General features: G+C 40.5%; 349 protein-coding genes, 3 tRNA genes, 3 rRNA genes and 3 pseudogenes (2 of these 358 cut by a window edge). 119 read left to right on the top strand and 239 right to left on the bottom strand.

The features are described from left to right. The 3 genes from CBM24_RS07655 to CBM24_RS07645 form a co-directional block, all read left to right on the top strand. Positions 1 to 1407, top strand: partial view of an MFS transporter gene (locus CBM24_RS07655; RefSeq protein ID WP_088160753.1) — the 3' portion only. Its footprint begins 321 nt before the window's first position; the window shows 1407 of its 1728 coding nt (coding positions 322-1728); its start codon lies beyond the left edge, outside the window; its stop codon occupies positions 1405 to 1407. A 241-nt stretch (positions 1408 to 1648) separates the two neighbouring features. After that, positions 1649 to 2512 (top strand): N-acetylglucosamine kinase, encoded by an 864-nt coding sequence (locus tag CBM24_RS07650; RefSeq protein ID WP_046671899.1) that lies wholly within the window; start codon positions 1649 to 1651, stop codon positions 2510 to 2512. A gap of 422 nt (positions 2513 to 2934) precedes the next feature. Continuing rightward, entirely contained in the window at positions 2935 to 3753 is an 819-nt protein-coding gene (locus tag CBM24_RS07645; RefSeq protein WP_046671898.1) for a UDP-2,3-diacylglucosamine diphosphatase, read from the top strand. Positions 3754 to 3833: 80 nt separating this feature from the next. On the opposite strand, the gene CBM24_RS07640 is transcribed toward CBM24_RS07645, so the two are convergent. Both CBM24_RS07640 and CBM24_RS07635 read right to left on the bottom strand, forming a co-directional pair. Continuing rightward, positions 3834 to 4517: a metal-dependent hydrolase gene (locus CBM24_RS07640; protein WP_075991738.1), complete on the bottom strand. Its 684-nt coding sequence runs from the start codon at positions 4515 to 4517 to the stop codon at positions 3834 to 3836. Positions 4518 to 4527: 10 nt separating this feature from the next. Beyond that, positions 4528 to 4842, bottom strand: a complete 315-nt coding sequence (locus tag CBM24_RS07635) for a YbaB/EbfC family nucleoid-associated protein (RefSeq protein WP_088160752.1) — start codon at positions 4840 to 4842, stop codon at positions 4528 to 4530. Between the two features lie 184 nt (positions 4843 to 5026). Here CBM24_RS07635 and CBM24_RS07630 point away from each other — a divergent pair, with 184 nt between their 5' ends. Next, a complete protein-coding gene (locus CBM24_RS07630) occupies positions 5027 to 5653 on the top strand; it encodes a hypothetical protein (protein ID WP_088160751.1) in 627 nt (208 codons plus the stop codon). 68 nt (positions 5654 to 5721) lie between these two features. On the opposite strand, the gene CBM24_RS07625 is transcribed toward CBM24_RS07630, so the two are convergent. Further along, complete coding sequence (locus tag CBM24_RS07625) at positions 5722 to 6768, bottom strand: hypothetical protein (protein WP_088160750.1); 1047 nt, start codon at positions 6766 to 6768, stop codon at positions 5722 to 5724. A 234-nt stretch (positions 6769 to 7002) separates the two neighbouring features. On the opposite strand from CBM24_RS07625, the gene CBM24_RS07620 reads away from it, so the two are divergent. After that, complete coding sequence (locus tag CBM24_RS07620; RefSeq protein ID WP_075991734.1) at positions 7003 to 7584, top strand: thymidine kinase; 582 nt, start codon at positions 7003 to 7005, stop codon at positions 7582 to 7584. Between the two features lie 257 nt (positions 7585 to 7841). Here CBM24_RS07620 and CBM24_RS07615 read toward each other — a convergent pair whose 3' ends face one another. The 8 genes from CBM24_RS07615 to ccoN form a co-directional block, all read right to left on the bottom strand. Further along, positions 7842 to 10565: a hypothetical protein gene (locus tag CBM24_RS07615; RefSeq protein ID WP_088160749.1), complete on the bottom strand. Its 2724-nt coding sequence runs from the start codon at positions 10563 to 10565 to the stop codon at positions 7842 to 7844. Positions 10566 to 10693: 128 nt separating this feature from the next. After that, positions 10694 to 12157, bottom strand: coding sequence for a cardiolipin synthase (cls, locus tag CBM24_RS07610; protein ID WP_088160748.1), 1464 nt, complete (start codon positions 12155 to 12157; stop codon positions 10694 to 10696). 57 nt (positions 12158 to 12214) lie between these two features. Then, positions 12215 to 12904, bottom strand: coding sequence for a sulfite exporter TauE/SafE family protein (locus CBM24_RS07605; protein WP_088160747.1), 690 nt, complete (start codon positions 12902 to 12904; stop codon positions 12215 to 12217). Between the two features lie 9 nt (positions 12905 to 12913). After that, complete coding sequence (locus tag CBM24_RS07600) at positions 12914 to 13336, bottom strand: FixH family protein (protein ID WP_088160746.1); 423 nt, start codon at positions 13334 to 13336, stop codon at positions 12914 to 12916. A gap of 11 nt (positions 13337 to 13347) precedes the next feature. Continuing rightward, entirely contained in the window at positions 13348 to 14736 is a 1389-nt protein-coding gene (ccoG, locus tag CBM24_RS07595; RefSeq protein ID WP_088160745.1) for a cytochrome c oxidase accessory protein CcoG, read from the bottom strand. A gap of 15 nt (positions 14737 to 14751) precedes the next feature. Next, positions 14752 to 15666 (bottom strand): cbb3-type cytochrome c oxidase N-terminal domain-containing protein, encoded by a 915-nt coding sequence (locus tag CBM24_RS07590; protein ID WP_075991725.1) that lies wholly within the window; start codon positions 15664 to 15666, stop codon positions 14752 to 14754. A gap of 3 nt (positions 15667 to 15669) precedes the next feature. Beyond that, complete coding sequence (locus tag CBM24_RS07585) at positions 15670 to 15867, bottom strand: hypothetical protein (protein ID WP_046671935.1); 198 nt, start codon at positions 15865 to 15867, stop codon at positions 15670 to 15672. Between the two features lie 4 nt (positions 15868 to 15871). Continuing rightward, entirely contained in the window at positions 15872 to 18010 is a 2139-nt protein-coding gene (ccoN, locus tag CBM24_RS07580) for a cytochrome-c oxidase, cbb3-type subunit I (protein ID WP_088160744.1), read from the bottom strand. A gap of 537 nt (positions 18011 to 18547) precedes the next feature. On the opposite strand from ccoN, the gene CBM24_RS07575 reads away from it, so the two are divergent. Next, positions 18548 to 19039, top strand: coding sequence for a response regulator (locus CBM24_RS07575; protein WP_157698403.1), 492 nt, complete (start codon positions 18548 to 18550; stop codon positions 19037 to 19039). A 31-nt stretch (positions 19040 to 19070) separates the two neighbouring features. Here CBM24_RS07575 and CBM24_RS27490 read toward each other — a convergent pair whose 3' ends face one another. The 6 genes from CBM24_RS27490 to CBM24_RS07545 all read right to left on the bottom strand — a co-directional run bounded on the left by CBM24_RS27490 (position 19071) and on the right by CBM24_RS07545 (position 24858). After that, positions 19071 to 19427 (bottom strand): SHOCT domain-containing protein, encoded by a 357-nt coding sequence (locus CBM24_RS27490; RefSeq protein WP_198386057.1) that lies wholly within the window; start codon positions 19425 to 19427, stop codon positions 19071 to 19073. A 276-nt stretch (positions 19428 to 19703) separates the two neighbouring features. After that, a 5S ribosomal RNA gene (gene rrf, locus CBM24_RS07565) occupies positions 19704 to 19815 on the bottom strand. 124 nt (positions 19816 to 19939) lie between these two features. Further along, positions 19940 to 22821 (bottom strand): 23S ribosomal RNA (locus CBM24_RS07560). A 227-nt stretch (positions 22822 to 23048) separates the two neighbouring features. Continuing rightward, positions 23049 to 23122 (bottom strand) — tRNA-Ala (locus CBM24_RS07555). An 11-nt stretch (positions 23123 to 23133) separates the two neighbouring features. Next, positions 23134 to 23207, bottom strand: a tRNA-Ile gene (locus tag CBM24_RS07550). 121 nt (positions 23208 to 23328) lie between these two features. Next, a 16S ribosomal RNA gene (locus CBM24_RS07545) occupies positions 23329 to 24858 on the bottom strand. Together the 16S, 23S and 5S rRNA genes with 2 tRNA genes alongside form the textbook arrangement of a ribosomal RNA operon. Positions 24859 to 25868: 1010 nt before the next feature. On the opposite strand from CBM24_RS07545, the gene CBM24_RS07540 reads away from it, so the two are divergent. From CBM24_RS07540 to CBM24_RS07520, 4 genes are all read left to right on the top strand, one after another. Further along, the gene (locus tag CBM24_RS07540; RefSeq protein WP_075993755.1) at positions 25869 to 26246 is read left to right on the top strand and encodes a hypothetical protein; all 378 of its coding nucleotides are present in this window, start codon (positions 25869 to 25871) and stop codon (positions 26244 to 26246) included. Then, complete coding sequence (locus tag CBM24_RS07535; protein WP_157698357.1) at positions 26243 to 27223, top strand: IS3 family transposase; 981 nt, start codon at positions 26243 to 26245, stop codon at positions 27221 to 27223. The genes CBM24_RS07540 and CBM24_RS07535 overlap by 4 nt, the downstream gene beginning before the upstream one ends. 523 nt (positions 27224 to 27746) lie before the next feature. Further along, a complete protein-coding gene (locus CBM24_RS07530; protein ID WP_088160741.1) occupies positions 27747 to 28163 on the top strand; it encodes a hypothetical protein in 417 nt (138 codons plus the stop codon). Between the two features lie 717 nt (positions 28164 to 28880). Beyond that, on the top strand, positions 28881 to 29903 hold the full coding sequence (locus tag CBM24_RS07520; RefSeq protein ID WP_088160739.1) for a LacI family DNA-binding transcriptional regulator: 1023 nt from the start codon (positions 28881 to 28883) through the stop codon (positions 29901 to 29903). A gap of 141 nt (positions 29904 to 30044) precedes the next feature. Here the strand turns inward: CBM24_RS07520 and uxuA are convergent, their stop codons facing one another. The 9 genes from uxuA to ettA form a co-directional block, all read right to left on the bottom strand. Beyond that, on the bottom strand, positions 30045 to 31205 hold the full coding sequence (gene uxuA, locus CBM24_RS07515; protein WP_088160738.1) for a mannonate dehydratase: 1161 nt from the start codon (positions 31203 to 31205) through the stop codon (positions 30045 to 30047). Positions 31206 to 31217: 12 nt separating this feature from the next. Then, entirely contained in the window at positions 31218 to 32036 is an 819-nt protein-coding gene (locus CBM24_RS07510) for an SDR family oxidoreductase (protein WP_088160737.1), read from the bottom strand. Positions 32037 to 32115: 79 nt separating this feature from the next. Then, positions 32116 to 32304, bottom strand: a complete 189-nt coding sequence (ccoS, locus tag CBM24_RS07505; RefSeq protein WP_088160736.1) for a cbb3-type cytochrome oxidase assembly protein CcoS — start codon at positions 32302 to 32304, stop codon at positions 32116 to 32118. A gap of 5 nt (positions 32305 to 32309) precedes the next feature. Further along, positions 32310 to 34703, bottom strand: coding sequence for a heavy metal translocating P-type ATPase (locus CBM24_RS07500; protein ID WP_088160735.1), 2394 nt, complete (start codon positions 34701 to 34703; stop codon positions 32310 to 32312). 9 nt (positions 34704 to 34712) lie between these two features. Continuing rightward, complete coding sequence (gene hemN, locus CBM24_RS07495) at positions 34713 to 36083, bottom strand: oxygen-independent coproporphyrinogen III oxidase (protein ID WP_198386056.1); 1371 nt, start codon at positions 36081 to 36083, stop codon at positions 34713 to 34715. 1 nt (position 36084) lies between these two features. Further along, positions 36085 to 36501, bottom strand: coding sequence for a lactate dehydrogenase (locus tag CBM24_RS07490; RefSeq protein WP_088160734.1), 417 nt, complete (start codon positions 36499 to 36501; stop codon positions 36085 to 36087). A gap of 372 nt (positions 36502 to 36873) precedes the next feature. Then, on the bottom strand, positions 36874 to 37941 hold the full coding sequence (locus tag CBM24_RS07485) for a response regulator (protein ID WP_088160733.1): 1068 nt from the start codon (positions 37939 to 37941) through the stop codon (positions 36874 to 36876). A 42-nt stretch (positions 37942 to 37983) separates the two neighbouring features. After that, positions 37984 to 39168 (bottom strand): PAS domain-containing sensor histidine kinase, encoded by a 1185-nt coding sequence (locus CBM24_RS07480; protein ID WP_088160732.1) that lies wholly within the window; start codon positions 39166 to 39168, stop codon positions 37984 to 37986. Positions 39169 to 39177: 9 nt separating this feature from the next. Then, positions 39178 to 40860: an energy-dependent translational throttle protein EttA gene (gene ettA, locus CBM24_RS07475; protein WP_088160731.1), complete on the bottom strand. Its 1683-nt coding sequence runs from the start codon at positions 40858 to 40860 to the stop codon at positions 39178 to 39180. A gap of 185 nt (positions 40861 to 41045) precedes the next feature. Between ettA and CBM24_RS07470 the strand changes: the two genes are divergently transcribed. Next, positions 41046 to 43571, top strand: coding sequence for an ATP-dependent Clp protease ATP-binding subunit (locus CBM24_RS07470; protein ID WP_075991716.1), 2526 nt, complete (start codon positions 41046 to 41048; stop codon positions 43569 to 43571). Positions 43572 to 43614: 43 nt separating this feature from the next. After that, complete coding sequence (locus CBM24_RS07465; RefSeq protein ID WP_088160730.1) at positions 43615 to 44118, top strand: hypothetical protein; 504 nt, start codon at positions 43615 to 43617, stop codon at positions 44116 to 44118. A gap of 65 nt (positions 44119 to 44183) precedes the next feature. Here the strand turns inward: CBM24_RS07465 and recN are convergent, their stop codons facing one another. Then, positions 44184 to 45845, bottom strand: a complete 1662-nt coding sequence (gene recN / locus CBM24_RS07460; RefSeq protein ID WP_088160729.1) for a DNA repair protein RecN — start codon at positions 45843 to 45845, stop codon at positions 44184 to 44186. 302 nt (positions 45846 to 46147) lie between these two features. Between recN and CBM24_RS07455 the strand changes: the two genes are divergently transcribed. Next, a complete protein-coding gene (locus CBM24_RS07455) occupies positions 46148 to 46762 on the top strand; it encodes a sprT domain-containing protein (protein ID WP_088160728.1) in 615 nt (204 codons plus the stop codon). A gap of 67 nt (positions 46763 to 46829) precedes the next feature. After that, positions 46830 to 47243 carry a hypothetical protein gene (locus CBM24_RS07450; RefSeq protein WP_088160727.1) on the top strand — a complete coding sequence of 138 codons (414 nt, stop codon included), beginning with the start codon at positions 46830 to 46832 and terminating at the stop codon, positions 47241 to 47243. A 174-nt stretch (positions 47244 to 47417) separates the two neighbouring features. Here the strand turns inward: CBM24_RS07450 and CBM24_RS07445 are convergent, their stop codons facing one another. Then, complete coding sequence (locus CBM24_RS07445; protein WP_075991712.1) at positions 47418 to 47678, bottom strand: hypothetical protein; 261 nt, start codon at positions 47676 to 47678, stop codon at positions 47418 to 47420. Between the two features lie 167 nt (positions 47679 to 47845). Further along, complete coding sequence (locus CBM24_RS07440) at positions 47846 to 48859, bottom strand: YhcG family protein (protein WP_088160726.1); 1014 nt, start codon at positions 48857 to 48859, stop codon at positions 47846 to 47848. A 264-nt stretch (positions 48860 to 49123) separates the two neighbouring features. Here CBM24_RS07440 and CBM24_RS27225 point away from each other — a divergent pair, with 264 nt between their 5' ends. The 3 genes from CBM24_RS27225 to CBM24_RS07430 all read left to right on the top strand — a co-directional run bounded on the left by CBM24_RS27225 (position 49124) and on the right by CBM24_RS07430 (position 50655). Then, positions 49124 to 49267, top strand: coding sequence for a hypothetical protein (locus CBM24_RS27225; RefSeq protein ID WP_157698402.1), 144 nt, complete (start codon positions 49124 to 49126; stop codon positions 49265 to 49267). 37 nt (positions 49268 to 49304) lie between these two features. Continuing rightward, on the top strand, positions 49305 to 50090 hold the full coding sequence (locus CBM24_RS07435; RefSeq protein WP_088160725.1) for an esterase/lipase family protein: 786 nt from the start codon (positions 49305 to 49307) through the stop codon (positions 50088 to 50090). Between the two features lie 76 nt (positions 50091 to 50166). Continuing rightward, positions 50167 to 50655, top strand: a complete 489-nt coding sequence (locus tag CBM24_RS07430; protein WP_157698401.1) for a hypothetical protein — start codon at positions 50167 to 50169, stop codon at positions 50653 to 50655. A 108-nt stretch (positions 50656 to 50763) separates the two neighbouring features. Here CBM24_RS07430 and CBM24_RS07425 read toward each other — a convergent pair whose 3' ends face one another. Both CBM24_RS07425 and CBM24_RS07420 read right to left on the bottom strand, forming a co-directional pair. Next, the gene (locus CBM24_RS07425; protein ID WP_198386055.1) at positions 50764 to 52098 is read right to left on the bottom strand and encodes an SWIM zinc finger domain-containing protein; all 1335 of its coding nucleotides are present in this window, start codon (positions 52096 to 52098) and stop codon (positions 50764 to 50766) included. A 4-nt stretch (positions 52099 to 52102) separates the two neighbouring features. After that, positions 52103 to 55213 carry a DUF6493 family protein gene (locus CBM24_RS07420; RefSeq protein WP_088160723.1) on the bottom strand — a complete coding sequence of 1037 codons (3111 nt, stop codon included), beginning with the start codon at positions 55211 to 55213 and terminating at the stop codon, positions 52103 to 52105. Between the two features lie 212 nt (positions 55214 to 55425). Between CBM24_RS07420 and CBM24_RS07415 the strand changes: the two genes are divergently transcribed. After that, positions 55426 to 56187 (top strand): hypothetical protein, encoded by a 762-nt coding sequence (locus tag CBM24_RS07415; RefSeq protein WP_157698400.1) that lies wholly within the window; start codon positions 55426 to 55428, stop codon positions 56185 to 56187. Between the two features lie 421 nt (positions 56188 to 56608). After that, positions 56609 to 57136 (top strand): hypothetical protein, encoded by a 528-nt coding sequence (locus CBM24_RS07410; RefSeq protein ID WP_088160721.1) that lies wholly within the window; start codon positions 56609 to 56611, stop codon positions 57134 to 57136. Positions 57137 to 57205: 69 nt separating this feature from the next. On the opposite strand, the gene CBM24_RS07405 is transcribed toward CBM24_RS07410, so the two are convergent. Next, positions 57206 to 59557, bottom strand: a complete 2352-nt coding sequence (locus CBM24_RS07405; RefSeq protein WP_088160720.1) for a BamA/TamA family outer membrane protein — start codon at positions 59555 to 59557, stop codon at positions 57206 to 57208. Positions 59558 to 59565: 8 nt separating this feature from the next. On the opposite strand from CBM24_RS07405, the gene CBM24_RS07400 reads away from it, so the two are divergent. Then, the gene (locus CBM24_RS07400; protein ID WP_088160719.1) at positions 59566 to 60315 is read left to right on the top strand and encodes a TrmH family RNA methyltransferase; all 750 of its coding nucleotides are present in this window, start codon (positions 59566 to 59568) and stop codon (positions 60313 to 60315) included. Between the two features lie 24 nt (positions 60316 to 60339). Here CBM24_RS07400 and CBM24_RS07395 read toward each other — a convergent pair whose 3' ends face one another. Then, positions 60340 to 60795 (bottom strand): VOC family protein, encoded by a 456-nt coding sequence (locus CBM24_RS07395; RefSeq protein WP_232475715.1) that lies wholly within the window; start codon positions 60793 to 60795, stop codon positions 60340 to 60342. A gap of 141 nt (positions 60796 to 60936) precedes the next feature. Here CBM24_RS07395 and CBM24_RS07390 point away from each other — a divergent pair, with 141 nt between their 5' ends. The 5 genes from CBM24_RS07390 (at position 60937) to CBM24_RS07370 (ending at position 67603) form a co-directional block, all read left to right on the top strand. Then, entirely contained in the window at positions 60937 to 62109 is a 1173-nt protein-coding gene (locus CBM24_RS07390; protein WP_088160718.1) for an MFS transporter, read from the top strand. A 450-nt stretch (positions 62110 to 62559) separates the two neighbouring features. Beyond that, positions 62560 to 63474: a hypothetical protein gene (locus CBM24_RS07385; protein ID WP_088160717.1), complete on the top strand. Its 915-nt coding sequence runs from the start codon at positions 62560 to 62562 to the stop codon at positions 63472 to 63474. Next, positions 63471 to 64148: an ATP-binding cassette domain-containing protein gene (locus CBM24_RS07380; RefSeq protein ID WP_088160716.1), complete on the top strand. Its 678-nt coding sequence runs from the start codon at positions 63471 to 63473 to the stop codon at positions 64146 to 64148. Before CBM24_RS07385 ends, CBM24_RS07380 begins: the two co-directional genes overlap by 4 nt. A 27-nt stretch (positions 64149 to 64175) precedes the next feature. Then, positions 64176 to 64724 (top strand): GNAT family N-acetyltransferase, encoded by a 549-nt coding sequence (locus CBM24_RS07375; protein ID WP_088160715.1) that lies wholly within the window; start codon positions 64176 to 64178, stop codon positions 64722 to 64724. Positions 64725 to 64867: 143 nt separating this feature from the next. Continuing rightward, a complete protein-coding gene (locus CBM24_RS07370) occupies positions 64868 to 67603 on the top strand; it encodes a DNA gyrase/topoisomerase IV subunit A (protein ID WP_088160714.1) in 2736 nt (911 codons plus the stop codon). Positions 67604 to 67684: 81 nt separating this feature from the next. Here the strand turns inward: CBM24_RS07370 and msrA are convergent, their stop codons facing one another. Beyond that, positions 67685 to 68200 carry a peptide-methionine (S)-S-oxide reductase MsrA gene (msrA, locus tag CBM24_RS07365; protein WP_083663801.1) on the bottom strand — a complete coding sequence of 172 codons (516 nt, stop codon included), beginning with the start codon at positions 68198 to 68200 and terminating at the stop codon, positions 67685 to 67687. A gap of 199 nt (positions 68201 to 68399) precedes the next feature. Further along, positions 68400 to 69428, bottom strand: coding sequence for a N(4)-(beta-N-acetylglucosaminyl)-L-asparaginase (locus tag CBM24_RS07360; protein WP_088160713.1), 1029 nt, complete (start codon positions 69426 to 69428; stop codon positions 68400 to 68402). A 418-nt stretch (positions 69429 to 69846) separates the two neighbouring features. Here CBM24_RS07360 and CBM24_RS07355 point away from each other — a divergent pair, with 418 nt between their 5' ends. From CBM24_RS07355 to CBM24_RS07340, 4 genes are all read left to right on the top strand, one after another. Beyond that, positions 69847 to 71073, top strand: a complete 1227-nt coding sequence (locus CBM24_RS07355) for an NlpC/P60 family protein (protein WP_088160712.1) — start codon at positions 69847 to 69849, stop codon at positions 71071 to 71073. Between the two features lie 8 nt (positions 71074 to 71081). Then, positions 71082 to 72137 (top strand): dipeptide epimerase, encoded by a 1056-nt coding sequence (locus CBM24_RS07350; protein ID WP_088160711.1) that lies wholly within the window; start codon positions 71082 to 71084, stop codon positions 72135 to 72137. Between the two features lie 122 nt (positions 72138 to 72259). Next, on the top strand, positions 72260 to 75466 hold the full coding sequence (locus tag CBM24_RS07345; protein WP_088160710.1) for a SusC/RagA family TonB-linked outer membrane protein: 3207 nt from the start codon (positions 72260 to 72262) through the stop codon (positions 75464 to 75466). Between the two features lie 17 nt (positions 75467 to 75483). Then, on the top strand, positions 75484 to 76953 hold the full coding sequence (locus tag CBM24_RS07340) for a RagB/SusD family nutrient uptake outer membrane protein (RefSeq protein ID WP_088160709.1): 1470 nt from the start codon (positions 75484 to 75486) through the stop codon (positions 76951 to 76953). A gap of 73 nt (positions 76954 to 77026) precedes the next feature. Here the strand turns inward: CBM24_RS07340 and CBM24_RS07335 are convergent, their stop codons facing one another. From CBM24_RS07335 to alaS, 6 genes are all read right to left on the bottom strand, one after another. Then, a complete protein-coding gene (locus CBM24_RS07335; protein WP_088160708.1) occupies positions 77027 to 78430 on the bottom strand; it encodes a M14 family zinc carboxypeptidase in 1404 nt (467 codons plus the stop codon). Position 78431: 1 nt separating this feature from the next. Then, entirely contained in the window at positions 78432 to 79487 is a 1056-nt protein-coding gene (locus CBM24_RS07330) for an LD-carboxypeptidase (protein ID WP_088160707.1), read from the bottom strand. 9 nt (positions 79488 to 79496) lie between these two features. Further along, positions 79497 to 80834 (bottom strand): dihydroorotase, encoded by a 1338-nt coding sequence (locus tag CBM24_RS07325; RefSeq protein ID WP_088160706.1) that lies wholly within the window; start codon positions 80832 to 80834, stop codon positions 79497 to 79499. A 238-nt stretch (positions 80835 to 81072) separates the two neighbouring features. Next, positions 81073 to 81768 carry a response regulator transcription factor gene (locus tag CBM24_RS07320; protein WP_088160705.1) on the bottom strand — a complete coding sequence of 232 codons (696 nt, stop codon included), beginning with the start codon at positions 81766 to 81768 and terminating at the stop codon, positions 81073 to 81075. Positions 81769 to 81871: 103 nt separating this feature from the next. Continuing rightward, positions 81872 to 82972 (bottom strand): TlpA family protein disulfide reductase, encoded by a 1101-nt coding sequence (locus tag CBM24_RS07315; protein WP_088160704.1) that lies wholly within the window; start codon positions 82970 to 82972, stop codon positions 81872 to 81874. 232 nt (positions 82973 to 83204) lie between these two features. After that, entirely contained in the window at positions 83205 to 85820 is a 2616-nt protein-coding gene (alaS, locus tag CBM24_RS07310; protein WP_088160703.1) for an alanine--tRNA ligase, read from the bottom strand. A 422-nt stretch (positions 85821 to 86242) separates the two neighbouring features. On the opposite strand from alaS, the gene CBM24_RS07305 reads away from it, so the two are divergent. The 5 genes from CBM24_RS07305 to CBM24_RS07285 all read left to right on the top strand — a co-directional run bounded on the left by CBM24_RS07305 (position 86243) and on the right by CBM24_RS07285 (position 92404). Then, a complete protein-coding gene (locus tag CBM24_RS07305) occupies positions 86243 to 87091 on the top strand; it encodes a universal stress protein (protein WP_088160702.1) in 849 nt (282 codons plus the stop codon). Positions 87092 to 87101: 10 nt separating this feature from the next. Next, positions 87102 to 87944, top strand: coding sequence for a universal stress protein (locus CBM24_RS07300; protein WP_088160701.1), 843 nt, complete (start codon positions 87102 to 87104; stop codon positions 87942 to 87944). Positions 87945 to 88034: 90 nt separating this feature from the next. Beyond that, positions 88035 to 89369 carry an OmpA family protein gene (locus CBM24_RS07295; protein ID WP_075991683.1) on the top strand — a complete coding sequence of 445 codons (1335 nt, stop codon included), beginning with the start codon at positions 88035 to 88037 and terminating at the stop codon, positions 89367 to 89369. A 144-nt stretch (positions 89370 to 89513) separates the two neighbouring features. After that, positions 89514 to 90839, top strand: a complete 1326-nt coding sequence (locus CBM24_RS07290) for an OmpA family protein (RefSeq protein ID WP_088160700.1) — start codon at positions 89514 to 89516, stop codon at positions 90837 to 90839. Between the two features lie 206 nt (positions 90840 to 91045). Continuing rightward, a complete protein-coding gene (locus tag CBM24_RS07285; protein WP_088160699.1) occupies positions 91046 to 92404 on the top strand; it encodes a S41 family peptidase in 1359 nt (452 codons plus the stop codon). A 5-nt stretch (positions 92405 to 92409) separates the two neighbouring features. Here the strand turns inward: CBM24_RS07285 and CBM24_RS07280 are convergent, their stop codons facing one another. From CBM24_RS07280 to CBM24_RS07255, 6 genes are all read right to left on the bottom strand, one after another. Next, the gene (locus tag CBM24_RS07280) at positions 92410 to 92724 is read right to left on the bottom strand and encodes a hypothetical protein (protein WP_088160698.1); all 315 of its coding nucleotides are present in this window, start codon (positions 92722 to 92724) and stop codon (positions 92410 to 92412) included. Between the two features lie 78 nt (positions 92725 to 92802). Then, positions 92803 to 93606: a hypothetical protein gene (locus CBM24_RS07275; RefSeq protein ID WP_088160697.1), complete on the bottom strand. Its 804-nt coding sequence runs from the start codon at positions 93604 to 93606 to the stop codon at positions 92803 to 92805. Between the two features lie 56 nt (positions 93607 to 93662). After that, positions 93663 to 95018: a hypothetical protein gene (locus CBM24_RS07270; RefSeq protein WP_088160696.1), complete on the bottom strand. Its 1356-nt coding sequence runs from the start codon at positions 95016 to 95018 to the stop codon at positions 93663 to 93665. Between the two features lie 220 nt (positions 95019 to 95238). After that, positions 95239 to 98592 carry a TonB-dependent receptor gene (locus tag CBM24_RS07265; protein ID WP_232475714.1) on the bottom strand — a complete coding sequence of 1118 codons (3354 nt, stop codon included), beginning with the start codon at positions 98590 to 98592 and terminating at the stop codon, positions 95239 to 95241. Positions 98593 to 98755: 163 nt separating this feature from the next. Further along, a complete protein-coding gene (locus tag CBM24_RS07260) occupies positions 98756 to 99718 on the bottom strand; it encodes a FecR family protein (protein WP_088160694.1) in 963 nt (320 codons plus the stop codon). Between the two features lie 131 nt (positions 99719 to 99849). Continuing rightward, on the bottom strand, positions 99850 to 100464 hold the full coding sequence (locus CBM24_RS07255) for an RNA polymerase sigma factor (protein WP_088160693.1): 615 nt from the start codon (positions 100462 to 100464) through the stop codon (positions 99850 to 99852). Between the two features lie 263 nt (positions 100465 to 100727). Between CBM24_RS07255 and CBM24_RS07250 the strand changes: the two genes are divergently transcribed. Beyond that, on the top strand, positions 100728 to 102605 hold the full coding sequence (locus CBM24_RS07250) for a DEAD/DEAH box helicase (RefSeq protein ID WP_075991675.1): 1878 nt from the start codon (positions 100728 to 100730) through the stop codon (positions 102603 to 102605). A 177-nt stretch (positions 102606 to 102782) separates the two neighbouring features. Next, positions 102783 to 104549, top strand: coding sequence for an AMP-dependent synthetase/ligase (locus CBM24_RS07245; RefSeq protein WP_088160692.1), 1767 nt, complete (start codon positions 102783 to 102785; stop codon positions 104547 to 104549). 59 nt (positions 104550 to 104608) lie between these two features. Here the strand turns inward: CBM24_RS07245 and rlmB are convergent, their stop codons facing one another. Both rlmB and CBM24_RS07235 read right to left on the bottom strand, forming a co-directional pair. Further along, positions 104609 to 105397 carry a 23S rRNA (guanosine(2251)-2'-O)-methyltransferase RlmB gene (gene rlmB, locus CBM24_RS07240; protein WP_046672182.1) on the bottom strand — a complete coding sequence of 263 codons (789 nt, stop codon included), beginning with the start codon at positions 105395 to 105397 and terminating at the stop codon, positions 104609 to 104611. 76 nt (positions 105398 to 105473) lie between these two features. Then, positions 105474 to 107330: a DNA polymerase III subunit gamma/tau gene (locus CBM24_RS07235; RefSeq protein WP_088160691.1), complete on the bottom strand. Its 1857-nt coding sequence runs from the start codon at positions 107328 to 107330 to the stop codon at positions 105474 to 105476. Positions 107331 to 107690: 360 nt separating this feature from the next. Between CBM24_RS07235 and CBM24_RS07230 the strand changes: the two genes are divergently transcribed. After that, a complete protein-coding gene (locus CBM24_RS07230) occupies positions 107691 to 108386 on the top strand; it encodes a hypothetical protein (RefSeq protein ID WP_088160690.1) in 696 nt (231 codons plus the stop codon). 167 nt (positions 108387 to 108553) lie between these two features. Here CBM24_RS07230 and CBM24_RS07225 read toward each other — a convergent pair whose 3' ends face one another. The 5 genes from CBM24_RS07225 to CBM24_RS07205 form a co-directional block, all read right to left on the bottom strand. Continuing rightward, the gene (locus tag CBM24_RS07225; protein ID WP_232475713.1) at positions 108554 to 109828 is read right to left on the bottom strand and encodes a BACON domain-containing protein; all 1275 of its coding nucleotides are present in this window, start codon (positions 109826 to 109828) and stop codon (positions 108554 to 108556) included. Between the two features lie 13 nt (positions 109829 to 109841). Continuing rightward, a complete protein-coding gene (locus CBM24_RS07220) occupies positions 109842 to 110735 on the bottom strand; it encodes a DUF1735 domain-containing protein (RefSeq protein WP_088160688.1) in 894 nt (297 codons plus the stop codon). Positions 110736 to 110813: 78 nt separating this feature from the next. Beyond that, on the bottom strand, positions 110814 to 112862 hold the full coding sequence (locus CBM24_RS07215; RefSeq protein WP_088160687.1) for a RagB/SusD family nutrient uptake outer membrane protein: 2049 nt from the start codon (positions 112860 to 112862) through the stop codon (positions 110814 to 110816). A gap of 23 nt (positions 112863 to 112885) precedes the next feature. After that, positions 112886 to 116017, bottom strand: coding sequence for a SusC/RagA family TonB-linked outer membrane protein (locus CBM24_RS07210; RefSeq protein ID WP_088160686.1), 3132 nt, complete (start codon positions 116015 to 116017; stop codon positions 112886 to 112888). A 19-nt stretch (positions 116018 to 116036) separates the two neighbouring features. Next, complete coding sequence (locus tag CBM24_RS07205; RefSeq protein ID WP_088160685.1) at positions 116037 to 117359, bottom strand: IPT/TIG domain-containing protein; 1323 nt, start codon at positions 117357 to 117359, stop codon at positions 116037 to 116039. A gap of 1429 nt (positions 117360 to 118788) precedes the next feature. On the opposite strand from CBM24_RS07205, the gene CBM24_RS07200 reads away from it, so the two are divergent. From CBM24_RS07200 to CBM24_RS07190, 3 genes are all read left to right on the top strand, one after another. Next, positions 118789 to 119796, top strand: coding sequence for an AraC family transcriptional regulator (locus CBM24_RS07200; protein ID WP_088160684.1), 1008 nt, complete (start codon positions 118789 to 118791; stop codon positions 119794 to 119796). An 83-nt stretch (positions 119797 to 119879) separates the two neighbouring features. Further along, positions 119880 to 120203, top strand: coding sequence for a hypothetical protein (locus CBM24_RS07195; protein ID WP_088160683.1), 324 nt, complete (start codon positions 119880 to 119882; stop codon positions 120201 to 120203). 245 nt (positions 120204 to 120448) lie between these two features. After that, positions 120449 to 120790 (top strand): hypothetical protein, encoded by a 342-nt coding sequence (locus tag CBM24_RS07190; protein WP_088160682.1) that lies wholly within the window; start codon positions 120449 to 120451, stop codon positions 120788 to 120790. A gap of 72 nt (positions 120791 to 120862) precedes the next feature. On the opposite strand, the gene CBM24_RS07185 is transcribed toward CBM24_RS07190, so the two are convergent. Genes CBM24_RS07185 through CBM24_RS07170 form a run of 4 tightly spaced genes read right to left on the bottom strand, consistent with a single transcriptional unit; the run spans position 120863 to position 126741 of the window. Continuing rightward, entirely contained in the window at positions 120863 to 122233 is a 1371-nt protein-coding gene (locus CBM24_RS07185; RefSeq protein WP_088160681.1) for a RagB/SusD family nutrient uptake outer membrane protein, read from the bottom strand. Positions 122234 to 122244: 11 nt separating this feature from the next. Beyond that, a complete protein-coding gene (locus tag CBM24_RS07180) occupies positions 122245 to 125418 on the bottom strand; it encodes a SusC/RagA family TonB-linked outer membrane protein (RefSeq protein ID WP_088160680.1) in 3174 nt (1057 codons plus the stop codon). A 1-nt stretch (position 125419) separates the two neighbouring features. Next, positions 125420 to 126349 carry a TlpA family protein disulfide reductase gene (locus CBM24_RS07175; protein ID WP_088160679.1) on the bottom strand — a complete coding sequence of 310 codons (930 nt, stop codon included), beginning with the start codon at positions 126347 to 126349 and terminating at the stop codon, positions 125420 to 125422. 17 nt (positions 126350 to 126366) lie between these two features. Next, a complete protein-coding gene (locus CBM24_RS07170; RefSeq protein WP_088160678.1) occupies positions 126367 to 126741 on the bottom strand; it encodes a hypothetical protein in 375 nt (124 codons plus the stop codon). 757 nt (positions 126742 to 127498) lie between these two features. Here CBM24_RS07170 and CBM24_RS07165 point away from each other — a divergent pair. After that, on the top strand, positions 127499 to 127771 hold the full coding sequence (locus CBM24_RS07165) for a helix-turn-helix domain-containing protein (protein ID WP_088160677.1): 273 nt from the start codon (positions 127499 to 127501) through the stop codon (positions 127769 to 127771). 374 nt (positions 127772 to 128145) lie between these two features. On the opposite strand, the gene CBM24_RS07160 is transcribed toward CBM24_RS07165, so the two are convergent. Continuing rightward, a complete protein-coding gene (locus CBM24_RS07160) occupies positions 128146 to 128460 on the bottom strand; it encodes a hypothetical protein (protein ID WP_088160676.1) in 315 nt (104 codons plus the stop codon). A 336-nt stretch (positions 128461 to 128796) separates the two neighbouring features. On the opposite strand from CBM24_RS07160, the gene CBM24_RS07155 reads away from it, so the two are divergent. Together CBM24_RS07155 and CBM24_RS07150 are read left to right on the top strand one after the other, a co-directional pair. Beyond that, positions 128797 to 129726: an IS4 family transposase gene (locus tag CBM24_RS07155; RefSeq protein WP_198386054.1), complete on the top strand. Its 930-nt coding sequence runs from the start codon at positions 128797 to 128799 to the stop codon at positions 129724 to 129726. 496 nt (positions 129727 to 130222) lie between these two features. Next, entirely contained in the window at positions 130223 to 131422 is a 1200-nt protein-coding gene (locus CBM24_RS07150) for a hypothetical protein (protein ID WP_088160675.1), read from the top strand. Positions 131423 to 131458: 36 nt separating this feature from the next. Here the strand turns inward: CBM24_RS07150 and CBM24_RS07145 are convergent, their stop codons facing one another. The 4 genes from CBM24_RS07145 to CBM24_RS07125 form a co-directional block, all read right to left on the bottom strand. Further along, the gene (locus CBM24_RS07145) at positions 131459 to 131893 is read right to left on the bottom strand and encodes a hypothetical protein (protein WP_157698399.1); all 435 of its coding nucleotides are present in this window, start codon (positions 131891 to 131893) and stop codon (positions 131459 to 131461) included. Positions 131894 to 132013: 120 nt separating this feature from the next. Beyond that, positions 132014 to 133495 (bottom strand): hypothetical protein, encoded by a 1482-nt coding sequence (locus CBM24_RS07140; RefSeq protein ID WP_088160673.1) that lies wholly within the window; start codon positions 133493 to 133495, stop codon positions 132014 to 132016. 476 nt (positions 133496 to 133971) lie between these two features. Continuing rightward, entirely contained in the window at positions 133972 to 135369 is a 1398-nt protein-coding gene (locus tag CBM24_RS07130; RefSeq protein WP_157698397.1) for a T9SS C-terminal target domain-containing protein, read from the bottom strand. Positions 135370 to 135418: 49 nt separating this feature from the next. Then, on the bottom strand, positions 135419 to 138292 hold the full coding sequence (locus CBM24_RS07125) for a TonB-dependent receptor (RefSeq protein WP_088160670.1): 2874 nt from the start codon (positions 138290 to 138292) through the stop codon (positions 135419 to 135421). A 404-nt stretch (positions 138293 to 138696) separates the two neighbouring features. On the opposite strand from CBM24_RS07125, the gene CBM24_RS07120 reads away from it, so the two are divergent. The 3 genes from CBM24_RS07120 to CBM24_RS07110 all read left to right on the top strand — a co-directional run bounded on the left by CBM24_RS07120 (position 138697) and on the right by CBM24_RS07110 (position 141444). Next, positions 138697 to 139338, top strand: a complete 642-nt coding sequence (locus tag CBM24_RS07120) for an ABC transporter ATP-binding protein (RefSeq protein ID WP_088160669.1) — start codon at positions 138697 to 138699, stop codon at positions 139336 to 139338. Positions 139339 to 139384: 46 nt separating this feature from the next. Further along, complete coding sequence (locus CBM24_RS07115) at positions 139385 to 140785, top strand: ABC transporter permease (RefSeq protein ID WP_088160668.1); 1401 nt, start codon at positions 139385 to 139387, stop codon at positions 140783 to 140785. Between the two features lie 182 nt (positions 140786 to 140967). Next, complete coding sequence (locus CBM24_RS07110; protein WP_088160667.1) at positions 140968 to 141444, top strand: hypothetical protein; 477 nt, start codon at positions 140968 to 140970, stop codon at positions 141442 to 141444. Between the two features lie 79 nt (positions 141445 to 141523). Here the strand turns inward: CBM24_RS07110 and CBM24_RS07105 are convergent, their stop codons facing one another. From CBM24_RS07105 to CBM24_RS07065, 9 genes are all read right to left on the bottom strand, one after another. Then, complete coding sequence (locus tag CBM24_RS07105; RefSeq protein ID WP_088160666.1) at positions 141524 to 142237, bottom strand: 16S rRNA (uracil(1498)-N(3))-methyltransferase; 714 nt, start codon at positions 142235 to 142237, stop codon at positions 141524 to 141526. A gap of 17 nt (positions 142238 to 142254) precedes the next feature. Further along, a complete protein-coding gene (locus tag CBM24_RS07100; RefSeq protein WP_088160665.1) occupies positions 142255 to 143568 on the bottom strand; it encodes a hemolysin family protein in 1314 nt (437 codons plus the stop codon). Positions 143569 to 143576: 8 nt separating this feature from the next. Continuing rightward, a complete protein-coding gene (locus tag CBM24_RS07095; protein WP_075991667.1) occupies positions 143577 to 144119 on the bottom strand; it encodes an inorganic diphosphatase in 543 nt (180 codons plus the stop codon). Between the two features lie 8 nt (positions 144120 to 144127). After that, positions 144128 to 144778, bottom strand: coding sequence for a DedA family protein (locus CBM24_RS07090; RefSeq protein ID WP_075991666.1), 651 nt, complete (start codon positions 144776 to 144778; stop codon positions 144128 to 144130). 143 nt (positions 144779 to 144921) lie between these two features. Beyond that, positions 144922 to 145338, bottom strand: coding sequence for an HIT family protein (locus CBM24_RS07085; RefSeq protein WP_075991665.1), 417 nt, complete (start codon positions 145336 to 145338; stop codon positions 144922 to 144924). A 237-nt stretch (positions 145339 to 145575) separates the two neighbouring features. Then, positions 145576 to 146049, bottom strand: coding sequence for a transcription elongation factor GreA (gene greA, locus CBM24_RS07080; RefSeq protein WP_046674213.1), 474 nt, complete (start codon positions 146047 to 146049; stop codon positions 145576 to 145578). A gap of 143 nt (positions 146050 to 146192) precedes the next feature. After that, entirely contained in the window at positions 146193 to 146891 is a 699-nt protein-coding gene (locus CBM24_RS07075; protein ID WP_046674214.1) for a response regulator transcription factor, read from the bottom strand. A 15-nt stretch (positions 146892 to 146906) separates the two neighbouring features. Beyond that, positions 146907 to 148565 (bottom strand): sensor histidine kinase, encoded by a 1659-nt coding sequence (locus CBM24_RS07070; protein WP_088160664.1) that lies wholly within the window; start codon positions 148563 to 148565, stop codon positions 146907 to 146909. 12 nt (positions 148566 to 148577) lie between these two features. Next, a complete protein-coding gene (locus CBM24_RS07065; RefSeq protein ID WP_088160663.1) occupies positions 148578 to 150458 on the bottom strand; it encodes an alpha/beta hydrolase family protein in 1881 nt (626 codons plus the stop codon). A gap of 177 nt (positions 150459 to 150635) precedes the next feature. Here CBM24_RS07065 and CBM24_RS07060 point away from each other — a divergent pair, with 177 nt between their 5' ends. Continuing rightward, positions 150636 to 150926, top strand: coding sequence for a DUF4286 family protein (locus tag CBM24_RS07060; protein ID WP_070567317.1), 291 nt, complete (start codon positions 150636 to 150638; stop codon positions 150924 to 150926). 20 nt (positions 150927 to 150946) lie between these two features. Here CBM24_RS07060 and CBM24_RS07055 read toward each other — a convergent pair whose 3' ends face one another. The 6 genes from CBM24_RS07055 to CBM24_RS07030 form a co-directional block, all read right to left on the bottom strand. Next, positions 150947 to 151297, bottom strand: a complete 351-nt coding sequence (locus CBM24_RS07055) for a DUF983 domain-containing protein (protein WP_232475712.1) — start codon at positions 151295 to 151297, stop codon at positions 150947 to 150949. Between the two features lie 109 nt (positions 151298 to 151406). Then, entirely contained in the window at positions 151407 to 151670 is a 264-nt protein-coding gene (locus CBM24_RS07050; protein WP_070567322.1) for a hypothetical protein, read from the bottom strand. Positions 151671 to 151697: 27 nt separating this feature from the next. Further along, positions 151698 to 152399 (bottom strand): RluA family pseudouridine synthase, encoded by a 702-nt coding sequence (locus tag CBM24_RS07045; protein WP_070567324.1) that lies wholly within the window; start codon positions 152397 to 152399, stop codon positions 151698 to 151700. 141 nt (positions 152400 to 152540) lie between these two features. After that, entirely contained in the window at positions 152541 to 153545 is a 1005-nt protein-coding gene (locus tag CBM24_RS07040; RefSeq protein WP_070567326.1) for an MlaD family protein, read from the bottom strand. A 5-nt stretch (positions 153546 to 153550) separates the two neighbouring features. Next, positions 153551 to 154324: an ABC transporter ATP-binding protein gene (locus CBM24_RS07035; RefSeq protein ID WP_088160662.1), complete on the bottom strand. Its 774-nt coding sequence runs from the start codon at positions 154322 to 154324 to the stop codon at positions 153551 to 153553. 6 nt (positions 154325 to 154330) lie between these two features. Continuing rightward, positions 154331 to 155089, bottom strand: coding sequence for an MlaE family ABC transporter permease (locus CBM24_RS07030; RefSeq protein ID WP_075991659.1), 759 nt, complete (start codon positions 155087 to 155089; stop codon positions 154331 to 154333). 256 nt (positions 155090 to 155345) lie between these two features. Between CBM24_RS07030 and CBM24_RS07025 the strand changes: the two genes are divergently transcribed. From CBM24_RS07025 to CBM24_RS07015, 3 genes are all read left to right on the top strand, one after another. Next, entirely contained in the window at positions 155346 to 156845 is a 1500-nt protein-coding gene (locus CBM24_RS07025) for a DUF6600 domain-containing protein (protein WP_088160661.1), read from the top strand. A 160-nt stretch (positions 156846 to 157005) separates the two neighbouring features. Then, on the top strand, positions 157006 to 158187 hold the full coding sequence (pncB, locus tag CBM24_RS07020) for a nicotinate phosphoribosyltransferase (RefSeq protein ID WP_088160660.1): 1182 nt from the start codon (positions 157006 to 157008) through the stop codon (positions 158185 to 158187). Beyond that, positions 158180 to 158881, top strand: coding sequence for a class I SAM-dependent methyltransferase (locus tag CBM24_RS07015; RefSeq protein WP_088163483.1), 702 nt, complete (start codon positions 158180 to 158182; stop codon positions 158879 to 158881). Before pncB ends, CBM24_RS07015 begins: the two co-directional genes overlap by 8 nt. 53 nt (positions 158882 to 158934) lie before the next feature. On the opposite strand, the gene CBM24_RS07010 is transcribed toward CBM24_RS07015, so the two are convergent. From CBM24_RS07010 to CBM24_RS06975, 8 genes are all read right to left on the bottom strand, one after another. Further along, positions 158935 to 159867, bottom strand: coding sequence for a DUF4097 family beta strand repeat-containing protein (locus CBM24_RS07010; RefSeq protein ID WP_088160659.1), 933 nt, complete (start codon positions 159865 to 159867; stop codon positions 158935 to 158937). A gap of 97 nt (positions 159868 to 159964) precedes the next feature. Beyond that, positions 159965 to 160786 carry a hypothetical protein gene (locus tag CBM24_RS07005; protein WP_088160658.1) on the bottom strand — a complete coding sequence of 274 codons (822 nt, stop codon included), beginning with the start codon at positions 160784 to 160786 and terminating at the stop codon, positions 159965 to 159967. Then, complete coding sequence (locus CBM24_RS07000; RefSeq protein ID WP_075991654.1) at positions 160776 to 161333, bottom strand: RNA polymerase sigma factor; 558 nt, start codon at positions 161331 to 161333, stop codon at positions 160776 to 160778. The genes CBM24_RS07005 and CBM24_RS07000 overlap by 11 nt, the downstream gene beginning before the upstream one ends. Positions 161334 to 161560: 227 nt before the next feature. Beyond that, positions 161561 to 162043 carry a hypothetical protein gene (locus tag CBM24_RS06995; RefSeq protein WP_075991653.1) on the bottom strand — a complete coding sequence of 161 codons (483 nt, stop codon included), beginning with the start codon at positions 162041 to 162043 and terminating at the stop codon, positions 161561 to 161563. Positions 162044 to 162111: 68 nt separating this feature from the next. Next, positions 162112 to 163707 (bottom strand): SusD/RagB family nutrient-binding outer membrane lipoprotein, encoded by a 1596-nt coding sequence (locus CBM24_RS06990; RefSeq protein ID WP_088160656.1) that lies wholly within the window; start codon positions 163705 to 163707, stop codon positions 162112 to 162114. A gap of 12 nt (positions 163708 to 163719) precedes the next feature. Then, positions 163720 to 167061, bottom strand: coding sequence for a SusC/RagA family TonB-linked outer membrane protein (locus tag CBM24_RS06985; protein ID WP_232475711.1), 3342 nt, complete (start codon positions 167059 to 167061; stop codon positions 163720 to 163722). A gap of 103 nt (positions 167062 to 167164) precedes the next feature. After that, positions 167165 to 168265 carry a FecR family protein gene (locus CBM24_RS06980; RefSeq protein ID WP_075991651.1) on the bottom strand — a complete coding sequence of 367 codons (1101 nt, stop codon included), beginning with the start codon at positions 168263 to 168265 and terminating at the stop codon, positions 167165 to 167167. 187 nt (positions 168266 to 168452) lie between these two features. Further along, positions 168453 to 169010, bottom strand: coding sequence for an RNA polymerase sigma factor (locus CBM24_RS06975; protein ID WP_075991650.1), 558 nt, complete (start codon positions 169008 to 169010; stop codon positions 168453 to 168455). A 215-nt stretch (positions 169011 to 169225) separates the two neighbouring features. Here CBM24_RS06975 and CBM24_RS06970 point away from each other — a divergent pair, with 215 nt between their 5' ends. From CBM24_RS06970 to CBM24_RS06960, 3 genes are all read left to right on the top strand, one after another. Then, a complete protein-coding gene (locus CBM24_RS06970) occupies positions 169226 to 169744 on the top strand; it encodes an NADPH-dependent FMN reductase (protein ID WP_075991649.1) in 519 nt (172 codons plus the stop codon). Between the two features lie 82 nt (positions 169745 to 169826). Next, positions 169827 to 170048, top strand: a complete 222-nt coding sequence (locus CBM24_RS06965; protein WP_046674232.1) for a VF530 family DNA-binding protein — start codon at positions 169827 to 169829, stop codon at positions 170046 to 170048. 55 nt (positions 170049 to 170103) lie between these two features. Beyond that, the gene (locus tag CBM24_RS06960; protein WP_088160655.1) at positions 170104 to 170553 is read left to right on the top strand and encodes a KTSC domain-containing protein; all 450 of its coding nucleotides are present in this window, start codon (positions 170104 to 170106) and stop codon (positions 170551 to 170553) included. Positions 170554 to 170680: 127 nt separating this feature from the next. Here the strand turns inward: CBM24_RS06960 and CBM24_RS06955 are convergent, their stop codons facing one another. The 3 genes from CBM24_RS06955 to CBM24_RS06945 are packed head-to-tail and all read right to left on the bottom strand — an operon-like array spanning position 170681 to position 174017. Further along, complete coding sequence (locus CBM24_RS06955) at positions 170681 to 172471, bottom strand: carboxypeptidase-like regulatory domain-containing protein (protein ID WP_145327596.1); 1791 nt, start codon at positions 172469 to 172471, stop codon at positions 170681 to 170683. A gap of 47 nt (positions 172472 to 172518) precedes the next feature. Continuing rightward, on the bottom strand, positions 172519 to 173487 hold the full coding sequence (locus tag CBM24_RS06950) for a FecR family protein (RefSeq protein ID WP_088160653.1): 969 nt from the start codon (positions 173485 to 173487) through the stop codon (positions 172519 to 172521). After that, positions 173484 to 174017, bottom strand: coding sequence for an RNA polymerase sigma-70 factor (locus CBM24_RS06945; RefSeq protein WP_075991645.1), 534 nt, complete (start codon positions 174015 to 174017; stop codon positions 173484 to 173486). The genes CBM24_RS06950 and CBM24_RS06945 overlap by 4 nt, the downstream gene beginning before the upstream one ends. A gap of 358 nt (positions 174018 to 174375) precedes the next feature. On the opposite strand from CBM24_RS06945, the gene CBM24_RS06940 reads away from it, so the two are divergent. The 3 genes from CBM24_RS06940 to CBM24_RS06930 all read left to right on the top strand — a co-directional run bounded on the left by CBM24_RS06940 (position 174376) and on the right by CBM24_RS06930 (position 176235). Continuing rightward, entirely contained in the window at positions 174376 to 174939 is a 564-nt protein-coding gene (locus tag CBM24_RS06940; protein WP_088160652.1) for a porin family protein, read from the top strand. Positions 174940 to 175099: 160 nt separating this feature from the next. Then, positions 175100 to 175173, top strand: a tRNA-Pro gene (locus CBM24_RS06935). A gap of 282 nt (positions 175174 to 175455) precedes the next feature. Continuing rightward, the gene (locus CBM24_RS06930; RefSeq protein ID WP_088160651.1) at positions 175456 to 176235 is read left to right on the top strand and encodes a phytanoyl-CoA dioxygenase; all 780 of its coding nucleotides are present in this window, start codon (positions 175456 to 175458) and stop codon (positions 176233 to 176235) included. Between the two features lie 82 nt (positions 176236 to 176317). Here CBM24_RS06930 and CBM24_RS06925 read toward each other — a convergent pair whose 3' ends face one another. From CBM24_RS06925 to CBM24_RS06885, 9 genes are all read right to left on the bottom strand, one after another. Then, complete coding sequence (locus CBM24_RS06925; protein WP_088160650.1) at positions 176318 to 179377, bottom strand: DUF5107 domain-containing protein; 3060 nt, start codon at positions 179375 to 179377, stop codon at positions 176318 to 176320. Positions 179378 to 179571: 194 nt separating this feature from the next. Further along, positions 179572 to 182577: a glycoside hydrolase domain-containing protein gene (locus tag CBM24_RS06920; RefSeq protein ID WP_088160649.1), complete on the bottom strand. Its 3006-nt coding sequence runs from the start codon at positions 182575 to 182577 to the stop codon at positions 179572 to 179574. A gap of 162 nt (positions 182578 to 182739) precedes the next feature. Next, positions 182740 to 184224 (bottom strand): aryl-sulfate sulfotransferase, encoded by a 1485-nt coding sequence (locus CBM24_RS06915; RefSeq protein ID WP_088160648.1) that lies wholly within the window; start codon positions 184222 to 184224, stop codon positions 182740 to 182742. Between the two features lie 72 nt (positions 184225 to 184296). Further along, entirely contained in the window at positions 184297 to 185865 is a 1569-nt protein-coding gene (locus CBM24_RS06910; protein WP_198386053.1) for a RagB/SusD family nutrient uptake outer membrane protein, read from the bottom strand. A 26-nt stretch (positions 185866 to 185891) separates the two neighbouring features. After that, the gene (locus CBM24_RS06905) at positions 185892 to 188990 is read right to left on the bottom strand and encodes a SusC/RagA family TonB-linked outer membrane protein (RefSeq protein WP_088160647.1); all 3099 of its coding nucleotides are present in this window, start codon (positions 188988 to 188990) and stop codon (positions 185892 to 185894) included. Between the two features lie 4 nt (positions 188991 to 188994). Next, complete coding sequence (locus CBM24_RS06900) at positions 188995 to 190032, bottom strand: FecR family protein (RefSeq protein ID WP_088160646.1); 1038 nt, start codon at positions 190030 to 190032, stop codon at positions 188995 to 188997. 66 nt (positions 190033 to 190098) lie between these two features. Next, positions 190099 to 190626, bottom strand: coding sequence for an RNA polymerase sigma factor (locus tag CBM24_RS06895; protein WP_088160645.1), 528 nt, complete (start codon positions 190624 to 190626; stop codon positions 190099 to 190101). A gap of 423 nt (positions 190627 to 191049) precedes the next feature. Beyond that, the gene (locus CBM24_RS06890) at positions 191050 to 192630 is read right to left on the bottom strand and encodes a RagB/SusD family nutrient uptake outer membrane protein (RefSeq protein WP_232475710.1); all 1581 of its coding nucleotides are present in this window, start codon (positions 192628 to 192630) and stop codon (positions 191050 to 191052) included. A 175-nt stretch (positions 192631 to 192805) separates the two neighbouring features. After that, on the bottom strand, positions 192806 to 195790 hold the full coding sequence (locus tag CBM24_RS06885) for a SusC/RagA family TonB-linked outer membrane protein (protein WP_088160644.1): 2985 nt from the start codon (positions 195788 to 195790) through the stop codon (positions 192806 to 192808). Between the two features lie 435 nt (positions 195791 to 196225). Between CBM24_RS06885 and CBM24_RS06875 the strand changes: the two genes are divergently transcribed. Then, a complete protein-coding gene (locus CBM24_RS06875) occupies positions 196226 to 200182 on the top strand; it encodes a two-component regulator propeller domain-containing protein (RefSeq protein WP_232475709.1) in 3957 nt (1318 codons plus the stop codon). 224 nt (positions 200183 to 200406) lie between these two features. Here the strand turns inward: CBM24_RS06875 and CBM24_RS06870 are convergent, their stop codons facing one another. The 19 genes from CBM24_RS06870 to CBM24_RS06785 all read right to left on the bottom strand — a co-directional run bounded on the left by CBM24_RS06870 (position 200407) and on the right by CBM24_RS06785 (position 231658). Continuing rightward, positions 200407 to 201732 (bottom strand): MFS transporter, encoded by a 1326-nt coding sequence (locus tag CBM24_RS06870; RefSeq protein WP_088160642.1) that lies wholly within the window; start codon positions 201730 to 201732, stop codon positions 200407 to 200409. Between the two features lie 98 nt (positions 201733 to 201830). Next, the gene (locus CBM24_RS06865; RefSeq protein WP_088160641.1) at positions 201831 to 204140 is read right to left on the bottom strand and encodes a family 65 glycosyl hydrolase domain-containing protein; all 2310 of its coding nucleotides are present in this window, start codon (positions 204138 to 204140) and stop codon (positions 201831 to 201833) included. A 108-nt stretch (positions 204141 to 204248) separates the two neighbouring features. Continuing rightward, on the bottom strand, positions 204249 to 204896 hold the full coding sequence (pgmB, locus tag CBM24_RS06860; protein WP_075991631.1) for a beta-phosphoglucomutase: 648 nt from the start codon (positions 204894 to 204896) through the stop codon (positions 204249 to 204251). A 33-nt stretch (positions 204897 to 204929) separates the two neighbouring features. After that, complete coding sequence (locus tag CBM24_RS06855) at positions 204930 to 206789, bottom strand: glycoside hydrolase family 13 protein (RefSeq protein ID WP_232475708.1); 1860 nt, start codon at positions 206787 to 206789, stop codon at positions 204930 to 204932. A 6-nt stretch (positions 206790 to 206795) separates the two neighbouring features. After that, complete coding sequence (locus CBM24_RS06850) at positions 206796 to 207815, bottom strand: SusE domain-containing protein (RefSeq protein ID WP_158638823.1); 1020 nt, start codon at positions 207813 to 207815, stop codon at positions 206796 to 206798. A 166-nt stretch (positions 207816 to 207981) separates the two neighbouring features. Next, positions 207982 to 209577: a RagB/SusD family nutrient uptake outer membrane protein gene (locus CBM24_RS06845; protein ID WP_088160638.1), complete on the bottom strand. Its 1596-nt coding sequence runs from the start codon at positions 209575 to 209577 to the stop codon at positions 207982 to 207984. 11 nt (positions 209578 to 209588) lie between these two features. Beyond that, positions 209589 to 212558 carry a SusC/RagA family TonB-linked outer membrane protein gene (locus CBM24_RS06840; protein WP_088160637.1) on the bottom strand — a complete coding sequence of 990 codons (2970 nt, stop codon included), beginning with the start codon at positions 212556 to 212558 and terminating at the stop codon, positions 209589 to 209591. Positions 212559 to 212569: 11 nt separating this feature from the next. Beyond that, positions 212570 to 215155: an alpha-amylase family glycosyl hydrolase gene (locus CBM24_RS06835; protein ID WP_088160636.1), complete on the bottom strand. Its 2586-nt coding sequence runs from the start codon at positions 215153 to 215155 to the stop codon at positions 212570 to 212572. Between the two features lie 194 nt (positions 215156 to 215349). Continuing rightward, the gene (locus CBM24_RS06830) at positions 215350 to 216360 is read right to left on the bottom strand and encodes a LacI family DNA-binding transcriptional regulator (protein ID WP_088160635.1); all 1011 of its coding nucleotides are present in this window, start codon (positions 216358 to 216360) and stop codon (positions 215350 to 215352) included. 2 nt (positions 216361 to 216362) lie between these two features. After that, entirely contained in the window at positions 216363 to 216509 is a 147-nt protein-coding gene (locus CBM24_RS27220) for a hypothetical protein (protein ID WP_157698396.1), read from the bottom strand. Further along, positions 216499 to 216894, bottom strand: a complete 396-nt coding sequence (locus tag CBM24_RS06825; RefSeq protein ID WP_088160634.1) for an N-acetyltransferase — start codon at positions 216892 to 216894, stop codon at positions 216499 to 216501. Before CBM24_RS06825 ends, CBM24_RS27220 begins: the two co-directional genes overlap by 11 nt. 365 nt (positions 216895 to 217259) lie before the next feature. Then, the gene (locus CBM24_RS06820; RefSeq protein WP_088160633.1) at positions 217260 to 218543 is read right to left on the bottom strand and encodes a Gfo/Idh/MocA family protein; all 1284 of its coding nucleotides are present in this window, start codon (positions 218541 to 218543) and stop codon (positions 217260 to 217262) included. A 108-nt stretch (positions 218544 to 218651) separates the two neighbouring features. Next, positions 218652 to 220493, bottom strand: coding sequence for an alpha-L-fucosidase (locus tag CBM24_RS06815; protein WP_088160632.1), 1842 nt, complete (start codon positions 220491 to 220493; stop codon positions 218652 to 218654). A gap of 53 nt (positions 220494 to 220546) precedes the next feature. Further along, a complete protein-coding gene (locus tag CBM24_RS06810) occupies positions 220547 to 221512 on the bottom strand; it encodes an SGNH/GDSL hydrolase family protein (protein WP_232475707.1) in 966 nt (321 codons plus the stop codon). A 29-nt stretch (positions 221513 to 221541) separates the two neighbouring features. Then, on the bottom strand, positions 221542 to 224184 hold the full coding sequence (locus CBM24_RS06805; protein ID WP_088160631.1) for an alpha-L-fucosidase: 2643 nt from the start codon (positions 224182 to 224184) through the stop codon (positions 221542 to 221544). Between the two features lie 27 nt (positions 224185 to 224211). Next, positions 224212 to 225972 carry a RagB/SusD family nutrient uptake outer membrane protein gene (locus CBM24_RS06800; RefSeq protein ID WP_232475706.1) on the bottom strand — a complete coding sequence of 587 codons (1761 nt, stop codon included), beginning with the start codon at positions 225970 to 225972 and terminating at the stop codon, positions 224212 to 224214. A gap of 17 nt (positions 225973 to 225989) precedes the next feature. Then, entirely contained in the window at positions 225990 to 229493 is a 3504-nt protein-coding gene (locus tag CBM24_RS06795; RefSeq protein WP_157698395.1) for a SusC/RagA family TonB-linked outer membrane protein, read from the bottom strand. Positions 229494 to 229746: 253 nt separating this feature from the next. Beyond that, positions 229747 to 230973, bottom strand: coding sequence for a FecR family protein (locus tag CBM24_RS06790; RefSeq protein ID WP_088160629.1), 1227 nt, complete (start codon positions 230971 to 230973; stop codon positions 229747 to 229749). An 85-nt stretch (positions 230974 to 231058) separates the two neighbouring features. Continuing rightward, positions 231059 to 231658: an RNA polymerase sigma-70 factor gene (locus CBM24_RS06785; RefSeq protein WP_075991620.1), complete on the bottom strand. Its 600-nt coding sequence runs from the start codon at positions 231656 to 231658 to the stop codon at positions 231059 to 231061. A gap of 156 nt (positions 231659 to 231814) precedes the next feature. Between CBM24_RS06785 and CBM24_RS06780 the strand changes: the two genes are divergently transcribed. Next, the gene (locus CBM24_RS06780; RefSeq protein ID WP_088160628.1) at positions 231815 to 232963 is read left to right on the top strand and encodes an alginate lyase family protein; all 1149 of its coding nucleotides are present in this window, start codon (positions 231815 to 231817) and stop codon (positions 232961 to 232963) included. Between the two features lie 59 nt (positions 232964 to 233022). Here the strand turns inward: CBM24_RS06780 and CBM24_RS06775 are convergent, their stop codons facing one another. The 7 genes from CBM24_RS06775 to CBM24_RS06745 form a co-directional block, all read right to left on the bottom strand. After that, the gene (locus tag CBM24_RS06775; RefSeq protein ID WP_198386052.1) at positions 233023 to 234528 is read right to left on the bottom strand and encodes a glycoside hydrolase family 32 protein; all 1506 of its coding nucleotides are present in this window, start codon (positions 234526 to 234528) and stop codon (positions 233023 to 233025) included. Between the two features lie 66 nt (positions 234529 to 234594). Further along, a complete protein-coding gene (locus CBM24_RS06770; protein WP_088160627.1) occupies positions 234595 to 236199 on the bottom strand; it encodes a glycoside hydrolase family 32 protein in 1605 nt (534 codons plus the stop codon). 75 nt (positions 236200 to 236274) lie between these two features. After that, positions 236275 to 237387: a hypothetical protein gene (locus CBM24_RS06765; RefSeq protein ID WP_088160626.1), complete on the bottom strand. Its 1113-nt coding sequence runs from the start codon at positions 237385 to 237387 to the stop codon at positions 236275 to 236277. Between the two features lie 43 nt (positions 237388 to 237430). Next, a complete protein-coding gene (locus CBM24_RS06760; RefSeq protein WP_088160625.1) occupies positions 237431 to 239113 on the bottom strand; it encodes a RagB/SusD family nutrient uptake outer membrane protein in 1683 nt (560 codons plus the stop codon). Between the two features lie 44 nt (positions 239114 to 239157). After that, positions 239158 to 242283, bottom strand: coding sequence for a SusC/RagA family TonB-linked outer membrane protein (locus tag CBM24_RS06755; RefSeq protein ID WP_088160624.1), 3126 nt, complete (start codon positions 242281 to 242283; stop codon positions 239158 to 239160). A gap of 86 nt (positions 242284 to 242369) precedes the next feature. After that, positions 242370 to 243320 (bottom strand): carbohydrate kinase family protein, encoded by a 951-nt coding sequence (locus CBM24_RS06750; RefSeq protein ID WP_088160623.1) that lies wholly within the window; start codon positions 243318 to 243320, stop codon positions 242370 to 242372. 199 nt (positions 243321 to 243519) lie between these two features. Then, positions 243520 to 244842, bottom strand: coding sequence for a sugar porter family MFS transporter (locus CBM24_RS06745; protein WP_075991614.1), 1323 nt, complete (start codon positions 244840 to 244842; stop codon positions 243520 to 243522). A 291-nt stretch (positions 244843 to 245133) separates the two neighbouring features. Between CBM24_RS06745 and CBM24_RS06740 the strand changes: the two genes are divergently transcribed. Then, positions 245134 to 247887 carry a substrate-binding domain-containing protein gene (locus CBM24_RS06740; protein WP_088160622.1) on the top strand — a complete coding sequence of 918 codons (2754 nt, stop codon included), beginning with the start codon at positions 245134 to 245136 and terminating at the stop codon, positions 247885 to 247887. 21 nt (positions 247888 to 247908) lie between these two features. Here CBM24_RS06740 and CBM24_RS06735 read toward each other — a convergent pair whose 3' ends face one another. The 7 genes from CBM24_RS06735 to CBM24_RS27215 all read right to left on the bottom strand — a co-directional run bounded on the left by CBM24_RS06735 (position 247909) and on the right by CBM24_RS27215 (position 258797). Then, on the bottom strand, positions 247909 to 248679 hold the full coding sequence (locus CBM24_RS06735; RefSeq protein ID WP_075991612.1) for an ABC transporter permease: 771 nt from the start codon (positions 248677 to 248679) through the stop codon (positions 247909 to 247911). Continuing rightward, entirely contained in the window at positions 248672 to 249577 is a 906-nt protein-coding gene (locus CBM24_RS06730) for an ABC transporter ATP-binding protein (RefSeq protein ID WP_157698394.1), read from the bottom strand. The genes CBM24_RS06735 and CBM24_RS06730 overlap by 8 nt, the downstream gene beginning before the upstream one ends. 4 nt (positions 249578 to 249581) lie before the next feature. After that, positions 249582 to 250853, bottom strand: coding sequence for an erythromycin esterase family protein (locus CBM24_RS06725; RefSeq protein ID WP_088160620.1), 1272 nt, complete (start codon positions 250851 to 250853; stop codon positions 249582 to 249584). A 278-nt stretch (positions 250854 to 251131) separates the two neighbouring features. Then, a complete protein-coding gene (locus CBM24_RS06720) occupies positions 251132 to 252748 on the bottom strand; it encodes a RagB/SusD family nutrient uptake outer membrane protein (protein ID WP_070567424.1) in 1617 nt (538 codons plus the stop codon). 9 nt (positions 252749 to 252757) lie between these two features. Next, positions 252758 to 255871, bottom strand: coding sequence for a SusC/RagA family TonB-linked outer membrane protein (locus CBM24_RS06715; protein WP_088160619.1), 3114 nt, complete (start codon positions 255869 to 255871; stop codon positions 252758 to 252760). Positions 255872 to 256273: 402 nt separating this feature from the next. Continuing rightward, positions 256274 to 258529 carry a GH92 family glycosyl hydrolase gene (locus CBM24_RS06710; RefSeq protein ID WP_088160618.1) on the bottom strand — a complete coding sequence of 752 codons (2256 nt, stop codon included), beginning with the start codon at positions 258527 to 258529 and terminating at the stop codon, positions 256274 to 256276. A 97-nt stretch (positions 258530 to 258626) separates the two neighbouring features. Continuing rightward, positions 258627 to 258797, bottom strand: a complete 171-nt coding sequence (locus CBM24_RS27215; RefSeq protein ID WP_157698393.1) for a hypothetical protein — start codon at positions 258795 to 258797, stop codon at positions 258627 to 258629. 145 nt (positions 258798 to 258942) lie between these two features. On the opposite strand from CBM24_RS27215, the gene CBM24_RS06705 reads away from it, so the two are divergent. The 8 genes from CBM24_RS06705 to CBM24_RS06670 all read left to right on the top strand — a co-directional run bounded on the left by CBM24_RS06705 (position 258943) and on the right by CBM24_RS06670 (position 272420). Beyond that, positions 258943 to 260772, top strand: coding sequence for a right-handed parallel beta-helix repeat-containing protein (locus tag CBM24_RS06705; RefSeq protein WP_088160617.1), 1830 nt, complete (start codon positions 258943 to 258945; stop codon positions 260770 to 260772). Positions 260773 to 260805: 33 nt separating this feature from the next. Then, the gene (locus CBM24_RS06700) at positions 260806 to 262407 is read left to right on the top strand and encodes a sulfatase (RefSeq protein WP_232475705.1); all 1602 of its coding nucleotides are present in this window, start codon (positions 260806 to 260808) and stop codon (positions 262405 to 262407) included. A gap of 582 nt (positions 262408 to 262989) precedes the next feature. After that, positions 262990 to 263580: an RNA polymerase sigma factor gene (locus tag CBM24_RS06695; protein WP_075991593.1), complete on the top strand. Its 591-nt coding sequence runs from the start codon at positions 262990 to 262992 to the stop codon at positions 263578 to 263580. A gap of 83 nt (positions 263581 to 263663) precedes the next feature. Continuing rightward, positions 263664 to 264680: a FecR family protein gene (locus CBM24_RS06690; RefSeq protein WP_075991592.1), complete on the top strand. Its 1017-nt coding sequence runs from the start codon at positions 263664 to 263666 to the stop codon at positions 264678 to 264680. Between the two features lie 24 nt (positions 264681 to 264704). Next, on the top strand, positions 264705 to 268055 hold the full coding sequence (locus CBM24_RS06685; RefSeq protein WP_088160616.1) for a SusC/RagA family TonB-linked outer membrane protein: 3351 nt from the start codon (positions 264705 to 264707) through the stop codon (positions 268053 to 268055). 11 nt (positions 268056 to 268066) lie between these two features. Next, positions 268067 to 269452, top strand: a complete 1386-nt coding sequence (locus tag CBM24_RS06680) for a RagB/SusD family nutrient uptake outer membrane protein (protein ID WP_088160615.1) — start codon at positions 268067 to 268069, stop codon at positions 269450 to 269452. Positions 269453 to 269480: 28 nt separating this feature from the next. Further along, a complete protein-coding gene (locus CBM24_RS06675; RefSeq protein ID WP_088160614.1) occupies positions 269481 to 270953 on the top strand; it encodes a TlpA disulfide reductase family protein in 1473 nt (490 codons plus the stop codon). 342 nt (positions 270954 to 271295) lie between these two features. Then, entirely contained in the window at positions 271296 to 272420 is a 1125-nt protein-coding gene (locus CBM24_RS06670) for an MBL fold metallo-hydrolase (RefSeq protein ID WP_088163475.1), read from the top strand. Positions 272421 to 272422: 2 nt separating this feature from the next. Here CBM24_RS06670 and CBM24_RS06665 read toward each other — a convergent pair whose 3' ends face one another. The 4 genes from CBM24_RS06665 to CBM24_RS06650 form a co-directional block, all read right to left on the bottom strand. After that, the gene (locus CBM24_RS06665) at positions 272423 to 273232 is read right to left on the bottom strand and encodes a helix-turn-helix domain-containing protein (protein WP_070567440.1); all 810 of its coding nucleotides are present in this window, start codon (positions 273230 to 273232) and stop codon (positions 272423 to 272425) included. A gap of 271 nt (positions 273233 to 273503) precedes the next feature. Next, entirely contained in the window at positions 273504 to 274088 is a 585-nt protein-coding gene (locus CBM24_RS06660) for a Crp/Fnr family transcriptional regulator (RefSeq protein WP_232475704.1), read from the bottom strand. A gap of 26 nt (positions 274089 to 274114) precedes the next feature. Continuing rightward, the gene (locus CBM24_RS06655) at positions 274115 to 274825 is read right to left on the bottom strand and encodes a response regulator transcription factor (RefSeq protein WP_198386051.1); all 711 of its coding nucleotides are present in this window, start codon (positions 274823 to 274825) and stop codon (positions 274115 to 274117) included. After that, positions 274812 to 276227 carry a sensor histidine kinase gene (locus CBM24_RS06650; protein ID WP_088160612.1) on the bottom strand — a complete coding sequence of 472 codons (1416 nt, stop codon included), beginning with the start codon at positions 276225 to 276227 and terminating at the stop codon, positions 274812 to 274814. The genes CBM24_RS06655 and CBM24_RS06650 overlap by 14 nt, the downstream gene beginning before the upstream one ends. Before the next feature lie 130 nt (positions 276228 to 276357). Here CBM24_RS06650 and CBM24_RS06645 point away from each other — a divergent pair, with 130 nt between their 5' ends. Further along, entirely contained in the window at positions 276358 to 277767 is a 1410-nt protein-coding gene (locus CBM24_RS06645; protein ID WP_088160611.1) for an alpha-L-fucosidase, read from the top strand. 106 nt (positions 277768 to 277873) lie between these two features. Here CBM24_RS06645 and CBM24_RS06640 read toward each other — a convergent pair whose 3' ends face one another. The 6 genes and pseudogenes from CBM24_RS06640 to CBM24_RS06615 all read right to left on the bottom strand — a co-directional run bounded on the left by CBM24_RS06640 (position 277874) and on the right by CBM24_RS06615 (position 286430). Next, the gene (locus CBM24_RS06640; RefSeq protein WP_088160610.1) at positions 277874 to 279640 is read right to left on the bottom strand and encodes a RagB/SusD family nutrient uptake outer membrane protein; all 1767 of its coding nucleotides are present in this window, start codon (positions 279638 to 279640) and stop codon (positions 277874 to 277876) included. A gap of 12 nt (positions 279641 to 279652) precedes the next feature. Continuing rightward, positions 279653 to 282889 carry a SusC/RagA family TonB-linked outer membrane protein gene (locus CBM24_RS06635; protein WP_088160609.1) on the bottom strand — a complete coding sequence of 1079 codons (3237 nt, stop codon included), beginning with the start codon at positions 282887 to 282889 and terminating at the stop codon, positions 279653 to 279655. Positions 282890 to 283513: 624 nt separating this feature from the next. Continuing rightward, a pseudogene (locus CBM24_RS06630) lies at positions 283514 to 284303 on the bottom strand (alpha/beta fold hydrolase). 267 nt (positions 284304 to 284570) lie between these two features. Then, entirely contained in the window at positions 284571 to 285080 is a 510-nt protein-coding gene (locus tag CBM24_RS06625; protein ID WP_088160608.1) for a DsbA family protein, read from the bottom strand. A gap of 2 nt (positions 285081 to 285082) precedes the next feature. Beyond that, positions 285083 to 285544, bottom strand: coding sequence for a redoxin domain-containing protein (locus CBM24_RS06620; RefSeq protein ID WP_088160607.1), 462 nt, complete (start codon positions 285542 to 285544; stop codon positions 285083 to 285085). A 361-nt stretch (positions 285545 to 285905) separates the two neighbouring features. After that, positions 285906 to 286430: a hypothetical protein gene (locus CBM24_RS06615; RefSeq protein ID WP_145329227.1), complete on the bottom strand. Its 525-nt coding sequence runs from the start codon at positions 286428 to 286430 to the stop codon at positions 285906 to 285908. Positions 286431 to 286663: 233 nt separating this feature from the next. Here CBM24_RS06615 and CBM24_RS06610 point away from each other — a divergent pair, with 233 nt between their 5' ends. Both CBM24_RS06610 and CBM24_RS06605 read left to right on the top strand, forming a co-directional pair. Next, positions 286664 to 287218 (top strand): SMI1/KNR4 family protein, encoded by a 555-nt coding sequence (locus CBM24_RS06610; RefSeq protein WP_088163473.1) that lies wholly within the window; start codon positions 286664 to 286666, stop codon positions 287216 to 287218. A 380-nt stretch (positions 287219 to 287598) separates the two neighbouring features. Further along, positions 287599 to 288309 carry a Crp/Fnr family transcriptional regulator gene (locus CBM24_RS06605; RefSeq protein WP_070567486.1) on the top strand — a complete coding sequence of 237 codons (711 nt, stop codon included), beginning with the start codon at positions 287599 to 287601 and terminating at the stop codon, positions 288307 to 288309. A gap of 49 nt (positions 288310 to 288358) precedes the next feature. On the opposite strand, the gene CBM24_RS06600 is transcribed toward CBM24_RS06605, so the two are convergent. From CBM24_RS06600 to nirB, 4 genes are read right to left on the bottom strand one after another with little or no spacing between them, the layout of a single operon-like run. Then, positions 288359 to 288736 carry a hypothetical protein gene (locus CBM24_RS06600; protein WP_232475702.1) on the bottom strand — a complete coding sequence of 126 codons (378 nt, stop codon included), beginning with the start codon at positions 288734 to 288736 and terminating at the stop codon, positions 288359 to 288361. Between the two features lie 30 nt (positions 288737 to 288766). Then, positions 288767 to 289579, bottom strand: coding sequence for a formate/nitrite transporter family protein (locus CBM24_RS06595; RefSeq protein ID WP_070567490.1), 813 nt, complete (start codon positions 289577 to 289579; stop codon positions 288767 to 288769). Positions 289580 to 289626: 47 nt separating this feature from the next. Next, positions 289627 to 289974: a nitrite reductase small subunit NirD gene (nirD, locus tag CBM24_RS06590; protein WP_088160605.1), complete on the bottom strand. Its 348-nt coding sequence runs from the start codon at positions 289972 to 289974 to the stop codon at positions 289627 to 289629. 34 nt (positions 289975 to 290008) lie between these two features. Further along, positions 290009 to 292525 carry a nitrite reductase large subunit NirB gene (gene nirB / locus CBM24_RS06585; protein ID WP_088160604.1) on the bottom strand — a complete coding sequence of 839 codons (2517 nt, stop codon included), beginning with the start codon at positions 292523 to 292525 and terminating at the stop codon, positions 290009 to 290011. 200 nt (positions 292526 to 292725) lie between these two features. Here nirB and cobA point away from each other — a divergent pair, with 200 nt between their 5' ends. Continuing rightward, positions 292726 to 293487 carry a uroporphyrinogen-III C-methyltransferase gene (cobA, locus tag CBM24_RS06580; RefSeq protein WP_070567494.1) on the top strand — a complete coding sequence of 254 codons (762 nt, stop codon included), beginning with the start codon at positions 292726 to 292728 and terminating at the stop codon, positions 293485 to 293487. 169 nt (positions 293488 to 293656) lie between these two features. On the opposite strand, the gene CBM24_RS06575 is transcribed toward cobA, so the two are convergent. After that, on the bottom strand, positions 293657 to 294406 hold the full coding sequence (locus tag CBM24_RS06575; protein ID WP_070567496.1) for a DeoR/GlpR family DNA-binding transcription regulator: 750 nt from the start codon (positions 294404 to 294406) through the stop codon (positions 293657 to 293659). A gap of 4 nt (positions 294407 to 294410) precedes the next feature. Beyond that, complete coding sequence (locus tag CBM24_RS06570; protein ID WP_232475701.1) at positions 294411 to 295427, bottom strand: MFS transporter; 1017 nt, start codon at positions 295425 to 295427, stop codon at positions 294411 to 294413. On the opposite strand from CBM24_RS06570, the gene CBM24_RS27210 reads away from it, so the two are divergent. Continuing rightward, positions 295412 to 295693, top strand: a complete 282-nt coding sequence (locus CBM24_RS27210; RefSeq protein ID WP_232475700.1) for a VOC family protein — start codon at positions 295412 to 295414, stop codon at positions 295691 to 295693. The two genes, CBM24_RS06570 and CBM24_RS27210, sit on opposite strands and share 16 nt — an antisense overlap. Before the next feature lie 96 nt (positions 295694 to 295789). Here the strand turns inward: CBM24_RS27210 and CBM24_RS06560 are convergent, their stop codons facing one another. From CBM24_RS06560 to CBM24_RS06550, 3 genes are all read right to left on the bottom strand, one after another. Further along, entirely contained in the window at positions 295790 to 296389 is a 600-nt protein-coding gene (locus tag CBM24_RS06560) for a hypothetical protein (RefSeq protein ID WP_070567502.1), read from the bottom strand. 55 nt (positions 296390 to 296444) lie between these two features. Beyond that, positions 296445 to 296696, bottom strand: a complete 252-nt coding sequence (locus CBM24_RS06555) for a hypothetical protein (protein ID WP_070567504.1) — start codon at positions 296694 to 296696, stop codon at positions 296445 to 296447. Positions 296697 to 296956: 260 nt separating this feature from the next. After that, positions 296957 to 297346: a hypothetical protein gene (locus tag CBM24_RS06550; RefSeq protein WP_070567506.1), complete on the bottom strand. Its 390-nt coding sequence runs from the start codon at positions 297344 to 297346 to the stop codon at positions 296957 to 296959. A gap of 105 nt (positions 297347 to 297451) precedes the next feature. Here CBM24_RS06550 and CBM24_RS06545 point away from each other — a divergent pair, with 105 nt between their 5' ends. Continuing rightward, complete coding sequence (locus tag CBM24_RS06545) at positions 297452 to 298453, top strand: energy transducer TonB (RefSeq protein ID WP_070567508.1); 1002 nt, start codon at positions 297452 to 297454, stop codon at positions 298451 to 298453. A 6-nt stretch (positions 298454 to 298459) separates the two neighbouring features. On the opposite strand, the gene CBM24_RS06540 is transcribed toward CBM24_RS06545, so the two are convergent. Further along, on the bottom strand, positions 298460 to 299824 hold the full coding sequence (locus tag CBM24_RS06540; RefSeq protein ID WP_088160603.1) for a hypothetical protein: 1365 nt from the start codon (positions 299822 to 299824) through the stop codon (positions 298460 to 298462). A 258-nt stretch (positions 299825 to 300082) separates the two neighbouring features. On the opposite strand from CBM24_RS06540, the gene CBM24_RS06535 reads away from it, so the two are divergent. From CBM24_RS06535 to CBM24_RS06530, 3 genes are all read left to right on the top strand, one after another. Continuing rightward, entirely contained in the window at positions 300083 to 300793 is a 711-nt protein-coding gene (locus CBM24_RS06535; RefSeq protein ID WP_088160602.1) for a DUF6454 family protein, read from the top strand. Positions 300794 to 300855: 62 nt separating this feature from the next. Next, complete coding sequence (locus CBM24_RS27205) at positions 300856 to 301032, top strand: hypothetical protein (protein ID WP_157698392.1); 177 nt, start codon at positions 300856 to 300858, stop codon at positions 301030 to 301032. A 215-nt stretch (positions 301033 to 301247) separates the two neighbouring features. Next, the gene (locus tag CBM24_RS06530; protein WP_088160601.1) at positions 301248 to 301859 is read left to right on the top strand and encodes a DUF1269 domain-containing protein; all 612 of its coding nucleotides are present in this window, start codon (positions 301248 to 301250) and stop codon (positions 301857 to 301859) included. A 253-nt stretch (positions 301860 to 302112) separates the two neighbouring features. Here the strand turns inward: CBM24_RS06530 and CBM24_RS06525 are convergent, their stop codons facing one another. Continuing rightward, entirely contained in the window at positions 302113 to 302511 is a 399-nt protein-coding gene (locus CBM24_RS06525) for a helix-turn-helix domain-containing protein (RefSeq protein WP_088160600.1), read from the bottom strand. Positions 302512 to 302704: 193 nt separating this feature from the next. Here CBM24_RS06525 and CBM24_RS06520 point away from each other — a divergent pair, with 193 nt between their 5' ends. The 5 genes from CBM24_RS06520 to CBM24_RS06500 all read left to right on the top strand — a co-directional run bounded on the left by CBM24_RS06520 (position 302705) and on the right by CBM24_RS06500 (position 306388). Next, the gene (locus tag CBM24_RS06520) at positions 302705 to 303445 is read left to right on the top strand and encodes a TonB-dependent siderophore receptor (RefSeq protein ID WP_088160599.1); all 741 of its coding nucleotides are present in this window, start codon (positions 302705 to 302707) and stop codon (positions 303443 to 303445) included. 17 nt (positions 303446 to 303462) lie between these two features. Then, positions 303463 to 304611 carry a PepSY-associated TM helix domain-containing protein gene (locus CBM24_RS06515; RefSeq protein WP_158638922.1) on the top strand — a complete coding sequence of 383 codons (1149 nt, stop codon included), beginning with the start codon at positions 303463 to 303465 and terminating at the stop codon, positions 304609 to 304611. Positions 304612 to 304930: 319 nt separating this feature from the next. Beyond that, the gene (locus CBM24_RS06510) at positions 304931 to 305134 is read left to right on the top strand and encodes a helix-turn-helix transcriptional regulator (RefSeq protein ID WP_088160598.1); all 204 of its coding nucleotides are present in this window, start codon (positions 304931 to 304933) and stop codon (positions 305132 to 305134) included. Then, positions 305134 to 305469, top strand: coding sequence for a HipA N-terminal domain-containing protein (locus CBM24_RS06505; RefSeq protein WP_088160597.1), 336 nt, complete (start codon positions 305134 to 305136; stop codon positions 305467 to 305469). The genes CBM24_RS06510 and CBM24_RS06505 overlap by 1 nt, the downstream gene beginning before the upstream one ends. Further along, a complete protein-coding gene (locus CBM24_RS06500) occupies positions 305462 to 306388 on the top strand; it encodes a HipA domain-containing protein (RefSeq protein ID WP_088160596.1) in 927 nt (308 codons plus the stop codon). Before CBM24_RS06505 ends, CBM24_RS06500 begins: the two co-directional genes overlap by 8 nt. A gap of 106 nt (positions 306389 to 306494) precedes the next feature. Here CBM24_RS06500 and CBM24_RS06495 read toward each other — a convergent pair whose 3' ends face one another. Together CBM24_RS06495 and CBM24_RS06490 are read right to left on the bottom strand one after the other, a co-directional pair. Next, positions 306495 to 307022, bottom strand: a complete 528-nt coding sequence (locus tag CBM24_RS06495; protein ID WP_088160595.1) for a hypothetical protein — start codon at positions 307020 to 307022, stop codon at positions 306495 to 306497. A gap of 37 nt (positions 307023 to 307059) precedes the next feature. Beyond that, positions 307060 to 307602 (bottom strand): hypothetical protein, encoded by a 543-nt coding sequence (locus CBM24_RS06490; protein ID WP_088160594.1) that lies wholly within the window; start codon positions 307600 to 307602, stop codon positions 307060 to 307062. Positions 307603 to 307971: 369 nt separating this feature from the next. Between CBM24_RS06490 and CBM24_RS06485 the strand changes: the two genes are divergently transcribed. Next, complete coding sequence (locus CBM24_RS06485) at positions 307972 to 308688, top strand: hypothetical protein (RefSeq protein ID WP_157698391.1); 717 nt, start codon at positions 307972 to 307974, stop codon at positions 308686 to 308688. Positions 308689 to 308748: 60 nt separating this feature from the next. Further along, positions 308749 to 309372 (top strand): outer membrane beta-barrel protein, encoded by a 624-nt coding sequence (locus CBM24_RS06480; protein ID WP_088160592.1) that lies wholly within the window; start codon positions 308749 to 308751, stop codon positions 309370 to 309372. Here CBM24_RS06480 and CBM24_RS06475 read toward each other — a convergent pair. Next, positions 309354 to 309662 carry a hypothetical protein gene (locus tag CBM24_RS06475; RefSeq protein ID WP_088160591.1) on the bottom strand — a complete coding sequence of 103 codons (309 nt, stop codon included), beginning with the start codon at positions 309660 to 309662 and terminating at the stop codon, positions 309354 to 309356. The two genes, CBM24_RS06480 and CBM24_RS06475, sit on opposite strands and share 19 nt — an antisense overlap. 10 nt (positions 309663 to 309672) lie before the next feature. Continuing rightward, complete coding sequence (locus CBM24_RS06470; protein ID WP_088160590.1) at positions 309673 to 310728, bottom strand: hypothetical protein; 1056 nt, start codon at positions 310726 to 310728, stop codon at positions 309673 to 309675. 365 nt (positions 310729 to 311093) lie between these two features. On the opposite strand from CBM24_RS06470, the gene CBM24_RS06465 reads away from it, so the two are divergent. The 4 genes from CBM24_RS06465 to CBM24_RS06450 all read left to right on the top strand — a co-directional run bounded on the left by CBM24_RS06465 (position 311094) and on the right by CBM24_RS06450 (position 314384). After that, on the top strand, positions 311094 to 311789 hold the full coding sequence (locus CBM24_RS06465; RefSeq protein WP_157698390.1) for a hypothetical protein: 696 nt from the start codon (positions 311094 to 311096) through the stop codon (positions 311787 to 311789). Then, positions 311786 to 312871 carry a hypothetical protein gene (locus tag CBM24_RS06460; RefSeq protein WP_088160588.1) on the top strand — a complete coding sequence of 362 codons (1086 nt, stop codon included), beginning with the start codon at positions 311786 to 311788 and terminating at the stop codon, positions 312869 to 312871. Before CBM24_RS06465 ends, CBM24_RS06460 begins: the two co-directional genes overlap by 4 nt. Before the next feature lie 392 nt (positions 312872 to 313263). Continuing rightward, positions 313264 to 314007: a MauE/DoxX family redox-associated membrane protein gene (locus CBM24_RS06455; RefSeq protein WP_088160587.1), complete on the top strand. Its 744-nt coding sequence runs from the start codon at positions 313264 to 313266 to the stop codon at positions 314005 to 314007. A gap of 26 nt (positions 314008 to 314033) precedes the next feature. Next, positions 314034 to 314384 carry a hypothetical protein gene (locus tag CBM24_RS06450; RefSeq protein ID WP_157698389.1) on the top strand — a complete coding sequence of 117 codons (351 nt, stop codon included), beginning with the start codon at positions 314034 to 314036 and terminating at the stop codon, positions 314382 to 314384. 59 nt (positions 314385 to 314443) lie between these two features. Here CBM24_RS06450 and CBM24_RS06445 read toward each other — a convergent pair whose 3' ends face one another. The 4 genes from CBM24_RS06445 to CBM24_RS06430 all read right to left on the bottom strand — a co-directional run bounded on the left by CBM24_RS06445 (position 314444) and on the right by CBM24_RS06430 (position 321573). Then, the gene (locus tag CBM24_RS06445; protein WP_088160585.1) at positions 314444 to 315802 is read right to left on the bottom strand and encodes a RagB/SusD family nutrient uptake outer membrane protein; all 1359 of its coding nucleotides are present in this window, start codon (positions 315800 to 315802) and stop codon (positions 314444 to 314446) included. Positions 315803 to 315815: 13 nt separating this feature from the next. Further along, positions 315816 to 319028, bottom strand: coding sequence for a SusC/RagA family TonB-linked outer membrane protein (locus tag CBM24_RS06440; protein ID WP_088160584.1), 3213 nt, complete (start codon positions 319026 to 319028; stop codon positions 315816 to 315818). Then, positions 319028 to 321073 (bottom strand): TlpA family protein disulfide reductase, encoded by a 2046-nt coding sequence (locus CBM24_RS06435; RefSeq protein ID WP_157698388.1) that lies wholly within the window; start codon positions 321071 to 321073, stop codon positions 319028 to 319030. The genes CBM24_RS06440 and CBM24_RS06435 overlap by 1 nt, the downstream gene beginning before the upstream one ends. Before the next feature lie 125 nt (positions 321074 to 321198). Continuing rightward, on the bottom strand, positions 321199 to 321573 hold the full coding sequence (locus CBM24_RS06430) for a hypothetical protein (RefSeq protein ID WP_088160582.1): 375 nt from the start codon (positions 321571 to 321573) through the stop codon (positions 321199 to 321201). Positions 321574 to 322246: 673 nt separating this feature from the next. Between CBM24_RS06430 and CBM24_RS06425 the strand changes: the two genes are divergently transcribed. After that, complete coding sequence (locus CBM24_RS06425; RefSeq protein WP_088160581.1) at positions 322247 to 322696, top strand: helix-turn-helix domain-containing protein; 450 nt, start codon at positions 322247 to 322249, stop codon at positions 322694 to 322696. A 254-nt stretch (positions 322697 to 322950) separates the two neighbouring features. On the opposite strand, the gene CBM24_RS27890 is transcribed toward CBM24_RS06425, so the two are convergent. After that, entirely contained in the window at positions 322951 to 323145 is a 195-nt protein-coding gene (locus CBM24_RS27890; protein WP_262507984.1) for a tyrosine-type recombinase/integrase, read from the bottom strand. Then, on the bottom strand, positions 323138 to 323791 hold the full coding sequence (locus tag CBM24_RS06415; RefSeq protein WP_262507983.1) for a tyrosine-type recombinase/integrase: 654 nt from the start codon (positions 323789 to 323791) through the stop codon (positions 323138 to 323140). The genes CBM24_RS27890 and CBM24_RS06415 overlap by 8 nt, the downstream gene beginning before the upstream one ends. A gap of 195 nt (positions 323792 to 323986) precedes the next feature. On the opposite strand from CBM24_RS06415, the gene CBM24_RS06410 reads away from it, so the two are divergent. Then, on the top strand, positions 323987 to 325237 hold the full coding sequence (locus tag CBM24_RS06410) for an AAA family ATPase (protein ID WP_088160580.1): 1251 nt from the start codon (positions 323987 to 323989) through the stop codon (positions 325235 to 325237). After that, on the top strand, positions 325234 to 325899 hold the full coding sequence (locus tag CBM24_RS06405) for an HNH endonuclease (protein ID WP_088160579.1): 666 nt from the start codon (positions 325234 to 325236) through the stop codon (positions 325897 to 325899). Before CBM24_RS06410 ends, CBM24_RS06405 begins: the two co-directional genes overlap by 4 nt. 7 nt (positions 325900 to 325906) lie before the next feature. Here the strand turns inward: CBM24_RS06405 and CBM24_RS06400 are convergent, their stop codons facing one another. Together CBM24_RS06400 and CBM24_RS06395 are read right to left on the bottom strand one after the other, a co-directional pair. Further along, positions 325907 to 327139 (bottom strand): IS256 family transposase, encoded by a 1233-nt coding sequence (locus CBM24_RS06400; RefSeq protein WP_088160578.1) that lies wholly within the window; start codon positions 327137 to 327139, stop codon positions 325907 to 325909. A 284-nt stretch (positions 327140 to 327423) separates the two neighbouring features. Further along, entirely contained in the window at positions 327424 to 327825 is a 402-nt protein-coding gene (locus CBM24_RS06395) for a hypothetical protein (RefSeq protein WP_232475699.1), read from the bottom strand. A gap of 87 nt (positions 327826 to 327912) precedes the next feature. Here CBM24_RS06395 and tnpA point away from each other — a divergent pair, with 87 nt between their 5' ends. The 4 genes and pseudogenes from tnpA to CBM24_RS28030 all read left to right on the top strand — a co-directional run. Next, positions 327913 to 328044 carry an IS66 family insertion sequence element accessory protein TnpA gene (tnpA, locus tag CBM24_RS27885; RefSeq protein WP_262507982.1) on the top strand — a complete coding sequence of 44 codons (132 nt, stop codon included), beginning with the start codon at positions 327913 to 327915 and terminating at the stop codon, positions 328042 to 328044. A 301-nt stretch (positions 328045 to 328345) separates the two neighbouring features. Further along, entirely contained in the window at positions 328346 to 329893 is a 1548-nt protein-coding gene (gene istA / locus CBM24_RS06390; protein ID WP_088160577.1) for an IS21 family transposase, read from the top strand. A gap of 27 nt (positions 329894 to 329920) precedes the next feature. Continuing rightward, positions 329921 to 330640 carry an IS21-like element helper ATPase IstB gene (gene istB, locus CBM24_RS06385; RefSeq protein ID WP_088160576.1) on the top strand — a complete coding sequence of 240 codons (720 nt, stop codon included), beginning with the start codon at positions 329921 to 329923 and terminating at the stop codon, positions 330638 to 330640. 283 nt (positions 330641 to 330923) lie between these two features. Continuing rightward, positions 330924 to 331022: pseudogene (locus tag CBM24_RS28030) on the top strand (hypothetical protein); the annotation flags it as partial. Here the strand turns inward: CBM24_RS28030 and CBM24_RS06370 are convergent. From CBM24_RS06370 to CBM24_RS06280, 19 genes are all read right to left on the bottom strand, one after another. Then, positions 331012 to 331743 carry a helix-turn-helix domain-containing protein gene (locus CBM24_RS06370; protein ID WP_157698386.1) on the bottom strand — a complete coding sequence of 244 codons (732 nt, stop codon included), beginning with the start codon at positions 331741 to 331743 and terminating at the stop codon, positions 331012 to 331014. The pseudogene CBM24_RS28030 and the gene CBM24_RS06370 sit on opposite strands and share 11 nt — an antisense overlap. A gap of 330 nt (positions 331744 to 332073) precedes the next feature. Continuing rightward, positions 332074 to 333288, bottom strand: coding sequence for a hypothetical protein (locus tag CBM24_RS06365; protein ID WP_088160573.1), 1215 nt, complete (start codon positions 333286 to 333288; stop codon positions 332074 to 332076). Further along, a complete protein-coding gene (locus CBM24_RS06360; RefSeq protein ID WP_088160572.1) occupies positions 333288 to 334334 on the bottom strand; it encodes a nucleoid-associated protein in 1047 nt (348 codons plus the stop codon). Before CBM24_RS06360 ends, CBM24_RS06365 begins: the two co-directional genes overlap by 1 nt. A 183-nt stretch (positions 334335 to 334517) precedes the next feature. Further along, positions 334518 to 335447, bottom strand: a complete 930-nt coding sequence (locus CBM24_RS06355; RefSeq protein WP_088160571.1) for a hypothetical protein — start codon at positions 335445 to 335447, stop codon at positions 334518 to 334520. Between the two features lie 318 nt (positions 335448 to 335765). Next, a complete protein-coding gene (locus CBM24_RS06345; RefSeq protein WP_088160569.1) occupies positions 335766 to 337415 on the bottom strand; it encodes an RNA-binding domain-containing protein in 1650 nt (549 codons plus the stop codon). Positions 337416 to 337520: 105 nt separating this feature from the next. Then, the gene (locus CBM24_RS06340) at positions 337521 to 339734 is read right to left on the bottom strand and encodes a DNA/RNA helicase domain-containing protein (RefSeq protein ID WP_088160568.1); all 2214 of its coding nucleotides are present in this window, start codon (positions 339732 to 339734) and stop codon (positions 337521 to 337523) included. A gap of 10 nt (positions 339735 to 339744) precedes the next feature. Beyond that, entirely contained in the window at positions 339745 to 340074 is a 330-nt protein-coding gene (locus CBM24_RS06335; protein WP_088160567.1) for a nucleotide pyrophosphohydrolase, read from the bottom strand. Positions 340075 to 340200: 126 nt separating this feature from the next. Next, on the bottom strand, positions 340201 to 340647 hold the full coding sequence (locus CBM24_RS06330; protein ID WP_088160566.1) for a nuclear transport factor 2 family protein: 447 nt from the start codon (positions 340645 to 340647) through the stop codon (positions 340201 to 340203). Between the two features lie 151 nt (positions 340648 to 340798). Further along, positions 340799 to 341128 carry a metal-sulfur cluster assembly factor gene (locus CBM24_RS06325; RefSeq protein ID WP_070565732.1) on the bottom strand — a complete coding sequence of 110 codons (330 nt, stop codon included), beginning with the start codon at positions 341126 to 341128 and terminating at the stop codon, positions 340799 to 340801. Between the two features lie 37 nt (positions 341129 to 341165). After that, complete coding sequence (locus tag CBM24_RS06320) at positions 341166 to 342428, bottom strand: hypothetical protein (RefSeq protein ID WP_088160565.1); 1263 nt, start codon at positions 342426 to 342428, stop codon at positions 341166 to 341168. Between the two features lies 1 nt (position 342429). Next, on the bottom strand, positions 342430 to 343257 hold the full coding sequence (locus CBM24_RS06315) for a DUF2249 domain-containing protein (RefSeq protein WP_075991506.1): 828 nt from the start codon (positions 343255 to 343257) through the stop codon (positions 342430 to 342432). A 14-nt stretch (positions 343258 to 343271) separates the two neighbouring features. Further along, positions 343272 to 344198, bottom strand: coding sequence for an iron-sulfur cluster repair di-iron protein (gene ric, locus CBM24_RS06310; RefSeq protein WP_075991505.1), 927 nt, complete (start codon positions 344196 to 344198; stop codon positions 343272 to 343274). 29 nt (positions 344199 to 344227) lie between these two features. Continuing rightward, positions 344228 to 344995, bottom strand: coding sequence for an ABC transporter permease subunit (locus CBM24_RS06305; protein WP_070565740.1), 768 nt, complete (start codon positions 344993 to 344995; stop codon positions 344228 to 344230). Between the two features lie 7 nt (positions 344996 to 345002). Further along, positions 345003 to 345716 (bottom strand): ABC transporter ATP-binding protein, encoded by a 714-nt coding sequence (locus tag CBM24_RS06300; protein ID WP_088160564.1) that lies wholly within the window; start codon positions 345714 to 345716, stop codon positions 345003 to 345005. Beyond that, the gene (locus CBM24_RS06295) at positions 345713 to 346963 is read right to left on the bottom strand and encodes a nitrous oxide reductase family maturation protein NosD (protein ID WP_070565743.1); all 1251 of its coding nucleotides are present in this window, start codon (positions 346961 to 346963) and stop codon (positions 345713 to 345715) included. Before CBM24_RS06295 ends, CBM24_RS06300 begins: the two co-directional genes overlap by 4 nt. A gap of 10 nt (positions 346964 to 346973) precedes the next feature. Continuing rightward, on the bottom strand, positions 346974 to 347423 hold the full coding sequence (locus CBM24_RS27485; RefSeq protein WP_083295915.1) for a nitrous oxide reductase accessory protein NosL: 450 nt from the start codon (positions 347421 to 347423) through the stop codon (positions 346974 to 346976). Further along, positions 347410 to 348024: a hypothetical protein gene (locus CBM24_RS27480; protein WP_198386050.1), complete on the bottom strand. Its 615-nt coding sequence runs from the start codon at positions 348022 to 348024 to the stop codon at positions 347410 to 347412. Before CBM24_RS27480 ends, CBM24_RS27485 begins: the two co-directional genes overlap by 14 nt. Before the next feature lie 11 nt (positions 348025 to 348035). Beyond that, the gene (gene nosZ / locus CBM24_RS06285; RefSeq protein ID WP_088160563.1) at positions 348036 to 350024 is read right to left on the bottom strand and encodes a Sec-dependent nitrous-oxide reductase; all 1989 of its coding nucleotides are present in this window, start codon (positions 350022 to 350024) and stop codon (positions 348036 to 348038) included. A 59-nt stretch (positions 350025 to 350083) separates the two neighbouring features. Continuing rightward, a complete protein-coding gene (locus tag CBM24_RS06280) occupies positions 350084 to 350560 on the bottom strand; it encodes a c-type cytochrome (protein ID WP_070565751.1) in 477 nt (158 codons plus the stop codon). A 262-nt stretch (positions 350561 to 350822) separates the two neighbouring features. Here CBM24_RS06280 and CBM24_RS06275 point away from each other — a divergent pair, with 262 nt between their 5' ends. Beyond that, the gene (locus tag CBM24_RS06275; protein ID WP_158638834.1) at positions 350823 to 351434 is read left to right on the top strand and encodes a Crp/Fnr family transcriptional regulator; all 612 of its coding nucleotides are present in this window, start codon (positions 350823 to 350825) and stop codon (positions 351432 to 351434) included. A 44-nt stretch (positions 351435 to 351478) separates the two neighbouring features. Continuing rightward, on the top strand, positions 351479 to 352714 hold the full coding sequence (locus CBM24_RS06270; protein WP_157698385.1) for a hypothetical protein: 1236 nt from the start codon (positions 351479 to 351481) through the stop codon (positions 352712 to 352714). A gap of 108 nt (positions 352715 to 352822) precedes the next feature. On the opposite strand, the gene CBM24_RS06265 is transcribed toward CBM24_RS06270, so the two are convergent. Further along, entirely contained in the window at positions 352823 to 353269 is a 447-nt protein-coding gene (locus CBM24_RS06265; protein WP_088160560.1) for a nuclear transport factor 2 family protein, read from the bottom strand. Positions 353270 to 353622: 353 nt separating this feature from the next. Here CBM24_RS06265 and CBM24_RS06260 point away from each other — a divergent pair, with 353 nt between their 5' ends. The 3 genes from CBM24_RS06260 to CBM24_RS06250 all read left to right on the top strand — a co-directional run bounded on the left by CBM24_RS06260 (position 353623) and on the right by CBM24_RS06250 (position 355917). Next, positions 353623 to 353928 (top strand): hypothetical protein, encoded by a 306-nt coding sequence (locus tag CBM24_RS06260; protein WP_088160559.1) that lies wholly within the window; start codon positions 353623 to 353625, stop codon positions 353926 to 353928. Between the two features lie 76 nt (positions 353929 to 354004). After that, complete coding sequence (locus CBM24_RS06255; RefSeq protein WP_157698384.1) at positions 354005 to 354916, top strand: hypothetical protein; 912 nt, start codon at positions 354005 to 354007, stop codon at positions 354914 to 354916. Between the two features lie 47 nt (positions 354917 to 354963). Continuing rightward, on the top strand, positions 354964 to 355917 hold the full coding sequence (locus CBM24_RS06250) for a hypothetical protein (RefSeq protein WP_232475698.1): 954 nt from the start codon (positions 354964 to 354966) through the stop codon (positions 355915 to 355917). Between the two features lie 142 nt (positions 355918 to 356059). Here CBM24_RS06250 and CBM24_RS06245 read toward each other — a convergent pair whose 3' ends face one another. The 3 genes from CBM24_RS06245 to CBM24_RS06235 all read right to left on the bottom strand — a co-directional run bounded on the left by CBM24_RS06245 (position 356060) and on the right by CBM24_RS06235 (position 358407). Continuing rightward, positions 356060 to 356506, bottom strand: coding sequence for a nuclear transport factor 2 family protein (locus CBM24_RS06245; protein ID WP_088160557.1), 447 nt, complete (start codon positions 356504 to 356506; stop codon positions 356060 to 356062). A 368-nt stretch (positions 356507 to 356874) separates the two neighbouring features. Continuing rightward, the gene (locus tag CBM24_RS06240) at positions 356875 to 357357 is read right to left on the bottom strand and encodes a type II CAAX prenyl endopeptidase Rce1 family protein (RefSeq protein ID WP_088160556.1); all 483 of its coding nucleotides are present in this window, start codon (positions 357355 to 357357) and stop codon (positions 356875 to 356877) included. 603 nt (positions 357358 to 357960) lie between these two features. After that, positions 357961 to 358407 carry a nuclear transport factor 2 family protein gene (locus CBM24_RS06235; RefSeq protein WP_088160555.1) on the bottom strand — a complete coding sequence of 149 codons (447 nt, stop codon included), beginning with the start codon at positions 358405 to 358407 and terminating at the stop codon, positions 357961 to 357963. 260 nt (positions 358408 to 358667) lie between these two features. Between CBM24_RS06235 and CBM24_RS06230 the strand changes: the two genes are divergently transcribed. Beyond that, complete coding sequence (locus tag CBM24_RS06230) at positions 358668 to 358961, top strand: hypothetical protein (protein WP_232475697.1); 294 nt, start codon at positions 358668 to 358670, stop codon at positions 358959 to 358961. Between the two features lie 129 nt (positions 358962 to 359090). Here the strand turns inward: CBM24_RS06230 and CBM24_RS06225 are convergent, their stop codons facing one another. Next, entirely contained in the window at positions 359091 to 359537 is a 447-nt protein-coding gene (locus tag CBM24_RS06225) for a nuclear transport factor 2 family protein (protein WP_088160554.1), read from the bottom strand. Positions 359538 to 359887: 350 nt separating this feature from the next. On the opposite strand from CBM24_RS06225, the gene CBM24_RS06220 reads away from it, so the two are divergent. Beyond that, positions 359888 to 360580, top strand: a complete 693-nt coding sequence (locus CBM24_RS06220; protein WP_088160553.1) for a hypothetical protein — start codon at positions 359888 to 359890, stop codon at positions 360578 to 360580. 499 nt (positions 360581 to 361079) lie between these two features. Here the strand turns inward: CBM24_RS06220 and CBM24_RS06215 are convergent, their stop codons facing one another. Continuing rightward, positions 361080 to 361529 carry a hypothetical protein gene (locus CBM24_RS06215; RefSeq protein WP_088160552.1) on the bottom strand — a complete coding sequence of 150 codons (450 nt, stop codon included), beginning with the start codon at positions 361527 to 361529 and terminating at the stop codon, positions 361080 to 361082. 169 nt (positions 361530 to 361698) lie between these two features. After that, positions 361699 to 362145 (bottom strand): nuclear transport factor 2 family protein, encoded by a 447-nt coding sequence (locus CBM24_RS06210; protein WP_157698383.1) that lies wholly within the window; start codon positions 362143 to 362145, stop codon positions 361699 to 361701. A 218-nt stretch (positions 362146 to 362363) separates the two neighbouring features. Between CBM24_RS06210 and CBM24_RS06205 the strand changes: the two genes are divergently transcribed. Beyond that, positions 362364 to 363122, top strand: a complete 759-nt coding sequence (locus tag CBM24_RS06205; RefSeq protein ID WP_088160550.1) for a type 1 glutamine amidotransferase domain-containing protein — start codon at positions 362364 to 362366, stop codon at positions 363120 to 363122. A 220-nt stretch (positions 363123 to 363342) separates the two neighbouring features. Here CBM24_RS06205 and CBM24_RS06200 read toward each other — a convergent pair whose 3' ends face one another. The 12 genes from CBM24_RS06200 to CBM24_RS06145 all read right to left on the bottom strand — a co-directional run bounded on the left by CBM24_RS06200 (position 363343) and on the right by CBM24_RS06145 (position 379933). Beyond that, positions 363343 to 364422, bottom strand: coding sequence for an SGNH/GDSL hydrolase family protein (locus CBM24_RS06200; RefSeq protein WP_088160549.1), 1080 nt, complete (start codon positions 364420 to 364422; stop codon positions 363343 to 363345). Between the two features lie 98 nt (positions 364423 to 364520). Further along, positions 364521 to 365393 carry a phosphodiester glycosidase family protein gene (locus CBM24_RS06195; RefSeq protein WP_088160548.1) on the bottom strand — a complete coding sequence of 291 codons (873 nt, stop codon included), beginning with the start codon at positions 365391 to 365393 and terminating at the stop codon, positions 364521 to 364523. A 7-nt stretch (positions 365394 to 365400) separates the two neighbouring features. Then, complete coding sequence (locus CBM24_RS06190) at positions 365401 to 366549, bottom strand: YdcF family protein (RefSeq protein ID WP_088160547.1); 1149 nt, start codon at positions 366547 to 366549, stop codon at positions 365401 to 365403. 1 nt (position 366550) lies between these two features. Further along, positions 366551 to 368248, bottom strand: coding sequence for a right-handed parallel beta-helix repeat-containing protein (locus CBM24_RS06185; RefSeq protein ID WP_198386049.1), 1698 nt, complete (start codon positions 368246 to 368248; stop codon positions 366551 to 366553). A gap of 19 nt (positions 368249 to 368267) precedes the next feature. Further along, positions 368268 to 369161, bottom strand: a complete 894-nt coding sequence (locus CBM24_RS06180) for a sugar phosphate isomerase/epimerase family protein (protein ID WP_157698382.1) — start codon at positions 369159 to 369161, stop codon at positions 368268 to 368270. A 40-nt stretch (positions 369162 to 369201) separates the two neighbouring features. Then, complete coding sequence (locus tag CBM24_RS06175; protein WP_088160544.1) at positions 369202 to 370983, bottom strand: RagB/SusD family nutrient uptake outer membrane protein; 1782 nt, start codon at positions 370981 to 370983, stop codon at positions 369202 to 369204. Between the two features lie 20 nt (positions 370984 to 371003). Continuing rightward, entirely contained in the window at positions 371004 to 374546 is a 3543-nt protein-coding gene (locus CBM24_RS06170) for a TonB-dependent receptor (RefSeq protein ID WP_088163468.1), read from the bottom strand. A gap of 189 nt (positions 374547 to 374735) precedes the next feature. Further along, complete coding sequence (locus CBM24_RS06165; protein WP_088160543.1) at positions 374736 to 375947, bottom strand: FecR family protein; 1212 nt, start codon at positions 375945 to 375947, stop codon at positions 374736 to 374738. Positions 375948 to 376098: 151 nt separating this feature from the next. Next, positions 376099 to 376674: an RNA polymerase sigma factor gene (locus CBM24_RS06160; RefSeq protein ID WP_088160542.1), complete on the bottom strand. Its 576-nt coding sequence runs from the start codon at positions 376672 to 376674 to the stop codon at positions 376099 to 376101. A gap of 785 nt (positions 376675 to 377459) precedes the next feature. Beyond that, positions 377460 to 378104 (bottom strand): hypothetical protein, encoded by a 645-nt coding sequence (locus tag CBM24_RS06155; RefSeq protein ID WP_088160541.1) that lies wholly within the window; start codon positions 378102 to 378104, stop codon positions 377460 to 377462. Positions 378105 to 378234: 130 nt separating this feature from the next. Beyond that, positions 378235 to 379308 carry a S41 family peptidase gene (locus CBM24_RS06150; protein WP_088160540.1) on the bottom strand — a complete coding sequence of 358 codons (1074 nt, stop codon included), beginning with the start codon at positions 379306 to 379308 and terminating at the stop codon, positions 378235 to 378237. A gap of 178 nt (positions 379309 to 379486) precedes the next feature. After that, on the bottom strand, positions 379487 to 379933 hold the full coding sequence (locus CBM24_RS06145; RefSeq protein WP_088160539.1) for a nuclear transport factor 2 family protein: 447 nt from the start codon (positions 379931 to 379933) through the stop codon (positions 379487 to 379489). A 218-nt stretch (positions 379934 to 380151) separates the two neighbouring features. On the opposite strand from CBM24_RS06145, the gene CBM24_RS06140 reads away from it, so the two are divergent. Further along, a complete protein-coding gene (locus CBM24_RS06140) occupies positions 380152 to 380910 on the top strand; it encodes a type 1 glutamine amidotransferase domain-containing protein (protein WP_198386048.1) in 759 nt (252 codons plus the stop codon). 143 nt (positions 380911 to 381053) lie between these two features. Here the strand turns inward: CBM24_RS06140 and CBM24_RS06135 are convergent, their stop codons facing one another. The 13 genes from CBM24_RS06135 to CBM24_RS06075 all read right to left on the bottom strand — a co-directional run bounded on the left by CBM24_RS06135 (position 381054) and on the right by CBM24_RS06075 (position 406067). Continuing rightward, positions 381054 to 382616, bottom strand: a complete 1563-nt coding sequence (locus CBM24_RS06135; protein WP_232475696.1) for a DUF4832 domain-containing protein — start codon at positions 382614 to 382616, stop codon at positions 381054 to 381056. A gap of 44 nt (positions 382617 to 382660) precedes the next feature. After that, on the bottom strand, positions 382661 to 383875 hold the full coding sequence (locus CBM24_RS06130; protein ID WP_198386047.1) for a SusE domain-containing protein: 1215 nt from the start codon (positions 383873 to 383875) through the stop codon (positions 382661 to 382663). A gap of 122 nt (positions 383876 to 383997) precedes the next feature. Beyond that, positions 383998 to 385638 carry a RagB/SusD family nutrient uptake outer membrane protein gene (locus CBM24_RS06125; protein ID WP_088163465.1) on the bottom strand — a complete coding sequence of 547 codons (1641 nt, stop codon included), beginning with the start codon at positions 385636 to 385638 and terminating at the stop codon, positions 383998 to 384000. Positions 385639 to 385655: 17 nt separating this feature from the next. After that, positions 385656 to 388652, bottom strand: coding sequence for a SusC/RagA family TonB-linked outer membrane protein (locus tag CBM24_RS06120; RefSeq protein WP_088160537.1), 2997 nt, complete (start codon positions 388650 to 388652; stop codon positions 385656 to 385658). Positions 388653 to 388935: 283 nt separating this feature from the next. Continuing rightward, entirely contained in the window at positions 388936 to 390114 is a 1179-nt protein-coding gene (locus CBM24_RS06115) for a glycosyl hydrolase family 28 protein (protein ID WP_157698380.1), read from the bottom strand. Positions 390115 to 390243: 129 nt separating this feature from the next. Next, positions 390244 to 394308: a hybrid sensor histidine kinase/response regulator transcription factor gene (locus CBM24_RS06110; protein ID WP_198386046.1), complete on the bottom strand. Its 4065-nt coding sequence runs from the start codon at positions 394306 to 394308 to the stop codon at positions 390244 to 390246. A gap of 199 nt (positions 394309 to 394507) precedes the next feature. Then, positions 394508 to 395278, bottom strand: a complete 771-nt coding sequence (locus tag CBM24_RS06105) for a beta-galactosidase (RefSeq protein WP_088160534.1) — start codon at positions 395276 to 395278, stop codon at positions 394508 to 394510. A 13-nt stretch (positions 395279 to 395291) separates the two neighbouring features. Beyond that, entirely contained in the window at positions 395292 to 398057 is a 2766-nt protein-coding gene (locus CBM24_RS06100; protein WP_232475695.1) for a sugar-binding domain-containing protein, read from the bottom strand. 86 nt (positions 398058 to 398143) lie between these two features. Further along, on the bottom strand, positions 398144 to 399931 hold the full coding sequence (locus tag CBM24_RS06095; protein WP_088160533.1) for a glycoside hydrolase family 2 protein: 1788 nt from the start codon (positions 399929 to 399931) through the stop codon (positions 398144 to 398146). Positions 399932 to 399959: 28 nt separating this feature from the next. Beyond that, on the bottom strand, positions 399960 to 401540 hold the full coding sequence (locus tag CBM24_RS06090; RefSeq protein WP_198386045.1) for a DUF4832 domain-containing protein: 1581 nt from the start codon (positions 401538 to 401540) through the stop codon (positions 399960 to 399962). Between the two features lie 452 nt (positions 401541 to 401992). Beyond that, positions 401993 to 404539 carry a tetratricopeptide repeat protein gene (locus CBM24_RS06085; RefSeq protein WP_088160532.1) on the bottom strand — a complete coding sequence of 849 codons (2547 nt, stop codon included), beginning with the start codon at positions 404537 to 404539 and terminating at the stop codon, positions 401993 to 401995. A gap of 228 nt (positions 404540 to 404767) precedes the next feature. Then, positions 404768 to 405217: a nuclear transport factor 2 family protein gene (locus CBM24_RS06080; RefSeq protein WP_088160531.1), complete on the bottom strand. Its 450-nt coding sequence runs from the start codon at positions 405215 to 405217 to the stop codon at positions 404768 to 404770. A gap of 352 nt (positions 405218 to 405569) precedes the next feature. After that, positions 405570 to 406067 (bottom strand): hypothetical protein, encoded by a 498-nt coding sequence (locus tag CBM24_RS06075; protein ID WP_157698379.1) that lies wholly within the window; start codon positions 406065 to 406067, stop codon positions 405570 to 405572. Positions 406068 to 406352: 285 nt separating this feature from the next. Here CBM24_RS06075 and CBM24_RS06070 point away from each other — a divergent pair, with 285 nt between their 5' ends. Beyond that, on the top strand, positions 406353 to 407264 hold the full coding sequence (locus CBM24_RS06070; protein ID WP_088160529.1) for a DUF6624 domain-containing protein: 912 nt from the start codon (positions 406353 to 406355) through the stop codon (positions 407262 to 407264). A gap of 63 nt (positions 407265 to 407327) precedes the next feature. Here CBM24_RS06070 and CBM24_RS27200 read toward each other — a convergent pair whose 3' ends face one another. Continuing rightward, the gene (locus CBM24_RS27200) at positions 407328 to 407483 is read right to left on the bottom strand and encodes a hypothetical protein (RefSeq protein ID WP_157698378.1); all 156 of its coding nucleotides are present in this window, start codon (positions 407481 to 407483) and stop codon (positions 407328 to 407330) included. Positions 407484 to 407736: 253 nt separating this feature from the next. Next, a complete protein-coding gene (locus CBM24_RS06065) occupies positions 407737 to 408183 on the bottom strand; it encodes a nuclear transport factor 2 family protein (protein WP_088160528.1) in 447 nt (148 codons plus the stop codon). A gap of 68 nt (positions 408184 to 408251) precedes the next feature. Between CBM24_RS06065 and CBM24_RS28025 the strand changes: the two genes are divergently transcribed. Together CBM24_RS28025 and CBM24_RS06060 are read left to right on the top strand one after the other, a co-directional pair. Next, on the top strand, positions 408252 to 408368 hold the full coding sequence (locus tag CBM24_RS28025; RefSeq protein ID WP_157698377.1) for a zinc-finger domain-containing protein: 117 nt from the start codon (positions 408252 to 408254) through the stop codon (positions 408366 to 408368). Positions 408369 to 408838: 470 nt separating this feature from the next. Further along, a complete protein-coding gene (locus CBM24_RS06060; protein ID WP_088160527.1) occupies positions 408839 to 412309 on the top strand; it encodes a TraB/GumN family protein in 3471 nt (1156 codons plus the stop codon). A gap of 46 nt (positions 412310 to 412355) precedes the next feature. On the opposite strand, the gene CBM24_RS06055 is transcribed toward CBM24_RS06060, so the two are convergent. Next, positions 412356 to 413423 (bottom strand): S41 family peptidase, encoded by a 1068-nt coding sequence (locus tag CBM24_RS06055; protein ID WP_088160526.1) that lies wholly within the window; start codon positions 413421 to 413423, stop codon positions 412356 to 412358. A gap of 336 nt (positions 413424 to 413759) precedes the next feature. On the opposite strand from CBM24_RS06055, the gene CBM24_RS06050 reads away from it, so the two are divergent. After that, on the top strand, positions 413760 to 416147 hold the full coding sequence (locus CBM24_RS06050) for an ABC transporter permease (protein WP_088160525.1): 2388 nt from the start codon (positions 413760 to 413762) through the stop codon (positions 416145 to 416147). Between the two features lie 38 nt (positions 416148 to 416185). Here CBM24_RS06050 and CBM24_RS06045 read toward each other — a convergent pair whose 3' ends face one another. From CBM24_RS06045 to CBM24_RS06030, 4 genes are all read right to left on the bottom strand, one after another. Continuing rightward, complete coding sequence (locus CBM24_RS06045; RefSeq protein WP_088160524.1) at positions 416186 to 417001, bottom strand: hypothetical protein; 816 nt, start codon at positions 416999 to 417001, stop codon at positions 416186 to 416188. Between the two features lie 93 nt (positions 417002 to 417094). Then, the gene (locus CBM24_RS06040) at positions 417095 to 418417 is read right to left on the bottom strand and encodes a BNR repeat-containing protein (RefSeq protein WP_088160523.1); all 1323 of its coding nucleotides are present in this window, start codon (positions 418415 to 418417) and stop codon (positions 417095 to 417097) included. A 69-nt stretch (positions 418418 to 418486) separates the two neighbouring features. Next, entirely contained in the window at positions 418487 to 419728 is a 1242-nt protein-coding gene (locus CBM24_RS06035) for a DUF2264 domain-containing protein (RefSeq protein ID WP_088160522.1), read from the bottom strand. A gap of 13 nt (positions 419729 to 419741) precedes the next feature. Further along, on the bottom strand, positions 419742 to 420857 hold the full coding sequence (locus tag CBM24_RS06030; protein WP_075991417.1) for a glycoside hydrolase family 88 protein: 1116 nt from the start codon (positions 420855 to 420857) through the stop codon (positions 419742 to 419744). Between the two features lie 431 nt (positions 420858 to 421288). On the opposite strand from CBM24_RS06030, the gene CBM24_RS06025 reads away from it, so the two are divergent. Beyond that, positions 421289 to 425242 (top strand): two-component regulator propeller domain-containing protein, encoded by a 3954-nt coding sequence (locus tag CBM24_RS06025; RefSeq protein WP_198386043.1) that lies wholly within the window; start codon positions 421289 to 421291, stop codon positions 425240 to 425242. A gap of 73 nt (positions 425243 to 425315) precedes the next feature. On the opposite strand, the gene CBM24_RS06020 is transcribed toward CBM24_RS06025, so the two are convergent. The 5 genes from CBM24_RS06020 to CBM24_RS06000 all read right to left on the bottom strand — a co-directional run bounded on the left by CBM24_RS06020 (position 425316) and on the right by CBM24_RS06000 (position 436661). After that, complete coding sequence (locus CBM24_RS06020; RefSeq protein WP_232475694.1) at positions 425316 to 428498, bottom strand: glycoside hydrolase family 2 TIM barrel-domain containing protein; 3183 nt, start codon at positions 428496 to 428498, stop codon at positions 425316 to 425318. Positions 428499 to 428585: 87 nt separating this feature from the next. Then, on the bottom strand, positions 428586 to 430340 hold the full coding sequence (locus CBM24_RS06015) for a family 43 glycosylhydrolase (protein ID WP_075991415.1): 1755 nt from the start codon (positions 430338 to 430340) through the stop codon (positions 428586 to 428588). A 157-nt stretch (positions 430341 to 430497) separates the two neighbouring features. Then, positions 430498 to 432495: a RagB/SusD family nutrient uptake outer membrane protein gene (locus CBM24_RS06010; protein ID WP_075991414.1), complete on the bottom strand. Its 1998-nt coding sequence runs from the start codon at positions 432493 to 432495 to the stop codon at positions 430498 to 430500. Positions 432496 to 432506: 11 nt separating this feature from the next. Next, positions 432507 to 435707, bottom strand: a complete 3201-nt coding sequence (locus CBM24_RS06005) for a SusC/RagA family TonB-linked outer membrane protein (RefSeq protein ID WP_088160521.1) — start codon at positions 435705 to 435707, stop codon at positions 432507 to 432509. 507 nt (positions 435708 to 436214) lie between these two features. Further along, positions 436215 to 436661 (bottom strand): nuclear transport factor 2 family protein, encoded by a 447-nt coding sequence (locus CBM24_RS06000; protein WP_088160520.1) that lies wholly within the window; start codon positions 436659 to 436661, stop codon positions 436215 to 436217. A gap of 630 nt (positions 436662 to 437291) precedes the next feature. On the opposite strand from CBM24_RS06000, the gene CBM24_RS05995 reads away from it, so the two are divergent. Beyond that, a complete protein-coding gene (locus CBM24_RS05995; RefSeq protein ID WP_088160519.1) occupies positions 437292 to 437708 on the top strand; it encodes a DUF5777 family beta-barrel protein in 417 nt (138 codons plus the stop codon). A gap of 156 nt (positions 437709 to 437864) precedes the next feature. On the opposite strand, the gene CBM24_RS05990 is transcribed toward CBM24_RS05995, so the two are convergent. Both CBM24_RS05990 and CBM24_RS05985 read right to left on the bottom strand, forming a co-directional pair. Further along, entirely contained in the window at positions 437865 to 438050 is a 186-nt protein-coding gene (locus tag CBM24_RS05990) for a CsbD family protein (protein ID WP_046672091.1), read from the bottom strand. A gap of 128 nt (positions 438051 to 438178) precedes the next feature. Then, positions 438179 to 438574: a hypothetical protein gene (locus CBM24_RS05985; RefSeq protein WP_075991410.1), complete on the bottom strand. Its 396-nt coding sequence runs from the start codon at positions 438572 to 438574 to the stop codon at positions 438179 to 438181. Positions 438575 to 438901: 327 nt separating this feature from the next. Between CBM24_RS05985 and CBM24_RS05980 the strand changes: the two genes are divergently transcribed. From CBM24_RS05980 to CBM24_RS05960, 5 genes are all read left to right on the top strand, one after another. Then, complete coding sequence (locus CBM24_RS05980) at positions 438902 to 439267, top strand: hypothetical protein (RefSeq protein WP_075991409.1); 366 nt, start codon at positions 438902 to 438904, stop codon at positions 439265 to 439267. A 79-nt stretch (positions 439268 to 439346) separates the two neighbouring features. Next, complete coding sequence (locus CBM24_RS05975) at positions 439347 to 439877, top strand: sigma-70 family RNA polymerase sigma factor (protein WP_075991408.1); 531 nt, start codon at positions 439347 to 439349, stop codon at positions 439875 to 439877. 42 nt (positions 439878 to 439919) lie between these two features. Beyond that, positions 439920 to 440945, top strand: a complete 1026-nt coding sequence (locus CBM24_RS05970; protein WP_088160518.1) for a FecR family protein — start codon at positions 439920 to 439922, stop codon at positions 440943 to 440945. Positions 440946 to 440970: 25 nt separating this feature from the next. Then, positions 440971 to 444327, top strand: a complete 3357-nt coding sequence (locus tag CBM24_RS05965) for a SusC/RagA family TonB-linked outer membrane protein (protein WP_075991406.1) — start codon at positions 440971 to 440973, stop codon at positions 444325 to 444327. A 10-nt stretch (positions 444328 to 444337) separates the two neighbouring features. Then, positions 444338 to 445837, top strand: coding sequence for a SusD/RagB family nutrient-binding outer membrane lipoprotein (locus CBM24_RS05960; RefSeq protein ID WP_075991405.1), 1500 nt, complete (start codon positions 444338 to 444340; stop codon positions 445835 to 445837). A 167-nt stretch (positions 445838 to 446004) separates the two neighbouring features. Here CBM24_RS05960 and CBM24_RS05955 read toward each other — a convergent pair whose 3' ends face one another. The 4 genes from CBM24_RS05955 to CBM24_RS05940 all read right to left on the bottom strand — a co-directional run bounded on the left by CBM24_RS05955 (position 446005) and on the right by CBM24_RS05940 (position 449707). Next, on the bottom strand, positions 446005 to 446790 hold the full coding sequence (locus tag CBM24_RS05955) for a hypothetical protein (protein ID WP_075991404.1): 786 nt from the start codon (positions 446788 to 446790) through the stop codon (positions 446005 to 446007). Between the two features lie 151 nt (positions 446791 to 446941). Then, the gene (locus CBM24_RS05950; RefSeq protein ID WP_088160517.1) at positions 446942 to 447748 is read right to left on the bottom strand and encodes a helix-turn-helix domain-containing protein; all 807 of its coding nucleotides are present in this window, start codon (positions 447746 to 447748) and stop codon (positions 446942 to 446944) included. A gap of 152 nt (positions 447749 to 447900) precedes the next feature. Continuing rightward, complete coding sequence (locus CBM24_RS05945) at positions 447901 to 448791, bottom strand: DUF6694 family lipoprotein (protein ID WP_075991402.1); 891 nt, start codon at positions 448789 to 448791, stop codon at positions 447901 to 447903. A gap of 361 nt (positions 448792 to 449152) precedes the next feature. Beyond that, entirely contained in the window at positions 449153 to 449707 is a 555-nt protein-coding gene (locus tag CBM24_RS05940) for a hypothetical protein (RefSeq protein WP_145327723.1), read from the bottom strand. Between the two features lie 301 nt (positions 449708 to 450008). Here CBM24_RS05940 and CBM24_RS05935 point away from each other — a divergent pair, with 301 nt between their 5' ends. Continuing rightward, positions 450009 to 451775, top strand: a complete 1767-nt coding sequence (locus tag CBM24_RS05935; protein WP_088160515.1) for a hypothetical protein — start codon at positions 450009 to 450011, stop codon at positions 451773 to 451775. Between the two features lie 123 nt (positions 451776 to 451898). On the opposite strand, the gene CBM24_RS05930 is transcribed toward CBM24_RS05935, so the two are convergent. Further along, entirely contained in the window at positions 451899 to 452834 is a 936-nt protein-coding gene (locus tag CBM24_RS05930) for a hypothetical protein (RefSeq protein WP_088160514.1), read from the bottom strand. 251 nt (positions 452835 to 453085) lie between these two features. On the opposite strand from CBM24_RS05930, the gene CBM24_RS05920 reads away from it, so the two are divergent. The 3 genes from CBM24_RS05920 (at position 453086) to CBM24_RS05910 (ending at position 455530) form a co-directional block, all read left to right on the top strand. Continuing rightward, the gene (locus tag CBM24_RS05920) at positions 453086 to 453682 is read left to right on the top strand and encodes a porin family protein (protein ID WP_088160512.1); all 597 of its coding nucleotides are present in this window, start codon (positions 453086 to 453088) and stop codon (positions 453680 to 453682) included. A 204-nt stretch (positions 453683 to 453886) separates the two neighbouring features. Further along, entirely contained in the window at positions 453887 to 454792 is a 906-nt protein-coding gene (locus tag CBM24_RS05915; RefSeq protein WP_232475693.1) for a sensor histidine kinase, read from the top strand. A gap of 9 nt (positions 454793 to 454801) precedes the next feature. Further along, positions 454802 to 455530 (top strand): LytR/AlgR family response regulator transcription factor, encoded by a 729-nt coding sequence (locus CBM24_RS05910; protein WP_198386042.1) that lies wholly within the window; start codon positions 454802 to 454804, stop codon positions 455528 to 455530. Here CBM24_RS05910 and CBM24_RS05905 read toward each other — a convergent pair whose 3' ends face one another. The 5 genes and pseudogenes from CBM24_RS05905 to CBM24_RS05885 form a co-directional block, all read right to left on the bottom strand. After that, positions 455531 to 456439 carry a DUF6268 family outer membrane beta-barrel protein gene (locus tag CBM24_RS05905; RefSeq protein ID WP_075991392.1) on the bottom strand — a complete coding sequence of 303 codons (909 nt, stop codon included), beginning with the start codon at positions 456437 to 456439 and terminating at the stop codon, positions 455531 to 455533. Between the two features lie 138 nt (positions 456440 to 456577). Then, positions 456578 to 457339, bottom strand: coding sequence for an SDR family NAD(P)-dependent oxidoreductase (locus tag CBM24_RS05900; RefSeq protein ID WP_088160510.1), 762 nt, complete (start codon positions 457337 to 457339; stop codon positions 456578 to 456580). A 36-nt stretch (positions 457340 to 457375) separates the two neighbouring features. Further along, positions 457376 to 457714, bottom strand: a pseudogene (locus tag CBM24_RS05895) (TraB/GumN family protein); the annotation flags it as partial. A 150-nt stretch (positions 457715 to 457864) separates the two neighbouring features. Then, complete coding sequence (locus tag CBM24_RS05890) at positions 457865 to 458077, bottom strand: hypothetical protein (protein WP_075991389.1); 213 nt, start codon at positions 458075 to 458077, stop codon at positions 457865 to 457867. Between the two features lie 502 nt (positions 458078 to 458579). Continuing rightward, a complete protein-coding gene (locus CBM24_RS05885; RefSeq protein WP_075991388.1) occupies positions 458580 to 459023 on the bottom strand; it encodes an SRPBCC family protein in 444 nt (147 codons plus the stop codon). A gap of 223 nt (positions 459024 to 459246) precedes the next feature. Between CBM24_RS05885 and CBM24_RS05880 the strand changes: the two genes are divergently transcribed. Further along, positions 459247 to 461373 carry the 5' portion of an alpha-L-rhamnosidase gene (locus tag CBM24_RS05880; protein ID WP_232475692.1) on the top strand. The gene runs 513 nt beyond the window's last position, so 2127 of the gene's 2640 nt are visible here — the first part of the coding sequence; it begins with the start codon at positions 459247 to 459249; its stop codon lies off the right edge, out of view.

Here is a 461373-nt window from a genome sequence, read left to right as displayed (position 1 = left end):
AACTTGTATGTTGGTATGCTATTGGGATTATTCGTTGTAGCTCTTGGTTTTTCATTACAACAGACTGCAGCAAATCCATTTGCCGTTTTATTGGGTGATCCAAAAACGGGTGCTTCCCGCGTCAACCTAGGTGGCGGTATTAACTCATTCGGTTCTACAATAGGCCCCTTGATCATAGGTTTCTCTTTATTCGGCACATTCGAACCTGTTTCAGATTCAGAAATTGCCAATCTTCCATTAAACAAGGTTGTATATCTTTATGTTGGAGTTGGTTTATTGTTTCTTTTAGCAGCTGCTTTATTCAACTTTAGCAAAAAGGTCCCAGCTGGAATCAGTGATGAGCCAATGGAAAAAGCCAATAAGGCATTACGCACATTGATCATTATGACCATCTTGTTGTTTGGCATGTTTGCTCCTGTTTTCTTGAGTTATAAGAGTGACTTGGCTTTACATATTGAACAATTACACCAACAGGTATCAAGTTTAACGGATCAGGTTCAGATCGATCAACTCAAATTACATATTAAAGAAGTTTCTCAACCCCTAGAAATGCAACGCATGCTTTGGCTTGGCGGTGCTTTAGTTGTAGTTATTGGCGGCTTATTATTTTCTAATAAAAGTGCTAAAAAAAATCCGGAAGGTTGGGGTGCAATGAAATACCCCCAATTAGTATTGGGTATGCTCGCCCTATTTATATACGTTGGTGTTGAAGTAGCTATTGGTAGCAATTTAGGTGAATTATTAACGTTGAAAGAATTCGGCAATCTGCAATCATCGGAGATTACACCTTATGTATCTATGTATTGGGGCAGTATGATGATCGGACGTTGGGCTGGTGCAATTACTGCATTTAACTTAAGTAAATCTACGAAAAAGACATTGTTGATTATTGTACCTTTAATCGCATTTTCGATTATTATTGGCGTCAATACACTTGCAGGATTTGAAATGTCTCACTTATACTATTATGTAGCATGTATTGTACTTCAGATTATAGCATTTTACATCAGTAAAGAAAAACCAGCTCGTACATTAATCACTTTTGGTCTATTTGCAATCATTGCCATGATAATTGGCTTATTATCGTCTGGCACTGTAGCAATTTATGCCTTCTTGTCGGGAGGACTTGCATGCTCAATTATGTGGTCCTCGATTTTCAGTTTATCGATTGTAGGTTTAGGTAAATATACCGCTCAAGGTTCGGCATTTCTTGTCATGATGATTCTTGGTGGTGGCGTACTTCCTCCGATTCAAGGAAAATTAGCAGATGTCATCGGCATTCATAACTCCTATATTTTACCTTTGATTGGGTTTTCTTATATTGTTTTCTTTGCGATATTTGTTAGGGGAATATTAACCAAACAGGGAATCAATATTGACGAAATAGAGGCTGAAGGGGGGCATTAATACCCCTCACTAATTGTAAATAGTACACTATTTAAACAATTTTATTACACAGCTCAAAAACTGGCTTAACAACATCGTTAGGCCAGTTTTTTTATATAGTCACCAAAGGACAAAAATTTATTTTTTGAAAAATACGCGGATAAATTATGATATTTAAAATTAAAAAATGTATTTTCGGGGAATTGATTAATGAATTGATTACTCATTTTATAACGATAAACACAATTAAAACTACTCAATAATGATAATCATTGCTGACGGGGGATCAACAAAAACAAACTGGTGTTTGTTAGACGATTCGAATAAAAAAATCTACTTCAACACAGAAGGATACAACCCTTATTTTGTTGATAGTGAATACATTGTAAACTCCCTAAAAAAAGGACTACCGCAAGATTTACCTTTTGAAAAAATCTCAGAAGTAAACTATTATGGTGCAGGTGTTCATAACAAGGAAAAAGCACAAATTGTAGTTGATGCATTAAAACAAGTATTTACTACAGCTGAAGTTGAAGTAGGGCACGATCTTCTTGCAGCAGCAAGAGCATTATTAGGAACTCAAGCCGGATTTGCTGCGATCTTAGGAACAGGCACAAACTCTTGTCTCTATGACGGCAAAGAAATCACATTAAACATCGACTCAGGTGCTTACATTTTAGGTGATGAAGGTTCTGGTAGTTATATTGGTAAAAAATTATTGGCAGACTATGTTCGTAATTTGATGCCTAAAGATGTTAAAGAAGTATTCTATAACACGTATAAAATGACAAAAGACGAAATTATGGACGCGGTTTATACTAAACCTATGCCAAATCGTTTCTGTGCTAGCTTTAGCAAATTTGTCTATGACAACAATGTAAATATCGAATATACACGTAATATCGTTGATGAAGCTTTTGAAGCATTTTTCAGAAATCTTGTTAGCAAATACCCTAATTATCAAAGCTATACTTTCAACTGTATCGGTTCGGTAGGTTATAATTTCAGAAATGTATTAGCTGAAAAAGCTGAGCAATATGGAATGAAAGTAGGTAAGATCTTACGTTCTCCTATCGACGATTTAGTACAATTCCACATCGATAGAGCGGCAGCAACAGCCAAATAAAAAAGAAAAATAATCTTTAACATAAGAAAGGTATTCAATAAAATTGGATACCTTTTTTTGTTGCTCTTCCCCCACTCTCTTGACCTTATGGTCTTCTCCTCAATGAAAATCCCCGCTAATATTAATTTCCAATAAACTAATTCATACCGTTTTACAAGACATTTTAATGATTTAATAACAGGAATTTCATCGGTACAAAATAAAAGTATCTTTTTTTTGTAAAAGAAGATAACAGATTTATTGAATGAAAAATCGTGGCATACAATAATACAAAAAACGGTAAAATAGACCGCTCATGATCGATTCATTTCAGGCAAAGCCGTGGAAGGTGAACTATAGTCCTCAACAGCGGGACAAACAACAAAATCAACAAAGGTCGAAACATCTTTGTAGACATAGATGAATAAAAAAATTTATTGCAAATGAAAAGAAGCCTTGATATACTTGTAATCTCAGATTTACACCTAGGTACCTACGGTAGTAGAGCTAAAGAGCTTTTACTTTACCTAGAGTCCGTATCTCCCAAAATACTGATACTCAATGGAGACATCGTAGACATTTGGCAATTTAAAAAAAGTTATTTCCCACAGGAACATCTCAAAGTCATCAAAAAAATCATTGACATGAGCTCTTCGGGCACAGAAGTGCATTACATCACGGGCAACCACGATGAAATGCTGCGCAAATTTACCGATCTAAAATTAGGTAATATCAAGCTGAGCAATAAACTACTTCTCTCACTCAATAATCAAAAAGTATGGATCTTTCATGGGGACGTTTTCGACGCATCCATTCATCATTCTAAATGGTTGGCCAAGTTGGGTGGCTGGGGCTATGACAAACTTATACAGCTCAATAATATCATTAATTACTGCCTAGATAAAATGGGTAAGGAGAAATATTCTCTTTCTAAAAAGATCAAAAACTCGGTTAAAAAGGCTGTCAAGTATATATCGGATTTTGAACATACAGCGACTGAACTAGCGATCGAAAAAAATTACGATTTCGTTATCTGTGGACACATCCATCAACCTCAAATCAAAGAAGTTATAACGCGAAAAGGAACCTGCACCTATATGAACTCAGGGGACTGGATTGAAAACCTCAGTAGTTTAGAATATAAAAATGGGGAATGGAAGCTCTTCTATTTTGAAGAAAACAAAGAACAAATCCTGAAGAATAAAATCATCGATATCCCTCTTTTCAGCCTGGAAGATCTTAAAAAGATTGTCATATCTTAATGAACACAACGCAGATCTGCATAAAATCAAGAAACCAATACAACAAAAAGCCGAGCTAGCTCGGCTTTTTGTTGTATTGGTTATAACTCAAATGTCGAACCGATTTCCGGCAATGACAATGAAATATCCTCATTTTGGAATTTATCCAAAGCTTGTTGTTTATCGATCGTTATCGGCGGAAATGAATCGTAATGGATACCAACTACCCGAGCACAATTCACAAATTCAGCGGCTTTAATTGCATCATCCACATCCATTGTATAATGCCCACCAATAGGCAAAAATGCCCAATCCAGCTTCATGTCTGCCAGCAATTTCATTTCCATGGTTAACGCAGTGTCTCCAGCAAAATAAATTCGCTTGCCTTTTACATTAAAGACAAAACCTACAGGAAACCCACCGTATTGACCATCAGGTGTACTATTGGTATGTGCGGCATACACCATCTTTACCGAACCAAAAGGTAGTTGAACCGTTCCGCCCAAGTTAAACTCGATAACTTTATCATCAGGTACTCCCTGTCTTCTCACCCAGCCTGCAGTTTCAACAATCGCTAAAACAGTGGCACCGCTGTTTTTTTGAATCGTCGCCATATCTGCCACATGGTCCTGATGCCCATGACTTAAAAAGATATAATCCGGTTTAATTGTATTTACATCGATTTCTTTTGCAAGTGGATTATATGTAACAAATGGATCTAAAAGAACCTTCGTTCCGTCAAAATCAAACTCCACACATGATTGTCCGTAATAAGTTGCTTTCATGATAATATCGCTATTGATTAAATAATCCGCCTAGTCCTCCTAGTCCACCCAACATATCCTTGCTTGCTGCCTGCATTTCTGCCTGGCTGATATTCTCAGCTTGAGCAATTGCCTTATTCAGAGCAACCACAAGTAACTCCTCCAATTCTTCCTTATCTGCGTTTGATAAAAATACAGGGGCGATGGTAACCTCTTTTATCTCTTTGTTTGCTGTCGCTACCACACGGATTAAACCACCTTCCACTTCACCAGACACAGAAATTGAATCCAATCTTTTCTTGATTTCCTCCGCCTTTTGCTGGGCTTGAAATAATTTGTCAAACATATTTATATCATTTATTTCAGGCCAATTTACAAAAATCTGCGCATACCTACTATTGCTAATTTACTTTCGCCAATGCCTCCTTTTTTTCTGAAAGTGACTGGTCTTATTGACCAGAAAGAACCTTCAGTTCGCTTTCATTGCGCTTGGTGTCTTCGAAGTCAGGAAGGTTTTGTATTTTTGCACCATGCAAAGCAATCAAGAAAAACTAGTCGCCCATATTTTGGACCAGTTGGACCTAAATCCGGCAGCTATTCCAGCTGAAACCTACGACACATTGATTTCAGATCGCCCTCAACTTGTCGACATCGATGATATGATCTCCTATATCAAACGTATCGGGACTGATCTCGATGCCATCGATAAAACAGTTGAACTGGTTGAAAAAATTGAAGACGAAACAAGTATTCTAATCCACAAGCTTAAGTTTATTTCGGCCACTGACAGGCCCAAAGTACTGGTGCTGGACCAAATACAGCCCCTTGAAATAAACCGTTCTGCCTATCTGCAGGAAGCCATAAAAATTGCAGGTGGTATTCCAGTTACGACAAAACATGATGCCGATAAAATCATCGTCATCGGCAATGGGGAACAGACATTTATCCAAATTCCACAATTGTTGAATACGGCAGCTATCGCTTCATCCAAAGCTATCGAGCTTGATCAGGTCTTTATTATGACCAGTGAACAATTTGCACAAATTCCCGGATACAATTATTTGAGCGAACTCGAATCCTTAGCCGAAATTCTTCAACCAAAGTATTTCGTTTATGGTCATGAAGGGAACGATTGGCTACAATTTCAACTAAGCTAAAGAACCAAAATATAGGCATAAAAAAACAGCTCCGGTAGAACGAGAGCTGTTTTTTATGTTTTATAATTCTAGTTATATCTTCTGCGCAGGACATCGTATAATTTTTCAACGGTATGCGGTTTATCTGCCCATTTATTTTTAATCGCATAATTTGTCTGCAAAAATGCATCCGCTTCCGCGTAGCTTGTAAACCTATTCAATAACTCAACAGCCTCACTATATGCTAAACTATACCCATTAAACAAATCCTTAATAAATAAGAGCTTATCATTTAAACTTATCCCTGCTTTAATATCCGTGAGTTTATCGCTCTGTCCAGATTGATTCACCTGATAAACACGATTCTGTACGCCAGCTTGTTTCTGTTGAGAGATAATTTCATTTAAGGTCAATGGTCTCGCTGGAGCTTCCTCAATGACCGTATTGATTTCCTCCTGAATAAGAACTTCTTGCGGCTGTTCAATAACCACCTCTTTTGGTTCTTCGATTACTTCTGTAACGAAGACAGTCGGTTCTTCGACTTGTGTAGTAGCTTCCTCTTCTGCCTGATAAGCTAATTCCTCCACTGGGGCAGCTGCAAAAACAGGGGGAATTGCAGCAACTGGAGGTGCAACAGGTTCAACAATTTCAGGACTAGGCTCTTCCGATTGTAAAGGTTCACTTTCAGAAACAAATGGAGTTTCTGGCTCTTTCGATTTTACAGGTTCACTTTCAAAGACAAATGGGGTCTCTTTTTCCTCCACGATCGCTTCTTCATTTTCACGGCTGAAATCTTCAACTGGTTGAGCTTCTTGAACCTCTTTTTGGGGCTGTTCAGCAACAACTTGCTGCGCTGATGTTCTAATGGTCGAAGGTGGGGTAAAATAATCGTTGAAAGCAATCTTCTTACTGTCCAAGGCTGCATTACTTAAAGCATGCTGCGATTGACCTTCCTGAAGAACAGCCTTGGTCTTGAGTAAAGTTATGTAAGCCGCTACAGCCTGAGCTTTCGCTTCCAGTGTTACTAATTCGTTAATTTCGGACAAACTACCCTGCTCTGACAAGATCAGATATTGTCCATTTAAATCCTGTAATAAATCGCCTATCTTATTAAAAATTTCCTCTTTAGTACCCATAGTTCTATTTGAAATCACCAATTAATCATTTATAATACTTATACCTTCAACCGACCGAAAAGTGGAAAACTCAATCCTTTGATTTAGAAATATTTGGATTTACGTTCACTTTTTTGCTACCCAAATTTAATATTTAATTCTGATATTAGCAGTGTCAAAAACAGAATATAATGGGAGGTCATTTTACAAAAATCACCTTATTTGCAGACCTTCCGACAAAATTAAATTAATCAAATGCTTTTTTCCGAACATAATTTGGCTTTGCGCCCCGCTCAATATGGTAGCATTGAAATTGTCTGTGGCTCGATGTTCTCAGGCAAGACAGAAGAATTGATTCGCAGGCTAAAACGAGCACAATATGCGCGTTTGAATGTCGAAATCTTTAAACCATCTGTTGACAAACGATACGATGAAAAGTTGGTCGTTTCTCACGATAGTAATAGCATCCCGTCAACACCCGTTGATCATTCTTCAGCGATCCTACTTTTGAGTTCATCTACCCAAGTTGTCGGAATCGATGAGGCACAATTTTTTGATGACGGTTTGACAGAGGTGTGTGTCAAATTGGCAAATAGTGGTATCCGGGTAATTGTTGCCGGGCTCGATATGGATTTTCAAGGGCAACCATTTGGCCCAATTCCCAATCTAATGGCAGTAGCCGAACACGTTACGAAAGTACATGCGGTTTGCATGCAATGTGGCGCGCCAGCGAATTATTCCTATCGCCTGACCAAGGATACGGAAACCGTACTTTTAGGTGAAAAAGACGCTTATGAACCACGTTGTAGACCCTGTTATTTCCACTTGAATAAGTAGCCTGATCAAAAAAGTCAACTAAAAATCTGCCAAAAGTGCTGTAAAAACTATTTGGCATAGGATTTGAAATATACTTTATAAATAAGAAGATTAGCGCTATTAATAGCGACAAAATACTTTTCATAATTTAGGTTTATAATTGGTTAGTTAGCACCTCCTTGCCCATCAAGGAGGTGTTTTTTTTAACAAAAAAAAGAACGCTGCTCTCTTTGACTGAGAACAGCGTTCTTTTTTTGATGAACTCCTATATACAAAGCCTAAGGTTGAACACCGTAGTTTATTACCTTACGGCCGATATTCCCGGTTTGATCCATTCCCTCGACGATTACCTTGTAATTTCCATTTCCGTCGGCATTATAAAACTGAATGGCAGCCTCCCCGGTCTCTGTGATCGAGACTTTCGGATTCCAGTAAATGGTCGTTCTCAAATCGTTTGCAGCCTTTCTTTCCGGCGTATCATATTTTGGAACATAGAACTTCCGCTCTTTAATATACCCCAATGGATACATATCGATTACATTTGATTTAGGCAATAAGCTTTCAATCTCACTCAATGACATCCGTGGTTTCTTCGCTTCCACTTTCTTCGTATAGATTGACACAACACCATTATTTTGATACATTCTGGAGACTGTACCCAATTCATCACGTAAGAAGATTTCGATACCTTCGATATCCGCGACATTGATGCTATTCAATCCGGGCTCATCAATAGCCATACCGTTCAGAAAGAATTGAACAGGTGTACGCCCACCCGCATTATAATCACGAGAAACATAATATTTCAATGTCTGTGGATCATAGGTAATGCCCGTCAATACCGTTTGAAGACACATGGTCAACACGTTACAACCGGTCAAACGTTCGGGTTCAATACGGTGTTCAGGCATGGACAGCCCCGAAATAGAAGGAAAATCTTTATTGGTGATTACTTTCTTCACTACAGCCGTCACTTCGACCTCATCCAAGAGAATCGATTTTCGATATTCTTTTCGGCTATTCGCCAAATAAGGAGCAAAAGCCTGGTCTATATTAGGTACAAAATAACTCTTATAGCCATTATTCTTATCGATCTCAGGGTAAAAGCTCTGGTCCATATTAATAACCAAGCTTCGGTAATTGTCATTCGACCGAGCATTAACCGTTACTTTGGACGAATCCGGGAACACAAGATCTTTAAATGTGAATCGTCCATTTTGATCCGTATAAACATCCTTCTTAATATTACGGGAAGGCACCGATAAAAGTAACCCACCATTTGGATAAGGACGTCCCGTATTCATCCGGAGTATACCGGACAATTCGATTCCTTGCTCAGGAAGAAAACTGATCTGCGGCAACTTCTCCGATATAAGCGTCGGGTAGTCAAATCGACGATAGCCCTGCGTCATTAATAAAGCATCTAAAGCCTTATCCCGGTTGGGATTTTTTTCATCAAAATATGAATTTGGGTTCTCTACATTTCCTTTGAGGTCCGAAGTCAACAAAAAGTTGCTCACAATCGATAGATCTGCCTGATCATTATAAGGAACTTTGGATTCGTCTATTACAGCTACTGAATAGCTTCCCGGGAACTTCTGCCCATTGTTGTCTACAGCAAGTTTAAGATTGACCAAGTCTTTAGCCTTATAACTTTGCTTATCGCTGGTAACCTGAATATTTAAAAGTTTTTCGCTTTGAACAAATGCCAAGCGCTCACTGATAGGCTTTCCGTCCGGACTCAATAAGGTTACCTGGACAATACCATTTGGTAAACGCTCTTTCGGAATATTGACCAATGCTGATGAAGATTTTAAATTCACCTGCGCGCCAAAACAGAGATGACCATTCGACTGCACCAAAACATAATAGGATTGCCCCTGGTTTTTTGAAAAATTCTCTTCACTGGTTACCACGGCAAACTCAGCATTCGTGGCATCCTGTTTTACAAAAACAACATTTGCCTTGTCATTGACAACAGCCGGCAATTTGTATTTGCGTTCCTGTCCATTCTCAAACTTCACAACAGCTTGATAATTTTCCCCCGCGAGCGGCAGGAGAGAAAAATAGCCCATTCCAGTTCCGAAGTCCGCAAACTCCGCTACAGACTTGCCCTTTGAATCTAAAATACTTCCTTTTACCTTTAGCCCCTTCCCATCGGATCCGAGAGCTTTAAATGCCACTTTTTTTGCCAATCCGGCGATAATATCTCCCCCTTCAGGAAAGAATTGCACGTCTGCATCCCACAAGGCATTTTTGAGCAAGAAAGAACTAGACAAAGGTTTTTCATTTTTATTCTCCTGAATGCTAATCTTCAGTTGTCCTTTCTCCAAATTTGCTTTTTCCTTTGCAGACAAATTTATCGTTACTTTCCCTAGACCATCCGTCTCACCTTTACCCTTGTCGAACGTTTCCCATCCCGAGACAAACTCCCAATTGATTTTTGAATTGATCATCGGTTTTCCCGTACGATCGCGGAACTGTATGACAGCTTGGGTTTTATTGCCACCAATATTATTTTGAAATTCAATGTTTGTAATCAATTTCTTATTGATAACATCACCGATTGGCACCACTTTATTAAAGAAGTAGGCATTATCAAAGTTGGCCATCCATTTTGTGTAACCTCTAAATCGATAATTGTCCTGCGACATAAATTGAGGATCAAGTACAATCTGCCCATTTCCTACCCCTTTATCCAATGGAATTTTTAGTGTCTGAATCAGGGAATCACGACTGTTCAGTACTTCCACATAAGCTATTTTACTCGGCTCATATTCGGCCAAATTGCGGGATAAATAGGTCGAAAACCAGAGGGTATCCCCCACCGCATAATATGGTTTATCGAAATGTAAATGTACCTTTTCAACTGGGTAGACCTGAAAATATTTCTGAACTCGTTCTACGATCGTATTAATAGGCAACGTAGGTGTAGTCTGGGCATAAGTCGTCCCCATTCCTAACAGTCCTATCGATAAAGTCAATAGTTTTATGTGCTTCATTGAAAGTCTTAGAATAAAAAATGAATAGCTAAATATATTCAATTTTGAGCAAAGACCAACCCCATTGGGGTATTTTTAACATTTATTATACCTATCCATAGGGTCATTACCGACTCTTTAAAGATAATTTAAAGCAATGGAGCCAAAAGCCTACAGATGGAATCAACTCCTCTTTTCCAGCGGCTTCGTTGCATCCATTTTCGGATTGTAATCAGATCTGAGACCTCAATATCAGCTAAAAATTGTGCATTAAGACGGTCGCAAAGCGCTTTATCCGAGACAATTCCCGAGATTTCAAAATTGATGTAAAAACTTCTGATATCTAAGTTTGTCGTACCGATATAGGCAAGCTTCCCATCAATACAGATAGTTTTGGCATGCAGAAATCCCTTTGTATAGAGGTATACGTTGACTCCTCTTTCCAACAGTGGTTTTATAAACGAGAATGAGGCGTGCTGTACAAAAAACGAATCAGACTGGGCCGGCAACATCAAGTCCACACGGACTCCTGAAGATACCGCGAGCATTAAAGCGGTCGTCAATTGATCGCTGGGAATAAAATATGGCGTACACAACTGTACATATTCTTTTGCTTCGTTGATACCGGCAATAATTGCTTCCATATTGAAAGGCGCTGGCGATCCAGGATCACTGGCTGTAAATCCTACTCCACTCGCATCTTCATCGGTAAGGGGAAATCGGTTTAAATAACCTCGGCCCAATTCAAACGATTCCGCATCTGTCTGGTTCCAGCTGTTCCAAAACTGGATTTGCAACGTATTTACGGCCGCGCCGACAACCATCATAGCTGTATCCCGCCAATAAACCTCATTTTTTCCATTATTGATATATCGATCTGAAATATTGATTCCGCCGACAAAACCTATTTTACCATCGATCACCGCTATCTTGCGGTGATTTCGGTAGTTGCTATTCGCCAAGGAGCTAAAGGTTACTGGAAGAAAAGCTTGAAACACAAAATCGGGTTTATGCCTCCGTAAATATTTAATTACATCAGGAGCACCAAAACTATCCAATATCAGACGTACGGTGACCCCAGCTTTTGCTTTTTCTGCTAGAATATGTAAGATCTCCTGCCCTATTTCATCCATTTCCCAGATATAATATTCCATATGAATGGAATGCTGCGAAGCTTTAAGACGATCAATAAGTACCGGAAACTTTTCTTCCCCATTGATAAATAGGGTTACATCGTTGTTGAGGGAGAATGTAGAGATCTTCTGATTTTTAAGGTAGCGGTATACCATGGCCAAACTACCGATCCGTTCATTTAACGTATCAATATGTTCCTCCATTATTTCGGATTCCTTACGCCAGGCATCCAGTAGCTTTTTGGACTGCTCGCGATACACGCGTTTCATCCTTTTGACCTTCTTAAACTTCTGACCAAAGAAATAGTAACTGAGCAGACCGACGACAGGTAAGAAAACAATGACCATAATCCAGGCAATGGTCTTGGAAGGATTACGGTTTTCGATCAAAATCGTCCCGATTACACCAATATAAAGGATGAGCAAGGGAATCCAATAATATTCTAATGCAATCTGTAAAATATGATGAAGTACCTCCATATTGTGTGCTAAGGGTTTTACCAAATATAATACTTAGCATCGACATATTGTTTGTCGTTAAACACAGTTTATTGCACCATCGACATGAATGAATGGACTTAAATAAGGAATGTCTAAATTGGCACCCCGGAGTATAAACCAAATTCCCAATAAGAAATAGAGAAAGGGAACCCATTTCGAAAATCCGATTTTGAAAGATCTGGAGAAATTTCCCAGAAATGAAAACGCAAACAATAGCGGGATAGTTCCTAAGCCAAAACACAACATAAAAAAGAAACTTTGCTGTGGACTGTCTGCATTTATGGACGACATGAGTGCCATGTAGACCATACCGCAGGGCAATAAGCCATTCAGTACGCCTGCAATAAAACTTCCCCCCGGTTTATAGAGCCATTTCGACAATAAGCGTACAATTGGCTGCACAGCCTTCGTCTGCCAGCTAGCGATTTTTCTATTATGCTTACCAATAAGCTGGAATAAAGCAATTCCGATCAGAATAATACCTGTGGCCCAGCTCAAACTTCGCTGCCAACCTTGAATCTGCGCAAATGTTCCGATCGTACCGAGTAAAAGTCCTAAACAACCATAAGTCAGTACCCTGCCGGATTGATACAGTATTTTATTGAAGAAAACGTTCCAACCAAAACCCTGCCTTCCTTCAATGGCAAAAATTAATGGGCCACACATTACCGCACAATGTATGCTTCCAAACAATCCCATGAAAAATGCAAAATAGGTATAGCTCATTTCCTTAAACTAAAATAAAATATGCTCTTCAAACAAAAAATCTTTACCTACACTCTTCCAGTCAATATACAAATTCCACATTCCTTTATCGAACGTGGAAATGGGCAGTGTATATAAATTACTGGTTGTCTGAAACGGTAGCTCTTTATCCAGCCGATTATCCGAAGGTTTTCGGAATAGTAATTTCCCTTTATTTTCTTTGGACACAAAATGAATATATAGGGTATCCTTCCTGATTTCGACGGTTGGCGATTCATTCATCATCAGCACATTTTGCTTCTTATCATAAGCCTGATCATAATTCAGCCCCTGTTCATAGTAGTCATCTTCTTCCAGACTATCCGAATCATGACTCACCATATATATTCCAGCTCCGACGATGCACAACATAAATACCGCCAAGGTTAAAAAAATTTTTGTACCCCAATTCATTGTTTTTCATTTTAATTCATACCCGGAGGCGCAATAAAAGTGGTTTTTAAACTTTCCACTTTCTTATCTCCCGAATAGATAGCTAATTTTATATTACTTTTATAGGTCTCCACATCCTTATTCGCGATAATTAGAAAAAAGCTCAGTGTCGCATGCCCATCTTTACTCAATTTTTGAATAGGATTGACCAGTTGAATCGTTAAACGCGGATCATCACAGACCAATTTAAAAGGCATTTCTTTACCAGACTTATTAATCAATTCCAAAGAATACAGATTGCTTATTGTCTTATCATCACGAAGCTGGTAGGTGCTTCCCTTTGCCCGAAGCAATCTTCCATCCACCTGAGAACGATTGAACAACAGAAAACAAAAGACCGACATTAATGCAACCAACACGATAGAATAGGCTATTGCCCTCGTATTGCTTTTTTTCTTCAGTGTTCCTTCAATCTCACCCATTGGATAAAAGCCAATTAACTTTTTAGGCTTTCCAATTTTGTCCATTACAGCATCACAAGCATCAATACAGGCCGTACAGCTTACACATTCTAATTGCAAACCATTTCGAATATCAATTCCTGTGGGGCATACATGTACACAGAGTTTGCAGTCTACACAATCTCCATGTGTCGTCGTTGCATCCTTTTGCTGTTTTCCTCTTGGCTCTCCACGTCTATGATCATATGCAACAGTGATACTTTGGTCATCGAGGAGTACGCCCTGCAATCTGCCATAAGGGCAAATTGCAATACATACAATCTCCCTGACGTACGCAAACACACCATAGAAAACCAATGTAAATATGATTATTGATATCAATCCACCGATATGTTGGTCCAATGGATCAGTGATGATCTTCATCAGCGCATCAACACCGATGATATAAGACAAAAAGATATTTGAAATGAAAAATGATATGATCAGGAATATACCATGTTTCAAAAACTTTTTCAATTGTTTTTGATCCGTATTAGGTCCAGCATCCAATTTCTTTTGTTGTTGCCAATCACCTTCGATCCAATATTCAATTCGTCTAAATATTAATTCCAAAAAAATAGTCTGGGGGCAAGTCCATCCGCACCATACCCGTCCAAAGACAACAGTAAACAAAACCACACATACCATCACGATTAACATGCCGAATACGAATATGTAGAGATCCTGTGGATAGAACAGATTTCCTAAGATGGAAAACTTTCGCTCAATAATGTTGAACATGAGAAACGGTTCACCATTTATTTTGATAAAAGGAACTACAAACAAGAACAGCAGTAGTGAATACCCAACCCACTGTCTCTTTTTGTAAAGCTCTCCCTGCGGTTTTTTGGCATAAATCCATTGTCTTTTTTTTGACTTAGATCCACCGTTATTGGCATTATTCACGACTACTGTACTCATTGCTATTTCAATTTACTACTCTGCTTTTTTTTCTGTTTCAGCCTGATCGGCTTTGCTCTCATCCGCCGGCTTCTCTCCGCTTGCAGCCTGGCCACCGCCATAGGTTACCTCTTCACCTTGCGGAGCTTTTGGATTAGCAGGGTGTGTATCCCTTAAGGTGATAATATAACTGGCAACCTGTGCGATTTGTGCAGGACTTAAAGTTTGTTCCCATGGCACCATTCCTTTATCAGGAACACCATACTTAATGGTTTTGAAGATATCTTTAATCTCGCCACCATGAAGCCAAAACTTATCGGTCAAGTTAGGTCCGATGCCTCCCTCGCCACTACCACCGTGACAAGCGACACAGTTTGCGGTAAAGATTGCTTTTCCATCAGCTGCCATTTCCGGCTGAAACTCCACGCTACTTTCGTCTACATTGCTCGCAGAAGCAGTAAGATAAGCCTGACGCTCTTTCTCGGCAACGACCATCTCATGTTCATACTCCTGGTCCTGGTTCATTCCGATGCCCGACACCTGATAAACAAATAAGTAAACAAGGCCGAAAAAAATCGTTCCATAAAAAAGGAAATTAAACCAGATCGGAATCGGATTATCCAATTCGCGGATACCATCATACTCATGGTCTATGACAATATCCTTTTCTTCTGAAATCGGTCTGATCCCCATGATCTTGTTCCAGGACCTTTTCATCCAGCCCTTATTCGCCGCCTTTTTGAGTTTTTCCTCCTTGGCCAATTCAGGCATGGTAATCTTAATGATGGATTTCATCGCGCGATTGACCATCAATGCCGAAGCGAGAAGAGCCAGCATCACAACGATCAATACAACAATTAAGATATCTGTGTATAAATTATCTGTACCGAATCCTATCGTAGATTGAACAACTTCTGCGGTAGCTGGTGCAGTATCCAATAATAAACTCATATATTATAGACTTTCAGGTGAATGATTCAGTTCCTTTTCTGTTTCATCTTCTTCCAAAGGCAATTCCTTCATATAAGTAACATAGTCTTTTTTCATTCGAAACAACATTATTGCTACTGAAATGAAGAACACCAAGAAGATCCAAAGTGATGCAATTAGATAAAGCTCACTGCCGTTTAGATTTGTTATTTGCTTAAACATAGCTTTATTGATTTGCGTTAACATTATCAGCTACTTTTGGAGCTGCTTTTATATCTGTTCCTAATCGCTGTAAGTATGCAATTACAGCTACAATCTCACGGTCAGCTAACACATTCACTTGATTTTGTTTTAGATCATCAGCAATTTTTTGTGCCTGTTTGGTGAGATCCTGCTCAGCATGTTCAATTTCCGCGTCGGTATAAGGGATTCCCAATTTCCGTAATGCTTTCATTTTATCTTGCAGAATAGAATTATCCAGCTTCTGATCGATCAACCAAGGATATGTTGGCATGATACTTCCTGGCGAGGTAATCGTCGGATCCAACAGGTGATCAAAGTGCCATTTATTAGGATATTTTCCACCGATTCGATGCAGATCTGGTCCCGTCCGCTTCGAACCCCATAAAAACGGTGTATCGTAAACAAACTCTCCCGCCTTACTATACTCTCCGTAACGGGCAGTTTCGGATCTAAATGGACGAATAGTTTGCGTGTGACAGTTTACACAACCTTCTCTCACGTAGAGATCCCTTCCCTGCAGTTCCAATGCTGTATAAGGTTTTACACTCGCAATCGTTGGAACGTTTTTAGAAATTGTAAAAGTCGGCACCATCTCCACCATACCCCCGATGAGGATCGCAATAAGAGCCAGTACCATAAATAAAATTGGCTTACGTTCAAGGCGACGGTGTTGAGACTGTTCGTTTACTTGAACCGGCAATAATGCAGGAGCTTCTGCAGGCTCATTGGCCAAAAGCTTCCCTTTTTGCATAGTTTTGATCAAGTTGAACGTCATTAGGAACACGCCCGATAGATAAAGTGCACCACCTAGTGCACGCATCATGTGCATTGGCAAAATTTCCAATGTTGTCGCAAGGAAGTTTGGATATTTCAAGACCCCTTCCGGTGTAAATTCCTTCCACATCAAACCTTGTACTACAGCTGCCCAATACATCGGGATCGCATAGAACAAAATACCCAAGGTACCTATCCAAAAGTGCGTTGATGCCAACTTTTTAGAATATAACTCCGTTTTATAAATACGTGGTATCAACCAGTACAGAATACCGAATGTCATAAAGCCGTTCCATCCCAATGCACCTACGTGTACGTGTGCTACAATCCAGTCGGTAAAGTGAGCAATTGCATTCACCTGCTTTAAAGATAGCATAGGGCCTTCGAAAGTCGCCATACCATAACAAGTAAGGGCCACGACCATGAATTTTAACATAGGCTCTGTCCGTACCTTATCCCAAGCACCACGTAAGGTCAACAAGCCATTGATCATACCGCCCCAACTCGGAGCAATCAACATAATGGAGAATACAACCCCTAAAGACTGTACCCAACCAGGTAGCGCCGTATAGAGCAAATGGTGAGGACCTGCCCAGATATAAATAAAAATTAAAGACCAAAAGTGAAGAATACTTAACTTGTAAGAGTAAACTGGACGGTTGGCCATCTTAGGAAGGAAATAATACATCATTCCCAAATAAGGAGTTGTCAAGAAAAAAGCAACTGCATTGTGACCATACCACCATTGTACCAGCGCATCCTGTACGCCTTTGTAGACATAATAGCTTTTCCAGCCAGCTACAGGTAATTGGATGGAGTTAACAATATGCAATACGGCTACTGTAACAAATGTGGCAATATAGAACCAAACAGCGACATACATGTGACGTTCGCGCCGTTTGATAATAGTACCGAACATATTGATTCCGAATACGACCCAAATGAGGGTAATTGCGATATCAATAGGCCATTCCATTTCGGCATACTCATGGCTTGAAGTAAGACCGAGTGGGAGTGTAATAGCCGAGGCAACAATAATTAATTGCCAACCCCAAAAATGGAGCTTACTCAAAGCATCACTGAACATTCTTGCTTTAAGCACCCGCTGTAAGGAGTAATAAACTCCCATAAAAATACCATTACCTACGAAAGCAAAAATCACCGCATTGGTATGCACAGGACGTACACGGCCAAATGTTGTAAATTGCAATCCAAAGTTCATCTGGGGCCAAACAAGCTGCGTTGCCACAAGCAATCCTATGGTCATACCAACTATCCCCCAAATAATGGTAGCGATTCCGAAATTCCTGACAATCTTGTTGTCGTAATTAAATTGCTCTAACTGCATTACTTAAATTGTTGATTCTGATTCAAAAATAAGCAGCAATTTATGACAATCTAATGATGGACAATGCGTACAAAAGTGATGTACGTCACTTTTTTATTACCCGATTACAAGGCTTAGTTAGCAATTTCGACCATTGGTTGTAAATGACTTAGGGAAAATAGAGATCTTGAAAGATACTTTTTACAATTAGATCTGACATCAAAAGTGACCGTAGTCACATTTCCTGATGTTTTATGATCTTCTTAGCGAGATATCAATGACGGAATCCACATCATGTCATAGCAGCGCATGATCCATATCCTTTGAATGATTAGTATCTAGTTCGCATTAGATTTCTTGGGAATCGGTCTGTAAGTTTTTCGTATAGGACTAGTCAGGACTATCTACGCCACTAGGAAAAGGGGCTCTCCGACGGCCATGTACTGCGATAACCAATAGGCGGAGGATATGCAGTAAACCGGGGAACTATTTAAACGCAAGAAGCCCTTGACTGTTTCCAGCAAGGGCTTCCGTGTAAAAAAAGGCACCTCCAAGCTTATGGCTGAACAACTAAATGGAACCTTAAGCGTTAGCAGTCAGCAAGGCAAGGGATCAACGTTTACATTAGTCGTTCCGTTCACCGAAGAAAAGAAAAATAAGAAACAAATTACGAGCTTGGACAAGCTCTCAAAAGAGCTACGCTTTGTCTTTATTGATGACAATCCAATCAATAATCTATTCGTAAAACAAGCATTGCAACATTTCGAAGATGTGAAAATCTATCAGGATTCATCTGCAGCAATAGCCTATCCAAAGGAAAATAGAACGGTTATTATTATCACCGATCTCAGGATGCAAGGCCCTACAGGCTGGGATATCCTCAACACAATCAAAGACAACAATAGCCTACAGGGATGGAATAGCAAGGTTATTGCACTGACCTCAGACGAATCCCAAGTGACAATGCGAGCTCCGGAAGGGCAGCTACATCGTTTTGATGGGATTATGGTTAAACCATTTAATTTAAAAGCATTACTACAGTTTATCTAACAGAAGTATAGAGCAGGCAATTGACAATTATCTAGGAGTTGCGAAGCAATTTTGATTTATAATAATCAAATTCTTCTTGTGTAATGGCTCCATTATCCAGTAACTGTTTAAATTTGGTCAATTCATCGGCAATATTTGATACTGCATTACTTTTATCAATTTGATTTGTACGGTTGTTGGATTGGTTTATATAATTTTGTCGAAATTGTGCTTCTTGATATTCGATAACACGTTGCATGGAATATTTCTTTTTCGAGAAAAGAGCTACAAAAAAGCCTATAATTGGGCTTACTACCAGTGAAATTGCAAAAATTGGCCAAAAGCCTATTTCTCTATTCTTTCCAATTAAGCCAATTAAAGCAGATCCCCCAACCCAAAATAATATCATTAATCCCATTTTCTAAGTTTAAATGTTACAAAATAATTTCCTTAAAAATAATAAATAATTACCACATCACTTCATCTGGTTGACACAAACTATTTAATTTAAGATCATACGCAGCACATACTCGCTATGAATATCAGCATTCACCATCTGAGATGGATCCAGATAAAGCGCTAGAAACAGGACATAGAGATATGACTTTCTTTAAGGAATGAGGATATAGCAAGTCACTAAACGCAAGAAGCCCTTGACTGTTTCCAGCAAGGGCTTCCGTGTAAAAAAAGGCACCGACCTACTCTCCCACCTGTTACGGCAATACCATCGGCTCTGGCGGGCTTGACTGCTCTGTTCGGAATGGGAAGAGGTAGACACCGCCGATATAGGCACCTAAAAATCTTTATTGACATTGTGATCTTATATGATCATCTTCATGCCAACTGACATAGCTATTGAAAGAGTTACGTTTCCTGTTTGTTTCTTAAAAATTAAAGAGGAAGACAACAGTGTCTGTCTGCTTGAGAAAGCTTCGGGCTATTAGTACCACTTGGCTTTGGTCTCTCAACCTTTACACCTATGGCCTATCAACGTAGTCATCTTCTACGACCCTATAAGGAAGTCTCATCTCGTGGCTAGTTTCGCACTTAGATGCTTTCAGCGCTTATCTATTCCAGACGTAGCTACCCTGCCGTACACCTGGCGGCATAACAGGTTCACCAGAGGTCTGTCCAACCCGGTCCTCTCGTACTAAGGTCAGATCCACTCAAACTTCCAACGCCCACAACAGATAGGGACCGAACTGTCTCGCGACGTTCTGAACCCAGCTCGCGTGCCACTTTAATGGGCGAACAGCCCAACCCTTGGGACCTTCTCCAGCCCCAGGATGTGACGAGCCGACATCGAGGTGCCAAACCTCCCCGTCGATATGAGCTCTTGGGGGAGATCAGCCTGTTATCCCCAGCGTACCTTTTATCCTTTGAGCGATGGCCCTTCCATACAGAACCACCGGATCACTATGTCCGTCTTTCGACCCTGTTCGACTTGTCGGTCTCACAGTCAAGCAAGCTTATGCCATTGCACTCCACGTACGGTTACCAAGCGTACTGAGCTTACCTTTGAAAGCCTCCGTTACCTTTTTGGAGGCGACCACCCCAGTCAAACTACCCACCAAACAATGTCCTCGGCATTGCCGAGTTAGAAACCGAATACAGAAAGGGCGGTATTTCAAGGTTGATTCCATGACTCCTGGCGAAGCCACTTCAACATCTCCCGCCTATCCTACACATCCTGTACCCAATCTCAATGTTAAGCTATAGTGAAGGTGCATGGGGTCTTTCCGTCCCGTTGCGGGTAATCGGCGTCTTCACCGATACCACAATTTCACCGAGCTCATGGCTGAGACAGCGCCCAGATCGTTACACCATTCGTGCAGGTCGGAACTTACCCGACAAGGAATTTCGCTACCTTAGGACCGTTATAGTTACGGCCGCCGTTTACTGGGGCTTCGATTCAATGCTTCTCTTGCGATGACATCCCCTCTTAACCTTCCAGCACCGGGCAGGTGTCAGGCCTTATACTTCATCTTGCGATTTTGCAAAGCCATATGTTTTTGTTAAACAGTCGCCTGGGCCTTTTCACTGCGGCTGCTCTTACGAGACAGCGCCCCTTCTCCCGAAGTTACAGGGCCATTTTGCCGAGTTCCTTAGCCATGACTCACTCGAGCACCTTAGGATTCTCTCCTCGACCACCTGTGTCGGTTTGCGGTACGGGTCTTCATAACCTGAAGCTTAGCGGGTTTTCTTGGAAGTCTGTTTACCTGCTCTATCAGCGCCACCGGAGCTTTGCTGTACTATTGGGTTTCAGCAGGGTCGGCGGATTTGCCTACCGTCCCTATACCTACGCCTTTCAACGAACTATTCCGTCAGTTCGCGGCAGTGTCACTACTCCGTCACCACATCGCAGTTATGAAGAGTACTGGAATATTAACCAGTTGTCCATCGGCTTGCCCCCTTCGGGTGCGCCTTAGGTCCCGACTGACCCTGATCCGATTAACGTTGATCAGGAAACCTTGGTCTTTCGGTGGGCGGGTTTCTCACCCGCCTTATCGTTACTTATGCCTACATTTGCTTTTCCATAACCTCCACAGTTCATTGCCAAACTGCTTCCCCGGCGATGGAATGCTCCCCTACCAGATGCATATCTTTCAATGCAAATCCATAGCTTCGGTACCGTTCTTGATGCCCGTTTATTATCCACGCCCGGCCGCTCGACTAGTGAGCTGTTACGCACTCTTTAAATGAATGGCTGCTTCCAAGCCAACATCCTAGCTGTCTGGGCAACCGGACCTCGTTAGTTCAACTTAGAACGAATTTGGGGACCTTAGCTGATGGTCTGGGTTCTTTCCCTCTCGGCCTTGGACCTTAGCACCCAAAGCCTCACTGCCGGCTATATTTGATAGCATTCGGAGTTCGTCTGGATTTGGTAGGATTTGACTCCCCCGCACCCAATCGGTAGCTCTACCTCTATCAAACTCTACGCCGACGCTGTTCCTAAAAACATTTCGGGGAGTACGAGCTATTTCCCAGTTTGATTGGCCTTTCACCCCTACCCTCAGGTCATCCGGAAACTTTTCAACGTTTATCGGTTCGGTCCTCCATTACATGTTACTGCAACTTCAACCTGCCCAAGGGTAGATCACAAGGTTTCGCGTCTACCTCATCTGACTATGCGCCCTATTAAGACTCGCTTTCGCTTCGGCTGCGTCCCTGAAGGACTTAACCTTGCCAGACAAGAGTAACTCGTAGGCTCATTATGCAAAAGGCACGCTGTCACAGGACCTGCCTGCTCCAACCGCTTGTAAGCACACGGTTTCAGGTTCTTTTCACTCCCCTGTTCGGGGTTCTTTTCACCTTTCCCTCACGGTACTGGTTCACTATCGGTCTCTCAGGAGTATTTAGCCTTACCAGATGGTGCTGGTGGATTCCCACAGGATTTCTCCGGTCCCGCGGTACTCAGGATACCACTATGTCAACATTCTTTACCTGTACGGGGCTCTCACCCTTATTGCGCAGTTTCCCACCTGCTTCCAGTTCATAGCGCTGTACAATGTCGTGGTCCTACAACCCCGACCATGCCGTAACATGATCGGTTTGGGCTCTTTCCCGTTCGCTCGCCACTACTTGGGAAATCATTGTTATTTTCTTCTCCTACGCCTACTTAGATGTTTCAGTTCAGCGCGTTCGCGTTTTATACGACTATTCTTCAAATAGTCAGGTTGCCCCATTCGGAAATCTCTGGATCAAGTCGCATTTGCCAATCCCCAAAGCTTATCGCAGCTTATCACGTCCTTCTTCGCCTCTGAGAGCCTAGGCATCCCCCGTGTGCCCTTATTTACTTTCTTCACCGGCATAGCCTTTTGCTACTATGCGGCTGCTTTTGATATATATACACATATGCTAGGTTCGGGATCGTCCGGCATTCACCGAGGGTCTCTCCCTTACTTCAGACACATACACGTATTGTCTCTATACTGTTGTCTTCTCTTGTAATTTTTTTTCTCTTTCAATATGTCAAAGAACTCTTTTTCCGGTATCCTGAAGTATATCTTTATATACTTCACCGGAGATGTGGAGAATAACGGATTCGAACCGTTGACCCCCTGCGTGCAAGGCAGGTGCTCTAGCCAGCTGAGCTAATTCCCCATTCGTTTTCGTAGTCCCGAGCAGATTTGAACTGCTGACCCCTACATTATCAGTGTAGTGCTCTAACCAACTGAGCTACGGGACTAGCTTATCTTGTTCATCTCTTTCTCTCGGTCCTGCTCCCTTAGGGGCGGGCACTTTCTTCTGATGTTTTTTCTTCCTGCAATCATATGTAACGTGACGAGCACCGATCTTCGATACTCTAGAAAGGAGGTATTCCAGCCGCACCTTCCGGTACGGCTACCTTGTTACGACTTAGCCCCAATTATCGGTTTTACCCTAACACGCTCCTTTCGGTAACATGCTTTAGGTACCCCCAACTTTCATGGCTTGACGGGCGGTGTGTACAAGGCCCGGGAACGTATTCACCGCGTCATTGCTGATACGCGATTACTAGCGAATCCAACTTCATGGGGTCGAGTTGCAGACCCCAATCCGAACTGTGAATGGCTTTTAGAGATTAGCATCATATTGCTATGTAGCTGCCCGCTGTACCATCCATTGTAGCACGTGTGTAGCCCCGGACGTAAGGGCCATGATGACTTGACGTCGTCCCCACCTTCCTCTCTGTTTGCACAGGCAGTCTGTTTAGAGTCCCCACCATTACATGCTGGCAACTAAACATAGGGGTTGCGCTCGTTGCGGGACTTAACCCAACACCTCACGGCACGAGCTGACGACAGCCATGCAGCACCTAGTTTCGTGTCCCGAAGGACGAGTGCGTCTCTGCACTCTTCACTAACTTTCAAGCCCGGGTAAGGTTCCTCGCGTATCATCGAATTAAACCACATGCTCCTCCGCTTGTGCGGGCCCCCGTCAATTCCTTTGAGTTTCACCCTTGCGGGCGTACTCCCCAGGTGGATAACTTAACGCTTTCGCTGGGACGCTGGCTGTCTATCGCCAACATCGAGTTATCATCGTTTAGGGCGTGGACTACCAGGGTATCTAATCCTGTTCGATCCCCACGCTTTCGTGCATCAGCGTCAATACCAGCTTAGTGAGCTGCCTTCGCAATCGGAGTTCTAAGACATATCTATGCATTTCACCGCTACTTGTCTTATTCCGCCCACTTCAAATGGATTCAAGCCCATCAGTATCAAAGGCACTGCGATGGTTGAGCCACCGTATTTCACCCCTGACTTAATAGGCCGCCTACGCACCCTTTAAACCCAATAAATCCGGATAACGCTCGGATCCTCCGTATTACCGCGGCTGCTGGCACGGAGTTAGCCGATCCTTATTCTTCCAGTACATTCAGCTAGATACACGTATCTAGGTTTATTCCTGGACAAAAGCAGTTTACAACCCATAGGGCAGTCATCCTGCACGCGGCATGGCTGGTTCAGGCTTCCGCCCATTGACCAATATTCCTTACTGCTGCCTCCCGTAGGAGTCTGGTCCGTGTCTCAGTACCAGTGTGGGGGATTCTCCTCTCAGAGCCCCTAGACATCGTCGCCTTGGTAAGCCGTTACCCTACCAACTAGCTAATGTCACGCGAGCCCATCTCTATCCTATAAATATTTAATAGCTAACCGATGCCGGTCAGATATGTTATGCGGTGTTAATCTCTCTTTCGAGAGGCTATCCCCCTGATAGAGGTAGGTTGCTCACGCGTTACGCACCCGTGCGCCACTCTCACCGTCTTCGAGCAAGCTCTCCGACGGATCCCGTCCGACTTGCATGTATTAGGCCTGCCGCTAGCGTTCATCCTGAGCCAGGATCAAACTCTCCATTGTAAAATGAAGTTTTTGATTCCAACTATTTACATAATCAGAATTCTTTTTTTATATCTCTGATCTTGGATCGAATTGAACGAATTCTTGAATTTGTTCATGACTTTCGTTTGTCTACTCGTCACGCTTACATGATTGTGTTTTCTTAAAGAACTTTTCTCGCTTCAACTTCCGTATCCGCTATATTCCGATGGCATTGCGCCGTCTTTATCTTTTTTGTTTTTCCCTTCGTTTCCGTTGGGACTGCAAAGGTAGAAATCTTTTCTGAACTTCCAAAAACTTTTTGAAGTTTTTTTCTTTTCCCTTTTTTCGATTTCCGCGTTTAAAATAAACTGGGCGGGATTTTAAATCCTGCCAGACCTCTCTTAAACCCTTCTTTTTTCAGGGTTCCCTCTTTCGAGGTAACCGTCCCTCCCTTGCGGAGTGGTGCAAAGATAGGGAGTTTTCACGATCACTTCCAAGCCTTTTGTTCTTATTTATTTCATTTCGCCCTTAACTGCCTGTAACGGTGCGAGATTCTTTTTGTAAAACAGGTGACCGGAAGGCTGAAATGGCTGATCCTGCACCCGAAATGGGTACAGGGAAGTCCAAGGTACCGTGAAATGGGCTCCCCCGAGGTTTAACGGAGGGATTTCTGTACCGGCGGCAGGGGCAAACATAAGCAGCCGGGACCGGGGATAGCGGAAAGATGGCAGAACACAGGAGGCCGGAATACATTATTTATAGCTATACTTTCTTACCTATTTACTTAGGGTTAGTTTAGGGTTTAGTTAGGGTTAGTTTAGGTATAGTATAGGTATAAGCTAATCAAAACCTAACTTAATGCTAAGCTAAGTATAAACAAAAGCTAAACTAAAGAATAAGAAGTTCAGAATTATTTTTATCGAGAGGGTAACTAGGGGTCTGCTCGGAGGTAGGCCTCCGGCTGCCGCGCAGGGTCTGCGGGAACCTCCTGTGTCCATTCCTGAAAAAGGTTTACAAAAACCGAATATTAAAATCTTAAATTTAATATTATGAAAAAGCGTATGACAAAACGTAAATCAGGGGGACAGCAAGTTTACAGTGATAGCTTCAAGATCCTCGTTTCCAGAGAATACCTTGCCGGCAAGCTGAGTTATTCGCAACTTGCCCAGAAGTACAATCTTCCGGGGGAAGCCACTCCGCGGTATTTTATGAAATGGTACCAGCAGTGGGAAAACAATCTGGAGCTGGAAGTTTCCCAGACTGTTGAGCCAGAAGACACTGGGGTGAAAAATGAGCAGGATCTCAGGGATGAACTCTTCCAGGCGAACCTCAAAATTACTGCCCTGGAGATGTTGATCAAAAAAGCGGAGGAGCTCCATGGGGCTGATTTTGTAAAAAAGTCTGGGGCCAAATCGTCCAAGAAATGAAGTCGTGTTACCAGAATGTTTCGGTCTCCAGACTTTGTGGACTATTTGGCAGAACAAGGCAATCCTACTATAAATATATGGGCAGAGAACAGGAATACTCCGTTCGCAGCGGGCTTGTGCTGGCGCGGGTACGTGAAATTCGGAAGGACTCCCATCGCATGGGTACCCTTAAACTCCGCAGCATATTGGTCAAAGAAATGGGTAGTGCGATGGTTGGACTGGGAAGGGACGCTTTCTTCAGACTGTTGCGCGAAAATGACCTTTTGGTCAAATGCAAACGCAGGTATGCCATCACCACCCAGTCCGACCACCGTTTCAAAAAGTGGCCCGACCTTGTGCAGCGCAGGCAGGCCCTGCGTCCCGAGCAGATATGGGTAAGTGACATCACCTACATCCGCATCCGGGACAAATGGATCTACCTGTGCCTGGTCACAGATGCCTATTCCCGAAAGATCGTGGGCTACAAACTTACGCACAGGCCAACAGCACAGGCCTGTATATCAGCGCTCAGGATGGCAATATCACATAGAATGTATCCACAGAGCGATCTGACCCACCACTCCGATCGCGGCATCCAGTATTGCAGTACAAATTATGTCACTATATTGCAGGAAAATAGGATTACAATAAGCATGACACAATCCGGAAGCCCGTACGACAATGCCGTGGCAGAAAGGCTAAATGGCATCCTAAAAAGCGAATATCGCATGGCTGAGACCTTTCCAGACTACAAAACGGCACTTGCACAGCTGGTCAAGGCAGTCAATATATACAATCATTTTAGGCCACATATGTCCTGCAATATGATGTCTCCCCAGCAGGCACATCAGCAATTGCAGAACCAAAAAGTTCCCAAAATGTTTCAAAGACGTAACGCTGAGTCAAAAAAGTTCCGCAGCAAAACTAGGGAAACTGTGGTTAGGGAAAGGACAACCGATAACAGTCAGAAAACGGACAATGACAACCAAATCCAGTAGAAAAAATAGGATGTAAAATCTATATAGTAATCTGTTCGGTAAATGTAAACCTATTTCAGTATAAGACACTGTTCCGCTCTCCACAGGCTTCGTGCCATGTTCGGGGAAGATTTGCACTGACTCCGTGTTTTGTCCGTGTTGAGTCCGTGTTCCGTCCGACCCCGACATGGAGACAGAACCCGCTTACGATGGACACACCTTGCTCACAGGGCGAACCTAAGACCTAGTTAAGCCAATTCAGGACCCATTAAGAGTCGAACGCGAGCTCAACAGCAGCTCAACCGCTTGCCCCCAGAAATATCGAAGTATTGCCGAAAGACACCAGACACTCGGACTAGCGTAGGATACATAAGCCTAAAAACTTTTCATTCGCTTCCCATATCCCGGCTATCCTTCGTCTTACTTTGATTTATCTTATTTTTATACACAATTGTGTCGTATTTCAACATCTTGTAGTAAACAGCCCAATGTTTTAAATGAAGGTAGCAGCAAAATTGAACTATCTAGTGCTTTGAGGACTTCGATGAATTCAAATATTCAAAACATCATAGCCTTAAAAAGTACAAGCAATAACTTATCTACAATAGATCTAGCTATACAAGCGAATAAAAATATCTCTATACAACAAGATAGAATCAATCTTTTAGAAGAAATATCAACAAAAACAAATAGTACTGATATTATCAATATTCTTTCTCAAAATAATGTGATAAACGAGAAGGAAAAAGAAATATTTATTAATTTATCCAATGAACTTTATTATTCTGCGGCTCCACAACAAACACTCAATAAATACAGTGGTATTTTAAAAGAGAACGGAATATACAGTAAATACGAAAGTGTATTTTTAGCATTAACATATACTGCAGAAGTTCACCCAGAATTTTTATCTTTAAGAGAAAAAATATATTTGTTAAATCAGCATCAAATAACAAATTGACAAAAAGCTTTTTATCATCATGTGCTGGTGCATCTGTTGGCCTTGCCTTAGCTTTTGTTGGATTAGCTGCTAGTGGAGCTTCTGTCGTTGGAGCTGGTAGGTGCTGTAGGATTTATATATGCAAGCGCTCAATGGGGAGAAGCTTGTCGATAAATTATAACGATATGTTCAAAATAAATAAAAAGGTAATCTTTATCGCTTTTGTAGTATGCCTGTTTTTTTTAGGTTTAGGGGTCAATGATATAACTCATATCTATAGAGACACTCATCAATTGAAATTTGCTGATTTATCACCACTTATACCATACGTCATTTCAGGCTCAATTTTTTTCTATATTTTTTATATAAAGAAAGATAGGACAACTACCTCAGAAAATTAGTAGCTAAGGAAACCTTTTTTTCTAGTTACTAATTTCTTTCTATTACCTCATCTATTAGAACTTTTGAAGTTGCTTTTCATTCGCTACCCATCCCCAGCTAGCCTTCGTCTTGCATTGAAGGGGGATTGGAAAAAGGATAAAAAGGGGATTTCAGAAAAAAAGGAGTGCCGGAAAAGCTCCAAGATAAAAATTATCTCAAAAACACACAGGAAATCCTGCCAATCAAATCCATTGACTAAATCCCAACCGACCATAGATAATGGCTAATTATGAAGATAAAAACGCATTTATACATTTTTTTATGTAGATTTATCTTCTTAAAATAACCACCAGAGCGATGAGCAGAACTACCCTGAAAGATATAGCGTTGGCACTCAATATTTCTGTTTCGACGGTTTCCAAAGCATTATCAGACAGCTACGAAATAAGTGAAGCGACTAAAAAGATGGTTCAGGAATATGCCAAAAAGCATAATTTCCACCCAAATAAGTTGGCACGGAGCTTAAAAATAGGAAAATCCAATACAATAGGGGTTATTGTATCCAACATTAGCAATACATTCGTTTCACAAATCCTCGATGGAATTCAAATAGTCTCTCAACAGACGGTCTATGACGTTATTTTCATGCAAAGCCGGGAAGACGAACGGATCGAAAAAAATTGTATTGACGTCTTACGCATGCGCGGTATTGATGGCTTAATGATATCTCCGGTTTCTTCCGATTCAAATATTGAAGAGCTAAAAGCATTGATAAAATCGCAGATCCCCGTCGTTATCTTTGATCGTATCAATCACCAGCTCGACACATTCAAGGTTGGTGTCAATAATTTCCAGGGTTCATATAATGCCACAAAGCATCTCATCGAACAAGGTAAAAAGAATATTTTGCATATCACCGGAAAGAACTTAGGTGTGGCAGCCGAACGATTAAATGGCTTCAAATCTGCTTTATCAGATGCGGGGATTCCTTTTGATACTAGACATTATATCGAATGTAGTTTTAATAATACCACCGATATAGACGAAACAATTCGGGAGATTTTGCGCAAAGAATATCTTGAACATAAAAGTATAGATGCAATTTTCGGTGCTACGGATGTTATTACAACCCGAACACTAGGTATTTTGGCTGAGCTTCAGATTCAAGTCCCTTCCGAGGTCGCGGTTATTGGTTTTTCAAACACACAGATAGCAGCTTCCTTAAATCCGGCACTATCCACAATTGTACAACCGGCAACAGAAATTGGGGAACTGGCGACAAATAAATTAATCGCCACCATTAACCAAACAAGACCAATACATGAATTTGAAACGATTGAGCTTCCAACACAGCTCATCATTCGCAAATCTTCCTTATAATTCTTTTGATTATAGTCTCGCCGACATACTTAAAACAAAACAGTCGGGAAATAAGACGTTAGCGCTCTTATTTCCCGACTGTCTTTATGCTAGACCACTATTACAGGTCATAATCTCTAATCTTCGCCTGAATGATTGGTATCATTCACCAACAATACCATACTCTAGGCCCCGTAATTCCGCAAGCCCTCTCAATCTTCCAATGGCAGAATACCCTGGATTTGTTACTTTATTCAGATCATCCAGCATCTGATGACCGTGATCTGGTCTGAATGGGATCGCTGTAGATCTCAATTGATTTTCAGCAACCAGAATTTTCATGATTTTATACATATTGACATCCCCATCCAAATGGTCTGCCTCATAAAAGCTTCCGATCGCATCTTTCCTCACATTCCGTAAGTGAACAAAGTTTACCCGCCCTTTAATATTTTCTAAGATAGCCGGCAGATCGTTTGTCTGACTGGCCCCCAAGGATCCTGTACAAAAGCAGACACCATTAAATCGTTGTGGAACCGCATTTAAAAAATAATCGAAATCCGCACCATTACTGGCGATGCGGGGCAAACCTAAAATAGGATACGGTGGATCATCGGGATGAATAGTCATACATATACCGTTATCCTCACAAGTTGCCGCAATTCCCTGAAGGAAATAAACCAAATTATCGCGTAAACCATCTTTCCCAATATGTTTATAGGTATCAATGCTCGCTTTTAACGCTTCCAATTCCACATTCTTCTCTCCGGGGATCCCCATTAAGACAACATTTGCCAATTCTTCTTTTTGCTGTTCGGAAATTTCATCAAATCGTAAAGTCGCCCGTTTAACAACATCCGCTGGATACGCTGTCTGTGCTTCATCACGTTTCAATATAAAAATATCAAAAAGTGCCAGATCAATCCAGTCAAAATACAATGCTTTTGAACCATCCGCCATGGTTAAATCCAATTGTGTACGTGTCCAGTCCAGCACCGGCATAAAATTATAACAAATTGTTTTGATGCCGCATTGTGCGAGATTGGTTAAAGTCTCATTATATTTCTGGAGGTATTCATCGACCCTAGCACCTTTTGTCTTAATCTCCTCATGTACTGTCACACTTTCCACAACAGACCAGGTAAGACCAGCATCTTCTATAATGCGTTTTCTTTCTTGAATATCGGCAAGGGGCCATACCTCACCGTGTGGAATATGATGTAATGCCGTAACAATACCAGTCGCTCCAGCCTGTTTGATATCTTGTAAAGATACCGGGTCATTGGGACCATACCAACGCCAGGTTTGTTCTAATTTTCTCATCTTAAAGTTTAATTAAACGCCACACCATGCATTAAAACCACCATCGACAAAAACCGTCTCCCCTGTCACAAAGGCCGATGCATCACTCAATAGATAGATTAAAGTTCCTTTTAACTCACGAGGGTCGCCCAAACGGTTATAGGGAGTTCCGTTAAGAATACGTTTGGTACGGTCGCTATACGTACCGTCTGGATTGATCAATAAGTTTTTGTTCTGCTTGGTTAAGAATACGCCGGGAGCGATTGCATTGACACGAACTTGATCGCCATAACGCTGAGCGAGCTCGGTGGCCATCCATTTTGTATACCCATCGATACCGTGTTTTGCAACAGTATAGCCCAAAACACGTGTAAAAGGACGACTGGCTGTAAGAGAAGATATATTGATGATGACGCCTTTTCCGCTTTCAGCAATCACACGACCAATAATATGCGTAGGAATCATTGTACCATACAAATTAAGCTCTATTGCTTTAATGGTATCCTGAATATTGCTCGCAAATAAATCTTGATCGGCACCAATTGTTGCACCTGGAATGTTGCCTCCAACGGCGTTTACTAAAGCGTCTATCCTACCCCACTTTTGCAAAACTTCATCTTTCGCCCGAGTGACATCCTGTTCGTTCATGATGTCAACTTCAACAAATATAGCTTCGCCACCAACAGACTCTACCTGCTGAACACGCTCCGCTCCGATTTGTCCATTACGTCCAAGTACTGCGACTTTGGCTTCTGCCTCGGCCAAAGCCTCAACAAATGCTTCGCCTAAAATCCCTGTACCTCCCGTAATTACAACTACCTTATCTTTTAATGAAAATGGATTATTATGCATGTATTTTTATTTCAAATTGGTATTTACCCCCAATTTTATTGATAATAACCTTAATTACAAAAAAAAGTAATTGATTTAATTACGATAACGTTTTAGTTACGTCACCTTCTTTATCTTCCTCTTCTGTCGTTTCATCATCAAACAGAATCCGTATAGAAGGTGTATAGGTATCATTATGCTGACCGGTTTTATTTGCCCAGAAAAAAGCACATAGGAAAACCAAAGCCAACAAAACACTACAACCGATCAAAATATACATTATTTCCATAACAACTAGAGTTTACGACGTTTGGCATACCACCTCGTCATGAGACTTGTAAAGGAGATGATCGTTACCGTACTTATTGGCATTAGAATCGCGGCAAATAACGGCGACATAATACCTTGCACGGCAAAGCTCAATCCAATTACATTATATAAAAGAGATATACCAAAGCTCATATGTATTACTTTCACCGCATCTTTGCTAAAAGCAAAGAAATCCGGCATTTTTGAAAATGACTCCCCATCCAGTATCGCATCGCAGCCGGGAGAGAAGTTATTGATATCATCACTCACGGCGATACCCAAATCTGCTTTACGCAATGCCCCCGCATCATTAAGGCCATCACCAATCATGCAGACATGCTTTCCTGCTACCTGAAAATTTTGAATGGTTTCCAGTTTTTCCATTGGTGATTGATTAAAAAGCAAACTTGCATTCGAGGGAAAAATTAACTGGAGTGCATCCAGACGTCTATCGTTATCCCCTGAGATTAAATGAAGGTCGTATTCGACTTTAAAATCTTCAATCAAAGCCGAAAGGCCATCCCGCCAGGATTGCTCCATGGTAAAATATCCTTTTAACTCCTCACCTATACGAATAAAAACCACAGAACCATCTGTTTTAATATTACCGATATTCAAAAAGTTAGCACTACCGATTTTAATTTCCTTGCCACTTACATTAGCCTGCATCCCCTTTCCCGGAAATTCCTTAAAATCCTGTATCGAAATAGCAGAAGAGACATTCAGCCACTTGACGATTTCACGGCTCAATGGATGGCTAGAGTTTCTACATACCGCATTCAGTAGCTTTTTGTCAACTGCTGAAAGGCTACCTTCAAAATAAATTGAGGTTGCTTTAGGCGACGATATTGTGCCAGTTTTATCGAACACCAAGGTATCAATCCTTGCCATCTGCTCAATAGCAGCCGTATTTTTCACATAGAACTTATTTCGATCAAAAATACTTAGCGCTGCAGAAAGGGTAAATGGAGAGCTCAACGCCAACGCACATGGACATGCGATAATTAATACCGCCGTAAAAGCTCCCCAAGCCCGGCTTGCACTCCCATCAACGGCCCAAAACAAGGCCGCCAATAGTGCAATAGCCAATAAAACAACAGTAAAATATTTACTTATAAAGTTGACAAAAGTCTGAAAATGTTTGTCATAATCTTTATAATTCTCATTATTCCATAATTTGGTCAAATAGGACTGTGAAATCGGTTTGACCACTTCAAGTTCTATCGCTTCCCCCGTCTGGCGTCCGCCGGCATAGATAATTTCGCCTAAGGTCTTACTGACCGGACTTGATTCACCCGTTACAAAGCTAAAATCTATCGCAGCATCACCTTTTAAAAGCATAGCATCGGCAGGTATAATTTCATTGTTCCGAACCAAGATACGGTCACCTATATGAACGTCAGCTAATTGTACAGGTTTATCCCCCGATTCGGTCAATACTGTTACAGCCACCGGAAAATAACTCCGGTAATCCCGTTCAAATGAGATATGATAATAGGTACGTTGTTGTACCCATTTTCCGATCAATATAAAAAACACAAGACTACAGAGTGTATCCGTAAAACCAGCTCCTGTCTGTGTGATCACCTCAAACGCGGAACGCAAAAATAACACGAGGATTCCCAGGGCTAATGGAACATCCAAATTCAACCGCTTTTGTTTCAGACTCCGATAGGCCGATTTAAAATAATCCGACGCACAATACAATAAAACAGGGAGACCAAAGGCAAGGTTTATATAACCAAAGAAATTGGCATATTCCTTTTCAAAACTCCCCATTCCAAAATAATCAGGAAAACTGAATAACATAGAATTTCCAAAACAGAAACCGGCAACAGCAATTTTTGCAACCAAAGGATTCAGATTATTTCTATTCCCTTCCTTTACAACATCCTGCAAAGTGATTTTAGGGTCATAACCGATATTGACCAAAAGATAAACCAGGTCTTTCAATGGCAGCTCATTGTGATTGAATGTAATGCTCGCCTGTTTCTTCATAAAGTCCACGCGCGACTGCAGTACATTGGGATTGAGTTTATATAAATTTTCCAGCAACCAGATACAAGAGCTACAGTGAATAGCCGGAATATAAAAGGTGATGATGGTCATCTTATCATCTTTATAATCCACTAATTTATCGGCAATCTGTGGTTCATCCAGATAAGAAAAATCTTCTTGCTTGGATTTATTCGATTTACCCGGGTGCTGATTATAGCGATAATATTGCTGCATACCACTATCGTTCAGTACTTGGTAAACGGTCTGACAGCCCAGACAGCAAAAATCGTGATGATCGAGCTGATAACCCGTTTCCTCAATTTTATCGCCGCAATGGAAACATTTTTCTGCGAGTTGTATTTCATCCCTTAGCTCTGCCATACCTTCGTTCTAAATTGCCTGACTAAATAATTGATTTTGTGCTTTTGAACGCAATAATCGCTGATCAAAGGCCATACAGATATTTCTTAAAAAAGAGCGTCCAATAGCAGTACATTGAATTAGATCGCCGGATATGGAGACTAAACCATCTGCAACAAGTTCAGACAATTCGTCGATAATCTGCTCATTCAGCGGCGCACCTGTCGGCAACTGCACTTTGCCTTTACACATCATATCGAGGATATAACGCCTTACAAGAAGATCCTCCTCGTTGAGTATATGTCCTTTTACAACGGGCAATACCCCTGCATCAATAAGTTTATGGTATTCTTCTACGGTCTTCACATTTTGAGCAAAAGCCCCCCAGGCATCGCTGATCGAAGAGACTCCGATACCGATTAACAAGGGACTAAATCGATCGGCATACCCCATAAAATTGCGATGTAATCTTTCTTGTTGAAAAGCCACAAATAACTCGTCCTCTCTTTTCGCAAAATGATCCATACCGACATCTTCATAGCCATGGGCCAAAATCATTTTTTTCCCAAGGTTATATAAGGCGAGTTTGGCTGCGCCATGAGGTAGATCTGCTTCAGTATAATGCCGTTGACCGGGTTTTATCCAAGGCACGTGGGCATAGCTATAGAAAGAGATCCGGTCTGGACCGAGCAGCATCGCTTTTTGGATCGTATCTTCCACCGTAGCCAATGTTTGCTTAGGCAATCCATAGATCAAATCGAAGTTGATCGACTCAAATCCAATTTTCCGCGCATTCAGCATCACTTCTTTCACTTCCGCCGATGATTGATGTCGGTTGATCACAAACTGCACAAGTGGATCAAAATCCTGTATTCCCAGGCTCAAGCGCCGAAACCCCAAGTCAAATAAGGTTTCTAAATGTGTGACGGTTGTATTAGCAGGGTGAGCTTCAAAAGAGAATGAACGATCAGGAGCCAGGTCTGCGTGTTTAAGGATCCCCTCAATCAGTACTTTCAAATTATCCGGATGGAAAAAGGTCGGAGTACCACCACCCAAATGTATTTCTGCCAATAACGGTCTTTCTCCCTTAAATAAAGCGACATACATTTCCCATTCTTTCAAAAGAGAGGCAATATAAGGTTCTTCAACGCGATGGTTTTTTGTAATGCGCGTATTGCAGCCACAATAAGTACAGAGGCTTTCACAAAAAGGAAGGTGTATATATAAGCTGATACCTTTTTCTTTCGACTGCTGGAAAGTTTGGTAGACTTGATTAGTCCAAGCCGCCCGAGAAAATGCTTCATTATCCCAAAAGGGAACAGTAGGATAGCTTGTATAGCGCGGTGCGGCAACATTATATTTTTGCACCAATTCTTCCATTGTAACCTGCGATGTAATCATTTTATTTTATTTTTTTAGCACAGTCGTTTAGACAACAACAGGCTTTACCAACACATTTTTCTAATCCCCATAAGTTGAGATTCCGGACGGTCTGCTCTGCCAGTCCTTTTGGACTCTGATCTTCAAATGGCGCATTGGCAATCTGAATATTCAGATCTCCAGCCTTTACCAGATCGATATGAGCAGTATCCTTACTGCGGGTCATAATCTTATTGATCCCTAACCCTTTTAAATTAAGTAGCATGCTCTCGTCCAAAATATCGCTCACGGAAATAACTACCGCATCTTTTCCACGCGCATAATTCTGTGTCTCCGCATTTAATCCATTTGAAATCAAAGTCAAATCATGTTGTTTGGCATTTGCCAATGCCCAAAACTCTTTTTCAAATGACCTTACATTATATACTACTACTTTCATTCTGATTCTACAATCACCAATTAAGGTTTATCCTAAGAACAAAAGTAAATCATGCATATGGGCAAAAAGATGATATAGCACCACACCTTAAAATGATATTTATCACAATTCACAAAAACTTGCATGATTTCGCTAACACCAACAGCTGTAAAAGTCAACCGAAAGCTATTATATGGCCAATAATCGCGTACTATACGTTCATTGAAACCAATGAAACCAAACTAGTTCAATAAAACGGCATAGCGAACTCGCATTGATACTTTAATGAAAAGACACAAATCAGTAAACATAGGCTATCAGAAAAAAAGCGTGTTCAGAAAAACTGAACACGCCTTTTTAGTAAATTGATTTTTAAATCTTAGCTGCTGATCGCTACTGCTTCACATCCCGCAGGTTCTTGATAGAATTGATGTATATCTTCCCTTTTTCTTTCGAAATCAGTTTTTCTTCTTTAAAGTCGGAGAGCATACGGGAAACAGTTTCATTGGCTGTACCTGCAATTGAAGCTAGGCCGTCTCGTGTCACATCAATTGAGCATGCATCAGCCTCATTGATATTGACTCCACTTTTTTCAGCAACGCTAATCAAGGCATTGGCGACACGCTTACGGACAGAATGATAGGCAAAACCCAGCAATTGCTCTTCTTTTTCACGTAAGTCGACAGAAAGGAGCTTAATAAATTTACTGGCTATTGCAGGTTTTTTCCATAACAGCTCCAAAAAACTGTCCTTTGGAATCAACACAATTTCACTTTGTTCAACAGCTTCGGCGTAGTCTTCATAATTATCATTCAACAAAATCGAAGCATAACCAAAGTAATTGCCTTCAATAAAAATACCTGTAGACAGCTCACGTCCATCTTTATAGGACTTAAAGCTGCGCACCTGACCAGATTTCACAAAATAGACGTACGTTGGCGAATCATCTTTTTCATAAATAGACTGTTTTTTCTTCACTGTTTTCACCCGTGAATTGGCAATTAGCTCTTTTAGCAACAATACCTGCTCTTCGGCGCTCAAACTCAAATCTTCTTCCTGAGGAATATCTGCTGCAAGCTGCTCATGTCTTTTGAGGCGAACATCTATTGCATTCATCAATTCGACATCATCAAAAGGTTTCGTCAAATAATCATCCGCCCCCATTTCCATCGCTTTGCGCATATCTGCGCGTTCCGCTTTGGCAGTCAGAAAAATGAACGGAATTTTGGTTGTACTTTCAATTTTGCTCAACATAAATAAGACCCCGTAACCATCCAATTCAGGCATCATGATATCACAGAGAATCAAATCAGGAATATGTCTTGTCGCCAGGTCGACGCCAACGCGCCCATTTTCGGCTGTAATGACATCATACCTTCCTGTCAACTCCAATATTTCGGTAGTCCCTTCTCGGATATCGATATTATCTTCAATAATTAGAATTGTCTTTTTATTTCTCATCTGCAATTATTTATTCAGTTATGCGAATCTGCAAGTTCACCTTTATTTAAAGCTTACTCTGAATGAAGTTCCTTTGTGTACTTCCGATTCAAATTCCATCTGCCCCGCCATCAATTCGATGTATCGTTTTACAATATTCAAACCTAATCCTGTACCAGGGATATTACCTGTATTATGTGCTCTAAAAAAAGGCTCAAACAAATGTACCTGATCTTCCTCGGGTATACCAATACCATTGTCTTTCACGGATATTAAGCAGCCTTCGTCGTCGATACAGGTTGTGAATTCGATCAAGGTATCTTCTCCGGAATATTTGATCGCGTTGGAGATTAAGTTGACCAAAGCATTTTTCAACAAATTTGGATCTAGGGTGAAATGCCCAATTTCTCCGGTGTGTTGGTATACAATATGCTGATTTTTCTTACAGATCAATTGCATTTCTTCGGTGATCTCTTCTGCCAACTCAACGAGATTGATGTATTGCTTATTCATCACAACAATACCCGCTTCCAATTTTTCAAGTGACAGAAAGTCGTTCAGGATACTTGTGAGCAATTGAACTGCACTTTTAATTTTGTTGGTGTGTTTAATGATATTAGCCTTATCATCCGGTCGTTCGGAATACTTTTCAATCAGAGAAGCTGAAAGCTGAACCGAGCTTAAAGGTGTCCGGAACTCATGCGAGGCCATGGACACAAACCGTGATTTCAGCTGGTTAAGTTCAATTTCTTTTTCCAAAGACTTTGAGACTTCTGCTTTAGCTTTTTCAAGTTCAGATACCAGCGAGATCAGGTCGCGTGTACGCTCACTTACTTTATGTTCAAGTTCGGCTGAATGTTGCTTGAGCATATCCTCGGCAGCTTTCTCACGCGATAAATCGTGAATAAAGCCGGTAAAGATATTCTTATCTTTTAACCAAACCTCACTGACTGCCAAGCGGAATGGAAATGTTTCTCCATTTTTCTTTAAGCCCATCACTTCACGGCCGATTCCGATAATTTTCTTGTGACCTGTGGTTTGGTAATTATGCAGATAACCATCGTGATTACCACGATCAGGTTCAGGCATTAACATGGAGATATTGTGTCCGATCACTTCTTCAGCCTGATAACCGAACAATTCCAAGGCAGCAGGGTTAATGCTTTCCACATTCCCCCTGTTGTCTATGGTAATTATTCCATCAATAGCGTGATCTATTATAGCAGCTAAAAGCCTTCCACCGTCCATGATCGTTGCTTATTTTACCAGTTTCTTGTATTTAATACGGTGCGGTGTTACGTCACCAACGCGTTTTTTACGGTTTTCTTCATATTCAGTGTAGTTACCTTCAAAGAAATAAACCTGTGAATCCCCTTCAAAAGCAAGGATATGGGTACAGATACGATCCAGGAACCATCTATCGTGGGAGATCACAACGGCACAACCACCGAAATTCTCCAAGCCTTCTTCCAGTGCCCGTAAGGTATTTACATCAATATCATTGGTCGGCTCATCGAGTAAGAGCACATTTGAGCCTTCTTTGAGTGTAATAGCCAAGTGAACACGGTTACGTTCTCCACCGGAAAGTACACCTACTTTCTTTTGTTGATCAGCACCGTTAAAATTAAATTTGGAAACGTAAGCTCTTGAGTTTACCGAGCGGTTACCCAGCATCATATTGTCGCTGCCACCCGTAATATTTTCCCAAACCGATTTTTCAGGATCGAGGTCGTGGTGCATTTGGTCTACGTAACCCAATTTTACTGTTTCTCCGACCTTGAACGAACCCGTGTCAGGTGTTTCCTGACCTGTAATCAGACGGAATAAGGTTGTTTTACCCGCACCGTTGGGTCCAATAATCCCTACAATACCCGCAGGCGGCAACATGAAACTCAAATTTTCAAACAAGATACGATCGCCATACGCTTTGGAAATATTAGTTGCCTCAATGACCGAATTACCTAAACGTGGTCCCGGAGGAATAAACAATTCCAATTTTTCTTCACGTTCTTTCGTTTCCTCAGAAGCTAATTTTTCATAGTTATGCAAACGAGCTTTCGATTTGGCGTGGCGTGCTTTCGGTGCCATACGCACCCATTCCAGCTCACGTTCCAAGGTTTTTTGACGTTTGGTTTCCTGTTTTTCTTCCTGTGCCAAGCGTTTTGCTTTTTGATCTAACCAAGAAGAATAATTTCCTTTCCAAGGAATACCCTCACCGCGATCCAATTCAAGAATCCATCCGGCTACATTATCCAAGAAATAACGGTCGTGGGTAACGGCAATGACCGTTCCTTTATATTGTTTTAAATGTTGTTCTAACCAATCAATCGACTCGGCGTCCAAGTGGTTGGTCGGCTCATCTAGGAGTAATACATCAGGTTCCTGCAACAATAAGCGACATAATGCTACACGTCTGCGCTCACCACCTGACAAATTGACAATCTTCGCATCTGGTTCGGGGCAACGTAAAGCATCCATTGCTCTTTCCAATTTCGAATCGATTTCCCAAGCGTTAGTGGCATCAATGATATCCTGAAGTTCCCCTTGTCTAGCCAACAATTTGTCCATCTCATCGGCATTTTCATACACCTCTGGCAAGCCAAATTTTTCGTTGATTTCTTCGTATTCCTGTAAGATGGCTGTAATTTCAGCGACACCTTCCTGAACGACTTCAAGAACAGTCTTTTCAAGATCCAATTGAGGTTCTTGTGCTAAATAACCCACAGAGTAACCTGGGGAGAACACCACCTCGCCTTGGTAGGATTTATCCAATCCAGCGATAATTTTTAATAGGGAAGATTTACCTGATCCGTTTAAACCGATCACACCGATCTTCGCACTATAGAAAAAAGATAAATAGATATTTTTTAACACTTGTTTTTGAGGCGGATAGATTTTGTTGACACCCGCCATCGAAAAAATGATCTTCTCGTCTGACATAAAATTTAAAAAAATTCGAAAACTCTTATTATATTAACATACAAATGTAATCTTTTATACTGACATTTTGGACGTATAACGGTCATGGCTTAATTGTTGATGACATTATTTAAAATAATTTTAAGGTTTGAAATGCAGAATTTACTACATTTATATATCCTTAATATAAAACAGAAAGGTATTCAATGGAAGCAAAATTTTCACCGCGCGTAAAGGATGTCATATCGTACAGTAGAGAGGAAGCTTTGAGATTGCGTCACGATTATATAGGAACGGAGCATTTATTGCTCGGATTAATTCGTGAAGGCGATGGTATGGCGATAAAGATCCTTAAAAACATAGGCATTGACACGACAGCACTACGTCAATCTGTGGAGGACGCAGTGAAGGGGGCATCGGTTTCACGCGCTCCTATTGGCAATATGCCATTAACAAAACAGGCTGAAAAAGTTTTGAAGATCACTTATTTGGAAGCTAAAATATTCAAATCGGACATCATCGGAACGGAGCATCTATTATTGGCTATCTTACGAGATGAAGATAATATTGCGTCTCAGATTTTACAACAATACAATGTGACTTACGACATCTTCAAATCTGAAGTTGAGCAAAATAGAACGACCATCAAGGATGAGGCTCCGGGCTCTCCTACCGGCGACGATGATTTTGCTGAGGATGATCAATATATCCAACCTAAAAAAGTTTCGGATATCAAATCCAAAACTCCGGTATTGGACAACTTTGGCCGTGATTTGACCAAAGCTGCCGAAGAGGGTAAATTGGATCCTATTGTGGGTCGCGAGAAAGAAATTGAGCGTGTATCTCAAATTTTATCCCGACGCAAGAAGAACAATCCTTTGTTGATCGGTGAACCGGGAGTTGGTAAATCAGCTATTGCGGAGGGACTTGCTCTTCGTATTGTCCAACGCAAGGTCTCACGTGTACTATTCAATAAGCGTGTAGTCACATTGGATCTGGCTTCATTGGTTGCCGGGACGAAATATCGCGGTCAATTTGAAGAACGTATGAAAGCGGTCATGAATGAGCTGGAGAAATCACCGGATGTCATCTTATTTATCGATGAGATTCACACAATCGTTGGTGCAGGTGGCGCTTCAGGATCGTTAGATGCTTCCAATATGTTCAAACCAGCCTTGGCAAGAGGAGAAATCCAATGTATTGGTGCAACCACATTGGACGAATATCGTCAATACATTGAAAAAGATGGTGCTTTGGACCGTCGTTTCCAACGTGTAACGATTGAGCCGGCAACACATGATGAAACGGTTGAGATATTGAATCGTATCAAGGAGAAATATGAGGATCACCACAATGTGACCTACACTCCCGAAGCGATTGAAGCCTGTGTGTCGTTAACAACACGTTATATTACAGACAGATTCTTACCAGATAAGGCTATTGATGCTTTGGATGAGGCAGGCTCTCGCGTGCACTTAAACAATATTCATGTACCGCAGTCCATTATTGACATTGAAAATAAAATTGAAGAGGTCAAATTGGAAAAGAACAAAGTCGTTCGTAGTCAAAAATACGAAGAGGCTGCCAAATTGCGTGATACGGAGAAAAAATTGATCGAAGAGCTCGAGAAAGAAAAAATCGCTTGGGAAGAAGAGACGAAGTCTAAACGCTATACTGTTTCAGAAGAAAATGTTGCTGAAGTAGTGGCCATGATGACAGGTATTCCAGTACAACGTGTTAGTCAGACAGACAGTCAAAAGCTGTTGAATATGGCTGAGTTGATGAAGGGAAGAATCATTGGTCAAGATGACGCTGTCGGTAAATTGGTGAAAGCTATTCAACGTACACGTGCGGGCTTGAAGGATCCTAAAAAACCAATCGGGTCATTTATCTTCTTAGGCCCTACTGGGGTTGGTAAAACAGAGTTAGCTAAAGAATTAGCACGATTTATGTTTGATACAGAAGATGCACTGATCCAAATTGACATGAGCGAATACATGGAGAAATTTGCGGTATCTCGCCTTGTTGGAGCGCCTCCAGGATATGTTGGTTATGAAGAAGGTGGTCAATTGACTGAAAAAGTACGTCGTAAACCTTATGCGGTTGTCTTATTGGATGAGATTGAGAAAGCCCACCCGGATGTATTTAATCTCATGTTACAGGTGTTGGACGAAGGCCAGTTGACAGATAGTTTGGGCCGTAAAGTAGATTTCAGAAATACCATAATCATTATGACTTCAAATATTGGGGCACGCCAATTGAAGGAATTTGGTCAGGGTGTTGGTTTCACCACTGCAGCAAAATCACAACAATCTGATGCGCATTCACGTGGAGTTATTGAAACCGCTTTGAAAAGAGCTTTCGCTCCTGAATTTTTGAACCGTATCGATGATGTCATTGTGTTCAACTCATTGACAAAAGAGAATATCTTCAAAATCATTGATATTGAATTAAGGTCATTGTTCAAACGTATCGCTGATTTGGGTTATACCATCAATTTAACGGATGAGGCAAAAGATTTCATCGCAGACAAAGGTTATGACAGTAATTTTGGTGCACGTCCATTAAAACGAGCAATCCAAAAATATCTTGAAGATCCGATTGCAGAAGAGATCCTCAAAGGAAATGTGCAAACAGGTTCAGTTTTGACCGTGAGCATTAATCCTGAAACCAAAGATATTGAGGTTTCTAGCTCAGATTCTAAGTCTTCAAAAGATACAGCTGAGAAGTAAGCTTCAGCTATCTTTAAAAATAATTTCAATAAAATGCACCTTTATGGTGCATTTTTTGTTGTATATGAATTTGGCGTTAAACTTTCGCACTATTTTATCGTCCTTTAATAAAAAAATTATCACAAATAACACGAACAATATGAAAAGACTTTTATTAGCAGCACTAATTGGAACCGCAGCCTTGGTTTCATTTTCTTCTTGTAAGAAAGAGTATGTTACACAAGAAGTGAACGTTTTAGACGGCACAAGTTATGTATTTCCTGTAAAATCAGGGGATTGGGACAGAGAAGGCAATAATACCTATATAAAAGATATCCAAATCTCCGATCTTGATAAACGTTATTATGAAGACGGTCATGTCAGTGTGGCCATCAATGTGGATTCTACACCTGACAGGTATGTAGCGATCCCTTCTGAATTAAAAGGTTACAAGTTTTCGTACAACTACTCCATCGGCGTAATACGCATATACGCTAATGGCCTATCAAGTCCACCCGAAAATATGATTATTAAGGTCGTTCTAACTGACGCTACTATAGGAAACTAATAAAAAACATAAAAATAACAATGCCTCAATAGTTTAATTCCTGTTGAGGCATTTTTTATGTTTAACTATCCTTTCAGCAATAACTCCGCATGTTCCAGTGCTGCATCTGTGGGATTGATACCACTGAGCATCTGAGCGATTTCCTTGACTCTCCCCTCTTGATCTAACCGAACAATGTTAGATATGGTTCGGTTGGCTTTGTCTTCCTTATATACCTTATAATGCGCAGCACCTTTAGCGGCAATTTGCGGTAAATGGGAAATAGCAATGACCTGCATATTCTCAGCAAGACTTTCCATCACCTCTCCTACGCGTAGCGCAACCTCTCCAGAGATTCCTGTATCGATCTCATCAAAAATAATAGTAGGTAATGCAGAAGTTTTAGCAACTAAGGATTTAATGGCCAACATAACACGAGAAAGCTCTCCTCCGGATGCAACCTTATGAATGGATTGCAATGCCTGTCCTTTATTGGCCGAAAATAGAAACTGTATTGAATCCATCCCTGATTCCCGCATATCCCCCTCCTTTAATGGTTCCAGATTAATTTGAAGTCGTGCATTCGGCATACCTACATTTGACAAGGTCGCCTGCACATCCTTTGCGATCATCTCCAGTACCTTTCTCCTGGCTGCTGATAGTTCCTTTGCATTTTTTTTGGCAATGGCTAATTTAGCCACAACCTCTTTCTCCAATCGCTCCAATTGCTCATCCGAAGAATTTATAGCAAACAGTTTGGATTCAAGATCATCACGTAATTTGATCAACTCCTCAACGGAGTCCACATGATGTTTTTTCTGTAAGGAATACAATAAGCTCAAGCGCTCATTGATTTCCAATAAAGTACCTTCGTCGATTTGGGTATCCTCCTCAAGAGAGCTCAGCTCTGCAGCGACATCCTTCAGCTCAATCCATGTACTCTTTATTCGTGCAGCCAAATCTGCAGCCTCAGGCAGAAATGAGGCAATGCCTTCCACCTGGCTCATCGTCTCTTTTAAACGGCTTAAAACTGCCGTATCTTCATTTTCCAATAGATGTGATGCCCCAGTTAGTGCACGCTTGATATCTTCTGCATTTTCCAACTGCCGCTGTTGTACTTCGAGTTGTCCCTGTTCATCTGCTACCAAACGGGCGGCGTCAAGTTCATCAAATTGAAACTGAAAATAGTCTTGTTCTATTGCAGCTTTTTTTACCAGATCTTTAAATTCTTCGAGTTCTTTTTTTGCTTTCTTATAAGCGAAGAAGCTCTCTCGATAGCTTTGCTTCAGTCCGAAAGAGTCCGCTACACTATCCACTACCAAAAACTGAAAATCTTCTGTATTAATCTGCAATGTTGCATGTTGAGAATGCACATCAATCAACTGCTCGCCTAAAGCTTTAAGGATAGCCAGGGTGACGGGAGAATCATTAATAAATGCCCGGGATTTACCATCGGGAGATATCTCTCTTCGAATAATCGTATGGTCCGCGTAATCGAGATCATTTTCCTCAAAAAAACGAAGTAGCTGGTAAGAACCAATTTTAAATTCCCCTTCAATCACACATTTCTTGGTTGGGTCGAAAAAATGCTTGCCCTCTGCTCTATTTCCTAAGATCAACGATAATGCTCCCATGATAATAGATTTACCGGCACCGGTTTCACCGGTAATCATATTCAAACCTTTATCAAATTGGATTTCCAATTCGTTGATGAGCGCATAATTTCTAATATGTAAGGTATCTAGCATATTCTTGAAGGTCTAATTACAGTTTAGAGGAAATACCGTTCCTCAATCGGATCCTATGTTTCATGAACCTTTCTGTAGGTAATTTACCTAAAACTCAGGCGATTTCAATATATTTTATTTAAAAAAACAGCTACTCTGCTTTAATAACATGCCCACTTTTAATATTCTTAGGTACTAAATACTAAAAATAATATCATTTTTCCAAATTAAAAACTACTATTTTTAGTAAACTGATTTTATTTTTGACAAAAGAATGTTCTCATTTAGCACTATTGACATGAATAAATCCCTATTTTTATGGCATGCAAGATTATAGTGCTACGCTTAAAAAATACATGCCTGAAGAAGCTGCGCCGATTATATCCAACTGGATTAATCATACCCGCTGCTTATTTAAGATCTCTCGTTCAAGGAGTACCAAACTAGGAGATTACCGTGCGCCATTTAAAGGAAGCCCACACCGCATCTCAGTCAACCATGACTTAAATTCCTATTCATTTCTGATTACGACGATCCATGAATTTGCCCATTTACAAACCTGGAACAAACACCAGCATCGTGTCAAGCCACATGGTACTGAGTGGAAAAATAATTTCAAGGAACTGATGGAGCCCTTCCTTAAATTGAATATTTTTCCAATCGATATTAGCAGTGCCATTCATCGCTACATGGAAAACCCCGCGGCTTCAAGCTGCACGGACCTTCACCTGTTTCGCACCTTAAAATCATACGATACCGTCAAAACCAGTGCCCTTACGGTGGAATCTTTGGAGGATGGCCATTTCTTTAAAATAAAAAATGGTCGTTCATTTCAACGCATTGAAAAGGTAAGAAAACGCTATAAGTGCATGGAATTGACCAGCAAACGCATGTACCTATTCAATCCAATAGCGGAGGTATTTCTGTTGGAACAATGATTTTTGACAAATACATTCATTATATTTTTATCTTTGCTAACTTAGGAAATAATTAAAGAGAGCTTTTATGTTACACTTACACTCGACTATAGCAATTGTATTATTGCTAGCCCTGGTGATATCGATCGTGATCACCCTATCAAACTACCTAGGCAACAAACCGTACAACCGTAAAATTGCTTTATTGGGTTTTATCGCATCACATATTCAATTATTGGTGGGATTGATTTTATTCTTTTATTTAAAGTACCCATCAATGATCTCTGGCGCCGTAATGAAAGATCCGACATTACGTTTTAAAATCATCGAACACCCTTTGACAATGATCATTGCCATTGTATTGATCACAATTGGTTACTCTAAAGCTAAAAAGATTGAAAATGCCAGAAAAGCAAACCAAACAGTTGTAATTTTCTATATCATCGGTTTGATCTTGATCCTTGCTCGTATTCCTTGGTCTACTTGGTCTCTTTTCGCATAGTCTGCGATAATCATACAAAAAAAGGCTTCACGATCGTGAGGCCTTTTTTTGTACCTTGTAGATCATGGAAGCATAACGGACGGGATCGTCAACGATGAACTGAGTTCGAAAAAAGGATTAAAATAAAAAAGCCCCAGTAAACTGGGGCTTTCAAATATCTTAGTTGACTTTTAATTAGTCACGGTTTTTTCCAAATCCCAAAATTCCGAAAACGGTTTTGAATGCGATAAGTGCACCTACGATCATGGAGATGTTAGCTATCGCGGAAAACAAAAAAGTTTGTTGACCCATTGCCGCACATACATCCGGTACAAAACGGATAAATGTACCTATTAAACCTAAAGCGATCGCTACTACCAATGTTTTGTAGTAATGAGTTTGGTTCGCATTATTATCAGTTGTCTTTGGACCTCTTGGTTGTACAGTTTCTGCCATTTCAATTTCGATTTTATTCGATACAAATGTACAAAATAATCTATGTTAGAAAAATAAAAATGAAAAAAGCGGAAACACAGGCATTTCGTCCCCCAATACTTATAAATTAACTCGGTTTAGCACGTTTAAAATTCCCTTAAATAGCGCCATATAAACACTTGAAAGATCTACTCAGCGTCACTTTTACCTACAAAACTATTCAACTCTTTATTCACCTCATCCAGCAATTGCTGTTCCGTAGGTAGGTAAAGTTCGTATTGACTGGCAACAATCTGTTTTTGGTCTTCAGGAAGAGTAAATTTGACGACCGCATCGTTTTTACTCGCACATAGTAAGATGCCAACCGTCGGATGTTCATGCGGAAGCTTTTCAATACGGTCATAGTAATTAACATACATCTGCAATTGACCAATGTCCTGATGCGTTAATTTATGGGTCTTAATCTCAATGATCACAAAACTTTGCAACAAACGGTTGTAAAAGACCAAATCAACAAAAAACTCATCGCCTTCGATATGAATACGTTTTTGTCTAGCGACAAATGAAAAGCCATTCCCTAATTCTAATAAGAACTCTTGAAGATGGGCAATAATGGCGCCCTCAAGATCTTTCTCATAGTAAGCGCTTTCCCGTTTCAAACCCAAAAATTCCAGCACCATCGGATCTTTGATAATCTCCTTCGCATCGGAAGGCATCTTTTCCTTTTTCGCTACAGCCAATACACTTTCTTTATCGTTGCTAAGCAACAGGCGTTCGTATAAATTACTAAAAACTTGTCTTTCGAGCTGTCGTGATGTCCAGTTATTTTTGATTGTTTCAGCCGTATAGAATTCTCTTTGTTCGTCCAAGTCAAGTCGCATTAACAATCGATATTGTGTCCAGCTCAATTGCGAACGCAGTGCGTTCGCAATTGGAAATACCCGGTAAAACTGCCGGAACAATTCAATTTGCCTTCGCGAGAATCCACTCCCAAATTCAGGTTCCAATGCCTTAGCAAGATATTGGGTCAGATATTTCCCATAATCAGCCCTATCTTTACCTTGCTGTTCCTGCTCAAAAATACGTTTGCCTATGTCCCAGTACATTAATGTGCGTTGATGATCGACAGCACGCACAGCATTTTCCTTGGACTGCACAATAATTGCCTTTATATCGGATACTAAAGTTTGATCGGACAACATAATTGTTTATTTTCTTGGTATTACTTCTGTAAATGAATAATACAAAGATAACTATAAACAATATAAATACTAAATATTTTAGTAAAAAATTCCCTATCACATCAAATTTAATTACCCTCTTCAAGAATTATTAGCTAAAATGATTCTTTTCTATACTTTTAAATTTCAGCTACTTTTTAAAATCAACAGAATAGGAGATACGCGAGAATTTACTTTTATTCTATCATAAAGTTTGGCTAACTTCACTGACAAGAAGAAAAGTAAATGAAAATAGCTGACAATTATTTATCTGGTTTAAAGAAAGCATACTATGACAATGGTAACGAAGAAACCTGGAATCATTTTGAACAGATTAAACATGGTGCAAGCAAAACAGATATTTTTATAAATGCGATAAAGCTAATTTAAAAAATCTATTGGATGGATTAAAACGTATAAAAAACCAATGAATGCCTTTAAATTAAGATATCCTATTATATTGATCCATGGCACCGCAGCTGGAGATCGTAGTTTGTTTTGGGGCAGGATTCCCAAGACTTTCAAAAAAAACAATATTTCATTTTTTTATGGTAAGACCGATGGATGGGGCACCGTTGCTAACAATGCACAGATGCTGAAAAGAAATCTGTCAGATCTTGCAGAAAAAACAGGTGTCACTAAATTTAATCTCATCGCGCATTCTAAAGGTGGGATCGACGCACGCTATTTTATTTCAACGCTAAAAGGCCATCAAATGGTGGCCTCCTTAAGCACAATATCCACGCCACACTTAGGAACACCAATAGCAGATTATTTAATGGAAAAACATCTATCCGGGGATTCTGTTACAAAAAAACTGATCCAACGTATTTCTTTCTTATTTGGAGGGCAATCTCCGGCCCCAATCGAATTAATCCGAGATCTCAGTGTAAAAAAAATGCGTGCTTTCAACCAACTCAACCCCAATATGGACAATGTATTTTATCAGAGCTTTGCTTCGACAATGAATAAGCCACAGGATGATTTATTGTACGCATTGAGTTTTAAATACCTGACGGGACTGGCAGGTAAAAATGATGGGATGGTCCCATTAGAAAGTGCAGTGTGGGGAGCCAACTTTAAACATATACATGCTTCTCAGGGTATCTCGCATGCTGGTATTACCGATATCACCCGTAACAATATTGGGAATGTACATATACCACAAATGTACTTAGACATTATTAGTGGATTAGGAGCTTTAGGATTATAACGATTAACAAATGTATACGCTATACACGCTAATTTTTTTGATATGGTTTGGCATCCCAGGCCTATTCATCTATTTAATGTACTGGATCCTAAAAAAATCTGGCCGTAAAAAGTTGGGAACTATCGTCTCGATTGTTTTAATATTGCCTTTTCTTGTGCTCACGCTATACCTACTATTTGATGATCTATTATTCTCTAAATCTGATGCAAGACAACTACTCAGCGAACACCATATCACGCTAAACGATGATTTTAAAATTATTTCCAATCAAAGTGGTGGCTTAAGAGATTACACACATCAATTTGAACTATCTATTTCCGAAAAAGACAAACAATCTTTTATCGATCAACGAACTTGGAGTGACAAAACGGATGAAAGAATAGAAGTTCATAGCTCTGCGGTAGACAGATATGAAGGTGACACGCTACGCGCCAATTATCATGACAATGATTCCTATACCTATTCCATGTATCGTCCAAATGGCAAAGGCATCACTCCAACATTTATAAGAATCTGTGTATCCAATCATAAAAATACATTGACATACGAAGAGATCTTAGACTAGTTCAACACAGAACAGGTCAAACCTCCTATCGCTTTACTTTTAAATATGTACTCCTATATTTTGTTTCTTCATACTTCGCAGCAAGTAAAGTATGAAGCAACAAACAGGTTAGCCATTCAACATCTTGACGGCAAGTATATGTTTGCATAGCCCTCTTTTTCCCTGATGATTGGTAAACCAATTGCAGGTACATTGCTGCTTGTCGCCCTGTATAATGACGGTATGTTGCACACCTGATCCATCCACTCTAGCTTCAATATAATCCGTTGTATTCTTAACAAATTGTACACCTGCTGTGGCAACGAGTTTCTTTGCATTTTTTAGCCTCGGGTTCAATGCCAAGATACGTTCCATCTTAAACGGTAATCGTCTATAATAGTGCTGATGGCTATGCAGATCATAGCCAAGCAACCCAATAGAAGACAATGATGCTGATAGCGTGTCCATCGTATCAAAGTCGACATCATGCTCAATTGAAAGCATTGTTGGATCAAATAACTCGTTGGATTTAAGTAATCCGTTGACGGCATGAATCCATTCATCCGGAACGGCCTTAATCATATTTTCCAATACATTACCTTCGCCCGAAAATCCGCGATAACCATCTGGTGACAACGCAAGAGTCAGTCTCATTTTACCAAAGTCGGCAACAAAAGCCGCACTTTCACCTCCTTTTTCCTGATAAACAAACAACTTATCTGCGTAGGTCAACAACCCCTCCAGTAAACGCAACCGCTGTATACCACCAATACGCACCGCATCACCTGTACTTATAGGGGAAAACACAAATCGGCTAGCCCTTTTCGTCAGATAAAATTCTCCCTTCACATTCCCTTTCGGAATGCCCTGAAATAATTGGATAAGCTGAATTTTATTTAATTCAAACTGTAACTCCATACCCGCCAAATATAATTGGACCGAAGTCAGTCCTTTGATCCAACGCGGAGGCAAAGTTACTTTCTTTTCGGTCACTTTAGCCTTATCAGTACTAATGGCAACCTCATTGCTTCCTACTCCCAACACCATCTTTTCGGTTTTCTTGACAGCATTTAACGCATTGAGCATCGGCTCATTGAAATCCACATTGGTTGTACCACTCGTAATAAACTCCCCATCAATAGCATCTTCCAATAAATCCAAACGTGCATAAACACCATTACAGGAAGAAAAGCCCTCAAAACGAATCTGATTGGTACCAGCAGAAACGATCGGATCTCGTAAACTCGGAGGTACGGGACCAAAACTTGACCGCACTACTTTCGACAAGGTCAACAAACATTTGGATGTCAGTAAAGGATCCGTCAAACTCCCCCAAAAGAAACAAGGTACATTGGCGATTTCTGCCAATTCCGACTGATGTGCCAATACCAATTGCTGTATGCCCGATTGTTGGGTCAGTTGTGAATTTCTTGCATAGCTAATCGCTAAATCTTGCTCTGCCATATTGTTATTTTCTTATTTTTTTCAAAATGGGTTGTAAACTCTTATATATTTCCAGCTTCTCAAAAACCTGTTGAAGATCATCTATAAAATGATATTGCTCCTTGTTCATCAAATCGTAATAATATTCGACGATTTTCTTAAAATTGGTCGGCATTTTTTCAGCAATGATGTAATGCGCAAAAGCCGCATCCAATAGCTGCAACAAAGCATTGTTATGCTTCGAAGATATATCCCGACATTGCTCCAACACTTCAACACAACGGCCAATCGGACCATACCCATTGCTCAGCAACATTCCCAATTGTTCACCTAATACAGTGGTGTCCAATCTATTTTCGTTAACTGCAGCCAAAATGACTTCAACAGCCATCGCGCGCACCTCCTTCTCTTTATTGAAGAGCGAAGTTGCCAGGTATAGATTGGACTGTTGATCAAAACGGAAAAAATCGTACAACATCTCTTGCAGGTAGGCTGCCGAAGACTTTCCCCCAATATCGCTTTTGCTATTCAGCCCCATCGTTAAAAACATGGAGAGACTTTCCGTATTCTGTGGCATCAAACTGTGCATATAGGGGATATCCGCCCTGTACAAATAATAAGACGATAAGGTATTATTCCCACGGTTGAAAATATCTTTGTGGTACAAAAAGGTCTCCGTTCCCAGCTTGTATGAGGGGAAATGATAGGTCAGCTTATCTCCGTTATATACCTGCTCCGATTTTCTAGTCGTATAGTTATAACCGTTATAATAGGTTGGTTCTATTTTCAATGCCGGACGGAATGGCTGTCCAGCAAAAGGAATATCCGCTAAAGGCCCTTTGGTAAATTCTTCAAAATGGGTATCACGATGATGCGTGCGCGCCACTGTAGCCCATACACCAATCCAATTGACCTGATCGGAATCTTTGGAAGACAATAAATTTTTAAGCCAAGATTGCTGCTGAACCTTCATCGGATCCAAACCTAGGGCATAGCTGATCACATCCTGTACCTGCTGTTCCTTTATTTGTTTTATCAGTACTTCAATTCCTTCTAAATCTTCACGGACAGTACGGCTCAGTGCTATAGACAAATCCAATAAATTGATTCTCACTCCTGCTTCCTGGTAAGCCAAAATACGCTTAACGAGAATGGTCGGTGCGATCCAAAATGGTCGGTGTGTCGGCAGACTCAAAAGTGGCAGGCGGACACCATCAATCCGATAACGCTGCAATAGCTCCAATTGGCTGCCTATGAGACTGACCCATTTCGAGTAATTGTGATACCGATCCTTATCTTTATATACTACCGTAGGTTTATAATACATATTAATAAAGGTCCCTGAGAAATGATTGTACCAGGAAGATTCGCGATAAGCTCCTGTTAGCTGTTTTATATAAGGCTCCAGCTGGATCTGATAGTCCGAGGGAAAAACAGCTGTCTGTTGCACCCAGGCATTCATTAGGATCTCCACCTGAATGGGGTCGGAACCTCCGATTACCTCCCCTACCTTGAAAAATAACTCGTTCCAGGTCTGTGGATAGTCATAAGCTTCGTTCAGGTAACGAACTTCTGTTGGCTGATAAATATATTGCGCTGAAGATTGACCATTCAGCTCTGCGAGGATTTCGGCTTCAGAATATCCATCCTCTTGCAAAAGATGCTTTAGGTCAACAGCCACTGAACCCATCATTTGGGCTTTATATAACTGAAGCTTACCGGAAAGTTCTTCTGAAGGCTCTGTCTGATTTTTTAAGATGAATTTACTTGCTCTTTCCTGTAACTGTAGGTCCGAAATCATAAATAGATCCGCAGCCAGGGAAACAAATCGCTCCCGCCATTCCGGTTTTTGTTTCAATAGCTTATCAAATTGAATCAAAAGAGTTTTAAGACTTGTCTTAATATCACTCCGCATAAAGATAGGTTCGGCCCAATCTAAAAATTCCTGTAACTGGAAATCACGATTCGATAAGAATGGTTTTAGATACTCAACCACAAAATTGATCACAGCACTATGTTCAGCATGCAATAAGGAAAAGAAACGTTGCTGATGTTCAATCACTGTATTCTCGGAAAGCTTCATCCGTTCAATAAGCTTTCTGAAATAGCTTTTTAGATTATTATTCCAATTTTTGGTTTGAGCCTCGAGCGCTCCAGTGATGATGAGTTCCGGATCAATTTTTCCACTTTCCAACAGCGTATCGAACACTTTATCCCATAACAGTTCATTAACCGCGTTCTGATAATTATAATCCCAATACCTGCTATGAATGCCCGTTTCATATTCAAATACCAAAGGAATATCCCGTTGCACCGTCAACTCATCTGTTGTCAGCAACTCAAAAAACTTTTTGGATTCATAATTATTAAACCCAGAAATTGAACTTGCATAAAGCTCCGGTTCAAACTCGACATGTCCCATTCTCTCCAAAAAGCGGAGGTTGTCGTAATTAATCTGCTGCCACTCATTTTTACGAACTAGCTGTAATAAATATCCACCCAACCAATTGGGCTTGGCATAGGCAAGGATCTGTATCACCTCCTTGCTCCGGGCCTGGTTCAAAAGTTCATAAAAAATATCCCAACTACCGGCATCCGAGCCGGAAAATGTAGCGAGCGCCAGTAATTTTACTGTACGCTGTTGCTCCTTCGTACCCCGTGTCCCCCAGTTGTACTGCGTCTTATTTTTAAATTCAGGATCCTTGGAGAGATCACTGTAGTCGACCCAATATCGCTTGGCTACACGAATTTCTTTTTTTAAAATTTCCAGGTTGCCACTGGAATATTCTTCCAGAAAAGGGATGATATCTTCCGTCCTTGCCTCTTTGATAAGCAACTTCAGTGCTGCTACCGCTTCTTCTTTTCGCTGGCTGGCAGCCGTTGGCCGTCGAACAGCGGATCCTTTTTCCTTGCTATCTGCATCTACAGCACCATCTTCAGAATAGCCTTTTTTAGTCTTCTCCGCAATTAGTTTTTCAGCATCCTTTAGACAGGCTTCCTCGGAATCAAAGGTTTTAATTTTACTTTGCCCAGCGGTACCGTTCCGTCCGTAGGTGACTGTATGAGTTGTCCCCGCAGTTTGTATTTCCCAAAATTTATCCGATGTCCCGTCTATGTATTTTAAGTGCTTAAACATTATTTATAACTGTAATATCAATTATTTCGCTTACTGTTTAAATATAACGAAAGTAGCTAAAAAAACGTATATTGACATTAAATCACAGACAGATCATGCGTATATATTTCTTATTCAGTTTTTCACTACTATTAGTTACTTTAACGTCAGAAGCCAAAATTTCAACAGCGGAAGAGTATACCCGAATATGGTCCGATCCCCCTTCTAACAATATGAAAAAGTACATGATTAAAATGGCAATTTCAGATGGGCTAGATAAAAACTCCATAAAAATAGAAACCGATAGCTGGGGAGAAGTTATTCTTTCAGACACATGGAGAAATACCATTAAATTTAGACGAGGTAGCCTGGGTGAATATACAACTGTCAATAAGAGTGGTATTAAACTGACCATAAAAGAAGATTTTTCAGGAAATATTGTCGTAAAAGATGAGGATGGAGATAAAACTACTATCAGAAAAAATAGCAGCGGCGATTTTGATATCCGCGATCTAGACAGAAGTTCATCTACAGTTTTAAAAAATATACACGGTAATTTAGAAATACGTGATGAAAAAGGAAATGTAAAAACTGTATCAAAAAATATTTCTGGAGGTCTCGACATCCGAGATAATCAAGGCAATAGCTCAACGATATCCAAAGATATCTTCGGCAATCTGGAAATTCGAGACAACAAAGGTAATTCAAGCCGGATAACAAAAGATATTCTTGATAATCTCACTATCGAAAATAGTAATGGTCAACGTACCACAGTGAGAACTGATATTCTAGGTGGTAAAACGATAGAAGACAATAGCGGAAATCGAGTTTCAGTTAGAAAGGATATATTTGGAAATTATGAAGCCAGCGATAACAATGGAAACCGGGCGTCGATTAAAAAGGATATCTTTGGAACGGTAATCATTGATGATCCAAAAGGTATTCTAAATGACGCAGTGAAATTGCAATTGATCCAAGAACTTTCAAAGAACTAAATTTTTCTAGAAATTAGTCTATTTTATAAGTGAATAATCCAACGTTACGATGGACCAAAATATTATCGATTTAATTATAGATGAACTAGCAAAAGACACAGATAAAAGCAATTCGTATGCTTTACCCAACGAGGATAACACTTACAATTTACCCATAGAAGAAAATAAAAGGAGGATTAACTGAAGCAGGAGATCGTACCTTCTTCTGATGAATAATGAAAAACCCTCGAGCCTATTTACAAAGGTTTCAACATTCGTATAGTTAAAGATTTTCAAAAGAAAATTAAAATCCCTAAAATTGCAGTCTCATTTCAAGGAAATCGGATTCAGTATATTAATGCTACTGATCTTCCAAACGATATTGACGCTACGGAAATAGGCCCTAAAAAGGGAAATAAGCGAGTTGAATAAAAATAAAACGATGAAAAAGATTATATTTTTTCTATTACTGATACCTTTTTGGGCAGCTGCTCAAGAACAAAATATCCAAAACTTTATCGTAAAAGAAAACCTTTCCAAAAATGGAAAATTGGCTATAGTTGCATTGGATCCATTGGGAAATACCAATGAGACCATCAATGGCAATTACCTATTTACAATAAATGGATTCTCACAAGCATTGCAGTTTCATGAGGGTGTCGCTGTCCCTAATCAGAAAATTGAGTCATCAACATTTGTATTCTTTAGCCATAAGAATCAACAAACTTCCAAAGGTCGCTTATTTTATATCTATAAGAGCGATAGCGGACTCTCTCCTTTTGCCATTAGCGGATTGATGTTTTTGATTATCCCGGCCATTGTATTAGGAATAGCTTACATGTTTAAAAAAGTGATTATGACAGCGATCGCACTGGCTATAGTTTTCTTTTTATTCAACCATTCACAGGGTTTAGACTTGAGTAAAATTTTTGAATCTATATTTTCAAGTCTCAAAAATCTCATCGGTTGACAACACGATCTCTCGGGAAATCCTATCAATTGATGTGATCAAAGTAAATCATAACAAAACGATTGTACATTAGAACGGCATACCGATTCCAAAATTGTATTGAATAAAATTGTATCTGTCGGGTCTATGGGTTTCATAATATTGTGCCTTAAATTCCTTGGAATCAAAGAAGTGCTTGATAACCCATTGATCAGCACCTGAGAATTGTGGATCTTTTAGTTTAAGCCCGGCATCTAAGCGAATCACAAAATAGTCCGAATCGAAACGAAGTCCGAAACCGGTACCGATGGCGACTTGCCCAAGGAATTTATTGAATTTAAACTCTCCACCCGGATTTAGTTCTTCATCCTTCTTCAATCGCCAAACATTTCCCATATCCACAAATGTCGCTCCATTCATCTTTGCGCCCAGGAAGTTATTAAGTAATCTGAATCGATACTCCGCATTCGCTTCCAGCTTAATCTCCCCCAACTGATCCAAATTACGCAGGTTTAAACGCAAATCCTCACTAAGACTCTGCCGGTTATAGGCACCTGGTCCCAGGGTACGCGCCTGCCAAGCGCGTATACCATTCATCCCCCCACTATAAAAGCTCTTTTCAAAAATCAACAGTTTAGAGTTATTACCATAAGGAATCGCTATCCCTGGATTAAAACGGAAGACAAACTGCCTATTTCCACCAAGATTTCGGTATAAACGATAATCAAATTCTGTCTTGGCGTATTGAAGAAAGGGCACACCAAATATTTTTTTCTCACCGTCAGCATTCTTGGGCAATTTTGCCAAGGAGCTAATAAGGTCCAGCACGTTTCCACTCACGTCCAATGTTCCTCTGAAATATTGAAAATCCTCCTTGCTATTCAATTTCTTGCCATTCAGGATAAAGGTATATTGTGTTCCTAAACCAAAATACTGGCGATCGTTGCTACGTACATACAGCTGGTAGCCTTCCTGTACAAGCTTGTTCCGAAAATTGGAATCCAAGCGTCCATCCCGATACTCCAAAACGATAGGCGTAAAACTATGGTACTTATTTTCTGTTTCATACCAAGAGTAATTCAGCGATGTGATAAAATAGCGGTTTGAATAGGTTTTATCTTGATCGAACAACTGCAATGTCATCGAGTAGGTCGTTTTGGGCAAACCAAACTTCCCCCCTGGATTAATATGAAAGGGTACCATCAGACGAGGAATAACCAAATTTACGCCCGCTTGAAAATCGTTATTGAATATTTTACTGGAAAGCCCTCCTGCTAAACGCGGATCAAACAATACGCCATAACGTAATTTCACTTCCAATTGCTCCGAACCACCAAAGATATTACGTTGTGAGAATGTATTTCCAATATTAAATCCGCTCATACCTGAACTAAAAGTATACTCCCCCTCTATCTGGTTTCCCATACGAGGTCTTGGAACGAAATCATAGTGCACATCTAGTTTATTGGAATCTTTTTTGACAAACTGCATTTTGACAGAACGAAAACCATTCATCTCGTACAATCGGTCATAGGATTTATTTTCCTCCCGCAAGGAATAGTACTGACCTGAGCGTAAATACATATAACGTTCCAAAGGTTTCCATCTGAAACTATTCGTTTCATCAATAAATAAAAGGCGTTTTGCAGAATCTAGGATACGACGTGGCTCCTTCTTCGACATTGTTCCATAATTCCTTATCGTCATATAAACACTGTCTATTTGATACTTTTTATGTATCGTAGAGTCAGATGGATTTTCGACATTAATTTTCAAGTCGATCAAAGGTCCATCGATAGTTGAATCGACCCCAGCACGCATATATTGCCTTACATAATCGTAATACCCATTGTTACGCATCGAAACATAAAGTTTCTCCCGCTCATCGAGCAACTTTGCGGCATCGTACTGGGTATTGGATTTTACGGAAGTTTTAGGAAGTACCTCCCGTTCAAATATTGCCTTTATATCTTCATCCTCAAATTTTCGATCTATATTTCTAACTTGATAAGGAACACCTTCATCCACTTTAAAATCGATATGTGCTCGCTTTTTGGAAATTGAAATCGTAGGTTCGACCTTAGCTTTAAAGTAACCTTTTGAAAATAGAAAACGCCGGATTTGATTGGCAGACAAATCTACCATTGCCGAATCCAGCAAGTGAGGTGGTTCGCCGACATTCCTAATTTTCTTGGTTTTATAACGTCCGTTTTTAGTATTGAACGTATTGTAAATAAATAGATTTACCCTTGAATTGGGTCTTATTTGATTGGAAATATACGTTTCGGATGATTCTTTCAATGCAGGGGTGACACCAGAAATCTGTACTTTTGTAACCAGAGCTTGGTCATCGTCAAGATATTTTGAAGACCGGCATGATGCAAAAAATAACACTAAAAGCGTTATACTTGCAAATCCGATAAAACGAGTATACTTAATCATCAATAAAAATGTTGTCAAAAGCGCAAATCAGTCTAATAACGTCTCTACAAAATAAAAAGTATAGAAAACAACACGGCCTGTTTATCGTTGAGGGTATAAAATCCGTGATGGAATTTATTTCATCAAGTTATGAGGTTGAGTCTATTTTCTACACGGACGACGCCAACACAAAAGTGGGTAAAATCTCGCATAATATAAAATCCCATGAACTAACGGAAACTGAATTCCAAAAGATTAGTGCACTGAAATCGCCACAAGGTATACTCGCTTTGGTCAAACTTCCTTTACAACAAAAAATTGTACCAAGTAATTTAAAAAATAAGTTTAGCCTCGTACTCGATGATGTGCAGGATCCAGGCAATCTTGGGACAATTATCCGCACGGCGGAGTGGTTTGGAATCGAACATATTATCTGTTCCATTGGCACTGTAGACGCTTACAATCCTAAAGTAGTGCAAGCAACTATGGGCTCATTGGCAAGACTGCAGATCCACTATACTGATTTAACTGATTTTATTCCGGCTACTGGATTGAAAGTATATGGCGCCCTACTTGATGGTCAATCCATTTATCAGACTGTATGGGCTGATGAGGGGCTAATTGTTATGGGTAACGAAGGAAATGGCATCAGCGACGAAATAATAGCTTTGATCGATCAAGCTGTCACTATACCTCGCCTAGGGCAAGCCGAATCATTGAATGTAGCCGTAGCAACAACGATCTTCTGTAGTGAGATTTCCAGACAAAAACTGACCTAAAACAGATTCTATTTGATGCTTCGCTTAGAGCTTTTGATGTAATCCAATCCTGTTTCCTTCCAAATCTTCAGTTTCTGCCACGGCAAAGCCCAAGTCGGTATGAAAGGTGGCTGGATATAACTCTTTTCCCCCCAACGCTAGCGCTTTCCCGATTGTATCGATCACATTCTCCACATGAAAATAAATCAATACTCCAACTTGTGTGGGTTTATAAATTTCCCCCTTTGCTAAAGCTCCCGTAATTCCCGGAAGCATCTCCTGAAAAGGAAAATAAGCCATTTGATTTCCATCAAACTCCTCCCTTTCAAAGGAAAAGTTAAATGTTTGGCTGTAAAACCGAACCGCTCTTTCCATATCCGTTACAGGAATTTCAAAATATACTCCTGGATTTCTATACCCTTCCATATTTAAACACTGATCTTCATCAAAAATATCAATTTTAATAGAGAAAACGCCCCGTCGCGACATTTTTCTATTCATTCAAAAGTTTCGATTAATTTTTGTCAAAAGAAAAAGCTTAATCGCTCCAAAAACTGTACATTTGAACAGTTCAATTGAAAGACGGATCGATACCGCTATCCATGTTCTTTTTTGAATATTCACACACGCTAAAATTACACCATGCCCGCTGAACAGAAATCCATCTATACGTTACAATTTATTTTACTTTGCTTAAGCTCGCTCCTATTTTCTTCCAGTTTCAATATGATTATCCCAGAACTACCCAATTATCTGAGCAGTTTGGGGGGGGCGGAGTACAAAGGGCTAATCATAGCATTGTTTACGTTGACTGCTGGAATTTCGCGGCCTTTTAGTGGTAAATTGACCGATCGGTGGGGACGTGTACCGGTCATGGCAATTGGATCTATCGTCTGTTTCATCTGTGGTTTTCTTTATCCCATTTTAACATCAGTCGCGGGCTTCCTATTCTTACGATTGATACATGGTTTTTCCACCGGTTTTAAACCTACCTCAACTTCTGCGTATGTCGCCGATCTGGTTCCTCAAAAAAGATGGGGTGAGGCTCTTGGCATGCATGGACTGGCTTTTAGCGTCGGTACAGCTGTTGGCCCAGCAATTGGGAGTGCCATTTTCGAGGCCTTTGGTATCAATGTTATGTTTTATTGTTCTTCTTTCATGGCACTTCTGTCTATTCTTATCGTCATTAACATGAAAGAAACACTGGCGAAAAAAGAAAAATTCAATCTTTCCATGCTCAAAATAAACCGCAAGGATATTATTGAATGGCGTGCCCTTCCAGCTGGAATCGTCACGTTTTTATCTTATACCGCCTATGGGGTCATTTTAACTTTAATTCCCGATTGGAGTGAATACCTGGGACTTAAAAATAAAGGACTATTTTTTCTGGCATTTACAATCGCATCGGTGCTGATACGTTTCGTATCCGGCAAAGTTTCCGACCGTTATGGAAGACCTAAGGTCATTGTTGTCGGATTGGTCATTATTGTTATTGCACTCGTTGCTATCGGTATGGGCAATAGTTTCATTGGAATGATGATCGGCGCAAGCATCTATGGCGTGGGCACAGGTATACTCTCCCCTGCCGTCAATGCCTGGACGATCGACCTTAGCCTACCTGAACATCGGGGCAAGGCAGTAGCAACCATGTATATCTCACTTGAAGCTGGAATAGGGCTTGGCGCACTGCTTGCTGGATTATACTATAGTGATGTTATCCTCCGGATTCCAGTCATTATGTATGCCAATGCGGTAGTTTTGCTACTTGCATTGACCTATATGCTGAGCTGGCAGAGAAAGCACAAAGCCCGCTAGTCTGCGTTCGATTTAAAATATAGCTATTTGATTTTGGGTTTAATTGCATCGTTGATTTCCCGATAGCAGCCTTATTGCTGGGATAATCAAGATAAATATTAAAACGGACACATACGTCTACCAAGAAGGAGCTAATATCAATTTTTATTTAATGTTTAGACAGTGCTTGTTCAGTGCTGATTCAGTCTACACTGAGCAAGCACTGAACAAGCACTGAACAATCACTGAACAAGCATTGTCTAAATAGAGAATCTGAACTCCATTTAATATCCCTTTGTTGCGTCTAAAAATCATAGCTTCCTTGTTCCCTTTCTTCAAAATATTAACCCTACACGCTTATCGGAATAGAATCCACGAACGATATACCTGAACAGGCACCCAAGTAACAGGTTTTAGAAATAGTATGCGATATATTGCATATAAAAGGTAATTTATCTAAGTTTGATTATCATGGTAAGCAATTATTTAAAGCTTCAATACAGATTACTAGCTCGCCATATCAAGGCTACAGGACTACCCGTTCCGATCGCATATCTCCTGTTGTTTGGGTTATGCTATTTGATCTATTACTTTTTGTTTCAATACCCTATTTTTGGCTGTTATGCCGTGATACTAGGCAATTTTCAACTGCTTTTTCTCCTCACTGAAAAAAATAGAAATGATTTTCTCAAAATCACATACAGTAAACGAGATTTTCACAAGATCAGAATAGTAGAGAATGGCCTATTGACGCTGCCGTCCTTCGTCATTCTTTTTCTCCACAGCCAATGGCCCTATGCATTGTTATTAATTACTTTGGCTGTTGTTTTTACATTTTTGACGTTTAGGGCTTTCGGAAAATCTATTCCAACACCTTTCACAAAAAAACCTTTTGAATTTATCATCGGGTTCCGACGGAGCTACTTGCTTTTGCTTGTAGTATATCTGTTGGCTGGAATCGGTTTTTATGTAGCCAATTCCAATCTTGTTTTATTTTGCGTCGTTTGCATTGCGCTCACCTGCGTTTTCTATTATCAATTGCCGGAGCCTATTTTTTACCTCTGGAATCACCATCATACACCAACAGTCTTTCTGATGCGAAAGTTTAAAAGGGGAATTTTACAGTGTCTGCTCTTGGTACTGCCCCTTCTTTTTCTGTATGTTGTCATCTTTCCATCGGATTTATTTAATGCCTGTATTGTATTGGGCGGAATATTACTTTTACTTCCTTTTGCAATCACATTGAAATACGTCGCTTACCCACGGGAGATCAATTTCCCCGAAGGTTTTGCTTTGGCACTTTGTTTTAGCTTTTACCCTTTGATTCTAGCGCTCTTGCCTTTTTATTATATCAAAGCAATCAACAATCTAAAAAATCACTTATGATCGAGCTTACGAATATCAATAAGTCCTTTGGACAGCATCAAGTACTCCACGAGGTTACTTACCTCTTTGATAGCGGAAAAGTATATGGTATCGTCGGTGAAAATGGCGCTGGAAAGACAACGCTGTTTCGTTGTATTGCTGGACTAGAAACCGCTTCGGGAAGTTTAAAATCTGATTTAGAACCGCTGAAAAACAATTTAGGTTACCTCACCTCGGATCCGTATTTCCTTTCAAAGCTCACCGGCGAAGAGTATATTTATCTGCTGACGGATGCACGCGGTAAACAGATCAAAAACCTCAGTGAGAGAAATATTTTCGAGTTGCCCTTAAAGGAGTATGCGAGCGCCTATTCCACGGGAATGAAAAAAAAACTAGCCCTGACAGCTACCTTACTTCAGGACAATAATTATTATATCCTTGACGAACCTTTTAATGGCATCGATCTACAAAGCAGTATTATTCTTACGGAGATTATTCTTCGTTTAAAAGCGATGGGTAAAACGATCCTGATTTCGTCCCATATCTTTTCCACGCTAAAAGATACCTGCGATGAAATCTTGGTACTCGAAACGGGCAGAATTAGTAAATCTGTAAAAAAAGAGCAGTTCGGCGACTTTGAACAGGAAATGAAAGAAAAAATACTACAAAAAGATATCGACAAATTGTGGCTTTAGCATACCGTAACACTTGAGATAAACACTATGGAAAAACACTTACCTATACTGGAAACTGAACGTTTAATTATCCGTCCAATACAGATGGATGATGCAGCTTATTTTTTCGCAATGGATTCACAGCCGGAGGTTCATACCTTTCTGAATAACGAACCTGTTCAATCTATTGAAGAAATGAAAAAAGCCATCGCGCATATTCAGCAACAATATGAAAAATACGGTATAGGCCGTCTAGGGGTCATTGAGAAATCAAGCAATCAATGGATTGGCTGGACGGGATTTAAGTATATTGACGAATTGGAGAACGGACGTATTGGATTTTTAGACCTTGGTTATCGTTTCAGAACGGAATCTTGGGGAAAAGGCTATGCGACAGAAGCCGCACTAGCCTGCATGCAATATTACAGCGAACAGCTGACCCATTTTGAAGTACATGCCATCACGCATACAGCAAACCTGGGATCAAGGCATGTCTTGGAAAAAGTAGGATTTCAGGTAACTGAAGAATTTCATTTCGATCTATGGAATATTCCCTGTTATTGGTATGATCTAGCCATTGACCAATCAACAAACTAATTATATTAGTTTTAAAAACTAATTTTTTTAACTTTTCATAGTTTCACTGGGATAAAACAAAATGGTTTTGTATTTTTACACGTTCGAATAAAATATTATTTCGAACATTTCTGTATTGTACAATTTAATCTATTGCTGAGTAAATGAGTGACGAAACGAACTTCCCAACGGAAGATAATCAAGAAGAGCTGGGATCAGGAAAAACAGAAAACGGAAGTCAAACGATACCTTTATCAGGACTATACGAAAACTGGTTTTTGGACTATGCATCCTATGTCATCTTGGACAGAGCCGTTCCACATATCAATGACGGTTTGAAACCCGTACAACGTCGTATCCTCCATTCCTTGAAGGAAATGGATGATGGACGATATAATAAAGCTGCCAACGTCATTGGTAACACGATGAAATATCACCCACATGGTGATGCTTCTATCGGTGATGCCATGGTACAATTGGGCCAAAAGGATCTCCTGATTGACTGTCAAGGTAACTGGGGCTTCCCAATTACGGGCGACTCTGCTGCTGCTCCACGGTACATCGAGGGAAGATTATCCAAATTTGCAAATGACGTTGTCTTCAATCCCGAAACAACTGATTGGCAATTGAGTTATGATGGACGGAATCGCGAACCTGTCACACTTCCGGTAAAATTCCCATTATTATTGGCTCAAGGTGCCGAAGGTATTGCTGTTGGTTTAGCAACCAAGATTATGCCGCACAATTTCATTGAGTTAATCGACGGATCTATTCAGGTATTAAACGGTGAACGTCCGAATATCTTCCCAGACTTCCCTACGGGTGGTATGGCCGACGTTTCAAATTATAATGAGGGTCAACGTGGCGGTAAAATCCGTGTACGTGCGAAAATTGAAGAACGCGACAAAAAGACACTCGCAATTACAGAAATTCCATTTGGAACCACGACGGGCGGTCTGATTGAAAGTGTGGTCACAGCAAACGATAAGGGAAAAATTAAGATCAAAAAAATCGAGGACAATACAGCAGGAAATGTAGAGATCATTGTGCATTTGGCTCCTGGAATTTCTCCTGATGTAACGATTGATGCTTTATATGCCTTTACCGCCTGTGAAGTCTCTATCTCACCTAACACTTGTGTTATCAAAGATGAGAAACCTCACTTTATGAGTGTCAATGACATTCTAACGGAAAACACAATAAACACAAAAAATTTATTGAAACGAGAATTGGAGATTCGCTTAAACGATCTTCAAGAAAAAATCTTCTTCAGTAGTTTATTAAAAATATTTATTCAAGAGGGGATGTACAAGCATCCGGATTATGAAAATGCAGGTGACTTTGAGGTCGTGGTGCAGGTTCTAAATCGCTTGTTCGAACCTTTCTTCGATCAATTTTATCGTGAGATACGACCAGAAGATTACAAAAAATTGATCGATAAACCAATGAGTAGTATTACACGTTTCGACGTTAAAAAAGCGGACGAAATGATGAAAACACTCGAAAATGAGATCAAGGAAGTCAAGCGTCATCTACGTCAATTGACAGAATATGCCATTGCATGGTTTGAGAAATTGCGTGAGAAATATAGTAAAGACCGCGAGCGTAAAACCGAACTGCGTATATTCGATAAAGTAGAAGCGACCCAAGTTGCCCTAGCAAATGCCAAACTATATGTCAATCGTGAGGAAGGATTTATTGGCTCAGGCATGAAGAAAGATGAGTTTGTATGCGACTGCTCGGATATCGATGATATTATTGTATTCCGCGAAGATGGCAAATATGTTGTTAGTAAAATCCAGGATAAAGTATTCGTTGGAAAAGGAATTATCCACGTTGCTGTTTTCAAAAAAGGTGATGAACGTACAATCTATAACGCCATCTATAAAGAAGGTGAAACTGGTACCAGTTACATCAAACGTTTCTCTGTGGTAGGTGTCACTCGGGATAAGGAATATGATGTATCCAAAGGATCCAAAGGGTCTAAAATCCTATATTTCACAGCCAATCCAAACGGTGAAGCAGAGATCGTCAATATACAGCTTAAACCGCACACAAAATTGCGCAAGTTGAATTTTGACATGGACTTTGCCGAGATTGCAATCAAGGGCCGTGCTTCACAAGGAAACATTGTATCAAAATATCCCGTCAAAAAAATCAGCTTTAAAAGCTCTGGTGTCTCCACACTGGCAGGACGAAAAATATGGTACGATACCATCATGAAACGTCTAAATGCAGATGAACGTGGCCAATACCTTGGCGAGTTTGACGGCGACGACAAGATATTAGTGGTTCTTTCGGATGGTAGTTACGAATTGTCAAACTTTGATCTGAGCAACCACTTCGACGAGAAAATGATCCGGATCGAAAAATACCACCCGGACCATATCTATACAGTTGTGCATCAGGACGGCAAGAGCGGAACGTACTTTGTCAAACGTTTTAAATTTGACGATCAACCTATTGGAAAACGCATTTCCTTTATTAATGAAGATGCAGGATCTAAATTGGTATTGATGAGTAATGCGGCTGAACCGATGGTCAAATTGGAGATTTTAAAAGGTAAATCCCAAACGGAAGAAACTCTTGATCAGCCTTTGACTGAAATTATTGACGTAAAAGGAATAAAAGCACAAGGAAACCGCCTGTCTTTCCATACCGTAAAATCGGTTACGCTAACAACAGCGGATGAAGATTTAAGTCAAAAAGGTAAAGAAAAAGCAGCCGAAACGAGTACTGATATCACAGAAACAACGGTTGATAGTACCATAACGGCGGTGGACAGTTCCGTGAAGGAGAAGGAGGTAGAGTCAAACGATAAAAATGACGATATCAAATTGGAAATCACTAATCCAAATGACATCCAAATCGACGATAAAGGACAGATGGAAATGTTCTAACTCGTATTCCATACACAAAAAAGGCTCGAATAAATATTCGAGCCTTTTTTGTGTAGGATACAACACCTTAAGTATTGTCCTTTAAGCTTTAAATTCTTTTAGGAATTTTTGAAGTTTTGGAGCAATGACTACTGAACAAAATGGATTTTCAGGATGATCATTAAAATAATTATGATGATAATCTTCTGCTAACCAAAATGTCACGGCTGGTTCTACCGTTGTGACAATAGCGTCCTCATAAACATCCTCATTTTCCAATTCGTCGATAAAATTCTGCGCTAAGATCTCCTGTTCTTCATTATGATAAAAAACAACTGATCTATACTGCGTCCCCACATCGTTACCTTGACGGTTTAATGTCGTCGGGTTATGTGTCTTAAAAAAGATTTTCAATAGGTCTTCATAGTTCACCAGCTCTTCGTCATATTCTAGCTCGACAACCTCAACATGATCAGTTGTACCTGTACAGACCTGCTCATAAGTTGGCTTATCTACATGCCCTCCCATATAACCAGGCAATACCGATGTTACCCCTTCAGTGTTTTGGAAAATAACTTCTGTACACCAAAAACATCCTCCTCCAAATGTTGCTTTCATACTTTTATAATCTTGCGTATTTTAATCTTACTTTTTCAAACACTATAGCCGATTTAGTAGCCACAGCGAAAAATGTTTAGACAAATATACTTATTAATCGGCAATGAGATACACTGCTACCAGTGCGAAAAATGGAAGTTTACGTTTCATTTACCACATGAGAGCGCCCCCCTCATACCCATACACCCCTATTTTAATATTAATAGTAGTGTTTTCCTTTAATCAATAAATCTTGTTGTTTACTGTCACAAACCGCATAGGAAAAACCTTGTTGTAGCGCATAGGCACCATATTCGCCTTTTTTATTTATTGCTAAGAATCCTACTTGAATTTCCTTCGCAATTGCAGGTTTCTTCTTCACGATACGCATAACAGCTTCCTTACAGGCATCTTCCGGAGAATAACCCTGACGCATCAATTCGACAACCAAAAAACTACCTACATTCCGTATGACTTCTTCACCAACTCCGGTCGATGTAGCTCCGCCCACTTCATTATCGACATAAAGTCCGGCTCCAATAATAGGGCTATCTCCTACCCGACCATGCATCTTGAAAGCCATACCACTGGTTGTACAAGCTCCGGAAATATTCCCATTGGCATCCAATGCCAACATACCGATCGTATCGTGGTTATATTGGTTTCCTGGCAAACGTTCTGCTGCAAAAGATTGGTTTTCAATATTGGCTACAGGTTTGTATTTTTTCTCCTTCAACCATTCCTTCCACGCTTTTTCACCTTCTGGGGTCAGTAGATTTTCTTCCTTAAAACCATTTTCTAACGCAAATTGCAATGCACCTTCGCCTACCAGCATCACGTGGGGTGTTTTTTCCATGACCATCCGCGCTACTGATATTGGATGTCCAATTTTTTCCATTCCAGCAACAGCACCACAGTTACCATCTGCATCCATGATACAAGCATCAAGTGTGACGTGACCATCGCGATCTGGATAACCACCTTTACCAACTGTCATATTTTTGAGATCGGCCTCGGGCACACGCACACCTTGTTCCACCGCGTCCAATGCCTTGCCTCCTTTGGACAATATTTCCCAAGCGGCTTTATTTGCTGCAATCCCAAAGTCCCAAGTTGAAATTACAATAGGATATTTTTTAACACTGCCCTTTGATGCAATCGTCAATCCTTTCGCATCAAATGCTGTCAATGTCCCCATTGCCGTCGCAGCAATCAAACCTTGCCTAATAAAATCACGTCTTGAACTCATTTCCTTATTAATATTTTATAAAACTATCGCTATTGATTAATTCGGCAAAAAACAATCCTTAAAATTGCCTTCAGTCTACCGAACACAAAAAATTTTCATCATTGACTGCACAAAGACATCGCTTTTTTCTAGTGTATTACACGATCTTACGTCACATCTGCCCCCAATCTACTTCATCGATATGCGCTGGAAAATGCTATTCTACATTTTTACAGCTTCGTGTTAAACTGAAGAAGGATATTGACTTCACAATCAATAAGCAATATTACAAAATGGTTTTAGCAATTAGATAATTTAATTAAAATTAAACCCAACCATTCGTTTTTTAGCAACATAACATCAAAATCACTTAAAAATCGACAATAAAAATTGACTTATATTATGAATTAATCCTATCTTTAGAAACAAACTAATTCGCATGAAAAACACTCTTAAATTCGCTATTTTAGCTTATGCAAGCCTTATAGGTGTTGAAAGCAGTCAGGCGCAGCAGCTAGATTCCACGACTTATTTCAAGATCAAAGAGTTGCAAGAAAACGTAAAACGTGAATTCGCTCCCGATAAAAGAACCAAGATCGTAGCAATCCAAAAAGCGGATATCGCACAGAACCAATATGTGCTTGAAACAACTGAAAAAGATGCTAAGTTCGTTTTGGAGCAAAAGGCAAAAGATATATCAGCCAATATTCAAGTACAGCTCTTGCCTGATGCAAGTGTAGGCGAAAAAACTTCTGGAGTCATCAGGCTCTCCGTTGCAAATATGCGCACATTTCCAGATAATGCTGCGGAGCTGACTAGCCAGGTTTTATTGGGAACGCAAGTGGATCTTCTGCAAAAAAAGAGCGGGGACTACCGTGTCCGCACGCCGGATGGCTATATTGCATGGGTACCAAGTTCGTCCATTGAAGCGATGGACAAAACCATGCTGGCCAATTGGCAGCGAGCAGAAAAAATTATCTATACAGCGGAGTTTGGAAAATCATATTCTGAACCCAATGAAAAAAGCCAACGAGTGTCTGATCTCGTATATGGTGACATTCTTCAGTTAAAAGGACAAAAAAACAACTTTTATGAAATAGCATATCCGGATGGACGTTTAGGTTATATTAAAAAATCAGAAAGTCTAACCTTAAAAAATTGGTTTGAAACGCGCCAGCCTACGGCGGAAAATATTATCGCCAGTGCAAAAACAATGTTGGGCCTGCCCTATTTATGGGGGGGGACATCGGTGAAAGGTGTAGACTGCAGCGGTTTTACCAAAACAAGCTTTTTTATGAACGGCTTCGTGATTCCGAGAGATGCATCGCAACAAGTACTCGCAGGTGAAAAAATCGACATTTTAGATCAAGAAGGACATTTCGACCCTGAGAAAGCACTCAAAAATCTAAAACCGGCAGACTTACTGTTCTTTGCGGCAGGCAAAAACAGCAATCCTAATGCGCGTGTAACACATGTTGCACTCTATATCGGCAATGGAACTTTTATTCACGCTGCTGGATTAGTCCGGATCAACAGTATGCTTAAGGACGCTGCAAACTACGATGATTTCCAAACCCGAACCGTGGTTGCTGCACGCCGTTACCTCGGGACCCACGATAGCGCAATACAGAAAGTCGTTGAAAGCAATTATTACAACAATAAATAAACATAGCGATGAGCAATCAATCTGAATGGATCAGTAAAGATTTTGGGGCCTTTAAATTGAGATTTAGACCTTACACGCTAACTTTGCGCCATGTCTTTACAGTAGCTTCCTTTAGCCGAAGCACAACACCGGTTGTATTGACCGAACTAGAGTATGATGGCATTATCGGTTATGGTGAAGCGAGTATGCCACCCTATCTAGGCGAATCGCAGGAAAGTGTCTTATCATTCCTCAATCAGATTGATCTGACAGGCTTCAACTCTCCTTTTCAAACCGAAGAGCTCCTGCATTATATCGATCAGCTTGCTTTGAAAAACACGGCTGCAAAAGCCTCCATTGATATTGCCCTACATGATATCCTTGGTAAAATTATGAATCAACCCTATTATAAGATATGGGGATTAAATCCTGACCTTATCCCACCGACGTCCTACACCATCGGAATCGATACAGAAGAAATGATCCGCCAAAAAGTCGCCGAAGCTGATCAGTTTAAAATTTTAAAGGTGAAACTGGGTCTTGATACGGATAAAATGATCATAGACACCATCCGTCAGGTTACCGATCGTCCCTTGTGTGCCGATGTCAATCAAGGTTGGAAAACGCGTGAAGAGGCTTTGGAAATGGCACACTGGCTTGCAGAAAGAAATGTTTCTTTCTTGGAACAGCCGATGCCCAAGGAGCAGATTGACGACAACGCCTGGCTTACTGAGCATAGTCCTATCCCTACTATTGCCGATGAAGGATGCCAACGCCTTGTGGATGTTCCTGCATTAAAGGGTGTATACTCGGGAATCAACATCAAACTGATGAAATGCACGGGCATGCGTGAAGCTAAACAAATGGCAGAACTTGCTCGTTCTTTGGAAATGAAAGTTATGATCGGCTGTATGACCGAAACTTCCTGCGCGATCAGTGCAGCTGCACAACTTGCACCATTAACAGACTGGGCAGATCTAGACGGTGCTTTATTAATTGGAAATGATATATACGACGGCATGACCGTGGTAAATGGCAGTTGCCTTCTCCCCGACCGTCCGGGAATTGGAATTGTAAGAAAATAACCCTATATTCAGTGCAATGTTTTTTTCTTAAAGAAAAGATTGCACTGAATTGCTATCGCAAGTTTGACCAACACTCGACAGCACCAAAATATTAACAACTAAATTAATCAATTCACACTTTTATGAAACAACATGTGCTCACAACGTTGTGTCTCATAGCCTGTAGTTCGATGCAGTCTTTATATGCACAACAGATCCAAATTGCTGGTAAGATAACGGACAGCAACGGAAAACCAATTAGCGGAGTTACAATAAATGTAAAAGGCGCTAGCCAAGGGACCTCAACAAACGAAAATGGCCTGTTTACCTTAAACACAAACGCCAATGCGACATTAACTATATCTGCCGTAGGTTATAGCCGACAAGAAATTCAGGTCAATGGCCGAAAAACCATTAGTATTTCACTCAGCAGTGATGAACAGGCATTGGACGAAGTCATTGTCATTGCCTATGGAACGGCTAAAAAGAGTACCTATACAGGTTCGGCAGCACAAGTAAAATCAGATGCCATTGATAAACAACCTGTCACTTCTTTTGAAAAAGCGCTTACTGGCCGCGTTGCAGGTCTGCAAATGTCAAATGGATCTGGTCAGGCAGGTGCAACTTCAGCTATACGCATTCGAGGCATAGGCTCCATGAACGCGTCGAATGAGCCACTCTATGTCATTGACGGTGTTCCAGTCATTTCGGGTAGTGTCGGACAGATGGGCGACTATATTGTCAATACTAACAACGTTATGAGCACATTAAATCCCAGCGATATCGAATCTATTTCTGTGCTTAAGGATGCTGCCGCATCATCCCTTTATGGGTCCCGCGCGGCAAACGGTGTCATCATCATCACCACAAAAAAGGGGAAAAACGGAGATCCAAAGATCAATGTCAAGTCCTCTATCGGCATTAGTCCTTCCTGGGCAACCAAAAATAATGAACCTGCTTCGGTACAGGATCAAATCAATATGCTCTATAGTGTTTTATACGACTCTAGAATAGCAGCTGGTCAAACGGCTGAACAGGCGAATAAAAACACCTTATTCCGCTTAAATTCTTTGGACTGGAATCCAAATTCGGCAAATTACGGTAAACCAACTTCTTCTTATGGTTTTGGTATTCATGGCTATCAATTCAGCACGGATGGAACCTCACAATGGGAAAATGTACATATCTCAGGAAAAACAGATGGTGTAGAGAATCGAGATGGTAAGTATTATGACTGGAACAAAGCATTGTTTAGAACCGGGATATTCAACAGCAACGATATCTCGGTAAGCGGAGCAACAGAAAAAACCAATTACTATGCGTCTTTAGGATACACGCAAGACAAAAGCAGGATTATTGAGAATAACTTCGACAGAATCAATGGTCGGATTAATTTAACGCAAAAGATTGGGAAATATCTCGAATTTGGTTCAAACGTCAACTACGCTAAAAACAAGCTTATTGGGATGAATGACACCAGGAATACAGGAACAAATTACCTGTATCAAGCGAGTAATTTATTATGGCAGATGTATTGGCCAACTGATTATAAAACAGGTAACGAATATACAGCACGTTATGGTAGTCTCGCTTATAATCCGTTGTATTACAACAAGGAATGGGAAAACTCTTCGAAAACAAGCAAATTATCAGCTATAGAATCTTTATCATTAAAGCTGTTACCTGAACTTACATTGAAGACCATTTTCTCCTATGACAGAACCGAGGTCAAAGATCATATCTATTATAGCGCTAAACATTATAACGGTATGGCAGACAATGGCCGAGTCACAGAGGTGTCTACGTCTATTGAAAAATTGGTATCATCCACAACCGCCAATTACAACAAGAGCTTTGGCTTGCATAATATCGGATTATTAGCTGGTTTCGAAGCTGAAAAAAACACGACGGATTTTATCCGTGCTACAGGTAAAGATTTACCATCCTCATCACTTCATACAGTCGCCACTGCAGGTATATTGGATGCGTCGGCCTATTCTTGGGGCAATAATATGATGTCTGTACTATCGCGGGCGGAATATAACTACGATGAACGCTATTTTGCCTCGGCATCATTTAGAAGGGACGGTTCATCCCGCTTGGCACCAGGCCCTCGTTGGGGCAACTTTTGGTCTTTAGCAGCTTCCTGGAATTTAGCCAAGGAATCTTTTATTAAACAGATCGAGGAAATCAATAACCTAAGAATTAGAGGTTCCTATGGGGTAAATGGAACATTACCTACGGATCTTTTTGCTTGGCGCAATTTAACAAGTTATTCCAACAAATATATGACGCAGCCAGGTGGTGGGCTTAATAATTTAGGCAATCCGGACGTAGCTTGGGAGAAAAATTACTCCACAAACATCGCTTTGGAATTTGGTCTGTTCCACAATAAACTATTCGGTACAATTGAATATTTTAACAGAGACTCCAAGGATCTTTTACAGAATGTTCCGATCTCCACAATTACCGGTTTCGGCTCCATATTGCGAAATGTTGGCGAAATGAACAATAAAGGTATAGAGATTGAACTGGGCTCAGATATTGTTAAAAATGAAAATTGGAAATGGACATTAAGTGCAAATGCAGCAATCATCAAATCCAAGATTACAAAACTATATGGTGGACGTGATATCGTCTGGTATGATCCCACAGGTGGAGACGATAGAGCTCGATTTATTTATCGCGAAGGAGAATCGTCTTTATCATTCTTTGGTTTAGAATGGGCAGGTACCGATCAAACCAATGGCAAAAATGTCTGGTATACTAACGATGGTACTGATGGCGATTTTATCTTTAACGGAAAAGCTGCAAGTTATGATTACAAAAAAGCTAAACAAACCATCATCGGAAATGCTAATCCTAAACTATATGGCGGTATAAATTCTGACATCGATTATAAAAACTTTTCATTGGGATTGAACTTTGCTTATAAAATTGGCGGCAAACTTTATGATGCGACATCCAAAGATGTTGCCGATGACGGCTATTATTGGGAACGAATTCATGCCGCTTATTTTACAGAAAATAGCTGGTCACCTTCAAATACGGATGGAACTTACCCAATGGTTACCGGAAGAGATCTGGAAGATGTGAACCAGATCAGCAGTAGACAACTGTTTGACGCGTCATATCTTAGATTAAAGAACATTTCGTTGAGCTATAGATTACCAAATGAATTTTTAAAACGAGCTGGCATCTCCAATGCAAGGGTATTTTTCAATGGAAGCAATTTATTGACTGTTTCGAAATACAAGTATATGGATCCAGAAGTTAACCAATTTGGTACGCGGGGCTGGGAAACACCATTGGCAAAAACCTACACTTTCGGTGTTGAATTTAGTTTTTAACGAAAAAAAACAGTATTATGAAAAAGCTTTTTATTGCCTCGTGCATAACAATATCATTAGCAATCAGCTCTTGTAGCAATTTTTTGGATGTCACACCGACCAATATGGGGGACTCCAATACCTCCATCCAAACTGCTGCTGACGCAAAGGTTATTATGAATGGATTAATGAGTAAAATGGCAAATGTCGCCTACTATGGACGAAATTTCCCGCTCTATGCTGATGCCAAAGGGGGTGACTTTACGATTGCATCCCAAGGCCGCGGTTATGACTATCTTTATGTATTTAATCATTCGGCCTCTTCCAATCCCTATTCAGGCATCTGGACACAAGGGTTTCATACACTCGTGCAGATCAATAATCTTTTGACAAATATCGATAAACTAATCGCTGCCGGTTCGACAGAAAATTTTAATACGTATAAAGGACAAGCATTGACCGCAAGAGCCCTCATCAATTTTGATCTTGTCAGGTTGTATGGCAAACCCTACAACATGGAAAAATCTGCCCTTGGTATTCCTAATGTGACAAAAGTCCTCGAATATAGTACGCAGGAAAAACGTATCTCCGTAGAGGAAAACTACAAACAAATAGTACAGGATCTAAAGGATGCAGAAAGCTTATTGCCAAAATCCAAATCGGATGGATATTTCAGTTTTTTCGCCAATAAAGCACTGCAAGCTCGTGTGTACCTCTATATGAATGATTATGATAACTCGTTAAAATCAGCACAGGAAGTCATAGACTCCAAAGTCTACACATTGTATAGCAATGAAAACTGGGTAAAATCCTGGACAGGTATGTTTGGAACTGAATCTATTCTAGAATTGGGTGTTTATCCGAATGAAGCTGATGCAGGGACTAGTCCACTGGGTGCGATGTTCCGCAGAAAAGGACATGGCAGTACAGCCATATTGGGAAACTTTATAGCCGCAGATCCATTCTTGGCCAAACTTAAGAAAGACGAGACAGATGTCAGATGGGGTGTTATGGCGTATGATGAAGTCGGCACCACCCATTTAGGAGCGGTTTATAAATATAGCGGTAGCACCACGCTTGCCGGTGATAAAAATTCAACAGCAAATAGTACCGCTGTCAATATTAAGGTCATCCGTTTGTCCGAAGTATATCTTATCGCTGCTGAAGCTGCTCTACTAAAATCATCTCCTGACAAGGTCCTTGCAGCAAATTACCTGAATGCAATACGCCAACGGTCTCCAAAATTAGATGTCGCGACCTCAGGCACGATTACTTTAGATATGATTGCCGATGAGAGAAGCAAAGAGCTCCTTGGAGAAGGTCATCGCTTCTTTGATATGATGCGCTGGAACAAATCGATAACTTTTGATGACGATTTAGGAAATATAAGCACAACAAATAGACAAAAAACGATCGATAGAACCTTCTTTAAAACCATTCTTCCTATTTCACTGGATGAGATGAATGCAAACCCAGCTATAGCAAATCAACAGAATACCGGCTACTAGTAGTCTCAAAAAAGAAAAAAGGTCACAGCCTATGCTGTGACCTTTTTTCTTTTTTGAGCTATATTAAGCATTCCTAACTTATCTGATTTTTATACTGCTGTTGCCTTGGTTTTTTCAAATCGACCACCCAACCATTAACTACGGCGTAAATGATCTTACCTTCTTTCCGAAGGAAAAAATCCGCCTGAGCTCCGAGAGCTAATTGTTGTGAAAATTCTATAGCTTTTTTAGTTAATACACGAATTGGAAGGTTATGCAAAACTTCTCCCGGGATCACATTTTCAATCATAACAGCGGCATAGCCTTTTTCAAGTAATCCCATCACGACGGCATCATCTAAATCTGCCAACGAAGCAAATAGCTCCATATACATCTTGGCTGGGCCAAACTCCATTCCTGTAACATCAATATCTACATAACCATAAAAATCTTGCAGATCGCCAATATCTTCAACAATACCCTCTACGTAATAGTCTGATCCAATTGTCTTTTCATTCTGCCGGATGGCAACATCGACAAGCAATGTTTTTCCACTCCGCTCAATGGTCAAATTTCTCAGCAACACATCATGGAGCTTTTCATCATTGAAGGGAATTGCATCGTAATCGGTAATCGAATGCTGTTTAAAGGATTGGTCAGCAATTTCCTCAAATGCTTTTAACAAAGCCACGAAATTATATTTTCGGACCAGCATTTTTTCGGTATCACCAACATAAGCTCCTGATTCAATTAAAATCGTCCTGGCGCCCCATTTTTGAAAATTATCACCGAAACCGCGCGGTGTATGCTCATCGTCATATTTTGCCACTGCATTTGGAACAAATTCCTGAAGGATCTTGTTTATTCCGACAATCACCCGCATCGCATCTCCCCGAGTTTTATTGATACTCCGCGCATAGTCATAAGCAGGCGCCAATAAGGAAATTGTCACTGGCGTATTTGTTCCGGGAATGTTGTAGTAATTGTTTTGGTTATGCAGGTTAAAAGCAAAATCAGGTTTTAGCAACATGGCTTGCGCCTTCAATAAGGCTCCTTCCACTGTTGCTGCTGCCCTTGCATCTCTGTTCATATCCACATCCATGGCTGTCCTACGCTGAAACCTTTCGGTTCCATCAGGATTTAGCATCGGAATAAAATATAAGGTCATTTTTGATGCGATGTCATCTCTAAAGGCATCAAAATCATCATTTTTCCCGTTGAAAAAATTAAATAGATCAAACAGGGCCATTGTCGCCGTAGGTTCATCACCATGCATTTGTGACCATAAAAGTATCTTGATTGGCCCTTGTCCGTATTGTAGTCGAAAGATCGAACGATCTTCAGTGGACTTCCCAATTTCCGCTACAGTGAAACGTCCATAGCTCCGGATATTTTCTAATAACGGTAAAATATCAGCATGTTTAAATCTTCTATGCATCAAAGCCTTTTCTTCATATAAAGAAAAGGCTTTGATGAAATCAACTTTTACTAATTTCATATTAATCTTTTAATGCAGGCTCCATTAAAGCAATCGTTCCTTGCGAAGCATCTACACGGACTTTTGCTCCTACGGGCAAAATAAACTGTTCGGCAATATGTCCAACGACAGCCCCTGTATAAGCGGGTATTTTTAACGGTTTGATATAATCATTGAACAATTGGTCAAGTGTTACGGATCCATAGCCACCAGATGGTTTACAATTGGTGCACTTGCCAAAAATAAAACCCTTAATCGCCCCCAGTACACCAGCATTTTTCAATTGACAGAACATACGGTCAACACGTTCCATATCTTCGTCGACCTCTTCAAGAAAAAGAATTTTATCGTTAAAATCTGGCAGATAAGGTGAACCACATAAGCCGGTCAACACGGTCATATTTCCACCCAGCAATACCCCATCTACTATACCAGGATGAATTGTGGCAATTCGGTCTTTGGTCTGCACAATGCTATCACCTTTGGACTTGGGGTTTTCAAATATTGCTGGCTGATTGGCTACAAATTGGGCATTGAAAGCCTCTGCAAGCTTCTTAGTCCAGGTACTGATACCCACTGCACCATGAAACGTTACAAGCCCTGTCTTGGCATATAATGCCAAAATTAATGCTGTTATATCTGAATATCCCAATAAAATTTTGGGGTTATTGGCGATCAGTCTGTAATCTAATCGATCTAAAAGACGTGATGTACCCGAACCTCCTCTGATGCAAACAATCGCTTTGACGGTCTTGTCTGCAAACATATCATGAATGTCTGCAATACGCTCCTGATCTGTACCGGCCAAATTACCGTAGCGGCTGCGTATATGTTTACCTTCTTTTACTTTAAAACCTAAGGTCTCAAATATCTCACGTGCAATACTAATTGATTCTTCATCATCCAATACACCTGCGGGCGTTATTAAACCTATGGTATCCCCCAATTTTAACCTCGTTGCAAGCAAAACAGCCTGACCGTACAATTCGTCTCTATCTCTGGTTGGCTGCCCCATTCCCAGTACAGGAATAGACAACACGCTTAAAGCAATCGATTTTAGAAAGGCTCTTTTTTCCATTGCTAAATACTATCGGTTGAACAACAGACGTTCACCAACACCCCTTTCAATAAGTTGTCCGTTGGAGAAAGCAAGTTTACCTGATACGAGAGTATGTTCAATCGTTGAACTAAACGTGTGCCCCTCAAATGGTGACCAGCCACATTTCGACAGGATATTCGCTTTCGATACCGTATAAGGTTTATTGAGATCGACCAACACAAGATCCGCCCAATATCCCTCACGAATGTATCCTCTATCTTCGATTTGAAACAATGTAGCCGTATTGTGTGCAGATTTTTGCACTAATTGTTCCAGGGTCATTTTTCCTGCTTTGACCATATCTAACAAGGCTTGCAACGCATGTTGTACAAGAGGCCCTCCACTTGGTGCTGAAGTATAGGGTTGAGATTTCTCCTCAATTGTATGCGGAGCGTGATCAGTCGCTATCACATCGATATGTCCATCCAGTACAGCTTTTAAAATCTGATCGCGATCATTGGCAGTTTTTACCGCTGGGTTCCATTTGATAAAATTACCTTTTGAGGCATAATCCTGATCCGAAAACCAAAGGTGATGAATACAGGCTTCAGCCGTTATTTTTTTATCCTTTAGCGGAATATCATTATTAAATAATGCAATTTCTTTGGCGGTTGAAATATGAAGGATATGCAAGCGTGTATTGTGCTTTTTTGCCAGTTCGACAGCTTTCGACGAAGACAAATAACAAGCTTCCTCAGAACGAATCAATGGATGCATCTCAATTTTTAATCCATCCTCACCATATTTTTCCTTAAATAGGGCCAAATTCGCCTTTATCGTTGCCTCATCTTCACAGTGCGTAGCCACCAAGGTCGGAGCATTCGCAAAAATACCTTCCAACGCTTTTTCATTATCAACCAGCATATTGCCAGTAGAGGAGCCCATAAAAACTTTTATACCACAGACATTTCTTGGATTCGTTTTAAGTACCTCCTCAAGATTATCATTAGCTGCCCCCATAAAGAATGAATAATTGGCCAGCGCATTTTTTGCTGCAATATCATATTTATCTTGAAGCAATTGTTGGGTCAACGTATTAGGAACAGTGTTAGGCATTTCCATAAAGGAGGTTGTCCCACCGGCAACTGCGGCACGGCTCTCATGCCATATATCCGCTTTATAAGTTAAACCGGGTTCTCTAAAGTGAACCTGGTCATCAATAAGTCCAGGTAGCAAGTGTAGCCCCTCAGCATTTATTTCCTGATCAGCAGGATGATTAATTTCCTGAGCAATCATTTCGATTCGACCATTGCTGATATATACGTCAGCAACCTCAACTTTACCTTCATTGACAAGTTGCGCAGATTTTATAAGAATAGATGACATGTTGAAATTTTTACTTTGCTTTAGGTCAAAAGTAAAGATTTGTTGTGGTGATATCAAGTTATCTCGATAAAGAGTTGCCTATATGGAGGACAAATTTCTCCTTAAATTCTCTCCTTCCTCCTATGTCAAATTTGAAATATCCTACTCGTATTTGTCGAGATTTGGCGCAAGACGAATCGCATTAAATCTAAACTCCGGAAAGTTAATCGCAAAAAAAAAGAGGCCCTAGCCTCTCTTTTTATTCTTTATCGAATTTGTATCCTACTCCTTTTACGGTGGTTACATAATCATCACCTATCTTTTCGCGCAACTTGCGAATGTGAACATCAATTGTTCGATTGGTTACAACAACAGAATCTTCCCAAATGCTCTTTAAGATCTGCTCACGCGTAAACACCTTGTTTGGTTTTGAAGCCAATAGATACAATAACTCAAACTCTTTCTTTGCAAGAACAATCTTTTGTTCCCCTTTGTAAACTAAGAAAGAATCTCGATCAATGACCAAATCGGCAATTTCAATCTTATCTTGAACAGTGGCATCTGACTCTTCAGAAGTATTTCTTCTTAAAATAGCGTTTATACGACTCATTAAAGCACGCGGCTTAATTGGCTTTGCTATATAGTCGTCTGCACCGACATGAAATCCTGCGATCTCCGAATACTCTTCACTTCTTGCAGTCAAAAATACCATGAATGTACTTTTGAATTCAGGCATTGCGCGCATGATGCGACAAGCTTCAATTCCGTCCATCTTTGGCATCATCACATCCAAAATGATAAGGTCCGGATTTACTTGTTTAGCAACGTTGATTGCCTCTTCTCCATTTTGCGCTGTAGAGACCTGATAACCTTCACGATTTAAGTTGAATGCAATTAAATCCAAGATATCTTTTTCGTCATCAACAATTAAAATCTTTTGTTTCGAAGAACTCATTTGTCTTATTTTTTTTGCTAAATTATAAACAAAATGATAACAATCAGTTAATCTAATGTTACCAAATTATTAAGTAATATAATATTTAACAATAACACATTGATTACTTAATTGTTTTCTTCAAAAATGCCTCCAGTTCCTCTCCACGCAAGTTCTTTGCTATAATAATGCCGTTCGGATCGAGAATGTATGAGGTAGGCAAGGCTTTAACACGGTAATCAATGACAACCGGTGAGCTCCAAGCCTTCAAATCTGACACATGTGTCCAAGTTAACTTGTCATCTTCGATAGCACGCATCCAGGAACCAGGATTATCATCAAATGAAACGGAGAGTATATCAAAGCCTTTACCATGATAGGTATTGTACAACCTAACGAGATTAGGGTTTTCCTGGCGACAGGGCATACACCATGAAGCCCAAAAATCCACCAAAGTATATTTCCCTTTAAAACTCGATAATTTAACTTCTTTGTTTGAAGGTGTAAAAGAAGTCAACTCAGGAGCAGGTTGCCCAATTGCCATTTTTTTCAGTTTTTGGGTCTCCTCTTTAAACTGTGTTACATATCTGTTCTCCGTAAATTCATTTTTTATTTTATCTGCATAGGTAATGATTTCATTTTCGGCTACTTCAGGATCTAAGGTAGAGATTGCATAAAAACCTGCAAGATCATTGTGCTTATTCGAGAAATCGACTGCTTTTTTTGTATATGCACGCAATTCTTCTGCAAACTTTGATTTATATTCAGCACGAATCTTTTCGATCTCAGCTGCTGTGGAATTGGCCGTTAGCTTTGAAAACACCGTCTGCAATGAGTCCTGTAGATAATCGCGATAATTTCGCTCTTTGGCAAAAGGCTGTATAGTCTTTGACAATTCAGAACCATCAACCTGGTAATCATTTACATCTTTATGCAAATCTGTCTTAAATGTAATTGTCTCCCCCGGAGAAGCAATTAAATCGTACCGATTTTTACCGACACGCAAAGACAACAATCTGGATTGGCTAGCAGGTCGTACAAACTGAAATTTGTTATTATCGCCAAAAAACATAGAATCCAGCTTGGTATCACCTTCATACAATGAAATAACTTTGATATTGCCAGGATTTTCGACATTTCCAGCGATGGTAAACTGTTCTTTATTTTGGCAACCCATCATCAAACCAACGATCCCTACTACTGCTAAAAAAACTGCCTTTTTCATCCGTTTATTTTTATTTGTTAAGTACCTATTCCCAATTACGCAAATGGCTTTGCTCTGTTTGATTCACGCTACATATCGCAGCTTAAAGAATCGTGAAAACGATCAGATTTATTCGGATCTTCCAAGGAAGAAGTCGAATAAATCTGATGGTTTCGTATTGTATATTTAGGAAATAAAATCATCTATTTACATCCTAGTTCAGCTAAGTAGCCTGTTCAACTACCCCTAAAATTTATTTCAAGAAATCTATTGCTCGCTCAATTGCACCTTTTAATCCGGCTGGGTTCTTACCTCCAGCTGTTGCGAAGAACGGCTGACCACCGCCGCCACCTTGGATATCCTTAGCCAAATCACGCACAATATTACTTGCGTTCAACCCTTTTTCTTTGGCCAATTCGTCTGATATGACAACGGTCAAACTTGGCTTACCATCAAATTCAGCACCGATCACCAGGAACAAGTTATTAACAGCCCCCTTTACCGCATAAGCCAAGGTTTTCACCGCCTCTGCACTCGGTAGATCGACGATTGTGGACAAGAAATTAATCTCGCCGACCTGCTGGATCTTTGCTTCCAGATCTGACTTTAACGCTAAGGATTTTTCTGTAATACTTTTCTCTACCTCTTTTTTCAAAGCACCATTCTCATCGATGATTTTACCCAGTGCAGAAACAAAATCTTTCGGATTATTCATGAGCTCTTTCAGGTGGTGAACCAATTCGAAATGCTCGCGGATAACAGCTGCAGAGCGAGTTCCAGTGATCGCTTCTATACGACGTACACCAGCTGCTACAGCAGATTCAGAAACAATTTTGAAAAAACCTATTTGCCCCGTTGCTTTAACATGTGTACCACCGCACAATTCTTTAGAATATTGATCTTCGAAGGTGATTACACGAACAAAATCGCCATACTTCTCACCAAATAGTGCTGTTACGCCCGAATCCAATGCTTGTTGATAAGGTACATTTCGTTCCTCCTTCAATGGAATATTTTCACGAATTTTGGCATTGACAATATCTTCCACCTGTTTGACCTCTTCTTCAGTCATTTTTGCAAAATGAGAGATATCAAAGCGCAAAATATCTGCGTTGACCAATGATCCCTTTTGATTCACGTGACTTCCCAACACCTGCTTCAGGGCAGCATGCAGCAAATGTGTTGCGGAGTGATTGTTTTCAGTATCGATTCTTTTGGTTTTATCGACCTGCGCAACAAATGTTCCTTTCAATTCCAGCGGCAATTTGTTTGTAAAATGTACAAATAGACCGTTTTCCTTTTTCGTATCTGTGATATAAATCTTTTCTCCAGTTTCTTCGGAAACCAATTCTCCAGAGTCGCCTACTTGGCCACCACCTTCGGCATAAAAAGGACTAACAGAAAGCACCAATTGGAATTGCTCTTTATTTTTCGCAACAACTTTACGGTATTTAATAACTTCAGTAACGGCAGTTAACGTATCATAGCCTACAAATTCAAATCCATCATCATCATTTACCACAACCCAATCACCCGTATCTATAGCAGTGGCAGCACGAGAACGATCTTTCTGAATTTGAAGTGCCTGGTTGAAACCTTCCATATCAACTGTTAAACCTTTTTCGCGCGCTAGCAATTCCGTCAAATCGATCGGGAATCCATAAGTATCGTATAATTCAAAAGCAAAATCCCCATTAATTACGGTGTGGTCCTCCACATAATTTTCAAAACGTTGGACGCCCGTAGACAACGTTCTTAAGAATGAAACCTCTTCTTCCAAGATTACTTTCTGTACAAAATCCTGCTGCTGGATCAATTCGTCAAATACTCCGGCGAACTGAGCTGCCAATACAGGTACAAGTTCATTGATAAAAGGAGTCTTAAAGCCTAAAAATGTATACGCATAACGTACTGCACGACGTAAAATACGACGGATCACGTAGCCAGCTTTATTGTTGGATGGCAGTTGACCATCGGAAATTGCAAAACTAACCGCACGAATATGATCAGACACTACCCGCATGGCAATATCAGACTTTTCATCTATACCGTATTTTATACCTGACTTCTCAGCAATAAAATCAATGGTAGGCGTAAATACATCTGTATCATAATTGGAGGTCTTCCCCTGTATACATCGCACCAAACGCTCAAAGCCCATTCCCGTATCCACATGTTTAGCTGGTAACGACTGAAGTGAACCATCTTTCAACCGATTAAATTGCATGAAGACAAGGTTCCAGATCTCAATTACTTGAGGGTGGTCTGCGTTGACCAAACTCTGCCCTGAAGTCTGTACGCGCTCTTCCGGACTACGCATATCGAAATGGATTTCGGAACAAGGTCCACAAGGCCCTGTCTCGCCCATTTCCCAGAAATTATCTTTTTTGTTACCAAGGAGAATTCTATCTTCACCAATCCATTCTTTCCAGAAATCGAAAGCTTCCATATCACGTTCTAAGCCTTCTTTTGCATCCCCCTCAAAAATAGTTACATATAAACGATCTTTGTCTAATTTATATACTTCTGTCAACAGCTCCCAAGCCCAAGCAATAGCTTCTTTCTTAAAGTAATCACCAAAGCTCCAATTTCCCAACATCTCAAACAACGTATGGTGGTAGGTATCGATCCCTACTTCTTCCAAATCATTGTGCTTTCCGGAAACACGCAAACAACGTTGCGTATCGGCAACACGCGGGAATTTGATGGGTGCTTCACCAAGAAACAAATCTTTGAATTGATTCATCCCCGCATTGGTAAACATTAATGTCGGGTCATTTTTTACCACTACTGGTGCTGAAGGTACTATCTGATGCCCTTTACTTTTAAAAAAGTCCAGAAAGGCTTGACGAATTTCTCTACTTGTCATTTAATTATCTAAAAATATGTGCAAACTTACTCAAAATTGGTAGGTTATGCAATGTAGAATTCCATATATTGACCTTGAAACGACTGTTTTCTCTAAACGACCAAAACTTCAATATTGACTTTTCAAACAAAAAAATCAGGAGATAACATACAGACAATTAGGGTACACTTATTTTAGATATGACAGAAATCACAAACTGATATTAAATACAACATTTTAAAACTGTTATTCGTTATTCATATTTGTCTAAAGCGCGTCAAATTCAATACGTAAAACAACAAAAACTATTTGACTTAAGGTCATTCACAATTACATTTGTTTTATTACATTTGATAGTAAAATAGGGAATCCAGTACACTTTCACGCACATTCCCTAAATGCAAAATAAATAAGATTAGATTTTGTAGATTAAATTCCTTCTAATGAAAAAAAACATTCTACTACCGGTAGATTTTTCGGCTCATTCTAATAATGCTGTAAATTACGCAGTGGACCTTGCCCTCGAAAAGGGGTATTCTATCCATCTTTACCACAATTATACTTCGGCTTCTGCTGTATTTGAGGAAGAAAATAGCCGTAACGAGGCAACTTCCCAAACATTCAAAGCTGATATCCTTATTAAAAATCTGGCAGAATCAATAAAATTAAAGCATCCTACGCTTGAAATAACCACCCAATGTGAGCGCGGTATGATTACTGAAACACTACCGGAGCTCGCCACTCCTAGTCGATTCGATTTTGTCATCATGGGGACTAAAGGCATCACCAATGACGACAGCCAACTTATTGGCAGCACGACCTATGTCATTAGCAAAAAAGCCAAAATACCTGTCTTGGCCATCCCAACTGAAGCGTCCTTTACACCTATTGACAAAGTTGGCTTACTGTCTAATTTTAAAGAAGAAGAGGTACAGACCGTGCAGGATTTTGTCAACATTATCGGCAAAGACTTTGAACTAAAACTTATGCATGTTCACTACGATCATTCATCAGAAAACAGAATCGAAGACAAGCTTGAAGTATGGAAATATAAGATCAAAAAATATATTGGTGTGACCAATATTGCTATAGAAGTGGATTCAATACAAGGCGACATTGAGGACTTAGATACGGTTCCGGAAGTGATTAATGAGATGATCCATGAGGAAAAGATCAAAATATTACTGGTGACACGATCGAGGAAATCGTTCTTTGAACGTGTTTTTACGCGTTCCGTTGCAAAAGCATTATTTAGTCATCCCTTAGTTCCAATATTTTTTACTAAAGCATAACCTTATAGCCATGTCTAAACTATTAATACCAGTAGATTATTCCGAAAACGCACGAGTTGCCGCATTTTATGCAGCTCAAATCGCGACGACAACAAATGATGAGATTACACTCTTTCATTCGTTCACTTCGCATATCAACAAATTTGCAAATGCGAAGCATTTAGTAGACCCCACCGAGGGAGAAGCTCGCCATCAGATGGAAAAACTTGTAGCCGAACTTCTACAGGAATATCCTTCGCTTAAAATTTCTACCTTATTTGCCAACGGTATTTTGGCTGAAACACTGGATAAACAAGAGATAAAAGAGGTCTATCAAACGGTGATTATGGGTACAAAAGGAGTGACCGGACTTGAATCTGTATTGATTGGAAGCAATACATATGATGTCATTAAAGAGTCGAAGATCCCTGTTCTAGCCATCCCGAAAAACGTGACAAAATTCAAAAATGACAACATCGCTCTATTGACAAATTTCAAACCCGGTGAACTTGAAGTGCTTAAACAAGCGATACCATTGTATGGAAAAAATTTCCATTTACAGCTTATCCACATCAACAAAAACAACCTAGATATCAATATATTAGGAGAAAAACTTAAAAATTGGATTGAACAGATCATTGCTGAAACTGGTATCGAGGATATTTCCTATATCATCAAGTCGCCAAGTTATTTTGCAGGTTCACGAGAGAATATTGCTAACGGTATCCATACCATTATCCGGGATGAAGATATCGATGTTATTTTGATCACAAAAAGCAGAAAAACTTTTTTCCAAAACATTTTTACAGAAAATATTGTTAAGCATCTGGCTTTTGAAATTGAGGTGCCAAACTTTTTTGGGCGTGTAGAGTAACCAAATAATTTTTGGCAAATTTATTGCAAGAGTGTTCAGTGAGTTAATTTAACAACAGTATTATAGTAGATAATTTTACAAACACGCATTATGAAAATTAGCCTTAAAAAATCAGGATTACTTGTTGCGGCAGGAATTTTATCCACCGCATCCTTTGCGCAAAGCACAAAAGAAGCATCAATCGAAGGCACAACTCCATTAGGTTCGGCAACACAATATAGAACCTGGTCTATCGGTGTAGGAGCCGGTGTAACAAGCTTGCAGAATATCGCCAAGTTTAACAATGGTGGTTATGACAAACTAGACTGGAATTTAGGATATAGTGCTTATATCAAGAAACAAATCTCGCCATCATTCGGATTAAAAGCAACTTATTTTGGCGGAAAGACAGCTGGTTATGATAACAGCGACAAGCAAACTGGATTCGAAACCAAAACTCCTTGGTCAGTTGCCTTATCTGGTGAGTTTTTAGCAGCCAACACGAATTGGAGATTTTTCAACAGTTTTATTAAACCTTATGCATCGATTGGTGTTGGGGTAATGAATGCTGAAACTGCTGCAATCGCTGGTGGTAACAAAGGTGAATATGGAGATTCTTATTCTAAGATCTATGTTCCCGCAGATTTTGGTTTGAAATTCGCTGTTGCCAAAGGTATTAACTTTGAATTGGGATACCAATTGAATTGGGCAAACCAAAGATTTGACAACAGAACAGTTGATCAACAATATAAAAATGACTTATTTACTTACGCACATGCCGGCTTAGAATTCGCATTGGGCAGCAGCAGCAAACCTGCATTGAATAATTCAAATCCTGTCGCAACCCTTGTGAATGACTATACAGTAAAATACGATGATCTAAAAGCTCAAAATGATGCATTGAATGCTAAAAACCAAGCTTTGCAAGGTCAATTGGACGGTCTAAACAATGATCTAAAAGATGACGACGGTGACGGTGTTGCCAACAAATATGATAAATGTCCGGGCACACCTTCAGGTGTTCAGGTTGACGGATCAGGTTGTCCAATTGTTGTGAAAAACGAAACCAAAGTTGTTGAAAAAGTAGTCGTTACCGAAGCCGATCGAAAAGTTGTTGCTGAAGCGATCAAAAACTTAGAATTCGATTTAGGTAAAGCAACGATTCGCTCCACTTCGTATGCAACATTGAATAAAGTTGCTGCATTATTGATCGAGAAGAATTTTAGTTTAAAACTCGCAGGTCACACCGACAATACAGGTTCACGTGAATTAAATATGCGTTTATCTAAAGAGCGTGCAGAGTCTGTAAAAGCATATTTAGTATCTCAGGGTGCTAACGCGTCGCGCATCGAAGCAACTGGATATGGTCCAGACCAACCGATTGCATCCAATAAAAACGCAGCGGGTCGTCAACAGAATCGCCGTGTTGAATTTACACTTTATTAATAACTAACAAATTACACTAATAAAAAGGTGTTTTTAACAGAAACACCTTTTTATTTACCAAATATCATATTTCAACTACAAACCTATAGTGAATTTAATTTTTAACTTATTACTTTTGCATCAGTTTATACAAACACAAATTATATGAAACTAAAATTACAATTAGTACTTGCTCTAGCATCAGCGGGCTTATTTACCAATAATGCAATTGCCCAAAATGCGAAGGGATCATCCATTGAAGGAACAACACCATTTGGTCCGGTTACGCAATACAGAACATGGTCTATTGGTATCGGTGCAGGGGTGACTAACCAAACCAATATTGCTGGTTTTAACCGTGCAGATTATGAGGATTTGGCATGGAACCTGGGTTACAGTGCTTATATCAAGAAACAAATATCTCCTTCTTTTGGCATTAAAGCAAGCTACTTTGGCGGTAAAACAGGTGGCGCATTTAAAGATGGAACGCAATCTTTTGAAGCTAAAACACCTTGGTCCGCTGCATTATCTGGAGAGTTCCAAGCAGCAAATACCAATTGGAGATTCTTTAACAGTTTCATCAAACCTTATGCATCAATAGGTGTTGGTGTGATGAACAGCAAAACTACGTTGACGACAGGAACAACTTCCCAAGAATCGGATGGCATTTCCAAAATTTACGTACCATTGGACATGGGACTTAAATTTGCTGTTGCCAAAGGGATCAACTTCGAGTTGGGTTATCAGTTAAATTGGGTTAACCAAAACTTTGACGGTATTCAAGGTGGTCAATATAAGAATGACTTGTTTACTTACATCCATGGTGGTTTAGAATTTGCATTGGGTAATGGTAGCAAACCGGCTTTGAACAATTCAAATCCAGTAGCGACCTTAGTTAACGACTACACATTGAAATATGATGATCTTAAAGCACAAAATGATGCTTTAAATGCTAAAAACCAAGCACTACAAAATCAATTGGATGGCCTAAACAGTGACCTGAAAGATGATGATGGTGATGGTGTAGCTAACAAATATGACAAATGCCCAGGCACACCTTCAGGTGTTCAGGTAGACGGTGCAGGATGTCCAATTGTTGTTAAAAACGAAACAAGAGTGGTTGAGAAGGTTGTTGTAACAGAGGCTGACCGAAAAGTTGTTGCTGACGCAATCAAAAACCTGGAATTCGATTTAGGAAAAGCAACCATACGTCCTACGTCATACGCGACATTAAATAAAGTAGCCGAACTGTTAATCGAGAAAAATTTTAGCTTAAAACTAGCTGGTCACACCGATAATACAGGTTCCCGTGAATTGAACATGCGTTTATCAAAAGAACGCGCTGAATCGGTAAAAGCTTATTTAGTATCTCAAGGTGCTAATGCATCACGTATTGAAGCGACAGGTTATGGCCCTGACCAACCGATCGCATCAAACAAAACCGCTGATGGTCGTCAACAAAACCGTCGCGTAGAGTTCACGCTTTATTAATCGATATTCTTTGATTTATACAAGCCAAAGGCATCACGTGAAGTGATGCCTTTTTTATTACTCCTTTTCTTATCGAAATCTTATTCTTTGATAAGGTAAACGTAAAAAGATCCCCCTATTTAAAGTAAATAAACATTTGAGCAACAAAAAGATAACTTCCAAACAAACAGCATAACACGTATTTTTAATAAAGCAAAATTTAAAAAATGCGTAGACCCCATGCTCTTGTGTTGGCTTTCTTTTCGTTGATCTTTTCCTCTTGTGAAAAGGATCCACCACTTCACGAACCCGGCTCAAATGAAACCATCAACCAGTGGACATTAGACCAAATGAAACGCTACTACTACTGGAATTATAAAATTGGATCAACCCAAGATTACCAACAAAGTCCAGATTTATTTTTCAAACATATCCTATACCCCGAAGATCATTTTTCCACTATCTTACAAACCCTAAATAGTGATACCTATGGAAATACGCTAACAAATACTTTTGGGTTCGATATGGTACAACTCCAAACAACAGGTAAAACCATCCAACTGATCACCCAGATTGTTCCCTTCAGCGAAGGAGATTTAATAGGACTCAAAAGGGGAGACAGCATAAGCCACATCAACAACGAGCCTATCGACCAGAGCAACCTGAAATCGCTACTAAGCAAATCCTTGATTTTACCGGCAATGCATTTGACGCGAAACGATGGCAAAATCTTTCATCTGCCTTCTTCCTATATTTCCCAGCCTGTCCTCTATACCGCTAAACTCATCTCCTCCTCCCCCACGGTAGGCTATATATTTTTAAGTCAATTTGACTTTAGTGGGGCATATTCATTATTGGAAGCGGTCCAAAATTTCAAGTCCCAACAGGTACAAGAACTTATTGTCGATTTACGTTATAACCCCGGTGGACAGGTTGCTTTCGCCTCATTTTGCGCACTCTTATTGGCAGACATCAAGGAAAACGACATTTTTGCCAAATACCAAGGCAACAAAAATATCAAAAATAGAGAAGACAGCTTCGCAGCAGCACTGCAAGGTCAGCCCGATGGCTATTCATTTTCAGCAAAAGATGTTCTAAAACAAGGTTTACATTTAAAAAGAATTTTTATACTCACAGGGCCAAACACGGCATCTGCGTCCGAAATGTTAATTAATGGATTACATCCCTATGTACAGGTTGTACAGGTTGGCGATAAAACCTATGGAAAAGATATGGCATCGACCACACTATCTACACCTGAGGAAATTCATGGCACTGAACGTGCTTGGCATTTGATTCCCATGATCTATAAAATATACAATAAAATGGGACAAGGAGATTATAGCAACGGAATTACTCCTTCTATCAAGATCGACGAATTTGCCTTTTTACCTTTACCCCCAATAGGTGACACCAGAGATCCATTGATCCGGGAAGTGTTACGAACAATTCGTGATAAAAACACCAGAGTCAAGGGCACTATCAATACAACAGAAAAGACGAACATTTTATCCCCCAAATATAGAGGAAGTACTTATCAGGTAATACCTATCGAAGTGAGTACAGAGGATAAGACCGAAAAATAATTTTATCAGTGTGCACAAGAATTTAATGAGGTGATGATCATACGTAGATCGGCTCCAGTCTGTCCATTTTTGGCTAATTTGCGAAGAGAAGGAGACAAGATTTTCGAACGAATGGTTCGCTCCTTCGATTCATAGCCCTGTACGATGTCTTCCAGCTGCTGCAACTGTTCCAAATATTGCCGATAAAGTTCATTCAGCTCCGCCATTTCATTCCTTAAGGATAGCAGCGCAGCCGCATCAACGGACTGATCTACATCTCCCTGAATTTTCAGGGAGATAGCAAATAAATTACGATGTTTTATAGCATTGATGCCTTTCATAATGACTATTTTTTTGAATTAATGGTTTACCATTGATGTAAGTGTTGACGGGTATCTGTGTTTGTTTTGTAATGAGTTTTATTTCTGTAGCCAGATATTATCCAAACCATAGCCTATCCCTCCAATTTCTGAGAATGCATCAACATCAAAATATGCATCGGATTCTTTTTGAGGGAGATATACAATACCGATATCTACCGAAAAATTAAAAAACAAAAAGACTTTTTGTCCATCTATAAGGATCGGTTTTAAATCCTTATCTAATACTTGCGCCTTTGGCACAAAAGTAGCGTCAATCGGTATTTTGATAAATTCTTCGGGAATTTTATCTGATATCAAGTCGGTAATCAGGATTGGATTTTCGTCATACTTGACCATATCCATTCCCCAACTTTCATCATAGACAGGCTTACCTTGATAAACCGCCAATCGAATTGGCTCACCATTAGGTGAAATTGTTTTATTATAATTTAAGATCTTTACTTGCCTCACACCCGGAATCGATTCAACATCATCTCCCAAGGGATTTGGCCCAACAACGAGTGACGGATCAATGGGACTTTTACTATGTACACCAAAGGTATTTAATCCTGATTTGAGCGGAAGCCGTTGCTCTAGGACGACCTGATCATTACTATTATATGCAACGACCGATGAAGAATCGGCATCTTTATTTCGTATAAAAATAAAATTAGCATCGTTTGGATTAGCAACTTTTCCATCTATCGTTACTCTTTTTACATCCACCGACGCAGTGCTATAGGATCTAAAAGCAATCCGGGCCAATTCTTCAGTTTCTACAATAGGTTCACCTTTTTGACAGGAAGACAATAGGGATCCAATCCAAAGGGCTATAAAACAGAGAAATAAATTTTTAATCATCTATAAAGGATAAAGAAGTGAGCCATTGCATGGCTCACTCAATTAAATAATCAATATTAATAAGTTTTTGGAGCAAATTGAGTCCAGTTTGCAGTCCAAGGAGCAGTTGTCGGATGGAATGCACCTTTATAAGTTGTACTTCCATCACCATATGCAGGTGAAGTTGACAATGGTCTTAAAAAAGCAGGATTAAATGTAGATGTTGTTGGATAAAAAATATTAACACCACCTGCTAGCTTTAAATAAGCAGCAGCATCCGTTGAAACATTTGTTTGATTTCCAGCTGGTGTTGCACCACTGAATGCTGCTGTATACGCATGTACAACATTACCTGTAAAAGTACCTGTTGCACCATCCTGAAATGCAGCACCTGTGGCATAACCTGCGATAATCGAATTTTGAATATCATACTGTGAAGCTCTTCTCCAACGGTTACCAAATTTCAGCTTAGTCGTAGCTACACTAGCATCTTTAATACCCAAGAATGTGAAATTTTTCAATACCGGACGAGTCTTAGGTGTCGCTGCATATGGTGCTGTACCTTCGTTATCCGACTCCAAACCGTTTGAATCCGAGCTACCGCTTGATGTGCTATTTGTTGAATTAGGATCCTTTAATGATAAGGCATATTGAATTGTTCCAGTGTATCCATGATCGAAATCAAAGTCATCATCGTCATTCGATAATGCAACCAAGTACTTCGCATTTACAGTACCTCCGAAGAATTCGAAGCCATCATCTTTACCCCAGGATACTTGAATGTTTTCTAGGGTAGTTCCGCTACCAACACCACCTAGCGTTAATCCATTGATTTCATTGTTATCGTTCAAGTTGTAACCGGCAAATTCAATACGCACATATTTCAATGAACCTGAATTGTCTGCTGGACTAGAACCACCATAAGATACATCTGTTCCTATTGGTTGCGGTAATCCTTCGATTTTTGTTGTCGCAGGCTGGTTTGTTGTTGCTGATCCCAATATGATCAATCCACCGAAATCGCCAGGATTGCGGGATCCAGATGCATTCGGAGAAGTAAACACGATAGGCGATGCAGCAGTACCATTAGCGATCAATTTCGCTGTTTTTGGAACAACTAATACTCCCTTAATATCGTGTGTTTTTCCAGAGACATTATCAGTGTAGGCTTTAGTATTACCAGAAGTAATGTAAGTACCCGCTTGAATTGTCAATGTCGCACCCGGTTTTACGAAAGCAACTCCATCAATTTTCCATACGGTATCTGCAGAAAGCGTAGTTTTAGTAATAATACCGGCAGCATCTGTTGGGATCGTTGCCTGAGGTTTGTTTGGCAAACCAGCATTCAAATCTGAATTAGGTCCTACGTTGTCTTTGTTACAAGAAGCTAATGCGATTGCGCATACGCTTGCTACTGTTAAGATTTTTTTCATTTTGTGTTAAATAATTACTAGCTTTGCCATCACAAGATCATTTTTTAGACTATGCATCCCTATGGGATAGCATTTCATAAGGTTGCATAGTTGTTTTCAATCACCCGTTTTCTGTATTTTTCTATTTTACTTCCCTGTTGTGCGACTTGGACAAACCCGGAACTTATGTACATTATTGAGGAGTGATATGAAACTGCCTCGCGCAGATAGTTTTATCTTATTAAAAATTGTATGTCAATGAAAGATTAAATCTTCTCCCTTCTTTTTTTCGATAGGTTATAATATCCCCATCAGCTTTATTGTATCTATTGTCCCCTTTAAATTTTTTGATTGTATAAATTCCATTTTCATTTCCGACACTGTATCCCTCTGTATTCTGATAATAGCGAGTCCAATCATCTAATAGGTTCGCCATATTCAACTTAGCTTCTAATTTATTGTTGAGAAAACGTTTATATATCTGCAGGTCCAGTTGCTTAGGCGCTAATTCATATTCCACTCTATTGGGATCAATGGAAGTAATATTCGTTCTGTATCCTCTATGGTTATAACTAACCGTCGTTCCGAATGAATTTCCCCAATAGCCAATTCCCAAATTCAACAACCATGGTGATTGACCGATCAAAGGACGATCCTGACCGGGAGAACGATCTTTAATCCGCTCAGGCAACTCCTTTCCGTCAACAATCTTATACTTCCACGAACTCAATACATTTACTTTGGAGCTTAAAAGCGTTGCATTCGCTGAGATAAAAAAATTTGTTAACCAATCTTTATCACCTATAAAACTTAAATTTTTACGAATTTCAAATTCTAACCCATTATTTTTAGCAGATTCCATATTATTAAAGACATAATAGGCCCCACCCGTAAATGATTCATCTTCGACCAGTTCAATGGGTTTATCCAGATATTTATAAAATCCCGTTAATGATATAATTTCTCCCGGACTTGGGTACCATTCCAACCGCAGATCTACATTATCAATAAAGGTCGATTCCACATTATCCCCTGAAATAATCGCATCCAGTTCAAAGTCATAAAATCCAAAAAAACCTGTTTCTCGAAAATCTGGACGGATTGCAGTTTTTGAATAGCTACCTCGAACATTAAAGGTATTAGTAACACTATAAGTGGCATTAATGGATGGTAAAAATTTCCAATTATTTTCACGCACAAGCAATTTATATGCTATAAATTTATTTTTGTCATCATTCGGATCACCATTCTGTTTTCTAAACATTTCGTCCTGACGATTTTTTAGGTTATAATATTCAGCACGAACACCATACACCAAGCGCAATTTATTCCATAATTTCTGATCCAACATAAAATATCCTGCGTGCGATTGCATACTTCCGTCATATACATTTCCGCCAATAAGCTCGGGATAATAATAAGCCTGACCAATGCCGTTGCCAATATTTTCCGACGAAAACAACACATCATAAGGCGCTTCGATAGCAGGTGCTGCGGTTGACGGATCATTAGGCATATAGGAACGCGTAAAGGGCAACAAACGAAATATGGATAAATCTCGCTTCTTAGACCAGCCCTGATAACCAACTTTAACCAAAGTACTGACAGATCGTCCTTCTCCAAAAATGCGGGAAAATGCCATTGCCCAATTATAATCATCCTCATTGATCTGTGTCCACATACGGGAATCTTTTCCCAGCACAGATGAATTTGACCATCCTGAAAGATTTAACAAATTTGGAGTCTGAAATAGATGTTGATCATCGAATACAGTAGTCAATCTATATCTCAATTTCCGCTCATCTAAAATCTGTTGTTTGATTTTATTATAGGCAAACATGCCTTCCGCTTTAATTTTCCAAGGCAATTTATATTCGCCGCTTAATTGATGCTGTTGTAAAGACATTGCTTCAGGCAGCTGATACTGATTTTTTGTTGGAGCATTACTTAGGTCTGCAAAGGCCGCTCGAATATTTTCATTATAGGAGTTGTTATAAGTACGGGCATATATATTTTTGAATGCGAGCTTAAAATCCTGCCCTTGTAACCCAAAATTCGCAACTAACCCACTACTACTATTAAAACGATAAGAAGTACCCGCTCCATTTAAACCGACTCCTGTACTGTCAATATAGTGTGCTCCATTAATAGCGGATCCTCTCACATTATTGAAGGCTACAATATTTTGTTCATTTCGAATATTCGCAGAAGCAGAGAAACCAAACAATAATCCATTTGAAAGATTATATCGTCGCCCCAATGCAAACCGAAAATTTTGGTTGGGATTGGCTTTATAACGATATAGTTTCATAGCGTCTGCATTGACCTGTTTAGATTGGGATATTGCATCAATGTCATTATACTTGACATCTGAACCCGGCATTAAAAATTCTTCATTTAACTTTGGATCGTCCAGTACATACCCAGGGGGGGCATCCAGACGTCGGGCTTCACCATTCCAATACCAAGGCAATATCCCCTCAGGTTGTTTTGAAGAAGAATGATTAAAACCAAAAAATTCCGATGCTTTCCGCTCCCCCAGCCGATAAAAGTCTTTGCCAGTTGTGCGGGAATTACCACCTATCCCATATTGTATTGTCGTAAAATTCTTCTCCGGAATATCCAATGTATTTACCGAAACCTGTCCGCCAGAAAATTCAGCGGATACATCCGGTGTTGCCGTTTTATTGACCACCACCGAGCTCACCATTTCTGTCGGTATAATATCAAAGGAAAAATCCCGTCTATTCTGCGAAGTACTCGGAATCACCACACCGTCCAACATGGCCTGATTGTAGCGGTCGGACATCCCCCGCACAATGACGTTCCGGTTATTAACAGTGGTCAATCCGGTAACACGTTTTAAAACCTGCCCCATATCATTGTCCGGTGTACGTGCGATCTGTTCGGCGGATATTCCGTCCGTCACCGACGCTGCGTTTTTTTGCGCCGCATAAAGACCGGCTACGGAAGCTTTTTTAAACGATACATTGACAACTGCCGTCTCTAGCGCATTTACCTGCGTCTTCATGGCAATGTTTAACCCTGTCCGTTGTCCGGACTGTATTTTGACCCCTTCAATACGTTGGGTCTGGTAAGAGAGGTAACTGACTTCCAATATGTAGGTTCCCGGTTCAGCATTCAAAAGATAGCTCCCATCGATACCGCTCTGTGTTGATTTATTGGTACCGATCAGTTTGATGCTGGCATTAGCCAAAGGCTGACCGCGATCATCAATAACTTTACCTGAAATATACCCATTCTGCTGTACCGGTTTTTCGACTAATGTAATATAGACACTGTTGTCTTGAGCCATTAGGTCAGTCTCCCTGAGCAGATAACGCATGACATCGCGGACACTACTACTTTTAAAAATTTTGGCATTTACCTTTTTCTTTGCCAGATTATATTTCGCTGCATCGAAAGCGATATGTATATTTTCGGATTCCAAACGCTCGAAAGCCGCCGGAATATTAGATTCACTAAAAGAAACTGTAATCTTTTTATTGAGTAACTGCCCGTATGCGCCCGAAGCTAAGAGCATTTCGGCCGACACGATCGAAAGAAATAGACCTACCAACGATGTCCTTATCATAAACTTAATATCGTTTTGCGTAACGTATTGCTTAAATTTCATAAATTTGTATGCGTATATAATATCTCTTAAGTTGTTGTATATGTTATTTATACCATCTCCAAATGGTACATGATGCAGAGTTGACGATGGCCGTCGTCAGCTCTCTTTTTTTATTCCCGAATTAGTAAATATGCACTATCCTGCCCTCCTTCCTTGATTTGTTGTGATGAATTGCTTTGATACTTTCCAGGGTTGCCGTCCAGGACAGCTGCTTTGATATCGGCATACTATACCGTTGTTGGGCAATCCGCTGATCGTCAGTTTTAATATCCACATCATAGATACTTTTGACCGCCAGTGCCAATTCTGCAAAACTGCTTTGCTTAAGATAAACTCTTCCCTCAATCCAGCTATTCCGTGTCGTCAGATCAAAAGTCTCCTGCTGGCTATTGTGGTTATTTTTGGTATAACGGATCTGTTCGCCGCGGGTCAGCACACCCAGCGGATTGCTATTGGCAGTAACCTGCACTTTACCTGTAAATACGGACACCGATATCTCATCCAATTCCGCATAGTTTTTCACGGTAAAGGAGGTCCCCAGCACCCTTGTCTGTATTTGTCGGGCATTCACCACAAAAGCTTTTGAGGAATCTTTCTTGATCTCAAAATAGGCCTCTCCAGCCATAAGCTCCACAACTCGATCACGCCTATTGTAAGAGACGGTATCCAATTTAATTTTGGAATATGCGTTCATTATAACGGTTGATCCGTCGGCCAAAAATATCCGCTTACGTTGTGAGGCCCCTGTTTCAAAAATCCGGTAACCGGGTTTTAAATTCGCTTCTCTTTGGGAGAAATTCAGATCATGCTGTTTTGTCCAAAATAAAACGCTAACACATAACAGTAGACTTGCTGCAACCGTTCCGCTCCAGTAGATTATGCTCCGACCCACTGATTTTTTAGACGCAGTACTTCCAATACGTTGCTGTATATTATTCCATAATCGAACCTCATCTACCTCTCCTTCAGAAAGTTCTTCCCGATCAAGCGTATCATACCAGCGATCAATCAGGGACCTCTCAGCCTTGTTCGCATTATTATGCTGGTATCTATAGATTAAGGATTCAAAAATTCTTCTTTTCACTTTTTATGCCTGCTGTTTATATACAAGTCCGCAAAAAAGCCTCAAAGTACTTCAAGAAATAGTTAATGTTGTATGAAAGAATTGTTAAAGGATCAAAGTTCAGAAAATAGGAATATGGCAAGGTGGGTAAGCTACTTAGCGAGCTCGTCTATAATAAAGACCAAAAGAAGGCTAAAACTACCGTTTTGAACATGTTGATAGCCCAAAATAGCTTTCCGTAATCGTTTGGATGCTTCCGTAAGATTATTTTTGACCGTTTGCTCAGACAGCCCCATACGCATGGCTATCTCTCGAATGGATAAATGTTCCCATTTCAATAAAAGCGCTTGCCGCATATTCTGTGGCATAATTTCCAGCTCTTCCTCCAACAACTTCTCAAGGGCTAAATACGTATTGAGATCCTCTGGATGCTGCTGCACATAGTCGAATATATGTTTACTCCAGTGCTCCAACAATCTGTCTTTGGCTTTATTGGAATTAAAGAAATCTATAATTTTATATTTGAGCATCCCTTTCAAATAGGCTGGAAGATTCATTTGGATGTCGATTGTATGCCGCCTTTCCCAAAATTGGACAAACAGCTCCTGTAGAATATCCTCCACATCCTGTCGGTCTAGGATCCGACGGGCAGCGTGCTGATAAAGATCTTTCCAGCAATAGCGATACAATTCCTCATAAGCAGAAGTATCGTTAAACTCTTTAATAGCTTGTAGCCAACGCTGATGTACAACTGGTCCTTGATTCATGCTAATACCAAAATTAAGGTTGAGATATTAAGTTTCTATTAATAAATGAATAAAGAAACTGTAGGTATATAAAATAGTTTCACATTCGAAATAATACTTTTCAAAGTGAGCTAAATCTATATAACAGCGCTCAATTTATTATCACCTGGTATAAAAGAATCAGATTCCCTTAAAAATCAATTATTTAAATTATTTGTTTATTCCAATATTATTCTTACCTTTGCAACGCCTTAGGCAATAGTGCCTATTGTATAAAATATTTCATGAACCCATTTTTAGAACTGGGAATCCGTGAGGAAGTTGTTAATGCCATCTCAGAATTAGGTTTCGAAAAACCTTCTGAAATTCAGGAAAAAGCCATTCCTGTTTTATTGACTGGTAACGACGATTTTGTCGGATTAGCCCAAACTGGCACAGGAAAGACCGCGGCATTTGGTCTTCCATTATTAGAGCAATTAGACTTTTCTCAAAAACACCCACAGGCATTAATTCTTTGCCCTACTCGGGAATTATGTTTACAAATCTCAAAAGATTTAGAAAAATTTGCTAAATACGTTGACAACGTACATGTTGTTGCTGTATATGGAGGTGCAAATATCTCAGACCAGCTACGTCAAATTAGACGTGGAGTGCAAATTGTAGTAGCGACCCCAGGTCGTATGTTGGATATCATCGGCAGAAATGCGATTGATTTTTCAAATGTAAAATATGTTGTATTGGATGAAGCGGATGAGATGCTCAATATGGGCTTCAAAGAAGACATCAACAACATTTTGTCAGAAACTCCTGACGAGAAAAAAACTTGGTTATTTTCGGCGACAATGCCTTCTGAGGTACGTCGTATCGCAAAGAATTATATGACCGATCCAGTTGAGCTTACTGTAGGTACAAAAAACACCGGTAATGCCAACATTGAACACCACTATTATTTGATCAAAGCAAAAGATAAATATGCTGCGTTCAAACGTATTGTGGATTCAAACCCTGATATCTTTGGTATCGTATTTTGTCGTACAAAAATCGAAACACAGGATATCGCTGAAGCGTTGATCAAAGATGGTTACAATGCAGATTCATTGCATGGTGACTTATCACAACAACAACGTGATAAAGTTATGAAACGTTACCGTGACCGTAGTTTACAATTGTTGATCGCAACAGACGTAGCTGCTCGTGGTATTGATGTAAGTGATGTAACTCACGTTATTAACTTCTCTTTACCTGATGAAACAGAAAACTATACACACCGTTCAGGCCGTACAGCCCGTGCAGGTAAAACTGGTATTTCACTTTCTTTGGTAAACGTAAAAGAACTAAGCAAAATCCGTCATCTTGAAAAGATCATCGGTAAGCCTTTTGAGAAAAAACAAGTACCTCAAGGTGCTGAAGTTTGCGAAAAACAATTATTTTCTATCGTTAAAAAGATTGAAAATGTTGAAGTAAACGACGAACAAATCAGCCCATTCTTGCCTGCAATTATGGAAAATTTGGAGTCACTTTCAAAAGAAGATATCATCAAAAGATTCGCTTCTCTTGAGTTCAACCGTTTCTTGGATTATTACAAAAATGCACCTGATTTAAATATCGAAGCGCGTGACGGTGGTCGTGAAGACCGCGGTGATAGACGTGATGGTCGTTCACGTGAAGGTTCAAAAGGCTACACGCGTTTATTTATGAATTTAGGTTCAGTAGATGAATTCTCTCGTGGAGATATGTTGGGCTTCATCTGTAACAATGCGAATATTTCAGGAAAATCAATCGGTAAAATTGATTTGAAAGGCGTGTTCACATTCTTCGAAGTTCAAGATGCAGAAGTAGAAAAAGTATTCCAAGGATTCCAAGGTGTAGATTACAACGGTCGTCAAGTACGTATCGAAGTATCTGGTGAAGCAAGAGGTGAAGGTCGTAGCGACCGTGGCGGAAGAAGCCGTGGTGGTGATCGTGGCGGAAGACGTGAAGGTGGATACCGTGGTGGTGATCGCGGTGGAAGACGTGAAGGTGGATATGGTGGCGGCGAACGCAGCGGAAGACGTGAAGGCGGATTCAGTGGTGAGCGTCGTGATCGTGGCGAGCGTAGCAGCAATGGCGGCGGCTTCCGTGATTTCTCTGGAAAACGTAAAGAATCAAAAAGCAAATACTAATCATTAGTACTTAGCATAAGAGTTAAAGACTCTGGTACAAAAGCGATCAGCTTGAGATGCCAGAGTCTTTTCTTTTATTTCCCCTCCTAACAGTACAGGCACTAATATCTCCTGCCAATATAATAGTCTCTATAAAAAAGCGTAAATTAGCTGTATTATACGAACTGGACTTCTAACATGCCAATAGTAGCAACAAGATTATTTGATTTAGCATACCTGCAATATAGTATTGCCCCGGATTTCCCAATGTTTTCTTTCAGAAAAGATAACGAATGGGTACAAGTAAGCAATACTCAATTTATTGAACAGATCAACGAGACATCTAAAGGTTTGATCGCATTAGGCGTTCAGCCTGGAGAGAAAGTAGCATTAATTAGTGAGAACCGCATCGAGTGGAATATCCTTGATTTTGCCATTCAACAAATTGGAGCTGTAGTAGTCGCCATCTACCCTAATATTTCAACCTTAGATTACACGTATATCTTCAATCATGCCGAAATCAGGAAGTGTATTGTTAGTTCAAAGACACTATACACAAAGATATTAACGATACAAGATAATTGTCCGCAACTAAATGCTATTTACAGTCTAGACAAAGAGGATGGTCTAAACCATTGGCATGACTTCGTTTCCAAGGGCGAGATCATTACAGATGAAACGCTAAACCAACTACGTGATGGTATAAAAACCGATACATTGGCGTCCATCATTTACACCTCTGGCACAACAGGAAATCCCAAAGGTGTTATGTTGTCTCATAAAAATTTATTGGCAGATACGTTGAGTAGTGAATATTCCTTTCCTGTCGAACGAGGTGATCGTGCCCTCTCCTTTCTTCCAGTTTGTCATGCCTATGAACGCGTATTCCAATATGTATATATGTACAAAGGTTTGACAATCTTCTTTGCTCAATCGATGGATACGATAGGTGAAGATTTTAAATCCGTTAAACCACATATTTTTTCCGCTGTACCTCGTGTATTGGAGAAAGTTTATGAGAAGATTATGGCTACAGGAGAGCAATTAACAGGAGTCAAGCGTAAGCTATTCTTCTGGTCCTTGAGCGTCGGCGAACAATACAAACTGGAGGGACGTACATGGTGGTATGACTTTCAACTGAACATTGCCCGTAAATTAGTTTTTTCAAAATGGCGCGAAGCATTAGGTGGTGACATCAAAGGGATTGCCTCCGGGAGTGCTGCTTTACAGGAAAGATTAATCCGTCTGTATATGGCAGCAGGGATTCCAATATATGAAGGTTATGGCCTCACTGAGGCGGGACCATGTATCGCTGTAAACTGCTATAAACGAGGTATGAAAATTGGTACTGTAGGCTTACCGTTAATTAATATCGAAATAAAGCTTGCTAACGATGGAGAAATATTGACTAAAGGCGAGAATAATATGATTGGCTATTATAAAAATCCAGAGGCAACAGCAGAAGCGATCAAGGATGGCTGGCTTTATACTGGGGACATTGGCCAATGGGTAGACGGTAAATTTCTTAAAATTATAGACCGAAAGAAAGAGATGTTCAAGACTTCTGGAGGAAAATATATCGTTCCGCAGCAGATCGAATCTAAACTGGTCGAATCTTCATTTATCGAACAGGCTATGGTACTTGGAGAAGGCCGCAAATTTCCTGCGGCGTTGATTGTTCCCAACTATAATAATCTTCTAGAATGGTCAAGAAGTGCTTTTCCCGCCCTTGCCAATCTTTCTAGACTAGATTTTCTAAATAGCCCAGAACTGAAACAGAAAATGGGATCGGAACTCAACCGTATTAATCAAAATTTTGGCAGCTGGGAACAGATCAAGAAGTTCATCATAGTTCCCGACGAAATGACCGTTGAAACCGGTGAATTGACACCGACGTTAAAAATGAAAAGAAAAGTTATCTTGCAAAAATACGAACAAGAGATTGAAGATATTTATCAAAACTAGTCTACAAAAAAGCCTTTGTCAAAAACAAAGGCTTTTTGTAATCAACTAAATTATATTCTTTATTTTTTAACAATCCGTTGACGAATCGCTTCATAGATCACTACTGCGGCCGACACAGATACATTTAACGAACCTATTTCACCGTACATTGGTATCTTGGCCAGGTGGTCGGCAATACGAATTAGGTCATTGGAAACACCAACGTCCTCTGCACCCATAATTACACAGGTTGGAGCTGTATAATCCACATCGTAAATGCTCGAGGTTGTTTTTTCTGTACTGGCAACTAACTGCACACCTGAATCAATCAAAAATTTACCAACTTTGGACAAGCTATCATGGCGACAGACAGGGATTTTATAAAGTGCTCCAGCAGATGTTTTAATGGCATCAGGGTTAACCTCAGCTGAGCCCTTTTTAGGGACAATGATGGCATGTACTCCAGAACATTCCGCTGTACGTGCAATAGCACCCAAATTGCGCACATCGGTCACTCCATCCAACATCAGAAGTAAAGGAGTTTCACCTTTTTCATAAATCTGAGGGAGAAGTTCTTCTATATCATGATAGGTAATTGGAGAAATAACCGCAATTACACCTTGATGATTTTTACGTGTTATGCGGTTTAATTTTTCAATTGGCACCTGTTGAGAAGCGATATTATGTTCCTTTAACAAGGCTTTCAATTCTAGAATCAAACTGCCGCTCAAACCGCGTTGTATAAATAATGACTCGATCTCTTTACCACTATCGATTGCTTCGATGACAGCACGAATACCAAATACCATCTGATTCACTTCACGTCTTTCCCCGTGGTCGCGATCACGTCTCTGAAAATTTCCTTGCATAATAAATACTAAATATTTCCCTCTTCATGGAAGAGTTTGCAAATGTACAAAAATTAACAGGAATTAAAGCTTTGATTTAGCTTAAACCTAAGTTAAACTCCTTACGCAAAGTATCCAAAAGTGGATTTTTGCTCACCATAGCCTGATACTTTTCCTGGGAGGTGTATGGTTTACGGGATACGGTAAATTCCATCATAACCCCTTGTAGATCGAGCGTAAAATTTTGCAGCTTGACGCGAAGATAATTCAACACATCCACTTTCGCACTTTGCAATACATCCATCTGTACAGCATTCTCGACATCTATCTCGATCAATGTGCCCTTCAAGCGAGGTTGCGTAGCCGTCATCATCGTATATAGATTGATTTTATTTTCTGCTTTCAATTGCTCGGCATAAGCATTCCAGATGGCTATAAATTGATTGAAGCTTACCTCACGCTGTTCGGTACCTCTTATTAATTCAGGTTCATCCCCCTCTTTGGCAACAGAATTATTGTCATAAATGGTGTTCAGATCGGGCAGCGATGGAATAATTGCAGAGGCAGAAGATCCCCATCCGCCTTTTTTGACTTTTGGGGGCACGTTTGAAGCTCCCTCATTTTTTACTTCGGGTTTGACGGTCGAAGTCTGGTGATTGGAAACTGTTGTTGGCGGGCTGGGGACAGGCACGTGAGCCGATAAAGCTGGTGCTGATGGCCCATTTTGTCCTGTATTTACAGAAGATGCAGCCGTAGAAGAACTTTCCTTCGCCTGCGAAACTACTGGCTCAGGGAGTTTTTTTTTTACTCCTTCAGCAGCTGAAGGAATCTGTACGGAACCAAGCTGGCTTAATTTAATGGCACTTGCGATGTGACACATTTTCAACAAAGCAAGCTCTACCTGCAAGCGTTGATTTTTACTCGTCTTGTAATTTATTTCACACTGATTTGAAATATTCAATGCTGACAATAGAAGCCCTGAAGAAGCTTTCTGCGCTTGCTGTAAATATTTTTGACGTATGCTGTCACTAACTTCCAATAGTTTTAAGGTAGCGGGCTCTCGGGCCACCAGCAGATTACGGAAATGGGCCGACAGACCAGCAATGAAATGACTTCCGTCGAAGCCATGGTTCAAAATCTCATTAAATGTCAAAAGCGTTTGTGCAGCATCTTCAGCCAAGATCGAATCCGTTAACTTAAAATAATAATCGTAATCCAGAATATTCAGGTTATCGATTACAGCTTGATAGGTTACGTTTTTATTGGAGAAGCTGACGATCTGATCAAACATGGACAGGGCGTCACGAAGACCACCGTCTGCCTTTTGGGCAATGATATGCAAACCATCTTGGTCATAAGCTATCGCTTCACGATCAGCTATTCTCGCCAGATGACCTGCCATGTCCTCCACTTTTATACGGTTGAAATCAAAGATCTGACAGCGCGAAAGGATCGTGGGTAAAATCTTATGTTTCTCTGTTGTAGCCAAGATAAAAATCGCATACGAAGGCGGCTCTTCCAAGGTCTTCAAAAAGGCATTAAAAGCAGCCTGCGAAAGCATGTGCACCTCATCAATGATATAGATCTTATACTTTCCGGCCTGCGGCGGTATACGGACCTGATCGATCAGATTGCGAATATCGTCTACAGAGTTGTTGGATGCAGCATCAAGTTCGTGTATACTGAAAGAATTACCGTTTTGAAAGGATTTGCAGCTATCGCATTGACCACAAGGCTCCGTTCCGGGTAAGATCTGTTCACAATTTATTGTTTTGGCCAAAATACGCGCACAAGTAGTTTTACCAACACCCCGTGGCCCACAGAATAAAAATGCCTGCGCCAACTGATTGTTGTGAATTGCATTCTTTAGGGTGCCTGTGATGTGTTGCTGACCTACAACCGAATCAAAGGTAATCGGGCGGTATTTACGTGCAGAAACAATAAAATTATCCATTGCACGAAGATACGGATTTTAAAAAAGAAAATGGAGAAACTAAAACCTAAAAATCACAAGTTAGTAATTCATAGGGATGTCCAACTTTCTGGAGTCACTTAAAAGATCGGACATCCCTATTTTTCTTTAATTTTATTCAATCCTTCGGGGCTACTTTCAGATTTTCTATTCTCAGGGGCAATTCGCTTATTAAACAGCTTCTTTATCCCATTGAGATAGCACATCTTTTATAGAAGCGTCTTTAACAGATTGCTTAGGGCATCACCGTGGAGGTTTTTTGCAATGATTTTATCCTCATCTTTGTAGCGTAAACTTAATATTGACCGTTATATTATTATCAAAATAATTAAAACCAAATTTATGAAGCAAAGGATAACTTTATTTTACACCATTTTATTCAGTATTTTTCTATTTTCCGGATGCAAAAAAGAAGATAATTACGATGAGCTTTCTAGACTGGCGGATCTCAAAATTCAGGAAGCGGTAAAACTTACTGAAAATCTTTCTTGCAATGATCTGAAGGAATGCCGTATTGACACACTTTATTATACCTACGTCCCCGTACATCCGAGCTTCGAGCAAACTTATAATAAATTACTTGCCGAGGCCGCAGATCTTAAAGAGAGAGCACAGAAAGTATATAAAGGACCAATTATTTACAACACGAGCGTAGCCCCTAATTATCTTCCACCCCATTTTGGGATACGTTGCATCGCCGGTAAACTGAAAGTCGCTTCGGCTAGAGATCTGGAATTATCCGAAATCAATCAACGATTGGCGGATCTGCTCCCCAAATTGCAGACATTTTTTAATGACGTTCCCTGCAAGGACCCAAGTAAATGGCACATTGCCACCTTTCGTAAAGACTGTGAATTTATCTCCATATTGTATACGGACAAAGAAAACTTTGCTGAGTTTGGAAATATGGCAGAACAATATAATCATTTGGACAATGCCAAAAGAATACTGGACAAAAGCTTAAATTGTAGCGAGACAAATGAAAAACCGGCTAAAGGTATGGTCTGTGAAAATGGCAAGCCTAAAGTAACGTATTAATTTCTCTTAAAAGATTATAGGGCCAGTTTTTGGGCTTGGCCTTGTATAAAATAACAGCATGCAAAAGCCGTCTAAGTTTGTGATAGCGGTTAAAAACTATTCGAGGGAGGGCACAAAAATAGCCCATGCAATTTTTCTGAAGAGAAAGTATGCATGGGCCAGGTTTATTATTTAGCGACGGTAACAACGATATCGTCGACAAAAATACGGTTAACGGTAGCCGGCCAATTACCAGCACGCTGATCAAACGCGCCACCCAATAACCAAATTTGAGTCTCCGCAGTAGCTCCCGTAACAACAAAAGAATAGGTCGCTTCCGGAGCTTGCCATGCAGCTCTGCACGATTCTAGATTCGAATTAGGAGTTGCAACGTTCATCACATTAAATTGGCTCACGCTGACCGTTCCTGGTCCTTTGACACCAACGTTGAGTAGATAATGGTCACCAGTGGCATATCGTACAGCTTTGAAGGTAACCAATAGATTTTTTGTACGCTGTACATTGGCCAGCTTCGGCGAAATTAGATCGCCGCCGTAGTTCGTACGCCCTAATTTAATAAAGCCTGGTCGCGCATAAATCGATGCATAATTACCGCCCCCTTCTGTCGTATTGATCGTACTGGTCCAGCCTTTGGCCAATTCATCAGTGCTCCATAAAGCAATCCTTGTTTCGCCTGAAGTCGCATTAAAGATCTCGCTTCCATAGGTCAGCCAGTTAAAGTCCTCCTGAAGAACGACATCGCCCTCTACTTGCAATTTTACGCCTTTCTGATATACAGTTAGCGGAGATGCCTGTTGCACATCGCCTAAAAATAACAATAGATTTGCTGTACGCTCAATGTCGGTATTTTTATTTACCGTGATTGTTATTGGGGTATCACCCTCACCTTCCATAGGTGCAACTTTCACCCATTCAGATTCATTTTCCAAAGCGACTTTCCATTTCCCCGTAGCGCGGAGAATATACTGCCCGGTTATACCATCTTCCAGAACTTCCAAACGGTTGGATATGCCATCTATTTTTAAATAGGGATCTTTCACCTGTCCTTGATCTGTGGTTCCTGCCTGCTCTACATTCAGCACGTTATTTTGTAACTTTCCATCTAAAGTAAAAAACAAAGTCAGTTCACGCGCTTCGGGATCGGTATTTTTGTGAACGGTAACGGTAAATGTTCCATTTCCATTCCCCTCCATTGGATCGACTTTAACCCAGTTTTCTTTTCGGAGGGGCTCAACCTTCCATTTGCCAGTCGCCTGAACAGTGTAGGTTTCAGATACACCATTAGCCGCAGCGGCCAATTTTGATGGGTTATCTTTTAGTGCAAAATCACCATTTACCGCAAGATCGTCTTTACAGGATGTTAGTATCATTATCAAACTAAGACAAAAGACAACTGTTGATTTTGGAAGCGTATCCAATTTGTAATAATTAATCGTATTCATGAATTCCATAATTTTATTTAGCCTGCATTTCAACACGTTCCTTCATAATTGTCGTCACATTGCCTATCGTATACTGATATGACAATAGAAACACGTTTGTGCGCATACCAAATGCTTCTTCCACTTTGAATTTATTCGGATACATGGGGTCATTGTCCAATTGTACGACCTGAATATCTTTGTAAGGCTTTATCTTTACGTTATTAAAATCATCTATCTCCAAGGTAAGACAGTTTTTCTCAATATTAGGTACTTTAGATATAAAAGTCTCATTACCGGCGACCATCCTCACGCTATTGCTGGTTAATGGAAATAGCTGTTTATTCGCCGCTGTAGACAAACCATTGGCAAACCCCACCATTGAATACATGGTATTTTTGGCCTGTGATGCATATTCATTCTCTATGATGACCTGGTACAACATGGTGCTTTTCTTAGGATTGATTTCAACACCGGATGAGCCTGTCGCTTTCAGTCCAATAAAATAGGTAGAGTCCGGAGATAATCCATCTGGTCGCAATTTAACCATGGTACGGCCTGTTAGCTCACCTGCTTTGATCACAATCTTTTTGTCCATGATGTCATACTTCTCTTTGGGAAGTAATTTGGCATACAGATCTTCCGAATTATCATAAACAGCAAAATTGTATTTTACTAAAGGTTCTGAATCCTCTTCCAGTGCAATAACAAGATCTTTATCAGGCGCATGTGTACCTCCTGATGATGCCGCTACATAGCCAATCACCTCTTCTCCGGTCAAGCGAACCACTTCTTTAAACGTATTGTGATAATCAGAACTTATTAATGCTACCTCATTTTTATACATTTCCTTTTCGAATATTTCGTTGTCCTTACAGGCAACTAAAGCCATCGAAGCTGTCAGTATAGCGATAAAACTTCGTTTCATAATTTAATATTTTAATGTCTTCCACAAACCAAAACGGCTATGGAAGACGGTTATATTTTCCTTTTCTAATGCTTAATCCTAATTATAGCCCGGATTCTGATCCAATGATGGTAATCTGCGCATTTCGGCACGAGGTATAGGCACCCAAATCAACTTTTTATCGACCTGCCTTGTCAGGAATGACGATGTACCTGGTGAAACTCGCTTGTAGAAAGATTCCCGATCCGCACCATCGGGGTTCATACCGCGAATAGGCTCACGTTCCGTTTCTTCGTACTTGCCCCAACGGCGTACATCGTAAAAGCGTCTGTTTTCCCATAGAAACTCCACCATACGCTCACGTTCTATTTGCTTCTGCACCTCTGCCTTGTTGGCAAGCTGCGCAGTGGACAATCCTGGTAAACCTGCACGGTACCGAACAGAATTAAAAGAAGCTTTTATTTCACTTTCATCCCGGCTCGCGGTATAGGTTTTATCACCAAGCTGTACTGTATGGCTTCCAGTAAGGTTATTTAGTGCTTCAGCGTAGGATAACAATATTTCTGCATAACGGATAATAGGATATGCTTTGGGCATCATTCTGGCACCCGTACCGCTGATCGCATCAAATGGGTTTACCCATTTCTTAATAACATAACCTGTCAACGGGTAGTTAGGTGACGATGCCGAAACACCTCCCCGGCCATCAGGTTCCTGGTAAAAATATTTAGCCGCATGAGTATTCAACGTTGTACTAGACAAAGCCTGCCACACAGCACCGTTGAAACCTATGGATGCATAAAAACGCATTTCACGGTTTGCATACATCTTAAATATCCCCGCATTCAGTGGGTAACCCGAAAAATTACGCGGCTGAGCTGTAAATAAGTCACCAAAAGTACCACCGGCGGGAAGATCCGCTACAGCTTCAAAATACGTATCGCCACGCGCTTCTTCTTTGGTGCGTCCATCATCCATCAGATAGGCATCCACGACTTTTTGAGTCACCGAAAAACGCCCCCATCCCCCTAAGGTTGGTGGAAATGCACCCTTGTTCAAATCCGTTATGATATAATTCGTATTACGTCCCCAGATGTATTCGGGATTGATTGAAGCTACAGCTTCACCGGTAAAGACATCAGAGTATGATCTAAATGCATCAATACCACCCGCCCCATTCGGATAGCTTCCATAAAAGTTGGGGTCGGAAGTTACGCCAGTCGGAAGTGTGGGCGTTCTTTCGTCCGCTGGCACTGTATATAATTTATACCGGCCCATATCCATGACACGCTTAGCAGCGGCAGCTGCTACTGCCCAACGTTTTTCATCGTATTGTTGTGATACATAATGTGTACCATCGGTCTTGCGAATCCAGCTACCAAAATAGGATGCGGCAACCGGTCCGCCATTAAACAATGGACTGGCATGGATCAAGCGCAAACGGGCGATCAATGCAAATGCTGCTCCTTTTGTCGGTTTGCCAAAATCCAATAGACTAACATCAGTGGGAAGTTGTATTGCAGCCTTTTCAAATTCACCACAGATGTATTCCATAGCCTCATCATACGTTGCCCGGGGCCGGTCATAATACGCAATATCCTCATTGGTATTCACAACTTCATCTCCCAGCAAGATCGGTGGGCCAAAATCTATAATGAGGTTATAGTATGCGTAAGCTCTAATAAAACGTGTATATCCTTCGATACGGTTACGGTCTGCGTAGCTCATATCCCTTGGCACATCGAGGTTCTTTAAAACATTATTAGCTTTACGAATGATTTTGTAGTATTTTCCCCATTGATTAAGTCCACCGTAAAAATCAGGCGTAATATTTCCGGTGACAAAATCCATCCCGTAATAAATATTAGTAGTTCCAGTGCCTGTAAGGCCATTTATAGCTTCATCTGTCGCCATTGGCCCGGGCGTATAATTTGATCTGATCGTATTGGATTCATCAGGGAACAGTGCTGCCGCCCCCCACATATACGCTTCGATATAACGCGTATTTGTATAAGCTGAATCAATATTGAACTCATCATCAAAATATTTATCAATATTTAGATAATCTTTACAGGATGCCACCATAAACAACAGTTGTATGGCTAAGACGAATTTGGTTATTCTCTTTATGATTACTGACCTTTTCATGTCCTTCAATTATTTCTATACTATTAAAAATTAATATAAGCCTGTAACGAGTAAGTCGTCGGAATTGGATATTTACGCCCTCCCCAGGCCGCTTGTTCGGGGTCAAAAATCTTAACATTATCCCAGATATAAAGGTTATTCCCAACAAACTGAAGATCCATAGATCTGACACCCAGTCTCGTTAAAAACTTAGGGCTTAGGGTATAATTCAAAGTAACCTCCTGTAAGCGCAAATAGCGGGCATCATCCATCCAAAACGATGACAGCTGACTGTTGTTACTGTTGTTTCCGTATTGCAAACGGGGGAATTTAGCATTTGGATTTTCAGCTAAAGATAGATCAATACCATGCTGTAACGCATAGTCTCTTGGGATCCAACGATTGGCAGGGTCATTAGCCAAGGTAATGACGTTACCATCTGTACCGCCAAAAAACGGCATATAACCCATACCGGTATTTTCAGTAGCATCTTTATATGTCATTGGCTGCCCCACATAGAAAAAGGACGTCTTCCCTGTACCTTTGAATAACACTCCTAGAGATAGATTTTTGTAACGAAACTCTCCTCCGAAACCATACATGGTCAATGGATAGTTGCTATGGGTCAATGGAACTTTATCCAGCGTATTGATGATACCGTCACCATTTACATCTTTATATTTGATATCACCAGGTAATACCGTTCCAAAGCTTTGTGTCGGACTGTATTTGATATCGTCTTCGTCTTTAAATAATCCTAATGATTGATAACCACGGATAGAGCCGTAAGGATAGCCGTTAAACTCCAAGTAAGAATACTCCAGGTAAGCCTGTTCCCAATTTTGTACGACATTCTTTGAATAGGTAAAATTACCCCGCAAAGTAAGAGTCATATCGCTATTGAGTTTGGTGGTGTAGCTCAAATTACCATCAGCACCCGAGCTCTTCATACGCCCCACATTGGCGTAAGGATTGGATATTACACCCACATAATCCGGCACCTGAACCCGTGGCTGGAAGATACCGTTGCGCTGATCCTGGAAAAAATCAATCACAAAATCAATTTTGTTATTAAAGAGCTTTCCCTCTATTCCTAGATTGGACTTAATCGAGCGTTCCCATGCTAGGTTGTCCGCCCCGATACGCGTTTCAGAAATTGTTTCAATGCCACCAACTCCCCAAACACCGCTATTGTAAATATCCGCTTTCGTCAGATAAGGGAAACGGACAGCATTTAAAATCCGGTCATTACCTACGGTACCATAAGATGCCCTGATTTTGAAATAGTCTAACCAAGGTGCCGCATCTTTCACAAATTGGTAACTTGAAGGTACCCATCCCACTGCCACCGATGGGAAGACCCCATACTGACGGCCGGGCTGAAAGTTTTCAGAACCTGTATATCCAAAATTGGCGTCCAATAAGTATGTATCCTTATAACCATAGGTAAACCTACTGGAAACCCCTTGATAACGAACAGGTATTGCGGTCATATTACTGGTTGCATCATCGGTATCTTTAGCATCGCTCAGGTAATAATAAACCAAAGCTGAGGTACGATGATCCTCACCAAATTTTTTCTCATAATTAAGTGTAGACTCAAAATGATATTTTCGGTACTGGCTTACGGTCTTCAGATAGGAAGCCGGACTTTCCTGTACCTTTTGAACCATGATTAGCGAACCATCCAAGTTTCGGCCGGTTGCCTCATACAATGCCGGTTGCATCCATCTACGTTCGGCAAAATAACTCTGAATGTCATAAGCACCCTGACCACGAATTTTCAGACCTTCCAGGAGACTACTTAAGTCTTGATCAAGCGCCACGGTTACCTTACCTTTATAGTTTTGATTATTATAGTTACCCGTACGATTGATCATCACATAAGGTGATGAACGTTGGCCTGCTCCTAAACCAGGCAATAAGCCATTGGAATATTGAAGCGGAATGGAAATTGGCGTAAGTGTCGATTGTGTTTTCCAGATCGCATCCGTATTCCCATAACCCGGTTCTTTTTTAACCGATAAAAATCCATCTGAACCCAAAAACACCTTAGTCGTTTTTGTCAGGTTGATATCAAGGTTAAGCCGATAATTGTAAGTATTGTAACCAACATTAGAACTGTAAATACTACTCTTATCAACTTTGTAGGCCGCTGTTTCGCTATTACCGCCCAAACTCAGGAAATATCGTGCAACCTCAGAACCTCCACGTCCCGAAGCATAGTAGCTTTGACGCCAAAAGCTTCGGTTTAGAATCTCATCTTGCCAGCTGACATCAGGATACATATCTGGATCTAGATGTTGCTGTATAATACCTAATTCAGTATCATTAAACAAGGGCTCGCTCCCCCGCACTACGGAAGCTTCATTAGCCAATAGGGCATAATCATAAGCACGTAGGTATTTCGGTAAACGATTCAGTCTGGATAAGGTCGTATTTGCACGCCCAGTGATCTGTATCCGATCTACAGTACCGCGTTTAGTGGTCACCAATACCACTCCGTTTGCACCCCGCACACCATATACTGCTGTTGCTGAAGCATCTTTCAGAATGGAGAAGCTCTCCACGTCTGCAGGGTCTATGGTATTTAAATCGCCTTCAAGCCCATCAATAAGCACTAAGGCTTTCGCGTTGGCACCAAATGTACCTATACCACGCACCCAAAAATCAGAGATATTTGATCCCGGTTCACCCGAAGTCTGCATGGATATAATGCCTGCTGCACGACCGCCCAGCATATTCGCGATAGAAGGCGCGGGACTTTGTAACTGTTTTACATCAACTGTTGTAATGGCACCTACAGAACTAATTTTCCGTTGTTTTGCGCCCAAACCAACTACGACGACCTCATCAATATTTGTACTCTTATCGAGCATTTTTATTTCCAGATTGTTGGTCGATTCTACCACCAAATGCTCGGCAACATCATAGCCCACACTGGTAAATACCAACCAGTCTCCATACGCAGCTTTAATAGTAAACTTTCCCTTTTCATCTGTAGAAGTTGCTCCTGTCGGTTTATCCTTGACATAGATTGACACTTTAGATATAGGTTGCCCCTTGCTATCAACGACAGTTCCGGCAATCGTTAACTGTTCTTCTGCTTGTTGTGCAAGTGCAGGTGATAGCCAGAGGCACAACGGCAGGATGCACAAAAAATAAATAATCTTCATAATATAATAAGTAGGTTAATTATTCGATAACTAATTTACGGATGCGCGCATTGCTCCAATCTGCGATATAGATATCACCCTGATCATTCACCGCAACTCCCCAAGGTTGGTTGAACTGCGATTCTACAGGCCCACCGTCTTTATAACCAGCTTTAGTCGGTTGTCCGGCAACAGTAGAAACAATTCCATCAGCCGATAACATGCGGATACAATGGTTACCGTAATCAGCAATAAACATATTTCCGGTCTTATCAAATTTGATATCTTTTGGATAATTGAATACAGCATCTTTGACGGGGCCGTCACGAAATCCCGACCCACCCGGTGCATTGATACGTTTGAAGCCTTCGTTGATATGGTCAGGACGTAGGTCTAATACAGAAATGCCCTGTGCAAACGTGTTCGGGCTAGCGTTTGAGTGCAACGTAATATACAATTCCCAAGGTTTTGCAGGATTAATAGCCTGTCCATATTGTGAACCATAAGGCCCTTTGTGCACGATCGTCGCAGCATATGTCACCGGATCTATTTTAGCGATATGACCATCACGAAAGCGTGTATATAAATGTCCATCGTAGGGGCAAAAAGTCACAAAGTTGGCATAACGGTCGGCCTGAACGATCTTCGCATAATCCGCAGCTGAGAACTGTGCATTCCGCTGGCGAATTGTCCAAGCTTCCCTTGGATCAAAGGAAAAAAACACTTCGGCAACCGACTCATGTGAAACCGTCATAATACCAGTCACCCGATCTACCGTCACTCCATTGGCATAAGGGTTCGGTGAGGATGCCGTTGAATATAAAGGGGTAACAATATTTTCCTTTTCGTTGATACGCGCTATCCCAAATGATCCACCATCACGCCAGGTCATAAACAGGTTGCCTTGCGCGTCCATATCTAGGTATTTACCGTAGACATGTGCTTGATCAAGGGTACCCGCCAAAAAGTTTTTATCCCCCGTACCGGTGACAGTACTAACTTGTGCCTGGATATGATAGGTAAATGATTTATCATAAACCAATGAATCTTTACCGATGACAACCGAAATTTTGGGATCATCGCCAGGGAGGCGTGGTACAATGGCATAAATGCGTTCTCCACTCGAGGATACTACGGCAGCCCGTGCATTATTAAAATACACTTTGATCTTATTTGGATCGGATCCAAAATTTTGACCATCTAATAAGATTTTATCCTTAGCCCCGCCTTCTGCAGGATAGAAAGAAGAGAGCACGACTGGTTTATTTGGATCATGCTCGCTCTGTTTTGTCGCAACATCTTCCTTACAGGAAGAAGAAAACAGCAACATTAACAAAGAAAATGTTAATTGACTACATTTCATAATAACTTCGGTTAAGTAAATCTACAATTGGTTCTAAAAGTTAGATCGAATATAATTTAGAAAAACAAACAAAACAAATATTTAAAAAACAAAAATTGAAACATAATAAAGTTATTTTAATAAAATATGAAAGCATTAGAAACATATAACATAAGCTATCACAGGTAATAAGATCTTCGATTAGAACGTTGCAAAACTAAAAACAAGCCCACACAAACCATCATTCAGCTAGTTATTAAATCATTAAGATTGTTTTAATTTAATGCTAAGAGTGTATTTTGGGCAGAAAGAAAATTAATAAACGAAATAAAACAAAAATATTACAAAAAAGAATAAAATGAAACCTTCGTCATTGTAACATCTTGTTAGCAATAATTTTGCACAGGAAAACAGATTTAAAAAACAAACAAAGAAAATAGTGCTGTAATTGGGACACAACCAACTAGTTATTTTCCTTTAGTAATTACCTACCTTAATACTGTATTTCACCTACAGTTTTCCTACTGTTGGCCTACATTTGGTTTACTGGGATAGGAGAATAGTAGGCCAACAGTAGGTCAGTGGTACGTCAGCGCGCAAACAAGATTAGAAAAAATAGCAACGAACAAAGGAAGTTAGTACGATTAGCATTATCTAAAATTTTTCATCCTATTTTCGGAACTCATTCGGAACTACCTCGCCCCTTATTCGCCGATCACCTTACTTTTCTCCACTCATCCCCTAGTCTTTCCCTACTGATTATGTAGGCAGTAAGTGGAGAATGAGTAGAGAATCTATATAGGCATTCCGAAGATGGTATGGACAAGAGGCGAAGAAAGACTGCACGAATAGCGAGGCAAACACCAAAAAATTGTACTTAAAAGCCCATTTTTTTGGTATCCCACTTCCCTAATTTTGATTTGATAACACTCCAAAAATCAGGAAAATGAAAAAGCATATAGCGTCATACAGCCAATGTCCAGTTCGAGCATACTCGATTATTGTCCGAATTTCTCCAAAAGTGTCCGAATTTCTCACACGACGCAAGCATTTTCCTTAAAACCCAGTATTATGCGTTTTGAATACTGCTATAAAAAAGGCACAAATGGTCAACTCATTTTACCGTTTCAGTCAAATTTTGATCTTGTAGAATCGATATATTTGGGATTATTTAACAGTAACAGGAAGTAATGTCGATCAATTGAGAAGTAATGCAGTGGATTTAGGAATTAATTCTACAATATAAAACAATAACAAATTTTACGTTTGGAATCATTTGATGAACAAGTGTGATATAGAACAATATATCGTTACAAATAAATTGTTAAAAATAATAAAATGCTTAAAGTAAATAATTAAACACGCATATTAAATAATTAGCCATATTCCGGATGCTTAGTTTTCTTACTATTATACTTAGACAAAATCTGTACAACAAACCAAAATAAGTATGAAGAAGACCTTCAAATTTACATTACCAAAAGTAGCATATTTCGAGGACGAAAAACACCCATTTCTTCCCCCATTGCCCGATGCAAAACGTAATCTATATGAGGATACTTCGATACAGCTTGTAGAGGAATTTATAGATTACCGCCAAGTGATATTATATCGGTTACAGGCGCATGTGACCATTGATTGTATTGTTCAATTGAAAACAAACAAGCCGGACTTTCATCTCATTTACACCATGAAAGCGACAGACGATATCGTCATTCAGAAACATGCCACCAAAAACGAGATCATATTTCCCCATGCACACAGCACATTTACCTACATCCCGCGCAGCAAATTTGGCATACATTTAAAATCAGGGAACTACCTGGTCTACGGGCTGTTGATTGATATCGGTCTCGTAAGGGATATCATTTACCATCACGGGCATTTTCTATCCGAATTAAAAAATGCAAGGAAAAAGGATAAAACCAGTCTCTACCAGACAGCCTTATGGCCGATCAAAGAGCTTACAAGTTATCAGCTGAACCGTATTGAAACGATCTTCTTTAATTACAGCAAACAAAATGAGGCAAGGGTAATCGAGCAGATTTACCTATTATTCGATATCGCAGAAACAAAACAGTTTGGGTTTTATGAGAAACTGAGCGAAGGTGAAGTCCTTGCTAAAAAAGCAAGAAAAATAATATATGATATCGTAAATCAAGGATTTCAGGAGGTGAATATTAGCCAAATTGCCTTTTCGTTAGGCGTTTCTGACGCTTATCTTGCACGCTGTCATAAACGCTATTACAAACAGCCCCTTTTAAAATATCGGGATGAAATACTCCTTCCACTGGCAAAAGACAGGCTGCTTTCAGCTTATACCAATAGGGAAGTAGCCAATTTTTGCGGATTTAAATACCAAAGTGGTTTCTCCGACTACTTTGAGAAACGGGTAGGCCTGTATCCTTCCGAATATATAAAATTCCACCATAATCCGGACAATGACAAAAATCAGTAAATCACAAGATCAAAAATGCGTAAATGAATGTGCTGAGACAGGCTTACCTTTGAAATACGCTTAAAGAACTAAAAGCAAAAGAGATGGCGGGCGTACTAGTGCCATGCGATCCCCGTCTTTCCCGACGGGGTTTCCAGCGATCTTCGGTACGTCTGCGAAGGGTTGGAAGGGAGAGCTGGAACAAAATAAATAGGGACGCGGGTACAGCGATAAAGTGCAAAGCAAAACAGAGGGCAGGCCGCGCCAAGGCTGTGCCGCTGCGCAACAGGTTATGGATAGGTAAAATAAACGGAGATGAAAAGTCTACAAACAGCGAAAGAAACAATCAAACGACTTGGCCTACATTTAGGGCCAGTGTTCCAATCCTTATTGATGAGGCTGTTTGGGCGGTTTGTCCTTCCGTTTAGGTATCGTGTCGTTCCTTTGTTCAAGGAGCTTTGCTATGCCCCTATCTGTCTATCCTTGGCCCTAAAGAGAGTTGCGGACAAAATGTGGTATCCACGTAAGTTTGCTCTGTTCCCGAGTATGCCGGTCTCCCAGTTTCAAGGAAGGTGGTTGACCTCAACATAGGATCCCTCGATCGCATGGCTGTGAGGCAAACCCGAAATGCAAAAAATAACTAATAAAATTATATAAACTTAAAAAGATGCATATGAGCACTTTAAAAATTAACTGGTTACGTACCGGTATTGTATTATCTTTCTTTTTATTGATAGGAGCTTTTTGGGTAGCAAAAGCAACGGAGAAGAAGGAAGTTAAAGCAACCTCTCAAAAAGAAATGGTTGTATTTCATTACGCAAGTGACGATACCAGCGAGGGAGCATTTGCTAATCCTGACAACTGGGAGCCAGGAACCTCTCCATCCACATGCGGAACAGGTACGACAAAGCCTTGTGAAAAAACAGCAATAGACCAAAGTGATCTTGAGTCTATGCTTTCTGGAAAATCCAATCAAAATATATTGGATGATTCAAGTTTTAGCAAGAGAGATTAGCAGGAATGTTATTTTTAGCTGGAATAGTATTGGGGTGGTTATACCCCAATACTATTCCTACTATTAGAGGGCCTATCTAGGATTCTGTTCCATCCCTGTTAGATCCAACACATCCTCAGGCAATGCAATTGCATATCGCTTATCATTGTGAGCCAGTAAAAACTGCTGATTGTTGATTTTACGAGAAAGAATTATTCTGGCACCATCTCTATTCAACCGCTTGACATCCGACCATCGAAGCCCACGAAATAGTAACTCTTTTCGCCTTTCATTCAGGATTGTACGAAGAGCTATATCCACATCAGTGAATACAAAGGGCTTAAAAGTATTTTTATCCCAACGCTTTATCATCAGTAGATTTAGCGTTTCAGCCGCTTTACCAAGATTTCCCAGACGAGCCTCACATTCAGCTACTATTAGTAACAGTTCACTGGATGTGATGCCTGTAACGAGTCCCTGATGGCCCATATGTGTACCTTTAAAAAATATAGCGCCCTTATTATCTAGCCTAAAATAGATACTTTTTCGAAGATCACCCGCCGCATACATTAAATAAAGATCTTTATTTATCTGGGCTATATTTAGGTTAACAATATTGGAAGCATACATTCTTGTAAAAAAGACCACTTCCCGGCTGGTCTGATTTGTTGCAGGTATGGGGAAACTCGCTGAGGCCGATAGATCATTAAAATCAATCAAATCACTATGGAGCTTTAGCGCCTGTTGCCCATTAGCTAGAGCTTTCTCATAGTCACCCATAATTAAATAAGCACGGGCCAATAACCCGTACGTGGCGGCCTTTGTAGGAAGGGCGGGAGAAGATTCGGACGTCGGCAATAAAGGTAATGCTTCTTGCAAATCAGATAAAATTAAATCATAGGTCTGTTGTACTGTAGCTCTTTTAGAAGGCAAATTCATATCAGGATCAAGACGTAATGCCATACCCAATTCCTTATCGGCGGTTTTAGCATCATAGGCAGGTGCCCATACCTGTACTCCATCCAAATAACGGGCTGCCCTGAAAACTAGGGCCTGCCCCCGTACTTCATCCGCATCTTTACCAGCCAGTCCGTTATCATCCAGCCCCTTAAGTATAGAATTGGAAACATAGATACCTTTATAGCAATAATACCATTCATGCCCTCCGCCAGATACAGCACGCGTCACATAGTCGGGTTGCCAACTGTACAGACGTTTATCACTATCGTAATACAGTCCATTATAGTCCGCATCTGTCAACACAATATCGTTACTGCTCGTCTCCCCCATAGAGAGATAATTTGAGTTTACTGTAGCCCAATCATTCAATAATGCCCTATAATCTGCTACCGTTATAGGGATCCCTAAACTCTTATCTGATTTTTCTTCCAAAAATTTGTTACAGCCCCCAAGGCAAAAGAGAAACAGGGGGAGCAATAAGACTTTATTCCATATTCTTTTCATAAACTTTTTCTTTAAATGCTTGTTTTTACTCCCACTGAATAGCTCTGCGGTGCAATCGTCCGACCGCTTCCTAAGTTAAAATCCGGATCAATACCAGCTTTATTAGCCTTCCATAGCGTACCAATATTTTGTAGATTGAGGTAAATATGTAATCTTTTAAAGCCTTTAAAATAAGGGAAGTCATATCCCACATTGATATATTGTAATCGAATATGATCACCTTTTTCGACTAGAACACTGGCTCCTTCATAAAACCTGTCCCTGTTACTATTTGTGGTATATGGATTAACAGGAACATTCGTTATGAGCTCATCTCCAGGCTTCCGCCATCGATCCGCATAATCACGATGACCTTTTCCACTATTAAACAGATTGGTGTAATTGATAGAGGAACGCCGATACCAATAGCCCAATTTATAAGTAAGGCCAAGCTGAAGACTGAAGCGTTTATACGAAAATGAATTTTGCAAATTACCAAATAGGGTCGGTACAGCCGATCCGTGAAACTTCAGATCTTCCTCTTTCGTACCAGCGCCCGTAATCGCAGTATAATCCTTACTGACCTCACCGTTCAGATAGCCTTGTGCTTCACCCGTAAAGGGATCTAGACCAGCCCATCTATAGCTGTAAATCGCATAGACCGGCTTCCCCTTAATTCCCGAAATTGGCGGGGTCGCTACATTTACGTATTGCTGTGCCAATGTGCGTGATATCAGGTAATCATCGACTGCATCTTTATACATGCTCACGTTGAGGGTACTATTCCATTTTAAATGCATATGGTCAATATTTTTTGTTGTTAACTCTAAATCCCATCCCTGGCCATGCATATTGGCTACATTTCGCTGCATTGAAGTATTTACGCCTGTGGTCAGGTCTATCGGCGCCTGACCGAATAAATTTTGCCCCCATTTATGATAAAATTCCAATGCACCTGCTATACGGCTATTCTTTGTTCTAAAATCAAGTGCGATATTGAGCATTTTACTCGTCTCCCATTTCAACAGAGGATTATAGAAATTCACAAATGCAGCGGAGGGACCACCTGTAAATACTGAAGGAGCAGCGAAGCCAATGGTGTTTACAGCTACCATCGCAGGATCTATGTTACCGCTGAAACCATAAGTTGTCCTCAGGTTGAGATAAGAGAGCAAGTTTGTATTGAAGAATTTCTCATTGGAGATTTTCCATGCGGCACCTGCTGACCAAAAAGGATTCCATTGGTCATTTGTCTTCAGTCCAAATAGATTAGATGCATCGCGACGTAGACTACCCGAAACCGTATATCTGTTATCAAAACTATAAGCTGCATTGGCAAACTGAGAAACAAACCTCGTAACCGTCCCAGTCAGTGTCTGACTATTCGGTACATAATCTTTCGCACCAGTAATAACAGTCGGATAAGAGGTTTTATAATCTATATTTCCAAATGTTAAATTATCAGGATTGTATCCATAGAACCTGTTGTTGTTCGATTCACGACGGGCATCTCTTATCTCGGTCCCTACAATGGCAGTAATTGTATGCTTACCAAATTTACGGTCAAAACTGAGCGTCCCACGTAGATTGTTCGCATGCATTAAGGACGCACTTTTATCAAGTATCCCACCAACGGGTATTATATATTCAACCTTATTGTTCTGAAGCTGTGTAAACCGGTTCAAATAATCACGTGCCATATAACTATATTGATCGGCAAAGCTTGTTCCCACGCTGTGCGCTTGTTCATATTGATAATTTCCTGCTATTTTCAGCCCCTTGATAATTTCATAGTTTAGCTCGATCGTCCCCAATAAATCTGTTGCCGGACTTCTGCGTATCTGATGCTCCGAATCCACCAATGGGTAATAACTCCAATCCAGCAGATTTCCATCACCAAAAGACTCAATAAAACTCTGCCTATAGTTCCGTGGCACCGCTAGCGCCTGCCCGTTTTGATCTGCAATACGTGTATAGGGAAAAAGATTGGAGATATCATTATATCCATTGCGTCCAGACTTTGTAGCTGTCTGCGTATAATACAGATTAGTGGCAACAGAAAATTGCTTACTAATTTCATAAGCTTGTTGAAAGCGCAAATTGATACGTTCGTAACGATCACCTAGTGTTCCAATATTTCGATCATACCCTATCGACGAAAGCCAAGAGAACTTTGCTGCCCCTCCAGATCCTATTAAAAAATATTGCTGTTTGTAAGCAGGTTTATATACATAATGATTCAATTGTTCACGTACATCAACATCTCTTAATTCATTAATCCTTGTCAGAGCTTCTTCTTTGGAAACCTTTCCGTTATCCGCCAGATCAAGTAGATCGATCACAGGACTTAACAAAGGTTTACTAGCCGAGCTTATTTTACTTTTATAAAATCCACGACTGTATAATTCCCGTTCTACATCTATAAAATCTGACGATGACATCTGAGGAATATAGTAGAGGTCAGGCTTTGCATCCACGGTGTTGTTGGCATTGAATTCAAAAGAAGTGGGCCTATCTAACTTTCCTTTTTTCGTTGTGATCACAATTACACCATTCGCTGCCCGTGCTCCCCAAATACTGGAAGCTGCAGCATCCTTTAGTATCGTAATATTCTCTACCGTATTGGGATTAATATTGTTAATATCACCATCATAGGGGAAATTGTCAACCACTATCAAAGGATCTTTAGGCCCATTGATGGTACTTAACCCACGGACCATGATCTGGGGACTAGACTGACTTCGGCCAGCATCCATGACAAGACTATTTGCTACAACAGGTAATCTTGAAAGAATATCCGTACCCACCTGCTGGTTAAACAGTTCCTTCCCAACGGTTGAAAAAGAACCCGTAGCCCGTTCTTTCGGTATGGACTGATATCCTGTCGAGACAATAACTTCGTCGAGTTGTGTCGTACGTGATTTTAACCTTACGACCAGTGCAGCGGTGGCCCCATCGAATGCCAACGTGTGCTGTAGATAACCGAGATGCTGAAATGACAGCGTACCTTGATTTGCTGCCGTATGAAGTTCAAATTTACCGCTTTTACCTGTCAGCACCCGGCTATTATTGTGGCTCTCGCTTACAAACACACCACTTATCGCCTCCCCTAGGCTATCCAGCACCGTTCCTTTTATCAGTATCTGTCCTTGCAGTTGCGTTCCTAGAACCAACATACTGCAAATGAAAATAATCGTTCTTACCATCTTATTTCTCTAAAAATGGCGCTACATAATCCCTGTCCAATAGATTACGGTAGGTTACCGTCTGTAGTATGCCATATTGGTTTATCCAATAATACATTGGGTAGCCGGCAGGTTGAAGCAATTGGTCCAAATGGCTACTTTCAATTATTGATGAAAATGATTCCAGTCCCAAGCTCCGAAACCATTCACTTTTTAGATAGCTATGGATACTGGCATAATTATTTTTTGTTTTAACGCCATTAACCATTATTACCGCCAGTTTGTCCCCATAAAGCTTTTTATAGTAATTGATTTCCTTTTGATGTAGAAAACACTTGGAACAACCGATCATCCAAAAGTCAAGGATCAAAAGCTTCCCTTTATATTCATGGAGAGTCTTACGCACGGTATCCCCATTGATATAAAAGAGATGTTCTTTAGTCCAGAACTCTTCTGGGACTCTATGACCGATTTTTAATGGTATGATATCAGAATGTCCTGCTATTGGCCCGTCGGCCCCGCTGTCCTTGCGAGGCGTCTGAGCCGATAAACTAAACATATGAAACATAAGAGCCAATAAGATAAAAGCTCTTATGTTCTTCAATACCTTAAAAGAAAAATATAAATATTGAAAAACTAAAGCTGTAAGCAGAAGCAACACCCTACTAACTCCTGACCAACTTCGCTCTTTCCGCGGGTTTTCATCGAGTCGGCATCGGAATTTCAGCGGGTCACAGCGATGAAAACCCGATGCCGACTCGAAGCGAATAGCATAAAAGGCAGAAGAAAGGCCGGTATTAACTGGGAAAAAGTCGGTAGCCAGTAGGCGTATCTTTTTCAGCACTCGGCCAGTACCCTTACAGTAGGGTCTGCTCGAGTATCTGGCCAGTGCTTGGCAGATGTAGGTATTTATATTTATCTTGACTAGCGTCAATAATTTTAAAGTATTCATAATTTGTTTGTTAATGGTTATTTCGATAACCGACTTAAAAAATCAGCGATTTTTTTGCTCAATTCCAGCTCTTTTTCTAAAAGCGCGTTTACTTCCGATGGCAGCTCAGCTTTCGTAATATCTAGTTTACGATGATTGACGATACAGGATGCGATCAACAGACGAGACACTGCAATTGCAAACTCCTGCATTTCCTCATCTTTCAAAAGCTGATGCCTTTCTACTCCATCATCAACATAAGCACTCAACTGCACTAGGATATTAGTAGATATCGTATTTAAGGCATACCGATCCCAAAATGTTTCGCTCTCCTTTATCGGGTCATAATCAACCTTGTGGACATCGTAAATCATCCAATCAAAAGCAAATTGTAGCGCCAAAATCCTTTTCATTTTTCAGTTTGTAAATCCGTAACCCGAAGGACATAAGATCCCCTCTCCGATCGAAATCAGCTTTTTTGAGGCCTGATCATACTCAGGTCAGTTTGACAATAATTTAATTAATTCGGTAAGCCAGATAGCGTTTGAATGAGGGGTCACAAGGTATAATATTGGCAACACGCGGTCCATGGCTAAAAGAGGCCAAATAGTATTTGGCGGGGCCAGCCGAGCTATTCGGGGGCCGTAATGATGTTTTTTTGTAATTGCTTCCGAAAAACAAAAGCACCAATAACATCACATTTTTGTAGTGTTAATTGGTGCTTTATTTTTTTGATTTTATTTCTCATAATTCGTCAAATTAAAACGAACTCAAAGAAATAGCCAAAAATGGATGACTACTTGCTTGTCGTAGCAGCAGAGGCTCTGGCGGAACCTTTACTCATTACCCTAGGATATAACTTTCAGTACCTTTGTTAAAAATAACAATGGATGATGCAAAGATCAAGCAAGCGCCATCCTACCCTAGGAATATTCTCCAAAGATAGGATAAATCGACGCATTACTCACTCTTCGTATCATAAAAATCGCCAGATCCTGCTACGAGAGTTCGTTTTTCAATTTAGTTTACTTCCTACTTTTTATCTCTCACATTAAACTCAGATAATTATATTTAACCACGACAAATATATAAAACTATCTAAATAACTCCAAATAAAACGTATTGTTTTATGGAGTGGTATTTTACTTACAGCTTCCGTTCTTTTATAGAATGGAGCATAAAAACAATAATAATATACTAGTTCTTGATGTTGAACAAAAAAGAATTGGTCTACGTTTCAAGCAAATAAGAAAAGCCATGGGCTATTCTAGCCATGAAAACTTCGCTTATGATTACAATCTTGACAGAGCTCAATACGGAAAAATAGAAGCGGGCTCCGCCAACGTAACACTAAAGGTCTTCATTAAACATCTAAATGCCATTGGTTATTCCTTTCCAGAATTTTTTAATGAAGATTATGACTCGATAAAATTAGATTCTTAAATCTAAGGTGCAAGACATTGATCTTGATAGGTCCAGAAGTTTACGGATAAGGTAAATGCAGCAATTGGAAAATTTAAAGAAGCTCAAACTGGTCGATAAGGAAAATCGTGTTACCAACGCGACCCTTTTATCATTCGGGAAAGTCAATATCGGCTATAATGTTTACATAGGCTGACTGAAAACACCATCTTTTACCATCGATGACCGCATGTTCAATAATGCTCTTTTTGATGTTATTGAAGATGTAATGCATTTTTGAAAAACTAAATGAAATCAACATGATACAATCCAAGATTATTCAGACCATTTTTTATATCAAAAGAAAAAGCCATCCCGAAAAGAATGGCTCTGCAATATTTTGTAAACTAAAAAATCTATTTCAGTTTTTCGATCTCTTCTATTGTCAGCTTTGTATACTTTGCAATCTGTTCAATCGGAAGGCCGTCTTTTTTCATTCCTAAAGCTATTGACTCAATCCTGGCACGCTCTTCCAACTTACCTTTTTCCATCCCCTCCTTTTCAGCATACGCAATCGTGGCATTATAGACACGTTTTTGTTCCAAGCTTGATATGTATGACATCTTCTCTTCTGGCGTTAAATTTGCCAGTTCTCCTATAGCAAGGATACGGGAGAATATTCTTTTATCAAAACACTTAGGCAATCCTTCCATCTCATCCAGATGCTTCATCAGGTACATTCATTGGTAGATAACCGTATCCAGCGCGGTCAGGGATTTGTTAAAATTGGGCAATACGAGCAGCTTGTAACTTAACTTGGAATAAAGGATCTCTTGGTCCAGCTCATTAATGATCTTTACACTGTAATAATACTTCGCCCTGTTTGATGGATCGCCGAACTTATTGACAAAAAGTGATTATATCAGAAAAAAAATATTTCACACCACTTAAACATAATTCACTTTAATACAGTAGCGTCCAAAACGATAAAAAAATCGTATAAAAAAAGTGACGTATTGTGTTTTCAAAAAATATTATATTGAAAACACAACTACGCCACCTCAGCAATGGTAAATATAAACGTTTTTAGTCAGCTTCTATCCTTGATAGACCGGGATATTTTTAAAAAACTCGTATCTAAATACAATAGTGACAAGCATCAGAAAGGCCTTAACAGTTGGACACATCTGGTGAGCATGCTTTTTTGCCATCTCTCCTGCAGCGATTCGGTCCGGGATATCAGTAACGGTCTTCGCAGTACCACGGGCAACGTGAACCATATGGGTATTTGCCGAGCTCCCAGCAAATCGAGCATCTCCTATATGAATGAACACCGCGACCATAAGCTTTTCAAAGACCTTTATTTCGCCCTTTTGGACAATCTTTGGAATAAGGAGCCCAACCAACGCAGTGAGCTCAGGGCATTGAAGGGTAAGGTCTATCTGATGGATGCCAGCGTGATCCCATTATGCCTGTCGATATTTGACTGGGCTAAATTCCGGAGCAATAAGGGTGCTGCGAAACTGCATACCGTACTTGACTATGATGGGTGCCTACCGGTTTTCATGGAGATTACCGATGGTAAGGTACATGAGAGTAAAAAAGCTAACAGCTTTTCTTTCCCCAAGGGCAGCGTTGTTGTCATGGACCGGGGTTATGTCGATTTTAAATGGATGAATATTTTGGACAGCAGTGGGAGTTTCTTCGTCACACGGAGCAAAGTAAACATGAAATACAGCGTGTTAAAGAGCTATCAGAGTGATTCGATGCTTCAAAGTGGTATCCTTAAGGATCAGGTGATTACATTGAGCGGGGAGAGCGCAAAACGATATGGGGGAAAGAAACTCAGGCTTGTGCACGTTTTAGACAGCACAACGGGCGATGAATATGAATTTCTGACCAACAATCTCCAGTGGAAACCCTCAATGGTAGCAATGATCTATAAACAACGTTGGCAGATAGAGATTTTTTTCCAAACACCTCAAACAGCGTCTTAAGGTCACCAGTTTTGTGGGAACATCGCAAAATGCCGTTCAGATACAGATATGGACTGTCCTGATCGGAATACTGTTACTCAAATATATACAGAAAAAGGTCATCTACAAGTGGAATCTGTCCAATCTTGTGAGCTTTATACGCATGAACATATTTGTGAAGATTGATTTTTGGCAATGGGCGAACGACCCATTTATCAAGAAAAAAACGCCTGATAAAAACGGACAGTTTAGCGTCTTTTGAAATAAGGGGGGGATAGCTAATGGAGGAATCTAAAATAACACGCTTCTTGATAAGAAAAATCGCCTTTTTTCGTAAATTAAATTTTATTTTGGACGGTAGTGTATATATTTAACAACACCACGACTCCACGGTCTTAAAAACATACAATTAAAATTTCCTAGTATATAATCCAAAAAACATTTTTCTCAAATCCTTGGAAAAAGGATCTATAATTGTTAAATTTATATTACACTAATGTTATTAAATTGTTAATAAATGAATATCAAAGGATGCCATATTGCCTTTTTGACCATTTTATGTTGGTTTACATGCAGTCTACAAATTGCTAAGGCGCAGCATCATGATTTCGATTTTTACGATGGAAAAGTTTCAATTAATGTAAGCCCATCTTTCAATATTCCATTCAATGATAGTTTAACGGGAGCACGCGTACAGGAGTTCTACCAAACTGCCGATCAGGCAGAATACCATGATCTGGTAAATAGTTTACTCGAATACAAAGATAAACAACACCTCAACGACTGGGTATATTATCAGCTTGTGCGTCGCACAGCACAACAAATTGCACCAAAAACGGAGAACTATGCACGTTACACGCTATACAAATGGTTTCTGATGTGCAAATCTGGATATGATGCGCGTTTGGCAGTAGGAAATAATCAGATTGTCTTTTTTATTCAGAACAATGAGGATATTTCTGATATTCCTTTTTTTGAAGTTGATGGTAAGAAATATACATGTTTAAATTTCCATGATTATGGAAAACTATTTCAACGGGCAGACACCTATATCCCTGTAAATATTAAAGTGCCGGAAGCCACCAACGATTTCAGCTATAAAATCACAAAGCTACCGGATTTTGTACCTGCAAACTACGTTGAAAAACAAATTGCATTCAATTATGGTCATAAAGCTTATCATTTTAATGTAAAGCTGAATCATGATATCAGCGACCTTTTCAAAAATTATCCGGGAGTGGATTTCGAGACCTATTTCAATATTCCATTGAGTAAGGAAACTTATCAATCATTGGTTCCTGCCCTCAAAGAAAATCTAAAAGGAAAGAAAGAAAAAGAAGGTCTAGATTATTTAATGCGGTTTACACGCTATGCATTTTTGTATGAGAATGACGAAGATAATTTCGGGACAGAAAAACGGCTATCTCCAGAGCAGACATTATTAAATAAATATAGCGACTGTGATGATCGTGTAGCACTATTTTTTTACCTAGTTAAAGAGATTTACAATCTGCCAATGATCACTCTCCTCTACCCTACGCATATCACGATGGCCGTCCAATTTGAACATCCTATTGGTGACGCAATTCTGTACAATGGTAAATACTATTCAGTATGTGAGCCTACTCCGCAAGCCCAAAGTTTAGCCATCGGTCAATTATCAGATGAACTCAAGAATCAATCGTATCAGATCGTTTATCACTATGAACCTAGGTAAAATTTCCCGCAAAAAATAGCCACTTAGCTATAGTTATTACATCTTAATAATAAAGTCTAATAGATCAGTATATCTACCATCTGTACGGTATGCTGCAATGGTTACCGTATTTTCTCTGCCTTCGGATTTAATTGTGATCACATAATCAAGTCCATCCGCACAACGTGCGCATTCATTAATTTTAGCATCCATTAATTTATAAGTATTGATATAGTTGGACAGCTGTTTTAATGTAGCCTCACTTGTTTTATAAACTTTATCTTTTTTTGCCCCTGATAGATCATCTTTAGGATATTTAATTTCAGTCTTATTTTGATCAATGCTGATGTTCACCCCATTACCCCAGCCAGAAATTCCTTTTATCTCTATTTTGAGGCCATCAGGTTCAGTGTCGGGTTTATCATCTGACTTTTTGCACCCAAAAAACAGGACAATACTTAATACAAATAAATAGAATATTTTTTTCATCATTTAAAGTTTATATTATTTGACTGTGTAACGAAATATTAGAACGTGATGCTACAAAAAAAATCCTGCCCTGTGCAGGATTTTTTTGTATAGTTTATCAAAATAAAGTTTTTACCCTTTTAATTAGTTGTAAGTAATTACGGGACATCCTCCTTTCCCAGGATCCTCCATTCCCCCTCGTAGCTCTGTATCAACAACCTTAAAAATAACTCTTTCTCTCGATGCATTATCTGGATATTTTGGATCAGTTATCGTGAATTTAATATAAATTCCTATTGCTGGCCTATATCTTTGATCTGTTTTACCTCCAACCGAATAATGCCCGCCAGCTATAACATCATGAGGGTAATAAAATTTTTTAATAAAAAAATCTGAAGGATGGGCTCTTTGCATATTTGGATAAAACTCACGCCACCCAGAATTAACGCTACTATTAGTTACTCCTTCATTGTAAAGTTCATACTTACTAAAAGACCGTATAAACTGAAATGAACCTATATGCCCATCACCAAAGTTCTTTCGATTCAATAAAGTTAGCTTTACACTATCTAATCTTACATGATTAACCAAATCACTAACCTCATCATTCTCAAACTGAGAAATTATACGGAAAATCGGTTGCTTTTTTATGCTAAATTGGCCTTGTCTTACTCTTTCATACGGCCATGCATTCGAGCACTGATAGTAGTTTTCATCGAACCTTAGATTTAAGGCAAAATTACGCAAATCTCCTTTCTCAGATTCAAAAAGCAATATTAACCCAATAGCATAATCGTATAATGGAACATAATAGGACGGCGAAAGTCCATCTTTACCTGTATAAAACTGGATATTATATAAATTATTTGTAAGGCTTGTTGTTCCAGTTGTTTTAACAATCCCATTGTATTGTAACGTTGTCTGTGTATTAGTAGCAGACTTTGATCCACCAACAAAAGACTTCACAAAACCAAATAATCCTTTAATTACGCTTACTCCAGCGGCAATAGTTGTAATAGGAACAGCTGCACGAAGATTAGCAGCTTTCATATTATTTTTTTCCGTAGACATTAAATCGGCCCTAGACTGAACATTTGGAATAGCCTCTTTTAATTTATTTATTGATTCTAAAAGAGCTCCTGCAGAAGATGTATATTCTACGCCACCATTAATAAATTTAGCAAAATCAAAACTAGACTTTCCTGCTCCTCCAATTACTGATTTGGCTGTCAAAGCAGAAAAATCTGAACCCAAATTTAATTCTGTCTCATTGACTCCAAATACATTCAATACTAAATTAGTATCATACCCCAAAGATTTAGCTAATACAAAATCAAAGTTCATCCACACATCACTTGCATTTTTCTTAGTAACGCTAATTAGGGACAAATCCTTATCTTCTTTATCGATAATAAATTGGTCAGGGGGAGCTGAAAAGCTGAGCATCCCATTATGCTTTTCAGGGATGGTATAACTAAGTTTTGCTACATAATGTGTTTTCGTTCCTTCACTTAAATCTTGTACTCTATAATTGTAGACAAAAAATCTCAATACGCCAGAGTAAATATTATATAATACGAAAAAAGGAGTCTGTGCGGGCCTATCTGCTGTACCGAAGTCTTTCAAATATAGCACCCACCCCAATTCGGAACGATAGTCTCTATCGGAATTATTTAGTGGATTGCCAAAAGTATTCCAAGGTAATGGCCTTTCTATAGATGGACTAGGTTGATTATTGATTTTTGGTTTAAAATATAATTTAACTGTTGTTAAGGTAGGATCATCCCATTTCCAATTTTTATTAGCATTTTGTTCATTTGGGTTTGTTATTGCTGTAGCTTTTGTCTTTCCTGTTGTAGTACTTTCTTCAATCGTTTTTGTACTTTCGAATTTTTCATTCTTAGTACATGAAGATAAACATAAAAAACAAAGCTAGGGATGTTATCTTCAGAAGATTACTATTCCTGATTGAATTTTTTAATTTTTCTTTTCTCATAATTTTAAATTTATATTATTTGACTACACAAGGAAATATTCTAAAAGAGTTACAAAAAAATCCTGCTGAAAGCAGGATTTTCTATTTTACTAAACTATAATTTATTCTAGTATTTATTGTTTTTAGGATCCCAACTAGCCCAGCCTTTTGTCCAGTCTGTTGTAGTCCCCATTGCTCCAATAAACGTCTCTTTTGTTAAAGAAGCTAGATCTCCTTCATATTTCGCTTTTCCTAAAGCTGGTGAATCAGCTTTCAATAAAAGGTTCGGAGCTGCAATGGTTGTATTTGTAAGTCCAGCTGCAGCTAGATTAGCAACTGTAAAATCACCAAATCCATTTAAATAACCCGTTAAGTCAGCTACTGATGCAAACGATGTAACATCTTTTAAAACATAGTTTGCTTTATTACCAAATACCATATTATTTGAGAGAATTGAGCGACCTGCTTTCAATTCAGCAGCAGGGAAGTCCGAGTTAAACTCAATTCCAGCTGTTTTACCATCTACTATAATTGAATTTGCAAGAACCATACGGCTGTTTAGCCCAAAATGTACAGTAGCTCCGTGTTTATCAACATCGGTCCCCACTCCAGGCCCAATAAAAGTAAAGTTAGATAAGACTGGTCTAGAGTACATATTATTTGCCACAGCAGCCTTATTTTCTAGCTCAATTCCACGTGAAGTACCAGCTCCGTCAGAAATCATTGGATCTTTGATAGAAATTCCGTACTGGATTGCTCCGGTATAACCTTGGTCAAAATCGAAATCGTCATCAGTACCTCTATAAGCTATTAAATGAGATGCATTTACTGTCCCTCCGAAAAATTCGAAAGCATCATCCCCCCCATAAGAGACTTGAATATGGTGAATTTTAGTTTCAGAACCAACTGCACATAATGTTAATCCATTGATTTCTTTATCTGTTTGAATTGGGTTTCCAGCAAATTCGATACGTGCATAAGTTAACTCTCCAGAATTATCATTTAAAACCGGATTTGTTCCACCTCCGTACGTTGCAACCGTAGCACCTAATACACCACTTTCATATTGAGAGGTACCATCAGCAGAATTCACCTTAGATTTACCACAAATAATTATTCCTGACCAATCTCCCACGTTTCTATTTCCAGATGTTTGATCTGATGTAAAAACAATAGGATTTGTTGCTGTACCATTTGCTTTTAATTTGCCTCCTTTTTCAACAATCAGCGCAGCCTTCGTTGCTTTCTCTCCTTTTATGATAGTACCTGCTGGTATTTCCAAAGTTCCCCCATCCATTACCTGCACATAACCTCTTAACAAGTATGTTTTGGAAGCACTTAAAACTTTATTGCTCGTAATTTTCCCTTCAATTACCTCTACATCTCCACTTCCAGGGTTAGGATTAGGGTCAACTGGGCTTGGATCTGACTTACTGCAGCTTGCAATACTCATAGAAGTCGCTACTAAAGCTAACGCAAACCATTTTGAACTCATGTTTAATTTCATAATTTGTTTTTTTTTCAAAGCTACAAGCCAAGTGTAACCTTAATGTTAACTAATATTTATTTAATCTTTAAAATCTATAACCGAATGAGAGAGACACGTTTCTACCATATTGAATAGAATTTATTAAACGATCTCCCGCCTCATTGTACTTACCACTTTTATCTACGTCCTGATAGAAAATTGATTTGCTATCCAATAGATTGCCAATATTTAGCTTTAGTTCTGCTTTCTTAGAAATAATTTTTTTAGAGAGTTGAAAGTCCAAAACACTCCTTGGGGCCTCGAAAATGTCAGGATACTCACTTATAAAGTTTGCATTTTCATAACGCCCAAAACCTACTATATCGATTCTTCGACCGATACGATTAAAGAAAAGATTCGCATCAAAAAGACGGTCAGATGAATATTGAAGACCAAAGTTCAATAAGAACGGTGATTGCCCATACAATGACCTTTTGTTCTCCATCGTTGGTTGTGAACCTTCAAAATTCACCTCAGACTTCATAATTGCTGCATTTGTACTAAAAACCAAATTTTTGAAGAACTCTGCATCTGGATCAATAAATCCAAAGTCATGACGTATTTCAATTTCCCCACCTAGTATATATGCTTTTGGAGCATTGGTGAAAGACATTAACTTACTAGCAGGTGAAGATCCTGAGATAATATTTGATTCAATCGGATCTTTCAAATCTTTATAGAATGCCGAAACTGAGATCAATTTTCCAAGACTTGGATAAAATTCATAACGCAAATCAAAATTTGAGATTCTAGTTCTCTTAACATCAGGATTTCCTTTTTTTGTAATACCAGTCACAAAGTCATAAAAGGAAAAAGATGCCAATTCACGAAATTGCGCTCGCGCCAAGGTATTTGAAAAGCTAAATCGTAAATTAGTCTTTGGATTTAGTTCATATGTCAAGTTAAGTGATGGCAAAAAATCATTATATGTATTGTTTACATTATTTTCTTCACTGGAATTTAGGTTACCAGTTAACAATTTTTCCTTATAATTTTCGTAACGAACGCCTAAACTAGCTTTCAACTTTTCTGTAACTTTTCCAGAAAGCATGGCAAATGCAGCATTTAGATCCCCTGTACCTTCATAATAATTATCGGGATTAGTAATATCTTCCAAAACTAAAGTTTTATTTGAGATATTATCTGGAGCAAAAATTTTATCTAATGGCATCGCTAATAAATTCTTCTGATCAGCTGTACTTTCACTTAAATCTCTATATGCCAAAACTCGAGCATCAACCGTACGCTTTTTATTTTGTTTTAAAATTCCCGTTTTAAATGTTTGTTCCTGACCTAACAGCTTTGTTGATATAGACCAATTTACTGCCCCACCATAAATATTCTCATTCAAAGTGCTATAAAACCGTCCTGCTCCTGATGGAGAAGGGATTGTACCCACACTAGCAGAATATGGACTATTCGGATCACTACCTTCTTTTTTCGAATAAATTGTCCTTCGTAAATCTGGCTGATCCACATTGACATTACTATAAGAAAGATTCCAAGAAAGTTTGGATTGCTTATCGTTATTAAGTAAATACTCGCCATCGAAAACAGAATTAAACATTCTTTTTTGAACAGTTTCGAGTAAGGTTACTTTCCTCATCTCTTTTGTTCCGTCATCAAACCATCCTTCTCGTTGCGTATAGGATTGCTCTAAACCTTGATTAAAGATATTTTTAAAGGATAGCTTAAGATCGTCTTTGATATATGATATGTTACCCAATGCTCCTATATTAGAATTGAAGCGATAGTATGTATCATTATAACTAAAGATTTTGAGATCTTTACCTTGATCAAGAGTATTAAAGTCATTTCTTACTTCTGGTGAAATTGTTTCAGAATTGCGGTAAGATAAGGATCCAATAATACCTAATTTTCCCGCATTACTAAGTAGGTAAGAATTCCCAAACGTAATCTGTGCATTTTGAGCTGGTAATACTTTTCCGAGTTTTTCAGTTACCCAAGTATTTTTAAATTGTTTACTATAATTTACTTTATCACTAAGATTTAAATTGGAGTAGTCTTGAAAAGAGCCTGGAAAGCTATTGGGTAATTTATTGTCAGGATTTAATGTCGCAAAATAATTACCAGCTGATCTTTTATTTCCATAAAAATCTTTGAACGTACTTAAAGAATTATATCCAAGACCGACAGATACTTCAAAGGATTTTCGATCTGGAAAGTCCTTTGTCTTCACATTTATAGCCCCTCCTGTCAAATCCCCAGGTAGATCTGCGCTTGCCGTTTTACTGATAACAATATTATCGATCAATGACGAAGGAATAATATCGAATGAAAATGCTTTACGATCGGATTCCGTACTTGGTAACGGACTATTATTTAGCAATGCTGAATTATAACGGTCACTTAGTCCGCGGATAATAATGAATTTATTATCCTGAACACTTGCACCACTGACACGCTTTAACACTTCTCCCGTATTTTTATCTGGTGTCTTTTTTATTACTTCGGCTGAAATACCGTCTGAGATTGAAATACTATTTTTTTGTTGTGCATACAATGCACCTATAGATTCCTTCTTAAATGTACCAGTAATAACAACCTGATCCAGTACTTTACCCTCGGAATTGTCAAGAACCACATTTAAATTGGTTACATCCTTATCTTTAATCTCTACATCAGTAATCTGCTTTGTTGCAAACCCCAAGTAGCTAAATTCTAATGTATACTTCCCTGCCGGCACAGCTGGAATATTGTAATTACCTGTTACATCCGAACTTCCTACGCGTGCCGTTCCAAGAACCTTTACCGTCACCCCCGCGATGGTTTCTCCTGTCTTGACATTTGTAACTTTACCTGCAATCTTCCCACTCCCCTGTGCATAAACTGTTGTTGACGCAGCTACGACGAATGTAATGGCAGCAGCGATTCTTTTGAGTTGTAATTGTGGTTCCAATTTATTTTGTTTTTTGTTTCTGCAAAGCTATTGCCATGATATTATATTAACATTAACAAGGAATTACCATTACGTAAACCACTTGTTAATTTAATGTTACTCATCAAGATTTTGTGTTTATATTTTGGGCAAAAACACATCTAAACTGCATTTTGAGCGGAGATTTTATAATTTCTATCGGATTATATTAAAGCAGTGTAATAAAATTATTAAGTCAAAAAGTTATTAACATATTAATGCTATTTCCACGTTTTTGGCGTAGTCCCTCTTATTCTATAGCTTATCACAAGAAAAGTCCCCCCTGTTTATCGAACAAAATGCTAAGAATCATCTTATTATTGCAATATAATTGCATATACAAAGCAATTTCTCTAAGTTTGAATATATTTTTAATTTTTGAGCATATGACCAACCCGATCGTATCTACTGAACAGCTAACATTCCAATATACGAATGCAAAAAGCATCGCATTTCCTGATATCCATATCGAGAAAGGACAGCACACACTACTATTGGGCGATTCAGGCACGGGAAAAACAACCTTATTAAACATGTTGGGTGGCCTATCCCGACCTGAAACTGGTCATGTTAGAATTAATGGTCAAGATCTTTCGCTATTATCAAATAGCAAAATAGATAAGTTCAGATCGCAATATATTGGGTTTATCTTCCAGGAGGCTCACCTTCTCAAAAATTTAACTTTGCTAGAAAATATCAAATTAGCACAGTCGCTCGCCGGAAAAAAAGTCAATGTAGACGAGATTCATCAAGTATTGAAACAATTGCAGTTGGAGGACAAAACTGGTGCCTATCCAAATGAACTGAGTCGTGGCCAACTGCAACGCGCCGCTATTGCGCGTAGTGTGATCAATAAGCCGGCGCTGCTCATTGCGGATGAACCCACAGCAGCTTTAGATGATAACAATACAAATCGTGTGCTGGAACTCCTTTTGGATATCGCAGATACTGCCGGCTCAACTCTATTGATCACCACGCATGATAAACGGATTAAAGATCAGTTTTCAAAAATGTATCTCTTAAAATAATTGCTTACGCCAAATATTCATCACCCTTTTAGATTCAAAATTTGCTATGAACACGATACAGTTGGTTTGGAAAAATTTAAGTAGACAATTCGGTTCTGTCTTTTTGAGCATTTTACTGACAGCTTTTGGAATCTCCATACTGGCTGTACTCTCGATTACAGGTGAAACATTCGAAAAGCAGCTCGACAACAACAGTAAGAACATTGACCTGGTCGTCGGAGCCAAAGGTAGTCCTCTTCAATTGATCCTATCCAGCGTATATCATATTGACAACCCAACGGGAAATATACCTTTGAACGAACTCGAGCCACTGCGTCAGAACCCGCTTGTACAATTAGCGGTTCCCTTGTCATTGGGTGATAACTTTAAGGGACATCGAATTGTCGGTACGGACTCTTCTTTTCTGGCCATCTATGGCACCAAAATAAATAACGGCCGCATCTGGCAAAAAAACTTTGAGGTCGTTATCGGTGAACAGGTAGCTAAAAAAAACAACTTGAAAATAGGTGACCAGATCAACAGCTCACATGGACTGAGCAAGGATGGCCATAGTCATGACGAACATCCTTTTACTATTGTGGGTATTCTAAAGCAAAACAACAACGTAACTGACAACCTCATATTGACCAACCTCGAAAGCGTCTGGGATGTTCATGGTATCGCCCATGATCATGCCGATCACGAAACAGCAGCTCAAAAAGAAAAACGTGAACGGGAAGAAGACCGCGAAGAAACGGTTAAAGCACACCTGCACCACCATGGCGAGGGTTTGCCGGAAAATTCTACTGCACAAGTAGCAACTAATGAAAAGGAGCATCATGACCATGAAGGACATGCTGATCATGAACACGAAGAGGAAGGTGTATTTGTTAAATCCATCGGCGCGGATATGGTGAAACAGAATGGTCTTGAAATAACGGCTATTTTAATAAAATACCAGTCACCGGCAGCCATCGGTATATTGCCCAAAATGATCGACCAACAAACTGATATGCAAGCGGCTTCTCCGGCTATGGAAAGTACGCGTCTGTTTTCACTCCTGGGTGTAGGAATAGATTCTTTGGCTATCCTTGCTTATGTCATCATGCTCATTGCTGGCCTGAGTGTATTTATTAACCTCTACAATGCTTTGAAACAACGTAAGTATGATCTGGCCATTATGCGTACACTCGGTGCGTCTAAAGGAAAGTTATTCAACATTGTTCTGTTGGAAGGTCTGATCATAACGATCGTTGGTGGATTGGTGGGACTGTTATTGGCACATCTGGCATTATACTATATCAGTAACCAAACGAGCCAGAGCGCTGACTTTATCGAAGCTTTTAGGCTACATCCAAAAGAATTGGTATTTTTGCTTATCGCTTGTCTCATTGGCGTCCTAGCAGCGCTGATTCCTGCTGTGAAAGCGTACAGGACAAGTATAGCTGGTACTTTATCAAACAAATAGGACGAATGGTTAATTGGAGTAAAAAAACATAAGAATAGCGTATGCAAGATAAATCCTGCATGTGCATCGGCGAAATCTCAGTACGCAATACGTTATACTCAATACTAAAACAGATGAAACCCTTATGATTTATTCATCACCGGATAAATCTGCTAGCTTCATCACAGCTAAAAATTAAACAGATGAAAAAAATTATCACGGCATTTGCCTTCATATTCTTCAGCATTATACAGGTACATGCACAGATCGGTAGCAATCCGGATGTTCCCGATCATACACCTATGATGAACAAAACTTGGGAAGCAATTGATAAGATGGCTTATAAAGTAACTTATAATGGGGCAAAGAAAGTATATACTCCTTTCTATCCCAAAGAGCTTAAAGCGCTTGAAAATAAAATTGTTGAATTACCAGGTTATATGGTTCCTCTTCATAGTGGTCGTAATCATAAAAACTTTATGATGTCTGTATTACCCGTGATGCAATGTCAATTCTGTGGATCCAACGGAATACCACCAATGGTTGAAGTAACGTTAAAAGGTAGTGCGATAAAATTCTCTGAGGATCCGATTAAATTAAAAGGAAAAATGATCTTTACCAAAGATCCGCTTAAGGGAAATGCTGAAATTCAGATTGTAGACGCAGAACCAATAAAATAAACTAGCGCCTATTATTAAACCATTAAATGGGCTTTGCAGATCTCTCACAGCCCATTTACTGGGCCAGAGTCGTCTTTTATTATCTATTCAGTAGGGAAACTTCCATACAAGCTGCTAAAGCAGCTGTTTCCGTCCTTAAGCGCGCTTCTCCCAGCGAAATCGGATGAAATCCCATCTGTAGTGCCAAATCAATTTCCTCTTCAGAGAAATCTCCTTCCGGACCAATGAGGATAATATAATGCTGAGCAGGCTCCAAAACCTGGTTTAAATACTTCTTTTCAGCGTCAACACAGTGTGCAATTGCCTTTTGAACACCTTCTTTTGGGATTTCTCTCAAAAACTGTTTAAACGATACTGCTGGATTTAGCTTGGGAAGATAGGCTTTCAACGATTGTTTCATCGCTGCAACTACCACCTTATTTAGACGATCTAATTTCACCTCTTTTCGCTCAGAATGCTCACAGATAACTGGAGTTATTTCTTGAATGCCAACCTCAGTCGCCTTCTCCAAAAACCATTCGATGCGATCAATATTCTTCGTTGGACCAACAGCAATATGCAAATGATATTTTGGCTGCTGAAATTCCTCCTCAACAGTTAAGATCGTAAGAACAGTACGTTTGGGATGAGGGTCAATAATTTGAGCTTCGTACAAACCACCGCGACCGTCTATGAGATGTAGGCGATCACCAGTATCCATACGAAGCACACGAATAGCATGTTTACTTTCTTCTTCACTAAGGATAAAATTTTCTAATGAAGGGTTTAAATCCGGTGTAAAAAATAACTGCATGTGCTTTCGTTATTGTTTTATTCTTCTGTATCATCATCGGCCGATTCGACCAATTCCAATTTGACAAACTCTATGTTCTGCTGGGCCTTACGGATAATAGTGAATACGTAACCATATTCTTCTTTACGCTCACCGACTTCAGGAATCTTATCAAAGATTTCGCTCACCAGACCGGACATCGTATCGTAATCCTGACTCTCGGGTAATTCTATCGGGAGAAATTCATTCACATCATGAATACTAGCGCCTGCATCGACCATATATTCCGTTTCCGAGATACGTTCGACAACTGGAGTTTCCTCATCGTATTCATCCTGAATCTCACCAACAAGTTCCTCAACAATATCTTCCAGGGTAACCATACCCGCAGTTCCACCAAATTCATCCAATACAATCGCTAACTGTAGACGCTTTTGCTGGAACTCAGCCATTAGATCATTGATCTTCTTCGTCTCAGGAATGAAATAAGGTTTGCGCATGATATTTCTCATGACAACCTCTTTTCCTTTAGCTAAGAGGGGTAAAATATCTTTCGTATGGACAATACCAACGATTTGATCAATATTATCCTCATAAATTGGCAGACGAGAGTACCCTTCTTCAGTCATGGTTTCTATCAGCTCAGAGGCATCAGCCGTGACCTCCACAGCCACAATTTTGGTACGAGGTACCATAATATTCTTAACGATACGTTCGTTAAAATCAAATACATTTTTGATCAACTCGTGCTCAGAAATATCCAAAGCACCAGACTCCTTACCTTTATCCAAAAGATATTGCAACTCTTCAGAAGAGTGTGCAGATTCCCCTTTAGTAACTTCAAATCCTAAAATCTTCAACAGAAAATTAGCGAAACCATTTAAAATCCAAATAAATGGTCTAAAGATAAAGTAGAAAAATTGCAGTGGAACCGCAATTTTCATTGTTGTTGCAACAGGTTTTTGAATCGCAATTGATTTAGGAGCGAGCTCTCCAAATACAATGTGTAACACGGTAATAATCGTAAAAGCCAATATATGACCTGCATTCGTCGCGATTGTACCTGTCAATTCAACACCGAAAAAACCTAGTACCCCCTGCACAATTTGGGTCATTACAGCCTCTCCTACCCAACCTAAGGCCAGTGAAGAAAGTGTAATACCCAATTGTGTAGCGGCCAAATAACCATCCAAATGCTCCGTTATACTTTTGGCTATTGTAGCAACTTTGCTACCTGTTTTTGCCTGAACTTCAATTTGGGAGACTCGGACCTTGACAATAGCAAATTCTGCCGCGACAAAAAAGCCGTTGGCCAATACTAAAAACAATGTCCAAAATATATCGAGCGCCATGCTTGGGGTTATTTGTTAACAAATTCTTTTTTGTACAAATCGATAGCCTCGATCAAGATTCTTTGTGCTTCTTCACGTCCTTTTACACCCTCAACAATGACATGCTTCTTTTCAAGTGCTTTATAACTCTCAAAGAACTGTACAATCTCCTTCATGGTATGCGGAGGTAACTGATCAATATCTTTAATGTAATTAAAAACGGGATCATTTTTAGCTACCGCAATAATTTTATCATCTTGTTCTCCACCATCAACCATATTCATCACACCAATGACCTGTGCTTCAACCAATGTTAATGGTAAAATATCCACTGAACAAATGACCAAAATATCCAAAGGATCTTTGTCATCGCAATAAGTCTGTGGGATAAAACCATAATTGGCAGGATAAACGACAGATGAACTCATTACTCTGTCCAAAAGCAACAAACCAGTTTCTTTGTCTAATTCATACTTTCCTTTGGATCCGTTTGTAATCTCAATGATAGCATTTACGGCATTTGGAACATTCTCACCTGGAGAAACCATGTGCCAAGGGTTTTGTTTACTCATTTTTTATTTTACTGTATATTTTGTTTGTTTCTTTTATCTTTTATACGCTTTTTTAACAACGTTATTGCAATTGGTAAAAATGCGATCACAATCATACCAACGACAACATATTCTACATAATGTATAATCCAAGGGAACTCAATACCAAGGAAATATCCAGACAGGGTCAATACAAGTACCCAAATGGCAGCTCCGGCAACATTATACAGAACGAACTTCTTAAAATCTAATTTTACAACACCTGCAAAGATAGGTGCAAAAGTACGAACTATTGGAACAAATCTTCCTATAATTAAAGCAGTTCCACCATATTTATGGTAAAATTCTTCGGCCATGACCACATATTTTCGCTTAAAGATGAAACTATCTTTTCGCTTAAACAGCATCGGCCCCGCTCGATAACCAAACCAATACCCTGTAAAATTCCCTAACACTCCCGCTATAAACAAGCCCAAACAAAGCGTGTATATATTAACGTCAATTTTATTTAGCGCGCAAAATAACCCTGCAAGAAATAATAAATAATCACCAGGTAGAAAAAATCCAAAAAATAGGCCCGTCTCAGCAAATACAATTAAGATAACCAAATAAAACCCTCCTGAACTCAATAGTTCCTCCGGGTTTAATAATTGTTGAAATGACAACAAGAGTTCATGCATAACCTTTAGTAAAAATCAATGTTGCGTTCCTTTTTTAGAACAACTCCCACGCTTATCTCTGTACAAATTTGAAACAACAAGGTACAAATATAGCATTCTTCTAAAAAACGAACGTAAATCAAGTGTAATATAATCCTTTCTAATTATTGATTTTGAGCAGTTATACTGACGATAGACTCGCGAATAGTAGTCGCAATTTCATGAAGTTCGTCCTCTGCCAAGCTCAATTTAGGTCCAGCAAAGTTTAAATCACTAATTTTATTAATAGGCACCAAATGTATATGTGCGTGAGCCACTTCTAAACCAACAACTGCAACACCGACTTTTACACAGGGAATTACCTTTTTAATACCTTGAGCAACAATCTTAGCAAAGACCCAAAGCGCCATATATTCATCATCTTCTATATCAAAAATGTAATCGGTCTCTTTCTTAGGGATCACAAGAACGTGCCCCTTAGCCAATGGACTGATATCCAAAAAAGCTAGAAAATCATTACTTTCTGCAACTTTGTAAGCTGGGATCTCCCCAGCAACGATTTTTGAAAAAATTGTCGACATATTATTCTAATCTTGGAATAAATCTTTTAAACAATAATTAGCAAAAAACAGACTTTAAAATGCAAAGCCTTCGGTATGTTAACAATTAAAATTTAACTGCAGATTTTATCACACCCTGTTTTTCTACTGCCAACAAATATAAACAAAAAAGGTCGCGATTACTATATCACGACCTTCTTAATATAAAGTTAATTTGTGGATGTGCGGTTATGGCATACCGCACATAACCGACATATATTATCTTGAAATCTCTACGATCTCGAATTCAATTTTACCGGCAGGCACTTCAATAACAGCTGTATCACCTTTCGATTTTCCCAACAAACCCTGGGCAATAGGAGATTTAACTGAAATCTTGCCCGACTTCAAATCTGCTTCTGACTCCGCCACCAATTGATAAGTCATTTCAGCACCATTCTTTTTGTTCTTGATCTTAACAATCGATAAGGCCAAAACTTTAGATGTATCTAATTTGGACTCATCAATTAAACGTGCTGTAGCCAATGTGTTCTCCAAATTGGCAATTTTAGCTTCGTGAAGCCCCTGAGCTTCTTTAGCAGCATCATACTCTGCATTTTCTGACAAATCTCCTTTGTCTCTAGCCTCTGCAATAGCATTGGCAATTTTAGACCTTCCTTCCGTCTTCAGATAAGCCAATTCCTCTTTAAGCTTACGCAATCCTTCTTCCGTAAAATAAGTTACTTCTGCCATAATTTTATCTTTTTTCTTATTTTCTACTTTTTAAAAAAGAAACAAGACCATATTTCCCTCGTCAGGAAACATGGTCTTGCTTTGAATCTATACGAAGATAATAATTGTTTTCAACAAAACAAATTCTTACCCGTTAAATAAAATTAAATCTCTTCCTCATCAACAAATTTATATCCCAGCCCCCGAACTGTTTGTAGATAATGTGGCTTATCTGGATTTGTTTCGATCTTTTTCCTTAAACGAACCACATGCATATCCAAAGTACGTGTGTTGACATTTGAGCTATAACCCCAGACAACCTCCATTAACTCCTCGCGTGTAATCTCCCGGCCTAAGTTTTGTAAAAAATGAAGCAAAATTCGGTTTTCCAAAATGGTCAACTCAACTTTCCTTCCGTCACGTATTAAGGAATGAATATTCGGATGATGTTCCGTTTGCCCAAATTTATATACTTCGGGACTGTTCTTAGGTAAGAAAAATTTCACCTTATTATCGATCATAGCAATAAGCACATCCATATTGAATGGCTTACTAATGTAATCAGTCACACCAAAGCTATAGGCTTCAATTTTGTCCACATCTTGAGACTTCGCTGTCATCATGATAATGATATTCTCAAACCCGGCTTTACGGACATCTTCACAGATTTCGTTGCCTTCTTTTCCTGGAAGCATCCAATCCAACAAAACCACATCGGGTCTCTTTTCCAAGATCAAACTTTCCGCTTCATTCCCATTTCCACTCTGAATGACCTGATAGCCTTCGGATTCCAATCGATGTTTTACCAAGAACCGTAAGTTCTCATCATCTTCAATAACAGCAACAGTGATGTCTTTATTCATATTTAAATTTATTTTTTAAACCGGAAATACCAAGGTAAAGGTGGTCCCCTGTCCCAATTGACTTTTTACTGTAATATCACCGCCTATAAATTCGGTAATCTCTTTACAGAAAGCCAAGCCCAAACCGATACTTCCTTGCTGATTATATTGACTTTTTATTCTATAAAACTTTTTGAAGATGTTGTTAAACTCTGCCTTCTCAATACCTATTCCTTCATCCTTAAAAGTGATAACAAAATTCTTCTTGTTTTGTTGTATCGCAATATCTAAGATTTTATGCCCCGCTTTCGAATATTTATAGGCATTATCGATCATATTTTGAAACACACTACTTAACAGTACCGGATCTGCAAGCATTGATGTTCTTACATCAATTTTTGTGCTAATCTTGAAATCCGCATATTTTATTCTTGACGAAGCTACTAGATTTTCGGTAAATTCCTCCAAATCAACTTCTTCTTTATTTAATTTTATGGTTTTATTTTCGATCTGACTAAAAGACAACAGCTTATTCATCAAGTTATTTAATCGGTCTGCCTCCTGATCTAATATATTTCCATACATTTTCCGCTCTTCATCAGAGAGTACCTGCGCACTCTTAATATTATTTCCAGCAATTTTAATAACACTCACAGGCGTCTTAAACTCGTGGGTAAGATTATTGATGAAATCGTACTGCAATTTAAAAAGTCTTCCGTTAATTTCTAAATTTCTATAAATTAAATATAATATTGCAATCAAAATAATATAAATCAGGGATACCCCTCCCAATACCGGCCAAAAACTGCGATTTATCTCTTTTGACAGAAAACTTTTACTCGACCTAAAAAGAAGTTTGTAGTCTGCTAACGCTCCAGGTAACGGCATCTCCGTTGAAATCTCGTCATTTTCCGGCGTGATCGGAGCACCAACCAGTGGCACTATTTCTACTTTCTCATAAAGATTTGAATAACTATTTTTTACTTCCAGATACATTGGATCAATCTGAAAATTGAACATATCCTGTTCATATCCGACAGTATGATCCAAATTACCTTCCATAATGGACTTATAGACTATTAAGTCGTTGACCCTTGGAATATTCAGATAGGTAATCTGTCCAGGTCTTATGGTATAAAAAACCTTCAGAATATCCTTATCAGAAAGCTTGGCATTCGGTTGCAATTTATCGATATAAGTTGCCAGCTTCACACCAATATTATTAATCTCTTCGGAATGCAAGCCCATCTGTCCACGATCCCGAATCGTATTTTTATTCAGGCCAGACCTGGAAACGGTAAAAAAAGTAATGGTTTTCGGTTGAATTCTAAGGTTATTAACAATAAAACCATAGTTCAAGTTATGATCATTATTAAATTGTAAATCAAAAAAACCAATTTCTCTAACGAATGGGTAGGAACTTAATATACTATATGCATATTTTCCCGCCTGGACTGAATCCAAAAAACCTTGATAAAAAGATACTTCAGGAATTCTATTCTGAAAAAAATCATTGAAAGGGACTAAGGTTTGATCAAATATCTCCGATTTCCGATTGGTAAATTCGTTCTTAATATGTGATTCTGTATAATTACGCGAAAGAAAAAGGGCAAATATATACAGACCACTAATCACGATGAAAAACATCAACAATAATCCGTAATTTTTTCGATAGCTATATTTCTCTGCTTTCATAATCTCCCGCCCTTAGTCTACAAGATATTTCGCCAAAAACCGCTCCAACTCATTATAGTAACCAAAGACATTCTCGTCCCGTTTAAAAGTTCTATCCTCGTCCTCTTTTAGGATGTATTGTACGGGAATATTATTATTCTTTAATTTCTGTACAAATTGATTTGCATCTGTTACCGAACTAAACCGATCCTTTCCTCCCTGTACCAATAGCACCGGTATCTTTACTTTATCCGAATGAAATACAGGTGAAATATTTTTAAATAGCTCAGCCTCCCGAATCGGATTCCCAACTACTTGATACATTTTCTGCACATACGATTTAAAATATGGCGGTATATCTCTAAAGTAAGTGAACAGATTGGTATAGCCGGAATAAGACACGGCACATTTATAAAGATCAGAATTAAAACAAGCAGCGTGTAGCGCCGAATAGCCTCCGAAACCTTTCCCTACAATAGCGACACGTTCCCGATCAGCAATTCCTTCTTTAATCAACCATTTTACCCCATCAGTAATATCATCCTGAATCTTCCCGCCCCATTCCTTAAATCCCGCAGTCCAAAACTTCTTACCAAAACCGGTCGATCCCCTATAGTTCATCTGAAAAACCAAATAACCCCTGTTCGCCAAAAACTGCGCTTCGTTATCGAATCCCCAAACCTCCCGTCCGTTAGGTCCATCATGGGGCAATACAACCATAGGCAGATTTTTGCGATTGGAATGAATGGGATAAGTTAAATAACCCGAAATCTGAATGCCATCTCTCGCCGTATAAGTGATATACTCATTTGGAGAAAGTTCTTTGTCTTTTAGATCGGAATTATTATCTGTTAGCTTCGTTAATTTTTGAGTCGAAAAATCATAGAAATAAATCCCGCCCGGGTTTACGTCCGTATAGGTTTTGATAATGACCTTGTTCCCCGAAATATCAGTATTCAATACCTGAAACTCAAAGCCATCAATCTGCTTCGACAATTGATCATATTTCTTTTTGGTAGCCTCATCAAAAAAATGTCTGTTCTGTCTTGATGTGCTATAATTGACAAATAACAGCTTATTCTGTTCAGTGAAATACCCCCCAGGGCTCACGTCAACATCTTTATGACTATATAGCTCGCCCAGCTCTTTTTGGTTTAATAAATCATAACTTACCAAGGCCAGTTTATCCCTGTCTATATTGGATAAAGCATAAATGATGGCATTTGAACTATCCTTATAACCCAGTGGAGTAAAACTACTTTCAACATCACATCGTATAATCTCTTTAAATGGTTCTTTTTCTGAACTTCTATAGAGCACAGATTGCTGTACAGAATCGTTGGCCACAGCCAATCGTACCTGCCCATCATTAGATACAACCCAGGAGCTCATATTTCCCGGATTCTGTAAAACCAATTCCCGAGGCCTCCCGTCTAAATAGATACGATAAAGGTCAAAAAAAGAAGAGTCTCTATCGTTGATTCCCGCTATAAAACTATCACCTCCGGTCGCCATAGCATGAATCCATCGAAACCGACCTCGTACCGGTTTAATCAATGGCCAAATCTTTTCTGTGTTGATGTCCACAGCATATAAACGTAAACTGTCCTGCGAAGATTGTTCCGTCAAAAAGGAAATTTTTGAATCATTGTTCCAAGCGAAGGATTTTACATTAATATCATTTTGATAAGTAAGCTGTTTGGAACTATCCTTATTGATCAAATCTATTAAATAGATATTTTTGCAATGATTATCTAAGCCAATGTAAGCGATAAATCGACCATTTGGAGAAATCTTAAAATTTGATTTTTCAGGTGTAGAAAAAAATTGATTTATTGGAATAAGATCAACACTATGTCGTTGACACCCCAACATGATCATGGCAGAAAAAAACAAACCTATCCAAAATTTCATCCTCATAATCCCAAATACATCCTTATCATTTATTCCAAATATTGCAATTAAATACGGAATTGCATGAAATGCAACCTTATTTTTACAAGATATAGTAATTAAATGTAATATTCAAACTTATCTCGGTTCTGTCCTTTAGAATCTTTTTTATCGCAGAAAAATAGCGTATTTTTGCATATGTTTTTATACAATGTCTCCGTTATAGCAGAAGAAACAATCCATCAAGAGGTCGTTTCATGGATTCAGGATAATATCGTGCAATCCCAAAAATTTCAAGTGCATTTTCTGGAAATGCTACAGTCTCCACACGAAGGTATGACCTACTGCATTCAAGTTATACTCCCTACAGAAGACCATATAGCAGATTTTCAGCAAGTGCATCTAATTCCATTACAACAACTCATTTCGGAAGTATATAAAGACAAGGTGTTCCTTTTCGACAGTACCATGAAGTATCTAAAAAAATAAAAGAGCTCTGTGGAGCTCTTTTATTTTTTTATTTCATTAATATCGTTACCATCTTCTTCAAAGTTCTTATTATTCTTTTCACCTATCTCTGCCGCCAATTCATAGCGCGGATCATAACTGATTTTTGGCGTTAAAAAATGAAGTAAAATCAAACGGGCATATCTAAAATTAAAAGGTGCGAAGACCAAAATGGTTACAGCTAGACCAATCAGATAAGACCAAGGAGACTCGCTTCCTGTCAAAATTGCGATAGCAACAGATACAGTAACAATCTCAGCGACAGACAAAGCATAACTCACATACATGGCAGCATAGAAATACCCCGGCTCAACCTCGTACTTGACACCACAATAAGGGCAAGTATCATTCATATGCTGCTTATGTAAACTGTATACCTTTCCTACAAATACATTACCAATATGACACTTCGGACATTTGGAATGTATCATTGCATGGAATTTGGATGTGGGCATTAAGAATCTATTTTATTTCGTTTAAAAATTTCTTTGTTACGGGGTTCTTCTTGCGGTATTTTTTATACCATAAATAACCAAGGCCCGCCGCGGCTAGATAAGGTATTACCAATAGAAACAAAATACCGTCATTCAGACCTCTTCCTTGCATATTTCCTTCCTTCGTAGAATTCTCAGCGTTCAATGTACACATCGCACACTGTCCGTACGAAACAGACACAGCCGAGCAGCTTAAGGTAAATATTAGGAGTAAATATTTAAACCATTTCATAGCACAAAGGTACTGAAATTTTAACGATTAGCGTGCCAAAGATTCAAATTTATCCCAAAAGCCATCTTTCGGCAAAGAAGCGATCAATTCCATCTTATCCTTTTTTATTGGATGCGTAAAGGTCAATGAACGAGAATGTAAACAAATACTGCCCAAAGAACTGCCTCTTGGATATCCATACTTATTATCACCAACAATAGGACATCCCATCGCTGCAAGTTGCGCACGAATCTGATGTGTACGACCTGTTAAAGGCTCTACGCGCAGCAAATAGAATCCATTCAACTCACCCACCAATGTATAATCCAACTCGGCATAACTTCCGCCTTTCACCTCGCGTGGAAAGGCCTTTGTTACCCTTGTTTGTCTATTCCGAACCAACCAATTGATAAGTTTCCCCTCAGTTTTTCGCGGACGCTGTCTAACGATTGCCAAATAGGTCTTTTTCACATGTCTATCCTGAAAAAATTTATTCATTCGCTCTAGCGCCTTGCTTGTTTTGGCGAACAAAATCATACCACTAACAGGTCTATCTAATCGATGAATAACACCAACAAATGCTTCATTTGGCTTATCATATTTCTTTTTCAAATATACTTTCACCATATCTTCTAAAGATAGGTCTCCTGTTTCATCCACCTGCACAATATCCCCGGCTTTCTTATTTATAGCGATGAGATGATTGTCTTCGTAAATGACGTCTTTATCGGTTATTTCGCTGTGATTCATTTCTTTCAAATATAAAAGGGTTATCCAAATACTATACAGTGCTAAGACCTGTTGAGTTGGATCCCATAATGACGCTATTATTTATTAAAAAAGGCCCTACGCAAGCGTACAGCCTTTCCTTATGTTCTTTTTTAACACAACTTACTTTGCAGTGTCCGCTTTAAGCAACTCAGCTTTTTTCGCATCCTCCTTCATCTTCTTTTTAAAGAAACCACGCAACAAGAAATTATGCTGCAATGCCTCCATATTCTCGTCCAGTTTGGATGTGCTCGAATTTAAATTATTGATTGCCGATTTAATTTGATTTGCCGATGCCGGGTCATTCAATAACACACCCACCGCATTATCTTTATCATTCAATCGACTTGAAGCATTATTCAAATTGTTTATCAATGCATTTGCTGTCTGAGAAACTCCTTGCAACTGCGCTGCAGACTGACGCAGGTTAGAGAATATAGCGGTATCAGTCGTTAAATCATGAATCAAGCCCTTATTGCTATTTAAAGAGTTTGTCAAGGTAACCAAATTAGCAGATGCTTTATTCGCATTATTCATTGCAGCACTGATTGACAATAATGTAGCACGCAATGTATTAACCATAGAAGTATCGGTCAACATCGCTCCAACCATTCCTTTTCCGTCCGCCAATCCACGTGATATTTCTACAAAGTCAGTCGTAATCTTTGCTAAGTTTTCATTATTTACCTGCAATGTTTCCATCATTGCTTCCATGTCCGCAGTCTTCGCCGAACGCAAGAAATCACCTGTCTCCACTGTTGGCGCATTTTGCGACCCTCCAGAAATCACTACGATCTTGTTACCAATCAAACCGTCCGAGCCCAATTTTGTTACAGCATCTTTACGAATATATTCAGCAGATTTCTCCTCGATTGTCAATACCACCTCAACATCCTGCACGCTTTTAAAATGTATATTCTTAATGATCCCTACCTTAACCCCAGAAAACCACACATTACTCCCCACTTTCAATCCAGCGACATCGGGAAATGAAGTCGTAATTTCGATATTTCTAGTAAATTTCTTTTGCTGGCTACCCAAAATAAAAATACCCGCTAAAAGAATCAATACGCCTAAAAAAACAAAAATACCGACAATGATTGCTCTTTTATTTTCTGCCTTACTCATGTATATTATAGAATAAAATTATAATTATAAAACGCTCTTACACGTGCGTCATCTGTATCAAAAATCTCTTCAAAAGACCCCTGTCTTTCAAACTTGCCATCCAACAACATTACAATACGGTCTCCCACCTCTTTCGCACAAGCTAAATCATGCGTAATAATAATTGATGCTGTTTTATACCTCTCCTGAACCTCATTAATCAATCCATTAATCTCCAAACAAGTGATCGGATCTAGTCCTGCTGTTGGTTCATCGTACATCATGATTTCAGGTCTAAGAATCAGTGTGCGCGCAATACCAATTCGTTTACGTTGTCCACCCGACAACTCCGATGGCATCTGACTGATAGCTTGCGAAAGCCCTACTCCATCCAAAACCTCTTCTACAGCGTAGTTGATCTCCGAACGTGTTAAGTTCCGTTTATTTCGAACCAATGGAAATTCCAAATTTTCGCGCACAGTCATACTATCATAAAGCGCACTATTCTGAAAAGAAAACCCTATTTTTAAGCGTAATTCACGCAGTTCGCGATCATTTAATTCAAGAACTGACTCTCCCAAAACATTGATCGTCCCCTCATCCGGTCTTAATAAACCAGAAATCAATTTGATCAACACTGATTTCCCCGTTCCAGAACGTCCAAGCACAACGAGATTTTCTTCTTTATATAAATCCAGGTTGACACCACGTAGGACGTGATTATCACCGAAAGACTTGCTAACATCCCTTATTTCAATGACCGGCTTCGAATGGTCGATGGTTGATTTAATCTTTTCCATAGCTCGCTATCCAAAGAACGATAAAACTTGAACAATAATTATTTCCTCAATAAATACAAGGAACATCGAAGCTACAACGGCAGCATTGGCTGCCTTACCCACACCTTCAGTCCCCTTTGAAGAAAAATAACCGCAATAACAACTTACAGCTCCAATAGTAAAACCAAATATAACCGCACGCAAAACCATAGCACCTAAATCCTTAAATGCTATCGTCTCAAATACTTGCGTAAAAAAACTCAAAAAGCTTAAGTCGTCTTTACTCATCATACTTAGGTAACCGCCTAAAAGACCTATACCCGCTACATAAAAACATAGTACAGGAATCCCAATAGTTGTAGCTAATATTCTACTTACAATAAGATACTTATATGGATTAGTTCCCGAAACTTCCATGGCATCGATTTGCTCCGTGACATTCATCGAACTTAGTTCCGCACCGATTTGCGAGCCCACTTTACCCGAAGCTATTAAAGCTGTCACCAGCGGTGCAAGAGCACGAACAATAGCAATCGAAATAAGCGAAGGCAACATCGAAGTCGCCCCGAATTCTTCCAAAGAAGGACGCGATTGTTTTGTAAAGACAAATCCAACAATAAACCCCGTTAAACTGATCAAAGGCAAAGATTTGTAGCCTATTTCATAGCACTGGCGGACAATTTCTTTAAATTCATATGGTGGAGTTACCAATTCGCGCCAAAACCGTAGCAAAAAACGGTGAATGTTTGCGAATTCTAGAAAAAAAGTCTGAAGTTTTTTAGCCATTTAAATGATGTCTATTTCAAATTAATGTGTCATAAAACACGTCTTATGCTGAACAAACACGTAGCAATTCGAGCGGTAAAGGTAAATAAAAAATATGTATCTAAAATTGTCGTTTATGTAAAAAGATCATCAATTTGACTTTTATATAAAAAAAATCAGATTTCCAGTGTACCGATTAAACCATTTTATACGTTATGCTGTCATAATAACAAAGACAATACAATAGAGTTTTGTCACACTTTTAAATATTACAGTCATGAAAAATTTAGGCAACATAAAATATTGGGTACTTGGTTTTATAGGTATCGCTTCTTTTTCAAGTTGCGCGACTTCGATGGCCCAACGGGGTGGATATAATGGTTATAACAATTATAACAATGCTGGAGTTTCGTTCCAGATGTTCTATGATCAACTCTCCCCTTACGGACAATGGGTTAATGATCCCAATTATGGTTATGTCTGGATTCCGGACGTTGGCCCGAACTTCCAGCCTTATGCAACCAATGGTTATTGGACAATGACCGACTATGGTAATACCTGGGTATCCAACTATGACTGGGGTTGGGCTCCATTTCACTATGGTCGCTGGAACTACAATGACCGTTATGGATGGGGATGGGTTCCTGACTATGAATGGGGGCCAGCATGGGTAAATTGGCGTCAAAGTAACGACTACTACGGTTGGGCACCAATGGGCCCGGGCATGAGTATAAATGTATCTGTTAATATTCCAATGAACTTTTGGACATTTGTGGGAGTCAATCACTTTATGAATAGGGATATGGATAGATATTATGTTAATCGAAGAAATTACAATAATATCTATAACAGAACCACCATTATCAACAATACAACGATAATTAACAACAACTATTATGTTGGTGGCCCTCGAAGATCTGACATCGAACGTTCGACAGGAAGAAGCGTAACAGTTAATAGAATTGCAAATGCCGATCGACCTGGATCTGCCCGCAGTAGCAGCAATCGTAGTAATGAAATCAGTATGTACCGTCCAAATGTAGACCGTAATACAAGATCTTCTGCACGTCCTACAAATGTCGTGGATGCATCTACCCGAACACGTAATAACAATAGTGAGATTTCAGATCGTACCAATCGTGTTATCAGCAATCGAGACAACATCGATTCAAGATCAGGAAGTCGTGAGTTATATATCGATAACAGTGGAAATGCTTCTGTAAGGTCTCGTAATGATGCCAACAGCGGTGGCTCGAGTCGTAGTTCAAATAATAATACGAGAAGCAGCGACAATGGAACTGTAAATAGAAATACGAACGGTACACAACCTAATTCGAATAACTATGATTTTAGAACACGATCAGGTCGCCAATCGGATGCTTCAAACAATAACAACCCTACATCTACCAGTAGAAATAGACAAAATGGCTCCGTTGATAATAATGGTGTTGTAAACGGCAGAAGTACAGACTACAATAGAAACACAGATTATAATTCACGTTCGCGGTCAAATGCAAGCAGCTCTAATCAAACTGTGCCTCCACGAGTAGTTCAACCGACAACAACGCCACAACGAAATGGAAATTATGATGGCAGCAGAACCCGTTCGAGCCAACCGGTATCGCAACCAACTCAAAATCGGAGCTACGAAAACACAAGAAGTAGATCAAATACAGACAATTCATCGTCCGTATCGCGATCAAGGTCTTCAGAAAGCTCCGGTGAACGTAACTCTGGACGTTCTTCACAAGGATCAGAAAGATCTAGAACAAGATAATGACAGCCGAGTAAAATAATAATTCATATCTGGCGGGTAAAATGAAAAATTTTATCCGCCTTTTATATGCATGTCTTTTTATATTTATCATGAACAATCCATACATTTTCACGTTAATTAGTAAATTTACCGCTTCAAACAAAAAAACAGATCGATAAAGATGGCTTCATTTACCTCTATATTAGATAATGACTTTTACAAATTCACCATGCAGCATGCTGTGGTTAAGTTGTTTCCAAAGGCCAAGGCACGTTATCATTTTATTAACCGGGGACATCATAAATTTCCCGATGGTTTTGACGTGCTCCTGAAGGAAGCCGTCAATGAGATGGCTAATTTGAAGTTAACAAAAGCAGAAAAGGCATTTTTTGCCAGAACATGTCCTTATATAGACCCAACCTATTTTGACTTTCTTCAAGGTTATCGCTACGATCCCGAAGAGATCAAAATATTCCAGGATGGCCCCGACCTTGAAGTCATTATCGAAGGGTACTGGTACCGTACTATTCTTTGGGAGGTTCCGTTGATGTCGCTCATATGTGAACTTTTTTATGAATCCCAAGGTCTACAACGTGCCTCGGATGCAGAAGTAATCGCCACAGCCAAAGATAAAATCGAAAAATATAAAAAACTCAATATCACAATTGCTGATTTTGGCACCCGCAGACGTCATTCTTATGAAGTCCATGATATGGTCGTTCGCACACTGAAGCAATATGGCGAAAAAACATTTATAGGTACCAGCAATGTACATTTGGCAATGAAATATGAGACGAAACCAATTGGCACACACGCCCATGAATGGTTTATGTTTCACGCCGCCAAATACGGTTATAAAATGGCCAATCTACTTGGTCTTGAACATTGGTCTGATGTCTACCGAGGTGACCTCGGAATAGCACTATCGGACACCTATACTACGGAAGTTTTCTTTCAGCAATTTGACAAAAAGTTAACCAAATTATTTGATGGAGTCCGCCACGATAGCGGCGACCCGCTTGAATTTACAGATAAGGTTATTGCACACTATAATAAAAATGGAATCAATCCCCTCTCAAAGACAATCATATTCTCGGATGGCCTAGACTATGAGAAGGTCGAAAGAATCGCGAGCTACTGTGAGGGAAAAATATTGCATTCCTTTGGCGTTGGCACCAATTTCACCAATGATGTGGGACTCAAACCCATGAATATCGTCATTAAGATGACTGACGCTTTACCAGAAGATGATCAATGGACCCCGGTCATTAAGCTATCTGACGAACCAATGAAACATACAGGAGATGAGGACTCCATATATATTGCAAAAAAAGTATTAATGATTGATGATGACAATGCATAGAGATGTATACGGTGAGGCCTTAGATGATTACTTTGTACATCAAGAAGAAAAGTTCCCTTTAATACTCAATACAAGTTATGGCGACCAAGATGAAATGCCCGTTGAGATTTTCTTTCGGGAACCCGATGATTTTCCTGAACTGGAATTTATTGGACTATCCTTATGTGATGGACGTGTACTGGATGTTGGAGCAGGAGTTGGCAGCCATAGCCTGTATCTCCAAGAAAAAGGTTTTGAAGTAGATGCACTGGAACTCTCGCAAACCGCTTGCCATATTATGCAACAACGCGGGGTACAACATATTATCTGCGAAGATTTCTATAAATTCGAAGGCCAAAAATATGATACGCTATTGTTTTTAATGAACGGAATAGGTCTTGCCGGTGACGTAGATGGTTTTCGAAAACTATTACAGCATAGTAAAGAGTTACTGACTGAAAATGGCCAACTGATTTTTGACTCTTCAGACATCAGTTATTTGTACAAAGATTACAACATCAAAAAACCAGCGCATTATTTTGGGGAAATTCAATACCAGTATGAGTACAAAGGGACTCGAGGAAATCTTTTCAAATGGCTCTATTTAGACCAGGATTTATTGATCAAAATTTCGCACGAACTGGGTTGGGTTGTCCAAATTTTGTATGAAGATGAGAATGATCAATACCTCGTCCGCATGGAACTAAAAAAATAGCCTGTTGTTTATAACAGGCTATTTTTTTTATTATTTCTATGTTATTATATATATTATTTCTGTGTTCTTATATAGATATCTCCCATGGATGTTTTTAAAATAACATCCTGTCCACCACCATTCATTTTGCCTTTCACGGCGTTACCCATCGGAGTTGATTTGGCTTCCTCGGCAGGTTTTTCGAATTGAAATTCGTCCGCAGCATAGATATTCCCCATAGCAGATTTTACATCCACATTAGCGCCGAAATTCTTTGGGAAGGCAACATCTACAGCGCCCATGGCAGCGACTAAAGAAATCGGTCCTTTGACAGGTTGAACAAATTTGGCTGTAACATCTCCCTGTGAAACCTTTACATTGATCGGCCCGGTAACATTCAATAAATTCACGTCGCCTATCGTACTAGCAACTTCAACCTCAGCCCGGATATCTTTTAATTCGATAACTCCAGCATTAAACATAGCCCCACGCCCTCCTTTGATCGTCACAGGTAAATCCATTGGTATCTTGATACGAATAGAATCTTCTAAGGGCATCCCAACCATACTTATTTCAGTCACTCCACCTTCTGTTTTGATGTTCATACCAAGTCCTGAATTATCCGATAATCCCGAGCCATTGATCACACGTAGGCCTTTTGCACGGTCATTTTCTTCACTTTCCTCTACCTTGGCTGTAATCAGCACATCGTTTCCCTTATAACCTTCAATATAAACATTATCCAATTTTAGTAAAAGTTTATTCCCCAAGTTGGGCACTTTAATTTCTTTCCAGTTTTTCGGTCCCTTTTTACGGCCGAATCCGGCAGAACTGTATGTAAAATTATTAGTATTACTAACAACAACTCCTGAAACCGCTCTAGCCTTTTTAGGAGGATTAGGAGGTTTTGGCGCAGCCACACTTTCTCCAGTTTCATTTACTTGGGCCTGCAATACACTTGCAAAGATCAGTGCGACCCCAATCATCATTATCCTTATCTTTTTCATTTCGTTTTAATTTATCTTCATTATTTGTCAAATAATGCATTTTAAGCTTTTTCATAGATTAACCTACACAATCTGACTTCTACCTTAATATATCCTATTATTGATTTAATAATACCGCATATGCTTGCTCCTTCACAAATTTCAGGGTAAATGGATCTTCCACAATTTCATTTAACTTTTCTTTTGTTGTTGCTTTCATCGTCGGATCCTCCTGTTGAGCCATCATTTGCATCAGTTCCATTTGTAAAGTGGGGTCATTTTGCTCCACAAAGAAGTCCTGAACTTTCTGCTGACGTTCTTCTGGACTAAGTCCACTTAATATGGTTTCGATTGCAGCCATGCGGACATTACTACTTTGATCTGACACTGCTGTCTTTTCCAAAGCTCCCACACTATTCCGGTCTAACTTACCCCCATCTTTCATCGCCAAGACAGCACTTAAACGCGTGCTTGCGGAACTCGAATCCTGAAGCATCTGAACGTAATCCATTTTCTCTTCCATTTCACGATGAGCAGTTTCCGATACGCTTGCTTTTGCCAATTGTTTTCCTTTGCTTTCGATACCGGCGATTGCCTTAACGGGAGCTGAAGCCTCTTGGCTATCAGTATGAATTCCCATCACCTCAGCATCAACTGCTTTTGCATTGTCTTCTTTTTCCGGAACAGTAATAGGATGTACCGCAGCCACAGGCTTTTCTACTTCTATTGCTCGTTGTTGATTAAAAGCAATAAAAGTTGCTGTCCCAACTAACAGGGCTGCTGCCGCAATACTAGCCCACGTCCATAAAGGCTTAATCTTTCTTTCCTGAACAGGAGGAACTACTTGTGGTCTTATTTTATTCCATAAGTCAGCCGAAGGTTCTCTCTGATCAAATGCCTCCCGATTAGCGTTCACAAAATCTTTTAAATTATCCCGCATAATTATACCTTTCCTTCAATTCTTCGTAAATTTTCTTTTTAGCACGGTGATATTGACTACGTACAGCAACCGCTGTCATCCCCAATGTTTCCGCAACCTCATCATGGCTCATGTTTTCAAACAGGTAAAGATTAACAACCATCTTAGGTACGCCTGTCAATTGATCGATCACATGCTCTAAATCTGTCAAACGACATTCACGCCATTCTTTTTCCAGCAATTCGTCTTCGCCATCATCCTTGATTTCCAAATCATCCACCGGCGTAAAATATTGCTTATTCTTCCGTAACAGTGAGATTGCCTTATTCACCCCCATCCTTCTCAACCAGGCTTCCACACTGAGAACTAAATGCCATTTATCTGATCTTGAAAAAAAGTCAACAAAGGTTTCCTGTAAAATATCTTCACTTTCTTCCTGATTGGACAAAATCCGATAAATAGAATTAAAAATCTTTTTTGCATACCGATGATAGAGCTGTGCAAATCCAGACTCATTGCCCGTTTGGCACATCGCTAATAAATCTTTATCGCTAAGCTGATTTTGCACGTTCTAAAATTAATACTGTTAATTCTTATGTTTCTACTATGTAGTCGGGGCTCTGCTGAAAATGTTGCAATATAATTTTATTTTTTTTCTAAAATAATTCTAAAAATGCACAAAAGCCCATTAAAGGGCCTCCTTTCAACAAAAAACACTCAAGAATGAACTTGAGTGTCTGCATTAATAAAATAAACTTAATAAGGATTTTAAAACTCCAGGTATAAGATTATCGATTATTTAACTTTTAGATAGGTCTCCACAATGGTATGTTTAACTCCCAATTCAGGTAAGTTTTCCTCACCTGTCTGAACCAATGTATCTCCTTTTAAAGTAAGTTGAAAATCAAACTTATTACTTTCCCAATCGCGCATTGAACAATATTGTAATCTTTCTTGATAGTTGACACCATCAAAAGAATAGGTCCCCCCACCTGCGACAAACAGCGGTTCTTTACCTTTACCTTTTTCCTTATCGTGGTTAAAAAAGGAAAAATGGTCATCATTGAACATTTTAAACATTTCGGTTTTGCTCGTGTCCGTAAAAGCAGTTACCGTATCTTTCCCTTTGATTGTTTTGCTTTCAATAAGCTTATAGGTACCGGTCAAGGACTTGGCTTTTACGGCATCCACATCTTTCTTTTCGGTAGTATTTTTACATGAAAAAACAAGACAGGAAATCGCAATCGCAAATAGCAGTTGATTTTTTAGGTTTATCATATTTTATAAAAGGTTTAAAGAGGCCAAACTACGAAAGTTCAGCCTCAATCAAAAACAAACCATTGTAATTATTTATCCCACCAAACTCGACCAGACAACTTATCTCCGCCAGGTACTGCGGCTGAAGCTGCTCTGTAGTTTTCGCCATTGATAGCCGCTTCAGTAGAAGGATAAGGGAATCTTCTAGGAATAGTCCCCGAAGTAGCATTTCCTGGATAATTCACAGGAGTTAACGCCGGATACCCACTTCTGCGCCAGTTGCTCCAAGTTTCATAAAAATCCATCATCGTTATCGTATGTGCCCAGTATTGGGTATTGATCTGTTTTAAGGCATCAGCAGCATTATATGGATTCGCAGCCAAATAAGTCTCAGCATCTGCATCACTTATTGTCAAAGAACCATCATACTGATTCAGATAGGTAATGCTTGCCTTCACACCTTTTTTATAATGATCGCCTGCACTACCACCTACTCCCCAACGTTGGGCAGCCTCAGCCAAAAGCAACTCGGATTCACCGTAGGTCAAAATAAATGTCGCACCGGTCCGCTTGATCATATTAGGATTGGGCGAAGAATATTCTGCAAATGTCGTGTAACTTGGGTCGCTACTAATGTTATACTGTGCATTTGATCCCAAATCTTTTCCATTCGGCATCCCCTTTTGCTTGGTTGGATCTGTGATAAAACTCCCGTTCTGTGTTTTGTCCTTTTCCGATAAATATAGTTTTGTAACAGCAACCTTTTGCAACCTCGGATCATTATTGCTTTTTAGATAGTCAATAAATGTTTTAGACCATTTTACATAATAATTCTCTTGGCCACCATCGCCCAATAAAACCTGGCTATTTCTATTCTGAGTAACCCTAGATCCTGATTCATCGTGTAAAATAAATGCATTGTCGGCATTACTGTCCATTGTCTTACCCACAGCCTTCTGTACATATTCCTTCGCTTTAGATTCGTCTACTTTAACCAAACGCATCGCTGTTCGTAAGAGCAGAGAATTGCCAAATTTGCGCCATTTCGCAATATCACCTTTATAAATAACATCACCAGTGACTTTATCACCATCATCCTTTAATGCTGCAGTAGCCGTTTCAAGCTCCTTTAGCAAATCGTTATAGATGTCCTGCTGCTTATCATACTTCGGTTTATAAACTTTGGTATAAAAACCCAGTCCCGCCTCCGAATAGGGAACATCACCATACAAATCAGTTAAGCGAGCAAAAATTAAAGCTTTCCAAATACGTGCGACATTGTACAGATTTGCATATTTTGGTTTGTCTTTTGTAAACTCAACCACATCCACAATATTACGAACCTGCTCAATATAGGCCCCAACTGTACCCGTACCCCAATACGCCGCGGTATAGCTTTCATTCAGCATATATTTATCGCCGGCCCAATAACTCACTACAGTCGATAGACCCTGCATCATTGTCGACGAGTAAATTAGATTTCCACGCCATGTATCGTATGCAAAATCAAAACTTCCTGTATAAAATAATTGTGCAGAGCTCAATGTATAATTTGGATCCCAATTTTCTTTACCATAAGCAACTGGATCTGTATTTATCTTATCAAAATCTTTTGTACAGCTACTTTCCATAAATAACGTCGCTGCCATTAAACTAATAACTACCGGTTTAATATATCTTTTCATGATTGTTTGCAATTAGAATTTAACACTTAAATTAACACCGTAAGTACGTACAGCTGGTACACCTCCAAGCTCTAGGCCCGGGAAAGTTGCATTATAGCTCGACTCTGGATCTATGTTATTTGTTTTCTTCATGATCGTCCAGAGATTGCGCGCTACAGCACTTACTGTAATCGACTTAACTTTGTTATTAAATAGATTGGATGGGAAAGTATAGCCCATAACGACCTGTCTCAATTTTACAAAATCAGCGCTGTTTACAAATATCTTAGATACATTATTTGCCGTATTGGTATAATAAGTAGAAGCTGTTCTGCCCAAGCTTTCACGATCAGCCACAGTTTCCTGATGTAATCCAAAAATATAACCGTAGTAATCTGTTCCCGAGAAAAGCTTTCCTCCCCATTTTCCATCAACCAAGAAAGAAAAATTGAACCTTTTGTAGCTAAACTCATTATTCCAGCCAGCAAACCATTTATTCATTGCCGAACCGTAGGACTTTAACTCACCCCGGTCAGGAGAACCATCGGCCAATTTTACGATCTCACCATTACTATCGTATTTATAATCGAAAGCCATGATCTGAAAAGCAGGCATACCAACTTTATTCATTAAGTAACCTACACCCGAACGCGAAGTCGCTACCGTCTGCTCGTCCATTCCTTCAGCCAATGAAATCACTTTATTGTCGTTGTAAGAACCATTCAATGAGGATACCCATTTAAAATCTTCCGTTTTGACAACTGTGGCTGAAATCAATGCTTCAAATCCCTTATTTTGCATTTTACCGGCATTGAGTACGGCACCGGCATATCCGCTTGCGGAAGGCGTTGTGATAAAGGAAATCTCATCTTTCGACTTTTTGTTATACCATGTTAGATCCAAATTTACACGATTATTAAAAAGACGCAACTCCGTTCCGATTTCCAACTCTGTTGCTGTAGAAGCTTTTAAAGAAGAGTTCGGAATATTCACATTGTTAATAACCCCTAAAGGTTGTCCGTTAAGTACCTCACTTCTAAAATTATAGGTTAACAAGGTTTGATAAGGATCTGTTGCCTGTCCTACCTGAGCAAAACCTGCTCTCAACTTTCCAAAACTCAACCATGATGGTTTTAGATATTCTGAAAAGATAAATGAACCCGAGATTGCGGGATAAACAGAGTTTAATTTATTATCTACTCCAGGTGTGGCTAAGGTAGAAAACCAGTCAGAGCGTAAACTACCAGTCAAATAAGCTATATCTTTATAAGCAAATTCTAAGGTACCATAAGTAGACTGTGTCTCCGATTCACTTTCGAGATACGCTACCGACTTATTTTTTGCGTTCAAAATATTATACACACCAAATATCGCGAAGTCGGTACCTAAATTGGTCGTCTGTCTGATTTTAGTATTTCGGTAACTCGCACCAAGATTAGGTGTAAGGGTATAATCTCCGAAAGTGAATGACTTACCGACCAAAACATCGGCATTAATATCTGCAAATTTAGTTTCTTGCTCTGCAATTTTACCATTCTCATAATAGCCGGTGCCAGAAGGAACAACATTCTTATAATGATCGGTATAACCATCTCTTCCTGCCCTTCCCTGAACAAACAAACCATTACCCATGGTATACTTTGCTGTTACGGAAGCGATCGAACGATCCCGGTTCGTATTATTGATAAACTCATTTGCTGCAAACCAAGGGTTGGTTGCATACACATTCCCCGAATTATAAAGGATTTCTTTTCCATTGTCATCTTTCCATGGCTTCAAATCGTTTACATTGATGCTCGTTGGCAAAAACATGACGTTGTAATTGGCATTTCCAGCACCGTCAGAAACCATTGGACGATTTTTGACTTGCTCCAGAATCATATTATAGCGTGCATCAATCGTCAAACCTTTGAGTGGCTCAAAAAGTCCAACCAAATTGAACGACTGTCTTTTCAGTCCCGAATTTGGAACAACAGATCTGTTATTGACATCTGTCCCTGACAGACGAATAGAGCCACCATCAAATGATTTATTTAACGCTAATGTATTAGTCCATGTCGAACCAGTGCGGTAAAACCGATCTAAATTTCCCTTTTGTAATGAATAAGGTCTTGATGCGCCATCGAATTGTACGACGGGTGTTCCATCTAATTTAGCTCCCCAGCTTGAACCTCCCACTTGGGCTGCGCCTGCTTGGGTCGTTGGCTTCTCACCGTTTGCCCCCTGACCATAGACTGTTTGCCAATTCGTGTTGTCTATAATTTGCTCGGCAACAAGGTTACTATTAAAATCGATCGAATTGCCTTTTCCTGATTTTGTTGTAATAAGGATAACCCCTGCCTTGGCTCTTGAACCATATAATGCAGATGCTGCAGCACCTTTCAATACCGAAATACTTTCAATATCGTCTGGGTTGATATTGCCGATTGCATCGCCAAGATCGGGTGCATTATCCCATTGGCTCCCTGAGTTTCCTTTGGAATTGGCGTTTCCGATACCTACCGGCTTACTTTCCATAGGAATACCGTTAATTACGTATAATGGTTGATTTGTCTGATTCAAACTCGATACCCCGCGGATGGTCACATTGGACGCAGCTCCGGCACCGCCAGAAGTAGAACTGATATCCAACCCGGCCACCTTTCCTACGAGTGAATTCATCACATTATTTTCACGGGCTGTGGTTAGCGATTCACCGGCAACCTGCGTAACAGAATACCCCAATGAGCGCTTCTCTTTCTTCATACCCAATGCCGTCACAACGACCTCATTGAGCATCCGATTATCTTCCAATAAAACAATTTTCAGATCACCCTCTTTGGTTACGGCCACTTCTTGCGAAGTGTAACCTGCAAAAGAAATAATTAAGGTGTTTCCCGTTGCCGCATCGATCATAAAGCGTCCATTGATATCTGTTGCACGTCCTACCGCGGTTCCCTTAACACGTACCGTAGCACCAGCTAAGGGATTGCCTTTATCGTCAGTGACGACACCTGCGACAGCCACCTGCTGCTGTTGACTGACAACCACAAGACCTTCCTTAGAAACGGAATAAACCAATCCACTTTTATTGAAAAGCTTAGCCAACACATCCAATACCTTGGTATTATTCGCATTGACTGACACTTCTTTATTTAAATTTTCATTCGTCGAATTATAAACAAAGTAATAATCACTTTGCTCTTCGATCATTTTAAGTACCTTGCTCAGTTTTGTTTTTTGGACATCCAAGGAGACTTTTTGTTGGGAAAATACATTTGCCGAAACATTCATAACAGCACACGTAGTCATAATTAAGGCTAGTTTCATCCGGATAATGAATCTAAAATGCACAATATATCCATTGCGCATTTGCAATAAGCAATTTTTAATCATATTTTAGTGTTGGTTAAAATTAATATTAAGCAGCACGCCCCAATGTTGCTGCTTTTGGTTAATCATTTTTTCAATGAAGGATGGTGTTGGTCCACCATCCTTTTTACTTTTCTGATATAGTTATTTTTCTCCCATATACATTAAATTTAAAAGGTTCAACGCTCTGTAAAGCACTCAGTACCTGAGCAATATTCTCCCTACTAAAAGTTGCCGTAAAACGGTATTGTTTTAATTGATCATTTTGGATTTGGATATCCACATCATACCAGCGTTCTAATGTCCGGCGAAGCGATTCAAAATCTTGGTCCACGATTTCTAATCTATTTTCACGCCATGCAATATCTGGTATTTCAGCTGTATTGGATTCTATTGTAGGGATGTTCTCTATGGCAATCTCCTTAATCGGTAATTTGCTCGCGGTTGGTTTATTGGTTTTACGAGCGACTGCTATTTCAGCTTGATTCTTAAAGATCGTGATTTTTTGATTCGGCTTGATGACCACAGAATTTTCACGCTGTCCTTTGCTCGTCATTTCAATCGAACCTTCTACAAGCAGTGCTTCTGCTGTAGGTTCATCGGAATAACTCTTCACATTAAATGTTGTTCCCAGGACCTTGATATCAAAATCAGATGCTTGTACCACAAAAGGTTTTTCCTTATTCTTGGCCACCTGAAAATAACCTTCACCCGCAAGCCGCACCACACGCAATTCCTGATTGAAATCTGCCGATAACTCCAGTTTACTAGCAGAGTTTAATGTCACTGTACTTCCGTCACTTAATTCGAAGGTCTTTTTTTCACCATTTTTTGTTTGATAGACCTGGCCAATTGCGCTTATTGGTAATGTCGTATCAACTTTGCCTGGTTGAGCATAATACCAGATACCACCCGATACCAAAGCGACAAATACAGCGGCAATGGCTGCCCATTTAGGCCAGTTAAACCGATAGGACACGCGATGTTCTACTGGAGCATTCTGCAGATCTGTCTTCAATTTTTCCAATTGCTCATTCACAGGTCTACGGTTACCAACCAAGAGTTGAAATAGGCGTTTGGCTTTCAGAATCGTCTCCGCTTGTTCTGGATGATTCAGGCTATATTGTTGCCAGTATAGAATACAGTTTTTATCTTCTCCCGAACAATACTTCTGAAAAGTATCATCAATCAAAAAATCTTCTAACTGTTTATAATCTTTTTGGCTCATTCTTTTGGGTATTTACTCTATAGTGCCCTAAAGCATGGCTTTTTCCTAAGGAAAATTTAAATTATTTTTCAATCAACTGAAAATCAATCAATTATTTTAAATAAAAAATATCAACACACCTACTTTTGCAAACATCGTACGAGCATGTTATTATTGAAGGCTTAAAATAAAAAGCCAGACACAAAACTTAGATATCTTTTAATTCCTCCCTCAGAATCTTTAAAGCATCATAAAGTGTATTGTAGGCAGTTTTCACGGACATCTGCGTAGTTTCAGCTATTTTTTCATAGGAATAGCCCTCAAAAAACTTCAGATTCACCAGCTGTTTCTGACGAAAAGACAACTTCTCCAGCGCCTCCTTCAAACGGATCTGTATAATTTCATTCGTCTGTACTTTGATGACAAACTCCTCATAGGGCATCTCCACCCAATCATCTTCAGCTTTCACATTTTGAAGGGCTGTATTGATTTTATGTTGTTTCTCCAGTAGACGCAGAATACGTCTTTTTAAAAAAGTAATGAGATAGGACTGTACATTTTCTACCCGATCTAGCTGTTCTCTTTTCTCCCAAATTTTAACAAATACCTGATCGGTTGCTTCACTTGCCAAGTCACTGTCGCCACAAGTGCGTATTCCAAAATTGACAAGCTCTTGATAGAGCGCCGCGTATAGATCAAAGAAAGCCGTCTCGTCTCCTGTACGAATACGTTCCCACAATAAGCGGTACCCCATTTTATTTCTCATAATAAAGCATATAATCCGAAAAAAGCCAATAATAAGTCCTCAGTTCCAAAAGTATAAACTTAATCGGTAAAAGGAGAAAGAAACGAAAAATTACATTGAAGCGAAGAACAAAGTAAATCGTTTGAATTGAATATTGTAATTTAGTTCCTTCATTAAGGATATAAAAAGTAAAAACACAACAGCAGTATACAGCCGTTGACTAGATTTAAACTCACATGAAAACTATTTTTGCCATTGTAGGTAGCGCCAGTGCACATTCATCCAATCATCATATTGTAAGTCACCTCCAACAGGAGATTAGTGCCAATATCCATTTCACGCTATTTGACCGTCTTAAAGAACTGCCTCATTTTGATCCTGAAGAAAGCCAGACCCATCCACCAATCGAAATTATTGCACTTCGTCAGGTAATCAACGATGCCGATTTGGTATTGATCAGTAGCCCTGAATATATTTTCAGTGTACCCAGTGGATTAAAAAATCTACTTGAATGGTGCGCCGCAACCACGGTTTTCACCGATAAACCCGTTAGTATCATTACCGCTGCTGCGCAAGGCGAAACAGCGCATATCGAACTACAACGTATCCTGCAGGGACTGGGCGCTCAAATTGATGAAAAACGAAATCTGCTGATACAAGGAGTCAAAGGGAAACTGGATGCCACTGGGGCAATTTGGGACGAACAGCTCAATTTAGAACTAGAAAAGCTGGCAACACAACTTAAAGAAGATTAATACACACTAGGTTCAGCTCCATTTTCATCCAAACCATAAAAATTAGCGCAATCCATAATTTGAAGATTATTATCTTTACGACATGCAAGAACAAATTAATAATCCATTACACGGAAAAAGGCTCGACACGATCATTGAATATTTAGTGGAGTATTATGGTTGGGAAGAGTTGGGACAACGCATATCCATCCGTTGCTTCAATGAGAATCCGAGCGTCAAATCCTCCCTAACTTTCTTAAGGAAAACACCTTGGGCTAGAGAGAAGGTCGAACAGCTCTATGTAAAAACCTTGTTGAAGAAATAAGTTTTTTTCATATTTCATAACGAATAATCTGATTATTAAGCATATCTTTGCCGCCATGAAAAAAATTGCCGACTACCGGAAGTTACTTAACGTAGAGAAATCTGTGGATCTTAAAACCCTAAAATCTACCTACCGGACAATCATGAAAGAATGTCATCCAGATAAATTTGTCAATGATGAAGAAGGTCGTTTGGCTGCAGAGCAAAAAAGTGTGGAAATGATTGAAGCCTACCATTTCCTGGTAAGCATCTGTCCAGAAACATTAGAGCAACAGTTGCCGATCTACACGGAGACAATTACCAATTCTGGCATTCAGGATATTGACTGGAAAGCACAAATATTGACAGTCACTTTTCATGACGGCAGTCAATATGAATATTTCGGTGTTCAGCGGAATGACTATATTAAATTTGTCAACGCAGATTCTTTAGGTCGATTTGCCCGTAGACACATCTTCCATTCTTATCCTTACCGCAATGTATTAAAGACTGCGACAGTTGCTTAAACACTGTTCTTTCTCAGCTATACAAAGATAAACGCCCTCTATCAGATTGATATAGGGCGTTTACGTAAAATGTTAAATGTTTAAAAGCTATCTATAGAACAATGCTATTGCCAAATAGTTTTTAGTTTTATAATTTTAGCATAAGACCTGCCATTCCACCTCCATAAAACGTATTTCGGGTACGGTCTCTCCGCCAAGCTTTCCACAATGTACTACCACCATAAATTGAATTCTCGTCTCTTTCCGCATAGTTCAAGCTGGGAGCCACAAATATAGACATGCGCTCACTTAGTTTAAACGCCGGAATTACCCGCAGCGAGGACTGATGATTATCCAGGCTTTTAAATTTCTCTGTCAGATAATTACGTGTAGCTATTTCCGTACGCAGACTAAACTTGGTCCTATTGATCAATACTGCACCTAAACCTGCTTCAAAGGCATATTTATCCGGTCTGTTGCCATCGAGTGCCCTATTGATCGATAATATACTATAGAGTACACGACCACCTGAACGAAATTGTAATCCGAGATAGCTATCCTCATTGACCGCTACTGAAAGACTCTGCTCACCATTTTTAATAAAATTAAGCAGACCAATGGGATAATCACTACTATCGGCAATATTAACGATACCTGCCACCTGAACTCCGCTTACTTTTTTAGCTTTATTAGCGATGCCTGCTAATTGACTTCCAACAGTCGATTCGCTATTGTTAAGTATGCTAGCAAGCTGTGTCGTTCCTGGAGCCTCATTGGCTAAATTTACAACACCAGCGATTTGAACACCTCTAACCGTATCCGCTTTGTTAAAAACACCCGCTATTTGCAGACCTTTCACTTCCCCGGAAACATGGTTTCCCACACCGGCGATCTGTACCCCACTTACATTTTCTCCTACACCATTGAAGACGCCTGCCACTTGCAAACCTTTCATTTCTCCGAACACACGGTTTCCTACACCGGCAAGTTGTACACCACGCACACTTCCCCCAACGGCATTGAAAACACCGCCCATTTGCAAGCCTTGCATATCATATTGATTAATATTAAATACGCCACCAAGCTCAATACCTTTTACCCCCGCAGTAGATCCACCAATAATGTTTATGGAAAATTTATTCACAATTTGCGATTGTATAAAACCATGTGTACTTAATCCCGGTGTCATCGAAATTTGGTATGGGCTATACAAAAACATCCCGCCCAAATTCATACTTTGGATCTTTTGGGCAGGAGACAGAAATACCCGTCCCCAAAAAGATCGATAAAGACCATGATCTTCTTCATACCCTTCAAAATAGCCATATTCACGCTTCTTCTTATCGCCAATTTGCGCTTCTATCGGAAAAATCACCATAACACTGGTGTCCCGAAAAGCCTCCTTACTAACGTTCACTGCAATGAGATTACTTTTTTTCTTTACGTCCAGCTCAAAGTAGCCATTTCGGTCCGTCAACGTAGACAATAAAGCACTTCGATCAAAGATACTGGCATTGGAAATCGGATTATTAGTCCGAATATTTTTGATATACCCCGCTATAACAACTTTGTTTTTATGAGGTGTCTTCACTTCAAACTCCACCGACATCCGCTGAGGTGTATATTGAATAATAATATGCCGTCCAAGTTCTTTAAAACTATATTCCTTGCCCAAAATCCGATCCAGATAATCATACAAATTCCCTTTGAAGGCTTTAGTATGAATCACACTGTCTGTCTGTAGGATATTTCCATTAAAGGAGAACAATACATCCTGCTGCTCCTTCAACAAACGAAAAACTTCACCTACAGTAGTCTCTGGAAAGGCTGGTATTTGAATCGTTGCAGCGAGCTTTTGCTGTGCCCTTCCCAAATGGAACGAACACAGCATTAAAATTAAGAGATAAAGCTCTACCCTCTTTATAAAAAATAGTATCATGTTGTTTTCTATACAATTTTGTTCTGAAAATATATCTATCTGTTGGCTCACCTCGTCAGATGAATCTCGCTGTCTTTCACATTTACGTTTAATCCAAATGTGCTAGAAATGACTTTCAAAATTTCAGTTAAACTATTTTGTTCGAATTTTGCTGTCAATAATAATTTCTGATCAGCAGGATGGTCAATAATAATCTTATACGCATAAGCTTGATTTAGCAGCTCAACAACACGCTGCAATGGGGTATTCTCAAAATCAAACACACGATCCACATAATATTTATAAAACTGATCCTTGACAGGTTCCTTTCCTACTTTTATTGTATCACTATCCCGGATTGTAATCATTTGTTGTGGTCGCAAAAAGACTTCCTTTTTTGCATAACCGACTTTAACCAATCCTGTAGCAACAATAACTTCCGTCGCATCTGATGTTCGGCGCACATTAAAGCTGGTGCCCAATACCGTAATTTTGGTTTTCCCTGTCTCAATGACAAAGGGATGTTTTTTATCCTTGTGGACCTGGAAAAACACTTCCCCTCTTTTCAATGCCACATTTCTATTATTATTGGTCCACCTGCTTGAATAAGCCAGCTCCGTATTTTTATTTAAGGTAACTACCGAACCATCAGGTAGGGAATCTTGGCGCACTTGCTCCATACTCGAAAGAAACATTTCCTCACGATGAGATTGATCAAACACATAGAATCCTACAGCACAAAAGACCAAGATACTTGCTGCTAACCACCAGCTCCATTGAATTACAGAAGTCTTTTTTTGGGGGATTACCGCAGCTTCTGCCGCTCTTTTATCTCGCACAACTTTGAAGTCAGCCCAAGCCTTATCTACGTTCACATCAGGAACATCCAGGGGTTTGGGCAAACTATCCCACATTTTTTTCATTTTTATGTACTCCTCCTTATTGTTAGCGTCTTCTTCTAACCAATCGTGTATCATGATATTCTCTATTTCATTGGTCTCGCCAATGATATATCTTTCTAACAGTTCCTTATTCATAGCGTATAGATAAGAAAGCAAATAATCAATGTTAAATAATCCATAAGTTCGATACGCAAATGCTTCAGTGCCTTGCTCATATGTCCCTCAACAGTTTTAATCGACAGATCCAGGGTTACTGCGATATCCTTATATTTCATTTCCTGAAAACGGCTTAACTCAAAGACCGTACGGCTTTTTTCAGGTAATTCCGCCAATGCGACCTGTAGCTTTTCGTCCAAATCCCGCGTACTTTCATCAACCGCAGGTACAAAATCCTGCCTATGCAGTTCGTGGGATTGATATTTTAGCTTACGTTGCTCTTTTTTCAGCACATTCATACTTTCATTATAAATAGCCCGATATAAATACGCTTTTAATGAAGTATGTATCTGCTCCTCCCAATCGCGTTCCCAAAGCCGCAAAAACACCTGTTGCACAACCTCTTCCGCCACATCACTATCGCCTAGATACCGGTAGGCATAACGATGTAACTCTTTGTAGTGCGCCCGAAAAAGCTGCTCAAAATTCTTTTCTTTATTTTCCGACATTGATCAAATCTGTCTTATTGTTTAAATAATCCACTTTATTAGTAAGACACCCCAATAGACTATTACCCTTACAAATTTTTCACTTTTTTTAATATCAACTTCGATACATCCGCCATATAATTTCAAATCCCTTATTTATACCTATTCGTAATTCTTTTCGTATAGATGCTCAGGCGAGTACATGACATCCTCCCATCGGCCAATGATATTTACCCAAAAAACTTTATAAAAAGGCTTTTGTGACGACTAAAGGTAAGCCATCTATTTTATAAAATATTTTTTTTCTAAGGGTATATGGATTTTCCATTGTCATAAAGGAAAGAACAACATACAATTGATCACAAAAAATAATTTGACAATGAAAACAACATTCAAAGTAGCCCTGTTGGGATTGACATTATTAGGAATTGCAGGTACTACACAAGCGCAAGATATCACTTATGGTTTACAGGTCGGAAGCAACTATCATATGAGTTCCTTTGGCAACAAGTCTGTCAAAGATAATAATGGCAAAGTCGGCGTATCTGTAGCAGGATTTGCCCGTATTGGAGATCGCGTTTTCTTCCAGCCCGGAATCGGTGCCAGTCTGTTGCGTAAAGAATATACCTTCGAAAATGTGCAGAAAACACCTAAATTCTATCAAATAAATCTACCATTACAGGTCGGTTATAAATTTTTGGAAAATGGCGACTTCAACCTCCGTGGGCTATTGGGCCCGCAGTTAAACTATGATGTAAAAACAGTGAAGTCCAGCGCAAATACCGATTATAAGAAATTTTCATTTGATGGTAGAGTGGGGATCGGTGTAGATATCAGTCACCTTACATTAGATGCTTATTACAGCCATGGTTTTACGAGTATCGACAAGACCTTAGACGCAAAAAATAAAACAATCGGCATTATGGTCGGTTATAAGTTCTAATCAGCATCTATTAACTAAGAAAAACGCCATTCGATTTAAAATGGCGTTTTTTCGTATTTACATTTTATTTTTTGTCAATAATTACTATTTTAGCCCTACAAAAAAATTATTCCGGCTAATCGTCCTATTTAAATACGACTTTCAATCAAATTGGAATAAACGGGATGTAGCGTAGCCCGGTATCGCGCCAGCATGGGGTGCTGGAGGTCGTCGGTTCAAATCCGGCCATCCCGACGGGAGAAGCTCTAACGAATGTTAGGGCTTTTTTTATCTAAGCTAGTACAGAACCTACTACCCGGCCCCATATGATACGTTTCGATCTCAAAATAATTCTTTACATTTGCACTATGAAAATGACTGTAATGTTATAACACCCTTTTCTTGCTTAGTTCTTAAGCATGGCGCTGTGTACTATCCACATAGCGTAGATTTCTATTTTAAAATTTTATTCATTATCTAAACAAATAGGTCAATACGCAATTATTGTCCCTAAATAGGTTATATATCAAAAGAATTATGTCAGAAATACTAAGTAAAAAGGAAATAGAGCAATTCATTCTTAGTGGCTTTGTTCGCATTGAAAATGCATTTTCAAAAGAAACAGCGGATGCAGTTTTAGATATCCTATGGAATGACCTTCCCTGTGAAAGGTCTAATCCGCAAACTTGGACCGAACCAGTTATACGCTTGGGTATGTATACTCAACCACCTTTTATCGAATCATTAAATACAAAAAAAATACATTTAATTTTTGATCAATTGGTGGGTAAAGACAGGTGGATACCCTGTCGAAATGTGGGTACGTTCCCTATAAGGTTTCCATCTATCCAGAAACCAAATGATACGGGTAAGCACGTCGACGCAAGTTTCGCTGGCCATGACCCGAACAATTATTTTGAGTGGCGCGTCAATGTCAAATCAAAGGGTCGAGCCTTATTAATGCTTGTGTTGTATTCGGAGGTAAGCGAAAATGATGCGCCTACGATCATATATGAAGGTTCTCACATCGATGTGGCAAAGCTCTTAGCGAAGGAGGGAGAGTTTGGTCTTTCATTTATGCAGCTTGCGAATAAGTTGGACGAGCTGCCCAAAAGGAAAGAGGTGTATGCAACGGGTAAAGCAGGTACAGTTTATCTTTGCCATCCGTTTCTAGTCCATTCAGCTCAACCACACAGTGGAACTCTTCCTAATTTTATGGCACAACCGCCCTTGCTGTTGAGGGGGGAATTGGCAATCTCGGATTCCACAGAAGGATATACTCCAGTCGAACAGGCTATCCGTTTAGGATTAGAATAGTCCAGGACATCCTACTAAAAGTGGTCGCAAAAGCAACCACTTTTTATTATTATCACCAGATACGGGCTAAATAATCAACGAATCAGAATAACCGTTGATCCTGTTCAAAATAGATTTTTCGGATCAATACAGGCCAATAACTTGCAAGGGTTCCTTCTTTAATCTGCATGAAAAGATCATGATCCGAAGGAATCATTCCTTTTAAATCATCCTTCTTCGCGGCAGATCCTTCCCCTTTCGACAGCTTTAATTGTTCTTCTGCAAGTTTTCGAAGCATCAGTTCATACCTATTTTTTGAAGGTTTACTCTGGGCAATTTTTTTCAAAAGATCTGGATTTCCCTGATTATTCCCTTGCTGCAAATGCAGTTCAAGCCAGTCGGCCAATATTTCATTTTTTTCATCGGCATAAGGCTCCCCAACGCCCAAATTCATAGGCCATAATCTCGATTCCGCAATTTTCAACTTTGCCTCTTTATATTTTTTTTCAAGGATAAATTGGTAGGCCAACATTAATTTGGTCTGTACATAATACCGATGGCCTTCAGTTGCGCCTTCAAATGGAAGTATGGTCACCTCTTCCAATTCTTTCTCAGCCCGCATGTATTCTTTCCCCAATAACAATGTACGTACCTGTGCCAAGGTTAGTATATAATTCTTCGGAAATTTGCGATGATATGCTGTACTCACCTTAAGGGCTTCTTTATAAGACTGACTATTGTTTAGGAGCTCCACCAAATGTAGCCCATATCGCCATTCTTGTGGTTCCATCAAGGTTGCCTGCTGCATCATCTGTACCGCCAGATCTATACGGCTCGTATCTTGCAAACTTGATTTCAGCGCATAATAGGCGGCAAAATCTGTTGGCTCCTGCGCTACTGCCGACAAAATTTCTCTTGCTTTTTGGGGCTGATTCCTGAAACGATACAATAGTGCAGTCAGATAATCGATCGTCCAACTTTTACTGTTCTCTTTTGCCCATTGGAATACTTGGTTACTTTCTTCTCGAAATGGGAAGACAAAAGCTGGCTTACTTTGCGTTGCCTGATTTAACCATTCCTGACTGATCGACTTATTCGATCGTGTCAGCCAAGCTAGCCAAATTAATGCTTCCGTATTCTTCTGTCCCGAGCGGAGTAGATCGGTGGCCGATTCAAACTCTCCAAGATCAGCATACCATATCGCCAGTTCCATCAGCTTTTCAGCGGCAAACTCTTGCCGGGATGAAAATGTCTTCTTTTCCTCAAATTGGAGAAAGGCATTAAACGGATCATATTGGAGAATTGTCTGACGGGAAAGACGATCTGTTACAGCTCCTTTTTTGTGCTGAACCAACACGTCCATCTGCAAGGCATCTATATTTAGCGGATTGGCAACCACAGCTTTTGCGATATAATCCCCTGCACGTTCATATTGTTTAATCCGATAGTAATATTTGGCCATTTGCACAAAGGAAGCACTTCGCCAAGTTGGATTTAATGAAGCGACTTCAAAACCATCTAAAGCATCGTTATCTTTTTTTAGCTTAATCGCTGCCAAACCATAGTAATAATTTGCCTGTGCTTCATAAGTATCCATAGACAATGCTTGCCGGGCATAGGCATAACATTGCTGATATTCCATTTTAAACCAGGCCAGTTTGGCCATTTCAAGGTAGGTCTGCGAAGTAGCGCCATGCTGGATCAGTTCCTTTAATTTTACTTCCGCAAGCGTATATTGCCTAAAGCGAATGAGATCACGTATCTCCAATAATTTGGTCTGCCCCGTATCTAAGCTTACTTCCGTTGAAATTACAGTAGGTCTATTCAGTTTTGACCAAGATGTATCCGTTCTGAGATTAAAATAATCCTGTCCCAATTTCAGATAGCGAGGTCTTGAGTCGGTTGCTACCATCAAGGATAATTTGGTAGGTTCGCCCAATTGGGCTTCAATAAAACTTCGATTTAATACACTACCTATGCTATCAAGCACATATATACTATCTTTTAAAGGTCGCTTTGGATCAAGATCCAATAATAGCTTATTGTTCTCACGTTTTATCTGAATTGCTGCTGACAGTTGTATCTCCTTCGGTTTTCCTATCCCTGAAAATGGCATCCAGTATTCCGTCCAACTGTCACTTTGATAAGGAGCAAATCCAAGTTGTTTAAAGGGGGTCTGGCTGCTGGAAGGAACATTTTGATTGAACAGGCGTCCACTTTGGATTTCCACATATTGCCCACTCTGATCAGTCAGTAAATTTTCCCAGATCTTGCCATCTCCAGCCTGCGACCAAAGAAATATCTTTTTCCCTAATTTATCTTCACGGAGGGCATAACGGGCCATTCCATAATTATGATCTGTATAGTAAACCCCGAAAGCATTACTATGCGCGCCCAATACATGATATGATTTAGAACTGCCAAAAGCATTTTCGCTATAGTTAGAAAGATCCCGTCCCTGGCTATCGATAGGCCAGGCATGCGCATCCCCATCATGACCGATATATTGATTTCCGGGATACAAAAACTTCAGATCTTGTCCCGCAGCAACACCCAGATTCATCCAGGTATAATAAGGTTGTTCAACCGCATTGGCATTATACCAAAAGGAGCGTGTAGAAAAATAACCTTTGTCTTTTTCTAATCGGATCTCCAAGGTCCAGTTACTACGGCTCAGCATATCATAAGCGTGGATAAAGCAACTTACGCTTCCATCCGCATTTTCCTGCGTAAGGTAATCGACCGGTGTAGACGTATTGGGCGTGTGTCCAATAACACCATAATTAGCTTCGATACCACCACTCGTCCATGGTCCCCGCATGGCAATATCCCTAAATTTCACAACGCCATTGTTGTAAATATAGTCCCGCTTATTGACCTTATCATAGGCCGACCAAATTTTCCCACCGATCTCTGGCATCACCTGTACCCGAATATAATCGTTTTCCAGGATAACGGTTTTCCAGTCCTTTTCAATAGCCGTATTTGTAAAACCGTCAAAGCGGAAATAAGGATACAACTTTTGAGCTGAAGCTATGGGATCCGGATCCGTAAAGGGATAGGTTACATAACGTTTCTTAAGCTCAGAAACCTTTGCCGGATGCTGTGCAAAAACTCCGAGCACACAGCTGCCCATTGCCCATAACATAATCCACTTTTTCATTGGCGTTTTAATTTAAAAATTTCACAATTTTAATGGCATTCCCCAAATCGTTGATTTGTCCGATCTGATTAAATCCGTCATGTAAGCCATTACTTCACCGAACTTCAACATAAATGAATCTATCATAGGTTATTTGCATCTTTGCATCAACAAAAAGCCTATGATAAATTGCATCTTGTAGCAATATCGTACTGCTATTCAATAATCAACAAAAGTCCTTTATTCTTTGCTACCGGAATCGCATCGCCTAATTTATACTGCGCTCCCTTTTGAAAATTAGGGATTAATGGTGCGGATAATTTTGCCTTTCCAGAATCAATCCCCAATTTTTCCCAGTCAATGGCCAATTTTACATCCACATCACCATCCGCCCAGCTAGCGATAGCTACTATCGCCTTGCCCGCACGGCTATAAACAGTTGTAAGAACCTTATCATGATCGGTTTTAACAGGAATATTTGGCGACCAATAACCTATCATTTTACTCCCTTTGATGCCAAATTGATCCCACGCTCTCCATAGATCAGCAGGTGTCAATTTTTGGTAAGGCATCCTATTGGTCATGCCATAGAGCATACCCCGCCAAGGATTTCCACCATCCTGTAGCATTTCACCCATTAAACCAAACGGAATGCCGCTCACCTCGGTAAGGAAAAAATCGGGTTGGTTATTCTCGTAGTCAAAGTATTCACCAAACCATAATCTATTGATGTACGGAAAATGCTCCAGATACAGATTCGCGCTATTATTGAATCCATCACTTTTATTATATTGATTTGCCGAATGCAAATCGATCAGACCAGGTTTGCCATTTTTTGTCAGTACACGTTTTATTCTTTTCATGGTTACCCGATCGAAGGCAACATCATCCAAATAAATCCCATCGATACCGATATGATCTACCAGCCAATTCATGCCTTCCACGTAATAATTGTGCCATCTATTCATTCCGCTATTGATAATAGCCGCGTCTTTAAATTGGGGAACATACCATGCAGCGATATAATTTTTACCCACATGCTCCTGCAACCAGGAATATCCGCCTCCTTTTCCAGGTGAAAACACCTCAGTGCCCAGGCTACGCAATGGATAGAGCTCATAAACCCGATTTGAAACCTCACGAACGGTATTGTAGATCTTGACCTTTAACCCCTTGTCATGTGCCTGATCGATATATTGCTTCATTTCTTTTGTCGCAATAAACGGATAATTGATATATGGATTTATTTCATTTCCATGATGGATATTTATGACATTAGATCCACTTGCAACAACAGAATCAACGGGTTTATAGGCATGGTAATACCGTTCATTCCATTGCGCTTCCGTATTGATCGGGTGAAAAGGGGTAATTAGCAGGTTAAAATTGAAATAAAGCACATCGCCTTTTTTGAGTTCACGGGCTCCGCTGTAACTATTGACCAAAACCGATTTTCCTTTCAGTCCAATATCAATTCCCCCTTTATTTTCATTACCCCAGGACTGTGGCAGCACAAGTGGCTTTTGAAGATAAAAATTCGTATTGAGCGGCCGAGAATAATGCTCGTCACGGAGTGAAAACTGGAGTCCGGCATCTACAGCACCTATCCAACCACCATCCTGATTTTTATGGGCTACATCCCATTTCCAGGTAAGCTGTTCGGGCCTCTTTCCTCCCTTTTGCCCGAGTCCCATAAAATAATCCGTCTTATCGGGCATCATCGGGATATGCATCGTGGCATCTTTTAATGACAGATCCTTTAGCGCCGTCAGCTTGACCACATAATGCATATAACCATCAAATTCCAATTTACCCTCTACTTCCATTGTCAGATCGGAAGACTCATTTTTGGCCGTCCAACTATATTCACCGTCACTTTTGGTTTCAAATCGGATCCCGCTTGGTTTAAGTTGAATTTCCTTTCCGTCTGAAGCACTATAAAAATGAAAATGAAGCGGTTCAAATAAGAGATTATTCGCCTTGGATGATATTTCAGTCAATTCGGGCGTAAAAAACGTACTGATCTGTTTTGGAAAACCACTCGCATGGAGTGTCACCTCTCGGCCTAAAATATGCAAAGTAGAATCTGCTTTTAATTCAATAGCTGTATAAGGCGCGACCACTGTATTTTTTTGAGCCAATGTCGAATTGAGCCATGGTAGTCGCGTCATTTTCCAAGGTTGATCAACACCGGATACATCACCTGAAGCATCTGAAACCCTTATTTCCACATTGACCTGTTTTGCTACCGCATTTTTTGGCTTTACGGTAACCACGCCATGGTAAGTTCCGCTTGCAGTGACCTCCGGAATCTGTATACCACACCACAGGGCCTGAACCTTATCTTTTGGTATATCAACCTGGAGTGCCATTGCTTTTCCGGTATAATCCGTACCTTGGGTATTGATACAATTCAGGCTATTCGCGGGAATAATCGCCCCATCACTTGCTTTAAAATCCGAGAATGAAATTTGGATTTCATGGAGGTCCTGCTTTGGAGACCATAACCCGAGTTGAAATGCATAAAATTCACCTTTCTGCCCTGTGCCCTGCAACTTAGTCATGGCTTTACCTTTCATAAGCCAGCGTTGCGGAAGATTGCTTTCCATTTTAATCGGAAACTCCCGCAATTCAGGAAAAAGATAATAAGCGGCATTCGCATTTCTGCTCACAAAGCCTCGCACTTCTTCGGCACTCGCGATCAGTTCCATCGGATCGTTACTATTGTATTTATCTACGGCATCAAAGCGTGCAACAGTAACTCCTTTTGAGTTCCCTGCCGCATGCTGTGCTACTTTCGCTGGTGCTGAAACGGCATTTTTAAGATAAATTGCATCCGGATAATTGCGGCTTCGGCCACCCATCTGATACGGTAAATAATAGACATAGTAAACGCCCTTCCCGGAAATCGGCTTAAACCGTAGTCCACCAGATTCCGTATTCATCCAAAGATAAGAGCTGGGTGCGATTTGCTTATTGCTGGCGCTGTCGACGATAATAACTTGCTGATTTGCCTCAACCCAGCGATTTCGCCACGGAATAGTAACCTGCACCTCCTTCTGATCCGTGTTTACCTGCAGCACTGCTCGATGATTACCCAGCTGGTCCGCATCCCACTTTTGTGTTTCCGGAGGATAGGTCAATTGCGCCCGGGCCGAGTTTGCGCATAAGGATACGGCAAGGATAATTGCCAGCTTATAAGAGGCTGTTCTTTTTTTCATGCGAATAGTATTTATTCAAAATATTTTTGTCTTTACCAAGCTTTTCCATAAGCCTGATACGATTTACAAGCTGCACTGCTTCCCCAACATGAGTCCGTAGTGCAGCTACTTTTATTGGTCAATAAGAGGACTAAAATTAAGTTTTATTCCTAACATCTTAACTTAGTTTTGCCTGTATTTATGCCAGGTTTCCTCAGGCACATAAATAGCGCGATACGGAATAAAATAAGCGTTTAATTCCCAAAGAACTTTTCCCGATTTATCCGTCACCAGTACACTACCTGTTTTCGAGCTAGTCTGCAGTAAATTACCATTATCCAGTTCATAGGCACTGCCCATTCTTGCTGTAAACTGCTTTTTCGGAATTGGGGCCGCATAAGCTACTGTTGCCGTTTTATTCTTTTGATCAAGCCTAAAAGCGATCGCCCGAGATTGCTTATTGGCTGTTGTGCTGTCACGCGGAGAAAAATCACCATTGTCAAAAAGCAACAGCTCACCAGTTTTTGTGATATGCGGTGCATGCTGGAAATAAAATAGTTCCTGGTCCTTTAATTTATAATCGCCCCCCTTTCCCAATTTCCAGAGAATATCACCGGTTTTGGCATCAATTTTCCAGACCTGATTTTCAATTGGTGAAGAAGTCAAATAATTATTATCGCGATCGAAGGAAATGGTATTAAAATGAAATCGGTCATGCTTCAGGCTGTCTAATTTTTTATCCTGCTGAATATCCCATTTTTCCCAGGGAGACCATTTCTTCAAGATATTACCGTTTATATCCATCGTCAAAATAGCATCGCCCCAAAGGGTATCTTTTGGATGGTTGGGCCGATCGTCGATCCTAAAATCCCGCACGATACCGACAATATTATTATTGTGATCCATCTGCACGTCATGGTGCATGATGATCCCTTTTTTATCCAAATCGATACGTGCTATTTCTTTACCCGTAAGATCAATTTCAACAAGTACAGTCCCACCGACAAATCCGATACGACCACTTCTTAAATAATAACTTGCATTGGTCGATTTCTTGCTTGGCTGATTGGGTTTGTTGAATTCATCTTTACTCGCTGGAGCCAATAAGGCAAGGATAGTACCCCTTGGGGTCAAAGAGGCAAGACGCACGCCCAGCTTTTCGTCTTGCCAATACCAACGAATCGTCCCCTTGCCGTCCACCATGGCCATGTAGCCCGGAAATCCGCGATAACATAATAATACCATACCATTACCTAGGGCCTTTTCATCATGTGGATGGTCGGCCTTGATCCAGTCGTGCACCATCCATGGCGATTGCGCTCTTGTTTTAAAAGATTGTTCGCTCGATTTTATGGGAATAATCCGGTCTATGATGACCCTAAATTTATAACTTGTATTTGGTTCAAGCGTCATTAACGGAATGTTATGCTGAACAGCAGCATTTGAAACAGTTGTTTTATAAGACTGTTTATCCCCCTCTTTCCAATACTCCACATACACGGCTTCTGCCTTATTTAGTTTCACCTGAATAGCAGCGTTGAGCGGCAAATTATTGGGTGAGCTCACCTCAATATTTTCAATGTCAACCTGATGTGCATAATAATAGTAAGCAGCAAATACTGCTATAGCCACCACAATCAGTGCAATAATTGCTTTAATTGGTTTCATCTGTAAATAATTTCAATTCCACTGGTCTATCAAACAAAGCGCATTACCGACTATAATGCGCTTTAGTTTGGGTTATTTAGGCAATCGCGATGGATTGGCCGTCGTCATTTCTTGATGTAAACGTGCTTCTTCCAATGGATAAGGGAAATAGCGCATGGCTTCAGTGACATTTTCTTTCAGTCCGCGGCCTTTCAAATATGCATTGCTTACTTTTTCATAGCGGCCCAGGCGGATCAGATCCTGACGTCTTTTGTATTCAAAGACAAGCTCAAAACCACGTTCGTCAACAAGCGCATCGATCATTGCCTCCTTACTTGCAGGACTAGGGAAATCAGGATGCTTACCATATTCAGGTGCTCCAGCTCTCTTCCGGACTTCATTGATATAAGGCAATGCTGCAGCGGGTCCGTTCAGTGCATTTTCAATCTCAGCCTTGCACAAAATAACATCCGCCAAACGGAGAACCTGAATCGTGCGCCCATCCAGATAGGAGTTATTGACCATATCATAAGAATACTTTTTCGTCGCAACATTTTGCAGAAATTTTACGGTATCACTTGGCGGAGTAGTCTGTCCTTTAGCAGGCAACATGTAAAAAAATCCATACTTTGTATTTTTGTCCCGTGCAGCCTTTCCGGTGTAATTATAATAGAAAAACTTTTTACGCGGATCGAGATCACTATATTTTCGCCAAAAATCAAGGGAAACACCATAGTACTGCCATCTATCCGGTACCTCAGGGTTGTCGGTCGGACCAAAGTGATTGGTGATCTCGCCTCCATTTAATGTAGGCTCATGCAAGATGCCAAATATCAGCCCCATATCCATTTTATTATTGTCGGACCACTCCTTCTTAAAATCTGGATTCAGCGTGTATACACCTTTATCACGTAACGCTAAAACCTGATCGATATACGTTTTTGCTTTTTCATAATTGTGCGAACGCATATACATCTTTCCCATTAAGGTCAACGCGGCGCCTTTTGTAGCACGGCCAATGCCCAGTTCGTCCGACCATTTCTCCGGCAAGTTATCGATTGCATACTGACAATCTTCAGCAATTTGTGCATCAATTTTCTCTACAGCAACCAAGGGTTCATTGTAGCTTTCCGTCGGATTCTTGACTGTCGTTATCAGTGGTACCGGTCCCCAGGCATCTGTAAGATCCATATAAGATAATGACCGCAAGAACCTGGCCTGTGCGATAATTTTCTTCTTGCGATCGTCGGGAATAGTTACACTCTCAATACGATCAATCAACATATTGGCATTGCTGATCACCTGGTACATATTCTGATAATTAAATTTAAAATACCTGTTATTATCATCATAGGTAAAGTTGCTCATCCGTGTAGGATCACCTGCCGCTGTAGAAAAGCCTATATCCGTTGCGTAATCGGTGATCATCACCAAATAACCCGCATAGTATAAATAGGCATCCCCCGGATAAGGCGATAAACTCGTATAGACACCCGTCAGGGCAGCATTGATATCGCTCTCTGTTGAATAGGCATTTTTTGTCGTCAGATCACTGTATAATTTAGGGTCCAGCTTGGTACAGCTATTCAAGCTGAGGCCCAATACAGCGGCCAAACCCGCCATTCCCAAGATATATTTTATATTATTTTTAAACGTCTTCATGTCATTTCTGATTTAGATATTAGCTATTAAAATGTTGCACTTACACCAAAAGTAAACGAGCGCATCGAGGGATATGAATTAAAATCCAGACCCACCCCTGCATTGGCACTCTGATTATTTCCAGCTCTATTTTTAACCAGCGCATCATTTTCATATCCCTTGGTATCCACCTCAGGATCCCATCCAGAATAATTGCTAATCGTAAATAAGTTTTCCGCCATACCATATACCCGTATCGATTGAACCGCTTTTGTTTTCAATGGAATGGTATAACCCAGCGTCAGATTACGCAACCGCAAAAAGGAAGCATTCTCAATAAAATGGTCATTGATATAGCCACCATAGTTCATGTAGTAGTATCCGTTTCTTGGAATATCCGTATTGGTGTTTGTCGGTGTCCATCGATTTAAAGCTTCTGTGGTACGTTTCCACTCCAGATTCATGCGTGTCATATTGAGCAGATCGTTTCCGACATTCCCATAAATGAAGGCCGTCAGATCAAAGTTTTTATAAGCGAATGTATTGGTCATACCAAAATTGAACTTCGGATAACCACGACCGATGATCGTCCGGTCAGCTGAATTGATTGTACCATCGCCGTTCACATCCGCGAACTTTGGATCGCCGGGTTTCGAATTTGGCTGTGGCGCATAGTTTTCTCCTTGTTGAATAACTCCCAGGTATCTATAGCCAAATAAAGAGCCCAACGATTCCCCGACACGAATAACCGAATAAGCTTCTTCAGAAACATTACCCATTGGTTTTGACGAAGTCAACAATTGCTCAGGCTCTCCACCCAAGCTTGACACCTTATTGCGGTTCATCGCTAAATTCAATTTTGTCTCCCAGGTAAACGCTCCGGTCATATTCTTACTGGTTACAGAAAACTCCAACCCTTTGTTATTCATCGTACCTAGATTGCGCTGTCCGGAGGTATATCCTGTGTAATAAGGCAATATACTCTTAATCAAAAGATCATTGGTTTTCTTATAATAGGCATCTACAGTAAAGGCTAATCGATTTTTAAAAAATGAAAAATCAAGTCCTACGTTATATTGCGTTGTGGATTCCCATTTTAATTTATCGTTTTCAGGATAAGTTGGGTTTTGTTTAACGCCACCCGAATTGGTCACACCATCAAACGTATAGTGACCATTATCCATCAATCCATAAGAAGCATAATCCGCAACGCGATCATTACCCGTCTGTCCGTAACCCAACCTAAATTTTAGATCCGAAAATAACTGCTGCTCTTTCATGAAATCCTCATTGTTGACCTTCCATGCAAAAGCTGCTGAAGGAAAGGTTCCCCAACGATGGTTGGGACTAAAGCGCGATGATCCATCACGACGTAAGGTTGCAGTCAACAGGTACTTATCAGCATAGGCGTAATTTACCCGCCCGAAAAAAGAGATGACCAAGTTCTCTGCTTTAGCAGAATTTACTCCCGTAATACTAGAGGCCATTCCTAAATTATTGTATTCCAGCAGATCCGTTGAAAAACCTTTCACATTGATCCCCTTATTGTTGCGCACATATTTCTCATACGAATAGCCCCCCATCACACTCAAATTGTGTTTCTCATTAAACACCTTCGCATAGGTGGCATAAAAATCAATCAGGTTATGGGTTTCATTATAATCGGCCTGACTTGCCACACCATCATCTATCCCACCCTGATAAGAGTCTCTAGTCAGATAACTGCCCAATTGATCATGCGTTATTTCTGTTCCTGCATCCATGCGCAAAGTCAGTTCCTTGATCGGATTTACCTCAAGAAAAATATTTCCATTCAACTTGTCCCTTTGCACATCATTGATCCGTGACATCAGGTTGGCCAAGGGATTGTCACCCTGCCCCCCTGGAGGTCTTCCAAAACTACCGTCTGCATTGTAAACAGGTACCGTCGGATCATAGGTCAATATGCTGTACAAAACATTTGAATTCAGGATATTTCCGTCATACACCTGCATATTCGATTTTTCCCGTTGCGCGGATAGGCTCGCCCCAGTGCGAATATAATCGTTTACCTTTTGATCCACGTTGATACGTCCCGAAATTCGATTAAAGTCTGTCGTCTTCAAAACACCCTTTTGATCAAAATAACCTATGCTCGTCAACACTTTGGTTTTCTCACCACCTCCGGAAAACTGTAAATTATGGTTTTGCAAAATACCGTTCCGCATGGTCTCCTTTACCCAATCCGTATTGACATCAGACTCGAGCTGTGATTTGGTGTAGACTGCATATTCCTGATTTTCTTGCCCCTGAATCTCCTTATAAAGTGCATTGGCAAGATTCATATATTGCTTACCGTCGAGAAAGGTGAACGGTATAATCGGTTTCTGTGTTCCCACATAGCCACTATAGGTAATGTTGTTTTTATCCGTAAGACCACGTTTTGTGGTAATGATAATAACACCATTGGCACCTCTGGAACCGTAGATAGCCGTTGCCGAAGCATCCTTTAAGATATCCATGGAAGCAATATCATCAGGATTGATGTTGATTCCATTATTTGTTGGAAATCCATCGATCACATAGAGTGGATCATTACTTCCACTAATCGAATTGGTTCCGCGAATCCGGATAGACGTGCTACCACCCGGGGCCTTTGAATTCTGGGTTACAACGACACCGGAAGCTTTACCCTGTAGGGCCTGACCTACATTGCTCACCGCTCCTCCTTTCGTTAGCTCGTTGCTGGAAAGCGATGCAATGGCACCTGTCAGATCGCTTTTCTTTTGTTTACCGTATCCGATCACGACAACATCTTCTAGCTGATTCACCTGATCCTCCAAAATAATGGAAAGAGTGGTGGCTCCATCAGCGGAAACCTGCACATTTCGTTCTACATAGCTTTGATACCCGATGTATGAAAAAGTCAGTTCATACCCCTTTCCATTCGGTACATCAGCAAAACGAAAACTCCCATCACTCGCACTCGAGGCTGCTGTTGAAAAACTGCTGCCGGGATTTTTCAAAATTATACTTACCCCTGCCAGCCGTTGCCCCGACGAGTTTTTGATTACACCATTTATTGTTCCCGCTAGACATCGAAAAGATAACAGTGTCAAGACAAGAAAAACAAAAAATGGTTTCTTGGTTAAGTTGAAATTTACCATGATTCTATTTTTTAGGTTTGAGTATATATGTATTATGTTGTTTTTCAAGAATAAACGGATTCACCTCAACAATCAACTGCAGAATAGACGCCGCAAGATCCGTTTTGTCTTTCAGATCCATTGTTGGATTCTTGCTAAACCGCCCCTTTATCCGATAGTTTTTCACGATTAATGAATCATAGGATATAGGTACATCAAGCTCATGATTGATATATTGAATAATATCAGATACAGCGGTTTCTTCCAATTGGAGCCAATTGGCGCTCTGGTGAATTGTTGCCGGATTGCGGTATTGTTTTTCCGTCGCGGAAAGCATAAGCTGGGCTGGTAGACTTTCCCTCGCGCTCATTTTTGGCGTACCTCTGAAATTTGAAACAAGCATCTTGTTCGCCCCGCCAAAATAAATCTGTTGGCCAGGTTTCAAAATGTTTGTCTCTACTACGGACGGTTCTATAGATTCAACGCGAACTTTCCCCTCAAATAATCGGATCAAAACATGTTCAACTGCCGCATTATAATCCACAATGAATTCTGTTCCCAGCGCTGTGGTCATCAACGTGCCGCTTTCGACGATGAAAGGTTTTGAAGGATCCTTTGCTACTTTAAAATTGACTCTTCCACTGAATAGTTTAACCCGTCGAAAATCAAGATCCGGTTTTATACCTAGCTGAATCAGTGCACCGGGTTCCAAGGTTAAAATTGAATTGTCTGCTGCAATAATTTCTTTAGGCTGAGCAGAAGGGTTGTAGTAAATTTCATGAATGAAGCTTGCTGTTTGTATAGGTTTATCGGTTAATGTGCTCAAAAGATTGGATAAAACGAACAGGAAACCAAACAGAACAAATACAGTAATAATTCTCAACAGGCTATCGCCACCACGTTTTGACTTATTTTCCTGATTGATATAGGATACCCAATCATCTTCCGAAATGAGATCGTCCAATAATGTCGGATCGTCATTCAGCCAGGTGAACACAAGTTTCGCTTCCTCAGCAGAACATTCATTCGCCAGGAATTTATTTAATAAGGATTTGCGATTCATAACAGTTTCTATCCTTTTAGCGGGATAGGTATATAACTGTTATACGAATAGTGATGGGCTTGTCCCCTAAGACAACTTAAAAAATTTTTCAATAAATTTCAGGCCAATGCTAACGTGGTTTTCTACAGTCTTCGGGGAGATGGACAATTTGACGGCAATTTCTTTATAACTCAATTCTTCAATTTTATGAAGATAAAACACCTGTTGCCGCATAAAAGGCATTTGTGTAATCAGCTCTTTTACGTATTCTAACTCTCCTTTATAGGCAATTTGTCGTTCAAGATCTTCATATTGGGTCAGTACAAATGGTTTCTCAAACGCTACATATTTTCTATTCAATGCACGCCGGCGCAATTCATCAATCAATTTTGTGCGCGCAATTTGGAAGAGCTGGGTACTGAATTGGATTTGCTGATTCGCATTATTTTTGCGTTCCCAAACAATTAAAAAAGTCTGTTGGACGACATCTTCAGCAAGATTTGAACATTGGGTCTTCTGATACAGAAAATAGTATAATTTCCTGTACCAATAACGATAAGCTAAAAAAAACTCTTTTTCGTTAGTAGGTGCCCGCTGTAGGATTTTATTAATCATAATCTACATTTAGATAGTCTTGTTTCAATGCTGTTATCCTTTTCACAAAGAATATCGAAATTGGTATCTGACAGAATTTCAATTTGATCCATCAATATGACCCATGCTTTTTGGCTAGTTATCCACCTCTAAAGTGATTATTTTTTATCAAAAAAACAAGACAATATTTTTCAATAAAGCAATTGCTTCTATCTCTATTTTAAGCACCTTCTTTCCTAAAAGCTTTTTGGTCTCACAAGAACCAACTGTCATGAAAGTAAACTGCTGGTTCTTTCTGGTCAAAAGAAACGAATTGTAAGAAACGACCTGTTTCAAAAAAAGAAGGTATTTAGCTGATAAGAGTAAGTTCCTATCAGCTAAATACCTTTTAAAATAAAACGAACTTCTTGAAGTTGCTTGTTTTACTGATGCATATATAGCAAATTAATAACCCGTATTTTGCTTCAAATTTGGATTGACGGCAATCTGTTGGCTCGGGATTGGATAAACCAATGTTTTGGGATCGGCATCCGCAGCCTTTTCTTGCCAGGCCAATAAAAATTTACCAAAACGAATCAAATCCTGTCTTCTCCAGCCTTCCCAATATAACTCGCGAGCACGCTCATCCAATAAATTATCGAGCGTCAATGCCGTCAGGTTATTAACACCACGGTTCGTCCGAATAGTATTGACCAAACCGAGTGCCTCTGTTGCTGTTCCTGTTCCACCTCTCAGAATAGCCTCTGCTTGCATCAGCAATACGTCGGCATAACGAAATACAACCCAGTCGTTGTTTCGTTGACCAGTGACGGCATAATCAAAAGCATACTTCATTGGACGGATACCAGCTGTTTCCAGGGTTGCACCCGAGGTACGGATGGTCACTTCACGCGTAAAGACCAAAGGCGCATTCGCTGGGTTCCGCGCCATTAAAGGTTTGTTTGTACTCCAATTGTATTGCTGTCCAGCAAAAAAACCAACATTTTGACGTTTGAATTCTTTTGTTCTGTTAGAAGTCGTATCAGCTGGATAATTATAATAAATTCCCCTTCTTTCATCAGTATCCGAAAATTTATCGTAATAATCTGATAAGGTACACCAGCCATTCCAACCCCCTGGATTCATATTATAGTGAGCAACGGTATTCCAGGTACGGTCCACATTTCCACCTCTATCTCCATTTTTATTGTATAAAGTGAAAATATTTTCAGTAGACTTCTCGTCATTATCCGGCGCAAAATTATCAAAGTATTTGCCCTTCGCAGAAATCGTATAGGATCCCGAAGCGGTAATTTCTTTGGCTAAGGTCACTACCTTATTCATATCCTCGGCAGCAAAAGAAGGAGCTTGTCTATTTAAAAATGTTCCCTTATTCAAATAAATCTTCATCAATAATGCTTTCGCCGCATTTTTATTGGCTACATATGCCGCTCTCGGCCCGTTTGCAGGCAAACTTGCTATAATTTCGTTGAGATCCTTCACCATATAGTCAATAGCCGCCTGTGGCTGCAACACCTCTGGTGCGATTCTAAAATCTTCAAAAGAGTCTCCTTCCCGGACGGGTACTACGCCATAAAGATCCAACATGTCAAACATGACCAAAGCACGAATAAACTTCGCTTCAGCGCCTTGCTGCGCACTCGGATTATACCGCAACACATTGCCCGCATTATAGATGGCTGTACCCAAACTGACAAAAGTATTGTTCATGTAGCCATTATCTGCATTCCAGGTGTGTAAATGGATCGCACGATGCATACCATTATCATCCCAGTCGCCACCCCGTGTAGGGGCCATGGCTGCGTCCGTTGATATTTCCTGCATCACCCAGCGCTGTTCCTGCTGATAAGGGGTATTCAATGAATTGTAAGCTGTGATCAACAAGCTTCCAGGATCCACATTGGATGTCCCTTCCTCTAATTCTCCTTTAAATTCCTCCTTTAGTTTAGTACAAGAAAATGTACTTGTTACAATGGAACCAATTATTCCGATATATAATAAAGTTCTTAATTTCATCTTTTTCATCCGTCTAAATTTGATTATTTATTCATCCATTTTGACTGTAAGGCATTCATACTGCCTTTGGTGTTTCATTTGTAATGAGGCGATCAGATTTATTCATTTTTATTCATTCACTAATACGTTTAAATCCATCGTGATGCTCTCCTCTTTTTATTATCTAATGATCTACAGTATACGCTTAAAGTGAGAAGTTAACCCCCAATAGGATATTTCTTGCCGGTGGATAGGGTAAATATTCGATACCCAACGAAGGAATACCATTTGTTGCACCATCTGTATTCACCTCAGGATCAAATCCTGTATACTTCGTGATGATGAAAAGATTCTGTCCAGTAAGGGATACATTTAAGTTCTTAAGTGTTCTACCTACATTTCCAACGCGATAGCTTAAAGTAAGATTAGCCATTTTTAGATAATCACCTTTTTCAAGGAATCGCGTCGAAGGCGCAGCCGAATTGGAAGTAGACTCTTTTACAGCTGTATTAAAGAATGCCGAACCGATATTACGTGATGACAGATTACTCAATCCCAAAGTCGTCGCTGCCGTATTATTGAATAGATAATGTCCAAAAGCACCATTCATATTGGCAGCCAAAGAAAACTGTTTGTAACTTACGTTGGTAGAAATACCCAATAAAGTCGTCGGATTTGGACTGTGCATATAGAATTTATTAATTGCAGGGTCGTTGGCCGTACTGATACTACCATCCTGTCCGCGATACATGCTCATGCCTGTCTGCGGATCAATACCTTGGTAATCGGCCAGGTACCAAACATTCAATGGTTGCCCATTTACCATACGTTGTCCCAATACACCTGAAAAACCTTGTCCACGCAATGCCCCTGTTTCGTAATAGCCCACTAGACCGCTTACACTGTTTTTCAGGAAAGTTGCATTACCTGTCAAATCCCAAGTCCAATTGTCATTTTTAATAATTGTACCGGTCAACGCGACCTCTACCCCTTTATTGACAATCTCGCCATCCAAATTTACCCAGATACGCCCTGCTGGAGCTGGCTGTGCAAGAGTTTGCTCAAATAGTGCATCTGTGGTCTTTTTATTAAAATAATCAATGGATCCATACAGACGGTTACCCCAAATTCCAAAATCAATACCTGCATTGATCGTGGTCGAAGTCTCCCATTTCAAATCAGGATTACCATAGTTTGCCTGGCTTACACTTTGGTTACCAAAAACCAGTCTATTTAACGATGCCCCAGATGGGAATTCTTGGTTACCTGTTTTTCCCCAGCCTACCCTTACTTTCAACTGATCAAAAATACCGGTAGATTTCAAAAACTCTTCCTGATTCACATTCCAGGCTACGGCCAATGAAGGGAACATGGCGTATTTGTTGTTTGAACCAAATTTCGTCGAGCCGTCCCTTCTTACTGTTGCAGTCAATAAGTAGCGATCCAAGTAATTGAATCCGCCACGCAAGAAAAGTGATTGCAACTGGTTGGTTGGACTTCTATAGGACGATATTTCACGCGTGGAAACAGGTGTATATTGTAGATAGTCAAAATAATCTAGTCCCATATAACGAAATCCACCGCCAAAGGAAATGTTGTTGTTGTAGTTATAATCCAAATACTCGTAACCTGCTACAGCATTGACACTCCAATCTGAATTGATTTGTTTATTGTAAGAGAGCATATGCGTCATTTGCAAGTTGGTTTCTCCGTTATTGGAAATAAAGGCCTGCTCATTGTTCACAGCTGAAGGATCAATAAGTCCTGCGCGGTACATACCTTCACGGTTTCCAGTTTGTCGCATTGCACTGTAGATAAAGCGATATTCCAAATCGTCTGTAATTTTATAGTATGGCGCCAAGTTGATTACCATGGTATTTGTTGTCGCTAAATCTTTAAAGGCATCAATACTTGTCAATGGGTTTCGCGTAGTTGAACTGACAAAGGTTAAATTGCCTTGATCGTCCCGTAATGGTCGCGTCGGATTCCATTGTAAGGCTTGGGAAATCACATTTCCTTCCGAACCTACCATCGCATTAATCGGTGCGTATTTATTATCCATTTGCGTCAAAAAGACTGCAAAATCCAATCCCAATCGTTTGTTTTCCAGAAAACGGAAATTCCCGTTAAAATTGGCTGTGTATTTCTTCAGCTGTGATCCACGAATAATACCGTTTTGGTTTAAATATCCACCTGAAAGGCGATACTTACCATACTCGGTTCCGCCAGCTACATCAGCATAGTAATTTTGCGTGATCGCTTTTCTTGTGATCGCTTTAAAGGCATCCTCATTGCCACCAAAATCAGCATTTGCGACTTCAGATGGTGTATAATATTTCAACGCTTCTCTAAATCGAGCAGCATCTAACACATCAGGATATTCCCGCATGGTCGAAACACCAGCAGAGGCTCCTACAGAAACCTCGGGCTGCCCTACTTTACCTCTTTTCGTCGAAATAATGACAACGCCATTTGCCCCACGTGAACCATAAATTGCCGTAGCCGATGCATCTTTAAGGATGTCCATACTAGCAATGTCACCCGGATTCAAGTAAGTCAAAGGATTTCCTCTGTCGGAAGAAAAGCCTCCTCTTCCTTCGGGCAAAGGCGAATTACCCGACATAGGCACACCATCCAGCACAAATAATGGGTTGTTACTGGCACGGATCGATGAGTTTCCACGGATACGTACTGTGGTTGATCCGCCAGGTTGCCCCGTATTATTAATCACCATAACCCCTGGTGTCTTTCCTTGTATTAATTGATCGGGACTCGTCATGATCCCCTTATTGAAGTTTTTCGCTCCAATAGTGACCATAGACCCCGTGAGATCTTTTTTACGGGCGGTACCATAACCGATCACAACGACCTCATCTAGGCCCTGACCGGCACTAGGTTCCAGCGCTACGGTGATATCGTTTCCCACAATGGGTACTTCTTTTAAAGTGTATCCAATAAAGGATACTTCCAGCGTTTTCGCTTCACTGGGAACAGTAAATGTAAAGGAACCTTCCGTGTCTGTTGTTGTAGCCGCGGTTCCCCCTTTTACCTTAATTGTAGCTCCTGCCAATGGACCTTGAGTCTCATCTACAACCTTTCCCTTCAAGACTTTCGTCTGGGCAACTACAATAAAAGATACAAGCAAAAATGTAAGCGTCATTACGCATTGTGCAAGTAGTTTATTTTTCATACGCTTTTTGATTGGTGGTTTAATTGATTTTTATATCGTGCATCTAGGATACACAAATGATACTAAGTGATTTTTTAATCGTATTTTTTAGGCTCCAAAGCCCTTTTGAAATGCGTATAGCCTTCCCCAATAATGGCAAAGACGTAGCGCTCGGTATCAAGGCCTTTAATGCCAAAATTCAAAACCAAAGCATCGTGAACATCATGTCTCACATGTAAAAACAAAAACCTAACAAACTGAAAAACAAGGACACAGGACTTACCTGTCATAATTCTAGGGCGAAACATACGTTTATATTTGGTTATTATTGTTTTATAAAAATGCGTAAATCCTTGTAGCTAGTCCAATCAGAGCGTCTCAATTTTATATCAAATCGTATCATTAAAACTCTTTTTTATCTTTTAATTGACTATTTTTAGTTCAACGTAATCAGTTTTGAAAAGAATAACCACCATACTCCTTTTATATATCTTGCTAGCATGTATTAACGTGCAGGCACAATCGATCTATTTTAAAAATTATCAAACCCACGACGGTCTCTCCAATAGCACGGTCAAATGTATTACACAGGATGTTCAGGGTTTTCTATGGTTAGGGACAAGGAATGGTCTCAATCGCTTTGATGGCAATCAATTTAAGATATTTAGACACAATGCTTCAGACTCTACAAGTATCGGAAGTTCGTCCATTTTAAGTATTCTCACAGACAGCAAAGGAATACTATGGGTGGGAACCACACGCGGTACCTATTGTTACGATCCTATTAAAGAAAATTTTACACCATTCAGGGGAGTACCAATCGGTGAAGTAAATGCCATACACGAATACGCCGGTTTTATCTGGCTGCTTTCGAACGGAAAACTTTATCGCTATAACTCTTACACAACAGAAATAATTCCATTTGATCAGAACAAAAATACCATTGTAGCGATTACCAGCAGCAAAAAAGGCGGGTTGTGGACAACGGACAATAACAGTACCATCCAACGGTATCAGGTTAATACGAGCAAATTTGTCGAAGTTGACCTTAAAAAGATCGATCGAAAAGCATTGGCAAATACAAAAACCGTTTACGCCATCAATGATTCCCTATTGATGGTCGGGACAATCAATTCGGCTTATTTGTTTGATTTCAAAAATGGCCGGTTAAAAAATCTATTTGCAAGTCATTACCCCAATAAAGTCATCCAGGCAAACTGTATTATTCAACAGACGGAGTCAATATACTGGATCGGAACAGAAACTGGAATATATACCTATGATATTCACACGGGTCAGAGCCAGCACATCAAAAAAGATCTGCTCAATCCATTTGCCATATCTGACAATGCTGTCCTGAATTTCTATCGGGACCGTGAAGACAATATCTGGTTTGGAACATTTTTCGGCGGCTTTAACCAATACAGCAACCAATTCGACAATTTCAAAAAGTATCTATCCGGGTTCGGAAAATCGGCCCTATCAGGCAATATTGTACACGATATCAAAAAAGATCGCTATGGAAATTTCTGGATAGGAACAGAAGATGGCGGCCTGAACAAAATAGATGCTCAAACACAACAGATTCAGCATTTCCTTGCCAATGGAAAAAAAGGAAGTATAGCGCATAACAATGTTCATGGCCTGGCAACAATTGGTGACGATCTTTGGGTAGGCTCCACAACACATGGACTAGACATTCTCGACGTAAAAACCGGAAAACTAAAAAAACACTATGACCGTATCGGCAAAGGCCCCTTACAAAGCAGCTTTGCCGTATGCCTCTATAAGTCTAAAGACAACAGCATGTTTGTCGGGACAGACCGCGCACTATACCGCTACAACAAAAATAGCGACAGTTTTGACCTCCTTCCAATTACCGCATGGATACAAGGCATTTATGAAGATGAATATGGTATACTTTGGATCAACACCTACGGTAGTGGAGTCTACCAATATAACCGCAGTTCGGGAGAAATTCAGCATCTGTTATCCGAACAAGGTAAACAAAATACACTTGTCAATAATTACGTCAACGGTCTATTTGAAGACAGTAAAAATAACTTGTGGTTTTGCACCGAAAGCGGCCTCTCAAAATACCGTCGCGATGGGCGCTTCACCAATTATCTGACCGAATCCGGTTTACCTTCCAATCAGGTATTCAAGGTCCTAGAAGACGACAACAGGAGCATCTGGATATCTACCGGAGGTGGACTGGTCAGACTGGATGAAGGTGTCCCGCGTAGGGTCATCTATACATCGAGAGACGGGCTTCCCGCAGATCAGTTTAATTATAATTCGGCTTATAAAGATAGCGACGGGACTTTATATTTCGGGACTATCAAAGGGATGGTAAGCTTCAACCCGACAAAATCCATTAAGAACAGCTTTATTCCACCTATATTCATCAGCGGCATTCAGATTAACAATGTGAGCGTACCGGTTCGTGAAAATGGCATACTGAAAGAATCCATCTCCCTATCAGAAGAGATCCGACTGACCTACGACAATTCCAATATTAGCTTCAATATCGCCGCCTTGAGCTTTGTTTCCCCAAAGAGCAATCCTTATCGTTATATCATGGAAGGTTACGATAAAGACTGGACCGATATTACAGGCAATCAAAAAATCTATTACAATAAACTTCCTCCGGGCACTTATACGTTTAAGTTCAGAGGTGCAAATAACAACAGCGTCTGGAATCCGGATGAAAAAAAACTGCTCATCATCGTTTCGCCACCCTGGTGGCAGTCAAGTTGGGCATACTTACTTTATTTTTTGAGCTTCGGCACCATTGCATTGCTCGTATTACGGTATTACTTTCTCCTTATAAAGGCCAACAATGCCCAAAAGATGGATAGTTATGAACGAAAAAAAGAACAGGAAATATATAACCTCAAGCTGGAATTCTTCACCAACCTGGCCCACGAAATTCGTACGCCACTCACGCTGATCAAAATGCCCCTTGAGAAAATAATCAATAACCATAAATTTACCGATCGCGACACAGCCAAAGACCTTGCGCTGATTGAAAAAAACACGGCACGATTAATTCGCCTCACCAACCAATTACTTGATTTTAGAAAAGCAGAAACCAACAATATGAGCCTTATTTTTACTAAAACGGATATTAATGCCCTCCTATCCGAAGTATTTCACGATTTAAATTATCTCGCAAAAGATAAACAGCTGCACTATGACCTCAGTCTCCCGCGTATCAGTCTCACGGCTTATGTGGATGAAGAAGCCCTTCGAAAAATCTTTACCAACCTGATTCACAACGCCATCAAATATGCGGATCAAGAAGTCTATGTCAAACTCCTCCCTTTTAATAGCGATGACATTATGTTCAATATCGAGTTTAAGAATGATGGTGAGCCCATTCCTTTTGAGAAAAGAGAAAAAATATTTGAACCATTTTATCGCTTAAATGAATCCGATAAAGATACGGGGACGGGAATTGGTCTTCCTTTATCCCGCTCCTTGGTCGAATTGCACCAAGGAAACTTATCCCTTGTACATCTGGAGGAAAACCGCAATATATTCCTGCTATCGATCCCAATTTTTCAAGAACAATCGCTCGACATCAAATCTTTTCAGGAAGATAACGACGATCAGGTATTGCATGATAGATCCGATGAACAGGAGGAAGAAAAGCCGGTGATTCTACTCGTCGAGGATAATAAAGAAATATTGGCCTACCTCAATAAAGAATTGAAAACCAGCTACACTGTTCTACGGGCAGGGAACGGTGCTGAGGCCCTCGAAATATTAGACCAAGAGAATGTACAACTTGTACTAACAGATATTATGATGCCCATTATGGATGGTCTGGCGCTATGCAAACGCATCAAAACAGATATTCTGTATAGCCATATTCCCGTTATTTTTCTAACGGCAAAAAATGCGCTGGATTCAAAAATTCAGGGATTAAAAAATGGTGCCGATGCCTATATCGAAAAACCTTTTTCACTTGAATTCCTCATGGTACAGATACGCAACATCCTCAAAAACCGTAAAATTATCAAGAATTACCTGACCAATTCTTCCAATTCCAACTTAATGGATATTAACGTTTCAGCACCCGACAAAGATTTTATCAGTCAGCTGAATACGGTTATTTATGAGAATATTTCAACGATAGATCTCAATGTGGATGAACTCGCCAAATTGATGCATATGAGCCGTCCAACCCTTTACCGTAAAATCAAAGGACTCTCCGACCTCACACCCAATGAATTGATCAATATTTCACGGTTGAAAAAGGCGGCAGAACTACTCACCCAAAAAGAATATAACATCACCCAGGTATCAACGATGGTCGGTTATACCGTACAATCCAATTTTTCAAGGGACTTTCATAAGCACTATGGCATGTCGCCAAGCAGCTATATTCTTGAAAACAGCAAGTGATGAACACCAGTTCTAGTACCAGGAAAAAGATTATTCCAATGGCGTAAAAACTGTTGCCGAGATGCCGAAAGAATATCGGCACTGATAAAGAAAGAAACCGTCCCTAGGTAAAGAAAGAATCGGGGACAACTACAAGGAACTCGAAAATCTTATTGAAAGACGCTAGCGAAGAAAAACACGTAGACGTAGAAGGTTTAGCCTACGTCTACGATAATGGCATGCACTTAATTCTTACGCTTTGGAACAAAGAATGCCGCCAGCAACATAAATATGCCGGCCAACAACAAGCCGTAAATGGATTGGCTATGAAAAAAATATTTGATGATCATTCCGCCAAAAAATCCACACACAATCTGAGGTAGGGTAATGAAAAAATTAAATAGCCCCATATAAACCCCCATTTTACCCGAAGGCAAATGATCGCTCAAAATTGCATAAGGCATTGCCAAAATGCTTCCCCAAGCGATACCAATACCGATCATAGGAAGAATCAGTAGATTGGCATCTTTGATCAGAAATAATGAAATTAACGAAAGCCCACCAATGGAAAGCCCAAGAGCATGCGTTTTTCCACGCCCAAAATGTTTAGCTATCCGCGGAATAAACAAGGCATACAAGGCCGAGACTCCATTGTAAATACCAAAAAGCACACCTACCCAATTGGCAGCCTCCATATAGAGATCCTGCCGATTTCCTTCCCGCAGGTAAAAAACCGAATCAGCAATAGCTGGAGTGGTATACACCCACATCATAAAAAGGGCAAACCAGGAGAAAAACTGAACCCAGCCCAACTTGCGCATGATCAATGGCATCTTACCGATATCGCTAAAGATAGAACGCAAGCCAAACTTTGGTGCCGCATCCTGTTCAATAGCAACCGCATCCGAAAAAGTCTGAAGCGCTGCTGGTGAGTACTCTTTTGTTTTGAACACAGACCATAACACCGTTAGAAGCAGGACAAAACCGCCTACATAAAAGGAGTAGATAACATTGCTCGGTACCTGCCCGGCTTCAGAAGTACCTGCTACATGAAAATACTTCGTCAACATAAAGGGAAGTAGCGAGCCAAGGACAGCGCCAATCCCGATTAAAAAGGTCTGTACCGAGAAGCCCAAACTCCGCTGACTGCTCGGCAGATTATCACCGATCAGCGCTCGAAAGGGCTCCATCGTCACATTGATGGAAGCATCCATAAACATCAATAAGCCTGCACCGATCCAAAGTGGCGCCAATAATGTTGTCAATAATGCCGCATTGGGCATTAAAAATAAAGTCAGGGTAGTCAACAGTGCCCCCACCAAAATATAAGGTCGCCGCCGGCCCAATCTATTCCAGGTTCGATCGCTATAATGGCCTATAATTGGCTGTACAATCATCCCCGTAATCGGAGCAGCAAGCCAAAAAAGTGAAAGATGCTCCACATCAGCACCAAATGTTTGGAGAATACGGGAGGCGTTGCCATTTTGCAGAGCAAAACCCATTTGTATCCCCAAAAATCCAAAACTCATATTGATGACCTGGCTAATGCTTAATTCAGGTTTATTTCCCATAATAGGCTATAAAAATTTAAGACAAAATACAATTTAATTACCATTTAACCCCTATTTTCAGCAGCATAAGAGGTTCTTTCACTGCTGAAAACTAGGGTTTATCTCAGCTGAAGCACCTTTTTTTTGCTTTGCCCAGACAGCGCGAAAGCTTCGGTTACCGTCTGGATATGGACTGCAGTATCACTGACATTTTCGATCGTATAGCCATCGGCATCTACTGCAATCAGTAAAGTCGCTCCTCGAAATAACACCCGGAATTTATATCCTTCCCATTCTTTGGGCAACATCGGATTTAAATACAATTGTCCGTCCTTAATTCGCATTCCTGCAAAGCCCTCTACGATTGTCATCCAGGTACCCGCCATCGACGTAATATGTAAACCGTCTTCGGTATCGTTATTGTAATCGTCCAGATCCAAACGTGAGGTGCGCAGATAGAATTCATACGCTTTTTCCGGCTTGTTCAATTTAGCGGCCAGTATCGCATGTACGCAGGGAGAGAGCGAACTTTCATGCACCGTAAAAGGCTCATAGAATTCATAATGTCGACCTAGGGTCTCCAGGTCAAATTGATCCTCAAGGAAGTAAAAACCTTGCAATACATCGGCCTGTTTGATATAACAGGAACGCAGAATCCTATCCCAACTCCAATGCTGGTTAATAGGGCGATGCGATGGATCAAGTTCTGCCACAGGAATCAGCTCTTTGTCCAAAAAGCCATCTTGCTGCAAATATACATTCCGTTGCGCATCAAAAGGATAATACATATTATCGACAATGTGCTGCCATTTTTGTTGTTCTTCCGATGCTACGGCCAACTTCGTGTTCAGTGCGTCAGCATTGTTGGAGCTTAGCTGCGCCAGCTTGTTTAAACAGTCCAGTGTATATTCCAGGCACCAGGATGCAATCCGATTGGTATACCAATTGTTGTTCACGTTGTTTTCATACTCGTTTGGTCCCGTCACGCCCAACATCACATATTGCTGGCGTTCGGCACTCCAATTGACACGCTGTGCCCAGAATCGGCTTATCGCAACCAAAACTTCCAATCCGTGCGACCAGATGTAATCCTGATCTCCGGTATAACGGACATAGTTATAGATTGCAAATGCTATGGCTCCATTGCGATGAATCTCCTCAAAGGTAATCTCCCATTCATTATGGCATTCCTCACCATTAATCGTAACCATGGGATAGAGTGCTGCGCCCCGATTAAAGCCGAGTTTAGCGGCATTTTCGATTGCCTTTTCCAATTGCTGATGACGATAAATCAACAAATTACGGGCAATCTTTGGTGACTGTGTTGCCAGGTAAAATGGAATACAATATGCTTCGGTATCCCAATACGTGACACCACCATATTTTTCACCTGTAAAACCTTTAGGGCCAATATTGAGGCGCTCATCTTCGCCGGTATAAGTCTGGTTAAGCTGGAAAATATTGTAGCGTATTGCCTGCTGTGCTGCGACATCACCACTAATTTCAATATCACTTTCTGCCCAGATCGCTTGCCAGGCTGCTGCCTGTTGAGCCTTTAACTGCTCATAACTCAGCCCATTCAATTGGTGTAGATTAACCGAAGCAGCTTCTTTTAGCTGAGCTTGCAGGTGATTCTGCGAGGTGACAATGGCAACGCGCTTCTCAACACGACAAATTTGAGATTCAGCAAGATCTGTCTGATAGATCTCTGTCATACAGCCCGGACTTGCGACGGTATCGTGCACTTCCACGACCGCTGTTGGACCAGTTACGCTCGTTGTAAGCATGGCATAGACTTCAAACCCCGTTTTCTTGGTGCGCGCCACCACAAAGGTATTTTCACCATCCCTACCCTGCGCTGTACTTTCCCAAAATTGCTCGTCATAGTTACTATCACGATTAACGACTTCAGCATTTAACTGCGACCTGATCTCCAATGTAATTGGACCAGAAAGCGCCTGGATGTTGTACTGCAATGAAGCTGTTTCGGAAGCAAACAGATGATACATCCGGCTTGCTTCTACCTTAAGCTGTGCTCCGTCTGGCATTTCCACGGCAAAACTGCGGTATAAAACGCCATGCTGCATATCCAGTCGGCGTTCAAAAGATTTGACCGTAACTTTATTCAGATCTAACACTTGCCCATTGACCAGAATATCCAGGCCTATCCAATCGATGGAATTGATGACCTTGGCAAAATATTCCGGATAGCCATTTTTCCACCAGCCTACACGTGTTTTGTCCGGATAATAAATACCGGCCAAATACGACCCTTGCAAAGATTTCCCGCTGAATTGTTCTTCAAAATTAGCCCTCTGTCCCATCCGACCATTACCAATAGCGAAGATACTTTCCGAAAATTCATTATGTTCGGGGCGAAATGTATCTTCGATAATTTGCCAAGGGTTATGTTTGATATATGTTTTCATCTTTTTATTTTTTTCACCGCATGCTCGGAATCGAAGGCAAATAAATGATTGCCCTATTTACCGATACCATCTACAGCATGCTTTCCGCTATTGAATTTCTCCTAAATTTTAAAATTTATCGACTAAGGTCCCTAAATCTGCTACGACCAAATCCGCTCCCCTGAGATGTTCTTTCAGGCCTATACCTATTACCTGCATACCGGCTGCCCGTGCTGCATCGATTCCAGCCTGTGCATCTTCCAGCACCAGGCAGTGGGCCGGCGCAATCTCCAGCACCTCGGCCCCCTTAAGGAAAACTTCCGGGTTGGGTTTAGAAAGCTGCACTACATTCCCATCGATCAGCGCATCGAAATAGGGTATAATTCCGGTTTTTTCAAGGATACCCATTGCATTCTTGCTGGCCGAACCAAGTCCAATCTTAATTCCTTTTTGCTGTAGTTTTTTCAAAAGTTCCAAACTACCCGAAAGCAAGTGGTCAGGACTCAGCTGCTCAATCAACTCCAGGTACCATTGGTTTTTAAGCACAAGTAAATCCGCTTTTTCAGCTTCAGACTTTTCCACTCCGGCCCATTTTAAAATAAGCTCCAGGGATTCGATCCGGCTGACACCTTTCAGCTGCTCATTGTCAACAATGGAAAACGAATAGCCCAAGTCTTCGGCCAATCTATGCCAAGCTTGAAAATGGTAGATTGCCGTATCCACCAACACACCGTCCAAATCAAATATTACGGCTTTTACAGTAGTATAATTAATCATTGAAAAATGAATTCTATAGAATTTTAAATTGTATTAAAACTTAAGCTCCAAAACTTTAGTCTCATAAGCTTCCAGTTTCAAGGTATTGTCAGCTGGAGCGGTTTCCTGTTTTTGGATAATATCAACATAGGATCTGACCCTGCTGTTTCTTTCCTTAAAACGATCCAGTTTGATCTCTTTCGGCGAATCATTGCAATTCATCACGACCATAACCGTCTGTTGCTCGTTGTAGCGGAAATACACATACACACCATCTTCGGGCACATACTGCATCGTTTTACCAGTTTGTAATACAGCATGTCGTTTACGATAATTGGCTAGCGTTTGAACAAAAGTCCACATATCCTGCTCTGCTTTAGTCCTTCCGTCTGCGGTAAACTTGTTCAGTTTGTCACCCGCGAAACCACCCTGAAAGTCTTCCCGTAATAAACCATCTGGATTTGAGAAATTCTTCATCAGAATTTCAGCCCCGTAGTACAATTGTGGGATGCCCCTTGTTGTCATAAGCCAAGCCATTGCCGATTTATATTTCTGCACATTTTCACCGACAACGGAGAAAAAACGATCTTTATCGTGGTTATCCAAAAAAAGCACATTTTGCTCGGGATGTGGGTACAGAAAGTCTGAAGCGAGGGTTGAATACAATTTATTGGCTCCGGCGGTCCATTCTGTCTTTTGGTTGAGTGCATCACCTATGGCATAATTAAGCTGAAAATCCGTCACACCCATCAGCTTGGAATCGACCTCCTGACCAACTCGTTTTCCACCCAGAAAATAGGCCTGGTTCCCCACACCATGTACCCATGTTTCACCAAAAAAGGTGAATTTTGGATACTCCTGCAGAATGCGATCTGTCCATTTGGCCATAAAATCAAGATCATTGTACGGATAGGTATCAATTCGGAATCCATCTATTGCCGCAGTCTCTATCCACCAGATATGGCTTTGGGTCAGATAATTTTGAACGTATGGGTTTTGTTCGTTCATATCGGGCATTGTGGGAACAAACCAGCCTTTGACCATTTTCTTTTTGTCATCTGCCGAGGCATAAGGATCAAAAACTGCCTGGTCTTTGTAAGATGTCTGCGTATAGGTAGGCCATTCATTGAGCCAGTCGGCCATCGGCTTGTCTTTTACCGTCCAATGATAACTTCCGATATGATTGGGCACCACATCAAAAATCAGTTTCATCTGACGTTTATGCAGCTGTTCACCCAATTGGACATAGGTATCGTTGCTACCAAAACGGGGATCAATATGATAGGTTTCGGTGTTGGCATAACCATGATATGAAGCCTGGGGCATGTCATTGGTCAACACAGGAGTCAGCCACAAGGATGTCACCCCAAGATCTTGTAGGTAATCCAGCTTTCCGATAATGCCTTCCAGATCACCGCCATGACGCAGATACATCGAGTCTCGGTTTAAACTCATATCCAACATGCCTTTCACCTGATCATTTTCTCTATTTCCATTGGCAAAACGATCGGGCATAATCAGGTAGATCAAATCGGCATTGTTCACACCCTGTGCTTTTACTTTTTGATCCCTTTGCTTCAACTCATAACGATAGGTTAGTTTTTTCTTTCCCTGACTAAACGTAAAAGTTGACCATCCTGGTTTGGCCGAAGCAGCCACCTTGACATCCAAAAACAGGTAGTTGGGATTTTCTACGCGATTGACTTTGACAAGTTCTATCCCTTTATCCTCCACCTGTACCTCGCTTTTCCCTATCTGAGGTCCATAGACAACAAGCTGCAAGGTCGGATTTTCCATTCCTACCCACCAGTTTAAAGGTTCTACGCGTTGGATGGATTGCCCCATTAGGGGGCTCCATCCAAACACCATTAGTGCCACGAATACTGTGGTAATCTTTTTATTTCGTTTAAACATCGTTTTTTATTTCTTCGTCAACGTATATGTATTTGCATTGAAATCCACGACGATATCATACGTACCGGCATTCGCAACCGCGATATTGGCCCCGCCGGCAATCAGACTGCCGTTAGCTCCACCGAAATTTGTTCCCCAATCGTGGTTTTTACGGAATTTGATCTCGCCTGCAGTCAAGCTCACTGTGAGCTTCCATACCTGATTGGCATTGTCGAATTTCATATCCGTATCGGCATCCCAGCCCTTAGGCGTGGCACTACCAATAATACCCCAATTGTGATCTTTAAATGAAATGGTATTTGCCGTCGTATTGACTTCTATTTCCAGATTTCCTGCACGGGGAGCTTTTATATTTCCACCGCCATTAAAAGCGAGTTTACCATCTGCAGTCTGTCCATAGGAATTTGCCCAATTGCGCTCTGTCGTAATCTTAAATTCCGAATTCGCTTCCGGAAAGGAGATAATGCCCGTATAGATGCCGTTGCTTGTTGGGGAGACTATTGATTCAGCAGTAGCCGGATCCCATCCCTGATAAGCTCCTGGAACGTACAAATAGCTGGTCGAAGCAAAAGGGATTGCTTTAAGACTAGCTAACGCAGAAAACACCACCGTAATTTTAGTATTGATACTCGACTTGAGGCGTACATCAAAGTCCGAAGCCGTTCCCGTCGGAACACCAAGAGAAAGTAAATAGCTGTTCAATTCATAGCCTGTAAATCCAAGGCTTGTCCGACCGTTGGGAATGACAACTTCTTTTACTGTTTTAAAATTATCTCCTTTAAGTCCAAACTGCAGGACGTTGGTTACTGCGGCCTGAAAACCAAAGTCAGGCTGAATCATATTGAGGTGCAGTACCGTATCCTCTGCGTTATCTTTTGACAAGGTTACATTCGTTTTATCGAGGCTTAAAGTTGCTGGCTTTATGCTCTCCCCGCTAGCCAATATAGCGCGCGTCTCGTCTTTTTTACAACTTTGGAACGCCACGATAAATAGCAGCATGATTCCGATATAGTGTCTAATTTTCATCTGTTTAATTTTTGTTTTCAATAGCTGATGAAAGCCCGGGTAACTGACCATTCGCCAATGCGTCGAACAATAGATATTGCCCGGTTTCATCTGTCAACAATTGTCTTATTACAGGTAAGGCTACATTGACCGGAAGAGACTCGCCGTTCTTCCTGTCCGATGCTGATTAATTATAGCCTGGATTCTGTACAAGATTGGAGTTCGCAATAATATCCGAAGCAGGAAGTGGAAACAACGTCCTATACCCGGCAACTGCCTGACCTGCAAGCACACCACCTTTAAAAGGCCAGAGGTAATTATCACCCGTAAATTTGCCATAGCGGATTAAATCCGAACGTCTAAATCCTTCCCAGTATAATTCTTTCACACGCTCATTGAGAATATCATCCAAAGAAAGATTCGTTAAGTTCCCACTGTTGTTTCCATAGGCACGTACACGCAGTTTATTGACATAGTCCAGTGCTTTGGCCAAGCTGCCGCCAGAGCCGCCACGCAATGTCGCCTCAGCATAGATCAAGTTCATCTCTGCCAAACGGATCAACGGGAAATCCACCGAAGCAACGAAACCTTCAGCTGCCGGAGGAGCAGTTTTTCCGTCCTTGTTCACATTGCGGAATTTGGTAACCGCCAGCCCTTGCTTATAGACAGCGATATCTTCAATTTTAACGCTTGTATTTAAGTGAAACATTGCCCTCTTGTCCGTTGCTCCGCTGTAGTCTCCGAAAATCGTTGCGATATTGTCGCGTGTCCGATTTCCGGCCCAACCGCCGCCGGGTACACCGAAAGAAGTGGGATCCATCGTTGCGTCAATAGCTGCATTGATCAGATAAGTTGTACCACCCTTGCTCTGTGTTTTGGTTCCATCATAAGGCAGATAGAAAATAAATTCGGGGTTGTTCACATCATTATCCGCGTAAAAGAGCTCCCGATAATTTGTCCCCAAACTATAGCTCGAGTTCAGTACTTTTTCTGCGTATGTAATCGCTTCGGTATATTTCTTATTACCGGCACCCAGGTAAACTTCAGCGTTGAGGTATAAACGAGCTAACAGCCCCCATGCCGCAACTTGATCGACACGACCATATACATTCTGTTTGGCACCTTTTAGCTGGCCTGCAACTTCCAACAGCTCTTTCTCTACATACGCAAAAAGTTCAGGTCGTTTGATCTGGGGCGGCGACACTTTTCCGACAGGAGTTTCTTCGGTTACAAATGGTGGATTTCCAAACAAATCAAGCAGCACCCAATAATTATAAGCACGTAAGAATCTTGCTTCGGCACGATAATAAGCGATTTCTTTTTTATCGGTATCTGAAATACCGCGTTCGGCCAATTTAGCATCTGTACTTTCTCTTAAAAATTCATTGACAAGTGTGGCACTATAGACACAGCGGGTATAAAGACCACGGAGCATGGGATTGCTATCGTCAAAATCGAGGTAATCCAGTCCGCTAATCCCCGAATCATTGAGCCAGGCACAGGCGGCCTCATCGGTTGTAAGTTCCTGTGCGTTCCAAAAGAGGCGTAAAAAATCCGATGTACCGGCATCCAATCCTCCTAGATCAGAGTTATTCGGCCCCGATGTACTGGTTAAGGTCAATGATCCATATAATCTTGCGAAAGACGAGGTATAGCCTTTAAAATCACTGTAGGCTACATCTGCAGTTACGTCGTTGGTCGGTTTTAGATCCAAATCCTTATGGCAGCTGCTCAGTGCTATAGCCAGCAAGCATACACCTATATATTTATTTAATTTTTTCATTGTTATATCGTTTAAAAACTCACATTTACACCCAATACATAAGTCCTTGGCCTCGGATAAAAGCGATCGTCTATACCGTTCGATATCTCGGGGTCAACACCTTTATAATTGGTGATCGTAAATACATTTTGTACAGTTGCAGAAATCGACATTGAAGCGTTACTATTCCGGATAAATTTTCCAAGGTTATAACTCAGGTTGACATTATCCATTTTCAAAAACGAAGCGTTCTTGATGTAGTAATCACTTCTTAGCTGTTTGAGCAGAAAATTGGTATTAAAGAAATCCACAGGTGCATTATTGATCACCAAAACGGCCTGATCGTTGATATTTGCCCCGCTTCCCAAATTAGAGGAAACATTGTCGTAGACATAATTATCCAAATTTGCGCGCAATACCGTTGTTGCCGACCATTTTTTATAGCTGTATGCCGCCGTAAAACCCAAAAGATATTTCGGTAACGGTGATTTATACAGATAGCGATCGTTATCGCTGATAACGCCATCTCCATTACGGTCAACATAGACACCTTCGACAGGATGCCCCTGTTCATCATATACCTGTTGGAAAACATTGAAACTGTTTGGCATGAAATTAACCTTATGCGCCTGGATATTTCCGCCTGTACCACCACGGATACCACCGGTCTCTACAATAAAGTTCGGATCATCACTCTGTGTCAGATTGGTTACTTTACTCTTATTATAAGTTAGGTTAAAACCGATGTCCAAGGTCGAATTATCCGTTTTTAGCGGGACGAAGTGTACATTAAACTCCAGCCCCTGGTTTTCCATGTTACCCACGTTGGTCAACAGGAAATTGCTAAAGTTAGAGCCTACAGGAACGGGAATCGTGCTGAGCAGGTCTTTGGTCTTTTTCGAGTAATAATCCACGCTACCATAGACCCGATTGTTGCTAAAGCCAAAATCAACTCCGGCATTATAGGTTGTTGTATTTTCCCAACGAATGTCTTTATCGTAGGCCACAGGTGAATTTAAATAGTAGTATTCATCACCAAAGCGATACATCGACTCGTTGCCGCTGATGGTATAATTAGGCAAATAAGAGTAGTTGGCGATGCCATCTTGCTGCCCGGTTTTTCCATAACTTAAACGGAGCTTCAGTTCGGACACTGCAGCTATATCTTTTAAAAAGCCTTCATTTTTGGCGCGCCAGGTGAATCCTACAGAAGGAAAATATCCCCAACGGTTATCAGGACTAAAACGGGAAGAACCATCCGACCGTAAGGTTCCCGACAGAACATACCGGTTGTCATAGGTATAAATCAGACGCCCATAATAAGAGATCAACAGATTTTCGGGTTTATCAAAAGGTCGCGTTGGCTCATTTAGGATCTTATCACCTTCCGCATTTGTACGGTTAAAATTATAAACCTTACTGCTATTTTTATAGTAGCCATAGCCCAACGTCGCGTCTATCGTACTTTTGATTGTAGGTAATTCCTTATCATACTTTAAATAAAACTCCAGCGTTTTATTGTTGATATCGGTTTTATATTGGGTTCTTTCACCCCCTTCATTAAAATTACGTGCAGCTATCGCTGGTGTAAATGTGTTCCCTTTCGAACGCGCCAGATCGTATCCAACGTTTAAGTTGGCATGCAGCTCCGGCAGGAAATGAAAACTATAATCCACCTTTGCATTTCCAATACTTCTAAACACATCGCCATTATCTTTGCGTAAATCCAACAAGGCTAAAGGATTTCGTGGTGCATTGGGATTAGGTTTCCCCCCTTGAATCCACTCATAATACCCGCCAAAACTATTTTTATCATCCACATAGACAGGTTGGGTCGGGTCGAACTGAATGGCAGCTCCGATTGCGTCTTGCGTCGCAAATTTCGATTTTGACCAGGTACCACGGACATTTACATCCAATGAAAGATGGTTATCCAGAAATTTTGGCGTTAATGCCAATGCAGCAGTAGTTCGTTTTAAGTTATCATTTTTCAATACCCCATCCTGGTTCATATAGCCCGCAGATATACGGTAAGGCATATTGCCCGCTTTGGAAGCAATGTTAACGTTATTATCCGTTGTAAATGCATTGCCATAAATCACATCCTGCCAGTCGGTATTTGCTGTTCCCAACAACTTTTTCATGGCATCACTACCATTTGTATTGACATAATCGCGGATTTGATCGGCGTTGAGCAACTTTACTTTATTGGCTACGGTAGCCAATGAATTCTGTGTAGAGAAGTTGATCTGTGTTCCTGAGCGACTGCCTTTTTTTGTCGTGATCAAAATAACCCCATTCGACGCCCGCGAACCATAGATGGCTGTTGCATTGGCATCTTTCAAGATTGTAAATGTCTCGATATCATTTGGGTTAATCAAACTTAATGGGTTAGCTACCCCAGATACAGAACCACCTGCCAATGGAATTCCATCTACGACAATTAACGGATCGTTACTGGCGTTCAATGAAGCTCCGGTACGGATACGGATGGTGCTTCCTGCACCCGGCTGCCCACCACTTGTTGTAATCTGTACGCCTGGAACTTTCCCCATAATGAGTTGCTCCGGCGAGGAGATCTGTCCTTTTTGAAAATCTTTTGCAGATACTGTGCTGATTGAACCCGTCAGATCACTTTTCTTTTGTGTACCATAACCAATCACCACAACCTCTTCCAGTGCACTGGTATTGGATTTAAGGTAAAGGTTTAACGGCTGATGTCCATCGTTGACCTGGATCAAGGTATCCAGGGTCGCGTATCCGACCATACTTACTTTCAGACGTAATTTCCCTGTTTGTAGTCTATCCAAGCTAAAATCCCCATTCGCATTGGTAGACAGTGATTTTTGAATATCCTCGAAGCGCAGTGTAGCACCGACCAAGGAACTCCCCTTCTGGTCCATTACTCGCCCTTTTAGCGTTGCCTGTTGCGCAAATGCCGAAGCACTTACACCGAGTAGCATGCTCAGAGCCCAAAATGGACGTGATAGCTGTTTGTTCATAAAATAACTGTTTATTTATTTAGTTTTGTTTTGCTTATCAATTGGTACTGCCCGGGTAGGAGACTCAATTTTGACTGGCCAGACCAATTGAGCTCTTTTCCTGTAAAATTATCGACCCACTGCCCCTGCAACGCTGCTGGCAAGGCAAAGTCCACACTTTCTACACCAAAATTGCCAAGTACCCCTACTTGTTGTCCCTCCTTTTCGAGAACAAAATATTTAACGGCATCTTTCATAGCCGATGTCATAATCGTCCCGTTTTGGAAAATGCTATTTTTGGTTTTGAAACGCGTGAGTTTGGCGTAGGTCTCAAAGAGTTTTTTGCGATCATCTTGTTGTAGATAACTCCACAACAATGGTTTTTCGCCTGTGCGTCCATTTTCATCGATAGATACATCATAGCCGTATTCACCAAACTGCCAGATCATCTTAGGCCCGGGCGAAGCCAATAAAAACACGGCGGCCTGTTCCATACGTTTTAATGCCGTGCTGAGGTTCTTGATGTTATAACTACCTGACGAATTGCCGTAATTCAGGCATTTGAACAGCAGCCGCTGTTCGTCATGACTTTCCATATAAGACACAAACGAAGGTTGTGTCATGCCATGGCTCGAAGGGAATAATCTGCCTAAATCCGAGCCGTTGTTGGCATTCCAGCCCATTGCGGCCTCATTGAAGACCGCATTCATGTTGTTCCATAGCAACATCCCCGATTGTGCAAGTTCGGCCTCTTCCTGATCTCCGCCAAGATGTTCGAGAATAATATAACACGAGGGATCGATGCTGCGAATATGCTGCTGGTATTGCTTCAAGATAGCCACACGTGACGCATCGTAAGCATTCCATGCACTTAAATCACTTTCTGAAGTACCCGAATTTTTCTGTGTAAACCCTTTAGACAAGTCAAATCGAAACCCATCAATCTTGTACTCCCGCATCCAATAGGTCAATACATCCTTAACAAAAGTCTGTGTGTAACTACTTTCGTGGTTAAAGTCAAAGCCAACATTGAACGGATGCTTGGCAACCGTATTGAACCAAGGGCTATTGCCAGCTACGTTGCCCTGCTCAAAATAAAGCTGTACTAGCGGGGATTGACCAAAAGCATGATTAAAAACAACATCCAAAATCACGGCAATACCATTTTCATGACAAGCGTCTATGTAGGCTTTCAAGTCATTTTTCAAACCATAATATTTATCCAAAGCGCGGTGGAAAGAAGGATTATAACCCCAGGTCGAATTCCCCTCCGATTCCTGTACAGGCATAAGCTCGACCGCATTTACACCCAGCCGTTTTAAATAAGGCAAAGAGTCTTTCAATGTGGTATATTGATGTTGTTTGATAAAATCACGGACCAAGAGTTCGTAAATAACTAAATCACCTTGAGCTGGCTTATTAAATAGCGTGGTTTTCCATGAGTAAGACTTGGCTGGAAGATCCAATACACCAACTACTCCCTGCGCAGCAGCGGGATAAGTGGGTACAGCCGCCGCGGTCAGTCCGAGTGCCGCGTCGTTTTGCGGATCAAGAATCAGCTCAGCATAGGGGTCGGCGATATTCAGCTGACCGTCCACCAAAAACTGATAAGTCTGTTTTTTAGAGAAATCCAGATTCGATACGGTAACCCACCAGGTTTTGCCATCTGGTGTCTGGCTCATCGCATAGGCTGGTAACGCTTTATAGTTATTAAAATCGCCCAAGACATACACACTCGTTTTTAATGGCGCTGTGAGCGCAAAACTGACCTCCCCTTTTTCCCTGTTTATCGTTGTTCCGTTTGGATTGATGCCGATCGGGAGTGCGGCGATGGTAGGTTTTGATTGCACAAATAACTGTGCTTTACTGAAATATATTTTGCCCCCAGCCTCAAGACGTGCTTCAAGCTCGTGCAGGCCATTGCTCTGTAGGCTGAGCGATTTTTCTAATGACGGTACCGCAGAAGATTCAGCAAGCAATAAACCATTATCCCAGATACTGATTTTCCCGGACTGCGTTGCCTGTACTTTTAGCTTCAGATTATCCCCAACGGTGTACATCTGTTCCAGGGTAATTGGATCTGTGGGTTGCAGCGTAGGCGAAACAAAACGAATGGCCTGTGTATTGCTCGTTACAAGAGGAAGAAATAGATCTGAATTATTTTTGTTTCGTTGGACCAGCGACCCATCACCATTGCGGACTAAAAGTGCCATCTGACCAAATTCTCCGCCATTAGTCAGGTTAAAAAATTTGGAGGGGGTAAATGTGAATGAATATAAACCAGCAGAAACAAATTTAAGTTTATAGGCATTATCATTTTTAGACCAATCTGTTGCTACATGTTGCCAGCTGCCCCCATTGACAGGAATCAATCCGGCGTGTAGGTACAGGTCGGTAGTGCTTCCTTTTAAAGCCGCATTTCCTTTCGAAAAATCAAATTGAATAGTAATTTCCTGATCCCAGTAGATAAATGGGTCGGAAAGATTGAGCAAACCAGATCCCTGCTGTTCTATAACAGGAGGTTGCTCGACATCCACGATATCTTTCTTATTTGCACATGATGATAATAGGACAATCACCCAGAGATACCCTATTAAACGAGAGATATGCTTCCCCATCGATAATTAGCTTTACTTGGAATCTGAAATTGGGAACGTTCCCGAAATCAAGGTAAAAAGAAATCGCTTATGGCGATTGCTGGATTCCCCTATCCAATATTTTATACAAATTGATTATTTAAATACTTTCGGGAATGTTCCCGAAAGTATTCAAAGCTAAATAATGGGATTACAAAAAACAAATATTTTTTTTCTTATTTCAGGCTAGATTTTTGAAAAATAAGCTGGGAATCAAGGTAAACCGAATTAGCAAACTTAGTATTTTCGGGGTCTTCCATCTTATCCAATAGGTATTTTGTTACTAATTGCCCCATTTCATAGGCTGGTTGTTTCACTACGCTCAGCGCCGGGTCAATCAGATCGGCAATATCCAAACAAGAAAAACAAATGATTTTAAGATCTTCCGGAATACGAATTTCGAGCTGTTTGGCCACCCGTATACTCGAAATAGCAAGACGTTCTACCGAGGCAAATATGGCATCGGGTTTCTCCTGTTCGATCAGGTCGGCAATATCTTTCATATTCTGATCGGCATCATTCACCGTATCCAAAATAAGCTCCGGTCTAATCGGGATCCCCACTTCCTGCAAGGCCTTTTCGTAACCATCTTTACGCACCTTTCCGATGGAAACATTCGGATTGATTGCAAGATAAGCGATCCGCTTACAGGCATTATCGATCAGGTGTTTGGTTGCCAGGTAAGCCGAATCGAAGTCATTACCCGTAATATACCCCCCCTTCCAATCGTCGTATGCACGGTCAAAAAACATGACCGGAATACCGCGCTCTGCCAAAAGTTGTAAATGCGAATGGTCTTTACCCTCACCCGAAGCCGAAATGATAACGCCATCCACTCGTCCATTGGCCAGTGAACGTACGATTGAGGCTTCATTTTGCACCTGATGATCCGTCACATAAATTAAGGTATGATAACCCTTGGAGCGCGCCACAGCCTCAATTCCTTTGATGGCTTGCGAGAAAAACTTATTGCCAAATTCGGGAATAATAATCGCAATGGTCAGACTTTTATTTGCCTTTAGACTACTCGCATAAACATTTGGCGAAAAACCGATTTCTTCGGCCATAGCCAAAATCCGAGCTTTTGTCGCTGGATTAATGTCCACGTTATCCCGAAATGCACGGGAAACGGTCGATTTTGACAAGCCGAGTTTTTTGGCCAGATCTACTATTGTTAATTGCGACATATCTAGATTCCCTTTGCTGTTCGAATGTAATAATTGTTGGATACAAATAAAGCAATTATCTGTCCAGAATAGCAAATTTTCTTTTCAAGTTCTTCTCGACTCATACCATATTCGACCGTATCCAAGAGCTTTGCTTTTTTAGTTATCATGGTCATAAAATTCAATCAACTCAAAAATCTCCGGAATCTCTAAACTACGTGTCATTCCGGTAATATTTATTTTATATTTGTCGATATAATGCTGTGCGATCTGGGTTTTGGGTCGTAAGGAGTCGTCTATTTTAGCTGCCCCTACATTTTCTACTGATGCGGTTAATAACCTCACATGGATTCGCATCTCCTTTGAAATTCTTTCAAATGAAATCAAGCCCAATATATCGTCTTTCCCTTTAATCGTCAATTTGAATATTTCAAAAGTAGCTTCTTCATCCCAATTGAAGAAATACCTACCTGCGGGTAAGTTTTTGAAATCACTTGTCACAACAGGAGTAATTTCGATTAAATAGGACTGATTCGTAGCAACTTCGAATGCCAATTTCGGCCTGTCAAAAAATTAGTTTTACTTGATACCTTTTTCGGGCTTAGTTATAACTTTGTTCGATGCTTGTTCGGTGCTTCTTCGGTACTTGCTCGGTGCTTGTTCGGTACTTCTTCGGTTGTTAGCGAATAAATACCGACTAAACTCCGAGTAAGATCCGTTTATAAAACGAGTAAATAGCGAAGGTGACCATAAGAAAATAGGAGTTCAAACTTGTCAAGTAGGCAATTCGATTTCTATCACTAGTTATTGTCGAAAATAAGATTCTTCGGCACTAAATTGTTGTGGATTTATTGATCAATAAACATACAGACCTGACAAAAAAATCTTGTCAGGTCTGTATCGAAAACTTGTCTTAAAGACTAGAACTTTCTAAAATCCCATTCCCCGCGATAAGGGCGACTGCGCATGAGATTAGCATAGTCATTGTCGAACTGTTCTTTTTGTGGATTCCATTTTAAATCCTTTTGAAGTTCATACGCAATATTGATGGCATTGCACACTGAGCTCGTCCGGTGACCTATTTCAACATCACAGATAGGCTTACTTCTTTTTTTGATCGCATCAACCCAGTCCTGATAGTGATTATCACTATAATACAAACGACGATCAGAAGAAGTCAGTTTAAGATTCGCCAGATTTTCTGGATTCGAGCGGATAAATTCGCGGCTTACTTCAATCTTACCTTTTGCACCAATAAATTGGATCGCATTATGTACTCCCCACTGCACATGGTTTACCCGAACGCCATTAGCATAGCTAAACGAGAGCCCGCTATTGCTGTTGGCCTCCTTGGGTGGATTAAACTGAACAGGGCCCGATTCATCCATACCCAAGGCCCATTGTACGATGTCAAACATATGTGCACCCCAATCGGTGATGTAACCGCCACCAAAATCGCGGTAACCGCGCCACCAGGCCCATTTATCATCTTCCAAAGGTGGGCTTAATATCGGATTATAACCCCGATATGGTGAAGGTCCTACCCACATATCCCAATCGAGATAATCGGGGGCTGGCATAGAGGGAAGGTCACATTGTTTGACCGGTTCGCCCACAGAAACATTGATTTCCTTGATTTTGCCGATATAGCCATTGAGAACCAGTTCTGCTGCCTGTCTAAAATTATAGGAAGAACGCTGCATGCTGCCCGTCTGAAATACACGTTTATATTTTCGGGTTGCATCGACCATGGCACGACCTTCGGCAATGGTCAATGCAAGGGGTTTCTCACAATAAATATCTTTGCCAGCTTTAGCGGCATCAACTGCAATCTGCGCATGCCAATGATCGGGTGTAGCAATGACAACAGCATCAATATCTTTCCGATCCAATAGTTCCCGATAATGATGATAGGCCTTGATCTCGGTCTGTGCTTTTGACAATTCCGTTTGTTTTTTCGTTGTCGCAGCAATAAATGCGGCCAACTTATTACGGTCTACATCGCAGGCAGCCAGACTTGCGATTTCCTTGCAGCGATTGAGGCCATTCATCAAGGTATAGGATTGTTTTCCGACACCAATAAACCCAAGATTGATTCGATCACTTGGGGCAAGAAATCCATTGCCTCCCAACACAACGCGCGGAACAATTGTAAAAGCCAAAGAGGACACAATTCCCTTGGCTATAAATTCTCTTCTTTTCATTCTTTATGGATAGTTTATTTTTCTGCTTGCCTTATACGTATTTATCCGTTTCTTGGCGGCAAAATGGTTTATGTATGGATGATTTGTTCAGGTTTTCTTAAAGATAGTTTATTCTTGTATAGGAACCAAAGTAATCGAAGCAATCTCTGGCAAAGTATCGCCTTCGATGGCTGTAGCCTGCAAAATCACCTTGGCACTGGGCTCACCAATTACTTGCTGGGATACCTCAATGATCCCCATAGCCACTTCCTTAAATTTAGCTTCTTTTTCAGCTACGAATGTCCACTGGATCTGCTGCCCGAGTATCGAGAGTACAATTTTTCCGTGCTGCTTGCTATTCGCCAGATAATTGACGAGCACACGATACTTCCCTGGTTTTTGAATTTTGATATCCCAAAAAACTTTATCCGCAAGGTCTTTCCATTGACCAATGGCGTTCGGGCGGTTTGGATCATGGGTATGTGCACCAATAATTTTTAATCCCTTTCCTTCCTGTAATTTTGCATTATTTGCGTTCATCACGATACGTCCATCTGCCTGTGTTTGGGTCAGGCTTTCCTCAACAATTGGCTTTCCCTGGATTTCGACCACAATAACCTTCGGTCCTTTCTTATTGTCGAAGATATCGACAGGAATTGCTGGTCTTCCGTTTTCTAAAGTGGATTTTAAGTTCATTTTAGGTGAAGCTAGGGCGTAGACAGCCGTCACTTTATTTTTGATGGGCAGATTTATTTTTCCATCGGCCGGACGATCAAAAACATGCAGATACAGCTTCCCATTTTTTTGGGTACAATACCCCCAATCCAAGGCTTGGAAAGGACTCGCGGTGGTACCGTAAATAGATTCGCCATTGACCTTCATCCATTCCCCGATTTGCTCCATAATCCGCACCGCAGGTTCAGGAATGGCTCCGTCACCATCGGGTCCGACATTTAACAGGAAATTTCCCCCTTTACTCACCGTTTCCACAAATAATTGCATGATCTTGGGAAAGCTTTTCCAATTTTGGTCATGGGCGCTATACCCATAACTTTCATTCATGGTATGGCTTACCTCCCAGTACATACCCGGCAAACCTGTTGGTGGAATATATTTTTCGGGAGTTCCGATATCACCGTTCTTATTTTCGAGTCCGTTCCAAAATCGATTATTGATAATAATATTAGGCTGCCATTTGATCAGGTCTGTCAAAATATGCTTTGTCCCCCAGGCTTCCCCCTCATGCTGTTTACTGCTGAAATCGGGCCACAGCACGTCCAGCCGCCCATAGTTTTGTGCAAGTTCCTTGATTTGCCCGTAGAGATAGGCTTTGTAACGTTCATGATCTGGCTGATGCTTATTCACATTCGGGTTCAGCTGAAAAGCTTCATAAGAATCGGGATGCTGCCAATCCAAGAGCGAATAATAAGCTCCTACTTTCATTCCCTCCTGACGGAAAGCATCCATAATTTCGCGGTAAAGATCTCTTCCTTTCGGCGATAAATTTGCCGTACCCGTAACATCATTTTTCAAAGCATAAGGTTGCTGGCTATTGAACAGGCTAAAGCCTTCGTGGTGTCGGGAGGTCAGTACCATATACTTCATTCCCGTTTTTTTCGCAAGGCGTGCCCAGGACTTTGGGTCAAAAGAACCTAAAGTAAATTTTGGTTTCAGTACTTCGGCATACTGCTTACTGGGAATTTTCCCCCAGGTTTGTATCCATTCGGCATAATGTTGTGGATATTGTTTCCCTTCAAAAGAACCACCTGCAGCACTGTACAATCCCCAATGGATAAATAACCCAAAACGGGCCTCTTTAAACCATTCCATACGTTTATCTTGCGTCTCCTGCCAACCTGCAACACCTTCATACGGTGGCGATTTGGTCTGTGAAATAGCAACATCGGTCATACACAGCAACATTCCCACAGCTGCTGCACACTTCCATTTAAAAAAATTGATTTTCATCATGATATAGATTTATACATAAAAGTTCATTTATTCGGATTGCAAGCTATCGCCGATCAGAAACCCAACGCTTTAATTTCATCCTGAATAACAGCATATGCTTTGCTTGCATCTTCTACTGGAATTCCCTTGGATAGTCCAGGTCGTTTATGACCTGTATAGGTGAGCCATGCGTCTTTCATCATCGTCTGCCTTTTCAAAACAAGCGTATATAACTGGCGAAGTTTTGGTTGACTGCGCAAATTGTCATCCCATGCGCTTTCAATCGGGAAATCAGGCATCAGGTGCTGTACTATTTCCTTAGCCATTAGCCAATGCCCCAACTCTCCGGGGTGCACCCCATCTGCGGCCAGTTTAAACTGAGCGTCTTTCTCGATCTTAGCGTCCAAGTAGCGACGCATGGGAAAATGCAGATCTATGACTTCCCAGGACTGCATTTTGGCATAGTCGATAAGCCATTCGGCATAGCGATCTAATACTTTATTGTAGCCATTGAGCCGAAGCTGCGGATCATCATGTACTGGAGGTGTCATCCATAGGATGCGTTTGACGCCCTGATCGACCAAACGTTTGTGCAGACGGATAATTCCATTTTTATAGGCTTCAAAACGGATAGCATCAAAAGGGAGATAAATGCCGTCATTCATGCCATAACAGACGAAAACCACTTCAGGTTTGATTTTATCAAGCACATTGTCCAGTCGATCAAATAGACAGGGGCGTGGAAATTTTCCATCGGCATGATTCGGTTCACTGAGTCCAGAAACGGTCTCACTTGGTAACCCCGAATTAATAAACTGAGGTTTCCTTTTCGGGTGACTGCTCAGAAATAGGCTCTCGGTCATGGCGACATATTGCCCCGCGTAAGTAATACTATTGCCTAAAAAAAGTACTTTTTGTCCATCGCTCCAGCCAAAACTATCAGCTTTTTTCTGCCCAACCGCTTGCAAATACCATAAACTTAAGCACAGCAATAATGACAAAAAGCGCATTTTTTTTGTATTTAATAATAGATTCAACATCGTTATAATTGATAAAGCTAATAGTTGGATTAGCTTAGTTTTATTTTTAGCGCATAGCCCAAGCTGCTGTTTTGTATCTTCTTGGGTAATTTCAATTGCAATCCATGGTTATCCTGATGGAAATCGATCCGACCAACCCCTAAAATTTCCACTGATTTCACTTTAGCCTTATTTTGGTTCAGGGACTGTATGTTGACGATTCCATCTTTGGGTACTACAAGAGCCATCGCATATACAAAATCATTCTTCTGTGTAAACCAAAAATCCAAGGCTGTAAATGATACTTTAAATCCTTCCCTTTCCCGTTGCTCGGTATCTGTTATCCGAACTGTTGTTGGTCCCTCATGCGCAATGGTCCAGGGCGATGTCCCATAAACCGCTTCGGCATTGCGCCGCAACCATTTCCCTAAGATAGCAAGATTTTTCTTTACAGGTGTAGCTACATTTCCTTGTGCATCTGGTCCAATATTAAGCATATAATTTCCTCCTTTACTGACAATTTCAAGGAGCCAATACCTTAATTCATCCACATTTTTCCAGTCGTGGTCATAAGATTTATAGCCCCAGGAATGGTTGAATGTTCCAATGGCTTCCCAAGGTCTGGTAAAACGCTCAGAAGAGTCAGGAATCCGATTATCTCCAGGAATGGCATAATCGCCCATACCATTGCCAATTCGCTCGGAGACAATAACACGTGGATTACAATCATACACGGTTTTATAGAATCGAAAGCTCTGTTCTGCAGTCATCAGTCCCGGCATATCAAACCAGATATATTTTAGCTGTTTAAACCGCATCAAAATTTCCTTTACCTGAGGAATTGCTTTTTTGTTTAGATACGAAGCGAAAGAATTTTCACTGGGATCCCAAAGATTGGCACCAAAAGCATCGGTTTTGGCATGAACAAGATCATGCTGTGCCTTCGTTACCACATATTGCGCGTCGCTACCATCCCGCCAGTCGATATTCTGTGAATAATAGATACCAAAATCGAGTTTATACCGAAGACAAGCATCATAAAGTTCCTGAATGATATCGCGTTTAAAGGGCGTAGCCTGCTTGCTATTGAAGGAACTAACCGTTGAACCATATAGGGCAAATCCGTCGTGATGTTTACTCGTCACAACAAGATACTTCATCCCTGCATCCTTGGCCATTTTAACTATTCTATCGGCATTGAAAGATTGCGGGGAGAATTGATCCGCTAATTTGGCATAGGTAGACCGTGGAATTTTTGCAACCAGTTGAATCCATTCAGCAACACTCGGACTACCCAAATCTTCCATTTTTTGCCCATTCCACACCCCTGCCGGAATAGCATACAATCCCCAATGGATAAATAGACCAAATTTCTGCTGCTGAAAATCTTTTAATGCCTTTGCCTTCTGTCTATTCATCTCCTGCCATTCGTTCATTAATTGCGTAAGCTGATAGTTTCGCTTATTCCAGCGCGTCAATGCTTCTAAATAATAATAATCTGCATAGACTAAGGGGACGTCAATCTCCCCTTTATGCGGAATACTGCCCACACTATGCTTCAGCACAAACAAACCATTTGCTCCGACTTCACTGGAGTACTGCGGTGACCCCAATGAACGCAAGATCGTTTCGGCGACATCCAAATATTCCTGCTGTTGTCCAGTTCCCATGTAGTCAACCAACTCCAACAATGCCGAAGCAGTGACCGCCGCTGCCGATGCATCCCGTGGAATAGTCTCAAAATCTGCTTTACGATAATTCCAGTTTGGGGCAAATCCAGCTTGATTTACATCGAAGTCCCATTGTGGCACCTTATCTTGAGGCAGGCGCGGATGCTTTATATAAAACTCAGCCATTTTTAGCGCAGCCTGTAAAAACTTAGGGTCCTTCGTTTCACGGTACATCACGACAAACCCATACAATCCCCAGGCTTGCCCTCTAGCCCAAGCTGAATTGTCCGAAAAACCCTGTGCCGTTTCCCGGCTCAATACAGCACCGGTATTGGGGTCATAGGTAACCACATGATAAGAACTGTAATCTGCGCGATATTGATTTTTCAGCGTCGTTTCGGCGTGTCGAATAGCGGCATTACGATAAACAGAATCCCCAGATAATTTGGAAGCTAAAAAAAGAAGTTCCAAATTCATCATGTTGTCGATAATGACAGGGAATTCATACGTATGTTTACCATCCCAAGAGGAAAAGGTATCCCAAGACTTAATTGCACCAACCTTCGGATTGAAACGTGTCAATAGCGATTTGGCGCTCTGGATTAAAATTGATTTGAATGTAGTATCACCAGTTAACCGATAGGCATTTCCATAACTACAGTTCATCACGAAACCAATATCATGGTGCTGCGTATTATATTGATTTTGGCGTAATGAATTCGTCCATTTTAGTGCAGCGTCCCGCCACTGATCCTCGCCGGTATACTCAAAGACATACCAAAGGCAGCCTGGCCAAAAACCACCCGTCCAGTCCCGGATATCAGTAAAAGTTGTTTTCCCCTTGGGATCTGCCGATCGTGGATACTTACGCAGATCGCTATGATCTTTATACAACAAAGCGTACTGTCGCTGAGCCAAATCAAATCCTTTTTTTACCATATCGCTTGTATCCGCACGTAGAAAAAAAGGATGAAAAAGGCTCAAAAAATAAATAAAGTATAGGCTATATCTAAAAAAAATCATGTTTAGGTTCATTTTATATCCATAAAACTAATCGATCCAACCTGGGTTCTGCACCAGGTTTACGTTCATCTGTATTTCTGAGGTCGGGATAGGCCATACGTTCAAAAAGTCACCCTTATAGCTATAATTCCCAACATTTGTCCCCCAAACCTGCTTACGTCCATTGCCTGCTTGAAACACCTTCTCTTTCCAGGTTCCCCAGCGCAATTCGTCAAAGTAATTGATTCCCTCATTCGGGAACTCAACCCGACGTTCATTACGAATACGCAGGCGTAAGTCTTCCTTCCCACCGACGGCAGTTGAAGCATTAGCATTTAAAAGTGCTACACCTGCACGCTGACGAACTTCGTTAACTTTTGCTATAGCTTCATTTAGTTTGCCCTCTTCATTCAAGGCCTCGGCCCACATCAATAAAATATCAGCATAGCGGAAAATCGGAAAATCGATAGGACCATAATTGCGATCCACAATCTCATTGACTCCTTCAGCGACAAATTTTCGATAGAAATAGAAGAAATTGATCTGTGTATCGCTCTGAATATCGCCGTCTACCTGTGCCTGCCCGCGAAATGGCCAGCGCATAAATTGAAGACTTTCAACATTCGTAAAATTATAGGCACCCCTAAAAGTCGAATAAGGCGTCACGACATTGGCCTGCAAACGGGGATCACGATTTTCATAGGCTTTTTTTATACGCTCCTCATTGCCTTGCGGTAGGTAAAGACTCATCTTTGCACCTCTCAACGTTGCAGCAGCTTTCTCGGCCTCCGTGAGATTGTTGCGCAGAAAAAACACCTCCCTTTCATTTTCGGTTAGACTGCTGTATCCTGGAATAATTTTATCCCATTCAAACTTAGAACCATCGTTATTTTCATAGAGATCGACCAAATGTGGTGAAGGCATGTAATAATTCCAGCCACGCGAATAGACCGAGGGCCAACCACAAAACAATTGCATATTATTTCCATAGCCTGATTCACTCCGATGCTGAATAGAAAAAATCATCTCAGGACACTGTTCATTAGCTTCTTTAAACAAAGCTTTATAATCTCCGAAGAGTGAGTGGCCAGCATCTTTTACTTTTTGAAAATCTGCCGAAGCTTTTGTCCAATCTTTTCGATAAAGATAAACTTTACCCCGTAAGGCATAAGCTGCCGCCTTTGTTGCATGGCCATAATTCGCATTCCCCGCAGGATAACGATCAGGAAAATTAGTTTCTGCGATACAATCGTTCAAATCAGCTAGGATTTGATTCCAGACATCATCTTCCGAACTACGTCCTTTGACGGCTTCGGCTGCAGTAAACGGCTCAAGGTAGATGGGTACCCCTTTGTAAAGCTGATTGAGCCGAAAATAAAAGTAAGCACGTAGAAATTTAGCTTCCGCAATATATTTCGCTTTCTTTTCTGCTGTAGAAGGTGACTTTAGGGGAATATTCTTTAAGGCATCGTTTGCTCGTTGAATACCTTCATATTGAATCTTCCAAACATTCACAAATAATGGATCGCCGGCGGTGATGGTACCTGTCAATAAGGGTTCATCAAAACGTGCCTGCCCAGTATAGGAGAAACGGTCAAACTGATAAAGTTCATAAGGTGAGATCAGTCCGCTATGCCCCATTAAGAGTCGAAAGGAACTATAGATCCCCGCAATCCCTAAATCAGTTAAATTGTCGGTTGTCCACATCGTTGCGGTGGAGACCGATGAATATGGGGAGGTATCCAAAAGATCTTTTTTGCAACCCAATATACTTGTTAGCAATACAATTGCTATTATTTTTTTCATCATTTTCATTGTCATTCGAATTAAAAGGTAAGATTCAAACCCAGTGAATATTGCCGCATTGAAGGGTAATTTGTTGTTGAACCTATCTCAGGATCTAAACCAGGATATTTCGTAAATGTCAGCAAGTTTTCACCCGCTAAATAGATCCGTAATTTTGCAATTGATAGACGGTTTGCCAAGCTTTCTGGAAGCGAATAACCCAATTGTAGGTTACGTAGTTTCACAAAAGAAGCGTTATACAAATAATAATCACTGGTACGTCCATTCTGTGCATCTGTCACTCCTTTTAAGCGTGGATAATAACCAGCTATCCGGTTGTTGGGATCGGAAGGATTTGCGGCATTATAATAGTAATGGTCATTTGCGACCAATGCCGGTACCGATTTTCCCTGCGCAACGATGGATGAATTGAGATAGAGTTCATTCCAGTAATACGACATACCTGAAGAAGCGGACCAAATCATGGATGCATCAAATCCTTTATAGGCCATATTGATACTGAGGCCGTAATTGAATGCTGGAGTTTCTCTTTTGCCCATAAACTTTTGATCATAGACGTTCCCGTAGATACCATCATCGTTCATATCCGAATAGATCAAGTCACCATACCATATCTTGGTAGGGTCTATGCCATCGGCAGGCTGAAATGAATAGCCAGCAGCGACCATAGCCTTCAACCATTCCATATCCTGTTCCGTCCGGATCATACCGTCGCGTGGCCCTCCATTTTTATCGACAGAACCATCCGCTAAAAAATGGCTTCCCGAACCTCGGTATACATTGTACAAGTAAAATTCATTGATTTCGTGCCCTTCTAAAATACGCTGGTTGACACCGTTGGAAACCATACCGATATTGGACTGGTAAACACGATTACCCGCCGCATCCGTTACATAGCCCTCCGACAATGCTCCTTTATATTTTTCCACCCGATTGGTATTGTAGGCAAAGTTGGCCGAAATTCCATAGTTAAAACCGTTGATTTTATTTTGGTATCCCAGCGTCAATTCAATCCCCCGCTTGCTAACTTCGGCAATATTCATGGTTGCTGCAGTAGCAGTTCCAGTTGTCGCCGGAATGGTCGGAACATATAAGATTCCATCGGTATAAGCACGGTAGGCATCAAATTCGACCGTTAATTTATTTTTCAATGCCGTGGCTGTAAAACCTACATTTGTTGTTGTGGTCGTTTCCCAGTGTAAAAGATCGTTTCCTAGTTTAGTCTGTGCCAAACCACGAACAGCCTGATTATTGAATGAATAGTTTACCGTACCATACGAGGGAAGATGATCGTAATTACCCGGAGAGGCATTATTTCCGGTTTTCCCCCACGAGGCCCTTATTCGCAAGTCATTCACAAAAGCTTTGAGTGGACTCATAAAAGATTCTTCCGAAATACGCCATCCCGCAGAGAATGCCGGAAAGAGCCCCCAGCGTTTGGCGGTTCCAAATCGAGATGATCCATCGTACCGTACCACCGCTTCCGCAAGGTATTTATTAGCGTAAGCATAATTTGCACGACCAAAAAAGGACCGCAAACCGTAGTCAAGCTCATCACCGGTAATGGAACTCATTGTCGTCGCCGAATTAAATGTTGTCAGGTCTGGATGCACAAGCCCAAGTTTGGCCGCTCCGATATTATATTGGTTAAAATACTGTTCATTATACCCCAAGATGCCGCCCACATCGTGTTTACCAAAAGATCCTGAATAACGCAATACATTATCAACGATCACATTGTAGCTCTTGGTTAACCCATACTGGGTGGTTATTTGTCCCGCAGACAGCGCCGCAGTACTTAATTTGTTGGTTGCAAAATTCCATTTCTCATAAGGCACCTGATGCGAATTCGTTTCGGTATAGGCATGGTTATAATTTACCCTGGATTCAAACTCCAAGCCTTTCATGAGATTTAACTTCGCAAATATTGTGGTATTGAATCGATTGACCTGGTTCTTTCCACCCATCCCATTTAGAAAAGCCAGGGCATTGTTTGCAGTAGCCGATTCTTCGGCCGCAGCCGGGAAACCATAGACCCCGTTGTAGAAAGGATAAACTCCTGGCACGGTTTGGGTCAGGTAAGAATATGCTGTGACCACATCGGCGACACTCAAATTCTGCATATCGCCAAAGGTCTGGGTACCCACAGTTAAAAACTTGGCAACTTTAGACTGTAAGTTAATACGCAGACGTATCTTGTCTGCTCCAGTTTCGGGCATCGTCCCCGGATTGTTGAAATAGCCCACTGAAAAGAGGTATTGCGTTTGCTCACTGCCACCATTTAGAGAAAGATTGTGATTTTGTAAAAGTTTGCGTTGTCCAAAAAGCACATCGCCCCAATTGGTATTTGGATAAGCGACTTCATTGGGAATACCAAATTCTGTTAACCCTGTTGGATTTTTCTTCGCTTCTTCCCAGAGGTTGATTGTTGCATCGGTATAAACAGCCGCTTGCCCTAAATTTTTGAAGCCTTCATTAACAAGGCGCATATGTTGTGCGTAATCGGTAATAAATTCGGGTACATTATTGGGGCGCAACAGCGAAACCATGCCCGTATAAGACACATTATTTTTTCCCTTGGCTCCCTTTTTTGTCGTAATTAAGATAACGCCATTCGACCCCAAGGATCCATAGATCGCTGCTGTTGCCGCATCTTTTAAAATCGAAATTGACTCCACATCATTGGGATTAACGGCATCCATAGATCCGACAATACCATCGATCACAACCAAGGGAGACGTATTGTTTAAAGTTCCTTTTCCACGAATCAGTATACTAGCACCGTCTGCACCTGGTTTTCCGGTTGCGGCCTGTACGTTAACGCCCGCCGCGAGTCCAGCCAATGAAGAGCTAAGTGTGGAGGTTGACCTATTCTCTACCGAACTGCCGTTCACGGTTGATACGGCACCAATTACATTTGCGCGTTTCTGGCTTCCATACCCTACGACGACCACCTCATCCAGACCACTTACCTCCTCCTGAAGTACAATGGTTAATTCATCATTTCCAGTGACACTTTTTTCCAAACGTTGATAGCCTATGTTTGAAAATACCAAAGTGCCATTTGCCGCCGGTAACTGAATTGTAAACCTGCCATCCTGGTCCGTGACCGTAGAAATATTAGCTCCCTTCACTGTAATGGTGGTTCCTACCAGGGCTTGTCCTTTGCCATTAACGACTTTACCAGCAATGCTCCGCTGCTGGACTTCTTTGCGTTCGGTATTTGGCAGATTTCTCTTGGGTTTTATCACGATCACCTCATCTTTTTTGATCCACTCCAGATCCAAAGGTGCTACGATAGCATTTAATGCATCTTCCAATTTGGCATGCTGTATATTGACTGACAAACGTGCCTGAGCCAATGACTTGCCGGTTAAGAAAAAATTAACACCACTCTGTTTTTGGATATCGCGCATCACCTGATTTAAGGTAACATGCTTTGCGGTTAAGTTTATGGTCTGCGCATTTCCCTCTGCAAACAGCTGCATCGCGGTCAGTAAAGAAATGAGTACGATCAATTTCATAATCAGTATACTTCGTAAAGTTAAACTCCACGGGTGTAGCCTAACAAATGGATAAAAAATCATATGTTTGTACGGTTTGTATGTTATTTATAAATGGTTATCAAAAATTTGCCTTTGGGCAACACTTGTAAGTATATGCATCCAATTCAAGGCAGTGCCCCCCAGCACTGCCCTTTTTGTTTTGCTTATACCCTTTTCCGGATTAAGTGGAATCCATGATCATTTCTTTTTTCATCTTTATTTAGGGTTTTAATTACAACGGTCTAACATATAGGATATTCTTTTCATCGCTTTTGCTCAGCTCAAAACGCAACCCACCTTCTTCCAATACGTCAAGTACGTCGCGGAGCGGCTTGCTTCGTTTTATACGACCATAGAAATGTGTTTGCGGTACCTCGCCTTTATACTTCACTTCGACATTATACCAGCGACCAATCTGCTGCAGTGCATCCGAAAGCGGTGTTTCGTCAAAATAAAACAAACCTTCTTTCCAAGCGGTAAAGGGTGCTGTATCCACATTTGCGAGCTGTATTTTTCCGTTATTGGTATTGGTCGATTGCTGGCCTGGCAGCAGGTATATCGCTTCTGAATATCGTTTATCGTTCGATAATTTAACCTTCCCATTGACTAAAGTCGTTTTAATCGCTGTATTATCGGGATAAGCATTGACGTTAAAGGCAGTCCCGAGCACCTCAATTTCCTGTCCTTTACTCAGCACTTTGAAAGGTCGTGCGCTATCTTTCGTCACTTCAAAAAAGGCCTCGCCTTCCAAACGAACTCTTCGTTCATTTTTGGCAAAGCTCATCGGATATTTTAGCGAAGAGCCCGCATTGAGCCATACTTTTGTGCCATCGGGTAAAGTAACCTGGTATATCCCCCCTAGCGGAGTGGCTAACTCCAATACAACCTTACTTGGATCTGCCGCCATCCCCTGTTTATCTAATGCCGCAGCAGCGATAGACTTTCCATTTTCGTAGGTAATACTTTCTCCCATCACAATTCCCGATGCCTGTTTATCGAGTTCTAAAAGTGTGCCGTTCGCTAAACGAAGGGTAGCACTGTTTCCACCAGGCTTTACAACAACACCCGTTGTGTCTTGCATCCTCACGAGGTTAATGTCTGCCTGAACAGGACTGGTCTGTTGCTGCCATAATAGCATTGTAAAAATAAAGAGCAACAGGCAAGCCGCCGCAGCCCAATAGGGCCAAACGATTGAAAACTTAGGTTTATCGCGCTCCTCTGTGCCTTGCTGAATTTGCTTTTTGATATTTCCGAGCACTATTTTTTGCCTGGATTCACTCATTTTCCCTGCAGCAGAAGGCTGAAGCAAACTAGCGACTATAGCCTGATCGATGGCATCCTGATCCCCGATGTCGGTAGCAGAAAGCGCATGCTGTAGCCATTCGATCTCCTCAAGCGAACAGTTCCCTTCTTTATATTTTTGAAGTAATTGGTCTATTTTAGATTTATTGGTCTCCACTGAGCTGTATTTTTAATAGTAAATACACACTTCGTAGCATAAAGGTCTGCTCCGGAAAAAAAAATAATTTGCAGCATGTAGAAAATTAATTTGCAGCATGTAGAAGCAGAATCATTAGTAGGGCCGAGAAGCCATTGTCCTGCAATGCACCATGTCGGATAAATTTATTTGCTTTAACAATATGGTCACGAACAGTAGCAATAGAAATATCCATTTCTTCGGCAATCTCCTTATAGCTTTTACCTTCAAGCTTAGATAACCTAAATATTTTTTGGCGTTGTTTGGGCAATCTGCTCAACAAGTCTTCTACCAGGACCATGGCCTCCTTGGAATCGAGCACCTTATCAATGGTATTTTCAGATTCCAATGCGCCATAGGCGAGCTGGACTTCAGATTCCATCTCCAATTTCAGGCGTCGTTTGAAATTAAATGTGATGTTACGCGAACAGGTAAAAAGAAATGCTGCAAAAGATTGTTCAGGATCTATTTTTGACCTATTTTCCCAGATACGCAGAAAAACATCCTGAAGTAAATCTTCGGCACTAGTTTCATTTTTCAGAAACTTAAGGATATTGGCATAGATAATCTGGCTATAACGATGGTACAAGATATCAAAAGCCTGCATATCTCCATGATGGAGTTGGCACAAGAGTTCCTTCTCAGGCAGATTTTGATTGATGTCCATAATTGATTATTCTAGCCATGAAGTTAATTACTTCGCTGCAATAATTCAAATGAAATTTCTGAACACCAGTAAACTTATGTTATTTTTTTCTTAATTTGCAGTAGCTAATCCCCCCATAGCGATCAAACCAATCGATAAACGTATCCATTTAGAACCATGCAAAATTTCATATATCTATTTTTTGGCTTACAGGCCCAAACCACTCAATTTTTAAAAATAGGATTGACCTTGTTTATAGTCTGCCTATTTATTTGGCCTTCACATAGTCATGCACAATCCTTAATGCACCCAATTACCCAGGTCAATTATGTAAAATCACAAATCAACAAAAAATCCGAACCTGTATATACTGCATACACGCAGTTGATTAGGCTGGCCGATTCTCTTTTATTGACTGACCATCATGCTGTTGAAGATTTTAGTGTACCCGGCTTTTACAGCGATAAAGAAGGCCAACGTGCTATGGCAAAAAAGCTCCATGCGGATGCTTTTGCTGCCTATTGTACGGCCTTGGCCTATACCTTAAACGGGGAGCAAAAATATGCATCCAAGGCCTTATATTTCATTAACTCCTGGGCCACAATCAATAAAAAATACAGTCAGTTTGACGGACCAGTTGTGCTTTCTTATGCGGGAGCCGGATTGATGATTGCTGCCGAATTACTTAAAAACGATCCCCTTTGGGCGAAGAAAGATCGTGATCATTTTAAGGTCTGGACCATCGATGTCTTTCAAAAAGCGACACATTTCTTACGCGAAAAATCCAATAATATTGCGGATTGGGCGAGGTTTGCGAATCTACTTTCGGCAAACTTTCTTGATGACCAAAAAGAGCTTTCTTTTACAATAGCCTTAATCAAGGCTGATCTCTTTGAAAAGATCGCAGCTGACGGTCATCTTATTGAGGAAGTAAAACGGGGTGAGAAAGGTTTATGGTACACCTACTTTTCATTAGCACCATTGACAGCCTCCATGTGGTGCATACACAATGCCACCGGAGAAAACCTATTTACCGCCACGAAGGACGGAAAATCGGTCACGCAGGCCCTTGACTATTTATATTATTACAATCAACATCCAACTGAATGGCCTTGGTTTAAAAATCCGGACGTTGACATCCTGGACCGGACAGCAGGAGTTTGGCCCTCCAATCTCTTTGCGGCCATGAAGGATATTTATCATACATCGAAATTTGATCCTTATCTTTCAATGTACCGTCCAATAGTTTACAAAAAAAATCATTTTGCGTGGACTTTCCCCACACTAATGCCAGCACACTTGCACCTCGAAAATAAGACCAAGTAGCGAAGTATAAAGCGATCCTTGTCTTATCAAGGATCGCTTTAATGGCAAAAATCCAGCTCTTATCTCTTAAATGCAGAAATACCGATTTCCTGAAACTCCAACTTTTTATCTCCCACGATACGCAGCTTGGTTATCGGCTTGTTCGGAAAAAATAAACTGGTCATTACCGTTAGCCCCTCGTCTGCAAAAAGTTCCACAGAGCTCACATCAACATACAAACTGAAAGAAAGTGCTCCCTTATTTAGCAACCGTTGTGCCAAAGCCGTCTTTGGAAATTCTCCATTAAAAGACACTTCACCGGACTTAGAACGATCGATATAATAGGCATTTTGATCTTCACGATAACCAATAACCAATTCGTCGCCATATTCATTCGATAAGATGACTTTAAAAGCCTGCCGTTTCAAATCTTTAAGGTCCAAACGGTACGCTTGTGGGAGATGTTGCTCGAACGAAACTTCCTTCGTTCCACCGCCATGGTATTTTTTTAGCGGACGAAATGCGGTTTCAATTTCTTTGGGCACAGTACTCGCAACGTAGAATGACTGTCCAACTTTTCCTAAAGTTAAAACACGAGGTATGGTTGAGGAAGAACGCCATTTTGTGGTAGGAACCACATTGGCATATTGCCAGTTGCTCATCCAGCCAATCATCAGGTGCCTATCCCCTAGGTTACTCCAGGTTACGCCAGCATAGTTATCGGGTCCCCAATCCAACCACTTTATTTTAGTATCCGTTGTTCGGAACTGATGCCCATCAAAGTCACCCACAAAATATTGTGTCACCGAGCCACCGTTGGGTCCACCTGGATTGATGCTCACCAGCAAAACCCATTTTGTAGCTCCTTTGTAATCCATGGGGATAAGATCAGGGCATTCCCAGACACCGCCATGGGCACCCACCTCTTTGCCAAACTCACTTTCCTTCTGCCATGTTTTCAAATCTTTGGAAGAATAGAAAGTAATACAATCTTTTGTAGCCAAGGTCATAATCCAACGCTGGCTATGCACATGCCACATCACCTTTGGATCTCTGAAATCCCATATACCAGGGTTTGGCAATACCGGATTGCCTTTATACTTTGTCCAGGTAAGGCCCTTGTCCAAACTATAAGCCAAACTTTGATTTTGATGCAATCCTGTTTTTCGATCCTCTTCCTGATGATTGTGATGGGTAAAAATGGCGACCATAGCACCTTTTCCAAAACCTGCCGTGTTATCTTTATCGATTACAGCACTTCCAGAGAAAATAGTCCCCAAACTATCGGGGTACAATGCGATCTTCTGCTCGTCCCAATGGATTAAATCTTTACTGATCGCATGGCCCCAATGCATAGGCCCCCAAACGGGTTTTTCGGGATTATGCTGAAAAAAAAGATGATAATTACCGTTCAGATAAACCAGTCCATTGGGATCGTTCATCCAGCCCTGCTGTGGGGTAAAATGGTAAAGTGGGCGATACTTCTCTTCGGGATCCCCTTGTTTATGCTGTCCCGTCTGTGCCAGACTTGTACCAAAAACACCTAGCAGGAGCATTAAAACACCGTATTTCTTTAATCTTATCATTTTTCTTTTGTTTACATTTCTAATTAGGTTATTGTTCGCTTCAATAGGCAAATATCGTCTCAATTGTCAGGAAGATTTTTCGATTTTCAACCCATTCACTTTTACTGTTCCTTGATCCGCGAAAATAGTCCAAGGGTTTTGATCCATTTTATAGATCCGGTTGGTAAAAGCAACACGATCATTCACATATACGATACCAATCGATTTTTCAATAATAATTTTCACGTTAAAAATCCGGTTGGTCGGTACTGTAAGTGGCGTAAAATTGAGTTCTGTTTTGTTTCCGCCGCCATCGCGTGCCTCCTTGTTCATAAACAGTGCCGGCATATTCCAACGATTGGATGAAGTCAGATCAAAAGCAATGCTATACACTTCGGTCGGATCATCACATGCGCCAAATGAAAAACCAAATTTGCTGGATTGGGAAGCATCAATGGTCATGGTCACTTTCACGGATGAAGTGTTCCGGTTAAATTGTGCATAACTTCTTCCGCCCGATTGCGCTGTCAAACTATAGGTTTTATTCGATTCGGAAACTTGACCAACATCGCTCAGTTTTTCAAAGGCGACTTCCTTATTGAATTTACTGTTTAGGGCTTCCGGAATTTTAGGATATAAACGCCCTGAAGCTCCCTGAACCAACTGGTGTGAAATTAAATTTCCAGACCAGGGCAGTTCGTTGTTATTATTTACTGTTTGCCCGGTTGAACACCATCCCGAAAGATAACGTGTCGTACCGTCGCTAGCCGTTTTGCCCGCATAGAGATAGCGGCCGTCGAAGGTTTCATGATGTCCTTCGCTATCCCGACAGATCGTCCAGGGGCCATCCGGGGAATCCGCAACACGATAAAATGTCTTGCGATGTTCATCCCGGTTGATCCGCGAAAACAAGAGATACCATTTATTGCCCATTTTAAATAGGTCCGGGCATTCCAATAGTTCTGCATCTGTTTCGATTCCATATTTCTCCACTGTCCCTGTGGTCGCAACGAGCGGTTCAATCATAGACCAACTGCTTAAATCTGTCGACTGATAACGTGCCAGCGTTCCTTTTCCGTCTTTTCGTGTCGTGACTAACATGACGTAGGCATTGCGGCCTTCATCCCAATAAACCTGTGGATCACGAAAATTATTTTGATCATAGCCCGCTGCAGCCTGCAGCGCCATTGCTGGTTGCTTTGTCCAATTCATTAAATCAGTTGACGTAGCCAACATAATCTTTTCCGCAGGCGTAAAAACATTGTTATGCCCCGTATAGAAACAGTAATACAATGTTCCTTTTTTAATAAAACTTCCTGTTCCGATCCATTCATCCTGACTCCCCACAGCACCCGACGACAAGACTTCGGTATAGCCCTCAAATGTTCCATAGTCACTTGTCCGCGTACTATAAATCGGATGCCTGTTGGCATTTTCATACAGATAAAACAAGTAGAACTTGTTATCGTTGGCATTGTAGTAAGGCATGGGATCGCCCACAAACCCCTGCTGGGGTCTGTAGAACCTTTGATAGGGGCCCGCCTCCTGCCCCGAAATACAAGCCGTAGAACTATCCACAGGCAGTATTTCCATGGGCCTATCCAGCCCTGTCGAACTCTCGTCCCCATTCTTGCAACTTGTCAACAAGCTTAGCAAGAATACTGTCGGAAGCAAATATATCTTTGGTCTCATGATCTAAATCTTTCTATTAATCCCTGATTAGCTATCATTTTTGCTTTTATAATAACTTGTTTTGTTTGTATTCGATTACTCTTTAGGTAATGCCTTCAATTCGTCCCAGTACATCCGTTGGGTAGGAAATGCCACGGGCTGTCCATTAGGATGCTCATGTGGCATTACCAGTATATTGTTAATGATAGCCTTTCTTCCGGCAGGAATCTGAAAAACCAATTCTTGCCACTCACCGACATGATCTTTCGAATAATTGGCACGCAACCAATCTTTATTCTGTTCGCCATCCGATTGAATTTCCAATTGCACATCACCAGCTACATCTTTCAATACCATCATCGAGAAACGCCCGTATTCTGCCGGATTGATCGTCACTTTATTTGCATTCCAGAGCGCTCCACCGTGCCAGCCTTCACCAGTTTTATTGTCCCGTACAAAAGACGCACAGAAGGGTGTTGCATTAATTCCAGTGGTTTTCGGATTGGGATAAGGTGAATCTACCGTAGTCACCCCTAACCCGTCGAAATGTGGAACGCTGGTTTCACCATTATAAATCATAAAAATTTGTTTGGGTTCTGTACCCAATAGGGCAGTTACCGTGTATTGGAAAGTTTGCCCCATATACGCAAGGCTGTATTTTATGGGAGAACTTAAATCTACGGGCCCACTCTGATTGGGCGTTATGCTTGCTCCGGCTGTAAATTCTAACGCAGGTGATAGGTTCTTTAGGTCTGTCCCCAGGGGTAGGTAAATTTTAATGCTTTTATTTTTCTGATCAATGATCCCTGATTTTTCTCCGATGCGGAATGCCGTTATTTCTGCTTTGATTTCTTTGACGGTTACTTGGTAGGTATTAAATAGATTACCATTAAAAACGCGGTAAGTAATCGGTGTTGTGCCAGAAAATGAAAAATTCTGGGCGATGCCTGAAGCTGGAGCAACCTTTGCATTGCTGGGCAATTCAATTGTCGGAGCCACCGCCGAAAGATCTGTACCTTCAGGAACCATGACAAGAATGGTACCTTTTGCCTGATCTACTTTCCCAATGGTATTGCCGACCTTGAAAGAAAGTATATCTACATCTGCACTCAAATTGAGTGTACTCTCAGCATCACGCTTGCAGGCCGCGAAAAGCCCGATAAGTAGGATAGTAACCCCTACTTTTATATAATTGTTTAATGTGTTCATTGGAATAATTGGTTATACTAATCGTTCAACAATAAATGCCTATTTAATAGCCTGGATTTTGTTTGTACAGATACTTACTTAATCTGATCTGTGCTTCGGGAATCGGTAGATATTCATTCCTATCTGCTGTAAAATGTGCCGAGGAATAATAAGATCGACGTGACTTTTCTACATCATAATAGGCATTCATGGCCTGGTCTGCAATTCCCCAACGTACCAGATCAAAGAATCTTCCATTTTCCATCGCAAGCTCCAAACGTCTTTCCCAACGTAACGCCTTCCGGGCATTTTCTTCGGTCCATACAATATTATCTCCATTTTTGTACGTTTCGATCAGCGTTTTATCATTTGCATATCCCGTAAGTGAGGTGCTATTTTTTGCGCGCCTACGCACTTGATTGATCAATGGCAGTGCTTCAATCGAACGATGCAGCTCGATAAGCGCCTCTGCCCGCATCAACAGCACATCGGCAAAGCGCAATACAATTCGATTCTTTGTATTCGCATAGAAGGGTACCATGGGGACAAAACAATCACAGTCGGGATCAACATTTTCTTTTAACGAGGCGTAAACAGCATACTCCGCCGGATTACGATTCCAGCTTTCTTCGTATGTTCTTTTGCTACTATACTTGTACGGTAAGCCCGGAATTGCAACTGTATGGAATAACCTCGGGTCGTACTTCTCGGAGGTATTAAAGCTATTCAACGCATTATAATTATCCAGTGGTAGACCTTTACCCGTTGTGCGAAACGCATTGACAAGGCTTTGACTCGGTTTATTGAAATCACAACAGCCCAGCCCCATAGGTACAGATAGTACATCAGAAAAGTTAACACGCCCAAATTTTGTCCCGTCATCTTTTGAAAACTGAACTGAAAAGAGCGCTTCTGTCCCATTTTCATACTTGCCCGGCAAGAAGTTAAATGCAAAGTCGGTTTCCAGCGTATGGTTCGATGAAAGCACAATATCCGTATTTTGTACAACCTTTTCCAAATCTCCCGCATCGATACCCGTCACCATATTACGTTCGGCATTGTCTTGACGGTATCCCTTATACAGGTAGGCTTTGGCGAGATAAGCCGCAGCGGCGATACGATTGGCCCGACCGACCTCCGTTTGCACAGCAGGAAGATGATCTACCGCATACTGAAAATCCGCTACAATCTTTTGCCATAATGCATCGTTGCTTAGGGCTCTATTCGATACGGTTTCATAGCTGTCTACTGGTACATTTTCATCGATATAAGGCACATATTTGAAAAGGATCTTGAGCATAAAGTAAAAATGCCCCCGAAGAAAGCGTGCTTCACCCAGTTTTTCTTCCTTCCCATCGAAATTATCCATTTCCTGTATGGTCTTGATTGTTGTATTGGCACGCGAAATTGCAACGTACAATTGAAACCACAATTTATCCAACTCCGCGAAATTGGTTGTAATGTTATTTGAGACCTCAAGAAAATGAAAGGTCTGGATATCCTGTGGTCCCGATCCGCCTTTATATGCATCGTCCGACCGAACCGTACCATAGGGCCATAAGCTAAAAGGGACATCATAATGATCATTGCCCAAAGCGGCATAGGTCGCTGTCAATAATCGTTCTGGCTCCTTAACCTGATCGGAGCTCAGCACACCATTGGGTGTTTGATCCAAAAATTTGGTACATCCTGGAAGTAGTCCAGCAAGAACCATAAGTATCGCTATTTTAGTGGTTATTTTTTTCATCCGTATAAATTATTTATAAGTGTATAGCCCTATTTCTCCCCTTTTTAAAATCCAATATTTACCCCAGCTGTCCAGGTCGTTGGAATTGGATACCCCCAACCTACATTTTCAGGATCTACACCTGTAAAATTCTTTGACTTAACGGTAAATAGGTTCTGACCTGTGACATAGATCCTTAGCCGGCTCATACGCAGGCGTGAGGCTGTTGCTGTTGGCAAGGTATAGCCCAGAGACAGATTCCGGAGTTTCATATAAGATCCATTCTCGATAAAGTAATTTGACAGGCGGCCCTCGTCATTGTTGTTTGTCGTTTGTAAGGCCGGAATCGTGGACGTTGGATTTTGTGGTGTCCATGCATTCAGCAACCGCAGGCCTTTGTTGGAATTGACGTCATCCACACTCCAGAAGTCTGTTTGTTTTTTCAGCCAGTTTTCGACATCTATCCCCTGTACCCCCTGAAAGTATGCCGACAGGTCAAACCCTTTATATTTCAGCACAATATTGAGACTATAGGAAAAATCAGGATGTGGACTACCGATCCAGGTACGGTCCATATCCGTAATCTGCTTGTCCGCATCATAGACGTTGACGTAACGTAAACGCCCTATCCCCTTACCGGTCTGATTGACGTGCGCATCCACTTCGTCCTGATTCTGAAAAATACCGTCGGTGACATAGCCATAGAATGATCCCAGCGGCCGGCCGATAATATTATCTCCCTGACGACCTCCATAGGAGTTTTCTACCGCTTCGGGCAAATGTGTCACCTTGTTTTTATAGGTAGAGAACACAGCCATCACATCATAATCCAGTCCAAACGATGTTTTATTGCGATATCCAGCCGATAGGTCCAAACCTTTATTTTCCATGGAGGCACCATTCGCCCAACGGTAACCGCCCTCTCCAACCACACCGATATAGGCTGGATTGATCAACATATCTTTGGTTGCTTTGACATACCAGTCAATCGAACCATAGAGACTTTGATTAAACAATGAAAAGTCTAAGCCTATATTCGTCTGCGTTGTGGTTTCCCATTTCAGGTCATTGTTTTCTGTTTGGATTTTGCGATATCCCGACGGTAATTTTCCCGTTCCTGCGCCTGAGAGATCGTATGCTGTGCCATCCACGATGTTCCATGTCGGATCAGCAACACCATATTCGGGAACGAAAAGCGCATAGGTAGCCAGATTACCTATACCTTGGTTACCTGTCTGCCCCCATCCAACACGCAGCTTGAGGTCCGAAATATAGTTTTTCGTACTTGCCATAAAACGCTCGGACGAAATCCGCCACCCCGCTGTTACCGCCGGGAAAGTTGCAAAGCGGTTATTTTTACCGAAGCGGGAAGAACCATCGTGCCGCACGGTGAAGGAAGCTAGATAGCGGTCATCATAGGAATAATTGGCCTTTCCAAAATAGGATAACAACGAGAATCCCGTAGAGCCACCGCCTACTGCCGCTGTGCCCGTACTCACACCTGGCCACATATACTCAGGTGTCTCTATGGCAAAGGCGCTATCTCCGGCAGTATAGGCATTAAAATTGATATCATTCTGACGGTTCATTTCCATACCGGCAAGCACATCTAAGGTATGTTTATCAATCTGTTTCCGATATGTCGCCGTATTGGACCAAGTCCACTTCATTCCATGGGACTGTTCCATATTAACCCCACTCCGGCTGCTATTCATAAATCCCGAACGATAGGATACTTCCAAATTACGTTTGTAAAAATTACTATAGTCCAAACCGTAACTGGTGCGGACATGCAGACCTTTTATAAGCTGTAGATCCGCATAGGCATTTCCAAACAACCGCCAATAATTATATTTATTGTTCCGGTTATCATAAAGTACACGCATGGGATTATGGCGGTCGTTCATTCCCAATGCTGGTCCACCCCATCCTATTCCATCTACTGTATGGACAGGAATAATGGGCAATGCTTTTAACGAAAGGTCAAGCACATCGCCCGGTACCTGCACTTCACCGGTATTGTTTACCGTAAAATTCTCGCCCACCACCAAGCGTCCATCAAACAATTTATAATCGGCATTCATCCGGGCAGATATCCGCTGGAAATCCGTGTAACGGAGTGTCCCATTGTTGTGCAAATAACCTAAGGAGAAAAAGGAACTGGATTTTTCTGTCCCGGAGCTTAATGTCGCATTGTAAGATTGTTGCAATCCCGGTTTTGAAACTTCCTTAAACCAATCGGTATCGGAAGCGTACATGGTATGTTCACGGTCGATATACTTGGAAACAAAAACAGTATTGAGCTGAGGTACGCCATTTGCGTCGTTATTCCATTCAAACTGATAACCAATATTATTTCCGTTGGGGTTTCCGCCATTATTGATGGTGGCCTGCCACAATGCACGACCATATTGTTGGGCATCCAGCACTTTCATTCGATTATTAAAATGCGTACTGGTGGCATAGGCGTCTACTGTAAGTTTAGGGGCACCCATCTTTCCTTTTTTTGTCGTGATGACAATAACACCATTCGCTGCGCGCGAGCCATAGATACTCGCCGAAGAAGCGTCCTTTAAAACCTGAATACTTTCGATATCATTCGAATTGAGTTCATGCATTCCTCCCTGTGTGGGGGTTCCATCAATGACATACAAGGGATCCTGACTACTGTTGATGGAACTGATTCCGCGCATACGCACTGTTGCCGCTCCACTCGGACTACCATCCGAAGTTACTGTCATACCAGCTACCCGTCCTTGCAGCGCTTTCATCGGGTTATTTTCCGGAGCCTTCATCATCTCAGCAACATTAACAACACTCACAGCACCCGTCAAATCCTTCTTCCGTTCTGTTTGATATCCCGTAACGACCACTTCATCGAGCCCCTTTTCGGTAGGCGCAAGCTGAATATCGAGGAACTTTCTTCCTGCCACAGCAATCGTCTGGGAGGCATAGCCGACATAGCTTATTTCCAATGTACCCTGATTGCCCGAAGTCTGAAGGACAAATTCTCCCTTTTCATTTGTCTTGGTGGCTATTGTGGTTCCCTTCACCACTAAAGATGCCCCTACTATAGGTGCTGCTGTCCCACTATCCGTAATTCTTCCCCGGATTTCAGTCTGTTGCGCAAATGCGACAACAGAAAAAAGTGCCAAAGACGGGAGCAGCATTGCTTTCTGTCTTGTAAACATAATTGGTTATAAGTAAATGGTTAATGATTTAGATTGATTATTTGATTATGATAGCGGGTAAACTGCTTCGTAAAGAAGCAGTTTACCTACTGTTGCTTCTGAGCTCCATTGAAGATCGGATGCAACCATTGGAATCGATTGATGACCTCATCGTTATATTCAGGACAAGCCCCCCGGCTCTGTGTCACAAATCCACTTAAGGTGGCCGCAAATTCCAGTACTTCCTCCAGCTGAACACCTTCCTGCATCTGAAACCTTTTGGTCAGGAAAGCCGCCAAAAAAGAATCACCACTTCCGATGGTATCTTCTACCTGAACTTTCAAGGCTGGAAAATGATAACTGATATTGTCTTTTTTATAATGATATACCGCACCATCTGCACCATAGGTTACAATTGCCTCCTGAATTGCAAAACGCTCCATGATCAAGTCCACACGCTGCTGATCGGTATAGGCATCCGTTGCGCCATTCCAGTCGGAAATAACATGCAGTTCCTCGGCATTCATTTTCACAAAATCAGCGTATCCCAACAGTTTATGTATTTTTTCCGGACCAAAATAAGGTGTACGCAGGTTGACATCCATCACCCGGAAGCGGGCTTTTTCCAGCAGTAATAGCAAGCTTTGAAAACTTACTTCATCCCGACAGGCTAGACTACCATACACCAAAAAATCCACCGCTGCAACTGCCTCAAGAACAACATTGTCCACCGCTATTCTATCCCAAGCTACAGGATAAACGATATCGTAATGCACGTCGCGTTTTGCATCGATCGAAACCTCTACTGTTGAAGTTGGTAACAGGTCATCGTATTGGAAGAAATCGGTCGGGATACCCAGATCTTCACATACGTTACGCAACTCGTAACCATTATCGTCACGCCCTATGCGCGTTAGCATACGCGTCGTAACCCCCAATTTATTGAGGTGATAAGCCACATTCAAAGGCGCACCGCCTAATTTTTTACCTGTAGGAAGATTGTCCCAAAGAACCTCGCCAAAACAAATACCCTGTATTGATTTATCTCCGTTTTTCATATTTTCTCCTTTTTATACGAAGCTTCGGCCGAGCGCCAAAAACCAAGTAACAAATTGATTATTATATTTCCCTTTAAATTCAATGTTGACAATAGATACACACAACATGTTATCACATTGTCTTTGATTAAATAACTTTCGATAGGCGCCAGTCGCGTCATGGCTACTTCGACACCTATTAGCGTAGTCCAGCTAAAGACTAATGTAGATTGATGGTATGCCCAAGATCTTCCAATGATTTCCCTTTTGTCTCCGGCATAAACTTAAGCACATAAACAAGCTGCAGCACCATAAATAGGGCAAAGATCAAGAAGGTACCCCCGCCACCGAGCATTTCTGTCAAGGCTGGGAAACAAAAGGTGATAATCGCCGCCATCACCCAATGTGTCAAGCTACCAAATGTCTGCCCTTTGGCACGTACGTCGTTCGGAAAAATTTCCGAAATAAATACCCAAATCACCGCACCTTGCGAGAATGCGAAAAAGGCAATGAAACTCATCAGATAGATTGTGATCGCAAAACCCGTCGTTTGGTTGGTATAAAAAGCATGTGAAACGAGTGCCAATGAAACAATCAGCCCGATCGAGCCCACCAACATTAATTTTCTTCTGCCCACCTTATCGATGAAATTGATCGCCAGCAACGTAAAAATAAAATTGACAACCCCTATACCAACTGTCGAAAGCAATGAACTCTGTGAGCCTAAACCAGCCATTTCAAATACGCGGGGCGCATAATATATAATCGCGTTGATACCTGAAACTTGATTGAACAGCGCAAAACAAAAGGCCAATAAAATAGGTTTGGCATTTTCGCGAACGAAGAGTTTGCCTTCTCCTGCGGAATTGTTTTTGGACTCCTGAATTTTTGAAATCTCCAGCTCGTAACCATCCGAATTAATTTTTTTCATAATCCGCGTTGCCTCGGCCAAATTCCCTCGGTGCAGCAGCAACCATCTCGGACTTTCCGGGATGAGGAAGATCAAACAGAAGAATAACAACGACGGAAAGCACTGCACCCCCAGCATCCAGCGCCAGGACTCTTCGCCAACCTGACCGATAAAATAGTTGGACAAATAGGCTATCAAAATACCTAATACAACGTTGAATTGAAAAAGCCCTACCAACTTACCTCGCGATGCTGCCGGGGAGATTTCTGATATATAGATTGGTGCCGTTACCGAAGAGACGCCAACTCCTATGCCACCCAAAAAGCGGAATAAAATAAATATCGTCCAGTCATTCGCCAGTGCACTACCAATCGCTGAAATAAAGTAAAGGGCTGCAACAGCAAATAAGGTATTTTTACGGCCTAATTTATCGGAAGGCAGTGCACCTAATGCTGCGCCGACAACTGTCCCTATCAAGGCGATGGCCATTGTCAGTCCATGCTGAAACTCACTTAAATGCCAGTGCTCCTGAACCGCCTTTTCTGCTCCCGAAATAACCGCTGTATCAAATCCAAATAAAAATCCGCCTAAAGCCACTACAAAGGACCAAGCTAATACCGTGTTTTTGTTCATGTGATGATCTATAATTGATTAATCCAAATTTAACACGTGCTTCATCTTAACTTAAATTTGGACTTCGCAAAAACATTTATTTATGTAACATTTTTTTAAAAACACTAAAACACTAAAAATCTAACACTTACATTCACTTTACTTTTCAAAACTTTCACTTTTTAAACATAAAATTTAGAAAATGATACATTTTTGAAGGTTCCTATTTTAGTGTAAAATATACACTAACACAACCACTGTTACCCCAAAAAATCTAAATAATGTATATTCGGATATTTAAGGGGAAAAATCATGGGAAAATATTTCATTTTTAGTGGCATATTGACCTTGCTTCTTTTTTGTGGATGTCAACCAATGGTCCGGAAGAAAAAGCAGGTCATCGCTTTTTCGCAGTGTATCGGAAACGATGCCTGGCGACAAACGATGCTCGAGGAAATGAAAAGGGAACTTTCCTTCAATCCCGATATTGACTTTCTTTATCGCGACGCACATGGCGACAATAATGTACAGATCAATCAAATTCGCGAATTAGTCAAACAGGATATCGATCTTCTGATTGTATCCCCAAATGAGGCCGAGCCACTCACGCCAATTGTAGATTCTGTATTCCAACGCAATATACCTGTCATCGTAACAGACCGTAAGACCTCCTCCGGCCAATATAATGCTTATGTGGGCGCCGACAATCTCGCCATCGGGAAACTGGCCGGTCAATATAGCCGCACGATTTTAGAAGGAAAGGGTTCGGTCGGATTAGTCACAGGGCTATCGGGCACCTCGGCTTCAATAGAGCGTGAAAAAGGCTTTATCCAGCAAATTGGAGATGCCACAGCGATTCAGGTGAGCGGCGTCATTCACGGCGGCTGGGAGAAAAATAAAGCCTATCTGGAAATGCGTAAGCATATAAACGTCATGAGCCAGAGTGATATCATTTTTACATTCAATGATCAGATGGCCATGGGGGTAAAAAAAGCATTGGACGAAGCCCAGATCAAAAAGGACATTAAGATCATTGGTGTTGATGCTCTTCCTGGTCCCGGAAATGGCCTTGAACAGATCATACAGGGCAAAATGTTTGCTTCCATACTCTACCCCACTGGCGGGGCCGAAGCCATTCGAACGGCCTTGGCTATCATCAACCACCAAAACTACCGCCGCGAGAATATACTCGAAACCTCTGTCATCGATAAAACCAACGCGGAGTTGCTTGCCCTGCAGTCGGATAAAATAAAACAACAGCAGCTCGATATTGACAAAAGGCAGGAGTTTATTACGGAACAGAATAAGATTTACCAAAGCCAAAAGTCCGTTCTTAATGTATTGGTCGTTAGCTTGGTGCTAGCTGTTGTCTTTGGGGGAATTTCTATTATCGTGATCAGGAGCAACTGGGAAAAGAACAAACATCTGGAAGTCCAGAATAGCGAGATTCTTGCGCAACAAAAACAGATCGTCGAGATGAACAGTCAAATTCAGCAAGCGGCAGAAATCAAAAATAATTTCTTCACCAATATCTCGCATGAATTTAAAACCCCGCTAACCCTTATCATCGCGCCTATAGAGGACCTTGAATTACGAAAAGATCTTACCGAAGAGGTCAGAGAACAGTTGTCGCGCATCAAACGGAATGCAAAAAAACTACAACGTTTGGTCAGCGACCTCATTGATATCCATCGGATCAGTAAATCGAAGATTAAGCTACATGCGGCCATCGTTTACATTGACCCATTTATTCAGCAGGTAATAGGTAGTTTCAAACCCTTATTTAAGAAAAACAGGATCTCCGTCAGTTATGTCAACAAAACAAGCTTGAAAGAGGTTTGGATGGACGAATACCTCATGGAACAGGTCTTATCCAATTTATTGTCCAACGCGATCAAACATACGGCGGCAAGTGGCAGAATTGAAATTATATTGGAAGAAAACAATTTCAAAGACTATTTCTATCTACGTGTATTGGATAATGGCCTGGGGATTGCTCCAAGTGATATTGAGCATATTTTTGATCCTTTTTATCAGGGTGCCAGTAGTCGTAATGGCTCCGGAATCGGCCTCGCCTACACCAAACAGATCATCGAACTGCATCATGGCCAAATCACTGTGAGTAGCAAACCCGGTCATGGATCGATATTCACCCTACGTATGCCAATTGGAAATAGTCACTACGAGCCTGCTGAACTGGCCGATTTCGACAAGGGAGAAAAACCGCTGTTTCAACAAGACGACATATTAGAGGCAACACGAAAGATGGTAGACAACAATCTTTCTTTTCGATCCAACAAATCAAAAAGTATTATGGTCGTCGAAGATAATGATGAAATCAGAGATTATCTCCGCTCCCTATTAGAAAGGGATTACAATCTTTTCCTGGCAAAAGATGTGCAACAAGCCAATGGAATGTTGAAGACACATTTTCCAGATCTAGTCATTACGGATATTATGCTTCCTGATGGTAGCGGTCTGGATATTCTAAAGGACATCAAAGCATTTTATCAGACCGCACATATTCCCGTCATCTTATTGAGTGCACTCGCCAATGAAGATACGATGCTCGAAGGAAGTAAATTGATGGCCGATGACTACATGACTAAGCCATTCAATGCCGAATTACTGCGGACACGGATTTCAAGCATCCTACAGTCACGCCATCAGCTTAAAGAAAAATACAGCAGCAATGTGGAACAGTTTGATAGCGCTCAAGCGGAGCAGGTCAATGATAACGATAGACGTTTTCTGAACAATTTTTCCGCGATTGTCGAATCCAAATTATCAGACCCGCGATTGAGTGTCGATGGCATTGCCAACGAGCTTCACCTCTCCCGCGTGCAGCTCTACCGTAAAGTCAAACAGTTACTTGACTGCAGCGTCAATGAATACATTATCGAACGAAGATTAAAGAAAGCCAAAAGCCTTATGGCTGAAGGACTAAACATCAACGAAATATTTAGCAGTGTCGGTTTTTCCTCCGCATCCTATTTCGCTTCGGCCTTTAAAAAGAAATATGGCCAGTCTCCGAGTACTTATAAAAAAGAACTTGACAAAAAATAGCCCATCAGGTGCGCCTGCAAATTAAAACTGTCCTTTCCGCTTGAATAAGTAAAAACTGATCAATAGAAATATGACGAGCATCAGTAAGTTGCTGTAGTCTAGCCGTGCAAAGGAATCATTCTCAGATAAGATATTCATTACCGCATTATAGGCACCTGTATAAGGGATAAAATCCGAAAAACTTTTCTGTGCGACAAGCACGGAAAAGACCAACATAAACATGCCTACTCCAATTGGGTAGATAAAACTTCTGAACAATAGGCTCAGGGCAAGCTGAATCATAGCGATAGCTGAGAGCGTAATAAAAAGTTTCAAAAACGTATAAAAGATTACGACCCTAAAATCATAATTCTGAAACCCCAGTACGGGGTAAATCAGACTGAGCAGATAACCACTGATCAGAAATGCAGCGTAAGCAAAGAGTATTGAAAACAGTAAGGTCAACAGGATAAAGACGGCTTTGGAAAAGAAAATATTCGATTTACTGATGGGTAGGGTAAAGAGTATTTTATAATTGTTATTCTTATACTCGACATCACAACAGGCATAGACGAATAAAGCAACAAGGATGGGATAGAGCAGGTAAAAAAACTGAAAAACATATCTGCCAAGCAGAAGTTTCCAAGGGTTAGGAACCGCCACTGCCCCTCCTGAATCTATAACATCATAAATAATATAACCGGCAATCGCAAAAACGAGCACCATAGGGACGATCAGTACCCCAAAAATCTCCCTATTGCGTAGGAGTTTGTACTTTTCCGACAAGAAAGCGGTATAGCATGTATTAGTCATTGACACGAGTGATTAGGTTTATAAAAATTTGTTCAAGATCAGCACTACGGGATTCCAATCCATAAATATCAATCTGCTTTTCGACCAAAGATTTGATCATAAGACCAAATTGCAGATCATCGCCGATAGTGACGGCAACGCTTTCTCCATCGGTTTTAACACCAGAAAACCCGTTATTTCGCAAAACCGAAGCCGTTGCTTCGGGGCTGGCTGTACGTAGGTACACCTCCCGGTCAACCTGTCCCAGCAACTCCGGTTTGGTTCCCTGGAAAATCATTTTCCCACCTTCAATGATACCAATGTGTGTCGCTATTTTTTCAAGCTCACTCAAAATATGACTCGAAAGAAAGATCGTTTTTCCCTGTTCGTTGAGATGACAAAACAAATTGCGCATTTCGACAATTCCCTGTGGATCGAGACCATTTAATGGTTCGTCCAGGATAAGCAACTGCGGATCATGAAAAATCGCCATCGCTATTCCCAGCCGCTGTTTCATCCCCATGGACAGGGCACTGGCTTTTTTCTTCTTTTCCCGATGAAGATCTACCATTTCCAATACTTCATCAATGCGTTTGTTGCCTTTTTTGTGGATGATATCCAAGTACTTTAAATTTTCAAAAACGGTCAATTTAGTATAATAGCATGGGGCCTCAATCAAGTTTCCAACATTGGCATAAACACCTGTGGGATGTGCCTTTAGACTATTTCCCTGAATAAAAATCGTATCTGCCTGATCCTCCAAAAGACCTAAAAGCAATTTGATTGTTGTGGATTTTCCCGCCCCGTTTCGGCCGAGATATCCATAAATACTCCTGTTTGGGACGTGTAGGCTAATATTGTCCAAGATTGTTTTTGCGCCTATTTTAAAGCTAAGTTGTTGTGTTAAGATACTTTCCATGCTGTTAGCGGTAAATTGGATCTTTATTGATATCGATATAGAAAATGCCATCGATAAACTCGTGCCATTTTCTTTCTTCATCAATCCCCTGATTAATGACTGAACTAAAACGTTGTTTTAACATGCTATTGTTGGGCAACTGACGAAGATCCAAAAAGAAATAGGGTAATTTAGTGGCATGAAATACATTTTCCACGGCCAACTTACCCACTCTATCGACAACACGGCCAGTTTTATCATATCTTCCATAGGAAGTAAAATCCAGACTATACGCTTGAGCGCCGTATTTACGCTTTAGATAAGTCCCGAGGGGCCGATAATCTTTATTGTATGGCGCAGAAAAGCTATGGACATTGGCACACCAGACGATAATCTTTTTGCCGGCGTAAAGCGAATCGATCTGATAGGTTAGATTTTCCGCCATCAGTGAATCTCTAAAATGCATGCTCTGCATCGACCCAGTTTTATAGCGCCAAGATTTGTCAAAGTTGTGCTTCATATCAGACAGATATCGGCTATAGATCAGATGCTCCGAGTCTTTTACGCCGCTGAGGATCCTACGGTTCAACTCATCCAGTTCTGCCAGGAACTGTTTTTTTTCGTTCGCATTGAGCCGTTTACTGGCAAAAGGTTCATAAGTTAGATACTCCAGCCTGTTGCTATTTTTTTTCAATAACGGATATTTGGTCGAATCTATCCCGTTTTTAAGCAGGAAATCTTCCAATAATTTTACGCGTATATTTGATAAGCCCCTGCCTGAAAATTGGATATCAAATCCGCCGAGGATCATTGGACGCTCTGTTGATTTTGTTTTTTTATAATACGTTAAGAGGGGCTGATTTTCCTGATTTTGCCACCAGAAGTCGAATAGTCCAGTACCACCGATCGTTTTTTCCTGCGACTTATCCATCAGGGTATCCATCTGTGCATTCATCATCCACATATCATACTGCCCTGCCTCATATAAAACAACATCATAATCCAGCTGTTCGTGGAGATAACGAATGATCCTGGCTTTCGCTTTAAAAGTTTCGCCATCATTGTGCATCATTTCGCCCAACATCAGGATTCTATTGTTTTTTAGCATAGCATCAAAAAAACTTAAATCCGAAAAATTACTATCGGTCATTAAGATACTTTTGACGTCTTGTTTATGACGATTTACTTCGTTCAATACTATCGTAGCGTTGGCTACGGGCATTTCATCATAAACAAGTTTATTAAACGATAAGATTAAGATAATCGTTACCGCAAGTGCGCATAGAACACTTCTCATTTATCTCAGTTTATATAATTCATAATTGATCTATCTACTGCGTATTACGCTAAAGTAGGACGTATTTTAATATATGATGATCATTTTTTCTTTTTCCATAAAAAATTACACAAAAAAAATTAGAAATATAACATGACAATAAAAAGGCGGTTAAGTGAGTATAACACTTAACCGCCTTGCTTGCTTGCTTGCTTGCTTGCTTGCTTGCTTGCTTGCTTGCTTGCTTGCTTGCTTGCTTGCTTGCTTGCTTGCTTCGTAAAAAATATAGCAGGAGAAAATTAATACCCTACATTTTGCTTCAACGTTCCTTTGCTATTATCGATGACAGCTTGTGGAATTGGCCACAATTCATTTTTTCCAGCTTTGAACGATCTATTTTCAGAGAAAAAACGATCAGTTAACGAAGTATAGGTAACCTTGCCTGTTTTAGGATCCACCGTACCTTTGGACAGCGCGCCATTTACAGGACCATTCATTACGTCTTTGGCTATTCCCCAACGAATAATATCAAAGCGACGACGTCCTTCTCCGGCGAATTCTACACGCAGCTCACGACGTACCAATTCACGCAGTTTGCTCTGGCCACTGTATACGGCTTTGTCTACTTTTGGCATCTTAGCGCGCTGGCGAACTAGATCGATATTATCATATACGGTATTATCGATAATCCCCAATTCAATCTTTGCTTCCGCATTTAACAAAAGCATTTCGGCATAACGCATCACAATAATGTTGGTACCTACGTTCCAAATGTTCGCATAACTGCTCGGATTTTGGATATATTTTTTATAGTTGTAAGCTGTGCTGGATGCATTATCTGGACCAGATGGATAATCTTCCGATTTCGGATTTAATGGATCGAAATATTTACCATTGTACAGTGCTCCTGGGTAAACAATTGTTGCGCCCAGGCGTGGATCTCTTTTTTCATATGGACTGGCAGGGTCATAAGATTTTGACTCGCCAATAGTCTGTCCATCGGCAGTTTCGTAAGCATCTACCAGACTCTGTGTTGGTACAATAGACCCCCATCCCCCCATTGAATTGGGCAGCATAATACCAAGTGAAGTATATCCTTGAATATTTACCAAATATTCGATATTCATCATGACCTCACTGTTATTTTCATTTGCCTCTTCAAATAAGGTCGCATAATCATCGAATAATTTATAATTAGCCGAAGAAATGATCTCCTGTGTTGTATTGATGACATCCTGGTATTTCTTCTCAAAAGCATAACAGCGCGCCAATAAACCAAGGGCAGCACCTTTGGACATACGGCCGCCACCCTTAGCAAACGACAAATCTGCAGCAGCTTCTTTCAATTCTTTTTCCACAAATTCCAATACTTGCTTTTGCGTATTTGCAGGCACAAACGAATTTTCTGTCGTCAAAGTTTTCGTAATGATAGGCACTCCCCCAAATAAGGTCGCCAAATCAAAATACTTGTATGCTCGTATAACGCGTACCTCGGCGGTCAGCCGCTTCTTCTTTTCAGCATTAACCGGTGATTTTTCAATATTTTCAAGGATGTAATTGGCTCGACGGATATGCTCGTACGTATAGCGGGCCTCTGCATTTCCAGCGTTTGTCGGTGTTGCGGTGCCATTTCCTAAAGCCTGGAATCCTTCCCAAGGGAAATCACTATTGGAGTTATCCGAAGTACAGTCCATGTAAAAGATCTGTGTACCGTCTTCCCAAGCAGATCCTTCGGCCAGCTTACCGTCGCTTCCCCTTGTACCGCTGTACAAACCTGTTACAGCAAAATCGGTTTCTGCTTCCGTTTTCCAAAAATTATCGGCATTATATGCATCCAACGGTTCCTGATCGAGTTTTTGACAAGAGAACAATAAGGTGGCTACGCTCAATGCAATCGTTATATTTCTAAGTTTCATGATTTTCAATTAAAAGTTTACGTTAAGACCAAACACATTTGTTTTCACTTGTGGGTAGTAATTACCTCTAGAATCCGCTGGAGCCTCCGGATCAAATCCTTTAGCAAAACCAGTAAAAGTCAAGAGGTTTTGCCCACTATAGTATACCTTGGCCCCTTTAATACCGATTCTATCCGTAAACGTTTTTGGTAAGGTATAACCGAAGGTAATGTTCTTCAAGCGGACATAACTTGCATTCTGTATCCAAAAATCGGAAGGAGTGCCTGAAGGACTATTTTGTGACCAACTGGTCAATGCCCTCGGCATCGATCCATTTGGATTGGTCTCTGCATTGAAACGATCTGCAAAAATGGTTGTCGGTTTATCAGATCCCGAGATCCCGCCAATGGCTTCACCCCAAAGATAGCCCTGTACTTTAGCGGCCCCCTGGAAGAATAGGCTCAGATCAAAGTTTTTATAACTCATATTGGACGTCAGACCAAAGATGAATTTCGGATCAGGCGAACCTAGATATACACGGTCATTTCCATCGATTTTTTTATCGCCATTCTGATCTTTATAGATAATATCACCAGCACCTACAGTTCCATTTACGCCTTGAATGCCACTGTTTTTATATTCTTCATCCGAACGATAGATTCCTGCTGTTTCGTAGCCATAAAACGAACGGATTGGTCGGCCCTCCTCATAGATATAGAAAGTTCCATTGACCTGTGGTTCGTCGCTCGCCCATTTTTTAATCTGGTTGTTGATATAAGAACCGTTTGCGGCAATGCTATATTTGAAATCTCCGATACTATTTTGATAATTTACTTGTAGCTCTACCCCATTATTTTGTACTTTCCCTGCATTTTGGTAAGGTGCTGGAAGACCATATAAGTTCGATACAGGCAGTTTTAACAATACCCCATCCGTTTTACGGTCAAAGTATTCAAATACAAAGCCTAGATTATTTTTGAAGTTCAGGTCCAAACCAATGTTGGTGCTTGTCGTTGACTCCCATTTTAATATTGGGTTTGCCGATTCTACGATGGCTCCACCGGAACTGATCTCACCACCAAAAGAATAGTTATAACCAGGAGAAATGGTAAATAAGCCTGGATAATAAGCGTCTGAAGAAGGATATGAATTGTCTGATGTTGCCGCTAATTGTTGGTTTCCTAGTTTACCCCAACCGCCCCTTAATTTCAATTCTGAGATTACATCAGACAACGAGGATTCTTTAAAGAAATCTTCCTGAGAAATACGCCATCCTGCTGAGAAAGACGGGAATGTACTCCAACGATTGCTTCCCAAGAATCGCGATGTTCCATCACGTCTCACATTGGCTTCCAATAGGTACTTATCCGCAAATGCATAATTGATACGACCGAAGAAAGAGCGTAATATTAGCTTTTTGGCTCCCCCATCGACTTTCATTCCGTCTTTGCTGCCCAAATTCAGTTCTGAAAAATCATTATTTAAGAAACCTTGTGCATAAGCACTGGAGTAATCCGCACGGAATGTTTCATCCATAAAACCACCTAAAACATTGATCTGATGGTCACCAATCTTTTTGTCATAGGTCAACAAGGTTTGAAAAGTCAATCGTTCAGATTGAAAGTTGTAAACAGTCAGATTATTCACCCCTTGCTTAGGTCCCAAATCACCGTTCGGTGCATAGTATTGGATGTCTTTGACGAATTTGGAAGACATATTGTCGATCGGTTGAAAGCCAACAACTTGTTTGATCTTCAATCCATCCATAATCTTAAATTCACCGGAGAAATTGACCTGCGTATGTTTATTGATCATATTGTCCTTTGCCTCCAGATCCATCCAAGCGATTGGGTTACCGTCGCTACCACGACCATACACACCATTGCTATATTTGTATGGAATAAAACTAGGAATACGATTTACCTGTCTAAAGATCTGTGCCATGTCACCTGTATAAGGGTTTACGGGTTCGGTAATACGTTGATAGTTATACGCCAGCCCTAAATCAAATCGAAGCCTGGAAGACACTTTTGCCCCCACATTTGTGCGTAAATTATACCGGTCCGAACTCGCTACTTTAATAACACCTTTCTGCCCTAGATAGCCTCCGGAAGCCATATACTGCACATCTTCTGTTCCTCCTGTAACCTGCAAATTATGCGATTGCTGGAAACCTGACCCTTTATACAACAACCCTAACCAATCTGTATTGGGATGACCGTCCGGATCAGATCCATTTTTGAAAAGTTCTAGATCCTGCTGGGAGAAACGCTGCGTCTTCCCTTCATTTTTAAGAGCCTCGTTTAAGATGACAGCATGGTCATAAGAGTTCATATATTCCGGTAGACGTGTTGGATCCTGAATACCGGCATAGCCTGTATAATTCAATTGCGGCTTGCCACTACCGCCCTTTTTCGTCGTAATCAAGATAACGCCGTTTGCAGCCTTAGATCCATAAATTGCTGCACTAGGTCCATCCTTCAGTACCGAAACACTTTCAATATCGTTGGGGTTAATGTTATTCATCGAGCTTTCTATTCCATCGACAATAACAAGCGGATTTGCATTATTGATAGTACCTAGGCCACGGATTCGGATCGTACCGTTGTCTTTACCGGGCTGTCCTGAATTTTGAGTAATTGTTACACCCGAAAATTTACCCTGGATCGCTGAGGATACATTTGTAACGGGACGGTCCTGTAGATCCTTTGACGTGATCGCCTGTACAGCACCAGTTAGATTTACTTTCTTTTGTTTAGCGAATCCCACAACGACCACTTCCTCCAAAGCCTCATTATTACTTTCCAGCTGAATTGATAGGGTCGTTCCTGTAACTGTCACTTCTTTGGTTTTGTAGCCAACGCTGCTAACAAGCAAAATATCTCCCGCTTTAGCTCGAATTGCAAATGTTCCCTTTGCATCTGTCGATGTCGATACCGATGTCCCTTTGACCGAAACAGTCGCAGCCGCAAGAGGACCATCTTCTGCGGTTACTTTCCCGGTAACTTGGTTCTGAGCGGCCTCTTTTGCTGTATGTTTAAATGCAATCGGCATTTCTTCGGCCCACAAATTTTGCGAAGACGCAACAAGAAGAGCAATAGCAAGCAGGCTTACCTTTTGGTTACTTGTAAATTTTGAAATCATAATTAAATAGTTAGTAAAATTGAGTCTGTCAGTTTAGTATTAGAGTGACTGGTTCAGTACGTTAAATTAGAGGGATATTTTATGGGAACAAAACAATGGTGTCACGAAATCGATTGCGCAAATAACGCAATCGATTGTCTTTTATTTATTGAAATTCACTTTGTCACTTTTTTAGTATAAAAAACAATGCAACCGGCTGCATCCAAGCTGAAACGCTGTTGTTATATTAAAAACAAATACTTATATGTTCCATTAATACTTTATTAATGGACTATTAATTGGGTTAATTGTAAATAGCTAATGGAAAACAACTATCTATAACAAAAGCGCTGTTGATCGATGATCAACAGCGCTTTTTACTTTTTTACTTTCTGGCGTGATTATGCTGGTAAGCAAGCTATGTTAGTTTCCCCAATTTCGATTTGCTCTATCCCCCATCACAAATTCCAATGTGCCACCTTTCAGCACGTCGGCATGGGTCAGCTGTGGAACGTTCAGCGGCTGCCCATTTAATTTCGCCGATTGAATGTATTTGTTTTTTGCAGATGCATTCTTGCCGATAATTACAAAAGACTTGCCATTAGGAAGCTGCATGCTCACTTTCTGGAAAAATGGAGAGCCGATGCTGTAGGAAGTCAGACCTGGTGTTACAGGATAGAAGCCCATTTGGGAAAAGACCACAAAAGCTGACATCCCTCCACCGTCTTCATCGCCCGGTACCCCCATAAGATCGTTTCTAAACCACTCACCGATCAGTTTATGTATCCGTTTCTGTGTCATCCAAGGTTGTCCGGCGTAATTGTAGAGATAAGGAATATGCAAAGCCGGCTCGTTCGCCATGGAAAATTGTCCAACATTACCTGTATGATCGGGAAGCTGCGCATAAAAATCAAATTTCGACCGACCCAAAGGTTGCTGAAACATCTCATCAAGGTATTTGACAAACAATTCATTTCCCCCCATCAATTTGATCAGATCCGGAATGTTGTGCTGTACATCCCAACGATATATCCAGGCATTGTTTTCACCATAATACTCCCGTGCTCCCTGTCCGCCAGAAAACACATAATCAAAAGGCATGATAAAATTTCCTTTGTCATCTTTGGGATGGAAAAATTTGGTCTGTTCGTTGAAAAGATTTCTATAATTGAAAGATTGCTTCATAAAGAGATCATAGTCAGCCTGGTTACCCAATTCTTGAGCAAGCTGTGCCAAGCACCATAAGTCGTAAGAGGTACCCAAGGTTACAGCGACAGGCTGTCTCCGTTCAAAACCGTTTACTTCTGGTATCGTTTCTTTCTCACCTGGATATAATGCTGGAATATAGCCTTTCTCCTTAAAAAATTCGTCTAATTTCCCTGCGGCTTTTCCCGACCAAGGAGCTAGCGTCTTTTCTGTAATCGCACCTTTTGCTGCCAGATAGGCTTTCTTGATGTCAAAATTACGCACGCCTTTGCGGTAAGCATCCAACAAAGTTGCTACACCATGATTGGAATTCATCCGTCTACTATCACCCGTAATCTCAGGGAAAGTAGGTAACCAAGGCTGCTCCATCTGTTCAGACATCCGGACAAAAGAATTGAGGATCAAGGATTCTGTGCCAGGCTCTAACAGTACCCGCAATGGATGATGTGCCCGGTAGGAGTCCCAGATCCAGTCATCGGTAAAAAAAGGTTTGCCCTCGTCCTGATGGACCTTACCGTCGAACGCACTATAATAACGGCCATCCTCAGAAATATTGACTGGCCTTTCGTAGGTGCGGTATAAGGAGGTATAAAACACATGTTTATTGGACTCATTGTCGCCTTCCACGGCAATTTTACCTAAAGCGTCGTTCCATATTTTACGGCCTTTTTCAGCCAGCTTCTTTTGATCAAAGTCGCTGATTTCACGCTTTAAATTGGCTTTTGCCTGTGCGACATCGATAAATGAAACACCATATTTCATGCGCAAGCTAGTCCCTGCCTGATTGAACTCCAATACCATACACGAATTCTTACCAACAGCTTCTGTTGCATTTTCAAGTTGTTGGCCTTGCAGTCGCTTTACCGCAACAGGTTTGGATTCGGGAATAGCATAAATATACACGTGCGTACCATTACCAATATCCTGTGTACCCGAAAGTCCCCGTCCATCCCATTGAAGTTTCCCTTCCTGTGAGTTGAACTGAAGGTATTTTGTCGAAGTTGTCGGAAACGTAAAGGTATACATCCCCGACTGATGCGACAGCGCATAGTCTACCTGAATATTCTCTTGATCCAATAGCACCGAATAGGCATACGGATGTATTTCCTCCTGATCGTAACTATACAGTTGTACCGGTTTCAAACTGCCCGGCAATTTCACCATGGGACTAAGATTGAAAGCCGATTTTCCACGATGGCTGGTAACGATAAGCGGCAGACCAAACAGACGGTCTGACGTATAGTCTCCCCGCTCAGGATAAACGCGCAAAAGGCTGTTTGGCAAGTGGACCGTTGGGTAGGTTGGCACCAATAAATGGCTGATGTTTCCCATATAAGGATTGACATAGTCAACATAATCTTTCGTCATTTTAGCTTGGGAAAAACCTTTTAGCATACTGACCGAAAGAAGAGAACAGCAACATATTGTGCGTAACAATGTATTGGTTTTACGTTTGATATTCTTCGTTAGCATTTTAAACAATTAAGTGTTCGATGGTTTAAGGGCGAAACAGTTGTTCCGCCCCTAAAGTTAATTTTTTTTGGCAACATATCGTCTTCGTGTCCATCGATTATTTGGGACCTGTCAATAAGCCAGTCTGCTTTACCTTCTTGATACTGCCATCCTTATTGTACTCCAAGCGGTCTACGCAGATGGAACGAAGCCAATCGTTGAATTCGCCATTTTTTTGTGACAATTCACTGTTATGGTAAAAAGCATACCATTTACCTTTGAACTGCAAGATAAATGTTGATTGATGTAGTGCGTAAAAAAAACGCTACGCTTTACGACTTAATTTGGATGTTGAACGATTATCCCTATATTCGACAAGCCAATCCCATAGGGAACTTGTGCGATTTAAACCAATTTATCAATAGCAGGACATCATGAACATCCTAAAACCTTATTTACTTATCCTTCTCCTACCATTTATTTATTTTGACAGCCTTGCACAGTCCGCAACGAAGAGTATCGATCTTTCCACCTATGGTGTTGTTCCCAACACGGGCACAAATAGTACGGCATTGGTCAATAAAGCTATTCAATCCATCTTCAGCAAGATTGGCAAGAAACAACCTATTATTTTAAAATTCAAAAAGGGACGTTATGACTTTCATCCAGAAGGGGCGCTAACCCGCGAATACTACATCTCCAATCACGATCAGGACAACCCCAAAACCGTAGGTATGGCATTTGAAAATTGCGACAACATCACAATTGATGGACAAGGATCAGACTTTATCTATCATGGACGCATGTTACCTATCGCATTGATCGAGAATAAAAACCTCACGTTGAAAAATATCCACATCGATTTTGAGCGCCCTCAGATCTGCCAGGTCAAGATTTTACAAAACGATACAATCAACGGTACAATTACTTATCAAACTGCACCTTGGGTAACCTATACGATCAAAGACAGCATATTTTACAATACCGGTGAAGGCTGGCAACTGAGACCGACATCGGGGATTGCCTTTGAAGAAAAGACCAAACGGATAGTCTATAATACAAGCGATATCCGCGTGGGCACAACCAAAGTGAAAGAGCTCTCTCAGGGTATTATTCAAGCGCAGCAATGGAAGAACAGCAAGCTTATACCGGGTACCGTCGTTGCCATGCGCGCGGGATTTCGTCCCAGTCCGGGCGTATTTGTCCATAAAGGAAAAAATATACGACTTGAAAATATCGCCGTCCATTACGCCGAAGGCATGGGTTTGCTAGCTCAATTAACGGACAACATCACATTGGAAGGTTTCCGAATTGCACTTCGCAGCGATCAGGATCCGCGTTATTTTACAGCTCAGGCCGACGCAACACATTTTTCGGGTTGCAAGGGTGTTATTGTATCGAAGAATGGACTGTATGAAAATATGATGGATGATGCCATCAATATCCATGGCACCTACCTGAAGATCACCAAACGACTAGACGACAAAACATTGATCGGTCGTTATATGCACGATCAATCCTACGGATTTGACTGGGGCTACCAGGGGGATACGGTCCAATTTATCCGATCCAGTACAATGGAACTCTGGGACCAGAAAAATAAGATCCAATCCATTAGCGTTTTACGCGAGAAAGCCTCAGATCCAATCCGCGAATTCATGATTACATTAAGTAATGCTTTGGACCCAGCTATTGACCCAACAAAAATGGATATTGGCATCGAAAACCTCACATGGACGCCACGTGTGCTATTTAGCGGGAATACCATACGCCACAATCGAGCACGAGGTGCTTTATTCAGCACGCCAAAAAAGACCCTGGTAGAAAACAACCGCTTTGATCATACTTCAGGTACAGCTATTCTCCTGTGTGGCGATGCCAATGGTTGGTACGAAACGGGTAGCTGCCACGATATTCAAATCCGGAACAATACTTTTATCAATGCCTTGACCAATATGTTCCAATTTACCAATGCGATTATATCGATCTATCCAGAAATTCCGGATTTAAAAAATCAGCAGAAATACTTCCATAGCCATATCGTCATCGAAGACAACCGCTTTGAAACCTTCGATAAGCCTATTCTTTACGCCAAATCAGTCAATGGATTGGTCTTTCGCAACAATCAAATCAAGACCAATAAGGAATATCCTGCATTTCATTGGAATAAAAAGCCCTTATTTTTTGAACGTGTCGCAAATAGCATTATTTCAAACAATACGGTAAATGGCAAACAAAGTGATTTAGAAACATTGGATCAATAACAAGTCCCGATATTTAAACTATAAACTGTCCCTATGTTATTTCGCAAAAACAATTCATCGTTCACCCTTGCGGTGTTATTCATGGGTATGTGTGTAGGAGGCCATGCGCAAACTGTCAACCGAACAAAAGTTAAGCAGAAGCACCAATCGGTATCCACAACAGAACGCCCCAATATTGTCGTGTTTTTTGTGGATGACCTCGGTTGGCAGGACATGTCCGAACCATTTTACAAGGTCAAAACACCGATCAACGAAAAGTTTCATACCCCCTATCTGGAAACATTGGCCAAAGAAGCCATTAAATTTACCAATGCGTATGCAACACCGGTGTGCACACCTTCCCGAGTGAGCTTTCTGACCGGTTTAAATGCTGCTCATCATCGTGTCACCAATTGGACCCATCCCAAGGCTGACACCCCGACCGATAGCAAAGATGAATTGTTGAATCCACCGGGTTGGAATATCAACGGACTAAGCCCTGTGCCCAATATACCACATACGATATATGCTACTCCATTTCCAAGCATCCTTAAGGCCAATGGTTACTATACCATTCATGTGGGCAAAGCACATTGGGGATCTGCCGGAACACCTGGTGCCAGCCCTTTAAATTTGGGTTTTATGGTCAATATTGCAGGACACTCCGCTGGGCACCCACAAAACTACTATGGCGAGCAGAATTACGGTAACCTTCCTGGTAAAGCAGGTTATCAGGCGGTTCCCGATCTTATGGAATATCATGGCACATCCACATTTCTAACGGAAGCCTTAACCCGGGAGGCGCTGAAGGCACTGGAGGAGCCGATACGCCGTAAGGAGCCTTTTTTCCTTAATTTTTCCAACTATGCGGTGCATGTCCCGATCCAACCCGATCCACGTTTTGTACAAAAATACCTCGACCGCGGCTTAGATTCCACTGAAGCAGCTTATGCTTCACTGGTCGAAGGTTATGACAAAAGTATGGGTGATATCGTTCAATTTCTTAAAGACAAAAACCTATACGATAACACCGTCATTATTTTCCTTAGCGACAATGGCGGACTAAGCCTCAGCCCAATGCGCACCGGACCAAGCCATACACAGAACCTACCATTAAAAGCTGGGAAAGGGTCGGTTTACGAAGGTGGAATCCGGATTCCTCTGTTGATCAAACAGGCCAAGCAGCACCCTGCAAGCACAGATGCTACCCCTGTTATGGTCGAAGATCTCTTTCCAACGATTCTCAGTTTAGCCAAAATAGATCACTATCAGCTCGTACAGGAAAAACCAGATGGAAAAAATCTTTTGCCCTTAATGGAAGGCAATAGGTCCGACAATTGGAACAGCCGGCCATTGGTATGGAATATCCCCAACAAGTGGACAGTGCCAGATGGCCCTGGAATCAACTTTTTCTCGGCAATAAGACAAGGAGATTATAAGTTGCTTTACGACATGAAAAATGGGAAGCTTGAACTTTACAACCTGCAGCAAGATATCGGTGAACTCAATAACCTTGCCCCAAAAATGAAAGGAAAAACCAGCGAGCTCAGCAAATTACTTTCTGATCAGCTCCGGACTTGGAAGGCTCAGTTGCCGACCTACAAAGCTACGGGACAGCAGATCCCCTATCCTGATCAAATTAAGCCGATGGATTAAGGGGTCTGCTTGGATGACTTATACAGCGAAGCCCCGATACAACGAAGCCCCGAAAGTACATATCGGGGCTTCGCTGGTTTATCCTCTCCCTCGAAGATACGATTTAGCAAAATCTGTTGCTATCCTGACAACTATCCTTTTTTTTCTTTTTTTGCAGATTCAATCAGTTCACGCATTTCTAATTTAATGAACATTAGGGGTCTTTTATTAATTTAAAATATTATTAAACCTTGACAATAAAAACCGAATTTTTTATGGCTCTGCAAGCATAAAACAAGATAAATTTCAGTACTCATCCAAAAACAAATGTACTTTTGACTATTTATTCGAAAAATTAAAAGTGAATTCTATTTTAATTTTATTCAACCTAATTTTGAGTTAATTACGGCTCAAAAACCAATTTCTTATGAATATAAGCCCAAATGATGATGTCAAATGTTTAATGAATTTCAAAAGATTAAACACAAAAAATAAAAAATACTTACAGATCTTGACCTTATTTAATAAAATCTGTAATATTGAAAAAAAGTTACATTCCTCAACCCTACCAATCTAAGGAATTCAACTTCACACTATCATATCATGAAAAACGATAAAGATCCAGCTCATAATGATGCAAGCTTGTTAGCTAGGCTCCGAGAAGGCGATTTAGAGGCTTTCAATATTTTGTATGATAAATATTGGTCTTTACTTTTAGATGAATCTTACAAAAGACTCGAAGATTTAGCTTCCTGTGAAGAGATTGTTCAGGATGTATTTATTGAACTTTGGGAACACTGTCCCAGTAGAGAGATTCACAACCTGAAATCCTACCTCATTGCATGCATGAAATACAAAGTCTTTGAAACCTATAAGAAAAACAAACGCAGAAATATCCTTATCGAAGAAAATCATCACCTTTATCGAAGTTATGAAATTCTGGAAGGAGATCAGTATGCCGAAAAGGATTTAAAATCTTTAATTGAACAATGGGTAGCCCATCTCCCACAAAAAAGAAAAGAAATCTTTAAAATGAGATACTTAGATGGACTTACCACAAAAGAAATTAGTGATTTGACAGAAACTTCCCAAAATACAGTTCAAAATCACCTCGGAGTATCAATTCAAAAATTAAAAAAACTTGTTATCCAACATTTTTTGACGCTACTCATAATTTTATACAACTGTAAATAAGTAAATTACAAATAAACACCAATTTAGACTAGTACATTTTTTCCTTTTAGGGGCACTATTTAAGTGAACATTGTACTAATCATATGCAATATCCTAACCAAGAGCTCGAAAAGCTAATTGACAAATACTTAAAAGGCGAAGCCAATTCGGAAGAAATGGACGTCGTGGAACGTTTTTTCGATTCATTTTCATCCCGACCGAATTTAATCAAAACACTACCCGATCATGTACAGAAAGCACTCAAAGCACGCATTCATGGCAGAATTATAAAGAAACTGACTCGGAGGAATCAGAAAACATTCAATTTCCCTAGAATTGCAGCAGCTGCAGCTATCCTCTGTATCGCTTTTACAGCTCTTTATCTTTACAAAATTGCGCAACCAAACAATCGAGAAATTACGCTAACAAACGGACAACAGCAGCGAATTGTTCTAGAAGATGGTACAAAAGTTACACTTAATGCTTCGAGCAAAATAATCTATCCCGCCTCATTCAAAGATTCCAGCACACGTGAAGTTACTTTGATTGGGGAAGCATTTTTCGATGTCGCCAAAAATCCATCCAAGCCCTTCCTTATTCATACACCAAGAATGGAAATTAGCGTACTGGGAACCGCTTTCAATGTGCGCGATTATGCCGAAGAAAATAATGCCCAAACAGCTTTGGTACGTGGCAAAGTATCCATCTGGAAAAAAGGAACTGACAATCAGAAATTTATATTAAAGCCCAAAGAAAAGTTTGTGATCAGAAAGGTATATGGAGTTGAAAAGGAATTCCCATCTACAACTACTAAAACCGCATCGGCTCCTATGGCAATAGCTATTCAGCCATTTTCCATCTCTGAAAAAGACGGATCCGCTTTAGAAACCGAATGGTTATTAAATCGGATTACCATTCAAGATGATAGATTACTGGATATCGCCTTAAAACTAGAACGCATGTATGGCGTGGAAATTAAAATTACAAACAAAGCAGTTGCTAACCAACGCTATTCAGCAACATTCGAAAACGAACAACTAGAAAATATCCTAAAAGCATTACAAACTGTCAATTACTTTCAAATTAAAAAAACGGGGAAAAATCAAATACAACTACTCTAAAAACAATCAACCTATATAACTCACATGAACAAAACAAAACCCAAATTTAGAAAAGAGTCGAGATTGGCTTTACTGCTCATTTGTCTTAGCGCCATGCATATACAGAGCTTCGCCTATTCTCAAACTGAAAAAATTGATGTCTCCGTCCAGGGAGGAAAACTCGAAGATGTATTTCAAACAATCAATGACAATAGCAAATACAAAATGTTCTTTAGCAAATCGACTCTCCCAAACTCGACAATCAATATTGTTGGAAAGAAAATCAGTGTAAAAGATCTGCTTTCCCAGTCTCTGGCCGGGAGCAACCTAACATGGGAAGTATTGGACAATGACATTATCGCTATAAAAGAAAAAAAAGAGAATCAGCAACACATTGCGGGCCAAGTAGTCAATGAAAATGGAACGCCTTTGGCAGGAGTATCTGTTATCATAAAGGACTGGCAAAAAGCAGAATACCGCAATATGCAAACGAGTACCGCAACGGATGTCAATGGACAATGGGGACTGCGTATTCCAAATGACGATGTCATTATTACTTTTTCTTTTATTGGTTATCAGAAGGTTGATATCACTGCAAAGCAGCTTATTGCCAATTCTACTCCTATTAAACTGAAACCGGAAGAAGGAAGCTTAGAAGAAGTGGTTGTTATTGGCTACGGTACGACAACACGTAGACTGAATACGGGATCAGTTGCTTCGATCACAGCGAAGGACATTACCTCTCAACCTGTAAGTAATCCCCTTGCCGCACTATCGGGAAGAATGTCCGGTGTATTGATCGCCCAAAACAATGGTGTGCCCGGAAGTGCTGTTCAGATTCAGATTAGGAATCAAGCGTCATTAAGTGGAACAACCTCTGGTTCAATACCGCTATACGTGGTTGATGGAGTTCCATTTACCAATTTTAACGGCGGACAACCTGCAACGGATAACCTCAATTCATTTGGTATCTCAGCTTCTTCAGGCGGCTTAAGTCCCTTCAGCATGATTAATCCAGCGGATATTGAACGTATCGATGTCTTGAAAGATGCCGACGCTACAGCGATCTATGGTAGCCGGGGCGCAAATGGTGTCGTATTGATCACCACAAAAAAAGGATCTGCAGGTCGTACTCGCATTGGTGTAAACTTTAACACCGGATTTACCGAGGTCAACCACTTTATCCCTATGTTGAATCTAGAACAATATCTCACGCTAAGAAAAGAGGCTTTTGCTAATGCTGGAGTTACACCTACAGCCGATAACGCTCCAGATCTTATGTTATGGGATCAGAACAAATCGACAGATTGGCAGAAAATGCTGATTGGAAACAAAGGACATATTACCGACGTTCAAGCGAATATGTCTGGTGGAAACGAATCTACCCGTTTTTTCTTTAATTCGGGATATAGACGCGAGAGTACTGTTTTTTATGGAGATAGCAAAAACAGTCGCTTTACCTCACGGTTAAACTTGGATCACACCTCTTCTGACAAAAAATTCAATGCCGCTTTATCAGTTAGCTATGCCAACGACAATTCCGATATGCCTTCCTCTGATGTCACATCTCTCTACAATTTGCCCCCCAATTATCCAATCTATGGTGACAATGGAAAATACTATTGGTTACCGTCATCAGCTTTTATTGACAACCCAATCGCCTTGCTCGAACGGAAATACTTTGGTAATACCAATAATCTGATCTCGAACGCCAATCTGAGTTACAAAATTCTACCTGGACTGACAGCAAAAGCAAATTTTGGCTATACCATCACACAGTTGAACCAAAATAATCAACGCCCAATTACTTCCTTAAATAACACCGTCTCCAACCCGCTTGGATCTTCCAGTTTCTCTAATACAAAGGCCGAAAATTGGATTATTGAACCGACATTGGATTATGTAAAAAGTATCGGCGAAGGTAAATTTACGGCATTAATTGGAACAAGTTTTCAGCAAAATTCATCCCGTTCACAGACAACCAATGGTTCTAATTATTCAAACGATGCACTTTTAGGTTCGCTCAGTGCCGCAGGATTATTCACTGCCAGCAATAACCTCGTATATTACAAATACAATGCACTATTCGGAAAAGTAAATTACGACTGGAAAGAGAAATATTTGTTTAATGGAACTTTTAGAAGAGATGGCTCATCTCGTTTTGGACCTAAAAACCGATTCGGAAATTTTGGAGCAATAGGGCTAGGATGGGTCTTTGGAAAAGAGGATTTTATACAAGATAATCTAACGTTTTTAAGTTTTGGTAAATTGAGAGCGAGCTATGGAACTACAGGTAATGATCAAATTTCAAATTACCTTTATCTTCCACTCTACTCTTCAACAACCGCATATCTGAATAATCCTTCCATGAATATTGGAACACTTCCAAATGAATATATCAAGTGGGAAACAACCAAAAAACTGGAGTTTGCTTTAGATCTAGGTTTCTTGAAAGATCGAATTTTGTTTACGGGAAACTTTTTCAGAAATCGTTCTTCTGACCAGATAACTGATTTAGTTTTAAGTACTCAAACGGGCTACAACAGTTACAAAGAAAACCTACCGGCATTGATCCAAAATACAGGCTTGGAATTGGAGTTGAATACCACCAATATTACAAATGAAAATTTTACATGGAAAACATCTGCTAATTTCACGTTTTATAAAAACAAACTTGTCGAATTTCCTGGAATTGAAAACACATTTTATTCAAGTAGCTTTCTAGTTGGTGAGCCGCTCAATATGGTCCGTTTGTATCACTATCAAGGTGTAGACCCCACAACAGGAAGAGCGTTATACGAAGACCGCAATGGCGATGGGGCTATAACGGGCGATGACCGATACGTTGCTAACTTAGGTACACCTTTCTATGGTGGATTTAACAATACTTTTTCCTACAAAGGCTTCGAGCTCGGCGTATTTTTTCAATTTAACCACCGCTTTGGAGTAACTAAAATCCTCAACACGAGACCGGGTGCTATGCTCAACCAAAATGATTACTGGTTGGACAGATGGACACCAAATAACAGCAATACCAATATCCCGGGAGCAATTATCCCGACAGTACCGGCATCTTCAGCTGATGGAGTTGCATTAAGCAACTCTTATAATCAATATACCAGCTCTGATGCTGTCTATGGGGATGCTTCCTATATTAAATTGAGGTCTGTCAATTTATCTTACAACCTGCCCAAAAGCTGGACTTCGAGATTAAAAATGTCTAATTGTAATGTATTTATGCAAGGGCAAAATCTCTTTACTTGGGCCAAGAACAAATATGTCCTGGATACCGAAACGACCGTGCAAGGCGGTCCATCTGGTTTAGGAACTGGAACGATTGCCCAGGTATTGCCTCCATTGCGGACGATTGTATTTGGATTTAACTGTCAATTTTAACACGAGAGATCATGAAATTAAACATCAATAAAAATATACTATTATTAGCAATTACCAGTGGAACTCTTTTGACCAGCTCCTGCGAAAAATTTGTGGAATTGGGCGCTCCACCGACACAAGTTGTAGCTGGCGAAGCATTCTCCACAGATGCTTCTGCAAATAGTGTCATACGCGGATTGTATACCACAACATTAAGCATCAATCTCGCCGGGACTTCAACCTTTTATACAGGAATCGCTGCAGACGACCTTCAATACAATGCGGCTGATGCAAATACCTCGGAATTCGCCAGCAATAACCTGCTGAACACAAATGGGAATGTCGCTAATTTCTGGTCAAATTGCTACCAACTTATCAAGAATGCAAACAATGCGATATCGGGTCTCGACGCATCCACCAGCCTTACCCCAAGTGTAAAAGATCAGCTCCTGGGCGAAGCGAAATTTTTTAGGGCTTATACCTATTTCTATCTCGTCAACCTCTATGGTGATGTGCCATTGCAATTACGTGATGACCTCCACGCTTTTGAAGATGCAATTCTTCCGCGAACTTCTGCACAGCAAGTATATGATCAGATTATTGCTGATCTAAAAGATGCGGAAAGTAAGATGGCGACGGCCTATGATGCAACGGCAAGCCCGAGAGGAAGAGCTAACAAAACTGCTGCAAGCGCATTATTAGCAAGAGTTTATCTCTACCAAAAGGATTATCAAAATGCCGAATCTTATGCGACCAAAGTATTACAGTCATCTGATTATGGCATGCCGACACCAGATAAAAATTTTGTAAACTCAAGTAATGAGGTTATTCTTCAACTTGGCAATCAAACGGGAGTAACGACATTTGGCTCCAATTATATTACCGCGGCTACAGCTACACCCGGCTACACTCTACCGGACGCTGTGTATAATAGCTTTGAGACATCTCCGACGGTTGACTTAAGAAAAACAAATTGGACAAGTTCAAAAACGGTCTCCAACAAAATCTATTATGCCATAACCAAATATAAAATATCCTCGGGAACAGGTTCCGAATACCATATTATGCTTCGCTTAGCCGAGCAGTATCTTATTCGCGCGGAAGCGAGGGCTAAACTGGGAAAACTTGCCGAAGCCCGAACAGATGTGGATGCTGTCCGTTCTCGCGCTGGACTTGCAGGACTTCATTCAAGCTTAAACCAAACACAATTACTATCTGCAATTGAAACGGAACGCCTGCACGAATTTTTCGGTGAGTTCGGCCATCGTTGGCTCGACCTCAAGCGGACCGATCGTGCTACCGCTGTATTGTCTCCAATCAAATCAAACTGGCAGGCCACGGATGTCTTGTATCCTATTCCACAAGCCCAGATTTTGATCAACAATAAACTGACACAGAATCCAGGATACGAAGATTAATGAATTTAAAAAATCATACAGATAAAAAATGAAAACAAAAATCTTAACGGCTGCGTTGGTGTTTTCGCTAACAGCATCTTTTGCACAACAACCAGCAAAAAACAAATACCAACAGTATCTCCCCATTATAGAAAAAGGTACGTTGGTACAAAAGGATTCGCTTGCTAATGTATTGATGAGCGAATTAAAGACGTATAAATCGGAAGAAGACTACCGTACTACAATCAATATTTTGCGTTCTTTAGGGAAGGAAGATCTGCAGGCATCTGCAGAAGTACTGGCTAAGAAAAAATATCCAAAAGGATCACTAACCCGTGATGCCTTTATCACAGATGTTTTTTACAATGCAAGTACGCCAGTACAAAAAGAAAAAGCGTATAACGACCTTATCAAAAAATGGCCAGTTAAAAACTTCAAGGAAGAACCACTGACTTATGATTATGTATTGGCTAATTTAGCACAAAGTTTCGCCAACGATGGGAATGCACAAAAAGCAATATACTATCTAGGAGAAATGAAAGAACGATTCTGGCGCGGAAATGGATATATCCCTGTTGGTCAAATCCTCCTGAGAACAGGTGATACGACTACTGCAGCACCACTCTTAAAAACAGCTATGGATGATAGTTATTACTATTTAACCCTTCCAGAGGATCAAAAAGACAATAAGGCTCGGTTTGCGGCCATGGGATATGCAAGCTCCATGTCAGCTTATGTCAATATACTCGTTTCACAGAAAAAATTTACTGAAGCGCTAGGTTATATAGAAAATGCATTAAATGCAGCACCAGAGCAAGCGGATGGTCTAGCGATGGTATACTACAAATCTTTAATGGGCACAGGAAGAAAGCTTGAGGCATATAATATTCTCACCAAGTTATATGCTAAAGGACAATTTGCGGTCGAAAATGATCTTAAAAAATTATATACTGAATTGAACGGATCTGTTCAAGGCTACGAGAATTTTAATGCATCCTTAAAAATAGAGTTAACGCAAAACATTCGCAACCATATCAAAGAAATGGCAACTTTTAAACCTGCACCTAATTTTGAATTACTCAATCTTAAAGGCGAAAAAGTATCCCTAGCCAGTTTAAAGGGAAAAGTTGTGGTATTGGATTTTTGGGCAACTTGGTGTCAGCCATGTATCCGTTCATTCCCAGGAATGAAGGCAGCACAGGACTCTTATGCAGATGATAAGGATGTACAATTCTTATTCATGAATACCTGGGAGCGTGATAAGAACTATAAGGAAAATGTGATATCCTTTATCACCAAGAATAATTATCCTTTTGAAGTGCTCTATGACGATCAAAAAGATCCACAAACCGGAGAAGTTATGGCCGCGAAATTCGGAGTCAAAGGAATTCCAGCAAAATTTATTATTGATAAGGAAGGAAATATACGTTATTTTCTTACGGGATCTACCCCAAATGTAGATTACATTAAATTAGAAATGAAAGAGCTCATCGAAGCCGCTAAAAAACCTTACAAAGGGTAAAAAAAGGGGGCGTCCAAAAAGATCGGACAGCCCCCTTTTTTTTAATATCCAGCCAACTATAATCCAACCAACTCCCGAGCGTAAAAGAAGAGTAAATAGTTCTGAAAAAGTAAAACAAAATTTTCGATAATAAGGAAAACAGTAATCTCAACGGGTTCAAATGGTCTTTTCTAAATTGGCCAAAACTACACTATTTTTATTTTTTTTGTAGACTTTAAGACTTTCTTAATATTGTGGATCGGATGAATCCGCCGAAATGAGCCATACAGCACATAAATTTGAGCTATCAGCAAAAATAGATCTGCCTCAGCAGTCTTATCTTTGTTGTTATACAATATGCAGATGGCAACAAGAAACAACAGCAATAAGTGGCTTCGGTTTTTGAAAAGAACAATCTTAGGACTGACTGTTCTCATCGCTCTTATCGGACTATATATGATGCATCCACAATTCGGCAAAAGACCCTCGGGTGAAAGACTTCAACGCATACAACTATCGAAACAGTTTAAAGACGGAAAATTCCAGAATAGCAGCCCTACACCACAGCTCACGCAGCCCTGGACCGTAGCCCTATACGATTATTTTTTTAAGCGCTCGAACGAAACAAGTCCCAAATACACTATACCAACAGTGGATATCGACTGGGAAAAGTTGTTAAGTCAGCCTCATGGGCTTGTTTGGTTTGGTCACTCCTCTTATTTCCTTCGTCTCGATGGTAAGAACATACTCGTCGATCCTGTCCTTAGTGGCAGTGCTTCCCCTATTCCAGGAAGTGTAAAAGCGTTTAAAGGAGCCGATGTCTCTACCGTATCTGCTCTACCGCCGATTGACTATCTATTTATATCACATGACCATTATGATCACATGGATTATAAGACGTTAAAGGCACTACAACCCCGGGTTGGAAAAGTCATTGTTGGCCTTGGTGTTGGCTCCCATCTTGAATATTGGGGATATCGTCCTGAGCAGATCATCGAAAAAGATTGGTGGGACGAAATCAACTTGGATGATGGTTTCAGTGTAACAGTTGCGCCCGCCAGACATTTTTCAGGCCGCAGAATATTTACTGCCAACACATTATGGGCATCCTATGCGCTCCAGACACCTTCCATGCGGCTCTATTTAGGCGGGGACAGCGGCTACGATAACCACTTCAAAGAGATAGGTAATCAATTGGGCCCTTTTGACCTGGCTATATTGGAGAATGGCCAATACGACCTCAGTTGGAAACACATACACATGATGCCGGAGGAGGTTGTCCAAGCGGCACATGATCTCAAAGCTTCCTTACTGTTTCCGGTTCATTCGTCCAAGTTTGTATTGGCCAATCATGCCTGGAATGAACCTCTAGAACGTATTTCCAAGGAAGCAATACGACAACAACAGCCTATGCTTACCCCCATGATCGGCCAGGTCATCGACCTCGATCAGCCCCCTTTAACACCTAGCTACTGGTGGCGGAAATAATGTTAAGCAACGGAATTGATAGTCGCTGGTGTTATGCCAAACTTCTCCTTGAAAGAAGCATAAAAATGAGAAAGGTTTTCAAAACCCAGATCAAGATAAAAATCTGCAGGTTTTTGTCGCTTATTTTCAATTAGATAATAAGCCTCAGAAAGACGTCTTTCTTGCAGCCATTTTCGAGGAGAGGTCTGGAATATTTTCTCAAAATCACGTTTAAAGCTTGCTAAACTCCGCCCAGTTAGTTTGGCAAAGTTTTCTAAAGGCACATTGTACCGATAGTTTTTAACCATAAACTGCTCGAGATCAATTTTATGCGGCTCCGAAAAGTCAAAAAGCAGGTCTTTTAACTGTGGATAGCTTTCCAACAACAAGGTGATCAATTCATAGATCTTGATATTTTCCATCTGCGGGCTCACTCGGTCGATGGCTTCCGCATAGGGCGTCAATGACTCAAAATAACTTTTTATAAACAGGTTACTTTCCAGTACAACATTGGACTCACCCTGATACTTTTTGTCCGAACTGAGGTGATGGTCCATCGCGTATTGCTTCAGCCGATCAGCCCCCAGCAATACTGAAACAGATTTGTAAATATTATTTTTCGCGGGATATTTAAAAGCTTTGGCCAGTTGGTTTCTACGGGCAACCACAATCTGCCCTTCTGTCGCCACCAATTTTCCTTTCTGATGGTCCAGATGTGTTTCACCAGATAACTGAAAAAAAACGACATGTTCGGGAATGAACTGTTCGTGCCCAAATGCTTTCTCGACATAACAGGAATACAAAAAGGCATTCCCAAAATCTTTCTCTTCCATGCTCAATACGATTTATTTTAAACGGCTCTGCGATTATGGGTACCGATAGCTAAAATCAGTCCCAGCCTAAAGGTAGCAAATATCTCATACCTTTTGCAAAGTCTAGTTGTCCGAAAGCTCAAAATATAGTTGGTACACAGCTCAAATCAAGCTACCGAAAAACTCAACGCATAAATACATTCACTTTTTGGAAAGTCTTCTTCTTTTTTCTAAATCGAATAGCCCATGTCATCACCTATGTGTTTCAACATGGAGCCATTCGAACTGCTTGTTATTTCTTTGCAGCAAGCCGCTTACGTATAATACTGACAAATTCGGGTGAAACCCCCAGGTAGGATGCAATATAGTATTGCGGTACCCTTTGGGAAATAGTCGGGTATAGTTCAATAAATTCGAGATAGCGATCGGCGGCTGGTTTGGCCATTGTATGGATCAGCCTATTTTGCAGAACAGCGAGCCGACGTTGCACCAACATACGAAAAACCCGCTCAAACTTTGGAACAGTCTCTAATAATCTCTCCTTGGTCTCTGGTGTTAACATCAAAAACTCACTGTCTTCTAATGTTTCCATGTATAAACTAGATGGTGTATGATAATGAAATGAAGCAATATCACTAATCCACCAATCTTCGACAGCAAAAGCCAGCGTTACTTCAAAACCATTTTCATCCAGATAATAAATCCGGACACACCCTTTTTGAAGATATCCTTCAAACTGACAAATTTCCCCTTCCTCCAATAGCATCGTTTTCTTGGGAACCTTCTTTGTTGTCAGTAAACCAGTGAACTGTTCGGTTTCTTCGGCTGTCAAAGTAATGCACTTGGACACATTTTTAAGAATATTTTCGTACAACATAGTATTTCTTTAAATAGATCGGGTCGTTAAACACCTTCATTTTCGTGTAAAATATAACCCGCTCCATAGATACTTTCGATATGAAGTTTGCGATCCATCTGCAGCAATTTACGAAGTCGGGAGATAAAAACCTCCAGGCTTTTACCGTTAAAAAAATCCGTATTACCCCAAAACTGCAGCAGGAGATCTTTTTTATTGACCAATAGATTTTTATGAAGGACCAGATGTCGCAGCAACTCAGCTTCACGGACTGTGAGCTTTTGTATGCTTCCCATCCCATCACGCAAACTATAGCGTTCCATATTGAGCAACAGACAACCGATAGCGAGTTCGATTTCCGGATTCGTCGGCATTTCGGGCGCATTTGCCACGGTCAATAAATTGCGAATCTTGAGCAATATTTCGTCCATGTCAAAAGGTTTCGCAATGTAATCAACAGCTCCCAGACTAAGTCCTCTGAGTCGCGATGTGCGTTCATGAAGTGCTGTCAAAAAGAAAATAGGTTGCCCAGGATTCAACTGTATCATTTGTTGCGCAAGGTCAAAACCATTGCCATCGGGCAACTGCACATCAATAATTAGTAATTTGACGACACAGGACTGAAAAGCCGCCCAACCTCCTTGCGCCGTACTTTCCCAGCGTACGCTAAAGCCTTTGTATCGCAAATAACGTGAGAAAACTTCGCCCAAATCAGGTTCGTCTTCAATCAAAAGGATGTCAATCTTATCTTTTGCCATTGAATGCCACATTACTCATGTAAATATAAAAAATTGTACCGGAATCAGACTTACCGCCTGCTACATGGATCGTCCAACCCAGCCTGTCCAAATAAGATTTGACATAGTAAAGCCCCAGTCCTAGTCCAGGTTTATTACCCGATAGTTTCCCTCTATAAAATGCTGTAAATATCGCTTCCTGATCTGCAGCGGCGATCCCAATCCCATTATCCACTATTTTGAGGTTATAATGATGACCTTGCTGCTCCCAGCTAAACTGAATCGTCTTCTTACTATTATCGTTAAATTTTATCGCATTGGATACCAGGTTATCTAAGATTGAAAAATAATAATCTTCATCAAGATTCATCTCCACATCGGCAGCTAAAGGTTCATATTGAATTTCAATTTCACCTCGGTAGCGCAAATGAAGTTCTTTCAGTATTTGCTGTGTCAGCCGATCAATAGAAACGGATACAATTTTAGCCTCTTGTTCCTGTAATGCCACAGATCCCATGACCTGTTCAAAATAAGCTTTGAGTCGTTTGGCTTGCCTTTCCACGATGCGCCCAAGTTGTGCCACCTCCTTATCGTCTTTTCCTGTTTCACGATCGATCAAACTATGTGCACTGATCAAAATTGTCGTCAGCGGTGTATTAAATTCATGGCGCATATGATTTAGAAAACTCGTTTTCAGGTCCGCCAATTTACGTTGGTTGATCCAATTACGATAGGTTCGATAACTCAATAATACGATCACAACAATACAAGCTAAGGAGAGTAAAAACACGGGCATCATCCGTTGGACAAGACGCCAGTCCCTATTTTCATAATCAACATACAGGCTATAGGTAAAACGATAAGGAATAGGATTCTTGTCACTAACAGACAGTTGGAATACCCTATTATTATTTGTTCCGCGCTTGAGTTTGCCACTAATTAGACCAGCACGATCATCGGCTGCTAACGCATAGAAAGTCGTCCAGGCACGGTCTCTTGCATTATATATTTCCAATTTATCAAAATGGAATAGGTAAACAAGTGTCGTATCGAGCCCTTGCTGATGTACGATCCGACGAAAAATGCTGTCTAACGACTGCTGCCTCCGCATCTGATCGAGAAAGCCATTCATACAATGGTTACCGTACTGGTCTGCGTCTGCGGACTTATTTATTTTTTTTTCATACCATTTCGGCAAACAGGGTACCAATGTTGTCTGGAATATGGCATCTCCCCCCGGGAATATCTTATCATCCATAATAACAGCTCCATAAGCATTCTGGATCCGGTTGAGCTGTCCAATCTGATAATTCTTGTCTTCAAGCTTATACGTATTGAAGATCAGAAAACCGATCAACACCGTCAAGATCAAGAAGCTTGTTCCAAATGCCCAAGGATATATATTTTTACCGGTACTCTTCATGGTTTAAAAATAACATCAATTTGTCGAATCAAGATATCTATTAGGCTTTTATTAGGCTTTCGTTAGGTTTCCATTAGGCTTAAATAACACAACCTTGACCTATCTTTACAACATAACAACTTAGCAAATTATGTCCAAAATTTCACAGCCCCTACTTTACTGCCTATCTTTTCTTTTACTGGGCAACACGTTATTGGCACAATCCGGTTTTTCAAAGAAGGTCCTTGAGCAGAGTCAGCTCGACTTTGTCAATCTTGGATTCGGTATGTTCATCCATTATGGCATGCCAACTTTTATGGAACAAGACTGGTCCGATCCCAATGCCGCACTTGAACTGTTCAAATCTCCGAAGCTCAACGCAGATCAATGGGCTAAAGCTGCCAAATCGGCCAATATGAGCTATGGTTGCCTAACCACCAAGCACCATAGTGGCTTCCCGATCTGGAATACCAAAACAACAGATTATAATGTAATGAACACGCCTTTACATCGTGATGTTGTTAAAGAATTTACGGATGCTTTCCGCAAAAATGGTTTGCGTGTTATGCTTTATTATTCCATTTTGGATATGCATCAGGGCATACGTCCACATACCATTACCAAAGCGCATATCCAATTGATCAAAGATCAGCTGACGGAATTGTTGACCCAATACGGAGAAATCGACGCCTTGGTCATTGATGGATGGGACGCCCCTTGGTCGCGTATTTCGTACGATGATGTTCCTTTCGATGACATCTATTATCTTGTCAAATCACTCCAACCGAAATGTTTGTTGATGGATCTCAATTCGGCAAAATACCCCGGTGATGCGTTGTTTTACACCGATATCAAATCGTACGAACAAGGCGCGGGTCAATTTATCTCCAAGGAGCATAACAAATTGCCGGCAATGGCCTGTCTTCCCTTACAGCAAAATTGGTTCTGGAAAACATCGTTTCCGAACACCCCAGTTAAAAATGTCAATGAATTGGTCGAGAAATTTGTAATTCCGTACAACAACGCGTATTGCAACTTTATGCTCAATGTAGCACCAAATAGTGATGGTCTGATGGATCAAAATGCGCTTGATGCACTGAAGACAATCGGTACATTATACAAAAATAAACCCAGCTACAACTCATTACCAAGTTACCAGGCACCAATAGTCGACCACAATATGGCCAAACAAGTACCTTCATACAGTAGCTGGAGCGAAGATATGAACATTATGGATTTTGCCAACGACGATAACTTTGGTAGTGCCTGGGTCTCCAATCCGGCAGTCAAAGGTGAAGTATGGTATGAATTGGATTTTGAACGTAGTAAAGCTTTCAATAGTGTTGTTATTACCGAAGGAAAAGACAATCCTTCACAGTATAACTTATCCTATCTGAAAGATGGAAAATGGCATCCTATCGCGGTTACAGCGGTACAACAGGGCCGCATCAAGATCTTCCACTTTGATGAAGTACTGGGACAAAAATTACGCTTCAGCATTAAACCAGAAAAAGGCCATGCGGTCGTAAACGAAATCGGCGTTTACCAAGAAAGACGCTAACAAGCCAAAAAACTTTCATCAAACTGAACAATACACCCTTAGTAGTAAAAAGAGGCTCCTTGCAATGCAAGGAGCCTTCTTTTATTGGGACTAATAAGTTAAATTCCTATTTACTCCAACCTGGGTTTTGTGTCAGATTTCCGTTCAGCACAATCGCTGCAGACGGAATTGGGTAAAGGTATTGCTTGTTGTTGTCATCCCAAGTGCGCTTCACAGCTTTAAACCATTCCAGGTGATTGTCCGAAGTCATTGTCTGGAAATTGGTACTTTTACCCCCTATAGCCACCTTGGCTACTCCTGCAGGAACAGTTATCGAAGGAGCTGATTTACTTCCATCATAGAACACAACATCTGGAGTTCCATTGTGGTCGATATCAATCAGCTTATCTAAAGCAGGGATATAAATTCCCGTCCAAGGCAAATTTGCCATAAGCGGTCCAAGTTTCCATCGCTTCAAATCATTGAAACGGAAACCCTCCAGGGCTAATTCCACCTGTCTTTCACGACGTATTTCTAAAAGCACGGGGCTATTGACTTCCGGGAAGAATGTATTTTTCAAGTAGGTATCCACTTTGGTTGGCAGTGTATTCGTTCCACTTGTTATTCCAGCCCTTGAACGTAATGCTCCAATAGTTTTCGACCAATCCGCATCATTGAAAGTACCTAGTTCCTGTTTCGCTTCAGCATAGTTTAATAATATTTCAGCGTAACGCATTAAAGGAACTGCATTGGTATTGTAACCGCCATTGTCGTAATAGGGATCGTCTAAAGTATACTTGATCGGTTGATACCCCGTATAAGTAAAACTTGCAAAATTTGGGGGAGCAGGCTGTCCATTACGGGAATATCCTGGCGTCCGGATCAACTGCGCCAAGCGCAAGTCGCGATTTTGACACTCCTCATAGAATTCCTCAGTCTGAAAGTTCGGTCTATCCGTATAAGGAGTACCGTCAACATTCAAAAAACTATTGATAAAAGGCCTTACCAAACTTAAACGTGGACCGTAGGTTGCAGATGTCCACCACCAGTTGGCGTCGTTCAAAAGCGCAAGATCTTTACTGAAAGTTACGGCCAACATAACCTCTTTTGTCACTGGAGTATTACTGGTAAACAACTGTCGCTGTGATGTTTTAGGATCTGCGGAGATATTAAGCCCATAAGGACCATTTTCCATTAAAATCTTGCCAGCGTCTACCGCCATCTGGAAAAATACTTCCGGCTGTGTAGCCAAATTGAGCTTTTGGTATTTACGAAATGTTCCTTCGAACAGCGCGATTCGGGTCTTCAAACCCAGTGCTGTCCATTTATTAACCGTACTACCGTCGCCCGCCGTATTTGTGATATTGGCGTAGGCAAAGTCCAGATCTTCCATGATGTGTTTCATGACCACTTCGCGCGAATCCCGTGGTGCTTTAAGAATATCCGTCTCATCAACCGCCAAAGGGTGATCTACCCAAGGCACATCGCCAAAACGAACTACTTTCTCATAATAGAACCAAGCTCTGAAAAAGCGGGCTAAGCCGATATAATTATTTTTGATGGCATCGCTCAATTTGGGACTATTACATTTAGCTATCAATTGGTTGATATTACGCAGGGTAGTCCAGGACCACCCCGAACTGATCTCAGCACTGTAAGCGCCGCCGACCATAAAATCATTGAGGTTATTTACGGCCGAATAGTCAGCCATAGCGTCACCTTTATAAGCGTCACTACCAGAGGTAATATTCCGATAGAATGAGTTGCTGTAATTTTTTAATCCACTTTCGCTCCCGAAAATATCCTCCTCGGTGGCACCTGCCTTCGGCAGCTCGTTTAGTTCACAGGAGGAGAACAAAAGCGCAACAATAGGTATATAAAATAATTTTTTCATGATAATAAAAAACTATAAGCCAATAGATAAATTAAAACTAACACTCTTCATAATCGGATAGTTAAATCCGTCGCCAGAACCCGTTCCGATCTCCGGATCAGATTTGCCCAGATTACCGACATCGAGATCCTTCGTTTTTTTGTAAAGAGGCGACCAGGTCCATAAGTTTTCGCCCGAAAGTCCAGCCCGAAGACTACTGATTTTTAACCTGTTGGTTACAGATTTAGGAAAACTATATCCGATCTGTATATTTTTCATCCGTATATAGGCAACGTTCTGAAGATATCTTGTCTGTGGCGTTGTTTTGATAGATTCATTGTACCCAGCATAACGAGGAAAATAACCGTTTGGATTGTCTTCAGTCCAATAATTGTTGAGGTGCCATTCCGGCAAGTTGTTGTAAGGTCGATTGTATTGCCCCCAAAAAATAGATTCATTGCTCGGGTACCAATTCTGCTTACCCACACCCTGGAAGAAAGACGAGAAATAAATACCTTGCCAATCCAGATTAAGGTTAAAACTATAGATATATCGTGGATCGGCATTACCGATTACAGTTCTGTCACCATGGCTATAAATCGTATTATTTCCATAATCAATTACACCATCACCATTTAGATCCGCAAAACGTACGTCACCTGGATATATTGTACCATTGTTTGACGATTTGATCAATTTTTGTTTTGCAGCACCATCAATTTCCGCCTGATTCTGAAATAAACCCTGCGTTACATAGCCCCATATTTCACCGATTCGCTGACCTTCATAATAGGATCCATCTTTGATTAAACCCTCTTTATTTTCGTAACGGTCTATATTGGATCTATAATCAGCCAAAGTACCCCTTACGGACCAATTGAAAGGACTACCGTTCAGATCGAATCTATCCTTATAAGTCAAGCTCACTTCAAAACCTTTTGTGGTCATGTCAGCATAGTTTCCTTTCGGCGACTCCGCACCAAAGATGTCAGGCAAAGCTACACCTAAGGTATACATATTTAAGGTCTTGCGTTGATAGATATCGCCTGTAAAAGTCAGTTTTCCATTTAAAGACGATAGATCAAGACCTAAGTTTGCCGTGCGTGCCGTTTCCCAGGTTAAGTTATCCGGGATCACCTTAGGCACCGAGGTATATGCCGGCTTCTGTCCGTTCAATACCCGATCCATAATCTTGATTTCGTAAATATCCAAATAGGAATACGGATCGACATTACCATTACCCAATGACCCATAGGACGCTCTTAGCTTCAGATCGGAAAGGGCTCTTTTGTCCACCTGGAAGAATGGCTCTTCAGAAATACGCCAGCCCACGGATGCAGAAGGGAATAGTCCCCATCGTTGGTTTGTCGGAAATTTGGACGAACCATCGTAGCGGCCATTGAATTCAAAAAGGTAACGGTCCTTGAAAATATAATTGGCACGCATAAATACCCCGACATTACGGTACTTGTTATATCCCGCTGTCGCTGTGGTATTCTGCCCTACTGCCAGGTTGATATTTTCAACATCATCATTGAGTAGACCTGTTTTGGTAATATAGGTTGAATTATACGTACGCTGTTCATAATTGTATCCGAGCAAACCTTTAAAATAATGATCGCCTATTGTGCGTTCATATTCACTGTATAGATTTCCAAACAAGTAACGATAGCGTTGGTCTACCTGATAAATATTGTCGTTCATACTTGTTTCCAACCGCAACATTTTTCCCTCCTGTGTGCTATACGGAACAGGCACACGGACTCTTACCGAATTAAAATCGCGATTTCTAAAAGTCAGATCCCCTTTAATGCGGAACGTATTGTTGAAAAACTTAGTCTCGAAAGAAGTTGTATTGCGGAGATCCTGATTAGCCGTATTCGTACCATTTTTACCATAGATAAAATCCCCTACTGTATAGGCTGCAGAGAAGCTCATAGATCCATCAGGGTTAAAGATCGGCGAAGAAGGGTGTCCCTCATCGGCAATATTGCGCCAGATATTTCCACCTTCGCCAGCAGTCGATGGGTCTCTGTATTTGGCATAATTAAAATCGATATTATTGCTTATCCGCAACCATTCTGTCACCTGAAGGCCGGCTTTTGCACGCGTATTATAGGTTTTATATTTATCGCTATTATAGCGGTACATACCATTATAATCGTAAGCACGTCCGGAAATATAGTAATTCATTTTTTCTGAATTACCACTGATGGACAGGTTGTGATCCTGGACAAACGTATTATCCTTGATCAGCATGCCATAATAATCTTCATTACCGTAGTATACATAATTACCCTTATCGTCTACTGTAACCTGTTCAGTAATGCCCTGTTCTTTTCTTCTCTTAAATTCTTCCAGCCAATCTGTTGTAAAGATCTGTGTCTTGTTGAGCTTGCTCGGAATCGATGAATAATTGTTCCAGGCATTATAGGCTGTAAAGAAATGCGAAGCATATTCGTAACCATCTGTCACAAATTTGGGCAAGGTTACAGGTTTTTGGAAGGAGCCACTTCCAGAATAATTGATCGAAGTTTTTCCGGACTTGGCACGTTTCGTTGTAACCAAAACTACCCCGAAGGTACCGCGGGAGCCGTAAATCGCAGATGAAGCCGCATCTTTGAGTGTAGTTACACTTTCAATATCATTGGGATTGATCGCCGAAAGGTCACCCTCGACACCATCAATAAGCACAAGTGCACTTCCACCCTGACCAATGGAAGTTGTCCCACGGATATTGAAACTTGGTGCACGATTGGGCTTACCATCTGCTGGGGTTACATTCAAGTTGGGAATTACACCTTGGAGCATCTGGCTTGCATTACCCAGTACGCGTCCCTCAAAAGCTTCCGATCCCACTTGGTCTACTGCACCGGTAAGATTCACTTTTTTCTGCGTACCATAACCGACCACCACAACTTCCTCCAGTTCGGTATCTTTAGATTCCATGATGATATCGATCTGCCCTGCCGTCACGCTGACGATCTTTTCACTATAGCCTATCCCTGTCAATTTGAGTCTTTGCCCTATAGTGGCTTCAATCGTGAACTGCCCCGCTACATTCGTTGAGGTTGTTTTTTGGCTGGTTAAATTGGTAATGGTAATTCCGGACAAGGTTGTTCCGTTTTTGTCTTTCACCACCCCTTTCACGGTAGATTGAACTGCAATACTGTGCACCTCTTGATTCAATTTGACATAATCGCGCTCTACATTAGCCCAAGTGGGGTATGAGAGACCCAATGCCATACTGATTAGTAATGTTTTTTGCATTTTTAGTCTGGTTTAGAATTTTGCTTCAAAGTTGATGCTTTGACTTGGTTTATAATTTACCGTAATGTTAACAAATATTTAATTAATATCAACAACATTACTACCTAAACAGGTTTAGCACACCATTAAATAATCAAAACTTATCTTTTAGATAACATAAATCATAAAAACAAGTATTGACACACCTAAAAGTTAATCTATTCAATTCAAAAACCTAAAGTCTCATTTTCAGCATCCAGAAATACGTTAATGGACCGCGAAGGGATTCCGCAAGATCCATTGTTTAGTACATTTTTTCTTTCCCGTTTTTCTTGAACTAGTTCAATGAACAGCTAGACACTGGAAAGATGGAAATACTTCAAAAACTTTTTACACCGATTTGGGCAATACGGACAATAACATTGCCATACTGGATTTTTTGCTGGCTGTCTGGCAGGAGCCTATTTAGGTAAAGAACTTGGGTTAAGCTCAATTGCATTTGCCGGAATAGCAATGCTCATCTGTTACTTTCCTTCCAGCCGAAGTGACCAATAGAAATAGGCCCAAGATAGCATAACAAAAAGATGCCGCCTCGAGTATTTTTTCAAGGCAGCATCTTTTTGTTATCGTTTTTTTTGTATGCGCTTATTTTTCGCTAATAAAAGCCAGGATATCTTTATTGATGGTATCCCTTCTGTAGTAGGCATTCCATGTGGAAACCGGGATAGGTAATTAAAGTACCATTTTGGACTAACTTAGCCGCTCTTCTGCCCGTTATATCAATCGGTACGATCTGATCATCTTCACCATGCAATACTAAGACAGGAATTTCTACTTTTTTAAGTTCTTCCGTAAAATCAGTTTCAGAGAAAGCTATGATACAATCATAGTGAGCCTTAATACCGCCCATCATCCCTTGCCGCCACCAGTTGTCCATCACGCCTTGTTGTACATTCGCGCCATCGTGGTTATAGCCATAAAAAGCGAGGGGAAAATCCTGAAAATACTGCTGTCTACGTGTTGCAGCATTCAATCTTATTTCGTCAAAAACCTCCATTGGTACACCATCGGGATTTGTAGCACTCTTAGCCATGGTCGGGGTAACCGCACTGATCAATACAGCTTTTGAAACCCGAGAAGTACTGTGATTGGTTATGTAGCGAACGACCTCGCCACCACCTGTTGAGTGACCAATATGGATGGCATCTTTTAAATCCAATGCTTCTACCAATTGTGCAATATCCGACGCATAGGTATCCATCTCATTTCCCGTTGCCGTCTGTGTCGAGCGACCATGACCCCGGCGATCGTGTGCGATCACACGGTATCCTTTTTCGAGGAAGTACATCAACTGCGCGTCCCAATCGTCGCTGGATAAAGGCCAACCATGATGAAATACAATCGGTTGTCCAGTTCCCCAGTCCTTGTAATAAATTTCTGTTCCGTCTTAAACTTTGAATGTTGCCATGATGAATAGTTTAAGAATTTTATTGTTTACATGATATGTTAATTGGATTGCAATTCATAGTCCAACAAACATATACAACTGTATTTAAGTATATTAAAAAATTAAAAGTCAATTTAAAAACAACGATATTTCGTTATTTATACAACAGATTCATTCGTTTTTACGATATGATCTATTATCCTGCAAGAGACTTCTCGTCGTGTGCTCACCTGTGTTTAAATAGTATTCATATATTCAGTTTTCACCTAATATTTGAACCAAATCTTCCGCTCCACCGTCAAATTTCTGTCCATTAACAAAAAATGTCGGTGTCCCATTAACGCCGCTCAGCATACCACTTTCAAAATCGCCATCCACGCGATCCTGCAACGCTTCGTCCTGCAAATCAGATTTGAACTTCGACATGTCCAAATCCAGTTGCTCGGCGATATCCAGCAGCAATCTTTCGCTCAGCAAGTTTTGGTTTTCAAAAATGGCATCATGCATCTCCCAAAATTTCCCTTGCAGTGCTGCAGCCTCCGCCGCCAATGCTGCGGGTTTTGCATAGGGGTGCATCTCCGAAAGCGGAAAATTGCGGAATACAAACCTGATCTGGCTTCCCAGTTCGGCCATCATTTCTTTTATAATTGGATGAGCTGCACCACAATGCGGACATTGGTAATCCCCATATTCAACAATGGTCAGATCAGCCTGGCCATTTCCCAATATATGGTCAGCATTGCTGACCTTCGGTTTCAATGACATAATTATTTTGATTTAAGATTCTCCAATGCTTCGATGATACCGTCTGCACCCGGATTGACCGCAGTCGGAGACAGATAACTCCAAGCGATAACGCCCTCCTTATCAATCACAAAAAGTGCGCGCTTGCACTCCCCTTCCTCTTCATCGTAAACACCATACTTCTTGGCGACCTCGCCTTTAGCTTCAAAATCGGCTAAAAGTGGAAAATGCAGCTTTCGGGATTGCGCAAAGGCCATATGGCACCATTTGCTGTCAACGGAGATACCCATAATCTCCGCATCATATTTCTTGAAATATTTGAGCATTTCATTATATAAGGCCATCTGATCGCTACATACCGGACTCCAATCTGCCGGATAAAATGCCAAGATCACATTATGCCCCTTGAATTCTGATAAGCTAATTTTTTGATCGGGTGTCGCATACAAGGTAAAATCAGGGGCAACATCATTTTTGTTTAACATATCAACGTCTTTAAAGTTTAACTACCATTCATGCTGCACAACCTTAAAATAGATCTGCATCACCTTTAAATAAAGCACTTAAAAGCAAAAATTGTTTTAAAGAAAAAATAGCTTATCCACGATCTGACTACAAGATCCGTTGATCTGCCTACCTCCAAAATCGGTGGATCGGCCATCTTTGTATCATCAATTTATTTAAAAACAAAAAAACATGAAATCACAAAAGGTATGGTTCATCACTGGCGCTTCCAAAGGGCAAGGTCTCAGTCTCGAACATCCACAGTCGTTCAGTAAGCTCTTCAAAAAGAATGTCCAACAAAGCCCTTAGAGTTTAGGCAACTTTTCAGTAGATTATTTATCTTTATTCCGCGTAATATCCCGCTACGCCAATGCCAATCGTCCAAAAGAACTTTGACTTTTTAAGGTCCTCCAGCAGCATATCCGCATTGTCTTCGTATTCGCCATCGGCTTTGATTTCCTCAATCTCCTCCTGAACATCCTCTTCAGTAATCTGTCTCCAGACACCAACAGAGCTATTTAAAAATGTATAGCAATATCCCGCTTCGGCATCATCAACCTCACCCGCATTTTTATCACGCAGGATGCTTACAAGTTCGGTCGCTTCGACCTGAAACGGATTAACACCATAGATACTGATTTCAGTTTTTTCTGGATAGGGTCCATTGATGCTTTCTATAAATTCCAATGTTCCCTGATCATTAAAATCAAGTCTCAATTCGAGTTCATCATAATAATATTGGTCGTCCAGCGCATCTGAAGGAGCACCAAGTACATTTTGAACTTCAGCACGGCCCGCACCGAGATTAACCTGACCAATACCTTCAATTTGAATCCCAACACGTGGGACTAGTTCGATCTTTTTCATCCGTATTCAGTAAATTATAAAAAGGATACCTGCATAAATAACACTTGAACATCTGCTATCGTTTTATCCAATAATGAACATAGCTACAGCTTTATGCTGACATAAATTTACACTAATTCCCATTAAATAATTATTAACATTTTTAACTTTTCTTACGATCCTTAGCGCACATGATAATTCGCATACTCAGCCAATTATGACTAACTTTAGGAATGCATCAAAAATCGACGATTATGCAACAGACGCTAGCGACATTAGACAGTTATATCCAAAATCTAAGACCTGAACTGTATACCTATCTACAATCCCCGTTATCGGCAGAAGATTTTAGGGCCCTTGAACAGAAATATGATATTGAAATACCTCATGATCTTAAAGCACTCTATCGCTGGAAAAATGGGCAGCGCAATACAAGTTATGAAGCCTTTGTTAACAATTCGACTTTCATCCCACTAGAAGAGGCGCTGGATACAGCGCAGGAATTGACAAATATGATTGGTATGGACTTTGAAATCGAAAACTGGTGGAATGAACGTTGGATCCCTATATTCCACAACGGCGGTGGAAGTTATATCTGCTATGATCTAGGTGGCATCTTTACCGGACAGGCAGGTCAATTGATTGAATACTGGAATAAAGAAAATGACCGGAATGTTATTGCACCTAACCTCGAAGGTTTTTTAGGGCTACTTAACGACTATTATGCCCATACGCCTAAAGAAAAATTCGATGATTTTTTTAGCCTAGATACCACAGGCGAATATCCCAAACGGTTTAAGGTGGACTAACAGAAACTCATCGCCCTCATTTTTTTCTCTCGATGAATTTTTAAATTTATTATACCTTTTCCCGCTGTTTCTCTTTGGAACCACAGGATAAAAACAGCGTCAACATACAATAAAGAGTAACAAAAATTAAATAAATCCTTAGCTTCATCATACTATTGGTCTTTACACTAAACCGAAGAAAACAATAAATGCTGATTTCAAATGACAGCATCAACAAGATGCCAACCATAATGGAGATGCAAAATTTCATCCAGTTCCACACATTAATAAGTTAAAATCAAAAGATATACTGTTTTTATAGAAGGTAAAATAGGAATTTAAACGAATAGATAATAACTTTGGACAGATAACACACCGTCCGTTATACGAATCAGGCCTTCATGAAATCGAAAAAAGTAAATACTTGCGACCACTCCTGCCTTATGTGCCGTTATGTCCTACAAGACTGGCTTGGGCAAATCGACCTGCACCGCACAAATATCAGATTGAAAAAAGGCGAGCAGTTTATTACCGAAGGGCAATCGGTTCGGGGTATTTATTTTGTCCAGTCTGGACTTGTCAAAGTTCACCGCAATCTTGGAGATAAGGAAACCATTGTTCGTTTTGCAAAAAAGGGAGATATCGTAGGCCATCGCGGTATCAGTACTGAACAAACCGTCTATCCCATTTCGGCAACTACCTTGGATGTCACGCAGCTCTGCTTCGTGGAACTGCCATTTTTTCTGTCCACACTGCGCATAAATCCCGAATTGAGCTATCGGCTGATGTTATTTTTTGCCGACGAACTACATCTTTCTGAGCAAAAAATGACCAACCTGACACAGCTTCCTGTTAAAAACCGACTTGCTTGGAGCTTATTGTTACTCTACCGTATTTTTGGCGAGGAAAACATGGACGGATATATCGGTCTCACCTTGAGTAAAAAAGATCTTTCGTCCTATGTAGGCACTACTTACGAGACCGTTTACCGCATGCTAGGTGAACTTATCGATCTAGAGGCGATAGCGATGGACAAAAAAAATATCTTTATTAAAAACTTCCAGCTTTTGCATGATCTTTCGGAAGAAAATATGGGGAGTGAAACAGCCTAAGACGGCTAACGACTCCCCAATCCATATACTTCCCTAAAAATACATCACACTAAAATTTATAGCCTAAACCGACCCCCAAACGCCACTTGCCATCAGCAGTACCCGTTTTCGCCGCGTAAAATGCGGGCAGCTGAATAGCAATATGCCGGAATACGGCCGTCAGACCAAAGCCTAGAGACGGGGTGACCCAGGAATTCTTTGGCTTCCCTGCTTCAACCTTATCTTCTTTAAGTTTTAAGCTCGGCAATAAACCCAACAACAGGCAACTTTTCGGGCTGAATATATATTTCACCGCTGGTCCAGTACAATTGATATAAGCACCATGATCAGCGTATCCTGCCACGACAATTCCCTCAAACAAACTCCCTTTGACTGTTTTTTCCTGACTGTAAGACTCCATGCTAATAGCTAACAATAGAAGTAACATGAATACTTGTTTTATCTGATGCATAAAAATCTAGTTTTGTGAAGTCGACACTTTTTCTTTTTGATGATAGGTATAATAGATAGCCATCCCTGTAAACAGCAATCCGCCGACAATATTTCCAGCTGTTACAATCAGCTGATTGCACAGCCACCAGTCGGAGATAGTCACTTTTGCACCGAACATCATCCCGGCAGGAATCACAAACATATTGACCACTGCGTGCTCATAGCCTAATGCAAAGAATATAAAGATCGGAATACCTGCAGCCAGTATTTTGCCAAGAGTAGACTTAGACGTCATGGACATCACCACCCCCATACAGACCATCCAATTACACAAAATAGCTTTAACAAAAGCCGAAAACAAGCCTGCTGCACCATGGGCGCTGTATCCAAGCGTTTTCTTTTCGCTGATCAGGATCAGGCTCTGTTCGATGTTTCCGAGCTGGCTCGAATGTCCAGTTTCTGTACTAGCAGCCCAAAATAAAATCGCAAAGAGGACACTTCCAAGCAAGTTGCCTAGAAAAACCCAGAGTAAATTATTGGCCATAGCCTTAAAATTGATTTTACCTTCAAACCAGGCTAAAGGCACGAGAGAGAAGCTGCCTGTCACCAATTCCAAACCGAGGATGACGATAATAACAAACCCTACAGGAAAAACGAATGCACCGACTAATCCCAATCCTGTCTGCGAAGTGGCCAAAAGTGCGAGTGTAACAGAAATTGCCAATAAGGCACCTGACAATGCTCCCCGTATCAGTAGATCTTTGACCGGAAGCGAAGATTTGTAGATAGCGGTGTTCATCATGGCACCAGCTACCTCTTTAGGGCTAATATAATCCATCGTATTTTTGTTTTAAAAGGTTTTAGATTCAATTATTTTTATTTCTCCTAAGCAGTCATCCCAATAAAAACACTTCCGTTCTCCACCTTCACAGGATAAGTCTTAATGGCACATTCGTCACCCGAAAGACATTCGCCTGTATCCAACGCAAAGGTTTTCTTATGGAACGGACAAGCGACTTTAGGTGTTTCACCCAAAGAGCCCAGCATACCGCGGCTTAAAATCATCTGCCGTTTATGCGGACATTCATTTTGTGTGGCATACCACTCATTGCGGCGGGCGAAATAAAACAGCGCCACCTGTTCGTTATTCAATTTAAGACAGACTCCACCATTTTCAATAGCATCTTCTACCCGACAAGCCTTCAGCCATTTCATGTCAATTTGCGTATTCATATGATTTCAATTAAAAGGTTTAGCGATTTTATATTTAATAGGTACTGACGTTCCAATCAGCAGCTTTTTTTTGTCCGCGAAAGCTGTCAAAGCGAACAGTTTCATCCTTCTCTTCGGGTGCATTAACAAAGTGGACAAAGCGTTTGCGAATTTCCGGATTCTCCACTGCTACCTTCCATTCACAGCGATAACTATCGACAAGCAGCTGCATATCCTGCTCCCAGGCCTCCCCCATACCCAGGCCATCCTCTACCACAACATTCCTTAAATAATCTATTCCGCCTTCCATTTTATTGAGCCAGGTAGCAGTCCGGGTCAGCGGATCCGCAGTGCGGATATAAAACATCAGGAAACGGTCAATGTAACGGATACAGGTTTCACTATCGATATCCGATGCAAGCAGCAAAGCATGCTGCGGCTTACTTCCGCCATTACCGCACACATAGAGGTTCCAGCCTTTTTCCGTCGCAATAATTCCAAAATCCTTACTCTGCGCCTCGGCACATTCGCGGATACAACCACTAACAGCCGACTTTATCTTATGTGGAGCACGAAGACCACGGTAACGTTCCTCTATCCGTATCGCAAAAGAAACACTATCGTGCAGCCCAAACCGACACCAGGTACTGCCCACACAGCTTTTGACAGTCCGTAGTGCCTTGCCATAAGCATGTCCGCTTTCAAAGCCGGCAGCAATAAGTTCTTCCCAGATAAACGGCAGATCATTGAGATGTGCACCAAATAGGTCAATGCGCTGTCCGCCCGTAATTTTTGTGTATAGGCTGTACTTCTTAGCGACTTCCCCGATAACAATCAGTTTATCTGGGGTAATTTCACCTCCCGGAATGCGCGGAACAACTGAATAGGTCCCGCCCTTCTGTATATTGGCCAAATAACGGTCATTACTATCCTGAGCCACATCATTACCCTTGCCAAGAATCATCTCGTTCCAAAGGCTCGCTAGCAAGGAAGACACCAACGGTTTACAGACTTCGCAGCCATGTCCGCGGCCTAGCGCATCCAATACATGATCGTAACTTTTCAGCTCATGGATCTTGATCAGGTCATATAGTTCCTGGCGGCTCAGATCGAAATGTTCACAGATGGTACTCCGGATATATTTTCCTTGCTGTTTCATCGTATAATTGACCAGGTCCTTGACCATCGGCACGCAGCCGCCACATCCCGATCCAGCCTTGGTACATTTCTTTACCGCATCTGCATTTTCACAATGACCAGTTATCACAGCATCACAGATCTGTGCTTTAGTGACACCTTCGCAACTGCAAATCAATGCCGCATCAGGAAGAGCCTCCAGACCAGCAGAAGCCGACTTACTTTCGCTCTGCTGGCCAAAAAGAAGGAGTTCAGGGTGTTCCGCCAACGGCAGGCTATTATTGACCATCTGAAGCAACATGTTGTAACTTGCCGCTTCCCCGACAAGTATCCCACCCAGCAGACGCGTTCCATCTTTACTTACGTTCAATCGTTTATAAATACCTTTATTACGATCCTCCAATAAGATCGTGCGTGCATAAGGCTCACTGATAAAAGCGTCTCCAAAACTAGCCACATCAACTCCCATCAGTTTCAGTTTGGTGCTCATGTCAAATCCCTTAAAGGATTTCTCTTCCCCCACAATATGAGATGCCGCAATTTCAGCCATTTCATAGCCCGGTGCTACCAGACCATAGATCATATCATTCACTAAGGCACACTCACCGATAGCATAAACTACAGGATCAGAAGTCTGCATCTGCGCATTAACCAATATTCCGCCCCTTTCACCAACATCCAGTCCAATTTTCTTGGCCAGCTCATCACGGGGACGTATACCTGCTGAAATCACCAATAAATCCGTCTCTATCGACGAACCATCCTGAAAAGCAATCCCCGTCAGGCGATCATCCCCCAGCAATTGGCTTGTCGACTTTTGCAATAAACAGGTCAAGCCTAGTTCTGACAACTTTTGTTGCAACAACATACTGGCGCTATCATCAATCTGACGCGGCATCAGGCGTTGGGCAAATTCGATCACGGCAGTCTCTTCCAGACCAAGATCCACCATTGCTTTCGCAGCTTCGAGTCCCAAAAGTCCACCGCCCATTACTGTACCACGCTTCGCTTTTGCCGCATAAGCTTTGATCAGATCCAGATCTTCGATGGTACGATATAGAAATACCCCTTCCTTTTCAATGCCCGGAATCGGTGGAACAAAAGGAGCAGAACCAGTCGCAAAAACCAGATAGTCATAATTGACTGTGATACCTTTTTGAGATTCCACTTCTTTTTTTAATCGATTTACAGCAACAATTGGATCATCTAAATGAATTTTTACATTATTTTCCAAATACCACTCATTTTTTAACAAGAAAAGCTCGTCAATAGACGAAATTTTGAAGTAATCTGTCAAATGAACACGATCATAAGCTCGTATCGGCTCTTCTGAAAACACAATTATTTCCAGATCGTTTATTTTCTGCTTTAATTTTTCACAAAACTTATTACCGACCATACCATTACCAACAATAACAACCTTTTTTCTTTCCATAACTGCTATTTTTTATGATAAAAATTCAATTTAATATTTTAACAACACTAATTTATGCAATAAAAAATTAAAAAATCAAAATAAATATGATTTTAGTAATATTTTTTCAATAAAAAACTGTAAATAATTGTAGTTTTTATGATTTATATCAGATTTTTTAATAGATTTACATATAATTCAACAACAAAAACAACAATAACATGGAAAAATTAAGCACAACATCGTTATTTATTGTAGGATCTGGCCCTGGAGACCCCGAATTACTCACCCTGAAAGCATATAAAGCAATAGAAAATGCACAAGTGATCTTATATGACAACTTAATTAATAAAGAAATCCTTCAAATAGCAGATAAAAACTGTTTAAAACACTATGTCGGCAAGCATCCTTACGGAAAATACGTGCCCCAGGAAGAAATCAATAGGCTCATCCTTCACTATTGCGAAAGATACGAAAGAGTGGTACGGCTTAAAGGTGGCGATCCCTATCTTTTTGGGCGCGGCTTTGAAGAATGGCTTACCGTACAAAACAGATCAATTAACATGACCTACATTCCGGGCATCAGCAGCATGCAAGGCGCCGGCCTCAATGATATTCCGCTGACACATCGTGGTGTAAGTGAAGGCGTATGGGCATTAACAGGTATGAAAAAGGACGGATCCCTATCTGCCGATCTGGCCCTGGCAGTTCAGAGCAGATCTACTGTAGTCATCTATATGGGAATGCGTAAGCTCGATGAAATAGCACGCACCTATGTTTTGCACAGCAAAGGAGAAACAGCCGCAGCAATTATACAACATGCGAGCTTGCCGCAACAAAGACAGGTGCGTTGCAAAGTCAAGGATCTCGTCAGAATAAGCAAGGAGCATCAGATAGGGCATCCTGCTATCATTATCATCGGCGACGTAGTGGATCTGCAGCAAACATTGACAGTTGCTGCCGAACAGCGGCGCATTATTTAGGATCGATTATAGCGTTACTTGAAATATAAGTAAAGCCTATTATTATCCACTTTATTGCCGGACTAAAACAGACAAAGGTCATCAATACCTGCGAAGACTTTAATATTATTATTATTTGGAAGCTTTATATCATCTACCAAATCTCGTCAGATTTGTCGCTGTCAATTGGCTAGACAATCTGCAGGTCCATATTTCTAAAGAGATTCAATTCGGAATCATTTGAGTCCAGGTCGGTGATCAATGCCGTGAGCGAATCTATTGGACACACCCTAAACAGTTCACCTTGATATAGCTTATTCTGGCTGGCTAAGGCTATTGTTTTCTTTGCACATTGAACCATCATCTTTTTGGTTTCTCCATCTGCAGCTGACGCCGCCGAAACACCGAGCTCAGGATCTACAGCACAAGTTCCCATGATAAAGATATCGGCATTATACTTAGCAACTTCCATACAGGTTGTGATGCCTGAAGTTACAGCCAGATCGGGTTCAAAATGACCACCCAAAAAAATAAGTTCCACATTTTTGAACTTCTCGAGCAGTGGCACGATGGAAAAATTATTTGTAACCATCCGAACCCGGATATCCAATGGCATAGCATTCACTACGGCCCGCGTCGTGGTGCCACCATCCACAAAAAGAGTCATGCCATCTTTCAGAAACGGCTGTACTTTTAATGCGATAATATCTTTTTCTTTGGTCAGAAACGATTGCCTATCCTGGAAAGTCAGTGGATCTTTTTCTCGCAGTATAGCACCGCCCCTGGTCTTGGAAAGCAAGCCGTTCCGATAGAGAAGGTCTATATCGCGGCGGATGGTATCTTCCGATACCGCCAACAACACCGCCAGCTCTTCAAATTTCACCTTCCTCCGGACCGCTAATTCGCGGAGGATTATCTCAAAACGTTCTTCTTTTAACATGCGATTACTTCCTGATTTTATAGATAAGAGCTACCACTAGAAAAAGCAAAGCTATTGTTTCGAAAGCAATGATCAAAGAAAAATGCTGCGCAATAGCCCCCAAAAGCGCGGGGCCCGCCAGCTGACCGGCATAACCCATTGTTGAGATAACCGGAATGGCTACCGTCGGCGAAAGTCCTCCAATCCGTCCACCCTCGCTAAAAAATACAGGTACAATATTGGCGGCTCCCAGTCCCAAAAGGACAAATCCAATGAGCGTTAGCGATAACCAAGGACTACACACTACGATCAAAATGCCCAACGAAGCCAACAAGCTACCACCTATCACCACAACCTTACTATTCAGTTTACTTACTAATCGGTCTCCCTGCAATCTCATGACCGCCATCGCAACGGAGAATGCCGCATATCCAATTCCCGTAAACTCAGGAGATACTCCTTTGTGATCCCGCAAGAAAATAGCACTCCAGTCCAACATCGCTCCCTCAGACAAAAAGGCAATGAAACACATCAGCCCAAGTATCAGCACACTCCACCTAAACCATTGAAATCCCTTTTTTGAAACCTGAGTTTCATCAATAGGAGAAAACTGGACAATGATTTCTTTTTCCCTTTGATAGCTCAGCAACTTTCGATATTGTAAGATCAGTAGCAGTATTAATAGAATAGCTATGGTAACTGCTGCATAAATAGGAATTAACCCCATCTTTATCAGAAAACCCAAGCCGATCGATCCAAATAGCCCTCCAACACTGAACAGTCCATGTAAAGATGACATTATCGGTTTACCTATTGCATTTTGAACCTGCACACCATGTGCATTCATGGCCACATCTATACCACCTATACTGCAGCCAAATATAAAAAGAACACAGGCCATCAAATAGCTATTGGTTACCATCAACAGTACAGGGAGCACTACGGCAGCTATCAAACCTGAAATCAAAATCACTTGTCTGCTCCCAACTTTCCCGATGAAAAACCCGGAAAGCGGCATCGTTAATAGTGCACCACCTCCCAAACATAACAGTAAAAGCCCCAGTTCTCCGTCATTCAGACCAAGACGGTCGTATTGATATTACTACTGCCGCGGCGGATAGGAGCCTCAACAAAGGCTATACCCATCTGGCCATTAGCGTCGGTGGAAAGGATGCTGTCGATAATCTGACCGAGCAATTACGGTCGGATGGTTATATCGTCGAAAGCGAGCCGCGTACTACGGGGGATGGTTATTATGAAAGTGTCGTGCTTGATCCGGAGGGAAATCCGATAGAAATTGTAGCTTAAATAGTTCAAAAAAGTAAAGCATCCCGGACACTATCAGGATGCTTTACCTTATTCTGCATGAAAAGTAAGCCTAAAAGGCTCTAATAAGGGCTTCCATTAGGATTTTCTTATGACAGGATCGATCCAGTAATAGTCATGGTTGGTATGAGCGAAAAACTCCATCGGCGTAACATGGCAATCAATGGTATCACTGAGCCCGTCGTCGGTATAAGTGACCACATCTTCGGATGGCATCACCATCCCGCTCATAATGGCTCCATAGTCCAAGCAGTGAAGATCAGATATCAGTACATTAACTGTGTGGGCCAGCGTCCATTTTTCCATTTCTTCCTTGCTAACACGTTTCACACGCTCGGCCAAAAACCGGGCTTCCTCCAGCTCTTTTTCGACACTGTCCGGAAAAAAAAGCAACAGGAAGGCTTCATACTTATCAAATTCTTTATTTCGGATTGCTTCATTTCGCAGAAACAGCTTCTCGCCCATCTGTCCGTACTGATCGGCATATTTTTTCAGTTCCATTTCGGCTAGTTCCTTATCCGACCATTGCTGCAATTCTGAAAGTGCATGGACCTCGGTACCATGGCCATCACACTGATTGAGATACGCCCAAATATCGCCCTGTACGACTTTGGGCTTCCTGTGCTCCAGCACATTGTATCCTTGCGCTACCCATGCTTCTATTTGTTCCCTTCTCATCTTAAGCTGTTTTTTAAAAATAAACAACAGCGCAGCTGCAATGGTTTTCTTTTTTCTATTTGAGATTTCTGGCTTTCAGTTCCGCATCCACCGCTTTTTCATTCTTTCCAAAATATTTAAAGAACAAAATGGCCAATATCAATGGGAAAATTGTAGGCCAGGTTAAACCGGCTACGAATATACTGTAGGCAGCGATCCCCAAACAAAAGCCAATAATTGATGCATTGATTATTTTCGTGGGTTTAGCTTTCTTTTTGAGAACCAACAACTCTTCATTGCTCAGTTCATTTAATTTCTTTTCTTCCATCTGGTCTGTACTTTTATAGGTTAGTTATTTTATATGTTTGATGCGAATATAATTATTTAAATGAGCAATAAAAAAACACAAAAGGTTGGAAATTAGCAAAAGAATAGCGCAAAAAAATAAAAAAGGTCGGATGAAAATGGAACACCCGACCTTTTAACTAAGTTACTCCTTACATGGATACCTATAGGACAACAGCCGCAGACATATGGTTTGTTTTTTACAATTTTGTATCAACTTCTGTTCAACCAGTCTTCACCCAATCAGCTCTTGCATGTACTTTTCAAAGCCCATGCAACCAATATAGGCTGAAAAAATAAACGGGCAAGCCGCTTTCCATCCGTATCCAATCCAAAGCCGTCGCGATGGTCTTTATATTGAGCAATATTTCCGGGAAACACAGCTGCAAAAAACGCTGCTGCGATTTTTCCAACGTTCGATCGATGTTTAGCAGGTGCGAAAATCAGTGTAGCACCCAAAGCAATTTCCGCAATACCGGAATATACAACAGTATCATCTTTGGAGATCGGAACCCAGTCCGGCACCTGAGCCTGAAATTCCTTGCGGGCGAAGGACAGATGTCCAATACCGGCTACCACCAAAAAGGTACCTAGACCAACTCGTGCAATCTTCTGCATAGGTGAATTATTCATAATCTTTTACTTAGAGGACATCATTCCACTCGAAATAGTTTGTCCAACGCTGCGGATTATTTCACCTAAAAAATATATATTTGATTAAATAAAATTAACCATATCATGCACTATTATCCCTTAAATATACACAAATACATTATTTTCCTCCTTTTTACGTCCCTTGTGATTCATGCAAAAGCACAAGAAACAATTGTCACTTATATAAAGAAAAATCGTGGTATTACTGCTATAAAAGATTCAGCCGCTTACACAAACATTATTCGTTTAACAGCAAATGAATTGGGGCTTTACGAGGTAAACGATTACTATCCAAATGGCAATTTAAAAAGACATGGCTGGACAAAAGTAGCTGACCCACGAAGATTATATCTGGAAGGCATTATTGAAAGTTATTACAACAATGGCAACCTAGCGGTATCAGCCGGATATAAAGACAATAAACTGAGCGATACTGTAAAAAGATACCACGAAAATGGTCTTTTAAGAGAAATTAGATTTTTCTCCAGTTCTGAAGCCAGTCCCAACGAATTTCTTTTTCAGGACCAGCATAGCCGACTAATCTATTATGCTGATTCAACAGGCCGAAAGCAGGTCGAAAATGGAAATGGCACGTTCGAATTTAAAAACAATATAAATACTGAAAAAGGTGTATATGTTGATGGATTACGTCAAGGACATTGGGAAGGTACTTTAAAAAAAGGAAAGATCAAGTTTGAAGAATGGTATGAAAAAGGTGTGTTAAGCAAGGGAACCAGCACAGATAGTATGGGCAATGTGCATCCCTATACACGTCGAGATGTCCAACCGGAATACCCTGGCGGGATAAAAAACCTTATGATCTTTATTGCCCAGAATTATAAATATCCCAAAGAAGCTTTAAATGCAAAAGTATCAGGACAACTTCTCATCAGTTTTGTCATTGAAAAAAATGGTCTGGCGAATGAATTTGAAGTGATTAATGACCTCGGGTATGGAACAGCAGCAAATGGTATAGCAGTACTGAAGAAAGCCGAAAAATGGGCTCCGGGTTATCAATACGGTATGCCTGTACGTGTGCAGTTTACCATTCCAATCCGTTTACATACAGGTCCCGCTCCAAATTAGCCCTGATCATAATCGTCTGGACTGCATCTGCTTCAATACGGCCTTCATTTTTTCCTGATAGAGCTTATTTGACTTCGATAATTTCACAGCTCTCTGTTGTTCTTCTTCTGCCTGCGCATAAAAGCCAACCCGATACAACAATAAAGCCATCGTATAACGGAATGCTGGCACATCAGGTTTGAGATCTATTGTTTTCTTTTGCCAACGGATCGCATCAAATATAACCGAAGGATCATTTCTCTCAAAGGCCAAGATCTGTTTAGCACCATAATTCAAATTATTTGCCAGGTCATCCTGATAATATTTACGTCCTTTACCAACCAACGATTTGAACTCCGCATTTTGTGCACTGTCCAACACAAGTTGATTTCCTGAAAAATTGATCTTTCGATCTTGCGCAAAATCCATTCGAGACAAGGAATCGGGGTCCACCTTATAAAATGATTGTTCATAATAATTCCTTGCCATCCGGACGTAAGACAGACTATCTTTCATTAGCCTTTTATACTCCAAGGGATAATAACCTTGGGAATTGGAAGCGCGCAAATAATTAGATGTCCATGTCGTATAGGCAAAATAACCAACGTTTTGAGCTAATGAAAAGTTTCTCTTGTCAAGCGATTCGCGAAATGTCCGCTGAATAATTCTATTGTTTATTTTTTTACGAACGGGCAATGGCAACGAGGAATACAGACTATCCACCATTTTACTATTGGTACGTGCCAATAAATAAGATTTACTATTATATACAGGGCCACAGCTCAATAAAAAAACAACCGTCTCAAAATTATTCAATTGCTCTATCGTCAGCTGTGCTATATAGTCACTCAACAGTTGCTGGTCTGTATATTGATCAAATGTCTGATTATAGCGGAGTATTTTGTTCAGCAAGGACTGCTGACGGATCCCCTTTCGATATTCTGCGGTGAGCTTACCGAGAGTTTCAGCTTTTGCAAGCGTATTTGCCGAGTCTATGAGGTTTTCCAGCTCATCTCCCCCATCAACCGCCTTGTCTACTCGTAAAATAGGAATCCCATCTTTATCAGTAACAAGGTACATCGGTTTGTTCAAATAGAAAGCCCGTTGCAACGGATGGTCAAATTCATCCCGATCCACCTGAACGATTCCCGACACAAACTGCGTACTGAGCATATCTTTTGCTTTTTTTGAAACAGAGCCTCTAAAGGGAATAAACTGATCGTCCCGTTGATGGACCACCAAGAACATCGGCTTATTTTCCTTTGCCGCACGCTCCAGCAGCTGTAAATAATCTTCTTTTTGCGGAAATGTCTGCTGCTGTGCTATTGCAGGGTAAACAAACACCCAACACAAAAATATGAATACAGCAGATTGGAACTTGAAATGTTTCATTATCTATGAAAATTAACTAGCAATAACTTATGATATAATTTGTAGAATTGGATAAAAGTTTCAATTCTTCTATTCAAGAGACATCGAATTGGGAGGCCAAGCGAACAATTAAATAGCAAAAATGAATGTATAAAGCTAATAAAATACAGGCAAAAAACCACAACGAATTTAACTCTATATATAAAAAATTAATAAAAAAAGAAAGCTCTGCAATAGCAGTTCCCGTAAGCCACTAGACAAATACCGATAAAAAAAGCTTTGATAGCTAAACAGCGGCCGATCTACGAAGAGCAGGCCGTCGGCCTGGGAACGGGCTATCTCATGAAATTTAATTTTAAAGGAGAGCTTATTGCTCAACTTCGTTTAGGAAAAGATAGCGTTTATCATCCCGGGGGGATAGATTTTGATGGTCAATATATTTGGATCCCAGTCTGTGAATATCGTCCCCACGGCAGGTCGCTGATTTACAGAATAGATCCGACTACCATGGAAGCGAAGGTTGAATTTACGGTAGACGATGCCATTGGAGCCCTTGTTTGCGATCGAGATCGACATGAACTCGTTGGTTTCAATTGGGATGCTATGCAGTTTTATACGTGGAAACAACAATTGCTCGATCGTGGTAAATGGCATTTAAAATCAATCTCTAACAATAATCAGCATTTTATTCATTTTCAGGATGGACAATATGTGGGTCAAGGTTTGATGATTTGCTCCGGGGTCAACAGTTTTTTGAAAGATCCCCACGCAAAGGAGCGCATCGTAATCGGGGGCATTCAATTAATGGATATTCATACCTATCAGAGCACCTATACCCTGCCAATCCACTTAATAAGTAAAACAGGTCGCATTATGACAAGTAATCCTTTTTACACCGATGTCGTTGACGGAAAGGTCTGCCTGTACTTTGTGCCCGATGATGATCAATCCACACTTTACATGTATGAGATAACTAATTCCAAATCATGAATTGCTCTGGGAGTCGCTATGGCTGAAATTGATATCAGACAAATACAAAAGAAATTAATTCGATGGTACACAAATTTGGTACTAAAACATTTATCAATAGTCTCTGGAATGTCGATAAACTGGTTTTGAATGATCCAGCTGAATTTGGCAAAGTGCATCAGAACGGGGCAAATATAGTCCAAGCAGATTATCCTGAATTATTACTCAGACACCTTCGTTTACATAAACTTCACCAATAGATTACAATTTATCCGGAAGTCTATCGTCCATACTAAAAATAAAAAACCACCCTTATTATGACTTTCGTTCCGTGAGGCAATAGCTGCTCAGATCAGCTCGTTTTATTACGAATAAATAACCCCCGAGTCATATTATTATTTTATTTGACCAACTCAAAAAAAATAATTTAAATTTATTACAACACAAAAATGTTCATTACAAAATTCAAATCCATATGGAAAATATTTTGATTTATATCGTTGATTCGACAGAGAAATCAATCGCGGTAAACCACACATTAGCCGATCTCGACCGCAATAGTGACATTCGTATTTATGAGTCTATAACCATCCGAAAAAAAGATCAGGGTGGTTTTGACGTACTGAAAGACGCGACAGAAGAGGGCGGCTGGAAAACACTCGGCGGAGGTGCCATCGGTGCATTGATCGGTATTGTGGGCGGTCCACTCGGTTTATTGCTGGGCGGACTTACCGGAACATTTATCGGGGCGACGATGGATACCGAAGAATTTGTTGTGTCGACCGATTTTATTGATCAGGTCAATAATAGCTTGCAAGTGGGGGAAATAGCAGTGATTACTGTTGTTGACGAAACAAGCCCAGATTTCGTGGATACAGCTTTGCAACCCTTGGAAGGACGATCCTTCCGGACGAGTGTTGATGAGGCCTATGATCATTATCAGGAACGCGTAGAAAAGGCGGCTTCCGAAGAACACGCAGCGGAAAAAGCCAAACGGGAAGCCAAGAAAGCCGAACGGAAAGAAAAACGTGCGGAACTCCGCGAGAGTGTCAAGAAAAAGATTTCAGACTGGTGGGACAAACTTTAATTTAAGCATCTTTAACTTCAAGCAGCTTCGGCTAACGATAAGGGCTGCTTGGAGTTTGGGAAAAATCGCCAAAACTCCACCCCTAGCAAAACGGCGTTTGAAGTAAGCGACAAAAAGACAAAAAACGCAAGGATCGTAGTGAACAGGCGAATAAATAAACCGCTTGGTACAGATACTCAAAAGGACAGGACCAACTCACAGGGTGGTAAACAGAAGATTTAGACTTTTGAAGAACGTTGCACTACTTTTGGTTTTACCCCGAAATGCTTCTTAAAACTTGCTGAAAATGCGCAGGATTGTTATAGCCTAAAAAGCGTGAAATTTCATTTATAGGCCGGTCTCCTTGTGTAAGTAAGCTCCTAGCTTTTTGCATTCTCACCTTGGTCAAATGCCCATAAATGGTTGTACCATAGCAGAGCTTGAAATATTTCTTTAAATAGTTTTCATTCGTTCCTAATTCAGCAGACAATTGCGATAAAGATGGCGGATCGGTCAAACTATTTTCTACTATTCTTTTTGCTTCCGCCATCAGTTTTTTCATTTCCGTACTAAGGCTATTATCCGTTCGAGACACCGTATTACCAAGTTTATGCTGGTCAAATGTTCGCGCCAATAACTCCATGAGTTTACCAAAACAAAATAAGGATTCCATTCCTGATCAAGCTCCGAATTGAGCAACTCGGTTATAATCCTTTTCTGCTGTACACTGATCAAAGCCGAATTGTCAAACAGGATGCCCGATCGCGACGATTCTAAAAGCATATGAAGTTTGGCCAGAAAAGGGCTTTCCTGCGTCAAAAATGACTCGAATAAGGAGACCGGAATATTGACTTCAACAAAACTTTCTGCAGGATGTTATACTGCCACGCTTTGGAGCAGTTTACACCATCAACCCACAGATCAATCTATATGGAACTTACGTAAAAGGCTATAATCCGCAGACAGCTTCGGCACTGGCAAACCCTAATGCCGGAGGTCCATTTGATCCACTCGAAAATGACATGACCGAATTTGGATTAAAAACAGCCTGGTTGGACGGAAAACTCCAGGCAAGTACAGCTATCTATCAGATCAATCAGAAGAATACGCTTTACCCCGCCCCCACTGCCGACAATGTAGATTTAATGGAACAAATCGGAAAAGAAAGATCGAAAGGGATAGAGTTTGATATTCAGGGTCAAATTCTCCCGCACTGGAGTGTTATTGCCTCCTATGCCTACAATGATGCAAAGATTACCGAAGGTGGAAATAATGAAGAACTGAACAGACAAAAACCAAATGCGCCTCAAAATACGGCAAACATCTGGACCAGATTCTCCATTCCTTCCGGAAAAGCAAAAGGCTTGGGAATCGGCGTCGGGGCCAATTATGTGGATAAGCGAAACCTTTCCCTTAACCAGAACCAGACCATCCCATCCTACAGTTTACTGAACGCAGCATTATATTATACCATTGGAAAAGTACAATTGCAGGCCAACTTTAATAATATCAGCAATAAAACCCATTGGGTAGGTGGTTACGATTATATCCGTCTATTTCCAGGTGCACCACGTAATTTACTATTTACACTAGGCTATACCTTTTAAGCATGACTTTAAAAAAGATGATCTTGTTTTTACACCGCTGGATCGGATTATTGTCCGGTCTGGTGGTTTTTATCGTAAGCATTACAGGCGCTATTTATGTATTTGAAAAGGAACTATTTGCCCTATTTCATCCAAGTTATGTAACGGTAACGGCACAGAAAGGCAAGAAAATACTTCCCCTTTCCGTCTTAAAGGCAAATGCGCAGCGTGTCACCGATCATACCATTACCATTATCCGTGTTCCTGCTACAGATGATCAACGACAAGTTCATCTATTTGAAGCACTTAAGCGCCGTCCAAAGAACGATGTCGGGGGTGTATTTGTAAATAAAGAAATCATCTATTGGGACCGTATTTTCGTAGATCCCTACAGCGGCCGCGTTTTAGGAAAAATAGACGTTGAGACAAACTTCTTCTGGATTGTAAGGCAGATCCACCAATTCCTTTATCTCCGGCGCGACGTAGGGAGCGCAATCGTAGGGAGCAGCGTCCTGCTGTTTATCATTACACTAATTTCGGGGCTTTTCCTTTGGTGGCCAAAAAATCGGAAGGTAGCTGTAAAGCGGTTAAAAATAGATTTCAGCGCGAAGTGGAAACGTCTCAACTATGATCTTCATCAAGTACTTGGCTTTTATGCATTTTTGTTCGCGATTGTCATCGCATCAACCGGTTTGGTTTGGTCCTTCAAGTGGTGGGAAACTAGCATCTACTGGCTTATGGACGGTAAGCGGCCCAATACGAAAATAGAAGAACCAAAAATTCAAGGCAGCCCGGTGACAGAATCACGTGTAGCACTTTTAGACCTGATATGGTCTGACGTTCTGAAAAAGGACAGTACACATCAGGGCGTTTTGATCAATTTGGTTCCCGAAACTACTCAAGCTAATGTAAATATCTATACGAAAGGAAATACCTGGTGGTCGGCCTCCGATGCCTATGCCTATGATCTTCGGAATGGGAGTGCATACTACAAACGCCTACAAAATGATAAAACACTGGGCATGAAATGGCGAAACTCCAATTACGATATTCATGTCGGAAAAATAGCCGGGTCTACAGGCATGTGGATCGCTTTTGTAACGAGTTTAATCTGTGCTTCTCTGCCGGTAACAGGTTTCTACATTTGGTACGGTAGAAAATTTAAAAAGAAAAAATCACGCTTATAGCATACAGGTTTACAGCCCTCTGGGCAAATAGTTAACGTTCTGCTGTTCAAAAAATTATTTATATTTTACGTCGACTTCATCATAAACTTTTTTCTCAAAATATCCCGCTTATGCTTCACACGATATAACCGCTTGAAACAGAAGTTCCGTCTAAATAACACGACTACCCTTAAAGAATTTCTAAGAAGACTACTGCAAACAACAGAAAGAAGTTTTTCCACCCCGAACGGGTATAAAAAATATATAAAACACATAATTTATACCCGATGTAGTATAATTCAAAAATATTCACTATATTTATATCAGAAAGGGTATAATTATGGATTCACTACGAATGTTTGTAAAAAAGAAACGGAAAGAATTGAAGCTAACACAGGAAGACTTAGCTGATAATGCTGGAGTTGGCTTACGGTTTGTGCGTGATCTTGAGCAAGGAAAAAAAACGTTACGTTTAGACAAAGTAAACGACATATTGGCGTTATTCGGTAAAGAGGTTGGTGTAATTGATCAAATTAGAGAGTGATGGCGCGCGGAGCAAAAATATACTTTCATGATGACTTGGCAGGATATCTCATTGAGACTGATCATGGTTATTCATTTAGTTATGACGAGAACTATCTAAAAAAAATAGATCCACAACCTATCAGTCTAACTTTACCGATTTCCGAGAACGCTTATCATAGCAATGTACTATTTCCGTTTTTTGATGGATTAATTCCCGAAGGATGGTTATTGGAAATCGGCGAAAAACATTGGAAGCTCAATCCTAGAGATCGTTTTGCACTATTAATCAACCTCTGTAGAGACACTATAGGAGCAGTTTCTGTTTATCCGATGGAGGCGGAAAACGATGGCTAATTGTTTGTTTTGCTATAAACCAGTCGAAACAGGAGACTATCATACGGCATGTTCACGAACATTTTTTGGAACGACACAAGTTCCCTATTTGGAGTTGGACCAAGAAAAATTGAAAAAATTAGCTGAATTTACTGTAACCGAGAGATTGGCATTAACTGGCGTACAGCCAAAAATATCACTCAGTCTAAAAGGAGAAAAAGGGAATAAGCGACTTACCTTAGTTGGCCTTTGGGGTGATTATATCCTGAAACCTCAATCGAAAGAATATCTACTCATGCCGGAAGTAGAAGATCTAACCATGCACCTCGCAGCGCTATTTAAGATAGAAACAGCAAAACACGCATTAATACGAACTTCCACTGGAGAACTAGCATACATTACAAAACGATTTGACCGTAAGAAGGACAAAAAAATCCATGTTGAAGATTTATGTCAGTTATCCCAGTTACTGACCGAGCAAAAGTACAATAGCTCCTATGAACGCGTAGGAAAAATCATCAAGCAGTTTGCTTCCAACATAGGATTAGATGCAATCAAATATTTTAGACTCGTACTATTTAGCTTTTTAACAGGAAATAACGACATGCATCTCAAGAATTTTTCACTAATGCATACGAATCATGGCGTTTTATTATCACCAGCATATGATCTCATTAATGTCAACTTAATCTATCCAAAGGATAAGGAGGATATGGCTCTCACATTGGGTGGTCGTAAACGAAAAATAAAACGGTCAGATTTTAACCAGCTTGCGCAAAGTTTGGGAATTTCTGAACTGGTCAGAGACAATATATATAAAGACTTCAGGAGAAATGCTGATAAAGTTAAAGAAATAATTGATCACAGTTTTCTAACAGATGATTTCAAAGAAAAATATGTTCAAATTGTCCACACTAAATTAAAACAGATCGAACTATAGAAAAGAATTTAGTGATTATGAATAAACTTCTATTTACCATCCTCTTTATTGCGGCTTCTACTTTCGGTGTTTCACAAACCTTGACTAAGGAAGCCACTGCTATCTGTTAGCCGGCCCCCAGCTCTTCCGCCAGCGATTGTAAGCCTTGATTAGCTTCTTCAAATCGTTTGAGTTCGACCGCATAAGATTCCGTAACCGTTTCGAGCAAGGCACTTCCCGCGGTAAAGTCAACATACGCCATCACCGTGTCACCACCCCACATCCAGTCAAAAATCAGGGCATACCCCTCCAAAACATAGCCCTCCAGTTGTTTTAAAAGAGCCAGCATCGGCAATATTTCAAGATAGTTTTCACTGAAGTTGAGTACGGCGAATTTCCAGTGTTGCTTTTCCTCGTCATAATACTCCTTCGCACCATAAAATCGATCCTTGAGCAGATTATCGAAGACTTCACGAATGCGCGCCTGCGAATAACTTGGAATAATTTCCAACGTTGTTTTGCTGTACATCTGCCGGCTCTCCCACCATTGCGACCAATTATCGTCTCGATTCGGGGAAATCGGTTTAGAAGCAAAAAACTCATTCAATCTAGATTTTTCTACTCGAATACTAATATAAAGGCTATCCAATTCCATACGATCGTTCTAAAGATATTCTTAACTTTTTTAAACGTTACCAGCTCGACAGTTTGATCTTTCCATCGCTATCAAAATCCGAATTGTCCGTCACTCTTTTGAGGGTCAGCTGCTTTAATGATAAGCCCTCCTGCAGAGGCACCCCTGTAGACTTAATCCTAAATAAGGGATAAGATAATGGCTTTTCGCCCCATTCGAGCACAAAATGATAGCCATCTACAATCTTTTGCTGGTCGTCGGTTTTGATGATCAAGATATTGTGAAAGGTTTGCTCCGGCTTTGCAGGATCACTATCGGGCAAAATACCCCTTGCTTTATAGGTGGCGACAAATTTATAATAATGGTATTTGCCATTTATGGGATTGAATACCAATTCACGGCTGTTGTTTTCCTTGATCAATGCCGAAAAAGACTGCTCAAAATCATCCAGTAACTTATAATTAAAATCGGTATTGATCTTATTGGCCACCAATACATAAGTCTTCTCATCTTTAACGGCACTATTTCCCTTCGCTTGGTTTTGTGCAGCGGCCGAATAGCAAGTAAACCAACTTAACAATAGGACTATTAAATATCTCATCCTACTAATTTATTAAAATTCAAAGAATAATACCTTAGTTGGCCAACAATCATTTCATTTTTCGATTTCTAACTGACACAAGCGGAAAACTTTTACGCTACCCCAATAAATTTTCCAATCGCGTATCATGTATTGGTCAATTGGGAGACATTATCCTCGCAAATGCCTTATCATTTGTGATCAAAATGCAGCTTTTAAAGTCTAGTGGGAACTATTAACTTATATTTATTAAATTTGTAGCATTACGCATATTATTTCCGTTTCCAATAGTATAGTATCAAAATAAATTATGAAAAGACCTATTTTAACGAAATGCGCAGTTTTATTGATTTTCCTTTAATACTTCTTACTGACCTATTCTATATAATTATGCTGAACATATTTGAAAAAGTAAATAAAGGGCAATGGTTGCTCTTTATCCTACCATTCTTTCTATTTGGGTGCGAAAAAGATGAGCGCGATGGCACAACCTGTGCGCAAAATTGTATTGTACTATCGGGAGTTGTTGTGGATACTCCTGCGAACAAATTATTATCTGATGTAGAAGTAGGAATTTCTTTCCAATATTACAGTTCGTTCCTTAAACCATCTATAAGTTTGGGGAAAACAAAGACAGATACCAAAGGCAAATATAGTTTTCGATTTGATGCCAGCAAATACCTATCCGAAGATGGCTTTTTTATAGTTAGCGTCAAAAAGAATGGTTATTATCTTAATGCATATCATCCAGATTCCTATCAAAGCGTAGCTTATTATGACTTGGACGAGCTCAAATATGATACGCCAACCGATGAACGAATAATGCTTTTTAAAAGGGGTGAAATGGAGTTGCATCTCAAAAATGTCAAGAAGCTCGATTTGAAGATGCTTTCGGTTAGCTATGGTCCAGAGAAATCCAATACTGGTTTTTCTATCGCTCCTGTCCCTCATGATTTGGATACCATCGTTAGGATAACGATTCCTGCCGATATGGAATCTGTATTAAAATGGCAAGGCTATAATGGACCGAACCCCATACAATTCGACAAGGCCGCCACTGTTAATTCTGAAAAAGGAAGCTTTACACGTTATCAGTTAGATTTCTAGTGAGAATTAGCGCCAATTAAAAAGAGAAAACAATTATAGAATCTATAACCCGATATTCATATGCTCAAAAAATTACTTTCCGGGATATCTTTTTCCCTATTAACTTTATCAGGAACCGCACTTTACGCGCAGCAAAACAATAGTGGCAGTTATGAGATCGAACTTTCTTTTACTCCTCTAGCAGAGAGTACTATTGGACCGCGGCAGAGCCTTATGGGAGCCGGTAGCGACGACAGTAAGAATTATATAGCCGGATTGCTCCGTGTAGGCTATCACTATAATGAAACATGGTCGTTTGGTGCAGGTCTGGGTTATTCCCATCAGAACATTACGACAACATCAGGAATAGTCGATCCATCGGTGGAGCGGATGCAATACTCCTCAGACCTTTCTGTTTGGGAAATCCCTTTAGACGCCAGGGTAAAATTTTTGAAATATCTCTACGCAAATGCGGGCCCGCTGTTACACTTCCAGCAGAACGCAAATAGTCATGTAGACAAGCAGCATGGCATCGGATTCCACATTGGACTGGGGGCAAAGGTTCCATTATCCCAACAGTTTGCTGTCACGCTGTCCCCACACTATAAGATGTACTCGCTCATTCCTTTCCATTCCGAGAGAAATTCTGATCGAGCACAGGTTTTGGGAATTGCGGTTGGGGTGAATTATAGGATTGTCAAATAATAATCGCTTATGCTGGACGAAACATGCCAGGTCATGACCGTTTTTTTATAACGCTCAAAATTGTCCTTTTTCCATTTGGTGATATGGTATCCTTTACAGAGCCTGCAATAGTAGGCTCTACGGCAAGCCGGTTTTCCCATGCGGTGTTTGATGCGTTTACCATTGGTGACATTTTTGACACGCGAGCGTAATTTGAACCGGAACATCGCATATTGGGCATCGAACCGGGATGGAAATGCTACCTTTCCTGTGGCCCGGCATTTCCAAGTGTTGCTTTTCATGCTTTCCATAATCAATCTATTAAAGGTTATTATTTATTGTATTCTCTTTTTCAATAGGTACCTGCAGCATGACCCAATCTTTTATCCTGCGGGAAATGGTCGGCGAAACCACAAAACTGTCGATATCTCCAAAAGGTACATGCAAAATGATGCGAAGCCGCCCGCCCTTCATTTGATAGCAGGCCTTGATCATGTCCAGTGGAATCGCGTGATGCCGGTCTATTTTCTGCACAAAGCCGTGGGTATCGCGCACAATTTCGTTCAGGCTACGCTGCTCGCAGCCTTTGCTATCTTCCATATCTTCTTTTAGGTATAGCTTAACGATAGGCGTATTATTGGTCTTCTCAAATAGAAATATACCCAGCTCCGTGTACATAATCTTTTTTGTAAGGTATTTGTTGTTGATCACAAACTCCTCCTCTGCCGGATTTATCGATTTGAGCAGCGTCAGATCAATTTCCTCCACAGCATCCGTTTCCTTACCATTCTCATCGACCGATGCCGGATCTATAGTATCATACAAATCAAAAGATTGTGCGTCAATTTGTGCATTCGCGTTGACTGCTACGTTATTCTGCTTTTGTAAATTCCGTTCCAGCTTGATGAAGTACAATTCCCTTTTCTGATTAAAACTCCAATAAAAAAAAGTGGCATAGATCATGTTAAAAAGCAGGATACAGAGAAATATGACCAATAAAGGCAGCCATATCCATTCACTTTTTGGAGGAACGACAGGTTTGATAATACCAAAGAGAAATACGGTCGGTAGTAGTACACAGAAAAAGAACTGCGTTCCGATACGATCGCCCATATGCATTCGCCAGCTTTTCTTTTTGTCCAACAGTTTGATAACAGCTCGTATATAAAAGAGTGCTACCGCAGCAATAAATACATTAAATAGATAGCTTATGATCAGTGGCTTGCTATCAAACCAGCCTGATAGCGCTGTTACCGCTCCAATATACCAACAGATGCCGCCAAAAAGAAACGAAGCGATCCACACCCAGATGAAATCTGGATAATGTACGTGCATCTCCGTATCGTTAGCATACTTGACCTGTTGGTTACTTTCCATAATGTACTGTTAATTTCAACGATTAACCTTGAACTGATCGATAGATAAATGCAGGTGAGGCTAATTCTTCCCAAAAATCTTCTATTAAAAAAATTTCTGTATACTAAATTTAGCCATTATTTCTTTTAAACAGCACCATCAGATCGGTAAACCACCCTTTTGTGTCCTTCCAAATGCGCAAAAACATACCTTATTAGCTTATAAACACCTTCTTTATTGTATAAATTGGATGCCTCGTTACAGAAAAAAGGACTTCGATGCTAAAAACATACGCTTATTGAAATAAAGATATTATTCATATCAAATAGCATGCGTTATAGGTAATTTTATCTTGACATCAAATCAATGATTTAACAGCCCTGCGTATGAGACCTCCCATGCATCTTTTCAGACGGATTAGCCGCAATCACATCCTGATTTTTATCGCGATCGTGGTAACTGTATATGGATCCTTTTTAGCGTCGGCATTTTACCTAAAGGTATATAGTATCGGGGTCCTTGTCCTGCTGATCCCTTTTTTGGAAATCCGCAGCCACCATGTGGTGCTCCAGCTTTTTGCTCTATTTTTTATCTGCATTCAGATCTGCAGCATAGCGGTGTATGACCGCTTACCCTATGAACTGCTGCTCAGTTCGCAGCCGCTCAAGCCAGCATTGAAACATGCCTTCCCTATCGCCCTCGGCAGCTGTGCGGTAGCCCATTTAATTTTCTTTAAACGTGCCAACCTGATTACGCTGTACGCCATCCAATTTCCACTGATGCTCCTGGCCTGTACCTGGTATATCCGTATGAACCTTATTATGAATAATTGCCAAAAGGTCGATAGTCCCAAAGCGGTCTATATCCAGGCCAAAGTCATCCAGAAATGCCCAGTCTGCTGCGATATATATGAATTATTGGTATCATTCACGTATGAAGATGAGAAATACCAATTTCCGGTCGAGGTACATCCAAAGACTTTTGAGCAGGCCAAAGAGGGCGGCAAGCTGAACATGACGCTGCATCCGGGTGTATATGGCTGGCCATGGTATCACAAAGAAATGAAAAGGAGGTACAAATGATCACAAGTTTATATCCACTGATGCTTTTAATAGAGACCTTTGCCCATATCAGCCCTTCCAGCCGAACCAAACAACTAGAAGCAATCGCTTCTGCCTGTACCGAACATTTGAACGACGCCCTGGCCCTCCATCGGCAATATACCCATGCCGATCAGGCGATCCGCGGCGTACAGCTCTACCATGCACAGCTACTTCGCCTGCATGAAGTGTTATATACCTGCTGCGATCTGTCCATTACAGAGGAACTTAATGCGCTTCATCGGGTGGAGGAACTACTGGAAAGTGTAGAATTTTTATTTAAGAAAGATATCAATCCCCTGACACCGCTACCGCAGCATCATGAAAAACGCATCAGGCAATATCTAGATCTTCACCTCGAAGACACCTTAGAGAGATTAAGGCATAAACAGATTCCCCTAGCTTATCTGGATGAAGTGCATTCTGCCATTGAAAGCCTTTTCCAGCGGGGCAAAATACCCTACCTGCAATATCATCATCAGCAATACCTTGTTCAGCTGATTGATGCCCTCAGGCAGCTGGCCCATGACGAGCGTCAGCATAAAAACTGGCCTTCCCGCTTTTTGATCTTGATGATCAATTTCAATTTTAACCATATCGGATTTTTAAATCGCTGGAAGGAGTCCTACGAATCCGACCCGGCCGCTACCGACAATCTATTGCGTTATCCGCAGCATTTCTCTGCCATCCCGGGCTTTGCCTATGATCCCAACCGCAGCACGCTGCTCATGCTGATGTGCCAGTATATTGAAACGGAATCGGCAGAGGATAAGTCATCCAGTGCTGTTCCCTATCGGTTTATCCATAGCAATCTGAATGGCAAGGAGCTCAAACTCTGGCTACATTTATGTGTGAAGGCCAAAGTCATGCGCTCGTCCGAGAAAAAGGAAGCAGCGGAAGAATTTTCAAAACTCGTGAAAACCAAGGAAGGCATACTGCTTTCGATACACAGCCTCACAAAGATGGACAGAGGTAGCGAATTTCCAGCTGCTGTCCACCTACGCAAAGTATTGAAGACGATGCTGAATGAATTGCACGAAAAGTTCCCCGAATTAAATGGATAAAAATCCATCCAAATTTTAAAAAGCAGGGGTATTCTCCCGTTACCCCTGCGCTAACAGGATTGATCATGTTTTAAATCTTGTTTAAAATCATTTCTGTCGGCTATTTTGCTACGCCATGCCCATAGCGACCGTTTCGTTTCCAATCCCCCTTCCCCTTCCATATAGCTATTTTAAACAGCTTCGTGGGCTCCACAAGCCCTACTTACTGCCCCTGCGGTCGGCTGAAATCCGATCTATCTTTGTTTTGAAGCGTACGAAAGGTAGAAGTTGACGCCGAAGCAGGCCACTGTACCCGAGCAGGGCGCGCAGGTACGGCGCCCTGTTTTTGAAAGAAAAAATAATAAAACCACGGGAGTAAATAATAAATACCCCCGGTAGAAATAATTAAAGCTATGGAAGCGAAAAAAACCAATACAACAATTTACAAAATCCTCCGGGCGGCCATGATCCTCTTTTGGGTTTATGTGGGTATTGAAAAACTCTGGCAGCTCAGTGCATTTCATATTGCACTGCAGCAACAACCGGTCATTAGCATCCTTGCGCCAATACTTTTCTGGTTGCTTCCGCTGCTGGAAATTGGCATCGGAGCTTTGCTTGGATTGCCTTCAGGCCGCTTACAGCATTTGGGCTGGGTAGCATCGACTATTATGATCACCTTATTTTCGATTTATATTGCCCTTGGCGTCCTCGATGTGTATGACAAGAAACCTTGTATGTGTACCAGCTTTCTCAGTCATATCTCCTGGACAGCGCATCTGATCTTTACCCTCGTTATTCTTGGTCTATCGTTAGTAGGCCAAATACTCAATCGTAAGGTTTTGCTTCACGGCCAAAGCAATTTAACCAACAAGACCGCTGTCGGCCTCTTTCTAACGGTTATTCTAGCAACAGGAATTGTAAGCTATAAAAACGCAACATTTAAACCAACACATGAAATCTGGTATATGCCAGACAGCATAGACCATGCTCCAGTATATGACAGCGTCAGTAGGCCTATAGTAGGCAGCCTGGCATACAGATACGATCGGTACACAGAACCGTACCGACAACAAATATTCACTAAAACGTTTGCAGGTCAAAACTTCACCAATCAATTATTGGCTTGCAATACAGAAAGGAGGGTAGCATTATGCTAACCAAATTTTTAAACAATTATGGCTACATGATATTAGGAGGAGCCATGATTATCGGATTCTCAGCATTTAAAGGTGCTGAGGCTTATGCAGGAAAAAAATTAGATCCTGTGACTATTTACTTCCATGGTGATCCTCAAGATGAGGATCAGGTTAAAGATGCCTCGCGTTGGAATACCACGCCCAATGATGAGGACTGTAACAGTGCAAACGTTATGGCTTGCTCTCAGGTAGTAGATGAATCTGATCTGAATGCTTCAGATCAGCTGAATCCAGCAAAGATTCAACTTGGCGCTACCGCAACTTCTGGAGGAAACTATATCCCATCTAGAACCGGTGGCAGCAGCTCAACTACATTTACTCCAATCAATAGGGGATAAATGAAATAAAGGGGTAGTCCGATCGGACTGCCCCTTCTCTATTTGTATCTACATTTTCTTTATTTCGGATTTTGTTGCATTCCCGTCAATCTAATAATATCTTCAGGAAGAGGAAGTGCATAAGCGTTGGAGTTTGGTTTTAAAGTAATCAATTGCCCATTTAGTTTTCTTGTTATTGAAATCTCCCCTCCTTCTGCATTCAACCGCTTTAGGTCCATCCATCTTAGCCCCCTATACAGCAATTCCTTTCTTCGCTCTTTTAGGATTAAAGCCAGTGCTTCTCTTTTGTTTTTTATCACATAAGGAATAAATGTGCCCGTTTTATAGCGATACCCGAGTAGATGGTTTAAGTCTGCCATTCCTGCCTCTACATTCCCCATTCTCACATTGCATTCCGCACGCATAAGATACAGTTCGTCCATTGCTATTCCCGAAAACATCTTGGAAGATCCTGCGTAACTGCCTTTGAAAGTAGTCGTTCCATCGGCTGCTACTTTGAAGTATGCTGACCTGCGTAAATCATTACTGTCATAAGAACGATACAGGAGCGTATCGGTCAATGCGCGCGAACTTGTCAAATTGATACTTACTAATAATTCAGCATAGAATAAAGTCTCCTTATTAAAAATCGTAAATGGGTAGGACGCTGTCATTTTCACTTCCGATAAATTATTAAAATCGAGCAGGTCAACATTGTACTTTAGGGCTAAATCAACATAATAATGGGCCGAATCGTAGACTTGCATCGATAGGTAAGCACGAGCCAATGTAGCATAAGCCGCATACTTATTGGGACGCATGACATGACTGGTTTTCTCAGGAAGCATAAGACTAGATTCTTTCAGATCTGTGATTACTTTTTCATAACACTCCGCTATGGATGACCGATACGATTGCTCATGAAAATCCGGACTGTTCCGCAGCACAATACCCATATCTGTTTTTGAATCTTGGGTATAGGCTTTTGAATAGGTCCATAATAAAGCCAGATATTGGCTCGCCCGATAAAATTTAGCAGAAGCATAAATGGCATCATATTGATTAGCATTACCTTCATTTCGATTGCTCTTTTTTATACGGTCCAACACAAGATTGCTATTGTAAATCGTATTATAAGAGGAGGACCAGTCATTTCCGAAATTCATATGATCATTCTGCCAGATATAAGTCTGTTGACCATAGTCAATCAATGCATCATATGCGGATTGGCTCAGGTAATAATTATCTGCCGAAGCTTCTCCAAAAGAAGGAAACTTCAGATTCATGATCTGGCTATCATCCAGTAGCTTTTGTAAGTCGTCCAAGCTATTGGGTACAGCCAAACCATAGTTTGACTGTACCTCTAAATATTTTTGACAGGCGGGCAAGAAGAAAACAACTACCCCTAGCCACAATATGTTAAGAAATCTTTTCATCATTTACGTTATTAGATCAATAATCAATTTTTAACCCGATGGAAAATGTCTTTGGTGGACTTAATCGGTACGGAAATTCCGGGTCGATTCCAATCTTATTTGCACGCCATAGTACCCCTAGATTGGCCGCGTTTGCCGACAGCCCCATATTAAATGCACGATTTCCGACGGGATACTTACTTTGCCAGGTCAACGAAACATATTCCAGCCGCAGATGATCCCCTTTATAGACATTGATATCAGCATATTGATAGAATGCATCCGACATTGATTTTATAGGATATTTCATCCCAGGAACCTGTGTATGTTGTTCATCCCCCGGCTGCTGCCATCGCTGATCAAAGTCTGGGTAGGCCGTACCGTTAGCAAACAATGAAAAATAGGACGTCACAGGACGTCTGACGTAATAGTCCCCCTTAAAACTGACGTTGAAAGAAAAAATCAAAGACTTCCAAGTCAGTGTATTGATTATATTCCCAAAGACCTGCGGTTTGGAGGATCCAAAATACACGATACTTTCATTTCCTTCCGGCGACGCATTAGCCTGGTTGCGTATGGCGGTATAGTTTGTACTTAGCTGACCATCCAGCAGGCCCTGCCCTTCCCCAAATTCATTCAACCCCATCCATTTATAAGCAGCCAATGCGTTCAGTGGTTTACCGACGATCGGTGTGATGGTATTTCCGCTCGAGAGAAAGGATGTGACGCTGTTTTGCAGATTGTAATATTGCGTTGTTTTGTTTCTATTCAGGCTTAATATCATTCGCGTATCCCAGTTGACCTTTCCGCTTATATTCTTTGAATTTAAGTCAATATCAAAACCTTCTCCCCGCATTCCTGCCAAATTCTTGACAACTGTACCCTGTAAGCCCCATGCCGTATAATCGTATTCGCTCAGTCCATATAGATCTTTGCCTTTCTTTATATAATAGTCAATACGCCCGGACAATCTTCCTTTTCTTACTGAAAAATCAAGACCAAAGTTAGTGGTTGCCACTCTTTCCCATTTTAGCAAGGGATCGTTCAAGGTACTTATCTGATACATTGGATAGCTGGTATAAGTTGCCGAACCGATATAGGCAATTGGATCTGGCGACCGTCGTAGATCGACGTTACCACTGGTTCCATAGGTTGTCCTCAATTTTAGATAATCAAACAGGGACAGATTAAAGAAAGCCTCCTTATGAATGTCCCAAGATCCGCCTACGGACCAGAGCGGCGACCATTTATCATTGGTCGATGCACCAAAGATATTAGCGCCGTCTTTACGCAAACTCATCGATAGGCCATAGCGGTCCATAAATCGGTCGCTTATATTGGTATAAAGTGATACAAATCGATTTACATTTTTAAAAAATTGCGGCGCTCCCGGTATCCGCCGCATCCCGTCATCCGGCAATGTTGGAAAGCGAGTTACAAAATCTACCGAAGTGCTTGACATCGGCAGTTCATTGTATCCATAGGCCGTATAGGAATTTGTGTTCGATCTGTTCTCCCGTACTTCGCCACCAAGAATACCGACCAGCAGATGCCGACCAATCGATTTGTTAAAATCAATTTGACCACGTAGCGTGTAAGACCTGCCCTCAGCAGCGGAGTACCGTTTTATACCACCGAGTGGAATGTTATATTTTGTAGCTGTGGTACCCGTACCGATGATTGTAAACTCATTGATCCACTTACGTGCTTCATAACTTTCCAAGGTATTCAATTCGTTATTTTCTGTACGCTGCTGCTGAATCTGTCCACCGACATTCAGGTGTAGGTAAGGCAATACCTTATATTTCAGGTTCAGGCTCGAAAACCATTCATTATTCTGCCGTCGGTCTTTCGCATATTTGTATTCCGACAGTGGATAGTATTCCCATGGCAGATAACCACTTGTATAGTTTTCTTTCAGATAACTGGCCCTATATTCCTTTTCAAATGGGATTTCACCACCATCCTCATTTAGAAACTGAAGATATGGCGCCTGCATACTGCTATAGCTTAACGATGAGAATTCAGGTTTGCCTTTTCTGCTATCCTGATTGGTATACAGCACCTGAAGATCCAACTGTAAATTGTCAGTAGGTCTGAAACTATTGGACAGCTGGATATTGACCTTTCTATCGAAAGCATCCAGTTCGGATTTATTCCCGGTATATCCAATACCAAACCCATACGAGTTGCGTGTCCCCCCGCCCGAGATATTCAGTGCGTGCTGATTGACAAATGGTACATTATAAAAAGCATCCATATAGTTTTGTCTTCCATTTTGCCCCATGAGTTTAGCTATACCGCTGGCCGAATCTGCCGGTGAAATCAGGTTGCGCTTACGTCGATCCAATAGGTCGATCACTGGCGACTGTGCCAGATAGGGCTGGTATAGCAATTCCGAATCGTAGTACCCCTTTTCAAAAAGATATTTCTCCACTGCTATAAAATCCGCATTTTGGAGTTGATAGATTTTATTTAGATCGCTATTTTCCTTCAAAATAACTGTATTTGACAATGTTATTTTTGTGTTCTGCTCTTTGGAAAAAGCGCCCTTTTTTGAAGTCATGACGATAACACCGTTCCCAGCGCGGGCTCCCCATATGGCACTCGCCGCAGCATCTTTCAGTATGGAGACACTTTCAATATTATTGGGATCAATATTACTGATATCCCCCTCATAGATAAAGCCGTCTAGCACAATGAGCGGATCCAGGTTTCCGTTAATTGTACTCAAACCTCGAACAGAGATATTCAGTTTCTGCAGGTCAGCATTTTGAATCGGCTGATTGTCGAAACGAATTGCTGTTGTCATGTTATTGAGCCTATCCAGAATGTTAGTTCCCACCTGCTGACTGAGCATCTTATTATCGACTACATCAATAGCCCCTGTCACCTCATTGGCTTTCAATGTCTGATAACCGGTGCTGACAATAGCCTCTTCCAGATAAATCTCCTTAGCATTTAAAGCCAATATCTTATGCTTCTCAAAAAATCCGGCGGCCACTGTCCTATCCACGAAACCGACACAACTGATCATTAAAGAATCTTTATGATTACCTACCTGAATAGCAAATTTTCCTTTCAGTGAACTTGCAGCCTGATTATGCAAGGTCTTGTTCCGGATAGAGGCTCCCACTAGCTCCCTACCATCTTTTGCTGAAACAATTGTACCCTGTACCCAAATTTTTTCCTGAGCCTTGCCCATGAAAAACAGTACGCTTGTAAAAAGCGCTGTCAACAACACTTTCATTACTTCGTATGTATAGTAGATACGGTGTAGAAATAAGGATATTCACCACTGTATTGTGTTGGTGTAAGTGTTATGCCATACTGTTCCAGCGCAGCTATCTTTTGTTTGATAGACAGATCAAGAAAGTTTCCCGGCAAACGCAGATCAATCCGTTCGGCACTTTTACCCTCAAAAATTACCGGCTTATCCAAAACAGACCTGATAAAACCAATCACACCGTTTAGGGGCATATTTTGCATGATCAAAGATTCATTGCCTTTATCCACACTATTCATATACATTCCGCCTTTGGTTTTCCATAGTGGACGCGATATATCCAGCGAAAGTGCGTATGAAGCAACAATACCTTTTTTTCGCTCAACAGCAACATGAAACCGTTCAATCAAAGCATTTCTAAAATAATCGAATGCTAACTCCTGTGTGATACTATCGCGCAGGTAGAGCTGATACCAAAACTGTCCTTTTGTTGTTTTAAAATCGTACATCAGATCGATAAATTCCTTAGTGATACGATCATCAAAAACGGAAAGACTCGATTGCACCCCTTTGAACGCATCAGGAAAAGCTAGCTGATAACAGGTATTCAGAAAGTAATTCCCCACCTGAAACAGTGAATTTCCTTCGCTGTAGGACACTGCGGGATACACCCCGAGATAATTTTCCCGATAACCCGACATCACCGAGCAAAATAGAAGTCCTGTTGTATCGACCAAAGGCCGTGTGTTTATCCGTTCAGGATTTTGGATTTCCGATTTTTCTATAAACCGGCTTGACACTCCAGTTTTTAAAAAATCTTTGATAATATCCTCTGTGATAGAACTTGCGTATGAATTGAGGACAAATTGCCCCGCTGGATTGATAATCCCTATCGTTGGCAACGTATTATGCGGAAAAAGCGACGTAAACAAGGTATCATTCAGTATTGTCGGCAATACTGGTGTGTAGTTAAAGTCCTCTTTATATTTCTTGAATCGCTTTTTTATCCGCTCTGGTGTATCCTTATTCCGCTTGCTGTTAACCATCACAACCTGTACCTTATCCTGAAAGCGCTGCTGGATCAATTCCATGTCGGGAATTCCTTCAATGCAGCTTGGGCAGCCTGTTGACCAAAAATCCAGCAGAATAAGCTTCCCTTTCAGATCAGCGAACTTGATTGTTTTCTTTTTCCCATTAAAATAGCTCAGTTCGAGCGACTGGTTCCATACCGCATCCGGGATCTTATCGCCCGGTTTTAGCGCAACGAGACTGGAGAGCCCATCGGCCCCGCTGTCCTTGCGGGGCGTCTGAGCTGATAAACTAAACATAGAAATTAAACATAAAAACAAGCATGTCAAAACCATGCGATAGGCACGCTTATAATCTGCGAAGAATAAAAAGTATTTTAAAGCCCGCTGAACAACTAAACTTACTGATCCAAGCAAAGTATTAGCTCGCAACACAAAAGCCTTACAGATCGACATAAAGCACCTTAAAACAGATTGTTCAAATTCTACTCCATACGTCAATCGACCATCTCCCATCTGCTGAAAAGCTTCGACCATCTTTTGAGCAATTCCTGCCGAATTTTTACATTTCATCGGTTTTTCATCGAGTCCGCATCGGGTTTTGATCGGTGTGGCCCGATGAAATCCCGATGAAAATTCGATACCAATAGCATGAAAGGTAGAAGTTGGGGCGAAGTTGGTCAGGCAAAAGTCCGAAGAAGGTAATTCCTCTTCCCCTCGTCGACTTGCCTTTGGCTCAGCTTCGAGACTTCTTCGGGACATATTCGAGACAGGCTTGGCACTTCTTCGGCTCGGCTTCGGCAGGGCTTCGAGTACGCTTCGACTCCCACCCGAAGCGCAGTCGAACAACAGTCGAAGCGTTCCGGAAGAAGAGGCGACGCTGGTACGACGCAGTGTCGAAGGATCCTCGAACAAAACCCAAAGGCTGCCCGAAGGATCTGCTTTTTTTAGAAGGTTTTGAGCGCCATTCGTACAGCGCTTTTTTAGCAGGATCGAAGTACCTTTAAAGTACGTTTTTCCTTGTCTAATTTTCTTACGCAAATTTTGCGTAATTAGTACTATATCTGTGCTTAAGTAGTGCTTCACAGGTACTTGAAATATATGGGTTATATAGCCCCTTAAAAAGGCTAAAAATTTCAGGATATTCATTATTTTTTTGTTAGTGGTTACTCAGATAACCTACCGAAAAACTCAGCGACTTTTTTGCTCAATTCTAGCTCTTTTTCGATGCGCTCTTCAGCTTCTGCTGACAGCTGCATTTTACGTAGTTCTATATGGCGATGATAGACGATACAATAAGCTATCAACATTCGATATAATGCAGTTGCAAATTCCTGCATTTCCTCATCTTTTAGGAGCCTATTTTCTCCTAAGCCACCATCAAGATACGCGCTCAATAGCTGGAGGATATTAGCAGAAATAGCGTCTAAGGCATATTGATTCCAGAATGCCTCAATTTCCTTTATAGGATCATAATCGACCTTATGGACATCATAAATCATTCGATCAAAAGCAAATTGTAGCGCTAAAATTCTGTTCATTTTTCAGTCTGTAATCTTTAACCGAAAGTACATAGCATCCCCTCTCCGATCGAAATCAGCTTTTTATTGGGAGCCTGATGTTACTCAGTTCACATTAGTAATAAATTAATTTATTCTGGGTGCCAGACTACGTTTGAATGAGGGGTCACAAAGGTGTATAATATTGGCGTTACGCGGTCCATGGCAAAGAGAAGCCAAATCCTATTTGGCCACACCAGCCGAGCTACTCGGGGGCAGTGATGATGTTCTTTGATTGTTGTTTTTTGTTCATAACTCGTTTATTTATAACGAGTCTTTTCTAGCAGGTATTAGAAGCAGCAATGGCGTGACATCCAACCTACTGTCAATGAGGCCCTGAGAAGCCCTGGAACGAGTAAGCGGACGCCACGCCATTGCTGACGGGCGTTTTGATCCACTTATCGCCTTGTTCCAAATTGAAATTTCTCAGGTTTCATTGACAAGACTCATAAGCGCATCCACCTATAAGATGGTGCAAATCTATTATTTTAATTACAAAAGACAAATAATTTACTTAAAAAGTGGCTTTAAACTATTTATAAAGCTCTTTTTATCGACAAATAATCGTATCTTTACTTCAAAGGTACCAAATTTGATTTTGGTTACAAACGGGTAACTTACCCGTATTTTACGGACTTATTTTAATCTGATAATTATGGGTGTTGTATTTCAAGATGAAAGAAAAATTAAACAAGGTGAAGTCGTAGCAAAGCTTCGAAGGATGCAAGGAATTAAGCAAGATGCACTAGGTAAAATGTGTCCAAGTAATTTTTCTCAACAGAAAATATCAGATCTCGAAAGTCAAATCGTCATTGAGGAACCTACGCTCGAAGAATTAGCCACCGCACTGGGTGTTACTGTCGAATTCATCAAAAATTTTAATGACGATAATGCAATTTATAATATCCAACATAATCATGATTTTAAAGATCATGCAGTTGCTCATCAAAATCATCAACCTATATTTAATGAGAGTTCCAAACTAACTGTCCTTTTAGAAAAATTAGTTCAGGACGATGAAGTTAAGACTAAAGCTATTTTGGATTTGACGAAGGTTGTTGCTGATTTGGCAGAAGAGGTAAAGAGGTTGAAGGGTGGAAATTGATCCGCTATTATAAGGAGGTATTTTAAATGAGCTATTGAGATATCGAACGAGATGTAGCGTAGTTCGGTAGCGTGCTTCGTTCGGGACGAAGATGTCTTAGGTTCGAATCCTGCCACCCCGACAAAAGCCACTGATTTTCAGTGGCTTTTTCTGTTTTCGGACATATTTCGGACAAAAATCACTTATTTTTCAACTTAATATTAAGATAGGTAAGTCTAGATTAGGGTAGTCTCATATAGTGTTTATCTTAGAAATTATAAAAAATCTAGTGGGCTTGGGGTCTTTTTCTTATCAATATCTGTGATATGTGTGTAGATCATGGTAGTCTTGATATTCTCATGACCTAGTAATTCCTGAACAATTCGAATATCAATACCGGACTGAATTAAATGTGTAGCATACGAATGTCGTAACGTATGGACTGTACCTTCGGTTTTGATCTTAGCCATTGATAATGATTTTTTTTAAAATAAGCTGAACACTTCTTTCACTATATCGGTTTCCTCTTTCTCCTTCAAAAAGATAGTCGCTAGGTTTATAAATTAGATAATATTCGCGTAAAATATCTAGCAACTTATCAGGTAATGAAACAATTCGGTCTTTGTTTCCTTTGCTTTGGTTGATACGTATCATCTTATCAGATGATCGGATATCTTTTATTTTGAGGTTTAGTAACTCACTAAGGCGTAGTCCGCAGCTATATATAGTTGTTAATATGGCCTTATGTTTAATGTTTTCCGTATTATCTAATAGTAGTCTGATCTCTTCTTTGGAAAAGAATTTTGGCAGTTTGTTTAAATGTCTTTTAGGGTATAAGTAATCAAGTTTAATTTTTTCATTCAGTATCAATTCATAAATTTTCTTAATAGCTCCAACTAAACCTTTTTGATAGGAAATACTGATTTTTTCTTTTTGAACTTTTTCATTTATAAAGGATTCTATAATAGTAATTGGTATAGATTCTAAAGAGGGATAATTATCAACATATTTGAGAAATAAACGGGCATAATCTTTATATGCTTTAACTGTATTGTTAGCATATCTTTGCGTAGTCAGCTTTTTTTCAAATGTTTTCAGTATAGTTTCGTTATCCATATAGAGATAACGATTTATTCATATCAATTGTTTCGCTTTACGGTATTTAATGTTGTGTCAATATGTTAAAATATAGTCTGTTACATCGTCTTTGGGTCTGTAAGGCGAAGTGCGTCTATAGAGGCGGATTGGCGAAATTTTTGTATATTAGCTTCGCTAAAGAATATGTTAGGCGACATTTTAAAACCCAAATAAATGCTAAAAGAAATTACTATAAATTCTTGGAGACAATATGAAAACATAAATATTAAGCTACATCCAAGAATTACAATATTAACTGGAGCAAATGGTGCTGGAAAAACTACTATATTGAATATAATAAACCAACATTTTGGTTGGCAAAATTTACTTGTTGGAACAGCAAAACAGGATAAAAAAACAGGAGGTTTAATCTATTTATCTGGAATCTGGAATAAAATTAAAAATACATTTTCTACTCCATCAAATAATTATTCTCAATATCAAAATCATCAAGAAATTGGATCTATAACTTATTCAAACAATATAATAGCTAGACTACTAATTCCAGATGTAGTTCATACACAATATGGTCTTCAAATTGAAAATCAACAACAACTGAATGGTTTCAATATTCCATCTCACAGACCAATATATAAATATCAGAATGTACCAAATATACGTACTTCAGTAATTACTAAACGACAAGCATTTGACCAATATCGATCTTCACAAGTTCAAAGATATTTTGGAAGTCATTCAGACAAGACAGAAACTTATTACATTAAAGAAACTTTAATTTCTTTAGCAGCTCTAGGTTATGGAAATCAAATAGTAACCCCTAATCAAGCATCAATTAAGATTTATGAAGATTTTATTAAAATTTTAAAAACTGTTTTGCCTCCTAAATTAGGTTTTAAATCTTTGTCTGTAAGAATTCCTGAAGTTGTATTAGAAACTGAATCAGGTGACTTTAGTATAGATGCGGTTTCAGGAGGTATAGCGTCTATAATAGATTTAGCTTGGCAAATTTTTATGTTTGATGAGTCTGACAAAAAGTTTATAGTTTCTTTTGATGAACCTGAAAATCATCTACATCCCGAAATGCAAAAAACACTTATACCTAATTTCTTAAAAGCTTTTCCAAATGTTCAATTTATTGTAGCATCGCATAATCCGTTTATAATTTCTTCAGTAAATGACTCATATGTTTATGCATTGACATATAATGAAAACAACAAGGTTTATTCACAAATTTTAGACAATATTGAAAAATCTGGTACAGCAAATGAAATTTTAAGACAAGTATTAGGTATAGAATCAACAACTCCTGAATGGGTTGATAATAAATTAGATGAAATAATAAATAAATACTCTGACGAAGGAGTTACTCCTGAAAATATTGAAAAATTAAAAAGAGAACTCACGGCAATAGGTTTAGAAAATTATATAAGCGAATCAGTTATTAAATTTATTACCAAAAAATGATTGAATTAAAAAAAACTGCTAAACCTCAATCATTAATTAATAATGGAGATAATTGGACAAAAGATTTAATGATTGATTTTTATCAAGCTAGTGTCATTGATAAAACAAAGCAAAATAAATATAACAAGCCTGATATTAAACAAGCATTAATTGATGAGACGAATGAGAAATGTGCATATTGTGAAAGTAAAGTAACTCATATATATCCTGGTGATATAGAACACATTATTCCGAAATCACTTTACCCTCGATTAACCTTTAGTTGGAATAACTTAACTTTCGGTTGTTTTTGGTGTAATAACAAAAAACGTGATTTTTTATCAAAAGAATGTATGATACTTAACCCTTATAAGGATAAAATAAACACACATTTACGAGCATTCGGACCAATAATTTTACATATAAATAACAGTAAACGAGGTGAAATTACTTGGAGACAATTAGAACTTAATAGAACGGAATTAAGAGATAAAAGGTTAGAAAAAATAGAAGAACTCAAAAACCTAATTGACAAATTAAACTCTGAAAATATTCCTGCTCTAAAATCACTAATTCTAAATGAAATTAACGATTTTATCAATAGAAGTGAATATAGCTTTACACTAAAGCAATTTTTTGAAGATAATGGGAGTGTAACTCAAACTGTGTCATTGGATAATTAACCAAAATCTAAAAGCCTCTATCAAGTTTGAGCCTATCCCCAAATTTAATGTAAAGTTGGGATATGGTCAAGCCCCAGTTATGCACTGGCATTGTCCACTTTTTAGAGATGTCCTTTATTATCAGAAACATCAGTTTCATAAGAGCCTGCTCAGAACTGAATGCACCTTTGGACTTCGTTATTTTACGGATCTGTCGGTGCATTCCTTCAATTGGATTAGTGGTGTAAATAGTCTTACGCACCTGCTCATCATACTCAAAAAAAGTAGAGAGATTGGTCCAGTTTTCCAGCCATGACTTAGCAGCTATGGGATATTTCTTGCCCCATTTCTCTTCAAAGACCAGTAGTTTTTCATAGCCCATTTCTTCGTTGACAGCTTTATAAACCGGCTTTAAATCTTCAATAACAGCCTTTTTGTCCTTTTCTGTAACGTAGCGCATGCTTGATCTAATCTGATGGACAATGCATAACTGAACTTTTGTTTTTGGAAAAATAGCTTCTATAGCTTCAGGAAAGCCCTTCAGTCCATCAATACAGGCTATCAGGATGTCCTCTACACCGCGTTGCTTTAGATCGGTGAGTACGGATAGCCAGAATTTTGCTCCTTCGTTTTCCGAACTATAAAGCCCTATCAGGTCTTTGCGACCATCCATTCCTATGCCCAGGATATTATAAATAGCCCTGGACTCAACTGTGCCATTCTGACGAACTTTGTAGTGCATACAATCAAGGAAAACAAAGGGGTAAACAGCTTCTAGCGGACGACTTCGCCACTCATTAACAGCAGGAAGCACACTTTCGGTAATACGGGATATTTCTGTGGCAGAGATCTCCATGGCATACATTTCGCGGATAAACTCACTTATCGCTCGTGTGCTCATCCCTTTTGCATACATACTCAGTACGTGGCCTTCGAGCTGTTCAGTAATGATCAACTGTCTTTTAGGTACTACTTTGGGTTCGAACGATCCTGATCTGTCCCGACCTGTTTCCAGCTCAAAAGTTCCGGTATGGAGACCACGGACCGTCTTTTTTGTCTTGCCATTGCGACGGTTACTATTACCTGAGGCCTTTTCTTCGTTCAGATGATTCTCCAGTTCGCCATCCATCATTGATTCCAACAGATGCTTCATCAACGGCGCTAAAACGCCATCATTAGGAGACAAACTTTTACCTTCGTAAAGACCTTGCATAGCTTCAGTCTTGAAGCGCTCAAAGTCGAATGGGTCTTTTTCTTTCATGACCGTGTCGTTTGAATAATTGAATATAAATAATCTTATTGAATTATTCCTTTGACACAGTTTATGTTACAGTCTCAAGATAATAAAAACGTCGCCTAACAAGGGTTTTGCAAAAGAGCGGGTTAAGTCTAAACTTCAACTTTTTTGCTTTCTATCCGCAAAAATCATTTTTTATTTGCTTAAAAAGAGTAAACTAGCAAATAAAAAAATGGTTTTGCTAACTGTAATGCTGAAAATTGAGCTTTTGTGCATTCTATTCCGCTCCTTCGCAAAGCCACAAAACGTTATTCAGAATTGTTTAAGTTCTTAATCTCCCGACGTTTTCGGTCTATGCTGTTTAATAATTTATTTTCCTCTTCTCTTTTAATTACTAGATCATGGAATTTATTGGGATCAAGTGTGTATGTGGAGTCAATATGCGATGTAATATTTGGTAACTCCAATTCCATCATACGGTAGCGCATTTCGTATGACTTTCTATCATCCAGTTGTCTACTTTTTTCGTATAGTGTGCCTATGCCCAATGAAATAATGACCGACAATACTATCATGACAATAATGACAGGCGTGGATTTCAGGTCAATCCCATAATGATGTTTTACATTGACCCGATTAGGAATTTCAGCGAGCTTTAAAACAATTTCTTTTTCCTTATCAACCAATTTATTTAGATTCTGTCCTGTCACATCTGCAATCTGGATTGCTAGATTCTGCGTATCCGTCCTACCAAGTACATATTGACTTAGTTTCTGTTAGGTGTTAGTTTTGTTGTTATGAACAACTTTCAAGAAAAACGTGAGCGTATGCTGTCGCTTATAGCAGACTGGCAACAGAGCGGTAAAAGCAAGAAAGCTTACTGTGCGGTGCATAATCCGGAGGATATGCACCCAATATCCGGCTGTTAATCCAGGCTGAAAAGGAGCTGATATCTCTGCCATTCCGGCATTTATGCACCCAAAAACAGCGTAAAGGGAGCTGTTTAGGGAGAAATTCGGAGCTGCTCCGTCGTGATTCCGGAGGATATGCACCCAGCAGGTGGATCGGGGTATAGATCCGGGACGATTCCGGAGCATGTGCACCCAGAAAAGGCACGATAACCGTTGTTTTGATCTACATAAACAGCGATTCCGGAGGATATGCACCCAGTTGGACCCTATTATTTTCTGTGCTTTTTGTTTAATTGCCAATTCCATCAAGAAAAGGCATATGGCAGGAAAAACAAAAAGAATGAGCACGATAAAACAATTACTCCGTTTACATCTCCAGGGGCTGTCCAACCGTAAGATTGCCGAGCAGATCGGTCTTTATAAGGGTACGGTGAACCGTTATGTCCAGAAGTTACAGGTCATCAGCCGCCCTGTCGGAGAACTGCTGGATATGGAAGAACCTGTTCTGGAGAGGCTTTTTACGGCAGGATCCCCCGCCTACCTACAGGACCGTTTCGAAGACTTCAAGCCTCTTATACCATATCTGGAAAAAGAACTCGGCCGCAAACACGTTACCCGCAAACTGCTCTGGGAAGAGTACCGTGCGGAGCACCCTGATGGCTACGGTTATTCGCAGTTCTGTCACCATCTGAACCAATTATCGGTAGCCCGCAGGGGCAGCGCGGTCTTCCAGCACGACCCGGCACACCGATTACAGGTTGACTTTGTGGGCGATACGCCGGGTTATATTGACCGCGACAGTGGGGAGATCATCAAGGTACAGGTGCTGGTTGCCGTCCTCCCATACTCCAATTATACCTTCGCCATGGCCGTTCCCACCCAGCACACCGACGACTTTCTATATGCGCTGGGAAAATGTCTGGAACATCTTGGAGGCGTACCTCAGGTACTCGTCCCGGACAATCTGAAAGCGGCCGTTATCCGGGCCGATAAATACGAACCGGTACTGAACAAAGTGATGGAGGACTTTGCCGAACACTATGGGCTGGTGGTCATTCCGGCAAGACCCCGTAAACCCCGGGACAAGCCCCATGCCGAGAACAGCGTACGGCTGATCTACCGCCGTGTGTTCGCCAAGCTTCGCAACAGGGTCTTTTTCTCCCTCTCGGAGCTCAATGCGGCGATCATGGAAAAAGTACGCGAGCATAACCAGACCCGTATGCAGCGTGAACCCGTAAGCCGGCAGGAGCGGTTCCTTGCTGATGAAAGGCACCTGCTCAGGCCCCTTCCCGAAAAACACTTTGAAAAACGGTATTATGCGGAGCTGACGGTAAACACCAACAACTGCGTCCTTCTTGGGCGTGACAGCCGACATTATTCGGTGCCCTTTGCCTATATCGGAAAGAAGACGCAGGTCATCTATACCCGCACACTGGTCAGTATCTACTGCGAGGGGAAAAAGATCGCCGTGCATCCACGGGAGATGGGCGCGGGATACACGACCCGTCAGGAGCACTTTGCCTCCAACAGCGGACACCAGATGCGCCGTAGCCCGGACTACTACATCGGTCTGGCAGCGCAGCGCTCTGCCGGGCTGGCCCGCCTGATCCGGCGCATCTTTGATACGGAGAATATCCCCGAACTGGCATTCAGGACCTGTGACGGGCTGCTCCAGCTGCAGCGCAAGACCCCGCCGGATATCTTTGAAGAGGCCTGCAGTATAGCCTACGACAATGATCTGCTGGGCTATAAACGCCTGAGCGGGATCATACGGCAGTGTGCCCTTTCCAGGGCACAGCAGACCTCGGAACAGACCGTTTTACTGCCCCGGCACGAAAATATCCGGGGCAAGGGCTACTACAGTTAATTACATAATCAGATAAAACATCAAAAAATGGAAGAACAAAAATCAAAGCTACAGGCATTACGGCTATCGGGTATGGCCGGATGCCTACAGACCCTTTATGAGACCCGGAAAATACATGAACTCTCGCTGATCGATGGCCTGCAGATGCTGATACAGGCCGAAAGCGATGTCCGCTGGAACAACCGCTACAGCAGGCTGCTCAAGAATGCAAACTTCCGCTACACGTCATCTCTGGAGCAGATCGATACAGGAGGGCATCGGGGGATCGACCCGGGTATGCTCAGCACACTTGCCGTGGGAAACTACATCAAAAACGGAGAATCCATCCTGATAACCGGCGCTACGGGCGTTGGTAAATCCATGCTGGCAACGGCTCTGGGCCATCAGGCCTGTAGGCAGGGCTACTCGGTGATGTACTACAATACCCAAAAGTTACTGCCTGCTCTAAAAGTCGCCAGACTGGAGGGAGCACTGATCAAAAGGCTGGAAAAGCTGGCAAAAGCGGATCTGCTCATCCTCGATGACTTCGGACTGACCGCGCTGGACGGCCAGCAGCAGAATGATATCATGGAAATAATCGAGGACAGGCATGCAAGAAAATCGACCATCATCGTCAGCCAGCTGCCCGTGGCAGCATGGTTCGACATCTTCCCCGAGCAGACAATAGCCGATGCCATACTCGATAGGATTGTGCATACGGCACACCGCTTTACTATAAAAGGTGAAAGCTTACGTAAAAAAAGGTAACTTTGTCATGCTGAACAAAAAGCACAGGAACTAAAACTGGGTGCATATCGCCGGAATCCCTGGGTGCATATCATCGGAATATGCAGTGCGGAAAATGGGATCAAGGAAGCGACCTTTTATTACTGGTTTTCGCTCAGTAAGAAACAGAATCCAGTAAAGGCAGCTTTATAACCATCGATAGGGAGACAAGAAAGAACGATGTTGAAGTTATTTATCCCAATGGCGTACGTATTAAGGTAGAAAACGACCTTGGTCTTCTCTCACAGTTGATCCGTCTGTACTAATGTTTGCGCTAGGCTCATCGCATAGGTTTTATCTTTACGATAGCCACTGCGATATGAGGAAGTCTTTTGATGGACTTTGTGGATTGATCAGTTCGGGGATGCAACGACAGGCCACCAGTGGTGAAGTGTTCGTGTTCTTAAACCGTAGCCGTACACATGCTCATATTTATCGGCCTTGATGACCGCTGCTTTGAGATTGTCGGGGACAATGGCCTTGGGCACACCGCCAAGGGACTCCAGGCAGCTGCTCAGTGCATAAAAAAAGTCGGGGGTCTGCTGGGATGGTACAGCGATGGCAAATGCATAGTCTGAAAAGGGCAGGCAGGCCACAAATACCTCACAGGCGACCAGCTCCCCGGTGGATCTGTCAATATAATGGAGTTTTTTTCCGGAAAAGTCAATATATAGTTTATCACCGGCGGTATGTTCAATCACCATGCTGCCCTTGCGCGAGATAAGCTGTTGCCTTAAATGATAGTTGAACTGTGGATAGCTATAACCCGTGGGATCACTTTCTATATATTCCTGCCACAGCAGCAGTTTGGTAACTCCGGTACGTTTAAGTTCTTTTTCATAATAGTCAAGACGGCTTTTTAGGTACTCAAACTTGTCTGCCTTGTAAGCGGGATTCCCTGCATGGAACGACTTTTCCAACAGGGGATCCTCCTGTTTAAGAAGTTCTTCGGTATTGAAACCGCCGTCGGCCATCTTTTTAAGATAGGACTTCACCGTATTCTTGCTCATACCAAGGATGCGGGCGATTGTTTTTATTCCGCTACCGCTCTGGTACAATCTGATTAATTGCTTTATCTGACTCATTCGTTTTGGTTTTCCAGCCATCAGTGATCCGAATTGTTTGATCACTAAGTAACAAAAACTACTTGCTAAGGGGTCAGCATCCTCCAGCGCAATGAACTGAAAAATGAATCAGGGGGTCAACATCAGCCAGTATGGCAGTTGAATAACAGCTTTAAACGCACTACGCATCCCTAATTCTAATTCAATTTTGAGGGGTCAGCTTGTTCAAGTATATCCAATCATGGAAGATGCTGGCCAATATTGTGTACGCGATAGTTTTATCACCATATCACGTCATACCAAATCTAAATTGTTTACATTAGGCACTTAAAATGTTAATAAAACTTATTATTATTCTTTATTATCGAAATAAAATCGATACCAATACATTGATGAATACACCAACGCAAATATAATCGCTAAAAAAGAAGGGTATTGTTCTTCAAGTAACTTACATAGATAAAAAGCTATAGATGAAATAAATACAAACCACAAAAGACCTTCAATAATAAAAAGACGCATTTGTTGCTTTTTAAATTCTTTATCAACAACTACAAATCTTTCTTTAATACTAAAGGCCAAATTATCGCCAAAAGTATCTTTGTAAAACGTTATATTTTGCTTAATGAAGCATAATGCCGTATTCTGATTAGAGATAAATATTTGTATTAATAATGTGAAAATAAGGAACCCACACAATATAACCACATTTTTCACTGATTCTATTTTCTCGTAATCAAAAGAAGATAAACCTAGCACAAAGGCGGCTGGAATAGCAATTAATTTATTCTGCGAATCATTGATAACACCTTGTATCTTTTGATTAAATTCAAGCAATTTGGAGTCTATTTCAAGTTTAAGTTTATTAAACTTGAAATCACTTAGATAAAAACTAAAAGCCGCTTTCGCCTTGGATAGGAAGCTTTCTATCTTGTTAATGAATGTGATAAATCGACTCCCCTCTTCTTCATTTGAGAGAAAATCGATCAGTTCATTTAGAAAAATATCTCTTTTTTCTTGCATGTTCGAATCGATCATTACATCCAAAAACTGGTTAAGGTTGTCCAACTTAGATTTAGGCAAAGCTTTTATATTATTTATTGAAAAAATCAATGGAACTAGAATATACTTATCTTCACGACCAATGAAAGCATATTTATCGTCAGCTTTCGTATAACAATATCGAGCTGTAGATTCTAGCACTTTCACCAAACGCACAAAAGTTTTATATTCTTGGTAAAACTTGGCATTTTCGATATAGCACTTTTCATCATATAAAAAAACAGGGATTTCAGGCAAATCATATTTATAGTTATTGAAGAAATATATAGAGTTTATATAAATTCCAAACTTACTCAAAGTAGCTATTGACAGTTCTAGGGAAATAGAATCACCCACCATCAACCCCTCCTCAGCTAATTCATTTTCTATTAAATCTTCATCTCTCAATTTTCTAAGCTGAGCAAGCGAATCGGCTAGATTTTCGATTCTGTAATCTACTACCAGCACATCTTCATCAATTTGAGAAGAATAAAGACTAATTAAATTTACTAGAGTATCAATCATTATAAAGCCTTAATTTTCTCAGCGAACTCTAATGGAATATTCTTAAAAATTAAATCATTCGAGTCTTTATCATAAATTACTGTTTTGTCTAATAGCATCGCCTCTCTTTCAAACTCTATTTTGTAATTTGATCCTTCATAACTGACATATTTTAGTTGCTTCATCCTCGACTTGTCTCCTCCTATTACAGAGCTAACTTTATAGGCTTCACCGATAGCAAAATTTTGAAAATTCTCTGGATCGTCTTTGTCAATAAGCTGAGAAATATAGGATAACAGAATTTCCTTTTTCGCCGACATTCGTTCGTGGCAATATTCAAAGACTTCGTTTTTGATCTTGCTTCGTTTTTTGCGTGGATACTTTTCTTGTTCAAAAAATGCATTCATAGCATTGACTAATCTTTCAGTAGACTCCGAGTTGGTATTTTTGTTATCGCAATCGATAAATGTCATGAAATAATGACTTATTTGCTTCATCCCTTTCACAAATGAAAGATATGTAAGTCTATTAGTCTCTTTATCGTTTTCCAGGTTTGTCCACTCTGTCAAATTTATAAGACATGCTACATCTACTTTACTAATGTCTAGATTCTTAATATTTTCTAACGTAAGATTTTTTTCATTTACAACATAGCCTTCTTTGTTATTAATCATTAATACTAAAAGGAAATCATTCTTTGAACTTTTGTTAGAATACTCGCACATTATCATGTAACCTCCCGTAGAGGCGGGAGTTAATTTTAAAACAGAGCTATAATGTTCTAAAACTTCTTTTGAGAATTCTAAAAAATCGTAGCCTCCAAGATCATAATTAACCAAAAGATTTCTAAACTTAGGGTTCTCTCCAGAAAATATACCATATATTGGTGAGGATTTTCTATGGTAGGATTTATCCAAATTCCCCATAAAAATCTGTTCCTTATCAGTAACATCAATTAACCCGTTAGCTGCTTTCATTTTTACTTTGTTGGAACCTGCTGTTTTCAAGAGCTGATGAATAACAAAATTTTTAATTTCTAAATTTTCTCCTATTTTTTTTAGTTCCATTATTGGTTTATTTATTACAGTCAAAAAATTGTTTGGTATATCTCTAATATACGAAGATATTGTTATTTCAGCATGAGAAATAAGGGAAACCGTAATGATTGGTTTTTAAACTTAAATAATCATAATCAAATTGAAAATCTATATATACAGTTGTAATTGAAATTGGTGTATAAAACTGTCCTCCTAATTATCCGGTTGCCACCCCCAGTCTTTAAATATATCCCTATAATGAATAGTTGCATATTCCACCTCATCAACAGGATCCTTTCTCGTAATTCTTATAGAAACCATATTATCCATTTGCGACGCTATAACACCATAATTACTATTAATAACGTCTAATAACTCGTGGTACAAGGTATATAATACCAAAGTTTCATGGAATCTATCAACCCATTCCTCAAAAGACTGAACATACAATTGACTATAGGGATCCTCTTTCACATAGTTATTAAGTTGAATATGACGTCCAAATATAGAATACTGGGAATGCGCAATTGAATTTCTGATTTGGAAATTGTAAGTATTTTTGAACGCATCATACAATCTGGGTATAGTATTTTTAAATTTATCACGTATTTTCTTTCTGATAATGGTGTCTCTATTCCCTGTTGTTCCTTTTTCCCTACTTGTCGTCATCAATTTGTAATGCCAGTCATACGCTTTTCCCTCCAATAGATTAGCAAACTGAAAGAACTTCTTGATGAAAGTATCTGATTCCCATATTTTAAGATAGATTAACATTTCAATCTGTATAGAAATAGCTTCATTAAAATTCAATAGATCTATTTCTCGTCTCCTATCTTCCGAATACTCAACATTTTTGAGGTAGTCTGTTAAGGTCTTATCTGAAATATTATGCTTAATGTATTCACCAATAAAATCATGATGGGTATTTTCCGAATGACCGTCGTGGTTAGAACCAAACATGTATGGTCTTATTCTCTCGTCAAAATTATTCCAAGTTTGAACTTCAGAATTATAAAACGCATTCAGGTGGACAAGTAGGAGATCAGTTTCATATGTCTGCTTTTTTAGAATCAATTGGTATAGCTGTTCAAAATGGGGCATTAACTCGCTATATTTACTATCCAAGACATCTTTAAATAACATATATTTTCTATTAAAATTCTTACTCTTATCTCTCTACTTGTTCTTCTACTTATCTTTCTACTTGTTCTTCTACTTATCTTTCTACTTGCTCTTCTACTTATCTTTCTACTTGCTCTTCTACTTATCTTTCTACTTGCTCTTCTACTTATCTTTCTACTTGCTCTTCTACTTGCTCTTCTACTTATCTTTCTACTTGCTCTTCTACTTATCTTTCTACTTATCTTTCTACTTGTTCTTCTCCTAATCTTTCTACTTATCTTTCTACTTGTTCTTCTCCTAATCTTTCTACTTATCTTTCTACTTATCTTTCTACTACGATCAATTCGCTAACTCCCACATAGAATATTTGAAAGTTCCCTTATTGACAATTTTATTATGATTTTTAAGTTTCGTTATTAAATTGTTGACTTTCCTTTTCCGCTGCTCTTCCGTCATCCAGTCTGGCAATTTATTCCATAACAACTCATCTATCTCCGACCGGGACATACTATGATGCTGCGATATTGCTTTTAAGATAAGATCTCTGTAATATTGATTGTCAAAAGCCTTATTTTTCGTATAGCCCGCTTTGTCACCCGCTTTCTGAGCAACATGTAACCCAATAAAATAATTGGGTTTTCGACCCTCAATCAGTTTTTTACGTCTTAACTCACTCTCCTCGTGGTTACTTAAAGGCTTTCTCTTCTGCACCTTATCCAGTGCCATAATATCTTCCAGGGAGAGATCTTTATGCTGTGCTAATAAACGGGCATAGTCCAAATTCAAGACTTTACCTGAGATAGTGACCTTAACTTTGTCATCCGACAGATCATAGTCAGGCAGAGGAAAGTAGCGTTCCCGTTGAAAATTAAAGATCTTTTTGATCCCCCCTCCTGCAGTATCGACCATCTTAAGATTGAACATAGCCGTCGCTAAAAACTTATTTCGATAGAATTCCTCTGGTGCATCTTCAATGACAACCTTCTCTACGCTACCCGGAATAAAAGAACCATAATTGGTAAAAACCAACTGATCCTCCATTTCGACAACATTTATGCGTGCTCCTTTTGTGTAATCTTGATGGGCTATACAATTGTTTATAGCCTCGCGAATGGAAAAAGGCTCATACTTAGAAACCTCGGCAGGGAAGATCGTCCCCTCTTGCATATAGCGATATTTAATGTTTCGTATCTTGGCAAATACTTTTTCTACCGAAAGAATGAGTGGAAGGCCAAATATATCGTAATCAATATCGTTATTTTCCTTATCCACTAACTTCCAACGTATTTTGACATCCGCCGGACTTAAGAAATGCTCAGACTCGTCTTTACCCAGCAGGATAATAGCAGTCCGAGTGACTTTCCCTTTGACGGTTACTTTAGCTTTGTTGAGAAAGGTGAAATCATCCCATTTGTCCATTTCCTCCGCCTTGTCCGGAAACTTACTCTTATAGTTTCTTCTGGCTAAAGCTATCGCTTCTTCATCAAGATCTTCTATAGTAGCATCTGGAACCACCGCAGCGCTCCAGTCATGCTGAGTCGCCTGTGCTCTGATTCGCTCAATCTTTTCAAGATTAAGAGGCACCAATTCTTCGCCATCCCTAGCATAATAATGCCCATCAAAACTTACAGGAATACCACGTGGCGCTGCTGGTATCTGAAACATGAGCACACGTCCTCCTCCTTTAATAACCTCATGGATCTCGATAAAGGTAATCCGATTGGTGGTTTTGCTTGCTATTTCTCCCTTAAGCTTATCGAGATCAGTACGGTTTGATCGATAATTGGTACCAACAACATTATGATTCTTATCCTCAACACCAAAAACTAACCATCCATAGGGTTTGCCACAGAGGTTAGCTTCATTGCTGATAGCAGAGAAGTATTTTCCCAGTTTAGTGAAGTCATAGTTATTTTTGGCTTCCTTAAACTCAACGACCTCATTCTCCGAGGATAAACTTAAGAGTGTTTCAAGTACGTGGGTATTCATTAAAGTGAATTATTTACAATTGGCATGTACCGATATCTTTCCATCGATTAATTATACAAATTTAAGGAAATACTTCCAATTGTTATTGATTATGAAGCAACTTTGCTATAGCACCTGTCTAAATATGTCGATCACCTGAAGATCTACAGTCTCCTCATCTTTCAATATAATGGGACTGTAGGAGTCGTCTGAAGACTTGGGTAAGAGGATAATTTCCTGATGTTGCCAGCCCTCTTCCGTAATGGTCTTTTTACTCGAATATTCTTTAATGGTATAGTTGGCTCCAAAATCGCGATCCTCAAAACTACTGGATTCAACCAAACAGATCAGACCATTTCTGGAACCTCCCTCATAACGTTCGAATAAACAGATCGAACCATTGGGAATAATCTTATTCATGGACTCTCCAATTACTTTACAGGCAAAATAACGTTTTGGATCTTGATAGCGTTCTTCAACTTCAATATACTGCAAAGTCTCACTTTGCTGTAACTCGGAAAAACTGCCTGCTGCGATTTCTAGATCGTAATATGGTATAGAGCCTGCTGTAGGTTCATAACTAATAGGACGTGAAGGAATAACTTTTGACTCGTTTCCGCTATTACCTGTCACAACCTCCATATGTTGACTTAAATAGGCTTTAAGATTCGGATTGCACACATAAACATATACTCCACGAATCCCCCTAAACATCAATGTCTTGTAGATATTTTTAACATAGAATAATAAATCAAAGTCATCGGTGCTATTCTTCCCATTTGTATCTTTATATTCATCCCGATACACCACGATAGTTTTAGCAATAGGATCATAGTCGATCTCTTTACCAAAGACGATAGCGATATAATTTAGGTCATTGCCAAATACGGTATGTATACTCCCTACCTCATGTATCGCATTTTTTGAATTTATCCAATCTTTAGCCGTCGAGTTCCAACGAAGATCTATCCCCTCAATGGTCATATCGTAAAGATGCCTATTCTTTTTGTCCTTTGTCTTATATTCCCAGCTAAAGCCCGCAACCAATCTAGACAGTCCCGTCTCTGTTTCCTTCTGGAAAACCTGAGCCCGCATCGTTACAAAACTTTCAAAGAGCTTCAGCTCAAAATCCTTCGATTCAAATGTTTCGTTAGGTCGCAATTCCAAATCAAATAACCGATGGACGAAATCAGTGAATAGGTCACCTCCCTCAGAACGAATCTGCGTCTGCAAGCGTACACTGTCATACGCCTTAATGTTCTTTAAAACTTCAAACCTTGAAGGTGGTAAATCAGTGGTACGGATAGATTGGTTGCTGTCATAAAAGAAAATCTGATTTTCGGACTGCTTCAATACCCAATCCAACTCTGTTCCTTCGTTGATATCAAATCCAAGACGCGTATTGCTCTTATCAAAATCACCATAACCGGATATATTTTTGCGTCTGCGCAAGCGGTGAGCCTCATCCACTAAAACCACTTTATATGTTCGTTTTGAAATATCTGTTGGCGATATAACCATACTCGAACTGAGCTGATCAATATCTTTGAACACTTTCTGCAGGGTACTGCGCAAGGAGGTCATCGATACGACAAGAGCGACTTGATCTTTAAGATCTTTTTCATTTTCTACTGTAATACCATGTTTGTCTCGATATGCATTAAGCAACCCGAATGCCTCCATTGAGAATTCATCCTTCATCTCAAACTGTTCAAAATAGCGTATGGGCGTAACAAGCAATTTAAGTACATAAATCGCAATGATAGTCTTACCAGTACCTGCATTCCCCTGTATAAAGATACCTTTTTTGTCGTCCACGAGCATTTTCAAACAGGCCAGAACTGCCTGCTGCTGGTCTAAGTTCAAACTCTTGTAGGGTGAGTACTTAAAAACGTTGCTGTTAATGATCTCTTCGAAAGACGTGCGTGCTATTTTAAGTTCTTCGAGTTGTTTCCAGATCTGCGGAAACAATACTTCATATTCTTTCTTTTGATGATAGTAATGGCCGTTATTCCCTAGATTAGCATTGATTAATTTCAGACCTTTTTCTGCTGAGAAAAGATTGATCAGGAATGCTTCTAAATGTAGGGTAACGGATTTGTTGAACAAATGCGAATAGATCGCATGTCGTATTAAAAGGTCTTTCTTGCTGTCGTGTCTATTATGGCTTGAAAAGCGGTTCTTGATATCGATAGATTCACCGATATAGATTGACCTTTTATCGTTGAGCAGATAAACCAGTGCGCTGTTATAAAAATCTAGTTTGCTATCTGTATCCTTAACCTCTCCTGTGCTACCAACGGGAACAATATGAACTTCTTTAATATCCAATTCTGACATGCGTTATTAATTACAGTTCATTATATTTTTTAGCAGTTCCCTTGGCTTTTTCTACAGGATATTTTTCGTTGTTAAGTTTCATTTTATCCTCCACGATCTGGATGACGTCAAGTCCATGCTTATCGGCAAGCAATAGCGCATACATAAGTACATCGGCAAGCTCGTTTTTCAACTTGTCAGGATTGGCATCTTCATTTCCTTTCCACAGAAAAAGCTCCAGAAGCTCAGACGCTTCAATGCTCAATGCAATTGCGAGGTCCTTAGAATTGTGAAACTGTTCCCAATCTCTCGCATCTCTGAATGCTCTGATCTGTGCTATTAACTGCTGAATATCCGACATGATAAAATCTTTTAACTAAAAACTGGCCTTTGTCCAAATATCCGAAATATTGTTTAGGAATGAAAGGAAAAAGCCATATCGGGAGATATGGCTCTACAACATATATATATTTATTTGAGATGGCTCTTATTTATACGAATTGATTGATTTAGATACTTTCCAATCATTACCTACACGCTCCAAGGTAACCAGGTCAGTCTTGGTGAAGTTTTCAAATTTCAACGTTACTTTAGCCACCATATAGTCTGCCGATTCCTCGATGATATCTGTGCTTACTGTACAGTTCAGCTTTTCGCCCTTTTGTTTTTTCAAGGATTTAACCACTTCGCTACGGCTGTTAGACTGTGCATTGGAAGCTTGGATCTTTTGATTAAAATCAGCTGCAAATAACTGCTCTACACCTGCTGATTCGCCCTCAGTAGTTACCGCTACATAATGATCCAAAGCGAAATCTGCTGTGGAAAGATTTACGTTTGTTTTTGTTGCTTTTGCTCCTGGTCCTTCAGCTGCCATAGCAAATGTTGATACGGCGATTAAAGCTGCTGCTGCGAATGTTTTTACTAGCGTTTTCATAATGTCTTTATTTTATAGTGTTAGTTTTTAGTTCTTATTTGTTGACTCAAAACTACGACACAATACGCCCCTAGCCTACGGGCTTTAGACCAACGATCGGAAAAACTCGGTGAATGGCGGAAATGGGGAGGTGAATTTATTCTTCAAGAAATCATTCTCGTTCCAATAGGCTCTTTCCCTCTTCGCTGATCCGATCGGGAGTCCAAATAGGATCCCAAACGAGCTCGATAATTATTGCCCGCTGTGGAAATTGCTGTTGCAATGTTTTTTCAACGCCATGAACGATAGAGTCGCCCATCGGGCAATAGGATGAAGATAACGTCATGGTAACAACAATACGACTGGGATCGGTTAAATTAATATCATAAATTAAGCCCATATCTACGATGTTGATCCCCAATTCGGGATCCATCACAAGCATCAATACCTGAACAGCTTTTAACTGATCGGAAGCCTCCGGTTTTGTTAGATCAATTTTCATGGTATCTTTCATTAAATATATAGGCGAGGTCCGTAGTTTATTTACTTTTTCTTTGATGAAAAACTACTTTTCCGACATTGACAACATAAACAGCAGCAAGTGCTGCCCAAAGCCAGGCTGCACAGTATAATGCCCACCTGAATTGACCGGCTACAGCAACCGCCATGACGACAAGCGCCACTAGGTAAAGATAATATTGTATAGAAAGTAATCGCTGACTATAAAGTTCCTTGGGCAAAGGTATTTTTTTGATGCCATTGAGATCTTTATAGCGCCAATTCCAGATCATAAAAGGCAGGGTCTTATAGGTCATCCCTAAAATAATACCCGTTAACCATCCAAAAAACACCCATGCGGCATATAAATTCACCCAATTACCAGACTCCTGCCGGACAACCATAGGTAAGGTGAGAAACGCGAACAATAAACTCAAAAAGGAAATGAAACTATGTTTCATCGGAATATCCAGTACCTTACGCGCCCGGTGCACAAAACAATCCACGACAAAAACGGCCCAGCAAACTACTCCCAATAGCACTATTGCTCCAAAGGTAAGAGATCTTAATCCCACAGGATGGCTGTATCCGTCCAATAAAAAAAGTACCAATCCAAGGTTTATCAAAATGACCGAAACATAAAGCCACTTTGTTTTGGTGGATTGTCCCAAGAGAAACATCGGCAGCATCTTCGCTCCCGCTCCCAGGATCAACTGCAAAAACCAACCAACAATACCGACGTGGGCGTGTAGCTTTAGGATATCGAGGTGACTTTTTGTTAGAAAACCATGGGCTAAATTAATGGCAAGCAAAAGGCCTAAGGTGGTTGTAAAACAAAGCCAGAAGGCCGAGAACGTAAAATAAAGGCGTAGTTCAAATAGATGCTCCACATCTTTAGTCGTCATCCACAGCAAGTAGAAGTACAGGTAGGAGCTGAGCGTAATCAATAGCCCTCCAACGCACATGAGTAAACCGATCTTGAAATACCAGAAACTATAAATCAACACACAGGTTCCCGATGTCAATAGGATATAACTGAAAAATGCCAATTTGGAAGAGCGAAGTGAACGTTCAAAAATAACCGGCACCAGCTGATACGCCGCTCCATAAATCACCATCGTGCCCCAACCTAGTGCAAGGCTATGGACGATTGCCAGCACTTTTGGTTGAAAATGGTGCCCAAAGAGCTGCCCCCCGCTAAAAACCAAGAGGAAGCTGAACAGTAGAAAAAAAATGCCCGCAGTGATAAAAAACGGCAATACAGCATACGCTTCTGGGCTCTTATGAATAGCAATATGTGCCATTTTATTTAACGGGGTAAATTAACAGATGGACATCTCCAGGATGTTGTTCATGGATGAAAATCCGATAAGAAAAATGATCCAGTTCTTCTAGTAAATGGAGCGGAACCTTCCGATGTTTTACATAGACAACCTCATCGGCTTTCAGTTGAGCAAGGGCCTCAAGAATTGATTCCATGGGCTGCGGCATAGGCAATGTCCTGACATCCAATGTAACAAGTTGAAGCGCGGAAAGTCGCGCTAATTTCTGCTCAAAAAGTCGTTTCGGCACAAATGAAATATGATCGCCCTCAGCAGGCTGAACGGACAGCACTGTATCTTTTTTATAAAAGTAACTTCTGAATTCGCCCTCCGCCCATTCGTGGCTATAGCTTGGCACTCCACGCTCCTCCATACGCCTAATCAATGGAATGGGGACAAATGAATTGCTGATGCAAAGAATCCCTCCTGCGACGAGTGAGCGATACAACTGAAAAATATCTTTTAATGGATCTTGCCCCATTTCCAATAGGGGTCTCACATCGAATACAACCGTCACTGCTGCATCATCCATCCAACTTGGCCGCTCTGCTGCATCGAATGGATCATTGACTTTCTCAGCTCCATCTGACATCCAAATAAAGCCGAGCGGTACCAGCGCAGCACGAAAATCTGCAACCGAACATCCGCCAATTTTTGCTGCTTCGCCTATGGAGACCCGAGGGGCCAGTATCCGACGCAACACCGGGATCCGGATCTTACGCAAGGGTTTGGCAATAGCTGCAATGGCTTCAATGCTTAAGTCATTATAGCTGATCAGTTCTGAAATCTTGGTATGCTGGTTTATCCGCATGGCTTTTCTAGTTTTTAATTCATTTGAACACCGTAGCTCGCGAGCAACTTTGGAAATAAAATATTATTCTCCAGGTGGATATGCTGCAAAAGATCGGATTCGAAAGATTCGATCTGTGAAAATAATGACGTGTAGGAATTGCAGGCATTGGCTGGCAATGTGTAATTTTGGGTAATTTTGCGCAACTGCTGAAGTTCCTTTCCTGAATCTTCGTGTTCGGAAATCAAAAATTGAATGAGCTGCTCTACCTGTTTGCTGGTCAATTCTTGTTCATTCTTGGTTGCCGGAAAGAGCTGCTTCTCCTCTTTATCCAAATGATGGTAAAGGTCATCAAGAAAGGCATCGAGTTCTTTGGACAAGTTGACCAGCTCGGGATGCTGCTGTGCATGCACATCGGCCACTTTATGTGCAAGTTCCTGAATAATCGGTCCTTTTTCCCGGACATACCGATGATGAACATTCTTAATATAATCACTTAAAAAATCGATATCCCAATCTTTAAAATTTAGCGGTGGGCCGGCTATAGGAAGCTCTTCGGATTGGTTTAACCGTCTGCGCAATTCAATTTCATCGAGACCAACACTATGAGCGGCCTCCTTAAGCGTCTGCTTACCACCGCAACAAAAATCTACCCCCAGCTGTTTTAAAACTTCGGCCTTGCGGATATCCTTGGCAGCAATATGGCCAACGGTTTCCAGTGTTTCGCTTTCGAGCGGTTTGCCAAGGCGAACCTGCCAGTATTCGGGCCCCGATTCAAGATAATTCCAAATGAGATCCTTTCCACGTTCACCCAGCAACTGATAATAGAGCGGTTTAGGATCATGATCGTTTTTGATAATAAATGACTCGCCCGAATCCAGGGCATCGAAGTGATCAAATATGGTCGGGTGTTTAAGTCGAGGTTCTATATTGAAAACCTCCAATAACGGTGATTTAATCATGATAATAGTATTAAATGGTCAATAAATTATTATAAATCCTTTTTCTTAAAATAGCGAATAGATAGCCCTAGAGGAATGAGGCACCAGAGCAACATGACCAACAGGGTGATCGCAATGCCGAATGTATTACCGAAGAAATCCCGAAATATCGCCCCTGTATAGCCCATCATCGCGGATAGATCGACCTGTAATAAAATAAGGATGCGACAGATATCGATGGGATTGAGCATGGACAGTGCAACCATTCCATGTTCGATGGGATAATCCGCAAACTGAAATAGGATGAAAAGCACCAGTGCGTCAAAAAGCAGCGTGAAATAAAGCCAAAGCAAAATTGCCAATCCTATCCCCTTCGACTTATCTCTGATCAATACAGATGTCCACATCGCGATCGAAACGAAAATCAAAGAAAGTAACAGTCCGCAACCGACCAAAGTAATTCCCGAAGAGCTAAATGCATAGATAAAAGTTGGTATGCCAACGCCAATAAAAAAAGCTAAACTAAGTGCACCTGCCAGACCCACATACAGGCTGCCCCAAATGCTTTGCCGTTGCAAAGGCTGACTGACAAGGCAATTGATAAACTCGGAACTCTGGTAGATATAGATGCCTGAAAAAATGATACTCATCAGCGGAACTACAAACAACACAATATTCAGTAGACTGAGTAATCCCTTTTCATAGTTGTCCTCCATGCTATAGACCGTCATGGAAAGTACAAAGAGTAATATGGTGTAGCATAAAATGGTCTTGTTGCGCAAGAGATCCACAAAAACGTAGCGTATAATTTTATTCATCTTTTCTCTAATTAGACAGGTCGCGGTTCTGCATCAAATAAGCGATTGCTTTAGATAGCTTTTCAGTACCTGTATCTTCTTTTAATTGCTGCAAACTCTTATGAAACTTCAGCTCTCCTTCCTGCAGAAAGACAATCTGCGATACAAATTCATCGAGATCACTAAGCACATGGGAACTGATGATGATCAGTTTACCGCGTCCGATTTCTTTTTTGATTTTATCCTTGAGAATTTCGGTAGACAGAGGATCCAGTCCTGCTGTAGGTTCATCCAGGATGAGTACTTTGGGGTCAAACATAAATGCGATACAGGCACTTACTTTTTGTCTTGTGCCACCGGAAAGCGTTGCCATCCGTTTTTCCAACAGCTTGTCCACGCCAAAAGCCTGATAAAGATCCGAATCCGCCTGGGGCTGTTTACGGATATCTTTGATCATATCCAGGACCTGTTTGATGGACATATTCTCAGGATATTGACCGATCTGCGGCATATAGCCGATATGGTTCCGATAAGCCCATTGCTGTCCAATGTCCTGTCCTTCAAAAGTGATCCGTCCGGCACTCGGCATGACCATACCTAGGACAGACTTGATCAAAGTAGTCTTACCACTGCCATTGGGGCCAATTAAGGCAACGCATTCGCCGCCATTCAAGGTCAGATCAATGCCCTTTAATGCATTGAATTTTCCAAAGCTTTTCGTTAACTGCTGGATACTAATCATACTTTTATTGATTTCATGCGAGGCTTATCGTCTTTAAGCCCCTCGGGTGTCAGACTTGGTAATAGCTTTTCAGTCCGGTCGAACAACATGGCCATAAAACTTCGAAAAAGTAACATCGCCGAAGGATAGCGCTCAACCATCATCGAGAATAGGCTTACGGGACGAAAAGGGATATCCCCAAATCCGTCTTTGTCCAGATCGTATCCCTCGTATTTGTCCCAATAGTTATGCACAAAGCTGTTGAGTGTAAGGGTACCATTGGTGGCAACATCAAAGGTATTCTGAAGAAAATTATTGTCTTTAAGCACATTGTCCATACAGCTCGACTGAATCTTGAGCCCCCATCCGTTGCTCTTAAAATTGTTATGTTCAATATGGATACGATTCGATCCTTCCATAAAAATACCCGTGGTATTGCGGCTAAACTGATTGTTGATGATCTGACTATCGGAAATATCTTTGAGCAACAATCCATAGGCGGCATCGCCCCAATTCTCTTCGAAATTATTGTTTTCCATATGGACATGCTTGGTATACATAACAGCTACACCTGCACCATTGCTGCGAAAGGTGTTTGAGATGTAACTGTTCTCATGGGAAAACATAAAATGGAGACCATAGCGCAGATTTTTTTCAGAAAGATTGCCCTGTACTCGAGTATGGGTCACAAACTCAAGATAAATACCGTCCCTATGTCCAGACACTTCATTATTTTCAACACTTAAACTATCTGATTTCCAAGCATGAATACCATTACCAATCAGCTGCTCCGCTGTACCAAAAGCTTTGAGGATATTGCCCCGTATTTCAACGTTTGTAGCATTCTGCGCATAAATCCCGAAAAAATTGTCCACGAGCTCATTGTCAAAAATTTTGATATGCGCTGTATTGTAAATTTTAATACCGGCAATATCATTCATGGAAGAATGTCCCGAATGCTGTATTAAAAAGCCTTGAACAGTAACCTGCGGTGATTTGATCGAGAGCGGTTCATATTTTTTCTCGCCGTCCAGCACAGGTTTTCCCAGGCCTTTCAGGAAAATTGCCTTATCAATAACAATATTCCCCTCCTTATACACACCCGCCGCTACTAAAACGGTATCACCTGATTTCGCTTGTGCTAAGCCAGCCTTTATTGTTCTGACCGACTGCCCCTTTCCTACCTGGATGGTTGTCGCCGATACAGGCACGTTTACGAGCCAAAGACAAGCCATTGCACAGTACAACGCTAAAGCTAGATTCTTCATTGTTATTCATTTATTTCCACAGATCATTCCAGGTCATCACCGTGCCACCGATCTCTGCTTTGACCTTATCCAGTTCCACCCGTTTTTCAAATACAGCAACATTGCCTCGCATTGGGCTTTTCAAGGCTTCACTTTTGAGATAATATGCACCTTCAGCCGGTACGAGCTTATGGCTAACATAATCCGGCAGGTAATAAACGGCAATCTCTTCTTTTTTGACCGAGTTCCCTTTGACAAAGGCGATCATACATTGTACGTCATCAAAATTAAAGACCCGTCCCTTTTTTGTCTGCAGCTGCGTACCAAAACGCGCGTCCGTTATTGTCATCTTACAGTGGGCACATTGCTCGCTACCGTATTTAATAGGCTTGGGTTTATTGTTGCCCTGACAGGCCTGCAAACTACATAGAACCAGCAATATACTACTACAGATCAACGCAAATAATTTATAGTTTCTCATATGATTTTAGTTTTAGGGTTTTATTATTTTGCCACTCCCGCACTGTACAAAAGGCCAAGATAATTCCACAGAGTATAAAGATCCATCCCCCGATATCAGGTATAGAATAGGCGCCAAAATTTAAAAGCTGTTTGTATCCGATCAGTGGTGGCTGATAAGACATTCCGGGAACTTTTATCGGTGCAGATGGATCGAGCTGATGCCCATAGTTGTATTCCCAGATATAAAAGTCAACCAGGGCTGCGACTCCAAAAAGCAGAAAACAAAAGAATAAGCCATAGAGCAGTTTTCTATTCTGCACGAAACCGGTAAGCAAAAAAGCAAGCGCAAAAAATAAGATGATATAGGGCAAGACCTTAAATTCTATGAAATCTTCCGCATGTAGCGTTTTCATCCCGATATAGTGGTTCAGTCCATTGATAATATCAACTTGTCCGGCCAACTTGTTGCTATAGATCTGTAGTTCTAGCCCTTCTGGGTATTGTGCTGCGTCGAGCTCAATACGCCAGATGGGTAGGAAGATGACCGCTACCAGGGCCAGGCCACTCAGGATCAAAAGAATCCGATGTACTGCTGACAGGTGACTTGTAGTTTTCATCATTGTAGGTTATATTAATTGGTCTTCTCTTGCGGTTGATTGGTTCCCAGACTATAAATCAACGGAACATTGTTTCCTTTTTTTGAGATACGGATATACCCCTGCATCTCTTGGTGTAACGCGCTACAAAAATCCGTACAGTAGAACGGGAATACACCTACTCTATCTGGAACCCATTTCAATGTCTGTGTCTCTCCCGGCATAATGAGCAATTCTCCATTCTTTGCGCCTTTGACAGCAAAGCCATGCGGCATATCCCAGTCCTGCTCAATATTGGTCACATGGAAATAGACTTCATCGCCTAGTTGTACACCCTCGATATTGTCCGGAGTGAAGTGTGAACGGATGGATGTCAGGTATACATGTACCTGGTTACCTTTACGTTCAACGCGTGCATCTTTGTCTCCTTTGGCAACAAATGGGCTGGTATTTTCTTCAATTTTAAAAATCTTCACACTTTTGTCTTTCACTTTCTCCGCTTTGATAGCTTGCGCATAATGTGGTTCACCAATGGTCGGAAAGTCTAACAACAATTGCATTTTGTCTCCCGAGATATCAAACAATTGGGCACTCTGAGCCAACTCCGGTCCTGTAGGGAGAAAGCGGTCTTTCGTAATCTTATTATAGGCGATGACATATTTGCCTTCTGGATTTTTGGTATCTCCACCAGGTATCATTAAATGGCCTGTTGAGTAAAATGTTGGTGTACGGTCGAGCACCTTTAAATCCTTAATATTCCATTTCACCAATTCGGAAGACACAAAGAATGACGTGATTGCATTTCCTCTGCCATCAAATTCTGTATGCAGTGGGCCCAAGCCAGGTTTTTGGACTTCGCCGTACAGCGCAGATTCGTATTTGATAATTGGGATACCACCGAATTTTCCTTCGAATTGTTTTTCCTGGATTGCTTTCTGCATCTTAGCGAACGAGAATACAGGTATGACCGCAGCCAGTTTACCCGACCCTACAATATATTCGCCTGTAGGATCAACGTCGACACCGTGCGGAGATTTTGGGCAAGGGATATAGTAGCATAGCCCCTCCAGCTCCTCTGCCTTCAATACGATCGTTTCTGTATTAAAAGATGTTTTTGCGGTATGTGATTTCTCGTCGTAAGTGTTATGGGCATACTTCAACCCGGTAACCTTTTTCCCTTTTCCGGCTTTCAAATACTCTTCGGCTTTTTTCCAGTTGACGGCCAATATAAAGTCTTTGTCATTTTTGGATGCATTGACCTCCAGCAATGTATTTGCCTGTTCGGTATTGTAGGTGGAGAAGAAGAACCAACCATGAGAAGTCCCTTTACCGGCTCGGCTCAGGTCATAGTTTACACCGGGTGTCTCAATCTGAAAAGCCAATTCCATGTTGCCATTATCCTTATTGACGCTGACAAAGCTCAATGTTCCGCGAAAATTCTTTTTAAAGGTATTGATAGGTACATCGCCCGACTCACCGTCCAGCGGAACCGAAAATCGCGTTCCTGCAACAACATATTCGGTATTTTCAGTAATGTACGGCGAAGAGTGGTTTCCACCGCTGTTGGGGAGTTCGAGCACTTCGGCCGTACGAAAAGTTGTCAGATCCACCCGGGCAATACGGGGGGTATTGTTGGCATTGACAAATACCCAGCGGCCGTCGTAGTTTCCATCGGTTTTCGAAAGCTGCACGTGGTGTAAATCATCCCAAGGTACATTGCCATGGGACGTTTCGAGCATCGGTTTAGTTTCTTCACTAAAACCCCAGCCCTTTTCGGGATCTAGTGAAAAAACGGGTATTACACGCAATAATCTGCCGGATGGAAGTCCATAAACGGAGAGCTGCCCACTAAATCCCCCGGATACGAAATTGTAGAATTCATCGTATTTCCCTGGGGCAACATATACCTTCTCAGCGGCATCACCACTCACGGCGGCTCCCGCTCCTTTGGGTTTACAGGCATGGAAAGTCGATAACACCGCGCTCGCCATTAGGCTCGTCAATATGTATTTTGTTAAAGTCATTCTATTCTTATTTTAAGGTTAATACCTATGCAGCTTTGTTGATTCTTATTCAGCTTTTATTATTTTACACCATCATTTTGTCGCATAAACTCCAATACCTTTCGGGCTTCCTCGTCCGTTAGATTTTGGTTAGGCATCCGGACCATGCATAGTTCAAGTTGCGCCTGTAATTCCGGATCCTTATCGATCATCGGATCAGGATTAGTGATAAAATTCATGATCCACTGTGGTTTTCTCCGTTGTGTCACACCTTTCCATCCTGGCCCGACTAGTTTCTCGTCGGTTAGCTTGTGGCAGGAAGCACATTTCAGGTCAACAATCAATTTTCCGGCTGCGGCCATTGGTGCATCCAAATGGTCAGCGATTTCCACTTTGTCAAATTTTCCCTCACCGCGGTGAGGATCATATCCACTGGCGTCATTTGCCGAAGCCCCAGATTCATTAACACTGTTGGCAACTGTCTTTTTCTCGCCATTGTTTGAGGAACAGGAATAGATAAATAATCCCATCAAACAGCATACAATTAGCTTTCTCATCTTATTTTGGTTTTGTGTTCAAACTTGATTGTGTTTTACTTAATCCAAAGGTATTATCGAAGCTTGTAGCCATTTTATGAGGCAAATCATAAAATGATTTTGGTGGGAACAAACCATCAATCAAAAACAATAAAACACTACATATAAGCATATTAACACCATAATGATTTTCATCACTTATTCCTGTGACCAACATCAAGGTCTATTTTGTGACGCTGCTATATCTTTACGCTGTGTAGTAAAAACTAACTTATATCGAACGATGATTCCAACCGCAATACTTCTCGAAAAGGGAGCGAGCAGCCTACATGCCGATATTGGTGAAATACTGTTTCATGAGGACAGCATGGCCACATTTTATTATCAGTTGTTAAGTGGGCGAGTTCGTCTTTCTAATTTCTTATCAGACGGTAGGGAAGTCCTCCACAATATCATCTGTGCCAATGAGGGCTTTGGAGAAGTAGCGATATTGGACAATGGCGTTTATACAGTGACGGCAATTACCGACAGTTCATGTACATTACTGAAGATCAGTTCGAAAAAATTCATCGAAATCATATATGAATATGGCAACCTACATCGTTTGGTATCACAAAAGATGGCGCGCGAACTACACTTTAAACTCTTTATGATCAAATTAATTTACAATCGCTCACCGGAAGAGATTCTCTCCAATCTAATCCAAAGGTTAAATGAAAGCAAGAGACTCGTTTGTCAGGAATGCAACCGGCTTATGCTTACGCGCCAACAATTGGCTAATATGACTGGGCTAAGAGTAGAAACCATCATCCGGACAATGAAGCAAATGGAAAAGGAAGGTAAATTGAATATCATCCGCGGAAAAGTTTTTATTCCGGCCGATGGTATTGATTGAAGCTTGAAACAACGATGTTTCAGCTATCGGAAAGAAATCAACGTATGAATAAAATCAGCAGCTATTTAAGTATCAGGAAATGGATCATCATCACCTTATTCAATTTACTTATTGTAGGTATTTTCGGGTTGATTATGCGCTTAAAATTTTTATTTCCCATTCCTTGGATCGACCAGAAAAACCTCATGCATGCGCATTCGCATTTTGCTTTTTCCGCCTGGGTATCCCAAGCTCTTATGATTTTTCTCATAATGACCGTTCTGGGAATAAAAACCAATCAGATTTTGTGCAGGAAATATCAGCATATCCTATGGGCTAATTGGACGGTTTCGATAGGCATGCTTATTTCCTTTTCAGCTGCTGGCTATAACCTATGTTCGATTATATTATCCTTTTTATCGATACTTGTCTCTTATTGGTTCTGCTTTCAATTAGTGCGGGATCTTAAATCATCGACGCTTCCTCCGGCCATTTCGATCTTAATTAAGTCGGCACTATTTTTCAATATATTTAGTTCACTAGGGACCTATTTTCTGGCATATCTCAAAGTGAGCCACCAACTGGATCCATTAAAACAGCTTGCATCAGTCTATTTTTATCTTCATTTTCAGTATAATGGCTGGTTTTTCTTTGGCTGTATTGCTCTGTTTGCCAGTTGGCTGTATAAACGTACTGGTAAAATACCAATAAGTCCGCGTTTTTCGCTCGTGTATGTCATGACTGTTATACCAACCTATTTCTTATCTGTTCTATGGTGGAAGGGTTTACCCCTGTGGCTATATATTATTATAGTCATTACAGTCGGATTGCAATTTGTCCTGTGGGGAACATTAGCACAACGAGTCGTCCGACTGGTCCGAAGCAATATTTCACTCCGCTTAAGCCCCGATACATCTAAAATTTGGTTATGTGTCCTGTTTGCCATTTTTCTCAAACTGATATTGCAAGGCATATCGGTCATACCTGCTCTGAGCCAACAAGCTTATGGATTTCGACCAATTGTTATTGCTTATCTTCACCTCGTCCTTTTGGTGGTAATATCACTCTTTTTAATTGGGTATGCTTTTCAGATTTGTATGTTAAAAATCGAAAAAGGCATTCACTATGGCGTTTATGGCTTACTTGTTGGAATCTTTTTGAATGAATTTGTGTTAATGTTGCAGGGGCTCGGTGGATTTATACATTATTCTATCAGGGGAACAGATCATGTGCTGACGGTCGCTGCAGCTATTATTGTTGTCAGCCTCTACAGGATAACGAAAACCCAATTACGCAAATGATGCTATTAGCATAAGCCATGAGAGATGATCGATCATGAAATAGCTAGAAAATAAGCCACATCTCTCGACATGGCTCTACAACATTTATATATTTATTTGAGATGGCTCTTATTTATACGAATTGATCGATTTAGATACTTTCCAGTCATTACCTTCACGTACAAGAGTCACTAGGTCTGTTTTGGTAAAGTTTTCAAACGTCAACGTCACTTTGGCTACCATATAATCCGCCGACTCCTCAAGGATTTCGGTGCTTACCGCACAGTTCAGCTTCTCGCCTTTTTGTTTTTTCAAGGATTTAACAATAGCGTTACGGCTGTGACTCTGTGCATTGGAAGCTTGGATTTTTTGGTTGAAATCCTCGGAGAACAATTGTTCTACACCTGCAGATTCTCCTTCGGTAGTTACCGCGACATAGTGCTCTAAAGCGAAATCTGCTGTAGAAAGGTTAACGTTTGTTTTTGTTGCTTTTGCTCCTGGCCCTTCAGCTGCCATAGCGAATGTAGATACTGCGATTAGGGCTGCTGCTGCGAATGTTTTTACTAGCGTTTTCATAATGTCTTTATTTTATAATGTTAGTTTTTAGTTCTTATTTGTTGACTCAAAACTACAACACAATAGGCCCCTAGCCTACTGGCTTTAGACCAACGATCAGGAAAACTCGGTGAATGGCGGGAATGGGTAGGTAAGACTGCTTCGTATCAGATTCGTACCACGTTCGGATCATCAATAGATATTGTACAGACACCCAACAGACCTTATCCAGTCTCTGTACAGGGAAAAACTGTTCAGATACTGGTCAACAATCGAACCCTACATGTCATGATCCGAAGGCTATACGAAGCAGGTACGAACACAACCCCTATAAAAGTTATTTAAACTCATCCCCGAATAACGGTTTTTCATAATTGCTAGCAAAAATTCCTAACTTAGAGAATAGGATTTTTCGATGGCTGAAAGAAGAATTCGGAATTTCATATCCAGGATTTACAAAAATCAATATTAACGGCCAACCAAGGTTTGTAAAAGGACATAATGAATATGGATCACTTTTGAACGATTTAGCTGCTGCACTTAGTTCATTTAATCCTAATATAAGTGATTCTGATGCCATGGCATTATCTAAAGTCGGCGTGGTAAATGATTTTAGCGAAGCGGAGAAAAACAAAGTTATTAAACATAGAGAAGGAAATGATGGAACAACATGTAATTAAAATATTCAGATTATTACTTTTATTGTCATTTATATTTGTCAATGTTAGTTTATTTAGCCGACCAAAATATTTTGTTATGCCAGATAAGCCAGAGAACTATTCAATTGATCAGTACAAATTATCAACAGAAAAACTATACGGTATAGAAAAGAATGTAGAGTTATTTACACTCACATTCCATAACGGACCAGACCCAATAAGTAAAGAAAAAATTAATGCCAACACTCAGCTTAATATAATACTTATTGCTGTCCTCCCCGATTTGTCAGGGAGCGCAGATTGGAAAGAAATTAATCTCGATACTATTAAAGACGACCTTATTACTACTTCGGTATTAAATAGATTATTCCGAATAAATACGCTTTCAGATTTAGACGACCCTTATGGTCCAAAAACTAAATATTTTGACGAATATCAAATTATCCGGAAAATTGGCAACAAATACTTTGCCTCTAAACACTGTTTAATTCAATTTTTTGCCGTCAGAAATAGGCCTTCCATTTTTCAGAATGTGTTTGGGACAATAAATCTTGAGCAAGAACCGCTCAAGATTACAGAAATGGAAACTATTTTTAAAAAGAAATACCCCGGCACTAACTTTCCACCATATACGATCGGCGACACACCTTATTCCTACAATAGCGCTATTGATTATTTAAGAGATCGGAAAGAATACCTGTCAAAAACCATAAAGTTTCAAAATAGCGAAATTGGTTACCAGTTTTGGACTTATACCAACTGGCATACGCATGATCATGAACTGGAGGTAGATAGAGGTATTGACAGATTTATATACGTACCAGGAAAAGGGATCGTGGGTGGTTCATTTGACTTCTACTTTTATTTTTATCGTAAAAAATTACCTATAAAATTCAGCGATTTCCTGAATAACGTAAAAGAGGAAAAAGTGATGATTGCGCCAGAATTTAAGTTTGATGATCGCTCATCATTAAAAAATGCTATTCGCCAAAGTCGATGTTGTAAATGATTTTAGCGAAGCCGAGAAAAATAAAGTTATTAAACATAGGGAAGGAAATGATGGAACAACATGTAATTAAACGCTTCAGATTATGGCTTTTGATGCCATTATTAATTGTTTCGTTCAGTTTATCTGCTCAAGTTAAATATATCTTATTACCTGATCAGCCACAGGACTTTATCTTAGATAATTACAAATTATCTACAGATAACTTGTATGGTATCAAAAAGAGCGTTGAGCTATTTTCACTGACGTTCATTGATGGTATAGCTATAGATCGAAATAAATTGGACCAGCACAAGGACCTTAATCTAATTCTTATGGTCGTTCTTCCAGATTTGGAAGGGAAACGGGATTGGACTGAGATTGATCTTGATAGTATCAAAAATGACACGATACCCCACCAATACCTTAAAAGGCTATTAAGAGCCAATACATACGCTGATTTTGATAAAACATACGGTGCAAAAACTAAATATTTCGACGAATATCAAATTATCCGGAAAATTGGCAACAAATACTATTCGTCCAAACATTGTTTAATACAATTTTTTGCGATAAGAAATAGGCCATCCATTTTTCAGAACATGTTTGGAACAATAAATATTGAGCAAGAGCCTATTAAAATTACTGAAATGGAAGCTATTTTTAAAAAGAGATATCCGAATGAAGAATTTCCTGCTTACACTATCGGCAATACCCCTTACGACTATCCTACTTTCGATTATCTAAGAGACCGAAGAGAATATTTATCGAAGGTCGTCAAGTTTAAAAATGGTAAAATGGGTTACCAATTTTGGACTTATACAGACTGGCATACGCATGACCATGAGCTGGAGGTAGATAGAGGTATTGACAGATTTGTATACGTGCCAGGAAAAGGGATCGTGGGTGGTTCATTTGACTTCTATTTTTATTTTCATCGTAAGAAATTGCCCATAAAGTATAGTGACTTTCTGAATAATGTAAAAGAGGAAAAAGTGATGATTGCGCCAGAATTTAAAGTTTGATGATCGGCAATCAACGAGTAACGCACATTGCATGACAAAACAAAAAAGCCAGATCTCACGACCTGGCTTCTAAACTAAATTTAAACATTTGATTCACTAGTGGTTTGTCATTTATTTGCAGCAAACCACCAGTTGTAAAATTCTATTTATACGAATTGATCGATTTGGATACTTTCCAATCATTGCCCACACGTTCCAAAGTAACTAGATCTGTTTTGGTGAAGTTTTCAAATTTCAAGGTTACTTTAGCGACCATATAGTCCGCCGATTCCTCAATGATGTCTGTGCTTACTGTGCAGTTCAGCTTTTCTCCTTTTTGCTTTTTCAATAGTTTAACTACGGCACTACGACTGTTAGATTGCGCATTAGTAGCTTGGATTTTTTGGCTGAAATCTTCGGCGAATAATTGCTCTACCCCTGCTGATTCGCCCTCCGTGGTTACAGCCACATAGTGATCAAGTGCCAAGTCTGCTGTAGAAAGGTTAACGTTTGCTTTTGTTGCTTTTGCTCCAGATCCTTCAGCTGCCATAGTGAAAGTAGATACTGCGATTAAAGCTGCTGCTGCGAATGTTTTTACTAGCGTTTTCATAATGTCTTTATTTTATTGTGTTAGTTTATCTGTTCTTATTTGCTGACTCAAAACGACGACACAATAGGCCTCTGGCCTACAGGCTTTAGACCAACAATCAAGAAAACTCGGTGAATGGAAGGAATGGGGAGGTTAATGGATAACTTATGGCTAAGTTATGCTCTTTTTAAATTTTGCAACAAAGTATTTATTTGTAGATGAAATATTTATAGGAAAAAGTTGCCAATTCAAAAGATCATGGAATCAATCTTATGAAAATCAATGTACTGTCTGATGCTTTGAATTGTATATTTTTAACGATATTAAAGTCTCTATGAAGTGCTCGAACCACTACAGAAGGATAAAGCACAAGATAGAAAGCCTGAAAACTATATAAAATACTTATTTAAGAATACCATTAAATTAATTATAGCATGTAAAAATATAGTATGCCAAAGACCAGTCCCTCTCTTCTTAAACTCCATGATAAAAAAGAAAAAAACAAAAACTGTCCCCATAAGGAAACTTAAAATAAAATAATATAAACTATACATATGAGTCAAAGCAAAAATAAGGGCAGAAATTAAAGCCATCAATAATTTCCTTTGTTTAAAAAAAGTATATGTAGACAGGAGTTTTATAGGAATAAATTGGAATAATAATGTCTCAAAAAAAGGACCTAAAATTATTGCATATAGGAAGATTTTTAGGATCCCTTGGCCACGAACCACTTCGTTTGACACAGAAGCTAACTTGAGTACGTCAATGAGAATTAAATTACACAAAACGTCAATAATCACATAAGCAATTATCATCACAACATATAAATAAGTTACAGGTAACTTCAATAATCGATTTATATATTTCGGCATCTATAATATTTTTTTCATAAGGAGAACGGCGTCTCCTTATCTAATACTAGGGTCTAGCTCCTCCGTAGTGACCAAAAGATGTGGAATTCCAGCCTGGCTCAGGATTATTCATACTATATCCAATAGAGTCTACAATAAGATCTGCAACTTTACTTTAAAAAAAAGTCGCCAATAAATCTTCCACCATCGATTGTCGACATTTCATTAACACTCAAGTCTTGAGCATCAAAACTTTTCAAATCTAATTTATTCATTTTTTTTAAACTTTGAATTTACTCCAATAAAACTATTTAGAAATGACTATTGTTCTTACAATACAAAACGGCTACAAGCTACCTTTTGAAAGAAAGGTCCAACATAAAAATTGGCGTCGTACAGTGAAAATCCAATAGTCTTTAAAAACATTGGATGACGAAACAAAAAAGAGGAAACGATAGGAAACATAAGAATTACTGTACAAATAAACGCTAAGAGAAAGGGTCTGATGAGAATCAGGCCCTTTTGACGTAAAAAAGCCACATCTCACGACGTGGCCTTAATAAACATATGATTCACTAGTGGTCTGTAGTTTGCCTGAGCTGACAAACCACTAGTTATTAGATACTATTTATACGAATTGATCGATTTGGATACTTTCCAGTCATTGCCCACACGCTCCAAGGTAACGAGATCAGTCTTCGTGAAGTTTTCAAATTTCAACGTCACTTTAGCGACCATATAGTCTGCCGATTCCTCGATGATATCGGTGTTTACTGTACAGTTTAGCTTTTCGCCTCTTTGTTTTTTCAGGGATTTAACCACTTCGCTACGGCTATTAGACTGCGCATTGGTAGCTTGGATCTTTTGATTAAAATCTTCGGCGAATAACTGCTCTACTCCTGCTGATTCTCCTTCAGTCGTTACCGCAACATAGTGATCCAGTGCCAAGTCTGCTGTGGAAAGGTTAACGTTTGTTTTTGTTGCTTTTGCTCCTGGTCCTTCAGCTGCCATAGCGAAAGTAGATACTGCGATTAGGGCTGCTGCTGCGAATGTTTTTACTAATGCTTTCATAATGTCTTTATTTTATTGTGTTAGTTCTGTTGTTCTTATTTGTTGACTCAAAACTACGACACAATACGCCCCTAGCCTACGGGCTTTAGACTAATAGACCGGAAAACTCGGTGAATGGCGAGAATGGGGAGGTGAAAGTTATCATTCGAATTAACGATTCAATGAAGCTATAGATTCCGGGAGAGCTAATTTATTTCAAAATTTCATTATTTTAGTGCATGTGGCCACCGATATCAATTGACAAAATAGAACTTCTTATTTTGCAAGCAGAACTGACAATGGATTATAAAGCTTTAAACCTTTGGAATCTCATCAAAGTAACTCCCCATAAGTGGCAAGAAAAATCGTTTGGAGATGAGAGTGGGGGCTTTTGGGTGGTTGCCTTATTTGGAAATCAAATAATTTACTATAATGACATTGAAGAAGGCTTTAATATATCATCGTTTGAAATCTACGGCGTTATTGATCAATACGATTGTAACCAATCTGAATTGACCGCCCCCATTAATTATTTAGTTTCACAGTTGAGTCAAATCCCTGACGAGATTATTTAGGATAATAAACCGAACTAAAAAAATAGATAAATCATAAAAAAGCCACATCTCTCGACGTGGCCATAAATAAACATATGATTCACTAGTGGTTTGTCTTTTATTACTGGCAAACCACTAATTATTTAAATTCTATTTATACGAATTGATCGATCTGGATACTTTCCAGTCATTGCCCACACGTTCCAAAGTAACCAGATCAGTCTTGATGAAGTGTTCAAATTTCAAGGTCACCTTAGCGACCATATAGTCTGCCGATTCCTCAATGATGTCTGTGCTTACTGTGCAGTTCAGCTTTTCCCCTTTTTGCTTTTTCAAGGATTTAACCACTTCGCTACGGCTGTTAGACTGCGCATTGGAAGCTTGGATCTTTCGATTGAAATCAGCTGCAAATAACTGCTCTACTCCTGCTGATTCTCCCTCCGTAGTGACCGCAACATAGTGATCAAGTGCCAAGTCTGCTGTGGAAAGGTTAACGTTTGCTTTTGTTGCTTTTGCTCCTGGTCCCTCAGCTGCCATAGCGAAAGTTGATACTGCGATTAGGGCTGCTGCTGCGAATGTTTTTACTAGCGTTTTCATAATGTCTTTATTTTATAGCGTTAGTTCTGTTGTTCTTATTTGTTGACTCAAAACTACAACACAATAGGCCCCTAGCCTATGATCTTTAGACCAACGCTCTGGAAAACTCGGTGAATGGCGGGAATGGGGAGAGGAAAGGGTTTAGAATAAAGCACTGAATTTTTCGATAATCAGACTCTAACTGCTATCTTTAATAGCAAAAGCTACAAGTCCAAATGATTGAAATTTCCCGTCAACACTATAAAGTATTCATCTATACCGATCAGCAATATACACTTGAGTCTGCCGATAATCTCAGACGCTACAAACTGATTGAATAAGTTTTTGAGATATTAGATAATCTTTAACAAATGAAGTTAACAAAGGCAAAATTAGTCGCTAAAGTCAAAGCTCCTTTAGCAACATCAGGATACCTCTATTTTAAAAACTCCATACCCAGCGCACAAGGATTTTTTTCAAAAAAGTTAGAAAACGGTTTTTACTTGTCATTAGGGCTAACAATTAGCAGGTATATGGAAAGCGAATTTACTGGATCTTTTTATTACTCCAAAACAGCCCGATGGGCTTCTGTTTGGGGTGATATTCCAACAGAAAGTTATGTAAGACCAGGCTCCTTAATGTCAGCAGAAGAACGGAGGGTTTATTTTGATACTGAAAATGAACAATTACGTGATTATTGGTGGGATGGTTTTGATGATTCATCGATCGCTTCTTTTATTGAAGTCATCAAACTCACCGAATCGAGATTGTATGAGGACCGATTATTGACAAAAAGGATTGAAGATAGCCTCAGCGTGTCACAACTCAAAAATTACGCCGATGAAGTAAAGAAATTGATCTCCGATATCGAAAAACTGAATTTCACTTATTTTTATTTACCAGAGAAAGAAATAGACGGAATACCCCCGCAATGGTTTAAAGCTAGTGAGTATGTCTTAAAAAAACAGAATGGTATACTCAATAAAAATACGGTTAAAAATTTGGCGTCTGATGCTTTTATTCAAAGTACGATCGACAATCTGTCAGCGACAGGAATCCGCTAGTTACTGTATATAAAATAAATAGCTCCACCTCCATCACTTGAACTATAAAGCGGTCTATTTAAAACAATAAATTAGTTGCGGAATATGGGCGAACAAGAATGACATTAGTATAAACAAGATGTTCATACAGTTTAAATAAGTCGATCCAATTTATAAAAAAAAATCACTCCGATAAAACTATTTGGAAATGGCAATTGTTCTTATAATACAAAGCGGCTCCAAGCTACCTTTCGAAGGAAAGGTTCAACATAAAAATTGGCGTCGTACAGTGAAAATCCAATAGTCTTTAAAAACATTGGATGACGAAACAAAAAAGAGGAAACGATAGGAAACATAAAAATTACTGTACAAATAAACGCTAAGAGAAAGGGTCTGATGATAATCAGGCCCTTTTGACGTAAAAAGCCAGATTTCAGGATCTGGCTTCTAAACTAAACTGAAAAAGTACTGCCCCCTAGTTTTCGGGATCCTTTATTTGCTCCAATAAACCTATCATCCGCTAATAATCAGCCTTTGTTATAAGCATCCATCTCATTATATTGAAAATGAAAAATAATGCAAGCCAAGCAAAAGAAAACATATCCGGGTATTGTAGGACAGCATGTAGGCTATAAAGACCTGCTATCCCTATAACTATCGAAAATATCCTATCTAATGTAGTTCCCAGTCTTCTTTTTACTATATATAACGAATGCAGTGAAACTGTTGTACAGATTAGAATATAAATAGCCGCCAGTAAAGCTTGAACAACTAAGTCCCACATGTTGATGAAATCAACATAATTCAGGCAAGTAAAAAACTGAAATAGAGCCAGAAATAACACCATAAAAAAAAGGAGCGTAAATTTTTCACCAGGTAGAGGTAAAAGCAACAAAAGCAATATTGTAATGATATTAATAAACGCTTTATATCTTACTAGTCTTTCCATTAAGAAACTATGCTTTTTCATAATTGATTTATTTAATATCCCAAAGCTACCCTTCTTTTAAGATCAAAAATTTGATAAAAGGCAAAAAAAAAAAGACATATCCCTTTACCATGGATGTTGTCTATACGACAAAAAAAAGCCACATCTTCCGATATGGCTCTACAACATATATATTTATTTGAGATGGCTTCTACTTATACGAATTGATTGATTTGGAAACTTTCCAGTCATTGCCTACACGCTCCAAGGTAACCAGATCTGTTTTAGTGAAATTCTCAAATTTCAACGTCACTTTAGCCACCATATAGTCTGCGGATTCTTCTAAGATGTCTGTGCTTACTGTACAGTTCAGCTTCTCTCCTTTTTGTTTTTTCAAGGATTTAACCACTTCGCTACGGGGGTTAGACTGCGCATTGGTAGCTTGGATCTTTTGATTAAAATCAGCTGCAAATAACTGCTCTACTCCTGCTGATTCTCCCTCTGTCGTTACCGCAACGTAGTGATCTAAAGCCAAGTCCGCTGTGGAAAGGTTAACGTTTGCTTTTGCCGATTTTGTTCCCGGTCCTTCAGCTGCCATAGCGAAAGTTGATACTGTGATTAAGGCTGCCGCTGCGAATGTTTTTACTAATGAGTTCATAATGTCTTTATTTTATATTGTTAGTTTATCTGTTCTTATTTGTTGACTCAAAACTACAACACAATAGGCCCCTAGCCTATGGCCTTTAGACTAACAGACAGGAAAACTCGGTGAATGGTGGAAATGGGGAGGTGAATTTTAATTTTGTGATGTAGGTCACGGTAAATTACCATACAAAATCAAGAAATTTGTTCCAACAAGAAGAAAATCAAAGCAATATGAAAGCAAAACGACTCTTTAGGCAAATAGGAATATTTTCGGCTTTATTAATCCTAATAGCAACGCATAGCTATGCAACAAACCGCAAACCAAAAATTCTATTTGTAGTGACTAGTCACGATACAAAAGGCAATACAGGCGAAAAAACAGGTTATTATCTCGGTGAAGTCTCGCATCCATGGGAGGTTTTAACAGCTGCTGGATATGAGATTGATTTCGTTAGCCCACAGGGCGGAAATCCACCTGTGGATGGATTTGACCTAAATGATCCCGTTAACAAAAAATTCTGGGAGGATAAACACTATCACAGTAAAATCACCCATTCACTCAAACCTTCTCTGGTAAAACCTGAAGAATATAAAGCCATCTTTTATGCCGGAGGACATGGTGCGATGTGGGATCTTCCTTTCGATTCATCAATCGCAAAGATTGCGAGCAAGATATACGAGGCAAATGGGCTTGTTGCAGCTGTATGTCATGGACCTGCAGGCTTAACCAACATCAAACTGAGCACCGGCGAATATTTGATAAAAGGAAAAAAAGTCAATGGCTTTAGCAACGAAGAGGAAGAGCATGTAAAACTTAGCAATGTGGTCCCCTTTTTACTAGAGGATAGGCTAAAGGCAATAGGTGGGATTTATGAAAAATCCGAACCTTGGCAGTCCCATGTCACCGTTGACGGTAGATTGATAACTGGCCAAAATCCACAATCAGCCAAGGCTGTAGGCATGGCTATCGTCAGGGCATTAGATGAGTAAGGTATCCTCCCAAGATAACGACATTGGCTTTTTGAAAACCATGGGTCTGTTTAATAATTGCTAAACAAGAAAATATTAAGAGAAACGTAAAAGCCACATCTCCCGAAGTCGCTCTTAAATGGGTTTTAAAATATGTATCTGAGTCTGTAAACGGACCCGACAATATAACATTGTATTTTTGGGCGTCGGCGCTTATCAGCGGTGGAGGGCTAGCAAAAATTTATAGGCTGTTTTCTAAGAAAGTCTCTACTTTAGGCCCGATTATTTCAAGCATCCTTTCAAATCCTAAATCTGTTGGGTGGGTGCCATCCACTGTTCCTTCCGAATCATCACCTATTAAATGATCCGTGGTTATGTAATACAAATTTTTGTAACCTGCCTGCAGCAGTCTCTCATACTGTAACCTAAAATTCTTATTCTGCTCGGTCAATCGCGCGCTCCACTTTAAATTATAATTGCCGACCTGACGAGTAATACTCTCTATCAACAAGATGGGTAACTGGGGATGGGATCTACGAATCCGTTCCACAAAATTAAACGTGCGTTCCCGGACTTCATCAGGGCTACTATTGGGCACACAATCCATGATGAGCAGATCCATAGCATCAATGTTACACAGCATATCGGCCACAGCAGGCTCCATCCGGGCATTACCGCTCACGCCCATATTGATCAGGTTGGCATTCAGGCGACGCCCCAATTGCGCTGGATAAGCTAATCCCGGACGGCTTGCGGAAGCTCCATGGACAATGCTGGAACCATAAATCACGACCTTTTTAGCAAACGACTGTTTGGTACTAACAAAGCTGGCTTTGTCATCAATAATCAGTTCAAAATCCAGTAGCTCTTTATATAGCGGAAAATAGACAAGAAATTCTTTTTCTGTTTTCGCCATATCCTCGACCAGCGTAGCCTTACTTTCTGCCAAGTTAAGATCGGGACGGGCTACTCCTGCAAAGCGCCACCCACTGGGCTCTTTTACATATACATCAAAACCCCGTGACATAATCGGCGTGGAATTATTACCTAGCGCCGCATCCGCCGTCTCCCAGTGTAGCGACAACTTGCTCGTATTGCTCTTAAACGTAATAAACATTCCTGCAGCATGGGTATATAATTTCTTTACCGCAGCAGGAAGTTCGCTGTACCTCGCTGTATCTATCCGATGAAATTTTGGAGCATTTTCAAAAGCTCTTCCCTGCAGCTCAAATTTGGCCGACGAAATAACCTGCTGGGCGTATGAAGATACTGAGCCGCAAACAAGAAGGAGGAAAAATAGAATACTTATCTTTTTTTTCATGATGGTTCAATTAATAGCAATAGAAATGATTCTAATTGAATAGTGGCCATCTCGTATTATTCATAAGATGGCCGACTACCTATAAAAGTATCGATTTTTTATTTCACTGTAAATACGGTGGCTACAGCACGTTCACCTTCATGGTCAAACTTTCCATTATCTGAAGGATAGTTGACCACACCTTCGCCCTTCACCCAGGCTGTGGAGGAACCGCCGCCATCATAGTTTAACGCCGAAGTGCAGCCCAATGCAGCCATTAACTCACCCAGCTGGGGTATCGTCAGTCCCTGTGATTGTGATGAGCGGCCATCGATAACAGCTACGATAAGCTTATTGTCCGTGGTAAGCCCAACTGCTGTACGGGGGTGCCTACTGGTATTGAAATCTACGTTCAACTGCTCCAGCACCTGACCATCCTGCATCAATAGTGGACCGCCAGCCAATGCAGCTGTAGCGTTCAGGGTACCCCAACCTCCTGCAGGCTTCGGCACAATCTGATAGCTTTGCCCCGTAAAGGTAAATGCACCATTTTCACGGTAGCTATTAAATCCATTCACAGTCTGGTTGATCACCTGGCCATCGTATTTGAAAAACACGGTTGATCCGCCTGTACTGGTATTAAAGTAACTGCCGTTAAATGCAACCAAAGCTCCCTTAGCCGTGGCGGCAGCACTTGTTTTTAGAAATCCGGTCTTCACATAGGGAATTTCCAGCTGCACGCCTTTCTTCAGATCAATCTCAAATACATTGACATATTGTTTGGAATCAAATATCCGCGGAAATTGGTAGTACTTCCACAGCACACCGTCAGCAACCGTTTTTGTATTCCAGGTTGCCTTATTGATAATCTCCGCCAAGTTTTCTTCCTGGGGAATACTGTAGTCATAGGGCAGCTGCGTTCCACCCTCATTTTTCTTGCATGAAATAACAAGAAAAAGCAGCAATAAGCTATATATAAAATTTCTTTTCATCTGTTTTCTACTTTATTTCGCCGATCCACCTTAATTTTAATGGAACAGCTTTTTCAATTGTTTTCTTGTCAATAGTACATACAACGGACTCCATATTACGATAAAAGATAACCTTATTTTCTCCTGGTAGCAATCTTGCCGCACTTAAATTGCCCACCCCCCAGCTATAAGGCCAGTTAACAAAATAACGTTGCGGCACAGTTTCCCGGACAAACTGAAAGGCCTTTCCTTTTCGTTCCGCCAATAGCATCCTGTCCTTCCCGATCAGTACCAATGATTTCCCCTGAATATATCCTGTATTTATTAGACTCCAGTTCAATGTGTCTGGCAGCGACAGCCATTCCTGAATTGGCAGTTCATTCAGTACCTGATAATCCTTTTTTGAAACTTTACGGCAATATCCATCAAACAGGATATACCATGCGGCCGGGTCATCAATATATATCGGTGGATTAAATTCTGAACTCCCTTTCAGAAAAGGAAACAGCTTCTCCACTGGACTGACGCTATAGCTAATGTTAGCTGCATCCGTTGCGTAGACCATATCCTGTGTGAGATAATAGGTACTGTCTTTTTTTGTCCATACCGCTTCAGGTGTAAGCCATGTTCCTTTTAACGTAAAAAGATGGTTGTCATCGTAACCGTTAAATATTCCGCCATAATCAAGACGGTCTTCCTTTTTGGGCTGTATAGCACCTTCAATAAAAAACTTGGCTGTCACCCCGTCGTATTTTTCCAAGCGGGCAGCAACAGCGATAGCATGCCAGTGGTTGGATACAACATACACCGTATCTCCGGGCTGGATGATTCGCTCGCCAGCGTTATTTTTGAGCCGCCTGCTAAAAATATAATTCTGCACCGTCGTCTTGGAGTTTTCCTCCTTAAAGATTAATGTTGCGGGCACCCCCTTGCTGACCAATTGCAGCGCCATAGACGAAGCTTCACAAATCTTGGAACCGTGTGCACCACAACCTCCGGACACCACAATAGCATCCATCGGCCGGATACGGTAGAGCTGAGCAGCAACATCTACCCGCCGGGCTAATACCTCAGGATCGGCTGAACCCAATAACAGCAGGATATTCTTGTGCTCAGCCGCGCGACTGTTACACATGAAAAGAATGGTAAGGATAAATAGGCAGCTTAATTGTTTCATCTTATTTCACTTTTGCACCCATCCAGCTGGAAGAGCGCGGGTTATTATTGATATCTTGTTGTATGCGACTGTCGTCCAATACCGGCTTATATTTCTTGGCAAGCTCCAGCAACCCGGATGAGCTTAAACCATAGCTCATGGACGGATTTTCGGCACCGATAGGCAGATAATCTGGATTCAGCATAGTCGCAGGTTCAAAACTTACTTTTGGAACAATGCTTCCATCAGCGCCATACACCGCCTTCGTAGCAACAGTGTGCTGGATCAATGGAACAACAGCGACGTTATCTGAATAAGCATCAACATCGCTTGAACTGCCCGCCTGAATATTGCCCGAAACGATCGAATTGATCAAAGTCAAGTTGTTGACATTGCTGCGACGATAGACACCACCGCCGGGACCAACAACGGCATTCTTGGTAATGGTTGTACTGATCACGTCTGCCTGACAGTTATCATACAGCATTAGTCCGCCTCCGCCGTTGGCTGATGTACTCGAATTTTCAGCCAGCAGGCAATTAACAAATACCCCTTTTGATTTTTCACGTAGATAAACACCTGCTCCATAGGATGTATTTGAATTGCCGATCACCTCACAATTATAGAGTGTGATAGCCGCGTTTGGATAGGCATGTACGCCCCCTGCGGTGCCTTTGGCACTATTGTGATTAAACTGGCTATCGTAGGCAACCAGTGACCCATCAGCGATCCATAGTCCGCCGCCGTTATTGCCGGTGTTGCTATTATTGTTGATACGGCAGTTTTCCAACCTGAGCTGGGCACCTGAAAAAGCATAAATGCCGGCAGCAAAACCTGCTGTTCCCTTATCTGCGGTCGCTTTATTGTCAACCACATCCACATTTTTGAGCAAGACTTTAGCCATGCCGATCAACATACCGCCACCTTGGCCACGGCTGAATTTTACGTTATCAATCGTTGTACTGGCACTACGGTCGGTGGCATTCCCCCCCTTGATGCTGATATTTTCTAACATAACCTGATTTTCAGGATCTAGGCTTGCCGTCACCGTGACTGTATGAAACACCGATTTTCCACTGGAAAGCTTCCCCTGAAAGATGGTTTTATACAAGGCCGGATTGGGCTGATCTCCAGGTTTGGCATTGGCCGCGTATCCGCCGATAAGGCTGACATTCTTTGCAATCTCTATGGTTTTGTCTGATTCCTCGTTCACATCGCCATTGCGAATGGTTTTGCTTGGAACATAGATTCCCTCGGCCAAGAATAGGGTACTGCCGGTCGTTGCTTTTTCGAGTGCCTGATCGAGATCTGTAGCACTGCTCCACGAACTACCATCTCCCTTGCCCGCAGGAGTCACATAAAAAACGGGAACTTTTCCGGATTCTTGCAAAACCAAGATTTCCTGCGATAGATTATCGTTCAGCCTAAGCAGCAAAGTCGCCGAACGTTCGTCTTCCGAATTTTTCGAAACAGAAAACCGGATCTTATTTTTCCCTTTGGGATACACCGTACTATCCAGTTTGATCCAATCTTTGTCGCTACTTACGGTAATCGTTGCATTTGCCAAGATGTCCAATTGATAGGTATCGGCCCTACTGCCGACCTCCATATAGTCCCGATCGATCAGGAGCCGCTGCTCACTTTCTATTTTATCTTTTTTACAGCTCTGTATGCTGAGGGCAAAAAATAGAGCCATAAAAATATATAACGATTTTTTCATTATAATCAATGTTTTGAACCTACTTATTGTTTTGTGTGTTGCTATAATTCTGCTGCAGCTGACGGTAACATTGGACCAACTGCACTGTGGTTTCATAATGGCACTCAAACATAAATACACCTTTATATTTAATTTTTTCCAGGGCGGCAAAGATCTTATTCCAGTCATTCTGTCCCTTGCCATTACAGGGTAGATAGTGACTTTCCTTGGTTCCATCCCCATCAGCAACATGCACCGTCTTGACGCGCGGCCCAAAAGCCAAGAGCAGGCGCTCGGGATGCGCAATATGGTTCATATCGACTGCAATGCCGACCTGATCAGGAAAGCGCGCGAAAAGTTCCTGACATTCATCCACGGTCCGCAGCAGGGGCCGCTCCCGCTCACCCACCGTCAGCGAAGGGCCGAGCATATTTTCGATGACGAGCTGTCGCCCCGCCTTAGACACTGCCGAGTACAACTCGTTGACAGAACGTACCAGCTGGTCCTTTCGGGCGGCGCGTCTGTTGGGTTCGAGGTAATAGGATGGGTGAAACAGAATCACCTGCGGATGAAGGCGGTAAAGTCCTTCCAGCAGCTGCAAATGCATACGGATCACCTGCTGCCGCTGCTGTTCGTCTACCGTAGAGATATCTATTTTGGCGGAAAAGGGCATATGGACAGACCATACCCTTACCCCCGCTTTCTTCAGCACAGTAGCCAGCGAATCGCATTTAAGCAACCATTCATGCTGTGGAATCTTTAAACTGAGGTCTGCATTGACAAAGCTTCCGAGCCCTGCAATCTCGATATAATCCATACCAGCTGCTTTGTCCGCCTTTAGTTTTTCCAATGCTATCTTCCGGATATCAAGGGAATAGCCAACGGCATAATCAGGCCGATCCTGTTTTTGACAGTACGTATATCCGGGGAACACAAGAGAACAGAGAATCGCAATAAAAATAAGTTGTTTCATGTTATCGGTATAATTTTTCCCATTCCGGATTCTGTTTCAAATTTGGGTTTAACTTGATATCTTCGATGGGGATCGGTGCATAGTAATCGCGTTTTTCATCAAACTTACCCCGTTGATAAAAGGGATCCAGTGAGCCCTTATTGGCATTCTGGGTATTTGAAACGGGATCCCAAAGTGTCCGCTGATTGATGTTGATCAATGTGGTCACCGTGCCCGGTGCACCCGATGTATTGCCTGTATGGACATACACATCCGCCTTGCCATCCCCTGTAAAATCATAGGCTCCAACACCGGGAAAATAAACGCCGACAATAGGCTGATTCAGTTTGGATCCAGCTTTCCAGCGCATTAAGTCATCCCAGCGCTGTCCTTCGTTGAACAATTCGATCCGTCTTTCGCGCCGTATTTCCAAAAGAATTCCCCTGAATGCACCAGCATCGACATTGGGATACATGGCCAGCAGATAAGGGTCAGGGTTAGCATTCGCGTCAGCGAGGGATAGCATTGGCATCCCCGCACGGCTACGTAGCTTATTGACCGTCAGGTCGAGGTCGCTTTGGCTGATCGTCCCAAGTTCGGCTTTTGCTTCGGCATTGATCAGCAGTCCCTCTGCATAACGGAATAAGATGACATCAAAATAGGAGGCCGATACGCCCCACTGCAATTTATCCGGCAAGGCCTTGATCAGGCGGTAGCCCGTGGTGGTGATCGTCAAGTTGACAGGCTCATTTGCGGTTTCTCCATTGGCACGGAAGTCTGGCCCCGCAGTTGTCTGTGTCAGCCTTGGATCTCTATTTTGCATTTCCTGATAGAATTCCATGGTCTTGTAACCCGATCTATCGGTAAAGCGGCTCCCGTCCTTCATCAGATAGCTATTGATCATATCTTTAGCGATCCCATAGGCTCCAGAAGTTGCAGAGGTAAAGGAATAGCCAAGACCATGCACACGCATGCCCAGTTCAAAATCAATGGCAAGGATAGTCTCCACCTGATCCTGATTATTGCGGGCGAACAGATTCCGATAGGCTTGATCTGCTCCGCCCTGGCTGTACAAGGTATAGGCCCCAGCATTCATCAGTTCGGCCGATGCACTAATAGCCTCATTCAGAAACTTTTCATGTCCCGCGATCTGATGGTATTTTCTAAATGTTCCTTCAAAGAGTGCCATCCTGGCTTTCAGCAGCAGCGCCGTGTATTTAGTGATCAAGTTAAGCTGTTTTTCGGCTGGTATATTTTCGATCGCATAGTCCAGGTCAGCCATAATGGAATCCATCACCAGCTGCCGGGAGTCCCTCGCTTTGAAAAGATCTTCATCTTTGGCAGTCAGCACCTTTCCATACCAGGGCACGTCACCGAAAGTTTTGACCTTATCGTAGTAAAAATTTGCTCTAAAAAAACGGGCTATGCCGCCGTATTTCTTTTGTGCCGCAGCGTCGGGCACTTTATGGTAGTTGGCCAGAAAATAATTGATCTTGCGCAACTGGCTCCAGGACCAACCGCCCGAGCCGCTTCCCACGGGGACAGTTCGATTGCCCTTGATCCGGTCGGCTACCGTGAGGGGGATCATATTGTCCGAACTACCATCATTTGTATACCAGGATTCATTGGGCAAAAAAGTGTAAAAATCATTGGTGGCAACCTCGAGATCCTTTGCTGTATTGAAAAAATAAGGCGCTTCCACCTGGTCCTCTGAAGGACGGTCCAAATAATCTTTCTGACAAGCTGCCAGCGATAGTAAGATCAACAGACCAAGTAGTTTATAGGTATTTGTTGTAAGTTTCATTATCATTGCGTTGTCAAGTATTAAAGCGTAAGCATTAAACCAAAAGAATACGTTTTACCCATGGGATAGTCCCGAAGCAGCCCTCGCTCCGAGGAATCTGCGGGATCATTGGCACTTGCGGGCGAATTATAATTGATCATAGCACCAGCCTGTTCGGGATCTATATACTTCGTCAGATTGCCAAAGTTCCAGGTCAACAGATTCTCGCCGCTGAAGTAAAACCGTAATTTTTCGACTTTATAGCGCCGTGTCCATTTCTGTGGCAAGGTATAACCCAACGTAAAATTTTTCATCCGCAGGAACCCAACGTTGGTCAGGTAATAATCGTTCAGTTCGTATAGCGACCTTCCGCTCTGCAGGGAAGAGTATCCCCGATAGATCTGTGGATACCTGTTCCCCTTATTGTCCGGGGTCCATGCATTATCCACCAGGTCTTTACGTACAAAGGAAAGATAAGGGCGCTGATAGGATCCCCAGTATAAATCTCCTGTCGGGTACCAGTCCTGTTTGGCAACTCCAGCAAAGGCGGCCGAGAGATCAAAATTATTCCAGGAGGCACTCATATTGATACCAAATGGAAATTTCGGCATGGCATTGCCAATGGGTTTAATATCACCGTGGTTGGCAAGCGTGTTGTCGCCTTTGTCGATGCGTCCATCACCATTGAGATCCACATATTTCACATCGCCGCCGCGCAACATATTCCATTCACTATTTTGCGATACACTCAGAATATCATTATATACTTTGGAAAGGGACAATTGTGGATCCTGGAAACCATTCTGGTAGCTCAATGCCTCCGCATCGGACTGAAACTGTCCATCAATATGGTATCCCCAGATCTGCCCCAGCACCTGTCCTTCGTAATAAGAACTCAATAAACCTTGTGGATTATTATATTTCGTAATGATCCCTTTAAAATTGGTGGTATTCACTGCAATGTTGAAGCGGAAAGGTGAGCCGGCAAGGTCAAACTTATCCTGGTAGCTTACTCCCACTTCAAAACCTTTATTACGCAATGCAGCGTAGTTTTCACGGGGTTCATTAGCTCCGAATACCGCTGGGAGCGGTTGCCCCGGAAGATACATGCCTTCAACATCCTTCTGATACCAGTCAAAATTAACATTTAGCTTGTTTTGAATCAGCCCAAGATCAACACCGAAGTCAATGCTTTTGGTCCGTTCCCAGGTAACGACATTCGGCAACGGTGCCGGCGTGCTTGCCCCTATAAGACGGGAGCCCCCATTTAGCCACGCTAACTGCTGCACCGTCATCAATTCCTTAAAGGTATTGACTCCGACAGTCTGGTTGCCGAGCTTGCCATAAGAAGCTCTGAGTTTTAAGGTGGGTATACTGCCTTTGATCGATTCCCAGAAGTGCTCACGGTCCAGCTGCCAGCCTAATGAGATGGAGGGAAAAAATCCCCATCGGCTCCCGCTTGGAAAGCGTGATGAGCCATCATACCGTGAATTTATTTCCAGCAGGTATTTATTGTCGTAGGCATAATTAAAACGGCCAAATGCGCCCTGTATAGCCCAATTTTCAGCTGTTCCCGTCAGACTGTACATGGAGGTACCCAGCGCCAGGTTGGATAGATCTTCGATCAGGAGGTCGTCCATGGCACCAGCGATACGATCCCGGTCAAAGGATTCCTGATTGTAGCCTACCAATAATTTTAACTGATGTTTTTGCGCCACATTTTTTTCGTAGGTCGCAAACAGGTTCATCGCGTTATATTTGTCTTTCCAGCGGTATTCTGTCAGGCGGTTGAGCCCTGCAGTGGTATAATTGAGTTTGTTGCCCGAGTAGTAACTGAAGGGGTTGAGGCGTGTGCTCCGTGAAAAGTTTTCGATACGGTTGCTATAATCAAAATTTACCTGTAGACCTTTCAATGGCTTGAGCAGGACACGGAATGTATTGGTAAATTCTTCACTATTGCGCACCTCCCAGCTCTTTCCCGACTCCAGTCCTGCGTTCGCTCCCTGACCACCAGTACCTACACCAATATCCGTTGGAATACCGTCAACAAAATTGGGGTAAAAAGGCATCAGATTATACCAGGTAGTCGTACTCCAAAGTCCCCCCAGACCATTGCTGTAGCCTCCATATTCTTTATCCTTTTCGTTGATGAACTGTGTATTGTTCGAAATTTCCAGCCAACTGTTGGGTGTGAATACCAAATTGGATTTCATATTCTGGCGGTCCATATTCGCATCGTCATTGATATTATTGATCGTCTCCCGTTTGAATACCCGTCCAGAGAGATAGGCTTTCAACTTTTCACTGCCACCTGAAATGGCGATATTATGGAAGTTAGAAGGTTGATATTTTTTAAATAGGTAATCCCACCAGTTGGTTTTATAGAAAAATTTATAGGTTCCGTCTGCCTGCTTCTCATGAAAGGGCGCAATCTCACCTGCAGCCACCATTTTGATTGCTTCCCAGTCCATTGCATTGTAGCGTGTATAGGAACTGCCGTTATAACCGTACAGTGCGGCATCTACTGTTTTCCCGTAGACATAAGGATCGGAAATATAATCGGTACGGGAAGCCGGTGTAGTCCAGGCGAAATTATTGACATAATCAACCTTCACGGTTCCTGCCTTCCCTTTTTTTGTGGTCACCAAGATGACACCAAAAGCGCCACGGGCTCCATAAATGGCCGCGGAAGCGGCATCTTTCAGGACAGATACACTTTCAATATCGTTGGGATTAACCCGTGTGATATTCCCTTCGATCCCGTCGATCAATACCAGCGGACCGCCCTCATTGATGGAATTGAATCCCCGCACATTGATATCAGGTGTTTTGGACGGATCGCCGTTGTTGAGCTGTATATTCAGGCCCGGCATAAGTCCCTGGAGCGTACCTGCAATATTCGCGCTTGGACGCAGCGCGATATCATCCGCATTGACTTGCGACACGGCCCCCGTCAGATTGGCTTTTTTCTGTACACCATAGCCCACGACGACCACTTCTTCCATTGCATTGATAGCCGGCTTCATGGTCACATGCACTGTTGACTGCTGTGCCACCGCTATTTCCAGCGGCTGATAGCCAACCATAGTGAATACGAGTATGGCATCAGGGCTGCTGACCTGGATCTGAAAGCTGCCATCCTCGCGGCTGAGCGTTTTCTCCTTTTTGCCTTTTTCGCTGACCGTAACATTGTCCAAGGGCCGGCCCTGATCGTCTTTGACAGATCCGTTGACCGGGTACAGCTGCGGAGCCGCCATAGCCGACGCTTGGCGAGCAGACTGTTCCACTCTTTTGTTCAAAACAATATTTTTATCCGCTTTGACATAAGATAACTGCAGCTGGGTCAACAGATCTTTGAGGGCTTCTTCAAAAGAAATATTGTGGTAGCTGACGCTGATACGGTCGTCTTTTGCGATCAGCGATTCGTTGTAAAAAATGTTGTATCCGCTTTGCTTCTGCAGTTCTTTCAAGACAGCACTCACCTTCACATTGTTCCGCTTCAGATTGACGGTCTGGCCAAAAGAAAATGCGTGCAGCTGTAAATTGGCTGCGAATAAGAGAGGAATTGCTAATGACAATTTCATAGAAATTGGTATTTTCTGGGATCTTACCTGACATAATAGGGTCGGTCCGATCAATTTTTTTTTATTAAATTGCATTCGGTTGATATAAAATTTAACGGTTTTACTATTCATCCATGTCGAGAAAAAGACAAAACTTTCAGGGGCGTTGGCGCGCTCCTGATTGTTATATATGCTATCTTCTCCTCAGTGTTAGTTTAGCACATATATCCTCCTTCCTTTACGTTCGAAATGTACGCCTCCGGCGAAAGCAATTGTTTTCAATAATTTATCGATATTTTCATAACGGGAGATCGTCCCCGAGAAGTGCTGTCCTTGCAGCTTGTCTCCGTAACTGATCTCGACATCATACCAGCGTGCTACCTCATCCATGACTGTTTGAATGGATGCATTATCAAAAGCAAAATTTCCATTTTTCCAGGCAAGACTATAGAACGGATCCACTTGCTCCTTTTTCACGCTCTTACGCCTTTTATTGAAAACGACCTGATCATTGGGCACTAGAATCTGTTCTTTCAAGGCAGCATCGGCAAAAGAGAGCTTGACTTTTCCTTCGACCAATGTGGTAACGATGTGATCATCAAAACTCCGGATGTTAAAATGTGTTCCAAGAACCTCAAGTGTCTGTGCTCCACTTTGTACGATAAAAGGCACCCTTTTGCCTTTAATATCCATTTTCGCCACCTCAAAATAGGCTTCACCCTCGAGCTGCACCGACCGCAACTTCCCATCAAATTTTACGGGATATTTAATCTTACTGTCTGCATTGAGCTGTACAAGGCTCCCGTCGGCCATCTTTAATGAATATTCTCCACCTCTAGGGGTTACGACCGTATTGTAGACGATGTTATTTGTTGGTGACAACTTGTCTTTGAGCTTATAACTGATTTGACCTTTATTGTCTTTAGTAATCAAATATTCCCCTTGGTCAAGGACCGTATCCGCACGGAGCAAACTGAGGTCGATCTGTTTTCCATTTTCAAGAATGATTATGGCTTTATCAGAACCTGGTACGATCGACAACTTAGACAGCTGCTCTTTCGGCTGCATATCCACGGTATAAAAGTTGTGGTAGCCCCATAGCACGGCACCGCAGAACGCAAGAAAGACTGCCGCAACCTGCCACCAACTTCTTCTGAAATTAAAATGACCATCTGTAGTCTTTTGGGGAGTAGATGCCGCTGTTGTAATTCGGGGATCAGCCATTATATTTTCCAACATCCGATGTGGATCAGGGTATGTTGCGGGCTGTGCGGGATACGAATTCTCCAGCCAGACTTTCTCCCAAGCCTGAAGAAATACGGGATCATCCATTAATTCCTGAAGCTGTTCCTGCTCTTCTTTGCTGGCTTGATCAGCAAGATATTTACGTATTAATTGGCTGTATTGTTCAATTTGGTTCATTCCTTTGGATCGATTTCACCTACATAATCGCAGGAACTCAGAAAAAGTACCAATAGAAAAATATTTTTTTTGAAAAGGATTATAGATGCCGTTTTTTAGTCCCTGGGATTGCTAAATGGGCTAATAAAAAATCGATGCACAAGTTGAGTTCTTATAAAAAAAAGATAGACAGGATTTTGCCCAGCTTGAACCGCACAAATTTCGAGGCGAGGCTGAGGTGATTGCGCACCGTATTTTTGGAGAGCCCTTCTTCATCGGCAATTTCCTGATAAGATTGATCTTCAAACTTGCTCCGCCGGTAAATTGTCTTTTGCTGTGGCGGCAATTGTTCAATAATGGATTCCAGGATGACCTGCAGCTCTTTGCCATCCATTTCATCCTGCAGCGAAAAGGAATTTTCAAGCCAAGTATGCTGAAGCGACTGTAGATAATTGGACCGAACCAGCGATTTACGGAAATTGGATATGGCCATTCTTTTTGAAATGGTATACAGAAAGGGAAAAATGGCTTCCGGACCGGAAAGCTGCATTCTTTTTAAATAAAATTCGATAAAAACTTCCTGTGTGACCTCCTCCGCATCAATATCACTTTTACAGAGCTGCCTGACTTTAAAATAGATAATCGGCTGATAATACTTGAACACAACACCAAAAATAGACTGATCTCCGGCTTGTAATAAGAGGAAATCGTCCATTGATATGGAAATATGTTTCAGTCCAACGATCATGAATTCGGTATATTTAATTGATACAAATTAACCTAACAGATGTTAATTTTATATAAAATTAACATTAATATCCATAATTACGAGGAGTTGCCCTATAAAAAAAGCAGCATGCTACAGGTTTGGCTAATTTCCTAATTAAACAACTTTTGACGATACGTTCTTTAGAAAATCGCCGTTTATTGCAAGCGTCTAAGTATTTCGGTAGCGAGTCTGAAAAGGGCTTACTATCTTATTTTCTCAGGGTCTTAGTGGTCTGCCTATAACTTGATTTGGCAGGCCGCTAGCTATAATGTTAGCTTTTGCTGATTTTGGACCTGGACCTTCAGCTGCCATAGCAAATGTAGATACGGCGATTAAAGCGACTGTTGCGAATGTTTTTAATACGACCACAGCCTAAAAACTCTATGGATGGTGGAAAAGAGGGGGTAAAAATATTTACCGATTACAAAGCATATTGTTTGGCAGCTTTCAGCTTCCGGGGTAAACTAAATATCGACTAAGGAATTTTCTTGTCCTTACTTTTATTATTAGCGAATTAAAATATGCTCAAAAGGCATATATGGTTTAACAACAAAACTTAAAAACATTGAAAAAGATGACGAAACAAAAAAGAGGAAACGATAGGAAACATAAAAATTACTGTACGAATAAACGCTAAAAGAAAGGGTCTGATGAGAATCAGATCCCTTTGACTAAGATGGTGGGGCACAAAATATTCATCCGCAAGTTCATTTTTTTAAAAGAATAGTTCCCAAGAAAATCGTAGATAAATACTGGCTTTTCCGCTATCTATCTGATATCTCATTTCCATTCCAATCCAAGCTATTAGTCTGATAAATTGAATGCCACTGGGTAATAAATCTATCTATATTTCGCATATCATTTAAGATCAACTTTTCTAGTTTACCAACTTTATATTTAAATCTTATGAAAGATAAGCTTCGTCCTAATTTATAGTGTGGCGAAAACAGTTCCTTAAACAATGTTATTTTTCCACCCCCATCTTCTCTTAACCTCATTCGCGTTAGACTGTTAGGAGGAAGAACAAACTGCAATCCGCTCGATTCTTTTAATTGTTCAATTGAATCAATTTCTGGCGATAACTTAAAAATATTTAAATAAATCTGAATCCATCTATCATCACGGAATATAAAAACTTGAAGATACTCAAATAATGAACTGCTGGATATACGCCCCAATTCAAAAATGTGGCATCCGCCCCCTCCGTTCCATCCAAACCAAGAATTGTTGAAAGGAGATCTTTTAAACCCTTGTTTTTCAAGCTCTGGCAAGGCTTTTTTTAAAAAAATATTTTTTCTAATCGCCAAAAGTTCCTTTCTCGGCACATTGAATGTGAACCCCATGCTATCTAAATATTGTTTAACGCACAGTAATATAGGAATATTTTCCAGTTGATAAAAAAGCCACATCTACCGACGTGGCTTCTAAACTAAATTTAAACATATAATTCACTAGTGGTTTGTCGGCTGCCCGAGCTGACAGACCACTAGTTCGTCTATATGTATTTTACTTTGTAAACTTGAATTTTATTATTCAAAGTTAAATCCCCTTTGCTCTCAAAAACTCAATCGCTTTATTGATAAAAACCGATTTTTTTTCTAATGTAAATCGATAGCGTTCTTTAAAATTTCGGATGTTCTCAGGATATTCAAAATCAACGGTGATATCAGGACTTATACCTTCACCAACATGATAAGATTTTCCTTTCCGGTCATGCAACAACGCTGTCATCAAATTAACGGAATAACCCTTATCCACATAATAGAGTTCATTACTCGAAGTTAACCCATTTGTCATTGCTCCGATTAAAGTGACATTCTTTTGTCCTAAGAAGTGACTCGCTGTAATTTCGCCAGAACTTGCAGTGATATTTGAGACCAAGACAATAATGGGTATATGATTATTTTTAAGGGGTTGAGCTTGTACGGTATCAAATTTACAATATTTAGCTTCGATACTATCGTCAATATATAATCCATTTTGGGGAATCTGAAATTTATCTATTAAAACCTCCTTGCCATCTTTATCTAAGGTTCCATCAAAATAAGAAAAAGTTTGACTTGTATCAATCAAGCTATGAAATGGGGTAATCATTGGTACAGAAGCGCCACCATCATTTTCTGTTAAATCAATAATCCAGGCTTTCGGATGCTTTCCATCCAGTTCACGCAACTGTTTTTGTAAAGTATCAATGTAGCGTCTATGCTCTAAAAGTACACCAGGAACATTGATATATGCATATTTATCTTCAATTAAACGATGTTGAAAATTGAGCGGAGGCATTCCTTCTTTCTCATAGGTCGTACTTGCGATCATTTTAATGAATGCCAGATTATCAGTTGTATCTTTAACGCGACTAACACTGGAATGATGATCCTTTAATCCGGAAACTATTTCTTTAAACGTCGACAACAATGAGTCTGTCTTATTCACATTCTTAACCTTTGCAGTGGTCTCCATACGTAATCGATCAAAGTCGATTTTGCTCCGCATAAAAGAATGGACTTCCAACGTATCGATAAATTGATTCGCTAATTTGATTACCTCTCTATTTTGAGCATGGCAAATATTTAAAATGGAAAAACAAGCTATGAATAAAAAGACTTTGTACATAAATTAAAAATTAATAATATATCAAAAATAAAAAAAAGAACAGCAATTCTATTAAACGTCTGTAGAAATAATATACTTAAAAAGCCACATCTCTCGACGTGGCTTCTAAACTAAATTTAAACATATGATTCACTAGTGGTTTGTCATTTATTTGCGGCAAACCACCAGTTGTAAAATTCTATTTATACGAATTGATCGATTTGGAAACTTTCCAGTCATTGCCCACACGTTCCAAGGTAACTAGATCAGTCTTGGTGAAGTTTTCAAATTTTAAGGTTACTTTAGCAACCATATAGTCTGCCGATTCCTCGATGATATCAGTGCTTACTGTACAGTTCAGCTTTTCGCCTTTTTGTTTTTTCAAGGATTTAACCACTTCGCTACGGCTGTTAGACTGCGCATTGGTAGCTTGAATCTTTTGATTGAAATCAGCTGCAAACAACTGCTCTACTCCTGCTGATTCTCCCTCTGTCGTTACTGCAACGTAGTGATCTAAAGCCAAGTCCGCTGTGGAAAGGTTAACGTTTGCTTTTGCCGATTTTGTTCCCGGCCCTTCAGCTGCCATAGCGAAAGTTGATACTGTGATTAAGGCTGCCGCTGCGAATGTTTTTACTAATGAGTTCATAATGTCTTTATTTTATATTGTTAGTTTATCTGTTCTTATTTGTTGACTCAAAACTACAACACAATAGGCCCCTAGCCTATGGCCTTTAGACTAACAGACCGGAAAACTCGGTAAATAGCGGAAATGGGGAGGTGAATTTTAATTTTGTGATATAGGTCACTGTAAATTACCATACAAAATCAAGAAATTTGTTCCAACAAGAAGAAAATCAAAGCAATATGAAAGCAAAACAACTCTTTAGGCAAATAGGAATAATGTCGGCTTTATTAATCTTAATAGTAACGCATTGCTATGCAACAAACCGAAAACCAAAAATTCTATTCGTAGTGACTAGTCACGATACAAAAGGCAATACAGGCGAAAAAACAGGTTATTATCTCGGTGAAGTCTCGCATCCATGGGAGGTTTTAACAGCTGCCGGATATGAGATTGATTTTGTTAGCCCACAGGGCGGAAATCCACCTGTGGATGGATTTGACCTAAATGATCCCGTTAACAAAAAATTCTGGGAGGATAAATACTACCACAGTAAAATTACCCATTCACTCAAACCTTCTCAGGTCAAACCTGAAGAATATAAAGCTATCTTTTATGCCGGAGGACATGGTGCGATGTGGGATCTTCCTTTCGATTCATCAATCGCAAAGATTGCCAGCAAAATATACGAGGCAAATGGGGTCATTGCAGCTGTATGTCATGGACCTGCAGGCTTAACCAACATCAAACTGAGCACCGGCGAATATTTGATAAAAGGGAAAAAAGTTAATGGCTTTAGCAACGAAGAAGAAGAGCTTGTCAAGCTTAGCAATGTCGTCCCCTTTTTACTAGAGGATAGGCTAAAGGCAATAGGTGGGATTTATGAAAAATCCGAACCTTGGCAGTCCCATGTCACTATTGACGGCAGATTAATCACTGGCCAAAATCCACAATCAGCTAAAGCTGTAGGCATGGCTATCGTCAAGGCATTAGGTGAATAAGGTATCCTCAAAAAAAAAGCAACTTCTCCCGATCCGACCTTAAAAAATAGGATTTATCGGCCGCTTTCCCTCAAAAATCTTCAATGGAAGAACAGCTACCAATTAGTCGTTTGATAGCTGTTTCTAACAATCTCTGGTTAATTCTATTGGACCTGTACCTCCAATAGTTTTAACCATCCGGTATTGGTCATATCACCATTGACGGCAAGTTTTATTCCCGGCTTATTTTCATTTGTCGTATCTATGATGGCGACGGCCCAGGTATAGTTTCCTGCAGCCACATCGACGTTGGCTTTAAATTCATACGTTATTGGATTATTCTTAAGCCAGGTAGAAGGCTCTCCTTTGTCGTCAACAAAAACTTTTTTAACCTTATTTTCTTCATCCAGCAGTGCAAAGGCTACCTTATATTTATAGTTCCACTGAGGAATATTGTTCGGAAAATACCCCCAGCCCATATTCCGCCAGCGGTGGTTAATCGTCGCTTCTGTACCTGCATTCACTTTTTCCGGTAAATAGACCCGATCGGGATATAAACGATAACCGCCTTCAGAAATAAAACGCTGACATAATGTAAAGGACTTGGTAAACCAGCTTTCGATTTCACCGATACGGAAATCCATCATGTTTACAGCGGCTTCCAAGGAGCTATCAAATTCGCCCTGCCGAACATCTTCGGGATGGTCTTGCCTATATTTACCGCTTGGATCAGTCCAGTAACGATGTGTACCAGTCGTAATCCAACCACCTTCCATAATAATCGGACGTTTAAAATTCCAAACCTTAGCAAAATTTTTCTCCCAGCTTTGATAATAATCGGTCATTCCAAAGGCATCCTGACGCAGGCTGTATCCTTTGCTGATCATCTTATTCAACAACTTCTCCGAATTCGGATTTGGAGCTCCATTGCCCGCTGGGTCGCCAACCACGCGATGATAATTGATTAGCAAGGGGACCTTTGTAAAATTCTTTGAATAAACATCCGAAATCCAATCGACGACTTCTTCTTTGATGGCCTCAATATTTTGACCAGAGGGGTTATTGGGATCTTCATATATTACACTGTGCCCCTCGCCCCACAATCCGAGTCCATAGGCATCTACAAAGGATGTTTTATTTAAATCATTAAAATCCTTAGCTAATTCTTCGATCAGCTTGCTATAATATTTCCGAAAAACAGGATCTTGCAGCACCGGCGTTTTTCTGTCCGGAAAAGATGCATTGGCCACATAATACTTGGCGCCTGCATCAAAAACAAACTGCGGCGTATTTGCTCCTTGATCGCGACCGTCGACCACGATACGAAAGGCGATTGGCAATCCTTTATCTTGTGCCCCTTTGATCATTTTATAGATTGCGGTGCTGGGATCCCTCCAGGCATATACGCCATCTACAGGATTAAAAGTTCGCCAGCTGGTACGGATATAACAGGCAGATGCATAGTCAATTGCTTTGACCGTTTTACCTAAGTCAGGTACATAGAATTGGGTGTCCCAATAAGAGGGATTGCCCGAAGCTGAGGCATACATGACCCAACCATTTAAAGGGTTACGAAACATGGTACTCCTGTTGTAACTGGGCTTCACCAAGGTGCCCGACAGTGCTCTTTCAGTATCGGCGCCTTCTTTCTTACATGACACTGCTAGAAAGCAAAGCATAACAGTAAATGCTTTGAAACAGGCTTTTTTATAATTTATATTTTTCACTTTCAAAAATGTTAAAGTTAATTTATGCGTTTGGATACGGTTGCTTACCGTTTTAACGCCAGAATTGTCATGTTTCTTAAATCAAAAATCAGCACATTGGTCGTCGCCGGGATAGTGAAATAAGAATTGCGATTTGCACTCGAATTGCCCCCGCCCAGTTCAGTTGCTTTTCCCAGAGTGAGCGTCAAGGTCTGGGCCACCCCCGCAGACGTGAGCGGAGCACTAAATGCGTAAGCCAGGTTTTTGTTATTACTGTTATCTCCAGTCACGATAAACTTCGTAGTCCCTACTTTACCACCGGTATAAACCAAAACTTGCGGATCGGCCAAACTTACTTGGCAATCCATTTTAACCGGAGTTCCCCAGCCATTGATACTTCCGTGCATCCATAAATCTGTCACCGTGGTTGTATAAGGTTGATCACCTGTCCAGGTCACGGTCTTTGCTGCAAGCATTTTTGTCGGTGAATAGATTGTTGCTGTGGCCTTTTGCATGTTGACCACGACACGGTATTCTCCAGCAGTTTCTATTTTCCAGGAGAACACACGTTCCCTCATCTTAATACCAACAGCATTCCCATCGCTTAATGAGGTGCTTCCATCGGAAGTAACGACGTAATTGGTCTCACCGTTAAATTCTACCGGAATTTCGAGTTCGCCCGGCTGCAAATTCAAGACATAGGCATACTGATCCAAATTTTCCAGTGTTTTTGGCATCTCCACCTTGTTTCCGCCAACGGCACTTCCGCTCAAGAACACTTTATCGGCATCAAAAACAACCGCCTTGATCGGATTTACTGTAATTCTTACGGTACGTACTTCGGGTGCCTCAAAAGTAGCACCGCCCTCCCATTGGGCGACCACTCTAAACTCCAGCGTAAAGCTCTTATTTGCGGGTATGCCCCACTTTTCGTTTGCCCAATTTTGCAATTGCTCGGAAGTAAAGCTTCTGCTGAATACATTATCGTCTTCATAATTGAATATGGCTGTACCAGTCCCAAAATTATTTCCCACAACATCCAACATGGTACTGTAGCTGATCAAATGATCATCTGACTGCGCCCTGGCGGGCTTCCAGTTAAATGTGACGATATCTTTGGTCAAATTGACCTCGTCCAACGTAATGTTTTCCGACGAAGGCTGAAGGGCCATTGTTTCATTGACTTTGGGTATATCCTGAATTTCCTGTTTGCAGGATAACTGGCAAAGTACCATGCTTAAGAAAAATAAGGTTTTGTATAAATAATTGATGATTTTCATTGATTTATATTTTTGCTAACGTTTGGATAGAATCATGCGCCTGACTGGCGTCGCTGCTGTTTGTTATCGGGTTGGGAAGCTGCCGAAAATTCAAATGCTATTCGTACAGCTTCCCGCTACCATTAATTATAACCTGGGTTCTGCGGGAACGGCGCCCCAGTATTGGCATCCCTGATCACCTGTGGAATAGGCCATAAGATATTGTTGTCCGTAATTTTATCCTTTATCGCATTATTATACTTTTTGACACGCTCTACCAAGGTATTAGTGCGCACCAAGGTAAACCTTCTGCTTTCTTCGCCAACTAATTCGCGGATACGCTCATCGAGCAGGAAATCCATATTCATCTGCGCGCCCGTGATTTCGGATGCTCCGGCTCTTTTCCGCACCTCGTTGACGGCTTGCGCGGCTTTATCTGGCATATTTTGTCCCAAATAGGCTTCAGCAAGCAACAGATAGGTTTCAGCCAAACGGAATTTCATACGATCTTTATAACTACCGGTCAAACTTAAATTTTCAGTACGTCCGTAAAAGAATTTTGTAATCGCTGGAAATAAGCTTTTTGTCGTAAACCAGGTCTGCTCGGTAATATTGGCTTTTTTACCGTATAGCGAGGCCTCATTCGCGTTGTTGTAGTACCAGTTGCGTTTAATGTTATAACCTGAATTACGGATATCATTTGCTTCGAAAATACCAGCGACATTGCCTGTAGCATTGGTACCTGTAGTACCTACCCACCACTTCATAGGCACTAATTGTGCGATACCACGACCGCCCAAGGTGTCAGCCAAAACAAATCCCGTAATGGTCGAGTAATTGGGTATCCAAGCCCGGCGGGTCCAGTCATCTGAATTGGTACCACCGCCGATCGTGTTAAACTGGAACTGCAATACCCAGATACTTTCTTTATTGCCGCTTTTCCTATTTTGATTATTTTCCAGAAATAAATCGCTGAATACATCGCCTGGTTTGCTGCTATTCACGCCGTATCTGTTTTTCATCAGGTTATAATAACCGCTATTGATGACCGCCAATGCGGCCTTTTCTGCTTCGGCATGATTGCCCTGCAGCAGATAGATTTCGCTCAGTAAGTGGCTCGCTGCCCATTTGGTCAGCTTTCCTTCTTTGACGCCGTCTGGATTGGTAGGCAGGTTATCCACGGCAAACTTCAGGTCGTCTACCATATGTCCAATAACTTCAGCTTTTGGTGTACGGGTAAAATTAAGCTGAAAATCATACAGGATAGTTTCCACATAGGGTACATCGCCATAGAGATAAACCAAGGTGCGGTAAGCATAAGCCCGAAAGAAGCGGGCTTCAGCCTGAAAACGTGCCTTATCCGCGGGCGTATCCCAATTGGTATTTTTTTCGGAATAAACCAGCATCAGGTTTGCCGATGAAATGAGGTTGTAAGCCCAGTTCCAGTAAGTACCCACAAAACGCTCGGAAGCAGTAAGTGTAAGGTTTGCAAAAGCCGTCAAAGAGCCATCGCTATTAATGGCATCGGCGATATCTGTAGAGACCTGTAAGGCTTCGTATGGACAGGCACCATTGTGAATAAAAGCACCACCTTCGCCATAGGTATTGTATTCTGAACGTGTGAGCGTATATAGACCAGCGCTCCCCACTTCGAAACCGTAAGTGCTGGTATAGGTATTGGATGGCGCCAGTTCAGTTTTCAGTTCTTCCTCCAGAAACTTCTTACAGCCTCCTAAGGTGAACAATACGATAAGTCCCAAACTTGTTGTGATAATATTTTTCATTTTCATGTCCTATTCGATTAGAAGTTTACATTTAAGCCAAACATGTACGATCGTGCTGTTGGATAAGAGGCCATCCAGCTGTTGTCGTAATTGAGTACCTCCCTGATATTAGAAATCGTATTGAGATTGTTGACGCTGACATTTACATCAATACCATTTACACCTACCTTTTTAGCAATTTTGTGTGGCAACTTATAGCCAAAGGTGATGTTCTTCACCTGTACGTAGCTCACCTTTTTATAATAGCCGTGTCCCAATGGATTGAGATAGCCCGGCGAAACAATCGTCGCATTAGGATTCTCCGGCGTCCAATAATTGGCATCGTGTACATAGTTGGTAATTCCAAAAGTCCAAGCACCAAGATTGGCCATGTGATCATCGCGCCATACATCAAAAACACCGGTCACTAAAGCTGATGCATAAAAATTTTTGTAAGCAAACCGGTTGGCTAAAGAAGCAGTGTAGCGTGGGTTTTTAGACCCGATGACTACCCGATCACTGGCTTCTATTTTTCCATTGCCATCGCGATCGTACAATTTAGCGGCTCCGGGAGCTGCCCCATCAACAGTAATGGCTTCACCATTCTGCCATACACCGATCATTTTATAATCGTAGAACACTCTCAATGGCTGACCAATAAACCAGTTGTTGGCAATATCATCGATACCATCCCCTCTTAACTCGACAATTTTATCGCGGTTTAAGGAAAACACGGCGGTCGTATTCCATTGAAAATTTTCTCCTTTAACGTTCGTCGAGTTTAAGGTGACCTCAATACCTTTATTTTGGGTAGCGCCGATATTGTCCCAAATTCGGTTATACCCATTCATGATAGGTACAGTACGGGTCATCAGCAAATCTTTCGTTTTAGAGATATAAGCATCAATAGTACCGCCCAATCTATTATTAAACAACTGAAAGTCAAGCCCCAGGTTGGTCGAATAGGTGGTTTCCCATTTCAGATTAGGGTTCCCCACACCATCACCGGCCAAATAGGCTGTCGTAACGGCAGTACCATCATCGCCCCAGATATATTTTACATTGGAATATAGGCGGTCTAAGGTGCGGTAGGGTGTAATCGCCTGGTTACCGTTGGCACCGTAAGAAAGACGGATTTTCAGCATGTCCAGCCATTTGACGTTATCTTTCAGAAAACGCTCTTCTCCAATTTGCCATGCTGCCGCCGCCACAGGGAAGAATGCGTATTTATTGTTGATACCAAATACCGAGGCTCCGTCTGTACGTCCTGTCAAGGTTAATAGATATTTACCTTTGTAGGCATAATTTATCCTGCCCATATACGACAGCATAGCTGATTCTGACAACGAAGCACTATTGGAAACTAGACGGCTGGCCGAACCGATCATAAAGTATTCGGTGTCATCGGTTACAAAACCAGCTCCGCTCTGGGCTGTTGACCAGCTTTTCGTTTTTTGCATACTGAATAAACCCGTCACATCAAAACGATGATCGCCAATCTGCCGCTCGTATTTGAGCAGGTTTTCCCAGGTATAATCGTTATAGTTGGAATTGTTAATGGAAGCACTACCTCCGGCTTGCGTACCTTGATCCCGGCCTTCAAAGGTGTTGCGCCCGTAATAGGTTCCTGTAAATCCGTTCCGATAATTATAACCAAAATTTGATCGTAAGGAAAGCCCCTCCACCGGCAGCAAAATATTGGCATAGCCCGAAAGAAAGAAGTTGTTATTATACCTATCCTGAATCGCATTGACGTTGCGCATCGGATTGACGATCAATGAATACTCCATGGGCTCGGGCACATACTTCCCCGATTCGTCTTTATAGCTTCCATAAGGACTTTGTTTTATGGCATGTTCCAAATTTGGCGTAATACCACCGTCGCTTTTTCGGGTATATTGCAGGCCAACACCAGTGGTTAACCATTTATTAAAAGTCTGGTCCACATTGGTGGTTATATTTAAACGGGACAACTTAGAATTGTATACCACACCCTCTTGATCCAAAGCTGCAAGGGCAGCCATATATTTTGTATTCTCTGTACCACCTGAAATGCTCAGCTGATGATCCATGGTCATGGCTTTTCGAAAGACGTAATCCTGCCAATTGTTCGTAATGCCTTTCGCATAATTACCGCGCTCTGTTACGCTAATAATATCCCCGGCGATAGGATCCAATAGCGCTCCAGTATAGCCTTGCCTAATTCGGGCAATATCTTGTTGAAAGCGGATATATTCATTTGGCCCCATGACATTGATGCGTTGCATAGGCTCGGCCATGCCGATCAAACCTTTATAGTTTACCTGAGCTCTACCCAACGCCCCCCGTTTTGTTTGTATCAGAATAACCCCATTGGCCGCACGCGAACCGTAGATAGCCGAAGCGGAGGCATCTTTTAAGATCGAAAGGTTTTCGACGTTGTTAGGATCGATATCTGCCAGGGATCCGCTGTAGGGAATACCATCTAAAATAATCAATGGACTATTGTTGGCCGATATCGAATTTTCACCCCGTATCAACAGGGTCTGTGACGCTCCGGGTGCAGCTTCTCCGGTCGTAATGGAGAAACCGGCCACCTGCCCCACCAAGCGATCCATCAGATTTGAGGTAGATACCATGCTTAACTGCTCTTTTCCGACCACGGCCAAACCTCCCGTCAAATCTTTCTTCTTGGCTGTACCGTACCCTACGACCACAACCTGATCCAGGACATTATTTCCTGACATCTTCACATTGATGATTCCTGATGGATTGACCTCTAATTCCTGGCTATTGAAACCGATGTAGGTAAAAAGTAGCGTAGCCGTGCGTGGCGCCAGAATGGTATAACGGCCATTTGCATCTGTCTGAACACCGGTTTTCGCCCCTTTAATCATGACCGAAACACCTTTAAGGCCTTCTCCTGCATCATTGGTGACCTGACCTTTGACATTTATTTGATCTGTTGCTTGCGAATAAGCATAATTAGTCGCTACCACCGATAGGGTAGCACTCATTATCCAGCTCCTGAGCCAGATATGTATCTTTTGTATCATTGATTTATAATGGTTAGTTTAAAATTTACTTGCGTTCTTTACTTTCCCTTTCTCGTAAAGAATATGAGTTTAATATAGGTCAGTTCGGATTACCCTGCGTGAGCCTAATCACCTGGTCGGGAGGAATTTTCATACACATATTTTGCTTTTTTAAAATTGGTTAAGACAAAACTATTATCATCACCAATTCGTAGGGTTCGTTTTTGTACGAAAATGGTTTGATTTTGTACAAAAGGCAAAAACATGTGTTTTTCGCTGTAAAATGGAGGTTAGAAGCGCTTTATTATTCGTTTTTTATACACATTAGATGATCTAGGATAACGGTATCGCTTGGTTGCACATCGATAGCTTCACCCTGACCTTTATATATGATATCGCGGAAACTGGCCTGCGAGATACCTTTGGCTTTTATCGGTTGATGACTGATTAAATTTCTTACAAATAAGCCCTGCACATGCTCGCCATACTCGACCACCAAACCTTGTTTTGCTAGCGGACTGATGACCATATTCTCGATAAAAACATGACTTATACGAAGTTTACCCACAGGCATAATCCGTATGGATCGGTGTGAAATTGAATAGAAGTCCTGCCAGTTCTGAAGATAAATAGTTGAAATGTTGTCGATTTCGCCCCGATATATCGAACCACTGACTACATTGACATTTTCTTCGCCTGCTCCCACCCCGGTGTCTGTTAATCCTATATTAATAAAGTCGTCACCACTTTTACCTTTGCAATTTGCAATAAGAATATTTTTACAGCCAAAACGTACGCCCATGCCGTCTTGATTTAAGATCTGTTTGTCTGCTCCATCAACAGTGACGGCCTGCCTTACGTTAAAAGTAATATCGCTTACCTTACCGTTTGTACAGCGTTCCAATACCAGTCCATGCCCATGATAATCCTTTAATGTAATGCCGCTAACCTCAAATACATCAGTGTGAACCAATATAATGGCGTGGTTCCGCCATCCACCTTTTTGATTCTCTCCGGGCTTACCTGCATCTGTACCATAAGATTGTCCAAATCCGCTGGGATTTAAGGACAAGATTTTATTATGGTCACCGGTAGCTCTGGGATGATCAGCTCCTTCTAAAAGAACATTTCCTTTTCCGATAATCTTGATATTCTTTGTGGGTGCTATATCTTTAATTGCCAACCCTGCATTTGCCGAACGAATAAAATTATCCCGGCATTTATCCGATAGCTTAATGGTACAGTTATTCAATTCAAGTTCAAAATCGCCCGGAAGCAAAATGGCCTGATCGATGAGCCAGACACTTTTTTTCGTTACCGCATCGTATTTAGGGATCACTACTTTCCCAGTCGACTTTTTTGCTTCATTTATGGCTTTTTGTATACGTTCTGACTGGGAACCACTCTTGTATTTATTGGGGCTGATCGACGTCTCATCTACCTTTTGGGCGACAGCCGCTGTCAGATAAATTACGTTAAACAAGCAAAAGCAATATGTAAGCAGAAACGTTTTTCTAAAAATTGTCATTTTCATGATCGTTAGGATTTCAAAAATATAGAATTGCCTTCCTCCTATCTGAAAGGGTAAATCGGTAAACTATTGGCTGTATTTTTATTTCTTTCCACTGGAAACCTTTTTCTTAAACTCTGAAGGGCTCAGTTCAAACTGTTTTTTGAAACAGACGCTAAAGTATTTGGCATTGTTAAACCCGGTTTGGTAAGCAACTTCAGCTATCGTCAAATCCGATTTTTCTAACAGATAAGCACTTCTTTTCAGTCGCATATTCAAAATAAATTCTTTGATAGACATTCCCACAATATCATGTATTTTTTGATAGAGAATGGTTCTGCCTACGTTCATATCAGCCACAAAATCTTCTACGGAATAACTGGCATTGTCAATATTTTCTTCAATGACCTGAATGGCCTTAATCAGCAGTTCCTCGTCCATGGAGGTAACGGTTACATTGGAGGGATCTACCTGAACGTGTTTGCTGTATTTTTCTTTTAGTTCCCGCTGATTTCTTAGAATGGTTTCGGTCTGTTGCAACAGATAGTCGACATGAAACGGTTTATCAATAAACACATTGGCGCCATATTCCAATGCTTTTATTTTATGCTGGTTGTCATCTCCCGTACCCGAAATCATAATAATAGGAATATGGCTAGTCTTAAAATTTTGTCTAAGGCTACGGCATACTTCCAAGCCATTGCGATTTGGCATGATCAAATCGGTAATAATAAGTTGCGGATAAATTTTTTCGGCTTTAATTAAGCCTTCTTCGCCGTCACTTGCTGTATATACATTATATTTTTCGGCCAGACGCTGCTCCAGATAGACACGCAGCTGTTGGTCATCTTCAATGAGCAGGATATTATCTGTCTTTTTTATAGGGATCGATCTTGTTTCTGGGGCTGCAGTATCCTGCGTGATAATATCGTCGATTTCAGAAACGGTATAATCATACACGTTAGGCTGCATATCGCCTGCCCCGGCCTGTTTCCTTAACGGTAGTGAAATGGTAAATGAAATTTTATCGGTCTTATTGACCATCCATATTTTACCCTCCAGCACATCTACCAGTTCTTTCACAATGGCAAGTCCAAGTCCTGAACTTTCTTCAAAAGTTGGCCGATGAGAAGATAAGCGGTTGAAAGAAGTGTAAAGCGTCGCGATCTGTTCTTCAGAAAAACAATCGCCGGTATTTATAACTTCAATGGAGATGTATTCGATTTCCGTCGGATTTAACGAAGGAAACCGTTCTTTTTCTTCTGCCGTTGCACTATAGATACGTACGCCCACATACCCATTATCTGGTGTATATTTTAGGGCATTGGAAAACAGATTAGTCAATATTTTTTCGATAACATCATAGTCAAAGGCCACATATAAATTGTCCTTGTACGCAGAAATATTGGTTTCAACACCTTTTTTATTGGCATAGAGTTCAAAAAGGCTAAATATATCCCTTACAAAATTGATAAAATCACCAACCTGCGGATTGAGTGTAATTTTTTGGCTTTCTATTTCGCGAAAGCGCAGTAATTGGCTAATCATCCGCTGTATTCTAGATACATTTTTCTCTATTAAATCCATGTAGACCAAAGCAGTATCGTTGGCCACAATCGTATCTTTGAGTTGCTTAAGCGGCTGTAAAACCAGGGTTAGCGGTGTTTTTAAATCGTGTGAGATATTGGTAAAGAAGTCGGTACGCGCCTGGTTCAGCTCTTGCATATTCTGTTCTTTTAAACGCTCGAGTGCTAATCGCTCTTTAAACACTCTTTTATTGCTGTAATATCTCATAATGAAAAAGAGCAGAGCAGAAACAAGTGCTGCATAGCAGCAATAAGCCCACCACGACAAGAAAAATGGTGGATCGACATGAATATATAATCGTGAAATTTGACCGCCCCATAGCCCATCATTGTTGGAAGCCTTGATTTCAAAGGTATAATCTCCGCCTGGAAGATTGAGAAACTGTACAGATTTCTGATTGGCATGACTGATTTGCCAGTCTTCACCAAGCCCCAACATCCGGTAAGCGAACTGGTTTTTCTCTGCGGATAGATAACTATTTGCCGAAAACTTAATTTCTACATTAGACTGGCTACTGGAGAGCCTTATCTTGTCTTCTTTTCGATTGGAAAGACTACCAATGTCTTTCGTTAAAACTGATGAGCCATCCGCTGGTTTCACGAGTTTATTGTTGACCAGAAATCCTGTAAAGAAAACTTTCGGTTTTTGCAGATTTTTATTGAGGTACGCCGGATCGAAAAGTAGAAATCCATTGGTACCACCAAACAGCATTTCACCCCTGGAAGTTTTGTAAGCGGCATGAATATAAAATGAACCAATGTTATTTTCCTGATAAAATCTCGCTTTCTCAAATTTACTGGACTTCCAGTTGAAACAAAAAAGACCATCACTGGTACTTAACCAGATATTTTTCGTGGCAACATCTTCTAATATGCCAAATACCATTTTCGCCGGAAATCCGTTATTTACACTATAGTTGACATATGTCCCATCTCTTCTGAGTACATTTACGCCTTTACCCAATGTTCCCAACCACACTTCGCCATTTGAAGTCGCTGTATAACTACACAGGTAATTTGCTGAATAGGAAGCATCTTTGAGCACGTAGTGCTTCAATACCTTTAAGGTATGGGGATTTACAACAAAAAATCCTTGATGGCTAATTAAACAGAGCTGATCTTGGTTATTCACATATAATGCTTCGACTTCGAGTTCCATTTTTTTGCCCTGCGCATTAAGGACGCTCACCATCTCTATAGAACCCAGAGGCTTCCTTCGATATAAAAATGATTTATCGGGATCTGTCATCCACCAGGTGCCTTCCTTATCGTTTACAAAATCATAAACGGTGAGTGGTTGCTGGCTCTCCGGAGAGCGGAAATTGAAACTGCTGAAATGCTGATTGTCTACATCATAACTGCCAATACCGCCGTTATAGGCTGAAATCAACAGTTTTTTGCTCATTCGGTCAAATTTCAGGCGTTTAATCATATGGGGACTTGACGAACTACCCTGCGATTTTTCTAGGGGGGTAAACTGATCCTTTTTTCTATTCCAGTAATTCAAGCTTCCCCCCTCGGTACCGATCCATATGTTTCCCAGATGATCTTCCTGAAAACTACTGACTATGGGGTGATTGAGTCCCCCTGGGCTGGGCTTGAAGTAACGCACTCGGGAATCGTAAAGCGAGCAATAAGCTATTTTACCACCGTAAGTACCTATCCAGGCCCCTTGGTCCGGGTCTGGATAAATCGTCCATATCGAGTTATTAGGTAATGAATAGGCATCGTTCAGGTTCATCCGTAAGGCACTGCTACTTTCAGTCGCGGGATCATAAAAAAATAATCCGGCCTGTGTAGCCACCCAGATTATGCCGGTTTGGTCCAGATAAAGTTTTTTGGTTAAAACAGATGAATTTCCCGCTACGCTTACCGGGATCTTCTGTTTTAAGGTACCTGTCAAATCCGTTACATGGATTCCCCCTCGCTGTGTTAAAAAGTAATATAAGCCCCCATACGCAACCGCATCGTTCACCTGATTTGTCGTACTACCAAAATCCGCAAACTGGATTAAGCGTTTTTTCGTCATTTCAACTTGATACACAACAGCACCTTGGCTTAGAAACACGTGATCTTTAGCACTCAATATATTTTGGAAAGACTTGTTTTTGGGCAATAAAAAGCTTTCTGTCTGTTTATTTTGCGGATTATAGCGTAGTATGCTATTGTCTGACAGCATGTAAACCTGACCATCACTATGTACACAAAGCGAACGGATCATTCCGGGAACCACGACATGAAAAGAAAACCGTTCGTAATCGAAGTTTAATAAGCCTTGCCCAGAAGCTAGAAACAGATTTCCCTTTTTATCCCGAATTAAAGAACCATAACCCCATTTTTGTGCTGGTTTGATCGCAGAGACGATATCATTTAACTGATAAAAACTGTTGCCATCGTACATGAAGAGCGCATCGGGTCCCGTGTACCAAATACGTCCTAAACTATCTTTTGCGATGCTCTGTATACCGCCATAATAGGAAGTTTCGGGCATCAAATGAAATCTATACCTCGAAAGATCGATACCGAGAACACATTGCCCCCAAAAAATGAGGAAACAAATTATCAGACTGTATTTATTCATTTACCGATGCTATTAAAGCTGTTTAAATTTCAATCCAAGATTTACGCGTGCCAGTTACAATCAAAATACCTGAAGCTAATTGTTGATTAGTGGTTCTATAAACTTCGATTATCATACTATTAGGCAAAGAGCTTCGTCGAAATTCTGGCCTTAGCTCTTTTTCAACTGTTCAGCTCCATGCGAAGCCAACAGTACCAATTTACTTAAAAACAGGCGTTGGGGACAAACTTATCTTCTTTTGCTGATTATTTTTGAGTTCGAAGATTACAAGTTCATTTTTTCCGGGTATTAAATCCGCCGAAGGAATTAATATCGACTGCTGTTTTTCTTCCTCCCAGTAAGATCCCAAATATTTTTGATTTAACCAGACCTCGCCCATTCCCCATCCTGTCATATTAAGATACTTGTTTCCGGACAGATTGTGTTCGAACTGACCTTTGTAAAAACCGGGGCTGTCATTAGCTGGTCTTTGTTCAAAAACCAAATCCCTCAGTGGATAATTACGCACCGTTAAGGGGATCATTTTCCAGTCTTGAAGGTCGTTTCCATCTAAAGTAATGGTGCCAAATAGCCCTTTTGAATTATCTGTAATTTCTGGTCCGTAAGTGATCCGACCAATATTCTCGACATAAAGTTGAAGCAAGTGTTTGCCTGGATTTGCTTTGATGGCTAGTTTTTTACTCTTATCTGTCAGGCTACCCTGCACCTTACCGTCGACATAGACCACGGCATAATCGCGTACGTTTTCCAATTCCAGCTCTTCGCTTTCGGCATCAGAGTTTATCTCGGTCTGATAAAGTACATAGCCCGATTCGATGTCCAAATCGTTAAAAGATAATGCATTTCCTGCCTCGACAGTCTTATTATAGACCTGGTTTACGGATGCTTTCTCTTCTAACCTAATTTCCTGTGCTATGAGGATCTGACCCCAAAGAAAAGTCATCATAGACAATATCATTGTTCTTATCATCGTTTAATCCTTTTTATTTCTCTAAAAATGACTGAATAAAGGTCTCTTCTACGGCCACTTGCGGCGAGAATTTCTCACTTTTTACATAATTATCGATACTGTACAACAATTGTTGGGTAGCGGGACGGTTATCCATATCATTTTTGGTATCCAATGCCAATACTAGCAGTTTCCCGCCGTTCATTTTGGCTTCGAAACCAATGCCCAATTTCTGGTTGTTGTCGTAGCTGTCGATGACCTGTATAAAGGGACGCAGTTGTTGTGGTGCATGTTGCATTTCGATTACTTTTGCATGGTTTAGGATATCCCACCATTGCCAATCGGTATGGTATGAAGTAAGAAAATCCTTAAACATGGCCTGTTTATGATGGACCAGGTTGCCGATGGTCATCGGTGCCCATGCAAACATAATGGGATTCCAAAAATGATTGTGAAACAGTGATTTTCGACCTTTTACCTGGTCTGGCGAAGGATAAAGAACCACGGTTTTGCCCTGGGCCAACTGCCTTTTTGCAACATCATCGTAGACATCGGTGTACAACACATTTGCTGTAGATTGCATCAGATGTTGATGCTTTGGATATACCCAAATGTCCCAGCTATTCTTAATGCTATCGTTCACCGCAAGATGAACCGTAACTTTTTGGGTGCCGATGTTTTTCAGGGAAATCTCAAATTCACCTACCGGCGATACATTTTCTTTGGCAATGGTTTGCTTTTTCAGCGTTCCCTTTTTCAATACGTTACCAGCGGTATCGGTCAACCACCATTTAATTTTCGCATTTTCAAGTGCAGAATTGCTAAAGTTATATACCTCGGCTTTACCCTTAAATGTTTCTGTGTTGAAAAAACTGCTTTTGTTATAGCGTAGTAGAGCGACTGTTGGCGCGCAAAACTCCCTGAATTTTTCTGCTGTAACCAATCCTTTCGAATCCCAAAAAGGATCGAATATCCCCACGGGTGCGTAACCTTGTCCCGGAAAGTCGTTCATCGACAAAAGCTGAAATCCGGCAGATTTACCCGATCGTAACAGGGCTTCAATCACGGCTTTGTACTCCAGCACGGTCAGCGCACCAGATGCTCTGAAGAAATCCTTTGCCTGGTCCAGCATGCCATTTTTTTGCAATAGATCGCTAAATACTTCAAAATTGCGGGCCTCTACGGGACTGTTGGCATATTTCTTTATTTCATCAAAATTTGGATAAATACAACGTTGCCCTGACTCGTGTGAAATGACGGGCACATCGACATCAGATTCCAAATTCTTGTCCCAATCGGTACCGGGCAGACCTTCGTACACCTTCACCGGCCCTTTATTGGTTTGCTGGGAAACGTAATATTGATCTGATTTAACCCGTGTTCTTGCCGTAGAACCGCTGTAAAGATGGCGGGGATCAGCTTTTCTGCCTTCGGCAGTCAGCTCCTCGATAAAGTCGAAATTCCCGGTAATTTCATTTCCGTTGCAGTACAGAACAAAAGAAGGATGGTTGCCATATTCTTTTAAAATAGCTTTAATTTCCCTACGGAAGAAGTTATATCTGGACTCGTCGGGTTCGGCATCTTTGCCCCACATAGGCATTTCCACTTCAAAATATATTCCATGTTTGTCTGCCATGCGAAAGGCCGCCGCCGGCGGGCACCATGAATGGAATCGTAAATGGTTCATGCCATACGTCTTCATCAGCACCATGATTCGTTCCCAAGAGGCATCGTCGAGCGGAGCATGGCCTGTTTTTGGAAACACTGCATTTTCTACATTGCCTCTTAAATGGATGGGACGATTATTGAGCAGTACATGGTTTTTTCCTTGTTTTACTTCACGCATACCAAAGGTGGTAGCCTTTTCATGCCGATAGCTGTTTTTGCCGTCAGAGGTATTCAGTTGACAATTTATACGATAGAGGTTTGGGTTAAACTCATCCCACAATTTGATATGCTTACCTAATGGAATAGTGGTCTCTACGAAGGTCACCGAATCGGTACTTACCAATGCAACTTCATCCTTAAGGCTGTAATTTGTTCCCTCGATGACGAAAGACACTTTGCCCTTTACCTGTTTTTTGGTCGCATTATTTACCCGTAATTTTACTTTTATGGACTGATCGGCTATATTTGGATATACCTGAAGATCTTCCAGATAAACTGGGTCTATGGCCAGCAGCTTTATTTCTCCTAGAATACCGTTCCAGTTAATCTGTGTAAATTCAGTATGCGCATGGTTCCATTTGTGTGTGTTATACTGAAACCGGTTATCGATACAAATGGTCATGCGATGCTTTTTTCCGGGCTTTACAAATGAGCTCAGATCGTGGTTGTGGGGTACACTTACATAATCGATACTGCTGACTTCCTTGGTATCTATAAAAACTGAACTCAACCAGTGGGTACGCTCAAAGTATAGGAATATTTTTTTCCCTTTCCATTCGGCAGGGATTTCAATATCACGTTGGTACCATGCCGGTCCCATGTATTCGTATTTTCGGGTCAAACGGTCGATATATTTATAGGGATTTTTATATCCTATCTGATAATCATCGGTAATACCGGGAAGCTTAATTGTTTCTTGCAAAAGATGATTATAGCGGGGGGACAGCGAGCCTCTACGGAAATCCATCACATCCGTCTGGAACCCCCAAGTGCCTGATAAATCGATAGCATCTTGAGCCTTTAACAAGGCTACCTGCAGGAAAAGCCCCATTAGGCACATCATTTTAAAGTATTTATAAATGCTTATCCTGTATTTATCCATTTTGTGTTTCGATAGTTTAGGTGCTTTCATTCTTTTCAGTATATTATTTTTGTAGGCATCGAAAAAATTGTGTCACTGTGGTACTCCTCTTTAAGCTCGGTTTCGTAATTGAAGTCTTATTTATTATCATAATAATGTTTCATCAGAAACCAGGCTTTCTTTCGGTAGCCTTGGTCTGAGATCAATCCTTTGCGGTTCCAGCCATCTTGGTTGGTCGGATGAAAACGGAACGGCGAACGGAAATCAAATAGCAGCCAAGGTGAAGTTCCGCGCAGGTTTGGAATATGCTTAAACATTTCGAGGTTGTTTTTGTACAAAGTCGCTTGGTAATCTTCACTCCAGGAACTGACGACATCCTTTTCGCCCGTTTTGCCATACAGCGCCTCGCCTCCAAATTCAGAAATAATTAAAGGCTGGCCTCTTGCCACATCCCATACTGCTTTATCAGGAGAAACTGGCCAGGAGTGGTACCAGCCTAAATATTTGTTGACAGCTACGACGTCCAATTCTTTCGTAAAAGGATCATCCATAACAAAGGTTTCCTTCTCCTTATTGAAACGAACAAGATCAAAAGCAGCGGTTATAAGCCTGGTCGTGTCAATGCCTCTGCATGTAGCAATCAAATGCCTGATAAAAGCATTTCTAGGCTCGGATGGTTGGGTTTCATTGGCTACTCCCCAAAAAGCTAGTGCGCAACGATTTTTGTCTCGAGCAACCATTTCCCGCATCATTTTACCGGCTTTCTCTTTGGTCGATTCATTTTCAAAATCGATGCCTTGCCAAATGGGAATTTCTTCCCACAACAAGAAACCCATTTTTTCGGCCATTCTCACGATATGTTCATTTTGTGGATAATGTGCCAAACGAATCATATTACAGCCCAAAGCTTTTGCTTCTGAAAGCAGCATCACTGCATCGGCCTGTGAAAAAGCACGACCTTTGCGCTGAGGTATTTCCTCATGAAATGAAATGGACTTGAGAAAAATAGCTTCGCCATTCAGGAAGATATCTTCCCCTTTTACCCAAATATTGCGAAAACCTATTTCCTCCTCTATTTGATCGTCGCGCGTTGAAATCTTCACGTTATACAGTTTAGGTGCAGTAGGCGACCAACGTTTGATTTTTCTCGATAGGAATGAAGTTTTTACTTCCCCCTGAGCATCTGTTTTAAGCGTTTGTTTTAGTTGTAGTTCCGGTATTTCAATAGTTACTGAGGAATTGGCCATCGTTTCCGAAAGTTTGACCTTCGCATTGATTTTATCGGCTTTGGTTTTGTCCAATTGAACAAAATAATCATCGATAAAAACTTTTGGCGTGCTGACCAAAAAGACATCTCGGGTAATACCGCCATAGTTCCACCAATCAAAGGCCATTGCCGGAATGGCATCAACCTGCCGGCTATTATTTACCTCAACTGCCAAAAAATTATCGTTTTCTTTAGCTGCATCCGTTATTTCAATCTGAAAGGGGGTAAAACCACCTTCATGTTGTGCAATCTCTTGTCCATTGAGATATATGTGACAACGGTAACTTACCGCAGCAAAATACAAGAACAACCTTTTGTTATTTTCTTTCACTACATCGAACTTACGCCCATACCAGATGGTACCTTCGTAATATTTAAGTTCAGGCATTTGACTGTTCCAATCTGAAGGTACATTTAAACGGAGCCCATTCTCGAAAGCGTATTCATAAAAATCAGTCTTGTTTTCGGCTTTTTTATTCAGATAGATTTGGTTTTTTCTTCCCTGGTCGTATAAGTCTACAATAGCGTCCCACTTTCCATTTAAGGATTGAGCTCGCCTACCATACACATTGGCCATATTTTGCTGTGCAACAAGGTTGGAGGTTATCAGGCTAAAAAAAAGGGACAATATCAAAGATAGATTGATCAGCTTTATCATAATAGGTGTTAGTTGTTAATAAAATTTTCTATTTTACCTGCAATGCCGAAAGCTTTGTCCAACCCTGAGCCGTCAAATCTCCATCAAGGGCAAGTTGAATTGCCGGCTTATTTTCCTTGGTCGTATCAACAATGGCGACTGCCCAGCTATATATCCCTGAAGGTAGATCTACTTTTGCATTTAATTTATAACTCGCAGCAGTACCTTTCAACCAAGCAGACGGTTCACTCTGACGATCTACAAAAATCTTTTTAACATTCCCATTGGCATCTAACAGTGCAAAAGCAACTTTATATTTGTAGTTCCATTGTGGAATATTATTAGGTAAATAGCCCCAGCCCATATTCTGCCAACGATGGGCGATTTGCGCTATCTTTCCCGACTTGATATCTTGAGGGAGGTTGATTTGGTCTGGATATACACGGTAGCCACCTTCTGTAATAAACCGTTGAACCAAATCAAAGGACTTAAACCAGGATTCAGTTTCTCCCCCAGCTCTAAAGTCCATCATATTGACATGGGCTTCGGCCGACAGGTCGAACTCACCTTTCCTCACATCCTCATCATGACCTTCTCTATATTTTCCACTGGGGTCTGTCCAATAACGGTGCTTACCTGGGGCAATAATCCAGCCTCCTTCCATAATGATAGGACGCTTAAAATTCCATTTCTTGGCAAAATCCTTTTCCCAATTCTGGTAATAGCCAGTCATGCCAAAAGCATCTTGGCGAAGGCTATACCCCTTATCAATAGCTTTATCCAATAAGCGTTCACTATTCGGGTTGACTGCGCCCCAACTTTCGGGATGACCGACCAGACGATGGTAGTTGATAACCAAAGGAACTTTTGTAAATGTGTTAGCATATAAGCTGGTCACCCAGTCCAGGGTTTCTTCCTTTATTTTTTCAGTACTTTCGGGTGTCGCCATTTTGGGGTCTTCATAAACAACATAATGTGCTTCGCCCCATTTCCCCAAGCCATAGGCATCAATAAAAGAGGTCTTTTCAGGATCATTAAATTCCTTGGCCAAAGCTGTGATAAATTTGGTATAGTATTTTCTAAATACCGCATCCTGAGGATAAGGTGTTTGCCTATCGGGATGATTTTCATTTTCCAAATAATATTTGGCTCCGAGGTCGAACACAAATTTGGGTGTATTTTGACCTTGGTCGCGACCATCTACCACAATACGGAGCGCTATGGGCAACCCTCTCGTTTGTGCGCCTTTAAGGAGCTTTCCTATTTTAGAGTTTGGATCATCCCAGGCATAAACACCGTCACTGGGATTCAGCGAAGACCAGCTCGTGCGTACATAACATGCCGAAGCATAATCAATGACCTTTACCTTTTTACCCAATGCTGGCACAAAATATTCGATATCCCAATACGTATCATCGGCATTACGGGGAGCATACATTACCCAACCATTTAAAGGATTGCGCAAGACTGAATGACCATCGTATTTTGGCTTTAATAAAATATACCCGGTGTTGCCCGAACCGCTTTTCCCTTTATTTTTTTGAGAAAAACCAAGCAATCCAGAAGTGCACAATAAAAGCGTTAAAAAAAAATTTATTATCCAATTTGAGAATAGCTGTTTGTTTATCATTTCGTTTTTGAACATATTTTCAAGTCTATTGGTTATTTTATTCCTGTTGTGCCAGCGACTTCTATAGTTTATCATTTAGTGTGCTGATTCAACAAAACTGATTTATTGGGATACGGTACAAAATTAGCCACGACAGGCTACCGCTATGGTATTGATTTGTTCAGAAATGGTTCGTTTTTGTACAAAAATTAGGATTTAATCCGCTATGAAGGACGATGTGAATAAAATCATTCACTTATGGAGACTAAGTGATAAAGAAACAGCTCTTCTTCTTGGATTTTATACCGTTTATAATTATTAGGGAGGTTTCTTATCAGATTTATAGCAGTCTACTTAATGTAAAAAGCCCGATTGTTCTCGGGCTTTTTAGGTTCATGTTCCATACGATCCTCTTCATTCGAAAGACATGAAAAATTCTATCACATCTGGCGTATGCCAAATTTTCAGAAGTATTACTTCAACTTCTGTAAGCGTTCTTTCGCTGCAGGCACGATATCATCGTTTTTGTCATAATTGTCAATCACACTTTTCAAGGTACTCTTCGCCTGGAAAGCATTGCCTTTGCGCGCATAGGCATCAGCAAGTACCAGGAAGCTCTTGGCAACCCAGTATTCTTGCGCTTCCCTATTGTTAATCACATCAAAGGCTGTTTCCAGCGCCTTATCATATTCCTTGTTATCGTACTGCAAAAGCGCTACGCGATACCGTGCTTCTGCGCCGATAGCCGATTGACTCTTCAGCGCAGCCAGGTTGAATTCTTTCATGGCAGACGCTACATTTTTCTCTTTCAACAAAGCTTTTCCACTGTACAAATGCGCTTTCGCTATTTCCTCCTCGGTTGCCCCGTTGTAATTTTTGACCAGACTCACATACTTAGCCATTTGCTCCATATCGCCGAGTTCGAAGTAACACACCATCAGGTTCGTTACCGCATAGCCATAGTTCTTTTTATATTCTTCGTTGAGCTCCAATTTTTTGAGGTGTACAATGGCCTCGTTGTATTCTTTAAGATCCAAATATAGCGCAGCAACCGTCAGCAAGGTATTCTCTGAATATTTACTCGTCCAGTCGTTCAGGATGATATTCAGATCATGCAGTGCTTCCTGTGGATGCCCGGTGCGGTACGAACTCACTCCACGGATATAACGGGCGAATTTTTCTTGTCTGGGTTTTGGAAATTTATCAAAATAGGCATTGATCGCTTCTACAGCCGCCCCATATTCTCCCCTGGCGAATAGCGACTGCGCCGCCTGGAAAGCCATGTTATCTAGCTCTGCAGGACTCAGATTACTGACATTGGTACCGACAGCGTAACGAATATAGCTCGAAGCATCCCCTTGATCGAGGTAGATGTTTTCAATGAAACGCATGGCCTGCTCGGCTTCAGCAGTTCGGGTATATTTCTCCACCACCTTCTGGAAAGTCGCTTTCGCCGCTTCGGGCTCATCATTGTTGTACTGCACGAGTCCTATGGTCATTAAGGCGCGGGGAATATAACTACTACGAGGGTACTTTTCGACCATTGCCTGTAACCCTTCGATCGCACGGCTATAATCACCCATCGTGAAATAAGTATAGGGAATTTCAAAGGCCGCATCATCTGCATAGTTCGAAGATGGAAATTGTTTCAACACCGACCGCAGCGTACTGAGCTTGGTTTCATTGTCGCCTTGCAGACCAAATAAAACACCGCGCTGGAATAAGGCATAATCCTGATTGGGCGCTTTGCTGTTGATCAGCTGATCGTAGTATTTGTTGGCCCGGCTGTAGTCGCGCAGACACAGGTAGGAATCGCCCAGACGTGCAATGACATCATAGCGTATATTTTGATCCACCGCATTTCCTCCAGCAGTCAGAAAGCGTTCAAAATAATTGGCTGCCAACTCAAAACGGTTGTTTCGGTAGGCCGCATAGGCCAGCCCATAATTTGCATAATTATACAGGTCGCTATTCCGAGCGACGGGCAGGCTCAGAAACTGGGAGAAGTTTTCTACGGCTTCACCAAATTTGCGCACTTCATACATGGCCTCTGCTTTCCAATAGGTCGCAAGAGCGGCCATTTCAGCATTGACCGGAAACTTTTCAGATCGCATAAACATGGATATGCTATTTTCGAAAGCACGCTCGTTATAAAACTCAAGTCCGCGGTAATAGGTGACCTTTTGATAGATCGCATTGACTTCCCGACCGCGCTCTTTTAACGATTCCAGCATACTAACACCAGCATGGAAGTTGGTGGTCCCACGTAGGATTTCAGCGGATAGTGTTTCGGCACTTTCCTTTCTTTTTGAACCCGGATCGACAGGTTGCACTTCTTGGGCGATATATTTCTCGAGGACTTTTTGTGCCGCTTGGGTGGAGTCCATTGCAAACAAGATTTTAGCATAGTTAAATAGCGCATCGGCTTTCACTTGCTGGTCTAAATCCAGTTTTGTCACTTTGACAAAAGCATTTCGTGCAGCTTGCTTGTCGCCAGTCTCCAGAGCGATATGGCCCAATGTCATGATCGCCCCCTGATAAAAGGCATCCGAAGGTTTTATGGCCTCCAGCATACCGCTCGCTCTTTTATATTCGCCAGCGCCGTAAGCCAGATAGCTGATACGATAATTATCGATATTACTTTGCGAAGCGTCTGGGTGCCGTTTCATCAATTCGTGATAATAGGCCTGTTTATATTTTTGCTGTGCTAAATAGGTGGCTGTGGCAATCTGGCGTAGCTCCGTCTCGATAGCATCGCGGTTGATATGCGTCATATCCGGACTGCGGCGCACCTTGACCGCATCGGCCAGCATAGGCCGGTAATCGCGTACGACATCAATGGAATCCATGGTTTGAACCTCCCCGCCGCCACTTTGCACACTATGTTGCTGTTGTTTCTCTTTCTTTTCTTTCTGTTGTTTCCCCACTTCCTGCGCATAACCTGTAACCAGCAAAGCCGAAAGCGTACCAGTAAACAGGTATTTCAGGTAATTGTGACCGATTCTTTCTTTCAATATCATTGTTCGTCCGTATTTCTGAATTGTTCCAAACGTTCCTTTGCCGAGGAGACATAGGGTTATCCCTAACTAGTGTATTCAAAACTAAAGAATTTCAAGCACATTCGGTAATTTACACCTCATAGTTGCTTCGTTTCAACGATTTAGAACAAAACACGCTATTCCATTGCTCTATCGGCAACTGAATTTATACAATAATGGAGCCAAGAAGAAAAAATAAAAGAGTGGTTCTTACTGATAGGAATGGACTGACTTGGATACCTGCCAACTGCCATTCTCATAAACTAAAGTCACTAGGTCAGTCATGCTAAAGCTGTCAAATTTCAATACAATTTTTGCAATCATATAATCTGTGGATTTTTCGACAATCTTGATATGCGTTTTACAGTTCAGAATTTCTCCCTGCTGTTTTTTTAAAGATTTAATCAAAGCCTGGCGTCCGTAGGAGGTCTGTATATTGGAAGCCTGGATCCTTTGGCTGAAATCTTCCGCAAATAATTGATCTAAACCCACAGATTCTCCAGCCGTCGTTACAGCAACATAATGCTGCAAAGCGAAGTCTGCTGTGGAAAGATTAATGCTAATTTTTTCTGGTTTTGATGCTGGTTTTTCAGCTGCCATGGCAACTGACGATAAGCAGATTAAAGCTGCTGCCGTGAATGTTTTTACGAATGCTTTCATACTATCTTTTTGTTCTATTGTTAGTCTATATACCTTACTTGTTGATCCAAAACTAAAGTTCAATATATCTCTGGCCTATGGACTTTAGACCAACGATATTTGAATATCGGTGAATGGCGGAAATGTAAAGGTGAATATAACAACCATCTTAGCTGCTGCATGCCAAATACTATACCAGTGGCTACAATAAGAACATTTGTGCCTCTTAGCACATCTAAAGGCATTTTCAAGATTCTTTACGAAAAAGAAAATGTGCGCATACGAACAGTTTCAAAATAGATTGTTCGCATACGCACACCGCATAAAAAGCCTAGCAAAAGATTAATGATTACTGTCTGCTGACCAAGTTGATTTATTTCGTTTTCTTTATCGGTGTATCGACTGATATTGCAAAAAAATCGTCAGGAAGTTCCCTCGCTTCTATCTTTTGAGCTACCGATTCCATTTTGAATTGCTCATTATCGACCACAATTTTCAATGGAACAGACTTGGCTTTTGATAAATAGTAGTTCCAGTTTCCATAACTATGCATCTGATACTTCGTAAAATCAACAGGGTACTTTGATGTGTAGAAATAGGTTGTCTGCCCACCTTGCGTCTTTAAAATCAAGGCATCACAATCTTCCCCCAATATCTTCTCTTTATTCTTAACGAGCTCATAACTTATATCTGCATCTGATTTCACATCGGCATCAAACCAATAAAGTGTGTCGGATCTGCTCGTCTTATTGTAATGTCTATTGGTTTCACCAATATATAACTGCATTGTTATACCGACACCATTTGTGCACGATTTATAATTCCCCGATTTAATAAAATATTCTTGCTTATCACCTAGAAGAATCTTCATTTGTTCAATAGTGACGCTTGAATTCTTACTTTGAAAGCTATTTTGATAAATAATTTTCCCTTCAAATGCTTCTTGAGCATAGCTTTTCAATGTGACGGATAGCAATAATAAATAAAAATAACAATAATCTGATACACCACTATTGATCAAGATTTAGTTAAAAAAGAGAATTTTTAATAGGATCGTTATTTTTCAATACATTTTATCTTTTCCAACCAGATGAATAAAAAACACATTCTTATTATTAATGACAATATATTATATTTAGGTATATAAATATAACATATGCTTAAGCCATTTTTTATCTTCTTCTTAATTTTTATTTCCTGTCATGTGAAAGCTCAAAAAAGCAGTTCCTATTTTTATTTAAAGAATACCGCAGATAGTTTAATTTTTGAAAAGAAGACACCTGAAGCTTATTTGTTATATCGAAAAATGGTCAAGATTAGTGATATAGATCCGTTTATTGATATAGAATTGGTAAAATTATCACTAAAAGTAAAAGACAATAAAACAGTAGAAAAATATTTAAAGCAATCTATTTTAAACGGTGCTTCTTTAGGAATGCTAGAGGTTGACAGTAATGTGAATAGTTTTTTAAAACAGCATACCAATTGGAGAAAAACCTACGATTCTCTTCGTCAAAAACATCTAAGCAAAATAGCTCATTTGGAGGACCGTACAACTTTACTCAATATGTTGGAAAAGGATCAGGCATTGCGTTCCTTATTGGGAGTTATTGAATACAAAAAAGCCGATTCTCTTATTTTTGCTAGTGACACGGCTAATATGAGGGTAATCAAGGAAATTATTTCGAGAACAGGTTTCCCGAATCTTGAAACTGTTGGCATGGATGGCGTAAACGCTATCTTTATATTATTATTACATACTTTGAATAATGGGATTGAGGATGCCAAAAATATTGAAATTTTGACGCCACTAATGAAAAAAGCGGTATTAGACCTCAAGTATCCACCTTTTAACATGGCCTTAGTTATCGATAGACACCGAGCCATAATCCGTCAAAAACAGATTTATGGATCGTATTGGGAAATGGGTAAACAAAACAAAAGAATTGTTACGCCGATTGAGAACATTGATGAGGTAGATGCACGAAGAAAAGAAATTGGATTACCACCGCTAAGTCTTTTAAGGAACCAAAGAGGGTATGAATTACCTGTGGATTATAAAAACTAATAGATCATTTCGGTTCAAACAAAAAAGACCGAACAATACGGTGCAAATGCTTGTATTGATCTATCAACGAATACTGAGCTCCCAAGGCAAATCATATGCACATATTCGTTGCTTCTTACTTGGTCTTTCTTTGGTATTTCTTTGCTCTTTGTTCGGGTCTTCTTTGGGATTGGCTTGGGCTTCGTCTGCTATTTCTTTGGTGTTTCTTCGGTGTTTCATTGGTGTTTCATTGGTAAAAAAGCAAAGAAACAGCAAAGGGATACGTATCTATAAGATAACTTGGTTCCTGCCATAAGTGAGCATTTGTCCCGAAAGAAGCAAATGATGATTAGCAAATTCACGTATAACGATGCTGAATGTTAGCCCACGTTTCGTAAGTTAGAGTTAGAAAAACGAAATGTCCGCAATAAAATAAAAAAAGCCACATCTCCTGATGTGGCCCTACAACTTATATATTGAATTAAAATGACTCCTATTTATACGAATTGATCGATTTGGACACTTTCCAGTCATTTCCTTCACGGACAAAAGTCACTAGATCGGTCTTGGTGAAATCCTCAAATTTCAAGGTAACCCTGGCCACCATATAATCTGCTGATTCTTCAAGAACGTCTGTATTCACTGTACAGTTTAGCTTCTCGCCTTTTTGTTTTTTCAAGGACTTAACCACTTCACTACGGCTATTTGACTTCAGGTTTGCCGTTTGGACCTTTTGATTAAAATCCTCAGCAAACAATTGTTCTACACCAGCCGATTCACCTTCAGTCATTACAGCAACATAGTGCTCTAAAGCAAAGTCTGCTGTTGATAGGTTAACGTTTGTTTTTGCTGATTTTGATCCGGGACCTTCAGCTGCCATTGCACATGTTGAAATTGCGATTAAGGCTGCTGCTACGACTGTTTTTACTAGCTTTTTCATAATATCTTTATTTTATCGTGTAAGTTTTTCATCTAAATAATTTGTTCTTCAATTGTGATGAAGCTATCATGAGCATTTCCATCGATGCTCATGATGTTTTTTGTTCTTATTTGTTGATTCAAAATTACTGCTCTAGATGCTTCTTGCTCACAGACTTTAGATCAACAACGGGTAAAACTCGGTGAATGACTGAAATGAAAAGGTGAACTTCAAAATGCATAAAGAACATAAGATCAATTTTATTAGCTTCGTGCCAAATACTATACCAGTTGTCCTGTGCGTTCAATAACGGCTTCTATAGCCTCTTAAAGCATATTCCATATCTTTTTCAGAAAAAGTAGCTGTACGGATGCGAACAGTTTATAGCGATATTGTTCACATGCGTACACCCTATTAAATGCTGGCTAAAAGATGAATTATACTTCCTGAATTACGCTCATTTAATTAAAACTGAAAACCAGGATTCAACAATTGTGAACAAAAGATTTTAAAGGAGGTTCTGTTGCGCATCTACTGAAATTTATTTATTTTTAATAGATTATTTTGATTTTGAATCTTATATGATCAATTCAATTTTCAGCCATAGTAAGATATGCTACCAAGTAAATAGCTTTAGCTTCATTTCTTAGAACCATAATATTGATCTATCAACCAAATGTATAAATCTGTCAGCGCCACAAAATACACGCAACTCCTTTTATGGGTGTTTATTTTTTCCTGTCTCACTTCGTTTATAAGCAACGCTAATGCTCAAGAAACAAAATACACAAGCTTTTTATGGGAGATTACCGGAAAGGGGCTAACTAAACCTTCTTACCTGTTAGGCTCTGTACATTTAAAAGACCGGCGTCTGATCAATAGCAATGATTCTATATTTGTGGCTATTGCTAATACAGATGCACTGGCTTTGGAAGTACACCCCGATACGCTGTATAAACAGATATGGGATTTTCGATACAGCAAAAAATCAACACTTAAAAAGATAGCGCTTACCGAAGTACAAAAAAAAGAGTTTGTAAAACGCTATCAAAAGGAGTATGGTGTGATGCCGGATTCCCAACAAATGGCTTCTCCGCTTATTGTTAAATATCTCATGAATCCCAGCAACGATAAACCGGACGATATTACCGCCGTACTGGATGCTTATCTCTATGGCCTAGCCAAATCGCAACGAAAATATATTGTTGGCCTCGAGCCAATAGAAAATCAACTGGATGTTGATGGTAGTAACGAATTGGTTCATCTCGCGAACAAAAGTGATAGTACAAAATACTATAAGTATCTGGAGGATATGATGCAACTGTATAGCTCTGGAGACCTGGCTGGTGTTTGGAACGCGATTTCACCCCATATTGATCTTGAAGAAATGCAAAGAAGGAATAACACGATGCTAAAAAATATAATTTTGCAGCTCGATAAAGGTACGCTCTGCGCGGTCGTGGGGGCCGCTCATCTTGCAGGTGACCTAGGACTCATCCACCTTTTACAAAATGAAGGCTATAAGCTCCGCCCCGTTAAGACAAAAAAAACAGATCTGGCTTCTAAATATAAAATAGACTTCAGTACGATGGAATGGATGCCCCAAAAGGACTCTATCTTTGGATATACTGTCCAATTACCAAAAAGTTATATCTACAGGATAAATACATTGGGTGCAACAAACATCATCTATGGTGATCTGAGCACAGAAACAGAACTGATGGTGTCGGCTCAATTTGTTGGTGATCTGAATGGACTTACTGCGAAAGAAATTTTAAAACAAGAATACGAAAGAAAAACTGCCAAAAGCAAGTTCCCTATTGTATCTCAGCAATTTCTTGAAAAAGATGGTGCCCAAGGTATGCAGTTGATGACCGCAAATAATGGCATGGAGGTTAAATGGGAATTCTGGCTAAAGAACAATACATTATATAGCTTATCGGCCTTTACCAGCAAAAGTCCATTAGACAGGTATTTGTCGGACCGCTTTTTCAATGGCTTCACAATCCTTCCTCTCGACCGCCCCGCTGAAATAGATGAATCTGTCAATGACATTGGTGCTTTTGCAATAAAAATGCCGACGCAAATTCAATACCTTTACCAGACAGGTTCAGAGCAGCTTGGAGATAAACAGCTCCAATATGGCATACATAATTATTTTTCAATGGATAGGGATCGAAAAATAAATTATATGGTTCAGTATCACGATTATCCGATTGGCTATATCATGACTGACAGATCCTTGATGCTGAAAACGCTCAAAAACAGCCTTAAAAAAAATCCAGCGCTTACCGTTACCTCTGTTGAGCCAAGGGAGAAGGAGAATATAACGGGCATGGCAATAAAAGCCCAATTGAACAAATCAAACCTATTCGCAGAAACATGGGTCCGCGGGAACCGAATTTATCAGGTACTTCAGGAAAACCTAGATAAGAATAATAAAGAAATGGATAGCGCTTTTTTTAATTCCTTCCGTATGGTTCCTTTTAAGGAAGCCGACTGGAAAGATTTCACCGTAAACAGTATGAAGCTAAAACTTCCTGCTACATCGTTGATAAAGATAAAAAATGAGGATGTAGCTGAGCAACTTGATAGCGAATCTCATATTTATGCCGCAGCCGACAGCAATTCAAGCACATCCTTTCTCTTGGAAATCACTAAACTGCCTAAATATTATCGGCTGGAAAAAACCGACAGTTTATATGCCGAAATACAGGCTACTGCAAAAAAGAAATCTGAGAAAATGGTCCATTACGACACACTACGATCCGACAATATAACCGCTGCAATCTACACAAGTAGCGATTCATTAACAGCTAACTATCATAAAAAAGCGATCTGGATCAGAGGCAATATATCCTATGGATTTGATGCTATCGGCACACAAGAAACAGTTGAAAAAATAGATATAAACAGGATTATCAAATCCGTCCGTTATACAGGTACTACAGCGAACTTTGACGTATATAGCTCAAAAGCAGCAACTCTTTTTGAAGATATCTATAGCGCTGATTCTCTCGTTAGCCAAAACGCAAAAAACACATTAGAGCTCAGTTACAAATTTGATAAAAATGACCTAGCACTAATTTATAAAACATTGGTCCGAAAACAGGTCGATGACGAGCAGAACAGTGGGCTTCGAAGAAACCTGATCTATAGTTTGGTAAAGAATCATGATGAACGGAGCATACCTCTTTTAAAAAATATACTTAAGGATCCGACAACACCAGACCTGATCAAAATCGCAATCTTCCCGACCATCTATGAAATAGATTCAACACAGCTTGAATGGTATCTCCAGGCATTAAATCATCATCGACCCGATGTTGATTACCAAGTATGGCAATTACTACAGCCTTTACGCACTTCCCATAAATACGTAGCTGAGAATTTAGAACAGGTCATTCCATTATTTGCTATCGATAATTACAGACCTACACTATTAAATATTTGTTTAGAAATCGCTAAGGACAGCACTGTGCGCAATAGCCGTGAAATGGTAAAGGTTTATCTGCCGAATGTAATGAAATATCTAGCCAAAGACCTGTCCAAATTTGCTTCCGAACAGGAATCAGAGGATAGTTTCGATCCTTATTGGATAAGCGATTATGTGAAAATACTGGGTTTATATGATCAAAAAGATTCACTACTAAAATATCAACATCAGTTGCTCGCTAATACACAAATAGGTTATCTGCGAGCCTCCACCGCAACTGAATTTTTGGTTCTCGGTCTGCCATTGAATCAAAAATTAATGGATAGCATCAATGTTAATATATCGCAAAGAGGAGTATTGATGAGGGGGCTTAAAGAGAAAAAACGCGAAGATTTGATAGCCCCCAGGTATAAGGAGCAAATTGAAATTGGAAAAATTGTTGTAAACGATTACATGGAATCCGAATGGGATATGCAGTCGCAACAAATTGATTATCTGGGACAATTGACCGAGAATAATAAAAAGTATTTAGTTTATGCATTTAAAACTGAGAACGATGAGCAAAGCTATCTCTCAATTTATTTACCAGATGACCAAAATAAAGAATGGTCTTATACTTATGAAAACTGTTATTCAGATCTTGAGCCCTTTATCGGAGACTGGAAAGAACAAGCTCTCAAATTGATCCAACAAATGCGTATTGAAGATTAAAACAATAAGCTGATAGCGAAAAACCGAAAAAATGTTCTAATAGAAGTTAAATACCTCCAGAGGTTAAAAACTCAAGTGCCTTATTGATAAATATTGATTTATTTTCTAATATATATTGATGTTGTTCTTTACGGCTTTGAATATTCTCCGGATACGTAATCGTTATATCTGGATTTATTCGTTCTCCAACATCATACGATTTTCCTTTTCTATTGTGCAACAAGGCAGTCATTAAATTAATGGAATATCCTTTATCTACATAATAAAGTTCATTACCTGATGTTAAACCAGCTGACTTTGTTCCGATGACGGTCACATTCTTTTGTCCTAAAAAATGACATGCAGCAATCTCTCCTGAGCTTCCCGTTATTCCCGAAATCAAAATAATTACTGGTATCTTATTATTTACAAGCGGTAAGACTTGAACAGTATCAAATTTAAAATACTTTGCTTCCACATCATTGTCTATATATAAACCATTTTGGGGAATCTGAAATTTATCTACCAAAACCTCCTTTCCGTCTTTGTCCAATGTTCCATCAAAATAACAAAAGGTTTGTGTGGTATCTATGAGAGCATGAAAGGGAATGATCATCGGAGCACAACTACCACCTTCATTCTCCGTTAAATCAATAATCCAAGCCTTAGGTTGTTTTCCATCTAGTTCAAGCAACTGCTTTTGTAAAGTGTCAATATACATGCGATGTTCCAGATCAACACCAGGAACGTTAATGTATGCATATTTATCTTCGATCAATCGATGCTGAAAATTTGGCCCAGGCATCCCTAGTTGTGCGTAGGTTGTGGAAGCATACTTTTTAATTAACGCCAATTCATCTGTGGTACCTTTAACTCTATGTACACTCGAATGATGATCATTTAAACCTGCAACTATCTTTTTAAAAGTTGGCATTAATGAATCAGTCGAATTAATATTCCTGACGTTCAACTTTGTTTCTTGACGCATTTTATCGAAATCGACTCTACTACGCATAAAAGAATGAGCCTCTAGTGTATCGATGAATTGATCGACTAATTTGGTTACTTCCTTGTTTTGGGCACGACAGATATTGAATACAGAAAAACATACAATAAAAAAGATAATTTTACACATAAACTAACGATTAATAATTTATCAAAACTAAAAAAAACTGTAAAAACATTTGGTCAATTGTAGAAATTATTTCGTTATTTTCTTGACCTATAATATGTATTTCAGCGTATCTTCTAGAAGTAATCTAATTTTCCATTCTCCGTTCGCAAGCGAACAGTATTGTTCACAATCGAACAATTTAATACGGTTACAAAAACAAACAAAACACTGAACATCAAAAACTTAAAGTTTAGGCAAAACTATTGATGCGTTTAAAACCAATTGATCTCAAGCATGTTGCATGAGATAAAAATGACATGAAATGCAATGAATTTTTAAGATTAAAATTAGGAAATCATGTATAATTACTTAAAAGTCGGTTGGCGGAAATTGTTCAGAAACAAAATCTTCTCCTTAATCAATATACTAGGATTATCGTTGGGCCTAGCCGCATGTTGGATTATCCTCTTATTTGTGAATGATGAATTGAGTTATGATCGTTATTTTACGCAGGCAGACCGTATATATCGCGTTGTTTCTCACGGAAAATGGGATGGCGGTTCCTTTGATATAACAGGAACTGCAGGTCCCCTTGCAAATGTTATTAAAGATGAATTTCCCGGCGTAAAAGAAGCCACCCGATTCGATATCGAGGGCGGAGGCATAATTACCATTGATAATCAACAAACAAAAGTCAACGAAATCTTCCTCGCAGACAAGAATTTCTTCAATCTATTTGACTATAATTTTCTTGCTGGCAATCCTGCAAGGGCATTGGCTAATCCCCAATCTATTGTACTGACAGAAGACTTAGCCGTACAATTGTTTGGATCCGTAGAAACAGCAGTCAATAAAACGCTTTATTTCAATAAATCTGAACCCAGCCTTGTCACGGCTGTTATACAAAATGTACCTCAAAATACACATTTCAGCTTCAGAGCTATCCGTTCCTTTTCAAAAGACTTTAATCCTGATTGGAATCGACTTTACCTTTATACTTACGTACTATTAAAAGATCAGTCATACTTGCCCCAACTTCAAAAAAAACTTCCTTACATCGTAAAAAAATATATTCATGGACGGAATCTCGATTTTGATTATAAAATCGAATTACAACCAATTACGGATATCCATCTGCATTCTAATCTAAGTTATGAGCTCGGCAATAATAGCAATATCAAATATGTTTACATCTTTTCCATTGTCGGTGCATTAGTACTCTTAATTGCGATCGTAAATTATATTAATATCACGACGGCGCAGGCTTCAATAAGGATGAGAGAAATTGCCGTCCGGAAAGTAATCGGATCCAGCACTTTAAATCTAACCAAGCAGTTTCTTGTTGAAACGTCTTTAATCATCTTTTGTGCAGCATTGTTAAGCATATTGCTGGCCTCAACTTTTCTTCCATGGCTAAACCAAATGATCGGTAAGCAATTGGATTTATGGCATTTTGGAATAGGGAAAACCTTACTGTTTGTACTTCCATTTATCGTATTTTTAGTATTCACTACCGGTATTTATCCAGCTTTAATACTTGCAGGACTAAAGACTATTCCTTCGCTAAAAAATCAGATCGGAACACATGGCTTCCAACATCTACTGAGAAAATCACTTGTGGTTTTTCAATTTGTAATCGCAGTATTGCTTATTGTATCCACCATGGTGATTTTTCTACAATTGAATTTTATGACTACAAAAAACCTGGGTTTCGACAAAAATCAGGTCATGGTTTTCCATCTGGACAATGAATCCACTCGCAATAAAGGCGACGAGTTCAGAAATAGCTTACTTGAAGATAGCCATATCACAGAAGTAGCGTTCGCCAGCAATCCAATTGGGAAAAACGACATTGGCGTGGGAACTTTCAATGTTGAAAATAATGGAAAAATTGATCCCAACTTTACACTCGCCAATACCTTAAAAATTGACCCTAATTTTATCCCAGCAATGCATATTCAACTGGTTAAGGGAAGAAATTTCGACAGTACCATGCCAACAGATAGCGCCTCTGTCATTATAAACGCAGCATTTGCAAAAAAACAAGGCTGGACAAACGCGATAGGCAAAAGGATCGAATTTGGAAGAGACACAACTGGAAAATCTATCCTGAAATCTGTTATCGGGGTCGTCAGCGACTTTCATATTTATTCGCTTCAGCACAAAATAGAGCCTCTTATCCTAGAACTTCCAGCTAATAAAATGGAAATGGATAATATTTATATTCGCATGAAATCGACAAATGTAGACCATACAATTTCGCATATAAACAAAGTTTACAGTAAATATGTCCCCGATTATCCTTTAGAATACACATTTTTAGATAAAACCTTTGAACAGCAATACAATTCGGAAATAAAACAGGGTCAAATTCTCTTAATTTTTGCCTTATTGTCTATCGTTATTGCCTGTTTAGGGCTATTTGGTGTAATCACATTCGCTATCCAATTGCGAATAAAAGAAATCGGTATACGCAAAACATTAGGTGCAACACTCAGCAACCTGGTTTATCTACTGTGCTCTGATATGGTTAAACTGGTCGGTATAGCCCTGTTAATTGCACTGCCGATCGGATGGTTATTGATGAATCAGTGGCTGCAAGAGTTCGCTTATCGCATTTCGGTCAGCTGGTGGATACTTGTAGGTGCCGGGATCATCGCACTGGTAATTGCCATTCTAACCCTATGTACCAGAGCAATAGCCGCTGCAAAAGCTAATCCGGTCGACAGTTTAAAAGTGGAGTAAGAATTTGTATCCACTATACTTTCGCGTAATTATGATTGTTATTGATAAAATTCCTTGCGTACAAATTCGTTTTTATTGAGCTTATTTAGCGCTCTTATCAAATAATAGCGGTGTAGAAAACCTGTTAAGACGACAATCTTTTTACCTGGATATATTCGAGCTATCTCATAGATGTTGGATGCCATTGTTTGATTTCTTAAATCCCAGAAGTCTGACATTAATCTGAATCCATCTTTATAACTGATCTTGTCTCCATCGGGTTTTGTGACAAACCTTTCTGAAAACTCAGACCTTGCATCTGTAATTTTCAGTAATTCTTGATATTGATAATATTGTCTTTTTTCAGCAATGCTATCCGTAGTATGATTATTGAAATTTTCGGGAGATAACGTGGCAATTTTTATTAAATCTCCCGTGATACGTTGAAATTCTTGGTAAATATTGGCTTGCCCGCCGGTCAATTTTTGAGCACGGTACAAACTGTCGATCAATTTAACGGTTAAGTTATCAGTAGGTACCATGCCTTTTTCTTTACGGTATTTGTTTCTTCCTTCAAAATCAAATGGAAATCTCAGGGTTTGTGGATTCTTCATCAAATAAAGATTGCTTGCTTTTATTTCATTTCCCTCGGGGCTATACTGAGCAGTTTCATATTCCTTCATCCCTTCACGGTCTACTTCATGAAGAATAATATCAGGCTTAATATGGTTAAGAATTCCAACCAAAATTTGAGCATTATAATTTGGAACACTATCGTGAATATTTCCGATTACATATAGGACTGTTTTACTTTTTTGTCCAAACACATGTGTAAAGATTAGAAATAACAAGACAAATACGGTTGAATGTTTCATAACGTACGGTTTACTTTTTATGATTTTTTAATATTTTAGCGCTAGGGTATTAATAGTATTCTCTAATATAAAAAAAACACAGCAATCTCTTTCTCAATCACGCCATTCTACTACCCGTATTGCTGTCGCGGGAGCATCAGCGAGTCCCTCAGCATCCTTTTGCACTGTAGACTGCAAAAATAAAGCAACTTTACGTTTCTTTTGCCACAACTGGGTATCATATGTAGGTTCCCAAGCCCCTACCGACTGCTCACAAAGATCAACAATGTCATTTGCCTCTTGATGCATGCCATTCAACCTCAGTATCGAAGGTCGGTAACCGCGCTCTTGATCCCGAAAGACCAGCGTCAACATTATTTTATTATCTTTTCCGCGAACCAACACCTGGGGCCTGGCGATTGGAATATCCTTTGTTCCACCACCACTCAAACTAAAAGGTGTTTTTCTAAAATCAAAAGACCGGATCTTCCATTCCCCCTCTTGTAAATAGATTACCTTATATTGCGGGATCTGTGTTCCTGCATCACGCCAGTAACTAGCGATAAAAGGATTCCCTTTTTCATCCGCAGCGATAGAGGTTTGATTAATCAATTCGTGCTGCTGGGGTATATGGGCCGCATACTCGACCGTAGATTCTCTCATGGGCAAATCGTACCGCATTCCATTACTCTTTTGCCAGGTTAATCCGCCATCTTTTGAACATGCATAAGCCATATCATGATTGCTTTCCACGTTGGGACTCTCCCGCCAGACCCAAGAAAGATGTATCGTCCCCCGACGATCCACATAACTTTGCCAATAGGCATTTCTCTGTTCCTCGCCATCAATCAGATTGCTATGCATCCGCTCCCATTTTTGCTGCTTACTATCGTACTTATTGACCACAAGATTACCGTGGCCGGATCCGCCGTCACGATATAAAAACAATAACTCGCCACTGGGTAACTTTAAGAATTCGGGGTAGGTTACCTTTGATTCATTTTTTCCTAGCATGGCTTGCTCATAACCCAGCACAAGACTATTGGGGTGAAGGGTACGTGCGTATCTCAACTTGCTGTCATGCTGATCCCAACAAACGTGGAGATATCCAGCCTTATCCACCATAATACTAATCACATTATGAGCATCCTTCACATGCCCGGTATAGCCGGTACGTCGCAACTTCCATACCTTGCCAGAAAGTAATCGCTGGCCTAAAACTACATATCCAGCTTCATCATAATAAGCGATATATTGGTATTTACCATTGCTGGTTAATGAATTTTTACGAAATACGGTTGTGTTGACTGTGTTCTTTGCCCAGCCATTTCCGACAAGCGTATTCTTAATTTTCTGCCCTTGTGCATTGTAAATAAACAAGAGACACGCGCAAGTGAGCATCCCCACTCTTACTAGTTGATTTAGATATTGTTTCATTGAATTTTTTATACACTTGTTGAGCCCACCAGATCCTTTTGAAAGGAGACTTATTCCCGGAATTTGGGGTTATTGAATGGCTTTACCCTGATCTTTATGCCAGTCCTGTCCTGACCAGATACGCCGTGCACTCCAGTCGCTCGCTTCACTTGTCCAAAAAGAATCTCTGTCGGGTAATCCCAAAGGCAAAAAAATTACTGAACATAAATAGGGGCTCCCCTGATTATTGTATGGATCACCCAAGCCCGGCTGATTACCATACATACCCAGCGTCAACCAGCCATTTTCATACGTATTTGGGTTTTCGGTCGATTTTTTCAATACCGCAGACAGGGCAGCCTTCACCTGTCCTTCGCTAAGTTCCCCAGGGAGTCGTCTCTTGAACGCCATATCTGCAAGATGATGGAAAGCTGCCGCGCGATAGATTACGGACCTTCCTGTCGGAGGAAAACTACCGTCGGCATTGATCAACCGCTCCTGAATAATGGCATAGCGCTCATTTCGGAGCTTGATTTTTGCAAACATCCCATCATAGTTTTTAGTTTTCAACTGTATGAAATCCATAATTCCGGCCAAGAAGGGATGGATAACATAACTATTATAGTAATCAAACGCATAATGCGGACCATCCATATACATTCCATCTCCAACATACCACTGTTCCAATTGCTGCAGCGCATAATCAACGCGCATCACATCCCAATCATCCGAATATTTCGCTAAAAAAACTTCATTCATTGCTGAAAAGAGTAACCAATTTGAATAAGCCGGCCGAAATTGGCGCGTAATTTTTATAGATGCTACCAAATTCTTTTTTGTCTGATTGTCGATATGATCCCACAACCAAGGACTACGCATAAATCCCAAAGCGATAAACGAGGCATCAACAAGCTGTTGGCCACCGAGATCAAAACGCATAAAATCACGCGCATTGCTGTCCAAAGCATTTTTAAGTGCTTGAACAGTCCATGCTCTATATTGATCGCGTAACTTTATCTCTTCAGCCGAACCGCCATCCAAGGAAAGCCAGGGTGCTATGCCTGACAATACCCTTCCCAAGACTTCAACATATTGTACTTTGATGCGCTGTTCCTTATTATCCACGTGTATAGAAGTCATTTGTGGCATAGTTAACCGCAGGCTATCATGGGCCAGACTGCGGAGAACGGGACGCAGCATATGATCCATTTCTTTAAGCCAAAAAGCTCTATCCGTCTCTTTTGTTGATGCAGGTTTCTTCTTCACGCCCTGTCCAAAGACAGTATGGCCTATCAGAAGAATAACAAAGAACAATAAAATCTTATTTTTCATTTTCAAATCCAATCTATTTTTGAGCTAAATAACGATACATTTCCGAGCCGGCTAATAAAAACGCACCTACACCAAAAGGAGCTGTAGAGTTGGTATCCACCACCTGTCCGGGGATAGCTTTTTCACCAATAGGTTGTACATACCCAATTCTGCCATCGGGTTGTAAAGCGATCTCACTAAGATATTTCCAGCCTTTAACCGCAGCATCTTTAAATTTAAAATCGCTTAGCAAGCCATTATTTATTCCCCAGAGCAACCCATAAGTAAAAAAAGCCGTTCCGCTTGTTTCCCTGCCGGGAGCATGCTCGGGATCTAACATGCTTCGAGTCCAGAATCCCTCCTGCTGTTGGCAATTAATGATAGCGGCCGCCATATCCTTAAAGCGCTCCTGATAGTAGGTATAATGTTTATCCTCCTGAGGTAGATCTTGAAGAACCTTTGCAAATGCAGCGAACACCCAGCCATCGCCACGAGCCCAAAAATCCTTTTTGCCATGTAAACTCTGGTGTTTGGGGAAGACATATTTTGCATCGCGGTAATACAATTTCTCTTCCCGATCAAACATGATACTATCGGCATATTGTAAATAAGCATACATCTTATCCAGATAAAGTGAATTGCCTGTCAATTTGTACATTTTAGCCATCACGGGCATCACCATATACAAACCATCGGCCCACCACCAATAGTCCTGTTTATTGGAGTGGATCTGATATTCCATCACTTCCTGAGCACGTGCAATCTTTTCAGGGCTTGGCGATAAATGATAGAGATCGATATAGGTTTGAAAACAAATTTGCCAGTCACCAAAAAGAACGTGTTCGTCTGTTTCCCCATAGTTGTATTTCCAAAGTTGCGTATTGGTAGACTTGGCACCTTTCCAATCATTGTATCTGGCCCAATCCTCAGCATATTTTAAGTCGCCCGCTGATTTTGAAATCTTATAGAATTCCATATTTCCGGTATGATAAGCTGCCTGATCCCAAAAAGCCCAAACCTCGGGCTTATGATGAGACTGCCAGTATTGATTTGCCTTACTTAGCTGAGCAAGTACGGTTTCTTTGTTCAGTTGCTGTCCAAATGAAAAATGTCCTACAAACAATAGACATAAGATTAAATTGATCCGCATATATTTAGATGTATAGTATTTTTTGATAAACGAGCACAAAAGCTACTTTAAATTGGTTTGTACACTATTTAATGGATACACTCATTACTTTCTTCTCGATTTTTTTTGCTTTATAAAGCAACAATGTTAGCTGTAATACAGGCCCTTTTATATAAACGTACAATATACACTTATTTTAAAAAACAATCGTATCTTTAGCCATACAATCTTCAATTTGACTGTTTTCAATTGCAAATAGTCGTTTTCAAGATAATAACCTATGATAAGGATAAATCGATAATTTTACCTGATATCGGAAATACCATACGAACAAAACTGCTAACATGCCTAGTTTCAACAGACTCCCATATTCTCGTCAGGCCTTAATCCTGGTATTCGTTCTCATCCTTGTTCACTCAAGTATGCTGAGCCTAGCACAATTTCCCAAGGAGATGAATAGAGGTTTATCCAATAGTTCGGTGAAATCCATATTTCAGGATAGTCAGGGCTTTATGTGGTTCGGTACCTTCGACGGGCTTAACAGATTCGACGGTTACGATATAAAAACCTATAGAAACCAGCTAAATAACGAAAATAGCATTCCGCATAATTATATCTATTGTATAGCAGAAGACCACAATAAAAAATTGTGGATAGGAACCGGTCAAGGGATTGGAACCTACGACCGAAATTTTGATACCTTCTCCCGTTTAAATTATAGAGACCAAAAATCGAAACGGTTATATCATCTCAACGCTGACACAAAATCCATTCAAATCGATAGTGACAATAATATTTATATAGGCACAAACGGCTGGGGGCTATTTTACAAAAGTCATAAAGAAGCATATGCCATGCAAATCGCTTTTAAAGATTATAAATCGAACCTATCCAGCTTATACTACCATGTATCCGCCACACATATTGATGCGGCAGGCGGGGTATGGGTTTTTATAGAGGGAAGCGGATTATATGCTTTCGATAAAAAAACACAGCAGTTGCATCTTGTATCAAAGGTTATTACCAGTGCAACCTCTATGGTTAGTACAAACAGCGGTGAACTCTTTATTGGTAATTACGAAGGATTATTTGTTTGGAAAATCAAAGACGGCATGCTTTCGACATTGTATCCGCAGGAGCTTAAATCGAGTCAGATCAATATGCTGACGTTGGAAGGACAAAACAAACTTTGGATAGCCACCCAAAACAATGGCATTTTTATACTTAACCTATCTCATGGAAATGCAGAAAACAAAAGTAATCTACAGCCCGTTCAATTTTCACTGAATAGCAAGACCATTTATACGGTTTACATAGACTCCCAGCGTAAAATATGGATCGGCACCGGAAAGGGCGGCATTGAGACGATTGATAACAATGGCTATAAATTTAATTATTTACAGCAGAAACATTATGCGGGATTTAACTTGGCGCACAAATTTGTCCGTTCTTTTGTTGAATATGATAACAAGATCTGGATTGGTACCGAAGGCAATGGTCTTTATGCATGGGATAACAAGACCAATCAGGTTCAGTCATTTCAAAAAGGGCCACAGCAATTGCCAGACAATACGGTAAACCATCTTTTGACTGGAACTAATGGAGAATTGTGGATCGCAACCGAAATGGGCATTGCGCGTTACATAAAGGGCTCGGGTTTTAAATATTATGTTTGTAGAACGCCAACTGGGGTTCTAAATAACAGTATACAGTTACTTTTTAAGGATCAGGATGAAAAGATCTGGGCAGCGACATTTTCCGAGGGAAGAGTATATACATATAATCCGACAAGCGACCAATTTGAAGTATTCAGCGAAGACATCTATGATATCAATTGTATGACTGATGATCAGAAAGGTAATATCTGGATGGGGAATTACAATGAGATTATACAGCTAAACAAGCAGACGAAAAAAATCTCCAGATATTTAATCGGAAAACCTGTTCGTGCCATTCAGCTCGGAAAAAATAACAGACTTTGGCTGGGAACAGAAGGAAAGGGGCTCTTGGCATTTGATATCAGTTTAAAAAAGATTGTCGAAAATTATTCCACAAATGAAGGATTGAGCAACAATGCCGTACTTAATATTTTGGAAGATAAAACTGGAAAATTGTGGTTAAGCACCTTTAATGGGCTTTCGAAGTTCGATCCTTCCACTAAAAAATTTGTACGGTACGAGGAAACTGACGGACTTCAAAGCAACGAATTTTCCTATGGGGCAGCTCTTAAGCTCAAAGACGGCCATCTTCTTTTCGGAGGGAACAACGGTTTTAACATCTTTGACGCCGATAGCATTAAACTGAAAATTTATGAACCTGCCTTAGCTATCACAAGCCTTAAAATTAACAATAAAAAGATTGCCGACCTGAGCGACCGGGTCGATATTGGAAAAGATCATAGCATTCATAAATTGACGCTCCCCTACAATCAATCCACTTTTTCGCTGGAGTTTGCAGCCCTGGAGTTTGATTCCCCACAAAAGATAAAATACAGGTATCTATTGGAAGGATTGGACAAAGGATGGAACGATGCAGGGTCTACCCGATCAATAAATTACAACGGTCTGCATGAAGGCACTTATATCCTTCATATTCAATCGACCGACTCGGAAGGCAACTGGACGAATAAACAGATTAAACTCGAGATTCAAATTCTTCCGCCTTGGTATAGAAGCTGGTGGGCCTACCTGCTTTACACGCTGGCTATTGCCTATATAGGACTATGGTATCTGCGCTATCGGAAAAGGCAAATCGCTTTAAATTACGAGATACAGCTTTCAAAATTTACCATTCAGAAAGAAAGAGAGCTCAATGAGAAGAGGCATGCATTTTTCACAAATATATCGCATGAATTTAGAACACCACTGACCTTAATTATTAATCCGATTAAAGATCTGCTAAAGACCAAAAACGAGTCCAAGGACAGCGCTTCCCTTCAGATTGTGCATAGAAATGCCAAAAGACTGTTGAGCTTGGTGGATCAGCTGCTTGTATTTAGAAAAACAGAGGACGGTGCCGAACAGCTCAAAATCAGTATTTTTGACTGCCAAAGCTTTATGAAAGAAATATTTCTATATTTCGCTGCTCAGGCAAAATTGCAAAATATAGATTACCAGTTTCTGGAAAATTCCGATCCGATTTATGTCAATGCTGACAAAGAAAAAATTGAGATCATCTTATGCAATCTCATATCAAATGCCTTTAAATTTACGCCTTCCAATGGTGCTATCCATATTGCCTTATCGCAACAAAGTCGGGAATTAAGCATTCAGATCAAAGATTCGGGAAAAGGTATCCCCGAACATCTTGGCGATAGGATATTTGACAAATATTTTTCGGATCCACTCAATGGTCCCAAAAAACAAACAGGATTCGGGATTGGGATGTACCTTGTCAAAACTTTTGTTGAAATGCACGCCGGAACAATAAGTTACACGAGTTCAGCAACAGCGGGAACAACATTCGACCTCGTTTTGCCTATCTTAGCAAAACAAACCCCAGCCGAAGAACCTTTGGCAGATGTAGCGCTTTACAACGAGTCGGGAATTCAAATGCTATACGATTCGCAAGTGGCGACGGAAACCGTTCCCTTATTCCCGACAGCGATATCAAGCAAAAAATTCAGTGTCTTATTGGTCGACGACGACGATGCTATCCGCAGCTACCTTACCGACATTTTTAAGGTAGAATACTCGGTCTATAATGCCCATAATGGTGTTCAGGCACTCGATATGATCAAGCAAAAACAACCTGATCTGGTAATAAGTGATATTATCATGGAAGGGATGGATGGATTGTCACTTTGCAAAGCCGTAAAATCTAATGCTGCACTCAACCATATTCAAATCATCCTACTTACCTCAAGTACCTCTGACAGCACTAAATTGGCCGGAATTCAATATGGTGCCGATGATTATATCCATAAGCCATTTGATTCGGAAATATTGTTGCTCCGGGTCAAAACATTACTACAGAACAAGAAGAACCTTCAGGACTTTTTCTTTAAAGCGATTACGCTACAGTCCAATGAGCTAAAGATACCGATCACAGACAAGCTATTGATAGAACGGTGCATTGAGATTATTGAAGAGAACCTGTTGGAAGAACTGACTGTAATAAGTCTTGCCGAAAAAACAGGCATGAGTCATTCTTCACTCTATAAAAAAATTAAAACTATTTCAGGCAAATCGATCAATGAATTTATCAGGTCGGTACGACTAAAAAAAGCAGCCGAAATGCTCATATTGACGGATTCAAAAATTAATGAAGTAGCTAACTTAACAGGTTTCTACGACCAACGCTACTTTAGACAGCAGTTCAGCAAATTGTTTGGCCATACACCTTCCGACTATGTCAAAAAGTATCGAAAAGCGTTTCAGAATGAATTCCATGTCGATCGGCCTTAGTCTGAATTGCCGAAAAATAAAATAAGCCCTGTACAACAATTACGAACAGCTGTTGCTGTACAGGGCGTTATATTTATTCGACTGGTTTTATGATAAAGGAGAATGTATAATTTTTATAAGGCAATGTATATTCATTCAGCGGCCATGCTCCCCAACTATTGATTCCACCCACACCCATTTGTCTGAGGTCAATATTAAGTTGCGTTTGCTTTCTTTTAACAAGGTCAGCTGCATGACGTTGTTGTCGCTTGAGACCATCGTCCAAATCTTTGTCAAAGTAATGCAAAGCGCTCATACTAAATGTAGAATCAGACGTAAAGAACAATCCCCGACCTTGTTTATTTTTTATTTCCATCCATCTGATATCGGTCTTATTGCCGGTCTCCTGTGGCATTACATAGGGGAAATACTGTTGATCAACGGTCTGTTTATAAATTCCGACATGTGATGCAAAATTACGATCGATGTAGTTCTCCTCTGGTCCCCTACCGTAGTAATTAATCGCCTCAAAGCCAGATGGCATAATCCATTGCATACCGAAACGTGGCAGAACTGCAACCTTTTTTGTGGTGTCGGCAAGGAATGACTGAGAAACACGCATTTCACCTAATTGATTAATGCAGTATTTCATTTCTAGTTGCCCATATACCTGAGGCATCTGGTAGGTCGCATATACATAGGCCAGGCTATCGATTAATTCGGATCTAATTTCAAGCAGTTCAATCGAATCCGCAACCAGTTTCCAAGGTTTCAGTTTTTCCGGCGTATTGGCACCGAAATCGTTATCATTCGGCGCACGCCAGAAATTAGTCTTAAATAGCGCATGTTCATCCAAAAAATCCTGTCCTTTATAATGATATTTCGCCAACCATCCTGATTTAAGGTCAAACTCCATCAGTAGCTGTTTTGCCGTGACAATCAGATTTCCATCTTTTCGCGCTGTCTTGATTTTGCCCTGTGCCAAAATAGCTGTTTTAGGCTGAAAAGAGCCCCCCAGAGGTAACTGTTCAGTTGCAATAAGATGCCCCATAGGAAGTAAAGCCTCGGCTTTTTTCAATCGATAAGTCAGATTCAGAAATTTTTCCCCCGGAATATCTGCTTTATAAGGAATCGATAGTACAGCAGATTGTTGAGGCAACACATTCAAATGCTTGATTAAACCAGATTGCGTTTTTTTTCCGTCAACAATAAGCTCCCATTGAAGTTCAACATTTTCAAGTCCAGTAAAAAAACGTTCATTGTAAACCTGTATCTTTTTCTCGTTCAATAGGCTACTATGGATATCTTGATATACTTTTTTCATTTCCCAAGCATGTGGATAGGGTGTTCTATTGGCATAAAAAATTCCTTTGGAAGCATAATTCCAGTCCGTTATGGCTTCTTTAGGTTCATAATCTCCGCCATAGGTATATACCGTATCGCCTTTAGCATTGGTTTTAACAAAACATTGGTCCACAAAATCCCAGATATATCCGCCTTGAAATATTCCTTTGTTTGCCCGAATGATGTCCCAATAATCCTTAAAGTTTCCCAATGAATTCCCCATGGCATGTGCATACTCACATTGAATAAAGGGTCTTTGAGGCTTTGGGTTACGCGCTGCATAATTTTTCATTGCGGATGGACTTGCATACATAGGTACAATCAGATCCGTATTCCAGTCAAATCTTAATTCCCCATAATTATTCACTGCCCTTTCGTATTGTACAGGGCGACTTTTATCGAGCTCTTTCATCCGGAGGTAGGCCCGATAGAAATTGTAGCCATTTCCGGCTTCGTTGCCCATACTCCAAATAATTACGCTAGGATGATTCCGATCGCGCTGAATAAGGCGTTCAACACGAGCAACATGTGCTTTCTCCCAGGTCGGCCTATTGGCCATCGTATAGGACAGGTCATAACCCATGCCATGTGATTCGATATTAGCCTCATCAATTACATACAATCCATATTGGTCACAGAGCTGCAACCAATATTCGGCATTGGGATAGTGGCTGGTACGAACAGCATTGATATTAAATTTTTTCATGAGCTGTATATCGCGCAACATACTTTCTTTCGAGATCACATGACCAGTAACGGGATCTGTTTCGTGCCTGTTTATTCCCTTGACAAGTATAGGCTGTCCATTAACGAGCAACAGACCTTCTTTGATCTCAACCCTACGGAAGCCCACTTGCTGGGGAACGATCTCGCTGAGTTTGCCCTTAGGGTCTGTAAGTTTAACAGTCACCTGGTATAAATTTGGCATTTCGGCCGACCATAGTTCAGGATGGTCTATGGTCTGTTCAATATCCACTTCCTGTCCGTCGACTTTAACAGTTGCAATTGACACAAGCCGACCGTTTCTATGAAGTGTAACCTCTGCCATTAGATCCCCATGACTGGCCTGGTTAAAGATCAGCTTAGTATTTAACTGTCCTTTATCAAAGGCATCATTGAGGGTCGGCGACAATTGAATATCACGTAGATGCACTGGTTGCCGAACCAGCAGATAACAATCTCGCGTAATTCCACTAAGGCGCCACATATCCTGATCCTCCAAATAATTTGCGACTCCCCATCGCATGACACGCATTGTAATTAGATTTTTTCCTTTTCTCAAATATGCTGTTATGTCAAACTCGGATGGTAATTTGCTATCCTCCCCATACCCGACATATTGGCCGTTTACCCAAACAGATAGATTCGATTTGGCTGCCCCAATATGGAGAATTACGGGCTTTCCCTGCCAATCCTCGGGAATAACTACCTCACGGCGATACACAGCCGTAGGGTTGAAATCCATCGGCACAATTGGTGGATTTGGTTTCCCGATTAAATAGGTAAATTCAAAACCGGAGGTAGTATACATCGGGAAACCGTATCCATTGAGTTCCCAGTTTGCAGGCACCTGAAAATTATCCCAATGACGATCGTCATAAGTTAATGATTCAAAGTTAGCAGGTAGTTTTGAAGGGCTATTTACCCATTTAAATTTCCAGGAACCATTCAAACTTAAATACGCAGAGGATTCACGCCAATCGCTGTTGATGATCTGAGACGTATGCGGAAAGGTCACAAAATCTGTATGCATGGGCAGCCGATTTTCTTCGGTAATCGTTTCATCTAACCAAGGGATCCCTTTTCGGACAACAGTATCTTGCTGTTGCATTTTATTCCGCTCATAAGTCAAGGTAATACTGGATTGCGGATACCCCAAAGTGAAGACACAGCTATAGAGTAGAATAAGCACTAATTTATTCAGAGATTGCATTTTTTATTATTTATCGATTAATAAATCATTTCAAAAAAGATTGATTTGTTTAACTGAATCTAGGTTAAATACAGCTATATGATCGAACTAATGAAATACACTTAAATCCCACTGATCCTTCCAATTTATCTGTACTTTTTCATTCTGGAGATCAACCGGTAGCCAGATATATCTGCTATCCATAAGATCTTTGGGATTCCAGCGGTCGGCCATAAAGATAAAGGAATCCTTTTTTCCTGCGACAGGAAGGATAAATGTCGATTGGCCACCATAAGTCAAAGCCGAATTCGGTCCTTGCATTGGATCACCAAGGGATTTCCAAGGGCCAAAAAGATTTGTAGCAACATGGAGTTCTGCACGATTTGGATCCCAGCCAGTACATCCACTGGTGATCAGATAATACTTATCTTTGTACTTGAATAAAGCCGGGGCTTCCCTATGATTCCGGAAGAGTAAGGAATCTTTCGCTGTCACATGCAGGTAATCATCGGTTAATTGAACCAGGCGTAAGGCATAGTTTTCGTCCGATGAATAGATTTGGTAAGCCTTACCATCAGTGTCTACAAATAAACCCATATCGCGTGACATATTGTTATTTGGCCGGAAGCTATGGACAAACTGAAACGGCCCAAGCGGAGAGTCACTGGTAGCAACGGCGGCCCTGGCTGCTGCATAGCCTTGCCCTTTCAACTCAAGATGGAACCACATCACATATTTCTTCAGCTGTTCTTGATAGATAACCTTTGGCCGCTCCATAATACAGCCCCAAGCAATATCGCTTGTAGAATCTGTGCTAGGTGTGAGAGCCAATCCTTCAAACTTCCAGTTATACAAATCATTGGATGAGTACACATTGACTCCCTGGGACGTAGTTCCGCCACGTTTCTCACCATACCAATAATATTTCCCATTTTGATGAAGTACGCCACCGCCATGCGCATTGATCACATGACCGGATTGGTCTTTCCATATTTCCCCTGGCGTAAAACTATGCATCTCAGCATGTTCCTTTTTTTGATAAACCCGGACATAATCAATTTCATATTTTGCAGGAAGTAATTTATCAGCTATCGTGCCGCCATTTATTCCGCCGAGGGCCAAATTTAACAGGAGATAATGCGGTTGGGTAAACGGATTGAATCCTGTACCATCCCGATTGACCAATTGATCCATAGGAACGTGAAGCATTTCTATATCGTCCACATAAAGCGTAATAGCGTCTTCATTCCAAATCATTCGCCAAATATGGAACTGATCTGCCCACGCCTTTCCGCCAAGATCTTTGACGGCTTTCGTCTTACCAAACCAATGTGCTTTCCAGCGTTGGTCAGTACCGGTTGCGATATTAGCCAATATATTGCCACGGTAATATTCCATGATATCTATTTCACCATTGGATGGCCATTCTTTGGTGGTGCCTAATGTCCAGAATGCAGGCCAAAGGCCCTCACCAACTGGGATACGCGCCCGGATTTCAAAAATCCCGTATTTCCAGCTCTGCTTGCCCAAAGTATTTATCGAAGCCGAAGTATAGGTTATTTTTTTACGGCCGGCAATCCAATCATGACTGCCCTGAATAAAACCTGAATGATTACGTTGTTCTTTTTTTGCTTCAATAACCAACAGGCCATTACGACAGGAAGCGTTTTCTTTTTGATACCATTGCTCTTCCCGGTTACGTTTGAAACCTTCTTCGTAACTCCATTTAGCCGTGTCGGGTGCACCATTATAATCAAACTCATCCGACCATACCAATTTATACTGTGGTGGGATGGGCTCTTGACTATATGCGGCAAAACAACTTGACAGCAAACTAAGACAGACAGATAAAAGTTTTTTCATGATTTAGTTTAAGTTTCTTTGAGCTAACAGCTCTTGATGATCAGTAAACAAAAATATCCCCCTTTTTCTGCGTGATCAAGGGGGATATTGAGTCAAAAAGAGGGATATATTCGTATTTGTGTAATAATGAGATGACACATATCTATTTTCATATTTTCTACAGTCCGGTTGGGGCAGTTCCACTGATAAGTGACCATCCTGGATTTTGATAAATAACAGAGTTTTCTGCTGTTCCGTCATCCGAAGCCAACTGGAAATGCTCTGTGGCAATGGGTGCGAGGTAATGCGCCATGGCAAATTTTACACCGGTATAAGACAGGGCATTGCTTCGGATCTCCAATGGTCTGAGGTATTCACTCCGTGCGGGATCTGAAACGACAGATTTGTCATTGGTAGCACCATAAATCAATTGTTCGGGTGTATACCAATCTTTCATCGGTCCCCAAAGTTTAAAACCTTCAAAATGGTCTGCTGTTGTAATCAGTTGATCCATAGCCCGCCAACGCTTAAGATCCATCCAACGTAGACCTTCAGCCATAAGCTCACTTCTGCGTTCGCGACGTATATTGTACAATGTTGGTGATATAAACTGTCCTGCAGAATACGCGCCCCAATCTTTCTTTTCTTTATCCATTTGCGTTGCCGCAATGGTCGCATTGAAATCAGGATCGACTTTAGCCCGTGTACGCAGTGCGCGCCAATAGGCCTGTGCCTTCGTATCTAAATTTTGATTCTTTTCATAACAAGCCTCCATATAATTGAGGTAGGCCTCGGTGGCTCGGAAGGTAATGCTACCCGTAAATCCCTGACCGTTGAGCGTTTGTAAACCGTCGTATGAAATGCCTTTACGAATTGTATAACCTGTTGTGTAACGTCGTTCCCAATCGGTATCGTATACAGTCGGAGTGGGCTCTATGAGCGTGTAGTGAGTACCCTGTCCAATATTGACCAATACATTCTTTTGGCCAGGTTCTTTTAAAAACAATTGTAAACGGCCATCGCGATTCTTCCGAACATCTGCTATGTAATTATCACCAGCATAACCGCTGCCCGAAGCGTAAATAGGCAGTCCATTGGACATCAGAAAGCTTTCGACAAGGCCGCGTGTCAAACCAACCGCATAATTTCCGCGTTGTGCATACACAGGCACATTATGTGTCACCAGGCTTTGATTATATTGACGCCACAGCAATACTTCACCATAACTCGACATATCTACTGCGCCAAACATGCTGAAGTAAGGATTCTCGTTGTTGGCAGATTCTATAATTCCGGTATTATTTTCCAGTTGAATATTGTCAGCAACAGCAGAAGCTGATTCCATGGCCTGCGTTAAAAAGTAGTCGATCTCTCCGGTAATACTTCCAGTCGGGAATGCATAATTGCTATTGTATGATTTTGCAGCACCCGGCCAGTTTGGTCCTTTAGGGACGAATGCGGTTCCGCTGAAGTATTTGAGCCATGTACCCTCATACAAAGCCACTCGGGATTTGAACAGTTGCGCGACATTTTTTGAGATCCGCTGTTTCTTGCCGTCCGGCGAACTTTGGTTCAGCAAGGTAATAGCCGAATCCAAGTCAGAAAGAATAAAACGAGCCACTTCATTTCTTGGCGAACGCTTACTTGCTTCTACCAAAATATTCTTGTCCTTATCCGACATCACATTGCGAATAATTGGGAAATCACCTAAGGCCTGTAATTTCCCAAAGTAAACGTAGGCCCGTAAAAAATAGGCTTCACCGATATAATGTGCAATGTTACTTGAATTTCCGAGAATACGATTTTCTTTCCATTTGGGAACCACCGTATTTATAAAATAATTCATCTGATAAATACTTGAAAAATCCCAGTCGCCGCCATTCGATCCTACGCGCCATTGGCCTGGAATAAACTTGTTATCGAGTGTTGGAATAGCCATATTGTCTGTATTTCCGTCTATGCCGAAAGTGCCAAATGACCAGTTGCCGTGTGAAGGAAATAGGCCCGCATATTGATTTACGGTATAAGCAGCTAGTTGTGACTCCTCATCCAGATAAGCTTCAGGTATAATGGACGAAGGGGGTGCAATATCCAAATATTTATTGCAGGAAGCTAGACCTACCAAAGCGACAAGGCCTAATTGCATCAATCTAAAAATAGTATTATTGAATTTCATAATGAATCGACTTAAAATGTAACACTTAAACCTGCAGACCAGACTTTAGTCAATGGATAAACGGTTCCGTTGCTTCCGCCATCAATAGTTTCGGGATCAAACATTCCCGCTACACTTGAGCCGGTCCAGATATTTTCTCCGGAAACGTATACACGCAAGCGCTCCACACCGAAACGTTTTGTTGTTTCTTTCGGCAAGGTATAGCCCAGCTGAATATTTTTTATGCGGATATAGGCTGCGTTCTGCAAAAAGCGCGTCTGCGTCTGCTGGTTTTTAGCAGTACCAAAAACAGGACGTGCGTAATATGCTTCAAGATTTTCACCCAGGGGATTATCTGCAGTACGGAAATAATCAAGATGATCGACCAAGCCCGTTGACCACCATTTTGAAGTTGCGCCCCAAAAATAGTAGCCCCCTTGCCAATAATCGCGTTTCATGACACCTTGCATGAAAATGCTAAAGTCAAAATTTTTGTAGTCCGCATTCAGATTCAATCCAAAGGAGTAACGCGGTGTGCTGTTTCCAATCACACGACGATCACCTGGATCGGCCTCTGTATTGCTGCCACCATCTATTTTTCCGTCTCCATTAAGATCAGCATACATGATATCTCCTGCCCCCCATTGTGTTCCTAATGCATTTTGTCCACCATTGGGCAAGCTCGCCAAATGCTGGCTCATTTGCTCTTCTGTCTTGGCAATACCAAGGGTTTGATACCCCCATATTTCACCCAGCTTTTGACCTTCACGATAGTTTGATAATGACCCTATTGCGTTAGGATAGCGTGTTACTGTTGTGGTATAATCAGACAAGAGGAACTTTGCTCCATATGCAAAACCACTGGCAGTACGGTCATTCCAGCCCAGGGTAGCCTCAAATCCTCTTGTTTTTAAGTCGGTGTTGTTTGTTTGAGGAACTGTCGTCCCTAATGTATTAGGTAACTGTGGAGCTGGGCCGACCATATTAAATGTTTTCCGTTCGAAGACCTCAAAAGACCCAGAAAGGCGGCTATTTAAAAAGGCGAAATCGACGCCTAAGTTCTTCGTATTGATAGATTCCCAGGTCAATAAAGCACTTACGAGGCCTGGAGCCGATGCAGAATTTGGTCGCGCATTATTGATCAGCCAAGCACCATTGGCTGTCCCCGTTGGTTGCGTAACATAAGTCGGATACCAGACATCGGTATTTTGATTGCCTAGCTCTCCGTAGGAAGCTCTTAATTTCAGCATATTAATAAATGGTGCCGACTCTACAAGGAAGTTTTCTTTGGCGATGTTCCATCCCGCAGAAACTGAAGGAAACCAGCCCCAGCGGCTATCGCTACGGAAACGTGATGAACCGTCATAACGCAGATTAGCTTCCAATAGATATTTTTCAGCATAATTGTAATTCAATCGGCCGAAGAAACCCGCTGTTGCCCATTTTTGATATTCGCCAGATACAGAAGGTACTACTGCTTTTCCATTGATATCTGTGCCGGAAGTCAGATTCAATACCGGTTGATCCGGGATAATGATTCCGTCACGTTGCACACCGAGATTGCGATAGGCCGTATGTTCAATCTGACCACCGACCATAACTTTAAAATGATGGTCGCCCCAGCTTTTATCGTAATCAGAAAAGATATTGATGTTATAATAGTTTTCCTTTAAACCAAATTCGTAGACGTTTGAAGAGTTTTTATACAAATAAGGATCACCATTCACGTCATGATTGTAAAGACGCTGCGAATCCCAGTGACGAAATTGAGTTGTGGTCCTATAGTTAAAATTACCGGTTGTACGCCATCCTTTAATTGGTTCAAGGATCAGCTGTAACTGTTGATAAATGTAATCCTTACTGGATTTATCCTGTCCGCCTTCTTTCATGGCAAGTGCAGGTGAAGGAGAACTGAACAAGTATCCATTCGGATCATAAAGTGGCAGCGTTGGCCAGCCCTGTCTTCCTAAATCATCGTAAAAACTATTGGTCAATGCTGCAGGACGGTCATAGTCTTCACGTACCAACCTAGCGTTGTAATTTACCTGAAAGATGTCAGATACTTTAGAATTGATTTTAGCCGCAACAGAGTAACGGTCGTAATGGTCTGTATTGAAGGCCATCAATCCTTGTTGCTTCATGAAATTGCCAGAAAGGTAATAGGTTGTTTTTTCGGTTCCGCCATTGAGACTTAGGTTGTGCTCCTGGGCAAAAGCCTGATCCCGGTACATGACGTCGAACCAATCGTTATTATCGTTACCATAGGCATATCCTTCAGCCCAATACAACTTATTATTCGGATCGACAATGGTCGAATTTTTCAGGCTTCCGTTTTGATAATCCAAGATGCGCTGTAGATGCTCCGCGGAGAAATGCGGTGAACCGCCTGCGTTGACTTCGGCCTGATTGAAATATTGAGCAAAAGTGTAAGAGTCCATCATCTTAGGCATCAATGTCGGTGCGTTCATACGAAAGCTATTATTATAATTTACCGAAGTACGTCCAGCCTTTCCAGATTTTGTGGTGACCAAAATAACCCCAAAAGCGGCTCTAGAACCATAAATTGAAGCAGCACCAGCATCTTTCAAGACAGAAACGCTTTCGATATCTTGTGGATTTAATGCCGCCAAAGATCCTTCAGAGCCATCAATTAGGACCAATGGTGCCGAAGAAGATGTGCCGATTGTACCTGTACCCCGGATATTAATAGATGGATTGGTTTCCATCGTTCCCGAGTTTTGGGAAATATTTAGGCCGGGGGCCAGTCCTTGCAGTGCCTGGATAGCATTTCTTACAGGTCTATTTTCCAGCTGCTTGGCATCTACCACCGCAACAGAACCGGTCAGGTTTGTTTTTTTCTGCGAGCCAAAACCAACGACCACCACTTCATCCAAAACATCTCCTTCGGAAGCATCAAGCTGCACGTTAAGCTCGTAGTTCCCTTGGCTGATCTGTTTTAGCTGACTGAATTCAAAGCGCTGTTTCGCATAGCCTAGAAAGGTAAATTCTAATGCCGTGACTGTTGCAGCACTGAGTGTATATTTCCCCTGTGTATCTGTTTGCGCCTGCATTGTGGAACCGATATTTTTAACGGTCACTCCAGCAAGTGGTCTGTTATTTTCGGTAACCTGGCCCCGTACAGTTATTGACTGTGCATAAGCCTGCTGTAAGCTTAAAAGTAAAAAGCAGATAGAACAAAGCCAGCGCTGCGTTAATACTATTTTCCTTTTCATAAGTAAAACTGTTTAGTGATTAAATAATATTTTGATGAAGAGTAACATGGCAATACGAGGTAGCAATATTGCGTTTCGTTAAGAATTCAAGGATCAAACAATCCACTTTTGATTGGTAAATTCATCATAATTAAACTTGGTTATTTAGCTGTTTTTGAGCTTTAGCCAACTTACTTTCCCCACACCTATTTTTTATATAATTTGGAGAGGGTATTCATCTAGTTAGGCAAACACTCTTGGTTATTTAACATCGTCAATACAATAAAATGTCGTATTGACACTTGCAATATTATCAAAAACGTTACAGAGGAAGGGGGGTATAATCTTCTCATTTTAAGGGGTAAATTCGTCAAATTAGGCTTTTTGACCTCATTAAAGGATATTCTGGTTTAGGCAGACAAAAAAAGCCACATCTCCGGATGTGGCTTCTGAACTAAATTTATAAACATGTTATTCACTAGGGATCAGCTTTTGGTATAACTGAGCTGGCCCGCAAATTATGAGCTTCTATTTATAGGAATTGATCGATTTGGATACTCTCCAGTCTTTACCTTCACGCACTAAAGTAACAAGATCGGTTTTGGTGAAATTTTCAAATTTCAAAGTAACCCTGGCCACCATATAATCTGTAGACTGTTCAACTACATCTGTGCTAACCGCGCAATCCAGGTGGATATTCTTTTGCTTTTTCAAGGATTTAACCACTTCATAGCGGCTATATGACTTTAAGGTGCCCGTTTGGACCTTTAGATTAAAATCTTCAGCAAACAATTGTTCTATTCCAGCCGACTCACCTTCAGTGATCACGGCGACATAGTGCTCTAGCGCAAAGTCTGCGGTTGATAGATTAACGCTGACCGGGTTTGATTTTGAACCCGGTCCTTCAGCTGCCATAGCAAATGTTGATACGGCCATTAAAGCTGCTAATGTGAATGTTTTTACGAGAGTTTTCATACTATCTTTTTTTGTGCTTTTTTACCTTGCTTATCTCTTGACTCAAAATTATCGCTCCAAATGCTTGTCGCCCACGAATTTTAGATCAATAACCAGCAGAAGTCGCTGAATGACTGAAATGAAAAAGTAAACTTCAAAATGCATAAAGAACATACTATCAATTTTAATAGCTCCGTGCCAAAGACCATACCAGTTGGCCCCAAGGTTCATTTATGCCTTTTAAAACCCATTATGGACGATCTAAGATTTTCTTCAAAAAACGAAATGTACGCATGCGAACAGTTCTTATCCGAATTGTTCACATACGTACAGCACATTAAAATGAAATAGAAGTTTAATTTTCTATACATTTTGAAGTGAATGACGATATACAGTAAAAAAGAAACGTACTTGTTTGCCTGATCAGAAAGATCAGGCATCAAATTTTTTCGGGGAGACAAACAGGCTAGTAACACGGTACAAGCTCGCGAGACATAGGTTTAACTGGTCATCTTCGAGGGAATATATCGGAATTACAAACTCATTCCCAAGGTAAACGCGACGCCTTTAGATTCCAGGTCCACATTTCCTGCCAGCTCCGATAAGTCTTCGGCAGCAAGCTTTGAAGACTTCAATGATCGATTGAGTTATATGACGCAGCTCATCATTACCCGTAAATTTAGCTCAAATCTATCGCTCGTTGTGGTCCCAACCTTTCTTCACTGGAGCTATACAGCTTATAACGATCAGAATACTGTATTTGCTCTTGGTATTGGCGAGCGGGCCAAGGTCAGCAATAGGATCGCATTAGTAGCAGACTATACATTACCCTTCCGAAAGTCGTCGAACAAAAAATACCGTGAAGATGTAAGCGGACAGCGTTATTATAATGCATTAGGTGTCGGTTTGGAAATGGTTACCGGAGGACATATCTTCCATCTCAATTTTACCAATGCAACCGCAATACAAGAATCTCAGTTTATTAGCGAAACAAATAGCTCCTGGCGTAAGGGACAATTCCGTTGGGGATTCAGCATTGCACGCCGTTTCAATTTTAACAAAAAATAAAAAAGCAATTGCTCCATCGTGTACTTGGAATCAAAATAATCTGTCCAACGTAATAAGAATTCAAAATACTTAAAAGCATCATCGGTTGATAGGTTCTTAAATCAAAAAAGCGGATAACAATGCTGTTATCCGCTTTTTTATCACACAATATTAAATCTACAAATCATTTAACCACTTATTTACCTCATCTTGTGTTTTACCGGTCTTCTTTTGAAGCTTACCTACCAATTCGTCTTCTTTGCCCTCGGCATATAATAGATCATCATCAGTAAGATCTGCATATTGTTGTTTTACCTTACCTTTGATTTCGTTCCAACGGCCTTTCCATGTTAATTCGCTCATAATTATTTTCCTTTCGTTATTTATCAATAGAACAGTTTCATACAGCTAATCGTTTAAAAAATAATGTTATAAAATGTTAATTTCACAACATTCACCTGGTAAACAGGCACTTTCTATTTTTTATATTATTATTTCCGGTTACAATTGGCCGTCCATACCTTGCTGTCTTTTGTATAACCAATTGTCAATTTACCGGCATCAATACGGATAACTCCTGTACCTGCCGAACCAATGTTGACCAAGACGTTATCCTTTTTTTCAAAATCTACGCCGTTGAGATTTGGAATGCCATTTCCAAAAGCGAAATTATAGGTATCGCCAACTTTTGTTACGGTAACTGTTCCTTCTGCAGCGGCAACATCATTGTCATTGTTATTCATATCATCATACGAGATAGTGCCTTCATATTTACCAACAAAAAGATCGTTGTCGGCCGGATCATCGTCTTTGCTACATGATGTAAAGCCTACCAATACCGTTAAAATAAGCATACCGAGTCCCAGTGTTTGAATTAATTTTTTCATACGTTGATGTGTTAATGTGAATATTATATTTTATTACAGCTGGGTAAAATTCAAACTTTATGCCAGTGCAAATGCAACCTTAGAAACACCCGTATCAAACACTTAAGAAGGGGTATAAATACCGAACTAGCGAATAAATACACAACGATCGTATGCAGATATCCGTTAAATACCCCATTTCTATTAATAAGTCATTATGATCTTTTGTATTTTTAAGACCATAACTGGTTTTTCCCTCCACATTGGAGTAATCTAACTCCAATCTAGTGGGAAAAACCTCCGGTATAATGCATGATTAGATCCCATATAAAAAAAACAGCCTTATTTATGAAATTATTTTCCGTCTTTCTATTTTTTATTGCCCTCCAGTCTTGCACCGTTCAGCGGATAGGAAAAAAAGAAAAAGGTTCTTTGTATATCAATACATCAATCCCCGCACATAGTTCCTTAGCCATCTCAACCGAAGATGCCAGTCCATTTTCCATTGAGACTAAAAAAAGCTCGACCGGTCGGCTAAAAATTTTGAATGAATCAGAGGAGATTGAGATGGAGAAGGACAAAACATACACACTGAATGTCAACCAGAAAGGGAACATCGTATTCCTAAATCAATCCGATCAAGGAACTAATATCCAATTGAGAGTCTATAACCATACATCGAAGATCATTCAGAAAACAAATCTCATCCACTAAGAAAGGAGACAAAATATTTTTAAAAAAACTTGGAGCAAAAGCGCATTATCGCTAAATTCATTTATTCCAAGCCTACACTATGGAAATCAATTATGCGCTTATCGTTCGAAGATTCGAGGAATATTTTGACCTATGGAGTTCCAAAGTATACCAATATGCAATCCATAAAACCAAATCTTCTTATCTAGCCGAAGAAACCGTACAGCGTGTATTTATCAAACTCTGGAAAAATATGAGTGACAAAAATATCGATGCCACCATAGAATCCCAGATTTTCTGTATCACCCGAACAGTGGTGATCGATCTGGTCAAGGCAGAGTATAACCGTAAGAAACTTTTGGATCACGATCAAACATTTGTCTTACGCCATAGCCCTCAGGATGATTTTTATGCCAAACAACTTACCTCCACACTCCATGAAATTGTCGATAAACTACCGGAGAAACGCAAGGAGATTTTTATGCTAAGCCGATTTTCTAATCTTTCGCATAAGGAAATTGCGGACAAGCTGGCCATATCAACGAAAACTGTGGAAAACCAATTGACACTAGCACTAAAAACCATTCGAAAGGCTTTACTGTTCGGTATGCTGATGCAAATTATTTTTTAATTTCTTTGGGGGGTACCTCATTTTCAATCGTAATCTTTATACATGAAGATTACAAAAACACTCATCGACAAATACCTAAGCGGTAAAGCCAGTGCGGAAGAAATTGCCGCAGTAGAAAATGCGCTGGCCAATAACGAGTTTTATTGGGAGGATTTTATGCCGGAAACGGAATGGCAAGCATATGAGATGGATTCGGATTTTAAAAACCAAAAGGAAATAAAAGGGCATATTTTCAAACAAATAGGGCAAAAAAATAAGGATCGTTTCAACTGGTTAAAATATGCGGCTATTATCTTCTTCATTGGAATCGGAGCTTGGCTGGGATTAAACCAGATCGATTCTTCTAAATATAACACCGCATATCGTAGCGCAAAGAAAGTCCAGCCCACACCACAAGAGCAACCAAGTAATTTATATTATATCAATTCAGGTAATACCATTCAACAAATTGCAGTTCCAGACGGTTCTACTATCGACCTATACCCCAATTCTGAAGTAAAATTCAGTTCAGATTTCACAACTATTAGCGCGCGGGAAATCCAATTAAAAGGTAAAGCCAAATTTACGGTAGCAAAGGATAAGACAAAGCCTTTTCGCGTTCATACGGCCGATTTGACAACAACCGCACTTGGCACTGTTTTCAGTGTGGAAGAAGGTGGTAGCGCGATTACGAAAATAAAACTCTATGAAGGCCGTATTGAAGTCAAAAGCAATCAGCATTCTGAAAATAAACAGGCCTTAAATCTACAGTTTCAACCCAACGAAGAAATCAGCATTGATAGCAAGCTACAACAGATCATTGCCGAAACCCGAGTCAATACTTCTCAATCCAGCAAAAGGGGATCTTACTTAAAAACTAGCGGACAACTGATCTTTAAAAACCTCCCATTGCAAGATGTACTTCACATCATCAGTCATAATTATGGCCTTAAACTAAGCGTTGAACCTAAAGATATACAAAATAAATATTATAGTGGAACGTATAAAAATACAGCATCTGCATACGTCAACATGTTAGCTGATATCCAAGCACTCCATAAAATAACCATTCATGTACAAACCGAATAACATTCACTCACATAACCCACAAATTATGCACAATTATTTACCTTCCAAGCATAGTATCCTGACTATGCTATTGTTGAGATCCAACATTCGAGCCGACGTAAACTGGGCACTGCGTCTTGGCCTCATGGGGCTTTTGTCAACAAGCTATCTTCTCGCTAATGCCCAACAAAATGCGACCATTAACGGAGTAATCAAAGATGAAACAGGAAAGCCCATCCCCTCGGCGACGGTTACCATACGTAATGCGACGAGCGGAATGAAAAAAACAACAACCAGCAGGCCTGACGGAACTTTTTCACTCGACCAGATTCCTGCTGGACAGGGCTACCAGATCAGCGTATCGTCTATCGGTTTTAAAAGCAGAGAACTGTTGGATTACACCATTACAGACAGGGACAAGCTAGCGATCAATATTAGTTTGGAATCGAGTGCGCAAAACCTACAGGAGGTTGTCGTTACAGCGCTTGGTATCAAACGCGAAAAAAAAGCGCTCGGTTATACGGTCGCTGAACTCAAAGGCGACGAGCTGACGCAGGGTAAGGAAACCAATGTGGCGAATGCCTTATCGGGTAAAGTTGCCGGCGTGCAGGTAAGCCGCGCCGCATCCGGTGCCGGAGGTTCATCCAAGGTCGTGATACGTGGTAACAACTCACTTATCGGTAATAGCCAGCCGCTCTATGTTGTTGATGGAGTACCGATTGATAATCAAAACATTTCATCTCCAAACCAATCTGGGGGAACAGATTATGGCGACGGAATCGGAAACATCAATCCCGAAGACATCGAAACGATGTCGGTATTAAAAGGCCCGAATGCGGCCGCACTTTATGGACAAAGAGGAAGTAACGGAGTTATCTTGATCACAACTAAATCTGGTAAAGCTGGTAAGACCCGTTTTAGCTATGGTACAGATTTTTCATTGGGCAATGGGCTGGTCTTACCGGATTTTCAAAATGCCTATGGACAAGGATTGAACGGAACATTTACACATTTCAGAAAAGATGACGGCACCATTGTTTCTATGAGTGAAGCGCTGAAAAATGGTTACAGTGGTATGCCTAAAATGAGCGCCGGACGTGACCGTACGACACGAGCAAGCTGGGGTGCAAAAATGGAAGGCCAGACTTATGAAGATGCTTATGGCAACATCTTACAGTTAACACCGAAACCAGATACCTACTCGTCGTTTTTTCAAACGGAGAAACAGTTTGTCAACAACCTTAGTATAGATGGCGGAACCGACAAAGTAAACTACCGTTTTTCATTTGCCAATACAGATGTAAAGGGTTATATCCCAACCAATACGCTGAAGAGAAACAATTTCGGTCTGCGCACACAAGCCAAAATAACCGATAAATTTCACATTGACATCAAGGCGAACTATATCGCACAAAAGGGGCAAAACCGGCCAACACTGGCCGATGCGGCAGACAATCCTGCCTACCTATTTATCAGCCAGCCGCGAAGCTTGGGCAACGACATCATGGCACAGTATAAATGGACCGCACAGGAGATCAGCAGACAGCTCGGATTTTCGGGATTGACGGAAGGATTGGAGAAAACCTATGCCACCAATAGTTCCACAGCCAACCCCTTTTGGACCATTCATGAAAACCACAATGAAGATCGTCGGGACCGCATCATAGGGTTACTCCGTCTGAGCTACGACTTTGCTCCTTGGCTTAAGGTCACAGCGACCGGGGGTACGGACTTCTATACCGATCAACGGTTTCGCTACCGTCCTATAAACACCTACCAAAGCTTGAACCGAAAGGGTGATATTCGCGAAGAGGTCATCAGAGCCCGCGAAGACAATTTTGACGTCCTCGCTAGCTCCAACTTCAAATTGACCGATGACATTAAACTCAGTGCCAACTTAGGGGCCAGCCATCAAAGCCGGTATTTGCGTATGACAGGAAATTCAGGCAATCAATTTATTGTTCCGAATCTCTTTGTAATCAATAACACCACGACAAATAGTTACATATTTGACCTGATCGAGTCCAAGATTAATTCGGCTTATCTATCGGGCCAGTTCAGTTACAAAGACTATTGGTTTGTTGATTTCTCTGCCCGTAACGACTGGTCTTCTACCCTGTCAAAGGAAAACAATTCGTTTTTCTACCCGAGTGTAAGTTCCAGTTTAGTCTTATCGGATGCCTTCAAATGGCAATCTGATGCACTGTCTTTCGCCAAAATCAGAGCTTCATGGGCCCAGGCCGGTAGTTCAGGAAACCCATATCAACTGACAGGAGCTTATAGTCTCAACCAGTATACCCATGGTGGTGTACCGATGGCTTCTTATACAGAAATTATTCCTGATCCGAATTTGAAAAACGAATTGACCACGTCGATCGAAGCTGGGGCAGACCTGAGATTTCTAAAAAACAGACTTTCGTTCTCCTTTACCTACTATCAAGCCAAGACAAAGAATCAGATTTTGGACGTACCAATCGCCCCTTCCAGTCTCTATGTAAAGAACAGGATCAACGCTGGAGAAATTAGCAACAGAGGTATTGAATTTGTATTGGGAGCAACACCAATCAAAAGCGAATCGGGTTTTGAATGGAATACAACCTTCAATTACAACCGCAACAGAAATAAAGTTGAATCACTCTATCCCGGTGTAGAAAGCTTTTTACTCGCTACAGACCGCGGGATAAATGTTGTTGCGGAGGTCGGAAAACCATTTGGCCAGCTAATTGGGACACAGTTTGCATGGATCAAAGATGATCAGGGAAATAGGTTGATCGACCCTACCACTGGACTCCCTTTGCGCACAGCCGGACGTGTAGAAACCGATCTTGGAAATGCGCAACCCGACTGGCTGGGTGGTTTTGCCAATACCTTTAAATATAAAGGTTTCAACCTCTACGCACTTGTCGATATCCGTCAGGGCGGCGTGATCTTCTCCCAATCCAATCGTGAGCAGATCATTTATGGTACTTCTAAAAAGACCTTGGAAGGCCGTGATGGCACCTACGTTGCCGAAGGGATGGTCGGACAAAAAGATGGATCAGGGAACTGGACAAGTACAGGAACAAAAAACAGCAAGCAGGTTGCCGCACAAGATTACTGGAACATTGTTGCGAGTGACAAAGAAGTCATGGTATCCGAAGAAATGATCAATGATATGAGTTATATTGCCATGCGCGAAATCAGTCTCTCCTATTCTTTCCCTAAAAAGCTGATGCCACATAAACTTGTTAACTCCCTAAAATTGGGCGTCTATGGGCGGAATCTATTTTATTTTCAACGGAAAACTGATGGATTTTCACCAGAAGCTTCTGCTTTCAATGTAAACAATAGCTCGATTGGTATTGAATCAACTTCACTTCCAATGATGCGCACATTCGGTATTAATCTCACTGTTGGTCTGTAAACCCTTTATCATGAAAAAGAAACTATTTAAAAATACATTCATCGTCGGACTTATTTCTGTGGCAGGATTAGGTTCATGTACCAAAGATTTCGAACGGATCAATACGCCGCCGACATCGGTCACCACTGTAGACCCTTCCTTACTCATAGCCCGCATTCTACGTGATGGCACTTTTCAGGAATCTGGGGAACTACCCAACAACAAGTTCGGCTCTTGGATCCAACATTGGGCCGGGGGACCGGTAGTGCCTGTTTCTCGATATTTTGAAGGACCCGAAAATCTTATTTGGTCGCAGCACTACACCTTGCTCCGCAATATCGTTCAGATCAAACAGGAATTAAGCGGCAAGGAAGACAATGCAGAAGGAAGAAGTAAACTGGCTATTGCCGAGCTTTATGAAGCATACCTCTATCAGCGCCTTACAGATTTGTTTGGTGACATCCCCTACTCTGAGATCACAAAATCCAATAAGGAAATTAACCGTACGCCCAAATTTGACAAACAAGAAGAGATCTATCCGGCACTGGTTCAAAAGGTCGATGCAGCTATGGCAAAGCTTACAAGCGGCGACCTGTCTTACGGCTCTTCAGATTTCTTTTACAAAGGCAGTATTGATAAATGGAAAAAATTTGGCAATTCGCTCAAATTAAAGCTCGGCATGCGCATGCGGTACGCCAATCCTTCTTTGGCCCAGAAAACGGTTACTGAAGCCATGACTTCTGCTATAGGTCTATTCTCCAGCAACAGTGATAATGCCGCAGTACCGACCTACAACGATGCTCAGGCTGAAAACCAGAACCCAATTTTACGTCAAATGACTACCGGAAGTGCCGATCTACGTTATTTGGCTAATACCCTGGTTGAAAAACTCAAAGAATACAATGATCCAAGGCTTCCTTTACTTGCCGAACCGGTCATTAGCAATGGAGTCGCAACCTATCAAGGTATTGGGGTTTCGTTGACCGATAACCAACTGTCACAATTAATTCGTGCCAACTATTCAACGGCGAATAAGTCTACTTGGTTCAGCCTTTCATTTGCACCGATCCCAAGCTATGCCTTTACCTATTCGGATATCTGTTTTTACAAAGCCGAAGCTGCACTTCTTGGCTGGGGTGCTACACCTGCAAATACCCAAACGTTCTTTACAGAAGGGGTCAAAGCTGCGCTGGCACTTCCGCCATACAATATGACGGCAATCCCCTCTGCATACGAACCTGTGCTCAATCTAAGCGGCTTGACTGACGAACAGAAAATGGAGAAAATAGCGACACAAAAATGGATTCACCTATTTGGCCGGGACATGGAAGCCTTTGCCGAATGGCGACGTACAGGATATCCTCGATTAACCCCCGGTCCTAACCCAGGTTCCACCAACGGACAAATACCGCGTAGAGCTATTTATTCCAGTGAAGAGGCTGAGTTAAACGCAGCAAATTTAAAAGAGGCTGCAGCACGCTTGACAAATGGTGACTCGTTCCTATCCAAAGTCTGGTGGGACAAGAAGTAACTGCACTTTTTTAGCCGAGATTATAGACAGACAAAGCTGTTCACAATCATTCAAAGAAGTGCTAATAAGTAGGGCCCTGATATTAATATCAGGGCCCTACTTATTTCTTCTCATCTCCAATTCGCATGGTTGTCAGGTCATACCAATACAATATAAGTCAAACGATACTATCGGATCCTCTTAAATAGTTCCGTTTTATTGTGCTGTATAATTTTCAACTCATTACCGCTGATGGAAAATTTTCCGGAGTAATAAATTAAGCTGTCTTTCCCCAAGTCATCATTCCCCTTTGGAGGGTAAAACAACAATGAGTCCGCTGAAACACGATAAGATCCGTCAGTTGCATTTTTTACCGAACAGGGTAATTTTGACTGAAAATGCTGGGCTGCCTCAAAATATAATCTTTCCTTCGTAATCGCATGTTCCCAGGCTCCATACAATTCATCTTTCGCGAGGTACTTGTTTTTCAATACCGCCAATAATGTAACAATTCCAATCGCTGCCAATGGAATATAGATGAATTTAATTTTACTGACTTTATTGAACCAATTAGGTCTATCTGCATCGGTAAATAAAGGGGCGCTGTCAATAAAAAAGGCATAAAAAGCTTTATAATCTGATAAAAGCACGAAAACAGCCATTAAGGTAAGAACGGTTGCCATACCTTTTGCACCCTGAATGTCAAAGGCAAAATCCATCAATAAAATATTGACGATAAAGGTCAGAAAAAGGATCACACCGATTCTGGCAGTTTTGCGAAAAAAGAGCAATAGCGCGCTGATAAGCTGCGCAACAGCAATTGCATTGCCGTACCATTTGGAATAGCCAAAATAATACCATGTCAATTCGAATCCTGAAAGCGCTGAAAGCGGTTTATCAAACACGCTGGGTTGTGAGGTAAATTGTGTTTCCAGGAGCTTAGCGGCAGCGTACGAAATGATTACAGTTGCCATAAAATACCGGCAAAATGTATACAGATAAAGATGTAGTGTCTTCCAGTTCATGTTGTGGAAATACGAGGTTAAATTAAAGTGAAAACAGATGATGCACATCTGATCATCAAATTTATGGTTTTAGAAAAGAGTAAAATTGTAAAAATGGAAACTACTCTACAATTAGCCAAACATTTTCTTTATTCACATCAACATCTTTAAAAAAGCTATTCGGGTTTAAAGCTGTAAATGCCTTGAAGTCCTTAATATAATGCGATTGATCGTAAAACCCTGTATTTAACAAAAGTGAAAATCGCTTGGATTTATGTTGCATTTTCAAGGCCTGTCTAAAACGATGTATTTTTTTGTATTCAGAGGGGGATTTACCTAAATTCCGCAAAAATAATCTGTTAATATACTGTCGGGAGAAATGATACTTCTTAGCTAATTGATCGACCGTAAGTTCGTTTTCGAGATCTGTCAGCATTTGTCTAAAGATCGTAAGATCTTTATCCGCTTTGAGTTTAGACAATAAGTAAGACTCTAGTTCAATAATTTGAGACGTTCTATCCAAAGAAAAGAGTGTCCTCATTTTATCATTAAATCCATCCAAAAAATTTATATCAATCTGTGTTTTCCTTATAAAGAGCTTTGCAGGATCTTCAATGAAATGATTGATGCCTAAGGGATGAAAATAAATAGTCAATTCATCAACAAGTTCCTTATAGAAAATCTGCATCGGTTTGGTATACCTAGAGACAACGCAAGTCATAATATTATTTGTTTCAGAAGAACTTATCGTGACGAGGTCCCCTTTATCTTCCACCTCAAACTGCTGATTCACTGTTAAAATACAGTAGTTATTTGGAAAAGTCCAATACTTAATAGGCCCACTATCTTGATTTTTAGTAATGAAATAATATCCTTTAATGTATTTTCTTAATGTTTCGTTAATCGGCTTATAAAAGTCTAATTTCATGCTTTTAAAATGGTACTTTCCTCAAAAATAAGACTGTAATTCATGTCCCTTTTTTAATTCAGGGACATTTTTACGAAAATAGGATCGACAAATGTATTAAACGGGAAATTGGGCAGCGATTTGAAAAAAAGATTTTACGTACTCTACTCAAATTACGTCAATTCCAAATCGTCAAGGCTAATTTTCTCTTTCTTTACTTCAGTAATTTCCTTTTCTAATTTTTTTAAGTTTTCATCAATCAATGCTATACTACCTTCAGGAAGAACTGTCTCCCGGTCATTCGATTTGATCGATTGCGTCGTCACAACTAATTCCAGATCGTAATCTGTCAGATTGATTCCTTTGACGGGATAGCGAGGAAAGCTCCAGAGTTTAGGATAATCTTTTTTTTGCTGATTGAAGACTATCGTATTGACACGAAACTCACCTGGCTGGAGCACACTGTCAGATTCGCCAAAAACAGCCTGCTCATTACTGATAATAGTTTGTGAAGAACGTTTTTTCAGCACATACGAAAAGCCCTGACTTCCTTTTAGCGGCTTTTTACCCATATACTTCATAGTCACTATAATTCTGGGAACAGGTTCGCCAAAGAAATCTTCGAGTCCCAGTTCAATCGGTTCCAACTGAAAAACAGCCAGCTCTTTCTTTACCTGTTCAAATTCAGTTTTATGTTTTTGTAGACTATCGATCTCATTTTGAAGATGAGCTATTTTCCTTTCCTGTTGTTTTTGAAGGATGTCATCGGCCAGGTCCAATACTGCACCGTAAGATTTTCCATCGATCATACCCAACGAAATACGATTTATTGATTCCTCATTATATTTTTGAGGTTCGTTCATTTTGAGCCACATCGCTTCGGATAGTGCCACTCGCAAGGCCTTTTCCAAGTTCGCTTTTTCTTTGTCATTCAGCTTTGCTTCTACCTTTTTACGGGAACTGTCAAAGGACGACTCGTCCTTTCCACTTAGTCTTTCGCTACAAGAGCTTATAGATAATGTCAAGAATAGTCCGATCAGTGCGATTTTTATGCATTGTTTCATTTTAAATAGTTTTAGTATACAAGATATCGGCTAAGCTTGCATAAAGCTAATGCTTAGGTAACGCTGTTCTTAAATCAATTGAACGTCCTCTTACTGCTAATTCCATCATATCGTTCAAGCTGAACATAAGAACGCAGAATTTAACATTCAGTTTTTTTATGAGCTGTTAAAAATATACAAAAAACGTTATCTTAAAAATTAATTCAACACAAAAAGCTACATTTCACAAGATAGCCCCCAACTGACACTTTCCAACTGTCGCTATTGATAACAGCCCGCTGACTCAGCGATATTTGTACTAGGTATTTTGGCCAAACACCTTAGAACAATCTGAAAATAAAGGAATTCGAAAGGTGAAATTTTATTTCCCCCTGAGTAAAAGATGCAATTTATCGTAATCTTCCCAATCACCGAAACCTGCGAAATTTGGTTTTTCGCTCCATGAAACCATAGCTTTACAATCAAAACAGATCTTAGCGATCCCAATGCATTGCTTATTTTTATAGAACACAAGGATATCTCGAAATTCATAAATACAAGAGGTGTCGACATGATCTGTTCTTGTTTTTAAGAAAAATAGTGAGTCGACAGCACGATAGAGAGATTGATCCAGTGAGCCTCTAACATAGCCTATATTCTTCAAATGAGATAAAAGGGAAAGATCCAACTTATCATCTTCCAGTACTGATAACAAAAGACGCTCTTTCTCAGATTTATTCTTTTTGTCCTCCAATTCACCTATTTTAAATAAATCAATATCCACAAAATAATACTCCAGTGAATCAAAATTAGATGGTATCGGGACCGAGGATTCTTTTCTCCGCCGTTCTATGGTACTTCCACTATTCATGCAACCTTGCAGATAAATAGCACTGAAAAGTAGGCATCCAACGGTAAAATATATTATTCTTTGCATACAAATAATTTACAGGCTTTTGAATGGTTTAACTATTTTCAAAATTATCAATTTCATTTCATAATCTAGTCGAAGAGAAAACCACATTTCTTAAGCACCCCATTACACAGCTGAAAGGGAGCTGTTGCGAGCGTTACAGATGCTAAACTTAGTTGAACATGCAATGGGAAAATTTGTGTTCAGCCGAAGTTTATACAACATAAAATGTAGTAGTAAAACAACTACAGCTTTATAAAAATTAACCGCAACAAAACTTAACTACAAGATTTTTGGTTTACTTTTGTGATAGATATATAATATTATGAAACAGAAATTTTACCTGCCACTTTTAGCATTGAGTTTGACTACTATTATTAGCTGTAACAAAAACAATGATACCATTGATGACCCTAAAAATAATCAATCTGTTGTTATCGACAATAATGCAAGTCAATTGAATGCACGTTTAGATCATCAAAATGCTGGTTTATTGCCGTTATCTAATCTTTTAGCATCCGGTAAGCGCGCAGCCAATGGTTCGACAGTAACTGCCACTCAAAACCCAGACTTCTCATTAGCTTTGGTCGCACAAGTCGCTCCTCCGGATTATGAAGGCAATAAGCTTCGGGCAACCCATGTTGCTGTTTCGGGCAACTACGCTTATGTAAGTTACAATACCGAAGGCGATCGCTATCTTGGTGGTGTCGATGTCATCGACATTTCAGATATTAATAACCCACGTCTTATCGTAAATGCTAAATTGCCGAATATCGACATTAGCTCATTGGCAGTTGATGGCAATAGCCTACTCTTAGCTGGAGCAGCAGATGAAGGTGTATTGGCAAAAATGACCTCACCTGCAGTTCTTATTGTTTTACCACTTCAGAATGGATTACCTACCGATGCTTATCGTTATACAGGTCTGCCAAGCTATGTGGCAACAGATGTTACTTTTAACAACGAAAGCCAGTATGCTGTTTCAGGTAATGCGGGTGCTATTTCTAAAATCAATAAATCTTCGGGTGCTATCGAAAAATCGGTAACTATTGCGGATCTCCTATCTGTAAGAACATACCAGAATCAAGTGTATGTGCTTTCAGGAACACAGGGGATAAAAGTTGTATCCAATAATCTTGATCCGGTTAAAACAATCAATGTGAGTCAAAATCCAAGTTCAGCAAAGCGTACTATCGATTTTTACAGCAGTTATCTTTTAGCTTCTGAAGGCGCTCAGGGCTTGGGTATTTATAATATAAATACAGGAGCTCTAGATAAACGCATTAGTATTCCAGTAAGTCCTGATGACAGCAACATGGATCCGGAAGATATTGTGACCAATGCTGTATCTACAAACGACAAACGTGTATTTGTTGCCAACGGTGGTGCTGGTATCGCAGCCTATCAATTTGATACACAAAACAACTTTAACTATATCGGTAGTGCAAGTTTCAATGCGATTGACAACAGTTCAAGTAATTTTGTGATCAGTAGAGATAACTATGTTTTTGTAGCAACGGGAAAAGGTGGCTTAAAAATTCTTAAACTCATCGATCTGAAACCAACAACTCCAAGCTGTAATGGTACTTATCCAGCTTTCACAGGCAGTACACAAGGAGACCTGAATGTCAATAATGAAGCGAGCTACTCAGATACAAAAACATTTGCCTCAAATGTCAATATCAACCGGAATTTTAACTGGTGTGGCACACTTAATATCAATGGAAATTCTGTTAACATCAACAGCGGTGTATTCAATATGTATGGTTCAATCGCTTTGAAGCAAAACATTAACGTCAATTCAACAATGAATTTGGTGGGCTCAGGTGTTATTGGTGGAACTTTTACCGTAAACGGAAGCGGTATCTTGAGTGTAACAGGTTCACTTTCTCAGGGAACTGTCGGATCAAAATCCACTTCATTTATCAATGGTAAGATGGTTATTGACGGTGAAGTTGTCGTATACGGTAACTTGACTATTAATGGTAGCGGAAAGGTAGAATTTGCCAACAGTAAGTCCAAATTAATTGTTTATGGAAGTCTTACAAATTGGGGAAGCGTTACTAACGGAACAATTACACAAGTCAAATAAGACATTGTATAGCCATTAAGCAGAACACAAAAAAGCCACATCAGATGATGTGGCTTTTATATTTACCGAGAATTACAAAAAGGTCATTATATTGTTGTTATGCTTAAAACCTCATAAATAATCTTATTGCAAAATAGTCCGTGGGGTCAGCGGAACCTTTTGCTTCCAGGTACCCTTCACTTGGAATTCGTGTCCGGATGTTTTATTCTTGATCGTGAAGATATAATTGCAAGTTCTTTCGAGGTATTTGAATTCACCTCTCGCGGTTATCTGGGCATTGGGCTTGAGCAGCAGTTCTTGTTTATCTCCAGATTTAATATAATTTTCAAAAGTTTTGCCTTTGCTGTAAGGAACTTTACCTTGCCAGCGAACTCCACCATTTACCATTAATTCATCCATGAAGATCGTAGAGTCTGTTTTATTGAGCCAGTCAAAAGCGCCGTAGCTGTCACTTATGAATTCGGAACTATACTTTACGTCCTTAAAAATGGCAGTGATATCGACTTTTCGCTCTCTATTTGAGCTATTTACCAGATTCATCGCAGTACACCCTTCGGTACTGACATAGATTTTCCGGCTTTCTTTCACTTCTTTGATTTCTTTTTTGACCAACTCATATCCGTCAGCCCTAGTTTGAATAAAATTCACTTCATCCATTTTATCCGCTGATAATATGCCAATAGCAAAATTCCTAGGCTGATCACTAAAATTTTCCAATAAGGTCAATTTAAGCTCGTTATTAATTGTTTTTTCCAACTGTAGCCACCCGCCGTCAACCCCAATCGAGCCCGTACGCTCCAACTTGAGCTTTTTTCCAGTGGAATCTTTCAATATTTCTCCTGTAAGGGCATCTTTGACATAGGATACATACCATAAATCCGCTTTGATCGGAATTACATTTTCCTTGATTCCGGTTTGTAAGTTGACAGCTTTAAAACCGGGATCTATTAGACCTCCTTGTGAATTAAGTCCCTCTTTAGAACAGGATGTTAGTATAAGCAGACAAAAGGGCCATACCAGATAAGAAAAGGAAAACGTTAGCTTCAATGGATTTTTCATGAAATCGATTATTTATACAACACAATTTACCAAACAAAATCTATCTTGTAAGTTAAAAAAAACAATAGACCTTTCCCCATCAATCCCAAAAAAAAATACGCTTAGGCCAGAAATCTTGACAAATAAATAGACATCTTGACAGACTAATCATCGCTATATTAACTTTCGTCACTACAAAAATGCCGTTCGTCAAACTCTTTTTGCCAAGGAATTGATCTTTCGTTCTTTTGAACAAATCAAAACAATATAAAATGAATAACAAAGCAATTTTATCATGCATCGTATTATTTGCCATGATGTTTAGCAAAAAACTGTTTGCTCAGGAGCAACCTTTCATTCAATTGGGTATAAAAGGGGGAAGTAGTCTCAACAAACTCAACACCGAATTAGCAGACTTAGATGACAAATATGCCATAGGATTACACATAGGGGGTATGGCAAGAGTTAATCTTGGAAGAGCCTATATCCAGGGTGAAGCTCTTTTCAATAAACGAAAAGCAGCACTTAAACCGCAAGGGCAAACCGAAAGCAAACTCAAATGGAATGCGATTGATATCCCCGTCGTTGCAGGCTACAAAATCTACCAAAATCAGGACATCAATTTCCGGGTAATAGCTGGTGTAATTTACAGTTATACGCTAAACGACAACTTGCCGCCTCTAAAAGCAATACAACAAGGAATCAAACATTTTGACAAATCAAACTTACAAGTTACCGGCGGTCTGGGAGTCGATATTCAGCGATTTACACTCGATGTTCGTTATGAACGCGGTTTTTCTGACCTTAATAAATCTTTTAAATCCAAACCACAGGCATTTTCTATTGGATTGGGTTACTTTATCTTCTAAAACAATGAATAAGTTTTACCTTTGGAGCTACCTAGGAATCAGGCTCCAAAGGTATTTTTTTTAAATCGTCATATGTTCAAAAAAAACTATTTAAATAAACATCTTTTTCTCATTTCTTTTTGGTTCGTTCTTGGGTTTGCTGTATGGATTCAAATAAAAGGCGAGTTCGATTCGCTCCAGGCTTTACTGCACACCTCGCTAATCATGGCTTCTTCGATTATTGTATCGCAGTGGCTGAGCGACCGGGTTCTACCGCGAGCGATCAAGGCTCAACAAATGAAACCTTTTGTACTAAAAGCAGTGCTTTTTGTAGTTATTTTAGCTATTTTAATTGGAAGTATAGATTTCTATTTCATTCTCACCAAAGAAGGAATAGCTAACCATGAACGGACAGAGCTAATACTCACTCATTTCTATCAAGCAATTCCATCTTCCCTACTGATCAATGGTACGGCCTGCGGAATTAGATTTTATCAGGAACATGCAGATATTCAACGTATCCATGGTCAATTGCAGCAGAATTTTCTTGAAAGTCAGGTAAAATTTTTACAGGATCAGGTCAATCCTCATTTTATGTTTAATGTCTTGAACCATATTCATATCCTCATGAAAAAGAATGTGGAAATGGCCGATTATTTGCTTCTGAAATTTTCGGACATTCTGAGGTATCAGCTCTATGAATGCAACCAACCGCTCGTACTTTTAACACGCGAACTGCAATATTTACAGGATTTTATAGCCATAGAAAAAATGCGGTGGGGTAACGAACTGGATGTAAGCTGTTCATGGAATCAATCTTCAAAGGATTTATATATTGCACCATTGATGCTCATCTGTTTTGTCGAAAACGCATTTAAACACGTAAACCGTCTTCCAAATCAAAAAGGGAGCATAGCGCTATCCTGTGCTGAGGAAAAAGGAAAACTTCAATTCAACATCAGTAATAGTTATCAGGACTGTCCGCAATTAGCTTCGACAGGACACTCGGGCATAGGGCTGGAAAATGTAAAAAAAAGACTGGAACTGCAATATGAAAACAACTATTCGTTAACAATCCATAAACTTGACGACAGTTTTACTATACAACTGACCATCGATCTTAACAGCTAACTATTGACAATGGAAGAAATTAAAATGAAATGTATCATCGTAGACGATGAACCTATGCTGCGCCAACATATTGCCGAAATGACCGAGCAGATCGATTTTTTGGATTTAGTGGAAACATTTCCTTCAGCACTAGCTGCAACTTCGAGGTTACAGCAGGGCGATATAGATCTTATTTTTTTAGATATTAATATGCCCTACCTCAATGGTATAGACTTTTTAGACTCCCTTGACAACCCGCCTTTATGCATCTTCATCACAGCTTATTCAGAATATGCGTTGGAAGGATTCAGACTTCAAGCTGTTGATTACCTCCTCAAACCTATAATTTTCCAGCGTTTCTATCAGGCCAGCTCCAAAGCTTATCAGCTTTTTGTACAGCGGAACAAACCCTTACAGGAAAGTAGTCCGAATGACAATATGTTATTTGTAAGACAAGGGGATGCTTTTGTTAAAATCTCCTGGACAGATATTCTGTACGCGGAAAGTATGCAAAATTATACAAAACTTCACTTTAAAGAGCGTACAATTACAATCCATCAAACCATGTTAGCTTTGGAAGAGGCATTACCCGGCAACCATTTTTTTCGTATTCACAAATCCTACCTAGTCAATGTAAACCACATTGATATTATTACTGGAGGGAGAGTATATATACAGGAACAAGAATTACCGATATCGCGTACAAAAAGAGAGGAGCTTCTCCAAAATGTTGTTTTTAAGAAGCTCCTCAGCAGATGATTAAGGCATATTCCATTTAAGTGCTACGGAAGTATAGAAGGTTGGAGAAAACCGGGGATCCGCCTGACTTTTGTTCTTGAATAAACTTTTCAGCGACCTATCATTTTCTACATACAATCTGGCAAGTGTGCTTCCGCCGGTCAGCTGGAGCTTCAGGCTCTTGCCCAAATTGAACTGAGGCTGAAGCCCAGCTGTCAATAACATAAAACCGGCCAAAGTAGATTTCCCATTTTTTTCTCGCTCTGCAGTCATACCATCTAGATTAACGACAGCACGAAGATCAACCATTTCATTGAGGTGATAGGATGCGGAAAGACCCTGTGGGAAATTCACATTGAACTTCACTTTTCCATTTGTTTTCCAGTCAAAATACAAGCCAGGTAAGATCATTGGCACGCCAAAACTATTGCTCAACACAGGGCCAAAACCAAAAGCTAAATTCGGTCTAAATTTTTTGATAAAAAGCACTCCCCCCTGCCCCAGTACATCCTTACCATTTACTTTAACGAGGTCTGAATAAATCCCAACGGAGGCAAAAGTCAATAGAGACCAATTTTTCCTTAATGAGGTCAGGTATTGAAGTCCCATTTCAGCATTGAGCATTTCAGTCGGGAATAAGGGCTCTTCGTACCCTCTATTTTCCATCTTTGCATAAGCTGCCCCTATCTTCCAGGACCAGCGTTTTATATTGCCAGAAGAATCTATTTTGGTAGATAATGGAACTTCCAGGTTAAACTGTATTCTCCTAAAATCGCTCTTTGAACCTGTCTTAACACTATCTTCAGGGCGAATATAATTTGATAGTGGGACATAATCCACAGCAACCTGTCCCGATACTGCATTTTGAGCATGTGCAGCCAGCGTAGTAAAACCGCTGAGTATAACTGCACATAATACTTGTTTCCTCATGTTTTTTCAACAAAGGAAGCTTTTGGACGGATCAAGCACCAATCTTTTTGATATAGTGCATGTATACGTTGACCAAATGCAAATTTATCGCGATGTCAAAAAATTTATAACGGCAAGAAGTGCGGATCAAAAGCAATGTTATAGATTAATATCACACATTGCCGGCATATTAATTTCCTTTACACAGCTTGCCGCCGAAGTAGAGATAATAAATCGTAATGCTTGGATTACATCTTGCAGGGGAATAAGATTACTTTGTGTTTGTACAATAACGTTTTCTATGGTTTCATTATGATCAAATTCTGTCGCTAAATAGCCCAAATTTAATATGGAAACACCTATTTTATCTTTTCTAAGGTTTTCTCGTAAGGAATGGACAACACCACGTAATGCAAACTTTGTCGCAGAGAATGCAACTTCTTTTCCACTGTGGTTATCTAAACCCCAAGTAGAACCAATCAATATAATCTTAGCGTTGGACGATTGTCTTAAATTATCTATTACCGACTGTACATTTAAAATGCAAGACGTAATATTCGTATTGATTAAGTTTATTATTTCGGAGGCGCTGCTATCTGCAAAATTATACGCTTCCGTAAATGCATCTTTTTCCCATATCCCAACATTATAGATAAAATAATCAATCCGCTGATTTCCTATTATCGCCTTTATCGTCTCCGAAGATTCTTTCGGTTGGGATAGATCGGTAGCAATCCATCGGATGTCTGAATTGGCACTTAAATAATTTGGTTCATTCCTGGAAATACCAAATATTAGATCATTCTGACTTGGCAAATTCAACGCTATAGCTCTGCCTAATCCCCTACTTATCCCAAAAATCAAATATGTCTTGCCACCTGTTTTCAATATCTCTACTGTTTTGTTGTGCTCGGATGCCATTTTTTTCTTAGTTTTAAATATCCACTAAGATAAGATTTATTTTACGGCCTCTACTTTGAATCCTTTTTCTCGGAGTAAGGTAATTAGCCCCTGATCACCGACCAAATGCCCTGCGCCAACGGCAATAAAACAGGATTCTTCATTGATCATAGGGGGTATCAGGTTACTCCAATTCAAATTTCTCCCAATTAACAATTTTTCTTTTTGTTCTTTCGTCATCCAGGCTGGATCTTGGAGCAATTTTGTCAACTCTTCCAAATTCTCTGATTTATAAGCTTGAACCATCTTAACGGTCAATGCAGGGTATTCGTCCAACTGAAAAACAGATTCGATGAACAATTTAGGTGTAATGAGATCCTTCAGCAAATTAAATTGAAAATCAGGTGTCTACAACTCTCCTATTACCTTTCCTTGGCTGGTCGCAAGTGCTGACAGCTCAACCTCATAAGACTTCATCTTTGTCGGATCCGGGCAATTAAATCCTTTCATCGAGAACAAGGATATAACAGCAACAGGTTTATGGTATTAAATGCTAGTCCCCAAAAATTCTCGCTGCTGTTTTTCGCTTTTAATATCTTCGATATTTTTTTCAATCAACCAGGCTCTAAAATGCTCAGGATCTTGTGGTGTAAAATGGATTACTTCACCACATTTTAAAAGTAGGGAAAAGATTCCGCTAGCGGCAGCGAATTTTACGATTTCGTTAGAATGGTATCCAAGTTGGGAAAAATACTCCATTGTTTTTATTCAATTCTAGAAATACTTATCTTACAAATCGATACAGGTCTTATAGGCCAGCAATCGTTCAGAAAGCATGTTAATTTTTATTTTCTTGCAGTTTTATAATTCATTCAAATATCGTAAATAATTTTAAATATTTCATTAATCAGATTATTAATTTAATTGTTATTTTCATAAATTAATCAAACAATTAACAAAGCTTCCACCAGAAATTATAGTAGCTATCCTAGTTCCATTGAATTCAGATCCAATCAATTTTTCCACAGTGGAGTGGTTTTATTTCGACCGTGTCATTCTACAAACATCAGGAGTAAATCTGAAGATGAGCGGGGATCCAATGGATATGTGATAGACAGCTTAGAATCAAGTCTATGGTATTTTTGGAGAAAGAAAAATTATAGCGGTAATGATTTAGGGATTATTAATCTCGAAGGAGAAACAGATGCTGGAGCCCCCAAGGGCAGGCTCACAGTTTATTATTTTGGTATGCTAGCAAAGATCAATTCGAAAAAGGCTGTCCTTTACCTGTTTCAATATATGCTTCTAAACTTTTCACAAATTGTCGCCATCCATCTGTACAAATAGCATAACATTCGATTTCAGGGGATAAGCCAATATGTTCAAGTTGCAACACAACCCCGTTTTCTTTTTCAGTGATGTCCCAAACGATCGTTGTGCCAATCCATTCTTTTTGATTTTTCAATCCAGGAAGGGCTATCAAGGAATCTTCGACATGCCAAACAACTTTTGCATTTTCATATAAGTCTTCCACTTGCATTACTTTGTAAATAAGATCGCCAAAGCGAATTGTAAATCTATCCTCCTTCTTATTGGAAGAGCCCTCAAACATGGTTGTCCACCAAAATGGTATTTCATCGGTTAGTGCTTTAAAAACCCGATCCTTTGTTACACCCAACTGGATCGTTTGACTATAATTTTCCATTGTCAATTTTTATTTTTTGAATAGTACACACGGCCTCGATTTTCCGTTATTATTAACGAATTTATAGATAGATTTTCCAATCGACCTTAGCATAAGACAAGTTTTTCTTCAGTGTCAGGATAGTACATGACGCTTATATAAAATTTATTGCGGATAATAGCTATATACTTTTATACTCCAAGCAACAGATTACTAATCAAATATAAAACCATCTATGAAGACTATGCTTCAAAAATTAGGAATATTAGGATTTCTGATCGTACTAAATTTCTCCACTTTCGCTCAAAAACTAGCGGTAATTGACCTAAAGGTAGAACATCTGAGCAATCCATTAGCCATCGAAACCGAGATTCCGAGATTGAGCTGGAAAATAACCTCTACGGAGAAAAACACACAACAAGCCGAATATGAAATTCGAGTGGGAACAGACAAAGTTTTCTTAAATAAAGATAAAGATCTCGTTTGGAAACATCGTTCTTCCACAGATCAATCTGTGTTAATTGACTACGCGGGATCTCCCCTTCAGTCAAAGAAAAAATATTTTTGGCAAGTCCGGGTAAAAGACAATCATGGCAATACATCTGCCTGGTCCACAATAGGATTCTTTCAAATGGGAATCTCAACCTCAGATTGGTCTGCACAATGGATCACTGTCTCAGGAAAGGACACTTCGTCCCGAAGTCCACTTTTCAGAAAAGAATTCAGCCTGAAAAAAAAGATAAAATCAGCGATGGCCTATATTACGGCAAAAGGCCTATACGAAGCCAAGCTTAATGGCGCTCGTATAAGTGACACATATTTTGCTCCGGGATGGACCAGCTACAAGAACCAGTTGCAATACCAAGTTTACGATGTTACAGCATTGCTTAGGGTCGGTTCGAATGTGCTGGGCGCAAGTCTCGGCAATGGCTGGTATAAAGGCCGTATTGGATTTGGAAATCAGCATAATTTCTATGGCGATACACGGGGACTGCTTTTACAACTTGAGGTCGAATATACCGACGGCACAAAGGAAACAATAAATACGGATGAGAACTGGAAGTATACTTATGGGCCTATTATGGCGTCGGATATCTATGATGGAGAGATTTACGATGCTAGAATGGAGATTACTGGATGGGATAATATTGATTTTAAAGAAGATAGCAACTGGAAGAATGTAAATGTGATGAACAAAGGAACGGAAAAGCTTATCGCGATGAGCGGTCCTCATGTTAGGAAACATGAACAGTTTAAAGCCCTCAGCATTTTTAAAACCCCAAAAGGGGAAACTGTGGTAGATTTTGGGCAAAATTTGGTGGGATGGGTGATTTTGAAGGCACAGGGCCCTACTGGAACAAAGATTACACTAAGTCATGCTGAAGTACTTACTAAAGAAGGTAATTTTTATACAACAAATCTACGATCTGCCAAGGCTCAGGACAGCTATATTTTAAAAGGCGGGGCCGAACAAGTCTTTGAACCACATTTTACTTTTCAGGGTTTTAGGTATGTTAAAGTTGAGGGCTATCCCGGAGAATTAAAATCCGATGATCTAACGGCCGTGGCTCTGTATTCTGATATGGCGACGACGGGTAAATTTACGACTTCCAATCCCCTAATCAACCAATTGCAGCACAATATTCAATGGGGACAAAAAGGAAATTTCGTAGATGTACCTACCGACTGTCCACAACGCGATGAACGCCTAGGTTGGACAGGCGATGCACAAGCTTTCGCGAATACCGCGGCTTACAACATGGATGTAGCAGGATTCTTTACGAAATGGCTAAAGGATGTCAAAGCTGACCAACAACCCAGCGGACTCATTCCTCATGTCGTACCAAATGTACTTGGGATCAATGATGGCGCATCAGCTGGTTGGGCCGATGTAGCCACAATTATTCCTTGGGATATGTACCGCGCTTATGGAGATCGCAGAATATTAGAAACACAATACGAAAGTATGCAAAAATGGGTGGGTTATATTACTTCTGTTGCGAAAAATAATCTCTGGAATTCAGGTTTTCATTTTGGGGATTGGCTTTTTTACCGTCCGAATGATGATAATGATGGAAGAGCCGCTGTAACCGATAAATATCTAATCGCACAGACTTTTTATGCTCACTCGACGCAACTACTGATTAACGCAGCGGAGGTCTTAGGCAAAAAAGAAGACGTTGCCAAATACACGGCATTACTTTTTAACATCAAAGCAGCCTTTGCAAAGGAGTATATGACTCCAACAGGTCGCCTAGTATCCGGTACACAGACGGCTTATGTACTGGCACTGCAATTTGATATGTTGCCTGAAGAGCTACGATCTGCTTGTGCTGACCGCCTTGTTGCCAACATCCGGGATTATGGCAAC

Source organism: Sphingobacterium sp. G1-14 (genome assembly GCF_002196555.1).
GTDB classification, from domain to species: domain Bacteria; phylum Bacteroidota; class Bacteroidia; order Sphingobacteriales; family Sphingobacteriaceae; genus Sphingobacterium; species Sphingobacterium siyangense.
The sequence above is the reverse complement of the archived record's forward strand: the minus strand, read 5'-3'. Positions and strand labels throughout refer to the sequence as shown.

Coding starts and splice junctions, on each gene's coding strand:
- CBM24_RS06085 (WP_088160532.1), bottom strand. CDS start 404,539: ATGATATTGAAAGAAAGAATCGGTCACAATTACCTGAAATACCTGTTT.
- CBM24_RS07410 (WP_088160721.1), top strand. CDS start 56,609: ATGAAAAAGATTATATTTTTTCTATTACTGATACCTTTTTGGGCAGCT.
- CBM24_RS07300 (WP_088160701.1), top strand. CDS start 87,102: ATGTCTAAACTATTAATACCAGTAGATTATTCCGAAAACGCACGAGTT.
- CBM24_RS05900 (WP_088160510.1), bottom strand. CDS start 457,339: ATGGCATCCGAGCACAACAAAACAGTAGAGATATTGAAAACAGGTGGC.
- CBM24_RS06800 (WP_232475706.1), bottom strand. CDS start 225,972: ATGATGAAAAAAATAATAGCAATTGTATTGCTAACAAGTATATTGGGT.
- CBM24_RS06755 (WP_088160624.1), bottom strand. CDS start 242,283: ATGTTTACAAGACAGAAAGCAATGCTGCTCCCGTCTTTGGCACTTTTT.
- CBM24_RS06075 (WP_157698379.1), bottom strand. CDS start 406,067: ATGAAGATTCTTCTAGGTGATAAGCAAGAATATTTTATTAAATCGGGG.
- CBM24_RS06500 (WP_088160596.1), top strand. CDS start 305,462: ATGGCTAATTGTTTGTTTTGCTATAAACCAGTCGAAACAGGAGACTAT.
- pncB (WP_088160660.1), top strand. CDS start 157,006: ATGGCTTCATTTACCTCTATATTAGATAATGACTTTTACAAATTCACC.
- CBM24_RS07325 (WP_088160706.1), bottom strand. CDS start 80,834: ATGTCATCTATTCTTATAAAATCTGCGCAACTTGTCAATGAAGGTAAA.
- CBM24_RS06110 (WP_198386046.1), bottom strand. CDS start 394,308: ATGAATAAATACAGTCTGATAATTTGTTTCCTCATTTTTTGGGGGCAA.
- CBM24_RS06105 (WP_088160534.1), bottom strand. CDS start 395,278: ATGATAAGAACAATGATATTGTCTATGATGACTTTTCTTTGGGGTCAG.
- CBM24_RS07015 (WP_088163483.1), top strand. CDS start 158,180: ATGCATAGAGATGTATACGGTGAGGCCTTAGATGATTACTTTGTACAT.
- CBM24_RS07635 (WP_088160752.1), bottom strand. CDS start 4,842: ATGTTTGACAAATTATTTCAAGCCCAGCAAAAGGCGGAGGAAATCAAG.
- CBM24_RS07585 (WP_046671935.1), bottom strand. CDS start 15,867: ATGTTTAAGCAAATAACAAATCTAAACGGCAGTGAGCTTTATCTAATT.
- CBM24_RS05950 (WP_088160517.1), bottom strand. CDS start 447,748: ATGAAATTAGACTTTTATAAGCCGATTAACGAAACATTAAGAAAATAC.
- CBM24_RS06210 (WP_157698383.1), bottom strand. CDS start 362,145: ATGAACTCATTAGTAAAAACATTCGCAGCGGCAGCCTTAATCACAGTA.
- greA (WP_046674213.1), bottom strand. CDS start 146,049: ATGGCAGAAGTAACTTATTTTACGGAAGAAGGATTGCGTAAGCTTAAA.
- CBM24_RS06685 (WP_088160616.1), top strand. CDS start 264,705: ATGAACAAAACAAAACCCAAATTTAGAAAAGAGTCGAGATTGGCTTTA.
- CBM24_RS07540 (WP_075993755.1), top strand. CDS start 25,869: ATGAAAAAGCGTATGACAAAACGTAAATCAGGGGGACAGCAAGTTTAC.
- CBM24_RS07440 (WP_088160726.1), bottom strand. CDS start 48,859: ATGTTGTCCGATCAAACTTTAGTATCCGATATAAAGGCAATTATTGTG.
- CBM24_RS07400 (WP_088160719.1), top strand. CDS start 59,566: ATGTTGTCAAAAGCGCAAATCAGTCTAATAACGTCTCTACAAAATAAA.
- CBM24_RS07105 (WP_088160666.1), bottom strand. CDS start 142,237: ATGCAGTTATTTTTTACACCGGATTTAAACCCTTCATTAGAAAATTTT.
- CBM24_RS06545 (WP_070567508.1), top strand. CDS start 297,452: ATGCACTATTATCCCTTAAATATACACAAATACATTATTTTCCTCCTT.
- CBM24_RS06140 (WP_198386048.1), top strand. CDS start 380,152: ATGAAAGCAAAACAACTCTTTAGGCAAATAGGAATAATGTCGGCTTTA.
- CBM24_RS27490 (WP_198386057.1), bottom strand. CDS start 19,427: ATGATATTATTTTGGGTTGGGGGATCTGCTTTAATTGGCTTAATTGGA.
- CBM24_RS27220 (WP_157698396.1), bottom strand. CDS start 216,509: ATGATAACTAAAAAAGCAAAGCTCTTGGATACGGTCGAATATGGTATG.
- CBM24_RS06805 (WP_088160631.1), bottom strand. CDS start 224,184: ATGATTTTTTTTAGATATAGCCTATACTTTATTTATTTTTTGAGCCTT.
- CBM24_RS07280 (WP_088160698.1), bottom strand. CDS start 92,724: ATGAAAGGCATCAATGCTATAAAACATCGTAATTTATTTGCTATCTCC.
- CBM24_RS06155 (WP_088160541.1), bottom strand. CDS start 378,104: ATGTGGCTTTTTTATCAACTGGAAAATATTCCTATATTACTGTGCGTT.
- CBM24_RS06905 (WP_088160647.1), bottom strand. CDS start 188,990: ATGGTAAATTTCAACTTAACCAAGAAACCATTTTTTGTTTTTCTTGTC.
- CBM24_RS27205 (WP_157698392.1), top strand. CDS start 300,856: ATGGTACACAAATTTGGTACTAAAACATTTATCAATAGTCTCTGGAAT.
- CBM24_RS06670 (WP_088163475.1), top strand. CDS start 271,296: ATGGCAACAAGAAACAACAGCAATAAGTGGCTTCGGTTTTTGAAAAGA.
- nirB (WP_088160604.1), bottom strand. CDS start 292,525: ATGGAAAGAAAAAAGGTTGTTATTGTTGGTAATGGTATGGTCGGTAAT.
- CBM24_RS07235 (WP_088160691.1), bottom strand. CDS start 107,330: ATGGATAATTTTATTGTTTCTGCACGTAAATACCGCCCGATTACCTTT.
- CBM24_RS05930 (WP_088160514.1), bottom strand. CDS start 452,834: ATGAAAAATCCATTGAAGCTAACGTTTTCCTTTTCTTATCTGGTATGG.
- CBM24_RS06245 (WP_088160557.1), bottom strand. CDS start 356,506: ATGAAAACGCTAGTAAAAACATTCGCAGCAGCAGCTTTAATCGCAGTA.
- CBM24_RS06910 (WP_198386053.1), bottom strand. CDS start 185,865: ATGAAGACGTTTAAAAATAATATAAAATATATCTTGGGAATGGCGGGT.
- CBM24_RS07285 (WP_088160699.1), top strand. CDS start 91,046: ATGCGTAGACCCCATGCTCTTGTGTTGGCTTTCTTTTCGTTGATCTTT.
- CBM24_RS06035 (WP_088160522.1), bottom strand. CDS start 419,728: ATGAAAAATAAGATTTTATTGTTCTTTGTTATTCTTCTGATAGGCCAT.
- CBM24_RS06000 (WP_088160520.1), bottom strand. CDS start 436,661: ATGAAAACTCTCGTAAAAACATTCACATTAGCAGCTTTAATGGCCGTA.
- CBM24_RS07025 (WP_088160661.1), top strand. CDS start 155,346: ATGAAAAATTTAGGCAACATAAAATATTGGGTACTTGGTTTTATAGGT.
- CBM24_RS07115 (WP_088160668.1), top strand. CDS start 139,385: ATGAACACGATACAGTTGGTTTGGAAAAATTTAAGTAGACAATTCGGT.
- CBM24_RS06005 (WP_088160521.1), bottom strand. CDS start 435,707: ATGAAAAGGAAAATAGTATTAACGCAGCGCTGGCTTTGTTCTATCTGC.
- CBM24_RS07600 (WP_088160746.1), bottom strand. CDS start 13,336: ATGAATTGGGGTACAAAAATTTTTTTAACCTTGGCGGTATTTATGTTG.
- CBM24_RS06430 (WP_088160582.1), bottom strand. CDS start 321,573: ATGAACAGAATTTTAGCGCTACAATTTGCTTTTGATCGAATGATTTAT.
- CBM24_RS06745 (WP_075991614.1), bottom strand. CDS start 244,842: ATGAACAAAAACACGGTATTAGCTTGGTCCTTTGTAGTGGCTTTAGGC.
- CBM24_RS06240 (WP_088160556.1), bottom strand. CDS start 357,357: ATGCCGAAATATATAAATCGATTATTGAAGTTACCTGTAACTTATTTA.
- CBM24_RS06470 (WP_088160590.1), bottom strand. CDS start 310,728: ATGGAAAGTAACCAACAGGTCAAGTATGCTAACGATACGGAGATGCAC.
- CBM24_RS06625 (WP_088160608.1), bottom strand. CDS start 285,080: ATGTCATTGAAACCGAAGGTCAGCAATGCTGACCATATATTGGGAAAT.
- CBM24_RS06015 (WP_075991415.1), bottom strand. CDS start 430,340: ATGAAAAAACTTTTATCTGTCTGTCTTAGTTTGCTGTCAAGTTGTTTT.
- CBM24_RS07190 (WP_088160682.1), top strand. CDS start 120,449: ATGAGCACTTTAAAAATTAACTGGTTACGTACCGGTATTGTATTATCT.
- hemN (WP_198386056.1), bottom strand. CDS start 36,083: ATGATTACATCGCAGGTTACAATGGAAGAATTGGTGCAAAAATATAAT.
- CBM24_RS06995 (WP_075991653.1), bottom strand. CDS start 162,043: ATGATAAACCTAAAAAATCAACTGCTATTTGCGATTGCGATTTCCTGT.
- CBM24_RS06750 (WP_088160623.1), bottom strand. CDS start 243,320: ATGAAAAACGGAGATAAATCAATACAGGGTATTTGTTTTGGCGAGGTT.
- CBM24_RS07370 (WP_088160714.1), top strand. CDS start 64,868: ATGAGTGACGAAACGAACTTCCCAACGGAAGATAATCAAGAAGAGCTG.
- CBM24_RS06885 (WP_088160644.1), bottom strand. CDS start 195,790: ATGAAAAATAAACTACTTGCACAATGCGTAATGACGCTTACATTTTTG.
- CBM24_RS07255 (WP_088160693.1), bottom strand. CDS start 100,464: ATGAATCAAGGACCAGTTGTACATCAGCGTTGGCTACAAGCTATTAAA.
- CBM24_RS06080 (WP_088160531.1), bottom strand. CDS start 405,217: ATGAAAGCATTCGTAAAAACATTCACGGCAGCAGCTTTAATCTGCTTA.
- CBM24_RS07360 (WP_088160713.1), bottom strand. CDS start 69,428: ATGAGTTCAAGACGTGATTTTATTAGGCAAGGTTTGATTGCTGCGACG.
- CBM24_RS06955 (WP_145327596.1), bottom strand. CDS start 172,471: ATGATACTATTTTTTATAAAGAGGGTAGAGCTTTATCTCTTAATTTTA.
- CBM24_RS07630 (WP_088160751.1), top strand. CDS start 5,027: ATGCAAAGCAATCAAGAAAAACTAGTCGCCCATATTTTGGACCAGTTG.
- CBM24_RS27225 (WP_157698402.1), top strand. CDS start 49,124: ATGAAAATAGCTGACAATTATTTATCTGGTTTAAAGAAAGCATACTAT.
- CBM24_RS05970 (WP_088160518.1), top strand. CDS start 439,920: ATGAAGATTACAAAAACACTCATCGACAAATACCTAAGCGGTAAAGCC.
- CBM24_RS06965 (WP_046674232.1), top strand. CDS start 169,827: ATGCAAGAACAAATTAATAATCCATTACACGGAAAAAGGCTCGACACG.
- CBM24_RS07230 (WP_088160690.1), top strand. CDS start 107,691: ATGAAGCAAAGGATAACTTTATTTTACACCATTTTATTCAGTATTTTT.
- CBM24_RS06810 (WP_232475707.1), bottom strand. CDS start 221,512: ATGTTGAATCTATTATTAAATACAAAAAAAATGCGCTTTTTGTCATTA.
- CBM24_RS05890 (WP_075991389.1), bottom strand. CDS start 458,077: ATGGAGTATTTTTCCCAACTTGGATACCATTCTAACGAAATCGTAAAA.
- CBM24_RS06540 (WP_088160603.1), bottom strand. CDS start 299,824: ATGAAACATTTCAAGTTCCAATCTGCTGTATTCATATTTTTGTGTTGG.
- CBM24_RS06770 (WP_088160627.1), bottom strand. CDS start 236,199: ATGAGACCAAAGATATATTTGCTTCCGACAGTATTCTTGCTAAGCTTG.
- CBM24_RS06850 (WP_158638823.1), bottom strand. CDS start 207,815: ATGAAAATTAGACACTATATCGGAATCATGCTGCTATTTATCGTGGCG.
- CBM24_RS07590 (WP_075991725.1), bottom strand. CDS start 15,666: ATGAGTTTATTATTGGATACTGCACCAGCTACCGCAGAAGTTGTTCAA.
- CBM24_RS07195 (WP_088160683.1), top strand. CDS start 119,880: ATGGCGGGCGTACTAGTGCCATGCGATCCCCGTCTTTCCCGACGGGGT.
- CBM24_RS06925 (WP_088160650.1), bottom strand. CDS start 179,377: ATGAAAAAGTGGATTATGTTATGGGCAATGGGCAGCTGTGTGCTCGGA.
- CBM24_RS06990 (WP_088160656.1), bottom strand. CDS start 163,707: ATGAAAAGATATATTAAACCGGTAGTTATTAGTTTAATGGCAGCGACG.
- CBM24_RS06070 (WP_088160529.1), top strand. CDS start 406,353: ATGCTTAAGCCATTTTTTATCTTCTTCTTAATTTTTATTTCCTGTCAT.
- CBM24_RS07625 (WP_088160750.1), bottom strand. CDS start 6,768: ATGGGTACTAAAGAGGAAATTTTTAATAAGATAGGCGATTTATTACAG.
- CBM24_RS06150 (WP_088160540.1), bottom strand. CDS start 379,308: ATGTACAAAGTCTTTTTATTCATAGCTTGTTTTTCCATTTTAAATATT.
- CBM24_RS06305 (WP_070565740.1), bottom strand. CDS start 344,995: ATGAATAAAATTATACGCTACGTTTTTGTGGATCTCTTGCGCAACAAG.
- CBM24_RS07530 (WP_088160741.1), top strand. CDS start 27,747: ATGAATTCAAATATTCAAAACATCATAGCCTTAAAAAGTACAAGCAAT.
- CBM24_RS07435 (WP_088160725.1), top strand. CDS start 49,305: ATGAATGCCTTTAAATTAAGATATCCTATTATATTGATCCATGGCACC.
- CBM24_RS07215 (WP_088160687.1), bottom strand. CDS start 112,862: ATGAAAAGGTCAGTAATCATAAAGAGAATAACCAAATTCGTCTTAGCC.
- CBM24_RS27485 (WP_083295915.1), bottom strand. CDS start 347,423: ATGAGAAACTATAAATTATTTGCGTTGATCTGTAGTAGTATATTGCTG.
- CBM24_RS05990 (WP_046672091.1), bottom strand. CDS start 438,050: ATGAGCGAATTAACATGGAAAGGCCGTTGGAACGAAATCAAAGGTAAG.
- CBM24_RS06835 (WP_088160636.1), bottom strand. CDS start 215,155: ATGGGGAAGCATATCTCTCGTTTAATAGGGTATCTCTGGGTGATTGTC.
- istA (WP_088160577.1), top strand. CDS start 328,346: ATGGCAGGAAAAACAAAAAGAATGAGCACGATAAAACAATTACTCCGT.
- CBM24_RS06060 (WP_088160527.1), top strand. CDS start 408,839: ATGTATAAATCTGTCAGCGCCACAAAATACACGCAACTCCTTTTATGG.
- CBM24_RS06930 (WP_088160651.1), top strand. CDS start 175,456: ATGTCAGAAATACTAAGTAAAAAGGAAATAGAGCAATTCATTCTTAGT.
- CBM24_RS05980 (WP_075991409.1), top strand. CDS start 438,902: ATGAAATTATTTTCCGTCTTTCTATTTTTTATTGCCCTCCAGTCTTGC.
- CBM24_RS06675 (WP_088160614.1), top strand. CDS start 269,481: ATGAAAACAAAAATCTTAACGGCTGCGTTGGTGTTTTCGCTAACAGCA.
- CBM24_RS07330 (WP_088160707.1), bottom strand. CDS start 79,487: ATGGAAAAAAGAGCCTTTCTAAAATCGATTGCTTTAAGCGTGTTGTCT.
- CBM24_RS06555 (WP_070567504.1), bottom strand. CDS start 296,696: ATGGAAGAAAAGAAATTAAATGAACTGAGCAATGAAGAGTTGTTGGTT.
- CBM24_RS06785 (WP_075991620.1), bottom strand. CDS start 231,658: ATGGACATCAATCAAAATCTGCCTGAGAAGGAACTCTTGTGCCAACTC.
- CBM24_RS06265 (WP_088160560.1), bottom strand. CDS start 353,269: ATGAAAACGCTAGTAAAAACATTCGCAGCAGCAGCCCTAATCGCAGTA.
- CBM24_RS06400 (WP_088160578.1), bottom strand. CDS start 327,139: ATGAAAGAAAAAGACCCATTCGACTTTGAGCGCTTCAAGACTGAAGCT.
- CBM24_RS06845 (WP_088160638.1), bottom strand. CDS start 209,577: ATGAAAAAATTAAATAAATATATAGGTGTATGCTTGCTGGCTATAGCA.
- CBM24_RS07045 (WP_070567324.1), bottom strand. CDS start 152,399: ATGAATCACAGCGAAATAACCGATAAAGACGTCATTTACGAAGACAAT.
- CBM24_RS06300 (WP_088160564.1), bottom strand. CDS start 345,716: ATGATTAGTATCCAGCAGTTAACGAAAAGCTTTGGAAAATTCAATGCA.
- CBM24_RS06440 (WP_088160584.1), bottom strand. CDS start 319,028: ATGAAAGTGTTGTTGACAGCGCTTTTTACAAGCGTACTGTTTTTCATG.
- CBM24_RS05965 (WP_075991406.1), top strand. CDS start 440,971: ATGCACAATTATTTACCTTCCAAGCATAGTATCCTGACTATGCTATTG.
- CBM24_RS06605 (WP_070567486.1), top strand. CDS start 287,599: ATGAAATCGAAAAAAGTAAATACTTGCGACCACTCCTGCCTTATGTGC.
- CBM24_RS07510 (WP_088160737.1), bottom strand. CDS start 32,036: ATGCATAATAATCCATTTTCATTAAAAGATAAGGTAGTTGTAATTACG.
- CBM24_RS06595 (WP_070567490.1), bottom strand. CDS start 289,579: ATGGATTATATTAGCCCTAAAGAGGTAGCTGGTGCCATGATGAACACC.
- nirD (WP_088160605.1), bottom strand. CDS start 289,974: ATGAATACGCAAATTGACATGAAATGGCTGAAGGCTTGTCGGGTAGAA.
- CBM24_RS06450 (WP_157698389.1), top strand. CDS start 314,034: ATGATATTAGGAGGAGCCATGATTATCGGATTCTCAGCATTTAAAGGT.
- CBM24_RS06320 (WP_088160565.1), bottom strand. CDS start 342,428: ATGGCACATATTGCTATTCATAAGAGCCCAGAAGCGTATGCTGTATTG.
- CBM24_RS06170 (WP_088163468.1), bottom strand. CDS start 374,546: ATGAAATTGTCATTAGCAATTCCTCTCTTATTCGCAGCCAATTTACAG.
- CBM24_RS06165 (WP_088160543.1), bottom strand. CDS start 375,947: ATGAACCAAATTGAACAATACAGCCAATTAATACGTAAATATCTTGCT.
- CBM24_RS07605 (WP_088160747.1), bottom strand. CDS start 12,904: ATGAGCTATACCTATTTTGCATTTTTCATGGGATTGTTTGGAAGCATA.
- CBM24_RS07175 (WP_088160679.1), bottom strand. CDS start 126,349: ATGAATACTTTAAAATTATTGACGCTAGTCAAGATAAATATAAATACC.
- CBM24_RS07265 (WP_232475714.1), bottom strand. CDS start 98,592: ATGATAAGGACATCGTTGGTAGGTCTATTTCTTTCGATCGTGTCGGCC.
- CBM24_RS27200 (WP_157698378.1), bottom strand. CDS start 407,483: ATGAAACACCGAAGAAACACCAAAGAAATAGCAGACGAAGCCCAAGCC.
- CBM24_RS07150 (WP_088160675.1), top strand. CDS start 130,223: ATGAATATCAAAGGATGCCATATTGCCTTTTTGACCATTTTATGTTGG.
- CBM24_RS06795 (WP_157698395.1), bottom strand. CDS start 229,493: ATGAAATTGATCGTACTCATTTCTTTACTGACCGCGATGCAGCTGTTT.
- CBM24_RS06960 (WP_088160655.1), top strand. CDS start 170,104: ATGAAAAAAATTGCCGACTACCGGAAGTTACTTAACGTAGAGAAATCT.
- CBM24_RS06145 (WP_088160539.1), bottom strand. CDS start 379,933: ATGAACTCATTAGTAAAAACATTCGCAGCGGCAGCCTTAATCACAGTA.
- CBM24_RS05920 (WP_088160512.1), top strand. CDS start 453,086: ATGAATAACAAAGCAATTTTATCATGCATCGTATTATTTGCCATGATG.
- CBM24_RS07070 (WP_088160664.1), bottom strand. CDS start 148,565: ATGAAAGCAGAGAAATATAGCTATCGAAAAAATTACGGATTATTGTTG.
- CBM24_RS07035 (WP_088160662.1), bottom strand. CDS start 154,324: ATGGAAAAGATTAAATCAACCATCGACCATTCGAAGCCGGTCATTGAA.
- CBM24_RS27480 (WP_198386050.1), bottom strand. CDS start 348,024: ATGATGAAAACTACAAGTCACCTGTCAGCAGTACATCGGATTCTTTTG.
- CBM24_RS06365 (WP_088160573.1), bottom strand. CDS start 333,288: ATGATTGATACTCTAGTAAATTTAATTAGTCTTTATTCTTCTCAAATT.
- CBM24_RS06985 (WP_232475711.1), bottom strand. CDS start 167,061: ATGATTAAAAATTGCTTATTGCAAATGCGCAATGGATATATTGTGCAT.
- CBM24_RS06050 (WP_088160525.1), top strand. CDS start 413,760: ATGTATAATTACTTAAAAGTCGGTTGGCGGAAATTGTTCAGAAACAAA.
- CBM24_RS06690 (WP_075991592.1), top strand. CDS start 263,664: ATGCAATATCCTAACCAAGAGCTCGAAAAGCTAATTGACAAATACTTA.
- CBM24_RS06975 (WP_075991650.1), bottom strand. CDS start 169,010: ATGAGAAATAAAATGGGGTACCGCTTATTGTGGGAACGTATTCGTACA.
- CBM24_RS06025 (WP_198386043.1), top strand. CDS start 421,289: ATGAATAGAGGTTTATCCAATAGTTCGGTGAAATCCATATTTCAGGAT.
- CBM24_RS06870 (WP_088160642.1), bottom strand. CDS start 201,732: ATGGGAAATAAACCTGAATTAAGCATTAGCCAGGTCATCAATATGAGT.
- CBM24_RS07420 (WP_088160723.1), bottom strand. CDS start 55,213: ATGTTTAAGCACTTAAAATACATAGACGGGACATCGGATAAATTTTGG.
- CBM24_RS06445 (WP_088160585.1), bottom strand. CDS start 315,802: ATGATGAAAAGATTTCTTAACATATTGTGGCTAGGGGTAGTTGTTTTC.
- CBM24_RS06010 (WP_075991414.1), bottom strand. CDS start 432,495: ATGAAATTCAATAATACTATTTTTAGATTGATGCAATTAGGCCTTGTC.
- tnpA (WP_262507982.1), top strand. CDS start 327,913: ATGAACAACTTTCAAGAAAAACGTGAGCGTATGCTGTCGCTTATAGCA.
- CBM24_RS06695 (WP_075991593.1), top strand. CDS start 262,990: ATGAAAAACGATAAAGATCCAGCTCATAATGATGCAAGCTTGTTAGCT.
- uxuA (WP_088160738.1), bottom strand. CDS start 31,205: ATGAGAAAATTAGAACAAACCTGGCGTTGGTATGGTCCCAATGACCCG.
- CBM24_RS06915 (WP_088160648.1), bottom strand. CDS start 184,224: ATGAAACCAATTAAAGCAATTATTGCACTGATTGTGGTGGCTATAGCA.
- CBM24_RS06120 (WP_088160537.1), bottom strand. CDS start 388,652: ATGATACAAAAGATACATATCTGGCTCAGGAGCTGGATAATGAGTGCT.
- CBM24_RS06270 (WP_157698385.1), top strand. CDS start 351,479: ATGAATAAAATCAGCAGCTATTTAAGTATCAGGAAATGGATCATCATC.
- CBM24_RS05935 (WP_088160515.1), top strand. CDS start 450,009: ATGAAACAGAAATTTTACCTGCCACTTTTAGCATTGAGTTTGACTACT.
- CBM24_RS07455 (WP_088160728.1), top strand. CDS start 46,148: ATGCAAGATTATAGTGCTACGCTTAAAAAATACATGCCTGAAGAAGCT.
- CBM24_RS06065 (WP_088160528.1), bottom strand. CDS start 408,183: ATGAAAAAGCTAGTAAAAACAGTCGTAGCAGCAGCCTTAATCGCAATT.
- CBM24_RS06765 (WP_088160626.1), bottom strand. CDS start 237,387: ATGAACACATTAAACAATTATATAAAAGTAGGGGTTACTATCCTACTT.
- CBM24_RS07430 (WP_157698401.1), top strand. CDS start 50,167: ATGTACTGGATCCTAAAAAAATCTGGCCGTAAAAAGTTGGGAACTATC.
- CBM24_RS07380 (WP_088160716.1), top strand. CDS start 63,471: ATGATCGAGCTTACGAATATCAATAAGTCCTTTGGACAGCATCAAGTA.
- CBM24_RS06560 (WP_070567502.1), bottom strand. CDS start 296,389: ATGAGAAGGGAACAAATAGAAGCATGGGTAGCGCAAGGATACAATGTG.
- CBM24_RS06255 (WP_157698384.1), top strand. CDS start 354,005: ATGCCAGATAAGCCAGAGAACTATTCAATTGATCAGTACAAATTATCA.
- CBM24_RS06510 (WP_088160598.1), top strand. CDS start 304,931: ATGGATTCACTACGAATGTTTGTAAAAAAGAAACGGAAAGAATTGAAG.
- CBM24_RS07010 (WP_088160659.1), bottom strand. CDS start 159,867: ATGAAAAAGATAAGGATAATGATGATTGGGGTCGCACTGATCTTTGCA.
- CBM24_RS07345 (WP_088160710.1), top strand. CDS start 72,260: ATGAAACAACATGTGCTCACAACGTTGTGTCTCATAGCCTGTAGTTCG.
- CBM24_RS06125 (WP_088163465.1), bottom strand. CDS start 385,638: ATGAAAAATATTATCACAACAAGTTTGGGACTTATCGTATTGTTCACC.
- CBM24_RS06515 (WP_158638922.1), top strand. CDS start 303,463: ATGATCTTGTTTTTACACCGCTGGATCGGATTATTGTCCGGTCTGGTG.
- CBM24_RS06345 (WP_088160569.1), bottom strand. CDS start 337,415: ATGAATACCCACGTACTTGAAACACTCTTAAGTTTATCCTCGGAGAAT.
- CBM24_RS06715 (WP_088160619.1), bottom strand. CDS start 255,871: ATGATTTCAAAATTTACAAGTAACCAAAAGGTAAGCCTGCTTGCTATT.
- recN (WP_088160729.1), bottom strand. CDS start 45,845: ATGCTAGATACCTTACATATTAGAAATTATGCGCTCATCAACGAATTG.
- CBM24_RS06645 (WP_088160611.1), top strand. CDS start 276,358: ATGTCCAAAATTTCACAGCCCCTACTTTACTGCCTATCTTTTCTTTTA.
- CBM24_RS07405 (WP_088160720.1), bottom strand. CDS start 59,557: ATGATTAAGTATACTCGTTTTATCGGATTTGCAAGTATAACGCTTTTA.
- CBM24_RS06205 (WP_088160550.1), top strand. CDS start 362,364: ATGAAAGCAAAACGACTCTTTAGGCAAATAGGAATATTTTCGGCTTTA.
- CBM24_RS06940 (WP_088160652.1), top strand. CDS start 174,376: ATGAAAACAACATTCAAAGTAGCCCTGTTGGGATTGACATTATTAGGA.
- CBM24_RS06815 (WP_088160632.1), bottom strand. CDS start 220,493: ATGATGAAAATCAATTTTTTTAAATGGAAGTGTGCAGCAGCTGTGGGA.
- msrA (WP_083663801.1), bottom strand. CDS start 68,200: ATGAAAGCAACATTTGGAGGAGGATGTTTTTGGTGTACAGAAGTTATT.
- CBM24_RS06840 (WP_088160637.1), bottom strand. CDS start 212,558: ATGAACAAACAGCTATCACGTCCATTTTGGGCTCTGAGCATGCTACTC.
- CBM24_RS06190 (WP_088160547.1), bottom strand. CDS start 366,549: ATGAAACAATTAAGCTGCCTATTTATCCTTACCATTCTTTTCATGTGT.
- CBM24_RS06855 (WP_232475708.1), bottom strand. CDS start 206,789: ATGTTTAAACGAAATAAAAAGATTACCACAGTATTCGTGGCACTAATG.
- CBM24_RS05910 (WP_198386042.1), top strand. CDS start 454,802: ATGGAAGAAATTAAAATGAAATGTATCATCGTAGACGATGAACCTATG.
- CBM24_RS06820 (WP_088160633.1), bottom strand. CDS start 218,543: ATGAAAAGAAGAGAATTTATAGCCAAGGGAATTGTGTCCTCTTTGGCT.
- CBM24_RS07120 (WP_088160669.1), top strand. CDS start 138,697: ATGACCAACCCGATCGTATCTACTGAACAGCTAACATTCCAATATACG.
- CBM24_RS06235 (WP_088160555.1), bottom strand. CDS start 358,407: ATGAAAGCATTAGTAAAAACATTCGCAGCAGCAGCCCTAATCGCAGTA.
- CBM24_RS06920 (WP_088160649.1), bottom strand. CDS start 182,577: ATGAAAAAAAGAACAGCCTCTTATAAGCTGGCAATTATCCTTGCCGTA.
- CBM24_RS06480 (WP_088160592.1), top strand. CDS start 308,749: ATGCTCAAAAAATTACTTTCCGGGATATCTTTTTCCCTATTAACTTTA.
- CBM24_RS06485 (WP_157698391.1), top strand. CDS start 307,972: ATGCTGAACATATTTGAAAAAGTAAATAAAGGGCAATGGTTGCTCTTT.
- CBM24_RS06405 (WP_088160579.1), top strand. CDS start 325,234: ATGATTGAATTAAAAAAAACTGCTAAACCTCAATCATTAATTAATAAT.
- CBM24_RS06410 (WP_088160580.1), top strand. CDS start 323,987: ATGCTAAAAGAAATTACTATAAATTCTTGGAGACAATATGAAAACATA.
- CBM24_RS07450 (WP_088160727.1), top strand. CDS start 46,830: ATGTTACACTTACACTCGACTATAGCAATTGTATTATTGCTAGCCCTG.
- CBM24_RS07270 (WP_088160696.1), bottom strand. CDS start 95,018: ATGAAAAAAATCTTAACAGTAGCAAGCGTATGCGCAATCGCATTAGCT.
- CBM24_RS07055 (WP_232475712.1), bottom strand. CDS start 151,297: ATGAATGATACTTGCCCTTATTGTGGTGTCAAGTACGAGGTTGAGCCG.
- CBM24_RS06620 (WP_088160607.1), bottom strand. CDS start 285,544: ATGTTAAACAAAAATGATGTTGCCCCTGATTTTACCTTGTATGCGACA.
- CBM24_RS05995 (WP_088160519.1), top strand. CDS start 437,292: ATGACGCAGCTCATCATTACCCGTAAATTTAGCTCAAATCTATCGCTC.
- CBM24_RS06575 (WP_070567496.1), bottom strand. CDS start 294,406: ATGTTAAAAGAAGAACGTTTTGAGATAATCCTCCGCGAATTAGCGGTC.
- CBM24_RS28025 (WP_157698377.1), top strand. CDS start 408,252: ATGAGCATTTCCATCGATGCTCATGATGTTTTTTGTTCTTATTTGTTG.
- CBM24_RS07090 (WP_075991666.1), bottom strand. CDS start 144,778: ATGCATGAACTCTTGTTGTCATTTCAACAATTATTAAACCCGGAGGAA.
- CBM24_RS07390 (WP_088160718.1), top strand. CDS start 60,937: ATGCCCGCTGAACAGAAATCCATCTATACGTTACAATTTATTTTACTT.
- CBM24_RS06490 (WP_088160594.1), bottom strand. CDS start 307,602: ATGAGATATTTAATAGTCCTATTGTTAAGTTGGTTTACTTGCTATTCG.
- CBM24_RS06495 (WP_088160595.1), bottom strand. CDS start 307,022: ATGGAATTGGATAGCCTTTATATTAGTATTCGAGTAGAAAAATCTAGA.
- CBM24_RS07180 (WP_088160680.1), bottom strand. CDS start 125,418: ATGGTAAGAACGATTATTTTCATTTGCAGTATGTTGGTTCTAGGAACG.
- CBM24_RS06160 (WP_088160542.1), bottom strand. CDS start 376,674: ATGATCGTTGGACTGAAACATATTTCCATATCAATGGACGATTTCCTC.
- CBM24_RS06090 (WP_198386045.1), bottom strand. CDS start 401,540: ATGATAAACAAACAGCTATTCTCAAATTGGATAATAAATTTTTTTTTA.
- CBM24_RS07445 (WP_075991712.1), bottom strand. CDS start 47,678: ATGGCAGAAACTGTACAACCAAGAGGTCCAAAGACAACTGATAATAAT.
- CBM24_RS06550 (WP_070567506.1), bottom strand. CDS start 297,346: ATGAATAATTCACCTATGCAGAAGATTGCACGAGTTGGTCTAGGTACC.
- CBM24_RS07640 (WP_075991738.1), bottom strand. CDS start 4,517: ATGAAAGCAACTTATTACGGACAATCATGTGTGGAGTTTGATTTTGAC.
- CBM24_RS06095 (WP_088160533.1), bottom strand. CDS start 399,931: ATGATAAAGCTGATCAATCTATCTTTGATATTGTCCCTTTTTTTTAGC.
- CBM24_RS06530 (WP_088160601.1), top strand. CDS start 301,248: ATGGAAAATATTTTGATTTATATCGTTGATTCGACAGAGAAATCAATC.
- ric (WP_075991505.1), bottom strand. CDS start 344,198: ATGATTAAATCACCGTTATTGGAGGTTTTCAATATAGAACCTCGACTT.
- CBM24_RS05960 (WP_075991405.1), top strand. CDS start 444,338: ATGAAAAAGAAACTATTTAAAAATACATTCATCGTCGGACTTATTTCT.
- CBM24_RS06760 (WP_088160625.1), bottom strand. CDS start 239,113: ATGAAAAAAATAACCACTAAAATAGCGATACTTATGGTTCTTGCTGGA.
- CBM24_RS07620 (WP_075991734.1), top strand. CDS start 7,003: ATGCTTTTTTCCGAACATAATTTGGCTTTGCGCCCCGCTCAATATGGT.
- CBM24_RS06045 (WP_088160524.1), bottom strand. CDS start 417,001: ATGAAACATTCAACCGTATTTGTCTTGTTATTTCTAATCTTTACACAT.
- CBM24_RS07415 (WP_157698400.1), top strand. CDS start 55,426: ATGAAAAAGTACATGATTAAAATGGCAATTTCAGATGGGCTAGATAAA.
- CBM24_RS07110 (WP_088160667.1), top strand. CDS start 140,968: ATGAAAAAAATTATCACGGCATTTGCCTTCATATTCTTCAGCATTATA.
- CBM24_RS07320 (WP_088160705.1), bottom strand. CDS start 81,768: ATGAGTTCTTCGAAACAAAAGATTTTAATTGTTGATGACGAAAAAGAT.
- ccoG (WP_088160745.1), bottom strand. CDS start 14,736: ATGAGTACAGTAGTCGTGAATAATGCCAATAACGGTGGATCTAAGTCA.
- CBM24_RS06735 (WP_075991612.1), bottom strand. CDS start 248,679: ATGACTAATACATGCTATACCGCTTTCTTGTCGGAAAAGTACAAACTC.
- CBM24_RS07535 (WP_157698357.1), top strand. CDS start 26,243: ATGAAGTCGTGTTACCAGAATGTTTCGGTCTCCAGACTTTGTGGACTA.
- CBM24_RS05915 (WP_232475693.1), top strand. CDS start 453,887: ATGGCTTCTTCGATTATTGTATCGCAGTGGCTGAGCGACCGGGTTCTA.
- CBM24_RS07350 (WP_088160711.1), top strand. CDS start 71,082: ATGAGCAATCAATCTGAATGGATCAGTAAAGATTTTGGGGCCTTTAAA.
- CBM24_RS06185 (WP_198386049.1), bottom strand. CDS start 368,248: ATGAAAAAATCGTTATATATTTTTATGGCTCTATTTTTTGCCCTCAGC.
- CBM24_RS06475 (WP_088160591.1), bottom strand. CDS start 309,662: ATGGAAAGCATGAAAAGCAACACTTGGAAATGCCGGGCCACAGGAAAG.
- CBM24_RS06130 (WP_198386047.1), bottom strand. CDS start 383,875: ATGAAAATCATCAATTATTTATACAAAACCTTATTTTTCTTAAGCATG.
- CBM24_RS06250 (WP_232475698.1), top strand. CDS start 354,964: ATGATGGAACAACATGTAATTAAACGCTTCAGATTATGGCTTTTGATG.
- CBM24_RS06700 (WP_232475705.1), top strand. CDS start 260,806: ATGTTATTTCGCAAAAACAATTCATCGTTCACCCTTGCGGTGTTATTC.
- CBM24_RS07650 (WP_046671899.1), top strand. CDS start 1,649: ATGATAATCATTGCTGACGGGGGATCAACAAAAACAAACTGGTGTTTG.
- CBM24_RS06225 (WP_088160554.1), bottom strand. CDS start 359,537: ATGAAAACGCTAGTAAAAACATTCGCAGCAGCAGCCCTAATCGCAGTA.
- CBM24_RS07385 (WP_088160717.1), top strand. CDS start 62,560: ATGGTAAGCAATTATTTAAAGCTTCAATACAGATTACTAGCTCGCCAT.
- CBM24_RS06315 (WP_075991506.1), bottom strand. CDS start 343,257: ATGCGGATAAACCAGCATACCAAGATTTCAGAACTGATCAGCTATAAT.
- CBM24_RS06890 (WP_232475710.1), bottom strand. CDS start 192,630: ATGAAAAAGATGAAATTAAGAACTTTATTATATATCGGAATAATTGGT.
- CBM24_RS06610 (WP_088163473.1), top strand. CDS start 286,664: ATGCAACAGACGCTAGCGACATTAGACAGTTATATCCAAAATCTAAGA.
- CBM24_RS07335 (WP_088160708.1), bottom strand. CDS start 78,430: ATGAAATTAGTAAAAGTTGATTTCATCAAAGCCTTTTCTTTATATGAA.
- CBM24_RS06425 (WP_088160581.1), top strand. CDS start 322,247: ATGGGTGTTGTATTTCAAGATGAAAGAAAAATTAAACAAGGTGAAGTC.
- CBM24_RS06325 (WP_070565732.1), bottom strand. CDS start 341,128: ATGAAAATTGATCTAACAAAACCGGAGGCTTCCGATCAGTTAAAAGCT.
- CBM24_RS07160 (WP_088160676.1), bottom strand. CDS start 128,460: ATGAAGCATCTGGATGAGATGGAAGGATTGCCTAAGTGTTTTGATAAA.
- CBM24_RS06360 (WP_088160572.1), bottom strand. CDS start 334,334: ATGGAACTAAAAAAAATAGGAGAAAATTTAGAAATTAAAAATTTTGTT.
- CBM24_RS06865 (WP_088160641.1), bottom strand. CDS start 204,140: ATGAAAACATATATCAAACATAACCCTTGGCAAATTATCGAAGATACA.
- CBM24_RS06615 (WP_145329227.1), bottom strand. CDS start 286,430: ATGAAAAAGATCGAACTAGTCCCACGTGTTGGGATTCAAATTGAAGGT.
- CBM24_RS07305 (WP_088160702.1), top strand. CDS start 86,243: ATGAAAAAAAACATTCTACTACCGGTAGATTTTTCGGCTCATTCTAAT.
- CBM24_RS06710 (WP_088160618.1), bottom strand. CDS start 258,529: ATGCTAACGAAGAATATCAAACGTAAAACCAATACATTGTTACGCACA.
- CBM24_RS06950 (WP_088160653.1), bottom strand. CDS start 173,487: ATGAATAAGGAACTGTTAGAAAGATATATCATTGGCGAGACCAATGAA.
- CBM24_RS06780 (WP_088160628.1), top strand. CDS start 231,815: ATGCAAAATTTCATATATCTATTTTTTGGCTTACAGGCCCAAACCACT.
- CBM24_RS06415 (WP_262507983.1), bottom strand. CDS start 323,791: ATGGATAACGAAACTATACTGAAAACATTTGAAAAAAAGCTGACTACG.
- CBM24_RS07145 (WP_157698399.1), bottom strand. CDS start 131,893: ATGATGAAAAAAATATTCTATTTATTTGTATTAAGTATTGTCCTGTTT.
- CBM24_RS05975 (WP_075991408.1), top strand. CDS start 439,347: ATGGAAATCAATTATGCGCTTATCGTTCGAAGATTCGAGGAATATTTT.
- CBM24_RS07575 (WP_157698403.1), top strand. CDS start 18,548: ATGGCTGAACAACTAAATGGAACCTTAAGCGTTAGCAGTCAGCAAGGC.
- CBM24_RS06220 (WP_088160553.1), top strand. CDS start 359,888: ATGAAGTTAACAAAGGCAAAATTAGTCGCTAAAGTCAAAGCTCCTTTA.
- ccoS (WP_088160736.1), bottom strand. CDS start 32,304: ATGGAAATAATGTATATTTTGATCGGTTGTAGTGTTTTGTTGGCTTTG.
- CBM24_RS07500 (WP_088160735.1), bottom strand. CDS start 34,703: ATGGCAGAGCTAAGGGATGAAATACAACTCGCAGAAAAATGTTTCCAT.
- CBM24_RS06215 (WP_088160552.1), bottom strand. CDS start 361,529: ATGAAAAAGCATAGTTTCTTAATGGAAAGACTAGTAAGATATAAAGCG.
- CBM24_RS07465 (WP_088160730.1), top strand. CDS start 43,615: ATGGTGCATTTTTTGTTGTATATGAATTTGGCGTTAAACTTTCGCACT.
- CBM24_RS07170 (WP_088160678.1), bottom strand. CDS start 126,741: ATGAAAAGGATTTTGGCGCTACAATTTGCTTTTGATTGGATGATTTAC.
- CBM24_RS07290 (WP_088160700.1), top strand. CDS start 89,514: ATGAAACTAAAATTACAATTAGTACTTGCTCTAGCATCAGCGGGCTTA.
- istB (WP_088160576.1), top strand. CDS start 329,921: ATGGAAGAACAAAAATCAAAGCTACAGGCATTACGGCTATCGGGTATG.
- CBM24_RS07085 (WP_075991665.1), bottom strand. CDS start 145,338: ATGTCGACAATTTTTTCAAAAATCGTTGCTGGGGAGATCCCAGCTTAC.
- CBM24_RS07295 (WP_075991683.1), top strand. CDS start 88,035: ATGAAAATTAGCCTTAAAAAATCAGGATTACTTGTTGCGGCAGGAATT.
- CBM24_RS06650 (WP_088160612.1), bottom strand. CDS start 276,227: ATGAAGAGTACCGGTAAAAATATATATCCTTGGGCATTTGGAACAAGC.
- CBM24_RS06330 (WP_088160566.1), bottom strand. CDS start 340,647: ATGAAAACGCTAGTAAAAACATTCGCAGCAGCAGCTTTAATCGCCGTA.
- CBM24_RS05945 (WP_075991402.1), bottom strand. CDS start 448,791: ATGAAACAATGCATAAAAATCGCACTGATCGGACTATTCTTGACATTA.
- cobA (WP_070567494.1), top strand. CDS start 292,726: ATGGAAAAATTAAGCACAACATCGTTATTTATTGTAGGATCTGGCCCT.
- CBM24_RS06040 (WP_088160523.1), bottom strand. CDS start 418,417: ATGAAACAATATCTAAATCAACTAGTAAGAGTGGGGATGCTCACTTGC.
- CBM24_RS06340 (WP_088160568.1), bottom strand. CDS start 339,734: ATGTCAGAATTGGATATTAAAGAAGTTCATATTGTTCCCGTTGGTAGC.
- CBM24_RS05940 (WP_145327723.1), bottom strand. CDS start 449,707: ATGCAAAGAATAATATATTTTACCGTTGGATGCCTACTTTTCAGTGCT.
- CBM24_RS07050 (WP_070567322.1), bottom strand. CDS start 151,670: ATGAAATGGTTTAAATATTTACTCCTAATATTTACCTTAAGCTGCTCG.
- CBM24_RS07340 (WP_088160709.1), top strand. CDS start 75,484: ATGAAAAAGCTTTTTATTGCCTCGTGCATAACAATATCATTAGCAATC.
- CBM24_RS06295 (WP_070565743.1), bottom strand. CDS start 346,963: ATGAAGAATCTAGCTTTAGCGTTGTACTGTGCAATGGCTTGTCTTTGG.
- CBM24_RS07200 (WP_088160684.1), top strand. CDS start 118,789: ATGAAGAAGACCTTCAAATTTACATTACCAAAAGTAGCATATTTCGAG.
- CBM24_RS07005 (WP_088160658.1), bottom strand. CDS start 160,786: ATGCGGGATAATTTAAAAGATTTTGTGAACGCTAATCGGGAGGCATTT.
- CBM24_RS06100 (WP_232475695.1), bottom strand. CDS start 398,057: ATGAAAGCACCTAAACTATCGAAACACAAAATGGATAAATACAGGATA.
- CBM24_RS06830 (WP_088160635.1), bottom strand. CDS start 216,360: ATGTCGCAATTAACAATAGTAGATCTGGCCAAAAAACTCGGCTTGTCA.
- CBM24_RS07155 (WP_198386054.1), top strand. CDS start 128,797: ATGGTAAATATAAACGTTTTTAGTCAGCTTCTATCCTTGATAGACCGG.
- CBM24_RS07040 (WP_070567326.1), bottom strand. CDS start 153,545: ATGAGTAAGGCAGAAAATAAAAGAGCAATCATTGTCGGTATTTTTGTT.
- CBM24_RS07225 (WP_232475713.1), bottom strand. CDS start 109,828: ATGAATACGATTAATTATTACAAATTGGATACGCTTCCAAAATCAACA.
- CBM24_RS06030 (WP_075991417.1), bottom strand. CDS start 420,857: ATGCGGATCAATTTAATCTTATGTCTATTGTTTGTAGGACATTTTTCA.
- ccoN (WP_088160744.1), bottom strand. CDS start 18,010: ATGCAGTTAGAGCAATTTAATTACGACAACAAGATTGTCAGGAATTTC.
- alaS (WP_088160703.1), bottom strand. CDS start 85,820: ATGACAAGTAGAGAAATTCGTCAAGCCTTTCTGGACTTTTTTAAAAGT.
- CBM24_RS06660 (WP_232475704.1), bottom strand. CDS start 274,088: ATGTTGTACGAAAATATTCTTAAAAATGTGTCCAAGTGCATTACTTTG.
- CBM24_RS07165 (WP_088160677.1), top strand. CDS start 127,499: ATGGAGCATAAAAACAATAATAATATACTAGTTCTTGATGTTGAACAA.
- CBM24_RS07645 (WP_046671898.1), top strand. CDS start 2,935: ATGAAAAGAAGCCTTGATATACTTGTAATCTCAGATTTACACCTAGGT.
- CBM24_RS06200 (WP_088160549.1), bottom strand. CDS start 364,422: ATGAAAAAAAAGATAAGTATTCTATTTTTCCTCCTTCTTGTTTGCGGC.
- CBM24_RS07480 (WP_088160732.1), bottom strand. CDS start 39,168: ATGGACGGTGGAAGGCTTTTAGCTGCTATAATAGATCACGCTATTGAT.
- CBM24_RS06020 (WP_232475694.1), bottom strand. CDS start 428,498: ATGCAATCTCTGAATAAATTAGTGCTTATTCTACTCTATAGCTGTGTC.
- CBM24_RS06055 (WP_088160526.1), bottom strand. CDS start 413,423: ATGTGTAAAATTATCTTTTTTATTGTATGTTTTTCTGTATTCAATATC.
- CBM24_RS06600 (WP_232475702.1), bottom strand. CDS start 288,736: ATGTTACTTCTATTGTTAGCTATTAGCATGGAGTCTTACAGTCAGGAA.
- CBM24_RS06465 (WP_157698390.1), top strand. CDS start 311,094: ATGAGACCTCCCATGCATCTTTTCAGACGGATTAGCCGCAATCACATC.
- CBM24_RS06635 (WP_088160609.1), bottom strand. CDS start 282,889: ATGCAAAAAACATTACTAATCAGTATGGCATTGGGTCTCTCATACCCC.
- CBM24_RS07220 (WP_088160688.1), bottom strand. CDS start 110,735: ATGAAACGAAGTTTTATCGCTATACTGACAGCTTCGATGGCTTTAGTT.
- CBM24_RS06655 (WP_198386051.1), bottom strand. CDS start 274,825: ATGGCAAAAGATAAGATTGACATCCTTTTGATTGAAGACGAACCTGAT.
- CBM24_RS06455 (WP_088160587.1), top strand. CDS start 313,264: ATGGAAGCGAAAAAAACCAATACAACAATTTACAAAATCCTCCGGGCG.
- CBM24_RS07205 (WP_088160685.1), bottom strand. CDS start 117,359: ATGAAATGTAGTCAATTAACATTTTCTTTGTTAATGTTGCTGTTTTCT.
- CBM24_RS06725 (WP_088160620.1), bottom strand. CDS start 250,853: ATGAGAAGTGTTCTATGCGCACTTGCGGTAACGATTATCTTAATCTTA.
- CBM24_RS07355 (WP_088160712.1), top strand. CDS start 69,847: ATGAAAAACACTCTTAAATTCGCTATTTTAGCTTATGCAAGCCTTATA.
- pgmB (WP_075991631.1), bottom strand. CDS start 204,896: ATGATTAATTATACTACTGTAAAAGCCGTAATATTTGATTTGGACGGT.
- CBM24_RS06720 (WP_070567424.1), bottom strand. CDS start 252,748: ATGAAACTTAGAAATATAACGATTGCATTGAGCGTAGCCACCTTATTG.
- CBM24_RS06680 (WP_088160615.1), top strand. CDS start 268,067: ATGAAATTAAACATCAATAAAAATATACTATTATTAGCAATTACCAGT.
- nosZ (WP_088160563.1), bottom strand. CDS start 350,024: ATGACTTTAACAAAATACATATTGACGAGCCTAATGGCGAGCGCGGTG.
- CBM24_RS06355 (WP_088160571.1), bottom strand. CDS start 335,447: ATGTTATTTAAAGATGTCTTGGATAGTAAATATAGCGAGTTAATGCCC.
- CBM24_RS06895 (WP_088160645.1), bottom strand. CDS start 190,626: ATGATTAATAAAATCCTACAGCGGGCACCTACTAACGAAAAAGAGTTT.
- CBM24_RS07315 (WP_088160704.1), bottom strand. CDS start 82,972: ATGAAAAAGGCAGTTTTTTTAGCAGTAGTAGGGATCGTTGGTTTGATG.
- CBM24_RS07060 (WP_070567317.1), top strand. CDS start 150,636: ATGTTTTTATACAATGTCTCCGTTATAGCAGAAGAAACAATCCATCAA.
- CBM24_RS07470 (WP_075991716.1), top strand. CDS start 41,046: ATGGAAGCAAAATTTTCACCGCGCGTAAAGGATGTCATATCGTACAGT.
- CBM24_RS06460 (WP_088160588.1), top strand. CDS start 311,786: ATGATCACAAGTTTATATCCACTGATGCTTTTAATAGAGACCTTTGCC.
- CBM24_RS07100 (WP_088160665.1), bottom strand. CDS start 143,568: ATGGCGCTCGATATATTTTGGACATTGTTTTTAGTATTGGCCAACGGC.
- CBM24_RS07210 (WP_088160686.1), bottom strand. CDS start 116,017: ATGAAGATTATTTATTTTTTGTGCATCCTGCCGTTGTGCCTCTGGCTA.
- CBM24_RS07095 (WP_075991667.1), bottom strand. CDS start 144,119: ATGAGTAAACAAAACCCTTGGCACATGGTTTCTCCAGGTGAGAATGTT.
- CBM24_RS06705 (WP_088160617.1), top strand. CDS start 258,943: ATGAACATCCTAAAACCTTATTTACTTATCCTTCTCCTACCATTTATT.
- CBM24_RS05985 (WP_075991410.1), bottom strand. CDS start 438,574: ATGAAAAAATTAATTCAAACACTGGGACTCGGTATGCTTATTTTAACG.
- CBM24_RS07185 (WP_088160681.1), bottom strand. CDS start 122,233: ATGAAAAGAATATGGAATAAAGTCTTATTGCTCCCCCTGTTTCTCTTT.
- CBM24_RS07520 (WP_088160739.1), top strand. CDS start 28,881: ATGAGCAGAACTACCCTGAAAGATATAGCGTTGGCACTCAATATTTCT.
- CBM24_RS05885 (WP_075991388.1), bottom strand. CDS start 459,023: ATGGAAAATTATAGTCAAACGATCCAGTTGGGTGTAACAAAGGATCGG.
- CBM24_RS07030 (WP_075991659.1), bottom strand. CDS start 155,089: ATGGCTAAAAAACTTCAGACTTTTTTTCTAGAATTCGCAAACATTCAC.
- CBM24_RS06370 (WP_157698386.1), bottom strand. CDS start 331,743: ATGAGTCAGATAAAGCAATTAATCAGATTGTACCAGAGCGGTAGCGGA.
- CBM24_RS07075 (WP_046674214.1), bottom strand. CDS start 146,891: ATGAATAAAGACATCACTGTTGCTGTTATTGAAGATGATGAGAACTTA.
- CBM24_RS06175 (WP_088160544.1), bottom strand. CDS start 370,983: ATGAAACTTACAACAAATACCTATAAACTACTTGGTCTGTTGATCTTA.
- CBM24_RS07395 (WP_232475715.1), bottom strand. CDS start 60,795: ATGAATAGAAAAATGTCGCGACGGGGCGTTTTCTCTATTAAAATTGAT.
- cls (WP_088160748.1), bottom strand. CDS start 12,157: ATGGAGGTACTTCATCATATTTTACAGATTGCATTAGAATATTATTGG.
- CBM24_RS05955 (WP_075991404.1), bottom strand. CDS start 446,790: ATGGCAACTGTAATCATTTCGTACGCTGCCGCTAAGCTCCTGGAAACA.
- CBM24_RS06970 (WP_075991649.1), top strand. CDS start 169,226: ATGAAAACTATTTTTGCCATTGTAGGTAGCGCCAGTGCACATTCATCC.
- CBM24_RS07375 (WP_088160715.1), top strand. CDS start 64,176: ATGGAAAAACACTTACCTATACTGGAAACTGAACGTTTAATTATCCGT.
- CBM24_RS06640 (WP_088160610.1), bottom strand. CDS start 279,640: ATGAAAAAATTATTTTATATACCTATTGTTGCGCTTTTGTTCTCCTCC.
- CBM24_RS06730 (WP_157698394.1), bottom strand. CDS start 249,577: ATGGAAAGTATCTTAACACAACAACTTAGCTTTAAAATAGGCGCAAAA.
- CBM24_RS07245 (WP_088160692.1), top strand. CDS start 102,783: ATGCCAATAGTAGCAACAAGATTATTTGATTTAGCATACCTGCAATAT.
- CBM24_RS07275 (WP_088160697.1), bottom strand. CDS start 93,606: ATGATTAAAAATTTATTTCTCTGTTTTATAGCCCTTTGGATTGGATCC.
- CBM24_RS06665 (WP_070567440.1), bottom strand. CDS start 273,232: ATGGAAGAGAAAGATTTTGGGAATGCCTTTTTGTATTCCTGTTATGTC.
- rlmB (WP_046672182.1), bottom strand. CDS start 105,397: ATGCAAGGAAATTTTCAGAGACGTGATCGCGACCACGGGGAAAGACGT.
- CBM24_RS07490 (WP_088160734.1), bottom strand. CDS start 36,501: ATGAAAGTAGTAGTATATAATGTAAGGTCATTTGAAAAAGAGTTTTGG.
- CBM24_RS27890 (WP_262507984.1), bottom strand. CDS start 323,145: ATGGCTAAGATCAAAACCGAAGGTACAGTCCATACGTTACGACATTCG.
- CBM24_RS07065 (WP_088160663.1), bottom strand. CDS start 150,458: ATGAAATTTTGGATAGGTTTGTTTTTTTCTGCCATGATCATGTTGGGG.
- CBM24_RS07615 (WP_088160749.1), bottom strand. CDS start 10,565: ATGAAGCACATAAAACTATTGACTTTATCGATAGGACTGTTAGGAATG.
- CBM24_RS07425 (WP_198386055.1), bottom strand. CDS start 52,098: ATGGCAGAGCAAGATTTAGCGATTAGCTATGCAAGAAATTCACAACTG.
- CBM24_RS06195 (WP_088160548.1), bottom strand. CDS start 365,393: ATGAAAAGAAATTTTATATATAGCTTATTGCTGCTTTTTCTTGTTATT.
- CBM24_RS06775 (WP_198386052.1), bottom strand. CDS start 234,528: ATGATAAGATTAAAGAAATACGGTGTTTTAATGCTCCTGCTAGGTGTT.
- CBM24_RS06980 (WP_075991651.1), bottom strand. CDS start 168,265: ATGAGCCAAAAAGATTATAAACAGTTAGAAGATTTTTTGATTGATGAT.
- CBM24_RS06945 (WP_075991645.1), bottom strand. CDS start 174,017: ATGTCGGAAAATAAAGAAAAGAATTTTGAGCAGCTTTTTCGGGCGCAC.
- CBM24_RS06505 (WP_088160597.1), top strand. CDS start 305,134: ATGGCGCGCGGAGCAAAAATATACTTTCATGATGACTTGGCAGGATAT.
- CBM24_RS06740 (WP_088160622.1), top strand. CDS start 245,134: ATGGGAAAATATTTCATTTTTAGTGGCATATTGACCTTGCTTCTTTTT.
- CBM24_RS06280 (WP_070565751.1), bottom strand. CDS start 350,560: ATGAGAAAGCTAATTGTATGCTGTTTGATGGGATTATTTATCTATTCC.
- CBM24_RS07485 (WP_088160733.1), bottom strand. CDS start 37,941: ATGAGAAATAAAAAGACAATTCTAATTATTGAAGATAATATCGATATC.
- CBM24_RS07250 (WP_075991675.1), top strand. CDS start 100,728: ATGAACCCATTTTTAGAACTGGGAATCCGTGAGGAAGTTGTTAATGCC.
- CBM24_RS06525 (WP_088160600.1), bottom strand. CDS start 302,511: ATGGAATCCTTATTTTGTTTTGGTAAACTCATGGAGTTATTGGCGCGA.
- CBM24_RS06900 (WP_088160646.1), bottom strand. CDS start 190,032: ATGAATCGCAAATCCTTATTAAATAAATTCCTGGCGAATGAATGTTCT.
- CBM24_RS06335 (WP_088160567.1), bottom strand. CDS start 340,074: ATGTCGGATATTCAGCAGTTAATAGCACAGATCAGAGCATTCAGAGAT.
- ettA (WP_088160731.1), bottom strand. CDS start 40,860: ATGTCAGACGAGAAGATCATTTTTTCGATGGCGGGTGTCAACAAAATC.
- CBM24_RS05905 (WP_075991392.1), bottom strand. CDS start 456,439: ATGAGGAAACAAGTATTATGTGCAGTTATACTCAGCGGTTTTACTACG.
- CBM24_RS06275 (WP_158638834.1), top strand. CDS start 350,823: ATGATTCCAACCGCAATACTTCTCGAAAAGGGAGCGAGCAGCCTACAT.